The sequence below is a fragment of the Paenibacillus shunpengii genome (assembly GCF_042684905.1).
GTDB lineage: Bacteria > Bacillota > Bacilli > Paenibacillales > Paenibacillaceae > Paenibacillus > Paenibacillus shunpengii.
In genome coordinates this window covers 403,700-865,072 of sequence record NZ_JBHUMJ010000002.1, presented here as the reverse complement: position 1 = coordinate 865,072, position 461,373 = coordinate 403,700, and the positions used below count along the sequence as shown (strand labels likewise).

The window sequence follows — 461,373 nt, the reverse complement described above, 5'->3', positions numbered from 1 at the left end:
CAAACGTGAGTAGGGATCCATTCCCGAAGAAGAGCGAACGAGACAGTACACGATAGCATCTGAACGCTGAAGCAGCTCTGCCAGCAAATGAGAGCCTAAGTATCCGGTTGCTCCAGTTAGTAGAATGTTTTTCTGTGCAGACCTCTTTATGCTGAAGTGATCTGCAGTACCAATGACTGCCGGATGTTCTGCTAAATCCTCAACTGGACGATTTAGGATATCTATATCCCTGTCATCCTTCTCTACCGCCTGATTAAGCTCCTCAATCCGCTCAGCTAATTTTGCAATCGTTGGATACTGGAAGAAGTCATTGATTTTGAGTAGTGGATAACTTGGCTTCAGCTGAACCAGAATCTCAAGAATCTTGAGCGAGTACCCGCCAATCTCAAAGAAATCATCATGAATACTGATTCTCTCTAAGTCCAGTACCTGCTTCCAGGACGCTGCAACAGCTTGCTGGGTATCATTCTCCGGTGCTGTATATACCGAATCATTCTCATCTGCCTTAAGTTCATAGGCTGCGAGTTGTTTACGGTCAATTTTGCCAGTAGGAGATAACGGCATTTCCACTACATGCTGCATATACGTAGGAACCATATATCCCGGAACCTTCTTACTTAGATATTGCACAAGATCCTTCTTAGGTATTGCTGCCCCATCGTTCGTTGTATAAAATGCCGCTAACAATTTGTTGCCATCCTCAGTAATTGGAATGACTGCAATGTCCTTGATATTCTCGTGCTTGGCAAAACTATTTTCAATCTCACCAATTTCAATTCGGAATCCTCTGATCTTAATCTGCGAATCCCGTCTTCCTCTGTATTCAACCTGTCCATTCGGCAATAGCCGCACCAAATCACCAGAGCGATAAAATTTCTTCCCTGAACCCGGACGGATCGGATCTGAAATAAATGCTTCCTTCGTCTTCTCCGGCTGGTTCAAGTAACCTTTGGCTACACCTACAGAGCTGATTAGCAGCTCTCCTGTAACTCCGATGGGACACAGGTCATTGTTCCCGTCCACAATATACAGCTCGTAGTTGGCAAGCGGAGTCCCGATCACAATCGTGGAGACATCCTCCGGCACGGGGTAGTCTACCTTATGTCCGGTTGCAACAACGGTAATTTCGGTAGGACCATAGAGATTTGTCACCGGAATCTGCAGCTTTTTCTGGAACATCCGTACCGTCTCTCCCGTCAGGGCTTCTCCCCCGACAGTGATGCTCTTAATCTTCTCATATTTAACTGCTGCATCCTCCGGCAGATAGGCGGCAAGTCTGTTAAAGAATACGGTTGGCAAAATGGCAATTCGGGTCGCTTTTAGCTGCTCCACAGCTTCTGTAAAAGCATCGATCGAGAAACGTTCTTCATCGGACAGCAGATGCAGTCTGGCACCGCTCCCGATCGAACCGAAGATATCATACACGGAAGCATCGAAACTGAAGGTAGAGTATTGCAGAATCACATCCTCTTCCGTCAAGCCAAGATCCTGCTTGGTCGCCATCGCCAAATTGACAACCCCTTTATGGGCAATCAAGGCTCCCTTCGGCTTGCCGGTCGATCCCGATGTATAAATGACGTAGGCCAGATCATCCTCGTCAATGCGGATCGCTGGCGCCGTCTCGGAATAGGAACCGTCAAGCTGATCCAAACAGACGATTTCCGGTCTATGCTCGAATCCGGCAAGCAGTGAATCCAGCTTCGGAATATAGCTGCTCTCGGTCAGGATCACCTTTGATTTCGTATCTTCGATGATATATGCATTTCTCTCCTCCGGATGGGTCGGATCAAGCGGGATATAAGCTCCTCCAGCTTTCATTACACCCAGCAGGCTTACAATCGTCTCTAAGCTTCGCTCCATAAAGAGAGACACAAATTCACCCTTGCGTATCCCCTTCTCCAAGAGCATATTTGCAATTTTGTTTGACAGCAGGTCGAGCTCCTGATAGGTAAGCTCATCCTCATTCGCGGACAAGGCGGTTCGATCTGGAAACTGCGCAGCTACTGAAGTGAACATGGACACGATGGTGGCCTGCTCCGGGAGACTCATCTTCGTGTCGTTCAGCACATCGTAGGCTCTCCAGTCTTCTTCTGTCAGAATGGGAAGACTAGAAATCGTCGTATCCATATCTCCATCTTCAAGCACACCGCTCAATAACCGCTCAAAGTGCTGCATGTATCGGCGAATGGTAGCTTGCTTGAACAGCTGCGAATCATACGAAACATGAAGGAGCCAGGTATCCGGCCCCTCCTGCACGTACCAATTCAGTCTGCTGGCTTCATGATGAAGCTTCATGCCGTATATGGTTTGATATTGAACCGTGTATCCAGCTATATTCTCCACATCCGCATGGCTCAGCTCTGATGAATCCAGTTGTACAAGCTTATCCAGCACCTGCTCATACACACGTCTGAACGAATCTGTTCTACTTATGGAGATACGCATAGGAAGAAGCTGTTCTCTTCTGTTTTGCACACCAATCAGCATATCATTGTCCTGAGTCATTCGGTGCAGGAATACCGCGTATCCGGCAAGCATCCATGCCTTCATATCATATAGTTCACTGTAACGCTTCAGCATTACGGGCTCGAGGTTCAGTACCTGCTCTGTCTGAGCTGCTGCCTGCTTGGCATAGTTCAATGACCCATCTGTATACAAATGAAATCCAGGCAAAGGCAGCTGCAGCTCGTCAGACCAATACTGCTTGGTTTGTTCTAACAACATGGTGGTATTCAACAGATATCAGCTCCCTTTTATTATTGCACTCTAAGTTTGTCTACTAATGATTCTAATTCGCTTGCAACCTCATTCATTTGTTCCGCTGAATCAAAAATCTTGGCAAAAGCAGCCTGCTGCTCTTGAGCACTACGCTCAATTTGACCGGAGACTACTGAATTCTTCTCAGCCATATCCGCAAGTGATTTGATTGAAGCCGTAATTTGCTCCGTTTCTGCGACCATCTGCTGTGTAGCGGCAGATACTTCTTGAATTTGGCTTGTGACGGAATCCGTCGAAACCAGGATACCTTTGAAGATCGAGCCGGTTTCTTTGACGATTTCAATTCCTTTGGCTACATTTTGCTCTCCATCACCAATGGCCTCTACAGCGAGAGCCGTCTCATCCTGGATGTATCCGATCAATTCTGCGATCTGATCTGCTGATTTCTTAGAGGCTTCGGACAGCTTCTTCACTTCATCCGCTACGACTGCAAATCCTCGTCCCTCTTCACCAGCTCTTGCCGCTTCAATACTAGCATTCAGAGACAACAGGTTCGTCTGTGAAGCAAGCTCTGTAATCACTTGAACGATCTGGCCAATTTCGCCGGAACGCATCTGCAGCTTCTCAATAATATCTACCGAGTTCTTAACCGAACGATTGATGGAGTTCATCTGCTCAATGACCTGATCTACATTCTGATGTCCTACCTCAGACTGCTCCTTCATCTGCAAAGAAATCTCGGACAGCTCGGACGTATTTCCGGCAATTGTGGTCACACCGGATGAGATCTCTTCGAGCGAAACAACGCTCTCTGATATCGACACACTTTGCTTCGCAACACTATTGGTCATTTCTTCAATATTTTTCGTAATATCTACCGTATTTTCGTTGTTAACTTCAACCGCACTGAACAAGAATTTGGATTGCTCCGCGGATTGCTCGGATACCTTCTTGATCGTAGTCACCAAACGACCAATGTTACTTGCTGTGGTGTTGAATTTCTCGTTGACTTGTCCAAGCTCATCATCACTCGTTCTCAGCTGTACGGTAAAGTCACCCTTACTCAATTTGTCTAGTGCTCCCATCAGCTCTTTGATCGGCTTGAAGGTCTGTCTAATGGTGATATATTGCAATGCCAGAACGACAACTAGAGTAATAAGCAGCGCAAGAAGGGTATAAGTCAGCAGCTCCTGCTTGCCCGTTGCAATCAGACTTGCATCCACATCAATTCCCATATATGCAAATACTTCGCCTGCTCCATTCACAAAGGGATACAGTACCGTAATCCATGTACCGTAATCATCGTTATAAGCAGCGGTGTAGGCAATTTCCTTGGTTTCGAGCATCTCCTTCACGCCGTCTGCATGAATTTGAGGCTGTGCGTACATGTCTCCAAGTGCCATATCTTCTGCAGCAAACATCTCAAGAACTGCCGTTGGCAGTGCAATAATCGAGGTTTGCGTACCTTCTTCCAGCTCCGGTCCAAAGATATAGCCTTGTGCTACATTCGGATGTGTCTTGGATAACTCATCAAATACAGCCGTAATTTGCTGTTGAATCGGAGATTTCGGATCCGGATTATTCTTCGCTGCTTCCGCATCTTCCACAGATACCTGGCTTCCCAGCGCCTCCATTAATTTTCCAGAATCGGATTGAAGCTGTTTGGTCAATACATTACCTTGAATAAACTGACTGCAGCCAATAACGACGGCACCTGTGATAATAATATAGAAGCTTGTGAGTATCATATTTCTAGCAACAATGCTCAGGTTTTTGAAGCTCCATTTTTTTAACTTACTCATGTCTGACAGTTCTCTCCCTACTCATCCATATGTAGTTTCTATTTCATCTTAAATTGCATGGTAAACCTTCCAGCCTTGGTCGTTGGTACCTACTTCCTCCTTTCCTTCATGGATTGCTTTTGTAAACAAAAAAATGAACCTATGGACAAAATAATGCCATGGCTCATTCAAGCAACTGGCTGACATTTCCTTCACGGAAGTAGTCCCTCTAGCTTTGCGTCACTGCTTTTCAACAGCTTTGCCACGTATTCAATTTACAAGTAGTGCTTAAGAACTATAAAATCTATATTCACTAAAAGTAAACTGGTGTTCACTTTTACTAATCGGCTTTTTTTGTTAGTTTTTTAATACTATAAGACTATTTTTTGCATAAAATCTCTATTCTTAATTTAAATATGTACCCCCTCATGACCAGTTTCTAATTGCAAGGAATTATTTCACATTTCGACAAAAAAAGCCCCTATCCCTAAATGGATGGAGCCTCGATCCCATTTTATAACCCCTAAAATCAAGAATTTGAAACGATCTATGGGTAGAGATTATTCCTTCTCATACAAATTGATCTTCCAGCCGTTATCCCAGTGAAGCAGCTTCTTATGGATATATCCAGAGTTTACATAGTACTGATTCAGCCTTTCGTTGTCTGCCATGCAGTCCAGCCTAATCTGCTTCTTTCCTTTCCTTCTTATGTAATCCTCTGCCCACAACAACAGCTCTCTGCCTACGCCTTGACCCAAATGTGATCTCTTGACGGCAAACCTATGAATATATCCTGACGATGCCGAATCGTTCAGCTGGCCCCTACCATGTCATTCACAGCAACCAAGCGACAGCGGTCTTATCCGGCTAAAAAAAAGCCCACCGTGTATTATTTCTTCGGGTGGGTAAGGCTTGCTGCAAATAACTCAATGACAGAATAAGATATGATCTGCCTGTCACGGTATGTCGTTTGAACTGTATCTTCTCTTGAGCTTAGAATACCGCCTTGCAGAACCGCGGTGTTGAAGCCTCTTTCGATGGCACCATTATATGTGAACAAGACACAGTGTTCTGCCGCAAAACCAGAAACGATGACAAGCTCTACTCCTTTGTCTTTGAGAATCGATTCCAGCTCCGTTTGCCAAAATGCATTGGAATGGACCTTGTTAACGGTGATATCTCCAGCTTCTATATGTATCTCCGGTATAAAATCATAGGCTGCATCGTCTGGATGGTCTGCACCTTCTATATCCTTGATATGAACGACGACCTGATCATTCTCGCGAAGTCGATCCGCTACGTAATTGATATACTCACAGGCATTGTGCTTATCCTGCGGTTTAACCTGGTCCTTTAGTAATAGCTCCTGCATATCCACGATCAGTAAAGCAATCTTCAAATCGTATCCCCCATTCATTTTTTTAATCCTGTAATTCACTATACTTCATCAGGGCTCATTCCGTCTTGGTAGTAAATTTCTATAACCATCTTGCCTCCTGCAGGCTAAACAATGTCTTGCTTATCTCAACTTGATCTAATGATATGCTGTATCTGCTCCACTACCTGATTCATTGTTACAATGCTTGTATCTATTAGAGTAGTTTGCATATTCTTATAACCTTGGAGTCTATCTATGCTTCGCTTAATCTCTTCCTCGGTTCGCTGATCCTGCTCCATTCTCTTCCTTAAAGCAATTTCCGAGCAAGTCAGCGTGATCGTTTCTACCTGAAACTCCAACCCACTCAGTCTGTCCAACAGTTCATCCCTGATCTCTTCCTTATGAAGAACCCAGCTTAGGATGACGTAGTCAAATGTGGAATTCGTAAGATAATTACGAAGCATATAGGTAATGTTGTCCATGACCATCTGAATGTTTTCCTCACTGAACACCCAAGGATTCATCATCCAGCACCAGTCTCCATCGAGCCAGACGGATCTGTCCAGTGATTTATGGACCTTTTTGCTTACCGTTGTTTTGCCTACACCCATCGTTCCGTTAATAATAATTAATTTTTTCATTGATCATGTGTCCTTCATTTTCGTAAATTAGCCAAGCCGCCAGGAAGCGCACATACTCCATCGATATTTTCATTTACCATTAGAATCTTGTTGTCTTGAGTAAAAACCGGCGGATGTCCGCCTCTCCCAATAGACTAGATCAAGATATCAAGCCCTTGCTACGCAGTCTTGCAATCAATTCCTTATCTTCCCTCGCCTGCTGGATCGTCTGGATAATAAAATCCGATTTCCCTTCGGTATAGGCCACACGGTCATAGGTATGCGCTGCTTGCAGCTTCTTTTTGAGCCGATCATATTCCTGCTTGACCTCTTCATGGGATTTCAGATAATCGCGAAACAGCAACTGGTTAATCCAATGCGGACCCTTGAACTTGTATACATGCAAGTGATGGGTTCCAGCTCTCCATTTTCCCTTTCGAAAAAAGAGCCGCTCTGGAAATTCAGGCTTATGTACATATTCATATCCGATCCCTGCCAAACGTTCAATCACCGCCTCATTCACAAGACTAAGCTCTTCTACCCCGGCCATCATATCAATGGTAGGCTTGGAGTCCATACCAGGAACAGCGGTGCTGCCGATATGTTCAAGGAAGACAGGAAGACCTTCGAAGCTATATCGTATTTTCTTCTGTTCATGCTCGTAGTCCTGCTTCCACTCTGCGTTGTATGAAGAAATAATGACTTGTTCCATAAATGTTTCCTTTCGTGAATACATATGTGTTCAGCTATTTTGTCTGCACAGGTATGATCTCAATACTCAACTCTCTGGCTATAATGTGAAAAATATTCATGCTGTTCATCAGCATTCGAATCTCAAATAAACCTCCTTCAGTTATATCAATTTCAGGGTATAGCAAGACATCCTTCATAATCCCCGGGTAGTTATTAAACAGCTTCACTCCGGTAAAGCATAATTGGTACTGGTGCTCAGGATATCCGACGAGGTCAAGAAGAATATCCACCTGTTGATGCTCCGTCCGTACATCTATAATTCTAGCATCATGCAAGTGAAATTCCTTATCTAATCTTCGAACCTCTGCTGGCAGCTGCTCTTGTATGGAGTTATAGTGTTCCCAGTAGCTGTCGCGAATCGTTTTCCATTTAAGGTCCCACTCCTTCTTCCATGTACCGATCTCTGCCTTCATTTCAGGGCTGTGAATATAGCAATCCATAATGCTCTCGTCATATACGTACTTTAACAAGTGAGCAGGCAAGAATTGCAGCATATGAGGGCGCAGCCATTCAAATCGGTCTCGTGACTCCTGATAGAAGTCCCTGCCTTCTGCAGCGAGCCATTGCATCTCCTCTTGGCGCTGTTCCTCCGATTCGAAGTAACTTCCCATGCAGCCTCTTACCTGCATTTCGTTGTATAAATCCACCGTAAAACATCTCATTTTTTCTACTCTCCGACCTCTCCTATAGCGGATATTGAAGAAGAATCTGCTCACTCTTCAGCCCTTCATGAAAAAGATAATTATGGTCTGCGCCAACGACACATAGTATTTTTCGTTGCGTATTCGCCTTGATCGCATTCTTTGCCCGCTGAATCATAATCTGATTCCTGACGATCCATCTAAAATTCACTGCTGCCGGATTAACTTCATACATCCATTCATATTTTTGCTTCGTTACTTGATCAAATTCTGCGGAGTTAAATGGAATATTGCCATATGACCAAGTATCCATCTGCATCTGGAACCATTCATCATCCTGCTTCTCAAGCTCAAGACGTTTCTCTTCTGGAAAAGGCAAAAAAGGATCAAAATCATTCCATACATCCAGCTCAAACCAGTCAATCGGAACGAACTCTACCCCATGCTCCTCACAATAAGGAAAGATCAGCTCCCAGTACTCACTTGCTGGTTCGCCCCAATAGCCCTGCTCATGCTTGTTATTTAAGTACTTCTGCCAACTGTCAGGATGAACTTCACCGCAGATCAGGTCAGGCTCAAAGCGATGGATCACTTCTCGATATAGATCAAGAGAACAATGATACTGCTCTCTCAGGCTCTCATTATGAATCGTTCCCAGAATTCCAACAACGGGTCTCATAAGCAATACCCCATTCATTTTAGTGTGTTATACATCTGGATATAAGGCGGTAGATAAATATCTCTCACCTGTATCAGGGAGAATGACGACTATCACCTTCCCTTTATTCTCAGGCCTCTTTGCAAGGGTTAATGCAGCAGACACTGCTGCCCCTGAGGAAATACCAACAAGAAGCCCTTCACTTCTAGCCAGCAGCCTTGAAACTTGCATCGCTTCATCATTTCTGACTGTAACAATCTCATCAATGACAGAGCGGTTAAAGTTGTCTGGAATAAATCCGGCACCGATGCCTTGTATGGAGTGCAGTCCCTTTTGGCCGCCTGACAGTACTGGAGAATCGTAAGGCTCGACAGCAACGACTTGAATGTTCTTGTTCTTATTCTTCAGAAATTCACCTACCCCGGAGATGGTACCTCCAGTACCTACACCCGCAACGAAGATATCAATGTTGCCTTCTGTATCTCTCCATATTTCTTCTGCTGTCGTTTGTTTATGTATTGCTGGATTAGCCGGGTTCTTGAATTGCTGAGGTATATAGGAGCCTGGTATTTCTGCCGCCAGTTCCTCTGCCTTCTTGATTGCTCCTGCCATTCCCTCTTGTGCCGGTGTAAGTACTAATTCAGCTCCAAGTGCAGTGAGCAGCTTACGACGCTCTACACTAAAGCTTTCCGGGAGCGTAATTATCAATTGATATCCTAGAGCAGCCGCAGCAAATGCCAATCCTACACCTGTATTGCCGCTGGTCGGTTCAATAAGAATTGAATCCTGCGTAATAACTCCGCGTTCCTCCGCATCTTTAATCATGGCATAGCCAATTCTGTCTTTTACACTTCCTGCTGGATTAAAGTACTCTAGCTTAGCATACATAGTAGATTCAATCTGTTGGACTTTTGAAAAATGACATAATTCTAAGAGAGGTGTATTTCCAATAAGTTCGGTAAGGTTTTTGGCGATACGGCTCAAGTTCATCCCTCCAGCTAGATAATACCAACCAACGAGGTTGGTTATACTAAAAATCTAACATAGATGGAAAATAAATACAAACAATACTTGAATAATGAATTAGAATCGAGCATATCTGTCCCCAGCGGAAGGAAATTTGGTATACTGAAGGACAACTATACACTAGTAGACTTACTGAAAGAGGTTGGACACATGGAAAAAGCGACATTTGCAGGCGGATGCTTCTGGTGCATGGTTACTCCATTTGAGGAGCTGCCCGGCATCCACGGTATCGTATCAGGTTACACAGGGGGTTCTGTAAAGAATCCTACATATGAACAGGTCAAGACCGGAACGACAGGTCACTATGAAGTCGTCGAAATTACTTTTGATCCAGAGCTGTTTCCATACGAGAAGCTGCTGGAGTTGTTCTGGCCTCAAATTGATCCGACCGACGAAGGCGGGCAATTCCAAGATCGCGGCAGTCAGTACAAGACGGCTGTTTTTTATCATAATGAGCATCAGCGAGAGCTTGCTCTGGCTTCCAAAAAAGAGGTTGCAGAAAGCGGGCGTTTTGATAAACCGATTGTCACCGAGATCCTGCCAGCGGCTACATTCTACCCTGCCGAAGAATATCATCAGGACTACCATAAGAAGAATCAGAAGCATTATAAGGAAGACCGGGAGAAATCAGGCCGCGATGAGTTTATTGCGGAAAATTGGAAATAGAAGATTTCTGATTGTATAAAGCTCAAAAAGAGAGCCAGACACTGTACAGCTAGGTTAACGCTTCGCTTCGCTATTAAAGGTCTTGGCTCTCTTTAACATAGTTGCTTATATCACACAAAAACATCCGCTGTCAGGTACTTGTTTTCATTAAGTATGTTTCTGACCCGCTTCAACATGTCCTTTCCTTTTAAAAGATCGCTTCCTCTGCTGAGCAGCACTCCTCTGAGTGTCGCAATCGCTTCAAACAGCTCCAGCTCTTCATCCGTATAAGCGGTTGCAGATAAACAAGCGGCTCGATACACGGCTGCATTCCGTTCTCCTGCAAATATCCGCATAACAATGACAGACCAGGCGATATCATATCTTGCATCTCCCAGCTGCCCATTGGTCCAATCGATGATCTTGTATTGACCTTCCTGCTCCAAAACATTGCCGAGATTAAAATCACCGTGAATCACACTGTGATGATTGAGATTTGCACGCTCAAGCAGCGGAATCAGCAGCCGCTTGATATCCTCATGCTGATCGATAGACGGATAAAAATAAGACATAAAATCGTATTCCGGCAATAAGTCGCCAAACTCCGTATCTACCGGCAGCTTATGTATATCGGTCAACATTTTAGCGAGCTTACGAACAACCGCTGCACCCAATCGGGTAACCGGTGCTCCATCATAAGGAGTGAGCAGAACCTGATTGCCGTTCAGATCATAACCCCAGCCAAGCGGCCTGGACACGGGCATACTATAGCTATGCAGAAGCTCAAGCAGTTTATATTGACGCCGGATATCCGGTCTGGAATCGCGATTCCATATTTTGAGCACAAGGCTGTTTTCCTCTTCATCGGGCAGGATCTGGAAGACTTCGGCTTCAAGACCCGCTTCTAACGCCGTCATCTCGGGAGAGCCGCCTGGCATAAGCAGAACATCTACCAGTTCGTTTTTTTCCTCCCAACGAATATCGAGCAGATAATGACTCATCGCAATACTCCTTTTTATCCGTGTTGTAATCTATCTAATGCATACGCTGCTGCTCCAATCGTTCCTGCTCTTCCACCAAGCTGGGCTTGTTCAATCCTGCAGGCTTCTCTCGACAGCTTCAACGCATGACGATGAACCGTTTCTCTCACCGTCCCCAGCAAACGCTCTCCTGCTGCAGACATACCTCCTCCAACAATAACAATCTCGGGATTAAATAGATTAATGACGTTAGCTAAACCGAACCCGAGAATTTCACCTGTCTCCTGCATTACTTCCCTGGCGGTCTGATCCTCCAGATCGTAAGCATCTGAGATCATCTTGGCTGTGATGTGGGTATAATCCCCCTGTACCCAATCCTGAATCATACTCTGCTGACCAGCAGCCAGCTTCTCAAGCAGCGTATTCACCATCCCGACTGCCGAAGCATATCTGCCAAGACACCCTGAGCTGCCGCATTTGCAAGGACGTCCTTCTCTATACATATTCATGTGTCCAATCTCACCTGCGCTGGAGGTCGTGCCATAGAGAACCTGTCCACCGCAGACAATCCCAGATCCAAGCCCTGTACCCAGTGTAATCAGAAAGATGTTCTGGTAGCCTGCTCCTGCCCCATGACGCCATTCTCCATATAGATTTACACGTACATCATTATCTATATAGACAGGGAAATTGAAATGCTCCTTCATACGATCCACAACCGGGATGTTTTCCCAATCTGGAAAATTCGGCGAAAAAATAGAGAACCCTGCTTGAGGATCCAGCAGCCCTGGAATTCCCATTCCCATAACCTCAATATCCTCCTGCGACAAATTTACGGAAGCGAGCAGTTTTTGCACCGTTTCTGCGATATTGGATAATACATAAGCTGGCCCTTTTGCAGCTTCCGTCGCCACGCTCAGCTCTGTTACTGTCTCAAATTGTTTCGAGTAAATCGCTGCTTTCGTATTAGTCCCGCCGAGATCAACACCGATTAAATATTTGCTCATCTGTCTGCTCCTACACTTACTTTATTATTTTTTAAGCTATAAAAAAGAGATCCCTATCCGGACCTCCTCTTCTGCATATGCTTCATTATTTTGTATAAGCCTTGAATCCAAAGTAACATAACAGAGAAACTATTGATATCCCCATTAGAAGCTCTACGTTCTCATTATAAGTGCTTGCTGGAAGGAGCTCTAATATAAAACTAAGTCCTCCGCTCCAAGTGTCGTTCAGCAAAAAAACACTCAGGATCAAGGAATACCCAAACACAAAAAGAGCTAGCTTAGACCAATACTGTCCATCTTCCGATTTGAAAATAAAAAGTAGAGATAAAATAGAACAAATAAACAATAATGCCAGCAACATGTCATCACCTGCTTCGATTAAGACTACTTGTCGATAAAATCGTTCACCTGACACAGCCATACCATGTGCACGGAGCCTGGTCCCCAATAATCCCGTACGCTAACATAAGGCTTGCCGAATTTTCGCAGCCACTTCTGCTGTGCCAGCTTATATCCGCTGTCCAGGCAAAACTGTTCGACTCCCTGTTCATTCAGTAGAGTCAGCAGCGCCTTGATCAATGCAGAGCCTATCCCCTGCCCCTGATGACTGGGGAGCACATATAAACTGCCGAGCTCACCCACATGATCCAGTGCATGCTCGGTGCACACTTTAATATCCTCTCCACAAGGCGAATACGAGATGGTGCCTACGACCATATCATCCTGCATTGCTGCGAGAAAAAGAGTATCTGCAGCATCCGATTGAAGCGCCCTTTGAAGGAGCTTTTTCTTAAGCTCAATTTCCCCGGAAAGATCCTCTTCCAGATGGGCGATGCCTTCTTTTTCAAACGTATCCGGTATGGTCTTCTCAAAAATATAATTAACCCTTTCGACATCAGCCGAACCCGCCGGTATGACCTGTACTGTGCTCAAGACATTACTCCCTTCCTCCACATTTCAGATCTGCGATTATGAATTGCACTTGGCAGTCTATCTTTTTGGCGTGGCATGTTATACCCTGCTTAATTTCTCAACCGCCTGCTCCTCATGATCCAGGAAAAAGATATGTCGGCCCTTATTGCTCTCATATATAAAGTCCTTCAGACTCTTGCTCTCATAGATTGAAAAATCCCCCACGATCGCGATATTCGTCTGGTAATTTACAAACTTCTGCATGATCTCACCGGCCAGCTTCGTCTTCAGATCAAAAAACGGCTCTGCTATCGCTGATTTATGCAGGACAATTCGGCTCGAACCTGTCTCATACTTCACCGTTGCCATAAGATCCAAGGCGGATTGAACATCTTCAATTAATACATCCATATCACGTACAATAGCAACCTCAACTCCATTGTGCTGAACAGTCGATATTTCCATCTTTATTCCTCCCGACTTCAATAGGACAAGTTGCTATGCGCTTAGAGGACCAGCAGCACGCTTATCCCCACATTCTCATTAAACACGGAATATCCATTTTCCACAACCAATCTCCTCAAGCATTTAAGCTAATCGGTTGATTAATAGACGAACCTGCGCTGTGCCCAGTAGCTGAACACAAAGATGGATACCTCCGTCAGTATCTTCGCAGCAAGCAGCGGAATGATTAATTTCTCATTGTAAAAGTACAACAGTCCATAATTCAGCAGCAGTATGAGCAGGACAAGTGCAAAGTACTTGGGAAAAGATTGATAAACTCTCTTCGTATGGCCTCCCATGAACACATATCTTCGATTCATAGAATAGTTGAATACAGAACTGCACAGCCTTGCAACGACCACTGATAATAATAGACTGCTGCTGAAATAATGAACGATGAACAATAATGCAAAATCAAGAAGTGCAGAGAGCAGCGACGAAGTGCTGAACAGCAGAATCGGATAATAGATCCGCAGCGAATCGGCAACAGGGCGAAAGTGAGAAGATTTATTTTCATCCAAATAAACCGTATCTATATATTCCTCCGTAATGGGATAGCCTGCTGTGTTCGCGGTCAGCAGCATGTTCATTTCATATTCGAATCGTTCACCAGGGAGATCTGAGAGCCAGCTCAGCATGGATAAGGGAAATCCGCGCAGTCCTGTCTGTGTATCGTATACTTTGTTTCCTGTCGTCAGTGTAAAAACAGCTCTCGTGACCGTATTGCCGAACCGGCTTCGGAGAGGTACCTTGCCGCTGAAGCGCCGGCTGCCGAGCACCATGCCGGGTACTGTCTGCTTCTGCACGGCTTCATATATCCGCTGTATATCATGCGGAAGATGCTGACCGTCACTGTCGGCCGTAATGATGGGGCCCGGGAGTCCGGCTCTCTGAATATGCGCAAAGCCTGTTTTTAATGCGCGTCCTTTACCCAGATTGGCCTCATGCGTGAGGACGGTACATCGGAGAGATTTCACCAATGCAAAAATCCTGCTGTATGCCGGCCCGCTGCCATCGTCGATAACGACAATTGGGCCCAGCTCACAGTTTAGAAGCTGAATAATTAAATCAAGCAAGCGGTCATCCGGTTCATAGGCTGGAATTAGAACGGTCATCTCATTCTCCCTCCGCTACATACAGGATATCGCTGACCCCGCGTTCTTCATTTTTACCTTGAGGATTGTTCACGACCCTGCCCATGAATACCATCGTAGAGGAACCGCCGCCGTCCAGATTATAAGCCTCTGTTGCACCGAGGTCATCCATTAGCTGTGCAAGCTCGTCCAGCGTCATTCCGCGGCTGTAGCCTTTATTTCGCCCATCCACCACGACAAAGACATAATGATTCGGTTCAATCATGCCAATCGCTGTCCGCGGGTTCGCAGCCTGAATGGAACGGTTGCCGAAATTGCTGTCAATCTTGACATGACTAAAATCTCCCGTGATTTCACCGTCCTGTATGAGAATTGGTCCAAAGGAAAGCGTATGGACTGCCCCGTCAGCCAGCAGCTCAGAGGAAGAAACTTCGGTCTCGTTATATGTCTGCATAGAGCCATCCGCAAACAATGCCATCGCATCTCTCACCGGGCTGTCTCGATAGAGCGTTCCATTGCGGATAATGACTCCATCGCTGCGGAATCCATAGTAGTCTCCATTGATCGCGAAGATCGCATTTTTGCCTGAAGCAATATCCGAGGTATTCTCGATAATATTCGTTCCAAAGCTGTCATTCGCGAATGCTGTGCGTAAGAGATCCGCATTTTTGAGTACCACATCGGCAACATAGTAAGTAATTTGGTCCTCACCCGAACCCGTTTGTACCTGGTCAATCTGAATCTGAATATCATCACTCGTATAATTCCAGTCATCATACTCCGCCTCAGTAGTGGATGCAGAGGTATTGCTAGACTCGGCTGTACTAGCTGCTTGATTAGACTCCGCTGTCTCATCCGTGACCACAACCTCAACGTGCTCAATAAGATAGCGATCAGCAAGTCCATATAATATAACCCCCACGATGATTAGGATCATTAGGGAGATGAGCATCCCTTTTCTTTTCCGTATTTGACCAAGCTTCAGATCGGCTCTCATAAGAAGTCCCCTTTACATATATTCTAAGGCTGAGTATATAAAGGGTTGCTTAAATGAATCTGAAACAAAGATCCAATGCACTGACGGTTAGAATAAATCTCGCTTCGATCTTCAGATACGGAAGTGCAAAAAAAGATGGCTTTCTCTCCTTAATAGAGAAAAACCATCTTGTATACTTTTCACAATCAGCTAAGCTTTTGCTGCTAAATATAAGGCAACCCTATGCTCCTTATGAATTGTACCACCTGCTCGGTCAACGGACTCCTGGATTCGATGGAACAACTCATCTTTAACCGATTTTGGAAGCTGTCTGTGCTTGGAGTTTGTATTCAGCAAGGATACATAAGCGGAGCTGGTGAGTGTATGTATTTCCCTATACTCTTTTACACGCAGATTGTTAAAGAACCCCGACTTGTCAGTAATCACTCTTCTGTCTTCAATGATCTCCTCAGGAGTAGGCAGCGCAGCGTCATCCAAATGAGGAGCAAGTTCGCGGTAGTGAAGACGAATTTCCTGGTGGAGGTCATCATACATCGGAACATGTACCGTCCAGAAGAAAGCCATTGAGCCGTTATGTTTAAGCAGCTCCCACACTCTCCGGTATCCAAAATCAGGCTCAATGAAATGAAAGGCCGTTCCCGAAATCGCGAGGTCAAAAGGTGAACCCTCTCCATTCCAATCCTCAAACGCGGTATGAAGTACTTTTACTGAGGGATATCCTTTGAATTTCTCTGCAGTAAACTGTGCTAGTTGGTCACCAAGCTCAACACAGGTGATGTCCGTAAAACCTTTATCTACGAAGCCTCCAGTCGCTTGACCTGTTCCGCAGCCAATTTCTAGGATCTTTTGGCCTTGTTTCAGGCTGGAATAATCAGCAATATCATCGAACATTTCTTTGGGATAAGCGGGTCTGAACCTCTCATATTCACTAACGATATAATTAAAGGTTTCTTTATTCTCCATACTGCTCCGCCTCCAGCCTGAATTAACTTCTTAACTATACATAGCTTGATATCGGTCGAGGTCATTGATTGCTCTTAGTCAGCTCTTCTTCGTCATCAAGATGAGTCCTGTTGACCAATTGAGCTTAGACAGATGGAAATCCTCTCTTGATTCCAGATACGATACTAGCTTGGATACCTTATCCTCATGGTCTTCAGGCCAATTCGGCTGCGGGTTCAGATCATCAATGATATACAGCCCTCCAGGCTTGACCATATCAAGCACCTCTTCCACCAGATAAAACTTGCCTGGCCATGTATCAGCGAAGATGACATCATATTGTTCGGATTTATGTTCTTCTATGTATTCGCCGCCATCCTGAGCAAATAGATGTAACCGAGGATCATCCCCCAGCACTTCCCTCGCAATATTCGAGCATTGCTCATCCATCTCAACAGAATACAGCCTGCTCTCCTGATCCATTCCATCAAGAAGCCAAGCTGTAGAGTGACCTACACCTGTTCCTAATTCCAAAATGGTGCTCTGCTTGCGATTTGCGGCTAACATCCGAAGGAAACTGCCTGTTAGATCATCACACGAAGCCGTGAAGCCATATTCTGCAGCACATTTACTCACTCGTTCAGCATGGATCGGGCGCTGAATACCTTGTAATTCGTCCATGGATAAGCCTCCTTGTATGAACTGCGTAGCTAACTTATCGTTATACCTTCATTCTTTTTTTGATCATTCTGATTTGTCCTCTATGATTGATTTCATCTTCAATGACGTGGAACCACATAAAGTAATAATTTGCTTGTTTGTCATACCAGAATTGCTCCTCATGATGAAGCCAATCATCATTTACGGACTTAAAATACTCAAGTGTTCTATTTCTTACTTCTTCCAATTTGTTAAGGTAAAATGTGAGTTCATGCCCTCTGATCTGTTCTTGCCCGGCCGAACCCAACTCAAGTGCTGGACCCCAGATAGACAGTTCATCATCATTGAAAAACCTTTTTTCAAATGTCAAGACCTGATACGCATATTCAACTGCTGCAAAATGTAATAACAAAGCACCTATTGAATTGCTCTCTGTATCCAGCAGGTAATCCAGCTGGTCCTTCGATAAGCCCTTCACTTCTTCTAAGGTTGTATATCTCGCATAATTCATCATGGAAATAAGCTGACTGATCTGAGGAGTATATCCAGGGATGCTGGTGATTAGATAGATTTGATCCATATTCATCATCGTTCGCCCCTCCAAATCTTTTTATCCTATTACTGATCACAGCGTTCAACGCTGCTACCTATTAACAATCCCGAAGGAAATCTTCATGTTGGGTGCGTAGGTTAACCAGGATTGATCATTAAATTGTTTGGAGAATAACCGTTCCGCATTGTACTGCCTTCTTGCCTCTTCCGCTGTCAACCCTCTCTCTATGAGATTGATCTCAACCTGTTCGTAATCACCTGGATCTTGGCCTAATCCATCTGCACTTAATGCTTCGAAGAGCCTATTCTTCATAGTTAAATCCATATGCTGATCTAAAAAGTTCACTCGATCACTGACCCGGCACTGTACGTCCTGTAAACCTAGCTGGCTAAGAAGTACAGGTAATCTCATGCCGATATTTCCGTCTTTGCTCTTACTTCTTCTGTCTGCTTCAAACAATCTCTGGAGTATTCCCAGCTGTATGATATCGGATTGTTCCTGCCCTTCGAAATAAAAGTTTGACATATTTGAAATCCAATGAGGCTCAAAGCATATCACCCTGCCCGAATCTACTACGCTATCGATCATCCTCTGAAGAATAATAGACGGTTCAGCAATATGTAACAAAAAGGCGTGACTCATCGCAATATCATACTTGCCATCTACGGTCAGCTCTTCAAGATCAGCTACGATAAATTCTGTTGTATACGGTAAGCGAGAGAATAATTCTTTTGCTTCATCAATCAAATCCTGCCCTTTATCTATCCCCGTATACGTTGATCCTTCTGGCAATAAAGGCAGCAGCTTTAAACCGAGATATCCATATCCGCAGCCGTAATCCACGACATTTACAGGCTTATGAATGTTCCACACTTTTTGCACCAGAAATTCTAGATAATCATCGTTGTAATACAGCCACCGGGTATTTCTAAGGTATTCGATCTGAGTATCCCAATAATATTCGGACATTGTGCAGCCCCTTTACTCATTGTTAGTATTGATTTTATTTAGCACGCAGCATCTTTTCTGTGGGGTTAAAATTAGACCACATCAAGCATTGGCTTTAAATGAAGTAATCCCATATCCACCGATGTTTCGATATAACCCAAGATTTGAACAAACGTGAATACTTGAAGCTGCTGTTTGTTGACTTCGTCTTTGTCGTATTCCATATCACCTAGTACATAAGGGAGGAAAAGTTCAACGTCCTTGGACTTCACCTCTTCCAAATCCATAACGGCAGGAACATCACTGAGCATTTCCTTCAGTATATTTGTAAATCCATAGTGTTCTAACAATTTCCCGTTCAATGATTGAAAGTCTTTATGATATATAGGGTATAAATCTGGATCCGCTTCCATTCTGTTTTTCAACCATGAGAGGTTAAATCCCCTGAGCCAGATATCATCCGCAATTAGATGTGTGAAATATCCTAATATATACTGTTGCTCCGCCTGTGAGCTATATTTATGTAAGAATCCTTTATAATCTATGAATCTTGTATAATTTTGTACTTCGCCTTTGAAAAAATGGGATGATTCTTTCGGTGATACAGCATCAGGCGCCACGCTTCCAAGTAAGAAGAGCGTCCGGTCTTCCATGGACAAACTCTCTGCAATTCGATTGGCAATTATCAAGTGCATGATCCTTGAACCCATATGCTTCCTCGCCTTCTTCCGTTATTTCTATAGCCCTTTCAATTTCCATCAGCATTCTAAATCATATAATAATTGTAAATTTTATTCAAACAAAATCTACTTGAAAACCACTTTTAATTCAACAAGTGATCCCCATAAAGCTTAAGCTCTCGAGTTCTAATTGTCCCTGTAAGGTTCAATTAGGCCCGAGAGCCTCATCCTTCTAAAAGCCATTCACTATAAAAATCAGGCTCATAAACAATATCAAGCCAATCGTTCCCACTGCCGCAAGGATGTTAATAATCTTGTCAGCTCTGGACTTCGTCCGGGCTAGCTTTAGCAGTAAATGATACAGCCCAATTCCAATAACACCACCAAGCGTATTGTTGATTAGATCCGTTATGTCACTGGCACCAATGGCGAGCATATATTGAAGCAGTTCATATACCAGACTTATAGCTGCAATAGTCACTGCTCTTTTGAGAAAAGACCATTTGGTCAGCATGCTTAGATATATCCCAACAGGAACAAAAGCAATCATGTTATATAACAGCTCTTGTATATCTAATTCATTGTTAACAATGACTGACTCACCAAATGGAATCAGGTTAATGTTTCTGATCTCAGGTAAATCCTGTGCTGAGAATGCCATTTTGAATACGATAATCCAGGTTAACAGCAAAATATTAACTGCAAATAGCAACCAAGTTAGCTTCATGCCTCGTTCTAGTTGTGTTGTTTTCATTTTCTCTCCCTCTCTAGACAATCATCTCACTGATGAATCAACTCTATAACGATTGAAGCTGCGAATAAGTTTGATTCTCTATATTGAAATTATTGTCAGGGGGGGATTGTTCAAATATTGTTATTATCCTTAAATTCAATACAAAAAGGCTGCGTTTCGGGCTTCAAACAATACTCTATTCTTTTTCTAAAATCTTTCCATTGTACTTTCTCTAACGCTTCTTCAATGGGGAAAAATCCACATTCCAGGCTCTCCGGTGAACATGTTAATTCGCCTCCGATGGGCTTCGCTAAAAATAGTGTATTACAAATGGAGTTCCCGACATTCTGGAATATCCCGCAAAATTTAATAATTTCAATATCGATCCCTGATTCTTCCTTCGTCTCTCGTATTGCGGCCTGACTCAAAGATTCTCCTATCTCTACTTGTCCTCCAGGCATTTCCCAGCCTCTTCTTGGTCCTCTGATCAGTAATATTTCGTTATTATCATTGACTACAACGGCAGCTGCCGAAACAATATGCTTTGGTGGGTGCATGACGCTACTCCTTCATTTTTGAGATTACTTATTTATATTTGCAACCATGGTTATGGATGTGCCTACCTTACCTGTCTCTTCGAAGCAAAATCGCTGGTAAAGTTTCATTGCTGCTTCATTGCGTGGATCTACACTTAATGAGATTCTTTCAATGTTCCTCTTACTGGCTTCTTTAAAGAGTTCATTCATCAAAGCGCTTCCAATTCCGATTCCTCTGCATTCTGCTAAGATCGCCATTCCGAGTTCCGGCACGTCATTATCGACATACCCAAAACCTTTATTACTCTCATGAAAGTATCGGGCTGTTATTGATCCAACCGGCTTTTCTTGTTCATCCATTGCTATGAATCCAAAATCTCCCTCTCGTCCCCAGCCTTCTACATACTTCGAAAGGTGTGGGTCATTGATCATTTCTCTGCTGAACGGCTTCTGACCTTCTGGAACAAACAGTGATTCGTACAACATATCCCATAAGAATGCAACATCTTCTGCTTCAATGGGTCTGATTCTATAATTCATCGTTTGTTACCACCTTCACCTATAATAAAGTCTTTAAAATGGTCCGTTCCCTGTCTACTGTTGTTATGAAGAACTCTTGTTTAATATCCTGCAACGCTTCCTTTAGTCTATCTCTTCCAATCGCATCAAATCGTTGCTGAACCTTGCTCACATGCTCTACATCAGACTTAATCTTGCTCTCAATTTCATCATATTGCTCTAACGTATCATATTCCCACATGGCAAAGATCTCACTAGTATCTTCATTTAATGTAGTTTGCCATCTTCCAATCAATCTGGCTCCATACTTCAGCTGGCTTGGTAACAAGACATCATTAAATAAAGAATTAAACTCATCTACAATCGAATTAGCAACAATATACGTCTTCCTCCGATAGATCATTATTTTCCACACCTACTTTCGCAGTCTGTATATAAGTACGTTTGCTGAGTTAAACTTCGAAATCTTGGATCTTACTATTTTTCGTGTAATAGATAAGCCCTTCCACTTCTTTCATTACTCTTTGAGTACCTTGCTGACTTTCCCACCAGTTCGTAGGTCTCGTGCTCTTATCTTGAGCAGGACATAATGAGTACTCAATATGTTCAGGCAAATAGGTCTTCAATGTTAAGTAGCAGCGTCGGATATGATAAAAAGTAGTGACGATCAGAATTCTTTTTATATGATTTAATCCGAAATACTCGTCCAGTACTTCTCTGGATTTCAGGACATTATCTATCGTGTTCTTGGATAGGGTCTCAACGATAATATCTTGTTCAAGTACCCCGAGCTCGATGGCTCTATTCTTCATTGATATGGCTTCGGGCACCTCGAGTGCTCCACCAGACATTAATATCTTTGCGGAGCGTCCAGATTTATATAATTCAACGGCATGTGGGACCCGATATTTATTGGCCGACACACTGCCAAATACAAAAATAACATCGCCGTTCTCGCCATCATCCTCAATTCCATTGAATAGAATGCGGGTTAGTAAATCTTTATTATCCAATGAGATACGATCCACAGACATATCCGATATTTTCATGCTCTATTCCTTTCATTCATTATAAGTCGAGAATGTTTGAATAGGTCCTTCCCAATTTTCTTCTTTTACTTCTTCGTACTTCCCGTTCGTATATTTTCCAATCGTCTTCCTCCAGAAAGTCTGAGCCGGTATGTTCGCTTCAATTTCAGCTACTTTCCAGATTCCACCGAAATTATCAAAAATTTTATGAGCTGCAGTCTGGCCTACTCTTGATTTCCTGTATTTTCTCATCACAAAAAATTCTGCCATCGAGTATGTCGTCTTATTTGATTCGTCTTTACCCAACGATCTTACAAGAGCGAACCCAGCTAATTTACCTTCCACCATGATGAAAAAGGGATATCTGCCATTCTCCGTCCAATAATGATCTAAAAATTTATATTCATATAATCCGTTTGAATTTATATCCTCATCCGGGTCGAACTCACTAAAATCATATTTGTATAGCTCAAGAAGATTGCGTAATATTGATTTTTGTTCATATTCGACTTTTTGAATTGAGATCATGGTTTGTTCTCCTATGTTATACGCGTTTATGTATGCCTGGCACTTCATTGTTTGCCTTTAATTTCATTAATACAAAATCAATTTTTTCTTCTCCTAGTCGACTTTTGAAACATTGAGACTTTACAAATCCAACCCGTTCATAGACTTTAATTGCCCGTTCGTTAAATGCAGCGACGACAAGTTGAATGTTAGATGTTTGATACTCCTCTATAATAAACTTGATAGAAGCATCCAAGAAGTTTGCACCATTACCCATCCCCGTGTGTGAAGGAGCTAATCCCAGCCCAAGGTCTAAACATTTATCATCATTGTAAATTCCTATTTCATAACCTCCCGATACACGGGCTGATTCTCCAATACAAATAAATCCAAACAACTCATTATCACTATTCAAAACGTAATAATATTCACCATTCATTAACTCCGAGATCGTTTCCTCGCTGTCATCCATGTTATAGAAAGAGTAAGATTCTTCATATGTCCATCCAGCAATCGACGCAGCGTATTCTTCTGTCATTAGATAGTAGCGAAAGGATTGCATAACTCTTTATTTCTCCCTTCATTTAGAATAGACTTTCATAAATCTCTTTAGCTCCCTTGTTTATTTCGCTTAATATTTCGCTCGGTGTTGGATTCTGAATGATTCTCAGCAGCTCTTCTCTTACTTCGTTATGGAGATCCGCATTCAGATCATCCGCTTTGAATCTTGGAAGCACCGTACATAATTCTTGTGCAACAGGCCAGTTAATATCCTGCAGCCATTCAAACAAGTCATCCATGATTGAACTAACATCCATTCTGGGATCAAGTTCTCTCAGCTTATCAATGACCTCTAAATCATGTTTATGTTTTGGAACTAGCTGTTCGAGATTATTCATTTAGCTCACCTTGACCCTTAACTTTTAACGCCAATACCATAATTCTTGATTGTCTTATCTAATGTTTTATTACTTATCTCGTCCCAAACAAAACTCATTTCAAAAGTTCCCTCTGCAAAGAATAAAGGAAATCTTCGTTTAAACCAATCTTGCATAGGTAACTTAGGTACATCTTCAATCTCTACCCACCGTAACTCCCCTTCTGGCGGATGATCAAGCAGCTCCCCCTCAAAAGAAGTCGCCAGATAATTAAACACCATATATCTTAAGCCTTTATTCGGCTCACAGAACTCATCGAGACCTTTGTATATGATTTCTTTAACGATGAATCCAGTCTCTTCACGCACTTCTCGAATTGCACCATTAACTATACTCTCTGGAAAATCAACCTTTCCCCCGGGGGCTATATATCCTGGAAATCCAAGCTTATCAGGTCTATTCATTAATAAAACCTTCGATCCATCCTGTATCATGCACATCGTATATATTTTATGAGTTACTTCGGCTGACAAATGGTTCAACCCTCTCTTTATATTCATTCTCTAAAATAGAAAACAAATAGGAATCATGGAATACTCCTTTAGCCCATATATGCTCCCTTAAGTGACCTTCCATTTTCATTCCTATTTTTCGCAATACCTTTTCTGATCCCGTATTCTCTGGTCGACAAGTTGCATAGACTCTATGTATATTGAAGTTCTCAAATGCTAGTTTCAATAACACTTTAGATGCTTCGCTAGCGTAGCCATTGCCCCAATATTCAGAATTAAAACAGTAACCGATCTCTGCATTTTTCTCTCTGATATACATTCCACAGCCACCTATTAATTGGTTTGTTTCCTTTAGAATGACAGCAAATTCATAATCAGTTCGCTCATTTAATTGTTGCATTGCAATTTGATGACTTACATAAGACTTCGTCTCCTCTTCGCTATTGGGTCCCCACAACGTATGCTCGGTTACCAGAGGGCTGGATGCATACTTATGTACATCAATCCAATCATTCATGATGAACTCACGAATATTTAATCTTGCGGTTTCTATGTGCATTTATGAATTCTCCTTAATGTAATTTAGTGTCTTCTTCAATCTCACACTCTTCCTAATATCACAGCCGATGTAGGTTTATCTCGACATTCTGATCATGTTTGTGCATAATTAGCACATAAGCTTGTTTATTACATTTTTATACATATCACTATGTTTCACACTTTATATATCGCAGGAGGGTTTTCCATTGAAAAAAACGTTCGCTTTTTTGCTGGTATCCACTCTATTTATTGGATCCGTTAGTTCTGCCGCTGCCAAACCTGAGGTGATTACTTACAAGAACTGTACTGAGTTAAACAAAGTCTATAAAGGCGGAGTAGCTAAATCTGCTTCAATTAAGAACAAAGGCGGGAAAACTAAATATAAGCCCTTCGTATCCAAAGAGTTATATGAAGCGAATAAGAAAAGCGATCGAGATAAAGATTTTATTGCATGTGAAAAATAATATATCCACGGGACCTTCTCTATTGAAGGTCCGACTATTGTCAAAATATCAACTCGCAATCATGATTTTCCCAGATTGTGCTTAAAGCACACAACCTTTCATATTCCATACTTAGTAGTAATTTCCTGCAATGTACTAGACATAACTAGACACTGTATAACAAAAAAAGCCGCATTCAGCGGCTGATAAGCGTTCGGTGACCAGGTACTGCGGCTCACCAAGTTTGAACAATTGAATACTGTGTTAGACAATGATATGTCTTCAATGATATGTCTTCATTGATTCTCTTAATTCAAGTTCTTATTCAAGAACACTAATCTATCGATCTCTGTAAATCCAATCTTTTTATAAAATGCTTCAGCAGGAATCCCTCGATCTGTTAACAACGTTATGTTATTTACTCCATCTGACTCAAGCTTCTCTATTAAGAATTTCATAAGTGCTGATCCTACACCGGATTTCTGCTTCTGTACACTGACACACATTTCGTTGATAAAAAACTCTTTTCCACTCCACCAATGCTTTGTAGCACCAAAGATAAAACCAATGATTTCTTCCCCATCTACAGCAACAACACCGATAAATCCAGGAGTATTTGTGAAATCTGTCAAGTATCGATATGCAGTATCTGATGACCATTCATCATTCCACGGCTCTTGATTAAAAACACTTATAAAAGTACTTACACATGGCAAGAAATCATTTCTATCGAATAATTTAAGTTCCATAGCTCAATCCATCCTTTCATCGATTTATTATGTTCATTGATGTAGCCTCATTGATGACTCCGTGTTCCCCATAAGGTTCTACATAATTTATATGCTCTGATTCAAAAAGTTTCATTAGTTCATATTCTTGAGGAAAAGGCACCTAACGTTTCTCCTGTTCGTTGACTTAACTCAACAATAACTTCAGATGTCTTTGCAGAAAAAACTATACTCCGTTCTCCATTCTTCCGCTTTCAGTCCATAAATAGTTCTATCTACAAATCTTCCATTAATATATTCGTAATCTCTTAATTGCCCTTCACGTGTAAAACCTAATTTTTCAGGAATCGCACGACTCTTCGTATTATCTGCAGCTACTCCTATTTCAACTTTATTTAGTTTAAGTTCAAGAAATGCATAATTTATTAGTGCTTTGACCGATCTAGTTATTAAACCTCTGCCCTCATATTCTTTCCCTAGCCAATATCCAATTTCAGTCTTTTTGTTCTCCTGGTCTAAGTATAAATAACCAATTGAACCGACTAGTTTGTTCTTGCTCCATATTCCTAACCAATAGCCTTCATCCTTAGCATATCTCATGCGTGTTCTTTCGATAAAGGTCTTTGAATCTTCCGGTCCTAAAGTAATGCTGGGAAATTTCAACCACTCCCCTATATGATCCCTATTCCTATTGATCAGATCATATAATTGTTCTGCATCTTTAGTCTCCAATAATGCTAAAAAAGAAGAATCGTCAATTTCGTATTTAAACATTGTTTTAGCTTCTCCTTAATTCCTTTGTATTAGATGCATTCAAATGATTTCAGCAAAAGACTTCCTACCTCTTGGAATAGGCATATAAATTATATCCATCATACTTTACATAAAATCCTTCACTTATTAATTCTTGTTCTTCAGGTTCTATACCAAATGAAAATGATGCCTCTGGACCCGTTCCTGTCTGACCCACCGAAAACTCCTTCATGTTTATATCATATAATCTCACTTTACCTGTTGGAGTAGTAAAAGTTCCATCATCATTAAAGAATCCATTATATATGAACTCCCCAGCATTGTATTTCATATTGAAAGTAGTCTTAAAACTAAAATATATATCGTTACCTCTATTCCATACATCATCCAATAATAAATTGGTGTTATAGGTCTCTAGTAACTTTATATCTTGTTCTTTTCTTTCCTCTTGATTGAATGTAATCCATTCGGGTTTTATAAATATTTCAATAGGAATTTGTTCTGCTTGCAATGTCAGTGAATATCCATCTTGATTTGTAACATTGTTAGTTATGCTCTCATTTGTATAATTTAAATTGTAATAATTATAAATAAATATAGAGATTATTATTGCAAAACATACGAGAATTACATTTCTTCTTTTATTCATATTTCTTCCCTTCTAATTGAGGTCGTTCGGTGCTTCTTCTAGCTCTCATCCATTATCCATTTCAGGCCCATATCGTAATGATTCTCCAATCCAAGCGCTAAGTATTTAATTTCTTGCCACTGAGATGTTGTCGTCATCCTTTCACCTGACTTCTATTAGACAATGCCTTCATTGAAATTCTTTTGTACTAGTCCACTTAAACCTTCTTTATAATAGGGCATCAGTCTGTTAGATTCTTCAAGACTAATCCATTGGATATCCGTTATTTCTTCAGGTCTTATGATCTTTTTATTTCCTCCAACAATCTCTGCATTAAACGTAATAAATAACGCATGTTCGTTACAATATTCAATTATTCTTTCGCTTAATCACAAATGCCTTATCTGCTCTCTCAAACCCAATCTTCTCGTAAAATCCTACAGCTCTAGGAGCTGAGGTTAAAATATATTGAATCTCTTCTTCTCCTAATCTTTCCCTTAACATTCTGATTAGTTCTTTACCAATTCCTTGTCCCTGATAGTCTTTATCTACAGCAATATCTGATATGTAACAGCAATAAGAATAGTCAGTTATAGCTCTTAAGAATCCAATAAGTTTTCCTTCATCTCTTACCGAAATAACTTCATCAGCATTATCAAGCATTCTCTGAATTCGATCACCATCTCCAACTGGTCTCCTGATCCCGGATTTACTAAACACTTCCTCTACTTCCTTGACACCACAGTATTCATTGATTTTATATTCTAGTCTCACAGTACATACCTCACAAAATATATAATTTTTGCGATTTCAACCAACTATTGCGTCAACTTTAGCTAAATGTTTCTTTGCTTCTAATATGATTTGCTGTCTTACTTCTACTTTATTTGGTTTATGATACTGATCATCATATATTATTCGGTCAATATCTTCACTAATGTTCACCCAAGTTATCAAATCTTCTGGGTAATCCAGTTCAGAAACAAGGTTAAATATATCCATTACAATATTATAAGCATTCCTTGAATCACTTAATATTTCCTGACAAAGGTAATACAAATATGTTCGAGCACACTCCTCATAAATAGGAATACTCATTTCTATTTCAAGTACAAATTTATTAAAATATTCTTCGAAACTAAACAAGCTTTCATTACAATTCATTGATAATATCTTGTATAAAGTGATTGAATCAACGTCAGCTTCAGCTAAAGAATTAGCCCACTTCAGATAGTCAGTAGCTGTTGCCTTATTTTTATACCTTTTATAGTAAAGAAGATTTGTTTCTTTAGCGAATATACTGTCATTCATTAGTTTCTCCTTATCTCAACTTAAAGTATTTTGCTAACGTTGTGGTGTCTACGTAACCGAGATATGTATACGAGTCTGCGAATGGTTTAGACCAACTTATCTTAACAGGGTTGATCGTTGAATCCACTTCACTGCATATCTTTTCCTGTAAACCAATAGCCGAACGACACTTCTCCGATTTATCATTCACCCAGATCTTTGATTAAATACAGCAGCAGATCATCATCAACTGTCACCTGGTGGCCAGGTTTTACTTCCATATTTTTATATACAATTCCTCTACCATCCATTACATATCCGCGCTGGGTATACATCATTTGAGCGTTCCCATAATCCTTATATAGTCCTACTCCTAGACCTATAGATTTGAATTTCTTTGATGCTATTCCTTCAAGCTCATCACACATTACACTTGCGATTCCCTTTCTCCTAAACTCCTGAAAAACATTGAGGTCATTTATCTCCGGTATGTTTTCTCGTTTAAAATAGGGATAGTCCGATTCAAACAATAAGTGGCAGCAACCGGCCAAGGTATCTTCATAGTAAGCTAGTAAAGTAACTCTTTTGCCTTCCAAATTCTCTTCTAAACAATTAGAAAAATAATCATTCGAGGTATACCATGGATATCTCTTTGAGAATTCCGACTCCAATAAGGATACCTCTTCATAATTTAAAAGTATTTTCAATAATATTGTGTCAGTCATCTTTAGTCCTCTTTCTCTCGATTCATAGAAGGGGTGATACCCAATGGATGGATATGTTTTAAATTTGACATCACTTCTGGGATTGCATCAATAAAATATTGTATTAACTCTCTCATCTTATCTTCAAAATCTTCCCGATCTGGTGCTCCGATATTTATAGCTGTATTCTGTTCTTTATATAATTCATTGAATAAGTAAATGTCTTTATTATATTCATTCTTTACAAATTCCTTATGTAGTTCACTCATACCAATGATGAAGTCATATTTAAGAAACGCTTCATAATCAAATTGAGTTCTCTTAAATTCAGATGTATCAATATTCATGTCATTCATTACTTTAAAATGAAGATCTGAATATTTATTTATGTCACTATTTGCTCTTATCCCTGCAGATGCCACTTGCACATCCGAAATATGATTCATCCTAAAATAATCCTTACAGATAAACTCAGCTATGATGCTGCGGGTATAATTATCAGTGCATAAAAATAGAACCTTCAAAACACTTACCTCCTTTCTATTCCATGCTTCGTTAGTTTGTTATACACCGGATCTCTTAAACTGCTTCCATATCCTTACGGATTCAACCTCATGTTTGTATAGTATGAATTAAATCCGATCTCTTCCCAAAACCTTCTGCCCATCGGGTTACTTTCTAACACATCAATAATGAGCGTGGAATTTTGAAATAATTCGGCTCTTAATTTATCTATTCCTTGTTTTCCTAAACCTCTTCTTCGATATTGCCTCCTGATAAAATACTGTCTTATATAAAAGGTTTTGTTCTTCCTATTATTTATGTCCTCTCTTTCTTGGTATAAGGCATATCCTACAGCCTGTTCACCTAGTACAAGTAGAACTGCTTTCCAATCATTATTCAGAAAATCTGTCATTCTGTCGTTCAATTCTTCTAATGTCATGGGGTTATCGCTTTTTTCATCTTCAATAAGTTCTTTGTTCATTTGGGATAAAATGTGTACATCGTTAAGTTGTGCAGAAATGACAGTTAGAGTTTCCATGTTTTGATCCCTCATTTTTATATGATTCTTCGGTCTAATCTAATTCCTTCAAAAAATAATAATGTTTGTGCCCTCTAGGTGCATCATTGATTGTTGCTATTATCTTGTATCCATGTTTCTTATAAAAATCAGGTGCTTGAAAGCTAAATGTATTTAGCTTAATAAAGCTACACTTTTTCTCTCGAGCAATTCGTTCGATTTCACTTAATAGACTTGATCCATGCCCCTTCTTCCTATGATTCTGATCAATCCACAGAATATCAACCTCAAGCCAATTCCAGCAAAACACACTAAGAAGTCCCCCAATGATATTTCCTTCCGTATCCTTCATGTGTAAGTTAATCTCTTCATAATTGTTCTTAATATCATCTGATAATTGATTTGCATTAAACTCGATAAGTTTGTTTCTTACATAATTGCTATCTTCATCTGTGCACCTTAATATGGTTTGATTAGACATCATGATCCTCCAAGATAAACGAAGTGTGTTTGTTATTTGAATTAACATAGACTATCTCTGTTAATTTAGAACGAAACGCCCCAACCTTAGATAACTCTTATCTTAGGCTGGAGCGTTAGTTTGTCTGAGTTTATTCCAATATTATACATCTATTACTCGAAAGGTGATAGCCCCGATGAATGAATCTCTTGTTACCCAAAGGAACTAACTTCGTAAAAATATTTTCACTGGCTTGTTGGACTTGAACTTAGCAATTGTTTCTTCAGCAGCATAATCTGTCCTATATGATACGCATTATGAATACATAAATTTGATACTACTCCCCACCATGGAGCATTATAATATGACGGGATTACAGATATTAGTTTTGCATCCGAGCTTTCCTCAATTACCCTATTCCAATATATAAAAACAGTTTCAAGCCTCTGAAGGGTCTTCTTCCATTCAAGATCATTTATAGAATGTGGATTAACATAAAACGTATCCTCATTGTTTATGGTGCTGTCCAATTCGAATTGTCCGGCGTTATATCGTTCAAGCCATTTTTCATTCCAAAAAATAAGGTGGTTCACGATCGACCAGATCGATTGTTTACTCTCTGTCTCCCACGCTGCTTGTGCTGCATTTAAGTCGATTAGGATCTCATGAAGAGGAATAAACCAGCTCTTATCGTTATAACAAGCGTTTAATTGATCTAACAGAATAGATTTATAACTCACACCTGTAACCTCTTTTCTCGAACGATTTTCCGCTTCTGTTCAAAAACTACTGTCGATTTTTAGGAGTGGGAACGGCTGGATCATTATCCCCTCCCATTCTTCTTCTCGAGGTCTCCATTCTACCGACTGCGGGCATATGTGTTCCGGCCTTGGCCAAACCAAATTTAGGCATATTCCCATAAATACATTCATATTGTCCGGGCTGAATCATGTAAGTCTCGTGATAAATTCCCACCGTTCCATTCGTGCCCACGGATTGATTGAATTTTTTCCATTCTACAAGATGAGTTCCTCCCCGTGCATATTTCTCAAGTTGGTCATACGTTTTCCAGTATTTTGACACTCCCACAGCTAAAGCAATGGGATTCTTGAGTGATGAAACCGAAGTCCGTTTCCGGTATCGGAGTATGACCTCAAGATTAGGCTGTGCCATCAGCCCTCCTAAGACAGTGCGTATAGCATCTTAGGCTGATTGGCTGTTACCGCCAATCACAGGTGCGTGAATAATATTGATTGCACCCACTCTATCTCGATGGGTTTTATAACCACAAGAACAAACATATTTTCTATCCTTTACTTTGTTTTTTGAATCGCAAGCAGGACATTTCTGTGATGTATACGCTGGATCCACATACTCTACTTTAATTCCTACCCTATTTGCCTTATATTCAATGAATTGAGCCAAGCGATAAAATGACCATGTATGCAAATTCTTCTCGTTTTTACGACTTGTTCTTGTCGTCTTCCTTATATTAGTTAGTTGCTCTAATCGAATAATAGACACTTGGTTATCTACCGCAAAATTAACGATTTCCCTACTAATTTTATGGTCTTTATCTTTCATCCACCGTTGTTCTTTATCATGCAGCTTGCGAAGGGTACTCAGTTTTTTCTTTTCTCCTAAGCACTTTCTTGTTTTGCGGAACTTTCGTTTCATAAATTTATTTTCTCTTCCGTTTCCAAAGAACTTTGTCTTACCTTCATTAGTTACAGCAACGGCCGGTACTTTTAATCCTAAGTCAATACCCATCAATTGTTCTTTTGTTGGCTTTTGAGACGGGGTTGGCACTTCAAGAGAGATTTGTGCGAACCATTTCCCTGATTTCTCCACGACGCGCATTAGCCCTAATTTGGCTTCTTGGAGAATTTTTTTGTCTCTTTCTGTTATTAGGGCGGAGAAGATGGTTTTCTTCGCTTTTCCGTTGACCATTATCGGAAAAGCAAGTGAAGAGTGATCTAGGCTATAGTTTTGGTTATTTATACAGTAGGTTGGCTTCTTCAGAACGGGGCGTTTTTTTCTTTTCTTTGTTATTCTAAATACGCTTTTAGCGTCACGAATAACTTGATTCAACACAGCTGAGGGGAGAGCAGCTTCAATATTCTTTGTTGTGACTTTAGGGAACGAACCTTCTATCTCGGCTCGTTCAGTTAAAGTATTAACAGTACGAATATATTCTTTACTCAGTTCCTTTAAACCGGATATGTCTTTCGGAAAAAAGCGAATTTTTACTGTGATGGGTTGCATGCAAATCACCCCCTTGTTTTTTGTTCTTCTACATATCGTTTGATTGTTTCACTCGAAACATTACCTGCTGTACTTACAAAGTATGAACGTGTCCAAAGCGAAGGTAAATGCGACAAGTGCTTATGTTCCTCTCTTAATATTTTTGAAGTTGTTCCTTTGATTCTAGCCATAATGTCAGATGGACTTAGTGTGGGAAGTGCATTCAAAAAAAGATGCGCATGGTCTTTATCTGTTTCGATGGCGATAATTTGTATGTCCAACTGAGCACAAACATCTTTAACAATTGATTTAAATCTTTCTTCTACTTTTGAATTGAGAAATATATTTCTTCGATAACGAGGACAAAAAACAAAGTGATAATTAATTAACGATACGGTAGTGTGGGTTCTTCTATAATCATTCATATATTCATTGTATCAGTTACCGTTAAAAACTGAAACATTATTTTTGTTAATATTGGAACATTTAACGTCTGAAAAGATACCCTACTCCAAACTCGTTCTCATCCCACCCCTAAAGGAGTGGGCTTTCTCGCTCGCTAACTATATGTAATCCCTCGCCAATTCCAAAAAAACTCTATACTCATAAATCCAATCTGAGGATTCTCGTATAGCTCTTTGATCATAGGCCCCATTGCTTTTGCTACAGCAACCCACTTATGAAAGGCCAATAGCCGATTTATTCTCATGCCAATAATGAATACAACAAAAGGACCCTCCATTTCAGCAGTATATCTACCGTGAATTACCTTCGACACGTAGTTCACTCCTTTTTTTAAGTCTATATTGGGGGCTAATTATATTAAATATTTATCCTTTTATATTTCCGTACTTGTGTAAAACGTATGATATTGGAAGGTCAGTCACCTTTTTGGATTTTCCGCCAATACTATATATTATCTGAAGACTCCTACCTTCTGAGTTCTAAAATCATTAAATGCGTCAATATGTTGCTGATTAAATAATTCTGGTACTTTGTCGAGGTTAAAAAATTGGAGTTCAGCGCTCTCTTCGTTACTACTTATCAATTCTCCTTTTGAAATAAATCCCTGATAAAAGAATGTAATCGTCTGAGCTTCATCTCCATTAGGATACTTGTCAAAATACTTAGTGTACACGCCAATTAACTTCTCAACTACGATTGTCAATCCTGTTTCCTCTTGTACTTCACGAATAGCTGCTTCTTCAGCAGATTCACCTAACTCCATTGCTCCTCCTGGAAATCCCCATGCATTGTTATCTCTTCTTCGTTGTAACAACACTTGTCCTTCTGTATTTATAACAATTGCGCCTGAAAAATTAAGAATGATCATTTCATTCCCTACTTTTCTTCTAATCCATTTAATATAATCCATCATCTTCTCCTATCCTACCTACCATTTCTTACAAACCAAGAACTGACGAACACAGCTTAATTCCGAAGTTAGCCGATTTATTGCCACATTGATTGTTTTCAAAAGTCACTTAATAGCTCCTTTATTTTTAAAGCACTCAATAAAACATCTCGATCACGATTTCTACCTTTTTCACTTTTTGTTAACTTAATCATATTAAAGGCTTCTTCAATACCAAACCAAGTTACATCTTGCGTTTCCTTGTCGTATGGAAGGATTATTCCAGTCGGCTTCATGAGAAAGTATTTCGTTATACAAGTATCTGACGCAAATTCTCCTGGTATTTCTCTTACTATTCTACATTCGTAGCCCGTTTCTTCTCTAACTTCTCTTACAGCAGTAACTTCCGGAGTAGTATCACTTGAATCATATGACCCCTTAGCAAAAGTCCATACATAGCCTCCCCAGAAATTACTCGGGCTTCTCATCATTACTTGTTCCTCGTCATTAAATACGATTCCGCCATAGGCAAATTCATCAATGTTTTTCATATGTCACCTTGGATTCATTTTCATCCTATTTATATCCATCTATATATTTTTCCACTCGTTACTTTTATCCTGTTTGCGCTTGCCCACTGTCCTAATTCTTCTACGTTCATCTCTTCATCATTCTTGAATCTAAAGTGTAAATTCATTGAAACTAATTTTCTTCGATATAGCTTGATACCGATACTCTGCACAAAATAGCCCTGAATAATAATCTTCTCGATTTTTTGTATGGGTACTTCAATATGATTTATCTTAATCTTATTTTCTGTGATTTCTAGCTCATTATTGTTCCTTAAGATTCTCTTCAATAACATGACTACTTGTATTGTGTTGCCTAACAATAAGATCACTAACAAGAAAATAGATAAGAAATCATCTATTCGAAGTACAAATAATAGTAAGCAAGTATTTAAGATAGAAATGATCACTTGGAAATACATGGATGTAGGTATCTTGATTTCATATTTTTTGTTCACACGAGACACCACCTTGGTTCATGAAAAAACTTAGTACTCATTCAAAATCAATTGAGAGACTTGCACAGCAATGCCACAATATCCTGCGAATAATTATTTAATGCAATTACGCATACTTCATCCTCTGGAAATCTACAAAGGTAGGAACAAAATCCATGAATCCCACCGGTATGAAATAATACTTTCTTATCTCCAAAATACTGAATCATCCAGCCATATGCATAGTTATAAACTTCTCTCCATATAATCCTCTGTCCCACTTATATTTCCCTTATACCATTCCATGATGTCGCTTCGATTTGAGAAATTGTAGATTTGAAGCGTATTATTTTCACCACCTTGGATAGTCAGTTATACACTGATTCAGAGTACTTTCGAGCGAAATCTGGCCTTGCTGCACTAATTGCAAAAAATAAACTACCTTCACTATTGAAGGCCAAATGAAGAGATCCTGCTCTTTATTACATTTGTTTCTATCATGTCTTTCCTCCATTTAAGAATTTTCTTCCAAGAAATGCCTCTGACAGATCAATCGGTGACACCTGTCATGCTGTCTGAGATCATTGTTTTAATTTTCATAGACTCTAAGCCTGAATGAAATGTTATGGATACCATTATCTTCTTCGATACTTCATTTATGTAACTATCTTAGAGTTCAGAGTTCTAATATCTGATCACTTACAAACGCTTTTGTAAAAACAAGTTCATTTTCATTCGGTTTAAAGCGCATATCGAAAATTTGCACTGTCACCATCCACTTAGCTTAGCTGGATTACCTAATGAATCTACTCGTTCATCGAAGTCCTGATCAAGATTGATCTCATCGCTATATGTCCAATGTCCATTAGAATATTTCAAATATATAAGAGCTTCATATTCATTATTAACGCCCTCTTCATCATCTTCACCTATACTAAAATCAACTTTACCTTGGACGACAGCTTCGTTATCTCCAAGAAAGACAACTCGTTCGTCAGATAAATTATACCTATAGTCCGAATAAGCAAAGCTCTCCTTTTTTAAACTATCCCAAGTTTTAGAACCAAATACTACTTCATTCCATTGTTCAATAAATAAGGGATCCGTATATTGAACCGTGAGTTCTAGGTTTTCCTCGTTTAACGCTTTATAATATATTTTTAGATCTGATAAGACGGTACTCAGCTCTCCATAACGATTTTCCATGATAGATGTAGCCTGTTTGTCGATATCCACTGGAGTTTCCATACTTTTAAAAATTAAAGCTTCATTTGCGATCTTCCATTGTTCACGCTCATAACGAATGTCAAAGAGATAAACATCTGTTAGATTCAATACTTCTGTATTCTTGCTAAACGTTACTTGAAGTTGTGCTTTAGAGGCAGAAATGTACTTAATCCAATCCATTGTCACCTTATAGTCCCGAACTTCGATCTCACTGACTGGTTTATTGGCTTCGTAATCATACTCTAGATTCATATAACCTAATTTTAAATTGTCAGACGAATATAACTGCGGACTAAACGTTTCGTAGTACTTTGTAAGTAGACCTTTTATAGCAGCATCTTCACCTAAACCATAAGACTCCAACCTAACAGTTGACTTAGATTTATCATAACTCACAGAATATTTTGATAAGTTACTAATCAATCGAAGTGGGAGATAGACCTGTTCATTAATAACAGGAATTGCATTGTCTAAGTAGTAAATCAGACCATCGTACTCAATAATGTCCTCATTGGCCCAGAATTGAATTTCAGAGTCTCCCATGATCCCTGAAATTTGTCGAGTTTCGATATTATATGTTACTTTAAATCCCAAGGCAGAAAAAAATGGACGGTAAGGTACGTACATAACGCCTGACATTATTTTTGGATGCACTCCTTCAATCTTCACATTATTAACATATAATTGAATTGATTTCTCAGCAGATGAAGATGCACTTGCTACAAAAAGCTGAAAAGTCACTAGCAAAAAAAAGCTAAGCAGTGAGATTAATAACTTTCTAAACATATAACACTCCCTAATCACTTTTATGTATTCTATGTACTCGTTACTACCTCAAATAGACTTCCAGCGTGTATTGGTCACCCCATATGAATCCATTACCTTCGTACCTTGGAATGAGATGCATATGATAAAGAGTGAGGCCGTTAAATCTTCCTCCCATCTTGACATATTCTTATACCGTCGGGTTTAAACAAGCTCTTTAACGCAATTGAAAGTTTTTTCGAAGCATCCATGATTGTATGCAGTCCCCGACACAATATCGTCGACATCAAGTCTTATTCTTTTGATATCCCTTTTGTATTTTGTAATACAATCCTCCATCCATCTGGATCAGCAATTGTAACTCCGTTCAGATCCCAATAAGGATTCTCTGATTCTACTATTTCGTAGCCCATGGAGCTTAATCTAGCCACAATAGCATCTCTATCCTCTACATTCGGGAAATAGAATACTAATAAATTATCCTTTGAAGGTGAATGCACATGGCTTGCATCTATATGCTGCGTAAATTCCAAATGATAATCTACATTCGGCAAGCCAAGCATCACACCATCATATCCATCATGATTTTTGAATGAGCCTACTATTTCTAATCCGATCCCTTTGTTGTAAAATTCAATAATTTTATTCAATTGATGCGTTGGACGAGCAACGCGAAATTGTGTTACTGGTAATTCTTCTGACCAAGGTGTATTCATAATGTCCTCCTTAACCATAATTAAAATACTTGTCGTAACTCAATCTGACCCTCTCCATGTCCTTGTGGATCAGGCATCCGCATGGCCCACTCAATGGCTTCTTCTCTCGACTTCACATCAATCAGAATGAACCCGGCAATCAATTCTTTCGATTCCGTAAACGGGCCATCCGTAACCACTGGCTTCCCGCCTTCTATCGGAAAAGAAAAGCGAATTCCAGTTGAACTTGGATGAAGCCCTTTTGCCGCAACTCGAACACCTGCTTTAACTAATTCCTCATTGTACTTATCCATGGCATCCCTGAGCTCTGGGCTGGGGAGATTACCGGCTTCCGAATTCTTTGAAGCTTTTACAATCAACATAAATAGCATAGATTTTCCTCCTTATTTTGAGTTAAGAAGACCAATTACAAGCCGGCCCCTATATGAGTACTACGAACTGGAAGAGTCAAAATCGACACAAATAAATGAAAACTTTAATAACAGGTTTATCAAGAAAGGAATATTTCATCTTTGTAAAAGCTTAGCAGCTTATGATCTATCTCATCGATGTATCCAATTTCACTTTCTTCATCCCAAAATACAATTTCCCTTGCCTCCTCATTCTCTTCAAAGGGTCTTGGTTCAGTAATGAACGCACTAAATAATCCTCCATACTCTTTCTTTCCATTATGTAGTGAAAACCTCATTAAGCCTAAAAAGAATAGACGGCTAGGTATTTGATTCGTTTCCTCCATTAACTCTCGCAGAGCACATTCACGTAATGTTTCACCTTCTTCGAGAAGTCCACCAGCAACTTCCCAATTCTTCTTCCACTTATTAAACATCAATAAAAATCCTTCAGCGCTCTTGGCCACGACTAGTGCATGGGTGATCGGATATTCAAATTTCATTGAACTCATTTCTTCTTCAGAAACTTCCATGAGTTCTTCAAATACATCCCCGCGTTTATTTACACATATAGGCATCACTGAATCTCCTTTTATTTATTTGAATTGTTATTCGTAATTTTTTTATTAGGCAGCTAAGCTGACGGATCCGATCTCGGTACGATGAATATTCCTATTTCTTTCTCCATAACGATGTCCATAAGAATGGTACTCCAAAAAGACAGCTATCCTCATCCATAGGATTCATCATTCTTAATTCTATACATTCAAAATAATCAGACATTATAAATCTTATTTTTTCTTCAGTGAATGCAAGACCACCTTTCATGCTCTTCTCTTCATATACTTCCCAATCATTCATTGTGAATTGTGGTCCACCAATTTCTCCAAACCCAGATGCAAAGCAGGTCAAACCAAAATACCCTCCTGACTTTAACCCCTGATGAATCATTTCCAAATATTGAATTCTTCGATGGGGTAAGATACCATGCATACAACCAGAATCATATATCAACTCATATTCATTAACTGGTTTCAGATCAAATACAGATTGGCACTTAAAATTAATGTCGAGCTCTAATTCACTCGCTCTTTCTTTAGCCCAATCAATAGCTACTTGTGAAATATCGTAAGCATCCACATCATAGCCATTCAATTTAAGATAGATGGCATTCCTCCCTGGACCGCAGCCCAGTTCTAACGCCCGTCCTTTATTAATCATTCCTGACTTTATATACAGATCAAGATTCTCATCTGGCTTATTAGGAAAGAATGGAATTGGTTTTTGACGATCTGAATAAAACGGATCCCAAAATTGCTTGGAGGGTCGAAACTGAGTATCTAACATTTCATATAGATCATTTAGGGTTCTAATTGTTTTGTCCATCTTCGAAAAACGCCTCCCTTAATCACGCTTTACTTTAATTGCACATCACGTTCCCTAATCTACAATGTGACCCGGCCTTAGATAACTCTTTCCTTAGGCCGGGTCGTGTGTTGTCTGAATTACTACCTATGCGTCTGATAAAAAAGAAGGCAATACCCCGAAGCATAGGTGCATTAAAAATTATCAATTCTTCATTATTGGTAGTATTTTATGGGTGATGAATCTTCCTGGACGATGTTCGTCAACAGAATAAAACATAGCAATTTCTTTTACCTGATAGCTTATTTCATTAAATTCTTCATCTAACTTGCTCTTCATCTCTGAAAGTTGTTTATATTGATTGTATCCATAGGTTAATGTCGAATGGAAATGAAATGCATCCCCATCAAAGCCAGGTTTCTGAATTTGAAATTTGTTCATTAAGTCACTATTTAATCTATCGTTTATCTCTCTAGTTATAAGAACTGAGCGGGATTGAAAAACTAATCAATCCTTTTATATCATGAGACGAACTACTTCACCATCAATTAATTCGCTACTTACTCTTTTGAATCCCAGAGATTCATATAGATTGCCTGCAACTGTGTTCTCAGGCCTATGTCCTATCATTATTCTTTGGCAATTCAATGTATCTTTCATTAATTCTATCAATTGTTTCATCGATGCTTTTCCATACCCTTTTCCCTGGTACTTTTTATGAATCATTAGCGCTGGAATCCAATAGTTACCTTTATTATCGGGCATCGTACAATACACAATAAAACCTATAATATCTGTACTACAATAGATCGCTAACGGTTCGAACTCAGTGACATACTTAGATTCAGCAATCCAGTAGACGATTGGTGCAGGGAATACACTCTTTTGATCTTTTCTTACTTCCAATTGGGTGCAGTTATACCAATTATCAACCGTTACAGGCTTCAAACTAATTTCCATGCTAGATTCCTCCTAGTCAAGTTGCACAGAGGAATCACTTAATCATTCCCCTGTGTTAAATCGAAACACCTCTTAAATCACTGTTGGTTTTCAGCTTCTTTGTATTATTCATACGACATCACTCCTTTCATGCTTCGTAATTACAAATGCCCAATGCTATTAAATCAATTGATGAGTCTCGAATAGGTCAATTCCTATGATATCTGCCTCTACCGTTGTCCATATTCTAGGAGAACCGAGTTGCATTAATTTTTCATTTAATAGGTTGATAATTGTGGCTGCTTACTAATCATAAACTCATACGCATCAGCTTGATTTGAATAAATTTCTTTGTGAGATGCCATTATCATTCCTCCTTGTTGTGATTTTAATTCCTCAAATCTAATCTGTATTGAATAAGTTGACTGTCCAATCCTAAGTATTCTTCACTACCAATTCTACTAATTTCTTTGAAGCCTATTCTCTCAAGCATTTTTCTCGATCTAACATTTGAATCGTGTGTTTCTGCGTTAAAGACAGTAATTCCTAATTTCTTAGAAGCATGGTCGATCATAGATAGAGCTGAATGAAATCCAAGCCCTTTCCCCCAGAGCGTACTTTCACCAATTGCAATACCTAACTCAGCAGAATTGTCTTTAATACAGGCCAAGTCAGCATATCCAATAAGCCTTTCATTAAATTCTATTCCCATTCGAATAAAATCTTCAGCTTCGTTATTCACACATTTCAGCCACCATATATATAATTCTTGTGGGTTTCTATCTTTTTCCCATCCATTTGCTGAACAGAAAGAGTCATCCTTACTCCAATTCAGAACACTGTTATAATCATCTGCTCTTAAATTTCTTATTTTTACCCCTATTGGATTGTCATCTAGGTTCATTTTCTTTCTCCTAAATTTGAAATGAGCTTCTAGCATAGCTGTAAACTGATCCCGCTACTCTAATTGCCCCTTATTGCAAACTAAGGGTTGAACGACCCACAGCGTAGAAGCGAAGTTAGGTGATGTTTAGATGATATTTGAGACAACCATTAAATCTGAGCTCCATGAAATATTTTTAAAATAAATTCTCTATCTGGAACTTTAAGATCTTCATATGACTTTAAGAAGCTTACATTATTATAAGGTACTTCAATTACTTCCTCTTCAATAGAGTTATTATTTATTCGTACTATTCCGTATCTTGCAATCGGTTTATGATAACAGCCTAATGAGCCAGGATTAAAATAATTTATCTTATCTGATTTGAATTGGTGAACAATATGGTGATGTCCGAAACATACAATATCATAGTCTAGATTGGAATATAGCTCATCTAACTTTTCTGAAGTCGGATTTTTTTCAATAGGAAGATAATCACCCATACTATTCAAATGATAGTGTGCCAAATAGAATTTTATTCCTGAATCTTCATATACTATTCGTTTGGGAAGCTTTTTAAGGAAATCAATATATCTTTCTTCAATTCGGTCAGCCAACCATTTATGATGAACTCGTTCATCCTCATGACCTTTAGGAGGAAGTTCACCCTTATAGGCAGCAATCACTGCTATTTCATGATTCCCTATCACGAATGAAATGTTGTTTCGCTGTAGTAGTAATTCCATAACTGTATTACTATCTGGCCCAATGCCAATCATATCTCCTAAACAAAAGATTTGTTCTATTTCTTTAGAATCAATATCCTCAAGCACTGCTTTTAAGGCAGGGCTGTTACCATGTATGTCTGTTATAATGGCATACGACTTCATTCGGTGTTCCTCTTTCTTTATTAGTTTTCATCAACTTAACCTAAATTGTTTGTAAGTAACGACGAACCCGAGAAGCATACACGAGCATAACTACCTTATTCTTTTGGTCATTCTCGCAAATCTATGACCTGCTTGAAAACCTGTTGATAAGAGAAAATAGAATTAATGATTATCTGCCATGAATTTGAGAGTTTATCAAGTCATGAGATTCTCCCTGGCTTGGATCCTTAATCTGGATCCATTCAAGACTTCCGAATCGATCTTCACAATACTCTTCCGCTTCGATCAATGTCTCAAACCAATAGTCTTGAGTGCAAGGTAAATCTTCTACGGTTTTATAGGTGAAGACGTAGACTTCTTGATCTGCTTCATACATCATAACTTTCTTCACTTCATCTTCGATATCAACAAAAGCATATTTCCTCATAGGTTTTCCTCTTAATTTTATAGGTTAGGGTGTGTCGCATATACGTCGTTCGCTCGTTTGTAAACAGGGATTAATTTAAGAGTCTTTTTGGAGGTGTTGAGATAGAAATGGAGTCATTGAGTGACCTATCTAATATAGAGACGATGGGCTTTCTTTCTACGTATCACCTACGAAGTAATGTACTTCTTTCTTTACAAACTTTTTAAAATAACCCCTAAAAATCTCATATCTTCATTGAAGATCTTGACCTTCTTGCTTACCCCAGCTTGCACCAAGATTCATATAATGACTTTGATTATCTACTCCGTCAGTTTCTTTAAATCCATGTACTTTGTAAAAAGCACTTGCCTTTTCATTATCAGTTTTTAGTACTAGTCTCTTATAGTAAGGTTCCCCAAACTTAACTACTGCGTTTAATAACTCTCTTCCAATGCCTTTATTTCTATACTCGGGTTTTACGTATAGTCTTCTTATTCTTCCTATTTCACTTTTTATACTAGTCTCTTGATTCAAACCACATATTCCAATGCATTCACTCCGGTATACAGCAATAAAAAGTGCCTCTCCTTCTTGTGAAAAAGTATTGATCCCTGTTATATATTCATTAACTAGTCGAGAAAGATGACGGAAGCCTTCATTTTGACTACTTTCAACGAGTTGTCTTATTTCATGAACTTCAAGTCGATCAATTTTCAGTATTTTTATTTCCTTCATGCAATTCACCCACATATATGGTTTTATTTATCTTTGCAGTACGTATAACATGTTCCTGTATTGGGTATCCGACTCAGGCTAAATGTCCGCAGCGTGAATATTACGTTATATTGAAGGACTCTCTTCTATAGAATTATCCTAATAAATTGGTATTCAATGTCCACTCTAATCTTCTAAGCCACTCATTTTTTACATTGGGATTCGCATTCTTTGTTCGATTCAAAATATGAATTACTCTAGAAAGTGCAAATGCTTTTACAGCTTCCTCTGTTATTTGTATGGGTGAGCGTAAACGATATGCATTTAAGAAAATTTCAGATAGCTCTTCACAAATATCGGGGTAATGGAGATGAACAAACCATAGCACCCATGCGATATCTTGAAGAGGATGCCCCCATCCTCCCCACTCCCAATCAATAACAACCATTGAATTCTCGGATAAAATCGTATTATGAGGTCCAAAATCACCATGAATTAAGGTATTTTCTTCCTCAACATGAATATCCAGGAGATCTCTCACCCTGCCCTTTAGATCACTGGAGACAAAATCGACTGAATCAATTCCTCGTTCCATAAGCCCAATGATGGGTAATTCCCATTGACTCTTTTTCTGTTTTATTGAATGTATTTCAGTGGATAAACGAACACCTAACAACTTATAGATCTCTCGAGCCTTATCCATATCACCTTGATCTAGCAAACGCTGGCCGTTGATTCCATGTATGTAATCCATAATGATGTACCCGGATGTATCGTCTTCAAAATAATCATAAATTTTTGGAGACACACCTGAATGGTTTAAAAGAGTCAGTGTATCCCTTTCACTCTTACCATTACTATTATTTTTATTGAAAATTTTCGCAATAACCAGAGGGTTTGATCCTTCGAGAAGAAATGATGAATTGGTATATCCTCCTGTCAATGCAGTCAATTTTATATTCGGAAACTTACGCAACAAGATGTCATTAACCATCAACTGTAAACCTTCTTCCTCTATTTTTTAAGGTCTTTCGATTAACGTTATTGTGTTCACGAATCTTTGGATCGATAGAACTTTCTAATAACACCATCATGTAAAAACTCAATCACATATTCATCTACTCGATATAGCCATACATCCGGAGAGACAGCCAGTATTTCATCCAAATTATTTATTGCTTCTGCAAGATCCACTTGTATTACAGGGTCATTCCCATGACTCCATAGTACAATACACTTTTCTTTCTTGGTTATATGATTAAGCAAATCGTTTATTGTTAGCTCTTCAAAAACGTGAACCTCCATATTCACTCGACCATAGGTAGTAAATTCATATTTTTCTGGTAGATCATTATAAATTCGATTTGATTGCTCTTGGCTATAAATTATGGTTCCTTCACTTAGTGAAGCAATACATTCTTTAAACAACACACTATATTCTTCTTTGCTCTTGCGCTTTTGCTTTTCTAATCGTCTTTCTAATTTTAATTTTCTTTCTTGGTTCATGATAAAACCGCCATTTCTTATATTTCATCAGTCAACCATAACCACTTGACATTCTTTTTTCCAACACCTTTTTTATGTCTAACATTAAACCTCTGTGAGTCGCTTCATTCCATTGGTATTGATCATCCGTCCAATTTGATTCCGGATAGGTCCATACAGGGTTTCTTCGATTGTACTCCGGTTCCCATTCATATCTCGGAAATACATGAGCATGTAAGAATGGAGCCTCATTACCATAAATTGAATAATTGATTCTCATTGGTTTACATACTTCTTTCAAAGCATCTCCTAATAGACTCATATCAAGTAAAAAATCATTACGATCTCCATACTCTAGATCTGTTAGCTCATTCACTTTCGGTGCTCGAATAAGCAAACAATAGCCCGGTAAAAATTGTGTTAATCCGATAACAGCGTAGCCTGATTTCATTTTGGTTATGACAGTAGGATTTTCACCTCTATCTGCAAAACCTATAGGATCTGACAGAAAATTATGCTTCATAAACTCATCTCCAAGATATTGATTTCCCTCTAATCTCTTATATAAATTCCTTACTAAGTATAGTTTCAACTACTCTTTTATTGTCCTTATACTGCAACTTGATAAGTGATATTTCTTGCACCTCGGCTTGTATACTCTCTAATCTTTTTGTACTGTATTGTAATGCTTCTAATAACTTCTGATCGCTTAATCGGTTTGCAATTGTACAGTGAGGTATCCATTTTTCAGGATTGTACGTTGAATTGGAGAATACATTATATTCCTTGAAGTGATGATGATGATTGAAGTGAAGTTCTAGCAATTCCATTGTTGGATTCGGAGATAAAAATAAAGCTCCACTTTTTATGAACGTCCCCAACATGCTAAAGGTTAGACAGAGCCTTGGAGTTGAATCGTAATATTCGCAGAACCTATTCTTGAAACTACACTCCTCCAAATCTGAATAATCAGCTATGGTTAGATGTGGCTTTCTATTCTCTATTTCGTTAGCATAGCTAGATATACCTTCCTCATTCAATTCCCCCCATAGATTATTGATTTTATGATTTGTTTCTGAGTCAAAATGAAGTACTACCCCATACAAAATATAATCACTACCTTCTATTCTATTTAAGTTTTAAATTCTTGTTATATTCATTATTCGTTTAAGATCTCTCACGCCTTCCGAACAGCAGGTGAGTAAAATACGTCACTATGCATATGCTGAATTCTGTCCCAATTCCAAAGGATTGGTCGTGTCTGGAGAACGGTGCTGCGGAAGAGTCGAGTCTCCTTCTAGACAGAGATCGATGTACGTTTTTATGACTCCAATCGGCATCCCGGATTGCTTAAGGCATTTGATGCCATACAGCCAGTTGATCGATTCTTCGTCGAACATCCGTATATTATTTTAATTGCCCTGTATGCTTGGCACGAACGGATTGTTGAAAACTCTAACATTTTCGATTTTTAGCTGATAAAAAGTTTATCATTTAGAATCTGTGCTCCCGTATTTCTCACTTACAGACAGAATATACAGCGTGAGGCATTCATACGGTAGTGGGAGATCTCGCTAACATGTCCGTGGATACGCTAGCGGCCGCCTTCGTCAACGCTGACCTCATCGTATTCAGCGCAGGGACCAATGGAGGCAAGATAGAGGTCACAAAGTCGATCGATGGCGATGGCGTTACGAAAATGATCGGGACAGTTGAATAAACACAAATTTATCTTTTCGCGCTTGTGTCGGTACTCCAAGAGTCTTGGTGGAAACGTAATCTCGGTGAAGAAGTCGAGTATTACGTAGACCGCTGAACTGTAGATTGTCAGATCTCTGCCGAAATCGTCTCACACCCGTTGAAAATCGCAAACCTTTGGAGACAATTGTTCAGGGCTGTTCGCAACTGCGTTGTTTGCTTCACACCGTTCTCGTACCAGATGTTTTTAACAACGAGTGTTCCTGTTTTTCGCTCCACGATGATCTCGGCTCGTCCAATAAAGCTCTCTCCATATAATAGTGGCAGCACATAATAGCCGTATTTTCGTTTGATTGCAGGAATGTATATCTCCCAGGTGTAATCGAAGCCAAACAATTCGTTGATAAGTCTTCTGTCCCATATGAAATTATCTAGAGGGGCAATAAGCTCGCAACGCAGTTTCGGCTCGTTATCTTGCAGAACGTCTTCAATTAGCAGTAAATCCTCTGTAAGGCAGTACAGCATATCCTTCATTTGTTCCACGGCAACAGCAACAATGCGTGCTTCTTGTAATAGCTGGCGAAAAACTTCATTACGCTGAGCCGTTTTCAACCCCCATATATTCATCCATGCATCGGACGCACGATTCCATAAGAGACCAACAGAGCCGATTCTACGCAGCACCCGCCACTTATAATGCTCAAGCTCATCCTCGAGCGGCTCTGATGCATTCAGCAGATTTGGCTGTATGTACTTCTTGGCAATATCGTAATACTTACGAGTTCCTTTTTTATGATGGATAATCAACTCACCCGTCGAATACATCTGTTCCAGCACCGAACGGGTTGTATTGTTTCCGCTGCTCCAGTGGATGGCCGATTGCCAAGAGAAATCTCCTTCCAACTTCAAATCATTTGAACTTAGTGCACCGTAATTTTGGATATGAGCTCTTACTTGCGCTGTCAACGCTTCCATTTCGGGATAGCGTGCGCCATGTAGCCTCGCGGCTTGTCTGAATCGCTCAAAATACGGCCAATCCTCGACAGGAATAATGGACAGATTCTTGTCAGGATAATCGACAAGGCTTCTATCCTCATACAGCAGCTCGGCGAGCATTTCCTTCGTAAATCCCTTAATACGCGACTGCAGCACCAGTTCGGCGTTTTTACCGCAAACATCGATGGGGTCATATTGAATACAGCTGGCCTGCCGAGCAAAGTCCAATACGCCCTGCTTCCCACTAAATTTATATTCGCCTAGAAGCCCATGCTTCAACAACAGAAATTGCCGTGCCTGGCGTTTTGTCAATTGGATCATGTTCGCACCTACCTTCTAGTTTAGTAAAGTATTACTTCACGAGTATCCATATTGAAATCTCCTGCAATTTGCTCCTGGCAATATTTTGTATAACGTGAAATCCCTCATCAATTCCACTTCTAATATCGGGCGGACAAGGGACCTGTAATCACTTGAAGGTCTTTCAATAATGTAATGTATTTCTTTCAATTCATTAAAAATAAATGGCCAGTCATCATTATAGTCTTCAATAATAACTGGTTTTACGATCTTCATAGATACACTCACTTTAATATTATCTTTACGATGATTGTACTAACGTTTTGTATTGACGACGTAATGGCCCATTAAAGTCGCTGCTTATAGTTGTGAGGCTTGTCGAACACTTAATGAAGTGACGTCCCGACGGGCTTATGGAGGCTGAATGTGGTCACTCGCTTCTCAGAGCAACCATAATCGTCAATATACTGTTAGCCGAATGAATTTCTGGAAGCAGCCATTACGTTTAGAGCGTTCTCAAAATAGCTGTATACTTCATCTGCAATTCCCAAAAACTCCTCAACAAGTACATCACTATCCAAGTAACAAGCATACAGATACTCAACTAAAGCGGAGTCAATCTCGCAATAGTTTATTATGGCATTCTTCATCTCAATAATGTCATCTTGCCATACACCTGTATCTACTAAAACCAAAGAGTATAATGCACGAATTAATCTCTTTGAATACCCTTTAATATATCTAGTTTTCATCGTGTGATCACTAGCAGTAGAAAGTGAACGACGTACACGATCTACTTCTTCCTTGGTCTCTGTATTTAAGTCTAAAATGAACTCTGGAGAAATAATGATCGGTGGTACTTTTTCACCAACATCATCACCATATATGCAAACACAGATTATCTTAACCCAAAAACCCCACTCATTTGGTTTACTTAATACATCGTCAATTGAGCAAATGATCGTATCAATCTTAGTAATGAATGGATATTCTTTCAAAAGCCTGTCTTTAATGTTTGACAATCTTTCGTAATCAATATCTGAGGGATTTACACATACAATAGTAAAGTCTGCATCTGACTTAAAAGGTTTAGCAGTTCCTTTTGGAATCGAGCCACACATATAAATGCTATGAATCTTACCTTTAAATTCGGCAAGTATATGATCCATATACTTAACAACAAAATCCTTATATTCACTTTGTATTACAATTCTATTTATTACTTTTTCTAACATCATATAGACACCTCCTAAAGAGATGTTACTCCCTCTTTGTATTTACTTTCTTAAATACCATTAAGATGTAAAAATTGTTATCTATGTATTCTAGCTCAAAGATGCACTTTCCTTAATGCTCATGTTCGGCATGTTCATTTTGACATTGCTCACCTACATGAAAAAGAAATAGACCGCCCTGGCTAGGATAACGGTCTACTTCCGACCCATCTTACGTGGCCGACTGCTCTTTATGCAGTTGTTGTACTTTGGAGTCGTGTTCCAGCACGGATCCATACTTATTCTAACCTCAGTATAACTCTTTTTATAACGCTTTTATAGGTTTGTTCATTATTTTTATTTTATATAAGGTATGTAATATAGTCTGCAATAATTTCTTGACCTAGCAACTTTCCAATCTTAATTCCTGACCGCTTCAAGGACTGGTTGAACATTTTTTAAATGAACGCTCAAATAGAGATGCTTCCTTTGGTTTGAACAGGAAAGAGCCGATTAACAAGACTTCTCGCTTATATATTGTACGCATGAATAATTACCCCGTACCGCGTTAGAGAGCATCGTACACCACTTCTACGAAACGAAAAAAGACAGCCTCATCACGAGCCTGTCAGTGCCGATACCTTCGGACCTTGTTAGATCTTTACTTTTTACTTTTCTTAGAAGCCAACCAGAAGACAAGAATTACTACCGGAATGAAAATAAACCAAGGGATGTTGATCGTGCTCTGAGTGATAAAAGCAAGAACCATTAATCCGATAGCCCCAAGGATAAGCCAAAGACAACCTCTGCCGAACGTTTCCATGACTGCACTCTCCTATGCTCATCGTGTTTAAGATGTTTATGTCGGAGCTCTTGATTTATGTATAAACCTCTATAGTCGCACATATGTTGGCTTCGGAAATAAATTGCATATACTCTCTAAACTAAAAATGGACGATGCTCCCACCATAACATCTTCAGCTACATACTCTTCAGTTCATACTATATCTGTTGATGGATAAATATCATAGCTTCTTGGTAAACAGGATCTCCATCGGATCATTCTCTTGCATTAAACAGCCGGCGTCTTTGTACCCTAGCTTGCGGTAGAAATGTTGAGCGTCTTCATTGGATTGAGTCGAGGTCATAGCTGTAGGATAACCTTGCTGCCTCATAAGCTGCTCCCAATGGAGTACAGTCTCTTTGCCGTAACCTTTGCCACGATAAGGTTCATCAAGCCAGATCAAGTTCATAAAGGGGGTGTTATCCCAAAGATATCCATATCTCATCCGGCCTATGACCTCTGAAGAATCCCTAAGCATAAAAATTTCTTTTTCTCTAATCTTGCTGGCAATAAGCGCCTTAGCGATATGTTGATCTCGATCTGCTATGTATGTATAATCCGCTTCGGTTGCAAATTCAATCTCCATGATATCCCCACTTTCACAAGCAAAATTCAACTCTTATACAACATAATAACTGCATGTCCTTCATTAACTTTCATTATCCAACTCACGTTCAATAGATGCCCTAAATAACTATACTATAGAGATGACGACCCAGCCTTGGATGGTCTTGTTTGAGACGGAGTCATGTATAAACTAAACAGGGGAATCTTACTTCCCCGTCTTTACGATATGGGCAAGCTTATACATTTCCGCGATATCATACCGGTTGATCGACTCAAATCTTCTTACCGCTTCATTAATATCTACGAGCTCCACCAGAGATACCTGCTCTCCATCCTCGGGATTCAGCGGCTTAGCCACAATCTTCACTTCACCATACCCTAGCAGACGAATAAAATTCGGATGCGGGATATGCGGGCGATAGGCAGCTTCGGCCGTAGAGGAACACTGAAAATGACCAAATGGCTGATAGGATACTAGCTCCGCCCCGATCTCTTCCATCAGCTCCCGCCTTAAGCCATCCATATAGTGTTCACCCGGCTCGAGTGTACCGCCGATCAGCTCCCATCTGCCATCCTCCAGCTGCATGACAACATACTGATTGCCAACGACAGGAATGATACTGATGTTGCTGATCAGCGATTCATCGGGTTCCTGTTCTATATTCAGATGAGCCGTTACCACTCCCCAATGGACCGGTCCGCTCAGTGTCTTGAATTGCTGCAACATCTCGTTCAATATAGGCCACCTCTTCTGGTTCGTTATTTTGCAGGTTAGGTTTGAATTCGTTTGCTTCAAATGAGCTTGATCTGCCTTAAGCTTATAACAGAAGCTGAAGATTTGCATCCTCCAGACGGAGCTACAAACTGGTGAAACAACATATTATTTCAGACAATATTAACGATGTTGACGCTATACATATCTGCAGTTTTGATGGAATAAAAGCATCACTTCAACATTCCCCATCATCCCTAAAAAACCTTCCCGATCAGCACCATCACCTGGCTCTCTCCTGTTCTCCGCAGCACATAATAGCCTTCTGTCGAAGCGGTTGCGATACCATCCGGACCTACGTTGCACAGCTCCCCTGGCTTGCACGATCCATCATCTCTGACCCGCAGCTTGCCCAGCATGCCGACGGCAACCCACTCGGGTCTTTGCATCCTAGGAATATAAGCTTGCTTCGGATTCCAGGCAGGGTTCAGCATGGGCTGAAGCTCTAGTCGCTCGGGAGCAAGGACTGCTCCTTGTTTGTCCAATAGTGCAGGCACAGTGACCTCATGATACTTTGTTCTTCCCCACTCGTCAGTCACATATCTTCCCTGCCAGCCCAATTCTCCTGAGTCTGCGAGATAAGCAGGCACGGCACTGCTCACACCCAAGATGTATCGATCTCCCGGACGTGCAGTTCTGACCCGATCCCCTTCCAGAGCAATAAAATAACCAGGCTTGATGGGCTGTCCATCTACCGTTTCGAACATTTCGGCATAATCTGCAGCCGGACTGCTGACGGTACCGTCAATTCTTACATCTCCATTGCTTAATATCTTGGCAGCCAGCCCAGGCGCTTCAGCGCTTGTCCCATTCGCCAAATACCAAGAGTACTCCTGCTCATTGGCTGCTCCGAATCTTCCCATGATGTGGACACCTTCAAGACCATTCGTGGAAGTACTTTGTCCTTCGGCGTGAGCATAGTTACTGTCAGCCATCGTGTTCACACCTTCTGAGTGAGAAGCAAGTCCTCCGGCTGTGGTGATCGCTCCTTCCGCATGAGCCGCTTGACCGTTGGAAACACTCTGATTACCCTCCGCATGAGACTGGTCGCCACTCGCCACCGTACGCTGTCCCTCCGCATGAGTAAAAGCACCGCTGGCGAGATTCAGGTTCCCCTCAGCGTGGGAGGCTCTTCCGCTGGCTGTATTGTTTTCACCCTCAGCATGGGCTGCCTGACCAGATGCGGTGGTCTCCATTCCTTCGGCATGGGAATTAAGTCCGCTCGCAATCGTCAATTCACCTTCCGCGTGCGCGTTAATGCCAGCTGCGATCGTGAGTCCGCCTTCGGCATGGGAGTTTTGCTCAATTGCCGATGTAAGAAATCCCTCCGCATGCGAGTTATCTCCATCTGCAATCGTAGCTTGACCTTCGGCATGAGCATAGAGCGCACGCGCCATGGTACCGCCGCCCTCCGCGTGCGAAGCCGATCCAGATGCAGACGTAAAATATCCTTCAGCATGGGCTGCCTCTGCACCCGCTACAGTCTGCTCCCCTTCCGCATGTGAGTATAGACCGGAAGCGATGGATGCTCCTCCCTCTGCATGTGAGGCATCTGCCAGCGCTTGTGTTAAGTATCCCTCGGCGTGGGCTGCCGTCTGTGTTGCTGTCGTATCCAGTCCTTCCGTATGGGATGAGCTGCCGATTGCCACCGTGTTGGTTCCTTCCGCTGTGGAACAGGTTCCTATCGCTTGTGAATTGCACAACATTGATACATCTCTCCTTCAGAATCTTTGATTCTATTATTCTATGAGAGAATATGAATAATGCCTGGGACATTGCTAGACAAGAGGTTTCTTTTTACGCAAAAGGGGATGATATGATGACTACGCTTCTTTGCACTTTCAGTAAATTTCTTTAGCCATGACCCGAAACTAATCTACCAACCGCAATTCTATCGACTCCTCCTCCCCCTCCCTTACCTCAAAGGATTCAACTTAAGAGCATATCAAAAAGACCTGCGAATAAGTCATAAGGATGAACCTGTTCGCAGGTCTTGCTGATATGCTGCATTGCTTTACTCGCTGTTTAATAAGAAGGTGGTTCTCTTTTTTAAACTTTTTACAGCCTAGATCGCCTTCGCTTCCGCACCAAGCGGCAGTGTAAAATAAACCGGCTTTTGCGATTCATTTTGCTGATATACAACCAGCAGCAGTGTTCTGCCTTCGGCAGCAGCCGGAGTGCCTCCAGCCAGCACCTTCTCCAGATGGAACGGCAAAATCTCCAGTACCGCATGCTTCTGCAGCTCTTTTTCACTCAGTGCCATGCTCTCGTATACCGAAGAAATCTCTTCAGGATGATCGCTTAGGCGCTTGATATACCCTGACCAATCGCTCTTCTCCAGCGTAAGATCCCACCATATTTTGCGCGGCTTGTACTTGTGACCAAGGAAGTAATCCAGCTTCATCAGACCAAGGATAACGTCCATGTTCGCCGTACCCCGATCCTCCAGGAATGCGCGCAGACGGGTGAACAAATCCTCCAGCTGGTGGCCGATCTTCTGCCAGCCCTGTCCTTCCCAGTAATCCCCGAACGCTTGGAAGAAATCAAATGGAGAGGTGAATTCCTGCTCCATCAAGTACTTCAGTGTATGATCCATCCGGTGTGCGTTCCAGTATTTCTCCAGCACATCCTCCAGCCGTTTCAATCGGACGATATCGCTGAATGGAAGGACGTCGCTTCCCAGTATTTCATAAGGTGCATGCTCCATATACGAGTAATTGTATTTGTCCGCATCGATTCGCAGACCCGTTCCCCGCAGCATTTTCAAGAATCCGAGCTGAAGCTCTTCTGGACCGAGTGCAAATACATCGTTAAAGGTCTTACGGAACGTATTGTAATCCTCCAGCGGCAAGCCGGCGATGAGATCCAGATGCTGATCGATTTTACCGCTCTCCTTGATCTTGCTTACGGTACGGCTCAGCTTCGTAAAGTTCTGACGGCGCTTCACAAGCTCATTCGTCGGATCATTCGTGGACTGAACGCCAATTTCAAACCGGAATATACCGGGCGGCGCATGCTCCGCGAGATAATCGAGCACCTCGGGACGCATAATGTCAGCCGTAATTTCAAATTGGAACACGCAGCCTCTGTGGTTCTCGATCAGGAACTGGAACATGTCGAGCGCATAATCACGCTTGATGTTAAACGTCCGATCCACGAATTTGATCAGCTTAGCTCCGTTATCGATCAGGTACAGAATATCCGCCTTGGTGCGCTCGATATCGAAGTAGCGTACACCAACCTCAATGCTTGACAGACAGAACTGGCAGCTAAACGGACAGCCGCGGCTCGTTTCGAAATACACGACTCTTTTACCGAGATCCGGGATATCCTCTGCAAAACGATGCGGCGAAGGCAGCTCATTCAGATTCGCCTTTGGACGGCCCGGCATGACGATAATCTCATTGCCCTTGCGATAGGCAACTCCATACACGAAGTGGTATTTCTGAGTCGTCTCGATCTCCGTCAGCAGCTGATGAAAGGTCTCTTCTCCTTCGCCAACCACGATAAAATCGACGTTTGTCAGTCGCTCCATCCAATATTCCACATCATAAGACACCTCAGGTCCGCCAAGAATGATTTTGACCTCGGGCATGACCTTCTTCAATATATTAATGACCTTGATCGTCTCTTCGATATTCCAGATATAGCAGGAGAATCCGATGACATCTGCCCCGCGCTGATATAGATCGGACACGATGTTCATGACGGGATCCTTGATCGTATACTCAGCAAGCTCAATATCAAAATCCTTCTCGCTGTAAGCCTTCAAGCAGCGAATGGCAAGTGACGTATGGATATATTTCGCGTTCAGTGTCGATAAAATAACCTTCATTCTGCACAACCTTTTCCCTGGGGTAATATATAATTCATTATCGTCTAAAAATCATAATCATCATAAGGCTCGTCCACAGAACTACCGCCCTGATTCAGGAAAAAATCCAGGAACGGCTGTCCGTATTTCTTGAATTTCACTTCCCCGACCCCTTTGATCTTCAGCATGTCACGTTCGCTCTGCGGACATACCACACTCATCTCGCGCAGTGTCGCATCATTGAAAATAATATAAGAAGGCACATGCTCCTTCTCCGCCAGCTCCCTGCGAATCAGCCTTAGCTGTTCGAATACCGTTTCATTAACCGCCGAAGGTGATGTATCCCGGCTCACACGACTGCTTCTGCTGCTGCGCGATGAGGCGGCTGACGCACTTACGCGGGCAACACGCTGCATCACTTCACGCTGTCCCTTGAGCACTTCCACTGCCAGCGGCTGTAGTCTGACTACAGGATACTGTCCTTCAGATAGGGTCAGATATCCTTCGGATACCATCACGTTAATGATCTCCGATATTTCCTTCTCCGAGCGATTGGACATGACTCCATGCGTAGGCAGCTGGTCGAATCCATACTCCAGCACCTTCTTGTTCCGCGACCCCTTCAACACCTGAGATACCATTGTAATGCCAAACCGTTCACGCATCCGGTGTATGCAGGAGAAGATCTTCTGCGCGTCAACCGTCATATCGATGAGTTCTCGGTCATCCGTGCATGAGCTGCATATGCCGCAGCCTGTTCCATCATGAACCTCACCGAAATAGTCCAGCTGTGCACTCCTAAGACATTTGGTCGTATAGCAGTAATCGATCATCTGCTGCAGCTTCCGGTAGTCATTCCGCTTCCGATCCTCATCCTGGAATTCACCCTGCTCAATCAGGAATTTCTGAGTCATGATATCCTGCGCGCTAAACAGGAGAATACACTGACTCGGCTCACCGTCCCGCCCTGCACGTCCTGCTTCCTGAACGTAAGCTTCCATATTTTTTGGCATATTGTAATGAATGACATACCTTACGTTACTCTTGTCAATCCCCATGCCGAAGGCATTCGTAGCAACAACGACTCTTATATCATCGAATAGGAAAGCCTCCTGGCTCGCCGCACGTTCGTCATCCGTCATGCCGGCATGGTAACGCCCTGCTGCAATCCCCGCAGATTTGAGCCGGCTGTACAGATCATCTACATCCTTACGGGTTGCCGCATAGATAATGCCCGCCTCATCCGCATGCTCGCGTGTGTAATCCATAATATATTCCTTCTTGTTCTCACCGCGCAGCACCTGCATCGCCAGATTATCCCGTCCAAGTCCGGTTACGAAGGTTTCAGGCTCGCGAAGCCGAAGCAGCTCCAGAATATCATCCATAACCGCAGGCGTTGCCGTCGCTGTGAAGGCAGCCACGATCGGGCGCTGGGGCAAATAATCTACAAATGGCGCCACCGCCAAATAGCTCGTCCGAAAATCATGTCCCCATTGAGAGACACAGTGTGCTTCATCGACAGCGACACAGGATATGGGCAGTGCGGCCATCTCGTCTCGGAACCAGTCGAGTTCAAGACGCTCCGGGGCGACGTATAACAGCTTCAGCTCTCCGCGCTGTGCCGCCCGGATCCGATCATTCACTTCACGTCCAGTCAGTGTACTGTTGATATATGCAGCAGGCACGCCCATGGCAAGCAGGGCATCCACCTGGTCCTTCATTAGGGAAATAAGAGGTGACACCACCAGGGTCAGTCCCGAATGCAGAAGCGCCGGAATCTGATAGCATATCGACTTGCCGCCGCCTGTCGGCATGATGCCCAGGGTATCTTGTCCTCTCAATAAGCTGTCCACTATTTTCTTCTGGCCTTCCCGAAAGTCGGGATAACCGAAGTAAGTCTGAAGCAGCTCGCGTGCCTCATCCATTGTTCGTTCTTGTATACTCATTGCCGTTACTCCTCACCGTCTTTCTTGATAAGAGAACATCACCTGTTCGTATTCAGCTTACATCTATCCAGAATGAATGAACTATAGCGTTAGATTTACGATCTCAATCTATTTAGTGTACCGAACATCCCTGCTCTACATCAAGATGCCTGGTGGATTTCATTTCAGAATTGCTTCATTTATATGTAGATTGATCCTAAAACGCAAAAAAAGGAGGTCATCTCATTGAAATGACTTCCTTTTGTCGTTCTATACCCACTCAGGCTAGCTTCTGCTCATAGATTGAATTAATCTTCCATCCATTCCGGCTCATCATAGCCTGGGAAATGCTCATCCAGCAGCTTCCTGAACTCGGTGGACTGAAAATGCTCTTTCAAGCTGCGGGCAAAGTTTGTCCCTTGATCCTTGCTGCGCACGACCAGCTGGTCCTGGAATTGACCAGGAACATCCTCTACATCAAGTGCCTCCTGCTCTGTAAGGCCTGCATCGACAGCAATATGCAGGGGGGCAGCAATAAGTGCTTCGTTCTTGATTCGATCGGAGAGCTGATCGATGGGTGCCTTTTCGAACTTCAAATTTTTCGGATTGTCCGTGACATCTGTCTCCACAGACATCTCAGATAATGACGCGCCTTTGCGGATGCCAATCAGATTCTCGTCCTCCAGCATCATCAATGCACGGCCCTGCATTAAGGGTTCCTCCGGAATAATTACCGTCGTACCGTTTGCAATCTGGTCATCGTCCTTGAATGTATTCGAATACAGCGCAAGCGGCTCGGTCGGAACGCTTGTTAACGTCGTCAGCTGCTCCTTCCGATTATCCATGAATGTATTGATATACGCATCGATCGAACCTTCAGCAAGCTTCGTCGCTGCCTCTGATGGGTCTGTAATTTCTGTGACCTGTAAGGTGTAGCCCTGCTTCTCAAACAGATCCTTGATCGTTTTGTCGATAAATTGCTTGCCTGCACCTTCTGTCCCGGCAATCACAATTTGTTGATCCTCATCGATATTTTCCTTGCTTATGTCGTTGCTGTTCTCCTCTACCAAATGATCACCACAAGCGGCGAGCAGCAAGCTAAGTACAGCGAGAAGTGCTAGTAGATGAAACTTCTTTTTCTTCATGTTCATGATGTCTATTCTCCCTTTTCTTCATACTCTTATAAGATTTCATACTTGAGCTCATTCTATGCATCATCATTTTACCACGAACAACCTCCACGACCCCAGGCGATTCCGTGCAAACTTTACCTCTTGTGTGGTATATTAACCAGGATATCAAGAACTAAACGCTTGATGGATTTACCGTATTTTTAACCGAACCAGGAGGCCTTAAGGCATGCGAAAAAAAACGAATTATCAAGGTACAGAGGATGACTACAGCAACCGTCCACCGTCAGCCTCGAACACCAGATCACATAAAGGCAGCAAAGGACAGGCTTCAAGCTTCAAAGGAACAGCCAAATCCGCTTCGAAAAAGCCTGCTTCGACTCCATCGGCGCCTGTCAAGAGCTACATCGTCCAAGAAGACGCTGAGCTGCTCCCCTACCTGCTGGCGAACTTATCCAATAAGAGCCGTAATTCAATCAAGGCACTCTTGTCCCGCGGCCAGATTAGCGTAGATGGGAAGACCATTACGGCATTTAATTATCCTTTGACCAAAGGGATGAGCGTCACGATTGATCAGGAGAAAAAAGAAGAAGCTCCTCCCCTCATTGGCCTGACGATTCTGCATGAGGATGACGACATTATCATCGTAAATAAGGATTCTGGCTTGCTGTCTGTTGCTTCCGACAAAGAACAAGAGCTTACAGCCTATCGTCAGCTGACGGCCCATGTCCGCGTATCCCATCCGGCTAACCGAATCTTTATCGTTCATCGCCTTGATCGGGATACCTCAGGAGTGATGATGTTCGCCAAGAGCGAAGCCATTCAGCAGTCTCTCCAAAATGCTTGGCGTGATACGGTCGAAGAACGAACCTATGTTGCGCTTGTGGAAGGTAAGGTCAAGCAGGAGCAGGGCACGATTACCTCCTATCTAAAAGAGAGCAAGACACTCAAGATGTATTCCACACCCTATGCAAATGATGGGCAGAAGGCCGTTACTCATTACAAAACACTGCAAACCAGCAACGACTATTCATTGCTTGAGATTCAGCTCGAGACCGGGCGCAAGAATCAGATCCGGGTTCATATGGAGGAATTGGGACATCCGGTTGTCGGGGACAAGAAATATGGCGCCAAGGGACGAGGCATCGGCCGACTTGCTCTGCACGCCAGAGTGCTTGGCTTTACTCATCCGGGGACAGGGAAGCAGATGCGGTTCGAAACACCGATTCCCAAAGCTTTTCTCAGACCTTTTCCACCGAAGTGATCTCAGCCGATAGCATTATATCGCCTTCGCATCCACCTTTTTATGTGATGAGTGAAATGGATTCCAACACCATATTTACTTATGCTTCCTCTTTAATTCCCAGCTATTCTGGGTAAAGTATGTACAGGACTGTACATGCTACTAGCGATACTCGGGACAGGAGGCAAGCATTCATGGCACTTACACCAGAACAGCGCATTGAGCTGCACGGGTTCAACAATCTGACCAAATCCCTCAGCTTCAATATGTATGATGTGTGCTACACCAAGACCAAGGAAGAACGCGAAGCTTACATCGAATATATTGATGAACAATATAATGCAGACCGCTTGACACAGATACTGACGAATGTATCCCATATTATTGGAGCGCACGTGCTTAATGTGGCGAAGCAGGACTACATCCCTCAAGGGGCAAGCGTAACACTACTCGTCTCGGAAGGTCCAGTAGGCGATGCTGAAGAAGAATCGTTCGAAGAGTCACCTGGTCCGCTTCCGGATCATGTGGTGATGCATTTGGACAAGAGTCATATTACGGTTCACACCTACCCGGAGTTCCATCCCTATGAAGGAATCAGTACCTTCCGTGCTGACATTGACGTATCCACTTGTGGAGAGATTTCGCCGCTGAAGGCGCTGAATTATCTCATTCATTCGTTTGATACGGATATCATGACGATCGATTATCGTGTGCGCGGATTTACCCGTGATATTGATGGGAATAAGCTGTTTATTGATCATGACATTAGCTCGATCCAGAACTACATTCCAGCCAGTATTCAGCAGCAATTTGATATGATTGACATCAACGTGTATCAGCACCATATTTTTCACACCAAATGCAAACTGAAAGAATTTGATCTCAACAACTATTTGTTCGGTTATACGAAGGACAAGCTGAGTGCAGAGGAACAACAGGAAATTACGGAACAGCTCAAAACAGAGATGGACGAAATTTATTATGGCATCAATATGGATGCCGGTGTCATAGACGAGAATGCAGAAGAGGATTTTATATACCAACGGGCAGTCGATATGGATACATGACATCGAGCAAAAAAAGGACAGCATCGCCGAAAACTAGGAATTTCGGTGCCAGCTGTCCTTTTTATAATTTAATCACGCAAGAACTTCACAGCAAACTTGGCGGCTTCATGCACCTCTTGCACAAAAGCCCTGTTTTCCTTCTCCCACTCCAGCTCATCGTCCAAGGCAATTTCCTCTATGAATTCGTTTAACAGCTCAGCCAGCTCTTTTTTGCCAGGGGCTTTGCCTGCGCCTTTTCCTCTAAGCAGCTTGACTACAGAGCGAACGACGCCAAGACTCTCTTTAATGTAGGCATATTCGTCACGATCCCAAGCCTTCGGGTTGTCCATATCCAGAAATACAATCCATTGATCAAGTAAGTCAGCTGCTTTTTTAGATGTCAATTGTACCATAATATTCTTCATTTCTCTCCTTCAAAGTTTCCTTGTCCTAACGATAACCGTTGATTATGAAAGTAGCAAGTTCCGTTTGACAGCTCGTGCATATATCCGGGCACCGAGTGGAAGTAAAAACCAAGTTGACGTATGACTCCTATTTATTTAAACTAAAGTTGTTAAGAGGTATTAATATTTAATATATTTAAACAAAAAATGCAGCAGGACTTGAGGTGAATGATTCGTGAAATACGAATTACTGTCTAAACTAATGAGCGGCTACATGACGAACTTTGTGGTGAAATATGCCAAGATTTTGGACAACGATCTCACCTCGTCGCAATACTTCATCCTCCAGACACTGGCTTGGGAAGGTCCTCAGACTTCAACCTATTTCGCAGGCCAGCTGGATGTAACGATGCCGGCAATTACGAATTTGACCAACAAGCTGGTTAGCAAAGGGTATATTGAGCGGCGAAGTGCCGAATCCGACAGACGTAAGGTTGTACTGCATATTACGGATCAAGGGATGGCCGTCGAGCAGAAAATGCTGGATAAGTACAAGGAGCTTACGGATGGATTATGGTCCGAGTTCTCAGAAGAAGAGATGGATCTGCTTATCGCTTCGTATCAGAAGATGCTTAAGCATTTGAATCAACCAAAGGACCCATCTCAGTCTGACAATTAAATTAATTTAGGAGGAACATATCATGGGAAGATTAGATAATAAAGTAGCTATTATTACAGGTGCAGCTGGCGGTATGGGTAAGGCGGACGCGCTTCTTTTTGCTAAGGAAGGGGCTAAAGTGGCTATTACGGATCTGCAGGAAGACAAAATCCAGGAGGTTGTAGCCGAAATTACAGCAGCCGGCGGAGAAGCGATCGGATTCAAGCATGATGTAACGTCTGAAGAAGGCTGGATCAACATTGTTAATGAAACCGTTACCAAGTTTGGAAAAATCGATATTCTTGTTAATAACGCTGGTGTGTCCAACGCGACTCCTTTTTTGGATCTTACGGTTGAAGGATTCGAAAAAACCATGTCCATCAATGTAACCAGCATCTTCCTTGGTCAGAAGTATGTCATTCCACATATGATCGAAGCTGGGGGCGGCTCCATCGTGAACATCTCTTCGATCGCTGGTCTGACAGGCGGCAGCGGCGCAGGTCCATATACTGCAAGTAAAGGCGCTGTGCGGATGCTGACCAAGGCGACGGCAGTCGATTATGCGAAGCACAATATTCGTGCCAACTCCGTTCACCCGGGTTATATCGAAACACCGATGACTGTCGATATGTTCAAGGACGAGCGCATGACACAATGGTTCCAGTCCCAAACTCCGCTCCCTCGTCTTGGTAAAGCAGAAGATATCGCTAACGGCGTATTGTTCCTGGCATCGGATGAATCCTCCTATATTACGGGAGTAGAGCTGCCCATCGATGGAGGCTATTTCGCAAAATAATTCTGCATAAAGGGAGTGTTGATATAATGTCTAATGATAAAAAAATCGCAGTCATCACAGGCGCTGGAAGTGGAATCGGCAGAGCAAGCAGTATCCAGCTTGCGGAGGATGGTTATACCGTTGTACTTGTCGATTATAATACGGAATCCGGAGAAGAGACGCTTCGTCTGATCAAGGAACAAGGCGGCGAAGGTATCTTCGTTCAGGCCGATGTTTCCAAGAGTGAGGATGTACAGAACTATGTGAATGAAGCTGTTCAAGCCTATGGACGAATTGACTTCTTCTTCAATAACGCCGGGATTGTACAGAAATTTTCCATGTTTGATGATATCGAGGAAGCCGAATTCGACCGCATTATGTCAGTTAACGTGAAGGGCTGCTTCCTGGGGATGAAATATGTTCTGAAGGTAATGAAGGATCAGGGCAGCGGACATATTCTCAATACCGCGTCTACTGCAGGAATTCGCAGCGAGCATAGTGCAGGTGCCTATTCTGCAAGCAAGCACGCGGTTGTGGGGCTCACCAAATCTGCGGCTTTGGAATATGTCAAAAAAGGAATCCGCGTGAACGCCATTTGCCCAGGTGGAGTCAACACCGCCTTGACGCAAAGTGTTGCTGCATCATTCCAGCAAGGCGGGTATGTCCCTGAAGAGCTGTCCAATATGAGAATGGGACGCCCTGCGGAGTCGAACGAAATATCCGGTGTCGTCTCGTTCATGGCCTCCCCTGCCTCCAGTTATATGACAGGCTCAATTGTAACGGTGGATGGCGGTCTTACTCTTTAATTTTGTGCATACTACTTCGGATAGATGGCTGTATCTGCATTAAGCAGGTGCAGCCTTTCTTCGTGTATGCTAAGAGATTCTGCAGCTAAAATAGACTATAATAGAATGTGTATTGTTATTACGAGAGGAGTGCTGAGTAGACATGGATTATACTTCGAACCCGAACAACTGGTTCCATGGAAATAAGGTTCGGCTTGCCGCAGCAATTCAGCAGGATGCACAAACACTTGCAGGTTATACAGAAGACTATGAATATTTGAGGAATTTGGACACGGATTATGCGGTTCCGCAAACGGTTCAGGAGAATGAACCCAAGAGTGCCCGGATGGATCACGGTGTTGAATTTATGCTGCGTACGATTGATGAAGACCGCCTTATCGGCTTTGTCGCCCTGCACAGCATCGAGTGGAACAATCAGTCCGCGAGACTTGCCATCGGTATTGGCAAGGCAAAGGACCGTAACAAAGGATACGGCAGCGATGCACTTCAGCTCATCTTGCGCTACGCTTTTCACGAACTGAATCTGAACCGGGTCAGTCTGGATGTCATTTCGTATAACGAGATTGCCTATCATGCCTATAAGAAGGCCGGCTTCGTTGAAGAGGGCCGTATGCGCCAAGCCGTTCTGCGCGGAGGTCAGAAGTACGATCGGATCATGATGGGCCTGCTGAGAGAAGAATGGGAAGCTCGCAAGCCATCCTGATCCTCCATGAGGCTCCAGCCATCATATGATTGTAAAAAAAGATAGATACAGCATATTCAGTTATATGCCATATCTATCTTTTTTGGTCGTTTCTACACGTCAATTAAACCAGCACATCCTGCAGCTCCGTATGCTTATCCATCACACTGCTGGCAAAAGAACACATCGGGACAACCTTTAGCTCATTGTCTCGTGCATATTGGACGACTTGCTTCACCAGGTCAACTCCCACGCCTTCACCCCGAAGCTCCTCTGACACAAAGGTATGGGTAATCATAATGACGCCCGGCCCTTCCCCGCCTTCACTGCCTGGCTCAAATTCAATTGTCGCCGCCTTCTCGCCATCATGCTCTACGTAGAACTCATTAGCTCCCTGCAATATTTCGCTCATCATATGCATCTCCTCTCTATGTTCGTCTCTCAGATGATCGTGCATCTAAACATTCCTACATACTCTTACACCGCAACATCCAAGGATGACGCACGATCTGATGATTTGACTCTTGATGTGGTTGTAAATGCATGAGCTTGCCTAACCTATCTAACTTAGCTTGCCAAGATCCTATGAAATTTATAACAAATTTGCGCTCATTCGAACTCGCTTCGCTTAATTCTCCATCCCATTCGGATAAACTATGATCTTGAGACTGCCGCTCTTATTATGAATAGCCCGCTCCATCGCCTCCTGAGTCTCTTCCAAGGCATAACGGTCGGTAATGAGTGTGTCTACTGGAATATTACCTGAAGCAAGGAACTTGATCCCATCCGGATAAGTGTTCGCATAACGGAATACACCGTAGATGTCGATCTCATTATCTGCGATGAATGGAACGTTCAGCGGAATTTCATCCTGAGCTGGAAGGCCGACAATGACAAGTCTGCCCCCGCGGCGCAGTGCAGACAGCGCTGAACTCAGTGCCCGCGGACTCCCTGCAGTCTCCCAAGCCGTATCTACACCGATTCCGCCGGTAAGCTCTTTGATCTTGGCATTGGCATCCACTTGCGTTACGTTAATGGCATGCGTAGCCCCCAGCTCAAGTGCTGCCTGAAGCCGAATATCCTCTAGATCAGTAACGATAATCTGGCTCGCACCGAAGGATTTGGCGGCAGCTACCGCCATCAGGCCGACGGGGCCCATCCCCATAATGGCAACCGTCCCGCCAGGCTTAAGCTGACAGCGATTCGCAGCATGAATTCCTACTGAGAATGGCTCGACAAGTGCCGCTGCTTCATAAGATAGCTGATCTGGAATGGGAAATACGAAATCCTCCCGAATCGCTAAGTATTGAACGAACGCACCGTCAACAGGAGGAGTAGCTAGAAATTCAACATCGGGACACAGGTTATATCTGCCTTCTTTACAATAACGGCATCTACCGCAGGTTACGCCGGGCTCAATTGCTACGCGATCTCCTGTCTTCACACGCTTCACACGATCTCCAGTCTCTACAATAATGCCTGCACACTCGTGCCCCAGTATAATGGGTTTCTCTACCACGAATCGCCCAATTCTGCCATGCTCATAATAATGCACATCTGAACCGCATACCCCAACCGCCATAATTTTGACAAGCACCTCGTCGGGCTTAACCTCTGGTATAGGCAGCTCCTTGATCTCAATGTGACCTGGTTTATCCATAATTGCTGCTTTCATTAACTTTACGTTCTCCATATTAGGCACTCTCCTCGGTCATATAAATTTGAAAGGAATTAAAATGAACACGGTTACATCATTACGAATCCGTACCCCCAATGATCAGGTAATACAGCTAAATGTCATAGCTCTTCTAACCTGACACAATACTCATTTCCAGATTTTCAGTGACAAAAAAGAGATCTTTCTCTTTCATACTACCATACTTGTATGGTAGTATGGTGAAGAAATGAGGTGAAATTTTAAATGGATTTACATATTCGTCCTCAGCCGACTTCTACAAGAGAAGCCGTGTACGATGCTTTGAAGGACCAAATCTTGAATTTTGACCTCATTCCGGGAACAAGCATATCCGAGAAAGAAATTGCATTACATTTTAATGTCAGCCGTACACCTGTACGAGAGAGCTTTCTCAGACTAGCTGGAGAAGGACTGCTTGATGTGTATCCTCAGCGCGGTACGATGGTATCTCTCATTGACCTATCTCTCGTTGAGGAGGCCCGCTTCATGAGAGAGCAGCTGGAATGCGCCGTCATACGCCTTGCGTGTCATCAATTCTCGGAAGTGGACATTGCTGAGCTGGAGCTGCTGCTTGTTAGACAGCGTGCTTCCATGGAATCACAAGATAACAAATCGATGTTCGAGCTTGATGAAGCCTTTCATCGCACCTTATTTACAAGATGCAGCAAGAGTAATACTTGGGCAGCAATGCAGCAAATGAACGTCCATATGAATCGTATCCGCAAGCTGCGTCTTGCAGCAGATCATGATTGGCAGCATATTTATGATCAGCATCAGCAGATGGTCGATTCCATTTCCAGACAGGATGAGGAGCGTGCGGTAAATCTCATGAAGGACCATATGAACCTGGCGATTCATGATGAACGCTTCTTAAGAGAGAAATTTCCAACTTATTTTAAACCTTGACCAATGAAAGGTGGCTGCTAACATGAAAATGGTATTCCGCTGGTTTGGCGAAGGCAACGATACGGTCACTCTGAATCAAATCAGGCAAATCCCAGGTGTCGAAGGCATCGTATGGGCGCTGCATGATGTTCCTGCAGGTGAAGAATGGCCAATGGACAAAATTCTCGAGATCAAGTCTCAGGCTGAACAGGCCGGGCTTCATCTTGATGTTGTTGAAAGCGTGAACATCCATGAGGATATCAAGCTTGGCCTTCCCTCCAGAGATAAGTACATTGAGAATTATAAGAGAACGATCAAGAAGCTCGCTCAGGTCGGCGTTAAAGTCATCTGCTACAATTTTATGCCGATCTTCGACTGGCTGCGGACAGACTTATATAAGGAAGGACCTGACGGATCCACTGCTCTTTTCTATGAGAAAGCCCGAATTCACAATATGGATCCCTTTGATCTCGTTCATCAGATCAATCAGGATTCACAGCTCACAATGCCCGGCTGGGAGCCTGAGCGGCTGAAGCATCTGACCACTCTATTTGAGGCCTACAAGAATGTTACAGAAGAAGACCTGTGGGCCAATCTGGCATATTTCCTGAATGAGATCATTCCCGTTGCGGAGGCCCATGACATAAGAATGGCCATTCACCCGGACGATCCGCCATGGTCCATTTTTGGTCTGCCGCGGATTATTACGAGTCAGGACAACGTCCGTCGTTTCCTCTCTATATATAACAGTCCGAGCAACAGCATTACGCTCTGCAGCGGCTCACTCGGCGCAAACCCAGGGAATGATATCGTCTCCATGATTCACGAATTCAAGGACCGAATTCCATTTGCCCATATCCGTAACGTCAAAGTATTTGATAACGGTGATTTCATTGAGACATCCCACCGTACACAAGATGGAACGGTCGATATTACGGGAATCGTTCAGGCATACCACGACACCGGATTTACCGGATATGCCCGTCCAGATCATGGGCGGCACATATGGGATGAGAAATGCAGACCCGGCTACGGACTCTATGATCGAGCGCTTGGCATTATGTATTTGTGGGGACTATGGGACGCCTACGCCAGAATTAAAGAAGGAAATACGCTGGAAGAGCAGGTGAAGAGCATATGAGCAGCCTAAGATCACAGCCACACCACGCAAGTCTTGCCGGAAAAGTAGCTGTTATTACGGGAGGCTCTGGTGTGCTCTGCCGAGTGATGGCGGAAGAGCTGGCAAGACAAGGAGCCAAAGTCGCGATCTTAAACCGAACGGTGGAGAAGGGAGCCGCAGTCGCTGATAAGATTAATCAAAATGGCGGTACCTCCATTGCGGTAGCCTGCGATGTAACGGACGAACAGAGCGTGATGAATGCTGCGGACACCGTCGCACAAGAGCTTGGCCTCTGTGACATTCTCATCAATGGCGCTGGAGGAAATCGCCCAACAGCTATAACTACGAATGAAATTTTTCAGACAGAGGATCTAACCAGAGAGGATACTGTCTCCTTCTATGATCTGAAAGTCGAAGGCTTTCGTGGCGTCTTTGATCTGAATATCGTAGGCACGCTGATTCCGACGCAAATATTCTCCAAACAAATGCTCGGCAGGGAAGGCACAACTATTATCAATATCTCATCTATGAGTGCATACTCCCCCATGACGAAGGTTCCTGCCTACAGTGCAGCAAAAGCGGCGATTAGCAATTTCACGGAATGGCTGGCTGTTCACCTTGCTGAGGCCGGCATCCGTGTTAATGCGATTGCACCGGGCTTCTATCTCACCGAACAAAATGAGAAGCTGCTGTTAAATGAAGATGGAAGCTTGACTGAACGTTCGAATAAGATTATCTCGCACACTCCAATGCGCAGGTTCGGCAAGCCGGAGGATCTACTGGGCACGCTGCTATGGCTGGCTGATGATCATGCTTCCGGCTTTGTTACAGGTACGGTCATCCCGGTTGATGGAGGCTTTAACGCCTATTCGGGTGTATAATTCACGGAATAGAACTTATAATTTCAATACTGTCACAGGTCTGCGTAGTGTACGCAGGCCTTTTTTTCATTCCATTCGTGCAGAATATCATCTATGGTCTCGAAAATATCTCTCCCCGTCAAATTAGTCCAAGCTCTCAAGCCTCATCCTTCTCTGCATCTCATGCATGCATAGGTATTCACCTATTTCGGTGATGTCACATAGGCTAGAAGAAAAACGGAGGAATATCAAATATGCGTTTCCATGAACATGCAGCTTCACTCTACTGCCCGCAGCGGCTATGGTCAGATCCATATTATCCCTATCCTTCTCCTTGCGGCCCTGTACCTTATATGATGCCTGGACCATTCCCGCATGTTAGAAATCAAGTGACTTCTTACTCTATGCACTCATACTACGGGCCTCGGGCCCCATTCCAGCAGCATTCTTCTCCGATTACAGCTGATTTTACGGGAGACGGTATTCAGGATACGGCCATGCTCGCCTGGAACTACAATGCTGAGGACAGTCCATTTGCGACAGATATTACACTTATTATCCAAAATGGTGCCGGTGGTCCTGCCTTCCAGTATCAGCTTTCCGAAAGCTCGGGTTATAGTCCAACCCTATTTGCCGGAGATTTTAACGGAGACGGTATTTCGGATCTGTTCATTGCCATTCAATCCGGCGGCTCCGGTGCTCTAACTTATAACTTTCTATATTCGTACAACGGCGGTGTACTGAAGGAGCTGTTCAACTCGGACCGATATAACAGTGAATATAACTATCGCGTAGATTATTTAGATAACTACAGGCTTCAAGTGATAAGTGAGAATAACGGGAAAAGATATCTGATCGATATATCAGATCGCGGGGCTGAGTATTTATCTGCAATTTATAACGAGAATGGAACACTGAAGCAGCCGCTCCAAGGCGATGTGCTGCCTGTAAGTGGCGTATACCCTGTAGATTTCGATCAGGACGGCATATATGAGCTTCTCACTTTCCAGGGGATTATGGGGCAGTATAATGCAGATCGATTCGGCTATGTGCAGAATGCGCTGAAATACCAGAACGGCCGCTGGACCCTGATGAATCAGTGGGTTGCCATCTATGGAGCGGATGTTAATCAAGATCGTTAACTGTCCTAGTCATAAAAAAAACAGCTAACCACTAAGAATGAAGTGCACCATCATGGTAGAAGTAGAGTTTGTTTTTTCTACTGTCTACTATAGATGGGAGCATATCAGTCGCGTGGTTAGCTGTTCTGCTATTGAATATCTTTAGTTATCATTTTATTTTAGTGAATGGTAAAGTTAAACCTTGAATCATCTTTATCGTAAAAGCCATCATTCTCTCGAATCATGATTAGTAGCTCGGCCAACCATTCGGCCAATTCAGATCATTGATTAATAGCTTAGGAGCCCCGTTATCATCTGCGTCATAGGCATGTCTCACAATAACATTCGTACTGTAGATGTCTTGTCCGCCTGGTCCCTTCCACTTGACATTACCCGAATCAAGCACAGTACCCCCGCCATTCAGCATATTAACACCATTCTTGTCCACATACGGTCCAGTAATGCTGGTTGAGCGGCCATAGACAATTTTGTAAGTACTGTTGACACCTTGGCAGCAAGTATCAATTGAAGCGAATAAGTAATAGTAGCCATTACGGTAAACAATGCTTGGTCCTTCAATAGCTCCGTTGTTCGACGGTCTGGCTGCGATGGAATGGATGCTGCCTGTCGGCTTCATCGTGTTCTTATCCAGCTTCGTGAGCTTGATGCCGCTCCAATAAGAGCCGAAGGCAAGCCATGGTTCGCCGTTCGCATCAATGACGAGATTCGGATCAATCGCATTATAGTTGTTAGACGTCGTAGTCCGGAGCACCAAGCCGTCATCTCTCCACTGCCCTGCACCTACACTGGAAGCGGATGCAAGACCGATCGCAGACTGGTTGGAGCCAAATGTTGAGATGGAATAGTACAGCCATACTCTGCCGTTGTATTCATGAATATCCGGGGCCCATACGTCGTTATGAGTTTGATTCGGTACATAAGTGCTCCACCAGGAAGGGGGACTCAGGAAGATCTGTGGAACCCGGTACCAGTTGGTGCCATTATCCGATTTCAGCACCTGGATACCCTGCCCTGTGGAGAACGTATACCAGCTGTTCCCTTCCTTGATGATGCTTGGATCATGCACCCCAATATCTCCTGTCAAATTCCAAAAAGCTGCAAAACCAGGTGAACTGAGTCCGAACACGGACACCGAGGTAGCTAGCGCTGCCGTAAGCAGCCACTTCTTTAGCTTTTTCATAGAATATCACCGCCATGATATGGATTAGAGTCGTTCGATTTAATTTAAATAAACTTAAACTATTTTAGACTCATGAAGATTATAAAAGCGTTTACATTTTTCCACAACTAAAATTTTACATTTTGTTCATATTTTTCAGCAGTGCTGCATCCTGTTCTTCCCTTTTGTCATTCTTTGATGTTGTTCGCATGGCAAAAATAGCTTAGAATGCAATTATCATCTATATTACATTATTCCCATGGTCTTCTATTTTAGCTGGACTTCTAACGCTGCCTCCCTACATCATCTACAAAACTCTCATTTTTTCGTGGAAAGGAATTCTATATATGATATACATAAAAGATTTAATGTCCGGCATTCATATATTTAAGGCACTCAGCTCGGATGTCAGAATACAAATTATAGATATGCTGTCCAAGCATCAAAGTTTGAACCTAAATGACATTGCAACTAGGCTAAACCTGACAAACGGTGCAATTACGATGCACATCAAGAAGCTCGAGGAGAGCGGCCTGATCAACATCAACACCGCTGTCGGCAAGCATGGGATCCAGAAGATCTGCTATCTGAATGATGATAAGCTGATGGTCGATATACGAAGTCAGGATATACATAACCGATATGAAGCCGAAATTAAAGTGGGACACTACAGTAATTATAAGGCTTTACCTACCTGCGGCCTTGCTACGAAGGACAGCATCGTTGGCGATTTTGATGAACCGAGGTATTTTGCTGATCCGATGCGGATTGATGCTGAGCTGATCTGGCTGTCGGAAGGCTTCCTTGAATACCGGATTCCCAATTACCTCAAATCCAATGAATCGTTCAAGGAGATCCAATTCTCGATGGAGCTGGGTTCAGAAGCACCTGGATTTAATAACAACTATCCTTCCGATATCTATTTCTATTTGAACGGAATTGAGCTGGGGTGCTGGACAAGTCCGGGTGATTTCGGAGATAAGCGAGGAGCATTTAACCCGGAATGGTGGCCTCCGCATCTGAACCAGTATGGCATGCTGAAGCTGATTCGAATCAATGAGGAAGGCAGCTACGTTGACGGATGCCGAATTTCAGATGTCACCCTGAAGGATATTGCGCTTGACTACAAGAGTGATATTCGATTCCGTATCGCGGTAACCGATCATCCCGTTAACAAAGGCGGCCTTACTGTATACGGCAAGCATTTCGGCAATTACAGCCAGGACATTCTGGCACGCGTATTGTATCATGTAGAAGGCGAGTAAAGATTGAATAATCGCATAAAGCTTCATAACGCCATAGAGGTCTGCAGCATTCGCGATGCTCATCATATCCAAGTCGCGAAGCTGGCAGGCTTTTATTACTTGTATAAAGAGAATCCCCGTAGTCTGCATTATAGTGCATATGGAAATAATGGAAGATATGATAGAATGGAAGTTCTGATTTGTCAGGAAAATGAATGATAAAGGATGCGTAAATAGATGGAACCATCGATAACAACAGATAAGAACAGCATAACGATGGAGATTATCGAGGTATGTCTGCTTGCCGGAAAAATCATGCTTCAGAGCGGTGCCGAAACCTATCGTGTCGAAGACACGATGATGCGGATCGCTTCTGCCTATGGAATGCCTAACTCTCACAGCTATGTCACACCAACAGGTATTATTTTCTCCACGGACGGTTTGCAGCCAGCCAAGCTGATCCGCATCTCGGAGCGGACGACCGATCTGCATAAGGTAGCTGCCGTCAACAATGTTTCTCGTGCAATTGGAAGAGACGAGCTGAATCCTAGCGAAGCTTATCATCAGCTGACGGATATTGAGAAGGAGTCGGTTCTGTACCGAGTTATCGCACGGACCTGCGCCGCTGCGCTAGCCAGTGGCTGCTTCACCATCATGTTTCAAGGCGGATGGACAGACTTTCTGCCCGCCGTATTATGCGGTGGTGTCGGGTACGCCGCAGTGAGCCTTTTTCAAAGGCTGTCACAGGTTCGCTTCTTCGCGGAATTCACCGCTTCATTTATTATCGGCCTTCTGGCTCTCGTCATGGTACTCATAGAGGTCGGCAGCGAGCTGGATAAGATTATTATCGGCTCTGTCATGCCGCTCGTACCTGGGCTGGCCATTACGAATGCAGTAAGGGATCTGATGGCAGGGCATCTCGTGTCCGGGCTTTCCAAGGGGGCCGATGCTTTTCTGACAGCGTTTGCGATCGGTGCTGGAATTGCCGTCGTCTTCACTATTATGTAAATGAAAGCTGAGGTACGAACATCATGTTTATTCATATCGTGGAACAAGCTGTAACCAGCTTCATCGCTTCCCTTGCCTTTGGCATTATTTTTAACGCACCTCGCAAAATGCTCTTCCCCTGCGGAATTGTCGGTATGCTCGGCTGGATCATTTACGATATTATGGAACCTGGATATGAGGCGGTCTCCGCTACCCTAATGGCAACACTGGTCATTGGTGTATTAAGTCAGGTCTTTGCAAGACTCTACAAGCATCCGGTCATTATCTTCAGCGTAGCCGGCATTATCCCGCTCGTTCCAGGAGGGATGGCATACAATGCCATGCGTTATTTTGTACAGAACGATTATACGACTGCCGTAGAGCTTGCTGCCAAAGCGCTCATGATTGCAGGAAGCATCGCTGTCGGCCTCATCTTATCCGAGGTGCTCAATCAGGCCTTCCGCAGGAAACAAGCTTAGCAATATAAAAAAGAACTCGTTTGTCCTTCTAAGGTGTATACATCCGTACACCTCTGGACCCGAGTTCTTTTTATATGTGCAGCTACAGCCGATCAATTTATATTAGACTTAACAAGTAACAAATAGAGTAGGGTGAAATGATTTAGTCCAATTTTTTGCCAAGAATGGCTAGATCACGCCTTACACCGTCCAGAACAGCGATCTCGGGATAGTAGCCCCACTGTTCAAAGCCGTATTTCTTCAATAAACGAAGACTCGGTTCATTGTGACCGAATACGAAGCCAAGTAAGGTTGTAACCCCCAGCTGCGGACTATCCTCAATCACTTTCTCGATGAGCCGGCTTCCTGCTCCTGTTCCTCTGAAGGCTTCGTCAACATAGACGCTCACCTCTGCGGTACCGTCGTAAGCAGGTCTTCCGTAGAAGGAGCTTAAGCTGACCCAGCCTGCGATCTGTTCATCATACTTCATCACCCATAATGGACGCTTGTCCGGTGTATGCTCCTCAAACCAAGGTATACGGCTCTCAACAGTGACCGGTTCAAGGTCAGCTGTGACCATTCTCCCGGCAACGGTTGAATTGTAGATCGCAACAATAGCGGGCAAGTCCTCTAGTTGTGCATAGCTGAATGTAATGTTCGGTTCCTTCACAGCTGTTATCCCCCACTAATATCATTTTTTAATGACTAGATTAACAGAGAAGACCCAGAATGATCAATAGAAAAATTCCAGAAGAGTTCAGCGAAAACGATAAACTTTTTTCGAAGTCATGCGTCTAAATATGATAAGTCCCTTAGGAAGGATGAAAGAAGTGAAGATAAAAAAGAAGTGGCTTATACTGTCGGGTAGTCTTGTTTTGGTACTGGCGCTTGGTATTTGGTACGTTCTAAGTTCTGATATTTTGCTAGGATGGTCATCTCCATCTAAGCAACAGGAATATTACGCAGGTATCGTTGTTGAAATAATTGAGGAAAATTCCACAATTGATGGAGATAAAGTACTTCATTCTATAAAACTTAACACTGGAGATGTGCTGACAGTAACCAAAAATACGACGGTCTTTGCTCAAACAAGTGATGTCAAACGAACAGAATCCGATTTTGGTATAATACAAGAAGGTGTTGAAGTCGAAGCATGGAGTAGACAAGTCAATAATCATATGTTTGAAGCATTTGAAATAACGGCAAAATAAGATCAATATAAAAAACAAGCCTTGTGAAGGCTTGTTTTTTATATTGTCTCAAGTTAGTTTTTATTCAGCTCCAGATCATAAGGCAGCCCTGTCTGCTCTGCACTCCAGTTCCACAGGAACTGGGATGTCGCCTCATCCATGGCATGAGGCTTCAGCTCCTGAATCTTCTCCTCATAAAAATACTCACCTGTAATCCCTTTCACTTCTGGCCGAATCGCTAGATAGATTGCAGTCCTGGCCCCTTCTTCCGGCGAGAGGAAAAAAGGAGTTTTCGCCAAAAAGGCCATGATCTTCGTACCGAAGCCCGTATTGCGATTAACACCGATGCTAGTGCCTACCGCCCCGGGATGGAGTGCATTAACGGTAACGCTTGTTCCTTCCAGCCGGTAAGCCAGTTCTCTAGTGAACAGCACGTTTGCCAGCTTGGACTGGCCGTAACTCTTCACCACGTTAAACCCCTTTGTGAGATGCGGATCTTCCTGATGGATTTTGCCAAATTTATAAGCACCTGATGCCACGTTAACGACTCTTCCTTCAGGTGCATGTAATAGACTTGGAAGCAGCAGTCTTGTCAGTAAATAATGGCCTAGATGATTGACACCAATCGCCATTTCAAACCCGTCCGATGTTTCCTCTCTCTTCAGAGAAACCACACCTGCATTATTAATAAGCACATCCAGCTTCTCATGAACTGATTGGAATTGTTCAACAAATTGGCGAATGCTGCTCAAGGAACCCAGATCAAGTAACATCAGCTCAATCTGCTTTGAGCCTGTTGCGGCTATTGCTTCATTCAGCGCTTTACGTCCTCGCTCTTCGCTTCGGCATGCCAGGATGACATGATACCCTTGCAGTGCTAATTCAATGGTTGTCGCAAGGCCCATACCGGAATTGGCGCCAGTTACGATAGCTGTTTTTGATTTCATTGGATAATCATCCTTTCAGCAGTAAACATGCAGCTGTTGTTCTAGTTACAGGCTTATATAATGAGGTCGATGATCGATGGATAACAATTGATTCATACTTCCTATATCATACCTTATAAATATTTCAAAATAAAATAGAGGGATATGCCATCACTTGGCAGGCCTCAGTGCAATGATTCGATCATCCTCTTCGGCTGGATCTCCTCTGCCATCCCGATTGCTCGTCAGCAGGTAGAGTGTTCCATCTGGACCCTCACTCACACTACGAATCCGGCCCCATTCGCTCTGGAACAGCACTTCTAGTGATGGCTCTTCACTTGCTCCGCCTTCTCCATCCAGCTCAAATTTAAGCAGCGCCTCTCCCCGAAGCCCCCCTGCAATGAGGGAGTTCTGCCAAGGACCTTGCGTTATGAACGTCATTCCCGAGGGGGCCCACGTATCGGTTCCACTGTGAATGAGCGGCGAAGTCATTCCCTCCTCCTGCTCATCTCCTTCAATCAGCGGCCATCCGTAATTCGATCCCTTCACTATGACATTCAGCTCATCATGGTTCGATTGTCCGTGCTCTGAGCTGTACAGCTGCCCTGTATCTGGATGCCAGGCAAGTCCCTGTGCATTACGATGTCCAAGACTATATACAGCTGAATCGTTTATAGGATTATCATCAGGTATTGAACCATCGCGGTGGATACGGAGGATTTTGCCCCCAAGGATTGTTTCATCCTGAGCCATGTCAGGCTCATATCGTTCCCCGGTCGTAATATATAGCATCCCGTCCGGTCCTATCTTCAGACGTCCCCCGTTATGATTCACACCGCCCGGTATGTCAGCGAGCAGCACCTTGTCAATTGAGGCCTCTTGACCCGTCAGCTTAAGTCTGAGCACCCGGTTTAGGATGTCTTGTCCCTCACGGTAAGAGTGATATACATATACATAATGATTCGACTCAAAATCAGGATCCACTGCGAGCCCTAACAGACCGCCTTCCCCTTCATCTGCAAAAGGAGCCTCAAAGGCCAGCACCGGCTCCTCCAGCACCTGTCCGTTCTCAATCATACGCAGCGTGCCGGGTCTTTCCGTAAACAGCATTCGGCCATCCGGTAAAAAATCAAGCTCCCAAGGTACATTAAGTCCGGCAGCCAAGGTCGTTATTTCATAAGGAAGTGTATTCCCTTCTTCCTTTTGCTCTTCGGAAGCAGGCTGTTCCGTCTGATTGTCCGGAGTGCCCGGTACAGGAGTATCTGGGCCAGGCTCTTGAGCGGTCGGATTGGAACAAGCAATGAGTGCCAGTGTCAAGAGACTGATTCCTGTCATCATCAAGTACTTCTTGTTCATATTTTTACTCTCCCTATTCTCCAATATTTTCAAATATTACCCTCTTGGATACTTCACCAATCCACAGCGCAGAAGATAGACTTTTCTAAGACATTATAGGTGCCATTGTTTGTTTTTGGGTTTTTGCTTCATAAGCTTTATAATATATAACGATAATGAAATTAAGGATTTTTTATAATCCTAATTTAAAGGCGGGGAATATCATGACAATTCAACCTATTACTTTACTAGAGCAGGCCATTTCGGAGCAAGGATACGACTGTGTGCTGATTACAGATCCTAAGCATGTCTATTATTTGACCGGATTCGCAAGCAATCCACATGAACGCTTTCTCGGACTGCTGCTGGTAAGAGGAGAAGAACCAACTCTGATCGTACCAAGCCTCGATGAAGACGCGGCGGCTGCAGCTTCCTCTGTGAAGAAGATTGCGACCCATCAAGACACAGACAACCCGTATCTCATCCTGCAGAAATATCTTCCTCAGCATATTGAAACGATGGGCGTTGAAAAAGAAAACCTGTCAATCGCTCGTTACGAGGAGCTCGTTCAATATGCCAATGCCAAGAGCTATGCCGATGCAGGTCCACTGCTGCGCAAGCTGCGTGTTCGCAAGGCGCCGCATGAAGTGGACCGGATGAAGTTCGCTGCCCAAATGATTGAGGAAGTGCTGAAAAGAGGTCTTTCCCATGTGAAGGAAGGCGTAACGGAAATCGAGCTCGTAGCGGAGATGGAATATCAAATGAAGAAGCTCGGTGCTTCTGGTCCTTCTTTTGACACGTTGGTGCTGTCAGGACCTAATACGGCCCTTCCTCATGGCGTTCCAGGCACTCGCAAGCTGCAATACGGCGATCTGCTCATGTTTGATATGGGCGTATATGCGAATGGATATGCTTCTGATATTACCCGTACGTTCGCTTTTGGCCAGCTGTCACCTGAGCTCACGAACATATATAATACGGTTCTTGAAGCCAATCTGAAGGGAATTGAAGCCGTTAAGCCAGGGGCAACCCTCGCTTCTGTAGATCTGGCCGCAAGACAAGTGACCATTGATGCAGGATACGGCGAACGCTTCCTCCATCGCCTCGGTCATGGACTGGGTATCGATGTGCATGAATATCCATCCGTGCATGGAGCGAATCAGGAGCTCTTGACCGAAGGAATGACCTTCACCATTGAACCCGGCATCTATGTACCCAATCTCGGGGGAGTACGCATTGAGGATGAAGTCCTCGTAACAGCAGATGGGGTGAAACTGCTAACCAGCTACCCGAAAGAGCTGCAAATACTGGGCTAAGCTTCGTTCTTCGCTACATAGAAATCAAACTGGCATAGATCTCTGATCTCTTCGTACTATTTGTGCAGGTTGAGACTCTATTGTAACCCAAAAATAAAGAGTGCGAGTCCCTCGGTTTTAGCCAAGGGCCCGCACTCTTTATTTATTTTACGCTTCTGTTGGTGCATCTAATTCCGTGTTCGGACGATTGAAGGTATCCCGATCATTCTCATTCAGGAGCTTGCTCGTAATGAGACCGGAGGTCATTGAACCATTAACGTTCAGCGCTGTACGTCCCATATCAATCAGCGGCTCCACAGAGATCAGAAGTCCGACCAGTGCAACAGGCAGGTTCATGGTGGAGAGTACGATCAGTGAAGCAAACGTCGCTCCGCCACCTACACCAGCTACACCGAAGGAGCTGATCATGACAACCAGGATGAGTGTAATGATGAAATCCCAGCTGAGCGGATCAATGCCCACTGTAGGAGCGATCATCACCGCAACCATCGCTGGATAGATTCCTGCACAGCCGTTCTGGCCAATCGTTGCGCCAAAGGAAGCCGACAGATTCGCGATACCTGCGGATACACCCAGCTTCTTCGTTTGCGTCTCCACGTTTAATGGAATGGTTGCCGCACTCGAACGGGACGTAAACGCGAAGACCAGCGTGGTCATTACTTTTCTAAGGTACGCTACCGGGTTAAAACCAAATGCGGTAACGAGAATAAGATGAACCACGAACATCAGCAGCAAGGCAACATAAGAAGCGATAACAAACTCACCAAGCTTCAAGATCTCCTGTGCATTAGTTGTTGCAGTAACCTTCGTAATCAGCGCCAGGATACCGTATGGTGTCAATCGCAGCACCAGAGTTACGATGCGCATGACGACAGCATAAAGTGCGTTAATCATTTTACGAAAAGTATCCGCCTGCTCTGGCTTCTTGCGATCCAGTCCAAGAACGGCAATACCGACAAAAGCAGAGAAGATAACGACCGCAATGGTAGAGGTACTGCGAGCACCGGTCATATCCTCGAATGGATTGCTGGGAATGAATTCAAGCACTTGCTGAGGAATGGTCATATCCTCTACATCAACAAGCTGCTCTTCGAGCCTTTGGGTTCTCGCTGTTTCTGCTTCACCGCTCTCCACGTTAATACCTTCCAGGTCAAAGGCAAGTGTAACCCCTATACCAATACTTGCTGCAATGGCTGTGGTAATCAGCAATGTACCAATAATCGAGAAGCTCATCTTCCCGATATTCTGATTACCCTTCAAGTTCATAATGGCAGATATGATAGACACCACGATCAGTGGAATGACGATCATCTGCAAGAGGCTTACATAGCCGGAACCGACGATACTGAACCAGTCGACACTCTTCTCTATGGTTCCCGAGCCTGCCCCGTAGATCAGCTGAAGCAGTATTCCGAATACAAGCCCCAAGCCCAGACCCGTAAATACACGCTTCGTAAAAGATATATGCTTCTTCTGCATCCAATACAGAAGGCCAATTAACACTAGCATCACTGCTACGTTAATGATTACCTGCAATGTTTCCATTCGAATTGCTCCCTTCCAAATAGCTAAAATATGCTGTCCCCTTATGTAACGATTTATATATAAATATTCTTAAGGGTCGGTAACTACCTTACAGCATATGTTACTATAGCATAAACCCGACTATTCGGGTAGACTTTTTTTGAATAAATTTTAAAGCGACTTACTTATTCTCATAACTCATCATAAATCAGTGTCTGCCGGGAGCTATGCTTAGGATGGATTATTCAGATTTGGGTTATACCTTCTTCTTCAAAAATCGCACAATTATCTTTAACCAACAAAGGCTGTAATCCTAACTTTTTTATAATTATGTCCACAACAAAAAAGCCGAAGCTGCTCATAATTGACAGCTCCGGATTCTTTTTCTCTTATCTAGGTATTCATTTAAGAGTTCAATATCTGATAAATTTTCTCCATATCCAAGTTCGTTCTTACCACATCCGCTACCCGATCAAATTCCTCAACTTTTCGCTCCTTCGCCGAGAAGGTCGAAATAACAGGAGAGAGTCCCTTCCGGATTCGAACCTGATCCAGCCAGGACCTGCGCAGAGCATCGTTCTCAAATAATCCATGTAAATAGGTTCCCCACACCATACCATCCGATCTAACTAGACCTTCTGAATGAGATGAAGCATACGTACAAGAGTCGAAGGAAGCCTGCAGATCACTTGCAGCAGTGTCCGTTTCGGTTAGTCTGAACAATTCGTCATAGCTATAATTAACTTGATCTTGGTCCAGTCGCTCAGAAACTCCCATATGAATTTCATAAGCCTCAATCGGAGCTTCAGTACTGCTTGGGTCCGTACTTGCCAGTGGCAGTCTCTGTTCGTCCGTCAGTAGTCCAGTCACTCTTATCGTTCGCTTTTCCTTCAAAAATGAAGTCCTGATGGGCAGCAGTCCAAGCCCTGCTTCTTCCTGTACACCACTCTCTACCGCATAAGGATCGGAGAGCGAGTAACCCAGCATTTGATAACCGCCACAAATCCCGACGATCTGGGTATGATGCTCTTCCAATAGCCTGTATAAGGCATGATCCAGTCCTCTCTGCTTCAGGAACTGAAGATCACTGATTGTATCCTTCGTGCCTGGCAGAATGACAATATCCGGTGTGCCCAGCTCTTCGGCAGAATTCACATAACGAAGGGTAATATCCGGCTCCCAGCGCAGCGGATCAAAATCTGTGAAGTTTGAGATGCGCGGGTAACGAATGACGACGATATCCACTTCCTTCTCCTGCTGCTTCTTATACTGCAGCTCGTCGAGCACAACCGAATCCTCGGCTTCAATCCGCAGATCCTGAATATAGGGAAGCACGCCCAGTACCGGAATACCTGTACGAGCCTCGAGCCAGTCCAGCCCAGGCTTCAGGAGAGCAAGGTCTCCGCGGAATTTGTTAATGATAAAGCCTTTGATCCGCTGGACTTCATGGGGTTCAAGCAGCTCAAGTGTACCTACGATGGACGCGAATACCCCTCCCCGATCAATATCGGAAATGAGGATCACCGGTGCATCTGCCCAGCCTGCAAGATTCATATTGACGATGTCACGATCCTTCAGATTGATCTCTGCCGGACTTCCCGCCCCTTCCATCAGGACGATGTCATACTCTGCACGTAATCGATCTAGCGCCTCCAGCACGATTCTCTTCGCTGTGGGAAGGAACTTCATGCGGTAATCCATCGCACTCATCTGCATAGCAGGCACGCCGTGAACGACGATCTGAGAATGCATATCCTTGACTGGCTTAATAAGAATCGGGTTCATGTCTGTTGTGGCCGGAATCTCACACGCCTCTGCCTGTACTCCCTGCGCTCTTCCGATCTCCTTACCGTCCAGCGTTACATAGGAATTAAGCGCCATATTTTGCGATTTATACGGAGCAGGCTGGTATCCATCCTGCAGGAATATACGGCATAGCGCTGTTGTTACGATGCTTTTTCCAACGTCTGAAGCCGTGCCCTGCAGCATGAGAACAGCTCCATTTTTCGGCTTATGCTCATCATTACTTTGTTCAAGTTCCGTGTTCATGTCTGTCATAACGATATGTCTCCCCCTAACCTGCGATATGCATAACGATAGTCAGCATCAGCAGACCGACTGTCTCCAGCCCTTCATTCAGTGCTCCATATGTATCCCCGGTTAATCCCCCAAGACGTGCGCTCATTCGATCAGCGGCCAGCCTTCCGATCACCCACATGACAATCGGAACGGCGATGAAGGCCATCAGCACCGAAGCCTGTGTAACGTATAACACATTCGACGAATGAACAATTAAGCTAAGAATCCCCAATAAAACAATAGATATCACGGTTGCACATCCCAGCGATTGCTTATAATAACGGGCAAGGATGTTGCCAAACATCGCTGCAAGCCCTTCTCCCGCCCGGGCAGAAGGATATCTCGATATCGCATACACCATGAAGAACCTGCTCCATATGAGAGGCAGGATGGCGAGTCCCATCATCATAGGCTGATGAATAATGCTGACAAGCAAGGAGGCTTTAAGCATCAGCAGCAGCACACAGGCGATGACACCCATCGCTCCAACCCGGCTGTCCTTCATAATCTCCAGCATGCGCTCTCTTGAACGGTAGCTGAGAAGCGCATCTGCTGAATCCATCCATCCGTCCAAATGCAGTCCACCGGTAAGCCATACCCAGACGACCAGCGTCACAATGGAAGCCGACAGGTCCGGCAGCAAGAACCCTGACACGATAGCTGCCACCCATAGGATAAGTCCAATACAAACGCCAACGAATGGATAATAAACCGTGCTTTTTTGCATCAGTTCAGGTGTAAAATCAAGATTCATCCTCACTGGAAAACGGGATAAAAATTGAAAAGCGGCTGCCGCCGCCTTTACTTCATCCTTCATACTTTGTACTCCTTGCTCTTCAGTTCAATGGCAATGCCTGCAGTGACCAGAAACACCTCTTCACTCACCGCTGCCATTCGCTGATTCAATATTCCGGCCATATCCCGGTACAACCGTCCCAGCGGATATTCCGGCACTATGCCGTCTCCTACTTCATTGGTGACAAGAATGATAAGACCCGGATAAGTTCGAACACTGCTTACCAGCCTGTCCATTTCCTGCAGTATGGCATCCTGGCCCTCTGCTTCCTTAGACAATAATATGTTAGACAGCCACAAGGTCAGACAGTCCAGTAGTATCGTTGGTGCTGGATAAGTCGCTTGTCCAATGCTCTCCAGTGTATCCGCAACTTCGATCGGCTCTTCAATAGTATGCCACAGGTAGGCTTCGTCAGAGCGCTGAAGACGGTGTGCTGTAATGCGCTGCTCCATCTCTTCATCAAAGGCCTGTGCTGTTGCCAGATAGATCGCTTCCGATGAACGGCTCATACAGAGCTTCTCCGCAAATGTGCTCTTCCCGCTGCGCGCGCCACCAGTTACAAGTATGATCATGGCTTGCTCTCCTCGGGATCCAGATCCGCATGACTACCGGAAATGCCTGCACTTGTGAATGTCGCCATCTCCTTCATGATTCGGGATGCAGCTTCAATAATATGCAGACAGAGTACACCGCCTGTGCCTTCGCCGAGACGCATGTCCAGATGAATCATAGGTGATAGGTTCAGCTCCTCCAGCAGACCTGCATGTCCCCGCTCCTCCGACTTATGTGAGGCAATCATATAATGTATGGACAGAGGGGCGAGTCTTGCAGCTATCAGCGCCGCGGTTGTAGAAATGTAGCCGTCAATAACCACAGGACATTTTAATGCACTCGCAGCAAGGATAACACCGGTTAGCCCGGCAATATCAAGTCCACCCACCTTCGCGAGTACATCCAGCGGATCGTTTGAATCGGGACGGTTCAGCTCAATTGCCTTCTTTATTACTTGCTCTTTGTGCTTCAGACGCGTATCGTCAATTCCTGTTCCCCTGCCTGTAGCAGCTTCCACTTGAATTCCAGTCAGTACGCTGGTTACTGCGGCGCTCGGCGTCGTGTTTCCAATCCCCATTTCACCTGTAACAAAGAGTCGAATCCCTCTGTCATACGCATCCTTTACGACCTCAATTCCTGCAAGAATGGCTGTCACGGCTTCCTCTCTGCTCATAGCAGGACCATGCGCCATATTTGCTGTACCTTTACGAACAGATCGCTGAACCAGCTCAGGATGCTCAATGTCTCCATTGATCCCGATGTTTACGCATATAACGTCTGCAGCGGCCTGACGGGCAAGAACGTTCACCGCGGCTCCGCCGGCAAGAAAATTATGTACCATCTGCTGAGTTACGACGGCCGGAAATGCACTGACTCCTTCTTCCACCACACCATGATCTGCTGCCATGACTATGACCGCTTTACGGTCATAGGAGACATGGGTCTCTCCCGTAATTCCTGCCAGCCGAACAACCAGCTCTTCTATTTTGCCCAGGCTTCCCGGCGGCTTGGTCAGCTGATCCAAATGCGCAGCTGCGGCTTGCTCAGCTGATGAGTCAAGCGGCCGAATTTGCTGTATCCAATCCATCAATATTTGTTCTCTCTCCATCTCCACGCACTTCCTTTATGCTGAATCCTCTTTTTTAATAGATTATAACGAAAAAAGGGCATCCACTTCAAAAGGATTTAACTAGAAACCCTTCTTATTGAAATGCTGCCCTTGTAGCGATGCCGCTCTTATATAGAGCCTAGTCTTTTTTCTTAAGCAAGAATTGAGGAAGCTCATGTTGTGGATGACGAATCATGACGGGATCAACCTGAAACAGACTTCTTAAATGCTCTTCTGTGACACATTCATCCGGGCTCCCTTGCATGAAGCTCTCCCCTGCCCGAAGTCCATAAATACTGTCGCAAAAAAGTGAAGCCAGATTGAGGTCGTGCAATACAGCGACAATGGTAATACCGGTTCTCCTGCGCCAATCTGCGAGCAGTTCCATGAACTGGAGCTGATAATGGATATCGAGATAGGTTGTCGGCTCATCCAGCAGCAAAATTTCCGGCTCCTGAGCCATTACCTTGGCGAGTGCCACCCTCTGTCTCTGACCTCCGCTTAATTCCGTAAGCAGACGATCGGCAAAAGGAGACAGCTCAAGCTGCTCAAGTACGCGATCCACTACTTCTTCTCCATCGGATTGATCCCGTCCCAGCCAGTCCTGATAAGGATACCTGCCCATGGCTACAACATCTCGTACAGAATAATCAATTTCAGGCAGCCCGTCCTGCTGCAATACAGCAATAAGCCGGGATAACGCCCGCCTGCTGTATTCTTTAACCGGCTTGCCTTTGATCAGAATAGAGCCGGAGCTCGGAGCTAGGACACCGGACAGCAAGTGAAGCAGTGTCGATTTGCCGCTGCCATTGGGCCCTACGATACCCCACCATTCTCCTGAATGAACCGTAAAATCGATATTGCGAAGTGCCATATGGTCTCCATAGGCTTTGGCCGCAGACTTCACTTCCAGCACCGGAGCGGAGGTACGAGCTGACGCGGTCAAGTCCTGTGAAGATTTCTGCTGCTCTGCCTGAATCCGTGAGTTCATCTCATTCCTCCCCTTCGCAGTTTCTTGCTTCGGTGCAGCAGGTAAGCGAAGAACGGTGCTCCTACAAATGCAGTGACGACTCCGAGCGGGATCTCTACCGGTGCAAGAATCGTTCTCGCCCCCATATCAGCCCATGCCAGGAAGATGCCTCCCATGATCGCGGATAACGGAATAAGGAGACGATAATCCGGCCCAACTAATAAACGAAGCATATGCGGAATCACAAGCCCGACAAATCCAATGACTCCAGCTACCGATACAGCAGCAGCCGTCAACAAGGTAGCAACAATTAGAACAGAGAGCTTAAGCCACTCTACCTTGACTCCCAAATGTGCTGCCTGCCGCTCACCCAGCGCAAGCAGATTAAGCGCCCTTCCCCGGCTCCATAGAAACACAATCCCAATGATCAAGTACGGAAAAAGGATGGCCGTATATGACCATCCTCGTAAGCTGAGGCTGCCCATGGTCCAGAATAGTATCTGATTCACTGTATCCTTGGACATGGCTGTTAAGAAGGACACAAACGCTCCGAGGAAGGACTGCATAATTACACCGGATAGAATCAGGCTGTGCGTCGGAATCCTGCCGCCTTCACTGGCAAGCGCGAGCACCGCCCACAACGTAATGATCCCTGTGACAAAGGCAACCAGAGGCAGCATCCATTCTCCAAGAACCGCATACTGCAATCCAAAATAGATCATGACTGCTGCTCCAACCGATGCACCGGAGGATACACCGAGTGTATACGGATCTGCCAGCGGATTGCGCAGCACGCCCTGGAAGGCAGCTCCTGCCGTGGCCAGTGCTGCCCCCACCAGCATACCGAGCAGTACTCGGGGAAGCCGAACCTTCATAATAATTTGCTCCGAGGAAGGATTCCAGATCGGATCAATCGGTTCTGAAACCCAAGGCAAATGATTGACCAGGATTCCCACAATATGGCGAACAGGCAGATCTACTGCCCCGATCGCCAGACACAGGAGCAGAGTCAGCACAAGCAGGAGACCGCCGGCAATTCCGTATCCTGCTAGTTTTGTTTTCATTGAAAGAGGTCCGGATAGATCGCTTCCGCTACCACTTTCAGGCCTTCGGTTACACGCGGACCTGGACGGCTGAGCAGATTGGCGTCAATGGAGATAACGGCATCTTCTTTAATAGCCGTAATTTCGTTCCAGCCATCACGAGCTGTGATGATTTGATCCAGTGTTTGATTGTTATCATCGATAACATCGCTTGCGTACAGAATCACGTCAGGATTGGCTTGAATGATCTTCTCTTCACTGATTTCATTCCAGCCCTCTGTATCTCCTGCTACATTGACTCCACCAGCAAGAGTAATCACTTCATCCATAAATTCGCCTTTGCCTACCGTCCAGCCTGGAGAGAATTCAACGTACACTTGCTTCTTCTCTTCATCTGACAGTGCAGCTACTTTATCCGACACTTCCTGAATATCAGCTTTCATTTGATCTACCACTTCTGCAGCTTCGGCTTGGCGATCTGTAATCTGACCGTAGACTTCGATATTCTTCATAACATCATCGATGGTTTTAGGATCTGTTTTGAAGATGACGATGCCAAGATCGCGCAATTTTTGCACTGCTGCTTCATCCATGGAGATTCCTGTAAACACGATATCCGGCTCAGCCGCGATAATCGCTTCAGCATTGGGTTCATACAAGCTTCCCATTTTGGGCTTGGAGGCTGCAGCTTCGGGATAATCGTCAAAATCAGATACACCTACAATTTGCTCCTCAAGTCCAATGGCGAAGAGGGACTCTGTTTCTGCGGGTGATACGGACACGATTTTGGCCGGCGCTTGTTCAAATGTAAAGGATTCTCCAGTCGCATCTGTTAAGGTCAGCGGATATTCGGTCTTACTCGAAGCTTCCTCGCTGTCATTATTCGTCTCTGATCCTTGATCGGCTGCTTGTCCTGCTTCCTGCTGCGCAGCTTGTCCCGTCCCTTCAGACGTTTCCGTTTCGGTGCCGCATGCAGCAAGCATCATTGCCATCATTAATGTAAGCAGTAAGGATAATACGCTTTTTTTCATTTTGTTCATGACTCTCTCCCTTTCAGATCTGGTTAACCCGTAATAAATTGTTTCAAAGCTTAGCCCATAACCTATCCACCTGACTTCCAATCCATAGCAAAAAAACCTTGGTCCTTAAGCCAGGATCAAGGTTTACGTCTCGCACTGCCCCTTAAAAATGGGCATAGAACATCGCAAAACGTATCCTTTCCTCGAAGGATCGCACGCTTCATTCCGACAAGGCAGGTCTCCTGACTCACCAGGTTTGATATAGCTGGACAGCTGCCCTTCCCATTTCTCACATAAGAAACAGTGGATATAACGCTGTCTGCCCCTGGTATACAGTGGCGGGACCGTGCCGGATTTGCACCGGCTTCCCTTTTAACCTGAGCAGCTCTATTAACGTCATTCGCTGCCAGGACCTTGTCGGCTATTATTCGTTTGTTGATGTATAAATCTTTATCGATTCATGATTATACATACTTGTTCAAGTGTATGGAGGCCTTAACTTCTGTTGTTGATTATAGGGGAAAGGCTGTATTTCTACAACCCAAGTTTTCCCTTGAAAATAAGGAACGCCAACTCTGAATTACTTAATTCAGAATTTCTCCACTCAGCTGTCCTGCTTGAAGTCGGAGCCGCAGTACCTGCATTTCTCCTGGACCAGGCATGGCGGAGTTGAAATCTCTGTCTTGTACATAGGCTGATACAAGCTGTCTGATGACGCCGCCATGCGTAATGATAAGCACCTTCGGATAGGCCATCTTCATACTTATTTGGGTGCCGCCGGATGAAAGATCCACCCCATCCTTGTTCTCCAGAATCGGCAGCAGCCTGCTCTCGACAAATTGAGATATTCGCCCCTCGAAGGCAGTAAAAGGCTCTGCACCCGGCGGCGTAATCCGCTCCGGATGATCGATCCAGCTTCGATATGTAGGGTTGTCCTTAAGCATGTCATAGGTAGATCCTTCCCAATCACCAAAGTGATACTCGCGGATCCGGTGATCCCTCACAGCCTTACTGACGAGATGCGGCGCAATGATCTGAAGGGATTGCATTGCACGAACTAGATCACTGATGTACACATACTGAAATGCCAGCTCCTCTTGCTTAATCTTGAGCTGGAGCGCCTTCAATTCAGCTGCGGCATTACGATGAAGAGGCACATCGGTATGCCCCAAATATCTTTTTTCCATATTCCATAACGTTCTTCCGTGTCTGACGAGATATAGGTCAAGCCCAGAATTCATCTCCACCACATCCATTCGATACCGATGATGGATAGAACAGATATAATGGCACAGAGGATCAAGACAAACAAACTGGATGACACAAACATCATTGTAATGCTTGTCTTGATATGTGCAGCCTCAAGCGTATGATATGGCTTGCCCATATAAGCTCGAAACGATTCCACACCGTGATATACGTTAACCCCCCCGAGCCGTATTCCGATAGCACCTGCGACCGCCGATTCAGGGTATCCACCGTTCGGACTGGGGTGCTTGCTTGCGTCCTCCTTCACTGTTCGAATGCTATTCTCAACATGCAGCCCTAGTATACGAGCCGAAGCAAACAGCAGCAGTGCGGAAATACGAGCAGGCAAATAGTTAGCTGCATCATCAAGCCGGGCGGAGGCTTTGCCAAGGTAGAAATATTTCTCGTTCTTGTACCCTACCATCGAATCCAGTGTATTGACTGCACGGTACGCCATCGCTAGAGGAGCACCGCCGATCAGAGCATAGAATAAGGGAGATATAATGGCATCCACAATATTTTCCGCAATCGTCTCTACCGTTCCGCGGACAATTTCCGGTTCATCCAGATGGTGAGTGTCCCGGCCTACAATCATGCCAAGTGACCTCCTGGCTTCCGGGAGCTGTCGGTTTCTTAAATGCTTATATACCTCCATTCCCGCCTCCTTCAGCCCCTTGGCTGCAATCGTGCTTGCGATCAGAACGATCTCGGCGGCAATGGCAAGATAAGGATGAACGAACGAAAGCAGCTTGAGCACCGCCCAAGTGATGAGAAAAGAACCGCCTACGATGACAATCGGAAACAGGAAGCCTGCAAACAGTAATCCCTTATTTGAAGTCACTTTGGAGCGGATAGATTTCTCTAATGCCGATATTGCTTTACCCATGCCAATCACCGGATGGGGAATCCATCTCGGATCACCGATGATCCTGTCAAGAATGTAGGCGCAGAGAAGAATGAGAGCCAGGGTCATCCTGCCGCCCCCTCTCCAGCGAGCAGACTTTCGGTGACCGTCGCATATACGAGCCGTCCGATGCAGGAGCCCAGCTCTGTAGCAGTGCCGGCATAAGCATGCATTTTGTCCGGTGTGCTTCCATCCGGTTTAAATCCGCTGACACCAAGAACAACGGCGTCTGTTGTTGTCCCCGAAGCGATCATTCCGTTCTCAGCATCCCTGACTCCGAGATCCTGCAGAGCGCAAGCCTTTGCTTCGACTGCAGTTTGCAGCGCATTGACCATGGCATAGGAAGTCAGCTCACCGGCAATAAACAGCATCGTATTAATCGTGCCTGGAGAATAGGCTGCGGGAAAAACAGTCCTTGGAGACGCCGCTCTGGCTGCATTGCCGGCTCCCGCTGTCGTGCAGCAGAAGACGACGGCATGGTCGGTACTTTCCTCTATAACAGAAACATGTGCTAGCTTCACTGCTGTCAGCAGACCGGCGGTGCCTGATGCAGGAAGCTTCCATTTTTTTAAACGCGCTTCAATCTCTGCTGCAGGATGATCTGACGTAAAATGCTTATCTACATATATATTGACTGCACGATCAATCCGGCTCATGCCTCCACCGTAAACACTGCTCGACAGCGATTGAACCGTCTGAGGTGATTCCACAAGCAAATACGCATTGTCGTACTTCGTTAGCTTGAGGCCAGGCCAGAGTGTGGAGGAATAAATATCTGGAATAGCCTGGTTAGAAGCGAACTTGTGCAAAAAAGGTGTTGTCATTATCTATTGCTCCCCCAATAATAATCGCAGCACTTCAAGAAACCGGCTATTGTCCTGCCGCCCCTTCACCGCAATCCGAACGGATTTGTCGCCCAGCCCTGTATACATGGCACAGTTTCGAATAAGAATACCCTGCTTTCCCATCGCCTCTTGCAGAGACTCGGCGTTCCAGCCGTCCGGTGTCTCCAGCAGCAAGTAATTGGCCACACCCGGATAGACCTGAAAGCCAAGGGCAGGCAATTCGGACATTAGCCGGTTTCGCTCCTCTTTAATGCAAGCCTGGGTCTGCTCTTCGTATGCGCTATTTTCCATAAGACAAGCCTCACCTGCGAGCAGAGCAAGTCCGTTTACACTCCAGGTTACCTGTTTTCTCGACATCGCCGATATTATATCAGGGTGGCCTATCGCGTACCCAAGACGAAGTCCCGGGATTGCATAAAATTTCGTCATGGAATGAATGACAATGACGTTCGGGTACGGCTCCAAGGAGTCCGTCAGTGTCTCACGCTCATGCTCGGGTATAAAATCGATAAAGGCTTCGTCAATTACAACCTTGACATCCCGGTCTCTAGCATAGACAGCAATCGCTTCCAGCTCGCTTCGGGCATATTGCACTCCGTTCGGATTGTTTGGCTGACCGATAAATAGCAGCTCTACCCTATCGAGAAGCTCCAAGATTGCTGACAGCTCGGCCCGATAATTAAGCTCTTTATGCCCATATATGTATTCTATCCGGCTGCCGTACTGTTCTGCCAGCTGACGATACTCCGAAAATCCCGGTTCAATGGTGCCTACTGCTGCAGGTGTAAATGCCTGAATAATAAGCGCCATACACTCCGCAGCCCCGTTGCCGATCAGAAGCTGGTCTTCGGACAACTTCAGCTTGGCTGCAAGCTTGTGTTTAAGACTGCGGTGCCCCGGATCGGGATAGCGAAGGATGTGATGCATCCCTTCTGTGAGTGCTCGTGTGACCGCAGGAGGCGGGCCAAGCGGATTGATATTGGCACTGTAGTCGAGGAAGTCCGCTGGTAACCGTCCGTATTTCACTGCAGCGGTCTCTACGTCACCGCCATGTCCATAAACCTCTATCACAGGTGTTCCTTCCTTTCTGCTCATGCTTGTTATCTGTAATCGTGCAAAATTTTACGAGTTATTTTTTGCATATCGCATCCAATATAATGCAAATGTTCCGAGACCGTCCGCGTATCTTTTCCAATATAATGGAAACGCTCCGAGTCATCTTTTACGCGTAACGTATCCAATTTAATGCAAAATATCCGCGACCATGTCCGCGTATCTTTTCCAATATAATGGAAACGTTCCGAGTCATCTTTTACGCGTAACGTATCCATTATGAAGCTACAAAAATCACCCGTCAACGGCAATTCCTTTTGTGTCGCACACCCAATTCGTTTACAATAGGGATGGAGTGTTTCAAGACACCAAGGCCTCAGGCTTACAGGCCTGTCCTTGCCTACATATTTGAACTACTTAAATTGGAGGAATAGACCATGCTGTTTATTGACAACCAAGGGATTACAGACCCGCGCATTAATCTCGCCATCGAGGAATATGCCCTCAAGCATTTATCCCTGGATGAGAGCTACCTGTTGTTCTACATTAACGCGCCATCCATCATCATCGGCAAGCACCAGAACACCATTGAAGAAATTAATCAGGAATATGTGCAGGAGCATGGCGTACAGGTCGTCAGAAGACTGTCTGGCGGCGGTGCGGTGTACCACGACCTTGGCAACCTGAACTTCAGCTTCATCACCAAGGATGACGGCAACTCGTTCCACAACTTCCGCAAATTCACCCAGCCGGTGGTTGAGGCACTGCACAGCCTTGGCGTGAATGCAGAGCTTACAGGACGTAACGATCTTCAAGTCGGCGAGCAAAAAATATCCGGCAATGCACAGTTTGCCACTCGCGGCCGCATGTTCAGCCACGGTACCCTGATGTTTGACCTTAACTTGGAGAACGTTGCCGCTTCCCTCAAGGTCAATCCAGAGAAGTTCAAATCCAAGAGCACCAAGTCAGTTCGCAGCCGTGTAGCTAACATCAGCTCCCTGATGGATCGAGAGATGACCATTGTAGAATTCCGCGAGGAATTGCTTCGACATATTTTTGGCATGGAGGCAAATGAAGTTCCTGAGTACAAGCTGACCGAGCAGGACTGGGAGAAGATCCACGAAATTTCCAAGGAACGCTACCAGAACTGGGATTGGAACTATGGCTTGTCTCCCGAGAGCAATGTGAAGCATTCCAAGAAGTTCCCGGTCGGCATTATCGATCTGCGTATGAATATTAAGGAAGGCCGTATCGAGGACATCAAGATCTACGGTGATTTCTTCGGGGTAGGCGATGTGGCTGATATCGAGAATCTGCTCCGCGGCAAGCGTTATGAAGAACAAGAAGTACGTGAAGCACTTAAGGATACAGATATTAAACATTACTTCGGCAATCTGGAATTCGATGATTTCATCGGTCTGGTATTCCTGGAGGAGTAGACCTGCCTAACTGCCCCACTAAATATAGATATAACTGAGGAGAGAGAAGCCATGACTTACAAGCTGATTGCCATCGATATCGATGACACACTCATTAATGACGAGAAGGAAGTTACGAATCCCACACAAAAAGCACTTGAGGCTGCGGTGGCCAAGGATGTCGTGGTTACACTCGCAACAGGACGCGCTTACGCTTCTGCACAAGCAATTGCCCGTCAGACCGGGCTTAATGTACCGATCATTACGTATCAGGGAGCTCTAATCAAGAATCTGATGGACGAAAAAGTACTGTATGAGCGCTATGTTCCAATGGAAGCTGCTCGTAAGCTCTATGAGTACTGCCTGGAGCACAACCTGCACCTGCAGACTTATATTGACGACAAGCTGTATTCCCGTGAAGAGAATGAGAAGCTGGTTGATTACTGCAAACTGAACAAAACGCCGTACTACATTGAAGCTGATTTTATAAAAATGATTGAACAACCAGCACCTAAGCTGCTGATCATTGATGATCCTGATTATCTGGACAAAGTGGCTGTAGATCTGCGCGAGCTGCTCGGTCCTGAAGTGCATATTACCAAGTCCAAGCCGCATTTCCTTGAAATCATGCATCATGAAGGAACCAAGGGACATGCGCTGACTTTCCTCGCGGATCATTTTAACGTTGATCTTAAGGATACCATTGCAGTAGGCGATTCCTGGAATGATCATGAGATGCTTGAAGCGGCGGGCCTTGGTGTAGCGATGGGGAATGCCATTCCTGCGCTGAAAGAAATTGCGGGCTATGTTACGCTGAGCAACAATGAGGATGGCGTGAAGCATGTCATTGAGAAGTTCATTCTAGAGGCTTAGATCCATATAGACAACAAATAACCCGGCTGCTTACAAGCATAGTCCTGTACTATGCAGTAAGGCATCCGGGTATTTTATTTTCCATACCTCACTCTATACATTGGTTTATCTATTAATCACCTTATCCACCAAACCGTAGGCTACAGCTTCTTCTGCTGTCATAAAATGATCACGATCGGTATCCTTCTCAATGCGCTCGATCGGCTGTCCTGTGGACTCGGCAAGAATCCGGTTAAGCAGCTCTCGATGCCTGAGGATTCGATCAGCTTGAATCCGAATGTCAGAGGCCTGACCTCGGCTGCCGCCATGCGGCTGGTGAATCATGATCTCGCTGTTCGGCAAAGCGAAGCGCTTCCCCTTGGTTCCAGCGGTTAGCAGCATTGCGCCAAAGCTTGCCGCCATCCCTGTGCATATAGTCGATACATCAGGTTCAATAAATTTCATTGTGTCGTAGATAGAGAATCCTGCGGTTACGGAGCCCCCAGGGCTGTTAATATAGAGTTGTATGTCCTTCTTCGGATCTTCTGCTGTCAAGAATAGCAGCTGGGCCACGATCAAATTTGCCATTTGATCTTCAATCTCACCCGAGACCATAATAATCCGGTCCTTAAGGAGCCTGGAGTAAATATCGTAGCTGCGCTCCCCCCGGCTTGTTTGCTCCACTACATAAGGAATGGTTGGCATTTACGCTTCTCTCCTTTTTTCTATGCCACCATCTCTATCCGTGAGATTAGCTGCAGGCTGTCACACCATGCAGTTGTAAGCTGAGGAGCTGTGCCGCTGTGCATCTTCAGCCCAAGTACTTGACTCGTCACCATCACCACATCTGCTGCGCCGCCAAGTCCCAGCTGTATGATACGCTCCGTGTCACCTGCACGAAAAGCACCAAGGTAATCTCTTAGAAGCTCTGCATCCTCTTCCGACACGGGGTTCATCAAGACGCCAGGTTCATCCGCTTCTAGCTGTCGCTGTCTCTCTTCTGCGATGACCTCTCTTGCCCGGCGAAGTGCAGCCTTTACCGCTCCTTCCGTAGAATCGAGCAAATCAGCGGTCTCTCTCGCCTTATAGCTGAATAGCTCACAGAGAATGTATATTGTCCGCTGCCAGTCCGTCAGCTGTGTCAAGAGCACCTGAAAAGCCTCTTCTACAGCCAGGCCATCACCAAGCTCTTGATGAGAGCAGACATACTGCTCCTGTATCTCACCCAGCAGCTCTCTCCGCCTTGCTTCCTTACGCAAGCTATCAACCCATACATTATGCGCTGAACGGATCAGATAACCCTCCATCGAATAACCTTCACTTTTACTCAAATCCGCGGCATGCGGCAGTATTCTGACATAAACCTCCTGGCACAAATCCTCAGCATCCTCTTTTGATCCGGTTAGAGACAGGCAGTATTTATACAGGGATAACATCATGCTTCTCGTTAATAACGAAGTTTGTAAATGGTCGTCACCATCTGCACACTTCAGATACATCCTGTAGGGTTCGGATCTGACAAAGGCCATCATTCGGGGCCCCCCTTTGTTTAGTCCTTATAAGTACTTATACTGTGAAGACGTCTGAGACCGCCAGAAAGATACGCAAAAAACATATCTAAAAAAACAAAATACATGAATGCCTGTCGGTATATTAGGCTGCATGCGTAATCGTAGCATATTTGCATTCTAATACTTTATCAGATGTCTCTAATTGTCATTCGTATTTATGTTGTCACACTGCTTCTGTCTGCTTCGTTTTTCCGCTGACTTCTAAGCTGGATCCACTCTGTTAATGTATGCCAATTCGCCATTATTAGGCCGCCAATGATGATCATCGACCCGATTGCCGTCAGTAGGGTTACATGCTCTCCATAAAATATCATTCCGACACCAAGGGCAATCATGGGAGAGATATAGAGCCAAGTCGAGGGAAACAGCGGTCCTGTCTTGGTCACCAGGAAATAAAACAGACTGTGTCCAATCATAGAGCCAAATATCGTCAAATAGAGAACAGAGCCCGCTGCCCCAGACGACAATAGCACATGCGGATCAGGCTGTTCTGTGATAAAGGATATGATCAGCAGCATAAGTCCGCCATACAGCATTTGAGCGGCGTTTACGGCAAGGGACGAATATTCGCTCAGTTTGGACCTCGTTGCTCCGGAATATACAGAGCCTGATGCATAGAACACCTCACCAATCAGCACCGCGCAGGCACCTGCAAGCCACATTCCCCCCGCCTGTATCGTCAGTTCGGGAACCAGGATAAGAATAACGCCGACAAACGCCGTTAAACAGCCGAGCAAAGAAAGCGCTGAGGCTTTCTTCTTGAGAACCCATGTCTGAATTCCGATGATCATGATTGGTCCGGTAGCAGACAATACGGCAGCCACGCCTGAACTGATATATTGTTCTCCATAGTATAGCCCTGCAAAGGTCATAAAGGTTAAACAGCTGCCAATAATCATCACTTTTTTACGCAGCAGCAGCTTGATGCTTGTTTTTCGTCTCCATAGACACCATATGAACAAGAGTGCGCCTGCGAGACAGAATCTCACCCCTGCCGCAAAAAACGGCGGAACCCCTGCATCATTTCCTATTTTGATCGCCAGAAAGGTCGTACCAAAAATTAAACACATGCTCATATAAGCAATTAATAAACGCATTCTACTTCAGCCTCCTCGTCTATTGCCACATTGTAAGCGAAGTGGAATAGAACAGAAGGCACAGAATAGAACAGTTGATGGTCATAATATCGTACAATGGAAGAAAGGCATCAGTGGATGAGGTGGATAAGATGAAAAGTAAACGCTCTGAGTTTCTCACAAAGGAACCATTATCACAGCAAGTATACGACTATGTTCATCTGAGAATTGAGCGGGGGGATTATGCTCCGAATGACCGGCTTCCTTCTGTGCGCTCGCTCGCAGAGCAGTTCGGCGTACATCGACTGACCGTATTTAAGTCATATCAGCAGCTCGTTAAGGACCATTTTATATATGCTAAAGATCGATCAGGTTATTATGTGTGCCCACACCCTGCAGTGAAGCTGACCTCGCAACCGGATAAGACGTTTACGAATGCTATAGATTCGGGAGATGTCATCCATCTGCATCAGAAGAAAAATCAAAAACAGATACATACAGCTCAGCCCCTGCACTCAGCCGCAAGCCAGCTGACCAAAGAGGACTCGCTTCCCTTCCTGTCATTGACCCGGCGAACCCATGTGTTATCAGCACTCCATCAGCAGGACGTGCAGTATCAGTTCTCCAAGGCCCTGATTGACCCCTCTCTGCTTCCCAATACGTATATGTCGGAGTATGTCAAACAGGTGTTTGATATGTATCCCAAGCTGCTCGGCACCTATTCCACGGTTCAAGGGGACTTCCAGCTCCGTGAGGTCATGGCAGAGTACTTTAACGCACGGCACCATATGTCCTTGTCACCAGAGGATATTCTCGTCACGTCCGGAGCCACGCAGGCCATTGATCTGGCAGCACGGATGCTGATTAAGCCAGGCGATGTCGTTCTCGTCGAGAGACCCACTTACAGTACGGCAATTGATATTTTTCGGCAGGCTGGTGCACGCATCGTCACTGTAGAGATGCGGCCAGACGGATATGATATGGAGCAGCTTGAGCATACCATTGTAGAATCACGCCCGCGGCTTATGTATGTGAACCCGACTTATCATAACCCGACGGGATATGTTCTCCCAGAGGAGAAGCGTAAACTGCTCATAGAGCTTGCTGAACAGTACCAGTTCATTATTGCAGAAGATGATACGACGTATGATATGTATTTTGCAGATGAGCCTCCTCCTCCGATCTACAGCTATGATACGGAAGGGGTCGTCATGTACATTCGCAGCTTCAGCAAGTATGTAGCCCCAGGTCTTCGCATTGCCTTCGTGTTATGCAAGCCATGGCTCATGAAGGAAGCGCTGACTCTCAAATCCCTGACAGACGGCGGTTCTCCGCTGCTCGGCCAGAAAATTTTTGAGCACTACTTCACTTCCTCCCGTATGCAGACCCATATGGAGAAGCTGCGCATTGCACTTAGCTTGCGAAAAGAGAAGATGGAGCAAATGCTGACAGCGGCCGACTGGCAGTGGATCAGCCCGGAAGGGGGACTCGACCTGTGGGTTCAGCTTCCTGCTCATATGAATGCAATCGCCCTGCTTGAGAAGAGCCTTGAACAGTCAGTTGCCTTTGTCCCAGGTCCCTTCTGCGATCCACTTCCGCAAGGCTCAGAAGCTTATATCCGGCTCAGCTATTGTTATACGAGCGAGAAACAGATTGAAGAGGGAATGGAGCGACTGCTGATCGCATACGCGAATCTTCTCTAGCAGCAGGGTTACTATACCGAATCGTAAGCGCGGTGGCTGGATCGAGCTTCTTCACGATAAAATATGTGTCATTCCTGTCTCGGCAAGTGTGATGTCCGGCATAAGATCATACTTCTGCCGGAGATCCACATCATGAGACATATGAGTGAAGATGGTTTGCTTCGGTTTTATCTGCCGAAGCAGCTCCTGTGCTTCCAGCATGTCATACACAGAACGAGTATGGAACTCCGCCAGCTCATGATAAAAGCTTGTCCCGAGCACTAACAGATCCAGATGATAGAGCTGCTGCCTTTCCTGTTCATTCAGATTGATGGAATCCGAGCAATAAACCCAGCGGTAACCATCCTTCTCGAGGCGGTATGCGTAGGAATAACCATTCTTTCCATGGTTGACCTTCCAGGTCCGGATCTGATAGCCGGCGAGCTCAACACCTGAATCGCAGGGCTGCATTTTGATATGCCGAGACAGCCAGGGAAACTGTGACTGGATCGTTTCAAGTACCTCCTGCGGGGCGTACATCTCCCCTTTTTCCCCGAGCCACCTGCAGGCATCTGCCCATTCTGGCAGTCCACCGATATGATCAAAGTGAGGATGCGTAACCAGCATCGTTCGCAGCTGACGCTTGCCCAGCAGCTCCATCTGGTGCACGAAATCCGGACCGCCGTCAATCATGAACTCTCCATCTGATCCATGCACCAGCACTGAGGAACGGTATCTGCGGTTGATTCCCGTTGTCCTCGCCTCCATACATACCTCACAGTCACAGTATAGCCTTGGAACTCCCATCGCATCTCCTGTGCCCAGGAACGTTAGTTTATCTGGTATCGTCATATACTGTCATGTCCTTTCTGCCGATGTATAAGCTTTATCTCTTATCACATTCCCCGGAGCCTTAAAGTCAGCTCTTTATGACCGTCTGCCGTATCTTTCTCATCTGCTATATGCCAATTGGACGCAAGCGCTTTTCTAAGCTTCTCTGCCTGCTCTCCAGTAAGGATAAGCCCGTCTACAAGACCCTCCGCTGCATTAAAATCAATTCCTGGCTTCAGATCAAATGTAATCGCAATCCAATTTTTAAGTCCATTGTTGGTATTGAACGTGATGCGATACCCTTCCTGAACGGCCCGCTCAAGCTCCTCCCCGTGCTCCTTCGCATACGAGAGAAAAGTCTCGTAAGTATAATGTTCACGTTCTGCTTGGCTAAAAGCCGCCAGATCCCCGGTGCGTATCGCTGCTAGTACGTCTTCGTCTGTAACGCCGTAATGACGCGCATTCTCCAATAGGATTGCGGAATATTGAGACAATTTAACTTGATCTGTCATGGTTGATGCACCTCTGAATTATGTCGTAAATGATGCCGTACATTTAATTTATTGCATACTGGATTTCTATCCTATTATAAAATGACTGAGGGCTTATTATAAAGCTTCAGCCATGACTTCCAGCATTCTTGAATAAAAAGCAAAGACGAATCGTTGCCAATTGAACAAAATAAAACCCTGTACGCATCATACGTCAGGGTATAAGAACAGCTTGCTATCTGATTGATATCCTAGCAGAGTGATGTCTAGATCGTTATCGGCATTGGATCACGCTTCAAACTATTTTCCACCATCCAGTTGTCCTGATCATTAAACAGATATGCTCGATGCACAAGCACACGAACCTCCTGGCCAACGGAGAGGGTCTCTTTCTCAAGAGAACGATAAGTAATCAGCCGATGCTTGCCTACCGTGACTTCGACAAGCCACTCGCTCCCACGGAAATGAAGTGCTCTTACAACGCCTTTCTCCGTGGCAGATAGAAGTGTGAACTCATTCTCTTTGCCCACTTCGATATATTCAGGACGAATGAGAGCCTTCGCGTCATTCGAAACAGCCTCGATATCAAACCCTTTCAGTTCACGCGCATGCTCGACAATAGTGGACTCTCCGATAAACGAAGCGACGAATGGTGTTTCCGGGCGCTTGTAAATATCCCAAGGTGTTCCCTTCTGCTCCAATGCCCCTTGATTAATGATCATGATCTCATCCGCTACTTCTATAGCCTCATCCTGGTCGTGAGTAACGAAGATCGAAGTGATTCCAACCCGCTCAATCAATTCACGCAGCCATGAACGGAGCTCCTGTCTGATCTTCGCATCAATCGCCGCAAAAGGCTCATCAAGCAGCAGCAGCTGCGGCTCAGGCGCCAGCGCTCTTGCAAAGGCAACACGCTGTCTCTGTCCCCCGGATAATTGATGAGGATAACGCTTCTCAAAGCCGCTTAGGCCTGTAAGCTCTACAAGCTCCATCACCCGATCATGAATCTGTGCCTTCGATTGCTTTTTGACCTTAAGTCCAAACGCAATATTCTCAAACACGGTCATATGTTTAAACAGCGCATAGCTCTGAAAAACAAAGCCGATTCCCCGTTCCTGTGGAGGAAGGTCGTTAACGAGCTGTCCATGGAAACGGATTTCACCTGCGTCCGGATGCTCAAGACCGGCTAATATGCGCAAGATCGAAGTTTTACCTCCACCACTCGGTCCAAGCAAACCGATAAGATGACCTTTTTCAATATCAAAGGAAACATCCTTAACCGCATGGAAATTCCCAAAATGTTTGTTCAACCCACGGACTTCAACGTGCATATTTCCCCATCCCCCAATATATTCCCTAGAAAATCGCTAGGAATTACTTTATTTGATACTTTACCAAATATAAGGGGATTACGTCAATCATTTAAAGTTGATAATTAGGCGAGACAAGCACTTTCACCTTTTACCGTTATGACAATGCAACGTTATGACATTTCACCGCTCTGAAGTGTGTAAGCGTGAATAGGCCTTATTATTTTATTTATTGACTTATTTCACAGATAGTGAGGCGGCTCAACTGTATAATATAGATTGCATAACGGCTGCCTTTGCCACAATGATGATCACCATGACTAAATTCTGTTGCACATAATTTTAACGTGGGAAATGGCTTCTTGTCTTACGTCCTCGAATGGAGAACGATCTTGAATATAATAAGAAATGAATCCGTGAATTGATAAAAACATACTGTGAGGTAATTTCAGCTTTTGTTCCGGCGTATATTCCTGATCATTCATATGATAGCGGATAATGGTTGCGAATAACTCATAACATCGGTTCTGTTCTGCGCGGCAATAGGCCAGCAGCTCTTCATCCCGAATCATAAACATAATTTCGTACTGATAGGGATTCTCCAGTCCAAACCGGATAAATTCCATCATGACATGCTCAGGCTTAGACAATCCTTCACTTGATTCTCTAGCCATGGCTTGCAGCAGCATCTGCCCCAGATGATTGAAATCCTCAATCACAATCGCGTAAAATAGTTCTGCTTTTTCCTTGAAGTGATAATATAAAGAACCATGACTGTACCCTAGATGCTGTCCTATACTACGCATGGATATTGAACGATAGCCCTTTGTCACGAATAGATGCCTCGCCGCTTCCAATATTCGTTCCCTTGACAACTCCTGTTCCACTGCTCTTCTAGCCATATCTTATTCCCCTTCAATAAAATAAAGCTGCTGTCCCTCCGTGATTACAGATTGACCTTGTGTTAAATCGATCACAAAATCTTTAAAATGCTCTGCTTCACTATCGACCGGAAGACATGTCAGCCTGACTTTGTCAGTAAATGTTGTTTCACCCATCCGAGTCTCTCTGCCTCTAAGCTCGTTCTCCACTTTTCCTAGCCACGTGTAATCAATCTCTACAAATACTTCGCGATGCAGCACCTTCGTAATGGCTTCACCGGCTCCAATGGCAGCAACCGCACCGTCTGTATAAGCACGAATAAGGCCGCCTGCACCAAGCATGATTCCGCCAAAATATCGAGTCACAACGATGGCGACATTCTTAAGCCCCTGGTTCTTGATCACCTCCAGTATAGGTTTACCTGCTGTTCCGCTTGGTTCGCCGTCATCGGACTGCTTCTGAATCTCATCACGCTCACCGATCATATAAGCAGAACAGTTATGCGTGGCATTCCAATGCTTTTTCTTGATCTCTTCGATAAATGAAACTGCTTCCTCCTCGGTCTCCACCGGCTTGATATGGCCAATGAACCGCGATTTCTTGATCACAATTTCCTTATCTCCCGGCATTCGAACCGTACGGTAACGCTCAATCATCATTTCTACTACCTTTCTGCTAGCACAACTAGATTTATATTTTTAAGAAAGCAGCTCATCCAAATGCGGGTGAACTGCTTTCTTAGTTAAACACGTAATTTACATATATGTCTGATACGCTTAATTATTCAGACAGTCTTGCTTCAAGCTTCGCTTTTTCTTCTTCATATCCAGGCTTGCCAAGCAGAGCAAACATGTTCTTCTTGTAAGCTTCAACCCCTGGCTGATCAAATGGATTTACGCCAAGCAGGTAACCGCTGATGCCGCAAGCTTTTTCAAAGAAGTATACCAGATATCCGAACGAATATGGAGTCATATCTGGAATATTTACGATAAGATTCGGTACTTGTCCGTCTGTATGCGCAAGAAGTGTTCCTTGGAACGCTTTTTTGTTAACGAAGTCCATCGTTTTGCCTTCCAGGAAGTTCAGTCCATCCAGATCATCCGGATCGGATTCAATTGTAATATGGCTCGGAACCTCTTCGACTTGAATAACCGTTTCGAAGATATTACGGCTTCCTTCCTGGATAAATTGGCCCATGGAGTGAAGATCTGTAGAGAAGTCAACAGAAGCAGGATAGATTCCTTTGAAATCCTTCCCTTCGCTCTCGCCGTACAGCTGTTTCCACCACTCGGATACGAAATGCAGGGACGGCTCGTAGTTGACGAGAATCTCTGTGCCTTTACCTTTACGGTACAGTGCATTACGAACAGCAGCATATTGATAGCTTTGGTTCTCGGCAACGTTCGGATTGCTGTACTCTTTCGAAGCGTCTGCAGCACCTTGCATCATTTCTTCAATATTAATACCCGCTGTAGCAATCGGAAGAAGTCCTACCGCAGTAAGAACCGAGTAACGGCCGCCTACATCGTCTGGAATGATAAAGGACTCATAGCCTTCCTCAGTTGCGAGCTTCTTGAGTGCACCCTTCGCTTGGTCTGTCGTTGCATAGATCCGTTTGCGAGCTTCTTCTTTGCCATATTTCTTCTCAAGCGCTGCGCGGAAGATACGGAAAGCGATTGCCGGTTCCGTTGTCGTACCGGATTTGGAAATGACGTTCACGGAGAAGTCTTTGCCTTCGATAAGCTCAAGCAAATGGTTGACATATGTAGAGCTGATATTGTTACCTGCAAAATAAATCCCAGGAGTTTTGCGCTTCTCTTTTGGCAACTCATTATAGAAGGAATGGGACAGCATTTCGATTGCTGCGCGTGCACCCAGGTAAGAACCGCCGATTCCGATAACGATCAACACCTCAGAGTCGCTTTGAATCTTCGCAGCTGCTTTTTGAATACGAGAGAATTCCTCTTTATCATAATTGGTTGGCAGGTCGATCCAGCCAAGATAATCGGACCCTGCACCTGTCCCGTTATGAAGCTGTTCATGTGCAAGACGAATTGGCTCGGCGAAATAATCCACCTCATGCTGCCCAACAAATTCAAGTGCTTTACTGTAATCAAACGTTACTTTTTTTGCCATGATTATAATTACCTCCCTATAAAGTTGATTCCTAAGTAAACCATGAAATCTAAGCCAAGGAACAACTTATGACTTAGAATACTGTAAATTGTATAAGCTGGCAAGTTAACAGGCATCCAGCATTCTGCAACGAATGAAGCCTATGACAGGGCTGGAGCTGCGCGCCTACATGACAATAGTCACGTTATTTTAAAAAGGGTAAAGCTGCCGAATGGGCAGCTTTACCTATTTACTTAAGCTCTTGTTGTGTCAGCTTGTTGTCAATTACAGCAACGCTTTGATGCGGCTGACTACATTCTCAACAGTGAAGCCATATTCTTTAATTACGCGATCGCCAGGTGCAGATGCACCGAATGTAGAGATTCCGAGGATATCCCCAGCGTCGCCAACATATTTCTCCCAGCCCATTGGATGAGCCATTTCAATTGCAAGACGAGCTTTAACATCCGGAAGAATAACGGATTCTTTGTAAGCTTTGTCTTGTTTCTCGAACAGATCCCAGCTAGGCATACTGATAACACGTACGGAAATGCCTTCTTCGGCAAGTGCTTCTTGTGCTTTCACAGCAAGCTGAACTTCGGAACCTGTAGCAATGATTTGTGCAACAGCTTTACCGTCTTTTGCCTCGGATACAACGTACGCTCCGCGTTTGATTCCTTCACAAGCAGCGTCTGCTGTTCCAGCAAGGATCGGCAGGTTTTGACGAGTCAATACCAGAGCTACCGGATTTTTCTTGTTCTCTACAGCATAAGCCCAAGCTGCAGAAGTTTCGTTTCCGTCAGCAGGACGAATCACAGTCAGGTTAGGGATAATACGCAGGGAAGCAAGCTGCTCGATCGGCTCATGCGTAGGACCATCTTCACCAACAGCGATACTGTCATGTGTCAGAACATAAGTTACAGGCAGATTCATAATTGCAGACAAGCGTACAGCTGGACGCAGGTAGTCTGTAAATACGAAGAACGTACCTCCGAACACTTTAACGCCGCCATGCAGTGCCATACCGTTCATTGCTGCTGCCATACCGAACTCACGTACACCGAAGTAGATGTTGCGGCCGGAGTAGTCTGCAGGTGTGAACTGTGCAATGTTGTTCAGGTGTGTCATTGTAGAGCTCTCCAGGTCAGCAGATCCGCCTGTGAGGTTAAGAACATTTGGAGCCAGTCCGTTCAGTGCATTACCGGAAGCAACGCGAGTGGACACTGCCTTGTCTTCAGCACTGTATTTAGGAAGGTCGCGATCCCATCCTTCTGGAAGCTCGCCAGCTACTGCTGTTTCGAACTGAGCTGCAAGCTCAGGGTATGCTTTTTTGTACTCAGCGAACTTCGCATCCCATGCTTTGTTCGTTTCAATACCGCGCTCTTTAACTTGTGCGAAATGAGCACGAACTTCGTCTGGAACGAAGAAATCTTCTTCGTATACCCATTTGTAGAAATCTTTAGTCAGCTTCGCTTCCTCAGCTCCAAGTGGAGAACCGTGAGTACCGCCATGACCGCCTTTACCTTGTTTGTTCGGGCTGCCGTAACCGATAACCGTCTTCACTTCAATCAGCGTTGGACGGCTGAGATCCGCTTGAGCTTCCTTGATTGCTTTTTCTACCGCAGGCAGATCGTTTCCGTCTTCTACGCGAAGAACTTGCCAGCCGTATCCTTCAAAGCGTTTTTGTACGCTTTCTGAGAAGGAAAGGTTCAGTTCACCATCAAGGGAGATGTCGTTGGAATCGTACAAGACTACAAGCTTGCCGAGCTTCAGGTGAGACGCCAGGGATGCTGCTTCATGAGAAACGCCTTCCATGAGGTCGCCGTCGCCGCAGATCGCATAAGTAAAGTGGTCTACGATATCAAATTTATCTTTGTTATAAGTCGCACCCAGCTGAGCTTCAGCCATTGCCATACCTACTGCCATTGCAATACCTTGTCCAAGTGGACCTGTAGTCGCGTCAACACCCGCAGTGTGACCAAACTCAGGGTGACCTGGAGTCAGGCTTCCCCATTGACGGAATTGCTTGATTTCTTCCATCGGAAGATCATATCCGCTCAGGTGCAGCAGGCTGTATAGAAGCATGGAGCCGTGTCCAGCAGACAGCACAAAACGGTCACGGTTGATCCAAGTCGGATTCTCCGGGTTATGATTCATTGTTTTTGCAAACAATTGATAACCCATAGGGGCAGAACCCATTGGCATACCCGGATGACCGGATTTGGCTTTCTCGATTGCGTCAATCGCTAGAGTACGTACTGTAGTAATAGACAAGTTATCGATTGTCGAATTTTCATCCTTGTGAATGCTTTGTTCTTTGGTTTGTTGATCAGTCATTTTTTGTCCTCCTCATAATCTCAAAAAAGATGTCAGGATAAGCAAACGGACTTACGCTCAGGCGACTTAAAACTTAACTTAAAATGACAAACGAGTTGATTTAAAGCAAGTTAATCCGCTTGAATGTTTCAATTTGACTTATTCGTTTGCTATTGTATCACTTCACGTCCTGTTTTTCCATACCGTTCTTCACATCCAATAAATTTCATCTTCCACACATCGACAAAAGTATCTCCTTTTTGGAGAAAAGCATACCTGATTGAATGGATTACAGCGGATAAAAGAATAGGCAATCAAGAATAGCAAACTTTTAGATAAGCATTAGGCATAAGCTCTTATTAAGAGACTTCACTTCTACATTATCTGACTTTTATTAAATCAAGACAAACTCCGCGTAAAAGAATCCATTTCGTGACCTTTAATCAGCTGAAACAAGACAAAAATCTCTGGGGCGCAAACCGTTTTGGTTCGCAAACACAAACCGTTTCGGGTCACATAGCAAAAAAAATCGCCGCGGCTCACGACACCGGGCGATTCTCTATACCATTTCGATCTATATACTCTTATTTGAAAAAATCAAGGCATTATGAATTCGGTTCAACTTCATTAAAATACAACTGTCTTGTTCTCATGAACGAGAATACGATCCTCTACATGCCATTTTACAGCTCTCGCAAGGACAACTCGCTCAATATTGCGACCGATTCGCTTCAGTTCAGGAACATCATCCCGATGGCTCACACGTTCAACGTCCTGTTCAATGATCGGTCCTCCATCCAGCTCTTCCGTTACGTAATGCGCTGTAGCACCGATCAGCTTAACTCCCCGTTTGTAAGCTTGGGCATAGGGCTTGCCGCCGACAAATGCAGGCAGGAAGGAATGATGAATATTGATGATGCGATTGCGGAAATGCTCGATAAATGTTGGCGAAATGATCTGCATATAACGGGCAAGAATAATGACATCGATGTCGGCGCCGATCACTTCAAGCTGGCGTTGTTCGGCTTCTTTTTTGGTATCCGGTGTGACCGGAATATGATGATAAGGAATACCGAAGGATTCCACATAATCCTTCATATCTAAATGATTGCTTACAACCAGCGCAATGTCAGCATCCAGATCACCGGCTTGCCATTGCCAGAGAAGCTCTACCAGACAATGATCCTCTTTGGACACGAAGATCGCCAGCTTTTTCCTGCGGCTCACGCTGGAGATTTTCCATTCCATTTTGAACTGGGAAGCAATGGCTCCAAAGTCAGACTCTAGCTGCGGAAGACGATCCTTCAGCTCAGACAGATCGAATTCTACGCGCATGAAGAACATGCCGCCATCCGGGTCCATTGAATATTGATCAGATTGAACGATGTTTGCTCCATGCTCGAATAGAAATTTGGAGACTGCTGCCACGATTCCCGGAGCATCCGGACAAGAAATCAGCATTCGAGCACGATCCGGGTGTTCGTGTGCCGGGTGTGCTGGTACGTTTTTAGTATGAATATCCATTGTAGAAAAATTCTCCCCCTTGATATAAGTGACTCCTATGCTTTGACCATAGCTTCCTTGCCTGCGAGCCAGGCAATCAGGCGATGATTGAGTGCCTCTTCAGACAGCTCAGGGAACAGATCCGCACCTGCAGCAAGATCATATAGACGCTCCAGCGGTTCCCGCGGGTCAGCCTTCTTGGCTTTGGCATCATTCTTAAGCACAGTCCATGTGTCTAGAATAAAGCTGCGTGAATGAATGTCCTGTCCGCTGAAGAAATGCTCCAGCTTCTCCACATCTCCCCAAAAAGCTTCGCCAAATCGTTCTGTTACATTGCCGCGAAGCAGTGCAATTTCCGCTTCATACATCGGACGCTGTGTCTTCGCATCTTTACCGATCCACGGCGTTTCAAGAATGAACGGACGGCCAGCAAGCAGCTCATGATGCACGATACGATGAATAGTATCATAGCCAATCCAGCCAGAGCCGATCGGAGCATGCCTGTCCTTCCGCGCACCTGTAGGGTTCTTGCTGTCGTTGATGTGCACTACAGCGATTCGATCTAATCCTACTGTGCGGTCAAACTGCTCAAGCACACCATCCAGATCATTCACGATATCATAGCCTGCATCATGAATATGGCAAGTATCCATACATATGGTCAACCGCTCGTTATGCTCAACTTTGTCAATAATTTGTGCAATCTCTTCGAAGCTGCGGCCCATCTCTGTGCCTTTGCCCGCCATCGTTTCCAGGGCAATGTTGACATCCGTTTCACGCACGCCGTTCAGCACCTCGTTCAAGCCTTCGGCAATACGCTGAATACCATATTCTGCATCCTTGTCTGTAAAAGCACCCGGGTGAAGAACAATGTTCTTTACCCCGATCGCGTGGGTACGACGAATCTCTTCCTGCAGAAAGCTGACCGCAAGCTCATAAGTATTGTCCTTGTATGAGCCCAGGTTAATAATGTATGGTGCATGGACTACAATTTCCTCGAAGCCTCCGCTAAGCATGGCTTGCTTGCCTTCTTCGATAAACATTGTCTCCATTGGTTTACGGCGTGTATTTTGCGGAGCTCCTGTATATATCATGAACGATGAAGAACCGTAGCTAGCCGCTTCTTCCGTTGCTGTCAGCAGACCCTTGCCAGAAAAGGAAACGTGGGAACCTATTTTAAGCATCGTAATTTACTTCCCCCTATAATTTAGGATTTAGGATGATTGTGCACTATTTCAGTTAATAGAATGAACACAAGTTGTGTATCCACAGATTATTGCTTATTGTAACTTGATTGAGGAGGTCAAGCAATATCATCAAGAATGGAAAGTGCTCGAAGAAGCTATCGAAAAAGAGTCCTGTGTGCGCTATAATTTCTATAACAGGACATTTTTTACAATAAATCTTCGGTATTGTCTCATGAAAAGTTCATTTACCTGAATCTATTTCACAATACTTTGACTGCTCTTATGTAGAATTGATATCTGCATTTTTTGATGAGTTATGAAATGGATTCACATATTTATGTCATTTTAAACCTGCTAGCTTTATTTTATATCGTGTTCGTTCTCATTTCTGCGGCCTGTCTCTTATTCTATTAAAAGTTAGAGGTGAAGCATATGGACATTCTCTTGTTAAATAATTTGTTAACACGGTCTGCCCCCAGCAACTGGTTCATGAACTCCATTGCATTTTGGACCTTTGTCCTGTTAGGTTCTATGGTTATTGGCGGATTTTTTATGTTTCGCAAATTTCTGAAGGTGCTTCCAAAGGCAGACGGTAAATCTAAGCTGGACTGGCAGAACCACTGGGTCGAGTCAAGCCGGCACTTGTGGACAGAGGATGCCAAGGCATTCTTGGACGAGCTGGTCCAGCCGGTTCCAGGCCCCTTCCGGGATATCGCGAAGCACTCGATTGCCGCCGAGATTGGAAAGATCGCTTTGGAGAGCGGTGCTTCCGAAGTTACTCGAGATCACTGCATCAAGGGATATATTGTGGCGACACCTTCCAGAGACAATAAATTTCTGGTTCATTTTCTCGACAAGAAGAAGATCGATTATCAGCCATACAAACATTTAATGAATAAATAAAGTGTGAGCAATAATTATGGAGATTACATGAAATTTTCATTCATCTACACGCTTGTTGGTTCATTTTAATGGAATAAGGTAATATTTCTTAAACAACCGTCAGCCTCTGTATAAGGTTGTCTTGGGTTTATTAGCAATGAGTCCAAGGGAACCCTGATGCAGAGGTTTGTCTTTTTTCTATGTCAGGGGGACGAAAGGCCATGAAGTATGCAATCAGTGGAGGAACAGGATTCATAGGAAGCCATCTCGCCAATCTATGGCAAGCACAAGGCCATCAGGTTATGATCATTACCCGTAATGCTGATAAGGCAAGAGATTCTGCGAACCGTGGAATTTCTTATGTCACTTGGGAGCAGATCAAAAAGGACCCCAGCACACTGGAGTCCTTGGACGGAGTCGTTAATTTGGCCGGAGAAAGTCTGAACCAGCGCTGGACCGACAAAGCCAAGCAGAGGATTCTTCAGTCTCGACTGGATTCGGTTCACCAATTGGCTGATGTGTTAGATCGATTGGAATACAAGCCGAAGGTTATCGTGCAATCCTCCGCGATCGGCATATATGGAACCTCAGATACAGAAATATATACGGAAGCCTCCTCAATTGAGCCTGTAGATTTCTTATCTGAGGTGTGCGTTCAATGGGAGAATGCAGCCAAACAGAGATTGAACTATTCCAGATTAGTTATTGTAAGAACCGGTCTTGTGTTAGGCAGTAAAGGCGCCTTTCCACTCATGCAGCTTCCGTATAAGCTAGGCGTAGGCGGACCGATTGGCAGTGGAAGACAGTACATGTCCTGGATTCATATTGCGGATATGGTGCGATTGATTGATTTTGCGGTTCAGCAGGAGCAAGTTTCCGGCCCACTGAATGCTACCACTCCTCATCCGGTCAACAATGATAAGTTCGGCAAAATGATCGGGCAAGTTCTCCATCGGCCCCACTGGTTCCCTGTGCCTTCCTTTGTACTAAAGACGGTCCTGGGTGAAATGTCTGTCCTTATACTTGAAGGACAGAAGGTCCTGCCTGAGAAGGCACAGAATTACCAGTTTACATTCAAATATCCCGAGCTCTCTGAGGCCATTACGCATGAGTTACGAGGTTAACTTAGCTGAATTTTTATGATGCGACATCCTCAGATGAAAAGTATACTTTGCCCTGGCTATTACGAAGCTGTCTCCATCTTGGAGAGTGTATTCTTTGTAGGGGACCATTGCTTCATCCTGAAAAAGAGTCCCGTTCACTGAATTTAAATCTTTGAGGACGTAACCTGAATCCGATCTGCTAATCTCTACATGAGCACGGGAAGCACCTGTGCCTGCTTCGACATAGCTGGCGACGTCATTAGACCTTCCGATAATGAAGCTGCCTCTGCCAACAGGGATTGTGTCTACATTCCCTTCTGGTGAGCAGCGTTCCAGATAAGCTATACTTTCATTCGGCGTACTTGAGCCTGACGCCTCCTGCCCCATATCAGATAGAAGTACCGTGGCTTGTACTTTTGCGGCAGAGAGGATCTGGGTGTTATGCTTCAGCGAATCATAGTAGCTGGTATCAGAACCTTCACTAGCTTCTTCTACAGCTACATTTAAATGATCCATCGCGGTTTGATGCACATTGAATTGGCTATGAATTGTGTCTTTCGAAGTTTCAAATAATGCCGGCTCATTCGCTAATGCATTCACAGGCCCGAGGCCGGCATCCGCTACCAGACTTCCCCCCTTATTCCATCGCCACCACTCGCGAGAGTCCCCCTTCTTCTTAACGGCAAACCAGTCCTTTGATGCTGATCTTGTGGACGAAGGATCTCCTGTATCGACCTCTGAAGATTTTACTGTAAATGGCAGACGAATCCCTTTAGCAAATAAAAAAGCCAGAAGGATGAATACGATGGTAATCAACGTACATAGGATTAATCCCGTAGAAGTGGGCCGATCCATGTAAATAAACCTCCAAACAACCGATGAAGCGAGCAGACAACCAAGCCAGTAGTACATTGGATTCACAGGCTTCTTCACCTCATCCACGTCTGATATTGAGAACGGATCGTTATCCTTCTCTTCATAGGCTGGCGTATCAAATGCTGCAAAAATAGAGCCACCTGCAGCTAGTGAACCATCCAAAGGCAGCCTCATATCCTGCTCAATTGAACTAGCAGACTTATGTGCCTGCATCTTCTTCCGCTGCTCAAATGCATGGTCCTGTAGATCATGTGACTGTTTAGGCAGTGCAAAAGCATGATCAGTATGTTGAAATAGAGCATTAAGATTCTCTGATTGAGAATTTCCTTGATGTGACACTATAGTGTGTGACATTGGACGTATTTCTCGCAGGCTCTGTGCTTGTGGGGCTTGCCCTATAGCGCTCCGTGTATGTGAGCCGTGTGTCGCCTCTAGTCTGCTTGCTTCAGAGCCCTGACCTTGGTAGCCGCTTGCTTGTCGTACTGAAGAAATGCTTGCTCTTGCCGAATAATGATCAGCTGCTTGAAAGCTCTGTAAATTACGCATGTCATGCACTTGAGATGTGCCGCCTAACGAATGCTCTGTCATCGATTCAAGTAGCAGCTCGTTTAATGCAGACAGGCGAAAATGATCAGCGGCACATAATTGCAGCACATTTTGCAGTCCGTTCCCCTTTAATTCTGTAACATAAGGCATTAATCTAACGATCAGCTGGTACAGCTGTTCGGAGACCTTCTCCTGATCAGGCTGTGCTTGAAAGGGCACATAGCAAATCTTGATCTTCCCCTCTTCCAGCTCACCTTCCATAAACATATAATCCTCATGCAGCAGGAATTGACGTTCATCCAGCATGTACAAACGACTGTCGATCAAAGTATGCGTGATCTGTAACAGCAAATGATAAAATGCAGAAAGTGTTACCCTTTCACTTTTCACCAAGTGAGAGAGCATTTTACGTCCTGTAATATCATAGCTGAATGTGATCGTGCCATCGATATCTCTAATCTGCATTCTCAAGTGACCTGGAATCTCGTTATGCATGATCATGTTTACTTGAACCTGGCTCAAGTCGCTGCTTGCCGTGCCTCCCTGCTTCTCTACGATCATTAACACTCTATCATTATGTATAAAATCTCTGGATAGCCCCTTCATGGCACCTCTCCTTCATTTCCGCTGAGCATTTTGATGTGTATACCCTTTATTTAAGAACTAAAGGTATGATGAAATTAATTCTAGTAATGAAAACTTTGTATATAAGCAATGATTGCGGCGGGAAGTACAGCAAGCATAAAGGGAAATCGAAGCGATGCCTCCGCCCTGTTGGTCTTTATAACGCCAGCGTTTTCCGTCTTGCCGTCATAAACGGGCCGCTTATATTTCTGTCCGAACATTAAGAAGTCGAGGCTTCTTCTCATTCTGATTACAAATTCTCTTTTCCACATCAAGATCAGAAAACCAATAGCGCCAGATATAAGGATGGAATACAGCATGACTTGCATTGTGAACAAGACCCCCGTCCATGCTCCTATACCTCCAAAAATCTTAACATCTCCTGCCCCTACCGCACCTAGAACGTACAATATCATCATGAGTCCGAAGCCCGCTCCAAAGCCAATAGCCGCCGTGCTAAAGCCTGCAAGGCCTCCCATGATTAAATGTACGATCAAGCCGCTCAGTATTGAAGATATCGTCAATACATTAGGTATCCGCATTGACCGAATATCCGTTATAAATGCCGCAATAACAAAACCTCCGCAAGCGATGTAAGCGATCTCCATTGCTAATCCTCTCTTATCATGATCTCTTGACAACATCAAACATAACTTCAATTCTTGCACCGTCACTAGTTTCGATCACAAATGGCCATGTCCCAGGGGTTGTTCTCGTTCCTACAAACCATGTCCATTCCACGTATCCATTCTCGTCCGCTGTAGCCCAGCCCACATGCTGCGCTGTACTTTCTCCTGTCTTGTAAAAGACAGATAGGTTGGCTGAGGCGCCCGGTGTTATTTTGGCACGTATCGTCGCTTGACCGGCTACATAAGCGGGATTCGGCTTGGCAATAATCCCTACACTGCCTTTAGTACCGCTATCCCCATTCGTCCCCTTATTCTCTTCGTCTGTAGCTCCAATCCAGACCCTTTCCGTTGCACCGGCCTGAACCCGCAGACTCTTATTCAGAAAAGGAACTTTGATCGGTAATTCGTAGGTAAGCTCTATTCCAAAATAAGGATTAGACTTGTCCTGAAGATTAGGAATATCTACTCCATTCACATGCAGAGAATCGTATTCCAGTATCGTATTCTCAATTACCGGTTGAATTAATGGTTTAATAACTGGATCTAGAACTGCCTCCGATATGGAAGTCTGGAGATGATCCAGCGGCTCTTGTCCGCTGGAAGCGGCCATGGAAGCCCATGATCCGATCGGGTCAGGCAGCGTGGCTGCATATTCAGTCACCCAATCCGTCAATGACAGCTTGGGCATGAGTCCTTCGGTAGTTGAGTCTCCGGGCAGAACCTCTCCTAAGCCTGAATCTACTGAGCCTGCAGATTCAATGGCAATGGCTACAGGATAGATATGTGATGATATTTTTTTGACAGTCTCGGAAGCTGCTGTCTGCAATGCGGTTGAGAACAATGTCATCTGAACAAAGTAGATCAAGAACACAATAAAAAATATAAAAACAGGTAGAACTAAAGAAGCTTCAACAACAATGCTGCCTCGGTCATTTCTGTCTTGATTTCTGTCTTGATTTCTGTCTTGATCCTTTCTGTCTTGATCATCACTGACATGATCCTTTCCAACACGCTGGACAATATCATCCTCGGGTTTCAGCTTAGACCCTCGACTCTTCCATGCATTTATCATAATCGTCAAACCCCTAATTCCTATGGTTATGAAGCAGTTATGAAGCAGCGATTAAGTTAATAAGCATAGTCTGACTGGAGTGAAACGTAAATGTGTCCATCCTCTATTCGGTCGGCGCTGCCACTCACGGTTCCTAGTGCGCTCATTATGCCAGGCAGAAACCACAGCCTCATTCTCATTTCAGCCTGGCTAGCTGCATACGTGTAAGTCTTGTTAAGGTCGATCTTGGTGTTCAGACGAATAATCGCACTCATACGAGACAGCTTTTTATCGTTATTGCTGTGTGCCAATAAAAACAATCGAAGATGATCTCTATATGTAATGGAGATCTGCTTCGCATACTTGGACAGCTCTACTCGACCATCGTCCGCCAGCTTTTGCATATCAGCGAGGGCTTCCGTCAGACCATGCAGAATAGCTTTGGATAATACGAGCAGTGGATTTCCAAGCTTGCTGTTCTCCACCAGTCCCTCCATTGTTCTAATCGCTAGCCGAATCGTAAATACCTCGGTATAAGCAGCGACTATATTCCCGTATGCATTGTGAAATCCATAAATGATGTACTCCAGCTCCTGACTTTCCGGAAGAAAAAACGTTTCTGGGCTCATCGTGCTATTATTCATATTACTGCCAGCAATCAACGATAAATTGACTGATTTGAAGTAATGCATAGCGTACTCATTCTGATAAAGCTCATCACTTATTACATCAAGGAGATTCGACATTCCTCCGAATAATTGATCCATATCTGCCATCGCTTCACCTCCGGCATCATAGGGATCCGTTGCAATTTGCTTCTCTGAAGAATCTGCGCCGCTTGCCTGGTTCTGATTAAAGCTAATGTTTTCGTTATAATATCCTTCCAGCTGCTTGAATTGCTCTGTCGCCTTCTCAATTCCGGCTGTAGCCACCAGAAGCTTGATTCTGTTCTGTGCTTCCTTCAGTTTCTGTTCTGACTGCTTGTCCACCTTCGCTCTTTCCTTGTCTGCGGAATGGTAATCGTCGATCTGCTTAGCTGCCTGATCAATCACATTTCCTCCGCCGGCTGCAGTATACCTCGTGATATATTGCTGGATTTGACGGTTCGCAGTCAGGACATACTGTCTTTTACGATGAGATTCACCATCGCTCAGTTGACTAATTGAGGTGGCGGAGGTAGAAATCGCTTGGTGAGCCGTCTTATAATCTCCTAGCTGGTCGGCATGACTACTTATAAACTCAGTGAATTCCGAATCCTTCCGGACTAACTGGTCCGTCTGCTTACGAAGATCATCACCGAAGCTGCCAACACCGGAGGGTGAAGCTCCTGCTCCCGGCGTCTTGGCCTTGCCAACTTTATCGTAAGCGGCATTAGCGGCTCTCATCTCACCTTCTTTAATGACCTGCTTCATCTGTTCATTTATACTCTTGGCTTCTTCGATTCGATCATTCGCTTGACTTAACGCCTGCTCATGTTTATTGAGAGCTTCCTGATTCTCACGATTAATACTTGTCACAATCCGATTCACATCTGATCGATATTCGCTGAGCTCAAATATATAGATTCGGTCAAGCGGTTCTCTGGCCTCATCTTCCATGTATTTTGAGTAATAATCACGGTATTTTGCTGCGGCATCCGCTGCGCTTCTCATAGTCCCTCCAAGCGGACTGTCACTAAAGTAAGTACTTGGCGGATCCATCACCAATTTGGCCAAGGTTAGAGCCGTTTTTGCGGCTTCCCTCCGTTTATGGATAGCCTCTTCAAGCAAACGTTCACGCTTGTCATACAGCTTCTGGAGCTTCCGCAGGACATCCACCGAATGCGCAGCCTGCTTCATTTCAGCTGATAACGGTTTGAATCTGGACACGGCCTCCACCATGAAGTCTACCGGTGCCTTATATTTCATCTCCTCTTGAATTTGCTGATTGAAGTTCTCGAATTGTCCAAGCTCCCGCTCAAGAGAAAGTCCAGATTGAACCACCTCCATACCGATTAAAGGAAACCCTTCCGCATGCGGTGTAGGCTTCGTACTGTCATTTAATACTTTCGCAAGAACATAGTCCCCCTGCTCCCCCTCATGTGCGAACAGTCCGTATCTTTGCTGAAGCTCAGGAATATAAGAGGACATCACGGACCGAGCCGCAGCATGTGCTAGTCTCTCAGCCTGTACTTTCATCGCAGCAATCCGGGCATAATCAACAAATACAGCAACAAACAAGAACACGACGGCAAGAACCATTGCCAAAAATATAGTCACCGCTCCGGACTCAGATTCACCTCGTCTAAACAACATGTTCACATCCCAGCAAATTTTTGCAAAACCTGTGCGATCTCCGAAGGATCACCTGGTGTACCCATCCCTGAAAATCTCGCTCCGTAATACCGCATAAGCTCGACATTTCGAATGAATTCATCAGGTTCTACAACCGTGGATTTGCCTGAATGTTGTATCCGTGGATCACCTGAGAATAAAAAATCGAGCATAGGCAGCCTCACATTTTGGTTCAGCTTGGTCCACACTTGACGGTCGAGCATCTTATTCGCGTATTCCATCTGACCACTGTACAACACAGGCAGAGCTGCACCCGATTGACTCAGCTTCTTCATTGGCAGCTCTTCACTTTCAGCTCCTCCAGGGAGCTCCATTGTTGTAATTTGACCACCGCTGGCTGAACCGAATAGCGCGCCAATCATATGATCGTCAGAAAAACGCCAATACAGAGGATCGGTTTCCCCTTCCGGGTAGGATCCAGTCTTAGCGTCCTTATGACTGTTATCCCAGCTGTATGAGGCACGTTCTGACGCTGCTGAAGCATACTGCAGAAGTGCTGATTTCTGGTACAGCAGCACACAAAAAAACATGAGCACACATAACGACAACAGAATGACGGGAAATACGAGAGAAGCTTCAATCGTGAAGCTCCCCTCCTCTCCTTTCAGATGGCCGCTGCCTTTAGAAGAATTCATTACTTTTGCTCGTAACACTCTCAAGCAAATTCTCAACCAAAGCCTGAATCTGATCCTTAAAAATAAGAGCTACGATCAAGATCACACCTATAATGAGGATCATCTCAAGTGTCCCTAGCCCATCCTCTTCGTTCCAAAAATCTGTCAGTTTGCGCTTGAATAATGCTAACATTATCGTATCCCCCTATAAATTCATCATCATAAATGACGGAGCTCCAACCATAACAACAATGACCAAAAAGATCACCACCATTGGAAATACAAGCTTGGAAGAAGCTTGTTCACCACGTGTTCTGCTGAGTGATTTACGCTTGTCCCACAGCACTCTGGATAGATCACGGAGTGAGAGGACAAAATCTCCCCCGCCTCGTCTAAAATTGAGAAGTACGGTCGTGGTAAATATGGAAACCTCCTGCACTCCACAACGTTTGCTAAACTGCTCAAATGCCTGTTGAAAAGAGTACCCGTTGTTCCACTCTCCCACCATCTGACCCAGCTCGATATAGAGCGGGTGAGCAGATCCTTTCTTTCGTTCCGTGCAATGCAAAATCGCTCTTTGCACCGTTTCGCCGGCGCTAACGAGCAGGACAATTTTGTTCAGAAATTCTGGAAGCTCCATTAAGATATCCTGCTCCCGCAGCTTAACCTTGTGATGCAGATCCTTCATTTGGGCAAACGGAATTACGCCTGCAAGCAATGCTCCGGCGATGAGACCCAAAGGATCTCCCTCCAGCACTAGAGTGAGGAGAGCCCCAGCGATCAGAGACAGCCAGCTATAAACGAGCATTTCAGCAATGAACAGTAAGGTCTTCTCATTGCTATGCTTCAGTCCATAGACTCTTTGTACCGAGTGCTGTATCCGGTACACCAGCATGGGCAGCTTTCTGGTTAACTGCAGCTTCTCTATCAACTCTAGAAAAGGAGCATGAAGTCTTCGAAACCGCATACCTTGCATTTCAATAGAATCCAATACGCGGTATCTCGAGCCTGCCCGTTTGTTAAAGATAATCCAGCCTAGAGCGAGTACAACGACAGTAAGAACACTGCATACAATAATCATGGTTCAATCTCCCTACACTCTTACATCCATAATTCGCTGAACCCAGATGAAGCAGCCAAATAGAATAAGAAGTGCAATACTCGATATGATATATCCAGCCCCGGTATAGAGTGGTGTCAGGAAATCAGGTGAAGTCAGACTTAAAAAAATCAAAAATAAGAAGGGTGCTGCAAACATGGCCTTGGATTCAAACTTCTTTTGCGAAATAGTTACAGCGATTTCCTGCTTGATATCCAGCTTCTCTCCGATGACGGATGAGGTTCGGCGCACAACTTCAACCAAGTCACCGCCCGTACGTTTGCAAGTAACAAATACATCTGCGAAATTCGTGATATCCTCCATCTGGGCCCGGTCAGCGAAGTCTCTTAACGCATCTTCAATAGGCTCGCCGTATTCCATTCTAGTACATATGATCATCAGCTCTTTAATGAGATCGTGGTCTGCTTGAGGGTCCAGCATTCGTAGATCATGCACCGCCTCGCGAAAGGCATTCTCAACCGACTTGCCTGCGGCAAGAGATGAGGATAAGGAATACAGCGCCTGTTTAAAATGAAGACTAAGCGCCTCTCTTCTCTTGTTGAGCAGATAGACATTATAGTATTTCGGTGTGAGAAGAGCTGCGGATGACAGGAGCAAACCGAGAGCCCAGTGATGGTAAAACAGATAGCCTATCCCGAAAAACAGAACTGCACTTGCCGCGATACAGCCAGCTCTCTGTCGATAGGACAGATTGTGCTCCATATAGCGCGGAAGCTTCTGATGAGCCGAAGCATTCGCCGTCTTCGCTGTCACCCTCGCGGCTCCCATTTGATGATTCAAGCGTTCCTCACCTCATTCTCTGCCTCAAGAGAAGGTTCTTGAATTCCTGCTGCCTTGAGTTTATCTTGATGGACAAGCACTCCAGCCGAACGTGCAAGCTGGCCTATAATATGTCCATCTACTTCATTCTGCTCCTGGAAACGGTACAAACAATTCAGCTGTATTTCCCCATCCTTCAAGCCAACAACCTCACTAATCTCTGTCACTCGTCTAGAGCGGTCCCTGAGACGTGATAGATGAATAACAATATCAATGGCAGATGCGATCTGCTGTCTAACAACTGCAACGGGTAAGTCAGCTCCGCTGAGCACCATCGTTTCCAGTCGTGAGATCATATCCGGAATACTGTTTGCATGGCCCGTGGACAGTGATCCTTCATGCCCGGTGTTCATGGCCTGCAGCATATCCAGCGCCTCACTTCCCCGAACCTCACCGACAATGATTCGGTTAGGACGCATTCGCAGAGAGGAGCGGATTAAATCCCGAATGGAAATTTCTCCTTTTCCCTCCGTATTTGCATTTCGGGTCTCCAGCGATACCAGATTCGGAACAGTAACGATCTGAAGCTCTGCTGAATCTTCAATCGTAATGATTCTTTCATCCGGAGGGATGAACTGAGACAATGCATTAAGAAAGGTTGTCTTCCCTGAGCCCGTGCCTCCACTGATAAACATGTTGTATTTGCTTCGAACAAGCTTGCGGAGCAGCTCCGCCGCTTCATCGCTAATGGCTCTTATTCGAACAAGATCCTCCATTGTCATTGGCTTGTCCGGAAATTTACGGATTGTCATCGTGGGTCCCTTTAACGCAACTGGCGGCAGCACGATATTCACCCTTGAGCCGTCCTTTAGCCTGGCATCCACGATGGGTGAGGATTCATTCACGATTCTGTTGACTCCGGAGACGATCGTCTGGATGATATCCTGCAGCCTCTCTTCCGATTCAAACGTGACAGGTGCCTGGCGCACTTCCCCCCTTTCTTCAATGAATATCTCCGTATGACCGTTAATCATAATTTCTGTAATATGGGGATTATCGATCAGCGGCTGAAGCACATCAAGTCCGCGAAAGGAATCATACAGCCTTCGGATGAGAGCATGTTTCTCACCGGAGGTTAGATGAAGGAGCCCGGAATGGCGGAATACCCTTGCCTCAATATGCTCCATCAGCTCCGAGTCACCTGCCGCAGAAGTAACATCAAGCGTCGAACGAATAGAATTCCTAAGTTCTCTAAACGAAGTATCCATCATGGCGAATATTCCTTCTGCAGCATTCCGGCAGCATCGCATAATCTTCGCATTTCTTTTTGATAAATCGGTGACCCGAGCAGCAATTCCGGCTCTTTCATCTGCTTCCACGATGGAATATATGGCAAATATAAGCCGGTATGCATATATTCATCAGGCATCGTATTTACAACCGTTCCCGTATACCGATTAATGACATAAGTGGACTTCTCCTGAATCTGCCCCGTCCTTATCGGATCAAGCTGCTCTTGATATTTCATCCACGCCGAAGCCTTAGCCAGCGTATGGATATCATCAGACAGAAGCCAGATCAACAGATGGGATCTATCCATTAAGGCCTCTGCTCTCTCATCCCATACCGAGTCATGGTCAGTAATGATATATTGATAATGCTCTGATGCAATCAGCACTTCTAATAGTGCGTGCACATCCGACTTTGTGAGCTGGCGCAGCTCATTCCGATTCCTGGCCGGGTAGAAATAATGGGATTTAATCTGTTCATTCCACATGACATAGGATCTGACATCAATTCTCTGTTCCGAAGCCTTTCCTCCTGAACGCCGTGCTCTGATAAGATACATAAGTCTGGAAAAGGCTTCTCCCAGCTCTTCCTCGCTTCCCGCCTGAAGGCTTGTCTGAAGAAAAGGCTTGGTGCTGTCGAGTGTTTCCAGGTTCAAATAAAATACCGAATACCCCGCACGGCCTAGCTGCTTCGCAAGGTTTAAAGCAACTGTCGTTTTGCCGCAGCCCCCGGAAGCCGACGTGACCCCAATCACCAATGACTCCTCTCCGGATCTGCTGACTAAACGAACGTTGCCTGAGCTTGAAACAGCTTCTTCCAAGGCTCCAAGCAGAGCAGATAAGGGCTGGTACTTCATCACGAGGGGCAGATCTCCGTCAGGTGAATCCTGCTCTGCCAGCAATAGGATCGGGACACGCGCTTGATCTAATCCATCCCGCATTAGCTCTATAAATTCCAATTCACCAACGATTAAATCCGGCATCGATGCACGAGTCTGTTCATTCATATATCTCATCATCGCTTCCGGTTGCGAGAAGGCCGTTACATGAAACTTCCTTGAATATTCACTTCCTTGCACGTAATCGAGCACCGCATCAACGTACTCACGCGTTCTGCTTGCCAGTACAATCTTCCTTATGATCAGATGCATCTCTCCCTTCCAGCACAACGAAAAAAAGCACCGTCCATTTCCCGTATCTCCTACGGTATAATGGACGGTGCTTCCGTCACGTGCTGTTTAATTTAATGCTAGATTAGCATAATATTCCATGCTGAGCAAGCACATTTTATGATTATTTATTACGGAATCAAACATCCGTTCCCTTTTCTCATCTTATATAGTACACTATTGAAATGCCTGCTGCCTACATAACAACACCTTAGAATGGAGTGATCAATGTGTCGAAGAAGTGGGCAATCTTAAGCATTCTATGCCTCTTTGTAATTATGATAGGCTGTACGCAGCAAGATGAGCATGAATTTCCCAGGGTACCCGTTACACTGGATCGAGCCGTAGATGGAGATACATTCAAAGTCATCTACGAAGGCAAGAGCCAATCTGTTCGTATGCTGCTCGTGGATACCCCGGAGACCTCTCATCCGAAGCTCGGTGTTCAGCCTCTCGGCATTGAAGCGAAAGAGTATACCAAACAGGTACTTGAACAAGCTGACAAGATCGAGCTGGAGTTTGACATTGGGCAGAACCGGGACAAATATTCTAGACTGCTTGCTTATGTATACGTCGATGGTGTCATGCTTCAGGAATCATTGCTTGAAAAAGGCTATGCAAGAGTCGCCTATATTTATCCGCCAAATGTGCGATATGTGGATCAGTTCGAAGCCATACAGAAAGAAAGTCAGCGTGCAGCCATCGGTATATGGGAATACGAAAATTACGTCCAGGAGGACGGTTTCCACAAGGACGAATATGAATCTGAGACGGTCGCAGATTCGAATAACGACAGTGGAGCTAATGTCAATTCCGATCAACAGCCGGATCGTTCCTGTACCATCAAGGGCAATATCAACTCCAGTGGAGAAAAAATATATCACACCCAGGAGTCCCCTCAATATACAGCAACCATACCCGAGGAATGGTTCTGTACGGAGGAAGAGGCTGAGCTGGCTGGTTTTCGTGCACCCAAAAAATAATCCTGTGGATACGCCGGCTGGAGCATCCAGCCTCTTTGGCAGCTTTCACAGCTCTAGCAATATACGCATTCTAAAAGCCGCCTTTCCATTATACTGAAAGGCGGCTAAAATCATATTTTATGCCTTATTACTTATAAGAAACGTTCCCGAATCTCCGGTGTCGGCAGCATACAGGCATCTTCCCCATCTCGTCCGAACCAGCGATAGCGATTGCGGGCAATGAAATTATACATAATGTCTCGAATAAACTTTGGTACAACTATGAAGCCATAAGCCAAGTAATATGGAAACTTCAATCTTCGGGCTACCTTCAGCGCAGCTGTGGAGCGCGTGTGATATACTCCTTTTTCAATATATACAAAGGTATCCATGGCATCCACGGATAATCCGCCCTGCTCCAGTAAACGTCTTCCGACTTCAGATTGAAGCGAAGCAAAGTAGAATACACCTTCCGAATCCCGCTGAATAATCCATTTCGTTATACCCTGGCACAAATGACACACACCATCAATGAGGACGATATGCTTGTCGCTATAATTCTGCATCCTTCATCTCTCCCGGATTATAATGAATGCATATCACATATATAGAAAAAAAGCGCTAGGATGCTCTTCCTAGTCGCTCATCATCGAATCTGCTTCTTACTTCGTCGCTTGTTCGATCAATTGATTATCCTGAATTTGCTCATGAATCTCGCCTGCAAACTTCTCCATGCACTTGCAGATAAAGTCTTTGCGGCATACCGGACAAGGTGTCTTCTGAAGACGGCTGATGCTTGTCATTTTCCATTCCGGATCACGGGAATAGAATACACGGCACAGTGTTCCGTCCGCGAGCTTCATTGTAAACTCGTAAAGTCCGGCTTCTTCATTTCGGCTGGCAGTTGTTAAGTCTACAATCTGTGGTCTATAAGACATGTAATCACCTGTGATTTCAAATTTATTCATGCCACGTAGCGCATTAGTACTTAGTCATATTAAAGAATTTTAACCCTGATGTCAAATCCCTATACACGAAAAATGAATAAACGTTCCTATTATCTGAAAATTTTCAGAAATATAATCATTAAAAAAGCCGGGAACTCCAGCGTTTATGCAAGAGCCCGGCATTTTAAACGAGATCAGATCGACCTTAAATTACATTAAGCTCAACCGGAATATTACCACGTGTCGCTTTGGAGTAAGGACAGAACTCATGCGCTTTTTTCGCCAGTTCCTCTGCCTGTGCGCGGTCTATACCCGGAATTTTGACATCCAGACGAACCGCGAGCTGGAATCCGTCATCCTGCGGGTCCTTACCGATCATAACGTTGCTGGTTACTTCAACATCACTGAGCTTCACGCCTTCTTTGCGGGCGATGTTGGAAAGGGCGCTCTCATAGCATGCTCCATATCCAGCTGCGAACAGCTGCTCCGGATTCGTTGCATTGCCGCCTGCACCTCCGAGCTCCTTCGGAGTCGACAAGTCATGACGCAATACACCATCCGATGTTTCGAATTTACCGTCTCTGCCACCGCGTACTGTCGCTGTTGCTGTATACAATGCTTCCATTATAATCGCTCCTTCTCATCTGTAATCTTGGATTATCGTGCACTGCTCTTTGCTCTGTTATTCATAACAGGAAGGCAAGAGCGAACCATAGCAAGCTGCATATCCTCTTGATGCAATATCATATGCTGTATCTGATGCAGCACCTGTTGCAGCATCCGCTTGCCTATGCTTTTTTCTTAACCTTGTTCCGCAGAAATTAAACATACGAGCATGCACGATAACTTCCAATCAGACTCGATTAGCAGATTCTCCCCTCACCAAAGTTACGTATATCCGCTCATTCTCCACCGTATCTCCGGAGAGCAGCTTAAGGAGCTGCTCCGCAGCGAGAGCTCCCCATTTTTGCTTAGAGTAGTTAATAGTAGATAATCGTGGCTGCATATAGCCTGCCAGCTCAATATTATCAAACCCGATCAGATGGATATGCTCACCGATCTTCAGATCCGTTTCCGAAATTCGATTCCATAATCCGATGGCCATCTCATCATTTAGACAGAACACAGCAACCGGCTCTTTGTATTCAGCAATAATTTGTTCAGCGGCCTTCTCTCCCCCGGTTTTCTCGAAGTTGCCGCTGATCTCGATACATTCCACATCATGAGAGCGCTCCGAGACCATACGCACTGCTTTCATCCGCTGCATGGAATCGTAAGAGCCTTCCGGACCGGTCACAACATATATTTTCTTATGTCCGAGTTCGATCAGATGCTCCATCGCCAGGGTAGCGCCTGCTTTGTTATCCAGGAGCACCTGGTTAATGTTCGGATGATCGAGCTCGCGGTCCAGCACAACGATCTTATGACCCAAATCCGCATATTTCAGCAGTTCCTCGCTGGCAAACATCTGATCCAATATAATCGCACCATCGATCATGCGCTCTGGCAGCATTTTGTGAGATTGTTCGCCGCTGCATACAATCAGATCATATCCCTGTAAGTTACTGATTTCCTTCATCCCATGAAGAAGATCACCATATACGTCTCCACGGAAGTCCGTTAGAAATACACCAACGATTTTTGTCTCCCGCTTTTTCAAATTACGTGCTGCCGCATTCGGCACATAATTCAATTCTTTGGCAATGGCCAGAATTTTAGAGCTTGTTTCGTCCGTCACCTTGTTGCTCCCATTAAGGGCATAAGAGACCGTAGAAATAGAAACCCCGGCTTTTTTGGCAATGTCCTTAATACTGACCAATAGTCCTCGCTCCCTCATTTGTAACCAAGCCTTGTTATTTGCTTATAGCTATCTTTGATAAAGATAAGAAATTTACATATAAACATCTATTACATTCAGCTGCTGATTCAGCTCGCTATCCAGCACATGGCGTTCAATGCGAACCCCGCCAACCCGATAGGGATGATCTTCTCGATTCAATTCAGCGTCCCTGCCATTTATAACAATTCGTGCAGATTGATGATCGCCAAGATGATACACAAAAGTTACTCTTTTGCCCGCTATTTCAAAATCAAACTCCATACCATCCAGGTCAGACGGCAGCACGGGGTCAATTATCAGATCCTGCTCGTCCTGGCGTATGCCGAGCGCATTTGAAATGAGCTGGTTCATATAAATTCCCGGACCGCTGGAGTATATTCTCCATCCGCCCTTTACTTTGACTTTTCCAGCTCTAAGCTCATCGAAGCGTTCCTGAGCTTCATATCGGTTGCTGAATTTACCATCAGAGCTGCTAAAATAAACATTGCTTTGCCGCAGCTCCGCATTTGGAACCACTTTGGTGATACCAATCGGATTAATTAAACCAAGACCGCTCCACACCTCATCCTTATAGCCCAGCTTGGCCATGGCCTCAACGTACCTTATATGGGCATGTACATACTGCAGACCGACTTCACGCCCGAAGTTGGACGCCTGCTCAGCCCGTTTGAAATGTGTGCTCACCCCTCCGGCATACACGGCAGGTCTGTTCATCAGTCTTACGCCATCCGGGCAAAATAAACGTGTTTTTATCAATTCGTAATGGGACTTGGCCTGCTCCGGACTGAGCAGTTCAGCAATCATGCTTCTCGTCATCGGAAGCAGACGATACTGAATCCCCGTCTCCTCATCGGAAGGATGGAGCATAGGCTTTATATCCTCTAGATTCTCCATATAGATGAAGCCCGGTATGACATTCGTATTTAGCATGTACTTCTGGAAGTCCCGCTTAATACCTTCGGATAGGTTCAGAAGCTCTTGTGCAAGGGTACTCTGAACAGACTTCATCGCCTGTGACAGCTGTCGAAGCGTTTGATAAGTAAGAGCTACTGTCCAGCTGCTGACCATGTATTGCTTGAGCTGGGCATTAGCCGGCTGCAGCGTATCATCCCAATCTCCATCTCCATAGGACGATAGGTACGTATCATGCAGGAAATGACTCTGGATATAACCGATTTCTTTCTGAACATGCTCCAGAATGGTAGAGGTATCTTCAGTAAAATCAAAGCTGTGCTTTAACGTGTACGGAACCCGTTCATCCAGAATACCGTAATCTTGTGTCGCATTTAGATAATCACTGAGCACTTTGAGTGGCCATACGATAATGTCGCCATGACTTTCTTCCTGCTGGATTTGGTTATATTGGTCAAACATGAACCACTGCGGCCAATTTCCGTCATCCTCATATTGATGGGCATATACCATTTTAAGAATGTCACGAACTTGTTCATACTTCTGTGTTGCCATGAAATATTCCACAGGACCTTGGCATACGTCCCTCGTCCCCCATGCGGCACCTCCGTATTGCTCAAGTCCGTGCGGAACCGAATAGTGAACCAGCATATTATGCGTATACCACCAGGCAAGTGAATTCACTTTGAATAACGCTTCAGACCGCTCTGAATCAGGGAATTTTAGATGAAACCCATTCATGACACTGCGGAAAAATTCACGATACTTCTCTTTCTCTTCCATAAAATCAGGAGTAATCGAGGGTAGTGACTTGCCGTCCAGCAATCCCTGCATCGTTAAGGTCCAGCTATGACTAGCCGAAATTTGCAGAACAGTGAGAGAAGCATCACCCCGTACGATTCCTTCAGCCAGACAAGTCTCGTCATGAACCTGAAGCTCCGCCCCATCCATCCACATGGTATAAGACAGCTCAGGATACACTTCATGACTTACCGCAGAGGAATCCGCCTTAATTATCAGCTTGCCTTCCTTCTCTGAATAGTGCACAGGCACTTCATACTCATTTACGTTCATCGTCATCTGATTGGATACCAAATACCGATAGCTGTTCCCGCTCTCAGAACGAACCTGAAGCTGAACCTCTGGACGGTCCACTGATGTAAAATTCGTGATAACGAGCATATCATCCTTCAATTTATAATACCATCGAACGTAGTTAAATCCGATTTCAAACAGTGAAGCCATCGTTAATAAACGATACTCGCCGTCTAACTCTATATATATCCGTTGTCCCGATGTCTTCGGAATATTCAATGCGCTGCGCGAATTACTCATGAGCTTGTTGAAGTTCGTGTTGCCCACAACAACATGGGAATTGAATATTCCATACATATAAGACGTTGTAGTTAACACTTCTGCTCCAAGCTTCACATTGTTCCCGCTCATCAGAATATGACCGTGAGGGCGCTCGACCAGCATTTCCTTGCTTTTTAGCACCACATGCTCGTAGGTATCTGTGAAGAATGCAAGCAATTGCCCATCCTTATACTCTACCTCATGCCGCCCAGCGGCAGGGAACAGCTGATCTACTTCCTCATCAGTCAAGGAGCGTCCGGCGAGTGTCTTACCAATCTGCGGCTTATAGTAAGTGTCTGGCAGTTTATGAGCTGAAGACTTTTCATTCTGTCTTTTATGAGATTTAAAAGTATTCCATGCATCATCTACCACTTCTTTGTATTCCAGTTCGGTAATGGCTTGTTCGTGATGAGGCCGGAACAGTCCATAAAATACGAATGAAGCTTCGCCCGCAAGCACCGTCTGCTCGGATTGCAGAGCTGTATATGCGAATTCATACTGATATACTTCATTAGCAAGTGTCTTGTTCTGCAGTGCTTCGGGTATATTCGTCTCTTTATAGGTAAGTCCATAGAACTGGAAACCGTCTGTCGAGTAGCCTGCTGCACCCGTCAAGGATCCTTGCTGAAGATATGGGAAAGTTCCGCCTTGCGGCTGATTTTGCCGGGAGCATACGACATACCCCTTCTCGGCATCTTCAAATACGGTATGGTCAATGTATTGAGACAAGTAGGCCTCATTGCTGCGTACAGCTCCCGTATCGGCAATTCCAACGTCCTGGCCGTAGATCACATCCACCTTCTGCTCTTCACCTTGAAGTGTTACTTCCCAGAACCACACACCTTGATCTGTCGGAGCAAAGGTTACTGTATAAGCGATGCTTCGCACAGTTCCTGTCCATTCTAGACAATTCCCTTTTTGATAAACATGGCTATCCGAGTGGATACCCAATAAAGGGTACGCCTCAATACCATTTTCAGAATGAATACGCAGGTAAATATTGTTCAGTGAACCGTCTAAGGGGCTCAGCATCAGCTGATTGATCATCACCTTGCCGCTTACCGCTTGAAATAAATCTCCGCTATCCCAAAAAGTAAAGGACAAATCGCCTGCCTGCACTCTTCTTCTCGCATTTGTCAATGTCGTCATGTGTAAGTGTGTTCCTCCTGTCCACTCTCTCTATATACTGATGTATTTCCACCCTACAGCGCATTCAGCTCATCCAGCACAGGCTGTACAAGCGACATTTTGCTCTCTACCCATGCTCTCCAGTTCGCTTCCAGGTCGCCTTCCTTAAGGATCAGATTCGTATACTCTGTCGCATAGTCGAAGGAGGCTTGATTCTTCGCTTTGGAATCGTACAGCTGCACAGTCCAGTCATACTCCGCGAGTGCGCCGCCTTCTTCACCAAGCTTCGCCTTGTTCTGGTAATGAGTGAGAGCTCTCTCACGGTAATCTTCTTTAATGGCAGGGTTAATCATGCTGAAGTCGTCGCCGAGCAGATACAACCCTTCAAACCGGCTCGGATATTTATCCTCCAGACTTGTTCCATTCTCCAGCAGGCTCTTCAGATTGCCATTCTCGTCATACTCCCAATCCGTTCCTTCAAATCCCATGTTAAGGATCAGCTGTCCTTCCTCACTGGTCGTATAATCGAGCATATCCATAATGCGTTCAAACTTGGCATCATCAATATCCGGAGAGAAGATCAGTGCGGACCAGAAATTGGCCTGCTCCAGATTGCGGTATTTACCGTCATCACCCAGTACGATTGCGGTATGAACAAGCTCATCACTCTCTACGCCCAGGTTCTTTCTCATAGCGGTGTCGACGTCTTGTCTATAAGAAGCTAGACCGCCAAGACTTGTCACAGCAGCGGTTCCGCTTACTCTGAAGTTGTCGCTGCCTTCACTGTTCTTCCACGTATAGAACTCAGGGTTGAGCAAGCCTTCTTTATATGCCTCCTGCATCAGCTTAAGACCTGTAAGCGTCTCTTCATCAGCAGCTCCCCAGTGATACTTCCCATCCTCGCCTTTGTAGAAAGCAGACTCTACTCGTGAATGCGCACTGTTCGGCATGATCATGTTCGTCAGTGCATCATCCGCATTAAAGGACAAGGGCACCAGATTAGAACCTACATTGCCTGGATCCTGCTCTTTCACAAGTCTTGCGTATTCCATAAGCTCACCCGTAGTGTAAGCATCCTTCAGCTCAAACCCTACTGCATCAGCCCAGTCCTTCCGAAGTGCAATAACGCCGATTTGGTTGACCAGCGGATCTGCCGGCTTGTTCTCGTAGTACACGGGTCGTGGCAGCAAATACGTACCGCCAGTCAGCTCCTCCAGCTGCTCACCAAGGCCGGTCAGCTCATAGGCTGCTGCCACGTTGGGCCAGCGCTCTTTCCAATCTTCTGGGAATTCATACAGCAGTCCTTGATCGATATAATTCATCGCATCCCCATGCACGTAGTTCCATGTCGCTACATCTGGCAGGTCACCGGAGTTGATCCATAGACGAAGCTTCTCCCCCCAGGAATCCCACTCAATAAAGTTGTACTCCCAGTCGATGTTGTACTTATCCATCCAAAACTGATGGAATTCATTGTCCAGCTGCCCTTCCTTCAATTGAATTGTACTGGCTACGGAAACCGTCATTTTGTCCACATAGTTTCCATTCTCATCCTTTTCGTTGCCACCGGATGCTCCTCCGCTGGAACAAGCTGTCATGATGAGCAGAACAAGCGACATCATGGTTACCAGTGCAGATTTCAACAATTTCTTCTGATTTGTTTTCATGTTATACCCCCATGTTTGATATAGAAGCTGAATGAAAAATATCAATGTATGATCAGGTCTTGATTGCCCCTGTTAGTACCCCTTTGGCAAAATGCTTCTGAAGCAGCGGGAAGAAGCACATAATCGGAACCATGGTCACAAAGACAGCGGCCATCTTCATTCCCGTAGAGAACGAGTTCTTTCCTACCGCCTCCACACTCGATGCATTCGACGCATTGGTCGAGGATTCCACGATAATGGCCCTCAGCACATTTTGCAGCGGCAGCTGATCCTGTCTCCTCAGGAAGATCATGGCGTCATACCAGCTGTTCCAATACGCTACACCATAGAACAAAGTAATCGTTGCTATGATCGGTGCAGCAAGGGGAAGTACAACCGAGAACAAAATTCTCCATTCACCGGCACCATCGAGCCTGGCTGATTCCATCAGTGATTCCGGCAGGCTATGAAAGTAATTCATCATCAGGATCATATTAAAGGCACTGAAGCTGCCTGCAAGAATGACGGACATTAATGTCCCTGTCAGATGCAGTGATTTCATGACAAGATAGAGAGGTACAATGCCCCCATTAAAAATCATCGTAAAAAGAACAAGGAAGAAGATCAGCTTCTTGCCCGGAAATTTATTGCGGCTAAGGCCATAAGCCATGCTTGTCGTTAAAAACAAACTGAGTGGCAGCCCAATCACAAGCAGCTTGGTTGTATTCCAATATCCGGTCAGGATACTTCCATCAGCAAAGAGTGCTGTATAAGAATCAAATGTGAACTCTTTAGGAAACATGAGCAGCGGATTCTCCGCATACTCCTTCGGCGTTGCGAACGAGATCATAATGACATTCCAAAAAGGAATTAAGATCAGCAGCGCCATCATACTCAGAACGAAAAGGATAAAATAATCGATAAACGTCATTTTATTGCTCAGGAACTTTGGTTTTTTTCTAGCTATCGTGCTCATCAGTTTATTCTCCTCTCCTATCGGAACAACCCGTCTCCACCCAGCTTCTTAGCTACCCGGTCCGCTGCCAGCAAGAGGAACATGTTCACAAGTGAGCGGAACAGGCTGACTGCAGTCGAGAATGAAAAGTCCGTCGAGGACTGGAAGGTGATCCGATAAATATAGACATCAAGGACTTCGGACACATTCTGTGTCGCTGCATTCGCAAGGTTGAAGATCTGATCAAAACCGGAAGACATCAGCCCGCCGACATTCAAGATGAACATGACTGTAATCGTCGGTAGAATATTCGGCAGCGTAATCCGGAACATCTGCTGCAGTCTTGAGGCACCGTCAATCTGAGCTGACTCGTACTGATCCTGATCAATTCCTGATATGGCCGCCAGATAGATGATGGCTCCCCAGCCTGTTGATTTCCAAATATCTGTGAGCAGGAGCATCGGCACGAAGGTATCCTCTGATCCCAGGAAATTAATCGTTGGCAGGCCGACTAATGCAAGCGCACTGTTCACCAGTCCATCGTAAGCGAGGACATTGATGACAATCCCCGAGACGATAATCCAGGACAGGAAGTGCGGAAACGTAAATACGGTCTGGAATAATTTTTTCGTTCTTCGCATCCGAAGCTCATTCAGCATCAGTGCCAGCAATATCGGAAACGGGAACTGGACGACCAGCTTCAAAATGTTGATATATAACGTTCGCCATACCGCATCAATAAAGGCAGGGTCTCTGAACACGTATTCAAAATTCTCGAAGCCGACCCAAGGACTTCCCCATATGCCCAGGTTCGCTTTATATTCCTTGAATGCGAGCGATAACCCGCCCATCGGCAGATAAGCAAACAGGATGAGCCAGATTAACCCTGGTATGAGCAGGGTATAAGTCATACGGTGTTTCCAGATCTCTGAGAACAGTCTTCGGCTTCTGGTTGGATCTGGCTTTACTTTTTTACCAGACCCAGACTCTAGAGCAGCTGGTTTCAATTTGCATCTCCTCACTCTTCATAGATCTAATCTTCTTAAGCTTCTTCAAAAAGAAATTCAAAAGCAGTACTTAAATGCCTTTCCCAGAAAGACCAGTCATGAGCTCCCGGGCTCTCTACATACTTGAATTTATAAGTTGAATGATTCATAGAAGCGGCAAATTCTCGATTCATGTCTATAAAAGGATCATCACTCCCGCAGCAGCAAAGTATGGATGGAAGACGGGTCCCTTCTTCAGCCCTAGCCCGGGCAAGCGCATACAAATCTTCATGCGGCTGTACCTCCAGATTTGTGCCGAATACCCCTTGCATCTCCTTGATCAAGTCAGTGGTCATGTCACTTCTGTGCAGTCTCTGCTGGATATCCGTCACCCCTGAAAATGAAACGACTTTACGGTAACGTTCTGGATAAGTCAGCCCGCATTTAAGTGCTCCGTATCCTCCCATCGACAATCCTGCGACATAAGTCAGTTCGGGATCCTGGTTCATGTGGATGAGATTGGCACAAGTCCTGGGCAGCTCCTCCGTGATGTAATAAAAATAATCGAGTCCATACGCCATATCGGTATAGTAGCTTCGATTGGCCTCCGGCATGATGACTGTGCATCCATATTTCTGCGCATACGTCTCCATTGTGGTCATACGATGCCAAGTGCTCGCATTATCTCCTGCACCGTGGAGCAAATAAAGCGTACAACTCGGTCGTTCCCCATATTCTGTTGGAGAGATGACATGGATGCTTGTCGTCATACGAAGCGTCGGCGAACCTGTCTCTACTGCTATATAGGCCATAAAAATCTCCTTTCTGATCCACTTTTTCGAATCGTTTCACCATACTATTCTACGGTTATTCCTCTGTTTTTCGATGATAAAGTCATTTGGAATCGCTTTCTTCGAATCGTTTCGATTCCTATCATAAGCTCTTCTCTTGAAGATTGTCAATGCAGTTTACATGGTTTTTTACCGATCTCTAAAAAGCACAGCTGAAGATATTGACTTTCAAATGAGCCTGTAATACCATATTTCACGAAATTCAGAGGACTGGAATCAATCTCCTAATCTCCCTTAAGCTGATTTATGAAATTAATTCCCTGTTCTAAACGTTTCGAAGCTATGACTTGTACTGAAACCTGTGTCAGATCCATGCTGGCGAATTAGGAATGGAGGAAACTATGATACGTACATTGAGCGGCTTTGAGAAGAAGATTAGATCACAAGACTTAAATGTCTTTTCGATTCGTGTGCTGCAGGATGGCGGGCTGGTTGGAGAATGGAACCGTGATCAAGACATGCGTCGTCAGCAGCATTCAATCAGCAAATCATTTACATGCATGGCCGCTGGTCTTGCCATCGAGGAAGGAAAGCTCACACTGGATACAAAGCTCGGTGAATTTTTCAACTACAACACCACTTACCGCTCTCAGGATCCGCAGCTTCCTTCTCCGGATGAGCTCACCCTTTATGATTTGTTACGGATGTCTTCGGGACACGACTCTCCACCGCTATGGCTGCCGGAGCGGCAGTCACTGACGGAGAAGGATTGGGCAAAATACTATTTGTCCCTGCCGCTGAACCGCCCTCCCGGCAAACAGTTTACTTACAGCAGCGGCGATACATTCATGATCTCGGCGTTGATTCAGGCAGCCGTCGGTGAGACGGTCCACCGTTATTTGAACTCCCGCTTGTTTGATCCTCTGGGTATACATCATGTGGAATGGGAAACCTCGCCTCTCGGGGTCACTTTGGGATGTGCAGGCCTCGTGATCAGCACCGAAGAATTAAGCAGATTCGGCCAAATGCTGCTGGATGAGGGGGCTTACGAGGGCAAGCAGCTGGTGCCTGCAGAATGGATTCAATTTGCGACTCGCAAGCATATTGATTCTGTCGGCGAAGGAGACTGGTCGCTCGGCTATGGCTGTCAGTTTTGGATGTGTTCTCACGGAGCATATCGAGGGGATGGTGCACACGGCCAGCTGCTCGTGATCATACCGGACCGGAGAGCCGTGATTGCTGTTAACAGTGAGGAAGATCGTATACAGTCTATCCTTGACGCAGTGTGGGAGGATGTCCTGCCTATTTTAGAATAAGCCGCCTGTCACTCTTGAACCAACTCCCTGAACGCAGGAAAACTGCGCCCCAGCTGTTAGCTTGCTGCTAACCATCGGAGCGCAGTCCCTCTGCACAGCAGCTACTATCTGCTGTATAAGCCTCAGTTTATTATTAGGTTTATAGAAGCAGGGCCGTCAGTGCGTTCAGATTATTCACAGTATAGTCCGGTGTATCCTTATCATTCGTGAAAGGCTGGTAGCGGCCGTAACCCTGCATAATTCGAATCGTAATCATTCCAAGCGATTTGGCTGGGATAATATCATTATCAATACGATCCCCGATCATGATGGATTCCGAGGGCTCAGCTCCGGCTGTTTTCAGTGCATATTGATATAAGCGCACATCTGGTTTAGACAAGCCTTGTTCGGCCGAACATGCAATAACATCTACATAAGAACGAAGTCCATATTTCTCCAGCCGCTCTTCCGTACCCGGACTTTGGTTAGCCACGATACCGATCCTATAGCGTTCGCCCAGCTGCTCAAGAACAGACCGAGCTTCAGCGTAAGGCTCTTCGAGCTCCTTTTGAAACTTAAGCCTAGGCTTGATATACTCTCTGTCCTCCTCGGAAGGCACGAGCTCCGAAATCGCGTACTGCATGGGAGAAGCGATGTAATTGGAATAGCTCTGAATAAATTTGCTGCGTACGTCCTCCATTGTAATGTTATACCCGAGTCCATTTGCTTCTCTCACAAATTGGCCGATAATGTGATCAACGGGAACCCATTCATTTACGAGTGTATCTCCTATATCAAAAAAGAGCCATTTCACATGATCAAACTTCCCCATAATGCCATTCTCTACCTTTCCATCTGTAAATATAGAAAAAGAGACCCATGCTTATATCACGAGTCTCACATGCTATGTTTCCTTTAACTCCAGTATATCAATCCTGCATCTAATTACGCAAACTGTATAGTAAGCACCTACACTAGCCATTAGCCGCAGTCTCCTGCTTCTATCGCTGTGTGCGTGCAGATCAATTAATTAACAGCAGCCCGTTCTCCATTTAACAGAAATCCTACTTCGCCCTTGATTGTAAAAATAACGTGGTCTGCGCCCATACCGCGGTATACTCCGCGAGGATGATTCAGCTGTGTAATAATGGTAATCGGCTTACGTGTCCAGGGTCTGCATATTTGCAAAAACCGGCAGGTCAGATTCAAGCTGTTCTCAAAAATAAAAATACGTCCTACCGCCGCATTAGGCAGCAGCCATTTACTTGTAAACGCCGTATCCATACGTATAATGTGCTCTACTCCAAGCCGTTTGACCTGCTTCTCTTCCTGTGCACTGTTCGTCAGTACAGCAAAAGAAAGCTTCTTGTACATTAATAATCGAATAAAATTTCTGGCCGCTTCATTTGGTGCCGTAACTAAAATAACTTCATCACTCATTACAATCATTTCCTCCCTGTAATAGAAAAAGACAACAAAAAAAGAACACCGACGATCAAAGGCATGCCCGGTGCTCTCCCACCTATATATCAGAACATGGCAAAACATGACCTGCGATATAGGCGCTACTCGGCTTGCTGCCTCTCCCTTTGTTACGCTTACGAGGTTAGCTGTCGGATTCGGACAAGAGAGATTGCCCTATTCACGGCAATAGCCATGAAATTCACCCCATGGATCGATGCATCCACATCTGGGTCCCCCGCTTTTTGGATCAACAAAAATTCAGCGCATAAATAAAACCACAGAGGATTAAACCTCTGTGGCTGATCGCTCACAAGATTTATCATTCCTCTCTCAAACGTTGGCACAGACGATACCTAGAGAATATTCACGTTAAGCGAAGTGAAGGAAAGAATCATGCATTTCTTCCACATCTCTAGTTCAGCTCTGTACAGCTTACGAGGTTAGCTGTCGGATTCGGACGGTGAGAGTCGTCCTATCTGTTCCTGATGATTCCATATGACATTCCACATGAATCTTCGGTTCAGAATTCACCCCATGCATCGTGTATCATTCGGCTCTCACACCGAATCAAGCACGCTGCCTTACTCTGGTTCCCCCGCTCTCCGCCATATTAGGCAGAAATTAAGCGATCATAGCAATGAGAAACTATTTAAATAAACGGTTGTTCGTTTGCTCAAGATTTACGATATGAATCATACACCCGTTGAAAATCGATGTAAAGCTCCTTCAGCGGCTCATCTTGACGATTTAGCGTTGTTTTTGGATAGAATAAGAGTAAAACATTCATCAATATGCATGCAGCTTATCTGTTCTCAGTTTATCTCGTTATTTCGTTTAATTCTAATGCCTAAGTTTACCTTCGACAATCGTCCCCCTCCATTCTTAAGCTTTGTTTGACTTTCTCCATATATTGTTTAAAATTAAATTGTTATCAATATATATAATGAGATTGATGGAAAACGGCAATACAAGCATCATTTATATTCCAAATTTATAAAAAGGATGGATGAAGGCATGTCGATTTATCAATACCAAGTGAATACACTTAAAGGCCAGAAGTTAAGCATGGAGGAGTACAAAGGAAAAGTACTCTTGATCGTAAATACAGCGAGCAAGTGCGGACTAACCCCTCAATACAAAGGACTGCAGGAGCTATATGACAAATTCAATGACCAATCCTTTGAAATTCTCGGTTTCCCCAGCAACCAATTTGCCGAACAAGAACCGGGCTCAAATGATGAAATCGCAGAGTTCTGCCAAATGAACTATGGTGTGAGCTTCCCGATGTTTGAGAAGATTAAAGTCAATGGAGATGAGGCACATCCGCTGTTCAAGCACTTAAAGGACAGTGCACCAGGTATACTTGGCTCGAAGGCGATTAAGTGGAATTTCACCAAGTTTCTTATCGATCAGAACGGAAATATTGTAAAAAGATACAGTCCACAAACGACACCGGACAAGATTGAAGCGGATATCGCCAAGCTGTTAAAATGAGAATTTTGCATGTAATCCCCGTCGAAACCCACACTGAGCAAAAAAAAGAGCTTGAAGCAAATTGCTTCAAGCTCTTTCGTATGATGCGGTCGAGAGGACTCGAACCTCCACGGGTATACACCCACTACCCCCTCAAGATAGCGTGTCTGCCATTCCACCACGACCGCGCATCTTGTATAGCATTTTCGTGCCAACAAAATATATTATACACACTTATCAACCATAAGTAAAGTCATTATTTTAAAATTTATTTTTTGATTTTAGATAAGACTGTGAAGTTAAGTAAATGTCAATATATCTTACATTAAAAATAGGTATTTAACTGTTTATAGGATATTATTCCGTTTTATTATTGACAGTATAAGGATGTTTATGTAAAAATACATATCAAACATACCGATATTCAAAGATAAATTGACATATACATAACATATGAATTCACCCAAGATGGTTATCGCGTTTAACACAATAAGGGGGCGAATCTGGTGAACAGAGGAAATAAGCTTCTTGATTATGTAAAACTGCTTGATTCCTCACTTCAAGTCGGAGGATTCTCTCATTCCTTCGGACTTAAGTCATACATCGAGGAAGGTACGATCCAAACGACTACCGACCTGGAGACATTCATGCGATGCGAGCTGCATCCAAGTCTCGTGCAGTTGGAAGGCATGGCAATCAAGGCCATCTACACAGCAGTAGAGCAGAAGGATGAGTGGAGAATCGCCCTCATTGATAAGATGCTTCACGTCAAGCGAACCCCTGCTTACAAACGGGAATCCTCCAGAGCCATGGGAAAGCGTCTCATCAAACTGTCTAAAGCGCTGCATCCATGGATGGACTTTGAGCATTTCGAAGCTCTTATCCATCGATATGATGCTGTCGGCTCACTCCCCGTCGTTCATGCCTGGATCAATACTCAGCTTGAGGTTACCGCCGACGACGCAGCTTCCGGTTATCTTCATGCTGCCAAGGATGTATGCCTGATTCACGCAAGACGACTATTAAAAATCGAAACCCGCGATCTCGACGCCTTGTCCAGCGTACTGGACAGTGACCTCGAAGAAGAATGGAACAGAGCCAGAAGCGCAAGCCTCCAGCCCTTCCAGAGCTCAATTCTGTCAATGCAATCCCTCATACCGGGCTTCCCCTTCCACGAATCCGGTATTGAACATACAAGAGCTTAAGCCTAAGGCCCCTCCAGCTCACCTCTTCAGGGCCTCCCAAGCCCCTCCCTATCTAAAGCACGCCTGGCCCCCTTCCTCTGCCAGCGTGCTTTTTTTCGTCATAATTCCACTTTACGCTGTCGCAAAAGAACGACGTATGTAAGTGATTAATGATTGTTAGATGACGCAAGAACGTATATAATATGATCAACCTTTTTTTTGGAAGAAACTCAATCTCAACACAACACCTCTGATCCATTAAAAATGTCAATATAAGTGTAGGGAGAGACTACTATTGTCCGAAGCCGAACCCTTTTTTATAAAGACCTCGTCCGAAGATTTCAAGTCAACCATTGTCATTATTGACGCTTACGGAACGATATGCTCGTACAACCATCCTCTGCCCGAGAAGATGTCCCGTTATGAATGTATTACCAGTACCAATTGGCTGGGTTCTAATTATTTCAATCTAATGGCGTCATTTCCAGGGGCGTGTCCACACAGCATGAATAACATTATCAATCAACTCAAAGAAGTACTAAACAACAACATGGCAGGTTATGTGTGCGAAGTCAGGATACTGCGGGACAACAGTTACATATGGCTTCGTCTGGAAGCATCTCTATATGAAACCTCCCTCCAATCTGACTTCAAAGGACTTGTCGTTACTCACGTTGATATCACACACCTGAAACACCTTGAACATCATCTCAAGGATGCCTCTTCCCAAATACGAACTCTTCGAGGAATGCTGCCGATCTGTGCTGTATGCAAGCGCATCAGAGATGAAGAAGATGAATGGAATACTGTGGAGAGTTTTGTCGAGAAGCATACACATGCCGAATTCACCCATGATATATGCCCTGAATGCATTCGCAAGCTGTACCCGCAATATGCAAGGATTCTAGATCACCCCTTGAGCTAGTTAACACCAGCGTTCACATAGCTCATGAATCATCAAAAAAAAACTCACCTAGAACGGACTCCTTCCGAATCAGGGCGAGTGTTTTTGTAATACCGTATTTCTTAGTTTAAACCACCTAGACCGTGAGATAATGCTCAAATGCTGCCAGATCCAGATCCTCCGGCTTGCCATGCATCGCAATACTACCCTTATCCATGACATAAATATAGTCTGCCACACTGCGAACAAATTCCTCGCTCTGCTCTACGAGCAGAATGGCCGTATCCTTCTGATTCTTAATCCGAATAATGACATCGCGAATATCATCTACAATCGACGGCTGAATTCCTTCTGTCGGCTCATCCAGCAGCAGAAGCTTAGGCCTCGCGGCCAGCGCTCTTGCAAAGGCGAGCTGCTGCTGCTGCCCTCCACTTAGATCTCCACCTTGCCGCTTGTACATCGTAGGCAGCACCGGGAACATAGCAAGCACATCCTCAGGAAACACTTTGCTTCTCTTAGAGGCTGTTTCAAGACCCAGCATCAGGTTCTCTTTTACGGACAGTTGCGGAAAAATATCCCGGCCCTGCGGAACATATCCGATGCCTGCACGGGCTCTCTTCGCAGAATTCCACTCCGAGATATCCGTACCCTCCCAGCTTATTTCACCTTGGCTCGTCTTGAGAACACCCATAAGCGTACGAAGTAGAGTTGATTTACCGACTCCATTTCTGCCCATTAGACACACGACCTGTCCTGGTTCGATATCCAGATGAACACGACGGAGCACCATACTCTCACCATATCCAGATTCAATATTTTTAAGTGACAGCATCCTGCTTCCTCCTTTTGCCCAAATAGACCTCGGCGACAACAGGATTCTGCTGAACCTCAAGCATGGTCCCTTCCGTCAGCAGCTTGCCCTCATGCATAACCGTGACCTTCTCTGCATATTGTCTGACAAACTCCATATCGTGCTCAACAACGACTACAGAGCGTTTCTTGGCAATACTCCGAAGCAGTTCTCCCGTCTTCAACGTTTCATCATCTGTCATCCCGGCCACCGGCTCATCAAGCAGAAGTACATGAGGCTCCTGCAGCAGCAGCATCCCGATCTCAAGCCACTGCTTCTCTCCATGAGACAGCGCCCCCGCCCTTACCAGGATTCGATCGGTTAGACCGATCTGTGTAAGGACTTCTTCCATCGCATGGCTTATCTCGCCTCCACGAAGACCTCGCAGCGAATGAAAAGCCCCTTTGTTCTGATCATCAGCAAGCTCCAGATTTTCCTTGACCGTTAGACCACCGAACACCGACGGCGCTTGAAATTTCCGTCCGATTCCAAGCCTTGCGATCTGATGCTCTTTTTTACGAGTCAAGTCGGTTCCATCAGGAAGCAGCACCTTACCGGACACAGGCTTCGTTTTACCGCAAATGACATCAAGCATCGTGGTCTTCCCTGCCCCGTTAGGCCCGATCAGAAAGTGAAGCTCATTAGATCTGAGGTTAAGATTCATCCCGTTCACAGCGACGAAGCCTGAAAAAGACACCGTTATGTCCTGAACAGACAGAACCGTTTTTCCTTTAGGATGTAGCTCGTTCGGCTTCAACAACGGACTTGGCATCTCGAGCACCTCCCTTCCGTCTCCACCATCTGGACAGATTATGATATACCCCGACAAGTCCACGAGGCATAAACAAGACAATAGCTACAAATAAACCACCCATAACGAACAGCCAGCCCTCTGGATACGCCTCACTAATCCCTGTCTTCGCTGCATTCAGAATGACGGCACCAATCACAGCACCAATTAATGTCCCTCTGCCTCCAAGCGCTACCCACAGCACCATCTCAATAGAAGGAACGATACCCATCATAGAAGGAGATATAATTCCTACTTGCAGTACATAGAGCATTCCAGCGAGACCAGCAAGCGCCCCTGACAAGGTAAAGGCCAGTGTTTTGTACCAAGCAGGATCATAGCCCAAGAATCGAACACGATTCTCTCCGTCTCGAGCGGCTTCCAGCACCTGACCAAACCGACTGCGAACGATACGTCTGCACAAAATATAAGCAAGAACCAGAACCACCAGTGTTACATAATACAACATAATGGTGGTAGTGGGATGGTGCAGCTGCATACCGAAAATTTGGTTATAGCCGGTTAGACCGTTCGTTCCACCTGTCCACTCCTGTTTACCAACAAACAAGGTAACGACAATCATAACAAGCGCTTGGGTCAGAATTGTAAAGTATACTCCGGCGATCCGATTTTTAAAGGTGAAAAAACCGAGTAGAAACGCCAGCAGTGCCGGAAGTAAAATCCCGAGCAGCATCGCGATCGGAAACGATCGAAAGGGCTCCCAGAACCACGGAAGCTTCTCCACACTGTTCCATACCATAAAATCAGGCAGCGAAGCCCCACTTGCCTGCAGCTTCAAATACATCGCCATCGCGTACGCTCCAAGACCGAAGAATACACCATGGCCCAAGCTAAGTACACCACCATACCCCCATATAAGATCCAGTCCTATAGCCAAGATAGCCACGGCCAGAAATTTCGCCAGCAGACTTAGTCGGAACTCCGTGGAAACAAGCGGCGCAAGACTCATTAGAATGAGGACGATCCCCCAGGCGATACGCTGTCCACGAACTCCAAGTTTGTTAACAATCGGCATCGGTATCCCTCCTCTAGTCTAAACTGCGTGAGCGCAGTGCCACGAGTCCCCGCGGTTTCCATTGCAAGAATGCAACAATACAAGCAAATACAAGCACCTTGCCAATCGATGCACTTGTGTATGTTTCAAACAATGTATTGAACACGCCAATACCCAGCGCACCCGCAACGGTACCTACCAGCTTCCCAACACCGCCAAGCACGACAACCATAAATGCATCCACGATATAATAGGTTCCAAGAGACGGACCAATAGGTCCGAGCAGCGTCAATGCACAGCCCGCGATCCCGGCGATACCAGAACCAATAGCAAAGGTAAGTCCATCTACCTGTCTGGTGGAAATCCCGAGACATCCCGCCATGTTGCGGTTTTGCATTACCGCTCGCATACGCCGTCCCTGAGCCGTCTTATAGATGTAGATATACATTAGAAGCAGCACTACAACCACCAACAGGATGATAAACAGTCTTGTATACGGGAGAACAATAGAATCCGTGACTGCGAATCCTCCATTAAGCCAGGAAGGACTGGTTACCCCGACATTCGGGGCACCAAAAATCGTCCTTGCCAGCTGCTGCAATATCATCCCAACGCCCCAGGTAGCCAGAAGGCTATCCAGAGGACGTCCGTATAAATGACGAATGAGCAGTACTTCAAGCAGCCACCCTACTGCTGCAGCAATCAGAAAAGAAACCGGCAGCGCCACTAGGAAATAAGTATTAAACCAAGAAGCCGGCATGTAGGAGATAAACAGATTTTGCGTGACGAATGTCGCGTAAGCTCCAATCATGATCATCTCCCCATGCGCCATATTAATGACGTTCATGAGCCCGAAGGTAACAGCAAGACCCAGTGCAATCAAGAGCAGAATGGAACTTACACTAAGTCCATTAAAGGCTTGCAGTATAAACATATCCATCCGAGTTCTGCCTCCTTCCCTTAGTATAGAAAATATGCGATTTATTCAGCGCTGAGCGATTTACCCCATTCATAGGTTTCAAGATATGGGTCTGGCTTTACAGGCTCGCCTGAATTCCACAGCTCTTTGAATTGTCCATCTGACTGCACTTCACCGATCCGAACGGTTTTGTAAATATGCTGATTATCACCATCAATCGTCACTTTTCCGCTTGGCGCATCAAACTCGATCCCTTTTGCTGCTTCCTTCACCTTCTCCACATCTGTCGATCCCGCCTTCTCAACCGCGGCCTTCCATAAATAAACCGCCGTATATCCTGCTTCAATCGGATCTGCCGTTACACGGTCTTCACCATATTTTGCTTTGTAGGCTTCTGTGAACTTGGTATTCTCCGGAGTTTCTGTCGTTTGATAATAATTCCATGCCGCAAGATGACCTGTCAGCACATCCGCACCAATGCCTCGAATCTCTTCCTCCGCTACACTGACAGAGAGAGTCGTTATATCCTCAGAGGTGATGCCCGCATCCTTTAATTGTTTAAAAAAGGCAACGTTACTGTCCCCATTCAGCGTGTTGTATACGACATCAGGGTCAGCTGCTTTGATCTTGCTGATAATCGTACTGTAGTCCGTATGTCCTAATGGTGTATACTCTTCTCCTACGACCTCTCCGCCCTCAGCCTGCAGCTGTGCCGTTATAATCTTGTTCGCTGTCTTAGGGAAAACATAGTCTGAGCCTAGCAGAAAGAACTTCTTACCCCGATTCTCCAGCAGCCAGCTGACCGAAGGTACGATCTGCTGATTCGTCGTCGCGCCGGTATAGAAGATGTTAGGCGAAGCTTCCAAGCCCTCATACTGAACAGGATAGAAGAGTAGTCCATTGTTCGATTCAACGACAGGCAGCATAGCTTTACGACTTGCGGAAGTCCATCCTCCAAACACCGCCGCCACTTTATCCTGCTGGAGCAGCTTCCCTGCCTTCTCTGCAAAGATCGCTGGATCAGAGGCACCATCTTCAATGACAGGCTCGATCTGTTTGCCAAGCACGCCGCCGGCTGCATTAATTTCCTCAATCGCCAACATCTCCGCATCCTTAACCGATACCTCACTTATGGACATCGTCCCGCTGAGAGAATGCAGTACGCCAACTTTAATCGTATCCCCGTCTGAAGCAGCTGCCGTTTCTGCTCCTTCCGTACCCGTCGTTTGCTGTGTAGCCGTTTCTCCACCGGATGATACACATCCAGACAGCATCAGAACACCAGCGATCATGACAGGAAACCATTTGCCGAACTTTTTCTTTAACATAGACTCCACTCCCCTTTGTTTTTTCCCTCAGACCGAACATTCGCATAAATTTTTCCAACAATGTTTGGTGATCACATTATAGGTGCATCTATTTTGTTATGTCAATATTCCTTACATAATTTTATTTTTCGCCTAACTCGATCATGCATCTTCACAAAATGATATGATTATCATTGACAAAGCATTCTTATCTGTGTGAGTATATTTAACATAAAATGATCTATTTCAATTCTATCGTTTCTAGCAAAGATAGATATTTCCACAGCCTCATCGGCAGTAGGATGGGTTTAATCACACAACAATAAAATGAACGCTTTTGCTCCACCCATCCGTTGTATTATGATGTTAGATATCAAACTTGAAAAATCTAGAAATAGATTGTAGTGCAGAAAGGTTGGATTCATGTGCACTGGACTGAGGAAGAAAAAGACAAACTGCTTGTTACCGTAGCTGCCAACTTGGCCAGGGAACGCAAGGCGCGCGGACTCAAATTGAATGTACCCGAAGCCATCGCCATCCTGACCTCTGAAGTGCTGGAGCGAGCTCGCGACGGCATGACAGTTGCAGAGCTGATGCGCTATGGAGGAACGGTATTGACGAAGGAGGACTGTATGGAGGGTGTACCGGATATGATTCCGGAGGTACAGGTAGAGGCTACTTTTCCCGACGGGACGAAGCTGGTAACCATTCATGAGCCGATTCGCTGACTCTTACGCAATAGTAACAGAATACACGCATAGAAAGGCAGGGAATTCATCTTGATCCCAGGAGAATACAGGTTAAAGAAGGAAGACATCATCTGTCATCCTGATCGTGACACGATTCAGCTCACCGTGATCAACCGGGGAGACCGGCCGGTGCAGATCGGTTCACACGTCCATTTCTACGAGGTGAATGCCCAGCTTGAATTCGATCGCAAGAGTGCCTACGGACGCAGACTGCATATTCCAGCAGGAACTGCTGTACGTTTTGAGCCCGGTGAGGAGAAGCCTGTAGATCTGACTACATTTGGTGGGAAGCAGAGAATTCAGGGCTTTAACAATCTGACCAACGGATCACTGGATCAGCCTGCTGATGAGGTCAAGCTTAAGACATTTATCGAAAGGTTCGGTGCTCCCGCAGCGAATAACGAGGGTGATCCATCATGAAGAAAATGACACGTGAGCAGTATGCGTCTATGTTCGGACCCACAACCGGTGATGCCATCCGGCTCGCAGATACAGAGCTGTGGGCAGAGATCGAGAAGGATTACGCCGTATATGGTGATGAGAGCAAGTTTGGCGGAGGCAAGGTCATCCGAGATGGCATGGGTCAATCGGCTTCTGCCCTGCGAAGTCAAGGAACACCGGATACAGTCATTACGAACGTTGTCATCATAGACCATTGGGGTATTGTAAAGGCGGATATCGGAATTCGGGATGGGTTCATTTGCGGCATAGGCAAATCCGGGAACCCGGATACGATGGACGGCGTTGATCCTGCTCTCATTATTGGCGCAGCAACCGAAATTATAGCCGGTGAAGGGCATATCATCACTGCCGGAGGAATAGACACACATATCCACTTTATCGCACCACAGCAGATACGTACTGCCATCAATTCAGGTATCACGACGATGATCGGGGGCGGAACCGGGCCCGCTACAGGCACCAAGGCCACCACTTGCACTCCGGGCGAATGGCATATACATACGATGCTGCAGTCCGCGGAAGGCTTTCCGATGAATCTCGGGTTCCTGGGCAAAGGAAACAGCTCAACAACGGAACCACTGATCGAACAGATTAAGGCTGGGGCAATCGGACTGAAGCTGCATGAAGATTGGGGTACAACGCCCGCTGCGATCGACGCTTGTCTTACTGCAGCCGAGCAGCAAGACGTACAGGTAGCCATTCATACGGATACATTGAATGAGACCGGCTTCTTGGAGAGCACACTTGCCGCGATTAACGGCCGCACCATCCACACCTATCATACAGAGGGTGCTGGCGGGGGACATGCCCCTGATATCATTCGTGCTGCAGGAGAGAACTACGTTATCCCCTCCTCCACGAATCCAACCAGACCTTACACACGAAATACGGTTGAAGAGCATCTGGACATGCTCATGGTGTGCCACCATCTGGATCCATCCATACCAGAGGACGTCGCTTTTGCAGATTCACGGATTCGTCCGGAGACCATTGCAGCTGAAGATATTCTTCATGATCTTGGTGTATTCAGTATTATCAGCTCGGATTCACAGGCTATGGGCCGGGTAGGCGAAGTCATTATCCGCACCTGGCAAACCGCCGACAAGATGAAGAAGCAGCGCGGTAAGCTCTCGATCACCGAGAATTCGCCATCGGACAATGACCGGATTAAACGTTATGTCGCCAAATACACGATCAATCCTGCAATCGCTCACGGAATCAGTCATATTGTCGGATCGGTTGAAGTCGGCAAATGGGCAGATCTTGTGCTGTGGAGCCCGGCGTATTTTGGAGTCAAACCAGAGATGGTGCTGAAGGGCGGTATTATAACCCAGGCCCAGATGGGTGACCCGAATGCCTCTATACCGACACCGCAGCCCGTATTTAACCGTCCCATGTTTGGTTCGTTCGGTAAAGCGCTGCAGAAAGGCTCCATTACCTTCGTTTCCCAAGCTGCCAAAGAAGCAGGCATAGGCGAGCTGCTCGGCTTGACTAAACGTATTGAGGCCGTTAAAGGCTGCCGAAGCGTGACCAAGAAGGACATGATTCACAACAATGTTACACCAGTCATAGAAGTCGATCCCGAAACTTATGAAGTCAAAGCTGACGGAGAGCCGCTCACCTGCGAGCCTGCCGAGAGTCTTCCTATGACACAGCGATATTTCATGTTCTGATCCGCTCATTAGACTTTAAGGAAGTGGTTACACATTGCAGACCAACTCTACGATTAAATTACTAAGATACGCACAGCTGCTGGATTCGGCACTTCCCATAGGAGGCTTCTCCCATTCTTCAGGGCTCGAAACCTATACCGCCGAAGGGGTAATCCGGACAAGCGAAGAGCTCGCTTCATTCATTCGCAGCCAGCTGACCGGGAGTCTCACCCGTTTAGATGGACTTGCCATGAAGGGTGTGTACGAGGCAGCAGCGAATAACAACCCTGAGGGAATCGCCTTTTATGACAAGCGTCTGTTTGCCCAGCGCTCCCCTAGAGAACTGCGAGAGAGCTCTCACAAAATGGGAAAACGCCTAGTGAAGCTGGCGCGAAGTATATACACCGACCTAGACCTCGATTTGCTCGATATCTCTGTTCGGGATCATCGCGCTCTATGCTGCCTGCCGACTGTGCATGCCTATATCGCCTTCCAGCTGGAGATTGGTCTAGATGAGGCAGTAACCGGGCATTTATATACCGCAGTTACAGCTTATGTAAACAGCGCGTTACGGTTAATGCCGATAGGTCAGACTGAAGCGCAGCGATTGATTCAGGAGCTTATCCTTGATATCGAAGCAGCCTGGAACACAGTCAAAGACACCGATCCTATGGGGATGAGCAGCTATAGCTTTGCTCAAGAAATTTATGCCATGAGGCACGAAACACTGCCAGCCAGATTGTTTATGTCTTGAAGTAAAACGAACTATATATTTCTTAAAAATCAGGAGGATGATTCATATGTGTGGAACAGGCTCAAATCATCATCATCACGCAAATTGGGAGAGAATTCCGTTCGATCACAGTCGCCCAATGCGTATCGGTATCGGGGGTCCGGTTGGCTCCGGCAAGACTGCCCTTGTAGAGAAGCTGTCCAAGGCTTTGCGTACACGCTACAGCATAGCAGTCATTACCAACGACATCTATACCAAAGAGGATGCTGAAATCCTTCTTCGCCAGAATGCTCTCGATAGCAGCCGCATTATCGGTGTTGAGACCGGAGGCTGCCCGCATACTGCGATACGCGAGGATGCTTCCATGAACTTCGAAGCCGTAGAGGAGCTGCAAGAACGCTTTGATGATCTGCAAATGATCTTTATCGAGAGCGGCGGGGATAATCTGTCCGCTGCCTTCAGTCCGGAGCTGGCTGATGTATTTATCTACATCATTGACGTAGCCCAAGGCGAGAAGCTCCCTCGTAAAGGCGGTCCTGGTATCACACGTTCGGACCTCCTGCTCATCAACAAGACCGACCTCGCCCCATTCGTTGGCGCAGACCTCAGCGTCATGGAGTCAGATACGCAAAAAGTGCGCGAAGGCCGCCCTTATGTGATGTCCAATCTGATGAGCGGCGAAGGCGTATCCGAGATTATCCATTGGCTTGAGCACCAGCTCATGGATGATGAGGCAGCTGCTGCCCATGAGCATGCTCATGAACACGGCCATCACCACTCCCACTAATCTCCGGTCAGAAGAGCGGACAGATCTGTATCCGTCCGGTACGAAACGAAGTGAGCTGTATGCCACCTTTGAACGCAAAGGTGGCCTCACTTATATTACGGACCGGTATCATACTGTGCCGCTGAGAATCAGCCGGACCTTTCGCCTTCCCGGCAGTGACGGAGAGCTATGTGTATACACCTCAGATGTATCACCGGGTGTGATGAATGGTGATGCGTATGATTCAAAATGGCTGCTTAAGGAAGGAGCTCATGTAGTCCTCACTAGTACTTCGGCTACGAGACTGCATCCGACACCGACCCTCCCTTCCTCTGTGAGCCACACCTTTCATTTGGAACAGGGCGCAATACTAGAGTACTTCCCAGAATGCGTTATCCCTTTTGCAGGAAGTCGTTCTGTCTTGACTACAGCATTCCATCTCGGTAAAAACGCCACTCTAGTCTATGCGGATGTATGGTCGGCTGGCCGGGTACATCGCGGAGAGCAATTTGACTTTATTCACTTCCAAGGCCACACCGAGGTATGGAAGGAGCAAGAGCTCCTTGTCTGGGATCGATTCTCCGTTGAGCCGGGTCTTGAGGAAGTAAATAACCTGTCAGGGATGCTCGATTATACGCATATGGCCGCTTTATGGATTGCAGGAGAGAATATCAGCGCGAAGGAGCTTACAGTTATACGAGAAGCCCTTCCACAAACCGGCCGTATTCTAGCAGGCGCAACCCTTCTCGCAGGTGGACAAGGGATCGCTGTACGCATGCTCGGGAGAGCAGCCTTTGAGCTTCAGGAGTTTTGTATTGAATTGTGGAATCAGATCAGACCTGAAGTAATAGGTAAGGTCCCTCTGCAATTCAGAAAATAGAGTCAAATAAAGGCCATGATCTGCTGTACAGCAAATCATGGCCTTTCGTATGTAAAGCGCACTATCAAATCATAGTCAAGACAGTTCATCCGTACCGTTATCTGCTCGCTTCTGCTTCCGGTAACGTGTAAATTCGATATATTCCTTAATGAATTCCTGTTCCTTTATCGTCAAACCAGAAATCGTATCATCCGAAAAAGCATGCTCCGAGTGCCCCTTAGTCTCATAAGTCGCGCTCTGCTCTTTAATAAGAGTATCGCTTCTACCGACCATAATCCAGTCCAGACTGACATCAAAAAAGGCTGCAATTTCAATCAGCTTAGCCGTACTTGGTATAGATTTTCCCCGTTTCCAATCACCCAGATTTCCGGTGCTAATCTTAAGTTCCTCACAGAAGGCTTTTTTTGTCATCCCACGCTCATTAATTAATTTCTCAATTCGTAAATAAATAGAATGCATATAAGCCCGCCTTCCAGTTATGTCATTATCTAGTCCATTTTGCAAATAAACTTCACAATAATTTCATATTATATCATACACAAGTTCTATCCTCAGCCTACCATTTGAACCCGGTATGCCTACTCGTATATACTAATATAAATGTCCAGATTAATAGAGCAAAAGTGCTAACTGCCCTTCCCTTTTAAGCCTTTACGAATATACGAATATTAGGAGATTATCACTCGTCTTTAACAGTCTGGATTTTGGCATAAGGAGTGAATGAATGAAGAAGATTAAGATCGTGACGGACTCTACAGTGGACATTTCCCAATCCGTCATACAGCGTCATGGAATTGAAGTGGTACCTCTATCCTTTTCTATTAATGGTGTGAATTATGTCGATGGTATTGATATTACTCCAGAACAATTCATCCAGAAAATGAAGCAGAGCAACGAGCTGCCCAAAAGCTCACAGCCTGCAGCTGGTGAATTTTTGGAGCGTTACAACCGGCTTCATGAGGAAGGTTATGAAATTATATCCATTCACATGACAGGCAGTATGAGCGGTACGGTACGTTCAGCAGAAATGGCTGCCGAGATGTCCAGCGCCAAAGTAACTGTCATTGATTCTCAATACATTTCGAAGGGCCTCTCGTTTCAGGTGCTGGAAGCAGCAGCATGGGCAGCAGAAGGTAAGAGCACTTCCGAGATTGTCGATCGATTGACCGAAATTCGTAATCAGACTAAGCTATATGTCGCAGTAGATACCCTTGAGAATCTGGTAAAGGGCGGACGTATCGGTAAGAGCAAGGGCCTCATCGGCTCACTGCTTCATATTAAACCGATTGCTATGTTATCTGACGGTAAGTATACACCTGTCATCAACCTGCGCAGTCACGCCCAAATCGTCAGACATTTGGCCAAACAATTTGCAGAAGACGTGAAGGGCAAGACTATTCATAAAGTAGGAATTGCTCATGCAGAAGGGCATAAGTTAGCAGAGCAGTTGAAGGAAGCAATCATGGAATTAACAGGTCACAGTGATATTGATATCAGCTATACTTCTCCTATTATTAGTACGCATACCGGTGTAGGCGCCATTGGCTTTATGTATTATTATGGTTAAGCTATCAAGCTATCAAAACTAAACTATAGATGTGAGACATGATAGATAAGGACTATCTCTTGAGACAGCTACTACTCAAGTATAGTCCTTTTTTTAATGTACAATGCAGAATAAATCATTTTACCAGAATCGTCATACATTACAGCAGTCAGCAGGAGACATAAAAAGAGCCTTACGTTAAGCACGTAAGACTCTTTCACTAGTTATTAGGATGCGGTCGAGAGGACTCGAACCTCCACGGGTATACACCCACTACCCCCTCAAGATAGCGTGTCTGCCATTCCACCACGACCGCATATTAAACTGGTGAGCCATGAAGGACTCGAACCTTCGACACCCTGATTAAAAGTCAGGTGCTCTACCAACTGAGCTAATGGCTCTTGCTGAGTAATCCAATGATGTATGCCACTATGCGAAGTACATAAAGCTTGGATAAAGCTAAGATATTAAAGTGACCCGTAGGGGATTCGAACCCCTGTTACCTCCGTGAAAGGGAGGTGTCTTAACCCCTTGACCAACGGGCCTTATTTTTTTCGATCGCTCATTGGCGACTTTTAGAGTATATCAAATATAATAAGTATTTGACAAGCCCTTTTTTTAAAAAAATATAAACAAGTTTATAACCCTGATTGACTACCATATTTCACCAAAATAACGTAGATTGATGCACAATTACATGCTGTTCAATCTATTTAGGTTGCATAATTGCTTATTTTGACTTATGATGACTTATATTGATGCATCAACGTAAGGGGGTTTCCGCTTGTATCAGGAAGAACGCATGCAGCTTATCATGGACCATCTGGCCAATTCAGGTCGAATCTCTATAGAAGAAATCTGCTCGATCTTTGAAGTGTCCAGGGATACAGCAAGACGAGATCTGATCAAGCTTGAAGATCAGGATCTCATTGTACGCACCAGAGGCGGCGCACTACTCCCCTCCCCCATTCAGGAATTTAAAAATTATAAAGATCGTTTGACTACCGTCTCGAATGAGAAAAAGGCGATCGGTCGTCTGGCGGCTGCTCTCGTTCGCAAGGGAGATCGCATTATTCTGGACTCTTCAACCACCGTTCAGGCCTGCGCCGAATATTTACACCCGCAAGATTGCACGGTGATTACGAACTCCATTAACTCGGCAGACCTGCTGTCAGATAAAGATTCCATTCAAATCAGGCTCTTGGGAGGAATATTGCACAAGGAGCATCGCTACGTCTATGGCGCTTCCGTCATTGATACCTTATCCAACTATCATGTCGAGAAGGCTTTTATTGGTGTAGGTGGAGTGACGACCGATGGGCTTAGCTCGGATGATGAAGAAGGCAAGGTAAAGTTCAAGATGATGGAACAAGCCGATACCGTCATTGTGCTCGCGGATCACTCGAAGTTCGGACGTAACTATTTTTACCGATTTGCAGATTGGAGCATGGTCGACATCATGATTACAGATCGTTCTCCAGATAAAGAAATGCTGGATTTCTTGAAAAAGAATCAAGTTGAAGTGTTAATTCCCGACGACGATCAGGAGGTTACCCTATGATTAAGCTCATTGCTATAGATTTGGACGGAACACTGCTAAACAGTGACAGTAAGATTAGTGAAGAAAATGCAAACGCCATCCGCAAAGCCCAAAGCCTGGGCGTACACGTTACGATTGCTACAGGTCGAGCTCATGCTGACGTTAAGGCGATATGTGCAGAAGCCGGAATTAACACGCCGGTGATCGGGGCAAATGGAGCGACAACGCATGATGAGAATTCAAACCGAGTGGAGTCCATTCCAATGGATAGAAATACAGCTATGTCCGTACTGGAATGGCTTGATCAAAACCAATTTTATTATGAGGTCCTTACCGACCGGGCGATTTATTCGCCAAATGAAGGCCATCAGCTCATGTCTATAGAAATTGACCGTGCCTTAAGCGCGAATCCGGAAGAGAGCCTGGACCGCCTGCTTCGTATGGCAGAGAAGCAATATGAACAAACCGGAATTGTGCGAATCCCTTCCTATCGCAGCATTCCGCAGGATGCGGAAATATACAATATCTTGTCTCTATCCTTTGATAAGCAGAAGCTTGAGCTCGGACGCGCGAGATTCCGGAACAATCCGGAGGTAACCATGGTCATTTCTGCAGATCACAATTTTGAAGTTGAGCATCCGGATGCATCTAAAGGAAATGCACTGAGCAAACTGGCTGCAAGGCTCGGCATATCACTCGAGCATACGATGGCGATTGGAGACAGCAATAATGATGTATCCATGCTTACCCTTGCCGGAACCTCTGTCGCGATGGGCAATGCACATCCAGATATTCAGGCTATTGCCAAAGAGGTTACGCTTACCAATATTGAGAATGGCGTTGCGTACGCTATTGAACGTAAGCTGGCAGGCCTGAATTTGGAGCCCTCTTTAACTTAATTTTTGTGAATGCTGTAAGTAGATTCTGCCTTTTATGTCCTATGAAGCAAAAAAAAGCCCTCGCGGGCTTTTTTTGTTATATCGGACGGAGAGAGGGATACTCTCCTTCGGTCGAGACTGCGATGTAATCCTTCCGAAGCTTATGCTCCTACGAACCCTTATGGGTTCTCATCCCATCTATTATGTTCCATAAAGCAAAAAAAGCCCTCGCGGGCTTTCTTTGCTTTATGGAACGGAGAGAGAGGGATTCGAACCCTCGCACCGCTTACGCAGTCTAACCCCTTAGCAGAGGGTCCCCTTATAGCCACTTGGGTATCTCTCCATGGCTCCCCGAACAGGACTCGAACCTGTGACAACTCGATTAACAGTCGAGTGCTCTACCAACTGAGCTATCAGGGAACGTCAGCTGTAATTAATAATTTATCAAAAGTTTAGACGAGAGTCAAGCCTTCGTCAGCTCTGTTATTTTGAGTCTGCCGCTGCAGCGTCCACAGCGATATTTGCGCACATCTACTTTACGCTTACGCTTGTACACCTGTGAGCAGTTCTGACAGATCAGCTCATATTTATAGGGGAGTGATCTGCGAGCTTTTCCACCAGGCAAGCCCTGGCAGTACCTGCTCCCTCCTACCTGAGCTAACAGCTGCTTGAATTCCGGATCACGATGCTTATAGCCTCTTCCGCGTATATGCAAATGATAATGGCATAGCTCATGTTTAATGATCTTCTCTACCTCATCCGCTCCGTACACCGCTAACTGATGCGGATTAATCTCAATACGATGGCTGCGAAGCATATATCTGCCGCCTGTTGTCGTCAAACGTTTGTTAAAGACAGCCTCATGGCGAAAAGGTACACCGAAGCTATCCATGGATATCCGCTCTATCCAAGCCTGTAATTCTTCGTTTGTCATTAGATTCACACTTCTTCAGCTCACTTCCGTGCATTGTTTCTACTTGATTGTAACTATACCTTGGGATACACTGTCAAGGAACGTTTAAGAACGACGACCAAAAGGGGAGAATCATCGTTATGTCCAAGATGCGCTATATCATTATGCAGCATGCTGCTGGTCAGCTCGAATTTGTTGAAATGCCATCTGATTATGCCTATCAGCTTAGTGCTCTGAATCTGCGTCTCCACAAAGAGATCAGCAAGCTTACAGCAGATGTGGTTCCAACCTTACCAAGGGCCATTGCTGAATGCGATCAGCTGGATTTGCTCGAAGAGCAATACGCCATCACAGGCGGTCTTGATTATATTAACCAGCTGGAACGATCCTTTGCTTCTGTCAAAGAGGAGCACTACCCACTAGTTGCCCTGTTAACAGAGATTCGCGCCCTTCAGGCCCAGCTCGAACAATGGTATGAGGAAGAAGAACTCATCTAATTAACTCCTCCTGAATTAGAAATGACAAAATAACCGTTCTGCAGATCAAACTAAAGAAATGACGAATGTCTTCTTTAGCCGATCTGTCCAGAACGGTTATTTGATGTAGACCTGCACTAATCGGGCGTTTCCCCCATATGCTAACGTACAGATGTTAACGGGTGTTAGGAGGGATTCCCTTGCCACAGTGGCTGAGTAACCAACTTATGCGTGCATTTCACAAAAAGGACAGTCGTCAAATCAAGCTCTTGAACGAATGCTGGTTCTTCTATCGCAATCGTCCAGGCAATACTGGCGGAATAGAGGCCAATGATTCCAGACTATAGTAATCCATCTACAGCCGATAGCGCTTCTCTTTGCTCTCAGCGCATCGGCTGCTTTTTAACTTAAATGTCTATTTAAGCTTTATTCGGGTTCTTCATTGTCAGTGCAACTCGGCCTTTCTTCAGCTCGACACTAAGTACCCACACCGTCACATTATCCCCTACAGAAACGACATCCATCGGGTGCTTCACAAAGCCTTCACTCATCTGCGAGATGTGGACAAGCCCATCACTCTTAATTCCAATATCCACAAAAGCGCCGAAGTCGATAACATTCCGTACGGTTCCCTGCAGCTCCATACCCGCTTCCAGATCCTCAATCTTAAGCACATCGGTACGGAAGATTGGCAGCGGCAGCTCGTCCCGCGGATCGCGGCCCGGACGCTGCAGACTATCGATAATATCACGTAGTGTAGGCACACCCACCTCTAACTTGCCTGCAAGCTCTTCGATCCGCTGCTCATCGAGCATCTGCGCAAGCTCTTGGCTGCCGAGCTTGTCCAGATCCACCTTCAGCTCTTGGAAGAGCCGATCCACAACAGCATAGGATTCCGGATGGATTGCAGTGCGGTCCAGCGGATTCACTCCTTCAGAGATACGCATGAAGCCTGCACATTGCTCGAAGGTCTTCGCTCCTAAACGAGGGACTTTTTGCAGCTCCTTGCGTGTAGTGAATTTGCCGTTCTCCTCACGGTACTTCACAATGTTTTTGGCAATCGTTGCATTAACGCCTGCCACATACGACAGCAAGGAAGGAGAAGCGGTATTCACATCTACCCCTACATGGTTAACCGCGGATTCAACCACGGCCTTCAAGCTGTCCTCCAAATGCTTCTGAGAGACGTCGTGCTGATACTGGCCTACTCCAATGGCTTTGGGATCGATCTTGACGAGCTCTGCAAGCGGATCCTGTACACGGCGGGCAATCGAGGCAGCACTCCGCTCTGCTACATCCAGGTCAGGGAATTCCTCTTGAGCCAGCTTGGAAGCAGAATACACACTGGCACCTGCCTCGTTAACGATCAGATAAGCGAGTGACTTGGCTTCAAGCTCTTGAATGACCTCGGCCACGAACTGTTCTGTCTCGCGCGAAGCCGTTCCGTTACCAATTACAATCAGCTCAATATCATACTTGTGGATCAGCTCGTTAAATTTCTCTTTTGCTGCCTGCTTCTTATTGTTAGGCGGTGTTGGATAAGTCACAGCCACCTCCAGCAATTTACCCGTATCATCCACAACCGCAAGCTTACAGCCTGTACGGTAGGCAGGATCGACTCCCAGCACCCGCTTACCCTTGATCGGCGGCTGCAGTAGCAGACTGCGCAGGTTACCAGAGAAGATCGAGATCGCCTGGTTCTCCCCTTTTTCCGTAAGCTCGGCTCTGACCTCGCGCTCGATGGAAGGAGCAATCAGACGCTTATAGGCATCCTCAATTACGAACCGCATTTGCTCCTCAACGACCGAAGAAGGCTTCAGAATCTGGCGTCCAATATAGTTATGAACCGGTTCTGCATTCACATCGAGCCCGATCTTAAGAATATTTTCCCGCTCTCCCCGATTGATCGCCAGGATGCGGTGTGGCGGCATTTTTTTGGCCAGCTCACGGTAGCTGTAATAGTTCTCATACACGGATTCCACTTCAGCATCCTTCGCCTCGGAAGTGAGCACTCCATGGTCCAGCGTATAACGGCGAACCCATTTGCGAATTTCTGCATCGTCTGCAATATTTTCCGCAAGAATATCCAGGGCTCCTGCTAGTGCAGCTTCTGCACTCTCTACACCCAGCTCCTCATTCACATAGCTTGCTGCCTCTTCAAGCACATTTCCGTTCTTGGGCTGATTCCAGATCCATTCGGACAAGGGCTCAAGGCCTCTCTCCTTGGCAACGCTGGCACGGGTTTTTCTTTTTTGACGATAAGGCCGGTACAGGTCCTCTACCTCTTGAAGCTTCACTGCCTCGGTAATGGCTGCTGTAAGTTCTGGTGTAAGCTTACCCTGCTCATCAATAATCCGGATAACTTCTACCTTGCGATCCTCCAGATTGCGCAGATACAGGGTACGCTCTTCAATAAGACGCAATACGTTCTCATCCAGTTCACCGGTCATTTCCTTACGATATCGTGCGATGAAGGGTATCGTATTTCCTTCGTTCAGGAGGCCGACCGTCGTTCTAACCTGCTTGATTGTAAGCGACAGCTCCTTAGCCACTTGCTTCACAATTCGCTCTTCACGCTCTTGTTTTACTTGTTCTTCGTTAACTTCCATTGTCGTTGATTCCGTCAAAAAAATCCCTCTTTCCTGTAGGAATTACCTGGGGCGATCTTGAGTTGGAGGCGCTAGAGCAAACTACGAAGCTTAATGCTGCGCCTGTGAGTATGGTCTTCCAATCGCTGTTGTTCTTAGAGTTATACGATTTAATAAGACCTGATAAGGTTCAACTCTAAGAACAAAGGCGAACGCATTCGCTTCTCCAGTCCATTCTCACCTGCTCCGCAGCGCTCCGTTAATGCTGATGCATCCTCCAAAAAAATATCGCACCCTCCAATTTTTCTTTTTTTATATACTGCACATATTTTTTAGGTTAGTAGAAGTCGGTTTGTGCTCCGCTTCATTCTCTTTATTTTTCGGTTTAAAATGATTATTTTATCATCCGTTAATGAATGATGATACTTTATTATCACAGAACTTGACCTTAATTTCCACATCTGACCTGCTTTCCACCCCTTTTCAGGACAAAAAAAGACCGTTTCGGCCCACTTCAGTTATGGCCAAAACGGTCTGACTTTATATTAAATTTACACTCTCTTGAACCGATGAAGCTCGCTGTGGAAGTCTCCCTTTTTGCTTCCCACCGAAATTCCTGCATACATCAGTGCATCACCACTGTATACGCCATCTCCATTAACAAGGGCATAATCACGATCCGGGTCCAATCCGGTCAGCTTGAGGCGGGCCAGCGGAGCATTAGGCTCTGCAAGAACACGGAAGTAGAATACAGCAACATCCACGCCGTCTGGTGATACGAACATCCAAGCGGTTTCATTGCCTTCAAACGGACTTAAGAGCCGGTAGAATACACCGAATTGCACAAGCTCACGGATTTCCTTATAGAGTTCAACCTGCGCAGCTACAACGGACTTCTCCTCATCTGTGAACTTGGTCAGATCCAGCTCATAACCAAAATTACCGGACATTGCGACATTACCGCGAGTCTCAAGGGAAGTTGTACGTTCTACCTGGTGGTTAGGTACTGCTGAGATGTGCGAAGCCATCGCACTGACCGGATAAACAAGGCTTGTACCATATTGAATGCGAAGGCGGGATACCGCATCCGTATTATCGCTCGTCCAGGTCTGAGGCATGTAGTACAGCATCCCTGGATCGAAACGTCCACCGCCGCCGGAGCAGCTCTCGAACAGAATGTCAGGGAAAGCAGTGGTGATGCGTTCCATCACATCATATAGACCTAGCATATAACGATGTGCCGTCTCCTTCTGTCTCTCCGCAGGCAGCTGTGCAGAACCAATCTCCGTCATATTCCGGTTCATATCCCACTTCACATAAGTAATCGGTGCACTTGATAAAATATCTGTAATCATACGAACGATTTCATCCTGTACATCCTTGCGTGACATATCGAGCACGAGCTGCTGTCTGCCCTCTGTCCGGCGTCTGTCCGGGACATGCAGACACCAGTCCGGATGTGCCTTATACAATTCGCTGTCCGGTGAGATCATCTCCGGCTCGAACCACAGACCAAATTGCATTCCGGTATCGGTCACACGTTTCACAAGATGATCAAGTCCATCCGGCAGCTTCTTCTTGTCGACAACCCAATCTCCCAGCGAAGAGTTGTCGCTGTCACGATGACCGAACCAGCCGTCATCGAGAACAAATAGTTCGATGCCAAGCTCTTTGCCGGCTGCCGCAATACTCTCGATCTTGTCTGCATTGAAATTGAAATACGTCGCTTCCCAGTTGTTAACCAGAATTGGACGCTGCTGATCTCTGAATTTCCCGCGGGCTAATCTCTCCCGATACAAGGCATGGTAGCTGCGTGACATCCCGCCAAGACCTTGATCGGAATATACCATGACGACTTCTGGTGTTTGGAATGACTCTCCTGGTGTGAGCTGCCACCCAAACTCAAATGGATTAATACCAAGGGACATTCTCGTCGTCTTGAACTGATCCACTTCTGCCGCTGCTACGAAGCTTCCACTGTACACAAGGCTGAAGCCAAACACTTCACCGGACACTTCCGTTGCTCCAGGGGTAAGAAGCGCTGCAAATGGGTTCTGCTGATGTGAGCTGGATCCGCGGCGGCTTTCGACACTTTGCGTGCCCACCGTCAGCGGCTTGCGGATAATTTCCCGCTCCCTGACCCAAGCACCTGATAACTGAAGCCACTCGTAATCCGCATGTGGAAAATCAATACTTGCGCTCAGTGCACGCAAAATTTCACTGGTCGCATCGCCTGTATTGGTAATCCGGGCAGAGCGGGTAATCGCATTATAATGATTATAGGCAGTATAGCTAAGCTCAAGCTTGATTCCAGCAACCGCATCCTCCAGCTGAATAATGAGCGTATCTGCTTCATCCTCTTGCTCTATATAAGTCTGTGGAAGACCTTCTAACTGCGGCTTTCCGCGCACAATGCTGTGGCCTGTATATAAGAACTCGGTTACTGTGGAACCGTTTGCTTGTTTCCATTGAAGTGCCGGATTTCTAAAGTCACTCGTACCATATACCGGATATTCCTGCGGCAGTGTATCAAAGGATATTGTCCGGTCCTCAGGCACGGGATTTGGGCTGAAGGAAGAGCGCTCCTGACGCACCTGAAGCCAGCTTAAGTCACCGTGTCTTAGTTTTTTTCCATAATAGAGATGAGTCAAATGTCCTGTAGGCATGACTTGAAATACATAACTTGCTTCTACGGTTTGCAGATGGAATAATCGCTTTTCCTCGGTATAGAAAATCCCCATATTTCCCTCCATGGTCTCCACTGTTTCCAGCTTATCGGCTATCATTCGTAAGATGAATAACAGCGCTTTCAACAACATGAGACATCTTTTTATTTTTTTCTCTCATCAGTATAGATTTCTCTAGAGCGGAATGCAATGAATTATCTTCGTCTCTTGTTAGCGGTTTCAACTAAAAAAAGTACCAATCCCGTTAATATCCTGAAAAAAAAGAGAGTGCACGGCCTATATAAGACCATGCCCTCTCTTCACTCGAACAGTAATTAGAAATCAATTAATCCCAGACTGATCTGTAGAGCTTCACCCACAAGCTTCATCGTATCATCATCCAGATGCGTAATCTTGTCAGTTAGGCGCTGTTTGTCAATCGTTCTAATCTGTTCGAGCAACACAACAGAATCCCGATCAAAACCGTGCAGTTCTGCATCAATTTCCACGTGGGTCGGCAGCTTCGCCTTCTGAATCTGAGCCGTAATGGCCGCAACGATACAAGTAGGACTAAAGCGGTTGCCAATATCATTCTGGATCACAAGCACCGGTCTGACTCCCCCTTGCTCGGAACCGACAACGGGTGAAAGATCCGCAAAAAAAACGTCGCCGCGTTTAACGATCAATGTTTACACCCCGCTCACTAAGCGGCCCAGAGTGCTGTCTGCATCATCCTCCGCGTGAAAAGCTTCAGAAGCCATGGTCAAATTAATCTTGGCCATTTCCATATAGCCGCGCTGCATCGACTCCCGGATATAACGCTTCTTCCGTTCGTTTAAATACAGCTTCATGGCTTGCCTGATGAATTCACTGCGGTTCGAATTCTCCATTGCTACAATACCATCTACTTCCTGTAAGAGATGATCCGGCAAACTAATCATAATCCGTTTGGTGTTCTGTACATTGGTCAAGTTCTCTTCCACCCCCACACAAAACCTTACGCCACTGTGAACCAGTATAACGTTATTTAAGGAAATTTATACAAGAGGATATATATGCCCCGCGTATATCAACTATGCATTACTCATTATAAACGGTATGATATGATACGTACATCATCCATTTTGCGAATAACTACACTTTTCGCGGACATTAGACGAAAATCCTCTTTTCAAAAGCGAAAAATTTCCGGAAAATTTTAGGATAAGAGAGAGTTTACTCGAGATATGACTTGACCGGACCTCATGTACACACGCGGAATTCGATTCGCCAGCATACAGATCACTTCATAGTTAATGGTACCCAGCTTGGAGGCCAGTTCGTCGGCACTAATGGTACTGCCCATCTGCTGACCGATGATAACAACCTCTTCACCTGCTTTAATATCTTCCTGTTCTTCATTTAACGATTGTAATGACACCATACACTGATCCATGCAGATCGTACCAACGACTGGAACGCGGCGTCCGCGTACTAATACTTCTACCTTACCGCCGAGCATACGTGAGAAACCGTCTGCATATCCGATAGGCAAGGTTCCAATCTTCTCGTCCTTGGACGAGTAGTATCTTGTTCCATAACTTATACCCCAGTGTTCAGGAACCTCTTTTACGTATACAATCTTCGTCGTAAGTGTCAGCACTGGGAGCAAGTGAACCGCATTATGATCAACCTCGGCTGACGGATATAATCCGTACAGGCTGATGCCTATCCGAACCATGTCCAGACTCAGCGTCGGTGTATCAATTGCAGCTGCACTATTCCCCGTATGTATGATTGGGATGCTGTAGCCCTGATTTCGCAGTGCACTCACCACATCCATAAATCGTTGGTACTGTATAAGTGTATAGGCTTTATCCTCTTCGTCCGCCTTGGCAAAATGGGTATATGCCCCTTCAAGCATGACATAAGATAATCGTTTCAAGCGCTGAGCATAATGCTCGGCATCTTCCGCTGTGATGACACCTAATCGTCCCATTCCACTATCAATCTTGAGATGGACCTTCAATAGGTTATCCTGATGATCATCCAATGCGAAAGGTTCGAGAGCTTCAATACTCTGCAGCACCTCTTCACTAAACACTGTAACCGTAATTTGGTGCTTGTAAGCAACCTCAATACCTTCCGGCGGTGTATATCCCATTACCAGAATCGGCGAGCGAATACCTGCCTGTCTGAGTTCAAGCGCTTCATCCAGAAAGGCAACGTTCAGATAGTCCACATCCAGCCGTTCCAGCTCTTTTGCAATTTCCACTGCTCCATGGCCATAGGCGTTAGCCTTCACACATGCACTGAAGAGCACACCTTCTGGCAATACGTTACGAAAACGATCCACATTATGTCTTAAATGATCCAAGTTGATTTCAGCTTGGGTCGGGCGATACTGTCCTTGCACCCGCAGTCACCTTCCCTGATTTACATTTCCACTACAGCAATAAGTCTTATCGTATAAAACAGGGAGACCGCTGTCAAATACAGGTGTTTCTAATTATGGAACCTTTAAAAAAGAGGATACACTCATAACATACCCAATACCTTCACAGATAAAAATCCTGGAGTTATTTTCGCACAATTAAAAGTATTTCCATTACTCATTCTTCCAGCAGACCGATGGAGCGTTCCACAAAGAGGCGAACAGCCGTTATTTTACGGAAGACATCCATAAATAACGGCTTGATTTATTATATTACATATAAAATGATTTGGTTCTTAGTAATAAGCAGACGCTGCCTAATTATTTACCCGTTTGATCCTGCATTGAAGCAGCGATTTTCACCATTTCGGATTCCGGCAGATCATCGCTCGTAATTCTATATTCCATTCCCTCATCAAACCAGGTCAGCGTTCTCGGCAGTTCCGTTGTAATCATCCCAATTGTGAATCCGAGATCGACCGGGCTCGTTACCGCATAGGAGGATGCACGGTCCTGAGGTCTTGCTTCTATAATGGTATAATTATATGTTCCTTCGAATCGAAGCATAACTGCGTAATCATCCTCTGTCTCCATAATGGTCGGCTCGCCTTTGAAATCGACACCTTCCGGCAGATAGGTAGGCTCGATCACGCCGAAGTCTCCAAGCTCAGGAATATCGATAGCACCCGTTGTTTCATCTGTAGCTTCAGGTGACTCAGCTGCATCATTCGCAGGAGCTTGTTCGTTGTTCACCTCAGCACCCGGGGCATTCGCCTCTGGAGTTCCTGATTCGGTTCCTGGGTCTGTCTCCCCTGTATTGTCTTCCGGAGTTGTAACCTCCTCGTTGACTTGCGGAACGGCTTCACCGCTCTCGCTGTCGCTAGGCTCGGTAATCGTACCTTCGGCAGGTGCTTGACTTTGACCTGCATTTGCAGACATATTCTTCTGCATATCAAAGGCTTCTTTCTCGAATTTCGTACCAAACTCAAATTTGTCAAACTTCACATCCACTACGACCTTCGCATTGGCATCCGATACAGATACCTGCTTCGGAGCATAGTCCGCTTTGTTCAGCCAAATTTTTTGGCGTACAAGGGAATGCGTATTGTAGTTGGCAGCGACATCAAAAACATAGCTTTCTTCCTCATCGACAAACTGACGCGTGTTGTCTCCAATAATGCTGCGAACCAGTGTTTCATACAGATACACTTGACCCTGGTTATCCGGCCAGTCGCTTTGGAAGCGGAAGCTCTTGTTCAGACTAGGTGTGAGAACGAATACACCATCATCATTACGCAGGACGATCTGAGTGATGTCCTTCTTGGCATTTGTCAGCGCAATACGGTAATACGAAGGCTTTTGGTGCCATACTTCAACTTTGTACTCCTGAGGCGCATCTCCTGAATAGAGAGTCATTACACCTGATCCCTGATAACTCTCAAGACCACCCACGACTTCGTTCAAATCCTTTACTACTGAATCTGCATCCTTTGGTCCACAAGCCGCAAGCAGACCCGAAAAGCACAGAACCATGGCTAGAACCCATGATATCCGGCGCATGACATCATCCCCTTTAACACTGATTTCAACTGATTGATACATGTTTATGAGGGACTTGTTCGATTTATGCAGACTGGCCTGACAAGCATGACAAACATATTTTTAAAGCGATGAAATCCTTGGTTAGAGGGGAAAGAATCCATCAAAAAAAAGAGCCCCTGAGGGCTCTGCGTATGCTGTGCTGCTGCTACTTAAGATCTTCTTCCTTAGGAACCAGTTCAAAGATTTTTTCCGATTCCATCGTATCAATGAGACGATTCAGCCACTTGTAATAAGCCACAGCTGCCTTCATCTTCTCCATATCCTGAATAAGGACCTCCTTCAGAGGTTCGTCATCCTGATGCGCTCTGAGCATACGCTCAATCTCTTCAATGGCCTTCTTGAAAGAAAGCAGATTACTCTCCGCCGCTTTTCTCCATTTGATCGCAAAATAGTCCGTAAACGTCTGATGCCAGTCGTATTCAACCTCATATTGATCTTTACGGGACCCCTTGCTCCATACCTTATTCACCATCTTCATATCAAGGAGATTACGTACGCCTGTACTCATGCTGGTCTTGCTCATTTCCATCTCTCGTCCCATATCATCCAGCGTCATCGGCTTATCGGCAAAAAAAAGCAGTCCATATAAATGTCCGGAAGAGGAGCTGAGTCCATACAAGTCCATATTTTTACCAACGGTTTGGATTACGCGCTTGCGAATATTCATTAGTTTGTCTTGCTGCTGTTCATTTAATTGGTCCAAGCTCATGCTTGCAACCTCCCATTCTAAATCGTCAGGTATTAAAAAGAGTCAAGATAAGAGGTCTTATTCTCTCACCGACATAAACTGAATCCATTCAGGACAAAATATAGGCACCTAAACATAACATGATCTATTTTAGAAAAAGCATCACTAAAAGTAAAGAAACGACAGCCCTAGATTGACATCAAAAAACAACATTAAACCTTGATGTGACAGCACTTCTAACATCGTACAGTTTTTTCTGTACATACTTTACGTTCTGAATGTTCGTTTGAAATTATACATTTTATTTGTTACACTGGCAAAGGCTTATGTTCAGAAAACAAGCTTCACAGCGTGTATATCCGCTCTGCAAGCTAAAAATAAAGGAGTGTACCTATGACCATTCTGGAAGTCAGAAACGTCAGCAAGCTGTTTGGTCCCGGCGCAAGCGAGGGCGCAAAGCTGCTCAGTCAAGGCTGGGACAAGAAACGGCTGGCCACAGAAAAAGGAATCACTGTTGGTGTGAACCAAGTCAATATGGAAATTAAGCAGGGAGAAATCTTTGTGATTATGGGCTTGTCCGGAAGCGGAAAGTCTACTCTAGTGCGAATGCTAAATCGCTTGATTGAACCCACCTCCGGTGAAATTCTTGTTCATGGCAAGGATCTTCGCAAGATGAACAAAGAACAGCTCCGTGAAGTGAGAAGAAAAACAATCAGCATGGTGTTCCAGAGCTTTGCGCTTCTGCCGCACCGTACCGTGCTGGATAACGTAGAATATGGACTTGAAATTCAAAAAGTGGATAAATCCGTTCGTACCGAAAAAGCCAAAGAAGCTTTGGCGCTTGTCGGCCTCAAAGGCTGGGAAGACAAGCTGCCAAGTGAGCTGAGTGGTGGTATGCAGCAGCGTGTGGGTCTCGCCAGAGCACTGGCCAATGATCCTGAAGTCATGCTCATGGATGAAGCCTTCAGTGCGCTTGACCCTCTGATCCGCCGTGATATGCAGGACGAGCTGCTCGAGCTGCAGGATCGGATGAAGAAAACCATTGTCTTCATTACACATGATCTGGATGAAGCGCTCCGTATCGGGGACCGAATTGCACTGATGAAAGACGGTGCAGTAGAACAGATTGGAACACCGGAAGAAATCATGATTCAGCCAGCGAACTCGTTCGTCGCACGATTTGTGGAGGATGTGGATCTGTCGAAGGTTCTGACTGCTGCTCATGTTATGCGCAGACCAGAGACCATTACTCTGGATCGTGGACCTCGTGTTGCTCTTGAGCTCATGCGTGAAAGAGGGATCTCGAACTTATTCGTTATTGACCGTTCGAAGAAGCTGCTCGGCGTTATTACTGCTGAAGACGCTGCACGTGCTTCTAAGGATGGACAAACCATTCAGGATATTCTAATCACCGATGGTCCTCAAGTACCGCCGGAAACGCTTATGAATGAACTGTTCGAAATTACGAGCTCTGCGAAGGTTCCCCTTGCCGTCGTTAATGAGAATGGAAGACTGGAAGGCGTTATTGTGAGAGGAGCACTCCTCGGAGCGCTTGGTGGAGAAGTATCTGCAACGAAGGAGGAATCTATAAATGCCTAAGTTACCTATTGCGGAATGGATTGATGCCATTGTTGATTGGCTGAATGTATCCATTGCCGGATTCTTCCGTCTCATTTCAACCGTGATTGAGAGCGTCGTTGGATTTTTCTCAGGGCTGTTTATGCTTCCACACCCTATTCTTTTTATCATCATCATAGGAGTCATTGCTTACTTGCTAGGTAAATGGAAGCTCGCCCTGTTTACAGTACTCGGCTTCCTGCTTATTTATAACTTGGGATACTGGCCTCAGTCCATGGATACACTTGGGCTTGTTGTCACCTCGGGTATTATATCTATTGTAATCGGTGTACCCCTTGGGATTTTGTCTGCATACAGCCGTTCTATAGAGCGTATCGTCACACCGATTCTTGACCTGATGCAGACGATGCCTGCCTTTGTATACCTGCTTCCGGCAGTAACCTTCTTCAGTCTAGGCGTTGTACCGGGTGTTATTGCTTCTGTTATCTTCTCTATACCGCCTACCATTCGGATGACCCATCTCGGGATTCGTCAGGTATCAAAAGAGCTGGTTGAGGCTGCAGATGCATTCGGATCTACATCTAGCCAGAAGCTGTTCAAGGTACAGCTCCCGCTTGCCATGCCTACGCTGATGAGCGGTGTGAACCAGACCATTATGCTGTCACTGTCCATGGTCGTTATTGCTTCCATGATCGGTGCGCAAGGGATTGGTGCAGAAGTATACCGTGCAGTAGGACAGCTTCAAATCGGTAAGGGCTTTGAGGCTGGACTTGTTGTCGTCGTTCTTGCTATTGTGCTTGACCGATTTACACAGAACCTCGTCGGCAAGCCGGGACAAAAGAAGAAGAGCCGCCTTACTTCCAAGCAGCGGATCTGGATCGGTTCGGCTGCAGCAGCTATTGTACTGATTGCAGGATTCTCTCAATATTTTGTGGGCGGATCGAATACAGGCGGAACTGCCGCCAGCGGCAGTGTTGGTGAAGAAGTAAATTATGAGATTATCGGAATTGACCCTGGTGCCGGCATTATGGCATCCACTAATAAAGCCATTGAAGATTATGAGCTGACCGATTGGACCCTTGTCGAAGGCTCTGGTTCCGCTATGACTGCCATGCTGGAGAGAGCAATCCAGAATGAACAGCCGATTATTATAACTGGCTGGACACCTCACTGGATGTTTAATAAATATGATCTGAAGTACTTGGAAGATCCGAAGAAGTCTTACGGTGAAGCCGAAGAAATTCATACTGTTGCACGTAAAGGTCTTCAAGAAGACCATCCGACCGCCTATGAGTTTCTGGATCGGTTCCAATGGACTCCTGAGGATATGGGTGAAATCATGATTGCCATTCAAGATGGTGCTTCTGCGGAGGAGGCTGCAGCGGAATGGGCTGAAGCTCATCCAGATAAAGTAGACGAATGGATCAGCGGGCTATCACCGGTCAGCGGTGATTCCATCAAGCTCAGTTATGTAGCTTGGGATTCTGAAATTGCGAGTACCAACCTCGCCGATTACATTCTGTCCGAGAAGCTCGGATATAATGTCACTTCACTTCAGGTGGAAATGGGACCCATGTGGCAGGGTGTAGCCAGCGGAGATGTAGATGCATCCCTTGCCGCTTGGCTGCCGGTAACATCCGCTGCTTATGTGGAGAAATACAAGGATCAAATTGATGATCTGGGTGTCAACCTGGAAGGTGCCAAGACAGGTCTTACCGTACCTGCTTACATGGATATCGATTCCATCGAAGATTTGAAGTAGGCTAACAGCATAAAGCCGCAGTGAACTAGGTCTTCCTAGATCACTGCGGCTTTTTCTATCGATGTCCAGCTGGAGCAAGATTACATATTTATATATAGTCCCTTGTTTGCTGCTTGCGTAGACATTCGCCATCTGCTATTTGCTACTCGTTCTCACCAGAGCCAGAGCCACTTCTGGCACTTCTTGTCTGCTTCACCACCTGGTGTCCGTATACCGAAAATGCGCCTGCAAGAATACCTTGTATGACAGAATCAGGCGAAAGACCGAGTATCCATACACTCAAACCGACGGCTACGACGACAACGACATACACAATCGTCCAATCTGGAAAGGATGGTGTTGACTTCAGAATATATCCTACCACCCAGCATGCCGCCACGACGCCGACAAGTCTCGGGTCAATCAATTCCCATATTGCGCTCCATTCCACTAAGGGCCGCCCCCTATCTCGCTGAAGGATATGAATCAATGAAATAACACTCAAGGATTCCTCTACTCGTTATATATGCAAATGGATAGAAAATAAGTACATGCTGTATCAGGGAACCCTTACGGGACGATTATTAGTGAATATAAACAAGAAGAAAGCCCCCTTCCTTTGATAAAGGAAAGAGGCATCTATAGAAAGGCATCATTATTTATATAGCTAGTATCCGTTAACGATCGTTACTCATATTCCTTGTCAATTACACGGTCGCTTCGCATCGTGTTAATCGGACGTACATCTTGCTCAATTTGTTCACGGTGCGGCTCAAGGAATGGTGGCAAGGACAGCTTCTCTCCCAATGTCTCGTAAGGTTCATCTCCCATGAAGCCAGGACCGTCTGTTGCAAATTCAAATAGAATCTGCGGTGTTACTCTTGCATATAACGATTCGAAGAAATGCCGATCCACATAACCTGAGGTTGTAAATCCAAAGCTCGACATCCGCTCAATCCATTCTTCAAGCACGGCACGGTTCTCTACGCGGAATGCAGCATGATGAACGGTTCCGTACCCTTGGCGTGCGGGCGGAAGTATCGTATTATGTTCAACGACAACCTGTGCTCCGTTGCCTCCTTCACCCACCTCGAATAAATGTAGTGAGCCTTCAGCAGCAATTTCCTTGAATAAGAGTACCCGCTCCATCAATTCTTTAATGTAATCGAACTGGGCATGACGAATATAGATCGGTCCGAGACCCGTAATGGCATACTCAAGAGGAATGGGTCCATTCTGCCAAGGTGTTCCCGATGCCACTCCCTTATTATACTCATCCGAAATCAGCTGGTACTGCTGATCATCAAAATCAACAAAAGACAATGTTTTCTTACCGAATTGTTCTTTCACCCCGGTATGCTTGACACCAAGGCGGTCAAACCGCTTGACCCAATAATCAATCGCTGCATCGCTCGGCACCCGGAATGAAGACTTGTAAATTTCATCATTACCATGCTTGCCTTGCGGAATGCCGGGAAAATCGAAGAATGTCATGTCCGTTCCCGCACTCCCCTTGTCATCTGCGAAGAACAAATGATAGGTCTGGATATCGTCCTGGTTAACCGTCTTCTTGACGAGACGCATGCCGAGAACATAAGTGAAGAACTCATAGTTCTTCTCCGCATTGCTGGTGATTGCCGTTACGTGATGGATTCCTTTTAAATGATTCATCATGTCATCTCCTTAGTTAAATATGTTAAACAGGGATCAAATTCCTCACTCAATAAATGAGATTTTTGAAAATAATCTAAATAAAGTATTTTAAAATTAAGATAATTTCTTATGAAGCAAGGTTTTGTTTCTCTGCTACTATGTTTATTAGTTTATAACTAAACTGATATGTTGTCAAGCCCATTATGGCAAAACCAATCGCACAGCATACAGCAGTTTCTCCTGCTACAGCAAGCCGCTCGGCTGAACCGGATAGAGCTTACCCTGAATAGCAAAGGACACACGCCCTGTCTCCTCGGAAACGACCAGTACAAGACAGTCCGTTCGTTCGGTCAGTCCAATGGCCGCGCGATGACGTGTGCCCAGCATCTCCTCGCCTTCATAAAACTGTGCGGTAGGATAAATATTGCCTGCGGAGAGAATCACATTCTTATCCACAACCACCCCGCCGTCATGCAGTGGATTCCCCGGGTAAAATATAGACTCCATCAGTGAGAAGGAAAGAATCGCATTGATCGGAATGCCAGAATGGACAAACGGTTTGATCTCGTCCTTTCTTCGAATGGCAATGAGCGCTCCATGTCTTCGCTCTGATAAATGCTGCACAGTTGTTGCCAGCGTCGCATAATGATCAGTAAACGGCTCAAGATAAGTTCGTAAGTAGTAAGAGGCAGCAATGGTATGAATAGCCCGGAACTGCTGGTTCATCTGCTCGAATTGATTCAGAATACAGCACTGATTCTCCTCTATGGTGCCAAGCACACGATGGATGCCATCCATCAGCAGATGCAGCTGATTATTTAATTGATTTTTCATCGCTTCTGGCAGTGCCGGTTCGAGTGTATCCATTATTGCTTCATGGCTCCTTCATTAGATATATTTGTCCCTAATAGATTTCCCCGTGTAACTGTGAAGTTATTCAGGTGAGAATATTAGAAATGCCTGCGCATCAGGAGTATGTCCTGTATCGCAGGCATTTGTCGGAACATCATTAAACCGGTAAATTTACATTGCAGCCAGTTCTTCTTCCGTGACCCATTTATGGTTTGTGACAGGCTCACCGTCCGTAGTTGGAGTAAAATCAACCATATATACGGTGGTTTGCTTAGCCGTATCGATCGTGGCCTCTGCCCCTTTCATCCCTTCCATATGATCGGCGAGCAGCACGACCTCGCTGCCTGGTGTAAACGGTTCGCTGCCCGCATCCTGGATTTCTTCATGGATGACCCACTTATGATCCGTTACTTGCTCTCCACCGTTAACAGGTGTATATGAAACCGTATAAACGGTCGTGTCAAACGCTCCGGTTATGGTAGCTTCTGCTCCCTTCATGCCTGACATGTGGTCTGTAGTGATCTGTGCCGTTTCCCCTACTTTATATTTCGGATTTGACGCTTCCTTTAAACCTTCAGGAACGTCACCTGACGAAGAATGATTCATGGCCGAATGATCTTGGTGCGCCGCTGTGTCTGCAGCATCGTTTGAATTGCTGTCGCCAGTATTGCCGCATCCGCTCATGATGAGCATGGCTGTAATTCCGATTAGTGCCAGTTGTTTTTTCATATTTCATTCACCTCGTCTAATGTCTTTGATGCATTTATAATATACCCTATAGGGGTATAATTCAAACATTATATTATCCTTGCTTATTTTGCCTGGGGTCAGATCGTACAACCTGTACTACATATGCCCGCTAAAAATAAAACAGCCTTTCGTTCCAAAGGAACAAAGGCTGTTAAAGAGGTTACGATATGGAACTCACGCTGTCTATTCCTTAATCGTTACGGTCACTGGAGAATACTCGGCGATAACAGTCTGTCCATGAACAGATACGCTGCCTTCCGGAGACAAATCCTTCTCTGTCATAATGCCGAGCGCAATCGTAAATTTGTTCATTTTGACCGGAATGCCCGTTTCGCGGCGAACCTCGTGACCATTGACCAGGAATACAGCTTCATCATTAGCACGGTTATACGTAATGGTATACGTGTTGAACTCTTGAGGCTTAAAGTGAGCGTCATCCTCTTTAAAAATGCTGAAGTAACGGGTCTTGTCCGATTCAGGCACCTTCACGCCCGGGAACGGAAGAATCGCATATACACTGCAGAACTGCTCATTGTTCGCAAAAAAGTCGAGTGCTGCACCAGTGCTGAAATCGAGCAGATTCAAGGATACATAGCCATCATAAAAGTCTCCCGGAACCGTTCCTCTTGTACGCGCACGAATCTGCAGCTCAAATGTGACTTCACCGGATTCCGGCACTTCAACTTCCTCAGCAGAATAATACATATGCTTCGCATTATCGAGGATCTGAACCTGGTCATGCTGGCGGCTCAGTGGTGCCCGTACATATAATATTCCGTTCCGTACGATGACCACCGCATCCGGCTCCCTGTACTCCCAGAACGTTCCGTCCGGAAGGGCGAATCCTCCAATCTTCCACACTTTACCTTCATCTAAAATGGAGTGAAAATCTCCAAAAACGCGCTGCTGCTCCATTGATTGATCCTTCTTTCTATATATCTGAATTGGGTCTCAAATGCCCATACCCTTCTAGTATAAAGGATTATCGAGATTAATTCCTGCCCAATACACGAATGCATTCTAACCCTCTTTATTTTTTCAGATGATAAGGAACCGTTGCAACAACGACATTCTTCCGATACAGCAGATAAGTGCGGATCATGAGACTCGATTGATTGTGCAGCGCATGCTGCCATCCTTTTTTCGGAATAAATTGCGGTATAATAACAGTGACCTCGTAGTTTGTTTCTTTTGCCTTGTGCTGAATGATATCAATAAACTTCGAGAGCGGATTGATAATACTTCGATATGGAGAGTACAGTGTAACCAGCCGAATGTCAGGCTGCCACTCCTTCCACTTTTTCTCAAACGCCGCCTCATCTTCTCTGTCAAACGATACATACACAGCAATAATCTGATGAGCTGACAATGCCTTGGCATAATTAAGCGAATTCTCTACGACATGGGTAATGCCTGCAACTGGCAGAATAATGACATTCCCTTCCACGTGCATAGCGGGCTCACAGGTAGACAGTCTCAGCTGCTCTGCAGTCGCATCATAGTGCTTCCGGATTTGATAAAATATAAACAGCATGACCGGCAAAAAGATCAGAACAGGCCATACCTGAGAAAATTTCGTCATAAAGAATACCAGCACTACGACAAAACTGATGAGAGCACCAATGGTGTTGATCGTCAGCTTGCCTCCCCAGCCCGGCGGCTTCTCCCGGATCCATTTGACCATCATGCCGGTCTGAGACAAGGTGAAGGGAATGAATACACCAACAGCATAGAGCGGGATGAGCCCCTCTGTATTTGCCCCAAATACGATAATTAATACGATAGACAGCAGTCCAAGGATAATGATACCGTTCGAATACCCTAATCGATCTCCCCTGACGGTAAACATCCGGGGAATAAATTTGTCCTTTGCCAAATTGACCGCAAGCAGCGGAAACGCGGAATAGCCGGTGTTGGCCGCCAATATCAAAATTAAAGCCGTCGTTCCCTGAATGAAGTAATAGATCAGATTACGCCCGAAGGTATGCTCCGCAATCTGGGACACCACCGTTACCTCTGCCAAGGGACGAATGCCGTAATAATAAGCAAGAATTATAATTCCCGAGAACAGAATAGCCAGCAGCGTTCCCATTGCCATTAGGGTCTTGGCCGCATTAGAGGGTGCCGGATCTTTGAAATTCGGTATCGCGTTCGAAATTGCTTCAACCCCGGTCAATGCAGAACATCCTGATGAGAACGCCCTTAGCAGCAAGAACAAGCTGATCCCCGCTACAGGGGTTCCGATTGGCGTATGCAGCTCAGGTGAGACTTTTCCGGTTACGATGTTAAACAACCCAACCCCAATCAGAATGAAGAGGGCGATGACAAACAGGTACACCGGATAAGCAAGCACGGAGGCTGATTCTGTAACACCTCTCAAATTCAGCACGGTCAAGATCAGGACGAACAGCACGGCGATCCATACTTTATAAGCATGCAGCGCCGGGACAGCAGAGGTGATCGCATCCGTACCTGCTGACACACTTACCGCGACAGTCAAGATGTAATCAACAAGCAGCGATCCGCCCGCAATAAGACCGGGATACGTGCCCAGATTGCTCTTGGACACGACATAAGCCCCGCCGCCGTGCGGATAAGCAAAAATAATCTGACGATACGACAAAATAAGTGCAGCGAGCAGAATCAAGACCCCTACCGCAATCGGGATGGAATACCAGAAAGCCAGCGTACTGACGGTAACGAGAACTAATAAGATCTGCTCCGGGCCGTAAGCTACAGAAGATAACGCATCAGAGGACAATATGGCGAGAGCCTTCTTCTTATTGAGCTTCTGCTCTCCGGCTTCATGCGATTTCAATGGACGACCGATTAATATCCGTTTCAAGTTATACAATGGTGTTCACCGCCATTTTTATGTAATAGATTGCCCAGCAGTTTGCGAATTCATAAATGATATTCGCTTGATAAGAATAAATCCTCCGTGCAATCGCTGTAAAATTCAATTCTCTCAACTTAATGCCGTATAGATTCATTTATGACCAATGACGGCGATGAAAGCGTTATGAATCAGCTCTATTTAATGAAATCTCACACTCACTACCTTATGCATATAATTACATAAAAAAGAGGCTTCTACGGAAAGTCATACCCTTCCACATAGAAACCTCTCTTATCTTATCTCATCTGACCTACGACTTTCACTCGGAGTCTTGTTGCATTCTCAGGGTGATAAGCCAGCGGCGTTTCCTCCACTTCAACCAATTCAATCGTATCCTCTGCAGCTCCTGCAAGCACCGCCTGCTTCACTGCTTTCTCCCGGGCATCCTGAAGCGAAGACTCGCGCGGCTCTCTTGAATAAATATAGATCTGCTCGTACTGACCGCTGATCTGGGCAATCGATGCTCCAATCGCATTGGCAACACCGCCATTCGGCACCTTGATCATGCTTGCTACACCGCGGATGCTGTCCGGGACAATAATACTGCCGCCGCCGACAAGCACAAGTCTTACATCGTCAGAGGAGGTCTTCATCTTATCAATTGCCTGCTCCAGAATGAGGGAGATTTCGGCTTGAACCGATCTCGCAAAGCCCTCATCAAGGTGAGCGACAAGCGATGGATCGCCAACGTCGGCCAGCCCCAGCCGTACAGCAATATCTGTCGTCGTCAGCGTCTTGCCGCCAAAGACAAGCGCTTCTTCTCCAATCCGGTAACCGACACTGTCGGGTCCCACCGTAATCTTGCCGCTCTCATTGACACGAACAATGCTTCCGCCGCCGAGCCCAACAGAGATGATGTCCGGCATCCGGAAGTTCGTCCGAATATCGCCAACTTCTACCGCTACGGAGGATTCTCTTGGGAATCCGTCCTGCAATACTCCGATATCCGAAGTTGTTCCTCCCACATCCAGCACCATCGTGTCCTTGATCTGCGCCAGATAGGAAGCGCCTCGTATGCTGTTCGTCGGTCCGCAGGCAATCGTAAGGATAGGGAACTGCTTCGCATAGTCTATGGACATGAGAGTTCCGTCATTTTGACACAAGAACACTTGTGCAGAAGTAATCCCCTCCTCCGCCAGAGCATGGACAAATCCTTCTGTGGTCGTCTTAATAACCTTACACAAGGCAGCGTTCAGAATCGCTGCATTCTCACGCTCAATGAGTCCTACGGAGCCGATCAAGGAAGAACAGGATACCGGGAAGGCGTCTCCATAAGCCTTGTGAATGAGGTCCCGCACCTGCAGCTCCTGATCATTCTTAATAGAAGAAAATACGCCAATAACCGCAATCGCTTCAACTTTATCCTGCCATTCCCTTAGAAGTGCTGCAATTTCTGCTTCGTCAACCTCTCCCAGCACCTGTCCGTCATACTCATAACCGCCGTGAGCGAGAGCATACAGGCCGGACAGCTCCTCCATCATATCCTGCGGCCAGGCCGTATAAGGAGGAACGGAGGCAGTCGCTGGATAACCCAAGCGGATGACACCAACCTTGGCCAGTTTCTTGCGCTCTACAATTGCATTGGTACACTGCGTCGTACCCAGCATTGCATGAGTAATTTGGGTCTTGTCGATCCCCGCCTCTGCAAGCAGGCTTCTGAGTGACGCTTCGATCCCTGATCCGATATCGAGGCTTGTCGGAGATTTCACCGCATGAAGAAGCTGATTATGCTCATCCAGCAAAATGGCATCCGTATTCGTTCCACCCACATCAATTCCGATTCTATACATGGTCCTTCACCGCCTTGTTCACTAGTTCCTCAATTGGGACATAATCGTAGTCATAGCCAAAGTATCTTGGTCCTGCTGTTTCGATCCCCTTCTTCGTTCTCCATTTATGATCACATGGAAGTCCAATTACCCGCACACGCTTCCCATATTTCAGGCTTTCTGTGGTTACTGGAGACAGCGTCTCATAGTCCACCAGGCACAGGAGATCCGGTGTCATCGCGATGACCTCATCATCCTTCTCGGCAATAAGATTCTCATTCTGGAAATGGATCTTCATCATTCCATCTTTATGCGCTTCAATCCCCTCCAGATTTATTCGTCCGAGGTTGAAGCCTCCCTTGGTTTCCCGAATGACGTCAACAATCTTACCCTGGAACAGCTCATATCCCGATACTAAAGTCAGCAGCTCGCTGAGCTTGTCCTTGGCATCCTTGTGTTTGGACGCTATAATCTGGCCGATCTTCTCAGAGAGCGTCACGATATGATGAACCCCGCTTTGCTTCATCTGCAAGCCCGTCGTCGGGTAGAGGCTCACGAGTGAGCTTGCCCCCATCTCGACTGTGGCCGTCCGCGCAAGACGCTCGGTCCAGCGATTGTTGATTGTTTCAAAAATACCGATGTTTCCCTTCTCATCCGTAATCGCCATTGGCGTCGCTGAAATTCCGTCCAGGTTGAAGGTCACCATCTGCAGCTCGGGGAAGGCTCTGCCCATTCCGTCACAATCGACCAGAGGCAGACCCAGCTGGGCTGCAACGACAATCGGAATCATCGAGTTAACGCCGCCCGCTTCCATCGGATAAGTACCTGCAATCTTGTCCTTGCCCAGGTACTGGGAGAGCTTCTGAAAGACTTTAACGAATTCCTCTCCATTGGGGAACTTTTCAGACGAGACCGATGGCGCTCCCATCATTGCCGTAGGAATAAAGAAGTCTTCATCCTCTATTTCATCAACCGTAACCAGTTGAACAGGTCCATTCTTCTCAATTGCTGATATGGCCATAAGTTTGCCGATATAAGGGTCACCCCCGCCGCCTGTTCCAAGAAACGCAGCGCCAATCGCAATATGTTCAATCGCAGCTTTATCTAAATATCTCATTTTATTAATCCTCCAGTACGACAGACTTTGAAGCGGTTAGACGATATCCAATGACATAGATAACAAATGAAATCACGATGCCGATCAGCGGCTGATTAGATACCTGCGGCAAGCTCGGGAAGAGTGACAACAGGACCGGAATACAGGCAATTACCGAGCCAATGAGCCAGGAGTATACGCCGAGGAGATTGACTCCCTCGGTCTCCTTCCAGCTGTTCTTATCCCCTCGGTTCATCACCCAGTAGGAAGCAATCATCACCCCGGCTACAGGCGGTACCATCGCGGACAAGACCGACATGACAGGCGTAAAATAATCCAGGATGCCGATAACCGCGAGCAGTGTTCCAATCAATCCGGCCAGTCCAACCGCCCACTTTTCTTTTTCTTTCGAAACATTAAAGACATTAGTTAGTGCAAATCCGCCGGAAATGGCATTGACCATATTGGTCTTCCAGGCAGCCAGAATTAGGACAACTCCGCCGATAAACGGAGTAGCGATGCTGAGAAATACCGCCGTGACATCATTGGTCTGATAAGCCAGCGTCAATACAGCTCCTACACCGATCATGAGCAGACCCGCCGGAATGATGCCGAAGATCGCTGCTTTCCATACATCAGAACGCTTCTTCGAGAACTGTGAATAATCCCCTGCAATTACCGCCCCGAGGGCGAAGGAGCCAATCGTTACAGCCAGTCCATCCATAAAGCCCATATTTTGCTCAGGTCTGTAATCGGCAATCAGCTGCATTGTATCCCCATTCAGTGCTTCAATGAGGCCATATACGCACAGCACGACCAGCAGAGGAACAGCAATATAGCTTAGTACACGCAGCACCTTAATTCCATACATCGCGGATACGACCATCACGAGGCCGCTGATCAAGGAGGCGACAGGAACCGGCATATTCACATCAAATTCCGTCAGCAGATTGGCTAGCGCCGCCCCACACACATTAGCCTGAATACCAAACCAGCCGAGACAGGCAATGGTGAGAAGAATGGAGAGAACGGTCCGTGACCCTTTTTTGCCAAATACCTGGCTTGCCACCTGAACCGTTGATTTACCTAAATCCGTGCTCTGAATGCCCTGCAGAATCATAATGGCGACAATAATTGAATATCCCACCAGAGTAACCAGTAAAGTCTTTGACATGCTCATCCCTGTAATCAGGGTGTTGCCGACGAGAAGTCCCGGAATGCTGATCATGGCACCCGCCCACACGATGCCAAGCGTGAACCAGGACTGATTTGCTTTTTCGTTCTTCATCGCTTCCCCCTCCGTTCTTTGTTTCAAATTGATTTTTCTCATTGTAAAAGAAGAAGGGGTGCGCCGTCTTTTTCAGAAATAAAAAGAAAAATCCGAATTTTTGTCTAATTCGACAAAAACCCGGATTCATTGGATTGAAGTTCAGCTGTTGATTAACCGATAAATCATGCACGCAAGATACACATCATAAAATTCAGAGTTCATCGTAATGTCGTAACCGATGTGCTCACTGATCTTCTTGATTCGATACTTCACCGTATTTTTATGCACATAGAGCAGCTTGGCACAGTCATCAAGATTCCCCTTCGCATCCAGCAGATAAGTCGTCAGTGTCCTGATTGATTCGGAATCCTCCAGTACAGGAGCAATGACGGACAGCCACTCCTCGATTACCTCTTCTCCCTGCACGCTGAGGTCAATCGCCCGCTTCATCGAGCGGATCTCCGCAGCCGTATACAGCTTGCGATGATTGTAGATCAGGTGTACCTTCTTGCCGACCTGATTCACGAGCTGATACATCCGGCGCACATCGGTCGTGTTCTTCATTCTCGGTGCGTAGATGATCTTGGAGATCGAAGAGGAATAACGTGCTGCCTCCATATATTCCGCTGCAATTTCGTATTCATTGTATTTATATGAGCAATTTCCAAGGAGAACGACAATACCATGCTCCATCGTCTGGATCACAGCCGTCTTATAATATTGGGCGAGATATTCCTCAAGCTCCTCGCGGATCTTTTTTTCCTCCGATAAATCCTGAACCGACACAAGCCACATCATTTGAATAGCAGACACATCAATATGCAGCTGATGCGCCAGTCTGCGCATCTTCTCGCTCTCATCATTAATGATCGCTTTGACGAGCGCGTATTCGCTGACCTCGTTATGCTTGTCCCCCCACAGATTGATCGCTACCTGCACGACCTCACCAATTTTGTCTATCGTTTTGGGCGGTAATTTGGCATTTTCCTTGATCACAAAAAGAAACAGTGTCTCGCCGTTCTTCTGATGAACACTTCGATGCTCAATATAGCCGGCAGATTCCACTTCTTCTGCCTTTATTCTGCCATGGGTCAGCTGAGGTGCGTATTCCCGAATCATCCGCGAGACGTCAAGGGTTGAGTTACGGGGCCACATGACCCGGTTGATCATATCCAAACTACTGCTCGTCAGTACCAGGTTGGCCTTCAGCCGGTCGGATAACAGCTTCAGCGTCATTTCCACACTGCGGGAATGCTCTGGCAGCAGTGATACCTTCTCTAGCGACTCATTCACAAAATTATCGTTGATCGTCTGCTGGCTTAGTACAACCGCTTCCATCACTTCATAGATGACTTCGTTATACCGCAATGTATAATCGTTCTCCGGCATACAGATAATCATGAAATTACGGGATTCTGCGAACTTCAACAGTTCAACCGATATCTCCGGAATAACAATGCCGACATAATATAGAATCAATCCGACCTCTCCAAGGTCATGCAGGTACTGAATCGTTTCACACTGCTTCTCGATACTGTCTTTAATAGAGAATAAGGAGCTAATTACAAGCTCCTCTGCATACCATTCCTTCTGAACGGAATTTACGATCTGTGAGGAGAAGTCAGCATTCGACACCTCCAGTACAGACAAGGAGGAAACGGTCCGTTCCACATTACTGTGTCCGGTCAGCACCTTCGCCCCTCGGAAGGAGGGCAATTGCAATATTTCTTTAACGGTTACCCCCATTAGCCTCACCACACTTATGCATTTGCTTGATCTGAATTAATTCAATGGGTATTCGGTTTGAATCTGATTGACCGGCAGATAGATTCTAAGAATGAACCACTGATTCTCCAGCGCTGCATCCATCTTACCGTTCATTTTTTCTATCAGCTTTTTGGAGAGATACAGCCCCAGTCCGCTGGCTTCCGTATTGGTTCGGCTTGTGACCTCGGTATAGAAGCGCATAAACACTTTTTCTACAGCAACCTTGCTGTTCGGCTTGATATCATTCTTGACGGTCATGAGGAGGAACCCATCTTCCAGCTCATAGCCTATGACCGCCGTGCTGTTGGCATAACGGAGTATGTTCTGAACCACATTTTGTATAACCCGTATCAGCATGTAGGCGTCGGCAATAATCTCCACACGGCTAAGCGACTCAGGAAAAGTAAGCTCAATATTCTGCTTCTCCAGCTGCTCATAGTAAGTTAAGAAGATCTCTTCCACCAGGCTGGAAAGGGGGAGTGATGTAAGCTCCATCTCCTTCTGATTGGTCTCCACGCGCGCCAAGTCATAAAAGTGATCGGTCATCTCCAGTAATCGGCTGACAGAGCCTTCCACAATGCCAAGATAATGAATCCGCTTGGACTCATCTTGTGTCTCACTTAGAAGCTGAACATAGCCCTTAATCGAAGTGAGCGGTGTTCGCAAATCATGAGAGAGCCCGGCAATGGACAGCTTAACGTTCTCCTCCATTTGCCGGACATGCCGATTTTTATGCTCGTAAGCATCAATCATTTGATTCCATTCATCGACCAGCTCGATCAGCGCCTTGTCACGAAAATCAAGAAACAGTCTGCTGCCGAAGCCTGCCCGGTCCGGAATGTCTTTCATCGCATGCTTGAGCTTACGAAGCTGCCTCCTGAGAAAGATGATATACAGAAGGAGCGCCATAGCCAGGAAGACAAATACCCATCCCCACATCCCTTGCCAGCGCCCCTTTCCGTTAATCAAATTTGAAGCCGATACCCCATACGGTTTTGATATAGCTTGTGTCATCCGAATGAAGTTTATTTCGCAAATTACTGATATGTGTATTGATCGTTTTCTCACTATCCATAAAAGGTTCATTCCAGACACTCTCATAAATATTTGCACGGCTGAACACTTTATGCGGATGCTCCAGCAATAGCAGAAGGATCGCGTACTCTCGTCCGGTTAGATGAAGCGTCTGGTCGTTCAGCTTCACTTCACGCGTTTCTGTATTTACCGTAATATTGTGATAACGAATCTCTGTATCATGAGGAGCGGCAGCCTTCGTTGTGGAGGCATGTCGCAGCTGGATATCCATGCGCGCGAGCAGCTCCTTCACGTCAAACGGCTTCACGATATAATCATCTGCGCCGCTGGTCAACAGCTCCAGCTTGGATTGCTGATCGTTTCTCGCTGAGATGACAATGACAGGAACGGATGAACTGCTTCGGATCTCTTGCAGAAACTGCTCGCCATTGATCCCTGGAAGCATCAGATCCAGAAGAATGAGATCCACCTCATTTTGCTCAAACAGAAGCTTCCCCTCCGTCCCTGAATAAGCACTCAGCGTGCAAAAGCCCCTCTGCTCCAGAGTCTCCTTAATTAGAGAATGAATAGCCGCATCATCTTCAATGATTAACACATTTCCCATCTCTATTTCTCCTACTTTATGTCTGTTCGTCCAAACAGAAAAATTCCTATAGCTGATGATAACACGATTGTGATGAGACTGACCACGGCCATCTCTGGAAATCTGGCAATATCAGCCGAGCTCGCAAAATCCGAATAGAACAGGAAGGATTCAGAGAACCAGAAGGTAACGTGCTTGAAATGCTCGGTCTGCTGGAAGATGCCTGCACCAAAGCCGGTTCCGATCGTATACAAAAAGCTCCAAACGAGCGAAGTACCGCTGTTCTTGGTCAGAAAGCTAATCATCACATAAATTGAAACGTTTGATATAAGTAACAAATATAAAGTGCCGAAGGTTTGAAGCGCGTAGCTGAAGTAGCTCTGAACGCCGGCAACCTCTCCGAAGCCGAACAGAAGTGAATAGCTGATCATCCCCATCAAAACGAGCAGGATCGAACCCATCAGCGTAAGCAGTGCGGATATGAGCAGCTTAGACAGATAAAAATGCTTACGGCTGCGGCCTAATGACAACACATTGCGAATTGTCCCGTTCTGAAACTCTTCTCCAATATAGAAGCTGATAAATGCGCTCATCACGAGCAGAACGGCAAGTCCATTCTTCTCAATCATGAGAACCCCTGTCGCGCCGTTAACTACCGTATCAATGGCCTGAACCAGCTCCTCTCCATTGCTTATAATATCCATTTTGCTGAGAGCCGCTTGGCAGACCGGCAATAGGAACAGAATGGCAAGAACGATCCATAGCTTGCTGCTGCGATATATTTTGATTCGTTCCGCTGACAATAGATTAAACATCCGCGCCACCTCCTGTTAACTGTAAGAAATAATCCTCCAGCTTCTGCCTGCTGGCGCCAATACGCAGTACATTCACCTCAGCAAAGACTAAGGCCCGGTTGATTGCCGCAACCTCGCTTACCTTGTCATAGATGTGAATCTCTGTTCCGCTAATAACTTCGTAATCTCTGATTCCGAGTGCATCCAGCACTACAATCGCTGCCTCTGCCTCTGTCGTTTCGAGTTCAATATATTGCCGGGTTTCGTTAGCCAGCTCCTCTTGGGAGAACTCCCTGATCAGCTTCCCTTCATGCAAAATACCGTAGTGAGTCGCAATCTGCGATAGCTCATCCAGCAAGTGGCTTGAGAGCAATACGGTTATACCCCGCTCAGTCACCATCCGTTTAATAATCTCACGCATTTCTACAATACCTGAAGGATCCAGACCGTTGGTCGGTTCATCCAGAATTAAAAATTCAGGGTGAGTCATCAGTGCCGTAGCAATAGCCAAACGCTGCCGCATGCCTAGCGAGAAATTTTTGGCCTTCTTCCTGCCTGTGTTGTTCAGATTCATCAGGCGAAGCAGATCCTCGATCTCCCGTTCGCTTACACCGCCGTTTGCTGCCTGCACCCGCAAATTCTCACGAGCTGTCAAATCGGGATACAACGCCGGATGCTCAATCGACTGCCCCATTCTTCTCCTTGCTTGCTGCAGTCCCTTCGTCCCGGTCTCGCCAAACAGCTGGATGCTGCCCTCATCGACGGTAATCAGTCCCATCATCGCACGCATAAAGGTCGATTTGCCTGCGCCGTTCTCTCCGATCAAGCCGTAGATCATGCCTCGTTTAATCTCAAGGGATACTTTATCAAGCGCTTTATGCTTGCCGTACATTTTGGATATATGAGTTGCCTTCAGAATCGTTTCCGACATTTAGAATCACCCTTTTGAAGTTGATGAGCTAAGTATAGAATGCAGATATAAATAAAGGGACCCGATAAGTATAAAGAAAGTATAAAGATTGCGAAGATACAATATATCTTTCCTTGGCATGGTATGGGTGATTCTCTATTCTATTAAATAGCAAAAAACCACTCCTTATACGATCATAAGAAGTGGTTATAGGTTCATTTATATGAAAGTGAAGCGGGGTGTTCTCTTTAAAATCTTTTATAAAACGTAGCCATATCTCTAAACCCATAGAGACTGTTACTTGCGAAAGTTATGGTCTGCCCCTCCGTACGTTGTAGAAATCGTTCATTCCAATGACCCATATTTGAGGTAAACATCTCAGCTAACTCCTTATTTGCAAAATATCCTAGAGAAATGTGAGGTGTGTAGGAAGGTCCACATGTTTCTAATCCAAAGCGTTCCTTATATTTCTCAATGAGGCACTTCCTTTCCTCCTCAATCTTATGTACTGCGGCCCCGGAACGGGAATTTGCAGGTTTCAGGCTTGCTACCAGGACCGAATTTCCCCACTTAATCAGCTTATCGAACTCAAAATCAATCGATTCCTCCATATGGATATGTAATGGCCGGTTATCAATACTACAGAAGTCCTTCTCTCCTCCCTGAATGGAATGAGGTAAATTATCGAGCAGATCCTCCGCATTAAACCGATGTGCTCGTGATACCTCCTGTACATTGCCATCATTAATTCCATCCCATAGAGTCACATGATATGAATGCGAAGGAAGAGGACAAAACAGATATGTATTCTTCACTTCTGATAATTGTGTAAGTGTTTGATTGAGACTTTTGTATAATCCTAATTGTTCAGATTCGATATCACAGCTTAATAACTTCAAATCTTCATTCGCATCTAGCGGTAATAAGCAGTCCGATGGATTATCAAATAGGATGGAATACCCTCTAAAATGGGACCACTCCGGTGTAAATCCAGCGATTTTAGGATTCGTAATAAGAAACATACACAACCTCCATTTTAGTAATCTTTATTTAACGTTACTACTTCATATTCACGTTGCTGTAATACCATAGATTATCTCATGACCGTTTTCAAGGTTTATATGAAATGGTTATTGTTAACACTCCCACAGCTAAAGCAATGGGATTCTTGAGTGATGAAACCGAAGTCCGTTTCCGGTATCGGAGTATGACCTCAAGATGAGGCTGTGCCATCAGCCCTCCTAAGACAGTGCGTATAGCATCTTAGGCTGATTGGCTGTTACCGCCAATCACAGGTGCGTGAATAATATTGATTGCACCCACTCTATCTCGATGGGTTTTATAACCACATGAACAAGCATATTTTCTATCCTTTACTTTGTTTTTTGAATCGCAAATAGGACATTTCTGTGATGTATACGCTGGGTCCACATACTCTACTCTAATTCCTACCATATTTGCCTTATATTCAATGAATTGAGCCAAGCGATAAAATGACCATGTATGCAACGGTACAAAAGCTTTAGATGTCTATAATATGAGTACGGCTGATGGTGGAGATGTTGTTCAATGGACTTATTGGGGTGGCGACGGACAACTATGGTATTTAGAGCCTGCTAATTAGAAGGATTACGTTCCGTTCTTGACATACATCGACCGTAACAAGAAGTGACTCACCACAGGCTGCAGGGTCTAATGGGTCAATTCGTCTGAATTAAACAACACTTGGAGGAGTCTTCATCGCAAAAGAATAAGAGTAGCCATTGCCCTGGCTGCTCTTTTTTTGTATTCATTTTATTAAACTTCTGTGCTGCTGTCTCTTCAATTTAACTTAACTATGAAACTGTTCTAATTGTCGTTATCCATCAGCGAAGAGCCAGATAAACAAGCCTCTTTAACATCAGCACTCATTCGATTTACGTCATACTTTTTTTAATTCAATTTCCAAAGTAAGCGATTCCATGTTTTAAGGGGAAACATCTTTAATTCGTGTATTGAAAAAGACATACCTAAATTATATCGTATATTGGGGATCAGTTGTAAATTTGTGGCAGCTTATCCAAATACGACAGGTAAGCCCTGGGCTGGGCGTACCGGATCGAAAATAAGGAGGATTCATTGATGTCAAAACGATTCAGCAAAATGCTCTCGTTCCTCTGTTGCTTGGTAATGTTGACGCCGCTAACGCCTGTCAGCTTTGCCGCCGATACGGACAACACGGAGAACGCAGAAGCGACTGAAACACCGACCGCCATGTTCGGAACACCTGAGCTCGGATCCAACGACCCGCTGTGGTCCAAGACAATGGAGTATCCAATCAACAAAAGCACTGTGCCTGACGACCCCAGACCGCATGCTACCGGCACAGCCAGGATCCTTTGGGACAATGATTACGTGTATGCTCGTGTAATGGTAGAGGATAGCAATCTATATCAGGGACCCGGCGGAGATCACCAATACGACAGCATAGAGTTCTATGTTGGCACCGGATCCAGTGGTTCAAATCAATGGCGCGTCAGTTCGACAGGCGTGTTTTCAGGGCAGTCTGATCCCGGCAGAGCTGCGTGGACTCAACTCACGGACACTGGATACATTGTGGAAATGAGACTCCCAAAAAGAAACTTGACCCTAGAGCCGGGCAAGTTTACCTTTGAGGTTTATATCAATAACTCGACGGAAAATGGCGGGGATCGCTACGAAGTTGTATCCGCTTTCGGAGATCCGGACACGGGTTATGGGGGCCATGCTGCATTTGCGGACAGCTTGGAGCTCATTGAAGCCGAGGAAGCGGACACTAGATTCTCAATCACCGTCTCGACGGATACAGGCGGCCAAGTCACGCCGAACGCACCCGGCAATGTGCTGAGAGTCATGCCTGGCTCAGACAAAACATTTACGGTTCTTCCTGTTCACGGCAAAATTGTAGATACCGTTACGGTAGATGGCGAACCTGTAACTATATCCGATGATCATACTTTTTCTTTAACAAATATTAGCGCTGATCATATCATTCACGTGACATTTAAAGATGATCCGACTGCTGATCAGATTCCTTTTATCGTATGGAATGACAACTTTGCCAGCGGCGAATATACAACGGCGGTCATCATTGACCTCGGCGAAGGGAAAGAAGCGTTAGGTTCCAAACTTAATCCGGACTTGTTTACCGTGTCAGCTAGAAATACCACCCTGGCCGGCGACTCCGTAGTCTATCAAGGAACGCGCAAAATCTCAAGAGTATACGCCAATGACGAACCAAAGGTTCGCGGCTATCTTGGAAAGGTAAGCCATTCACCGGATTATGAGGACGGACTGGCAAGTGGCCGTTACATCGTAGTTGAGCTGGAGTTTTATACAGAAGTCGGCGGTAGTACTACGCTGTACAACAGTAACTCAACCAAGCAAAATTACAATATTGTGCAAAATGGCGAGATCGAGCTGGCTGAAGGCGCTCCGCTTAACTCCGCTGTCTTTAAACAGGAAACTGTTGTGAATACAATTCTTGACAAGTTTACAACACCTACGGGCGATTCAGTCAATCGTGCACTCTACCTTCACACCGATGAAAACGGTGAAGTGTTGCAGAAGTTACCACTATATGTCTATACCCACGGCATGAGTCGCGGTGGCACAAGTGCTGAGACAGACCAAAAAGCGTCTATGAAATCCGCTAACGGTTCTGTCGCTTTAATGAAGAAAATGGAAGATAACCCTACTAAATATGCCAGCCATATACTGAATATCTCCTATAATGGCATTTCTACTCCATCCACAGCCAATGTGAAGAAGGTGATCGATGACCTGATTTCCAGCGGGGCAGTAGACCCTAACCGTATTTACGCTGCAGGCTTCTCATGGGGCGGTCAATATACGAACAGATTAATTAACGACTACCCTGGCTTCTTTGCAGCGGCAGCACCTATGGCCCCGGTAAGCGGCTCACCGAACGCGAACGACAACGACATTCACAGCGACCTGGCTTATTGGATGTTCTTAAATGTTCACAACGTAGGAACATACCAAACCAACCTTAATAACTTCATAAATACGAATATGCCGAAAATGACCAATGCGAGAGCTTCGAACTTTGAGAGCAATGAGGCTCTTACGTGGCCATACAATCAATATGATCAGCGGGGTCTGAGACCCAATCCGGGCAACACACCTCCCCTTCCTGACTATATAGCACACGAAGTAGAAGCGGCGGTTCTTTACAACGAAATTACTATGGACCATCCGTTTACTCAGGAGGCTTGGAGCATAGCTCCGATAGCCCAGTCCCCTAACTTGCCGCCTTGGAACAATGACTACTCAGATGTCTTTGATTGGATGTTCTCACAGAGCAAACTAGGCGTGCCTAGTGCTCCATCCGCCATGTTCGGAACTCCTGAGCTCGGATCCAACGACCCGCTGTGGTCCAAGACATTGGAATATCCGATCAACAAAAGCACTGTGCCTGACGACCCCAGACCGCATGCTACCGGTACAGCCAGAATCCTTTGGGACAATGACTACGTATATGCTCGCGTAGTTGTAGAGGATCGCAATCTATATCAGGGATCCGGCGGAAATCATCAGTACGACAGCTTAGAGTTTTATGTTGGCTCCGGATCTAGCGGTTCAAACCAATGGCGCGTCAGTGCGACGGGCGTGTTATCAGGTCAGTCTCATACGGACAGAACTGCTTGGACCCAAATCACGGACACGGGATACATCGTGGAAATGAGAATTCCAAAAAGAAACCTGACCTTGGAGCCAGGCAAGTTTACCTTCGAGATCTATATCAATAATTCGACGGAAAATGGCGGGGATCGCTACGAAGTTGTATCCGCTTTCGGAGACCCGGACACGGGTTTTAGTGGCCATGCTGCATTTGCAGACAGCTTGGAACTCATTGAAGCCGAGGAAGCGGACACTCGATTCTCAATCGCCATCTCGGCGGATACAGGCGGCCAAATCACACCGAACGCACCCGGCAATGTGCTGAGAGTCGTTCCTGGCTCAGACAAAACATTTACGATTACTCCGGTTACTGGCAAAATTGTAGATACCGTAACCGTAAATGACGAGACCGTGACTATATCCAATGATAATACGTTCTCTTTAACAAATATTAGCGCGGATCATCAAATTCACGTGACATTTAAAGATGATCCGACCGCTGATCAGATTCCCTTTATTGTATGGAACGATAACTTTGCCAGCGGCGAGTACACAACGGCGGTCATCATTGACCTCGGCGAAGGGAAAGAAGCGTTAGGTTCCGGGCTTCATCCGGACTTGTTTACTGTGTCAGCTAGAAACACGACCCTGGACGGTGACTTCGTGGTCTATGAAGGAACGCGCAATATCTCAAGAGTATACACCAATGACGAACCGAAAGTGCGCGGCTATCTTGGGAAGGTAAGCCATTCACCGGATTATCAGGACGGACTGGCAAGTGGCCGTTACATTGTAGTTGAGCTGGAGTTTTATACAGAAGTCGGCGGTAATACAACGCTGTACGACAGTAACTCAACCAAGCAAAATTACAACATTGTTCAAAAAGGCGAGATTGAACTGACTGAAGGCGCTCCGCTTAGCAACGCCGTCTATAAACAGGGGAATGTTGTGAATACCATCCTCGACAAGTTCACAACACATACGAGTGATTCCGTAAATTACGCGCTCTATCTTCACGAGGATGAAGAAGGTGAAGTGTTGCAAAAAATGCCGCTATATGTCTATACCCACGGCTTTTCGCGCGGCGGCACACAGGCGCATATCGACCAAAAAGCGTCTATGAAATCCGCTAACGGATCCGTTGCTCTAATGAAGCAAATGGAAAAGGATCCTGACAAATATGCCAGCCATATTCTGAATATTTCCTATAGCGGCGGTTCTTCTCCACAAATAGGCGATGTTAAGAAGATTATCGACGACATGGTTGCTAGCGGATTTGTAGATCCTAACCGTATTTATGTGTCTGGCTTTTCATTGGGTGGAATGTATACGAACACCTTAATTAACACATACCCTGGTTTCTTTGCGGCAGCTGCGCCTTTGGGAATTGCGAGTGGCGGGCCGTCAGCAAGCGCTAACGAAGCTCATAAAGACCAGGCCTATTGGATATTTGTAAACACGTATGACACTCGAGTAAATGCATCGCAGCTTGATAACTTCATTAACAATGATCTGTCGAGTTTAACCAACGCAAGGGCTTCTCGTTTTTCGAGCAATGAGGCTCTTACGTGGCCATACAATCAATACGATCAGCCAGGTCTAAGACCTAATCCGAACAACACACCTCCCCTGCTTGACTATATAGCACACGAAGTAGAAGCGGCGGTTCTTTACAACGAAATTACTATGGACCATCCGTTTACTCAGGAGGCTTGGAGCATAGCTCCGATAGCACAGTCCCCTAACTTGCCGGCTTGGAACAATGACTACTCAGACGTCTTTGATTGGATGTTTGCACAGAGCAAACTAGACGTGCCTAGTGCTCCGGACGGCTTTAAAGCGGCGGCGGGCGATAGACGGGTCACATTGAGCTGGACTACTCCGGCTGACGACGGTGGCAGTGCGATATTAGGCTACAAGGTCTGGTATGGCAACGAAACGCCAGTCACACTGGGTGCTGAGAAGACCGGTCATACCTTCAGTGGCCTGACGAACGGGCAAAATTACACCTTCAAGGTCGTCGCGTTCAACGCAAAGGGCGACAGTGCGGAAATAACTGCGACGGCGACACCGATGAAGGAGAATTCTACTGTACCGGATCCTTCTGGTGTACCTGGTCCTTCTGGTGTACCTGGTCCTTCTGGCGGCAACCCTGTCAATACGGGCAACGAGACAGATACTGGATCGTCGAAGCCGACCTACACCGTGAACACCCCGCAGGATAAGCCCGCGGTCACTGACACAGACGGCAATACTACCCTGCCTGGTGGTGGCTTGATTACGACCAAGGGTGGGACGAAGCTTGAGGTGCCTGAAGGCACAACTATAGACTCGAAAGGTAAGGTGACCATTCCGGCAGACAAGCGCGCCGAAGTTACACTACCCGGCGACAACGGTATATCGATGACCATTCATGAGGGTACAGAGCTTGTGTTTGATGACAACACCCCTCTTGGCTTCATTGTGATATCGGGCAATCCTTTCCATGATGTCAACGACAACAACTGGTTCTACAGCTACGTAAACGCCGCCTACACATTCGGTCTTTTCAATGGCACGACGTCCACAACGTTCTCACCGGGCACCTCAATGACACGATCGATGTTCGTACAGGTACTGGCCAATCTTGAGAACGTAAGCAGCTCCGACTACACGAGTTCCCGCTTTAGCGACGTGACGGACGGACAGTGGTACACGGCGGCAGTCAAATGGGCTGCTAAAAACGGAATAGTCCACGGTGTAAGCGCAGATCGGTTTGACCCTAATGCATCGATGACACGCGAACAAATGCTAGTGATACTGTATAACTACATGAACTACAAGGGTTATGAGATTCCTCAAAACCAAGCCCAGTCCTTCACAGATGAAAGCGTTGTCAGTACATGGGCATTGGAGGCCGTTAAGGCGCTGCAAGGCATCGACATTGTAACAGGCAAAGGTAACAACATCTTTGACCCTAAAGGTACCGCTACCCGAGCCGAAGTAGCCATTATCTTTGTAAGGCTGATCGAATACCTGGCGAAATAAAAGCGTAAACCGGAAACAGACCCATGCGACTGGACATTGTCCAGCCGGATGGGTCTCCTTCTATTGTACAAAGAAATTTTCTGCCCTTCTCTTATTACAACAAAAAGACACCTATCCAAACTGACGTCGAAATTCTATCGGCGTCAGTTTGTTTAATTTACGCTGTGGCCGTCTTTTGTTGTAAAATCGCGGTACTTACGCATCCATCGCTTCATCCGTCCCTCATCTTGAATTCCCAAATGATTGTTTGATTTGTTGATAAGTCCATTTTTCTTCTACGTGCAAACGAATAGCCTCTAATTTGAGTTCCTCAGAATATGTCTTAAACTTCTGACCTTTAATCGCCATGCAAAAATGCACCCCCTAGAAATTTCATCGGTTAAACCCAGGGGTTTTTCCTATGTCCATTCTAAGGGGTGCACTTCATAGAGGAATTGGGCTTTCTTTTCATTGCTAAGGTATAGTGGGAACATGATGCTAGTCAATTGATACTAACCTATAATAAGTTTCTCTTTCGGATAGCGATATTTTTCTTGCTTATTGTTTCTTCCCCTGATGAACAGAAAGATCGAAGGAAAACCAATTCTTCCAATAAACATTAGAAACATAAGAATGGCTTTGGCAAAATGACTGAGTTCTGGCGTAATCCCCAAAGAAAAGCCTACTGTACCTAAGGCAGAGCAAACTTCGAAACAAATAGCCGTAAGCTGCTGCTGCGGATCGGAAATCATCATCATAATAATCGAGGCTACACATATGAAAACTGCTAATAGCGTAATGGCTAGCGATTTTATAATATCTTCCTGATATATTTCCCGATTAAAAATTTTAACATAACGCCTTCCTTTCATAAAAGTATAAATAAATAACAAATTTAAAGCTAATGTCGTCGTCCTAATCCCACCACCCATTGAATTGGGAGAACCCCCTATAAACATCAAGATACCTATAACTATAAGGGTAGGTACTGAAAATTGTGTAATATCCATTGTAGAGAATCCAGTGCTTCTTGTTGATACCGTCTGAAATAAAGCATAAAAAAAAGATTTATGCCATGACATATCCTTAAAATAATGCTGAAATTCCAGTAGTAAGATAAGGCCTGTCCCAATAACTATAAGAATGCCATATGTAAGCGTCGTTAACTTTGTGAATAATGAAAACCGGAAAGAATACTCATATTTCAACTTTTTCCTCGATAAATAATCCTTCACCTCAATTAATACAGGGAATCCAATGGATCCAATAATAATTTGTATAATGGTCAGAAGTTGTACAAAATAATCATTTGCGAAGGGAATATAAGATTCACCGGTTATATCTATTCCGGCGTTTGTCGTCGCAGTAACGGATGCAAATAAGCCTTGGAGAAATGCTTCCCCCCATGTAGGGAAATAATTGATAAAATAAACTCCATAAATGAGTGCCCCGAGGAGTTCAATAAATAGGATCAACTTCAAGATTTCTTTAACTAATCGAACGAGTCCCGAATGTGCGAATTGATTATTATCTACCATGATAAGCTGCCGTTGCCGAAATCCAATTTTCTGTCCCAAAAATAGCCAAAGAGCTGTGTTCATCACCATAATACCAAGGCCTGAGAAATGCAATACGATCATTATAATGAAATATCCGAATACACTATAAGTCTCCGATATATTAAACAGAGTCATACCTGTGTCTGTTGCTACACTGACAGCCATGAATACTGTATCAAAAAAAGACACTTCTACGCCGGGTCGATAGGCTGCAGGCAGGCTAAACAATAGACAAGATATAAGGATGGCTAACAAATAATACCCTACAATAATTTGGGCAGGCGAAAGTTTATCCAGCCCTAATCGCACTTTGACCATACCGCACCCCTTCGCTTTCAAACCCTTTTACACTTATATTGATGTTAATATGCAGCTAGCAATTCAGCTTTGTTTATTATGTAAAAAGTTTTGTAATTTATTCATTTACGAAAATGGAGAGGTACTAGTCCACAGCTGATTTTAATGCGAATACAACGGCTTCTTCCTGAGATCACGAAATTTTGTGGTAATATAGAAGGTATTATAACGCAGGATAACCACAAGGGGGAAAGAGCATGGAGAATGATAAATGCAATCCAATACACCCGACTGGTGTTAAGGGAAAAAAACAGGAAGAAATTGATGGATATACAATCAAGTATCATGCCAATGGAAAAACAATGTGGTCAAAAGGGCAGATCGTAGAGAACAAGCCGGAGGGGTACTGGGAGTGGTATCGTATCGATGGCACAATCAAGCGCTCTGGCTATTTCGACAAGGGTGAGCCTGTTGGAGAATGGATCACTTATGACAGCCAAGGCATGAAATATAAAGCAACTAATCGTGATAAATAAAAATAAAGGGCCGTTCGTTATCCATTCGAACGGCCTTTGTTTTGCTTTAGATGCGATTTATAAATTATTCTATCTTAAATTCATCGTCTGAAGCACCGACGACCAGGAACGCATCGATTGAAACGTAGGTTCCAGAGGATTGTGCATTTTTCTCACCCGCGTTTACCACTCTGATCGTATGCTCGCCTAATGCCAGAATGTCCGATTCAAAAATGGTGGATCTGTATTTATATTTGCTGCTGTATAAATCGATTGGCGAGTCCGTAACAAGTTGTCCGTCAATATATATATTTACTTTGCCTCGATTCGGTCCCATTTCAGCCAGCACCTTGATCTTGTTTCTCCTCCTGCTTCCTAACCAGGTGGATAACAGACTAACTTTCAGGGTCGTCTATTACTCGTAGCATGCTGACGCTGCAATAAGACATTCTTCATCTCCTTACTCTATTCCTCCTTCGGCCATTCCTCTTTCGTCAAATCCGCCACAAAAAAAAGAGGCTCCCGACAAGTTCAGTGAACTTATGAGGAGCCTCCGTTAAACAAATGTTAAATTTTGATGTTGCTATGTTGCTCAAACACTTGAGCAACTGGGTGGCTATATTACATCATGCCGCCCATAAGGTGAAAAGCTATAACATCTTGAACGCGAATTTACGTTTTTTACTTGACGGCGTGATAACGCACGACCCTTTTGCTGAAGCTATTGATCAATTAAGGACGGGGTGTCTCTACCCCATTCAGAATCAGCTTAGGATGAATATCCGCGCTCAATGAAGCCGATACAGCGCAGTATTTTTCTTCAGCCATCTGGATGGCTTTCCAGATACGATAATCCGGGATATCTCCGTCGACTTTGAAGATGAGGTCAATGGACGTAAAACCTTTGGGCATCCCTTCACTGCGTGTACCCTGAGCTTCAATCTCAATTCCGGTGATTTTGTCCAGGAAGGCATCCAGAATCATCGTAATATCAATCCCCATGCATCCTCCAAGACCAGCAAGCAACAGTTCCATCGGTGTAGCACCCTTACTGTCACCGCCATAAGCAGCTGTGGCATCCATGCCTACGGCATAGCCAGAGGGTCCTTCGGAAGTAAAAGCGCGTTTGCCTTTCCATACGGTTGTTACATTCATGTTGTTATCCTTCTTTCTTAGAATGGTTTACAATCTGTACATATCCGTGAAGACTTAGAATTCAGTAATTTGCTGCAAAAATCTTCGTGTTCGTTCCTGTTCCGGATATTCAAAAAACGCCTGTGGACTGGCTTCTTCCACGATCGAACCGTCTGCCATAAATACGATCTTATTGGCCACATTCCGGGCAAACCTCAGTTCATGCGTGACCACCAGCATCGTCATACCTTCCTGTGCCAACTCCTTCATGACCGAAAGAACCTCGCCTACAAGTTCGGGGTCCAGAGCTGAAGTCGGCTCATCGAACAGCATCACTTCCGGTTCCATGGCAAGTGCACGAGCAATCGCAACACGCTGCTGTTGTCCACCTGACAAACGGGATGGATAGGCATCCTGCTTGTCCGATAGTCCTACACGATCCAGCAGAATGCGGCCGCGTTCGGCCGCTTCGTCGCGCTTGATTTTCTTCACTGTCACGAGGCCTTCCATCACATTTCCCAGTACCGTTTTGTGCGGATAAAGGTTGAATTGCTGAAACACCATGCCAGTCTGACGGCGGATTTCAAGCACCCGTGAGCGCTGAACTCGCAGCGGATCATTGCTGTCTACGATAATGCCGTTCACTTCGATCTTTCCGCCAGACAGTTTTTCAAGTCCATTCAAACAGCGAAGCAGCGTACTTTTGCCCGAACCACTCGGTCCTAACAGCACTACGATATCTTTTTCATTCACGTGCAGATCAATATTCGTAAGTACTTCATGTTTTCCAAAATGTTTCTTCAGTCCAGTTGTTGTAATCATCGGTTCTCTCCCTCCATCAGTAAGCCCGGGCCAACCGGCGCTCCACTTGTTCCAGAATGGCCGAGAAGCCGATACTCATAATCCAGTACATCACACCAATTGCAAGATAAAACGGCATATTCAAAGCATATTGCGATACCAGAAGCTGTGCTGAGCGCAGAAGCTCCGTTACACCGATCGTTGCTACAAGTGATGTTTCCTTCAGCATACCAATAAAGGTATTCCCCATCGGTGGAATGGCAATCCGGACAGCCTGAGGAAACACGATCCGCTTCATGGTTTGAAAAGGGGTCATCCCTGTAGCATAAGCCGCCTCTGTCTGCCCTTTCGGTACTGCCTGAATGGCACCCCGGAATGTCTCAGACAGGAATGCGCCTGCATTCAAACTCAGTCCTAGACAGGCGGCTGTGAGCGATCCCAGGGTTACACCATAATCGACCAATCCGTAATAGATAACAAATAATTGCACCAACAGCGGGGTTCCCCGCATGATGGATACGTAGAATCGTGCGATCATCCGAAGCCATAGTGGGCCTTTCAGCCGGACAACAGCTACAATTACACCGATCAAAAATGCAAAAAACATTGAAATTATGGTCACATAAAGCGTGTAATATGCCCCCTTCAAAAAGAAGGGGATATTCTCAAATACCAGTTCCATGGATCAAACTTCCCTTCGCCTTGCCGGTCATTATTGCGCGGGCTCTTCACCAAACCATTTTTTGAAAATAGTATTGTACGTACCATCATCTTTCATGCCTTGAAGGGCTTCGTTCAGCGCTGCAACAAGTTCCGGATTATTTTTCCGAACAGCAATACCGGCTTGGTCACTCTTAATCGGTTCACCTACAGCCTTAATCTTGAATCCGTTGGAATCAATAATGGGTTTAAGCGCGTAGAGGTTGTTGATTGTTGCATCAATGCGTCCTGCATCCAGATCCTTAAGCGATGTGATGACATCGTCATACGTCTTAATGGTGAAGTCTCCCACTTTCGGCAGCACTTCGTTACGCAGATAAGTTTCATCATTTGTGCCCAGACCTACGCCAATCGTTTTCCCTTTGAAATCTTCGAGTTTAGTAATATCGTTATTATCGTTTTTCACAATGATTTTGACTTGGTTTGTAATATACCCTTCACTGAAATCGAGCGCCTGTTTCCGTTCATCGGTGATCGTCATCTGGCTGATAATGGCATCAATCTTTTTCGATTGCAGGCTTGGTGTCAGGCCAGAGAATTCCTGGGAGACAAACTCAACTTCAACCCCAAGGCGCTTGGCAACCTCACGTGCGATATCTGCATCAAAACCATCCATCTCCTTGTTGTCATTCAGGAAGTTGTATGGACGGTATGTACCCATCATACCCACTTTCATGGTGCCCGCTGACTTGATCTGTTCCAGTTCATTACTTGCTTGTGCTCCATTACTGCTGCCATTGTCGGTTGTTTTGCTTCCGCATGCACTTACAACCAGTACAACCATAAGCAGAATTGCCGTCAGCATCCAACTTTTGCGCATCTTTTTGCCGTTACTTGGTGTTCCATTATTCATCATGTTAACTTCCTCTCATTCATGTACTTATTAGTTGTATCCATTATTCCCTGCTTATGTCCAATCATGTAAAAAAGCCCTATATACAGCACATCATTACGTCCCCAGCAAACCGTAAAATTCAAAGCTGGATGCTTCCGCAGCGAGCGATTCAGCTGTCTTGGCCGATATGCCTTCATGCAGCTCCACAGAGCCAAACAGCCAGCGGGAGATCATGCCTTCGATCATGCTCACCAGTAGAGCAGCCCGTACAGGCACATCCATTGAAGGTGGCAGCATGCCCAGCTCTATGGCACGTTCCATGTTATGCCGGAAAGCCGACTCCACAGCACCGCGTGTGTCCTCGACCAGACGACGTACCGATTCTTCGGTCACGACACCTTTCAGCAGCAGCTCCATAAAGTAACGGTTATCTGCGGCAAAAGAGAACAAGCGGATGAACAATCGCTCTGACGCCTTGACCATATCCTCAACCGATCCTGCATCCTTTCGATAACCCTGACCGATCGCTTCAAGCAGTTTCTCTCTGCCTGTTAACACAATCTCTTCAGCGATGGCTTCCTTACTCTTAAAATGCCAATAAAACGTCCCTTGAGCTACACCAGCTTCACGAACAATATCCGATATCTTGGTCTGGTGATACCCATGAGTCGCAAATCGCTGCATCGCAATACGTATAATCTGATCCCGGCGTTCTTCTCCAGGTTCCTTATCATTTACTTTGGACATTTCAATACCCTCCCGATTGATCAGTCAGTCAGTTAACTATATCCTATGGGATAACTAGGTTATTGTCAATATGGTTTTAAACAGTTGCGATCGGGCAGACAATCAACAACGAACTGAAGGAGATTGTGAACAAACGCTATTCCAGCGTAATGGAACTGACTTCTGCTTATTTGGCATATAAGGATTTTCAGGAATACAAGCATTGTACATGTGGTGGCAAGGGAAAAAAGAAAAAATGCACGTGCGGTGCTAAGTATGCCTTTACAGTAGACTTAGGCCCAGATCCAGTATGAGGGGAAAGAAGACAAAAACAAAGAAGTGGCTTTCAAACACAAGAGGAAGCTCATGACGTAACCAATGAACTTTTGTATGAGGTAAGACATGGAGCGTATATCGAGGAAAGCAGAAATGTACATACAGGCTTTATATGCTTTAAAGAAAAGTTACACTGGTAACACAGTGGATGGGGTACATCGCACGGGACGTATGATTTTCAAAAAGGCGATTGAAAAAGATCTAATTAGAAAAGACCCTCGAAGAATTAAAGGAGCCTGAAGTTCCAAAGTACATGGAAAAAGAAGAGCTCGCATTATTCCTCGATACATCCGACAAAAAAGGATTGGAGATGGATTATTTAATCTTCCTAGTCCTGGCCTACACAGGAATGCGCGTCGATGAAATAGTGTCACTTCAGTGGTCAGATATTGATTTCAGGAAAAGCAGCATTAGAATTGTCAAAACGTACTACAATCCAAGGAATAATACCATGCAGTTCGAATTAGGCACACCGAAAACAATGGGTTCTGTTCCTACCATTGTTGTAGAGGATATCGTCATACACATACCTCCTTGCTTGCAGAAGCAGGAGTCGTATTGGAAGACATTATGGAAAGATTGGGTCACACGGAAGACGATACTACAAGGAACACTTATCGCCACGTTACTGAAAAAATGAAAAAAGAGACCTCTCAAAAGTTTGCTCAACTAATGAAAGGTCTCTAATTTTTTACTACCTTAAGTGGAAAATGGCCTTCCCCACATTCACAAACCCTTATAAATCAAGGCTTCAAGGCCCTTATTACATCATGCCGCCCATTCCACCCATGCCGCCCATGTCTGGAGCTGCAGGAGCTGCTGGTTCTGGCTTATCAGCGATAACCGCTTCAGTCGTCAAGAACATCGCTGCTACGGAAGCTGCGTTTTGCAGTGCGTAACGAGTTACTTTGGCAGGGTCAACGATACCAGCGTCGATCATGTTTACCCACTCGCCGTTAGCTGCGTTGTAGCCTACGCCAACTTCTTCGCGTTTCAGACGGTCCACGATTACGGAACCTTCTTCACCTGCGTTTGCAGCGATTGTACGGATTGGAGCTTCAAGCGCGCGAAGCACGATGTTCACACCTGTTTGCTCGTCACCTTGCAATTGATCAGCAACCGCGGATACAGCGCCGTATACGTTAACTAGGGCAGTACCACCACCAGATACGATACCTTCTTCAACTGCCGCGCGAGTTGCGTTCAGCGCATCTTCGATACGCAGTTTACGCTCTTTGAGCTCAGTTTCTGTTGCTGCACCGACTTTGATAACAGCTACGCCGCCAGCCAGTTTAGCCAGACGCTCTTGCAATTTCTCTTTATCGAATTCGGAAGTCGTTTCTTCCAATTGGGAACGAATTTGTTTAACACGTGCATCGATGTCTTCTTTGCTTCCTGCACCGTCAACGATGATTGTGTTTTCTTTAGTCACACGTACTTGACGAGCTGTACCCAGTTGATCGATAGAAGCTGTTTTCAGGTCAAGACCCAGTTCTTCTGTGATCACTTGGCCGCCAGTCAGAGCAGCGATATCTTGCAGCATGGCTTTACGACGGTCACCAAATCCAGGAGCTTTAACTGCTACTGCATTGAATGTACCGCGCAGTTTGTTCACGATCAGCATCGCTTGCGCTTCGCCTTCGATGTCTTCTGCGATCAAGAGAAGTGGTTTGGATTGTTGAACGATCTTCTCAAGTACAGGCAAGATTTCTTGCGTGTTTGTGATCTTCTTGTCAGTGATCAAAATGTAAGGATTGTCGAGGACAGCTTCCATTTTGTCAGTGTCTGTAATCATGTACGGAGAAATGTATCCGCGGTCGAACTGCATACCTTCAACCACTTCAAGCTCTGTTTCGAATCCACGGGATTCTTCAACAGTGATAACACCGTCGTTACCCACTTTTTCCATAGCTTCAGCGATCAGTTCGCCTACTTCTTCGTCAGCTGCGGAGATTGCCGCAACTTGAGCGATGGATTGCTTGTTCTCCACCGGCTTGGAGATGCTGCGCAGTTCTTCTACTGCTGCACGAACCGCTTTGTCGATCCCTTTACGGATACCGATTGGGCTAGCGCCCGCAGTTACGTTCTTCAGACCTTCTGTAATCAGAGCTTGAGCAAGTACAGTTGCCGTCGTTGTACCGTCACCAGCTACATCGTTGGTTTTGGTTGCAACTTCTTTAACCAGCTGAGCACCCATGTTCTCAAATGCATCTTCCAGCTCGATTTCTTTTGCAATCGTTACACCGTCATTTGTGATGAGCGGGCTGCCGAATTTTTTCTCAAGAACGACGTTGCGTCCTTTTGGTCCGAGCGTTACTTTTACTGCATTAGCCAAAGCGTCCACACCACGAAGCATGGAACGGCGAGCGTCTTCACTGAATTTAATATCTTTTGCCATTGGTGAAAAACCTCCCTAATAATGTATATACCATATTCTAAGTACAGCCGCGTAAGAGCGGTCATATTAAGTGTAAGTTCAAATACCGAATACTACGAGTAAGCTGCTGAATTCAAACTTATTCACGATCCCTTGTATTAACCAAGAATGGCGTGAATGTCGCTTTCTTTCATAATCAAATATTCTTTACCTTCATATTTGATCTCTGTGCCAGCATATTTGGAGAAGATTACGCGGTCGCCTTCTTTTACTTCAAGAGGAACACGAACTCCATCTTTCAAGCTTCCAGCGCCAACAGCAATAATTTTGCCCTCTTGCGGTTTTTCCTTAGCAGAATCCGGAAGTACGATTCCTAGAGCTGTTGTTTGTTCTTGTTCGATCGGTTCTACCAATACGCGTTCACCTAAAGGTCTGATCATGAAAAATAGCCTCCTTAATTGATATTGTTACATATGTTACGGTTGCTGCACTTACTATTAGCACTCGACAGTCGTCAGTGCTAACAACCAATTTCATGATACTGAAATTAGAGACTGATTTCAAGTCCTTTTAAACAAATTCAGATGAAGTTTTGTCCATCCGCTGGCAAGCCCTCTACCATTCTATCCATCGCTGTCTAAAATATGCCCGGAGAATTAAGCTTTCTCACCCGAATCCAGCTTCACATATCTCGCTTCATACTCTTCCTTCTCTTCGAGCTGCTTGCGGTAGACGACTGCAGATAAGAACACACTGAATTCATAAAGAAGAATCAGAGGAATAATCACAATAACATCCGAGATAAAATCAGGCGGAGTAACGAATACAGCGATGACGACCAGCACGAAGTATGAAATTTTGCGCATTTTCTTGAGCCGAAGTGGATTAATAATTCTTAGTTTTGTCAGGAACATGACGATGACGGGCAGCTCGAACAGCAGCGATATAGGAAGGATCAGATTGAACATAAATGTGAAGAACTGTGCCATACCGTACGTTTCTACCAGGCCCAAGCTGACATTGATCTTATTGGTAAAGCCTACGGCCATGGGAAAGACAACGAAATAGGAGAACGCGATCCCCACAAGAAACAGTAAGAAGACGTAAGGAATGTAGCGGAGCGTGGCTTTCTGTTCATGAGGCTTAAGACCGGGACTAACAAATTTCCACACCTGATAGGCTGTGAAGGGAAGCGTAACGATTAATGAAAAGAGCAGCGCAATCTTCATATACATACTAAGTCCATCCCATAAGGTCAAAGCATGAAGCTCAATATCATAACTTGCGATCGGCCCCTCTTGCGTTAAATACGTGTAGATCGGATCACTGACAAAGAAACCACCCACCAGTCCCAGGACAAAAACGGCCAGCACCGCAACAAGACGTCTTCTAAGCTCCCCCAGGTGATCTACCAGCGACATTCCCTCTTTGAGTTCCGACATCTTGAATACACTCCCTCTCTGCTCTCACATGATAGAAAAAACAAAACCCTTCTAAAAGAGAAGGGGTGCTGCTTCATTCTGTGTACATAAAAAGTGTCATGGGCACGTTATTCCGGCAGACGCTTGTCCTCCACCGTAGTTGCCTTCGTCTCCTCTATCTTCGATGCTGCTGTGCCAGATTCCTTCCTGGAAGAAGAACTGTCATCCGACATAATCTCCTGTGCGCCATTCTTGAATTCCCGGAAGGTTCTGCCCACTGCCCGTCCAAGCTCAGGCAGCTTATTAGGTCCAAACAGCAGCAAAGCAACAACGACGATGAGAATAAAGCCTGTAGGTCCGATATTCGGCATTCCTGCTCCTCCTTCTTGTGTATGGATATGTATCCAATAAAATCCAAGTCTATCTGATTTGAATCATATCATAAATGCAAACACATACATAGACCATATCTCAACAATCTAGAAAAATGAGCTTATTCAGCCATACGTCCTATTTGTACTATAAATCTGGTTGTCTGAATTGTCCTGTGACCATTAGCAGCGCTTCAGGAAGCTGATCCATAATCGCAGCGAGATTCTCATGAACCCCCTTCGGTGTACCCGGCAGATTCACAATCAGCGTTCTCCCGCGAATACCGACGATCCCTCTGAACAGCATGGCTGCCCGATTCTTCTGGAGGACCGTACTCCGCATCGCTTCCGCCATTCCTGGAACTTCACGGTCTATGATTCTACGTGTCGCTTCTGGCGTGACATCCCTTATTGCAAGCTCAGTTCCGCCCGTCGTAAGGACAAGGTCCGCATGAAAATAATCGGTCATTTCAATAAGCGCCGCAATGATCTCATCCGGCTCATCAGGGACGATGCGATACTCGATAATTTCTCCGCCGAGCTCTTCCTCCACTAGTTCACGGATGACCTGTGCACTTGTATCTTCCCGTTCTCCTCGCGCTCCTTTGTCACTTGCCGTCAGGATCGCTGTCTTCCACAACATAAGATCACCCTTCCCCCTATTTGGAATAATAATCTCCGTTTTTACCGCCTGTTTTGGATACGAGCTGTGTAGGCCCGATCACCATATCTTTCTGTAATGCCTTACACATATCATATATGGTCAGTGCGGCAGCAGATGCTGCTGTTAAAGCTTCCATCTCCACACCGGTTTTTCCTTCTGTCTTCACCGTTACTTCAATATACAATTCATTCACGCCATTATCGCTGAAGGAGATATTCACACCTGTGAGCGGAAGCGGATGACACATTGGAATCCAGTCCGAGGTTCTCTTCGCACCCTGAATTCCAGCCACCTGAGCTACGGCGAGCACATCGCCTTTACCAATCCGGCCTTCCTTGATCGCCTGCAGTGTGGTCTCTGCCATCGTGAGCCTGGATTCGGCAACGGCTGTCCTCGCGGTTACCACCTTCCCGGATATATCCACCATGCGTGCACGGCCCTGCTCGTTAAAATGCGTAAATGAACCGTTCCCCGCCTGTCCTTCTCCTGAATTCATATTCATGACTCATCACTTTCCTTCGTTCATTGTATATGTAATACGCCGTGCTCCGTGAACAGCAGGTTCAATCTGAAGTCCTGCGGCTCCATGGGGATCTCTCCTGCCGGAAGCAGCTGTCCAGGCAGTACAAGCCCTGCATATACGGGCTCTGTCACCTGATCTGTCATCTGCTCCGGCACCTGCTTACCAGACAACGTGGACGCAAGAATTCGGGCACGAACCTCTCCAGCGAACCGGTCGTAATAGCCTCCACCGTATCCGATTCGGCCGCCTTGAAGATCATAGGCGAGTCCCGGCACGATAACGAGATCGATGTCTGTCCATCGCTCTCGTTCCCATACCTCCGTGTTGGCAGCAGGTTCTAGAATCCCCCATCTGCCAGGCTGAACATCCTGCATCCCATGAATTCGCCGAAGCTCCATTAGAGAGGAATTCTCGTTTACTCTAGGAACGAGAACAATATCCTGTTGCTCAAAACCATACTTAAGGATCGGGGCAGTATCGGCTTCACTGCGGTATGCAATATAAGAGAAGATAACCAGTCTGTCCTTATTCGTAAGTACTCTCAGCTGCTCTATCTCATGAATCGCGTGTTGGCAGAGCTGCTCAGAGATTTGGAGTCGTACGTCAATGGATAGGGCATCTCGAATTTGATGCATCTTAGAACGAAGCTGCTTCTTGCGGCCTTGCTGTTGGTCCATCTCCATTGGATTACGCACCTTCCAGTCTATTCTTCATCAAATGGAATGAAAAAGTTTAAATCCATTTCATAATCCCCTGAGCAGGTCTGATCAAATGGATATATAGATCAAATCGGTACAGCTTGTCTATATATAGGTTCAAATTCATCATTTCAGTGAGATATACATATGATTCTGCTGAAGTTCATTTCAAGTAATATGAAATAGATTACATGCTTTCTTTTCATTTTTTAGTTTATCATCTATTCGAAGAAAAGACTATAAGCCTCAAGGAGAGAATCAACAGAAGAAAACACGGTGCTTAAATGTTTTAACCTGTTCTATGCGATGCAAAGCTTCCCTTTTTCATGTACACTAGAAATAGTATGTTTACAGCCCTATTCAGCTACAGAACGAAGATTACATTAACGGAGGAACCATCATGCTTTTTCAGGCTAGTGGAATTATTAAAAGATACGGCATTGACAGTATTCTAGAAGGTGTCAGCCTACAAATATTAGAGCGTGAACGCATCGGACTCGTCGGTGTCAACGGCGCAGGCAAATCCACACTGCTGAAGATCCTCGCAGGAGAAATGTCCTACGACGGCGGGCAGATCTTCAAAGCCAAGGAAACCACGCTCGGATATCTCGCTCAGAACAGCGGTCTTGAATCAGACGGAACGATCTGGGAGGAGATGCGCAAGGTATTCGCGGATCTGATTGAAGCAGAAGCTGAGCTTCGGCGCATGGAGCAGCAGATCTCGGATCCGAAGTATATGGAAGACGAGAAGAAATACGCAGAATTAATGGAGCGATACGCCAGACGTTCCGATTGGTTCAAGGACCGGGGCGGTTACGAGATTGAAACGAAGATTCGCAGCGTGCTGCACGGGATGGGATTTGGCGAATTTCCAGCGGACACGAAGATATCTACACTTAGCGGCGGTCAGAAGACCAGGCTTGCTCTGGCTCGTATACTGCTGCTGGCTCCGGATCTGCTCATGCTGGATGAGCCGACGAACCATCTGGATATCGAAACACTGACCTGGCTCGAAGACTATCTTCGCAGTTACTCCGGCGCACTTCTCGTCGTATCACATGACCGGTATTTTCTTGACCGGCTGGTAACGAGCATCGTCGAAATCGAACGTCATCGCTCCAAGAAATATACAGGCAATTACAGCCGCTATATGGAGATCAAAGCTGCAGAATACGAGTCTCAGCTGAAGCAATATGAGAAGCAGCAGGATGAAATCGCGAAGATGGAGGCTTTTGTACAGCGGAATATCGTCCGTGCATCTACGACCAAGAGAGCCCAGAGCCGGCGCAAGGCACTGGAGAAAATGGACCGTCTGGATCGTCCGCAGGGCGAGCTGAAGAAGGCACACTTCTCATTTGACATCGCTTATATGTCCGGCAAAGAGGTGCTCCAGGTTCGAGACCTCTCGGTAAGCTTCGAGGATCCGAGTAAGCCGCTGTTCGAGCATGCCGCATTTGATCTGCGCCGCGGCGAGACAGTTGCCCTCATCGGACCGAACGGAATTGGCAAATCTACATTACTGAAATGTCTCACCGGACAGATGAATCCACGAACCGGGACTATTAACTGGGGCACCAAGATTAAGGTAGGCTACTACGATCAGGAGCAGACCGGCCTTAATCCGCAAAATACCGTGCTTGAAGAGCTGTGGAGCGAGTATCCTCACATGGAGGAGGCGCGTATTCGGACCGTGCTTGGTAATTTCCTGTTCAGCGGAGATGATGTGACGAAGAAGATCAGCTCCTTGAGCGGCGGGGAAAAAGCACGTGTCTCGCTTGCCAAGCTGATGCTGCAAGAATCCAACGTTCTCATTCTCGATGAGCCGACGAACCATCTGGATCTGTTCAGCAAGGAAGTGCTGGAGTCTGCTCTGATCGACTATGAAGGCACCCTGCTGTTCATCTCACATGACCGCTACTTCCTGAACAAGATGGCAGAGCAGATCATTGAATTGAATCCGGACGGCACACAACATTTCCTAGGAAATTATGATGACTATGTTCAGAAGAAACAGGATCTTGAGGAGATTGCCCAGGAACGTCTTGAACAGCAAGCGGCTGCCAATAAGACCGTCGTGGTAGAGATAACACCAGAGAAATCCGGAGCTGCCACCTTCCAGGCGGAGAAGCAGGCGAAGCGTGAGGAAAGAAACCGGCAGCGGAAGCTGGACAGCCTGGAGGTACAGATTGCAACCCTTGAGGAGCAGATTGAAGTGCAGCAGGCCGAAATGGCCAAGCCTGAAGTGTATCAGGATTACATGAAGCTCCAGGAAATTCAACAGCATATTGAGACATTAAAGTCGAATCTCAGCACTGCTTATGAAGAATGGGAAGCTTTAGCCGAATAAAAAAGGTTTCAAATTATGATCACAATTTGCATCATTCCAATAATTAACAACATTATCCACAACAAAAGTGGATAATATATCCATTGAAACAGCCAATGAGGCTGTTTTTTTGGCGTTATGGTAGGTGTTTTATAGAAAAAACCAATATTATCCACTAAATTGTCCACACTATCCACAATTTTATGGTTGTTGGATGAAGTTATTTTCATTCATTTTCGAAAACACGTCCAATTTCGACTTTTGCTATTTATCCCCAAAATCTTCCGGATATGTGGATAATTTTGTGCACATATTGACATTTTACGACTTTTGAGTAATTGCTGTGTTTAATTTCGACATAAGAAAAAATACATGGCGTGATTGCACACGCAAGTGGCTATTATAATTCGCTAGTTTATTGGCTGTATTCTTCCTTACTTATTATCTTAGCTAATGCTCGTCCAATTCCGCCGTAACTCACAATCCTCCATGCTATTTTCCGCCCTTCAACAACAAAAAAATCGTAGTCACATACATTGGACCAAAAATAACAGAAACCAATATCCTGGCGAGTGAAATGATTCCTCGACAAATGCAAAGAAGCTCGTCTGTATTGAGAGACGAGCTTCTATTGTCTTCTATATAAACTTTACCACACTTACGACTTAACGGACCACGCTTCGAGTGACAGTCCGGGCTGAGCCTGCAGATCAAGACCGGCCAGCTCGCCTCGCTGCCATTTCAGATGTGCTGCCGCGCCAATCATGGCGGCATTATCAGTACAATATTCCATCGGTGGAATCAGCAGATGAATCCCTTCCTTGGCGCAGCGTTCTTCCAGCGCCTTACGAAGACCGCGGTTTGCAGCGACGCCTCCGCTTAACAGAAGCTGCTTCGAACCGTAGGCACGCACGGCTCGAATGGCTTTTTCGACCAGCACCTCCACAACGGATTCCTGGAATCCCCGGGCAACCGCTGCCGGGTCCAATGTCTCCTTCTTCATAGAGGCCTGGTTCACCACGTTAAGCACGGCGGATTTGAGTCCGCTGAAGCTGAAGTCATAGGAATCGGCCTCGAGCCATACTCTAGGCAGGGTCACAGCGTGATCCGCCTCATGCGCCATACGATCCACATGGGGACCCCCCGGATACGGACACCCTAGTGCACGCGCTACCTTATCATAGGCTTCGCCTACCGCATCGTCCCGAGTCCGGCCGATGACTTCAAATTTCCCTTCCGCTTCCATATGAACCAGCTCCGTATGTCCTCCGGACACCACCAATGACATAGCTGGATACTGCAGCTCCTCGATCAAGCGATTGGCATAGATATGCCCCGCAATATGATGGGTTGCAATGAGCGGCTTGCCGAGTGCCATCGCCAGTGTCTTCGCGGCAACAATACCAACGAGCAGTGCCCCGACAAGACCTGGTCCCTGAGTGACTGCAATGGCTGATAGATCCTGCGGCTTCACTCCCGAAGCGGCAATCGCCTCTTCGATCATTAGTGTGATGACCTCAACATGCTTGCGGGATGCCACCTCCGGAACGACACCGCCAAATGCCTTGTGCGTCTCCACCTGGCTGGAGATGAGATTTGCTAATACCTCGCGTCCGTCCTTGACGACAGATACCGAAGTCTCATCACAGCTGGTCTCGACTGCAAGTATATAACTGGATTGTAATGTATCGGATGAATGTGTCATGAATCCTTTAAACTTCCTTCCTCTTTACCATCAGAACCATGATCGATGCTGGCAGGCAAGTCCGCCCACATGATCAGCGCATCTTCATTATTATCGGAATAATACCCCTTACGAAGTCCTGATGGCTTGAATCCTTTTTTCTTATATAGGTTCTGGGCTACGGTATTAGATACCCGAACTTCAAGTGTCATTCTCGTCATGCCGAGGTAAGCTGCCGTCTTCATCATCTCATGGAGCAGCTTCTCGCCCAGCCTGCGTCCACGAAAGGCTTCCCTCACCGCAATATTCGTAATATGGGCCTCATCCACGATGGTCCACATTCCGCAATAGCCGATAGCCTGACCGTCCAGTTCCATGATCATATATTTTGCAAAATGATTCTGTGTCAGCTCATTCACGAACGCCGTTTCCGTCCACGGCAGGGTAAAACACTCTTGCTCTATGACGAGTACATCTGGAATGTCCTCCAGCTTCATGAATCTAAATTCTAACCGCCCGGTCTGCTCCTTGCTCTCCATGCCTCCACGTACGACTCCCTTCATCCTTTGCGTAGAAGATTCGCTTCTGCTTCCGCAAGCTGTGTGTAATTCGGTATGAGCGTATGCACATCATCGTGTTGACCTGCCTTAAGCTTCAGCGAACCCAGCTTGCCCACATATCTTCCTTCCATGTCATACGGCATCAACACAAGCTCGCAAGACAAACGTTCTCTCAGCTTCTCGATCGTCTCTTCGTGCTGCGACACGTCCCCTGCAAAAATAATGCCAGCAGGCCGGCCCGCAGCATCGGTCTGTTCATACTGCGCAGCAAGCTTCTGTGTCCATGGCTCGACCAGCCGAATGCCATCCTCTTCAAGCCGGTGCACCGGCTTATCACCATCATACCCTTCAAACCATGCAGTGTAGGCCTGTCCTCTTCTTGCATCCATCAGGGGAACGACCCAGTATTTGGACTGCTCTGACTTGGCCGGATTTCCGGAATCTGTTGCAGCTGATTCGATGCCCTTGTTGCCCTTGAAGGAACCGAGCCCTCCCCAAGCAAGTGCCTCCAGACTGGACACAGCTGCAACAGGCACATCCCATGCCCAAGCCAGCGTCTTCGCCGCTGTAACAGCGATGCGAATACCAGTGTAGGAACCAGGTCCGATCCCAACGGCAATGCCGCCGATTTCAGATCGCTCTATATGTTGTTCTTTCATTAGATCCTCCAGTGCCTGAACCACATGGACGGCATGATTCCGCTCCGCACGTGAATTCGACTCAGAGAGCACCGTCTCGTTCTCCATTAATGCCGCAGCGAGTACCGCTGTTGACGTATCCAACGCCAAAAACCGCTCACGCGGCTTCCGTTCTTCCTTCATCCTCAATCGACTCCACTTCTCTTCAAATCTTCGCACCAATCCGTGTACGGCGAGCCATAACCATTCAAGCGAATGATACGATCTCCCGTCTCTGTTACCGTCATCTGGATATGCAGATGTGCCTCCGGCAGCAGCTCCGAGATAATGCTGGACCATTCAATCAAGCTTACTCCACTGCCATAGAAATATTCATCCAGACCGAGTCCCTCGGCTTCGTCAAGCGTAATCCGGTAGACATCCATATGATATAACGCAAGTCTGCCTTCATATTCCTTAATCAATGTAAAGGTCGGACTATTCACAACGCCCTCTACACCTAAATACTGTGCAAAATATTTGGAAAATGCCGTCTTCCCTGCGCCCAGATCACCATCAAGGGCGATAACCGAGCCAGGCACAGCGAGCTTGGCCAGACGGGCAGCGAGCCGCTCCGTATCCTGTACACTACTGGAGTGGTACACCCACTCCTGATGCTCGTACTTCAATATGCTAACCTTCTTTCGATCTATCGTAAGCAAACCATTCGCTAGTTATCAGGGCAAATCCTTCACCTCATTATATAGTTCCCTATCTGTCCAAGCAAGGTAAGGTAGACACACAAAACCCGGGGTACCATAGACCCCGGGTGCATATTCATTATCGTATGATTAGCTCTCGACCAAACGATCCACTCGTACCGTATGCGTCTCCAGCGGGTTGTTGCCGATCTGCACGGTTGCCATTTGGTTTTCTACATCCACATGCTCAATCCATATAGGCTGTTCACCATCCAGCTTAACCGAGATATTTTCCTTCGCTTCATAAATCGCTTTTGCACGGTTTGCATCCATCATGTTATAAGTCTCCTTCTTCCTTATTAATCTCCAGCTCATGCTCATCAAATAATGCATCTGAAGTGCTGTCTCCGATATAACCATTGTCGTCAGTGACCTGTCCACCGCCCAGGCCTTCGTTCACCATACGATCCACGTCAAATGCCGTCTCTTCTATACTCTCTTCATCTCTTGCTTCCGGCGTGGTGACCTCTTCCCAGTCCACCATATCGGCTGCGAGCATATCCGTGCCGCTGAGTGCATCCCAGAATCGATCCGATCCAGCCGCATCTCCATTCTCCCTGTCTCTTCTGCCCGGCTCGTACATATCACTTGTTCTGGACATGTCTTCTCTCCTTCACCCTTTTTAATCCGTAATATGTCCGGATGGAGCACCAATCATGCATCATTTCTCTGACTAAGCCATTCTTCATGTTCCATGAATAAGATTACAAACGTCTTTTTTTGCCCATAATATGAAGAAAGATCACGCTACAGATTATTTGAAGGAGGGATCGTCATGCATACCGTTTGGAAAGGAGCCATCAGCTTCGGACTGGTTCACGTCCCTGTCAAAATGTTCTCTGCTACGGAGGACAAGGATATTTCGATGCGATACATTCATACCGAATGCGGCAGTCCGCTCAGCTATATTCGTAAATGTCCATCCTGTGAGGTTGAAGTCAAATGGGAGGAGATTACGAAGGGATACGAATACGAGAAGGGAAAATTCGTGCTATTTGAGAAGGATGAGCTCGATCAGCTGTCTGAGCAGGCCAATAAGAACATTTCGATACTGGATTTTGTGAATCTAACGGATATTGATCCGATTTATTTTCAGAAGACCTACTATTTATCTCCTGATCAGTCCGGAGGTAATGCGTACCAGCTACTGATGACGGCTATGCGGGAAACGGGCAAGATCGGAATTGCCAAGATCTCCATCCGTTCAAAGAGCAGCCTTGCCGCCATTCGGGTGCTTGAGGATTGCCTTGCCATTGAAACGATCTTCTACCCTGATGAGATCCGCCCTGTATCCCAGGTGCCTAATCTGCCCGAGAATATTGCCGTGAACGACAAAGAGCTGAACATGGCCAAGCTGCTGATCGATCAGCTTAGTACGCCATTCGACCCGGAGAAATATACCGACGATTATCGTGAAAGACTGCTTGAACTCATTAATCATAAAGTCGCTGGCGAAGAGTACAAGATTGCTCCAGCCAAGCCCGAAGCGAATGTCGTCGATCTTATGGCTGCGCTTCAAGCTAGTATTGAGGCCACGCAGCAGCAGCCGCCGATTGTTACCGATCCAGGATCGGCCAAGCCTGCCAAGAAACGAACGACTCGTAAAAAGGCCGCCTCCGCAGAAGACAACAATCGCGATGAACCCGTTGTCAAGCCAAAGACAACAAAGCGAAAAGCCGCCAAAAAGAAAGAGACCGGAGCTTAAAGCAGTTTCCAGTTCCACAGGCAGATTACTCGGGTGCTGGGATATTCAGTTGCCATTGACGCGTCCAAGGGTACACTATATACTAACTTACATAAAGTAACTTAGTGTAGGTTAGTAATTTTAGTTTCTTTAACTACTCCATCTATGGACATGATCAAGGAGGCAAATACAAATATGACATACTCTATTCATCCCGCAACGACACTCGGTGAAGTGAAGCTTCGCGTCAGCGAGCTTACACGCTCTATTGATTTTTATGAACGGGTCGTAGGACTCAAGGTGCTGTCTCAACAAGGGAATCAGGCTGTACTGACCAGTGACGGTGTGCGCTCACTTGTCATACTGGAAGAGCTAGCGGACGCCAAGCAGATCCGCCCAAGAAGCCACGCTGGACTGTACCATTATGCAATTCTTCTGCCGGACCGTGAGTCTCTGGGCCTTGCGCTTCGCCACCTGATCGACAGCGGAATTGAAATCGGGCAAGGCGATCACAGTGTTAGTGAAGCACTCTATATTAATGACCCGGACGGGCACGGCATTGAGATATACGCTGACCGGCCACGAAGTGTATGGCGCCGCGATGCGAACAATCATTATATTATGGGAACCGATCCTGTCGATGTTCACGGACTGCTCGCGCTGGCGGGCGACAAACCGTTCACAGGACTGCCTACAGACACCGTTATCGGTCATGTGCACTTTCATATATCCAGTCTCCCAGCAGCCCGCGAATTCTACAACAAGCTGCTCGGGTTTGATATCGTGCTGGATGATCCGCGCTTTCAGGCTGTATTCGTGTCGGCTGGCGGGTATCACCATCATATCGGACTTAATATTTGGGCGGGTCAAAATGCTCCGGCTACCCCTCACGATGCGGTAGGAATCGATTATTTCACCATCGTATTTGAGGGTAAAGAAGCGTTCGAAGATACACTGCTGCGTCTTCAGTCCGGCGGATATAACGTAACTACTCAGGATTCAGAAGGCTATGTTACCGATCCATTTGGTATTGGCATTCGTTTGACCTATCAATCATAAATAATTTCAGTATTAAAGGAGAAGCAGGTGCATGGAACTTAAGCCGGTCATTCCTTTCGAACCGATCCGAACGAATCTCTTTCCTGTCGGCCCTCCCTGGATTGCCCAGGTGAAATGGGACGGTGTCCGCATGCTAACGTATTATGACGGGCATGAAGTGAAGCTCATTAATCGCAAACGGAATGACCGAACCCTGCAGTATCCCGAATTCACACAAGCGGATGTCTATTCATCCGCTTCTTCTTTTATCCTCGATGGAGAGCTGATTGCTTTCAGAGAGGGCAAGCCGTCTTTTCATGAAATCATGAGACGAGACAGTCTTCGAAGCGAGCGCAGTATCCGGCAAGGCCTGAAGAGTGTTCCGGTTACCTACATGGTCTTCGATATTCTGTACCTCAATGGAGTATGGGTAACGGATAGGCCGCTGTCGGAGCGGCAGCAGCTGCTCGCTGAGATGATCAAGCCTCATCCGCAGGTTCAGCTGGTACAGAATTTTCCGGATGGCAATGCCTTGTTTGAAGCGGCCAAAGCACAGCAGCTCGAAGGTGTCGTCGTCAAGGATCTGAACAGTACCTACGCGCTAGAAGGCAAAGACAATCGGTGGCAGAAACGCAAGAAGAACGGAGATTTGTATGCCGTTATTGGCGGCGTTACGTTCAGGGACAAGGTCGTTAATTCTCTTCTGCTTGGATTGTATAACGAACAGGGAGAGCTGGAGTATATCGGACATGCCGGAACCGGCAGATTTACCGTCCAGGACTGGCGGAACCTTACCGAACAAGTGCTGAGCATGGGTGTACAGCAGATGCCTTTTGTCAATGTACCGGGTAGAAATCAAGGGGCACTGTGGATACAGCCCAAGCTGGTCGTACGTGTTACCTTTCTCGAATGGACTCCCGGCGGAACGATGCGCCACCCTACAATAGAGAGCCTCGCCCCTCACGTCCCTGCAGCAGAATGCCAAGTATCACAGAAGGAGGAGAGCTGACCTATGCCGCGTTCGATCAAGGGCACGATTCAAATTGAAGGACAGGATATTACGATCACGAATCCAGACAAGCCGCTCTGGCCTGAAGCCGGCGTTACCAAAGCCATGTATTTGCAGAAGCTGGCAGAGCTCTCCCCCTATCTGCTGAAATACTGCAGGAACCGCCTGCTCACGACGATCCGGTATCCGCATGGGATTCATGGAGAATTTTTTTATCAAAAAAATGCGCCTGAGCCCCTCCCTCCCTATGTCAAGACAGCCGTTCACGAAGGGATCAACTACATTGTAATGGAGGACCTGCCAGTCCTTCTATGGCTTGGCAATCTTGCCGCGCTTGAGTTTCATCCTTCGCTTCATTATGCAGGCAGTCAGCTGCCCTGTGAATGGATGATTGATCTCGACCCCAGTCTGCCGGAAGAACCCCGAATAATGGAAGCTGCGCACATCGTCGGGCAGACCCTAAGTTCACTTGGCATTCAATCCGTACCCAAGACGTCGGGCGCTACAGGTGTGCAGATTATTGTGCCCATCCAGAGCGGGATTACGTTCGAGGAGCTTCGGACGCTTGGTCATTTTGTCGGCATGTACGTGTGCCAGAAGCATCCAGACTTATTCACATTGGAACGGCTAAAGAAGGATCGGGGGAACAAAATATATTTTGATTATCTCCAGCATTATGGTGGTAAAACCTTGGCCGCCCCCTACACTCCACGCGCCAGGGAACACGCCTCCGTCTCCACGCCTCTCTTATGGGATGAGGTAGCCGCAGACGTACGTCCGAAGGACTTCCATCTGCTCAATATTGGCGCTCGTCTGGCCGAAAAAGGCGATCTCCTCGCCGCTCTGCCGCCGCAGCCACTGGAGAATGTATTGAAGCACCTGAAGAATAAGAAGTAGATAACAACCTCACAAAAAGTGTATATATCACGTATCCCGTACACCGGACTTCAGCGCATAATAAAATACCCGGTACTCCTAAACATCTTAGGAATACCGGGTTCTTTATACAAATACCAATAGCCGAACGAATCGCTCGCTAATGAATGCCTTTTTTCTTGAAACGTCCGCCTTTTACATCATGAATATTACCAATCGCTACAAAGGCCTGTGGATCCCAGTCCTCTACGATGCTCTTCAGCTTGGCTTCCTCCAGACGCGTAATGACGACGAAGATCACCTTCTTCTCATCCCCGCTGAATCCGCCTTCTCCATCCAGGTATGTAACCCCGCGGCCAAGACGATCTGTAAGAGCTTCTCCGATATCCCGGTACTTCTCACTAATGATCCATACCGACTTGGATTGATCCAAACCTTCAATCGTGACGTCAATCATCTTCATCGCAATATAATATGCAATCATGGAATACATCGCGTTCGGCCATCCAAACACGAAGCCTGCCATAACGAAGATGAACACATTAATGACCAGCACGACCTGTCCGACCGAAAATGGAGATCTTGCACTTAGCAGAATGGCAACAATCTCCGTCCCATCCAGAGAACCTCCTGAACGGATGACGAGTCCTACCCCCACGCCGAGGATCACACCGCCAAATACTGCACCCAGAAGCGGCTCATTCGGCGTTAACGCCTGAACGTGATGCAATAGATGCGTTCCGATCGACATAATAACAATACCGAACAATGTAGATACCGCAAAGGTCTTGCCAATCTGCTTATACCCAATCAGAAGAAACGGCAGGTTGAACAAGGTCAGCAATACACCAAGCGGCAGGCCGGAGAGCTGTGACACCATAATGGATATCCCTGTGATACCACCGTCAATTACGCCATTGGGAATTAGAAAAATCTCAAGAGCTATAGCCATAAGCGATGCACCGACCAAAATCATGATGGCACGCTGCAGCAGCTTCAAGCTAATTGGAGAACTGTTTGCCTTCGTCTGTTTGCCCGGACTCGGCATCATTTCCTTCGTTGTCATATTTGACATAGAATCCCCCCTATTCTTTTAAGCTTTCTATGTCCGCAAGACATGACCTGAGACTTTATTATACCATACTCCGAATCCATAAAACACTAAAAGAGTCAGTAAAGACGAGATAATGGAATAGAAAGCAGGTTTTTATGAAAGAAATCATCCAAAATCCTTAGAGTAGAGGAGATAATAACCTACATAGGATTTCGGTGGATTTGCCTAATTTTGAACGCTGACTAAACGTGCTTAATTCGACCTTCATGCTGTGCGTAAGATCGCCTGTAAAATCCTGCACCAGCCTATCGATCGCACTCTTTGAATACATGACCGACGTCAGCTCAAAATTGCTGTAGAAGCTGCGCATATCCAGGTTGGCCGAGCCCACCGTAGCGAGCAAATCATCGACGATAATGACCTTCGAGTGAATGAAGCCTTTCTTATAACGATAGAACTGAACTCCCGCCGTCAGCAGCTCTTCTACATAAGACAGCGTTGCTTGCAGCACAATCGCGTAGTCCGCCTCATACGGGATTAGAATGCGTACATCCACACCCGCATAGGAGGCTGTCTTCAGTGCAGTCATCAGCGCATCGTCTGGTATGAAATACGGTGTTGTGATGTAGATCCGCTTGCTCGCTTGTGTAATGGCACTGAAGCATACCTCCTGAATCAGATGCCGCGTCTCATCCGGTCCGCTCTCCACAATCTGAACCTGCTCATTGACCTGGCAGTCATGCGGCGGAAATAAGGAAGATATGAGCTCCTCATCTACGGTCTGACCGGATACCATCTCCCAGTCCTTGAGAAAGGTTGTCTGCAGGAAGTACACCGCATCCCCGCTGATCCGCATATGCGTATCACGCCAAAATCCCATTTTCTGCGATTGACCCCGGTATTCATCCCCGATATTCATCCCACCGGTATATCCGATCGTTCCGTCGACGACAACAATCTTGCGATGGTTGCGGTAGTTCAGCTTGCGAAGCTTCATCGCAAGGCCGGGCGGCAGAAAGAAGTGGATCTCGATCCCCGCATTCTTCATTCTCTGAATGAAGGGCTTAGGGAGGGTTTTGCTGCCGAATCCATCACAGATGATGTTGACTTTCACGCCCTGCTTGGATTTTTCAATGAGGAGATCCTGAAACATGGTGCCGATAATGTCATCACGAAAAATATAAAACTGGATGTGAATATGATGCTGCGCCTTCTCTATATCATGCAGCAGGGAAGCAAACAGCGGTTCACCTTCTGTAAAATACTTCGTTTGGTTGCAGCCCGTAATCGCACTGTTCGGAGTATGGGACAGCAAGTTAAACAGCCTGGTGTGTGTTGTAAATGTCTCTCTCTGCATGTCTTCCGCCTTCGTTATTACGTTGGTCTGCGAAGCAAGGTGCTGATGAATGTGCTCCCACACCTCCGTCTTGACATGCTTCCTCATTCGCTTGTAGGGACGGCCGGCCAGGAAATAGAGAGCTATTCCAATAACAGGCAGGGTGATGGAGATTAGAATCCATACTCCTGCCTTGGCCGGTCTCTCATACTCCAGTACAAACAAGAGGACGGTTTGCAGGAAATAAAATAAGATCAGTATAACGATGACCAGCCACATCATATGCCAGCCCCCTTCTTATGTAAGGATTCGGAGTCATCTATACAGTGTGACAATTTTTTGCAAGAAACATGCATGTCAGAAGGAAAAAATATAGGCTGTCCGCACAAAAATAGCTTTGTAATTAAAGCACTTGACATTCACTATACTTTAGGGCGTATTTCCACACGCACTGAATTGAGCTATAATATTCGATAAACTGAATCAAGTTCATACATGATTTATCTGTTGAATTTGATTCGCTTTATAGTTTAAATTCATGAAGAGGAAGAGATGTGAAATGGAAGAAGGTAGTAGGTACGCGTTATACCTGGTCCTAGTGGCCGTATTGATTGGTTTTTCGGCATTTTTTGTCGCAGTAGAGTTTGCGATTGTACGTGTAAGGACGAGTCGATTGGATCAACTGATCGCAGAAGGGAATAAAAGAGCCGCCGCTGTTAGGCAGGTGGTTGCTAATCTGGACGGCTATCTATCCGCCTGTCAGCTGGGGATCACGATTACCTCGCTGGGACTCGGATGGCTGGGGGAACCGACCATAGAGAAGATTCTGCACCCTCTATTTGAAAGAATGCATTTACCGGAGGCCGTAGGATCATTGTTGTCCTTCTTTATCGCCTTTATGGTGATTACTTACTTACATGTCGTTGTCGGCGAGCTGGCTCCGAAGACGGTTGCAATTCGAAAGGCAGAAACGGTCGCAATGTTAACGGCCAAACCGATCATTTGGTTTAACAAAATCATGTACCCATTTATTTTCGTCTTGAACGGCTCTGCCAATGGTCTTGTGAAGCTGTTTGGCGTTAAACCTGCTTCTGAGCACGAAGAGGCTCATTCTGAAGAAGAGCTGCAGATTATTATTAATGAGAGCTTCGAGAGCGGCAAGATTAATCAGAGCGAATTCGGATATGTAAGCCGGATCTTCGCCTTTGATGAAATGCTCGCTAAGGAAATCATGGTTCCCCGAACCGATATGGTATGCTTGTACGTCAACAAATCCGTCGAAGAGAATCTTGCCATCATTCGTGAAGAGCAGTACACCCGGTTCCCGGTCGTGAATGAGAATAAGGATGATATTATCGGCATCATTAATACGAAGCAATTTTTCCTGGAATATTACGGAGGCAGCTCCTCCGACATTGATATCGCCAGCCTCATTCATCCGATTCCTGCAGTTCACGAAACAACTCCGGTGAAAGAACTGCTTCACAAGATGCAGCAGGAAGGCAATCATATTGCCATCCTGGTTGATGAATATGGCGGAACCTCGGGTATGGTTACGATTGAAGACGTGCTGGAGCAGATCGTCGGAGAGATTCGGGATGAATTCGACGCCGATGAGGAAGAAGAAATCCAGTTCGTGGATGAGAACTACATCATATTTAACGGGAAGGTATCCTTGTCCAAGGTGAATGATCTACTCCTCGCCAACCTGGACACAACCGAATGGGATACCATAGGAGGATGGCTGTACAGTCATCAGCCGGAAATGAATGAACAAGAAGAATTCGAATTTGAAGGACTTACCTTCGTTCTGCTGGAGGGAGAGAAGAACCGCTTCCTGAAGGTCGCTGTTATTCCCAGAGAACCTCTGACTACCGCAAAAGGTGAAGAGGAAGCCGCACTCGCAGAGTAATTCGTTATTATATAAAGGATAAGGCCCGCATGTCTGTTCGTGACAGATCTGCGGGCCTTATTGGTTTTTATTTTTAATAGAATACGAATTCCGGCGCTATGAGGCTATGCCTTCTCCCATTTGTCCTTGAAGAAGATATGATACACCTTGGTGATTACAATCTTCAGCGTCATATAGAACGGAATGGCAAGAATAACCCCCATCAAGCCTGCAATATCGCCACCCACTAGCACCACTACAATCGTCGTGATCGGATGGATATCGAGCGATTTGTTGAAGATGTACGGTGCCAGCAGGTTATCCTGAATTTGCTGTGCAGCAAGGATAATAACCAGTGCCCAGATCGCCATCGAAGGGGACTGGATAAAGGCAATGATCACAATCGGCACCGATGACAGGAACGCCCCGATGAAGGGGATAAAGTTCATAATAACCGCGATCACAGTCAGCAGCAGGGCATATGGCAGATCAATAAACAGAAATCCGATGTACATCAGTACGCCAAGCGCTACATTGATGATAACACGCCCGACGATGAATCCACTGAGAGAGCTGTCGATCTCATCCATCAGATCCGTCCCCACGTCACGGAAACGCTTTGGCATGAAGCCCACAATCTTCTCCCCGAATTTCCCGCCTTCCTTCAGCATGAAGTAGAGAATAATCGGAGTGACAAACAAGACCATAATGAAGCTGGAGAAGAAGGAGACTACACCGGACATGTAATCGGTAAGCACGGTAAACCCTTGATCAATAACCTCAGTGATCCGAGACAAAATATTGCTTCCCTCCGGCAGGAACTGAGCCAGTATTCCGCTCTCTTCCAGCTCCTGGACCTGCTCTGTCAGCATTTTAATCAAATTCGGCGCATTCTCGATGAACGCGAGGAACTGCTCCCGCAGCGACGGCCAGATCCCGATAATAAATCCAGCCATAATCAGACCGAATACCAGGTAAATGAGGAAAATGGCGAGCGTCCGATTGACTCTTCGTTTATGCATCAGCTCAACGAGCGGCCTCAGCAGATAATAGAAGAAGCCTGCCAGCATCGCCGGCACTAAGATTACGCTGAGTAAAGAAATCAGCGGATTAAAAATAAATTTGACCTTGTCACCCAAGAAGATAACAAGCAGGATCAGGATTATACCGATACAGAATCGGAAAAACCTGTTGGTTTGAGCCAAGTTCACTTCCTCCATTCATGTCTATTTCTAATGGTAAATATGTAAGTCACATAACGAGTTATGCAACATCCTCTCACACCGCACTCCTAGACATTATAGCAAATGAAGGGGTCCTAATCGAATGACAAGACTCTTCTATTCTAGGCTGCCACGTCTCTCTTGTGAAAGACATACCAGGCAATACCCATAAAGAGAACATAATAAACAACAAGCACCGTAATGGAGAAGCCCAGACTCATTACACTGTCACTCGAACCGAACATATATTGACTAAGGTCCATATTGGTGAACAGAATGTATTTCGCCCAGGAATACCGTTCCGGATCGAAGATTAAACCAAAAATCCCTTGGGTGAACAAGATAAATAGAGACAACCCGATGGCAAGCGCTCCAGATCTGAATACGGTGGATACCATGAATGCGATCGCCAAGGTGATAAACAAGTCCACATATTCATACAGCCAGCTGACGAGCGCATAGCCTGCAGGTGTGTAATCCCCCGGCATCTCTGACACAACAGGCTCTGTAGACATCAGCACCGAGGAAGTAAGCAGCGATAACCCTGTCATCAGCAAGGTCGTCAGCAGACTGAATAGCAGTACCGACACATATTTGGAAGCCAGAATCTTGCTTCGGGTCCATGGCCGAATCAGCAGCAGCTTAATCGTCCCCCAAGAGAATTCACCTGCCACCGAATCTGCCGCAATGACGACCGCAAAGATCGTATTCAGAAAGCTGATGAACGACACCGTCAGCATGGCGCCTTCCCAATAGTGGGTTGAAGCACCACCCCCTGTGCTGGACAGCAGATAAGGAATCAGAATCGACATCACAATAATAATCCCGAGCATCACCCAAGTCCGTACACGGCGATAGATCTTCATATTCTCATTATGTACCAGCATCAAAAAGTTACTCATGGACGCTTACCTCCCGTCATGGCCAGGAACTGATCTTCGAGGGTGCTTGTTCGCGCCCGTATACCATACACCTTGATGCCATGTTGGACTAGTCTTGCATTCAGCTCGGCGGCGTCATCTCTTGTACAAGATATGCTCAGCACCGGACCCTCAGTACGTCCCTGTCCTGCCAGCTCGAATGCCGACTCGGGATCACTCACCTCAAACGTATATTCTAGGACTTCAAGAGCTCCACTCTCCGGTCTCAGCTGCCGAACATCAATCAGCTTCCCATCCTGAATAACCGCGACCGTATCACACATCAGCTCCATCTCGGACAGCAAATGACTCGATACGAAGACGGTCGTCCCTTCGGTAAGGGTGAGCTTGCGCAAATAATCTCTCAGCTCGCGAATACCCTGCGGGTCTAATCCATTCGTCGGCTCGTCCAGCACGAGCAGCTTCGGACGATGCAGAATGGCTTGTGCGACGCCAAGCCGCTGACGCATGCCGAGAGAGTACGTCTTGACCTTGTCATGGATCCGGTCTCGGAGGCCAACGAGCTCAATCGCTTCCTGGATCCTCTCTTTGGTCACGCCCGGTGACATCCGGGCAAAATGAACCAGGTTCTGGTAGCCTGTCAGGAACTTGTACATCTCCGGATTCTCTACAATCGCGCCAACCTCACGGATGGCATCCTCAAACTGCGTCTTCACACTGTGACCGGCGATGAAGATATCCCCGCTACTAATGGACATCAAACCAACCATCATGCGGATTGTGGTCGTCTTCCCCGCGCCATTGGGCCCTAAAAAACCAAAGACCTGGCCTGGATATATATCCAGAGTCAGGTCTTGCACGAGATGGCGGGAAGAAATGACCTTACTTACACCTTGCATACGAACGACAGGTTCTTGGTGCATGTCATAGTTCACTCCCTCTTGATCATGCTCGAATCGTGATTCGAGCAAGGATTCTCACTCATAAGCTTCGTGCCTAGTGTAACATAATCTGTGAGAACCTGTCCCGCGTATTCGAAGGAATGAAGCAATTTTGTTCCTCTTGCGCTGCTTCGGGAGACGGCGAATGCTCCTCTTCTGCAGTGGGAGCGGCTTCCTGCTGCACTTCCACAGCCTCTTCACCGTTCTGGCAGCAGTTACAGTAGCCTAAGGGCATTTCATTTCTGTAGAATCCGGTCCGGAAGACCTGATTAGGTATGATATGGGGAAGGTCTTTCATCCTGGATATGGACTGTTCATATGATAGACTACCTGAGACTTTGGCCTCTTCTATTCCTCTCGACTCCATTGGATATTCCGTGTCTACCGACAATATCCTCCCACAGGCGACACAATAAAATCGACTTGTCACGATCACTTCAGCCGTCCTCCATTCATAAAGACACATAGTTTCATTTCCTGTGAAACCAACTTCAGGGGCAATCGTCCAACCAACCGCATAAATCGATTCTTTTCGATACAAATTGTATCTTGAACATAATAGAGTCCCATATTTTTGTCAAGAATTTTCGAGGGTTACTAGATATTTAACCAGGAAAAGAGCAAGAAAACGCTTATCTAAGAGATATTTTCACTTGTTTTCATGAAAAACATGCCATAAGCATTCACAGAGCAGGACTTCCAATGATACAATTTGTATTGAAGTACATTTTTCTCTAGGGGGAACGTGTGTTGAAGAAAACGATTCGTAAACTAAGGAGAAGCGCAGCAAGAACGATCTCCGTGGTTCCGGTCGCTGTTATCGTTGGGGCTCCGGTCTTGACCTACTTTATTGTACGTATGGTTCTGCAGAAATAGGACAAATTGTAAAAATATTTGTCTTATGACCTATGTACGAGCACACGACAAAAAGCACCTCATTGCTAAGAGAGAATAGGCTCTTGGCAATAAGGTGCTTTTTCCCATTAAATACGAATCTAAGCTAGAACTCTTGTGCCTTATCAAACGACCACAGGACGCGCCATTCTCCGGACTCCTGAGAAGCATATACGGGCTGTACAATCTTAAAGTTACCAAAGGAAGAGTGGTAGATCTGGGTCACGGTGAATTCATAGACTTCGGCCAGCGCTTCTTTTCCTTCTATGAGCTGAACATCAAACAGCCTCTTCGGTTCAGATACTTCATATTTAAAGGTATTCGTACCAAAATGCTGCATGAACACATGGGCCCTGGTCTGGACATAGTCCGGCTTCTTATATCGTTCCTGCAGCAGAGAATGAAACAGCTCCCATGAGCTCCCGAAATCGCCCTCTTGCTCATATGTATAGAATTGTTCAATGGCTTTACTTGCATCTTCTTCTTCATTAGACTTCATAACCCCTTGAATACTGAAGAAGAGCAGAGCTAACAGACCCACGATGAGTAAGGTAGCCACGATCTTAAGCAGACCATTTGCTCGTCGTTTACGCAACATCAAATAAGCCTCCTCCTCTCTTGTCCCTTGTAACTCAAGGTATGAGAGAGGAAGAGGCTTTAGACCTTCCTTTTGTGCTGCACATACTGAACCAATACATATAGAAGAATAGCTATACAACCCCCGGTCAAGTCCAGCAATACATCATCGAAGGAGGGCGTCCTGCCTGCGGAGAATCGCTGCAGAAACTCATCTGCACATGCAATAAGTAAAGTAATGACCAACGGCACCCAATAGACTTTAAGGGTATGGCCCCATCGCTTTTTCAGGATCATATGAGCGGCCAGCGTTAAGATACCATACACGAACATGTGAGCACATTTGCGGAATACGAACTCCGTGAAGCCGTATGGATTATTGCGGAGCGAATTGGTATGACCTCCATAGCTGATTCGGATATCAGGCAGCTCGAAATCAATATCCAGCTTCTGAACCGTTTGGATGAGAAGAGGGCGAATGGTCTGCTGCTGATATGTCCTTGTGGACATGAACAGAATGAACAGAACCCAGAATAGCAGGAAGAGAGCTAGAAGGATGCGTTTTCTATGCTTCCCTTTCTGCTGCTGTCTTCTCTCAGCTCTGCTCAAGAGGGTTCAACCTCATTCATATGCTCGTTCATCGCATCCGTTACCCTCTGTCTCTCTTGCTCATCGACAATATAGTAATAGATTCCGTTAATTCGCTGTCCATGTCCGTTAATCTCCATAGTGTCGATCTTCTTCAGACTACTTGCATATTCCAGCACAAATTTCTTCATTTCATCAAATGTAATATCGGTCTTCACATTTCCCCCGACTTCATCCAGGATGTTCTGAATCTGCATTACGCTGGATACTTGAAGCGCATTCTTCATCAGCTCCTGTACAATCTCCTGCTGTCTTGTATTTCGGCCAAGGTCTCCACGTGGGTCATCATATCGCATACGAGAGTAGAGCAGCGCTTCTTCACCTGATAGTTGGATATCACCTTGTTTAAACGTTGACCCATCAATCTCAAATTCAAATGGGTTATTTACATTTACCCCACCTAACAGGTCAATTATCGTAACAAATCCTTCCATATTTAATTTGACATAGTAATCAATAGGAATTTCTAAGAATTGCTCAACTGTCTGAATAGACATGTTTATCCCACCAAAGGCGTACGCGTGATTAATCTTGTCTACCGAACCTCTGCCAACAATCTCCGTTCTCGTATCCCTTGGAATATTAAACATCTGAATGGATTGCTTCTGCGGATTCACCGTCAGTACAATGATCGTATCTGAGCGGCCCACATCATTGGCTCTCTCATCCACACCTAGCAGCAGAACGGAGAAGGGTTCTACTTCCTTAATCTTCTCTACCTTAGGCTGTACAGCCGGGGCAGATTCCTGTCCCCCACCGATATCCGTAACGGGTACTACCGCTTCACGCGGTTCATAGATTGTATTCGCTGTAGTCTCAAGGGAAGCATACATATACCACACAAAACCAAGACCAACTGTTACTATAGCAGCAACACTAACAAGACTGATTTTTAGCCAACGTTTCATTTGCGCTGCTCCTTTTTCTCTACCGCGTTTAGGATATTTCTTGTGTAGTAAGAGTATCTGCTAAAATTGAATTTGGACGTCCAATAGAATGATAATTAAATAAATTATCTTTCATTTTCGTTGGATCTAATAGATTTCTCCCATCAATTATCACTCGCTGATTCATAATAGCACCTAAATATTCTAGATTAACCTCTGAAAATTCGTTCCATTCCGTGAGTAGGCAGATAGCATCACTTTTTTCTGCTGCCTCAATTGCACTGTTACACCAGATTATAGATGTATTATTTACTTCATTCATAAAGTTTTGGGTTGCAACTGGATCATAAGCTTGAATTTCTGCTCCTTGATTTATTAATTCTTGAATAATTTCTATTGCAGGAGCATCTCTAATATCATCAGTGTTGGGTTTAAAAGCTAGTCCCCAAATGGCGATCTTCTTTTGGAAAAGTGATCCCAGTTCTGCTTGTAATTTTCTTATAACAATATATTTTTGTTCTTTATTGACTTCAACAACAGACTTTAATAATTTAAAGTTATAGTCAACGTTATCAGCAATTTGTATCAAGGCATTTGTATCTTTAGGAAAACATGAACCCCCATAACCTATTCCAGCTTGAAGAAATGAACTTCCTATCCGATGATCGTATCCCATTCCCTCAGCTACCCTAGTTACATCAGCACCTACTCGTTCACAAATGTTTGCAATTTCATTGATAAATGAAATTTTAGTTGCTAAAAATGCATTGGATGCATACTTTATCATTTCCGCTGATCGAAGATCAGTAGTAATAATATTTGAAGTTAAGGGTAAGTGTAATTCTCTCAGTATTTGAAGTGTTTCAGAGTCGTTAGAACCTATAACAATGCGATTAGGGTTCAAAGTGTCATAGATTGCTGAACCTTCTCTAAGAAACTCAGGGATTGAAGCAACGGTAAACGAATGTATACTATTGGAACTAATCAGGCCTGACACAAGTTCGTTTGTTCCAACCGGAACTGTACTTTTCGTCGCAATGATTTTAGATCCATTCATCGCTTGGGCTATATCAATAGCTGCTTGCTTAATAAATCTAAGATCAGCTTCACCATTCGGTTGAGCAGGTGTTCCGACAGCTAATAACACCAGATCTGAATTTTGAACAGCACTATTTATGTCAAAAGTAAAAGACAGCCTTCCGGCTGCCTTATTTTTTATAATGAGTTCATCAAGTCCTGGTTCATAAATGGGAACTTCACCACGCTCTAACATCTCTACTTTTATAGGATTATTATCCACACAGATAACTTCATTACCTATTTCCGAGAAACAAACCCCTGAAACTAATCCTACATATCCAGTTCCAATAACTGCAATTTTCATTTTTATACAGTCCTCCCTAAACTACACAAAGTTTAATTATTTCTGACCATTCAGAATTTATTCTAATGATATCTTCTTCAACTAAATTTGATCCCAACTGAATTTCAATTATTTCTAAATCTGTAAGAGCCTTAACGCTGTGCTTTGTTTTTGGAGGTATTTTGATCAAATCTCCTTTTTTTAAGATTTGATACTGATTATCTAAGACCAACTCTCCTTCTCCAGATACAACTGTCCACATTTCTTCACGGTATACATGATATTGGTAACTTAAATTATTTCCTTTTGTAATACATATTCTTTTTGTCAAAATATGATCATTTTCGCTATTTTGAGAATAGTCAATTACCTGGTAATATCCCCACCTTCGTTCTTCAAACATAGGTCTGGATGTGTCCTGCTTTAGTACCTCTTTTATCCGAGGACTTGCTGACTTGTCACTAACTAAAATTCCGTCTGGACTCACCGCTACTACAATATTAGAAAGTCCAAGTACATTTACTGGTAAATTCAACTCATTAATTAAATGAGAATTGTATGAGTCCTCTGAAATGTGACCTCTTCCAATAATAGAGCTTGACATTTCATCTGTTAATGTATTCCAAGTCCCAAGATCTCTCCAATAACCATCAAATGGCTTGACGACTATATTATTAGTCTTCTCTACAACTTCATAGTCGAAGCTATTTGAAGGTATCGTATCATACTGTCTTAACATATTTTCATATTGTATTGGTAATCCATATTCAATGAGGAGATTAATTAAGTAATCGAGTTTAAATGCAAAAACCCCACAATTCCAAAGCGCACCTTGATCGATCATAGTTTGTGCTTTGGTTTTGTGAGGTTTCTCAACAAACGAGTGGACACTCAAATATTTATTATCTCTTTCATTATAGTTGGGTATAATATAACCATATTTCTCAGAAGGATATGTTGGCTTTACACCTATTAAGGCTATATCAGCTCCAGATTGAAACAATACATCATCCAATTCCTTTATACATTCAAAAAAATTATCATCTACATATGGATCAACAGGTAATATTGCAATTGTCTCATTTAAATTCACTCCACACATGCTATATAAATAAGTAGCAGCCAGTGCTATGGCAGGAAATGTATCCCTTCTCTCAGGTTCGACCACCAGCTTAATATTATCTTCCAATTGATTGTTTAAGATTTCAACTTGGCTCTGACTTGTTGCAATAAACGAATCATCTGATAAATTTGAAATTTTCAGTTGTTGCCATACTCTCTGCACCATGGATATTTTATTTGTATGGAATTTATCATCTAAAATTCTTAGAAATTGTTTTGATCTAGCATCATTAGAAAGTGGCCAAAGCCTTTTACCAGAACCGCCTGATAACAATATCAACTTCAAACTTTCCTCACCTCTTTACTTGTATCTATATAAATAATTCCAGTTTATTCTCCGTAGGTTTTTCTTTTTTATCTGTTTTTATTGACTTATCCAGAATACTTTGTTCTATTAATTGACTAAATTCTTCACAAAAGCGCTCGTTTGAAAACTTTAACGCATGATTTCTACAATTAATAGCTAAGATCTTATTTTGAATTAATTCAAACTTTTCTACAGCAGCTATTAAAGAATCAACTGTTTGTTCATAAAAAAACAAACCTGTAAGCTCATCTTCCGTATGAATATCTCCCTTAACAGTTTCTAGAGCTCCCCCCTTACCATAAGCAATAACTGGAGTACCACAAGCTTGTGCTTCTAAGGGAGTAATCCCAAAATCTTCTTCGGCAGCAAATATAAAAGCTTTTGCATTTTGCATGAACTTTTTCAGATTTTCAGATGATTGATATCCTAATAAGCGCACGTTGGTTGACTGTATAGCCTTTATCTTCTCCATATCAGGACCATCACCAATCACGTATAGAGTTTTATTTGGAAACTTTGAGAATGCTTCAACAATAAGATCAACTTTTTTATATGGGACCAATCTTGAAGCAGTGAGATAGTAATCTTGTTTATCATCTTGGTACTCAAATAAAGAAACATCTACAGGAGGGTATACAGTTATAGCCTCTCTGTTGTAAATCTTCTTGATTCTTTTTTTAATGAAATTTGAATTAGATAGCATGATATCTACTCCAGCGGATGTTCTAAAGTCCCATAAACGAATATAATGTAATATTGTTCTAGTTATATAAGATTTTATCCCTTTATTAAGTCTAGATTCTTTTAAATATTGATGCTGTAAATCCCAGGCATATCTTATTGGAGTATGGATATAAGAAATATGAATTTGATCAGGTCCAGTTATAACACCTTTAGCCACTGCATGTGAAGAAGAGATTACCAGGTCATATTCTGAAAGATCAAATTGCTCAATGGCTAGAGGCATTAAAGGAAGATAATTTCTATATTTTTTTTTTGAAAATGGCATTTTTTGAATAAATGAAGTAGTGATCTTAATACCTTTTAAAAAAGTTCGATCATCTCCTTTCAAAAAATCTACCAGAGTAAAAAGATCAGCTTGAGGATATATTTTCAAAATTTGCTCTACTACTTTTTCTGCCCCAGTATAAGTTGTAAGCCAATCATGCACTATGGCTACTTTCAATTTTTTCACTCTCCAATTGATGTTACTTTATTAGTTTTTTTGAGTTTGCTAGTAATTGCAGGCATTATAGCATTTCTCAAGCTTTTTATAGACAAGAAATATAAAACCCAAAATATAATAAACAGCATCGATGAGATAATTAGAGAAATCAAAATATCTCCTGAGATTAATAATTCAATTGGCACATAAATTAATGCTCCTGCCCCGACTAAAATTATGTTTTTTAAAACCATCCTGAGTATTTCCAATTTATATGAAGCTAAGATCAAATAAATAATACCGTACAGAGATGAACTTAATCCCAGGGTTAGGGGTCCTAAAAACTTATATAGACATACATTAGCTGTAATATTAACTATTACAGACATCGCCATGATTTTAACTACCACTTTGTTTTGCATTTGTGCATTTAATACTTTTTGAAGTATATATGCTGTTATCGTTGCCCACAATCCAATAGAAATACCGATAAATATACTCTTAGTTAATTGGATTGACTCATCGTTAAACGCACCTCTAGCATAAAACAGCGATATAATTTCTTCGCTATTGCATATTAAGAACAGTGATAAAGGAATTGTTATCATCAAGAGAACTGGTATCATTTTATGTAACATGCTTTCCACACGATATTTTGTTGCATTACTCAATTCGGAAAGCCATATAGTTCCAATAGGTACAGCAATTAGAAGTAAGCCGGTCTCAGAAATAAATTTTGCATAATCTAAAGAAGCAACTACTCCAATCCCTAACAATGACGCAACTACTTTTTCAGTAATTATATTACCTTGGAGAATGAACGGAATTAATAATAAAGGTCTTAGTAATTTCCAGAAGTCACTTGCAATATTTTTGACTTCTTCTAGATCAAAGTAGGGTAATACAATTAGTTTCTTTCTGTACAGGTTGAACACTCCATGAAAAAACAAATAAATATAAGCTCCAGAAAATCCCCAAGCCAGATAGCTTAAACTATTGAAATAGTATGCGGATAAAGCTCCGATTATAAGGCCTAGACTTTGAATAGATGCCCTAATAGAACTCATCAAATAAATTTTATTACTAATTTCATAATAGGAAATTACGGAAGTCATTAAATAGAACGGAATTCCAATACTCATTATTTCAACAAATAGAACCGTTATCTGAATAGCCGGTTCCGAGAATCCTGGCGCAAGAAGTGTAACCCATATTCTTGCTCCATAATATAATATTAAGGAAAGTATAATAGCTATAGTAGTTATCAAAATAAACATAAACCAAGCAAAATTATTAGCTCTCTGAATGTTCTCAATCTTATATTTTGAATATAGTGGTACAAATACTGCATTCAAACTCTCAGCTGTAAAAAAATTCACAGGAATTAAGGTAGCACTTTGTGAAATTCTCAGTGCTGCTGCAGGAGCAGAAGTTCCATAAAATGCAGCAATGATCATCTCCCTAATTGCACCTAATATCTTGCCAACAAGGTTACCACTGAATAGAATGCTAAATGCTTTTAGCATCGTAAACCCCTAAATTTCCATTATTCTTTTCTTCACTAATATGAATTTTCTCTAACATGTTATCAATTCTTGATTCCCAATCGTGTAACTTGGCCTCTGAAATTCTGTCGTTAATTAATTTATTAAAGTCGCTCCGATTCTTCTCGTCCAAAGCAAAGGATATCATTCTTGAAAATTCATCACTGTTGTCTGCTATATAGCACAGATCATAGTATTCTTTCAGCGCATGAAGTGGAGTCATAACAACGGGTTTCCCTGCGGCCAAGTATTCAAAGAATTTCATAGGAAACATGTTTTTAGTGTATTCATTAAGATTATTTGGTAATAAACAAACATTAAAATACTGCAAATATCTAGGTAAATCATTATATGCTCTAGGACCGATCAAGTAAATATTATTTAACTGTTCTAACAGCGAAACATTTGTTCTCGGATCACCTTCACCAATTTGACCAATAAAAACGAAATTTTTATCTTTATTCGCTTTTGCAACCTCGTAAATAAGCTGGTAGTCTAATTTGTATCCGCTAATTGCTCCAATAAATCCTATAATTGGTCCATTCATATTTATGAATTCCTCTGGAACTTGATATTCTTGAATTCTTGCTTTTGAAAAATGATCAAAATCAGCTACATTTGCACTATAATATGTTATTGGGTTTATCTCTTTTCTTGATTTATACAAACTTTGTGAAGTTGCAAACACTGTATCAACAGACATAGTTAATTTCTTGTCTTCTTCTTTTATCACTTCTTCAGGCATTCCTGGTTGTACAGATACCTCGTCTACACAATGATAGACAGAAAATACTTCTCCTTTTTTTAGAAGGGGCTTGCTTATAGGATTGTATGTCCATAAGATATATTTTTGAAAATTTAATTTTTTTGTATAATATTTAATGAAGAAAGTCGAAATTAGAAAGTTAATATTACGGACTACCTTATTTTTTTGATATGGAATTACTATAGGTGACCAAACCCATAAGTTTTCTTGTTTTTGCTCCAATCCTCTAAACATACCTTTTAATCTTCTGAAGATTCGGCCCAGATCCTTGCTACTTCCGGTTGGAGCCCTTAGCCCCATTGAATTTAGATAAAGAACTTTGTATCCTCTGTCAGCTAGCCGTCTTGCAATGTGTTGTTTGTTTGTCCAAAATGGATTATCCCAATCAGCAGTCGATATAATGACAAATTCAATTTGCATGGACCTTCTCCTTACTGAAAGAATTAAATGTGTCGATATATTTTTTAACCCATACTTCTTTTGAATAATGACTCAAAATTATTTTATTGCCTTGTTCTTTTAGAACATCTATTTTAGAATTTCCTATTACATCTAGTATTATTTTAGATGATAATTCAACATTCTTAGGTGATATTGTAAAGGTTGGTGCATCTATATTTAATTTGAGTTTCTCGGATACAAAACATACTAAAGACGCAGACAATGCTTCCAGCAAACTTAGCGGTAATCCTTCCTCACGAAGGGTAGTAAACAATAAATAATCACTTGCTGAGTAGTATTGTGCAAGTTGATGTCTATCGACTTTACCTATAAAGTAAATTTGTTCATCTAATTTTTTCTCTTTAACATAGTCAAGCATTTTCCCTTTTTCAGGGCCATCACCAACAATTATGAATCTTACGGTTGAATCTTGTTTAAATACATTTTCAAAAATTTCAATAGATTCTAATATACCTTTTTCTGCATGAATTCGTGAACTTGAGATAAAAACTTTCGCATTCTGAGAAATATTTAATGTATTCCTTATCTCATCTCTCCATACAGGATTAAATTTAAATAATTCTGTGTCGACAGCATTATCAATGTTCAATTTTTTTACATCACGAAAAAATCGTTGGGAAGAAATGTCATTAAACACCTTACTTCCTATGGTTATAATCAAGTCAAATCTTCTTAAAAGAAATATGTCCTGGATAAGTCCATATACATTTTTCAATGATTTCAGCTTTGATTTCCAATCTAGTCTGATTTTAGTTTTTATCTCTCCCAAAGAGGTGCCGTGTGCCTGAAAAATAATTGGTGGATTGTCTTTTTGCTTTGCTATAGCATACCCTGCTGCTGACACACTAAATAAAATATCAATAGGTTCATTCGCTTTGAGTTTTCTGTAGAACTTTTTACTCATTGACCACCAGGAACGGCTATATTTCATTGGTTTAGTATCTTTCAGACTGTAAATTATACAATTATTTGAATTAATTGTAATATTTCTGTCTTGATCCTTTTTGAATGAAGTTGTAACAATTGACACCTTAATCCCTTCTTGTACTAATGCATTCGCCAAATCATTTGTAACTATTTCCATACCACCATAGTTTTCATGAAATATTGTTGATCTAGATATTATGCATACATGCAATAGAGTTCCCCTCAATTCATTTGCTTACATATTTTTGATATAATAACTCTAATTTTTTCGTTTGCTTTTTAATGTCAAATTTTTCCTCCATAAATGTTCTACCGTTTTTCCCCATTTCGGTGCGTAACTTCTCGTCTTCTACTAATTTTTTCAGTCTCGAACTTAATTGTTCTATATTTCTTTCTTCGACTAAATATCCAGTTTCATTATCTTTAACAGCATCAACAATACCGCCACTTCTCGTCGCAACAATAGGTAGTCCTGTAGCTGATGCTTCAAGAATTACCATCCCTAATCCTTCTTGATCTCCGTCAAATGCAGTTATACTTGGCAGAGAAAATATATGGCTTTTTTTCAAGATGCTTATAACTTCTTCATGAGGCTTATTACCTAAAAAATCAATCTTATCACTTGACTCACAGGTCATCGCTACTGAAGTAAGCTTATCCTTTAATGGCCCATCGCCAACAATTTTCAAACTTATATTCTTGTATTCTTTATATAACTTATCAAATGCATATATTAAATATTCAGTTCCTTTCTTTTCTGTTAGTCTCCCAACTGTCGTAATTACAATCTCTTCATTACAGTTAATACTTGACTCTTCTCTATAAGGTATCTTATCTAAATCAATACCAATATAATGCACAAGAATTTTTTCTTTTGGAAAGCCCCTCTCAATCAATTTTGTTTTAATATGATTAGATACAGCTAAGCAGAGTGTCGCTCTTTTCGCTAACTCTTTATAATTAAAAAAGTAAATCAAATATGAGAATGGATATATTTTAAATCTAGGTAAACGAGTAATATCATATCCATGAAATGTTACAATTAATGGAATATCATTTTTTTTACATGCACGGATAGCATATACAGCATCTACACCAAAATGTGCGTGAATAATATCTATATCTTTTTGCTTTATGATTTTTGAGATTTTGAAATATGATGTTAAATTTAAAGTAAAGAATAATTTTTGCATAAATTTAATAAATTTAGGAACTTCCTTGTTTACGAGTGAATTTATACTCCATTTATCAAAAATAAACGAATTTGAGTTGATCACCTCTCTTGTTATTATTTCAATTTCTGAACTAGTATATTGATTTATTTGTTCACTGATAAATGTTTCCGATAGGGGTAAGAAAGTATTTCTAAGCACTCCTAATTTCACTTGGCTTTTTCACCTCTGACTTTTCCTCATATAATAGCAACCCCATTAAGAAAAAAAACAACGTAGAGATACTATAGTTATGAAGAAAAAAATTATCAAACATCCCTTGAATGACTACAAAAATTACACAACCTACTCCACTTAAATGAAAAATATTCTTATCAATTAAGTATTTTCTCAATATTTTGACAAGCGAATTAATCATAAATAGAACAAACAATAATAGACATGGAAGACCTGCCCATGTCCAAACAATCACAAAAATATTGTGTGGAGGAAAAGAAGGATCTAATCCCATCCTTATTGCATAACCTGGAAATTCCGCATCCCATCCACCGAATCCAAGACCTAAAAAAGGATGTTCTATCATCTTTTGAAGCGTGAATTCCCAAATTAAAACCCGAGGGTCATTTTCCACTGCATTTATATTTAATCTACTAGTTAAGTTATTTAAGATGGATGCTGGCATTATTGAAAAAATAATAGTAGCTAAAGTCGAAACAAGGAGGAGTAGTCTAACTAATGATTTGACTGAAAATTTCAACAATATAAAAATAGGCACTACAATGATAAGAGCAAGTAATCCAGCCCTTGATTGAGTTGCCAATATTGCACCACAGAAAAGAACGGTACATATAACATATCTCCACTTCCACTTTGACAACATCTGAGAGAAAGAAATACAAAAAAAGAATCCGAAATATACCGATGCTATGTTAGTATTGATAAAAAAAGTACCTGCTTTATATGGGTCTAGTATGTTATTCGAAATATCTCCATTATTTAACATCCTTAGAGTTGTTGGATCAATGAACAAAGAAGCTATTCCAGAATTCAAAAAATCTAACTCGAGATCTGGAAGTAATAAAAATATTATATTCAAAGTTGCTAACGGTAAACCAAATATAATCAAACTATTAAGAATTTTTGAAACCGATAATTTTTTTCTTATAAAAATGTAGCCTAAACATAATGACAATAAACCAACTAAACTAAAATAAACTAATTTTACCCCTAAAAATCTATTAGGGGAGTAAATAATGGCACTAGTCATTACAATAATCATTAGCGAATACAATTTAAACGAATATTGATTCTTAAAGTACCAAAGTATATTATTATTAATAACTTCTTTAGCGAATAAGATAAATAGTAATACAACCAATGAGGTTATCGAGAATCCAATAGGAACATATATTTGATATATAAATAGCGCAGGAAGAAAAAAGTACCAAGAAGGTTTTTCAATTGATAAACTTATGGAAACCACCATCAAAAATATAAACAAAATAGCAACATACAAAAATGGAATCGAAGTTGAATAAATTGCTAATATTATCGAAATTGATCCTAAAAAACCAGTTAATAGTTTATTAGATAAAGATAGCTGCATATTGCTCCCTTCTTTAATCATAGAAACCCACTCCTACTTGGAATGGGCTCCTAATAACAATGATTGATAATTCTTTATTGTATGAGTTAGCCCTTCTTCTAAAGTTACTACTGGGGCCCACCCTAAGATGCGTTGAGCTTTCGAAATGTCTGGTTTTCTAACTTTTGGATCATCTTTAGGAAGAGGGCAATAAACAATTTTACTTTCTGATTCTGTTTTTTCTTTTATAATTCTTGCTACTTCTAAAACTGAATATTCTGTAGGATTACCAATATTTATAATTTCCCCATTTGCTTCTTCATGCTTCATCATCAGAATCAGTGCTCTAATATTATCATCAACATAACAAAAAGATCTTGTCTGGCTTCCATCACCATACACCGTAATATCATTTCCTTTTATAGCCTGGGTTATAAAATTAGATATAACTCTTCCATCATCATTCCTTAATCCAGCTGAGTAAGTATTAAATATCCTGGCAACCTTCACCTTAACTCCATATCTTTCATAAAACTCATAGCATATCACTTCACCTAATCGTTTTGCTTCATCATAACAAGCTCTTGGTCCCCATGTATTTACATTACCTCTGTAATCTTCTGATTGTGGATGTACTTCTGGGTCTCCGTACGCTTCACTTGTGCTAGTAAATAGAAATTTAGCTTTCTTATTTAGAGCTAGGTTTAACAAATTATACGTCCCTTGTGTATTAACTTGAATCGTCTCAAATGGATTGGACTGATAAAACTTTGGAGATGCTTGTGAAGCTAAGTGATAAATCTCCTTAACATCTTCTTGATATAATGTCTTAATACTGTCATTATCTGACACATCGGTTTGAATAAATCTGAAATTAGGATGGGTAAAGATATCTGATAAGTTTGAAATTAATCCACTTGATAAATTATCAATTCCAACAACAAGCTCACCTTGATCTATCAGACTCCTTACCAAATGTGAACCAAGAAACCCAGCAGCACCAGAAACAATTATTATACTCATTTTATCCACACATCCTATTGGTTAATATATTAAAAAGTATTGCTTTTGAATAAGATTCTTATTGTCTTAATAATCACCACTACATCAGATTTGCATGATATATTTGAAATATAATCAAAATCATATTGTAAATTATGATGTATAGGCTCTGTTCTTACGTCGCTAACCTGCCAATTTCCGGTAATTCCAGGTTTTACAGATAATCTTCGATACTCTAATTCACCATAATGCGCTTCTACAATATTACGTAATTCTGGCCGCGGGCCAATAAAACTCATATCTCCCTTTAGTATATTAATTAACTGTGGCAATTCATCCATACTAGTTTTTCTTAAAAACTTTCCTATTCTTGTTATTCGTGGATCCTTACTATCAGTTGGGGACGTTGCATATTTTGGAGTATCAGTATACATTGTTCGAAATTTGTATATTTGAAATATTTTTTTGTTTTTCCCGTAACGATCTTGTTTGAATATAATTGGCCCTTTTGAATCAACTTTAATTAGTATGGAAATAATAATTAATAGAGGAGATAAACAAATCACACAAACCACCGAAACAAAATAATCTATAAATGACTTAACATATGAACTGTATAGATTACTTTGCACTTTCTCGTTACTACCATATATCAATTTTTCTTTAGCGCTCTCGTTTGAGAAATTAGCTATTTCATTTAGCTTATTCTCATTCATTTGTTTTCTCCTCCTGCTACTAAAAGTCGTTCTGCCATTTGTTCTCTAAGGAGAATATTATTTATTTCTTTAAGTATAGGTTCGCGCAGACTCTTATCCCTAATAGCAAAATCGATTGTGGTCAAAATAAAGCCTAATTTTTCCCCAACATCATAGCGTATTCCATCGAAATTATATGCATATGTGCCGTAATCTGTATTTAATTTTTGAATTGCATCAGTTAGTTGAATTTCTCCACCTGCGCCAATATCTTGTTGCTCTAAATATTTGAATATCTCTGGTGTTAGAATATAACGACCCATGATTGCCAAATTTGAAGGAGCTTTTCCTTTAGCAGGTTTTTCAATAAGATCATTTATAGATGATAGTCTATCGTCTGTAAATAAAGGATCTATGATTCCATAACGATCTGTTTCACTTTCACTCACGTTTTTTACCCCTAAAATAGAATGACCTACCTTTTCATACTGATTTATAAGCTGGCGAGTACATGGAATCTCTGATACTACAATGTCATCTCCTAACAAAACAGCAAAAGGCTCATTACCTATAAAATTTCGCGCACACCAAACAGCATGGCCTAAGCCTTTTGGTTCTTTTTGTCTTATGTAGTGTATCTCAACGTTGGAGGGTTTCCTAACCTCTTCAAGTAAATCAAGTTTTCCCTTTGACATTAATGTCTGCTCTAATTCAAACGAATTGTCAAAATGATCTTCAATTGCTCTCTTCCCTTTGCCCGTTACAATAATAATATCTTCAATTCCAGATGCAATCGCCTCTTCGATGATGTATTGGATGGTCGGTTTATCAACAATCGGCAGCATCTCCTTCGGCATCGCCTTTGTCGCAGGTAAGAATCTAGTACCTAGCCCTGCAGCTGGTATGATGGCTTTTCTCACTTTTTTCATACATCATCACCTTATCCTTCTCTATTTATATTGAATGACTTAAAAGCACGAGTTGTACCGTTTACGTAAAAATATGAATGTAAGCGATACAATTCTTACTTTCAATTTCATAACAGGGCATTAAACCCCACCTCACATCACACCCTCGACGATGAACGTCTAAGGTACACTGACCCACAGTGTGACCGAGTGCCTGCAGTGATAGAGGTACAGCAGGCATTACCTGTTACTGACATAATTCAAATTACTTCATCAGCGTTCGCCGTAATAATAGTAGTAATTGGATTGATTCTTGTTAAGCTGAATGTTGTTAAGCACAACACCTAGGATTCGGGCATTCACATGTTCCAAGTGGCCCTTCGCCTTCTTCACGAGATCTTTCTTCACTTTGCCTGAATTGACGACGAGCACAACACCATCACACAAGGAGCTGATAATCATTGCGTCCGTAACAGCAAGCACTGGCGGTGTATCGAACAATATAATGTCATATATTCCTTTTAGTTCCTCAAGTAAAGCTGTCATCTTCTTCGACCCCAGCATCTCGGAAGGATTCGGAGGAATCGGTCCTGATGGCAGGACGTCCAGATTATGAACAGCGGTCTTCTGCAGCACTTCTTGAACCGGATACTGTGCGGCAATTGCACTGGATAGTCCGGCATGGTTCGAGACTGTGAACACTTGATGCAAGGAGGGTTTTCTTAGATCCGTGTCAATCAGCAGAACCTTCTTGCCTTCCTGTGCATAGGTCACGGCCAGGTTACTAACGGTTGTCGTCTTCCCTTCTCCCGATTGAGCGGAAGCCACCATAAGTACCTTGATCTGATCATCAATTGCTGAGAACTGGATATTCGTCCGCAGTGTTCTATAGGCTTCCGATATCGGTGCCTTCGGATTGACTGCAGTTACTAGATTATGCTGATTACTGGTTGATCGTGGCATAGTTCGCCTCACCTACCTGCCCTTGTGATATAGATGTATGATGTGAAGACTTGACATCGTCCTTCTTGATTCTTGCGATGACGGCGACAACCGGCAATCCCAGCTCTCTCTCCAGCTCCGCTTCTGTCTTGAAGGTATCATCCAAATATTCAAGCAGGAATACGAGACCAACGGACAGCATCAAACCAACAACAAAACTGATTAATATGCTCATCATCAAATTAATATTCACAGGAGGGACATTTGCCTCCAGCGGTGCTTGGTTCAGGATCGTGACATTATCCACCTCCATGATGGAAGGAATCTCACGCTCGAATATTCTGGCGACGGCGTTTACGGTCTTGGCAGCCTTCTCATAGGAAGTCGCTGTCACGGCCAAATTCATAATCTGTGATTCGTTCGCAGCAGATACGGTAATCATGGAAGCTAATTGCTCTGTAGTAAAACCGAGATCTGGGTAAGCCTCAAGTACTTTATCTAAAATGGCTGAGGATTTAATAATCTCCGTATAAGAATTGATCAGCATGACATTCGTTTGAATCAGCGTATAGTCAAGCATCGCCGTTCCTTGTCTGTCATAGGTCTGGTTCACGATGATCTTGGCCTCGGCTGGATATTGCGGGGTCGTCATATAGGTCTTAACTCCTGCACCAATACAAGCAACGATCACAATAATGGCAATAAGCCAAATCCTTTTTCGAATAATATTCATGTACTCCTTGAGTTCCACTTCTATTCCTCCTTCATTCATGTAGCGCGCAATCGTCTTACCATGGAAGTATGCGGCGCCGTGTACTCACTGGTTCTGCAAGCTCTACCAATCTGTTATCCCATACTCTTCGTGCATTGGTCTGGAGCTGCTCTACCATTTCGAGTCCAAACCGTGATTCTAGTCGTTCATAGGCAGCCTGGAGCGCGAAACTGCGACGTTCTGTATCATGTGCGTCTGATGAAATGAAATGAAACCCATTTTGTTTGCAAAAATGAAAACACCATTTCTGAACTTTTCGACCGAAAAGCCCTAAGAACGATTGAGCGGTGATCTGACATAATGCACCTTGACTCATATATTGCCCGAGTAATTCAGGCTCTCGCAGCAAGACAGCGTTACGCTCTGGATGTGCAATGATTGGTATGATATTGCGGACCTTCAGTTCGTGAAGCAGATTGGGAAAGAACGAAGGCACCTCTCGGCTCGGCAGCTCCAGCAGCATATATTTACTTGAAGCCAAGGTAAGAAGCTCCTCATTATTCAACAGATCGATAAGTCTGGGGTGAATTCGAATCTCCTGACCCGAGCGAACTTGTAACGGGATGTTATGTTCCCTGAGTTCCAAGTTAAACAACTGTACGGCTTCTTCCACTTGATGACTCGGATTATCGTGACTCACATTCAAGTGATGCGGGGTAGCAATAATCTTAGTGATTCCTGCTGCAACAGCAGCTTGTGCCATAGCCAGTGAACGCACCATGGATGTTGGTCCATCATCCAGACCAGGCAAGATGTGACAATGAATTTCAATCATAAGCGTGCACCCTCAATACTATGTCCCCCCTCATCAAAATATGTTTCACACATTTATATTGGGGTCAAAGAACTAATGCAGGAACATGATAAATATAGTAAAATGGCGTTAGCACAGGCTAAGCCTGAGTATTAATCCGTGAATACGGATATGGTATGTCTTCAACTATTGTCCAAGCTTCCAGCTGCTTCTGGAAATAGGAATGTACCGGATACTGCAGCTGATAAATCATCTGATTCAACTGACCATATATATATAGTCTGTGTTCTTCATGAATATGTAACTTTGCATAATATAGTGTGAAACTTCCTAACTCCTGCTTCCACTGCAATGTACAGTCGAGATGAATGACATTGTTCTTCTGACCTTCCAGCTCTAACCCAACGAGAAGCTCAGGTACAGGAGGAATGATGAGGTCGCTTAAGAAGTGAATGGACTTCTGATTCAACCCAAGAATAATTATGGGACGGCTCCTGCTGTTAATGACTTGCTCTTCATACTTGTGAATATACATACTTGCGTTAATGCCCTGACTACTGACCTGTTTCATAGATTTCCATCCCTTACATAATTGCGATCCCAGGTATGAATGAATGAATCGGGGTCAAGGCTAGAAATGTGCGATAAAATGATACAATTTGTAACCTTGATGTATCCAATTTACGATACAAATCGTATCGTGTCAATAGATTTTTGGACACATCGTAACTTATATGACAAAGGCAGCTAGATTCGGTAAACGTTCATTTAGTAACCAGGAGGAATAAAAATAGATGGATTACGGACACCGTATTGCAGAATTAAGAGAAAAAAGGGGAATGACTCAAGAGGAGCTCTCCAGTGTGCTGGAGATTACGAGAGCTTCACTGTCTCACTATGAGAAGGGAAGGCGCAAGCCGGACTTTGAGACCCTCACCAAGCTCGCTGATACCTTCAATGTATCTGTCGATTATCTGCTTGGAAGAACGAGTCAACCGGAGATGGTGCTCGATGACGATGTGAGAGGATTTGTCGACGCATTGGAGCTCTCCGATCGGGAGGTACTGAGTAAATTCGAGCTCATGATTGACGGCAAGCCGTTGTCAGAGGAAGAAGCTAGGAGATTTATCGCCTTCGTACGAATGGAACGTAATATGGACTCGTGATGCTCGTTCTGGTATCTGATCATTTAGTCCCATATCAATAATTATCATTGTAGAATTCTGACTGTAGTCCCTCGATGTGAGGGACCTTTTTTATGTTCAATATATCTCTTATGCCAGTTTCACAGAGGTAAGTTATCCACCCAGCAAATACTAACATTGCAAGCTGCGACATGAGCTTCATGCATAAGGAATATATATCACAGCTCTTACTTGGGTTCGTGCTCATCTCTTCCCTATAGCGAACTTATCTATCCTGAGGGGGAACAAGAGATTGCCATTCCTTCGGATCGATGCCACATTGCTTCAAAACATCCACGATATCAAGCGGTTTCCTCGGGTTGTTCTGGTTCATCGGTTGATCATCGCTCCTGCTTGGATAATCCATGTTCATACCGGACAACCTCTCCTATACCTTTTTATATGTATGTTAAATTAACTAGACCTATTATACGAAAAATTTCCTAGTAATGTTGTCGTCTCATGGCGGAATGTCAGGTTTTCGAGGTTCTAATTTTGTCGAATAAAAAAAACAGGACTTGATAGCGTCCTTCTTAAGTGAAGGTCCTGCTATAAAGTCCTGTTCGATTAATAAGTTCAATTACTGACCAGCACGTGCCAGTTCACGCATGTTGGCTTCAAATGCTGCAAGCAATGCTGCATCACCTGTAAGTCCTTCTGCCTGTACCTTCTCAATCTGTTCAAGCATGCGCTTGAAGTCCTTAGGAATGATACGTACGAAGCTGCCAACCTCCTGCTGCCAGTTCGCAAGAATCTGCTCACCACGGCTGCTGCCTGTGTACTGAACGTGACGACTGATCATTCCACGCAGATCTTCTTCCTCTGCCGAGTCCTCGACGCGCTCTAGCAGTACCATCTCAAGGTTAACACGTGACAGAATTGTGCCTTCCGGATCGTATACGTATGCGATCCCTCCAGACATACCTGCTCCGAAGTTGCGGCCTGTTCCGCCCAGGATGACAACACGTCCGCCGGTCATGTATTCACAGCCGTGGTCACCCACGCCTTCTACAACGACACGCGCTCCCGAGTTACGTACTGCAAACCGTTCACCAGCGATTCCGTTGATGTACGCTTCGCCGCTAGTCGCCCCATACAATGCTGTATTACCGATAATGATATTATCTTCAGCAGCAAAGGTTGCGCTTGGTGAAGGCTTCACGATCAATTTACCACCGGAAAGACCTTTACCTACGTAGTCGTTGGAGTCCCCTTCAACAGTGAGGGTCATTCCCTTAGGTACAAAGGCCCCGAAGCTTTGTCCTGCAGAGCCGACAAATTTGAATTGAATCGTATCCTCCGGCAGTCCAGCTGCGCCATATTTGCGCGTTACTTCACTGCCCAGAATGGTTCCGACTGCACGGTTCACGTTCGTAATCGGAAGCACAGCTTCAACCAGCTTGCCGGATTCAATTGCAGGCGCAGCGAGTGGAACCAGCTTCTGCATATCCAACGTCTCTTCGAGACCGTGATTTTGTTTCTGAATACGAGTTCGAGCAGAGTTCGCAGCATCAGCGACATGGAGCAGAGCCGACAGATCAATGCCTTTCTTCTTCCAATGCTCAGCTGCAACTTCAGCATCCAGACAGTCTGTGCGTCCTACCATCTCTTCAATGGTACGGAAGCCAAGCTCTGCCATAATCTCACGTGTGTCTTCCGCTACAAAACGCATGAAGTTCACAACATGAGCAGGATCACCCATGTAATTCTTCCGAAGCTGAGGATTCTGGGTAGCCACGCCTACTGGGCAAGTATCCATCTGACATACACGCATCATAATACAGCCCAGAGCAACAAGCGGTGCAGTGGAGAAGCCATATTCTTCTGCGCCAAGCAGAGCAGCGACCACGAGATCACGGCCGTTCAGCATCTTGCCGTCTGTCTCAATGACGACACGATCACGCAGATTGTTCAGCATGAGCGTCTGATGCGTCTCTGCCAGACCAAGCTCCCACGGCATCCCCGCATGTCTGATCGAGCCTTGAGGTGACGCACCTGTTCCGCCATCATATCCGCTGATGTGAATGACATCGGCACGGCCCTTGGCAACACCGGCTGCGATCGTACCTACACCAGCCTCAGATACAAGCTTAACGTTAATATCTGCTCGTGGATTGGCATTCTTCAAGTCATAGATGAGCTCTGCCAGATCCTCGATCGAATAAATATCGTGATGAGGCGGTGGAGAGATCAGGCCGACACCTGGTGTCGAGCCGCGGACTTCAGCTACCCATGGATATACCTTACGTCCCGGAAGCTGACCGCCTTCACCCGGTTTAGCCCCTTGAGCCATCTTAATCTGGATCTCATCGGCATTGACGAGATAGTTCGATGTTACACCGAAACGTCCGGATGCAACCTGCTTAATCGCGCTGCGGCGAGAGTCTCCGTTCGCGTCAGGTGTGAAGCGAGCTGGATCTTCCCCGCCTTCACCGGTATTGCTCTTGCCGCCGATGCGGTTCATTGCAATCGCCAGATCCTCATGCGCCTCTTTACTGATGGAACCGAAGGACATCGCACCTGTCTTGAATCGACGCATGATAGACTCTGCGGATTCTACTTCGGACAGTGGGATCGCCTCGCCATTTGACTTCAGCTTCAGCAGGGAGCGAATGGTCAGCTTCTTCTCATTCTCGCCTTGAACTAATTTCGCATATTTCTTGTAGAGATTATAATCTCCCGTTCTTACTGCGTGCTGCAGTGTGTGAATCGTCTGCGGTGTGAAGAGGTGATCCTCTCCATCGTTACGCCATTGATACTCACCACCGGAATCCAGCACTTTATCGTTACCGTCTTTGTCCGTAAACGCACGGTTATGATGCACAAGTGCTTCTTCTGTCACTTCCTCGATACCGATACCGCCGATACGAGAAGGTGTCCATGTAAAGTAACGGTCTACAAAGTCACTATTCAAACCGACAGCCTCAAAAATCTGAGCCCCGCGGTAAGATTGAATGGTCGAGATCCCCATCTTCGACAGAATCTTAACGACCCCTTTGGTAGCCGCTTTGATATAATTCTTCACGGCTTTGTCATGAGAGATGCCGCGCAGCATGCCTTGCTGAATCATATCATCCAATGTCTCGAATGCGAGGTAAGGGTTCACTGCACTTACGCCGTAGCCGAGAAGCACCGCATAATGATGCACCTCACGAGGCTCACCGGATTCAAGCAGGATGCTGACCTTGGTCCGTGTCCCTTGACGAATCAGATGGTGATGCAGACCTGATACGGCCAGCAATGCTGGAATGGCTGCATTCTCCGCATCCATACCGCGGTCGGACAGAATGAGTATATTATGCCCTTTCTCGATTACACGGTCCGCTGCTTCGAACAGAACCTCCATTGCGTTCTTCAGACCTTCGGCTCCCTCTTTCGCCGGGAAGAAGATCGGAATCGTCATGGAACGGAAGCCTGGTCTGCGGATATGACGGATCTTCGCAAATTCCTCATTGGACAAGATCGGAGTCGCCAGACGAATCTGTCGTGCACTCTCCGGTTCCGGAATGAGCAGGTTGCGCTCAGATCCAATCGTCGTCAGCGTCGATGTTACGATCTCTTCACGAATCGCATCAATCGGCGGGTTGGTTACTTGGGCAAACATTTGTTTAAAATAGTTATAGAGTCGTTGAGGACGATCTGACAAAATCGCAAGCGGTGCATCATAACCCATGGAACCTGTCGCTTCCATGCCTGTCGATGCCATTGGCTCGATGATCTTGCGCAGCTCCTCGAAGGTGTATCCGAATGCCAGCTGAAGCTGGTTTATGTTATCATGCTTCGGCTCCGGAAGCTCTGGAGCATCAGGAAGCTCGTGAAGATCTACCAAATGCTCGTCAAGCCATTCTTGGTACGGCTCTTCGGAAGCAATCTGTGCCTTCACTTCGCTGTCAGAAATAATGCGTCCTTCCCGGGTATCAACAAGCAGCATGCGTCCAGGACGCAGTCTGTCCTTGTACAAGATATCTTCAGGTGCAATATCCAGAACACCCACTTCTGAGGAGAGAACAATACGGTCATCCTTCGTTACATAGTAACGTGCAGGACGCAGTCCGTTCCGGTCCAGAATGGCACCGATCTGCACACCGTCCGTAAAGGCCATTGCAGCAGGTCCGTCCCATGGCTCCATCAGTGTGCTGTGATATTCATAAAAAGCCTTCTTCTCAGCATCCATTCCTTCGTCATTGCTCCAAGGCTCTGGTACCATCATCATGGCCACATGAGGCAGGGAGCGTCCGCTCAAATACAGAAATTCCAGTGTATTATCGAACATTGCCGTGTCAGAACCGTCTGCGTTAATGACCGGTCTGACTTTGGACAGATCATCTCCGAACACTTCACTCTCAAACAGCGACTGACGTGCATGCATCCAGTTCACGTTACCGCGCATCGTGTTAATCTCACCGTTGTGAATCATGAAACGGTATGGATGCGCTCTTTCCCAGCTCGGGAACGTATTCGTACTGAAACGGGAGTGCAGCAGCGCCATCGCAGACTCAACACGCTCGTCCTTAAGATCAAGATAGAACTGGCCAACTTGTTCTGTGGTCAGCATGCCTTTGTATACAATCTTACGGCAGGACATACTCGGGATATAGAAGGCGTTCGCATCCTTCACCTGATCCGAGTAGCGGATCGCCTGCTCCGCCCGGCGGCGGATTACATACAGCTTCCGTTCAAAATCAAGCTCATTCTGGATGCCTTCAGCACGGCCGATAAATGCTTGACATACATAAGGCTTCGCAGCCAGAGCCGATTTACCCAGCATCTCGTCATACGTCGGAACTTCACGAATTCCAAGGAACTCCTGTCCTTCCTCCTGTACGATCTGTTTCAGAATCGCAAGGTGGGCACTACGAACCTCTTCATCATTTGAAGTAAAGATCATCCCTACTCCGTAATGACCCGCTTCAGGAAGACCAAAGCCAAGGCGTACAGCCTCTTCTGCAAAAAAACGGTGTGGAAGCTGAATCAGAATTCCGGCTCCGTCACCCGAATTCGGCTCACTTCCCTGGCCGCCACGATGCTCCATATTACTCAGCATCGTCAGGGATTGACTAACAATATCATGGGAAGGTACGCCTTTGATGTTAGCTACAAAGCCCATACCGCAAGCGTCTTTTTCGAACTGAGGGTCGTATAGACCCTGTTTAGGAGGTAATCCAGTCTGTCTCATGGAACGCAACCTTTCTATTACGAAAAATTTGGTGAACATCCGTGACAAAAGTGACCAACGAAGGGACAAGCAACACTTGGATGACAGCGCCGTAACAAACTTGTTTAAGATCCGCTCAGGCTCTCGCTGCCAGCTGATTCTGCATAAATAAAACACAGGGTAGAACCGATTTATAAGTATAGTTCTATCATTTTAACATCGACCTTACATCAGCGCAATTCAAAATTTCTATAGGTTTGATAATTTATCTTTTGCATTACAGCTTTAGTGCATCAACGTTTATTTCCGGCATTTTTTTGGATATTTATTCATACCCGAGTCCACTTCAGAACACTCATTAGGCCCCTCATGTTTTTTATTGTTCTTTATTATTTGCTCTCGCCTGTCACATTTGAATGGAGCAATTATCTAAAAATTTGTACAATCCTTCTTTGTAAGCCCTGCCATTTTTCGTCTGCTTCTATCATTCCTAGATTCCTATGTAATGATGGCAATGTCAGTATCACTTCAATAACAAAAAAAACAAAGCTGCATCCTATGTTAATTAGGACACAGCTTCGCTTGTGAATCATGCTTATAGTTAGAGCTAGATCGTCACCGCATCTCCGCTGGTATGCTGCGCATCCTCTGCAGCGGAGCTCTGTTTTCTTCTGCGTCCGCTCCACAAGAAATAGAACAGTGTCAGCAGCAGAGAGATGCCGGCATATATTCCGAGCGTAGCCGCCTTATCCCACATGAGATTGAAGTTGCCGCTCATAATGACAGCTTTGTACCCGATCACGCTATGATACATCGGCAGCAGGGAGCTGATCGGCTTCATCCATTCAGGCAGCAGCTCGAGCGGGAACGTTCCGCCGCTTGTTGCCAGCTGGAATACTAGAAGTACGATGACAAGATAGCGGCCGACCAGATCAAGCCAGGTAACCAGTGCCTGAACAATCATCATGGAAGTAAAGCCAACAATAATCGAAAATACGTAGAACAACGGTACACTCGCGACTTCAAGCTTCAAGCCGTACAGCATGAAGGTTGCCAGAATCACCGACTGCAGCACACTCATTCCCCCAAAGGCAAGGAAGCGGCTTACAAACCGGCTCCACGGCCCCGCATCCGGTACGCTTGTTTCTCGCAAGTTCATAATAATGGTCGTAATCAGTGCCCCGACAAACAAGCCGATGGACATAAAATACGGAGTGAGGCCTGTGCCGTAATTGGCTACACTTCGGGTCTCATCCTCGATCGTTTGGACAGGCTCAGCAAACATGCTGACCACTTCATCCGTCTGTTGCAGCTCAGAGGTATCTGATGCTGCATCCTTCAATTTGGTTGACAGCTCGCTTGAGCCATCCTTAATTTCACTCAGCCCGTTGTGAAGCTTACCGGCGCCATCTGTCAGCTGAGCCGAGCCATCTGCCAGCGTCGTCACGCCTCCTGTCAATTCACCAATGCTGCTAAGCAGCGTGCCGGTTCCGGTATACAGCTCTGATGCTCCCGCACTCAGAGTTTCTCCGCCGCTGGCTGCTTCAGACAGCTTCTCACCAAACAACGCCAGGTTGGAATTCAGCTCTCCTTGACCTTGTGCCAGCGTATCTGCACCCGCATGCAGCTGCTCCTGACCGGCTGCCAAGGCAGACGCTCCTGCGGCAAGCTCCTTGTGCCCCGAGAGAAGCTGCTGCGCGCCCGCCGCAAGCTTCTCATTCCCTTGGTCCAAGGCCTGGGCTCCGCTGAGCAGCTGCTGATCTGCCGCATGAAGCTGTCCCGCTCCTTCGGCCAATGACTGGCTTGCAGTAAGGAGCTTCTGCACTTCTGGACTTGCGGCAAGCTCCGGGTTCGACTCGGCCAATTGCTGAAGTCCTGCCGCAAGTGTCTCTGCCCCGGCTGCGAGCTGGCCGCTTGCTTCCTCTGCAGCAGAGAGTCCGCTGCTCAGCTGCGCACTTCCCTGCTTCGCGCCTTGCAAACCTTCGTTTAGTGCGCTGGCTCCCTGCTCCGCAGAAGCAAGACCTTCGCTCAGCGCTGCTGCGCCATCTCGTGATGAAGCAATACCATCCTTCAGTTCCACAGCGCCGCTCTGTAATCTGCCGGTTCCTGCTTCTAGCTGACCTTCTGCCGTGACAAGCTGGTTCAAACCGGTCGACAGCTCATTAGCTCCCGTGTGAAGCTGTCCTGCTCCGTCATTTAATGTCTTCACCCCGTCTGCCAGAGGATCCATTCCTTGCTGCAGCTCCAAGGTTCCCTCCGTCAGCTTCTTCAGATTATCCTGAAGGGTCACAGCACCGTCATCGAGCTTAACAGCTCCTTCGTTAATATCCTTTGCTCCATCCCCTGCTTCGCCAAATCCATCGGATGCTTCAGAGAACTTATCCAGTAATGTTTCTGTATAGGATTCGGTTACAGCAGAGGATACCTGCTTGCTGATCTCCTTGATCGCCGTATTTCCAATCTGAGCCCCGACAAAGTTATAGCTTCCGTTCGGTTCATAGATCAGTTCGGCCGGACTTGGCTTGTCATCAAGCAGTGTTGTCGCCCGGGCCGAGAAATCCTCAGGAATGGTAATCTTCATGTAAAACTTATTGTTATCTATGCCCTCCTGAGCTTCCTCATTATTGACGAACTGCCAGTCAAACTCGGGGTCCTCCTTCAGCTCCTCTATCAGATCCTCACCGATCGTAAGACTCTCGCCTTCAAATTCAGCTCCCTTATCCTCATTAACCACCGCAATGGGCAGCCGTTCCAGATGGTTGTACGGATCCCAGAAGGCTGTCAAATAGATCCCTGTATACAGAATCGGAATACAAATTACCGCAATGATGGGAATCAGTATTTTGGGATTCTTGACTGCCCTGAGTAAATCTTTAGAAAAAACAGATAATGATTTCATTTCTCCTTACTCCTTCTCCATTATACGATTTGACCAGAATCCCCATTCGGTCATTTCAATCGAAAAAAATAAACATTTCTGCACGAGAGATGTTTGGTCTTTAATAAGCTGAATATGAATAAGCCGGCTTCCACTTCCTGCTGCGTGAATACCGGCCCTGACTGCTAACGCTATCCCATCACTTCCTGCGACAGACCGTTTACAAGAAACAGCTGCAGATATTGCTTAATCTCTTCCTTGCTTAGCGGTTCATTGATCCGATTCCAGTCGGAGGTGAGCGCAATATACAGCTTGAACATAATAAATGCGACAACCTTCGGATCACACGGCTTGATTTCACCTTTATCCATTGCGGTCGTCAGCTGCTTCTCCAGATAGCCCGTTATAACAGCTTCTACCTTCTCATGGCCTGCCTTCGCCTGCGCTGTACCGAATTCTCTGACTTCTTGAGACAGCTTGATGAGCAGCTCATGCTGCTTCCTGAACTCAAGCAGGGCATCAAGAATGCGATACAAATTCGTGACAAAGGTCTGTTCCGAATCAAGCTCCCGTTCTGCAAGCTCCTTCATCTCCAGAATGACGTCATGCAGAATCTCATCGAACAGCTCTTCTTTATTCGTAAAAAAAGTATAGATCGTGCCTTTCCCCACATTTGCGATCTTCGCTACCTGATCCATCGTCGTCGCTTTATATCCAAATAGAGCAAAGGACTGGGCTGCGGCCTGAACTATAAGCTTGCGGCGATCTACCTGTGCCAACATGTCTCCTCCCTCTGTGATCTATTCATTAATGACCAAAAATCATTTTTAGTCATTCGGTCAAAAACAACTTTAACACTTTTATTTCTTTTTAGCAAGAAAAATCACATTAATTGAGACTTCTTACATGCCAAATTCGTTTAATGTATTGCAGGGTTTTATTATTGCAGTTTCGTCATATGATTTAGAGATCTTTATACATACCGAACAGCCAAATCTCATTTTATGAAATAGGTGAATTTATGAAGAAGAAGAGAGTGCTCTTGCTGTCAGAAGGTTTCGGTACCGGACATACACAAGCAGCACATGCCATTGAGAAGGGGCTCAAAATTTTGTATCCACATGTGAATGCACGTGTCATTGAGCTTGGCAAAATTTTAAATCCTACGGTAGCCCCCTTCATTCTGGGTGCCTATCGCAGAACGATCACGATGAGCCCCAAGCTGATTGGGCTGATCTATCGAACCAATTATAACCGAAGCTTGACCGGATTTAGAAGACTCGCGCTTCACCGGCTATTCTATAACCACGCCAAGAAGGTGCTGACTCAGCTGAACCCGGATGTTATTATTTGCACGCATCCTTTTCCGAATGCGGTGATTTCCAGATTGAAGCGTCTTGGACTAGACATCCCATTGTACACCTTAATAACGGACTACGATGCTCATGGTACCTGGATTAGTCCGGAGGTCAATCAGTACCTCGTTTCTTCTCCCAAGGTTGAGAGAATGCTGCTTGAGAGAAACGTAGATTCGCAGCGAATTCGGATTACCGGCATACCGGTTCATCCTGACTTCTGGAACAAGCAGCCGAAGGATGCGGTCCGAGAGGAGCTTGGTCTGAGGAATATTCCTACGGTCATGATCATGGGGGGAGGCTGGGGGCTGCCGCTTCAGGATCAGCTCATGGAAAACATCGCTTCCTGGAAGGGCAAGATTCAGCTCGTCTTCTGCGTCGGCAACAATGAGAAGCTGGCCGAGCGATTAAGAGAATCCACCATGTTCCAGCATCCTGATATTCATATCATAGGCTACACACGCAAGGTTAGCAAATTAATGGATGCTTCAGACCTTCTCGTGACGAAGCCGGGCGGCATGACTTGTACTGAAGGTCTGGCCAAAGGTCTTCCTATGCTGTTTGCTCCCCCGCTGCCCGGCCAGGAGGAAGAGAACTGTGATTATTTTGTTAAATCCGGATATGGTACTGTTCTTCAGAACTCGTATGTACTTCATCAGCAATTCTCAAGATTACACCATCTGTATGCTAACGGCATTGCAGCAAGCGGTGCTGACGCCCGGCTGAATGAGTATGAGCCAGAGGCCTGCACAAGAACCGTGCATGAGCTGCTGATGCAGAGCTCGACCCGCCGTACTCCGGTTATGCAATATGCTTCCCGCTAATACGTCATCCCATTCTATAACCATATCCAAAAAAGAGCTGCATGCCCATTCGTCCACGGTCGGCGAATTAGGCAAATGCAGCTCTTATTATATCTTCAGATCTGTTCATAATCTGTATTACAAGTTACAGTGTTGTGCTCGCTCCCGGCTCCAGTGTTACGGTCTCAATCTCTTCCTGGCTCTTCTGGCTCAGAAGCTGGCGGAATTGATTCGGATCCTGCTCAAGCGCAGGGAAGGTATTGTAGTGAATTGGAATGACTTGCTTCGTGCGAATCCAGGTGGCTGCAATCGCTGCATCCTCTGGTCCCATCGTCAAACCATCGCCGATCGGAAGCGCAGCAATATCAATATGGTTCAGTTCTCCGATGATACGCATGTCGCCAAATAAAGCCGTGTCTCCAGCATGATATAGAGTCTTGCCGCCCATACTCAGCAAAATACCTGCAGGCTGTCCCAAATAAACGGGCTTGCCGTCGATATCAAGGGACGAGCTGTGAAAGGCCAGTGTAAACTTCACTTTGAAGCCGTCAAACTGATGGCTGCCTCCTGTATTCATATGATGCGCCTTCACGCCTTGATTCTTACAATAATCAGCCAGCTCGTATACGGCTACGACCGGGCAGTCATTTGCTCTGGCAATAGCAAGGGTATCACCAAAATGATCGGCATGTGCATGAGTCAACAGCACCGCATCCACTTTGACCTCTTCCGGGGCAATCGTTGCCTTCGGATTCCCGGATAGAAAGGGATCGATTATAACCCGTTTGCCTTCAGCTTCAACTAACAAACAAGAATGACCATAGTACGTAATTTTCATTGATTATTACCTCCTATGCATAGGTTATACCCCGTGTAATAACGGACATATCACATCCATTATATCACTTGTCGAATCCATTTCATAAATCATGAAGAAGGTATTATGAATTGATTCAGCCTATTTATAAAAGGTATGGTGACCAATTGTTTTCACCTTTTCTTGAGAATGGTGTACGGTAAGGTCGTCAGCCAGGGTAATAGATAAGAAGAAGAGCGTATCATCCGGTACTTCCTTGCGTCCGTGCATGGCTTCGTTTACAGCTTGAATAGCGTCCTCGTTAGGCGTCACACGGTCCATACGGCCGTTCGCAACAGGACTGAACTGATATTTCTGGTATATAACATCCTTAATGGTATCGGGATAATTGGCTGACCGCAGCCGGTTTAAGACAACGTTAGCTACAGCTACTTTGCCTTCGTACGGTTCGCCTTCTGCTTCTGCCATCACAATTTTTTGCAGCATAAGCAGTTCCTTATCCGTCACGGGGTAGTCCCAGGTTGATTTGTCTTTATCTGCCTGAGTTAATAATTCCGTACGGGTAAAGAATAAAGTTTCGGGGGGAGTGGTCTTCATTTTTTCAGCGGTTAATTGAGCAAGTGCTTTTTGCTTCTCCAGCTTCTGTTGCTTCTCAAGAGCCGCCAGCTTCTTCGCTTTCTTGGCTTGCTGTTCTTTGAGAGCTTCTGCTTCCAAATGTTCAGCTGCCTTGATCGAAATATAGTCCGTGGCAATACGCGGTGTGCCAACCGCAGTCACCGTTTGATTCATCATTTCATGACTTGCAGATGTTTGTGTCATAGATTTCACAGCAGTGGCTCCGTCCCCTTCAGAGCTTGTCCTGTGAATACGATCTGCCGCATCATCATGAGCGTTCTGAGCCGTCTCCGGCATTTCTTTCGTTGCACTATCCCCATATACTTCAACAGCCTTTACAATAAGGCTGGCCCCCAATATAAACACCAGCAGCACGATCATTAGAGGTGCTACCCAGCGAATCTCTCTATTTGTATTCATAATGACCTCCTGTTATATCGGCACAATTCTACTTAACTGTAACCAAAAATGCAAGGTTTGAATAACAGAGAATACACCAATTACAGTCTCTACAACAGGGAAAAGTGCTCCATGCGGGTGCTTGTCCACATCAAAAATTCCGTTGATCTATCAAGCTTTTTCGCACCCGAACACCTGATCCCAAAAAATACTAAATAAAAAAATATAATTTTTTTGAGCTTTATTTTTTTTGACTCAAATTATATCTTTTTTCTGGTTGTAAAAGCTATAAATGGTTATAGATTACCATATTAAGGAGTCTATGAATTTATGCATTATAATTCGTATTTTCCTATCAATTCATACATCGGCTTTTGACCCATATTTGTCTTATATAACACAAATTCTTCCACCAGCCAAGTGTCATCCCATACACCACTCATAAGCTCATTCAAATTAAAAGAGCCATGATTGAATTTGCGTGCCGTTGTAATATGGGGACGATAGGGACGATCCTCAGGTACAAACCCTAAGGGTATCGTTGATTGTACGATCGACTGCTGTAGTGAAAATAGGCTGTCCAGCTCACCTTCCAGCCCTCTCCATAATACTCTCGGTGCCTGATCGGAACCAAAAATGCCCGGTTCCCCAATCTTAAGCGGAAAAGGCTGCACGTGATTCGCCGCTTCCTGCAAAGCTTCATGCAGCTTGTCCATGACCGCTGGTTCCGTATCACCCAAGAATTGCAAAGTGATATGATAATCCTCTTGATGAGTCCGATTTCGAAAAGGAAGCTGATCCTTGTGATGCTCCATCCATTGATGCAGCTTATTTTTTATTTCATCTGGTATTCGAACAGCGGTAAAGAGTCGTACCTTATGATCTGACATATGCATTTATCCTCACTTTATGTTTTTTAGCAAAATGAATTCAATAAGTTATCGTCATACGCCTTCCACATACAACCATTATTCACCATAATATATTAACAATATCCTAGTACTAGTACCAGGTTCTAATTGAGGTGTATTAGGTATATTTTCCATAGAAACATATGACTTACAGCCTATTTCACACCAAAATAATTGGTTTAAATTATCTGCCTTACCTCTAATTCATCATTTCCTTATCCATCTGATCCTATGTAAAGAAACAAGCAGTTTACCGCACCAAATAGAAGATAAGAACCATGATCCGCTTCTCTATTTCATCGTTAAAATTTTTTTCTTACTATATAATATGTATCCAATGTCATAGTAGGTTCAATGTTACCGTTCATGTCATATAAGCATACAGAACTTACCACCTCACTCACAGCAATACCAATATATAACATTTAAACATAAATTTATATTTATCTAGAAACAGCTTTACTATTTAGCATCACCGAATGAACTTCTTCTATTATATATACCCACCGTTTATCGAACTGCGTTATAATTGCCCGCTTGGTGCAACACTGCTACACTAGAGCTATTATGGTAGCAGGAGGAGATCTCGATATGAGCAGTATTGTAAGCTTACACGCATTTACAGAGTCACAGCAACAACTGGTTCAAGAAATAGCCCCTGATTACAAACTCACAATAGGTAAAGCCAAGGAGCTGGATCCTTCCATCCTGAAGAACGCCGAAATCCTGGTGGGCTGGGCTCGAAACCATGCAGATACGCTGCTTGATCCAGACAGTAAATTAAAATGGGTTCAAACTTGGTCTGCCGGAGTGGATTATCTGCCTCAGGCCGAGCTGAGTGATCGAAATATTCTGCTGACGAATACAAGTGGAATTCATGCCATACCGATCTCTGAGATGGTCTTCGGTATGCTGCTGTCTATGTCCCGCATGCTGAAGCAAGCCATTCTCAATCAAGCAAGTCGGAATTGGGACTCAACCGATACTGCGATGAGCGAGCTTCATGGCAAGACCATTGTCATCACGGGTGTAGGGGAGATTGGGACCGCAACAGCCAGACTGGCAGAAGCCTTCGGTATGAACGTGGTCGGTGTACGCAGATCCGGCAAGCCTGCCCCTCATGTAAGCAAGATGGTGAAGATGGAGCAGCTGGAGGAAGCATTATCTGAAGGCGACTACATCATTAACATCCTCCCTCTTACAGAGGATACGAAGCATTTGTTCAACGAACAGACTTTTAGCGCAATGAAGACGGGTGCTTGCTTCGTCAATGTAGGGCGAGGAGCAACCGTTCAGACATCTGCTCTGGTTAAAGCATTAGAAGAGAAGAAGCTCTCCGCTGCAGCACTCGATGTATTCGAGGAAGAGCCGCTGCCAGCCGATCATCCACTGTGGGGAATGGACAATGTTCTGATCACTCCGCATTTTGCCGGCAGCACACCGCATTATTCTGAACGCGCATTCGAGGTCTTCCTTGAGAATCTAAAGGCCTATGTCAAAAATGAGGATCTGCCACGTAACCTGGTAGATTACAGCCGATCCTATTAACCTGCCTGAGGATGGTCAATCGTCCATCACTTGTGCTTCATTCATTAGCTCAATCTGAACAATAAAATAAGGTCTGATGCTCTCTGCGGTGAACTGCAGACTCGTATCAGACCTTATTTGCCTTTTACTTCAATTTTGAATAGATCACTGCTTATCCTTGATGTTCACACAACCATATATCTCGAGTAAATGACCCCTTCGTAACCTGGATATGATGCTGGATCCTCCATCCTGACCTGTTTAATTGCTCCTCCAATGGTTCTGTGCTTATGATGACCGCTTCATCCGCAAGTCTCCCCAGACTCCGCAGCATTCCTAGCTGCTCCTCCATAGACAATACGGAACACAGATTGTAGGGCAGATCAAGAACAGCACGGTCAGCATGACCCGTCAGTTCATTCATGTCCCCCAAGGTAACAAGACTTGCGTCATAACCATAATGCTCGAGATTGACTCTCGCCCCCCGAATTGCCAGCGGATTCAGATCGTTGCCTCTAATCTTAATTCCCATCGAGAGGGCTTCGATTAATACATTCCCCATACCGCAGCAAGGATCCATCATTGAGACCTTCTCCCCTTCAGGAGCTGCCACATTGACGATTGCTCTTGCGATGCGTGAGCTGAGGCCGGTCGAATAATTATAAGGCTTATTCTTATGCTGCAGCCATATGGGCTCCGCATACCGGACGATGCCGAATACCCATGTGTTCTCCAATTGCATTAATCCATAGGTTATGTCAGGGTCCTTCATTCTAGCCGTTCCTGTAATGCATTCCCCTGCTCTGCGTTCAAGCTTCCGTTGTTCATCATACGGACAGTGGACCCCTTCTTTGATATATACAACTTTAAACGTGCGATCCTGCGGCACCTGAATTGCATGCGAATCGATGTCTGCAAGCAGCCCGTCATACTCCTTATTCTCAGCGATGACCTCAAGACGCAGCTTCATGAAGGGACTTCGTGACGGGTCAATGAGGCGACTGGAACGAAGATAAGCTTGCTCTGGGGGGACACTCGTGCCCAGAAGCCGCTGCAGCTCCAAATGACAAAGAGCCTGTTCACTCTCGTGACAGGCATAAATGTATATTAAATCTGTAGGATGATGTTCTTTATTGTGTGCATGTGTCATTAGCAATCTCAGCAATTCCCTTCTGAATGGTGAATGCAGCAGCCAGGGGCTGCTCATTCACTGTTACTTACGCTCCTATTATACTCGAAGCGCCGATACCGAAGCGAGCAGTTCTTCTGACAGCTTCTTAAGCTGCTGGATATTCTCTGCCACACCTTCAAGGGAACCCGACTGTTCTTCTGCAGAAGCAGACACTTCCTCCACACTGGCTGCGGATTGCTGAGATATCGCAGAGATCAGCTGGCTGAAATCGTTCATTTGTCCACTGAGATCTTCCATTTCAGACAGGCCATTAGAAATCTCTTGAATGACCTCCACCATCTGATGCACTGAGCTCGTAATCTGGTTGAAGGCTTCATTTACGGCTTCCATCTGTGCCGTTCCTCTTCTCGTCTCTTCTACACCGCTTTGCAGCGATTGAACGACCGACTTAGATTCCTGCTGAATCGTTTCCGTCAGCTCATTGATTTGACCTACTGCCTGTGAAACATCATCCGAGAGTGTGCGTACCTCTTCAGCTACGACAGCAAAGCCTTTCCCATGTTCACCCGCTCTCGCGGCCTCAATCGAAGCATTCAAGGACAGAAGGTTCGTCTGTTTGGCAATATCACGAATGACATGCAGCAGCTGGTAAATGTTCTCGTTAGATTGATCCAGCTTATTCACCTGCTCCATGGAGATGGATACCCGACTTGCAATTTGTCTCATCTGTGCAATAGACTGACTCATTGTTTCTTTACCCAGTATGCCTTGTTCAAGTACCTGCTCCGACATCCCTCTAAGCTGTTCTCCTTTGGCTGCATGGTCCTGAATATGCTCATTCAACCGCTCAACGGTTCTTGCAGAAGACTGCGCTGTTTCTGCCTGACTTTCCACCGCTTTGGCTGATTCCTCCATCGATAAGGCAATCTGCTGACTGCCAATCTTCACCTCTTCGGATGTGGCTGCCAGATGAGTGCTCTGCTCACCAATGATCTCTGAAGAGCTCTTAATTCGATTCACAATCTGAACTAGACTCGACTTCATTTGGTTAATTCCTTGTCCAAGTGTAGTCAGCTCATCCTCCATATCACGTTGGATATCCTCCACAGACAGATTACCTGCGGCTATCTCTTTGACATTGTTCTCAATCTGCTTGATCGGCTTAACCAATGTCTTGATCAGCGCAAAAGTACTGATGATCGTCATCACCACAATAAAGGCAATCCCGATAAAGAGTACAATTTCTGACGTTCTCGCACTATCCTCAAGCTCTTGGGCCGACCGATCTGCTTCTTCTTGAATAAAAGCGGATAAAGACATCAGCTCACTTTGCATTTTGTCGAATGAAGCCTTGCCCTTCATGAGCACTTCATAAGCCAGCTCAATATCATTCGCATCACTTTGATTCATCGCTGAAGTGTTGATCTTGAAGTATTCCTCCCAAGCTGCAGAGAAGGCGTTATAATATTGCCTTTCTGTATCTGTTGCAATCAGCGAGTCGTATGCCTGACGAACAGCGGTCAGCTGTCGTATGTAATCCGTACGTTCCTTGGCAATAGCCGCTTTGCTCTCCTGATCGGAGACGGACGCCAAGAAGTAACTGTAGCTTAAGGATTGAATATGTTCAGTCGTGAAGATCAGATCGTCGATCTTGCTAATGGACGGCATCCAGTTTCTCGTAATGCTCGTCGTGTTCTTTTCCATCGTTCCGAGCAGTGTTAAAGTAATGACCCCAATTGCGACGACATAGATAAGCAGCGGTACCATGACAACCGATATTCTTTGCCTGATACTCTTTAATTTAAACACCTGTTCTCCCCCTGTGCAGCTATACAAAGCTCTTTGTATTGTAGTCTGAAGCCATTCCATAAGACACTTAAACGATGAAATGGATTCTCTCCTACTATTATTTCGGTAATCAGCTTACAAATGATAAGATTTGACCACTATGTATATTTCAAATTGTTTCGAACGCCCTTTTTATCAACACTTAGGTAATTGTCCTGAAACAAACGGGGCTGACATCATAGACTAGAATAAATCTGACGATTAAGGATCGGGTCAACTATGAGAAAAAAAGAAAAAAAATCGGAAATCCGAAGCACTACTACTGGGCGTAATCAGATCCCTTCTAATAAGAGACAGAGTAAATCTTTAAGTAAGCCACTAAGTAAATCCCAGAGTAAGTCTCCAGGCAGATTCAAAAATAAAACCCAGGAGAGCGCTCAAGACAAACTTCAGAGTACACTTCACGACAAACTCCAACACAAATCCAAATTCAGAGCCTCAGCCAATGCCACACCGGCAGCCCCAATAGTCATGCGTCCTTCCCGGATGGAAACTGCTCAAGAGGATTTATCACTACAGCCAAACCGAAGTTGGTTATCGCATCAGCGTCAGCCTGTGCCAGACGTCCAGACCCATGATCCCAGAAACGCCAAATCCATGCGGCTCGCACTCCTGATTCCGTTGACAGAACAGTTTACTCCGTCAATGGAAAGCCAGATTGCAGACTCGCTGCGCATGCTGGTCAAAGAAGTCATCATTCTCAAGATCAATGAAAATCTTCAAGATAGTCTGTCGACTTATAAGCCAGATCTCTTACTATGTATCGGCAATCAAGCTGCACAATTCATTACGCCTGAACTCCTATCACAATCAATTCATACAAAAACAGCCATCTGGTTGAATGATCCTTATGAGCCTTGCGAGAATATCGCTTTTGCATACCATGACTGGGACCTTGTCATCACACAGAACATGCTGCATCTTCCTGTATATGAGAAATACGGTTATAAACACATTGTCGTTATGCCATATAGTGCGGATCCGTTAGTTTACAAGCCTCATCAGCCACAGCCCCATTTCCATTCCGATCTCCTCATTGTTGGAGATTATTCAGAGGAACGTCTCCTCTATGTTCATGTCATCCGCCAGCGATGTGAGGGTAAGAAGATCCGAGCGTTAGGTCGAAACTGGGAATCTGTGGATCAGATTGAGATTTGTCAGCCCGATAGCGAAATGATGCTCAGTGCGTACTATAACGGAGCCAACATGATCGTTCATTGGGATGCTGCACCTCGTCCATTGTATGAGATCGCAGCGTGCGGGGTATTTCAAATAGTGGAGAACTCTCCGGATATTCACGAGCTGATGAAGCCTGGCGAGGATGTTGTCATCTTCAGCAACCCCGAACAGCTTGGCTCCAAGCTCCAATACTACAGCGAGAACACGGATCGAAAAAGAATGGTTGCTTCAAGAGCTCTCTATAGCAGCAAATACGACTATTCCTTTCTACAGTCTGCTATGAAGCTAATCTACAGTCTGTTATGAACTAATCCCGCAGTTAAACAATCTATTCTATTAGCTAGCTAACCATACTCAGGATTAGGTGGTGTCCCTGCATGAAGCTGATCGCTTATTATTTACCTCAATTTCATCAAATCCCTGAGAATGATCTGTGGTGGGGAGAAGGCTTTACCGAATGGACGAATACACAAAAAGCACGTCCGCTGTATCCAAATCACCGACAGCCAAAGGAGCCACTAAAGGATTATTACTATAATCTGATGGACCCGTCGGTTCGGGAATGGCAGGCGAGCTTGGCCCGATATTATGGCATCTATGGGTTCTGCTATTACCATTATTGGTTCAAAGGAAAACGGCTGCTCGAAAAACCGCTTGAAGCCTTGCTTCAGTCGGATACTCCTGATTTCCCCTTCTGTCTCTCCTGGGCCAATGAGCCGTGGACACGCAGATGGGATGGCAGTGAGGATGAAATCCTCATGCCCCAGGATTATGGAGATGAAGCCGATTGGGCTGAACACTTCATTGAGCTGCTTAAAGCATTTAATGACAAGAGGTATATTCGTATTGAGAATAAGCCCTTATTCGTAATCTATCGTCCGGGTCTGATTCCAAGGTGTGAGGAAATGCTCGAATACTGGAACAGGCTTGCGGTGCAGCATGGACTTCAAGGCATCTATTTTGTAAGGACGCTGGGCGGGTTTGATATTCCGAATCAAGCCGGATTTGAGGCGAGTGTTGAATTTGAGCCGCATTATACCTTTGCGCATGCACATACGCAGGGCCTGTGGAGCAAGATAAAAAAGAAGGAGAACGAGCACCTGATATTTGACTATGATGGTGCCTGGGAGATGATCTTGTCCCGTTCTCCTCATCGAAGCGGAGAGCAAATTATACCTGGTGCTTATGTGAATTGGGATAATACCCCGCGCAGAGGATACCACGGGCAGAGCTGCATCGGATCCAGTCCGGAGAAATTTGCTTACTATCTGACTAGACAAATAGAGCGGGCAGCTCAGGTATACAACTCTTCATTTCTGTTTGTCAATGCGTGGAATGAATGGGCGGAGGGAACCTATCTAGAGCCGGACAAAGATCACGGCTTCGCCTATTTAGAGGCGGTCAGAACCGCGCTTCTGAATTATGCGCCATGAATCGCAAGTGTAGGGAGACCACTGCTGGTATCCACAATAATCATATAGTTGAGGCCGTCCGTACCCTTAAGCATGAGGCCGGTCTGCGTCGGTAAGGTTGCAGGATAAAACCGCGTTGAGACAGTACTAGCTGCTACCGGAGGAACCATAGGTGTTCCTACGGACATAAGCCGGGATCCAGCCACCACATTTTGGCCTGCGCTCAGATTTAGACCTGCACCCAAATTCCCTTGGATTGTTGCATTATCATCTACAAACATGCCGCCGCCCCATATACTCATACTGTCGGCGATATCCAAGTTTCCAATTGTAGAGTTTCCGACAACCTGAAGCTGACCAAGAATCGTTTGATTTCCCGTTACAAGTACCTGATCAAAAGTCGGCATAATTCTATCACTCCTTCCTTTTTACTATCCATTCTATGTAATTACTTCTCTTTTGCTATATAGCAAAAGTACAATTCAATGGCTATTTCAATAGAGAATGATAGTCTGCCTAATCAGGAGAGCTGCATTGCTTCCGCCAGCAATTGATATGTCACCAGCCTCTGCTCGTAACGGGCGGCACGGGTTGCGATCAGCAGGCTGCTGGATTGTGTACGCTCACTCAGCTTGATGAGTTCTTCCCTTACCTCCTCCGGGTTCCCGACAATGACTGGATATTCAGCAGCAGGGAGACCTGGAGACGACTTCTCCTGATGCTTGACGGAAGCTTGTTCCTTCCAGGAATGGGCTTCTTCCGTCGTTGGAGCACAGATCACACTGACTGCGATAAAGGCCTGAGGTCTAACCATGCTTTTGGAAGGAACAAAATTTGCCGTATATCTCTCAATCATCTCCGCCCCGTCGTGCTCACTCATAAATTGGCCAAATACATAACCTGTGCCTAAACTTGCAGCATAGTCTGCACTCTTCACATTCGTGCCAAGCATCCACAGACTGGGGCCCCTGACCGGGACTGGCTTCGCAGCCACTACTTCCCCTTCATAGGTATACTCCCCTTGAAGGAGCTGCTGAAGCTCCTTGACCCGATCCGGATAATCCACCACCTTCTGCAGAAAATTGCCCGCCAGAGCCATCGATAGATGGGCAGATCCGCCGGGAGCACGGCCAATGCCAAGCTCGATTCGTCCAGGGTACAGGGTAGAGAGCAGGTTATATCTTTCTGCCACTAGAATTGGATGATGATAGGGCAGGAGTACTGCTCCTGAACCAAGCTTAATCTGGCGGGTTCGGGCCCCGATATGGGATAGCAGCACTTCCGGGCTTGCCGATTCAACGCCTGGCAGATTGTGATGCTCAGAGGTCCAATACCTTGCATACCCGAGACGATCCCCTTCCATTGCCAGCTCTACCGATCTGCGGATTGCTTCTTCCGGCGGGCTGTCCATGAGACTTGGCACAAGATCCAGTATGCCGAGCTCTATTCGCTTCGTTTCCATCATGATGTAATCTCCTTATCTGCTTAGTCCAGGTCATATATAGAGCCGACCTTCAGTCCATAGAGCTCGTTATATATCTTCTCGGCAAAAGCATCCGTCATCCCCGCAATGTAATCAATAATCATATGCTCCCAGGTCCATATCGGGCTCAGACGAGCCTGATCCTTCTCATAACGCTGCAGCCAGTCGGTTGGAATAATGGCCTTCGAAGTAACCGGATCATTGAAGGCATGCCAGAGTCTGCGGATGATCCACTCGCTTCTTTTTTGCAGGCGCTGGACTCTCAGATCCTTGATCATCGTCACCCACGCGAAGCTCTTCAGCACACTAACGGTACGAAGCATGTCGAGGTCTTCCTTTCCTTCCTTTATAAAAGTAACCTTCTTCCAGTCGCCCGTATCAATAATTCCCAGAGCCGCTACGAATAAGCTGACCCAATACGCTTTGACCTCCCGCCGAGTACGGGAATAGTCATGATCGCAGCCCGGAAGCTTCTCATTCCAGATCCGCAGGAATTCGTTCAGTACCTCATCTACTTTGGGCTCAATCTTCTCAGGCATCCATCCCATCCAGAACGGGTCATCCAAGGTCATAATCTTGTCTACGATCAGTCTTTTGACATAAGGATCGTGCAGGAAGTGCTCATGCACCTCAATCTTTCCAGCCTTGATTCCATCCTCCAGATCATGCGCGGAATACGCAATGTCATCACATAGATCCATCAGCTGCGCTTCCAAAGTCTTCTGGCCTGCGGGTATGCCCCATTCGCTGCGTATCTCCTTAATGTAGCTCCATTCATGATGGTACATGCCCTTCCTGTTCTCCGTGCCGGGATAAGGATATTTATTGATGCCCAGGAGCACCGCATCCGATAGATTAAGGCCGTCTATATTCTCACGCTTCTCCAGAAACATGATCAGCCTGAAATTATGGGCATTCCCTTCAAAGTGCTCGTATTTCCGGCGCATCGTCTCTTCTACGGTCCGATACTGATGGTTCGAGGATTTCCCTGTTCCGCTGGGATCTACGATCGACAAGGTCTTATCCTCAATCAAGTCGTTCAGAATGCTCCCCAGCACTTCCTCCCCTTTATGACCGAACGGAGGATGTCCAAAATCATGGGCGATCGAGGCGCATTCGACGACCTCGGGATCGATAACAAGTCCCGGATTGTCGGCACGAAGCTCTTCAACATCGGGGTAGCGTCTTAAGAGACTCTTGGCTGCTTCGCGCGCAATCTGGGCCACCTCAAGTGAATGTGTCAGCCGTGTCCGATAATAGTCACCTGTTCCGGCTCCAAACACCTGAGATTTGCCCTGCAGTCTTCTAAAGGTTGGGGAATGGATCAAACGGGAATAGTCGCGTTCATACGTCGCCCTTGATCCTTCCGATTTATTAAGTTCAGCATATTGTCTATGTTCTCTCAGCTTCTCCATATAACTCCTCCAATGATTTGAACGTTCCACTTGTATAAGAATGAATCCTATCTCTTCATTCTATTTATTACCCTAAATCATTTCATAATGCCTTTAGCTGCTGTAATCATTGCCAAGAATTCTACAATTGAACATTATTAAATGTGCAGAATTCTTATTGTGAAATTGTATCCAGTATAACCCCAATGCGTATCATTTCACTAGTTACACTTCTTCCACTATATTATTACAAGAATAAGCCGCATCTCTATATGAGAGGCGACTTATCTCAGCTACCTATATTAGAAGTATCATAGCCACTTTCTTCCCGCTGTACCCTCACCCTCTATCTCCGCATCTTCGGATCGAGAATATCTCGCATCCCGTCACCCAATAGATTAAATCCAAGTACCGTCAGCATGATCGATACGCCAGGAAAAATGAGAGTCCACGGTGCGGTCTGGATAAATTGTCTCGAATCCGACAGCATCTTCCCCCACTCCGGAGAAGGAGGCTGGGCTCCCATTCCCAAAAATCCAAGTGCGGCAGCTTCCAGAATCCCCGTCCCAATCCCGAGCGTGCCTTGCACGATGATGGGAGTGAGACTGTTTGGAAGGACATGACTTAAGAGGATGCTGCCATTTTTCATACCAATCGACTTCGCTGCAGTAATGTACTCCTCCTGCTTCAAAGAGAGCACTCTCGCCCTGACCAGTCTTCCATAGGTCGGAATGTTGACGATGGCGATCGCTACCAGTGCATTGAATAAGGAAGGCCCCAGAATGGCAACGATGGCGATCGCGAGCAGAATACCTGGAAAGGCAAGCAGGATATCAAACAGCCGGGAGATCAGCATATCCAGCCATCTTCCATAGTATCCTGCAATGATGCCGAGCATCGTCCCAACTACAATCGAGCCTACAACTGACGCAAAGCCCACCCATAAGGAAATGCGTGCCCCGTACACCACACGGGTAAATACATCACGACCCAGATCATCCGTACCAAACCAATGCTCAGCAGATGGAGGCTTGAGTCTATCAGCGAGCACCTGCTCTTTATAATCATAGGGAGTAAGCAGAGGGGCCAATACCGCAACGCCGATAAAGAACACTAGGATAATGAGCCCTGCTACTGCCATTTTATGATGAAGAATTCCCCGAATAGCCTCACGCCATGGACCGGATACTTCTTCTGCTGCATCAACTCCGGCTTTACCGCTGCCTAGACTGACTTGTCCCATATCCGTCCCTCCTATTTGTACTGAATTCGAGGATCAATCGCCGCATACAAGAGATCAACGATCAGATTGATTAGAACGTAGATAAAAGCGATGATCAGAATGCCGGATTGTATGACAGGATAATCCCGGAAGCTTATCGCATCATAGATGTATCTCCCGACACCGGGCCAGGCAAAGATCGTCTCTGTCAGCACAGCTCCGCCCAGCAGCATTCCCATTTGCAGGCCAATAACTGTCAGGACAGGAATGAAGGCATTCTTTAATGCATGCTTGTAAACGACAAAAAATTGTCGCATGCCCTTCGCTCTCGCAGTTCGAATATAATCGGAGCTCATAACCTCAAGCATGCTGGAACGTGTCATTCGGGCAATAACCGCCATCGGAATCGTTCCGAGTGCGATACTTGGCAGGATCAGATGCTTCACTGCTGTCCATATTTGATCAGAACGTCCGGCGATGATCGCATCAACGACATTTAGACCGGTAACGGATTCGATGGGATCCCGTACATTCATGCGGCCGCTTGAAGGCAGCCATTTCAATTCGTTAGCGAATAACCACTGTTCCATCAGACCAAGCCAGAAGATTGGCATGGATACCCCTACTAATGCAATGACCATACAGATATAGTCAAACCAAGAATTATGCCGCCAAGCACTTATAATTCCTGCGTTCACTCCAATAACGACGGCGAAGATCATACTTGCCAGAGCAAGCTCCAGCGTCGCCATTAGATAAGGGACAATTTCCTGGGCAATAGGAATTTTGGTGCGGATGGATTCCCCAAGGTCACCTCGTACCAGTTCACTCAAGTACGTAAAATATTGCTCTAACCATGGTTTATCGAGCCCCAATTGATCACGCAGCGCCTGCTTGGATTCTTCTGTCGCTTTCTCACCGAGGATTGTCTCCGCAGGGTCTCCAGGGATCGCGTGAATAATCGAGAATACGATAATCGTCATCCCCAGCAGCACAGGAATAAGAACTAAGAGTCTTTTGACAATATATGTACCGATTTCTCTCACCTGCCTGTAGTCAATTTAAATGTTGTATAAAGAGAGAAGAAGAACAAGCCGCAGTAAACTGCGGCCGTCAGCTATGCTATTTTTGAACTTCTTCGAGCTGTAAAAATCTCATCGTGTCAGGCGATATCTCATTCAAAATAGATCGATTCATACGACTCATTGCCTGTCGGCGCAAGTACGAGTCCCTTAAGATTGGCTGTGGCTGCAAGCAGCGGTGTCGTATGCACGAGAGGAACCCATGGCGCATCCTCCTTGATGATAACCTGAGCCTGCTTGTACAGCTCTTCACGTTTGGTCTGATCTGTCTCCTGCTGAGCTTCGACCAGGATGGTATGCAGCTCGTCACTTGAATAGTAGGTATAGTTATTGCTTGGAATGGCGTCCTTGTCCAGAAGCGTGTAGATGAAGTTATCCGGATCACCGTTATCTCCAGTCCAGCCCAGCATGAAGATATCCTCCTTCTCTCCTGCCTGCAGGTCATCAAGATAAGTCGCCCATTCTGGTGACTCAATATTTACCTTTACGCCAATCTGTTCAAAGTCCGCCTGGATTACTTCCGCCACTTTTCTACCATCCGGCATGTACGGACGCGGAACAGGCATCGCATAGAAGGTGTATTCGCCTGGCAGCCCATCAGGATAACCGGCTTCAGCAAGCAGCTGCTTTGCTTTTTCCAGATCATATTCGTAATCCTGAATCTCGTCATTATAGCCCCACAGGGTCGGCGGCATCGGATTCACGGCCGGTACCGCTTGTCCGGAGAAGAAGGCATCGATAATTCCCTGCTTGTTCACCGCATGGCTCAGCGCTATTCTTACCTTCGGATCGTTAAACGGCTCGTTGTTAAAGTTAAAGCCCAGATAAGCTACGTTAAAGGGCGGGCGTTCAATCTTCTGCAGCTCACTGTTGCTCTCAAGCGTTGTCAGGTGATCTGGACTCAAGTCCTCCATCAGATCGATCTCACCGTTCTGTAAGGCATTGAATCTCGCCGTGTTATCAGGTATGGAGCGCACAATGACTCTTTCAAGCTTAGGAAGGCCCTCCTTCCAATACTCGGCATTCTTCTCCAGGGTGATGGAATCGTTACGTTTCCACTCCTTGAAGACGAAGGGTCCGGTTCCGACCGGCTCACTCTTGAAGTTCTCCTTCTTCTCCTGAATCGCTGCCGGGCTGGCCATCCCGAAGGAAGGCATCGCAATATTTTGGAGGAATGGTGCTTGTGGATTATTTAATGTGAATTCAACGGTCAGATTGTCTACAGCCTTCACTTCCTTGATGATCCGGCTTCCTTCCGGCCCAAACATAGAGTCATAGTAATCAAACGAATCACCTTCGAATTTGAACTCACTATCCGGATCGTTCCAGCGGGTGAAGTTGAAGACAACAGCCTCTGCATTAAACTCTGTACCGTCATGGAATTTAATATTCGGTCTCAGGTTGAACACATATTTGAGTCCATCTGTAGATACTTCCCAGCTCTCGGCAAGCTCACCTTCCACCTCTGTCGTCCCCGGTTTATACCCGAGCAGTGTGTCGAATATCTGCTGCGTAATCTTCAGTGATTCGCCATCCGTGACAATCGATGGATCGAGCGCTACTGAATCGCCGCCTCTTCCCATCACGAGCTCCGTCTGCACTTCAGCAGCCGGTGTTTCTTCGGATGCTTCCGGCTCTGTTGAATTGCCTGGATCTGCGGTGCCCCCTCCCCCTCCGCTGCAGCCTGCAAGCATGATCATGACCGCAAATACAAACCCTAATACTCGCTGATGCTTACGTCTTCTCATCTACGAATTCCCCCTATGTATCTGATTGAATTTATTCAACATATAAGTGGCAGGCCGTAAAATGCCGGCTGTCCGTCTCAAGCAAAGCCGGTCGTTCTTCTCGGCATACGGGTACAGCATAGGAACAACGGGTATGGAACGCACAGCCTTGAGGTGCATTCGAAGGGCTCGGCACTTCCCCGGTGAGCACAATCCGTTCCTTCTTCACGAATGGGTCGGGCTCCGGAACAGATGACAGAAGCGCCTTCGTGTAAGGATGCTGAGGATTGTCAAACAGCTCCTTCTTATCTGCAAGTTCCACGATCCGCCCCAAGTACATCACAGCCACTCTGTCGCAGATATGCTTCACTACACTAAGATCATGAGCTATAAAAATGTAGGTCAGCGCAAACTGCTCCTGCAAATCCTGCAGCAGGTTGACGACCTGTGATTGAATCGAGACATCAAGGGCGGATACAGGTTCATCGAGCAAAATAAGCTTCGGCTGCAGGGCAAGTGCTCTCGCGATGCCGATTCTCTGCCGCTGGCCGCCTGAGAATTGATGAGGATAGCGCTGAATATGAGACGGGTTCAGCCCCACGACATCTATAAGCTCTTGCACACGTTCTTTCCGCTCGGCAGCTTGTCCAATCCCATGCACCTTGAGCGGCTCCTCCAGAATTCGGCCCACCGGATGACGCGGATCAAGCGAAGAATACGGATCCTGAAATACGATCTGCATCTCTCTCCTCTTCTTCCGCATCGCTTCCTCGCCCAGCTCTGTCAGCTCGACTCCGTCAAAACGAACGCTGCCTTCCGTAGGTTCGATGAGACGCAGCAGCGAGCGCCCGGCCGTCGATTTGCCGCAGCCGCTTTCTCCTACAATGCCAAACGTTTCTCCCCGGTTCACATCAAAGGAAAGGCCATCTACAGCTCGCACGACCTCCTGATGCTTGCTGAATCTTCCGAGCACGCCTCTGCGGATAGGATAGTACTTCTTCAAGCTGGTGACATTCAGCAAAGGCTCCTTCATATGGCATCCTCCCGTGGAAGCTCCTCCAGCCAGCAGCGGCTGTAATGACCTGTGCTTCGTTCCGTAAGCTCAGGCAGCTGTTCCGTACAGATTCCCATGACATACGAACATCGAGAAGCGAACCGACACCCCTTCATCTGACTGCTCATGACAGGAACTTGTCCAGGGATGGAATATAAACGGTCGCGGGAATCAGCAAGCCGCGGAACCGAGCGAATCAGGCCTTGCGTGTACGGGTGCTGAGGCCGGCTGAAAATGTCCCTTACAGTCCCTTGCTCAACCACCTTGCCTGCATACATGACCGCAACCCGATCACACATTTCAGCCACGACGCCGAGATCGTGAGTAATCATCAGCACAGCCGTACCGTGCTTCTTGTTCCTCGCTCGAAGCAAATCGAGAATTTGGGCCTGGATCGTCACGTCAAGAGCTGTAGTCGGTTCATCTGCGATCAGCACTTCCGGGTTGCAGGAGATGGCCATTGCAATCATGACCCGCTGTCTCATACCGCCGGATAATTCATGCGGATACTGGCTGATAACCTTGTCAGGCCGGGAGATTCCGACATCGGCCAGCAGACTGACCGCCTTACGCATCGCCTCCTTGCGGCTGATGCGCTCATGAAGACGAAGGGTCTCCATCAACTGCTGCCCAATGGTAAAGAGCGGATTCAAGGATGTCATCGGCTCTTGGAAAATCATGGAGATGGTCTTGCCGCGAATACGGCACATCTCCTTTTCCTTCAGCGGAACAAGATCACGGCCCTTGAGATAGATCGCTCCTTCCACAATTTTTCCAGGAGGGCTTGGCACAAGCCGGAGGACCGATAAGGAGGTGATGCTCTTCCCGCAGCCGGACTCTCCGACGAGACCAACAACTTCACCGGGATAGAGAGCAAGATCAACGCCATCTACAGCAGGCACTTCCCCCTTGCTTGTCATAAAGCACGTCTTCAAATTCTCAATTCGAAGTACAGGTTCACTCATGCTGATCCCCTCTTTTTTTTGAATGTAAGTATGAATACGGCAGTTAATCTATGTGAGCGGCAAATAGCCGAAATCACCTATACAAGTGTGAAATTTAACGGTGAGTGTGACAGCTGCAATAATCGAACTTAGGTCAAATAATAGTCTGGTGAACCCATTTCGCAGCTCATTACAGAGAAGTGGAATTTGATGATGGTCTAGTTGATTAAGATCGGAGTATGTCTATTTGTTTGACATAGTGAGGTTTAAATTTAAGAAATAACATGAAGCAGGGTGTTTTTGTGATAAGTTGTCCATACTTTACAGTAAATATTGGTAAATTTCAATAGGTTATCTGTCATAGTTTTCAATATTATATATAACATGTAATATATTCTAACTTCAAATTAACGTATAAAAGGCGAACGATCCCTGTTATCGGGAAGATTCGCCTCCACATGAACTATTATGTCGTCTGTACTCTGCAACCCCCTGCTCCTTACCCTCTTCCGAACAGGCTTGAGATCGCAATTAACAATCTTGTCTTTAATGTCTTATTTACAACAGACTTCTCTGACCCATTATTATAGAACGAAGGCTGCCGCTCATGTCCTAGATAATGCAGCTTCAGTTCTTCCACACGTACCATGTTTACCATCAATTCATCTCTCATCCGTAACCCTCTCCCTGTTCCTCTATTTGAACTCATTGTACCGGTAATCCAGCTGTTCAGCGTCGGCTTAGGGTCTGAACTGCAAGTATGAAAATGAATCGGTCTCGAGACGGAGTCATCCTAACCCTGCCTGCTTCGTTATTCAGATGCGCGTACATCGCACAGGAACAGATCAGGACCTGGAATAGAAACTTACCGCAAAGGGATAATATGGTATACTTCGAGCTATTTTGTAACAATTTGTGAAAAAAAGACCCTCACGTCAAGTTGGCGGCAGATATTTTACATAAATGATGAAGATTATATTTAATTTCTTTGATAGAATGTGCTTAAGTTAAAATTTGGGAGGGTTGGCCATCTATGTTTAAATGGAAAACAGCAATTTCTTCAGCTGCGGCTGCTGCACTATTATTTAGTTCTTTAGGACTTGCCAGCGCCGCTTCAGAAACAACAGGTTCTGTTTCTACTCCGAACAACAGCGGGACACACATTACACTATTACATACGAATGATTCACACGCCCGCGCAGTTGAGTCTTCACCGAATATGGGCTACGCCAAGGTAGCAGGGATTTTTGACAAATACCGTGCGGAGAACCCGAACACCCTGTTTCTCGATGCAGGGGACGCTGTACACGGGACGACCTTTGCTACACTGGTAAATGGAGAGAGTATTATAAAAGTCATGAACGAGATGGGCTATGATGCCTTCGTTCCCGGCAATCATGAATTCAATTATGGCTGGGAGCATCTCGTTACACTGACTGACAAGCTTAATTTCCCAACGATCAGTGCTAACGTAAGACTCAAAAGCGATGGGACAAGCCTGTACGAGCCTTATATTATTAAAGAAGTAGATGGAGTTAAGATCGGTATCATTGGATTAACAACGCCAGAGACAGCTTATAAGACGAACCCTAAGAACGTAGATGACATCGATTTTACCGATCCTTCGGATGAAGCTCAAAAATATGTAGATGAAATCCGCGATGAAGTAGATGTTGTCGTTATGCTCGCCCATATCGGTCAAGATGATTCAGATATGGACAACACCTTTGACATTCTGGACGAAGTCGACGGCATTGATATCTATATCGACGGACACAGCCATACGGTGCTGGAGGACGGATTCGTTGCTGACAATGGTACACTCGTTGCAAGCGCCGGCGAATATACGAATTATGTCGGTGTGGTTGATCTATGGGTAGATGAAGGCAAAGTCGTCTCCAAGAAAGCAACCTTGATTGATGAGACCGAAGCTGCAGGCATCGCTCCTAACGAGAAAGTAGCTGCTCTTGTGGCTTCTGTTACAGAAGAACAAGCGCCAATTCTGGATGAAGTCGTTGCTACGATCTCCACAGATCTGGAAGGTACACGCGAGAAGGTTCGTGCAGGCGAGACGAATCTGGGTGATCTGATCGCAGATGCACTTCGTGAAGTATCTGGTGCTGATATTGCCCTTACCAATGGCGGTGGAATTCGTGCTTCGATTGAGAAGGGTGAGGTAACCAAAGGAGAGGTTATCACGGTTCTTCCATTTGGTAATCAGATCGTTACTTTGAATGTTAAAGGTGAAGACGTCATTGCTGCCTTAGAGAACGGAGTAAAAAGCTATCCTGAAGCGAGCGGCGGATTCCCGCAAATCTCCGGTTTCAGCTTTAAGATTGATCCAGCCAAGGAGCCAGGAAGCCGCGTGCATTCCGTAATGGTAGGCAACGAGCCTATTGATCCTGAAGCTACTTACACACTGGCAACGAATGATTTCACTGCTATCGGCGGTGACGAATATGAAATGTTTACCAAGTATGCTCAAGCCGGTATGTACGGCTCCCTAGACGAAGCATTGATTACACATCTGCAGAAGCTGGGAAGTGCGGCTGTAACGACAGACGGACGTATCGCAGAAGCCGCAGCTCCTACAGTAACCACTCCTGTAGAAGAGACACCGGCTCCAGAAGCACCAGTGGAAGAAGAACAACCAGATACAACGACCAAACCAACGAAACCAACGAAACCAACAACACCTTCTGTCGAGAAACCAAAGGTATATGTCGTTAAATCTGGTGATACACTCTACTCGATCTCGAAGAAACACGGTACAACCTGGCAAACGATCCAAAAGCTCAACAAGATTAAAAATGCTCACTGGATTTATCCAGGTCAAACATTAAAATTACCTTCTGCTTCTTAAAAACGCACTATCTATAGATCAAAAGTCGTATGAAATGGGCTGGGCTTCTAAATAAATTCTAAAAATATTCAAAAAACTATTAATATCCTTAACAAGAATCCGATATTATAGTTATATAGTAATTATTTAGGAGTGAATCGAGTGTGACATATGTAATAATTTACGTACCGAATAGGTACTAAGTCACACTAACCTATGAATGATCTTTATAGCAAACCCACGAGATAAGTAAGACGAAGAATATCATATGACGACATTAGATTTTGATCTAAGCTTGATGCCATTCAAGAAAAGTCCTGAACTCAAGGTTCAGGACTTTTCTCTGTTTCCAGCCATTTAATGTCAGCTATCAGAAAATGATAGATTGCCTCTATACCAAGGTTAGGATATATGGCAGGGTCAAATCTTGCAGAATCGAATATATTATATTATCCATTTTGACTATCTCAAATAGGGTATAAGATGCAGCTTCGCCAGATCAATAATTTCCGCTAGAGAACAGCTGGACGCAAGACTTCCTTCAGGCTTCGCTTCGGTATACAGCTTGCATTCCACTCGCCCGTCGGCAGCCTCTCTTCCTACAATAATTCTCAGCGGTATCCCGAACAAATCAGCATCCTTGAATTTGACTCCCGGCCGTTCATCGCGATCATCGACCAGGATTTCGAGTCCCAGCTGAGACAAGGCTTTCTCCATCTCGTTAGCAAGCTCCATCTGAACCGAATCCTTGCTTGATACAGGAATAATATGCACATGATACGGGGCAATCGATGCAGGCCAGTGCATCATACCGTCCTCGGCATATTGCTCTGCCACAGCTCCCACTAAACGCGACACTCCAATTCCGTAGCATCCCATGATCGGCACCTGCGGCTGCCCTTGCTGATCGAGGACAGAAGCTCCCATTGCATCGCTATATTTTGTACCCAATTTGAATATATGCCCTACTTCGATCCCTCGCTCGAAGGACAGCGCTGTACCGCATGAGGGACAAGTATCACCGCTGGCTGCATTTCTCACATCATGAACTTCATCCCAAGTGAAATCCAGTCCAGGCACGGACTGAACGTAATGATAGTCCTGCTCTCCAGCGCCAGTAACACTCGTCGTCATCTTCGCGACCGCGTGGTCAGCAATGACTGTCATCGAAAGATCATATGGACCCAGATATCCAACAGGCAGATTTAGCTCTCTGCTCATTTCTTCCGGCATGAGTTCAAGGGTGTGTGCTCCAAGCACCTTCTGCAGTTTAATCTCATTGACCTCATGATCGCCGCGAATAAGCACGGCTATAGGTCTGCCATCAGCCACATATAGCAAGGTCTTGATTACATCTTGAGCTGCCATTTTTAAAAAAAGTGTTAATTCGCTAATGGTCTTCACACCCGGTGTGTGTACCTTCACCTTAGCCGTAGTTCTATGCTGCTCCTGCGCGGCATCCAGAGCTTTGCTGTTATCCTGATTCGGACCGATTCCATACCGCGCCTTCTCCAGATTAGCAGCATAGTCGCAGTGGGTACAGAAAACAATGGTATCTTCACCGATGTCCGCAAGTGCCATATACTCATGGGTCTCACCACTGCCTCCAATCGTTCCGGCATCGGCTTCGACCTGCTTGAATCTCAGACCCAGGCGTGTGAATATGCGGGAGTAAGCTTCACTCATTGCTGTATAGGTCGTATCCAAATCCTCATATGTCGACGAGAACGAGTATGCATCCTTCATTATAAATTCCCGGCCGCGAAGCACACCAAATCGAGGTCTTCGCTCGTCCCGATATTTGGTACTGATCTGATAGAGTGTCACAGGCAGCTGGCGGTAGCTCTGCACATTATCACGTACAAGAGATGTAATGACTTCTTCGTGAGTTGGCCCCAGCGCAAAAGGACGTTCATGCCGATCTTGTAATCTCATCAGCTCTGGTCCATAATCGTCTGATCTCCCGGATTCGTCCCATAGCTCAAGCGGCTGCAAGGAAGGCAGCAAGGTCTCTTGTGCACCAATACGGTCCATTTCTTCACGAATAATTCGCTCAATCTTAAGAAGCACTCTTCTCCCCAGTGGTAAGAAGCTGTACACTCCAGAAGCCGTTTGTCGAATCATGCCTGAACGCAGCAGCAGTTTGTGACTACTGATCTCCGCTTCTGCAGGCGCTTCTCTTAAGGTTGGGGCGAGCAGCTGACTTTGTTTCATACTGGTAATCCTCCTTGTGTGTGCTAAAACGCAAAAAAGACACTCTCGTCAGGGACGAAAGTGTCGTGGTACCACCCTAATTTTAATCTTGCTCGAACAAGCCGGGCATGCCCTTCCTTCAAAGCGAGATCCTCTGTTTCGGCTTAACGTGCCGAGCTTCCGGCAAATGGATACAAACAAATAACCTATCCACATGCAGCTCCAAGGTAGGAGTATAAGAAGCTTGCCTGGAGATCTCTCAGCACTAACGGATCTCTTCTCTGACAGGAAGCTATTACCATATACCATGTCCTTGTTCATTGCTGTTCACATTTTACAGAGCAGAATAATAGATTTACTGATTATTGTCAATCCTTTTCCATATAACGTGCTCACTTCTATCATTCTAAACACCAAGTGGAAAGAAAATACGCTGACAGTCTTGCAGCTACCAGGTAATATAGTATACAGGCCTCATCTCAAGCAGAAAGGAGTTATTAATCATGTTAGATTATATTATTTATGATTTGGAATTTACCGTTAGTCGAAGCACACGCTACACTTCTGAAATTATTGATATCGGTGCAGTCAGGGTAGCTCCCGTGGGCGAAGAAGGCACACTGGCTGTAATGGATACATTCCACACGTATGTAAGACCATCTAATAAATCGGTGCTCTCTGCGGACACCATCCAGTTTACAGGCATTACACAAAAGGATATCGACGCAGCTCCGCTGTTCCCTGAAGCAGTGAAGGAGCTCATTAACTGGCTTCCTGAGTCCTACTATCTATGCTCATGGGGTCCGGATGATAAGAGCAAATTCGTCTCCCATTGCCGTACACACCAAATGAAGGTCAACTGGATCATGAATCATAACGATGTACAGAAACAAATCTCGCGAATCCTTCGCAAAGAAGGCGGTCCACGTCAGCTTGGCCTTAGTCAGGCCCTAATGCTATGCGGCATCGAGTTTGATGGAACCCAGCACCGTGCACTGGATGACGCTCTGAATACAGCCAAAGTATTTATCCATCATTTCAACCAACTCAAGCTGGAGCAGAATAATGCGGCCGAAGAGGAAGGAACCAAATCCAAGCTCGTATATTCCAGCGGAGATGAAGACAAGCACAATCCATTTGGAGATCTGGCAAAATTGCTGGGATCGTCCGATTCGTGATATTCGTAATATTAAGCCTCTATACCACCCTCATTCTCATACAACGCCAGCCAAGTCTTGAGCCTCGCTCGCAACTCATTTCGATACTGCGGGGGCTCGAGAATTTCCGCATCTGATCCAAATTGGACAAGCCAGTCCATGAACTCCTTATGATCATTCAAGGTTACCTCAAGAAGCAGGCTTCCTCCTGGCTCCTCTATTAACACGGGTTGTACCAGCATCTCACTTCTTCTAACCCGATCTGCAGCATGCGCCTTAAATCGAACCTTGTATGTAGTGTGCTCGTGACCTTTATGTACAGACCATGTTTCTTTAAAAAACGATTGCAGCTCCGCTGTTTCGCGTCGGAATGTCTGTGTCATGATTTCTACCTCTCTGATACAGCTCATCCGGAGAGCTTCAACACGATTCGTTTGATGACAATGACCAATTACATAGAAATGATGCTCCTTCGGAAGCAGATAATAGGGATCAATTCTTAGCCGATCGCCAGCTCCTCCATCCATATATCCCTCTGTTCCTTCAGCTGGTGAAGAGTACGCCACTTCCATCGTATTCTGATAGACAGAAGCTTGGATAATGGATACGAGTACCTTCTCATCCTGCTCAGTGTCATAACCAGCTCCCAGCTTCATAACCGCTGCAAATTGCTCAGCCCATTCTACTCGCTCATTGTTCTTCTTAAGGCTTGCAGCCATGACCTTCTCATAAGCACTTTCAAAAGCAGAGGGCAGGATCGGCTTAATCTGATCCATCTCCTCTGCTACTTTTGCAAAGGCTGCATCTTCCTCCTCTGTCCAGTTCAGCGGATAAAGTGCAAATCGGCTAATAAATTGATAACCCCTGCCATGTCCCATATTCACAACCGGAATATGCATCGCACTTAGGGCATCCATATCTCTGTAAATTGTACGCTCCGTCGTCTCACAGCGTTCAGCAAGCTCTCTCGCCAAGATACCAGGCTTCGCTTGTACCAAGGTAATAATGCGCATTAATCGAATAAGTCGCTCTGTCATGCGTATCCTCCTGCAACGATAAACTCAACATATTAAAATGAACTCATGTTCTATAGCTATCTATCCATATAGTCCATTCTATCTAGTAAAATTCTTATCGTCATCCTTTCACATAGTACTTTAGACTTATATCGGTTATTACCCTTTATTTCATTATGTATAACTTCATACGATAATAAACGCTGCAGACAACGGATGATATCGTTCTAGACTGTTCGTCATCAAATCTCATTATTTGGCCTGCTTCTCCATAAAATCTTCCTCATCTTCTTCAAGATAATAGGTACCGGATGATTCTCTGACGGTGTCGCTATGCTCATCATTTAATTTCTCGTATGTCATTTGATAATATTCGCCTAACTGGATCAGGATCTGAGCTTCGCGGTAATATTCTAGATCTCCGGATCTTACAGCCATAATCAGCAGTTCATCCGTATGCCGCTTAATGATTTCGCAGCCTTCCTCTGTTCTTCCTCTTTCAAAAGCACGAAGTGCCTGCTTCATGATCCCCGTCGTCTCGCTCAGCTTTACATGTTTCTGAACTCTCAGATCGGGCTGCTTGTTCATAAGCCCCAAGTGAGCCGATATTTGTAAATAGATCTGCTCCCTTCGCAAGAGAACGCGCTGTTCCTGTTTCGTCTTGAAGGCACTCCAGTAGGCGGAGCACACTGACTTCTTACCGGCAGATTGTGAAGATACTGCCAGCTCAAGCAGTAATGTTTTGGTTTTTCCTTTATAAGCGCTTCCCATTTGCAAGACCCAGCCGGCATCCGTTTCCTTGGCTCTGGCTCCGTGTACTGCTTTAATAACAACTCCGTCTTCGGGCTTAAGCAGCAGCTCTACATCACGATATAAGAGCTTGGGCATGAGCTTGGATTGTCTCTTGGCAGGAGGACCGCTGCGCCACTCCATCAGCAGATATAGTGAGTTTTCTCCAGAGACAGAAATTACTTCACGATTCCAGGTACAAAATACGTCCAATATCGAACTCATCATTTCTCCTCCCCTGTAAGGCTTTTCTTAATACTAACAGTTCAAATCGACAACTGATTGTCACGGAACATATGTTCGGTACAAAATATTGCAAAAAAATGTGACTTTACGCGTTCCAGCTTTGCTCATTCGACTTAAAACGACAAAAAACCACCGATCTCAAAGATCAGTGGTTATCGTGAGTGACTTCATATATGCGTTTAAACTGTTACTACATTATCCTCGGTATTCAATCGCTCGTTATCTATCGGAGCCAATGTATAGCCGTCGAATACATATCCGCTTCCTACCGGTTTTCCGTTTACTGTAATCATAATCGTCTTGTGTACTTCTTTTTCCATTTGATTGTTCATCATTATTATCGTTCTCCTTCTATTATCCTTGCGTTCTCATTTGTTATATATGTTGTTTCGCTTCGTATCCTAGGCAATTATGAAATGGACGGTGATGAGCTCTAAGTTCGTGTCGTTCCTTCTTCTACTTACCCTCTTATCCACAAGATTAAACAAGAACATTACAAACTTTTCATTAGCAAACAATGGTGAAATATGAAACAATTAATAAAATAATCTCGTATAAAAATAACAGATTTCGCTGAACTCACAACGGGTAACAACCACTTGTATGTATTCTCAAAATAAGGTGGTGATGGAATGAAAAATTCAGGAATCAAGCTGTCACTTCTCACTATGGTCCTATACAGTATCACTCTATTCATATCCGACGCCCGAACACATGCAGGATTCTGGGAGAATCTATATAACGGTTACGAGCAGTACTCTAAGCTCCCTGAGGAAGTCAATCAATTGCAGCAAAGCTATGAGCAAACGATGAATGAGCTGAACAGCGCCAAGCAAAACATGGAGGCCTTCCAGGAGAGAAACGAAGACCTGATTCAGCAGAATGAGGAGCTCATGAAGCAGAATGCCAATCTGAATCAGCTTGTTTCACAGATGCAGCAGGCCGAGGCTGACCGTAAGGCCTCGCAGCAGAAGGTCATCAATACGGCGATTGTTGGCGTACTGCTCATTATCGGGTATTTTGTGTTCATCCGAGTGATTCGGTTCCGAATGCGCAGAGCTTCAAGACACTAGATCCCGCCAGGATTACAGTGCACATAGTGACAATCAATCGATTAGAGGAGATTATCTCGATCAATGCAAATCTCACAAAGTATGGATGCACCGGGTATGTCCGGACAAGCAGCAACCTTTTCACTGACGGAGCAGGACAAGATTCATATCCTCCATCCTCAGCAAATCGTTGCCTATCGGGGGCCCTCAAGCGGTCGGAACGATCGTTTGACAAACATCCAGGGCATGTACCGCAAAAGAAAGCTGATCCGCTCTGAAATGAGCGGGCCTTGCCAGTTTGTATGTGCCCTCCCGCCTGGTATTACGATGAAAAGAATCGACCTGGATGAGCACAGCGATCTGCTGTACGATTTTCGGCATTTACTATTTTATAGCGATGGAATTGAAATGCAGACCCGAATTCTCAAGCTGAAGAACATGCTCATTACCCGGGATGCGATCAAGATGAAATTTTCCGGAAAAGGTACGATCGGGATCCTGACCCAAGGACAGGTCTGTGAACAAGAGCTTCATCCAACCGCTCCATTATATGTGGATGCAGGCAGCATCATTGCCTATCCGGAGAATGCGAAGCTAGAGCTTACTGTGTACGGCAATCACCTTGCCAGTCAGCACATGAACTACCACTGGAAGATGACCGGTCACGGAACCGTTCTGTTCCAGGCCGGCCGGGAGAATCAGAAGCTGGAGAACGATATTAATGATGAAGGCTTCTTTAAGCGCTTGATGCGTGAAATGCTGCCCTTTGGCAATGTGTGGATCAAGTAAAATGTGGATAATGAAAAATAGCTTCTAATGTTCGGTTTTTCTGATATAATACTTACTGGAACTTTTGTTATGATTAGCTTATATGACAACTGAAAATTGAAATCCATGGATGAGATCCATGGGAGAGGTTCGCGAACTCCCTCTATAAAAAACTATACAGATTGTCAAAGATGAACTTTAAATTTACTGTCTGGGCCTGTAACCTGACTATGGCTGTAATACAGCTTGGTTAGAGCTACCCTGGATTGTTTTTTTCTTATGCCTGTCATCTTGAAACGTCAATCTATATATGAGCCCTGCCCGTAGAGCAGAGGCCTGTTTTTTGTTGAACGAGTTAGGGAACCTCTCTTTTCTTCCTTTGAAGCGTACTGTATTTACGGCACGCAAATTCTAGAAGATGGAGAGGTTTTTTTATGTTTAAAAATGAAAAAGCAATCGTCGTATTCAGCGGCGGTCAAGATAGCACGACCTGCCTGTTCTGGGCGAAAAAGCATTTTGCGGAAGTGGAGGTCGTTACCTTTGACTACGGACAGCGGCACAAGCTGGAGATTGAAGTAGCTGCCGATATCGCCCGCGATCTTGATGTAGAGCAAACCGTTCTTGATATGAGCCTGTTGAACCAGCTCTCGCCGAACGCACTTACACGCAGCGACATTGAGATCACACAGGAAGAGGGACAGCTGCCGAGTACTTTTGTAGACGGCCGAAATCATCTCTTTCTAAGCTTCGCAGCAGTAATGGCCAAGCAAAAAGGCGCACGGCATATCATTACAGGCGTGTGCGAAACAGATTTCAGCGGATATCCGGATTGCCGTGATGTGTTCGTCAAATCGCTGAACGTCACGCTCAATCTGGCGATGGACTATGAGTTTGTCATTCATACGCCGCTCATGTGGCTGAACAAAGCCGAAACATGGGCGCTCTCGGATGAGCTGGGTGCATTTGATTATGTACGCGAGCGTACATTGACCTGCTACAACGGCATTAAAGGTGACGGCTGTGGAGAGTGTCCTGCCTGCAAGCTGCGCAAAGCAGGGCTTGATGAATATTTAACTGAACGAGGCGGTGTAAAGTGATGAGACCAGAACCCGGCACATTTCGGATTGTAGAACGGCTGCAGCGTATAGGTGAGGACATTCAGCAGGAGCAGCTCCGCTATCACCGGAAGCGGGTCCTTGTCAGCAAGGAGTTTACCTTTGACGCGGCGCATCATCTGCACTGCTATGAGGGTAAATGCAAGAATCTGCACGGCCATACCTACAAAGTCGTCTTCGGTATCAGTGGTATCCCTGGTGAGACGGGGATCACCGTGGACTTTGGAGATGTCAAAGAAATTTGGAAGACTCAAATTGAAGGCTATCTCGATCATCAATATTTGAATGAAACACTGCCAGCGATGAATACAACGGCGGAAAATATGGTGGTCTGGATCTATGAACAAATGGAGACTGCGCTGCAGAGTGAGCCTTATAAGACACAAATCGAAGGTGGACGGACCGAATTTGTGAGACTGTTTGAGACTCCAACCAGCTATGCGGAAGTCAGACGGGAGTGGATGCTTGATGAATAGCACAGATCTATCGACTGCTCCGTCCGAGCGAAAATCTCCCGCTCATCGTCCCATCCCTGTGCTCGAAATCTTTGGCCCTACCGTTCAAGGAGAAGGGATGGTCATTGGGCAGAAAACGATGTTCGTCAGAACGGCTGGCTGTGATTACCGCTGCTCATGGTGTGACTCGGCGTTTACCTGGGATGGCAGTGCCAAGGATCAGATTCGTCTGCTGAGCAGCGAGGACATCTGGAGTGAGCTTACCTCAATTGGCGGTGACCGTTTCTCCCACGTTACGATCTCCGGAGGGAATCCGGCCTTACTGCCTCAGATGGGAGAGCTCGTGAAGCTGCTGCAGGCTAGAGGCATTCGTACGGCCGTCGAGACTCAAGGCTCCAAATGGCAGGACTGGCTGATGGATATCAGTGAAGTCACACTATCTCCGAAGCCGCCAAGCTCAGGAATGACAACGGACTGGCAGAAGCTTGATGAGATCGTTCAGCGTCTGGCTAACCGAGCGAGTGACACAGCTTACAGCCTGAAAGTCGTCATTTTTGATGAGAAGGATCTGGAGTATGCACGTAAGGTGCATAAGCGCTACCCGGAAGTATCCATGTACTTGCAAACAGGCAACCCAGATGTTACCACTGGTGATGTGGAGAACCACGCCTCTTCCCTGCTGCATCGATATGAATGGCTGATCGACCGAACGATGGAGCTGCCTGATATGAATGAGGTGAGGGTGCTTCCACAGCTGCATACGCTAGTGTGGGGCAATAGGCGCGGAGTGTAGCGGAGCAATTTTCAGTATATGCAGTGAGGTTTTTGGATGAGAACGACTTTTGACGTAGTCAACCGGAGTGATTCACCATTGACCGAACGCTTTTACATCGGGCCTGCGAGCCGAATAACAGCGAGCAGCGCCCACCAGCACACAATAATAATGCGGAGCAATTTTTAGTATATGCAGTGAGGTTTTTGGATGAAGAACGACTTTTGACGCAGTCAACCGGAGTGATTCAGCCAAAAACCGAACGCTTTTCCTCGATAAATTGTTCCGCACCCAAGGAGAATGATGACAATGGCCGGACGCCAATCCGATGAACTGCAGGATATTACCCTGCTTGGCAATCAAGGAACGAAATACAATTTTGAATATGACCCTGACATCCTGGAGACCTTCGATAACAAGCATCCTTACAGAGATTACTTCGTGAAATTCAACAGCCCGGAGTTCACGAGCTTGTGCCCGATTACAGGACAGCCTGACTTCGCGACCATCTATATCAGCTACATTCCAGACATCAAAATGGTCGAGAGCAAATCGCTGAAGCTGTATCTGTTCAGCTTCCGTAATCATGGAGATTTCCACGAGGACGTAGTCAACATTATCATGAATGATCTCATCAAGCTGATGGACCCGCGTTACATTGAAGTATGGGGTAAATTTACGCCAAGAGGCGGAATTTCCATTGATCCATACTGCAACTATGGCCGTCCGGGAACCAAATATGAAGAGCTGGCTACGCAGCGCTTGTTCCAGCATGATATGTACCCGGAGAAAATCGATAACCGTTAATCGAGATTCCAAGCTAACCGGTGTATGGAGCCGTTTCACTTTGCAGTGAAGGGGCTCCTTTTGCTATTTACCGTTATTCCGCCATTGCAGGTTAAGTAATTTTTGCCATATGATGAGAGAATCTTCGTTGCTTACGGTTGTTCAGTTAACTATGCAGGGGATGATTGGAATCGATTACACCTTATCTTTTCTTCCCTGTACTTCAAAGGAGACCATCACATGTCACTCAATTCGTTAACAAAAGCCGGCGGTTCAGGCGCCCGGCTGCTGCCGCGTCCGGGCAGTGATCCGCAGACTACCATTTTCCCCATTCTGATTGCCATTGGTCTAGTGCATCTGCTCAATGATTCGGTGCAATCCGTTATTCCCGCGATCTTTCCGGTACTGCAGGATAACATGGGGATCAGCTACAGCCAGATGGGGTGGATCGCATTCGCCCTGAATATCACCGCTTCGATCATGCAGCCGGTCGTAGGTTATTTCTCCGATAAACGGCCAACGCCAGCACTGCTTCCGATCGGTATGGCTTTTACCTGCTCAGGGATGATCTTCCTCGCCTTTGCCAATAGTTATCTGGCCATCCTGCTTGCGGTGATTATGGTTGGATTAGGCTCGGCTGCCTTCCATCCTGAAGGCTCCAAGGTATCCCATATGGCGGCAGGCAATCGCCGCGGTTTGGCTCAATCTATCTTTCAGGTTGGAGGTAATGCGGGACAGTCGCTGGCACCGCTTCTAACCCGCTGGGTGTTCATTCCTTTTGGACTCATGGGCTCACTTGGCTTCGCAGCCCTGGCAATGGTCGGAATTGCCGTTCAAATCTACATCGCGAGATGGTACGGAAGAACCCTTCGAAGCGCAGGATACGCCAAGAAAAAAGCAAACGCAGGTGTCATGAACCCAGCAGTGAAAAACAAAATTATGTATGCCTTTGTCGTACTCGTTCTGCTCGTATTTGTACGGTCCTGGTATATTTCATCGATCGGCAGCTACTATGCCTTCTTCCTGAAGGATGCCTTTGCGCTTTCGACGGAAGATGCACAGATTTTTATTTTCTTGTTCCTGGGAGCAGGTGCAGTGGGTACCTTCCTGGGCGGACCGCTGGCGGACCGTTTTGGTAAACGTAATGTCATTTTGGCGTCTATGGCACTGGCCTCTCCGCTTGCACTGATTCTGCCTTATGCGAATCTGTTCTGGACAGGAGTACTGCTGACCATCATCGGATTCATCATGCTGTCCAGCTTCTCCGTAACCGTCGTCTACGCCCAAATGCTCGTGCCCGGCAAGATCGGTACCGTATCCGGCATGATCACAGGTCTTGCCTTTGGACTCGGGGGCCTTGGCTCATTGGTGCTCGGCAACTGGATCGACGCAGCAGGAATTAACACGGTGATGTTCGTCTGCAGCTTCATGCCGCTGCTGGGGGTACTCACCTTCCTATTGCCAACCGATAAACGTCTCGCCTCCTGGACGGATCATACCGCTTCCTAAGGAAATACGTAGAATTGTACAGGTAACATAGAAAAGCGCTCGGGAATCATCCCGGGCGCTTTATTTCTGTCTGCAGCAACCCTGCTGCAATAGAAGAGGCTTGTTTATTGCTTAGGCCGCTTCTTTACTAGTAGTGATATAAGCAATTGCACGACGATAAATATAATACCTATGATAATGAATGGAGCAGGGATACCTGCCGTCATCATAAAAAACACAATCACCAGTCCAATCAACGTATAAAAGAGACGTTTCCCCGTCCTTCGCCTAGTATTCTTCACCTCTGTACTCCCTTCGCTTAAGAAGTGATATTACTAACGTTAAGCCTTATAACGCTAATTGATCGCAAAGGTTGCACGAAAAAAAATTACTTCGCGCCAATTGTACGATATTGTCCTGGAGCGAGCCCTGTCCATTTTTTAAAAGCATGCTGAAACGCACTGTCCTCCGAAAAATGAAGCAAATAAGCAATGTCCGCAATGGACTGCTCCGGCTCCTTAAGATATCTAAGCGCAAGCTCCTTGCGAATATCATTGAGCAGCCTTGTGTATGTCGTATTCTCCTGCTGAAGCTTAGCCTGGAGCGTTCTCGTGCTCATATGAAAATACGCTGCAGCATCCGATATACTTGGCAGGCTGACCCTGAGCTGCTCCATGATCCACCTTGTGAGCTCATCCGTAAAATGACGGCCGGCCTTCAGCTTAAGGAGTACATCTGAAGTCCGTTCTTCAAACCATCCGGCAAGCCGAACATCGGCATAAAGCACCGGATACTCCAGTACTTTCTGAGGAAAATACAGACTTGTATGCTCCTTATTAAACTCGGGCTGCACACCAAGCACTTTCCTGTACTCATCTCCGCTGTCCGGTTCCGGATGCATGAGCGTTATTCTGCTGAACTCGATAGCTCTGCCGCTAAGCCGAATCATGATATGAACAAGCGAGCTCACCATATCGTCTACACAATGTCTTGATGGCGGATAAGACAGCTCTTCCAGCGATAAAGTGAGTACCGCCTCTGAACCCTGCCTAGAGAGCCGTATATCATAGCCGCTGCAGACCGTTGCATAATATCTTTGATAGGCGTAAATACATTCCCCAATGGTCCCCGAATGCACCATCGTATACCCCAGCACTCCAAGATCCGCCATCTCCATCTGAGAACCCTGGTGAAGTCCAAAATGCTCATCCTCCAGAAGCTCTGCCGCCGCACAAACCAGCTTCACATGCTGCTCTGCCCCAATGCGGGCTTCCGGATCCTGCAGCAATCTGGGGTCCAGACCATTGTCCCGGCAAAAGGTGTCCACATCATAACCGGATAAAGAAACGCTCTTGATCATGGTATATAGCATCGTAATGGATATGCCGTAATCGACGATCTCCCCCACCTCCCTTAAAAAAGCAGAACAGAACATGAATTCTGCGTGATAGATCATAAGTATAAATTCAAACTTCCTATATGATGAGTAACGAAGAACATTTCACACGCATCCATTAGGAGGATTAAATGATATGAGTAAATCTCAACTACCCGTAATTACGATAATACTAGGACATCCTGATCGTGACAGCTACTGCACCGCACTCGCTCAAGCTTATATGAAGGGAGCTAGAGAGCAAGGAGCAACCGTTCACTTGCTTGAGCTCGGCGAGCTGAGCTTCAACCCCAACCTCAAATACGGATACAGACAACGGACTGAGCTGGAGCCGGACCTGCTGTATGCTCAGGAGATGATCAAGCAATCGGATCACATTGTCCTGATCTATCCCCTCTGGTGGGGAAGCATGCCAGCGCTTCTCAAAGGCTTCTTTGATCGGATTCTTCTTCCCCACTATGCTTATCTGCAGCGTCCGAGCAGTCTGCTCTGGGATAAGCTTCTTACCGGCAAGACAGCCCACCTTATTGTCACGATGGATACTCCATCCTTGTATTATCGGCTCATATATGGAAGGGCAGGACATCGTGTGGTCAAACAAGGTATATTCGGTTACTGCGGAATCAAGACACGAAAAATTACCGAAATCGGTCCGGTTAAAACATCGACAGACGTTAAGAAACAGCAGTGGCTGAGTAAAATCCACAAGCTTGGAGCCAAGCTGGCCTGACGTTACAGAAAAGTTATGCATCAAGCGATAGGATTGATTCGTGTCCCATGCCGTTCTCCAAATGCCCATGCGGGGTTACTGTATGACTGAGCGTAAGTCTCTACGCAAGCTCTGTCAATCGTTTGAGCAAGCGGCGCTTTTTATACAGCATTTTCCCGGCTTCAGACACATCGGACAGCGTTCCTTTGTTGCTGATGGACCCGAATATAATCCCTGCGATGGGAATCATCTGAAACAGTTGCTTCCAGCCAAGACTGTCCCGATACGTATTGACCACCTCGCGCCAGCCCTGGATCTGGGATATGACCTCAGCATTCGTATGCTCTTCATCGAAGGTAGCGAGTTCGGTTAGGATCGCTTTCTTTCCGACGATGTCGGCGGAAGAGAACTGAAGACATTTGAGTACAAATACTCGCTCCATGGGATCATTCGGATCATAGCCGTAACAGATGGCGATCTCTTGGAGCGTCTTGAGTGAATTGCCGAGAACCAGCGTCATGTCTGCAGCCATCGTAATAAATCCGCCGACCCCGGTAGCTGCACCGCTTGCCGCTGCAAATTTCACGCGCTCCGAGATAATGTCATCTGCTACCTGGTCCATTACCAAGACAGGCAGGTGTGATACCTGTTCAAGTGAAATGGCAGAGGCCTCTTCATGGTCAGCATCCTTCTGCTTCTGGCCTTTGCCTGTTACACTCGCAGTGACGCTTGAAGCGGCTGTGCTCAGCTGTTTGAACAGCGTCTTCATACTGCCTTTCTTGTCTTCTTCCTTAGTGGAACCTTCCTTAGTGGAACCTTCCTGAGCTTCACCTTGCAGTATGTTATTAATCCGGCGAAGCACCGTTTTTGGGTTAACCAGAAATTTACCGCCATTCTGAATAAAAGCACCCATTTCATTCAGGACATCTCCCAGCTTGTCGCGAACAATCTTCGGCGTCAGCTTATCCAGCATCACAAAGGGCAGCCGGCCAAGCTTTTCCCAAAAAAAGATATCCTTCTGCTCGTTCTCCCATTTCTCTATGTCAGCCAGCTGGCTCTTCAATTCATCGGCATGTTCCATCTTCATTATAATGACGTTCTCCTTCTATTCATTTCTCTTAAATTTCACAACATGTATACGATTTAGAATGGAGAAAAGATGCATTTCTATTCTTCATTTCCTGTTCACATTAGGTGTGATCCAAATCACAATTCGTCCCTTATGTCTCTTCTATACTTGAACTAATTCAACAGAGGGGGCTTTATTTATGTTAAGTACTCAAGATATCAAAATCATTCAATCCACGGTTCCTGTGCTCGAAGTGCACGGCAATGAGATTACACGGCGGTTCTATAAGCTGTTGTTTGAACATCATCCCGAGCTGCTCCATATTTTCAATCATGCCAATCAGAGCCAAGGCAAGCAGCAAGCAGCACTAGCCGCGATGGTATACGCTGCTGCCAAATATATTGATCGACTTGAAACTGTACTGCCTGCTGTTACCCAAGTCGCCCATAAGCACCGCAGCCTCGGGGTAAAGCCGGAGCACTATCCCATCGTTGGCAAGTATTTGCTGATGGCGATCAAGGATGTACTGGGTAAAGCCGCTACAGATGAGATTATTGAAGCGTGGGGGAATGCTTACCAGGTCATTGCCGACGTATTTATCCAAATGGAGGCCAAAATGTATGAGGAGGCTTCAGATCAGCCTGGAGGCTGGGAAGGCTTCCGTGCATTTGAGGTCGTAAAAACCGTGGAAGAAAGTGACATTATCCGTTCCTTCTACTTACAGCCTGCAGATCAATCGCCGCTCGCTCCGTTCGATCCTGGGCAATACATTAGTGTGAAAGTTGAAATTCCAGGTGATTCATATACCCATATTCGTCAGTACAGCTTGTCGGGCGCTCCCGGTCTGCCGCATTACCGAATCAGTGTCAAGAAAGAGACCGCCAGAGGGGATTCACCTGCGGGCAGAGTATCCAGCTATCTCCATGATCAGATTCAAGCAGGCGACACCCTATGGCTGTCAGCACCTGCAGGAGACTTCAAGCTTGAGATCCAGGATGATCGTCCGCTTGTGCTCATCGGAGGAGGCATCGGCATCACTCCCCTCATCAGCATGCTTCAGTCTGAACTGGCCAGCGGCGCAGAACGTGACATTACGTTCATTCATGCAGCTCAGCACATGAAGGTCCAAGCCATGGGACCACAGATCCGGCAACTGGAACAGGAGCATGACCGTCTGTCTGCTTATTTCTGTTACAGTGATCCTCAATCCGAAGATGAGGGCTACGACAGAGCAGGGAGAATCGATTCAGCCTGGCTTGCAGAGGTCGTTCAGACGACAGATGCTCATTTTTACTTCTGCGGACCGACCTTGTTCATGAAGAGTCTTCGGGGCATACTGCTGGACTGGGGTGTACGGGAGCAGGATTTGCATTATGAATTTTTTGGACCCAAAGAGCAGCTATAAATCCGGCTCCTGCACTTCCGATGTACCTGCTCTCAGCAAACGGTTAACTGTCTCTCTTCGAAGACCAATCAGCTGTCCGATCTCGGATTGGGTGAGCATATCGGTCATTTTCTCTGGAGCGAGGTAACCTTCCAGCCATCCCTGAAGCCGGCGAAGTCGTTCTGCGGGACTGGTCTCTGTCATTTGATCCATTCTCTCCTGCATCATTCTAACCTTATTTTGCAGCAGAAGTGCGATATCCCGATACTTCGCGGGCTGCTCCGATAAAGCATGGTACCATGCTGTGGAAGGGATCACTTCAATCTCACATGTAGTTAGAGCTATAGCCGTTCCGAAACAAGGACCCGGACTGATCAGGCTATGATGAGGAATGGTTTCTCCGGGTACGATGAGATTAACGAGATAGGCATTGCCATCCTCCTGAATTCGGACGATTTTTAGCAAGCCTTTATGAAGATGATACAGCGGCCCTGTATCTCCCTGACGAAAAAGAATCTCGCCTTTATGTAAAATCATGTTTTTCCTCCAGCTTTCTATAATACATTTGAGTGATGTTACTGATTCATCTTAACAAAAAAGAAGCCCGGAATACATTCCGAGGCTTCCTTTATATTCAGGAACATTTTTATTAAAAAGGCTCTACGAGCGGCGTATATCCGGATGGGATATTGGTTTCCGCTGTACGCTCCGTAATGACCTGTGGATACATCTTGTCCGGGTCTGGCTGGATAATCTGATATTTAATTATCGCTTTGCCATCCTTCCCAAGCTCTACCTTCTTGATCTCAAGTCCATAGCCCGGATTTGGCAGCTCCAAGCTGAGCTTGACCTTAATCGTCTTCTCATCTACGGTTTGGGAAGTCACTTCAGGTACATAAGCCTGCTGGCCGCTCCCCGGAATATCCGTACCTGGTTTTTCCTCAGAACCCCCGCCGTTTCCATAACGATCTACAACCTCGAGTGCGTTAAATACCATTTCCGCTGCCTCCATTCGGGTCAGCTCTTCATCCGGTCTGAATTCATCCTTATCGTTCAAACTGACGATATTCATGTTCAGCAAGGTTTGAATTGAGCTCTCATATTCCTTGTTGATCTTGTCACCATCGGCAATAAAGTTGTAACGAAGAATCGCAGGATAGGTTCCTGTCGTATTGAGCCCTTCATACAGCAGCTGGGCAAACACTTCTCGCGTCAAGCTGTTACTCGCATCGAATTGTTCAGGAACGGACAGACCGTGTGCTTTGGCAGCATTCACTGCTCCATCATACCAGCGTACGGCTTCAGCATTTGCTTCATCTTTCAGGTCATAAGCATTTACGATCATTTGAATACCCTGCGCCTCAGTCAACCGCTGCTCTGGATGAAACAGCTGGCTCGTCACTCCGCTCACAATCCCTTTGCTTCTCAGTGAATCCAACAGACTTAGCTGCTCCTTCGAGCTGACATCATCAAAGGCATAAGCGGACGCTCCGCCCAGTGCCATCGCAATACTCATTGCAGCTACAGATGCTTTAATCGTTCTACGCTTCATTAGTAACCAGCCTCCATCTTTAGTCAATCTATATTTTCCATCTCGATTTACACTCTAAACGAGCTCCGGCTCCAAAATGTTTCACTTGCCCCAGGTTCTTCGCTCCATATCCTTAATTAACCTTAGATTGAAGTCTCTCCATCCGTCTCTTAAATTATTTCCACTGATATTTACATATTTGATGGTTTGACAACGAAGGTATTATGCATAAGAATTAAATGTATGTTGTTTACCGATGAATCTTCTAGCTTTCGGTTAGGAATGCGAACAAAACGTTTATGTATGTGAAGGGGCATGCATGCTTTTTTTTGATAAAAAAGGCATCTGCCCTTTTCTTGCCGTGTCTAACTAAAAAAATAAGGAGATGACTTGCCTTATGCAAGATCGAAGTATGCTTCGCCATTATGTCGGTTCTCACTGGCCTTCCTACCTCGCTGCCATCCTGCTGATTATCATCTCTAATATTGATCAGGCTTTACTCCCCCGTGTGGTTGGTAATTTTACAGATGAACTCCAGCTTCAAACACTCACCATGGAAAAAATTATTTATTACAGCCTGCAGCTGCTCCTCATTGCCATCTCTTATAATGCGCTGTTTGGCCTGGGTCAATTTATGATAATGCGGCTCGGACGCAGATTTGAGTACGTCACTCGTGAGAAGCTGTTCGGTAAATTTTCTGAGCTGAGTGAGAAATATTTTGCCAAGCAAGGTACGGGAAAACTGCTCAGCTATGTGATGAACGATGTAACCTCGGTACGTGAAGCGATTTCAAATGGAATTAACCAGACAACGAACGCTGTCTTCCTGCTCCTGTCCTGCATTGTCATGATGATGATTGACGGAATCCCCCTAACTCTGATTGCAATCAGCGTCGGTCCACTGCTTGCCATTCCGGTGCTCGTTGTCTATTTCGGACCACGGATCCGCGAGAGATCCAAGCATGTGCAGGAAGCACTTGCATCCATGACCGAGTCTGCTGAAGAGCAGCTAGGCGGGATTCGAGTAACCAAGACCTTTGCCATAGAGGAGACCCAGCAGAACCGATTCGGTGCCTCTGTTGATGCCATCCGGGATAAGCAGCTGCGGCTCGTAAGGCTGTCCTCTTTGTTTCAAGCCCTTCTGCCCCTGCTCGGGGCCGTGTCTCTAGTCATCTCCATTGTCATCGGCGGTTATATGACGATACAGAATACGATCAGCCTGGGAAGCTTCGTCGCGCTAACTCTGTATCTGCGCATGATTATGGGTCCCCTTCAGCAGATTGGGAATGTGATCAATATGATGCAGCGGTCCAGCGCATCGCTCGACCGGGTAAATAACCTGCTGGCTGAAATTCCGGATGTCCAAGAAGTGCCGGATGCTGTTCCTCTAAGCAAGGTGGAGGATATTACGATTCGTAATCTATCCTTCAAATATCCTGGAAGCAAGGAACATGCCCTGCATAACATCAATCTTACCCTTCCCGCTGGCAAAACCATCGGCATTGTGGGCCGCACAGGCAGCGGCAAGAGTACACTCGTCAAGCTGCTGCTGCGAGTCTACGAGCCGCCTGCTAACACCGTTTTTATCAGCGGTCTTGATATCAGGCAATTAACGCTTGAGAGTCTCCGTTCCAAATTGTCCTATGTTCCGCAGGACGGGTTCCTGTTCAGTACGACGATTCGGGATAATATTGCCTTCAGCGACCGCAGTGCATCCCAGACTGAAGTAGAAGCTCCGGCGAAGCAGGCGATGATCTTTGATAATATCATCCAGTTTCCGAAGCGATTCGATACCCCTCTCGGGGAACGCGGAGTCACCTTATCTGGAGGACAACGTCAGCGGACCAGTCTCGCAAGAGGACTGATGAAGAAGGCACCCTTGCTGATTCTTGATGATAGTATGAGTGCTGTCGATGCCGTAACCGAAACCGGAATATTGAACAGCTTGAAGAAGGAACGAAAAAACAAATCCACACTCATCATTTCTCACCGCATCAGCGCGGTCAAGCATGCCGATCTCATCGTCGTTCTGGAGGAAGGACGGATCGTGGAGCAAGGCAGCCATCGGCAGCTCATGTCACTAGGCGGACAATATGCATCCCTTGCCCGCATTCAGGAGGAGGGGTTAAATCATGGCATCTAAACCGAATCGGAGTGCATTTCGTGAAATATTAAGCTATGGCCGGCCGCACCGGATGAAGTTTGTACTCATCTTCTTCTGTTCACTGCTCGGTATAGCCGCTGAGCTGTCACAGCCATATCTGATCAAGATCGCAATCGATGATCATCTTGCAATCGGAAATACAGAGCTTCGTTTTCTCATCTACATTGCTGTTCTTTATTTGGTTCTATCCATAATTAGCTTCATATTTACGTATATCCAGAACAATCTGCTCCAATTCACCGGGCAGAGCATCGTCGCATCGCTGCGCAGGGATCTATTCAAGCACATCACAAGAATGTCCATGTCCTTCTTTGACCGCAGACACAGCGGCAGCCTGGTCACGAACGTATCCAGTGATACCGAGACGATCAGCCAGTTCTTTACTCAGGTGCTGCTCAGTCTGATTCGTGACGGCATGATGCTCATTATGATTCTCTTTTTTATGTTCCAGCTGGATGTTACCCTTGCGGCATACTCCTTGGCTGTGCTTCCGGTCATTGCGATCGTCGCCGTCCTGTTCCGTAATTATTTAAAGGAGACTTATCAACAAGCAAGAACCCGGCTGTCCAGACTTGTCGCCTTTATTGCAGAGAACCTGTCGGGGATGTTCTTGATTCAGGCTTTTCATCAGGAGAAGGAGCAGCTGAAGCAGTTCAACAAGCAGAATGAAAGCTACTATTCGGCCAATATTCGTCAGGTCCGCTCCAACGTTATATTTAACCGGACCTTTGATATACTGGGCAACATCGCTCTTGTATTGATGGTCTGGCTAGGGGGGCAGGCTGTGCTCGGCAAATCTCTTGAAGTCGGTGTGTTATACGCCTTTATCAGCTATATCCGTCAGTTTTTTCAGCCGATTAACCAAATTACGATGCAATGGAATACGTTCCAGTCCACCACCGTTTCCATGGAAAGAATATGGAGCATTCTCAGTACAGAGCCCGAAATTCCAGATCCGAAGGATGTGGATGCCGTAAGTCTGACTGCAGATCAAGTGAAGGGCAAGATCACATTCGACGATGTGTCCTTCGGTTATTCAGCGGACCAGCCTATCATTCATCAATTGAATCTTACGATACGGCCTGGAGAAATGATTGGTGTCGTAGGCACGACCGGTGCGGGCAAGAGTACGGTGATCTCTCTGCTGAACCGTTTCTATGATGTAACAGAGGGCAGCATTCTAATCGATGATATCGATATTCGGCGGCTGCCACAGCAGAGCCTCCACCGGATGGTCGGTCTCATTCAACAGGAGCCCTTCCTCTTCTCAGGCTCAATCATTGACAATGTGCGGATGTTCCGTGAGGAGATCAGCCGTGAAGAAGTTATCGAGGCGTGCAGCTATGTGGGTGCAGATCTGATGATCTCCAGATTGCCGGAGGGCTATGATACGCATCTGTCAGAGCGAGGAAGCGGACTATCTGCGGGAGAGCGGCAGCTTATATCCTTTGCCAGGATTGTTGTCTTCAAGCCCCGCATTCTCATATTGGATGAAGCAACAGCAAATCTCGATTCCCATACCGAGCAGCTGGTTCAGTCTGCACTTGATTCGGTTTCCGCCGGAAGGACGACGATCGTCATTGCGCACCGGCTGTCCACCGTGATGCATGCAGACCGTATTCTGGTCATGAAGGATGGTTCCATTGTCGAGTCTGGCAGCCATCCAGAGCTTATGCGGCTTGGCGGCTATTATAGAGAACTATACGATCATGCCCTGGAATCCGGTACGACTTCTAAGGAACATACGCATAATGATGCAGGATAGACCTGCTGTCCACTAGAGCCGACTGGCAGTTTTTACTGCTAAGTCGGCTATTGGTTCATGATGCAAAAGCTGGACTTTGGATGCAGTTCTCCGTGATGTGTCTCTTACAAAAGTCCTGTTTTATCCGACTTTCGTTGCCAATGCAGCGTTTCTGACCTTACAATTAATGGGTATATATACCAAGTTGATGACTTCACAGCTTCTATATAAGTAAGAACCCACTATACAAACGAGGTGAACAAGGTGACTAGAATTGTTGTCCCTCCTGAACGAATTCAGGAAATATCACAGCAATTTGCTCAAGCTTCTACGCTCACTAGCAGTATGATCTCTAACCTGAACGGACAGATTCTGTCTTTGCAGAGCAGATGGGCAGGCATTACGCAAGAACGTTTCTTTCAAGAATTTCAGGTCGCTCGCGGACAAATGGAGAGCTTCACCACTTCTGTTGCATCCATTGGAACTGAGCTTCGCTCCATTGCTGTTAAATTTGCCGAAACCGATCAGACTGCAGGCAACGGAATACATACGGACGGTAATTCTCAAGGACAAAATCCGAAGGAAACCCTGTCTAACTTATTTGATCAAGGGGAGAATGCTTGGAGTACTGCTAACGGCATTCGCGGGAACTTGGCGCTCGCAGGTACAGGCATGTACAGCCTTCTGGCAAGCACGCTTGTGCTGACCAAAACCGTTGAATTCAAGCGCAGTCCAAAGAATCCTACCCGGGCAGTTATCCATAATGCCAAGTGGGTCAATGGCAAGGGTCCGAATACTTTTCTTAGAAACATGGCACGTCGAATGGATAAACAGTTCCGCAATCCCGGACTTGTCATGAAGGGACTCAAAGGCTTCGATAAGCTGGCAGGGACATTAAAGATGGGTAAGCTTGGGCTCGGCTTCAGTAAAGCGAATAGTTTCTCTCAGTGGACTCGTAACGTTGTAGCTGGTGTACCCAAAGGGCAATACGGAATGAAAATATCTTCCATTCCCAAGATGATCGGGAAGAGACTGTTTCCGATTAACGTCGGACTTAATGTCTTCGATGAAGGAGTTAAAACCGTCTCAAAAATTAAAGCGGGAACCCTTACCGGTACGGATATCGCCGTATCTGCATCCAATGTCGTCATAAAATCTGCTGCAGCCGGCGCTGGTGCAGTGCTGGGTGGAGCAGCTGGAGCCGTATTGGGACCTGCGGGTGCAGCAGTAGGCGCATATATTGGAGGTACAATTGGTTCGGTTGCGGGGGGACATCTTGCCAAGGCTGCGGAAGAAGGAATCAAGTGGGTCAGCGGGCTGTTTAAATGATGTTTCGGCATCTATGAAGAAAATTACTTATTCCCGCAAGACAGCTATACTGTTTACCTTTGCAGGACTTCTTTTTGTACTGGGCGGTATTTATATTGTATGGTCCCTCAATTATAGAGACATAGGCATTCTAACACAATTGTATTATTTATCAGGCGCGATTCTTTGTATCTGGTTTATCGGGCCCCTTTTTTACTGGAATCTTCTTAATTCAATAAAGGCCAGTAACACTCTGTTCTCTTATAATGAAGAGGGTATTCAGCTGAACAACGGGAAGCTTATTCCTTGGAACACGATGATCAAGATTGAACATATCGACGGCAAAATGAATCGGTTTATTCTGCCTGTTCCTTCCCACCTCCTGCTAACAACAAGTCATGGAGAAATTAAAATAACTACTCATAATCTTCTGAGAAACAGAGAAAGCATTGTAATTAAAGAGCTGCGTTCCACCTGGAATCGAAATAAGCACATAAAATGATCTGCAATTCACATCTAATAGAAGATACAATCGATTCCGTTTCCGTAGGACATCTTGCTTAAGCTGTGGTAGAAGGCGTGCAGTGAGTAAGTAAAACGGACTAAGCAAATAACCTTTTGGAGGCAGTATACTATCATGACTTCTGTTACCTTTGAACGCAAAACTGCAATACGTAACACTCTGATCTGCTTCGTGTTCATTATTGTCGGTTTATTTCTTACATGGGAAGTCATTAACGGCAGGCATAGTATGATCTTTAGATTTTATTATGCTTCTGGCGCTTTCCTTGCTTTTTGGTTTATGGGCCCTCATTTTTATTGGAGCGCCGTCAGGACGGTCGGCAGTAATATTTTGTTTTCCTATAATAAAGAAGGTATTGTACTAAACGACAATCAGACCATTCCTTGGCATCAGATCAAGAAGCTTGAGAGTATCGAGGGGAAAATGAATAAATTCCTGCTTCCCGTACCCTCTCACTTTCTTGTTGTACTGAACGACAAGTCCGAAAAAAGGATTTATACTTACAGTCTGCTGAAAGACAAGGACACAGAGGTACTTAAGGTACTACGTTCAGCTTGGAATACAAACCGCCGATGAACTCTAAATCCTCATACAAAAGTCATGTTTTATCCGACTTTCGTTGCCAGTGTAGGGTTTCTGACCTTACAAATAATGGGTATATATACCAAGTTGATGACTTCACCGCTTCTATAATAGTAAGAAACAATATATGCATGAGGTGAACCAAGTTGACAAAAATTGTTGTCCCTCCTGAACGAATCCAGGAAATATCACAGCAATTTGCTCAAGCTTCTACGCTTACTAGCAGTATGATCTCTAACCTGAACGGACAGATTCTATCTTTGCAGAGCAGATGGGCAGGCATTACGCAAGAACGCTTCTTTCAAGAATTCCAGGTTGCTCGCGGACAAATGGAGAGCTTCACCACTTCTGTTGCCTCCATTGGAACCGAGCTTCGCTCCATTGCTGTTAAATTTGCCAAAACAGATCAGACGGCTGGAAACGGAATACATACGGACGGTAATTCTCAAGGACAAAATGCGAAGGAAACCCTATCTAACTTATTTGATCAAGGGGAGAATGCTTGGAGTACTGCTAACGGCATTCGTGGGAACTTGGCGCTCGCAGGAACAGGCATGTACAGCCTTCTGGCAAGCACGCTTGTTTTGACCAAAACCGTTGATTTCAAGTACAGCACAAAGAATCCTACCCGGGCGGTAGTACATAACGCCAAGTGGGTAAAAGGTAAGAGCTCAAATACATTCCTGAACAACCTGGCACGCCGAATGGATAAGCAGTTCCGAAATCCCGGTATGATCATGAAGGGACTTAAAGGTTTCGATAAGCTGGCAGGGACATTGAAAATGGGGAAGCTTGGGCTCGGCTTCAGTAAAGCGAACAGCTTCCCTCAGTGGACTCGCAATGTCGTTGCCGGCGTACAAAAAGGGCAATACGGAATGAAGATATCCGCAATTCCTAAAATGATAGGAAAGAAACTGTTTCCGATTAACGTCGGACTTAATGTCTTCGATGAAGGAGTTAAAACAGCGGCAAAAATTAAAGCGGGAACCCTTACCGGTACAGATATCGCCGTATCTGCATCCAATGTCGTGATTAAATCCGCTGCAGCGGGAGCCGGAGCTGTAATTGGAGGAGCACTTGGAAGTGCTATTGGACCAGCCGGTGCTGCAGTCGGAGCATATGTCGGAGGTGCAGTGGGTGCATATGCTGGTAAATATGTAGCATCCGCTGCAGAACAGGCGATTGGTTGGATAGGCGGCCTATTTAAATAAGTTTAGGAGGAATTTATGCAGTCTATCCGTTATAACCGAAAAACTGTTTTTTATAAAGCCATTTCAATCTTCTTGCTAATAATTATGTGTATTGTACTTGCTTTTGCCCTGACAGGAAACAATTTGGGTCCAGCCGAAACTATCTTCTACTCGTCTGCCATGGTTATAGGGCTTTGGTTTTTTGCTCTTCCATTTATTCATTTAATTAGGTTACTATTCTCTACAAAACCGCTACTCAACTACGATCAAGAGAAAATTCAATTGAATAATGGAAGAACAGTACCATGGTCAAATATTAAAAAAATAGAGTCACATCAAAGTTCGGTGAATAAATGGTTTCAGTCTGTACCTCCCTTCTATCGTTTTGTACTTAATAATCATGAGTTTGTAGATGTGAAAACCTTCCATGCATTCAGCACGGAAGAGTTTAATGAAACACTTAAGCATATTCGTGTAGCCTGGAATAGATATAAATGATCTGGAGATACCTGAGGCATAACACGATGACGCATGTAATTTATGCTCGTAAAACAGCTATACTTTTTACATTTATAGTACTAGTATTTGTTTGTATCGGTTTATTTCTGCACTTGGAGAAATAAACACAAAAAATCATGACCACTCCAAAAGTTTGAACCCATTCAAAACTGTCCTATATTTTATGGAGGCAGATCATGACTAAAGTAACTTATCATCGTAAAAATGCTATTATTCACACCTTGATATGTTTCCTCTTTTTTCTTATCCAGAGCCTTTCTTGCAAAAATCATCTATTAATCAGCCAATATATCTTAAGTAAAAGGAGATCTTATGGACAAATCATTAATTACGTTATCCATCGAAGAGTTTGGTTTTGCACTGGCTTCCTTGGGCGCAGATGATGTCGCAGCCGGCCTGCTGAAACCGATGTACGGTGAACTTAAAGAAAATGAATGGGAGCTAGTGCTGAGAGCAGCATCTCATAGTCTTCTATCCAAAGGCCTCATCGTACGTATGGAAGAAAATGAAATTGAATTCGTCCCTGAGCTTCTGGATATGCTTGTTCATTTTGCGAAAAGCCGGAGCATGCTGAGAGGCTACACCGATTGGGACGGCCAGGAGAAAGTTCTGACAATTCATAAAGGAACCGAATCAGGAGATCCGTACCTCTATCATTTATCTATTGATCAGCGCATCCACCTCTTTACCTGGACGGAGCCAAGTGAATGGGAAGAAGAATTATACCGTCTATATGTGGGACAAGCACGTACTCTGCCGCCTGGCACCTCCTCCCGTTTCCAGCTGCCTGAATCACAGTGGAGCCAATTGACAGAGAACCCTTCTCTTGAAAATGCCGATCGTTTAATCAACGAATGGTCCGTCAATGCCGCGGATAAGGATCTGATTGTATCCTGGTGCACCGATTTTCAAGCATCCGGACGAAGCCTGGATAACCTCAGCATTATGAATTATTCACAGGAAGAGCTGCCGGCTGCAGAGAGTATTTTGCTCCTGCTCCATACAGACAATCATTTCTGGAGCGTATATGATACACCACAGGAATCAGATGCCGAAACGCTCATCACTATTGAACGTACTGGTGAGAACAGCCTCCGGAATCAGCTTCAGGGCATGATCAAGCAATTTGCCAATCAGTAATACCTAATTGTATAGCTCACCTCCTTATCCTGCATGAACAGGTATAAAATTCAGGTTTGCTTGAAAAAATACTTGAGTATGCGAAGATGGGAGGAGGTGTGTTACTGATGAGCAAGTCTAAGAACCAAGCTACAAAAGCCGAGGTCAACTCCACGAAGCTGAACAAGCTGCCGGTACCTGGGGAGAATGACACTGAATTTTCTGCTGAAGAAGCAGCTCATGTGTTTGAGAAGCAGCCTTCATCCCAAAATAACAATCTGGAGCAGGATCCAAATCTGTAGTTCAACAGAGCTGAACCTCTCTATACCAAAATAAAAGCTTCACGGCCACCTTATGCCGTGAAGCTTTTTTTCACATTACCTGCGCAGCGCATTGGAGCTGACTACCCCATAACGGGACAGAAGTTTTCGTCCGATCAGTCCTACGATTCGATCCGTGAGAAATCCCATGAGCCCCAGGCACAAGAGTCCAACAAAGATCCAGTCGGTGCGGAAGAAGAGCCGTGAGTTCCAGATCAGGTAACCCACTCCCTCATTGGAAGCAATCATCTCTGCTCCAATAATCGCCATGAAGGAGGTCCCCATAGCTAACCGAATGCCTGTGAACATATAAGGCACGGTCGCTGGAACAATGACATGAAGAACAATTTGCCACTCTGACGCCCCCATGCTTCTGGCTGAACGAATCTTATCCTCTTCCACAGACAGAACACCCGTGAGCGTATTCAGTGTGACGATAAAAAAGGTTGCGTACAGAATGAGCATAATTTTGGACGTCTCCCCGATGCCAAACCAGACAAGGAACAGTGTAATGAAGGCAATCGGCGGAATAAACCGGATAAAATTCAGAAACGGCTCGGCGAATAGCCGGATCGCATTCACCTTCCCAATGGTAATGCCTACAGGTATAGCCAGGAGACTGCCAAGAGTCCAGCCCAGAAGCACCCGGTACGAGCTGATTCCTATATATTGGAGCAGTGTACCATCCATGAACAGCTCATAACCGCCTTGCAGTGTATAGATTGGTCCCGGTAGAATTTCCGGTTCATATACAAGTGACAGCAGATGCCACAGAATGATAAGTGCGAACCAGAAGGTGATATGCAGTGCTGCTTTTTTATACTTGCTCATAAGAATCTCCGCCTTCCGATATCCGCTTTATTCATCAAAATGGGATTGAATTTGGTTATAGACTTCATGAAACTCAGGTGCAGACAGATCTCTAGGATAGGCAAAAGGGACATCATACACATCCGTAATTTTGGAGGAGGGACCTGCAGACATAATACCAATTCGCTGCCCAAGAAGCAGCGCTTCCTGAATATCATGCGTTACAAAAATCACCGTCTTGTCTGTCTCCTGCCAGATCTTCACGAGCTCTCGCTGCATCGTTCGTCTCGTCATCGCATCCAGCGCACCAAAGGGTTCATCCATCAGTAAAATAGCGGGGTCATTGGATAGAACTCTGGCCAGCTGAACTCTCTGCTTCATGCCGCCTGACAGCTCCCTGGGGAACTTGTGCTCATGGCCCGCAAGACCTACCATGGATATATATTGATCCGAAATTTGCTTGCGTGCTGCAGCCGGTATCCGCTTCATTCGAAGACCAAACTCCACATTCTCCCTCACCGTAAGCCAGGGGAACAGGGAAGAGTCCGCCTGCTGAAATACAACCGCACGATCCTGTCCCGGTCGTTCAACCTCTTTCTCCCCAACCTTGACCTGCCCGGATGTCTTGGACACGAATCCTGCGATCAGACTGAGCAAAGTAGATTTACCGCAGCCGCTTGGACCAAGCAGGATAAAGAATTCTCCTCCTTTGACGGTCAAATTAACGTCCTGAATGATGTAATGGAGCTCCCCTTGAGCCTGTTGAGTAAAACTCTTATTAAGCTGCTCGATATAGATCTCATTGGCGCTTGCTGCTGCTCTCATACGTATCCCCTCCTTATTCCACTTCAACCCGATCCGGAAAAGCGGTGCGAATCAGATCCAGATTTATCTTCTCTTTCAGATCAAAATCCGTTTCAATCGTACCCGAATTGATCATGTATTCCTTCTGTCCGACCAGTCCTTCATAGGCCTTCTCGCTAAACCCAACGTTCCATGGATTATTGGGCAGGTCCTTCAGCGTAGCTTCTCTCGGCTGCTTGACTTGCTCATACAGAATATCAGCCGTTTCATCGGGATTAGCTTGGGCGTATTTAGAAGCTTCGTCCAGCGCTTTTAGAAAAGCAACCATGCCTTCTTTGTTATTTTCCAGCACTTCATTGGATGCAATTAATCCCGTACCCAGCCGCACAGGCGTCTGTGACATATCTGTCAATACATGAGCTTCCTCCAGTGCGCTGAATTTCTCATTCAGCACAGCCCCGTATATCCAGGTTGCGTCAATTTCTCCTTTTTGAAGAGCTACATAAGCTTCGTCAAATGCCCCTTGGCCTATGAGCTCAACCTCGGATAAGGACACTCCATTCTCGGATAGATACACATCCCATAAGTAAGGAATAAAGGTACCTCTGGAGAAGCTCAGCTTCTTCCCCTTCAAATCCTCCGCACTCTTGATCTCATTGCGTACATAGAGCTTCCACTCCTTGGCGCCTTGATCGGTAGCGCTGCCTGAAGAAGCGAAGATGGAGTAGTCTCCCTTGCTCACTGCATTAATAAGCGGATAATCCGCTCCAAAAGCAACATCTACCTGTTTAATGAAGAGCGAGTTAATTCCTTCTGCCGGTGTTGCAAAAGTGATAAGCTCTGCGTCAATCCCGTGTTTATCGAAGATTCCCTTGCTCTTGGCCACACGAAATATCGGATTTGTTGAAATATCTGCAATTCGGAGCTTAAGCTTACTGCCTTGCCCTTCTGCAGAAGTTCCGCAGCCGCTAAGCAGCGAGACCGTAAGAACAAGGGCAGCAAGAAGGCTTACATAACGGATGATCGCTCTCGATTTACTCATTTTGATCCCCGTCCTTTCGCTGCGTGACTTCGTCCTGAGTCGCTACGCAGAAGGCTCCCTCACCATAGGATTCCGTTCCCAGTATTTCAACGGCACTGACCGCTCCTCTTGGAGCTGCACCAGGCAATCGGAAATCCGCGACATCCAGTGGAGCAATTTCCACTTCAACAGGCTGTTCGAGCTGGGGAACCCAGTTATAAGGAACTCGGTAAGCGCGATAGACCATATTGGCATTTATTTTATTTTTGTATGGAGAGATGTACTCCCACACAATCTCATGCTCTCGTGTGACTTCAAAGATTCGGCCATCTGCTCCTTCGGTAATAAGCGTATTTCCATTCGGAAGGCGCTGGGCGGAGCTGATATAGGGGCTGTAGAACCGGTAAGCATCAAGGGGTACAACATATCCTGCCTCTGCCGGTGTATACTGCCATTCAATTTCGAGCGTAAGCGGGTTGATCTCAAGAATGCGGGAGTAGTCACGACGTGCTACCTTTACGCCGTCCGGTGCTTCCGGGTTCGGAGCTCCGAAGCCGGCCCAGCCCCCGTTATCGAACACAAGAATATTTCCTTCTCCAGGCAATCCTTGAGGTATCAGATGAGCATGGTGCTGTCCAATGATCCATCCGATCTGCTTAAGCTCCTCTGTCCCATAGTCAGGTCCCAGCTTCCATACGATGCTGCCTGTCTTCTTATCTGTAATGGCGATAATATTCGTCTCCCGCGCATCCCATATAATATTATCCGGATGGAAACGCTCATCACCTGCATCGTAGTGCTTATTAGGTCCTAAAACAGACGCTGAATTGATATGCATCCAGTCTCCGGCATGGCTTCCAAAGCCGCGGGAGTTCGGATCGCGGTAAAGTGATCTTTTGGCATCCTCATCGAATCCGAGCTCTTCAAAGTGGTCGCTCACTGACCATTCCCATACGATGTTTCCTTCCCAGTCCACTTCAATAATGATGTCATCCAGCAGCTCCTTATCAGATATTTCTGGGCGGTGTACGTTCTTGTGAGCGAGAATGATCGTATTGCCGGAGTCTATCTTCGGCTCCTGACCAGGGACATAATAGCCTACCGGATTCCCTTCGCGCTGGTAATCATGATGCTGGCGAGCCATCCACTCTCCTTCATGACCTGGATCTTCAATCCACTCCTGCCGATCAAACTTCCAGACAATATTGCCATCCCAGTCGACCTGGACCAGATTTGCTTCATCCTGAAATCCGTATTTTGGATCTCTTTCCTTCGTGCTTCCCAGCACATATCCGCCTGGAAAAAGCTTGTTCGGAAATCCTCTTAATCCCTTCCACAGCCGCACTTCTCTGCCGTTCATATCAATAAGCAGTGCTCCCGTATCTGCTGCTTGAAAAATCGTGTACCCGCCCCATGCCTTCTCTGGCAAATATACCGTTGCCCCTGTTGGATAAATCGTTGGATGTCCCATATTCATTTCTCCCCTCATATTTGTGGTTTAACTAGCAAAGGATCATATAATTGCAGCAATTCTTATTATTTTTAGTAGGATATAAATCGGTTGGGTCTGTCTAATTCACTGTCTGATTGACTCTCTGACTCATTCACTGATTTAGCGGTTGTCTGATTCACGGACGCTTCTATCCGTTTAATCACATTGTCTGACAACCCCTCTACCTGTACATTCAGTCGGTTCAGAAAAGTGACAGCAGACTTAAGCTCCTCGTTTGTAAAGCATCCAAAAATCTCATCAATGATAATGGAGCCGCTATCCTTGTTCCGCATGATCATTTCCCTACCCGATGGAGTAATTCCGAGAACTACAGATCTCCGGTCGGTATCACTCCGCTTGCGTATGGCATAACCACTTGCCTCCAGCTTGTCACATAAGGCAGTCACCGCTCCTGAGGTAAAATCAAGCTGCTCTGCAAGTTCTCCAAGCCGCTGATCACCTTCACGCAAGACCGTATTCAGGATAAGAATACCTGGGAGGGATATGCCTTCCACCGATACCTTGTCTCTCTCCTTCACAAATCTTCGTACCACTTTGCGGAACAAATAATCGACTTCTTCCAGCAGAATCCAATCCTTCTCCTGCATATCGCTCCTTTCAGGTGCATACCATGGAATGCAAAAAGGCCCCTAGCACCTCTTCACGCATGCATTCGCATCACGAAGAAAGAGATGGTTAGGAGCCTTTGGTTGGTCCAATCGGCTGACCGTTATGTATTCAGTTAATTAGGCATATGGTATGAATCAAATGTTGATCTTTCGCTTCATACCAAATGCTTCAGTATTAAAATAACGATTGCTTAATTAATGAACATTTACTTAATGACCACTCATTTAATGAGTTGTGGTGTAAATGTCTTGTTGCAAGATTAAACCAATTAATCCAACCTGTCAAGTATGTTTTTATATAAAAAAACCTTAACTCAGAATTGCGGTAGAATTCGTTTGAATTTGAGAAAGAAGCAATCAACATCATAAATGAATATACGAATGGGCCTAGGATCCGTCGAGTGTTTCGTGCGCTCGGTCTTACGGCAGCTTCTTTCTATTTTCAGCTACTGCTTAATATTTTTTAACTGCTTTTGTAAATCAAAATTATCGGGCTTAGGAAGATAAGCCCACTTTTCTCCATTTTGAATCCACTCTTTTAGATAACCCTCGTAGGTGTATTCTTGATCATCATCGTGAAAGCCAAACTCAAATCCACAGCATGGACATACGATAAATGACTTCTCTCCAGTTTCATATATGGGAGGGTCCTCCAGTTTGTTGTATCCACAAACAAGACAAGTGTATGTTTTCATGTTTATACCTTCTCACTAATTTATTTGGAGCCTGTTTCTTTAAGATAATACTTCACTCCAATCTTAACTAGTATATACGTTACTTTAGAAAAAGGATTGTCGCCACATGCCTTGCCTGCATCTAATCCGGGAATCAGCAGACAACTTACGATCCGAACCCACATTTACCTCGCAGCCCTACTTACAAAAAAAGGCCAGAGCTTCGCATACTTGCGACTCTGGCCTCCACCACCGCCCCCATAAAAAGGGGATGCGAAGGTGCCTTTGAGGTTTGCCTCCAGCGATTAGCGAAGAGGTGATTGTGGAGAGAGGAAGCGTCAGCGCTCGTTTTTTGTCTGCTGATTCCTTCCTTGCCTGCATCTAATCCGGGAATCAGCAGACAACTTACGATCCGAACCCACATTCACCTCGCAGCCCTACTTACAAAAAAAGGCCAGAGCTTCGCATACTTGCGACTCTGGCCCCCACCCCCGCCTCCCAACAAAAGGGGATGCGATGATGTTTTGAGGTTTCCCTCCAGCGATTAGCGAAGAGGTGATTGTGGAGAGAGGAAGCGTCAGCGCTCGTTTTTTGTCTGCTGATTCCTTCCTTGCCTGCATCTAATCCGGGAATCAGCAGACAACTTACGATCCGAACCCACATTCACCTCGCAGCCCTACTTACAAAAAAAGGCCAGAGCTTCGCATACTTGCGGCTCTGGCCTCACCCCCGCCCCCCCATAAAAGGGGATGCGAAGGTGCCTTTGAGGTTTGCCTCCAGCGATTAGCGGAGAGGTGATTGTGGAGAGAGGAAGCGTCAGCGCTCGTTTTTTGTCTGCTGATTCCTTCCTTGCCTGCATCTATTCCGGGAATCAGCAGACAACTTACGATCCGAACCCACATTCACCTCGCAGCGCACTTAGCTGGAGTAAATTATGTTCAGTTTTTTCAAAACCTCAACTCTTACTTCGCACTCACCTTCAACCGAATGACATTCCAGCTCGCCTTAGCAAGCTGTGCAGTTACCGTCGTACCATCGACGACTGCATTTCCATTCTTATGAGGAGCTACGCGATCTGGCTGCGCTGCTGTATTCACTGCTTTCAGATCATCGCTTTCGAGTACAATATGCTCAATGATCTGGCATTGGCCGAAACTGCGCAGATCCACTTCCACAGGCAAAGACTCATCGAGATGACGGTTTACAGCAAAGACGGTAACCTCCTCGGACTCTTCATTATGGATCGCAATCGCTTCAAGGTAAGGAACGTCTGTAATTTCCTTCGTATCATATTTAGGAGATTGAATCAACGGCACAAGGGCTTGACCACGACCGTATACAGAAGTGTGCAGATAAGGGTAATAGATCGTTTGTTTCCAAGCAGCACCGCCATTCTCAGTCATAATCGGAGCAATGACGTTGACGAGCTGAGCGAGACATGCCATTCTCACACGGTCGGAATGCTTGAGCAAGCTGATCAGCATACAGCCAACAAGCAGTGCATCCTCATGATTATAGACGTCCTCGAGCTGTGGAGGAGCAATTTGCCATGGATCCATCTTGCTGTCGTTCTCATTGGAGTGGAACCATACATTCCATTCATCGAAGGAGAGGAGCATCTTCTTCTTGCTGCGCTTCTTCGCTTTGATATAATCACACGTTGCGGTAACAGTCTCGATAAACCGATCCATTTCAAGGGATCTTGCCAGGAACAACGCAGAGTCCTGTTCACGATTGCCGTAATATTGGTGCAAAGATAAGTACTCTACATGATCATAGGTATGATCAAGCACAGTCGCTTCCCATTCGGGGAACGTCGGCATGTTGATGCTGGAGCTTCCACAGGCTACGAGTTCAATGGTCGGATCTACCCACTTCATGACCTTGGCCGCCTCAAGCGCGACTCTACCATATTCTTCTGCCGTTTTATGTCCAATCTGCCATGGGCCATCCATCTCATTACCAAGACACCAGGTCTTAACATTGTGCGGATCCTTGTAACCATGCTTAATACGCAGATCACTGTAGTAGGAGCCGGAAGGATGATTGCTGTATTCCACAATATTACGAGCAGCGTCTACTCCACGTGTACCCAGGTTAACGGCCATCATGACCTCGGTATTAGCCTTCTTCGCCCAATCCACGAATTCATTGAAGCCAAACTCATTGGTTTCCACTGTACGCCATGCCAGCTCGAGACGGCGTTTACGATCTTCCTTCGGACCTACACTGTCTTCCCAATTGTAACCGGATACAAAATTCCCCCCTGGATAACGGACAATCGGAACCTGAAGATCCTGGATAAGTCTCATTACATCCTGACGTAAACCTGCTTCATCCGCAGTCTCATGACCTGGTTCGTAAATTCCTCCGTATACCGCACGCCCTAAATGCTCTATAAATGAGCCATAAATTCGTTTATCTACTTCTGCAATTCGAAAATCTTTGTCGACGATCATCTTTGCCTTATCTGCCATGAATTATGCCAACTCCTTAAATTAATTTAATTATTAATCCTTTAAGTAACTCATAATTCCCTCTTTTATTAAAATCCAAATAAAACTTAAATGCAATAACAATTTTGAATTTTATAAAATATAATTGAATTTATTTAATAGTTAATCCTATAATAAGAGTTAAGAATTAATCAACGGATTCAGGAGCGAATAGAACTTATGATAAGAGCAAATGCTGAGGATAAATGGCTTCCTCTGTATGAAGCGTTAGCCAGCGGTGTCCGGCTATCCATCATCCGGCTTCTTGCAGAGCAGCCTATGAATATTAAGGAGCTTGCTGCCTCTCTAGACTTAAGCAGTGCAATTGTAACCAGCCACGTCCGCAAACTGCAGGATGTCGGTATTGTTGAATCCAAGATGATTCGCAAGGACGGCGGAACACATAAGATCAATTCTCTGGCCGTCGATTGGATTGAGATTGTGATGCCGAATAAGGTTCAGCAGCTAGCACGCAAGTATAAGGAAACCTCTATTCCGATTGGGCATTATACCGAGTTTGAGGTGTATCCGACCTGTGGATTGTCAACAACAGAAAAAGTCATTGGACAGTATGATGATCCGCGTTATTTTCTCGATCCCGAACGTGTGAATGCACACATCTTATGGTTTGGCCGAGGATATGTAGAATATAAAATCCCTAATTACCTGCTGCAAAACGAGCATATAACAGAGATTGAAATTTCATTTGAGATCGGTTCTGAGGCTCCTGGCGTTAACCCCAATTGGCCTTCTGACATTTCCTTTACTTTAAACGGCATACCGCTCGGAAAATGGACAAGCCCCGGAGACTCGGGACATGGCAGAGGTGTCTTCACACCGGAATGGTGGCATGATGAAGTGAATCAATATGGACTCTTGAAGGTCATTCGCATCACAAACGAGGCTACTTTTATTGATGGACAACGCATGTCGGAGATGACCATACAAGATATTCCGATAGAACGTAATCAATGGACATTCCGTCTAGCTGTTGAACAGGACGCGAAGCATGTCGGTGGATTAACATTATACGGTGAAGGCTTCGGTAATTATAATCAGAACATCATTCTGAGACTTTACCACTAAAAAAGCCTCTTCCGCCAGGAAGAGGCTTGTCTTAGATATTATATTACAGCGCGCTGCCGCCATACAGGAAGCGGTATTCCCAATGCTTGCCTTTGTAAGTATCGACTTTAACACCGCCGGATTCCGTAGAGTACGTATGAAGCATTTTGCCATTACCCAGGTAAATCGCGACATGCGTAATTCTTGCTGAACTCTTATTGATTCCGGAGTACGAGGATTTGCTCGAACCTTTGTAAGACATGAAGAACATCAGGTCACCGCGTTTCAGAGAAGAAATGCTGGATTTTGCATTCCCTTTGTTCTTAACATATGTTCCTTGTTGACGAGAATCCGCTGGAAGCGTAATACCCGCTCCATCCATGAATGCACGTCTTACAAAAGAAGAACAGTCAAATGTCTTGGTGCTGCTGCGTGGTGCACCGAACTCATAAGGCGTTCCAAGGTATTTCTCACCTGCGTCGATCACTTTCTCCACAGTTTTTGAACTTGTGCTGTTCGCAGAGACGCTGCCGCCGCTAGAAGAACTGCCGCTGCTTACTGTCTTTGTATATTTAGAAGAAGAAGAAATATATCCTGTGTTTCCTTTTGTATCTTTGACTTTAAGCCAGCTGGATCCAGATGTTCCAAGAACAGATACGGTTTCTCCCTTTTTCAGCATGCGAATGACGGATGAAGAAGTGGTTGCTTTCTCTCTCAGGTTAACACCGTAGAGTACTTCCTTAGTTGTTGTAGCTGCATAAGCCTGGCTTGAGAATACAGGCATGCTCACTGAGCCGAACATTAATGCTGATGCTATAGTTGCAGTTAGTATCTTTTTTGTAACCTTCATGTTGTAGAACCTCCTGAAGTTTTAGGTTTTGTTAATTCCTCATGACATCACCTTGCCATCAACTGTCCCCATTGTAGGACAGGCAAGCAACCTAAATCATCTGACTTTAGTCCTAATCACCCCTTTATAAATATAGGCATATAAAACTATATAAATACGTTATACGATTTAATTCTAAACTGCATTGTAATGATATAAACAAATCAAAATATCCTTATATATCAACACATTATTACAAATAAGCAAGAAAAAACAGCCTTAAATTTATTAGGTATATAGACCTATAAATAAAAAGGCTGTTATATGAATTGGATAAACTTACTAGTAGCTACATTGGATATTATATCCGTCAATAAATTTTGTTTTTAATTATTAACCTTTTTGTAACCTTTTAAATCGTTTACAAATTATGCAGATCTCTTATTTTTATTGTAGATATCAAACGCTACAGCTAACAACAGTACTAGACCTTTAATTCCCTGCTGCCAGTCGATACCGAGCCCGATCAGCGACATCCCGTTATTCAGCACACCCATCACCAGACCACCAATAATGGCGCCAAATACGGTTCCGATTCCGCCTGAGGCAGAAGCACCGCCGATAAACGCAGCCGCGATGGCATCAAGCTCAAAGTTTGTACCTGCTCTTGGAATAGCCGCATTCAGTCTTGCCGTAAAGATCAAACCAGAGATCGCAGCAAGGACACCCATGTTAACAAATACCCAGAAGGTAACCTTCTTCGTTTTTACTCCGGACAGGCCTGCAGCCTTCTCATTACCACCAACCGCATAAATGTGACGTCCCATAACGGTCTTATTCATAACAAAGGAATAACCTATAATAAGCACGGCAAGCAGCACCAGGATGTTCGGAATCCCTGCATAGCTGGCAAGCGCTACGAAGAATACGTTAACGACGATAGCGATAAGCACCATTTTCGTTATAAACAGCGGCGTAGAACTGGTCTCGAATTTATACTTCTGCTGATTCTTACGTGCTTTCACTTCATTAATAATGTAGAGTACGGTTACAATAATCCCTGCAAGGATCGCTACCAGATTCGTCCCCGCATTCCCGAAGTCCGGAATGAAGCCTGCACTAATCTTCTGAAATCCTTCCGGGAGAGGAGAGATGGACTGACCTTCCAATACAATCATCGTTAGACCACGGAACAAGAGCATCCCGGCAAGAGTAACGATAAAGGCAGGTATGCGGACATATGCAATCCAGAACCCTTGCCATGCGCCGATTAGGGCTCCGAGCAGAAGCGACAGAATGACCGCTACGACAGGATGCAGATTCATATCCACCATCATTATCGCGGCACATGCACCTACAAGGGCAGCTACGGAGCCTACGGACAAGTCAATATGACCTGTAATGATAACCAGCACCATACCAATGGCAAGGACGAGAATATAGCTGTTTTGCAAGATGAGGTTCGTAATATTGATTGGCTCAAATAACAGTCCTCCACTAAGGGCGCCGAACAAGATCATAATGAGTATCAATGCTATTATCATGCCGTACTGGCGAATATTATTTTTGAGCAGCTGCATTAAGTTATCCATTTGTATGCCCTCCCGATCTGGTCGTCTTCGTCATGTATTTCATCAACAGCTCTTGATTCGCTTCGCTCCGATCCACCTCACCTGTGATCCTTCCTGCATTCATAACGAAGATTCGGTCACAGATGCCGAGTATCTCTGGAAGCTCTGAAGAAATAACGATAATCGCCTTCCCTTCATTTGCCAGCTCCTGAATAATCGAGTAAATTTCAAACTTGGCCCCTACGTCAATTCCTCTTGTAGGCTCATCGAGTATGAGAATATCCGGCTCGGAATAGATCCATTTGCTCAGCACAACCTTCTGCTGATTACCCCCACTGAGGTTCTGGACCTCCTGATGGATGCTGTTCGTTTTGATCTTCAAGCGTTTACGCATTTGCTCTGCAACGATCACTTCTTCATTCTCATTAATAACAGAAGCCTTCTGCAGCTTGTTGATCCCGGTTAACGAAATGTTCCGTTTAATATCCTGGATCAGTACGAGCCCATAGTCCTTGCGATCCTCTGTTACATAGGCAAATCCATTATCTATCGCCTGATTGATTGTGTTATTGTGAATGACCTGTCCTTCCTTGCGCAGCTCGCCTGAGATTTTCTGTCCGTAGGCCTTTCCAAAAATACTCATCGCGAGCTCCGTCCGTCCCGCTCCCATGAGACCAGCAATTCCTACAATCTCTCCGCGCCGTACATTGAGATTGACTCCATCCAGTACTTTGCGATCGGCATGATGCTCGTGGTATACAGTCCAGTCCTTGACCTCAAGCATCACTTCACCAATGTTTGGCTTGCGTTCCGGATAGCGATCCGTTAGATCACGGCCAACCATGCCGCGGATAATTCGGTCCTCGCTCATATCCTTCGATTTCATATCCAGTGTTTCGATCGTCTTGCCATCTCGCAGAATTGTTACGGAGTCCGACACCTCGGATACTTCGTTCAGTTTATGTGAAATGAGAATACAAGCGATCCCCTGCCTCTTGAACTCCAGCATCAGTCTGAGCAGATTTTGACTGTCTGTCTCATTCAGCGCTGCTGTCGGTTCATCCAGAATAAGCAGCTTCACCTTCTTGGACAGTGCCTTCGCAATCTCGACAAGCTGTTGTTTACCGACACCAATATTCGTGACCAGCGTGTTAGGATTCTCATCCAGCCCCACTTCCTTCAGCAGCTCTGAGGTCTTCGAGATTGTCTCCTGCCAATTAATCACCCCTTTGGTTGCCCGTTCGTTACCCAGAAAAATATTCTCGGCAATAGACAAGTACGGGATAAGCGCAAGCTCCTGATGGATGATAACAATCCCTTTCTCCTCACTGTCCTTGATCGTTTTGAACTCGCATACCTGATCCTCGAATAAAATATCTCCCTCGTAGGAACCGTAAGGATATACTCCGCTCAGGACCTTCATGAGTGTTGATTTGCCCGCACCATTCTCTCCGCATAAGGAATGAATCTCGCCTGCCTTCACTTTCAGGTTTACATTCTCCAGTGCTTTAACACCGGGAAATTCCTTTGTAATCCCACGCATTTCAAGTATATATTCAGCCATGATTTCACCTTCCCGCATCAAAAGTTAACAGTCATTCTATTTCAGCCCAACTTCTTCTTTGGTGTAATATCCGGAATCAATCACTACTTCCTCCAGATTCGTCGCATCCACAGATACCGGCTCAAGCAGGTAGGACGGCACGACCATTTTTCCATTATCGTAGCTCTCCGTATCATTCACTTCTGCTTCGGTGCCAGAGAGAACGCTTTCAACCATAGCAACCGTTCGCTCCGCCAACTGGCGAGTATCCTTAAATATGGTTTGTGTCTGCTCTCCTCTAACGATGGATTTAATGGAGGACAGCTCAGCATCCTGACCGGTTATTACAGGCATCGGATTGTTCGAGCTTCCGTACCCTACACCTTTCAGGGAAGAAATGATGCCAAGGCTCAACGAATCGGCTGGAGCGAGAATTGCATCAATCCTCTCATTCGAGTAATGCGCACTGATCAAATTATCCATCCGCTTCTGCGCTTCCGCTCCATCCCATCTGAGCGTAGCGATTTGACTCATTGAATTCTGTTTGCTTCGTATAACCAGCTGACCGGAGTCAATGTACGGCTGTAGTACAGACATGGCACCGTCAAAGAAGAAGTAAGCATTGTTATCGTCCGGTGATCCGCCAAACAGCTCGATATTAAACGGTCCCTTGCCTTCCTTCAGGCCCAGCTTCTCCTCTATATAAGATCCTTGAAGTACACCGACTTGGAAATTATCAAATGTAGCATAATAGGACAAATGCTCTGTATTACGGATCAATCGGTCATAAGCAATGACACGAATGCCTTGGTCATGAGCCTTGCTGATCACATCGGTTAATGTATTCCCGTCAACGGATGCAATCACGATGACATCCACGCCTTTCGTAATCATGTTCTCGATCTGTGCAATCTGATTCTCGACTACATCCTCCGCATATTGCAGATCGGTCTTGAAGCCTTTCTCTTCAAACAGCTTCACCATGTTATTCCCATCGGCTACCCATCTCTCCGCCGATTTCGTTGGCATGGCAATACCGACATAGCCCTGACTTTCGCTGCCGCCTGTCGTCTCCGCAAGATTACATGCACTCAAAGAGATAACGAGCACGAAGAGAAGAAGATAGGTTAATGCTTTCTTCATCGTTTCCACCCTTTCGCTTATACGATTGTGCCTGGATTAAAGCTTTTATAGTTAGCGCTTTCATATCCATTGATCCCTTGTTTCTTCTATATGATATCTCATCCCTTCTTGAAGCGTCTTTGCACATTTGCAACCGTTTTTATAAAAATCAAACCTTTCTTGGTCATGTCCAGACAGGAGTCCTGTGGCAACAAAAAAAAAACGCCTTGCGGCGCTTTTTTAAAAAGAAGAGCTATGTCTTCCATGAATCTATATTGGTCCTCTATACAAAGGCTTCGCCCTTACGATATTTATTCGGGGAAATGCCCATGACCTTCTTGAATGCCGTGCTGAAGTAGTGCTGACTCTCATATCCGATATGATCTGCAATCTCATGCATGGTAAGACTACTGCTATTCAGCAGCTGTATCGCCTTGTGAATCCGAATTCCAGTCAGCAGGGCAATAAACGACTCTCCGAGCTCCTTCTTCAGCATACGGCTTAAGTACACCGGTGAAACTCCCAGCTCGGAAGCTACCAGCTCCAGCGTCAAAGCATGGTTGTGATAATGCTCCTGCAGGTATTGCCGGGCTCTTCGTACGAGCGGAGATAGCGAAGCCTCCTGATAGATGCATTCCTTACACAGATTGTATGCCTGCAGCAGTTCCATCTCCACTCCAACATCCTCAGACGCGGTGTGAATGGTTACACCCAGATTCTCCTTGGCCGCCTCCTCGATCTTCATGAGCAGCTCTGGAGTGAACCTGCTCCAGCTGATCCCCACAATCAGATCAGATCCATTTCTAAACACAAGCGCTTCCGAGGTGCCAATCAGCTCTTCAACAATGTTCTTGACCGCATACAGATACAGCTGGCGATCGCCTTCCTTCAAGATCGTATTCGGCATGCTTGCCTCCGGCCAGCGGATCACGAGACAGCTTGCGGGAGAATCTGTAGGAAGAGAAAGCAGACTGAGCTGCATTCTAAGCTCCTCTTCATTCAGTCTGCCTTGTACCCATTCCTGTCCCAGCTGCTCTCGCAGCACCTCCCTTCTCTTGTGGAGATGCTCCCTGGCAGATGCCTGTTTCTCCTTCTCCAGCTGCTCCTCATCGAGTGAGGCCTTAATTCGCTGCAGCACCCTCATCAGTTCATCCGTTTCAACCGGCTTCAATATATATTCCTCCACACCCAGCCGAATCGCTTGCTGCGCATAGCTGAATTCATCATACCCTGTAATGATAATACATCTGCATTCCTGCTTCTGCTCTCGAAGGGCCTGAATGAATGAGATACCATTCATGATCGGCATATTCATATCGACGAGCACAAGATCAGCTCCCCGTTCTAGTACAAGCTCCAGTGCTTCCGCTCCGTCTTCGGCGAGTCCGATGACCTCCATGCCAAGTGAAGCCCAGTCTACCGAATCGCTGATTCCTTCACGAATGATGGGTTCATCATCAGCGATCAATACTTGATATGGCTTATTCATAGCTCCTCCTCCTGTTCGTGGTCAGCCATGACTTGAGGCTCGGTCAACAAAGGATGCTTAATTGTGACCGTCGTTCCTTCCCCCAGCGTGCTGTCCAGCTGTACCCCATAGTCTGTTCCGAATGCAAGCTGAATTCGGGCCTGCACATTTAACAGGCCATAGCTCTTCTGTGACTCCATCTCTTCATGCTGCTTATCTATGGTCATCAATGGATTGGCAAGCTTCTCCCTCAGCTGCTGAAGCCGCTCCTCATCCATGCCCGCCCCATTATCTGTGATCGTCATCAGAAGATAGTCGGTTTGCTGTTCTACCTGAATTCGAATGATACCTGCACCGCGCCTAGCCTTGATCCCATGATAGATCGCGTTCTCCACAATCGGCTGCATGATCAGCTTGACGACATAGAATTTTCTGGCCTCCTCCTGCAGCTCGATCTGGCAGTTCAGCCGGTCCCGATAACGGGTCTTCTGGATCTGTAAATAGCTGGTGATATGATCTATCTCTTCGGATACCGGAATCATGCTGCTGCCCTTACTGAGCCCGATCCGAAACAATCGGGATAACGATTTCACCATTTCGGATACATCTTCTGCCCCCTGCTTGTGTGCCATCCAGTGGATGGTATCCAGTGTGTTATACAAAAAGTGCGGCTTGATGTGGGCGGTAAGACTGCGCAGCTCAGCTGCCTGCTTCTGTTTTTCTTTTCTCCGATTCATGGCCATCAGCTTCTTGATCTCCTGCAGCATCCGGTTAAAGCTGACACCGAGCATTCCGACCTCATCCCCACGGTTACCGAGATTACGCAGCGTCATGTCACCTTTTTCCGCCTTCTGCATCAAGCTCATCAAGTGATGAATCGGCCTTGAGATGGATTGTGACAGCACATAGGCTGCCGTTAGTCCAAACAAGCAAACAATAAATAAATAGCAAATCACATAAAAGTGAATTTCTCTTACGGCAATTGCTGAATCACCCGTATTGAACACCCCAATGGTACGCCAGCCTGTGTAAGAAGAGGTTTGATATTGAAACTGAAAGTTCTGATCTCCGACTTGTTTCGTAAAGGTTCCATAGGAGGCATCTTCAAACCAGGAGCCCTCCAGCTGAGTAATGATGGACTGATCCGGTGCAAAGATTTTATTCCCATCCTGATCCTGAATCATTAAATATCCATCTTTACCTAGCGTGACATCCCTTGCAATGCCAGCGATCGAGAACAACTTCAAGTCAATCAAAATAACACCTCGCGTCTCACGGGTCTCCGGATCAACCAAAGCTCTGGATACAGATACCACTTCATCCGGTGTATAGTTCACATGGGTAGTGACTCTCCGCTCTCCAGGGTGCCCGATGACCGTAAAGATCCCTTTATGATCCACGGCATCCTGATACCAGCTCTCTTGAGTGAGATCTGTATCGTCTACAGCATACATTTCGTTGCTTATATATTCCCCTTCATTATTAATAATCAGTATGCCTGCAATGTCGGGATGAAGTGTCGTAAATCCCTGCAAAAAAGCCTGAACACTTCCTGAGCTCTTCACCTGCTCTCTTGCTTCGGGATCACCATCAATAAACAGCTGAACATCCTCATCAAATTCGGTGAGATAGGTAATGTTCTGCAAATTCTCAATGGACTTGTCGAGCGACTGATTCACTTTTCCGATCAGCTGCAGTGTATTGTCTTCGACCTGCCTTTCCACAATTCGATCGACTGTCCAATTTACAATTAGTCCAAGACCCAGCGCTGGTACGATACCAATCAGTACAAAAAGAATGGAGAGCTGATAACGCAGCGGCATTTGACTGAATTGAAGCCGGTTCCATAACCGTGGAGATCTGCGTTCATTTCGCATAATACTGCTCCACATTCTGTTTAGTAACAACATTAATTCCGGTATCGACCTGGACTGGAACCGGTGACACCTCGTCTGTCGCAGAAGGAGCTGGAATTGTTAGATCATGATGAAGATGGAACAAATATTGTAAGGACCAGTAGCCCATATTCCAAGTTCCCTGTGCGATGCTCGCCGCAATAGCACCTTCCTTAATCAGATCAAGTGTGGCTTTGTTCGTATCAAAGCTCACAATTTGAACCGGACCCCCCTGCTGCTGAACCGCTTTAGCGACACCGACACCGCTTGCTGCCTCGGTGACAAATACTCCGGCAAGATCCGGATACTTCTCAAGCAGTGCCGCCGTCACTTGCTCTGCATCTACTGCATTTCCTTTTCCGTTGACTGTGTCGACCACTTCCATCATTGGATAGGCCGCCTCCAGCGTATCCTTGAATCCTTGAATCCGCTCTGTATGATTATGCTGTCCAGGTACAGTAACGATGGCTACCTGCCCCTCCCTTCCTGTCAGCTTTGCGATCTGGGCTGCTGCTGTCGATCCTGCGTTATAATTATTCGTTGCCAGGAATGAATAAGCTTTGCTGTTCGGTGCTCCCGAGTCAAACAGCACGACAGGGATGTTTGATTCAATCGCGCGGTCGATAACGCCATCGAGTCCATTCGTATCAATAGCAGAGATGGCAATGCCTGCTGGTTTCTTGGCAATCACCTGGTCCAGCACCATAATCTGCTCCTGCAGGTCGTACTCGGTTGCTCCTCTATATTCAATGGACACATTCAGAGCATCAGCCGCATCCTCAAAGCCCTTCAGGACACTCTTCCAGTATTCCGAGCCGGATTGAAAGGTGACCATCACATAACGCTCCGAAATATCTCCTCTTAGTCCTTCACCCGCGGTTCCTCTATTGTCCACGTCCTCTGTTTTATATTGAAATATATAAACCAAAAAAGCGAATATCAAAAGCGCATAGATCAGCATCATCTTCTTCAATGTAGCTACGCCTCCTCTGTGCGTTACAATACCGGTATTTTAAACCGCTTTCATTAACCATTATAAATCGAGCTGTCAAGACTGTGAGCTTCATGACAACAGACCCCCATCGCTGAAGGTCTGTCACCACACTACATTATGGAAGAGCCTAGTTTAGGAAATGAACCATTTGGTGCAGCGCTTCTCTATCCGATGTATGCTCATTATAAGGACTGTCTTCAACAGCATAGCCAAGAACAACACCAGAGCGGATAATCAGATGATCCGGGATCGACAGCTTCTCTCTAAGTATTTGAGGATAAGCAATCGAATTGAAGGCGGGAACACTCTGCACATGATGATACTCAGCGGCCAGCACAAGATATCCGGCGAAGGTGCCTAGATCCATGGTGGACCAATCCGTCAGCGATCGTTCCTGACAGATAATAACCAAGGCTGTTCCATCGAAGAACGAAATGTTGTTGCGTCGATTCAGCTCTCTTGCCTTCTCATCCTCACGATTGATCCCCATGCACTCAAACATATGTATGCTGTTACGGACACTCCGTTCCTGCATATATTCAGGCCATTCCTTCGGAACTGGAACATCCGTATGGTATGGCTCTGAACGATCAAATGCAGCCAAATAGGCTTCTCTGACCGCTTCCAAGGTGTCGCCTGTAGCGACAAATACTTCCCAAGGCTGGGTATTCGCCCAGGATGGTGCACGCAGTGCATCCGTTAATATATTATCAAGTGTCGCCTGCGGGATCGGCTTGCTCTTGTCAAATTTGCGGTGAGACTTTCGGGTCTGAAACAGGTTCTTACTTTCTTCACGGTGGTTCATTATTGCTTCTCCTCCATTCCTCTACTCTATATATCTGGAATTGACGATTCTTCATGAACGATAATATATACAGACAATAATTACAAGCACACACAGTCCCGAGTTGTAGTATACTTGCTCATGTTGTTTGTCATTTCATCTATTCTTAATGTTGATTCGTTACAATAATGACTCCAGTGCCTGCCTTCTTGGCATCAGAAACAACGATAGGAGGTTATCTAATATTGAAAAAGCCTAGAATCGAGGAGCTGACACCTCTGCGGGGACTCGCATTCCTCGCGATTGTGATGCAGCACAGCCTCGCAGAATATATATACCGGGCAGATATTCTCGCGCCTGATTCCACCATGCTTATGATTGTGTATCATTTGACAAGGTTCGGAACGCCGACCTTCGTGTTCCTGTCTGCCGTACTGCTGTTCTATAACTATGAGAAGAAGCTGCACTATCCGAGCTTTATTCGCAAAAGATTCGGAGATATCTATGTTCCGTTCCTGTTATGGACGGTACTATACTGGCTGAGTGTAAGACTGACGGCTGGCACGAACTGGCTGAGTGTTGACACCTGGACAAGCCTTGTTAGTGAATGGTTTGTTCCTCAAGCCGGTTATCAGCTGTGGTTCGTCATTATGGTGTTCCAGTTCTATCTGCTGTTTCCGCTGTTCCGGAAAGCTGCTCTGTTTCTGAAGAGCAAACTGGCGCCTCTGGATCCGAAACGACAGAACCGTACGGTTGTCACTATTATCGTACTCACTGGCGTCGCCTATGCTTATCTGTTATATCTGTCGTATTATGAGATGGGTGCTTGGGCAGCAGAAGCAGGCGGGATAACGCAAACACTGCTTGGTTACAGATCTTATTCTTTTGTTATGTATTTCTTTTATTTTATACTTGGTGCTCTGGTTGCCTTCATGCTCGAAAAGTTTCGCAAATGGGTACTCAAAATCATGCCCTGGACAGCGTTCTTGTCCATCGCATTATTCACTCTGCTCGCATATGATGTGCTTCGCGGCTCTTCTGATGTGATGAACCTGAACATATCTACCTATTTGAAGCCTCAGACCTTTGCTTTGATTCTGACACAGATGTTCCTGCTGTATGGATTCATGCTCGTCGTCTCGCCGCAGAGCCGTTTCCGTAAGCTGTTTACATGGGTAGGAAGATATTCATACGGCGGTTATCTCGTCCATGCTATGGTCATCTACGGCATCGCATTCTTCACTAGACCGATGGAACTGTCTGGATATCATTTGCCGGTAACGATCATCACATTCCTGCTTACCGTCATCATATCGCTGCTCATCAGCTTTGGCTTGTCCAAGCTGCCTGGATCAAGATATCTGGTAGGTCTTGCGCGCAAACCCAAGAACAAGACTGCGAGAGATAAGGACAAGACGGTCCCGGCAGAAGGTGCTGTGCTCTGACGTAAGAGATTGCACCATTTTCAGTTTATTCTCCCCTGTAATTAAATATCCCCTTCAAGCTTCGTCTGTCGATGTATGACGGTCCTGCTTGGAGGGGATTTTTTATTTAGATTTTAGCTATGATCATGCTTAAGGGCTTCTTTTCCCGGTGCCCTTTCGATCTTGATCTTTCGATGGATAAACTTCTCCAGATCAGGTGTTAACTCTTCCTTCAATTTATCCACCAGCTGCTTCTCGGATACGCCTTTTGATTTGGCAATTTCAGCCAGCGACTTCCCTTGTCGAAGCTCTTGATTGAGCTGATCTGGGGTGAGACCGAGAAACTTGGCAATTTCCTCGCGATTTAAGCGATGTCCTTTGCCATGATGTGCATGCCGCCCGCGAAGCTCACTGAGGGGCGTGTTGATCACTTTGGCAAGCCGGGCATGAATATTCGATTTCATAGAGGTGCCTTGTTCTTTTGTGAGACAGCCTTCTTTGACCGCGGCATCCACCCGCTTATCGATGGCAGGAATAAGCTTCTTCTCGAGCTGCTTATCTGTTATTCCCTTCGACTGGGCAATGCTTGCAATGGTCTTGCCTTGTTCCATTTGGGATGCCAGTTCCTTCAGATCCATATTCAGAATCTTGGCTGTCTCATCCATGAAATAGAGGTGATGTCCTTGCCCGCAATTTGCATCTACCTCAAACTCCGTAAATACCGGATCCGGGGTCTTCGTTTCCTGAGCTCCGGCCTGTCCTGCGAACCCCGTCATGATCGAGATCAGAAGAGCGGCAGAAGCGATGCGCGAAATATATTTGTTCATGTGTCTGTCCACCTTTCTAGCTGCAATAAATTGTCTGCACTTCGTTAGTTTGGACGAACACACCCTTTTTTATCCATTACACATGAACTACACGAGCTGCAAGCTCAAGTACCGGAAGGAAAACGAATAACAGCCTCCGTTCCAATCCCTTTCTCGCTGCTATATTCTATACTTCCATCCATTGCTTCAATGATTCGGAATGTCACCATCATGCCAAGCCCGGTACCCTTCGTTTTATTGGAGAAATAAGGTTCACCGAGTCTCATGAGCTCCTGCTCATCCATGCCTATTCCGGTATCCTGTACATGAATAAAAATTTCCTTCCCTCTCGAATAAGCCTTGACTCTAACCTCGCCGCTGCCCTGAATGGCCTCTATGCTGTTCTTGAGAATATTAATAAATGCTTGTTTAAACTTGGAGGTGTTTCCTCGAACCCACAGGTTCTCGGGCACATCCATCGTGATGACACAGCCCTCCAGATTTGCCATCGGGATCAGCACACCTTCGATGTGATTGAATTCTTCCGCTAGATTAATGAGCCTGATCTGATCAAATTCCGGCTTGGCAAAGGTCAGAAAATCATTAATAATCTCGGATGCCCGATCGAGCTCCTCAATCGCAATACTGACATATCTTCGATTCCTCAAATTCTCCTGCTTGCTCATCAGCTGGAGAAATCCGCGGGTTACCTGAAGGGGATTCCGGACCTCATGTGCAACAGAAGCCGCTAATTCACTTATAATCTTGATCTTTTCCGAGCGCTGCAGCTCATTATTGAATACTTCAAGCTCCTTCGTATACAGCTCTACTTGTTCATGCTTGCCCCATAAGGGATTTGTCTTGATGATCACGAGAGACACCGTAAATGCAGCCATCCCCCACTTCATCATCCAGAAATCATACCAATTCAAGGTGTAATATAGAATCCATTCGACAACGGCTGCGACTGTAAATATTCCAGAACCGAATGATAGCAAATAGGCTTTACGGTTCCCCTTGCGTGCCTCCAGGATGGCAAAATAGGTCAGCAAGATAAGCTCTACAATAAACACAACCCCAAACACAGGCCGGGTCAAGAATTCATAAAACGGATAAATGAAATCTCCCGTTAATGCATTGACCACTCTAACCAGCATGCACAATGCGATGTATACCAGCATAGATTTCCACAGCTTATTGATTAATCCGCCTGGTCCAGGTCCGATCATCTGTTCAAAACAATAGGCTAAGAGCGGCAGCAGCAGAATTAAAGCCGTTTCGAAGCCTGTAACCAGAATCCAGCTGTAATCAGGGTACAGCGTATACAAAGTCGGTGAATACAACAAGATAGCGAGCCCGAAGCAGATAATGACCCCCATCATTGAGGACCACTGTCTTGTATTCACCCGGGTCATAAATAAACAGGTTACCGCTATGAGGACGGCAAGCAGCAGCAGGATACCTCCCATTAGGACAGACGATAAACCATCTCTAAGATACATGCCGCTTAAGTCTTTATAAGAACCTGTCCATGCGTTCTGGCTCAATCCGACAGTTCTATCACTGCTGTGTGTCCAGATGTACACGGTCTTGCCTGAATCCTCTTGATCCAGAGACAACAGAATATGATTGCGATCAAACGGATAATTGTTGAATTCTCCTAATATACGCTCTCCATCTATATAGATATCAATCTGCTGTCCATAAATATATTCAAACAAAAGACCCGACCTCTCATCCAGATCGGCTGGCAGCTTGATTCTAGTCCATGCGGCACGAGCGATAGATGGATCCATGTCCTCAGCAGAATAGCTGTCATCAATCGCTGTCCACTTATAATTTCCCTCCATCAGCTCCTCATAGCTGACGTTCACACTATCATTAAACCAGAGCATGTCCCGCGACAATTTCTGTATATCCTTATCCTGTGCATGCAAGACAGCTTGCGGCAGGATGAAGAGTACCCCTAGTAAACACAAGATGATAGCCGCCGATACTCTGGGCCCGATCTTCATTAGAACACCTCAAGACTCGATAAAATTAATACACATCCTTATTTTTCCACACTTTATTGATATCTACAATACTATTATCGCGCTCATCCCGAAGTCTCTCGCGCTCTGCCTCATACTGATTCTTGATCATTTCTAGTTCCTTCTGCTCTGCTTCCTCCCGATATTCAAACCAGACCAGACTCTCCTCATCCTCGTAGATGGTCCATATATCTGAGAATAGGTAGTCCTTGATCTCAACAATCCTGCCGTTCCATAAGCCGGAAGACCAATAGAGGCCGTCAGGTTTACGAATGACCGTCCGTGAGTAACCAGGTGTAGATGCTTTTTGACCGATCTTAATCGATCCGATCATATTCGAGAATGTACACCATTCCATCACCTGTCTTCCTCCAATCCTAATGACTCTCTATATTTTATAGCTAACATGGATTTTTAGAAACTATATTCATTCTATCCAATTGATTCGGGAGCGAAAGCTCGGTTTAAGAAATAGTCAAGTACATTTGGTTAGACCTCTCAAATTCATGAAGGAGGATAAAAAAATGAATAACACACATCGAAATGTGGAAGTCGAGCACAAGGATGTTCAGAAGAAATCTGATTCCAGTTTAGTCGCATCTACATTTATCAAATACGCAGCTTACATCATCCTATTTTTCGGATTCCTATACTTTCTCGTTAAATTTGTATTCCCTATGTTCTAGATGGACACGCTATCCGTAACTATGAACTGCTATGCATTCCCATGAACTTGAAGAAATAAGACTTTAAGGAGAGATATCAAATGGAGAATAAACCACATACGAACGAAGCCGATTTTGCCTATGAACGTTATAAATCCATGCAGGAGCCGGATCCGCTGAATACCCTGCCTGAAGATGATTTGGATTATGTAAATACGTATACAGAACAGACCGTAAGTCTGGATGAAGACACAACACCACTTGATGCCGAAACGGCTCAAAAGGAACCGATGCAGGATGTGCGCAGTACCTCCTCCATTGAATTTGCACCGGACGAGGATTTTATGGATCGGCAGGATGTGCTGATCCGATCCAGCGAGCCTGATCTAGCAGCCGTACCCGATGCAGATGAGATCGCTGCAAACAGCCCAGTCGATCCGGCAGCTCCAGACCCGGATGCCATGCATGGTACAGATCTGATTAATGGCGCCGGCGGAAGTCCAGAGAAATGAATCTAAAATAGGATATTGTGCAAGCTGCTGCGGTGTCTTCATTGCAGCGGCTTGTTTTTTGTTCAATCACGCTCCTCTCTTCTACAGCTATGACATTTTCGTGTCTATTCCGATGAACGTTTCTAAATGGAGAGAAAAAAGGTATGATGAGAACATATTTAAACTATATCAAGGAGGAAACAGCATGTTGTTCAGATCCAAAGGCTTCAAATTCCTCTTTCTCCTGACTGCACTTGTCGTTATTCTGGCAGGCTGTGGAAAGGATAATGCAGAGAATGACGAGCTTGAATTTGGAGGGATTGGTGTTCCTGACCCTGCGAAGTCTCATCCGGTTGCTACCATTGAGCTGTCTAATGGCAAGCAGATCGTAATGGAACTCTACCCCGAAATTGCTCCGAATACCGTGAACAATTTCATTTCCCTCGCTAACAGCGGCTTTTACGATGGAACGATCTTTCACCGGGTTATCCCGAACTTTATGATACAGGGCGGCGATCCTGAAGGAACAGGGACTGGCGGTCCTGGTTACAGCATCAAGGGCGAGTTTACAAGCAACGGAGTGAAGAATCATCTGCTGCATGTTCGCGGTGTCGTATCCATGGCGCGGTCCAATGACCTGGATTCCGCAGGCTCCCAGTTTTTTATTGTACAAGCGGATTCAGAGCATCTGGATAATCTTTATGCCGCATTCGGTAAAGTGACCGAAGGTCTGGACGTTGTCGATGAAATAGCGAATCTCGAGAGAGACCAGAATGACCGGCCAGTTGACCCGCCAGTAATGACTAAAGTCACTGTAGACACACTGGGTGTCGACTATCCGGAACCAGAGAAAATTGAATAGAAAAAACAGCAAAAGACCGGACTCCTTCGATTGTCCGGTCTTTATTACGTACGCCATTTATGCCAAATCATCGCCATATTAAGCTAATCCATCCCATAATCGAAATCCAGAGCGGAACACTGAGCAGAATGCCCCACATTAACCCTTTTAATAGCTGCGTGTTTAGTTCCAATAGCAACGACCCCTTCACTGTTTAATTAGTCGTAGTATCGGTGTTCAAAATGAGCTATATACTCTAGTTCGCTTATTTCTTCCTCTACTTTATATTACACCAATTTTTAGAAAGCGCTATCATTAATTTATTCCTATTCAACATTCCTGCTACTTATACTTCCAATTCACCCTGTGTACCTGTTATAATTTTGCTACGATGAAACGGAGGGATCATCATGGTCAAAAAAAGAAACACGCCGTCCCGACAGTCGACGAACCGTACTTCGAGCCGTGAAGAATCCGGAGCAGCGACGCTGAAGGACATGCTGAGCGATGAAGTGCTCGGCAAGCTCAAGGCGCAGGCCAAGGAAATTAAGGCAGCCGATCTGCAGCGACAGGAAGAAGCTCGCCGTCTGGCAGAAGAGAAGAAGAAGGCAGAGCAAAAAAAATTAGATAACAACTTTGAATATCTTCTTGACAACAGCAACCTCGATTGGCACAAATATAAATAAAATGACGAAGTCCCCAAGTATTGACCTGTGAAGACAGGTCCTGTACTTGGGGATTTTGCAAAATGTTGCACTCCCCCTCTTCCCTATGATTCAACCTACCTCCGACAGGGGTATTTCTACGTTAGAAAGCTTCACGAATTATAGACTATGGATTAGGGAGGAATCGTTATGCCGAATCTTCGTTTTGAGAATAAGATTGCCATTGTGACCGGGGGAGGTTCCGGCATAGGGCAAGCCGCTGCCCTTCGTTTAGCGGAGGAAGGTGCTCACGTATTCATGCTTGATCGAACCGTCGAAAGAGCAGAAGAAACCAAAAGTAGGATTGAGCAAAACGGCGGAACGGCGGAAGTCATTGAATGCGACATTGCTAAGCCCGAGATGGTGGAGAATGCGATTAACACCGTTGCAGAACGGGCAGGTCGGATTGATGTTGTCTTCGCCAACGCCGGTGTAAACGGAAAAATGGCGCCCATTGAAACGATGGAAATCGAAGATTGGGATCAAACGATGTGTATTAATATGAGAGGTACGTTCGCCACGGTAAAATACGCGATACCTCACATGAAGGAGAATGGCGGAAGCATCATTATTAACAGCTCCATCAATGGTAACCGCGTATTCTCGAATATCGGCTTCTCTGCTTATGCATCGACAAAGGCCGGTCAAGCAGCATTTATGAAAATGGCGGCTCTGGAGCTCGCCAGATATAAAATCCGGGTCAACTCCGTTCATCCAGGGGCGATCGACACAAATATTGATTCCAAGACCGAGCGCTCTGAGGATCTTGATCAGGTTCAAATTCCGGTGGAATTCCCTGAGGGAGATCAGCCGCTGGCCGGCAAGTCGGGCAAGCCTGACCAAGTCGCTTCCCTGGTCTTGTTCCTGGCTTCAGATGAAGCCTCCCACATATCCGGCACCGAAGTCTATATTGATGGAGCAGAATCCCTGCTTCGCGGATAATAAGGCAAGACGTATGAAAGAACCTCCAGACTTACTGCTATATAGCAGCAAGTCTGGAGGTTTTTAATTGCTGTAAGACTTGCAAGCTAATAGCATTTTAAACATGTTAAACCTCTCAACTACGAACCTTCAATCTTTTCTTGATCTGTGTTGCTACGAGTTCAAGCACAATGACAAAGGCCAGGATCAGATAAGTAATAAACCCGACCTCTCTTACATCATAGTAGAAGCTGCTCACCATAAACATGTCGAAGCCAATACCACCAGCCCCAGCGGCTGCACCCATGGCAACAGCAACGGCAAAATTAATCTCGAAACGCATGAAGGTCCAAGAGATCAAGTACGACATGGAGGAAGGAATAACAGCCTGGAATACGATCTTCCACCAGCCGGCTCCACTTGCCTTCAAGGCTTCGATGACCCCTTTATCCAGCTCCTCGAACGACTCCGAGAACGCCTTGACCAAGTAGCTGACGGAGTGGAATGTCATCCCGATTACAGCAGCGACGCCTCCAAGCCCTGCAGCGACCGCAAATATTAATACCCACAGCACGGTCGGAACCGCCCGAATGAAGGATACGATCGCCTTCACCACAACAGATACCGTCTTTGTGCTTAGATTTCTTGCTGCAAGCAGTGCCAGAAACAAGGCAATGACTCCGCCAAAGATCGTTGTCAGGAAGGCGAGTCCCAGCGTTATGCTGACTTGCTTCAATGCTTCCCCGAATGTAAAATGATTCATCTGCGGTTCTAGAAACATCGTTCTAATGGTCTCCCCTGTCGAGAGAACCGCATCCCAGAACTGGAGATCTTTATAATCAAACGTCAAAAATCCGTAAATGGTAAGAATGAGCAGCACAACAAGGGTTGCTGTGATGACAAAGGACGACTTGTTGAAGGGCTTCGCCTTGATTCGCTGCTCAGGCATTGAATCCGTGCCTTTTCTTAACTCATAAGAAGAATGCTCCATGATTACAGAATAACCCTCCTCACATAGTTCGATATCGTCTCAATCAACAGGATCGTTACAACGATAACCAGGACGACGAGTGAGGCAGAGCTGTAATTAAGACTTTTGTAATACAGACTGAACAAGAAGCCGATTCCTGTTCCTGTCAGAATACCGATAAGTGTTGCGTTCCGAATATTCGTCTCGACGGTAAACAGAATCCAGCTGATCATTTGCGGTATGCTGGAGGGGATCACCGATTTGAAAATGATGCATAAAAAGCTGGCCCCCGTTGCACGCAGCGCTTCAACAGAACTGTTGCTGACTTCATCTATCGATTCGATAAAAGCCCTTGTCAAGAACCCGAAGGAGCCGAAGAACAAGGCAAAATATCCGGTAAGCACACTCTGGCCAAAGGATAGAAGCAGAATCATCGACCAGGCGGCAACATCAATATTCCGAAACAAAGTGGCAACAGAGCGGCCGATGAAGCTGAGCACACCGTCACCGCCCGTTGTCTGTGATCCCATGATCGCGAAGAACAGGGCAAAGCCAGCAGCAATTGTCGTTGCCGCTATCGACACAAGCAGTGTCTCAAGCAGTGAGGCAATGATGTCAGGCAGCTTGTCCATCGCTTCAGCGTTTGGATAGAAATTGGATACTGCCCACTCCGCTGCCTTAGGCACTGAGGTGAAGCCCTTGACTACGTCATATTCAGTAATGATGATCGCGCAGATGGTAAGAACGAGAATCAAAGCACAATAGATCAGGGAGTTTCTTCTTTTTCGAGCAAAGAAATTAACCTGCATACTGACTTCCTCCGTCAGCCGACATATACTCCGTAAGCCTCGAGCCATATATAAGTTGAAGCTCTTCTGGTCCGACTCCAGCAGGCAAGCCGTCATATACGATCTCACCCTTGTTGACCCCGATGATCCGGTCCGAATATTTCAAGGCAACATCGACCTGATGAAGATTGACAAGTACCGTAATTCCCATGGAGGAACAAATACTGCGAAGGTGCTCCATAATGGTCTGGGATGCATTCGGATCAAGTGAAGCAATCGGCTCATCACATAGCAGCAGCTTCGGATCCTGGATGAGTGCACGTGCAATGCCTACTCTCTGCTTCTGCCCGCCGCTCAGCTGATCACAGCGCTTGTAGATTTGCTTCTCCAGTCCAAGCATCTGTAATATGGCATAGGCCTGTCTCTTCTCTTGCTCAGAATAAAGGCCAAGTATACCGGCAAACGTTGACTTATAGCCTAGCCTTCCATGCAGCACATTCTCAATGACGCTTAAACGCTCCACAAGATTATAATGCTGAAAAATCATGCCGATTCGGGTTCTAAGCTGCTTTAGCTCACTCTTCTTGAGACGGTTTACATTCTGTCCATCAAATACAATATCTCCGCTGCTTGAATCGATCATTCGATTAATACACCGAAGAAGCGTCGATTTCCCTGCTCCAGAAGGACCGATAATAGATACGAATTCTCCGCTGTTCACTGTAAAATTCACGTTGGTCAGTGCTTTCGTATCTTGGCCATATTGCTTGTGCACCTCATTCAGCTGAAGTAACTTCGTCATAGCCATGCAGCCTCCTAACTCTCAACTTACATTCCTTGATTATTCATTCATTACAGACCCGATAATTCTCGAATTGGATTAAACCACTCATCTTCCACAGGCAGGAATTTCTCATCCCCTGACTTCTTCTTGAACAAACCGGAAGCTTCGGAATCCACAGGCAGGAAGATCTTATCATTGTTTGTCACTTTCTCTGAAGTAAACAGCTCCTCAAGCTTGGCAATATCGTCTTCACTTACGGTATCGGTGTTCACTACAAAAGGAGAATTCAGGACTGGCGTAACCGAAATTAGTGAAAATTGCTCACCTGGAAGTGTATTGAACGGCTCGGCTGCATCGTCTTTTACGGTATATACCGCGCCCGGCTTATTCGCTTCACCTTCTGTAAGCTCCACATAATTGGACACACAGGTATCACAGAAAGCAGCTACATCTGCTTTGCCTGTAAGCAGGTTCACGGCTGAGCCCTGATGGGAGCCGCCAAACAGCACCTCTTTGAAGAATTGATCATCTCCGCCCATCAGCAAATCTTCTTCTGTCAAATCTTTATATTGTTCCTGTCCGCTGAAATACGTAATAATGCCAGAGGACGGAACTTTGAAGCCGGAGGTTGAAGAGTTGGATACAAAGGAAAACTTCTTGCCGGCAATTTCATCAATGGCGAATTGATCGCCGCTCTTATAAGCTTCTTCCTCTCCTTTTTTGACACTTAGCCAGCTGTAGTACACCGCATCCTCCAGCGTACCCGACTCTCCACTTGGAACGACTAAAGGCAGCACCTTTTCATTCTTGGTGTGAGCCTCGATATAGCCTTGAGGACCCATAAAAGCAAGATCCGCATTTCCATTCGTAATCGCCTCAATGGCGATGATATAGTCTGTAGTCGTTTGATGTTCGACTTTCTTGCCGGTTGCTTCCTCTATAATTCTACCGAACTCTTCCCTTGCATCCTTGAGATCCGCTCCGGATTCATTGGGATACCATACAAAAGTCAGCGTGTCCTTGGAATCTGCAGAAGTACCCTCTCCCCCGTTCCCGCAGCCTGCCAAGACCACGACAAGTGTCAGAATTAATACAACAGCTAACGATTTCTTCATCCTATACCCTCCCGAAATAAAATACGATTAACATACATACATATATCGATATTTTCCATCAGATTCAGATGATTAAATAACATTTCAATTCAATGTACCTTGGAAGGAGCCTTCGGTAATTCGGTACTCCCTGGTGCAGAGGCTGTCCATAAATTCCAGGTCGTGAAAAATGCCCAGCATGGTCGTCCCCTCCTGCATCAGCTGCTCAATCAGCATCTTCACTCTGAGCTTCGAGGCTTCATCGAGACTTGCCGTCGGCTCATCCAGCAGCAGAAGCCGGGGACGCTTCACCATTGCTCTAGCAATGTTCAGCCTGAGCTTCTCACCTCCGGAGAAGGTTGCTGGGTAGCTGTTCCAGAGCTCCTCATCCAGCTCGAAGTGAGTCAGCATCTTCACTGCTTCGACTTCCGCATAGTCCGAGTCATGTCCCATCTCAAGCACCGCCTCACGTACCAGCTGCTTCGCAGAGGTTCTGGGCATCACGTTCAGAAATTGAGACACATAGCCGATCTCAGATCGGCGAAGCTGGCTGATCATTCTCTCCGGCACCGCAGCCAGGTTGATCCTGCCAAATTGTGCTGAATCATACCAGATCTCCCCTTCCCCAGGCAGATAGGTTCTGTATATGCATCTCAGAATCGTCGACTTCCCGCTTCCACTCTTTCCCGTTATACCAACGAACTCTCCTTCCTTCACATGAAGATTGATATGATGAAGTGCATCAATCTGCTGATTCATGTGATGCAGTGTAAAGGATTTTGACAGTCCTTCAATGGACAGCAGGTGTTGTGTCATCCCTTCCTCCTCCTATTTCCCTATATTAATCGCTCCTATGAACCTAAATCCGATAATTCGTTTGCTGAATAAGCTTACCGTCGACCATCACGGTCGTAATCACCGGAAATTGATCCGGCTCAAGACGCTCGATAATTAGCAGATCTGCTTTTTTACCAATCTTAATGGAGCCGACTTCCTCATCAATTTGAACAGCTCTTGCAGGATTCAGGCTGACCAGCTTAAACATCTCCACGAGATCTGTGTCCAGCTCACTCGCCAATTGAAAGACCGCATGCAGCATGGAAGCCGGATAATAATCGCTGCACAGAACATCGATGACGCCCTCATTAACAGCCTGCTGAGCAGACAAATTGCCGCTGTGCGATCCGCCCAATATGACATTAGGCGCACCTGCGATGGTGTACATCCCTCTGTTCTTGGCTTCACGTGCAATTTCTAGCGTAATCGGAAATTCACTGATGGTTGCTCCGAAGCTCTGTACCAGCTCCAGCTTGTCCAGCGAGTCGTCGTCATGGGATGCAATGGCAATGCCTCGCGAGGCCGCTAGTTCTGCAATCTCTCTGATGCTCTCTGCCGTCAATTTCTCCTTCGTCTGATGGTTAGCAATCAGCACGCTCAGTCCTTCGTCCGTCACATCATCGTAGCCGCGAATCGTTTTCTTATAGACCTCCAGGTCCCTGTATTGTCCTTGTCCAGGGGTATGATCCATGAATGAGACCAGATGTACTTTATCCTCTTTAATGTAGGTTTTCAGATTATCTACCTGGCTGAGATTATCGATCTCGAAGCGAGCATGGAAGCGATGGCGAATCAAATGCTTCTCATAGTGTGTCTGATTAATCAGCTCGAGCAGCTTGCGCACATTCTCGGGCTCTCGAATGGGTCGGTACTTGTAATCAGCTGATTTGAAGATGGATAATGAATGATACATCGTCGTGATGCCGTGCGAGATCAGCTCCTTCTCTGTTTCCCTCAGACTCAGGCCAAAATGAATAAGCGACGTGGGCCGAGGAGCCGTCATGTGCTCAATATAATCGGAATGAATATCAATCATGCCCGGCGTGACATAACCGCCTTTCGCATCTATAATCTCCGCATCGGATCGGTGTACTTCCTCCCCTGCAGGAACCAATCCTGCAATCCGCCCATGTTCTATCAGAAGGTCATAGCCCTCGAGAAGAGCCTCCTCTGTCACAATAATTCCACCTGTAATCACATACATAGGAACGACTCCCTTCCCCATTTTCATTACGATCCTTCAATTCTTACGATCATCCTTGCATTCCTTACAATAACGAGTGAACGAGCTGCTGTGTGTACGCATGCTGAGGATCTTCCAGAATTTGATCCGTTAAGCCCTGTTCAATAATCTGTCCGTCCAGCATGACCAGGGTGCGGTCGGCCAGCATGCGAATGACTCCCAGATCATGGGATACCAGCAGAATGCTGATATTCAGCTCTCTCTGCAAATGCTTGATCAGATCAAGCACACTCGCCTGCACGGACAAATCAAGCCCTGTCGTCACTTCATCGAGCAGAAGAATCGGCGGATTGTTAGATAATGCCTTCGCAATCTGAACTCTCTGCTGCATTCCGCCAGAGAAGTTCTCTGGTGCTTCCTTCATACGATACACAGGAATATGAACCTTCGTGAGCAGCTCACTCCCGCGTTCCTCCATCGTACGCACATGGCGGCTTCCTGCTGCGATCATCTTCTCTGCAATATTGCCGATGGAAGAGAACCGAAGCCGCAGACCGAGCACCGGATTCTGGTATACCTTGCCCATCAGCTGATTGCGGATGTATCTTTTTTGCTGAGAAGACTCCTCGAACAGATTGAATGAACCGTCCTTGTACACGCTAAGTATGGCTTCCCCGCTGGTGACCTCCTGATCAAAATACAGGCATTTCATCAGTGTGGATTTACCGCTGCCGCTCTCTCCAACGATCCCCAGCACTTCCCCTGGATACAGATCAAAGCTGATGTCCCGGCAGGAATACACGGTCCCGCAAACCGGACAATAGTTACGGTCGAGCTGTCTGTCTGCCGAATTACTGCATCTCGTGCAGCCCGTACCAAATTGCTTATTCAATTCTCGTATTTTCAAAATAGGCTCATCTGCAGCATGCATCGCCCTCTCCCCCCTCTTCATCAGCGTCTTTCCTCTATATAAGCACTCTGCTCATTTTTTCTAGCCAGGCAGTAGCTGGTATCATTACATTGATAATATGTCGTCTCTGTATCTGCATCGTACAGCTCATCCATAAACACATGCTCAGCTCCGCACTGAACACATTGGACGCCAATGAAGCTCTCCGGTGCAAACGGTACATCCTCGAAATCCAGTGACTTCACTGTGGTGTAAGGCGGTACAGCGTAGATCTTCTTCTCCCTGCCGGCACCGAGAAGAATAAGCGCCTTAGAGCTGTCCAGCTTCGGATTATCAAATTTGGGGATCGGGCTTGGCGCCATAACATAGCGATCCTGCACCATAACCGGATGGTCGGCACCGGTTGATATACCTCCATACTTCACAATCTGCTCGAACAACATCAGCCAGGCTCCGCTGTACTCCTTCTCCCCATGAAGCCGTTTCGTCTGCAGCTCGCTGGACTCGTAAGCACGAAGTGGTTCAGGCATAGGGACCTGAAGTATTAATATTTGTCCTTCCTGAAGCGGCACCTCTGGTACCCGGTGGCGGGATTGAATCAGTGTCGCTTCTTCCGTATCGTCAACGGTCTGTATGCCGGTCGTCTTCTGAATCAGCTTCTTGATGCTGACCGCATTAACCGATTCATCCGAGCCTTGGTCAATCACTTTAAGCTTGTCAGCTTGACCGATAAGCGACAGTGTGAGCTGTAATCCTCCAGTCCCCCAACCCCGTCCGATAGGCATTTCTCTTGAAGCAAATGGAACCTGATACCCCGGAATGGCGATCGCCTTCAAGGTCGCCCGGCGAATTTCCCGTTTCGATCCTTCATCCAGAAAAGCGAAATTATAGGCATTATGCATATTGATTCTCCTCTGCGGCGCTGGATTCAGCTGCCTTTCTGATCTTGCGCACATCATTCAGTTTGGATTGGAATGTGACGTAATGCGGCATTTTCAAATGAGAGATAAATCCGGTCGATTCCACCGAATCGATATGATAGAGCACAAACTCTTCATTCTGTGTTGGAATGGTCTTGTCACCAGCCTCCAGGCTCTTGTCCAGAATACTCATTGCAATAGCCTTCGTCTCATTCTGGCCGTAGCATAATCCGTAACCGAAGTCGAACTCCAGCTCCTTCTTCCCATGCTCCTTATCTACCGTGCTTGGAACAAGCATCTCCACCTCTGTAACCTGGATGTCTCCAATGTAATAAGCATCCTCCTCGTCTTCATCACCCTCAAAAGGACTGTTTACATAAACAGGGAGATGCCCTACCCGCAGCTCGCCCACGGTGGGATGCACCATGCCATAACCTCGAATAACTGCATAAGCTAGGGAGGTTACCGCACCCGTCTGTCCACGGGACAAGATCTGCAGCTTCTCACTGCGGCTGGCCGGAAAAGCCAGGCTCGTCCGTGTCACATCATCCGGCTCGGTATGATCTGGCGGACATTCTGGAATCAGACCTTCCCGGCGAAGGTAATCAAGCACTTTGGGAAGCTGACCATCCTCAATGTCTTCAAAGGTATTCACAGCATTTGTCTCTGGATGTGCACCTGCCTCTGTTTCCGTTTGCTTAGAAAATGCAGCAAGCCATTCTCGAATGTCGGTGTCTGTCTCTTCCCGCAATTCGAAATCGAGCAGCCGGTGGGAGTAATCCGTCGTCGCTCCAAGGATCTGCCCGCCTGGAATGTCCTTAAATGATGCCGATATTCTGCGCTCTACCCGCATTTGATCGGATGTGACCACCTGGGAGTAGGCTTTGCGCGGCAGAGTGGAGCGGTAGGCTCTTAGCAGAAATACTGCCTCCTCGGGATTCCCCTCTGCCTGCTTAATGGCAAGTGCCGCGAGGGATTCACTATACATACTGCTCTCAGACATCACTTGATCGATGAGACCCCGCATTCCGGCCTCAATGTGTGAGGTGGACAGCGTCTGTCCTCGCTTCACCCGTTCGTATTGAAGACGCCGAAGCGATTCCTCAATCGCCTTCGTGCCCCCTTTGACCGCAACGTATCCCATTTAATGCACCTCCTTCTCCATTTGAGTCGTTCTTGGTAAAGCCAATACTCGATGAGAACCATCGGCGAATATCATATCGACACCGAGTGGAAATTCTGCATTCCGCTCCGCACGAACCGCCTCCCAGTCGCCTGTGGTTTGCATTTCGCACATCGTACATTGATCGATTCCAGGCCCTCGAAGTAAGCGGCGCTCTCCTCCAACGACGTTAGGCAGCTCTGCGATCAGTGTTGCCGACAGGTGCGGATCGTTCATCTCTCCCATTCTGGCGAGCTTCAGTGCTTCAGACAGGCTGCCGGGGACCGCGGTATGTGTAACGAATATATAATCTGCTTCATGCACCTCTGCTCGTTTGGCATAAGTCAGACGGCTGATGTGCTGTGTCAGCTCGTCCTCGTTGTCCCCAATGACCTTAAAGGTCACTTCTGTATCCAGAAGCATTCTCGCGAGCACCAAGGTGACACCATAGCAGTCTGCTCTATGATCCAGCTTACGGGCAGCATCAGACAGATCCTGTATGGTTCCCGGTCTCGATAATGCATCTACTACTCTTCGATAAGCCTGCTGTATGTCATGAACTTGATTCAGCATATCTGCTCCCCCTTAATCCTGATCCATCGTGTCAAAATCAACCTTTGTAACGAGCAGCTTCCGGCGCTTCTCGGCCCGCTCTTCGACCAGCATTTGCTGCTCCTTCTGCAGAAGAGCTTCCCAATGCGCTGTTTCTTCCAGCTCTGCCGAATAGGCTGCATCGATCACTGCAAGATGATATGCTGCTTCGCTCTCCTCGCCTCTGACAAGACCGATACCGATGGATTCGCCTACCTTGACCTTGCATTCCGTTACAAGCACTTCACCCAGGTAAAAAAGACTTTGCTTCGCTGTCTCCCGTACCTTCACCATTACAAGTCCCGGATTCGGTTCTTCAATGATGCTTGTCCCATATTTGTTCACAATTTCATCCGCCAATGACTTCATTAATGCAGGCGGTCTGCTGATGAGTATCTCTGTCCTCTGCTTCCTTTTCATAATGAGCCTCCAATCTCGTCGAGCCGGCAATGGCTGAATTAGATGACATAAGTAAATGAATCTCCCCTGTACATAATTTTGCTGACTTCCAGCGTTTGTCCCGATTCCTTGTCTACGCAAGCCGATTCCAGCACCAGCAAAGGGATCAAGCTGGAGCATTCCAGCAGTTCCCGCTCAAGCTTGTTCGGATAAGTTAGCCGTAATTGTGTCTGACGGGATTGAAACACGCTATATCCTTTGCTCTGGTAGTATTGAAACATCGAGCCAAGCTCTCTGCCGACACGCCCGATATCAGGAAACCGGGTCTCTGACACGTATGAGCTGTGCAAGGCGAGGGGCTGACCCTCTATCAATCTGAGCCGGTCTATTCGATACACATTTTCATGCTCCGAGGCTTGAAGCATTTCATATATTTTGTGATTGAACTCTACTTTTTCGCACAAAATATTTCTTGATTGATAGTCGAAGCCCATCTCAATCATTTTCTGGCTGAAGCTTTTATCCGAGTTAAGTACCAGTGGAATCTGCTGATGCCTGTCCCTGACAAAGCTGCCTTTGCCCTGTATAGAGTAGATATATTCCAGCTCCTGCAGTCTCTGATAGGCCTTGCGGGCCGTGATACGGGGAACCTTCATCCTGTCCGCAATCTCATTCTCGGATGGCAGCTTATCATGCGGCTCATACCTTCCCGATTGAATGCTTGAAACGAAATAATCCATAATTTCCATCTCATCCGACATTCCGGCATTCCCTCCTGTTATCGTATAATCAGATCAGGCCCTGAGTTGTGAAGATTCCTTTTGCTGGCCTTGATTGCCGCTACTGTATCCATCCCTGGACTTTTGCTGCCGAGGCGCACTTCCTTCTCACCATAAAAGCCATGAAAATCAGATCCGCCAGACATAAATAGTCCGTGCTCTTCAGCGAGCTGTGTGACTCGCTTCTCGTCTTCCGGTCCATGCAGCGGATGCAGTCTCTCTATCCCCTGCAGGCCATAAGACACGAGCTCAGGAACGATATCGTAGCTGTCGTACTGACCCGGATGAGCTAATACCGGAACGCCTCCCGCCTGCAAAATCGTGTTTACCGCGTCCTGCGCACTCGCATATTCCATCGGCATGTAGGCAATGCCTGGAGCTTCTCCATTGCTTCCACGGGAGAACAACGTTTTATACAGCCCGCCATAGATCGAGTCTGTATAGCCTGCATCAATCAGCGCATGCATAATATGCTGCTTATAGACACCGGTTCCGCCTGCTGCATACTCCAGCACCTGTTCCCAAGTAATGCGATATCCGTTAGCTGCGAGAACATTGACTGCCCGTCTGCAGCCCTCATGTCTCCGCTCGATCAGCGGCTGGCACAGCTCGGCGATGCCCTCGTCAGCCGGTTGTACCATATAGCCCAATATGTGAACCCGACGATGTCTTGTATAATCGTAGGCCGATATTTCAATTCCGGGTATGACTTCTATCCCTTTCTCAGTGCCTCGGAGGATCATTTCACTGAGACCTGAAGTTGTGTCATGATTCGTTATTGCTAGACAAGTGACATGCTCTTGCTCAGCCAGCTCAAGTACTTCCTCGAAAGTGCAGGAGCCATCCGAAATCCGGGTGTGACAGTGCAATTCCACCTTCATTTAGCGAACCTCCATTGGTTAAGGATCTCTCTTTACGGACCTAGTCTAACTTGATGCCAAGTGCACATGGTCATAGCAGTGTAAACTTCAGGTTAAGTTTTGTTAGATTTGTTGCTTTTCAAGTGAGAAAAACCCTGCTGATTTGATTGAAATCAGCAGGGTTTTCCTTGAGTTACATTGTTTTCCTGTTTTATTAGAGCGATACATGATCCTTGCTTACCGCCTTGCTTGCGGCTCGTGATGGAAGATAGAAGAAGACGATATACATCATGGTGAATAACACGAATGCGACCCATTCTTCGACAAGAATATAGTAGGGATAGGGTCCGAGCATATCTAATATAGAAGGTGACTCCGGCTTGTGGGACAGGAACATATAATTTGCCCCGAATACTTGATTGAAGCACCACACGATGCCAGCAATGAGATTAAGCAGCAGCATGGAGAGCGGAACCGAGGTTATTGTCAGCCTGACCTGCTCAATCCAGGTCATATATAACGCGGCAGCGATAATAGAACCATGCGCGATGAAGAATTGTATAAATCGAAAATGAGGAAATGTATATACCAAATCAGGCGTTATCAGTGCAGCCAGCGCACCGCAGATTCCAGCATAGAACACAATTATGTACAGAACGCGATTTCGGGTCACCAGCATAACACATGATAGAAGAAGCGTAATACTGCATAGCTCCAGCGGCAGCGTGTAAGCCGGATCCCATAGATCATAGATCTGATACCACGCTTCAAGCATGAGCTGCGATAGAAGCAGCAATGCCAGTAATATGTAGCGCAGTGTTTTTCTAGCCGATTCGGAGTTCCTCAGCTTCTGTCGATACATAAACATCGCGAGCAGAAGAACAATAAGGACAGCCACTGCTCCTGCATGAGCAAGAGACATAAATTCAAACCTCGGTGCATTATAAGGATTGAAGATGGATAGGTCAGCAAAAATGGTATGCACGGATCTCTCCTCTTCCTTTCGAGAATAAAGTTTATTCGATCATAATGGATCTCTATGAGGATGAACAGCCATCATATAGAAGAAACTCATCAAATTTAACATAAAAAAGACAGTTGACAGATCATCAGTTTAACTATAAACTGATGATAATAAGTTTAGTGCTAAACTCAATATTTATTGAAAGAGGGACTCCGAATGAATGAAGCAAACTTCACTCCTCCCCACTTGTCTAAACCGGAAGAACGGCTCGGTCTGCTGCTATGGTTCCGGCTGTCCCGCATCTATAACCATAACATCCGGGAAAATAATCAGCATTTAAAGGCCTGGAATTTATCAACAGCTCAATTCGACGTCCTCGTTCAGGTGGGCACCGAAGAGCGGATGTCACAGCAGGAGCTGGCGAACAAGCTGCTTGTTACCAAGGGTAATATTACTCAGCTATTGAGTAAAATGGAGGATCTAGGACTGATCCAGCGGGAAACAGACTGGAAGACCAAATATGTATCCCTTACCGATCAAGGCAGAGCATTATATGACGAGGTTGTACCAGCACAAGAGCAATTCCAAGCATCCCAATTCAGCAAACTAAGCAAAGACGAGCGCAAGGAGCTGCTTAAGCTGCTCAAGAAGCTGCAAGACTAACTGCCAATCCAGGCGGATTTTTTATAAAACTACGATATAAATTATAGGGAGGTTGACTTATTATGACGGAACTCGCTGCAATCAAAGGAATCCATCACGTATCTGCACTTACAGCCAAAGCACCAGAAAACTTTGAATTTTACACCAAGACCCTGGGCCTTCGTCTCATCAAAAAAACGGTAAATCAAGACGACAACTCAATGTACCATCTCTTCTATGGTGATGAAAAAGGAAATCCCGGTACCGAGCTGACCTTCTTCGAAATGCCAAATGCAGGACAGACCCGGACAGGGACAAATAGTATTTCGGCAACCTCGCTCCGTGTACCCAGCGATGCCTCCCTTACGTATTGGAAGCAGCGCTTTGAGGAGCTCGAGGTCGATCATGATGAGATCGTGGAACGTGCAGGACGCAAGACGCTGGCATTTCGTGATTTTGAACAACAGCGCCTCATTCTTGTCTCCGATGAGCATAATGAAGGGGTCGCCGGCGGAGTACCTTGGGAGAAGAGTATCATTCCTCAGGAGCACGCCATTGTAGGACTCGGACCGGTACAGCTGACAGTGGAACAAGGCGAGCATACTGCAGCTGTGCTGATCGAGGTGCTGGGTTTCCGTCACAAAGGCAGCTATCCTTCTTCTGTTCCTAGTCAGCCGGATATTGAAGTGTACGAGGTTGGTGAAGGCGGCAGCGGCACGGAAATTCATGTTGAAGAAAGAACCGATCTGCCGGTTGAACGCCCCGGACGCGGAAGTGTACACCATGTAGCACTGCGTGTAGAGAATGAAGAGCAATTGAAGGCGTGGATCCCTCGCATCAACAGCTATGGCTTTCCAAATTCCGGATTTGTGGATCGATTCTATTTCAGATCCCTGTACTTCCGTGAAGGGAACCGTATCCTGTTCGAGCTGGCTACGGACGGCCCGGGCTTTGATACGGATGAGGACCTTCTTCATCTGGGAGAATCTCTGGCCCTTCCGCCTTTCCTTGAAGAAAGACGCAGTGTGATTGAGAAAATGCTGAAACCGCTGGATACTAAACAATCTTAAAGCCAATAAACCACGGCACAGTAACCATAGATACATATGGTTACTGTGCCTTTTTATGTATCATACTGTCTCTCCTCTGTAGACATCTTATTTTCATCGAGTAAACACCTGTTCCTGTCCAATTCACTGTTCACTGCATATACTAATTTGGAACAAAGTGGACCCTATCTGCTTTTTCGTGAAAATCTTGGATACTTTGAGGTATACTAGTAGTGCTTGTTCGCAATCCAGCTATGTGCACCCGGCAAGCACATCATAACCGTTTCCTATTGGAGGGAATAAAAGTGTCAGGATTAATTAGAACTGAAAAAGATTTTATCGGCGAAAAAGCCATCCCCGAAAATGCCTACTATGGTATCCAAACGATGCGCGCCGTCGAGAATTTCCCGATCACAGGAGTTCCTATTGAAAAGGAATTGATCACTGCATTAGCTGCCGTCAAAAAAGCCGCCGCTGCGGCCAACATGGATTTAAAAATGCTTCCTCAGCCGATCGGCAGTGCCATCATTACCGCTGCTGAAGAAGTCATGCAAGGCCAGCACCTTGATCATTTCATCGTCGACTCCATTCAAGGCGGTGCCGGCACCTCGATCAATATGAATATGAATGAAGTTCTCGCAAATCGCGGCCTCGAGCTGCTTAATCAGAATAAAGGCGACTACTTCCATTGCAATCCTAACAATCATGTAAATATGTCGCAATCGACCAATGATGCCATTCCAACCGCTCTCCGTATTGCAGCTTATCGCCTAAGTGAGCATCTGCTGGGTACGATGAAGGAGCTCGCAGAGGGTTTTAAACGCAAGGAGAAGGAATTTGATGACGTCGTTAAAGTCGGTCGAACCCATCTTCAGGATGCCGTTCCAATTAAGCTCGGACAAGAATTTGGCGCTTATGCGAGAGTACTCACTCGTGATATCGAACGGCTGGATCATGCAACCAAACGTCTTCTCTCTATCAATCTTGGAGCGACTGCTGTTGGTACAGGACTAAACGCCAAAGTTGAATATATCGAAAAGGTCACCAGTCATCTGGCACAAATCACCGGACTCCCCCTTTATACGGCAGAGGATTTGGTGGATGCTACCCAAAATACAGACAGTTACCTTGAACTCTCGGCAGCACTCAAGGTCTGTGCCGTGAACATGTCCAAGATCTGCAATGATATTCGTATGATGGCTTCAGGACCAAGAGCGGGATTCTCCGAGCTGCTCCTGCCGCCAAGACAACCAGGTTCCTCTATTATGCCAGGCAAGGTGAACCCGGTCATGGCCGAAGTGATGAACCAGATCTCGTTCCAGATCATCGGTAACGATCATACCATTGCGCTGGCCTGTGAAGCAGGTCAATTCGAGCTGAATGTCATGGGACCGGTCATCGCCTTTAATCTGCTTCAATCTCTGAAAATCATGAATAATGGCATGAGTGCCTTCCATGACTTCCTGGTGAAGGATTTAGAGGCAAATCGTAAACGGATCAAAGAAGTGCTCGATCAAAGCTTCAGCATGATTACTGCACTCAATCCACATCTCGGATATGATGTAGCGGCCGGTGTCATTAAGGAAGCTCTGCGTACAGGCTCCACCATTACCGCGATTATTCTGGAACGCGGACTGCTGACCTTGGAGGAGCTGGATGAAATTCTTCATCCTGAACAAATGACGACACCCGGCATTGCCGGAGAACGTTTCCTGCATATGAATTAATTCAAGTCGAACAAGCCGTGTTCTCACTTACGAGAATACGGCTTATTTTCCGTATTGGATTGTTATTTAAGCCCTCTTCTCCCCATACATATGATTAGGAGAGAAGGGAGATATTGCCCATGATAACTACGAACGAGCTGTATCGAAAAACGCTACTTACGATTGCCGGCAATCCACGTATTGAACGGCTTACGATAAAATACGGAAAATCGCTCGCGAGACGATTTATTGCCAGTGAACACTTGGATGGTGCTCTTACGGAAGTGCGGAAACTAAATGAAATTGGAATCATGGCTACGCTGGATCATCTTGGCGAGGGCATTCAGGTGCTGGAACAGGCAACAGGCTACCGGGATGAGTACATTCGTCTCATCGAAGGGATATCGAAGAGCAAGGTTCAATCCAACGTTTCTTTGAAACCAACCCAGATGGGGCTCGCGCTGGATCCGGAAGCATGCTATCAGAATATTCGGGCTGTCGCTCGCGAGGCTAAGTATCATCGTAATTTTGTCAGGATTGATATGGAGGATTCGCCTTACACTGAAGCGACTCTTCAAATCGTTGAGAGACTTCATCGCGAGGGGCTCACCAATGTCGGTACTGTAATCCAGGCCTATCTGTTTCGGACGGAAGCGGATGTACAGCATTGTATTGAGCACCATATTCCACTTCGCCTGGTTAAGGGCGCATACAAAGAACCTGCCGCTATTGCTTATCAAAATGCAAAGGATGTGCGCAGCCAGTTTGAGCGCATCATTCAGCTGCATCTGGATCAGGACGTTTACACGGCAATTGCCTCGCATGATGATCGGATCATCCAATTTACGAAGAGATACGCAGCGGAGCATAGCATTTCCAAGGAACGATTTGAATTTCAGATGCTCTACGGGCTGAGAATGCAGGAACAAGAACGGCTGGCGGCCGAAGGTTATCGGGTAAGATGCTATGTACCCTATGGGACGATGTGGTACCCGTATTATACGAGGCGGCTTGCGGAGAAGCCGGGCAATCTAATGCTGGTGTTGAAGAATATGGGCAGGTGAGAGTAGTTCTGGAAGGGCTTGCCGTAGGGCTCTGTAAGCGAAAAGAAACTTGCCGGCTGGCCTTGGAGGCTCTATAAGCGAATGTTCGTCCGATCGTTCTTGGATTGGAAAGCTGTGAATTATTCTCAGCGGTATTCTTCCCAATCCAAATACGAACGCTGTCGCTTCTACCGAATCATTTCGCTTACTGAGCCTGGGGGCCAGCTGGCTGGTTGTGCCCTTCCCTATTCTTCACTTGGGGGATGGGCTTGTTAGGTGTCCGATGTTCTTATTTCATCGGACTCTTTGGCTTGGAGAGCTCGCTGGGGCTTAATCTGGAAGTGGAAAGATGGCTGTGGCTGGCCTGGGGGGGCTCTATAAGCGAATGTTCGTCCGATCGTTCTTGGATTGGAAAGCTTTGAATTAGTCTAAGCGGTATTCTTTCCAATCCAAATACGAACGCTGTCGCTTCTAACGAATCATTTCGCTTACTGAGCCTGGGGGCCAGCTGGCTGGTTGTGCCCTTCCCCTATTCTTCTCTTGGGGGATGGGCTTGTTAGGTGTCCGATGTTCTTATTTCATCGGACTCTTTGGCTTGGAGAGCTCGCTGGGGCTTAATCTGGAAGTGGAAAGATGGCTGTGGCTGGCCTTGGAGGGCTCTATAAGCGAATGTTCGTCCGATCGTTCTTGGATTGGAAAGCTTTGAATTATTCTCAGCGGTATTCTTTCCAATCCAAATACGAACGCTGTCGCTTCTACCGAATCATTTCGCTTACTGAGCCTGGGGGCAAGCTGGCTGGTTGTGCCCTTCCCTATTCTTCACTTGGGGAAGGGCTTGTTAGGTGTCCGATGTTCTTATTTCATCGGACTCTTTGACTTTTAATTCGTATAATGTCCTTTATATAACCATTGTCCATCAATTAATTCAAAATGCATATATATAGCCACGTGCCCTTCATGGTAAACATTAGCGAGAAATACTTCGACTTCATTTTCATTCGTTTGATTATACCCTCGGTATTCTAAATTGCCTATTTCAATAGAGGATAACATCGAAACATCCTGCTTGTGGTCCTCGTCTTTTAGTGTATAAGTCTCTGCCTGCTCATCGAACTCCATTGTAGGAACAGAAAGGGATTTTAGCGTCACATAGTCTTTGTTATTGATCGCACCAATAATCTTAAAAGACGCATTCAGTGTCCCTCTAATCACATTCATATGTTTCTCAGAAGGAGCCATTTTAGTAGCATCAAGTTCTTCAATAAGTTGTTGATTCTCGGCCTGTAAATCTTGAATTTGTGCTTCATGCGTCACTGGTGATACTTCACTATTACTACAAGCAGATAAGATAAATACAATAAATAACATTAAATATATGTTTTTCATGTTTTACCTCCTTTTAAAAAAACAATAACATACACTAAACAAAAAGGATGAAGAATTTGTAAGTTCTTCATCCTTTTTGTTCTTTTATAAGAACATGATCTAAACTCAATGAACTCATTGTTTTGACGCTAGCATCATTGTCAGCTTGTATCTGAACGCCAGAATAAAATGGTATTGAGTCTTAGTTAATTATGATCTGCAGCTAACATAAATCTCCGATTGAATTTATTAATCACTTTCATAATGTAGGCAAGGAGTAGTATGCTTAACAGGATCATGACATACAAGAACGATTTACGCTCCATGAATCCAATATAGAATAGGATGATCTTCGCTATGCAAGGCATATTACGTAAGCATAAAGCGGCACGCCTTAGCCTAACACTGCTCACTGCCCTACTCGGCGGTTGGATATTTGATCTGCTTCACATTCCACTCTCATGGCTGCTGGGTCCTATGGTATTTGTGCTGATCGGCTCCAGTAAATGGGGAACCCATTTTGAGTGGAACGCCTCCCTGCGAAATACAGGAATGATCATCGTTGCCTATACGATGGGCTTGTCCTTCACTCTCTCCGCGCTTAAGGAAATTATCCGGCATCTGCCCACGATGCTGCTTATGACGGTGCTGTTACTCCTGTTGTGTGCTGGCATGGCCGTTATTTTGTCCCGACTGACGCGAACCGATTTCTTGACGATGCTGATGGGCAGCATCCCCGGCGGCTTAAGCCAGGTCGTCACGCTTGCGGAGGAAACCAAGGGAGTTAATGTCACGATCGTCACCGTTATGCAGGTCATTCGTTTATTTACCATTATCATATCCGTTCCCGCCCTGCTCTTTAGCCCCATCATTGGACAGACTCATGAACGTTCAGCTGGTGCTGGTCTCAATGAAGGCACTGCTGCGATAATCGGCAGCGGTCAAAGTATCATTTTGAACTATGGACTGTACGCTGTGGTCTGTATGGTGTGCGCCTGGGCAGCCAAGCAATTCAAATTTCCAACTGCGCCGCTGCTCGGCCCCATGATTGGAACTGCATTGCTGCAAATGACGGGGCTAATCGGCCCTATCCTGCCTACTTCCGTCATTAATGGGGCTCAGGTGCTTATTGGTGCCTATCTTGGTTTGCTGCTCAAGCCCGGACAGTTTACGCAGAGATTTAAAATCTTATCTCTTTCCATCACTTCAAGTCTCTTGCTCGTCACAGGCGCAGCAATACTTAGCTTCTTATTGTCTGTGTTTAGTTCTGTCAGCCTTCCAACTGCGCTGCTGAGCCTGGCTCCTGGAGGAATGGATCAAATGAGTATTATGGCACATGAGATTGGAGCAGATCTGTCCATTGTTGCTGTCTATCAGTTGTTCCGCCTGCTGTTTATTTTTTTTGCAGTTCCTCCAGTACTCAGAATGGTCATAAACTATGTACATAGAAGAAACCGTCTAGTGACCGAGGAGCAGCTTTAATTGGATGGCACTTCTGAGCTGATTCATTAGGATCTCCTTCATGATCAGAAGGGTCTCCGCTTCCTGTACACGGATGAGGCGAAAGGACAGATGAACGCCTGGAGGGAGCTGGGCAAGAAGTGCGAGATCTACACTTGCGACCTGCGCTATTCGAGGATATCCTCCGGTGGTCTGCCGGTCAGCCAGCAGCACAATAGGTTCTCCAACTGGCGGCAGCTGAATGGTCCCTTCGCTTACCCCCTCCGAGAGAAGTTCAATTTCACCTTGAAGTTCTAAGGGACCGTCCATTCCACGGAGCCGGTATCCCATCCGATCTGAGCTTGGCTCAATTACATATTTCTGTTGTTCAAATCTTATCTGACTATGCGATGACATCCATGTAAAATGATTGCCTTCCACGACCCTGATGACATTTTCTCGGGAATAAATAAGAGACGGATTGATGAACCAAGACGTTGTAACATACCCGCTGCGCTTCTCTCCTTTATCAGCCATCAGCTGCTCAAGCAAACGACTACGTACTTCAGGCTTAAGAATGGGGAGCGAGTCTCCCGACTGCAGCATCCTACCCGAATAACCCCCTAACCCACCTCTTACATAAGTACTCCGACTTCCCATAAGAACAGGAATATCCATCCCTCCTGCAGCGGCAATATAGGCTCTGCACCCTCTCTTGCTAGAGTAATCGGGGCCTCTGAATTTGATCCTGCTTCCTTCATTAATGAAAAGCGGCCTCCACAACGGCAAGACCTCACCGTCCATGACCGGTTTAAGGTCCCCTCCGCAAATGGCAATCAGACCCGAGTGCTCCATTCTGAATTCAGCTCCGGATAAAGTCACCTCCAGCACTGCGTCTGTCTCTTCATTACCGACGAGCATATTCGCGATTCTGGCCGCATCCTTGTCCATGGCACCTGACACAGGAACACCGTATTTTTGAAATCCCCATCTGCCCAAGTCCTGTACTGTCGTCAGCATCCCGGGCTTTATCACACGAATACTCACCCTTCACCGCCTCCTTGAATAAATGGAAAATTACCGTTCATGGATTCACCGTACTCCTTCTCCGTTATGGCCCGAAATTTCACCCGATCTCCGGCTTGAAGCAAGGAAGGCTCCTTCTCCATCGGATTAAACAAGGACAGCGGCGTTCTGCCGATAATCTGCCATCCGCCAGGCGTAGACTGTGAGTACACACCTGTCTGCCCTCCCCCAATTCCGACGCTTCCTGCCGGAACCTGCAAGCGAGGTGTGACTCTTCTTGGTACAGCAATACTCGATTTCATCCCGCCCAGATAAGGAAAGCCTGGCGAGAAGCCGATCATATATACCGTATACTCGGGAGCTGTATGCTCTCGAATCACTTCTTCAGCAGATAGTCCAGAATGACGAGAGACTTCCTCCAAGTCTGGCCCTGCTTCTCCTCCATACCATACGGGAATCGTAATCGATCTTGGCTCTTCACGATAAAGTGGAGTAGGCTTCCCTATCAGAGCCGCAACATAGCTCCTAACCCGCTGTGATGGAGAAACATACTTCCCACTTGGGCCCGGTCCCTCGTCGTATGAAGGTTCATGCTTAAATGCACCGCTTGTGTCACGCATCACGACGATAGGGTCGTAATGAACGGTAATACTTGCAAATGCAGGTACACATTCAAGCATCCCCGGAAAAGCCTGCGCTTCCAGCTGAATCAAGCATGTACGCACTTGCTCGTGAATATCGAGATCAATTCTCTGATCAAATTCAATAAGGATAGCCGAGTCACCCATAGAGACGATGCTTGGCTCTATAGCCTTCACTTGATCTGGGTTCATTTACCGCTCCCCCATTCTTCGGACCTTGATTCCCTGAATCTCAAAAGCCTCCCTTAATTGCAGAGCATGCTCAATAGCCTCCGGTGTGTCGCCATGAATACATAATGTGTCAGCCTTGATCTTAATGGGGGTTCCTTCCCGTGAAATGACTTCCCCGGATTGTATCATCCTTAGTGCCTGCCGCACACAAGCGGAAGAATCGTGAATGACTGCTCCCTTGATATGTCTCGGGGTCAACGTCCCCCCGGCTTCATAGGTACGGTCTGCAAATACCTCGCTAGCTGTTCTGATGCCGACCTCTTCTGCGGTATGAATGGAATGGCTTCCTGCCAGCCCGAACAGAATCAGCCTTGAATCCACACGATACACAGCTTCTGCGATGGCTCTAGCGATCGGTTCGCGCTCAGCGGCCATATTGTACAGTGCTCCATGAGGCTTCACATGAGACAATTCGGCTCCTTCTGCCTTAGCAATCGCAGTCAGCGCACCGATCTGGTACAAGGTCAGCTCGTATACCTCCTGAGGCGTCACTGCCATTTCTCTTCTGCCAAAGCCAATGAGATCCGGCAAACCTGGGTGCGCCCCAATCGCAACGCCATGAGCTAATGCCAATTGAACAGCCTCTCTCATCTTCCCCGGGTCCCCCGCATGATAGCCGCAGGCAATGTTTGCGCTCGTTATGTATTTCATGATCTGGGCATCGGAGGATGAAGGATAAGCTCCATATCCCTCCCCCAGATCGCAATTTAGATCAATTCGATATTCATGTGCTGGTTGGTTACTCATACTCATACACAAATACAGCCTCCTGACACGAGATCAATTTCCATTCCACTACTTTGCTTCATCATATCAAATTAGGGCGTACATGGCTCTACAAGCATCTTTATTTTGATTTTGAGAGGATTAGCAGTACACTAGAAGAGATCCATTTTTACCAGGCAGGAATAAGGAGGAGATTTCGATATGGACTTTCAAACCAAACTCAATAACTATGCCGAGCTGCTCGTTAAGGTCGGTGTCAATGTACAAAAAGGACAAACCGTTGTGCTTAATATTTCGATTGATTTTCCTGAGCTTGCTCGTGCCATTGTCAAGAAATCGTATGAAGCCGGTGCATACAAAGTCAAAGTCAACTGGTCAGATGATGCCGTATCCCGCATTCAATATGACATGGGATCTGAGGAGTCTTTCCTGGATGTTCCAACGCATGCCGCAGCAGAGCGGATCGAGCAGGCCGAGAATGGGGCTGCCTTCATTACGATCAAATCGGATGATCCAGACCTATTAGCAGGTGTGTCATCACAAAAAATCATTAATGCTAACAAAACAGCAAGTAATGCTCTTAGCCGTTTCCGCCAGCTGACGCAATCCTTCAAGGTAAGCTGGACACTCGGAGCGGCTCCTTCTGCAGGATGGGCAACCAAGGTGTTCCCTGATGTGCCGGAGGAAGAGGCTGTGGCGAAGCTGTGGGATGCCATCTTCCAAATGGTTCGTGCAGATCAGCCGGATCCGGTGGCCGCCTGGGAGAAGCATGTTGCTACTCTAAAAGAAAAATCCAGCTATCTGAACGACAAGCAGTACAAGCAGCTTCATTTCGTTGGTCCAGGAACCGATCTTAAGCTCGATCTGCCTGAGAACCATGTATGGCTTGGCGGCAACAAAGAGAATGCAAAAGGCGTATGGTTTGTACCGAACCTGCCAACCGAAGAGGTATATTCCGCTCCTTTCCGTACAGGCGTGAACGGCACGGTATCCAGCACGAAGCCGCTCAGCTACAGCGGAAATATTATTGATAACTTCACATTCACGTTTGAGAACGGACGCGTAACCAAGGTTACAGCTGAGAAAGGTGAAGAAACCTTGAAAGGCCTTGTCGGAATGGACGAAGGCTCCCACTATCTGGGCGAAGTGGCATTAGTTCCGCATCATTCACCCATTTCGGACTCCAACATTTTGTTCTACAAGACACTGTTTGATGAGAATGCCAGCTGTCACTTGGCGATCGGCAGTGCTTACTCTGCCTGTGTTGAAGGCGGTACGGAGCTCTCCCCAGAGGAGCTGCGTGAACGCGGGCTGAACACAAGTGCGGCCCATACCGACTTCATGATCGGCTCCGGTGAGCTCGACATCATTGGAATTACGAAGGATGGCAAGGAAGAGGCAGTATTCAAGCAGGGCAACTGGGCATTCTAATGATGCTGTAGCGCCACTGTTTTGAAGTCTGTAAACGACAGTAGTAAGACCCGATTCACAGCTGGCTTGTGAATCGGGTCTTGCTATTTCAGAGCGAGATTGTTGATCAGAGCAAGATTTCTATTAGGACGAGATTTGAATCCGATCCGGACAGATATCGTTCAGTAACACTTCATTTGAATATGTAGTCAGCTCGGCATCAATCTGCACAATTCAAGTTTTATTTCAGCTTCACAAGTGACTCCGTTACTCGATCGAAGCCCCACTTGACCTCCCCATGCAGAGGAATCCCGCCATACCATACCTCTTCTGTTAAGTCCTGCATATAATGAACGCTCCCTCCCAGCACCTTCTCTCCTTGCTCTGTTATTGTGAGTACAGCCTCCTTAAAACCTGCAGGGATAAACTGATAATCCGGGAAGCGATCACTTCCTGCCAATTGCAGAACAGGAGCGGAACCAGCAGCCATTCGTTTGAGAATCGACCAAAATTCAAGATCGCCCATGCCAAGAAGATGCAGTCGATCTCCGACCTCCCTGAACAGCGAATGCGGTCCTCTCCCGCCGTTCTTTAAGGTATTGAGTACTTCTTGCTCAACACAGCCAAGACCATTTTGAAACGAAGGAAGTCTAGATAAATGAGCAGTAAAGGCTTTTTTGGCAAATGGAAGAATCGAAGTCTCTTCTTCGGTCTTCTCCAGCAACTGCGCTAGCTCACTCGGGTTAGACGAGATATACGCCCGCCACCACGCGCTTCCCAGCTCAAGCTCATCACGGCTCAGCAGGTGCCACGTCCCGGATAATGCTTGGAGCTCAGGTAGAGATAATTGTCCCAGTCCTCGAAACAATTGAATTCCAGGATAAGATCCGATGCTGAGCAGATTCAGCTTAACACGGGCTGTCTCATTCTGTTGAAACCAGTGGAGCAGATACGCCAGTATGGTCTGATCGAACAAATCATGCTCGAACCACAGCACGACCTCATCAAATGCACCAAGTCTCTTCAGCACAAGCTCCTGACTTCGACACTGGGCCATATACTCTCCTGCTGAAATACCAAGCTGACGTTCCAAGGCCTCTGCCCGCACAGAGGAATTCACCTCATCCTCCATATGCTCAAACAAGGGTCCGCACAAGTAGATTTCGCGCCACACGAGAATTTCGCCTTGTATTCCAGACTGTTTCAATTTATTTGCGACAATATCACCGTTCACAATATGCAGCATGTTAGTTCCTCCATCATATAAGCTCTGAAATTGTACGCTCCGCCTCCCTAGCGGCTGTGCTGAAGCATATCGTGGGCCAGCAGAGCCATTTCAATTGACGTTCGTCGGTGCGGCTGCAGCCAGTCCTCTCCCAGAATCTCCTCCAGCTTATCCAGCCTGTTATACAAGGTTTGTCTATGAATATATAGAGATTTGGCGGTTTCCAGCTTGGACCCGAAGGCATTCATATAAGCCTGGAGCGTCGACAGAAGCTGAAGCTCGTGCTTCTCATCATATTGAATCAGTGTTCCTAGATGGTCCTGTACAAAGGATTTCAAGAACTCGTTCGGCGCAGCCTTTAACAATTGATAGACTCCAAGCCTGTCATAAAATAAACACGGGTTCATCTGAGGCACACTTCTACTGACCTCAATGACTTGATAAGCCTCCTCAAAGCTGCGCGAGGATTCAATCATCTTGCTTCTCGCTTTGCCAAAACCGGCATGAATCATTACACCCTCAAGCTGCTGGGTAGCAAAACGGCTGATATCCGCGGTGATCGTCTGGAGTGTAAGCATTAGATTACGCTCCGTATCCTTCGTTATGGACTCTTTGGCACAGAGCACATGAATTTGGTTCATTTTCATCATCACAAGATGAGGCACATTATTTTTCTTCAGCAGTGAACGGAGCAGCACCATAATATCTTGATGCCCCGCTTCCTTCCGCTCCTCCGCCATGTTCTTCGAGCGATGCTCAATTTCCATCACACCGCCTATGAACAGATATTGACCCTTCACCAAGAGGCGCAGCCCCATGCTCGTCTGTGCCTGTTCTTCATTATGAATTCGATTGCTGAGCAGATCCTGCAGAATGCCGTTCTGATTACGGAGCATTTTCTCCTCCAGAAACTGAGTCCGCAGCAGTAGCGTGGCTACGGCTTTTACCGTGTAATCCAGAAGAAGGGATACGGCTTCCGTCGGCTGTTCTCTGGTCACAATGCCCACCCCCGAGAACACCTGTCCAAAAATGACCACAGGCTGGAACAATATCGTTGTGTCCTCATCGAGCGCAGCATGAATGTTTGATTCCCGCCCCCCCAGGCTTCGATGCTCTACTTCACGGGCGTACAGCTCTGTTATTGCGGCTGCATCTTCCGGTTCTACACTGGGATAGAACTGGTTATGTTCAAGCGTAGAGATATATGCAACCTGCTGGGATGAATATTCATGGAGGAGACGGAGAATGCTGGATATATCCGTGCTTTGAAGTGTCAGCTGCTGAATTTTGCGGGAATAATTCTCCAGATCCTTTAGGAGCTGATGCTGACGGTTAATAAGATAAGAGTGAATATCCTGCGTAATTTCTACAAACCGGACAGGCTTGTCAAATACGATAATGGGAAATCCATGCTCATCGGCTAGCTCAAGAATATCCGCAGGGATATGATCAATGCTTGTTCCGAATTCAACACACAGCCCTGCAGCCTCACTCTGGATGAGCTGAAGAAGATACTCCTTCCGCTCCTGCTCAAATTTGAGCCAGAGTCCAGTGGATAAGATGAGATCACCTCTGCTCAAGTAAGGTGAAATCTTCGTTATTTCCAGCACATGAACCCAGCCTACCTGACGGTGAAGACCTTTTTCGCCTGCAGCAATATGGGCTCTTTTGAAGATCGGTCTGTTCATGACCTCTTTTATGGTAAGAGATTGTGATTTTTTCAGAAAATTCACCACCATGTGAAATATACTTACATTAACATTCATAACCACTACCATGACACTCGACTATTATGACATATTGTTATGCAAAATACATGATTTATAGACAAAAAGTAAGATGCATTTTGGTATTATCCAACATAGAATTGTAGTATAGCTGACATTGAATAATATACAAACTCGGTGTTGACATTATCAACCTACTCTAATTACGAGGTGATTCCCATGATCATCGGTGTACCAAAGGAAATCAAAAACAATGAAAACCGGGTAGCTCTTACACCCGCAGGAGCGGCAGAATTTGTTCGCAAGGGACATCAGGTTTACGTGGAGTCCGGTGCCGGAAACGGCAGCAATTTTACCGATGCTGAATATGCTGCAGCTGGCGCTGAGCTGACGGATGCTGCCTCTGTATGGAATAAAGCAGATATGGTGATGAAGGTCAAAGAGCCTCTGTCCAGTGAATACAAATATTTCCGAGATGGCCTCATTCTGTTTACGTATCTTCACCTTGCAGCCGAGCCTGAGCTTACCAAAGCTCTCGTGGACAGCGGAGTGATTGCGATTGCTTACGAGACAATCACGGTGAACGGAGCCCTGCCTTTGCTGACGCCTATGAGTGAAGTCGCTGGCCGAATGGCTGCTCAGATCGGTGCTCAGCTGCTGGAGAAGAACAAAGGCGGTAAAGGGATTCTGCTATCCGGAGTTCCGGGTGTAAGCCGCGGTAAGGTTACGATCATCGGTGGAGGAATTGTGGGTACGAATGCAGCCAAAATCGCAGTAGGTCTTGGTGCAGATGTGACGATCATCGACCTTAGCGTGAATCGTCTCCGCGAGCTGGACGACATCTTCGGCAGCAGCATTCATACCCTGGTATCCACACCTGCAAATATTGCAGAAGCGGTCGCTTCTTCTGATCTGTTGATCTGCGCCGTGCTGATTCCGGGCGCTAAGGCTCCTCGTCTCGTAACCGAAGACATGGTGAAGAATATGAGCCCCGGCTCGGTTATCGTCGATGTTGCCATTGACCAGGGCGGAATTGTAGAGACGATCGATCATATTACAACCCATGACGATCCAACTTATGTGAAGCACGGCGTTGTCCATTATGCAGTAGCCAATATGCCGGGTGCGGTACCGCGCACTTCTACGCTAGCACTTACAAATGCCACCTTGCCATACGCCTTGAAGCTGGCTGATCTTGGCGCCCTTCAAGCCATTAAGCTGGATAAGGCGATCCTAACAGGTCTGAATGTATTCAAAGGACAGGTTACCTATGAGGCAGTAGCGAAAGATCTCGGATACCTATTCGTATCTGCAGAAGAAGCATTAAGAACCGCAGTTACCAACTAACTCGTCTGTAATCCTGATGCTGCAAGAGGTATAGCAAGCGACTACTCATATAAAATAAAGCAGAGCCTGCATACTTAATTTCATGCGTATGCAGGCTCTGCTTTTGCTTTTGTTCAAATGTCAGCTATGAATCGGTGCAAGCTCATCCTGCACTTCTACCTTATGCTTCCGGTCCAGCTGATAAGATAATGCTGTAATAACAAAGGCGACCACCGTGAATGCAAGCGCCAGCCACGGAAGAGCGACAAGTCCACTGCTTTTCACCACCAGTCCCCCGATAAAAGACCCTACTGCGATTCCTGTATTATTCGCAACCGGCATCAGAGAAGTCGCAAAATCTTTTGCCCGCGGCACATATCGGCGAGCAAGATCAATAAGGTACAGCTGTGTAGATGCGTTCAGCACATAAGAGACGAGTGCAATCATAATCAGGCTCAGCAGCCCGACAACAGGCACAGAGGCAAGCAAACCAAACAGAACAAAGAGTGCTGCCTGAGCCATGAAGACAATCCTCAGCTTACCCATGTAATCCCCCGTCGCGACTCGTCCCCCAATATAATTACTGACGATGGTAACCAGTCCATACATGAACAGAATAACACTGAACCACGCCTTTGGAAGACCCATGACCTCCCCCATAATCGGTTCAATATACGTATACACTACAAATACGGCTGCTGTTCCGCAGGCAGGAATCAAAAAAGCAAGAATGATTCGCGGATTCCCGAGCAGGACAAACTGCTCTTTGGCGGACACCTTCACAACGGGAATACCTCTTGGAATATACACCGCGTTTAATAAGAGTGCAGCTACGCCCAAAATGCTGACGAGAATAAATGTAGCGGGCCAATCAAAAAACTGTCCTACGAAGGTGCCGATCGGAACCCCAAATACATTAGCAATGGTAAAACCGCCTAAAATATAAGAGATTGCACGGCCGCGGCGCTCAGGGGCCACATAATCACTTGCTACCGATATGGCCAGAGATAAGGACAAGCCGCACAGAATCGCTGTGACAATTCTTGTTCCCATCAGGAATGCAAATGAACCGGATAATGCGCTAAGTATGTTCAACAGTATGATGAGTGTAATCCCGGTTAATATCAGCATCCGCTTGGGGAACCGACCGAAGATGCTCAGTACAATGGGTGTACCCACAGCATAGGCCATGGCAAATCCAGATACTAAAATTCCCGCTGCCGTAAGCGTAACGCCAAAATCATGGGCAATGTCTGACAGCAGACCGACAATAACATATTCCGTCGTACCTAGGATAAATGCCATCAGTGTAAAAGAAAAAACGAGTCCTTTTTCCTTGGAGTAAGACATGTTTCTCTCCCTCTATCTATATATAATTTCAATGTGCGACGGATTTCTTAGAATCCGCCTTTAACAGCATACGGATATTAGAGGATGTCTACAATTAAACATGTTGCTGGGTTTTATTTCCTTGTTATATATCTTGCTCTTATATTTGACAGAACGTTTAACTTGGCTTTACGATGTGAACCATGATTCAATGGACACAGAAGGAAGGGATCTGGGTGAACAAGAACGCTGCACCGCCTGCTGAACAGCTGCTATATGCCGGGAGCATAAGCAATAATCCAGACTGGCAGTTCCCAAGCCACAAGCATGATGATCTGTTTGAAATTCTCGTTATCAAGGAAGGTGAAGGGGATTTTACCATAGGGGAAACGAGTTATCATGCGGTCAAAGGGGACGTACTGATCTATAACAAAGGCATTCTGCACGCAGAGAAATCCTCCAAGGAGCATCCCGTGTTTATCTGCTACTGCGGCTTCTCTTCAGCTCGTGAATATATTGTTCCGCTCGACGCCCATCCTGTAATTCGTGCTAACAAATACTCGAGTGAGATGATCACGCTCATGGAGCTGCTATTTGAAGAATCCTCCATGCAGGAGGAAGGATATGAACAAATCGCAGGGCATCTGCTGAGCTCCATTCTGGTGCTTGTACACCGTATGCTTAAACTGCAAAATCACGCTCAAAGCCTGACAAAAAATACGCTGGCAACCGAGATCAAGGAATATATCGACGGGAATTATACACAGTCTATGAGTCTCAAACAAATCGCTGACGAGTTTAATATCAGTTCCTACTATCTTGCTCATATCTTCAAGAACACCTATGGCACTTCTCCGATTAATTACATGATTCAGAGACGTATGGGCGAAGCAACCCGGCTGCTCGTTCAGTCCGAGATGAAAGTATGGGAGATTGCCAAGATTACTGGATATGAGAATCCCAACTACTTCTCCATACTATTTACGAGAGTCGTCGGCATGTCACCTAAGCAGTATCGAGAGCATCATAACCAAAACCTTTCCTATGCTGAGGGCATGTTTATCAAACAGGATGATAAAAAAACAGATCATTAGCTTCCGCCAAGATCTGTTCTCATCTATTTGTTATGCTTGTTTGTTATGCAGAAAAACACTAAACTACTGCATGTAATTTAAGAATGGATTCCAAACGCTCTATCGCTTCCAGACAAGCCCGGCTGTTGTGATACGGACATTTCCATGCACCGACCTTCTGCTGACTGAGGTTAGGTTCACCACTACGGAATACCTGCCAGTGCCATTCCCCGCCTGTACGATCAACAATATAATCCCGAATAAAGCTCCAGCTGCGATGAGCGGCATGCAAGTACTGGACCTCCCCACTAATCTGGTAGGCATTAAGATATCCGACCATCGCTTCTGCCTGCGGCCACCAGTCCTTGCTGTCATCCAGTCTGCCGTCTGCATGAAGCTCATTATAGATGGCACCATCTGTATCCGTACCTTCCGTCAGCGTCGCCACAGCCATCTGGATCGCAGCAGCTCGTAGCTTGTCCAGAAGCTCAGGATCCCCGAGCACCTCTGCCGCTTCCCATAGCAGCCAGCTCCCCTCAATATCATGTCCATAGGAGACATCAGCAGACTGCGAATTCCATTCATCATCAAAGAACAGCTTGAAGTGACCTGACTCCGCATCCAGTATTAGATTCAAATGAACTTCGATCAGCTCTTTGAGCTTCAGGCGCAGCCCCTCCGGCTTCCATATCCGGTACAGATTCGTATAAGCCTCAAGCACATGCAGATGCGTGTTCATGGATTTACGTTCGTTCAGATCCTTGCCGCTGAGGCTGAGATCATCTGTCTCGCTCCACTCTCGTGATAAAGCTTCCACATAGCCTGTATGTACCGGATCATAAGCATAGCGTTCGAGCAGACGGTAAATATCTTCTGCCAGCTGCAGCGGTTCACGATTGTCCGTAGCCCGAATATATTCAGCGAGTGCGTATATGACAAACGCCTGACCATATACCTGCTTCTTATCCTCTGATGGTGTCCCGTCCGGATGAATCATCCAGTAGAAGCCGCCATATTCTTTATCCGCAAAACCGGACTTCAGCTGTTCAAGCGCACGCTCGGCCATATGAAGATCATCGTCCTGCCCATATTTTCGGTAAGCGGCAGCAAATGTCCACAGGATGCGTGCATTAAGCACAAGGGATTTATCCGCTCCATGATCAATCTCACCGTCCGCATTCATCGCCCCGATAAATCCGCCATGGGTATCGTCGATCGTCCGTGCTTTCCAGAAGCCCAAAATATTGTTCTTAAGCTCGGATTCTACCTCCTCCAGCCAGACATGCAAGTTCAAGCTCTTCTCCATACACCCTTCCTCCTCGATCTTTCTCACTCGCAGATCATCTGACCAATCCATACTAACAACACCATAACAAAACAATTCATTGATCATATGAACCAAGAAATATTCTATAATAACAAACCTTTTAATATAATAACATAATGCACTTTATTAATCTCTATGTAATTTTATTTAGCGTTAAAAATAATAACACGACAAGAATTAGATCTCATCGTGTTATTTTAAACCGCTCTATAACTGCATATCTCTCTGAAATTGCATTCTCCGCACACTCTTTCCGAAGGCATTGGCGTAAAATATCCAACGTCCTTCGGTCGGTTGTAGTAATCATCGGCAAGACAGGATTTCATCTCCTCAATCTCTCTTCCCACCTTGGCGATGACTTCATTAATTTCAGTCTGAGATGCTTGATAGCTCTCACTATTTCCGGTCAGCAGATACTCCACTCTCAGCTCAATATGCTCATATGGAATATTATAATGCTCGTGAACATAGGCCGCATATAAGTAGAGCTGATCTGTAAAATCGTCTTCCTTCCCTGTTTTCCAATCCACAATCACGATATGGCCTTTCTCATTGCGATACAGCACGTCCATCTTCACATATACTTTCGTATCGTGCAGAATCATGTGGTCCCATTTCTCAACCTCCATTATATGAGCAATGCCAGACTGAATCTCCTTCCATGTTCTGCTCTCGTACAGCTTCCCTGCCACGGTCTCCATCCGTGCTTTAATCGAGGTGATCCGGTTCTGAAGCTTGGCATCTTCGTCATAGTACATTTCAGACAGCATGGTGTGGTACTTGGGGTTCAGATGCCATCCATTCATATCTTTGGATTCCACATAGGCCTTATTCAACAGGTCTCGCATTCGTTGCTGTAAAAAGGGCACCTCCGGCGCTGTTCTGTTACGTTCCCAGCTTCGTATGACCGATTCGCACATTTGATGTGCAAGGTTCCCGAATATCAAATACAGGCTGCTGAGCTGCTTCAGCCGGTAGGTTTGAACCTGGTCCGGATCTGCCGACTCCGGCTTCCAACCGTTATGCGAACCGTAATAATGGTAATAATATTTACGAAGGCATTCATTAAACATACCTGCTCGTGAACCTGAATAGGACCACGGGGGATACATTGTTATCATGATCCATCAGACGCCTTTCTTTGCAATCTATCATCGCTTTATTGTATTGTATTCTATCATAACCCGCAGAATCTAACGAAACATTTCATATTATGGAGCGTACTAAGAACAAAGCAATGAGAAGCCACTCCTGCATATAATGGAAGACAAGGCAGGGTTGTTCACGTTAAAGGGGCAAACAGACATGAGTACTGAATTTGAGCAGGAAGAAGTAAGGAAGGATTGGCTGCAGGCCGACTCCCTACTTGCGCAGGTTGAGATTATAGGTAATGCGGAGAATGATCTGGTCAGCATTGAAGGTAATACAGATGGATTAGAATGCATCGGTGTCGGTACAGATGCCGCCGTATTTATTATGCCGGAATTACCTCAATATGCCTTCAAGATCTATTCACAGCAGGCCTTAGACAAGAAGAATACAGAAAAAGAAGTTTATGCGAAGCTGAAGGGTTCTCCATATTTTGCAGCTTGTTACGGAGACGGAGTGAATTACCTGGTGCTCAGCTTTGAAGATGGCCCGACGCTTCAGGACTGCCTAACCCTCGGAATTCCGGTACCGGAACAGGTTATCCTTGATGTGGAAGAGGCTCGCACGTATGTAAGAAGCGTAGGCCTAAACCCTCGGGACATCCATCTGAAGAACGTGGTGAACCAGAATGGACGCGGCAAAGTGCTCGACGTCTCTGAATATGTGAAGGAGGGCGACGACCAGCGCTGGGATCACTTAGTATGGGCCTACTATAATGTTTATCCCCGATTTAACGAAATCAAGGTTCCACTCTGGGTCATTGATGCTGTGAAAAAGTGGTATCATCGCCGGAATAAATCGGTCTTGAATCTGGAGGAGTTCTCTTCCAAGGTGATCCGATTGTTTGATAAGCTAATGAAATAATAAGCTGTCCACAAAAAAAAGCGGCATGTGCATCTCTAAGCCATCCAGAGAGATGCTGCATGCCGCTATTCTTGTTCAGAACCTGAGAACAGCGCCTTGCCGCTATTCTCGTTCAGAACCTGAGAACAGCGCCTTGCCGCTATTCTCGTTCAGAACATTAGAACAGCGCCTTGCCGCTATTTCTGCTCAGAACTTAGAAACAGCGCCTTGCCGCTATTTCTGCTCATAACCTGAAAATAGCTCCTCAAAAACCAAAGTCCAGCGCCTTACCTGTCTCTGCTACACTTTTCACATTACTTAGAACCATGGGCCAGGTCGATTTCGTTCGTTCATAGGATGGATGCCCTTCGCTCCACTCATCATTTACAAATGTCAGCTTCGTGCAGCCCCCTACAATCTCAAGAGTATAGGTCATTCGGGTCGTGAGCTCCGCATGATTCTCCGCATAGCTTGGCCCCGGATGCTCTGTGCAGCTGAACAACTTGCCAGGTTCACAGGCCAGCACCTCACCATATACATGTACCGTTTCATCTCCTTCATTCCCAGGGCCGACATATCGATACCCCTCGCCTACTTTGAAGGAAGAGTCAAAGATCGAGCCAAAGAAGATCTGCCTAGTTCCTTCCGGTTTGAATAGCGTGTCCCATATTTTTTCGGGTGATGCTCCAATATACAGCTCATAGCGAAGTGCTTCCATTTAAGTCCCTCTCTTTCTTGTGAACAGCGAAGTATTTGACAATATCCCTCTTCACTTTGTCCAAAATTTGTTAAAATAAGACAGGAGCAAGATTTGATCTACTGATAACTTGATATTACAGCTTGGGCATGAAGGCGTATTGTAAAAAAGCGACAGACAGGAGCGGAGCTGAAATGAGCTTTTTGTTCTCACAGAAACCTAGTATGGGTATTATGAACCTGGAGAAAGGCGAGCAGCATTTTCGCTTGGAACGCTTTTTGCCCAGTATAGAGCTTCAGCAATTCATCAAGCATTACTGGATTGTGGAATGGGAGCTGGCTGAAGACAAGACGCATATTCAGGAGGTCATCCCGAATCCTTGTGTCAATCTGGTCATCGAGTCAGGACGCACTTTCTTCTACGGGCCCGCAACCCGTAAATACAGCTATCAGCTGAATTCCAAAGGACGTGTCTTCGGGATCAAATTTAAACCAGGCGGATTCTTCCCTTGGTATCGGCAGTCCATATCCAAGCTGATTGATCATCCACTTCCGGCAGAAGAGATATTCAGCGTACCCCGCGAAGAGCTGGAATCGACGTTTCTCAACACAGCGGCTGAACACATGGAGCTTATATCACGTATGAACGAAGCTCTATTGGCCCTATTGCCCCCGGAAGACAAGCTTACCGATCTCGCAGAGCAAATGACAGAATATATTCGGCTTCATCACGAAATTACGAGAGTAGATCACGTGTGTGAACAGTTTAATATGAATAAACGAACGCTGCAGCGAATGTTTAAACAGTATGTAGGCATCAGTCCGAAGAATGTAATCAAGCTGTACCGGCTTCAAAATGCAGCGGAAGCGCTCGATCATGGACAAGCGGTAAATACACTTGAGCTTAGCCTTGCGCTTGGCTACCACGACCAGTCCCATTTTATTAAAGACTTTAAAACCATCGTCGGCCAAACGCCGGAAGCCTATACACGCAGCGTCGCCCGCCGATGATCAACGGCACCCGTCCAGTTAGACGCAGATTGTGTAATGTTCATCTTCAATATGCAAGACAAGGATTACGGATATGTCTCATCTCATTTATATACAAAAGTAAGGCCCTAGCAAACGAATGCCAGGGCCTTATTTTCAATTCATGATCTTAGGAAGCCGATCCTGTTACACTTGTGCCGTTCTTCGTAATCTTGTAAGTGATCACTTCTCCGCTCCAGAAATGGAAGGTAAGAACCACTTCAGCATCCTTCGTTTCATTGAAGAAGTTAGGCTTCAATACGACTTCACCCTTATCATAGGAAGGAGAGAAGGTATACTCGAATTCCTTGAAGGAAGTCCAGTTCTGCGGTCCAGCTACGGTGCCATCGGTATATTTCGCTTCCATTGTTGCCAGCAGATCACCGTTAAAGGATACCGGAATAGCGAAGGACTCTGTCGTTCCTTCTGCATCCTGCAGCACCGGTGTGCTGTTCGTGATGACTCTGAATTTCCAGTCTGCGCCTTTGTTGAATTCAGCCGTAATGACGCTGTTTACACCATACTCACCGGAAGCGGTCAGCTCTTCAAGCTTGCTTGCTTTGATCGTAAGAACATGATCACTCACCACATAGTCTTTAAACTTCTTCAAATTCTTGCCGTCTACGCTCAGCTTCGTCAGCTTGTTGCCGTTCAGCTCCAGCTGAATGTTAGCGTCCTTCACATCTGCGCCTTTTTCGACAAAGATCAGGTCTGTCTCAGCCGTTGCCGAGCGTCCCTTCCAGCCTTCCTTCATGATATTGAAGAAGTCCAGATCAGACCATTCGTAGGTTGTTCTGTTCATGTGCTGACCGTTATCCCACAGCATATGAGTTACATCTTTTTCATTCAGGTAATGCGTCAGGAACTCGAAGAATTTCAGCTTCTCACCCTGCTCGATTACTGCTGTGCTTTGGTCAAAGCCGAGAAGTCCGTATTCGCCCAGAATGACCGGAATTCCTTTGGCAACAAATGTATTGTGAACATTATCAAAGGTTTGGATAATATCGTTCTTCGTATCCTTCTCAAAATGGGTATAACCCGCAATGTTCACACTAAACGGCCAAAATCCATAATAATGAACGGTTGCGATAATATTCGGATCATTCAGCTCTGTAATTGTTGCATACAGCTCATCCATTCTTTCTTGTGTAGGTGAAGCCTCTAGAGTAGAAAGAACAAGCGGTCTTTCTGTATTCTTGCCGCCGGATTCACGCAGAATGCTGTGGAAGGACAAATTCAGTTCTTTCAGCATATCGAACATCTTCTCTTCATCCGTCGTTCCACCATCCGAGAAGCGCGGCTCGTTAACGCTTTCAAACATCAATTTGTTGGAATGATCTTTGAAGTGGTCTGCCACTTGGGTCCATATTGCATTATAACGAGCAAGCACTTCGTCGTGCTTGGTTTCCATGTGGCTGATCCATAACCAGGAATCATGATGGACGTTAACCATGACATACAGATCTTCATCCAATGCCCAATCTACAACTTGTTCAACCCGGTCCAGATAAGCAGGCTCAATGGTGTAGTTCGGAGCCTCACCGATATGGCTGTCCCAGGTTACTGGGATACGAATACTCTTATATCCTTGGTCTGCAATTTCCTCAATCAGCTCTTTCGTAATTTTCGGATTGCCCCAGGCTGTTTCATCCGCTCCGACCGCATCAAGAGAGTTCCCCAGATTCCATCCGGGCTGCATGTCATCTACATAAGCCTGCAGTTTATTTTTGGCCACCGGCTCTGCTTCCTGCTGCTTGTCCGCAGAGGCAGCGGATGTGAATAAAGAAATGACAAGTGCTGGAACCATTGCAAGTGCAAGTAAGCTCTTCGGACGCTTTTTGTGCAATACCATTTGCATCTCTCCTTATGTAATTTTAGGTCATAATCCAAGCGCAACAGCATATGTGCCAATCGTCTGAAAGCGCTTTCGGTAATAACTTATCATAATTTACCATCCAATAATACCCTGTAAATTCTTTCTATACTCATATAAAAATTAGATATTATAGGCGTTTACCTCATTCGATCTTACTGCATAAAAAAAGAGAGCAGCCTCATTACAGGAGCTCTCCTCGTTAAATTTCTATGTTGATTAATGATCCAGGAACACAAGCTGGATGAAGAACAGAACCGCAAAGATGTAGAATATTGGATGAACATCCTTGCCTTTTCCGCGCAGCAGCTTAAGTACCGGATAGAAGATGAATCCTACCCCGATCCCTGTTGCAATACTATGTGTCAGCGGAGTAAGAATGATAATGAGAAATGCCGGGAAGGCCTCTTCAAGATCGTTCCATTTGATCTTACTAATAATGTTGATCATAAAGTAACCGACGATAATCAGTGCCGGCGAAGTAATGGCCGGAATGCCGGAGATCACACTAATAATAGGTGAGAAGAACAAGGTTAATGCAAGCAGAACGGATACGACTACAGCCGTGAGTCCTGTTCTTCCTCCGGCAGCAACCCCTGTGCTTGACTCAATATAAGCCGATGTCGGGCTTGTTCCAAACAATGCTCCTGAGGTCGTTCCGACTGCATCAGCCAATAGTGCGCCGCGGGACCGCGGGAATTTCCCGTCCTTCATCAGCCCTGCCTGTTCAGCGACACCGAGCATCGTACCCGTTGTATCAAACAGAGTAATCAGCAGGAATGTAAATATCACGGTATATAAACCGTTTGAGAATACACCAGCTATGTCCAATTGGAATGCCGTGGTCGAGAAGCCCTGCGGCAGGGACACGATGGATTCCGGCATTTGGAATAGTCCCATCATCCAGGCAATAATCGCGGTAATCACCATACCGATGAATAGATAACCCTTAACGTTGTAAGCCATCAGCACAACAGTAATGAGCAGACCGATAATCGTCAGATACGCCATCGGCTCAGACAGATTACCGATTGTAATCAGCGTAGATTCGGAAGCTGCGATGATGCCTGCATTTTGCAGTCCAACCGTTGTAATAAACAAACCAATTCCTGCTGTAATTGCATGCTTCAGACTTTCAGGAATGGCATTAAGCAGCATATAGCGGAATGAAGTTAGTGATAGGATAATGAATAGAACCCCTGCAATAAATACTGCACCGAGTGCAATTTGCCACGAAACGCCGCTGCCTGCGACTACACTATATGCAAAAAACGCATTTAACCCCATGGCAGGCGCCATAACAATCGGATAGTTAGCCCATAATCCCATGATCAGTGTGGCCACAATACTTGCAAGCACGGTCGCAATAAACACACCGTTAAAATCCATCCCTGTGCTGCTCAGAATACCCGGATTGACAACAACGATATAGACCATCGTAAAGAATGTCGTAATTCCGGCTATAATTTCGGTTGAGACACTAGTGCCTCTATCTTTTAATTTGAACCATCTTTCCATGGAATAGCCTGCCTCCAGCTTTCATAGTTGTGCATACGGCTTAAAAACAAAAAATCCTAATCTACTCTTATAGGATTGTTAAAATGTCGCTCCTATATTCGTCATTAGGATCTAACAGCTCTATTTTATAAGCTTTAAACCAAAATATTAGGATAGATATCTATGTTTTTAACCTGATGCGCATTTCGTATTTTAAAGAAATCAACATGCGATGTCAATAAAACCATGATTTGTTCACACTTATTCACGAACTATAAAAGGTTTAATAGTACTATTCATTCGTTTTTACAGATCCTCGTATGCTGGAGGGCGGTACGTGCTTATACTTCTTGAACGTTCTGCTGAAATACGAAATATCATTATACCCTGCCGCCAGAGCGACCTCCGAGATCGTCATTTCCGTGTTACGGAGCAGATACTCTGATTTGTTGATTCGAAATTGATTAATATAATCGGTTACTGTCTTGTTCGTGAGCTCACTAAACAATCGGCTGAAATGAAACCGCGACAAATTGGTCATCCGGGCCAGCTGCTCTACCGACAGCTCCTCCAGATAATGCTCCTCTATATATTTGAAGACAGGAGCAAACCGCGTCAGATTTTTGGTACGGCTGTTAAACACCGACAGCGGCATATATTCAGCAACATATTTACGAAACAAGATCGTCAGCATACGGTACATGCTGGATTTAATCGCAAGCTCATATCCCAGCTCTCTATTGCAGAACTCGTGTTTAATCAGCTCAAACGCACCTCGCAGCTCCTCATCATCTGTAATATGATTCTTGAATATCACATTATTCTGTGTCATCGGCGTGATGAATTTGGTCTCCACCGCATCCGGCGATGGACTCTGCAGCAACGAAAAATCAGCAATGAGGGCATTATACAGCAGGTCACCGGACAAGTTGATCCCATAATGCAGATCGTTGCTGTTCAGAATGATTAAGTCTCCAGCCTTAGCATGAGTGACCTGGGAATTGCATTCGATTTCCGCTTCGCCGTGTACAAAATACAAAATCTCCATATGCTCGTGAAAATGTGGAGGGAACAGCGTCTGCCCCTTCTCTCTGTACTCACAATGATGAAGCTTGATTGGAAAGTGTGGATCCGGCATGTCCATAGGTTCCCGCAACGCAGCGTTTCTAAGCATGTCACCCCTCCATTGACCGCACAATTGTTCAAATATTCAGCATCCGTCTGCATGGCTTTCTTATGGGTCCCAAAATACAATAGTTGTGAATCGAGAATAGAATGAGCCATGAAGCTGACAGCGCATACTTCTTAGCATTTCAGCGTTTAGAATGGATGCAGCGAAGATCGGTTCTTTCTATCCAGTATATCCTATTACAGAGTTTGAAGGGAGCACGAAATTACATATGAGTACACTTAAAGTTGGCGTCATTGGTGCAGGCAGCATCTCTCAATATCACTTAACTCCTTATAAAAATAATCCGAATGTAACACTTCTCGCGGTCTGTGATATGAATCTGGACAGAGCACAAAAAACAGCGGAAGAATACGGAGCTCCACATGCCTACAGCGATTATAACGAGCTGCTGGCCAATGAGGAGATCGATGCTGTCAGCATCTGTACCTGGAATGATACCCATGCCGAGATCAGCATCGCCGCTCTCAAGGCTGGCAAGCATGTCCTCGTGGAGAAGCCCCTCTGCCGGACGGTGGAAGAAGCTCTTAAGATCGAGCAGGCGGTTAAAGAATCCGGCAAAATACTTCAAGTCGGATTTGTCCGCAGATACGATCCGAATGCACAGATGCTCAGAGCTTTTGCAGACAACGGAGAATTCGGTGAGATTTATTATGCCAAGGCTTCCTATATCCGCAGACTCGGGAATCCAGGCGGCTGGTTCGCGGATTCAAGACGCTCCGGCGGAGGTCCGCTGATTGATATCGGCGTCCATGTCATTGATCTATGCTGGTATATGATGGGCAGACCCAAAGTAAAATCCGTCAGCGGCAACACTTACCGCAAATTAGGCAACCGTTCCAATATTAAAAATCTATCTTCTTATAAAGCAGCAGACTACAGTGCAGAAAGTAATGATGTCGAGGATTTGGCCAATGCACTAATCCGGTTCGAGAATGGGGCAACGCTGCTCGTTGATGTGAGCTTCACGCTGCATGCCAAGGAAAATGAAGGTGTTGTTAAGCTATACGGTGACAAGGGTGGATTCGAAATCGATCCGGAAGTGGTCATTGTCACTGAGAAACACGATACGATTATTAACATCAAGCCTCAGACCGACAGCAAGGGCTTCCAGTTTGAGAAAGCATTCCAGAGCGAGATCGACCATTTTGTGGAGTGTGTACAGACGGGCAAGCAGCCGATCAGTCCTGTTGAGGACGGCGTAGAGATAATGAAGATCCTTCGCGGCATTTACGAATCTGCCAGCACAGGGAAGGAAGTGTATCTATGAAGCTCGGACTCAGCACCTACAGCCTGTATCAGGCACTGCGCAGCGGTAAAATGACGATCGAGGATGTCATTGACTTCACTGCCGATCATGGCGGAGAACATGTGGAGATCGTCCCGCTCGGCTTCAATCTCACGGAGCAGCCTGAGCTGATCGATACCATCGTATCCAAAGCTGCTGACCGGGGACTCGAAATTTCTAACTATGCGATCGGTGCTAATTTTCTGCTGAATGATGCGGACGCTTATGAACAGGAAATCGCCAGAGTGAAGCGAGAGGTAGATATTGCAAATCAGCTTGGCGTCAAATTAATGCGTCATGATGTGGCCTCATCCCCGGATGTATCCATCGCTAATTTCAATGCTCATTTGGAGCAGCTGGCGAATGCTTGCCGCCGCATTGCAGAATATGCAGCTCCATATGGAATCACGACGAGTGTGGAGAATCATGGGTTCTTCATCCAGCAGAGCGATCGGGTACAGGCACTGATCCATGCTGTAGGGCTGCCTAATTTTAAAACAACACTGGACATCGGAAACTTCCTGTGTGCCGACGAGCAGCCCATCGCTGCTGTGAAGAACAACCTCCCTTATGCCTCCATTGTGCATATCAAGGACTTCTATGTTCGTCCGGCAGGGCAGCATCCAGGCGAGGGCTTCTTCACATCCACAGCGGGCCAATATTTGCGTGGTGCCGTCGCCGGGCAAGGAGATCTTCCAATGCGTGATATTATCAAGCTTATCAAATCCTCCGGTTATGACGGCTATCTGAGCCTCGAATTCGAAGGATTGGAAGACTGCGAATTGGGTTCGAGAGCAGGACTCGCCAACGTAAGAAGAATATGGGACGAAGTCTAGCAGACGAAATCCTCAGCTTTAATTAAGAACGAATGTAGATAAGGAGGTACTATATGTCTTTTTCAAATAAGATCGGGGTCATATCGGACAGTTTCCAGGCAGGACTCAAGGGCGGGCTCGTGAAAGCCAAGGAGGTTGGCGCAGAGGGTGTGCAAATCTATGCGGTATCCGGAGAAATGGCTCCTGAGAACTTAACAAGCTCAGACCGCAAGCAGCTGCGCAGCTATATTGCCGACTTAGGACTCGAAATCTCTGCACTGTGCGGCGATTTAGGCGGACATGGCTTTCAAGATGCGGCTGCAAACCGTGAGAAGATCGAACGCTCGAAGCGCATTCTAGACCTCGCTGTGGAGCTGGGCACCGATGTGGTTACCACACATATTGGCATCGTCCCGGATGATGTTAATGGCTCTATTTACAGCACGATGCAGGAAGCCTGTGAAGAGCTCGGTGTCTATGCGAAGAGCATGAATGCCTATTTTGCGATCGAGACCGGCCCTGAACGCGCTGCCCATCTGAAGAGCTTCCTTGATTCTCTCAGTACAAACGGAGTATCAGTCAACTTCGATCCTGCCAATATGGTCATGGTGACTGGCGATGATCCCGTCGAAGGTGTAAAGCTGCTTAAGGATTACATCGTTCATACGCATGTGAAGGACGGCCGGCAGATCAGACCGATTGATCCTAAGGAGGTATATGGTTATCTCGGCTATGAAGGGATGACGCATGAGAAGATTGCCGAGATGGCCTCCTCGGGAGCGGCCTTTTTGGAAGTTCCTCTTGGTGAAGGTCAGGTCGATTTTGACGCTTACTTTGCCGCTTTACAGGAGATCGGCTACAAAGGCTATCTGACCATTGAGCGTGAGGTGGGCAGTACACCGGAGGAAGATATTAAGAAGGCGGTTCAGTTTATTAAGAAGTTTAGGGGATATTGAGCTGATCGTATGGAGTTGGCGAAAAGCAGGATGTTGGCGGCTGTGCCGCTTCGATAGCGAAAGGTACGTTCGATCGTTCTTGGTTACGAACGCTGGCACTTCTCTCTGTACCCCTTCGCTCTCTTCGCTTATCAGCCTACCTCCGTTAAGAGCATCCCCCACACTTCTTATTAACTGATGTGGGGGGATTATGAAAAAGGTCCGATGCTGCAGAAGCAGATGTCGGACCCTTTTTTATGAAATTCGTGTTGGCTGGCTGCGCCGCTTATTTTTCAGCGAGTATATTTGCAGCCGCTTCAAGCGCCTGAATGACTTTGTCGCACCAAATATCAAATTCCTTATCCTCTTTTTGCAGCTCTGGATGCGCAAGTATATATTGGACCGTTTCCTTAATTCCTTGATCCAGCCGAGTCGTAGCCACATAATCAGGGACCAGCCGCTTCAGCTTGGAATTATCAAACACGACGGAGTTGGCTTTATCGCCAAGCAGACTTCCTCTAAAGTCTTGGGTGCTGCACGCATCCAGAAACTCTGACGCCACATGAACGGCATTCAGCTTCACACCAAGGCTGTCGGCTATAATCTCATAGATTTGATTCCAGGTGACCGTCTCATCCGAGGTAATATGGACAGCTTCACCAATGGCATGGATATTCCCCATCAGACCAATAAAGCCTTTGGCAAAATCACGGTTATGGGTCATCGTCCATAGTGCTGTACCGTCTCCATGAATAATAACCGGCTTATGCTCAAGCATGCGCTTTGCAACCTGCCATGAGCCGCCGCTGCCGTGAACACCAAGCGGAATTGATCTTTCATCATACGTGTGGCTTGGTCGAACGATGGTGATCGGAAATCCATGCTCCCGATACTGCTGTGTTAGATACTCTTCACATGCGATCTTGTTTCTGGAATACTCCCAGTACGGATTGGACAATGGAGTTCCCTCTGTAATACGGTAGTCCGACAACGGTGTCTGATATGCTGAAGCTGAGCTGATAAACATATACTGTTTGGTTTTATCCTTAAACAAGCGGTAGTCCCGCTCCACATGGGCTGGATGAAATGCAATAAAATCCGCCACGACATCAAACTGCAGATCCTGAATCAGGCTGGCAACCTGCTCCTCATCGTTTATATCGGCCTGCAGAACCGCAGCTCCTGCTGCAAAGCTTTCGTTCCGATTCCCTCGATTGAGCAGATACAGCTCACATCCTTGTTCGAGCAGCTGGCGAGTGATCGCAGAACTGATGGTACCCGTGCCTCCAATAAAAAGCGCTTTCATGTTTATCCACCTCCGCTAGAATATAACCGGGCGTTACTCCGTTTTCTTACGCTTTACTGAGATCGTTTTTTTTCTGTCCATCATGTCCGTATTTCGACATCAGTCCTCATATTCCTTTCATCCCATCTAAAAAAGCACCCTGCAATAGACTCCTTCTGCAAGATGCCCTCATTCTGTTCAGCTTCTCTCCCGATGAATATAATCGCCAAGCTGCTTATAGATCTCAATAATCTCCGTCATTGGCATTCGCACCAGCCCGCTGGAGGAAGGGGCTACAAATTCGTGCATACCTGAGAGATAAGGCTCTGGCTGGAAGCCCCAATGCGCCTTTGATTTTTTGGAATACTGGGCATATACACCCTTGCCGACGAAGCAGGCGACTTCCGGTCTGTACTTCTCCAGCTTATTTTTCAGAAGGATTCTGCCTTCCGCATACTCCTCCTTCGTAATATCTTCAATGCCTTTCGTCGGTCTTGCCACAATATTGGTAAACCCGTAACCCAGCTTCAGCAAATCTTGGTCTTCCTCCGCTTGATACAGACGAGGTGTTAGACCCGCCTGATATAGAATCCGGTAAAAATTGTTCCGTGGGTTGGCATAATGATGTCCGGTTTCTCCTGAACGTATGCTTGGGTTAAAGCCGATAAATACGATCTGTAGGCCCGGCTCCAAATGATCTAGAATTGCCTCCATATTTAACAAGCTCCTTAGCTAAAATTTCTACAATCATCTACTAGTAGATCTCTTCTTGTATTTTTTGGTAAAGTATAGTGAAATAAAGTTTCTGGATTCCATAATACACAATACCCGAACGATGATAAAAGAACCCAAGCTGCTACCAACTTCATTCGCAACCAAGTGACTGTGAGGAGGAGAATGTAATCTCCACAGCTTATTATTATCACAATGATCTCTCTCATTTAACCCTATGCTAATACATTCCATATAAAACAATTGAACTGGAGGCTGATTAAAATGAATATCACTCCGTTACTGAATAAGATAACAGCCCTTCTATCCCCTGTTCCCGGCATCGTCGGTGTCGTTCTCGGCGGCTCTCGTGCGAGAGGAACCCACCAAGCGGACTCGGATATAGATATCGGCGTATATTACGATTTGAAGTCAGGATTTAGCATTGATGAGATCAATAAGGCTGTGAAGGATCTAAATGATGAGCCTGTTGACCATCCCATTACACCGATAGGGGGCTGGGGTCCATGGGTCAATGCCGGAGGCTGGTTTGTTATTGATGGCTGTCATGTCGATTTGATCCTGCGGGATATGCAGCGTGTGGAGCAAGTCATTCACGATTGTCTTGGCGGAAAAATCAATGCGAATTATCAGCCAGGACATCCTCATGCCTATATGAACGGGATGTACATGGGGGAACTTGCGATTGCTCAAGTTTTGGTTGATTCTGACCACCATCTTGCCTCACTGAAACAACAAATTACCCCTTATCCTGGGGCTTATAAACAGAGTATGATCGATTTCTTTTCGTTTGAAGCTTCCTTCTCCTTAATGCTTGCTCAGAAATATGTCACCAAAGACGACAGCTATTATGTGATGGGTCATGTGTTCAGAAGCCTGTCCTGCATGAACCAGATCTTGTTCGCCAAGAATGAACAGCACTGCATCAACGAAAAACGGGCGGTTCAGCTGATTGAAGGTTTTGACTTGAAGCCTGCTCACTATAAGCAGCGCATTGATGAGATTATAGAGCTGCTCTCCCCTGATCCACATCAGCTGACGCTTGCGGCGGCGAAGCTTCAAGACTTAATCGAAGAGACCAATAAATTATAATGTAAACGATATTAAAACAAAAAAGTAACAAACTTCCGTCTCCACAGCTTCTCTAAAGTGCTATAATGTAACGAGTGTTTTGAAAACATTCAGAAATGTTACATAACTTGATAGAAAGAAGCTGAAAACTTCATGATTGCAGACATCTTGCTGGAAGTGGTTCTGCCTGTATTTGTACTTATTGCAGTGGGGTCACTGATGCAGCGTGCGTTCAATCTCGATCTCTACACACTTTCGAAGATAAACTTTTATTTTATTACACCTGCTGCCGTGTTCATGAGCATGTATCTATCCGAAATGTCCGGAAAGCTGCTCGGGACCATCGTTTTATTCTACTTTTTCTATGCACTCATTTTATATATTATCGGGTCCATCGTCTCCAAATCCTTTAAATTCAGCAAAGGCATGAAGGCGGCCTTCAACAACAGTATTATGCTGGATAATGCCGGAAACTACGGAATGCCCATCAGTGCACTTGTGTTTAAGGGAGATCCAATGGCTGCATCGGTTCAGGCCTTCATTATGTCGATGCAAAGCCTGCTGACTTTTACGTACGGGGTCCTGTCTATTCAAGGGGCCAAGCTGAAAGGGAATTACCGAAGTGTCATCATCGGCTTCTTAAAAATGCCGGTTCCTTATGCGCTGCTGCTCGGAATATTGTGGAATGTTCTTGATGCGCCGCTGCCGACCTTCCTCTCCATGCCGCTCGATTATGCCAGAGATTCTATGGTAGCTGTTGCTCTCCTGACGCTGGGAGCCCAGATTATGAAATATCCACTCCGGTTTGGCAGACTCAGCGTATACATCAGTATGATTATCCGTCTGCTTGTGGGTCCCGCCATCGGTATCACACTGGTGTTTGCACTTGGACTTGAAGGCATTACGGCTCAGGCCCTGATTATTGCGTCTGGGATGCCGACAGGCGTGAACTCCTCCATTCTGGCGGAAGAGTATCAGAACGAACCGGATTTTGCAGCACAGACCGTGCTTATCTCTACATTGTTTAACATCATCACCCTGATCGGACTTATCGCATTAGCAAAATCATTTGCATAAACAGAAGCAAAGCCTGGTATCGACACTTGATGGTCGATCCAGGCTTTTTGTAATTTAAAAGTAGGTAAGAATTGTGTAATTCCTTTTACTATAATAGGCGTCCCTCTCACTAAATATAGACATCGGTTTAAAGTCACTGTGAAGTTCAAGCTCACACGTATCAATATAGATTGTCTTTCTAACCGCATCCGGAAAGCGACGATCAAAGTCTTCTATAATTTTGTCTAAAGTAAGATCGGGTGTTTCGCAGGAAAGAATAGTATAAGAGCATCCAGTGTCATCCTCGTAGTAGGACCAATTCTTCATAATTCCCTCCATATTCCAGCTATCATTGGAACAATTTACTTACAACTAAACTATCGTAATATTGACTATTTCTAACATAATAACACATTTTAATACTCTAGTAGTCGCCCGTTATCATGCCATTTTCCGTACATCTTGTTCTTTTTCGTGTGAGCTATTAATTTGTCTAACCTGCTGTTATACAAATCAGGCTCGTTCCGGACACTTTGTATTGTGTCGATCCGTACTCTTTGATAAATGGCTGGAAAGGCCAGGAAATTATTGTACACACGCTTATCCTCTTTAAGCCTGCTGTCTATAATCTGGTCGATTACAAAAGAATCAGGATTCATATCAGGAAGCACCTTTCTCCCTGCATCCATCATCAAGCCCAGCTTCTCGAGACGGCGGACACGTTCTTTATTAAGTTCAGTCCAAGAGCTCCTGTTGCTTCTGGGAGACAGTCTCTGGGCCATTTCCGTTTCTGAACTTTTCTTCTTGAGTCCGTCAATCCATCCAAAACACAAACATTCTTCTACCGCGTCCAAATACAGAACTGTATCTGGCGCAGGTGTCATGCTCACTATAATCCAGCAAGATTTTTCACTGTTTCCATTCTCCTGCAGCCACAACCTCAAACCTTCTCTTGATGTAACGGTAAGCAGCTTATCAATCTCCATCAATGAATAATCTCCATGCTCGAATCATGCCCTTGCAGCTTCCTGGTACCAATAAAGCGAATAATCGTTCATCGTAGATGCGTGACCGAGCTGACGCAGCATGGTCGACACATTGCCCCTGTGATAAGTTCCGTGATTAACCACATGCATAAATATTTCCGATAAGCGGGTTTGACGGATTCCAGCGAATGGATTGTTCAGCAGTATCGTCTGCTCTAAATCGGTTTGGGCTGAGAGCCATTCTGAATAGAGCTCCGCTAACTCATCATAAGAGCTCGCATATTCATCCACTGAATGAAGAACACGCTCATTGATCGACATACATGCTTGAAACGCATCTGGCATTTCCATGCCTGTTAACACCAGATACCACATTTTATCCACGGCATATATATGACTGAGCGCATGGGCGATGGTGGGAAAGGAGCTGTTCACTTTTTCAGAGAGCACAGAGGAAGGGAGCTCCTTAATTCTGCGTAGTATGGTTTGGGTAGCCCAAGTGTGGTAGTTAAACATTTCTACAGGATAATTCGTCATTCGTATCGACTCCTTTTAGGTTTTATAATTATTTTGAATCGTTCCTGTAGATATAATAAAAAAAGATGTATGACAACAGTCTGTCACACATCTTCATATAATTGGAGTGCTTTTTGGATCTGTTCTTTGAGGATACCACGCAGAGAAGGAGGCTCAAGGACCTCAGCGCCGCCGCCAAAGCTGAGCAGGATTGTCCACAGCCAGCGGGCTGTTAATGGCTGATAGACAGGGATCCGCATCGTCATGCTTCCATCCGCATGAAACTCTTTGTCTACCTGATGGAACTGATCCATCGCTTCTGCCAAAGCCTCCGGCCCCACTCGAACTACAACTTCCTCCAATTGTTTCTCCCACCGCTTGTTTGATACATCGATCTTCTTCAGCACACCTTGATGCGGCTCAAAGGTTAATTCCGTCTTGTTCAAATTCATCAGCCGCGACAAACGAAACTCCCGATAATCCTGACGAGCTCGGCAGTATCCATAAATGTACCAATTCCGATATTTAAAATGAAGCTGCAGCGGTTCAAGCTCACGGGTCGTACGTTCATTATTTGCATTAATATAATCAAAGCGAACAACATTCCGCCGGCCAATCGCTGTTCGCAAATGACGAAGTGCATCATGCTCAGTACGGCGGGTATCCAAATCCACCGACAGAATTGTGCTCTGGTGGTCTAGTGCAACCGTCTGTAGTCTTTCAATCGTCCCTTGCACTCGCTCGTCCTCGAATATAGTCGAGAGACTTCTAAGCACCGTGATCAAGGAATGGACGTCATAAGAGCCGAGCAGGCTTCTATCCATTTTGTATCCGTCCATCATGCCATATCCGCCATTTGTTCCTTGATAGGATACGACTGGAAAGCCTGCCGCACAGATCGCATCAATATCCCGATAGATGGTTCTTTGGGATACCTCATAGTCCCAGCTTGGAGGCTGACAGGACTTCGTGATTCAACAGCTTATAAATGATCGAGATTAAGCGCTCCAATTTCATAGGGCTACCCGCCTTACGGTTATTATTTGCCGCCAAATCTTTCTAATAGGAACAATTGATATTGTACCCCTTATCTGAGTAGAATTTTTCTCTATTAGAAAACAATCCAAAGGCTTTGAATTTGGGATCTAGGGTCCATTCGCATATATCGATCGAAATAGATCTATTCTTAGAATCAGGGAGTCTATGATTAAAATCCCGTACGATTTCATCCAATACGATATCCGGCCTTTCACAGGTATAGACAGTGTAATGCTGCTCTTCATCATACTTCCAGTATTTCATTTCGTTCTCCCATCTAGATTAGTTAATAGAGTGAGGCAATTGCGTAAGAAGTGCAGCGGCGTACGCAGCTACGCAGCAACCTTGAGCCAGCACACAAGTTCTTACTTCGCAGCTTCACCCTTACCAATGAGTGTCCTGCTGCCACACACGCCGGACTTCTCACAAGCCGCCCCTTCCAATCGAAGATGAGGAAGGGATGGCTCTCTTCGCTGGCTCCCTTGCGGAGTGAGCGAAAAGTTATCGGGAGAAGCGGAGCGCTCGTATCTGGGAGGGAATGGCTTCCTTCTTATCTAATCATATGCCATTCCCGGACAAGAACGATCGGACGAAACTTTCGCGAACGCAGCACCCTTGAGCCACGGCAAGTTCTTTACTTCACAGCTTCACCCTCACCCAAGAGTGTCCGGCTGCTTCACACGCCGGGCCTCTCCCCCCTTCCAATCGAAGATGAGGAAGGGATGGCTCTCCTTCGCTGGCTCCCTTGCGGAGTGAGCGAAAAGTTATCGGGAGAAGCGGAGCGCTCGTATTTGGGAGGGAATGGCTTTCTTCTTATCTAATCATATCCATTCCAGGACGAAACTTTGGCGAACGCAGCACCCTTGAGCCATGCACAAGTTCTTTACTTCACAGCAAGAGTGTCCGGCTGCTTCACACGCCGGACTTCTCCAATCCGCCCCTTCCAATCGAAGATGAGGAAGGGATGGCTCTCCTTCGCTGGCTCCCTTGCGGAGTGAGCGAAAAGTTATCGGGAGAAGCGGAGCGCTCGTATTTGGGAGGGAATGGCTTCCTTCTTATCTAATCATATGCCATTCCCGGACAAGAACGATCGGACGAAACTTTCGCGAACGCAGCACCCTTGAGCCAGCACACTCTTTGCATTCTTTTCACTCTTTTCACTCTTTTCACTCTTTTCACTCTTTTTAAGCTCTTCCAAGCTCTTTCCACTCTTTTCTCGCTCTCCACGCCTCCCCATCACTTACTTATCATCACCAACTGCAATGAAGCCGCCCTCCTCCACAACCTCCTGACCTTCCTCATCCTGCAGCCACTTAATGATCTCCCTCGCCACATGGTCCTGTGGCAAATTGGAACGCGTGACGGCATAGAGTTCAGCTGTAAACGGATATGTACCAGAACGGATGGTGTCCCTACTCGGCATCACGTCATCGATTGCCAAAAACTTGACGTTTTCTTTCTGATACATTTCACTCGCATAATAATGGAACGAGTACCCGATGGCATTCTCTTCATTGTTGTATGCGGCCACTCGGTCAATCAAGCCGCCCATCAGGCTGACCTTCTGTTCCTTCGGCACCTCGGTGAGTACCGCATCGACCATGACTCCTTTTTCCATAAAGGTCTGGCTGCCGGAATTGGCCTCGCGCTGCAGAGCTAGAATCTGCTCATTTTTCCCTCCGACCTCACTCCAGTTCGTAATAAACCCGCCGTATATATCCTGAATCTGCTCTGTTGACAGACCGCTGATCGGATTATTATCGTTCACCAAAAATATAAATGCATCCTTCCCTACGGGATGAAGCTCCAGCTCTACCCCATTTTGGGTTGCCGTGGAGACCTCATCTTCAGAAGGACCTGCAACAAAGATCAGATCTGCCCGTCCCTCGATAAGATTGATGTAGGCCTCATGGGTCGTGTTAAACCGGGTATCGTCCGCTGCTCTCAGCTGATTAACACCAGTTAGTTCAGCCTTCAGCTTCTCAGCAAAAGGAATAGCCGCCGTCGCGCCATCAATCTGTGGATATCGATCCACCGTATAGCTCCCCTTTGGAACCGCCATGGAAATCAGCAGTGCGAGAACGCCCAGTACAGGAAACGCCCCCCATACGAGCATTCGGGTGCGATGCTTCACGGCTACCTTAACTCTCCCTTGCATCACAATACCAAGCATGAAACATATACTCGGGACAAGTGCCGCAACTAACGTAACAGCGACCATTCCCGCACCATATGCGGATAATACTTTCAATACCGGATTTGCCCAGTATAGATTCAGTGAATACCACATCCAGGACGAGCTCCACAGCTCCCTCGCATCTCCGTCTGACAGCTGCATTCCCAGCCCCCAATAATAAAGAGCGAATGCAAGCAGCGGTATAATCGACAGTAGAAGAATTCGCGAATACGCCCCTATCTCTCTGGATACATACGCACCAAAACTCACAAACACGGTAACCATTAAATAGAAGTAAACCGCCGCGATCAGAAACACACCAAGATCAGGTACTTGATGATGTAACAGCAGCTTTCCCGCCGGAACACCTATAATTCCCCCAAAAAAGAAAGACAGCACAACATACATTAAGCAGAATACGATGCTTTTTCTAAACCACAACCCCCATTTGGAGGATTTAACTTCCCCCTTCTTTGGTGCTTCATTTTTATCAGTCATTACTAATGCCCCCTATTTCTCTACGACAAAGTGTCTAACAAACCAGTTCTACCTTACCTAATATAAACGTAACTTTCCATAAAAAGTTGTACCGAAGAATTTATATTATAAGTGATAAATATCATTGCAAACCACAAAATTACAAAATTCAAACAACACGAATTTACATTGCTGAATGATACCGGGAAGTGGTATGATGCTAACGCACACTATTCCAACTAATTTAGTTGGTTATCTATTTATGCTCTTTTGAAGTTTGAATTCTACGACAATGGATACTAAGGATCTATCCTTCTGTCGTTTTTTGTTTATGTAGACTACGGAGGAGGCTTATTCATGAAAAAGAAAAAACGTTCCACGATGGCTATAATTACCCTGGCTTTGTCTCTGGTTGTCAGCGCATGCGGAAGCCACAGCGGCAGCTCTGAAGGCGGTAAAGTAAAGATCAGCTTTATTCATTGGAACAGCGAAGCAGCTGTATGGAACGAGCTTATCAGTGAATTCGAAACGGAGAATCCTAATATTGACGTGACCATGCAAACCTTCCCTTCCGAGCAGTATCAAACGACGGCCCAAGCTAAGCTCATGGATGGATCGGTCGGCGATGTGTTCGCATCCTTCCCGGGAGCCCAGTTCGAATCTATTCTGAGGGCTGGTCTATATACGGATCTGACCGGTGAGGCCTTCGTCGATAACTACAAGCCGGATCTTATTGAATCGGGTGCCAAAGATGGCAAGCAATATGCATTGCCCTACAATCTGATCTACAATGTGCCGGTATATAATGATGGACTCTTTGAACAATATGGTCTGACGCCGCCAACCGACTGGGAAGGCTTCCTCGCCCTCTGCGAGAAGCTGAAGAGCGAGGGAATTATCCCGATTGCATTCCCCGGCGCAGATATCGGTCCCGGTCAATTCATGAACCCGATGATGATGAATAATGCACCGGACGAAGAAATCTTTGCCAAGCTGGAGTCTGGAGAAGCGAAGCTGACAGATGAATGGTGGGTTAAGACGCTTGCTCAGTTTAAGGAGTTAAATGACAAGGGTTACTTCCAGGAAGGTGCGCTGGGTACGAACACGGATGGTGCGATCGCCCTAATGGCTCAGGAAAAAGCAGCCATGATTGCAACAGGCTCCTATTCCATGTCTGCCATTCTCGCGGGTAACCCCGAATTAGATCTGAACCTGCTTGCACCGATCACAGTGCCTGCTGACGAAGCGACATTCGAAGGCATTCATACAACAACGTTCATGCTGGGCATAAACAGTAAATCGAAGCATCCAGAGGAAGCGAAGAAATTCCTTGAATTCTTAAGTACAGCAGAAGCTGCGGGCAAGGTAGCTAACGAAACCGAGCAGGATGTCCCTGTCAAGGATATTGAATATACATCGCCAGCTCTGACAGCCATTAGTGACTGGAGTACAAAGAACACTCGTTTCCAGCCTCGTTACCTCATTACCAATATCGAGATTCAAAAAGCGGTAACCAGCTCGATTCAGGAAGTGATGTCAGGAATTACACCGGAGAAGGCTGCTGAGAATGCCCAAGCCATTGTTGACCAGCAGCTGAACCTGTAATTATGGGTGTACGCAAATCAATTTACTGGTTTTTCGTACCCGGCCTGCTCTTGTACCTCGTGTTCTTTATTTATCCCACCCTGCAGGGACTCTACTACTCCTTCACAGATTGGGATGGCATGTCGGATACGATGAACTTTGTAGGGCTCAGCAACTATGTCAATGTCGCGGAAAATACGATCTTTCACAAAGCCATCAGCAACAATCTAAAGTTTATGTTCAGTGTGGTCATTGTGCAGACGCTTGTATCACTGGTGTTATCGCTACTGCTCGTCCGTAATTCCAAAGCCAACATCGGCCTGCGGGCACTGTATTTCTTCCCGACGATTCTGTCGTCAGCGGCAGTAGGATTTATTGGAACTTACATTTATGATCCAAATCTGGGGCTGCTCAATGAGGTACTGAATCGCATTGGCTTGTCCTTCCTTGCTAACAACTGGCTGGGTGATCCGTCCATCGCGATTTATTCCGTTGCAGGCATCCAGGCCTGGGCCCATATTGGTCAGATGGTTATTCTGTTCGTGGCCGGTCTGCACGGAATTCCGGAAGAAATTAATGAAGCGGCCAGACTAGACGGCGGCAACCGCTGGCAAATATTCCGATTCGTCACCTGGCCTTTGCTCGCACCGGCAGCTACACTGGTCATCGCCTACACAACGATTCAATCATTTAAGGCGTTTGATCTGATATATGTCATGACCCGCGGGGGTCCGGCTTACTCTACCGAGATCTTATCGACGTATATTTATTCTTCGGCTTATCAAAATTACAACTTCGGGCATGCTTCGGCAGCGTCGATTTATTTCCTAGCTATTATTGCACTGGTCACTTTCTTGCAGTTCAAAGCCATTCGCTCAGACCGTGCTGTATAACAAAGCCTAGCATGTGAAAGGAGGAGTGTATCCCTTGTTTGCTCGTACGCTCGGCAAGCTGCTGCTCACGCTATACGCGATTATTATTTTGCTTCCGCTGCTTGTTGTCGTCATGGCAACGATGAAGGACCAGCAGCAATTCTATATGAATCCGATCGGAGTGCCTTCCTCCTTCTCGCTGGATAATTATATTCATTTATTTCAAAGCCAGCCGATGCTGATGTATTTCAGCAACAGTGTCATCGTCTCGTTCTCGACAGTCGCTGTGCTGCTTGTTCTTGCAAGCATGATCTCGTTCGGACTGTACCGTCTTAAGAATAAATTATCACAAACAATATTGCTCCTGTTCGTCATTGGTCTCATGGTGCCTTCACAGGTCAACATGATTCCGATACACTCCTTCCTGCGGGATCTGGGGCTGACGAACAGCCGAATCGGTCTCATCCTCGTCTCCGTATCGGTTCTTATGCCGCTCTCTGTGTTCATGATCAACGGCTTCATGAAATCCTTGCCTAGAGAGGTGTTTGAGTCCGCCAGTATCGATGGAGCTGGAGAGTCACGCATGTATCTCCAGATTGCGATGCCGCTCTCGGTCCCTTATCTAGCAGCGACGGCTACTTTCTTGTTCGTCTCGGTATGGAACGAGTTGCTGTTCCCGCTCCTGCTGATTACGGATCAATCGAAGATGACCCTCCCGCTGGCGCTGCTGCAGTTCCAGGGTGAGTATTCTACGAATTATCCAGGACTCTTGTCAGGCGTAGTCATCATATCTCTGCCTATGCTGGTCATGTTCTTGTTCCTGCAGCGGTTCTTCATCTCAGGGGTGACGGCCGGCTCTCTCAAAGGTTAAATAAAACACACAAAAGGACAAGTCAAGGGTTATCCCCTCAGAGCTTGTCCTTTTGTGTGTTTTTCACGGTATTTGGCTGGTGAGATGCCCTCATAGCTCTTGAACGCTTTGGAGAAGGAGAACAGATCAGGATATCCCACAGATTGGGCAATTTCACCGAGCTTATAGTTTGTACCTGTGAGAAGCAGCTTCGCCTCATTCATCCGCAGCTCCTGCATATATTTCATCGGAGAAATACCATACGTTTTGTGGAATGTTTTAGTAAAATGTGTGCGCTCAACGCCAACATAATCAGCTACACTCTTGATGGTAATGCCTCCAGCGTAATGAATTTCCAAATACTCTTTACCCTGCTGGACCCAAGAAGGCTCTTCCGACGTCTCAGCCAGACTCGATTCATTCACAGCAAGTGCATCAAATACCTTCTGGAGATAGGTCAGCCGCGATAAATCGGTCAGCTCCATTCGGCAGTGATCGAACCACGACTTCATGATCTCAACGGCTTCATCATTCAGTCCTCCCTGCAAATGGGGTCTTGACGGCCCAAGACCTGCTCTTGCAAGCAAGGACAGCGCGTGCTTTCCGTCAAAGGCAAAAAAGATTTTCCGTAACGTCTTGTCCTCTGCGGTGTAATATTCGTGTGTAACTTGAGGAAAGAGACAGAACAAGTCCCCCGGGCGAAGCGAGTAGGTCTTACCGCTCTGAATGAACGTCCCCTCGCCTTCAAGCACCATCAGCAGGTAGTAGTATGGCGTTACCCTTGGTCCAATACGATAGGCTGGTTTGGCAGCATTAGCCCCTAAACGGATGGGCCATGCAGCACTCCCCTTCTCATAAGCAGAGGGATTAAAAAAATGAATCTCCAGAAATTCGTGAACGTCTTCCTTCATATTTGTAAACATCTAACCCCTCCGATACCCACAAAATGATAAATCTTATTCCCTTCTATTGATATGGTTCAATTCGTTCAAGGTTGTTAAACTAATTACTGTACTATTCCTACCGTATTAGTTGTAATTATTTTTATACCAAATATATAGAGTGATTGACAATATTGCAAGCATACCTTGAAAGGAGTGCATGATAATGAGCACAGCAGCACAATCCGTAGAGTTTGGTTGGTTTATTCCCACGAATGGGGATGGAAGATATATTGGTACCCTACTCGAGCGCAAGCCTTCCCAGGAATATTTCGTACAGGTGGCACAAGCCGCAGAGAAAGCAGGGTACGAGTTCACACTCATTCCTGCCGGAGGAGATTGCTGGGATGGATGGATCGTCGGCTCTTGGGTCGCGGCTCATACCACCAAGCTGAAGCCGCTTATTGCCATGCGTCCAGGGCTTATCTCACCTGTGCTTGCAGCCCGTATGGCCTCCACTCTGGATCAAATGTCCGGCGGCCGTGCGCTCATCAATGTTGTTACTGGCCACTATCCTCAGGATCTCAAGGCAACCGGCGACCCGCTTCATGGAAGCCACGACGAACGTTATGAGCGGACGAAGGAATTTTTGGATGTCGTTAAAGGTGTCTGGGGCGAAGATGGCAGCGGAGAAGGATTTGATTATGAAGGCAAGCATTACTCGGTTGAAGGCGGTGTAAGCAAGCCCGCTCCTGTGCAGAATCCGCACCCGCCCCTATACTTTGGAGGAAGCTCCGTTTCAGGCAAGAAGGTTGCAGCGGAGAGCGCGGATGTCTACTTGATGTGGGCCGAGCCGCTGGAATGGATTCAAGGACAAATCGCCGAGATGGAGCAGCATCTTGCGGAACTGAAAGACAACACAGGTGTCGAACGCACGCTTCGATACGGAATTAGAGCTCAGCTTGTCGTGCGTGAGACAGAGGAAGAAGCTTGGGCAGCCGCCTGGAATATTCTGAGCAAGGTCGAACCCGATCAACTGAAGAATCAGGAGAAGCTTCATGCCAAGACAGATGCGACGAACCAGAAACGCCAGATGGATCTGTATGAGCAATCGAAGGAGCAGGACTATATTATCGGACCTAACCTATGGTCAGGCTTATCTGCCGTCCGCGGCGGCGGCGCCGTAGCCTTCGTCGGAACACCAGAGCAGGTGTCAGACAGACTGCTGGAATTTGTGGATGCGGGTGTCAGCTCCTTCATTCTCTCCGGATATCCACATTTGGAAGAAGCCGAAATTTCAGGTCGTCTATTGATGCCTTTAGTTAAGAAAAAGCTGGCTGACCGTTCCATTACAGTCAGTGTATAAATGTGTGTGGAGCCTAATCTCGATAAGGGATTAGGCTCTTTTGCTGCTGCACCGGCAGAATTTAATTAGCACATCGGTTCTCCAGGCACATTAATTCTCCAAGCCCATCGATATTTCCCCTCCTTCCTTCTTATCTATCATTTAAAGTTACATTGTGATCACTCAATTTATTGAGATATGATAGTAAAGAACGACAATACTTTCCAACGACTTCGATTTAGGAGGATTATAGGTATGAGTGATAAACGAGGCATTACAGCAGAAGATCTGTATCGATTCGTCTGGACAAGCGATCCTTCTGTTTCTCCCAATGGAGAACGTGTGGCTTATGTATCCAAGACCGTTAACAAGGATCGTGACGGATATAGCTCTCATATCCGGATGGTAGAGCTGGGCAGTCATGAGGATATCTCATTTACAAGCGGTGAACAGGATCGTCAGCCGATATGGTCCCCCGATGGAGGGAAGCTTGCTTTTATACGTAACCATCAAAACAAGCCACAGGTCTGGGTTATCCCTGCTAATGGCGGTGAGGCGCAGATCGTTACCCATGCTGAGCATGGCGTAAGCGGGTTTGCGTGGTCACCGGACAGCAGCCAGCTGTTGTTCCGTACGCAAGTTGAACCACAGTCAGGCGCTGAGACAGATTCGAATGAATCAAAAGAAGCAAGGAAAGAAACAGCAGATTCCAAGAAGCCGCTGGAAGAAGAAATCATTGATCGAATTCGTTATAAAGCCGACGGGACAGGACGCTGGAACGGACGCAGAACGCATCTATACATACAGCAATTAGGGTCCAAAGCCGCCGCAGCTCCGTTAACAGGTGGAGACTATGACATCGGAGATTTCTGCTGGTCACCGGATGGAGAGAATATTGCCTTCGTTGCAAAAATACCAGAGGATGATTCAGACCCGGATCTCAGTTTGATTACCGACGTCTACGTCATCAACTCTAGTGGAGAGAAGCGGCGGAAGCTCACCTCTTCCGAATGGTCTGTATATGCTGTCAGCTACTCTCCGGATGGCGAGAAGCTTGCCATCTTCGGAAGTGATCGTTCTCATCATAACGCGACCCAAGTGAATCTGTTCATTCGTCCTGTTCAGGATGGTGAATGGCTGTCCGTAACGAAAGCGTATGATATCCAGCTCAGCAACTCCATGGTAACCGACATGCGATCCGGCACTCGTTCTAACGGACCTGTGTTCAGTCAGGATGGTCAATCGGTGTACAGTCTTGTCTCGCGTGAGGGCGGCGTACATCTGGCAAAGATCGCAGCAGATGGTTCTGGCTACGAATGGATCTCGCAGGGCCAGCGAGACATATATCAATTTGAGAAGTTCGCTGACGAGAAATTCATCCTTGCTGCTGCTGATCCAGCTCAGCCGGGAGATCTGTTCCTCCTCGATACCGAATCACAGCTTGAGAGCAGACTTACACAGCACAATGAGGCCTTCCTCCAAGAATTCGAACTCATTCAGCCAGAAGAATTCTACTATAAGGCATCGGACGGGCAACCTATTCAAGGCTGGGTGATGAAGCCCGCAGGAATTCCAAGCGGTACAAAAATCCCGACCGTGCTCGAAATTCATGGCGGTCCGCATGCCATGTATGGATTTACGTTCATGCTGGAATTTCAGCTGCTGGCAGCTAGAGGCTATGCGGTCATCTATACGAATCCACGCGGCGGCCACGGATACAGCCAGGAATTCGTTAATGCCGTGCGTGGAGATTATGGCGGCAGAGATTACGCAGATCTCATGGAAGCTATAGACTATGCATTGACTAAGTACGATTTTGTGGATGAATCTCAGCTCTTCGTAACAGGTGGCAGCTATGGCGGATTTATGACCAACTGGATTGTAGGGCATACGAACCGATTCAAAGCAGCAGTTACACAGCGCTCCATCTCCAACTGGATCTCCTTCTACGGCGTCAGCGACATCGGATTCTTCTTCACAGAGGATCAAATTGGCGGTGACGTATGGAAGAATACCGAGCTATTGTGGAAGCACTCTCCCCTGGCGTATGTCGAACAAGTGGAGACTCCACTTCTGATTCTTCACGGAGAAGAGGATCATCGGTGTCCGATCGAGCAGGCAGAGCAGCTCTTCATTGCACTGAAACGGCTTGGCAAGAAGACACAGTTCATTCGGTTCCCCAAATCCAGCCATGAGCTGTCACGCGGCGGACATCCAGGTCTGCGTGTCAAACGCTTGAATCATATTGTCCGCTGGTTTGACGAGCACAAATAAGCTCGCGATCTAACTTCAAACCTCTAAAGAATACTCGTGAGGCAAGGCTGCACATCGTCACCACTTCTTCATGAATGATGATGAATGACGTGCAGCCTTGCTTCAGCTTCAATATAGAATCGATACGAGGAGTATTAGAGCAGCTTGCCCGCTCCTGTGACTACCTGCTTCACCTTCGACTCCAGTTTATACTGTTCTTCCTTTTGTCTTACAATGTCCTCTGCAATGGTACATAATGCTGTAATCGATGACAGAACCGCTGTACCCTCCTTCCTCTTCACCACCAGATTAAAATTTTTCATTTCCTCTGTAAATCGTTTCTTCGCTGCAGATATATTGCTCTTGGCCGCTCTAATCTGTACCTGGACCGGATTTTTCTGGGCAAGTGCTGTCCTTACCTTCTTAACTTCGGCGTCTCTCACCTTTTTTGCCGCGGTCAACTTGTCCTGTTTACGCTTGATCTCTTCCTTTGCGAGTGTAACCGCAACTTTGGTCGAATCTACCTGTGACTTTACCGCAGCAATCAGATTCTTGTTCTTTAGCTTTCTTACAAGGGTCAACTCCTTGTTCAGGGATGAATAGAGTGTAAACAGTGGTTCATACCGTTTCTTCGTGTTCGCCACGTCCTGTGTTAATTTTTCAATTTGTGCAGCTTCATGCTGTCTGAGTCGTTCGAGCAGTCTGGTTTCTAATTCCTTATTCGCATAATAGATCGCCCGGATCTGCTGATCAAGGGATTGATCCTGCTGATGGAGGGTCTTCAGCCTGCTCTCCTGCTTACGGAGCTCGGATGACATGGTCGTGCCCGATGACGATACGGTTTGATCCAGCATCTTCTTCCCCGTAATGGACAATTCAAACCCTGCCGCAAGAGCTGAAGGTACAGTTAGCGTCATCGCTAGGCCGATGGATGCGAGTAGCAGCCCGCCTTTTTTCCACCATGTACTTAGCACGCTCCCCTTCCTAATCCCTGATGTTTGAATCTCACTAGACTTGTTCACGTTCGTTCATTCTCCCTTCTCACTTCGATTGTTTTCTCTGATCCACTTAAATAAAAACTCATAAACACAAAAAACCCGCAAGAATAGGCATCCTGCCTGTTCTTACGGGTTCTTCCTCATAAGCCGTTCATATTCAAATCGGATCTATTCATATATACTTTATTTTCCATCTAGCGTCAAGCAGCACGCTCTACATACCCACTGGATAATGCTCCATACCTTCAATTAATACTTCACCTGAATTCAGCTTCATCTTTACGAGATATGGGGTATCCAGATCGTCATCAGAATGTACAGTAAAGAAAGTTTTGTTCTTCAGAACATCCCATAGACTTTCCTCCTCGGTCACTTTCGCTTCTCCAGATAGCTGCGCCATATGTTCGTAGTATTTATTCTCCAATTCCAGATCATCGGCGTTTCCAGTGAACCCAGTGTTCGCAATGTTTCTCGTAATCGTCATCTCACGGATATCGGAAGGAGTTATCCTCGCTTGATCGGCAAGACCCTTCTCTTCCATCCAGGCTTCCAGCTCCTCATAGGATTTGCTCCAATCTATGCTCCGATAGTTGCCGTAAGGTAGATTAGGACTCGAGAGGTCAATGTAAGCCCAGCTGTTCCCCATCTCAAGCTGTTCCTCATAGCTCATGTTCATAATTTCTTTAAGTAAGATCTGCTTGAATTCCTGAAGGTCTGCCGGATCCGTAATGACAACTCTTTTATCAGTACCGTAACTTGAAATGGTTGCTCTGAATGTATCTTCATCAGTCAGACCTTTCAGAACATACTGCTTCTTGTACTCTTCATGCTCCATGACCTTTCTCAGACTGTCCTCCAGCTGACCTTCTTGCAGAGCATACTCACGGACCCATTTGTTCCCACTCTCTAGCTCGTAAGCAATGATTAAATTTCTTGAATGGTCTGAAGCCTGTACAGGAGTAATCCCACCTGCCTCATATTGGGCAACAAGATCTTGATGCAGCTGAATGACCGCTTCAATATAGGCAGGATTATGACTGAAGCTCTCGCTGGTCAGCTTCGCGGGGATCTGCATTTGATTTACCATATCCATATCAATAAGGTTATTGAATTGATTAGATACAGCAACACCTTTGACGTCCGTCGCCTTAGGGACACGAGCTTCAAAGCCATCTATATTGGATACAGGCAGATATAGCAGCAGCAGTAGCAATATACCATAACCTATGGAGCTTGCGAGTGTGCGTTTGCTCCATATGAGCCAAGTCTTACGGACGACCATCTCAGCAATAAGATACCCTAGAATACCACCGATCATATACCCGAAGATTGAAACTCCGTTGCCATATCTATTGGCCTCAAACAGATAGGCCCCCAATGCCAAGGAAATAAACAGCATGACCAGCAGACGAAACAGCAGTGTCATAAATGGAAAGATAATAGCTCCTCCTGAGGCGGCCGTATCTCTTTTTCGATATAAAAAATAACTAATTATAATAAATACGACGCCTAGCAGCAAGTAAATAAGAAGCTCCCGCAAGCCGAAGGGTTGACTCGACAGACCCGTCAGCCTGAGGAAAGGTGAAATGGTATCTGCTTCAAATCCAGTGCTATATCCCCTTTCATAATATTCTCTAGAGAAGCCGAACAGATATCGGTCCAGATGTATAATACCCAGCACAAGCAGCCAAGCCGGGGTCAGGAGCAGACCATAGGTTACAATCAGCTGGAGGATCGTTTGTCCAAGACTTACTGCAAGCAGGAGCGTGAGTCCACACAAAAATAAAGTAATTGCGGTAGACATCAACGCCCACTCCCACACAATGGACAGTTCATATATATAGTGATAGCTTGCAAGCGGACGTATTAATGCGGTTATAACAGCTACCACCCACACAGGTATTAGTAATAGAATCAGTGCACTGAACAGATGAGAAGTAAGCAGCTGGTTTCGTGTAATCGGCAAGCTGTGGTATAAATCGGACGGTGCCTTACGATGCAAGTATCGAAAAATAAAGGTTACAGTAAAGATGGGGAAAATCAGCAGCAGATTAAGCGTCAGACCACCTGAAACATCAAACAAAGAATTAATCTCTCTGCTTTGTTGATCGGTCATAGACTGCAGCATCATAACAATCGGCAGCAAAAAGGACAAAGCAAGCAAATACAATATCCCAATCCATCCATGCTGCCTCAAGTCTTGGAGAATTACTCCTCGGTTAAAGAATAATCGGATGGATGTCATAGCCCACGTCCTCCATTTCATAGATAAAGATCTCTTCCAGCGTCAGCGGTAGCATATCAATCAAGTAAGGATTAAATGCCTTGAATGCGTCCTTCACTTCCTGCTCATTGCCTTTCACGATATAAATTTCCACACTTCCCCGCTTCTCTCCATGAAGTATGCGAACATGGCTGGACAGAGTCTCCTCATGACGGTCATCTCGGAAGGCTACCTGAATCTTGTGGGTATCGGCCTTCAGATCATCCAGATCCTTCTCAACCATGAGCACTCCGTTATGCATGATCCCGATATGGTCGCACATATCCTCGATTTCTCTTAGATTATGAGAAGAAATAACGACTGTCAGCTCTCGTTCAGCTGCCTCCTGAAACAATAAATTCTTGATCATCTTACGCATGACCGGGTCAAGCCCATCGATAGGTTCATCCAGCAGCAATACATCCGGCATACAGCTAAGAGCCAGCATAAAAGCAGCCTGGCGCTGCATCCCCTTAGACATTCTGTACAGCTTCCGCGTAAGGTCCAGCTTGAACACCAATTCCAGCTGACGAAATCGTTCTTCATTCCACCCGGGATACATTCGCTTGTAAAAGGCAGCCATTTGGCGAATCGAAGTATGAGGGAAGAAGTAAGGAATATCGGACATAAAAATGATCCGGCTTTTTAATTGTGTGTTCTCATAAACGGGTGCGCCGTCAATGGTCACACTTCCCTTGTCAGGCTTATAGATTCCTGCCATTGTTTTTAACAGCGTCGTCTTTCCTGCTCCGTTCGATCCCAAGAGGCCGAATATCGAGCCCTTCCGAACAGTAAGGGACAGATGATTCACCGCTGCCTCTGTCTCAAATACTTTCGTTACACCCGATACTTCAATCATGTTCTTCCCCCTCTACCCGATCCAAATGACGATCCTGCTGTGCCTTCTGATAGATCTCCCTGATTTCACCTTCCGTCATTCCCAGATAGACCGCTTCAGTAAGCAGCTTATGTATCTCCAGCTTCAATTCCTGTTTTCTCTGATCAAGAGGTCTGTGCTCTACCTTAGCAACAAAACTTCCCTTGCCCTGCAAAGAATAAATATATCCGTCCCGCTCCAGCTCACGGTAAGCCTTCTGAATCGTATTCGGATTCACGGTAAGCTCAGCTGACAAATGTCTTACAGAGGGCAGCTGCTCATCTGGCTTCAGCATTTCCATCATGATCAACTCCTTAATTCGTTCAATTAACTGCTCATATATCGGTTTACGGCTGCGCACGTCCAGTTCAAACATCGGATACCTCCTTCATAAGTGATCAACGCCAATGTTAACATGAAGAGTACATAAGAAAATGCACAGCACTGAATTAACTGTACTATTACTTATAATACAGTTATTCATGATACTGTCAATAAACACTTTGATATGTCACTTTCTTAAAAATGATATAATTAAATCGCATTACACATCTGACTCTACGTCACCAGAAGGAGCTGAGCTGCATCATGTCATCTCGAATCTTGATCGTCACGGCCGTTGAGGCAGAGCGGAAGGCTATAGAGGACGGCCTGAAAGTCCCGGAGCATTATCACGTCATTGCAGGAGGAGCCGGACCTGCGTCCGCCGCGGCAGCAACCGCAGCAGCACTGGCTTCTAATTCGTACAAGCTGGTCATTAATGCAGGAATTGGCGGCGGCTTCCCGGGGCGTGCCGAACTCGGAGACATCGTTATTTCTACAGAAATAATACAAGCCGATCTAGGCTCCGAGACAGCAGAAGGATTCCGCAGTGTGGACGAGCTCGGGTTCGGTACATCACGAGTAACCGCCAATCCCGAAGCGATTCAATCCATTCTATCCGCCCTGCAGACATCAACAGATACACCTGTCCACTGCGGCCCCATCATTACGGTATCGACTACAACCGGAACGGCTCAAACCGCCGAGGAATTGTTAAGACGTATTCCTGAGGCATACGCAGAATCCATGGAAGGGTATGGTGTCGCCGCTGCGGCAAGCTATATGAATGTACCCGTACTCGAAATCAGAGCCATTTCTAACACCGTAGGTCCGCGTAACCGGGATGCGTGGCGTATTCCAGAAGCACTGCAGGCTTTAACAACAGCCAGCCAGAAACTATCGGAGGTCTTGTAATATGAACATTGTTTACTCACCGTGTCCCAATGACACTTTTGTCTTTCACGCCCTAATCCATGGGCAGATCCCGAATACACCGGATTTCACAGTTACATATGCAGATATTGATGTGACGAATACACTGGTTACGAAGCCGAGCGACTACGATATCCTCAAAATCTCTTATGCCGCACTGCCGTGGCTCTCTGATGAATATCGTCTTATTCCATGCGGTGGTGCCCTTGGCAGAGGCAACGGTCCATTGGTATTGACAGCTGATCAGAATATCAAGCCGGAATCTCTCGCTGGAAAAAGAATTGCTGTGCCAAGCGAGCGCTCTACCGCCTATCTACTATTCCGACTGTGGGCTGCCCAGAACGTACCTGGCGGCATTGGCGAAATTGTTGTAATGTCGTTTGATCAGATCATGCCTGCCGTTCGCGATGGCAAGATTGATGCAGGACTCGTCATTCATGAAGCCAGATTCACGTACCCGTCATACGGTCTCACATTAATGGCCGATATGGGTACATGGTGGGAAGCGGATACCGGTCTTCCGATTCCGCTCGGTGCCATCGTTGCCCGCCGCAATCTTGATCCTGCTGAGATCACTTCCTGGATTCAAGCTTCCGTTGATTATGGCTGGAAGTATCCCGAGCAATCCAGACCCTATATTCTTTCTCATGCACAAGAAATGGATCCTGAAGTTGCACAGCGGCATATCAATCTCTATGTCAATGAATTCACCAGAGATCTGGGTGAGGAAGGCTTCGGTGCGATTGAAGCTCTCTTGGGCCGTGCTGCGGCAGAAGGGCTCGTACCAGAAATTGATTTTGAGAAATTGAGAAGCTAAATAATATCAACACCTGATCGGTTGTTCTACACCTGGAGCTCAGCATATAACTTATAGCTGCATCCAAATCGAGCACAGCAAGAAGAAGCCTGTACGGTTATTCCCGTCAGGCTTCTTTCTTATTTGTAATAGATGATCAGGAGCAGCCGCCTTGATTAATCCGTTAACAATACAGGCAATATTAATCGAAACGTCGAACCCTCTCCCAACACACTATGAACCGTAATGGAGCCTTTGTGATCCTGAGCAATCTTCTGACAGAGAGACAGACCAAGTCCAGTTCCATCCTCCTTCGTCGTATAGAAGGGATTGAAGATCTGCTGAAGCTGGTCAGGAGCGATTCCTATTCCGGTGTCTTGAATCTGGATGACGGCTTTATTATCAGCCCGGCTCACTCTAATCTTCACTTCACCTGGAGTCTCCATCGCCTCAAGAGCGTTGCGCACAAGATTAAGCAGCACTTGAACAATCTTGTCTCGATCCATGTAGATGTACATCGAATCGTCCTCGATCTCCAAAGTAAGCTGATGCCCTCGTGATATCGCATCTGACTCAGACAAGGAAATAACCCTTTCAATACATACCGTCAGCGATTCCGACCTCATATTGCTGGCATGAGGCTTAGAGAACTGAAGAAATTCGGCGGTCAGTTCAGTTACTCTCGTAATTTCACTCATAATAACCTCATACCAGGGCTTAATATTGTAGGACTGAATCTTGGACAGCTGCACAAATCCACGAATCGCAGTAAGCGGATTACGAACCTCGTGAGCCATCCCTGCCGCCAGTTCACCGACAACCTTCATCTTCTCCGATCTGAACAAGTCCTCCTCCCGCTGAAGCCACTGCTCCCGCCTCATCTGAAACAGCTTGTCCTCTGCCTTCATAATGAGCTGATTATGATCTTCACTCTCCTCAGGATGGGACACGATACTGTACGACACCTGGTAACCGAGTGAATCCAGTTCCAGCAAAGCACCGATATGATCCGGCATATAATATTCAGTGGGCAGCAGTAAGGCATAGCGGTCTCCTGCATATCTGGAAACACCATACGCATTAGGGAAAGTGGAGATAAGAGCCTTGCCCAGGTTAATGAGCGCCTCATTTCCGCTCTCCAATCCATCATGATTGTAAGATTTGAAATTTTGCAAATCCAGCAGTATTAAATAAAAAGGAACTTTTTTGGATATCAAGGCTTGTATTTGGTTCATATAACCAAGGTAGTTGAGAAGGCCGGTTAGTGGATCGTGGGTAGTAAGATAGTCATTCTTATCGCGAAGGACCTGCTTCTCTGTTTCGGCACGAATGACATAATGAAAGAGAAAAACAATAAATATCAAGGTTAAGAAGTCAAAAATTGTAACAAGAATACTATACGAACTGATTGGAACATAACTTAAACGAATAATCGTATACTGCAGAATCAGCAGTACAGAGACAGGCAAAGTTTTCTTGTAAGATTGTTTCTTATCAAAAATCGTCATGATCATAATGTAGTACAGCAGTACACACCAGTTCAGCTGAGTGGCATATTGAAAAATACCGAGCAGAATCAGCTGAATCCAGAGAAAACGCGGATACTTATGATCTAATGTAACGGATAACAATAGCAGAATGCCCACGACAATCATGGCACACAAACGTTGCGTGCTCTGACCCAAAATAGATGATGCGATAATGATAAGCAAGCAGCTAATCGGAAAGAAAATCAACTTGAGTCGATGGATTAACAATCGTTTTTGCACTCCCCTATGACTGTTTTCAAATATAGCAGTATAGATAAGTGCATTATATACCATGAATGTGAAGATTGTTGTCGAATAGTGGCAAAAAGCGGCTGGAAAATCTGTAATCTTGCCGGAATGTTAAATCACGTTGCTCTGCCGCCTGCTCTTGATCTTAAGCTCGTAGGTATTATATCCCTCCTTCAGCTTGCGATGAATTTCTTGTATTTTCTTTACATCCTCAAAAGAATATCTTCGGCTTCCCCCTTTCGTTCGTGCTGGAAAGACAAGCTGCTTCTCCTCATAGTAACGAATTTGTCTCTCCGACAACCCTGTTAATTCTTTCACCATACCAATACTCATAATTTGATCATTCATCACAAACACCCCTAATGTTAGATTACTTACCATAATACTGGAGTATCTCCTCCTGAAACTATGTTTGATGAACAGATTTAGCAGGGTATTCAGCTGTCGATGATAGTAACTATCGTTATGGCAACAATTTTAAGGATTTTCCGAACAAAATTCAATAGATTGAAGCAAAATCGATAAGAATTTGATCGATTATATTTTCTTAAATAAAAAAGTGTGTTAGATTTCCTCACAAACTTTGAGACAACAAAGCTCATTGTCTGCTAATATCTTCTCCACAAAGGTTCTTAATACGCACAAAGGAGATGAAGTATAGAATGAGTAATGCGGAACAGCCTCAAGACATGACGAGAAGACAATTCCTATCGACAGTTGGCAAAGTCGGGGGTTCTCTTGCCGTCTTCAGTCTAATGGGCAACTTGGGCCTTCTCTCTCCAGAAACGATGAAAGCTCAGGATTATACGCCTCCCGGGAAGAACGATCTGGCGCTGAGCAACCGAAACGGCAAGAAGATTATTATCCTGGGTGCCGGCATAGCGGGATTAACCGCGGCCTATGAGCTTGGCAAAGCCGGGTATCAGTGTACAGTGCTGGAAGCCAAACCTTTTGCGGGCGGCCGGAATTGGAGCATTCGCAAAGGAACCACGAATCAGGAAATCGGAGGAGCGCGTCAATACTCCCAATTCGGCAGCGACCTGTATTTCAATGCAGGTCCAATGCGGATTCCCCAGTTTCATTCCACTCTCGAATATTGCAGAGAGTTTAATATCCCGATTGAGCCCTTCAACAATGTGAACGACAGCGGCTATTATTACAATGAGAATGTGGGGGCACTCTCTGGACAAAAAATTACCAAACGAGCAGCCAAAGCCGATGTGCGCGGTTATGTCTCCGAAATGCTCGCCAAGGCTGTCAATCAGTCTGCACTTGATCTCCCTATAACCCCGGAGGAAAAAGAAAAGCTGGTTGAATATCTCCGGCGGGAAGGTGATTTGAATGCAGACCTATTCTACCGCGGCTCCTCCCGCGGCGGATATAAGGAAGAGCCGGGCAGCCGTATGGATGCAGGCGTTGTCAGAGATCCGTTTGATCTCAAAGCCATCCTTCAATCCGGATTCGGTAATTATTTCAGCAATGAATATGGTTATGACCAGCAAATGATGATGTTCCATCCTGTCGGCGGTATGGATATGATCGTGAAGGGATTTGAGAAGCACCTTGGCAACCGGGTCAAGCTGAATGCTCCTGTTACCGAGATTCGTCAATCCGCTGATGGCGTGCGGGTTCGCTTCACACAGAACAAAAAGGAACAGGAAATTACCGGAGACTATTGTATCTGTACGATCCCCCTTTCCGTTCTTCGAAATATTCCATCTGATTTCTCTTCCTCCATGAAGAGTGCAATACAGAATGCAAGATACGCATCTGCGGGTAAGATCGGCCTGCAATTCAAACGCAGGTTCTGGGAAGAGGATGAGCTGCTCTTCGGCGGTAACAGCCTGACTAATATGGACATCACCCAAATCTACTATCCTCCTACAGACTACTTTGGCAAGAAGGGCATCCTGCTCGGCTATTATGCAACCGGAGCAAATGCGGACAAGCTGGGCAATATGAGCTACATAGAACGGGAGCGTCACGCACTGAATCAAGGTGCCAAGATCCATCCTCAATACAAGACAGAATTCGAGAATTCCTTCTCCATTGACTGGAAAAAAATTAAATATCAAGAAGGTGCCTGGGTATCCTATAACGCCGAGGAGCGTGCAGGAATGTATAAGACCCTCTGCCAGCCGGACAACCGAATCTATCTTGCAGGAGATCATATCAGCCATATCGTCGCTTGGCAGGCTGGTGCAATTGATTCCGCAAGAGCCGTCGTCAAAGATATTCATCAACGTGTCATGAAGGCTTAATTCATACGGGATAGCCCCCAGTTATCATCAATAGTGCATTTTGTTCCAGGTATATGAATGTCCAGAGGAGGCAGAAGTTTATGATGAACAAAAAAATAAAAAGTCTAACGCTCGCAGCTATACTCATGGCAAGCTTAAGTGCAACCGCTTATGCAGCAGATAAAGCCCCTATCGAAGTTCAGGGAACCGTATCGGTGCCTGAGCCCGCTCCAGCACAGGTCTCAGTACCAGGCAGTAGTCCTGTCTTCTACGGTAATCCCAGCTCGAGTATCTCGGGCGGTGTCGTAGTGCCGGAAGGGTCTGCCTATCTGTACACGAGCGGCACGGTGCCTCCCGTACTGAATAAGGAAGGCAAGACCATCTATGAACGATACGGAGATACCAAGACTCAGGCGGCCGGTGTTCTGGCATCCATTGAGAAGCAGCTTAAGGATCAGGGTCTCTCTATGAAGGATGTTGTCTATCTCCGCGCCTACTTGACGGCGGACGCCGCGAAGGAAGGCATATTCGATTATGCAGGCTGGAATGAAGCTTATGGCGAATTTTTTAACAACGAAAAAAATCCAGTCAAGCCCGCTCGCTCCACTGTTGGTGTGGCCAGTCTCGTAAGCTCTGATTGGCTGATCGAAATTGAGGCTGTCGCTGTATTTCCCAAAAAATAATCAATTACTACATGAGGAGGACATCTTATGTTCCAGAATATAGGAATAACCGGAATCATTATGATTCTGGTATTGGTCCTGATCTTATTCGGACCTTCCAGATTGCCTGAGCTTGGACGCGCCGTAGGTCGGACCTTGTTCGAGTTCAAATCTTCGGCTCGTGATCTCGTCGGTGATAGTAAGGATGAGGATGAATCGTCACCGAACAAAAAGTAGTTGCTAAATTTTGGATTCCTATGTTATTATGCTTTTAATAAATTTATAACTATTCCAGTCGGAATATACTACATTCAACCGGACAGCCGGAGATCATTCTTTTCTATTTAGGAAAGAGTCTGATCTTCGGTTTTTTTTGGTTGTCAGGAGGAGGCAAAGTATGTCCAAGAGAGAAATGAAGCTAGGTGCCTTTCTGATGGTTCCAGGTCATCATGTGGCTGCATGGCGCCATCCCGATGCAGATGTGAATGGTGTGCTGAACTTATCGTTCTACAAGGAGCTTGCTCAAACCGCAGAGCGGGGTAAATTCGATATGGTGTTTCTGGCAGACAGTCTTGCCGCAAAAGGAAATAAATCAATAGAAGGCCGGGCGGTGAATGCAACATTTGAGCCGCTGACCTTACTATCTGCTCTCTCTGCAGTTACAGATCGTATTGGACTGGCAGCCACCGTCTCCACCACCTACAACGAGCCTTACCATGTTGCCCGCAAGTTTGCCTCCCTGGATCATCTCAGCAATGGCCGGGCAGGCTGGAATGTGGTGACCTCCGGCAGTGAAATTGAAGCGCTGAACTTTGGGAAAGAGAATCATTTGCTCCATGAGCTAAGATATGATCGTGCCAAAGAATTTTTAGATGTCGTATCCGGATTGTGGGATACCTGGGATGACGATGCGGTTGTTAAGGATAAAGAATCGGGCGTGTTCTCCGCTCCTGATAAGATCCGCGCCCTCGATCACAAGGGAGAATGGTTTCAGGTGCAGGGACCGCTGAATATCTCCCGCCCTCCGCAGGGCAACCCTGTCATCATTCAAGCCGGAGCTTCGGAATCTGGCCGGGATTTTGCCGCACAGTACGCGGAGGCGATCTTTACCGCCTGGCAGACATTTGATGAAGCGAAGCAGTTTTACACAGATGTAAAAGGCCGGCTGCAGCACTATGGCAGAACGGCCGAGGATGTAAAAATCATGCCGGGCGTGTTCCCTATCATCGGAAGAACCGAAGAAGAGGCTGATGAACTCGAAGCCAAACTGAAAGAGCTGATTCATCCTACGGTCGGTGTAGCACTGTTATCAGGTCTGATCAGCTACGACCTCTCCCCTTATCCTGTAGATGGTCCCTTGCCTGAACTACCTGATCTCTCGCAAATCAATGGTCAGAAGAGCCGCTTCCTACTTCTCAAAGACATCGCTGACCGCGAAGGCTACACGATCCGCCAGTTGTACCAGCACATCGCAGGTGCACGCGGACATTGGAGCATCAAGGGAACGCCCGTTCAGATTGCAGATCAGCTGGAAGCTTGGTTCAAAGGGGGGGCCGCTGACGGATTTAACGTCATGGCCCCGTATCTGCCTGGAGGCTTAACCGACTTTGTCGATCTCGTCATACCGGAGCTGCAGCGTAGAGATTTATTTCGGAAAGAGTATACAGGAAGCACACTACGGGAGCATTTAGGTCTGAGAAGACCCGTTTCAAGAAGTACAAAACAGCCTCTTCAGCATTCTTAATAGGATGCGTTAACCTCTTCACGTTCCCCTAGTATCCCTCCCATACAAAAATAACCTTTGCTCGCCAGAGCAAAGGTTATTTACTGTTTCAGAGATTTTGCTAATAACTCCACTTAATCAACCGAATTATGCAATATCCTGGTTCATATCACACGGCTTACAGCAAGCTACTCACTACGCATAAGAAATGCCTTCGTCCGTTCAAGCTGTGGATTCCCGAAGATCTGCTCGGGTGTACCCGCCTCGGCAATCTCACCTTGATCCATGAATATAACACGGTCCGCAACATCTCTCGCAAAATTCATCTCATGCGTAACGATGATCATGGTCATGTTCTCATCGGCCAGCTTGCGGATAACCCGCAGTACTTCTCCCGTAAGCTCAGGATCAAGCGCCGATGTCGGCTCATCGAACAGGAGAATCTCGGGATTCATCATGAGTGCCCGAGCGATGGCAACACGCTGCTTCTGACCACCGGACAGGCTAGCCGGATACACATTCGCTTTATCCGATAAACCGACCTTAGCGAGCAGGTCTGCCACCCGCGGTTTAATGGCCGCTGCATTCTCCTTCTTGACCATTTTGGGAGCAAGCTCCAGATTTCCTTGAACCGTGAGATGCGGAAACAGATTGAAGTGCTGAAATACCATTCCCATTCGGGAAGTAATTCTTTTGATTTCAGGTGCACTCACATATTTGCCTTCGCTCACGAGTGACTCTCCCCCGATGCGTATCGTTCCGCCATTCACCGATTCGAGGTTAACCAGGCTGCGAAGCATTGTACTCTTGCCTGAGCCTGACGGCCCGATCACTGCGATAACTTCGCCTGGCTTTACATCAAAATCCACTTTTTTTAATACCTGCAAATCTCCAAACGATTTTTGCAGATTCACGACTTCTATCATATTGGTCATCACGCGACATTCCTTTTAAAGTTTATTCAAACCGAAACCGCTTCTCCAGCGCTTTAAAGAAGAGAGTAAGTACAAGCGTCATTAACAGGTAAACAACAGCTGCCACGGCAAAAGGCATAATGGTTGCATCCCGATTGACTGCTGTCTGTGCAAAGTGCAATACCTCGGGAACAGCAACGGCATAGAGAAGCGCGGTGTCCTTGACCAGGGTTATAGATTCATTCGCTGTGGAGGGAAGCACCACTCGAATCATCTGGGGCAGAATAACTCTGATCATTGTCTGCCATTTGCTTAAGCCAAGCACCTGTGAAGCTTCATACTGACCTTTATCAATCGACAGCAGCCCGCCTCTGAAGATCTCTGCAAAATAAGCAGCGTAATTCAGTACAAAGGCAATTCCGGCCGCAACGCCGCGATCCAGTACCAGATACTCTCCGACCACCGGAAGCATCGGCAGGCCGTAACAGAAGAACAGCAGCTGAAGCAGCAGCGGCGTGCCGCGCATGACGTAAATATAGCTGTGCGCAATTGCGGACACCGGCTTAAATCGGCTGTTTGCCATTAAAGTAATGCCAAAGCCGAGCGGTATAGATAATATAATGGCTGTAAAAAATAACAGCACGGTCGTTCTTGCCCCTTCCAGCATGGGCAGCGTAATACTCCACAAATATTCTAAACTCATCGTTATCTTCGACTCCTACAATCCGGATTATGGATTCATGATTCCATTCATTGAAGTAAAAGAAACCGGGATAAAACCATCACCCGGTTTCCAGCATATTATCTTTTTATTATTGCCTAGTTTAATACTTTGTCCTCTCCAAACCATTTCTCGGAGATGCTGGCCGCTGTTCCATCTTCACTCAGCTCGTCAAGAGCACTTTGCAGCTCATTCAGAAGCGCTTCGTTTCCTTTTTTCACACCGATTCCGTATTCTTCAGGAGCCAGTGATTCATCCAGCAGCTTGTAAGTCCCTTCTTCTAGAGACATGTAATACTTTGCAACGACCTCGTCTATAATAACAGCATCCAATCTGCCGCTCTTCAGATCACTTAGAGCAAGTACATTATCCGGGAACTCGGATACCGTACCAACCTTCTCGTTAATCGGGTGTGCACTCAGCGCATCCGATGCAGAAGAGAGCTTCTGCAATCCGATATTCTTACCTTCAAGCTCTTCCAATGAAGCCAGTGGTGAATCCGCAAGCACAACAGCGACCTGACTGTTTGACATATAAGGCTTAGTGAACAGCACCTTCTCTTTGCGCTCATCAGTAATGGTATAACCATTCCAGATCAGATCAATGCGTCCGCTGCTTAGCTCCGATTCCTTGGAAGACCAATCAATCGGCTGGAACTCTACTTCCTTGCCCATCTTCTCGGCCGCTGCTGCTGCATAATCAATATCAAATCCGACAATGTTATTACTCTCATCACGGAATCCCATCGGTGCAAACTTGTCATCAATCCCGATGACGAGTGTATTCTCATCTTGTCCGCTTGTTGAGCAGGCGCTCAATACAAGAACGAACATACTTATCATAAGTAACCATGCTGACTTTTTCACGAGTTTCCCTCCACTAGATGTATATTAAATATAGAATAAATTGCATCCATTTCCAAACGCTTTAGTCCGCTACCATATTAGCAGAATGAAAACATCATAACATAGGATGAGAGATTACGCCACTGCATTGATGAAATTTGTTGAAATCTGTTGAAATGGGGCTGAGATTGTGGATAGACAGATCATTGATCCAGGGATTACTTCCACATAAAAAATAACCCCATGTATTGCGGATGGACGCTGTTGTCCATCCCGACCATGGGGTACCTTATATTCACTACCTTATTTCTGCTTCCATTCATCCAACAACAGCTCGGCATGATGAGTCAGGTTCAGCCTTGCCCGCTCGCTAATCTTGTCCTTGCCGCCTCGCTTGTCCAGCTGTGCCATATATTTTTCCAGGAAGGAAGATGCTTGCCTATAAGCTCCTTTATTATAATGATGCACTGCTTGTTTTAGCGTATTGGCCAGCTGCTTCACCACATTTCCTGACAAATCTCCTTCTTCTACATATTGATCATGTAATTGCTCCAGCACAGGCAGCAGCCCGGCGATCGATAGATTCGGAAGTGTCACCTGAGCAAAATCCATATCGGATGCATAATAATAACTTGTATACACCGGCTGATTATAGCCCGTATTCTGCGTAGCTACACCTGCACGATATTGCGGATCATGCAGCAGGGTGTGCAGCTTGTGACTTGTCACTTCCGTATTGGAATAAATACGGATTGCGCTGCTATCTGCCGTACGGACTAACATCTCTTCCCGCCAATCGCCAAACACATCCGCCACAAGGGACGGCGTGCCCTTCGTATGATTATTTGTACGGGTTCCTTCTGCAGTAAGCACTGTTCCTTTTTTCCAATCATCAATGGTCGGCGTATTCTCTAATGAGCCGTTTATGAGCTGGGTCGTCATATCCTTGGACCATTTGATGCTCATGTTGGTACCCGGGACCGTGTCACTAATCTTCTGACCCGCTGCTGTATACAATCCGACAGCCCATGTTTCAAGTCCCGGATGATCCGGATCTACATCTCCAATCATGCCGCGTCCGGTATCACGTCCGGTATAAGCGCCGTAGATAACCTCACCTGTCCTCGCATCTCTAAGCGCATATCCATAGGGAGCATAGGCCCCGCCTTCATGCACCATATACACTTCAAGACCTTCGCGAGCTGGATCAATATTAGCAACATGCAGTGCATCTCCATGTCCCAAGCCTGCTACAGCTCCAGGATTGGCGCTTTGCGGCGGCATCACAGCCGACGAATTCGACAAGACAGAACCATCATGATCAATGGTAGCCGAGCCATATACAATCTCCTGCTTGCCGTCACCATCTACATCCCCTACGCTGAGTGAATGAGCTCCTTGCGTTGTAATCTGCCCGTACTCAGGATCTGTACCTGCTCTACCATGCGGACCATCTCTGAACGGATTCGTCATCGGTGTCCATCCACTATCTACGTACCAATGTTCATTCAGATTGTTCCCGTCCCAGCTGTATGAGACCAGGGTAGTCCGGGTATAATAGCCTCTCGCAAATACCGCATAGGGCTGTTCTCCGTCCAAATAAGCTACACCCGAGAGAAAGCGATCCACCCGGTTACCCGGCTCGATTCGGTTCATCGCGTAATCTCCCCAGCGCAGTCCATCATCATACCGACCCGGCTTGTAACGAATGGTCTGAAGTTCTGCTCCGCTCTCTCCTTCAAATACGCTCAAATACTCGGGACCCGATAATATAAAACCTTCAAATTGACGCAATTTATTCCGATTGGCGTCCTTGGAAGGAGCAAACACATCCATAAAGTGATCAGCTAGATGCCCCGCATCTTCCCGGGATAAAGGATAGTCATATGCTGGATCGATTCCGAAGGCTTCCTCGAGCGTTTGCGGCCAGCTTCCATCCTTAACCTCCTCATATTCATGCCAATTCATAAACATATCAACGATATGTTCATAGTAGCCCTCCGCGCCAAGTCTATAATCATCTTCATTAGAGTAGCCAGCGGTAAGGTCTTCCTTCAGCATCGTAATATACCGCTCAGATATGACATCACCTTGGGCATTATAACGAAGAGTCTTGGTACCCGGAGCAGTCTTGAACATAAGCTCGGCTTTACCATCCCCATCGAAGTCATATACAAGGAACTGAGTATAATGCGCTCCCGAGCGGATATTGACACCCAGATCTATGCGATACAGCAGTCTGCCTTCATAAGTATAAGCGTCAATATAAGTGTTGCCTGTATAGCCGACTTGGGAGACGTCCTTCGCATTACTCGGCTCCCATTTCACAAAATACTCGAGCCTGCCGTCCCCATCCACGTCCCCAACACTCATGTCGTTAGCTGAATAAGTGTAAGCTTCACCCGCTGGTGTAACACCGTCCTTCGGCTTCTGGAGTGGAAGATCATAATAAGAATTCCCCCACGGAATAACGGCCTCACTCTGATCGACTTCTTTGCCTTTCACAACGGCAGATACGTAATAGCTGGAATCTGTCTCTCCCGCTGGATCAAGATAATTCGTACTGTCACTTACTTGGGCAATCCTTTTGCCATCCCTGTATATATTGAAGTCCGTACCCGTGAGTCCCGTTTCATTACTGCCCGTTGCCTCGTTAGCGAGCAGTCTCCAGCTCAGAAATACGCCGTTATTCGCAGGCACTGCAATAAGCCCGCGATCCAGATATTCCATTTGTATACGCCGTTCCATGCTCGGTTTCCCCTTCCTGCTTACATCTTCAGCTGCGGATGCAATTCCTCCTGTAGCGATTAAGACAACGCTCATCCCTGTCACCGCGATCTTTTTGCATAGTCTCATACTGAAATATGCCATCTCAACACCTCTTCATCCAAATAGTGATCAGCCATCCCCAAATTATAGACATGCCCTTCCCGGACCACCATTCAAATAACAGAGTTTATTGTTCAAAAATCAGTGTTTCTCTTATTTTCATATCTCTCAAATGTTGCAAAAAAGACATATAATATTTACCAATATTCGATAATTAATCTATAATATTCTAATAGAAAGGAGGATGTAATGGAGTATCAGCGCACTCTCGCCCAGCCTATTGAAATGAACAGCATTACCCTGCACAGCGGAATCCCGGCATCCATGACCATACATCCTGCTCCAGCTGACAGTGGAATTCTCTTCAGAAGAGCTGATCTATCACCTGTAGAGATCATCAGCGCCGTGCCGCATCATGTATCATCGACGGATCGTTGTACACAGCTCACTAATGGACATCACTATTCCATTTCGATGGTCGAGCATGTTATGTCAGCCCTTCGCGGCATGGGAGTTGATAATGCCATCATTGAAGCAGATGGTGAAGAGATCCCCGTCCTCGACGGCAGCTCTGTAATGATCAGCGACAGAATCGCCGAGACCGGACTCGTAGAGCAGCATGCCCTCAAGAAATACATGCGCTTAACCAAAGCCGTCCGGGTACAGATCGGCCGTTCGTATCTGGAAGCCATTCCTTCCGAAGAGATAAGCTATGAAATCCAGTTTACGAATGATCACGAGCTCCCCTTTTTGACGAATCAGATTGCTTACTTCAACCCAGCCATCCACGATTACCGAAGTGAAATTTCTCCGGCACGCACCTTCGGCTTTGAACAAGAAGTAAACCTTCTAAGAAGCAAAGGCCTAATCCAAGGCGCATCCATGGACAACGCAGTACTCATCGGAAACAGCCGAATTTTGTCGGACTTGCGCTACCCGGATGAATTTGCCCGCCACAAGCTGCTCGATGTGATGGGTGATCTGGCACTTGCGCCTCCAGTTCTAGCCCAAGTTAGAGGCGTGCGAACTTCCCACCGTCTGAATACTCTTTTGGCACGGGAGATCATGAATAATCTACATTAATAAGGAGATAGCAAAGATGGAGTACAAGCTTAAAGCCATTGCACAGGAACTGAATGGAGAGTTAATCGGTGACGGAGAAGTGACCATACATAGCATCGCTTCCTTATCCAGTGCAGAGAGTGGACAAATCACTTATGTAACGGAGAAAAATATAAGCAAATTAACAGACTGCCGTGCCTCAGCCATCGTGGTTCCCGAGAAGCTTACCGATGCGCACCTGCCTGGTATTCGGGTAAAAAACCCCCGGCTGGCCTTTGTTCATGTTATGAACCTATTTCATCAGGCTACCAGAGCAAACGGTCTGATCTCTTCTGCGATGGTCGATTGTTCACTTCAAGCCGGGGAAAGTACACAGATTGATGAAGGTACCGTTGTCAAAGAGAACGTATCGATTGGTGAGGGAACCCTGATCTCCTCGAACTGTTTTATTGGCGAAAATGTTACGATTGGAGATCATTGCTTCATTCATCCTCATGTCACGATTCTGAGAGATACCTGGATCGGGAGCAACGTCATTATTCATTCCGGTGCCGTTATTGGCTCTGATGGATTCGGCTATGAGTGGGATGGTCAGCAGCATGTAAAAATTCCTCATGCCGGCAATGTTGTCATTCATGATGATGTCGAGATCGGTGCCAATACAACGATAGACCGTGGAACAATCGACCCCACTATTATCGAAAGGGGCACGAAGATCGACAATCTGGTCCAGATTGCTCATAACGTACACATCGGCAAACACTGTATTATCGCAGGTACAACTGCAATTGCAGGTTCAGCTTCCATCGGGGATCATGTCGTGCTGGCCGGTGGATCTGCAGTCGTTGGTCACCTCACCATCGGGGCTCACTCCACGATCTTGGGCAAGTCAAACATTACAAAGGACTTACCTGCACATTCGATCATTTCGGGCTACTATGCCCGTCCCCATCATGAACAACTGAGAAAGCAAGCCGCTATTGAACGTCTTCCCCATACATTGAAGAAATTCAGCACTCGAATAGACTCCTTAGAGAAGAGCATAAAGAAACTGACGAAGGAGGAATAAACCATGGCTATCCCTACTACAACGGTTCATCCTACTGCGATCATTCATCCGACCGCTGTTATTGGAGATCAAGTCGAGATCGGCCCTTACTGCATCATCGAGGAACACGTAAGGATAGGAAATGGATGTACCATTGAAAGCCATGTGCGAATCGGTTCAAATACCACACTGGGTGAATACAATCATGTATACCAGGGCGCCATTATCGGCTCCCCTCCCCAGGATCTTAAATATAACGGTGAGGAAACGCAGCTGATCATCGGGGATTATAATACGATTCGAGAGTATGCAACGATTGCCAAAGGAACAGATGCCGGCGGCGGAGTCACACGGGTAGGGAATCATAATTTTATAATGAACTATGTTCATGTTGCACATGATGTAGCCTTGGGGAATCATATCGTCATTTCCAACAGTGTTCAGATTGCAGGTCATGTGGAGATCGAGGACGAGGTCACGCTTGGCGGCTTGGTTGGTGTTCATCAACATTGCAAGATTGGCGCATATTCCATGATTGGCGTCGGGAGCTGTGTCACTCAGGATATCGTCCCCTATTCACTCGCGAGCGGCGATCATGCCAGGATCTACGGCCTCAACCTCATCGGCTTAAGACGCAAAGGCATGTCCGGGGACGACATTCGAATGATCAAGCAAATTCATTCCCTCCTGTTCCGCAAGAATCTGACGCTGGCCCTTGCACAGGATGCCATAGAGCATTTGCCTCAAAGCGTGTTTAAAGAACACACCATTGCGTTCTTGAAGAAATCCAACAGAGGCATCGCAAGAATAGGAACGCGTCCTATGTAAAATGATTATAGAGGTGTAACAGAAAAAACGCCGATGTTGTCGGCGTTTTTTCTGTATAGCCCGTTCTTACTTCTATCCCTGAATGCTGAGGATATAAGCTCCTCCAGCTTGTACAGGGAAGACCAGAACTCCGTTCTCCTTGACCTCTGCCTGTACTTCTTCGCCGGCTTTATTGGTTATCCTAATGACGGCAGCTCTCGTCCGAACCCCACACACTCCATCATGATCGGAATGAATCTCAGCTGCAGACAGCTGTCCGCCTTCCCATGCAAGATCAACCTCATAGCCGCCCCTAGCACGAAGTCCACGGATGGAACCTTTCTCCCAAGCCTGCGGCAGAGCAGGAAGAAGTTCTACATAGCCTTGATGTGATTGAAGCAGCAGCTCAATGATGCCTGAGGTTGCCGCAAAGTTACCGTCGATTTGGAATGGTGGATGTGCGTCGAACAAGTTCGGGTACACCCCGCCGCTCTCGTATCTTTCGGAGCCGTCACGAACGAGCTGAAGCAGATTGGACACAAGTCGGTGCGCCCGATCTCCATCCTGGAATCGTGCCCACAGACCAACCTTCCAGCCAAGGCTCCAGCCTGTCCCACCGTCACCGCGTCTCTCCAGTGATACGCGTGCAGCCTGAAGAAGCTCCGGTGCAAGCCCCTCGGTAATTTGGCGTCCAGGATATACCCCAAATAGATGGGATACATGTCTATGGTGAACATCTTCATCCTCATAATCATGGAGCCACTCCTGCAGCTGACCATATTTGCCGATTCTCAGCGGCGGCAGCTGATCTCTGGCTGCAAGGACCTCTTGCGCAAATTCAGCATCTTCTCCCAAGACTTCGCTCACCTCAGCAATATTGGTGAACAAATCATACATAAGAGCAAGATCCATGGTCGCTGCGGTTGTCACCCCATACAGCTCACCGTCGATTCTGTAGCGATGCTCCGGCGAGGTAGAAGGTGCGGTCACGAGCATCCCGTTCTCATCCGGAATGAGCCAATCCAGGCAGAAGAGCGCGGCGTCCTTCATGATCGGATACGCTGTATTTCTTAGGAAATCCTCATCCTTGGTAAATACATAATGCTCATATAAGTGCTGACAGAGCCATACGCCGCCCATTTGCCACAATGCCCACACCGGATCGCCATGTCCAAAGTTCCCTACAGGAGCGGTATGTCCCCACAGATCGGTATTGTGAGAAGCCGTCCAGCCTCTTGTTCCATAATGAATCTCGGCCGTCTTCTTGCCGTTGACGGACAGACGCTTGATCAGATCCATCAACGGTTCATGACATTCAGACAGATTGGCTGTCTCGGCCGGCCAGTAATTCATTTCCGCATTGATATTCAGTGTATAATTGCTGCTCCACGGCGCTCTTGTTTCGTGGTTCCAAATGCCTTGAAGGTTCGCAGGCTGAGTTCCTGGTCTGGAGCTGGATATCATCAAGTAACGGCCATATTGGAAGAGAAGATTCACCAGGTAAGGATCCCTGCCCCCATATTCTACGATCCGTTCATCTGTCGGAAGATCAGCTGGTGCAAGCCCTGGTCCGAGATCCAGCTCCACCCGTTGATACAGTCTTTGGTAATCTTCTACATGGCGTGCGCGGAGCTCTGTATAATTGTACTTCAGTGCGTTATCCAGATGCTCCTTCGCACAGGCCGATTCATCCTTGCCGTCTTTACCCGGTGAACGATCATAACCATTAAAGCTGGTTGCCATACTCAAGTATATAGTAGCGCTGTCTGCATCCACTATACGAATACCTGATGCATCCACCTTGGATGTCCCGCCTTCATGGATTACTGCAATTCTTCCTTCAAAACGCATGGCATCCGTTTCTCCAGATTTACCATATCCGATCGGATTATCCGCAGGATAATAGCTGGGGTGCACTACTTCTGGTGCATATCCAGATAGAACGGCGTGATCTCCATCGGAAGACTGCTCATGTCGAAGTAAACTGCTAAAGCTTGCCTTAAACCCTAATCTTCCTGGGATGCTGGACTCCATCCGCATGGCAATAATTTGATCTGGATAGGAGGCGAATACTTCGCGGGTATACACCGTCTCCCCGATTTGGAACTGAGTCGTAGCCACGCCTTCATTCAGCTCCAATGTGCGTTTGTAATTCCAGCCGATATCTCCGTGATCAAAGCTGATGTTCAGATCACCGAAGGGGAGATACGACTGAGTATAAGCACCCATCATTTTCTTGCTTAGCTTGTCCGCTTCTGCATACTTGCCTTCCTTGAGCAACCGGCGTACCTCAGGCAATACTTCAAGAGACTCCGGATTATTCGTTTCCTTCGGTGGACCAGACCATAACGTGTCTTCATTCAACTGCAGTCTCTCCAGCTCCATCCGCCCAAATACCATGGCGCCCATTCTACCATTTCCGATGGGAAGAGCTTCCGTCCATTCCTTGGCCGGACGATTGTACGTTAAGAACATGTGCTTTCCTCCAAGCTTGTATTTTTTTATACCGAAATAGGTGTGCAGGGGTGCCATCATCCTACTTCCTTATAATTGACCTAAAACGTTTTAGGAATCTTGCTATCCTGCTTCACTAATGCTTGATTCTACTCTTCAATTCGTAGATGAAAGCGGATTCCACTCTCCTCTGTTATCGTCCTAAAAAAGTGACAAAAAAGCAAGCCCTAAATGTTGAACAATCCTGTTGAAAGAGTCGAAAGGAAGCCATTGACGCTTGGAACAAAATTAAACGTCTGCCCGGCAGCAACAAGTATGAGCGTGAATCATCATTATAGAACTCTTTGATCGTATAAGTGGTCTATGTAATGTAAAAAGAGGGTCCCCTGCCTTACTGCTGTGGGAGATCCTCTTTTTTAAATGAAATTTCGTGTTATGACACTTCAATATACTTTATGAATCACATCTTCAAAATCCGGTTCCTGCATCTCCACGTCTTCAATCTCACCCCATTCACCCAGCTCCTTCAATATCTCCATGGTGGTGATCTTGTTTCGATTGGCTTCAACGGTAATCGTATTCTCCGTGATCTGTGACAACTTCATCATAGGATGGTTATGCACGTCTGCAGATGGAGGGATAGAGCACGCTCCCCGATACGATACTTTAATAATCGTAGGAAGTCCGATATTATCGCGCAAAGCTTGAACCGTTCCATCATAAGTAAGCTGTCCATGGTTAATCACCATCACCCGGCTGCACAGCTGCTCAATGTCGTCCATATCATGGGTTGTTAGCAGGATCGTTTTGCCGAGCTCCTCATTAAGCAGCTTCAGGAAGGATCGAATATTTCGCTTGGCATTGACATCAAGACCGATCGTCGGCTCATCCAGAAACAGAATGTCCGGTTCATGCAGCATGGCTGCTCCGAGGTCTGCCCTCATCCGCTGTCCAAGCGACAGCTTGCGCACCGGTGTATCCCAGAATTCCTTCAGATCCAGAAGCTCGGAGAATTGATCGATACGCCTCTTCTTATCGGTATCCTCCACCCGGTACATCTTGGCAAGAATATCATAGCTGTCCCGGACGGGCAGATCCCACCACAGCTGACTGCGCTGTCCGAATACGACACCCAGTCTTCTGACGACCTGTCTGCGCTGTTCATGCGGGTTCATCCCGCTCACCGTTACCTTACCTGCGCTCGGATGAAGAATGCCGGTCAGCATCTTGATGGTTGTCGATTTCCCGGCACCGTTCGGACCAATATAACCGACAAATTCACCCGGTTGAATTGTGAAGCTGATGTTGGTCACTGCTTTTTTTACATGATATTGCCTGGAGAAAAAGGTACGCAGGCCAGAGAACCTGCCTTCCTGTACAATTGGTATTTTAAATTCTTTGTGCAGCTGCTGAACTTCAATCATTGTGAGTGATTCCTCCTTTAGCTTCCTGTGCTCTGATATTTCGTTATGCCAAAACTCCAGAACCTGAGGCTTACCATCAAGCACACTAATGCCGCACCCAGAACGAGTCCAAGCACCCAAGGTCCGACCTCACCGCGTAAAATGTAAAGTGCCGGTACATAATTGACCAGTCCCACAGGAAGGACTACCAGGAGCAGCGAAGCAAGCCAGTTGGGGTACAGTGATATGGGATACCTTGCCGCCGTTCCGGCTGCGTCCTCAGTAAACGTCTGCAGCTCGCTGATCCGTGTCGTCCAAAATCCGAGCGTAGCCGTAGCAAGACCGATGGAGAACAAGATGACCGATCCGGTAAGAATGACAAACAGTGACTGCGGGATGGCAACCCAGCTGATCTGTCCCGAGTTCATCATGCCGTATATTGACCAGCCGAATACAAAACCTCCCTGCAGCCATTCACCAAGCATAATCCGGAAGCGCTGAGGCAATAACGTGAACAACACGGGCAGCGGCCTGGTGAGCAGCTGATCCATGTCCCCGCTGACCAGATATCTCTCCAGATGGTGCACTTCATTGGCAAGTGAGCGGTACACCGTTTTGGATAAGGTCATCATGGCAAACAAATACCCGACTTCATAGATGGACCAGCCTTGAATGGCTCCGAATCGGTTCAGAACGATGGCAATCATGAGAAATTCCGCAATTTGAATGAGCGCGGCAAGCAAGGAGCCTAGAAAGAAATTAAATTTGTACTGCATGGAGCTTTTGACGCTGGTACGGATGAGAAGAGAATAGAGTTCAAAGTATGCTGTCAGCTTGTTCTGCTTCATCCGCCCTGCACCTCCACTTTTCGTCTCAGAAAATAGGTCGCGAGGAATCCAAGCAAGGTGAGCAGCACACCCCATACCACGGTACCGGCAAGCAGATGAGCATCCGGGTATCCAAGATAAATTCGGGTGGGTACATACAGAAGATAAGGATAAGGTGAGAGCCAGGCGACGGTTTGCAGCCATTCCGGCAGCCATTCAATGGGAATTAAGAAGCCGGCAAGCAAATTGACGAGTGCATGATGAGTCCACTGCAGCCAAGCCGACTCCGTCGTCCACATGGCTGTAGCACCAATGATGTAATTGATGCATATTCCCATGTAGGCAGCTCCAAGCAGACTCATTGCTGTCCATATGTAAGTCATACCATCTGTAGGAAGCTGCAGGTTGAATGCAATGAGATAAACGAGGTAGATCGGAATGGATTTGAATATAAACTGGTACAGCACCTGTCCCCATTCCCGGCTCATCAGATGCATGAACAAGTGGACAGGCCGCATTAAATCCATGGCAATATGCCCTGTCCGTACGGTTTCAGGGATACCGAGTCCACTCGTTAAGAATGTCGTAACCCACAAAGACGCTTGCGTGAACGCAATGTAACTGACCATCCCGTAGGTTCCGTATTCACCGAGCGCATTGTCACGACCGATGCCGATCCAGATACAGGCATACAAGTAGCCGAACATAACGCTGGCAATGTTGTGCACCATATGTGCACCGCGATATTGCAGGTTTCTTGCATAGGCCTTTCGAGCCAGGGTGAAATAGAGCAATTTGATACACCTCCGATAAGCTTGATGAGACGCTGATCCATACGTCCACTTCAGACAAGGTGAAATGCGAGAGAAGGACACTATCATACCAAAACGATCCATTTTAGGCAATTACTTTTTAATCGACAAAAAGACCCTCGGGAAGAATCCGAATCAATAACGATCTTCCCTGCAACGGGAAGGATTACCGCTTCGTCGTTCTTCGCGATGGTCTTTTTGTTCAATTTATAAATCTTTACGCTGGAAGCGCAGAATGCCCCAGACGAATACGATGGCCGTGTAGATAAGAGCATACACAACAAATGTGCCAGAAGGCGGATCACCAACAAAAAACTCGGCTACCATGCCGCTGATATCGACAAGCCCGCCTAGCTCATCCATTCCAATTAAACCGTGCAGCATTTTTCGTTGAAGCGCATCGACAGGCATCAGCATCGACATCAGGCCGGAGATATTGGACAGCTTGACAGCTACCTCCGCATCCATGATATCAATAATCCCTATGCTTCGAATCTTCTCAAGCATACCGCCAAGCCAGCCCGCGCCAAACAGCATCGTCATAAACACGCCATTTCCAAGCGAAGAGAACCTTGTTGAGCCAAGCATGGTCAACGAGATCAGCAGTACAATGACCAGCGCATACAATGAGAAAGCCTGAATATGAACCATTGGATCCTGCGGAATTGCTGCATGAATATCTGTAATAATCATAATGGCTGTGTAGAGCACGAGTGTATAACACAATAGCAAGGATACATAACCAAGCCATCTGCCGATATAAAATTTCCATCTTGGGATAGGTCTTGGCAGAAGAGCTTGCATAACACCCTGCTCGGCCTCACCTGCTATGGAGGAGAAGGAACTGAAGATAGACAGTAGTGCCACAACAAATCCAGCGAAGAAAAAACCGATCATCATCATCAATACACCGCTGGCATAGTCTGTGATTAAGTTACTTCCTGACATAAAGCCACTGGACCGATTGCTGTCAGCAATCGCTGCTCCAATAAACCAATAAGCAACCAGAAACAGAATGGAAAGAATGCCTGCAAGGATCATGACACGCTTGCGCAGCATTTCTTTCCAGGTCATATTCATAATCAGTATCATTCGTGTTCCCCCCGATGGCTAAGTCCCGATACGGCGGTAAGGAACCAATCCTCCAGCTTGCCGGTTACTCTGTTCACTTCATAGAGTGTCATCCCCTGCTCCATAATGAGGGAGTTGATCCAGCCTGCCTGCTCCTCGTTATCGAGCTCAGCGACAAGCCAGGTGGAGTGCTGTTCTTGAGAAGCGGGCAACGAACCTGCCGTCTTACTGTCCACCTGTATCTCAATCCCGGTCTCTTCCTGCAGCCAGGTCAGGATCACTGGCGTATAGCCACCCACTTTAAACCGATAAGTGATCCGCTGTTGCAGGACAGAGCCCACATCGCCGGTACGTAAAATCTCCCCGTTGTTTAACAGCGCAATCTGATCACACACGGCTTCGACATCTTCAAGCATGTGGGAATTCAGAAATATCGTCTTTCCCTGAGCCTTCAGTCGTTGCAATATGGAGCGAACCTCCTTGCGTCCGACCGGATCAAGTGCGGAGGAAGGCTCGTCCAGGAAGATCAGCTTCGGATCGCTTACGAGCGCTGCTGCGAGTCCGAGGCGCTGCTGCATTCCTTTGGAATAATCCTTTACCTTGCCTTTGCCCCGGCTGCCAAGTCCAACCTCATCCAGCAGCTCAGGAATGCGCCGCTTTGCATCGGAAGAGCTAACGCCGCACAGCTTGGCATGAAGCTTCATGACCTCTTCGCCGGTCAGCCACTCCTGATATCGGAACAGCTCAGGCAAATAGCCAATTTGTCCTTTTGCTTCAATGGAGTGAATCGGATGTCCAAAGATCGATGCACTGCCGCCCGTTGGATAGGTAAGCCCTACCAGCATCTTAACGAAAGTACTCTTGCCTGCTCCATTCGGTCCGAGGAAGCCAAAGGCTTCCCCTTCCTGGACCGTAATGGATACGTCACGGCAGCCGCGTCCGTTGCTAAATTGTTTGGTTAAACCTTCGGTGTGAATGGCGGCCGTCATTCCGTAATCATCTCCTCCACCTGTGCGAGCAGTTTGTCTTTGGAATCAAACAACGAGTCGCCGGACAAATTGAACAATACGCCGTCTTGCGTCCATGTAGCTGTATAAACAGGCTTCCCAGTTGAAGATACATAATCTTGTTCAATAATAACGACCGGCACTTCCTTCACTTCTACCTTCTCGGTATCTCCATCCGTAAACACTGGCATTGGAAGCTTGCCAGACAAGATACTGTCTGATTTAATCGCTGTCTTCAGATTATCTGGCAGCATCGGGAAGTCCAGCACTGCCTTGACTGCTTCCTCTACTGAGACAGAAGGATCAACCTCTACTGATGGAAGCTTCTGTTGAGATAACGAAGCGTACAGCTCCTCTCCATCTGTATCTGCATGGTAATATTGATGCAGCGTCGCTGGGATATGGAACGTAATTGGCTTCCCATCGAGAGATTCAGGCATTAATTCCTTGGCACCAAGCCGCGCCATTGTCGTGTTAACTTCATTAATGTTCAGTTTCATCGTAATCGTCTGTGAGGTAAATGCATAATAACTTTCTACATTGAAAATATCATTCTCATATGCTGTGAGCCCGGTTAGCTCTTCAATCTCTTGTAAGCTTAATTTTTCATTGTTGAGTTCAGGTCCATATGCATTCGTAAACGAACCATGCTTGTTGATAAAGTCCGATGAATTGCTTCCTCCAGATACTGAGTTGAAGAAGTCCATAACATCTCCTTCATTAACTACCGTCACCTCATCCATACGGAATTGGTTTAGTATCGCGGCAAGCGCCTTATCTCCGAGCGGAGTCGCGATCATGACTCCTGCCACAGCCGCCGCCGTTGCTATGCTGAGCCACTTCTTAACCGGCTTTTTCATATGATGCTTTTTCTTTACAACAGCGGTCTGCTTCTCCTGATTCTGATGATCCGTCATATCGTATCTCTCTCCCCTGATTTCATTTTTTAATACACCTTTTAATACATCTTCCTTTAATGGATGTGCTGCCTTAGGCCCGTTTCCACGCTCCATGGACCATGCTGACCACTTGGGGCTCATTTCTTCTTCTTCAAGCCTTGACGCCAGCTTGTTCCAAGCATCTTCAAGCTGCTTGTTCTCGTCTTTTCCGTTCGGCTTTGATGTCATGTGCACGTTCAACTCCTTACTATGCTAATTGGTATGATCCTCAGGACTGTGGCGCGGACTTTCCCTGAACCTTTCTCCTCAGCTTGCTTGTAGCTCTGCTTAACATCGATCCGACAAGGGGAGGCCTTACATTCAGTTCTTCCGCTATCTCTGCATAACTGTAGCCTGAATACTTCAGCATCAGCAGTTGTCTGTCGCGCTCCGGCAGATCATCCATCCATTCACGTACTTCTTCCTGATCCATACGCTTCAGTACAATCTATTCTCCAGAGGACAGGAGCTGCTCTCTGCTGTCATAGTACTGCTCCTGCTTCTCCTTGAGCTTCCGTTCTCGTATTTTTTTACTCATATAATCATATCCGATGCGAGTCAGTACACGGTGAAGCCATGCACCTATCGCACCCGGATCATCTGGCGGATTCCGATACAGCCGAATAAATACCTCTTGCGCAAGATCTTCCGCGGCGGCTTCATCCTGGATCAGAGCCATCAGTTTTCGTCGTACAATAGGGTAATGCTCTTCAAACACTGTACGGAAAACGTCGATTTCCTGTCCTTCCATATGTTTAACGTCTCCTTTCAGCTGCAGCTATACATAAGACGGACGACGGTTTATTTTTATAGCACGTTTTATAAAAATGTTTAATTGAGTCCTTTTTCAGATTCTATATTAATTATACCGAAGCCGGATATAGCTCATCATTCCAAATCTTGTGTATCCCTATTGAACAATTCGACAAAATGAAGTACCATCATGGGTGAGCTTCGTTTTTTTAACTGTTCCTTCATAATGAGGTCTCACTTATACATTACAATTAAGAACGTCACATGTAACTGGCGTACACGGTGAACCGTGAGGGAGCATGTGATTAGATATAGCCGTACGCCTGGGCAGAGGTAAGGAAACTTAGGTTTCCTTGCCTCTTTTTTACTTTGAAAGGGCGATGTGATTATGAGCGACAACACACTGATTCTGAATGGTCAAACGGTAGCAGATTACATGAGAGAAGAAACGGGAGCAAAGGTGAAAGAACTGAAGGAGCGGGGAATCCAGCCGTGTCTGGCTACCATCCTGGTTGGAGATGACCCTTCTTCGGCAACTTACGTACGTATGAAAGGGAATGCTTGTGCACGAATCGGGGTGGAGTCGATCAAGGTGGTGCTTCCTGCCGAGACAACGACAGAGGAACTGATTCAAGAAATCAATAAGCTGAATCAAGACCCTTCCGTTCACGGCATTCTGCTGCAGCATCCGGTCCCGCATCATATTGATGAAAGAGCATGCTTTGACACGATCAGCATTGAAAAAGATGTAGACGGAGTAACGACGCTTGGCTATGCACTGAACGCGTTTGGCGAATCGGATTATCCATCCTGCACACCGCAGGCCATTATCCGCATTCTTGACTTCTATAACATTCCAATGGAGGGCAAGCACGCCGTAGTCATCGGCCGCAGTCCGATCCTTGGCAAACCGGTATCGGCGATGCTGCTGAATCGCAATGCAACGGTGACAACCTGCCACTCCAGAACGGTAAATATTGAAGCGATTGTGAAACAAGCAGACATTGTTGTGGCTGCCGTGGGTAAACCGAACTTCGTACAAGGAGATTGGATCAAGCCGGGAGCCGTTATCGTTGATGCAGGCTACAACAAAGGGAACATCGGTGATGTCGACTATGATGCCTGCTTGCCGCACTCCTCTGCCATCACACCTGTACCTGGCGGTGTCGGCCCCGTTACCATCGCGACCTTAATCGAGCATACGGTAAAATCGGCGTACAAGTCATTACTGAAGCAAGAGCAGTAATTTCATGATGCAGCATTTTTAAGCGATTAGCTTGCAAAGATTATAAAAGGGCCCTTCCTGATGGAAGGGCCTGATGGCTATCATAGCATATTTTTCCAAATTATATTATACATAAATCCTTATCATATCAAATGAGGGGAGCACCATTCTGAATCAGATAAGCTCCTCTGTAAATCTAATAAATGGTACGATCAAGCTCATCTGAAATTCCTGATTTACGATAGAAATAAGTATTGATAATGTCTCTCCATTCCTTCGAATGAGCAAGCTGTCCCTCCAACCGTTCCATTACACCCTGATAGCGCTCGGAATCAATCTGTCCCTCAAGCTTGCTCCAGCGCCGAATCAACGTCTCGACACCTTCCACACCTTCAAAGTGAGTATCATAGATATGCTGAATGACCGTCTTGCCGGACTTCAGGACATGCGTATACGGTACATGATGGAAGAAGAGCAGCAATTCATCCGGACAGGTCTCCAGTGATTCGTACTTATGAGCATTTTCCGGGAAATATTGCGCTGTATAACCGGTACCATTCTTGACCGTCCGATTGACGCCGATGCCATGACAGTCTGCAAAATGATACGTTCCCCACCTGGAATATTCATAGCCGTCCACATTAGGTCCATAGTGATGGTCCGGATTAACCATCCAGCCTACGCCAAGCGGTGAAGTGTAGCTCTCATAGATGGGCCACGAATCCTGAAGCATCGTACTTACAGCCTCAAGCACCTCAGGGTTTGATCCAAAGGTTTGCTTGATCCATTCGGAGGTAATCTGCTCCTCGGCTAAATCCGGATTCCATGTCAGACGGCCATAGCCGTACAAATTCGCCTGCGCAAGCGTGTGACCCGTCCAGTTATGATCATCGCCCACATTAATGACCGCCGTAATTCCACTGTATTTATACGAATACAATTCACCTGAAGCTACCTTCTTGATCTCAGATCCGGCTCCCTTGGCGTAAGTATCAAAATCAAGGATTTCCTTCCACTGTGGAATCAGGTAGCATAGATGTCTTTGCTGGCCGGTATATTCCTGAGTAATCTGGAACTCCAGAACCTGGTTCGTATGCGGCATTGCTCCGAAAAGCGGGGACACCCCTTCCCGAACCTGAAAGTCCATTGGTCCGTTCTTGATCTGGAGTATCACATTATCCTTGAACTGTCCGTCAAGCGGCTTGAAATGATCGTATGCGGCGCGGGCCCGATCCGTCTTGCGGTCTCTCCAGTCCTGAAGACAGTTGTAGACAAAGCATCTCCAGATCACAATGCCTCCGAAGGGCTCCAGAGCATCAGCGAGCATATTGGAACCGTCAGCATGTGTCCGGTTATAGGTAAACGGCCCAGGGCGACCCTCAGAATCCGCCTTGACGACAAAGCCCCCAAAATCAGGTATGTAGCTGTATATTTCCTGTGCCTTATCCTTCCACCAAGCCGCGACCTTCTCATCGAGCGGGTCAGCCGTAGCTATCCCTGCAAGCTGAATCGGGCTGGCATAATTGACACTAAGAAACGTCTTAATCCCATACGCTCTAAAAATCCCCGCCACCTTCGCCACATCCGGCAAAAACTCCGGTGTGATCAGCCGCGTTTCCACCTCATGCACGTTCACGTTGTTAATCGCAATACCATTGATTCCAATCGAGGCCATCAAGCGGGCATAATCACGAATTCGTGCATCATCTTGAACAAACTGATGATCCTTGAAGAAGATGGATCTGCCCGCATAACCCCGCTCGATGGAACCGTCCATATTGTCCCAATGGTTCATCATTCTCAGCTGGTTCTTGGGATTCTCTATAATGTGAAGATCTCTTAATTCCTCTCCCATTTGAAGCAGACGAAGCAAATGAAATGCTCCATACAGCAGCCCCTTATCGGTCTTTCCCACAACATAAAGAGAATGAATTGCCGTACTGTTATCAGAAAAAGACTTAAGGACATATCCTTCCTCATTCAGCTCTTGTGCCCATGAAGCTGCATCAAGCTCTGGCGGCAATTCCTCTTGGACGACAGCTAGACGAATACAGTCTGTTGTTAGCGTATCGCTGGAGTCCAGCAATTCAGGCAGTACACCGAACATTTCCGAGATCCCATATTGCAGCTCCCGAAGGGCTGACTCTGTAATGTGGGAACGTTCCATACATCCAATTTTGGAAATTTCAAAAGAACCCTGCCAGGATGCCATACTCTCGTATCTAAGCCAGCCGCGGTCTGCAGCAGAATGTGGAAGCTGTGTGATCTGTGCCATGACGTAAAAACTCCTCTCCCTTGCTTTAAATTATACCTAGCCTAAAAAGTCCCTCACACAAAATAATGCGGGTATTTCTCACGCAATATATCTTGATCTACAACGACAAGCCGCAGATGATTCTCCATCATCTTTCCGGCCAGCTCCGTCTCCTTGTTCACAATCAATTGATAAATCTGCTTGTGCTGCGAAATGATGTTCTCCCAGTTGGAATCCGTCAACAGCCGGAGCAGTCTTAGACGATTGAAATGAATGTTAAGCTGCTGCAGCATTTTCCAGGTCCGCTGCTTACCAGTGCCATGAAAAAGAATCTGGTGAAATTCCTCATCGAGCTCAAACAGCTTTTGGTAGTTCTTCTTATCTGCACATACGTCCTGCATCGCAATGTTCGTCTCCAGCTTGAACTTGAATTCCTCTGGAAAGTGCTCACAGCACAGCTCTACGATTTCCTTCTCCAGCTTCTCCCTAATGAATCTGCCCTCCTCTACATGAGCAAGATGAATACGGGAGACAAGGGTTCCGCTCTGCGGAATTATATCGAGCAGCTCCTCTTCAGCCAGCTTCATAAACGCTTCGCGGACTGGAGTTCTGCTTACATTCAGTTCATCCGCAATTTCTTTCTCTGAGATCTTCGTCCCTGGCGGAAGCTCCAGGCGTAGAATACGATCCTTCAATAAATCATAGGAGTAGGCTCTGGTTGAGCCTTTGATCTTCTGCTCAGTCGACATACCGTTACCTCTTTCTTCGAAGCTATTTGGTTCCGCTTGCTGTTATACTACCTGAAAGATGGGGGCAACTGGAATAAAGTGAACCGGCACATTCGGGAATTGCTGACGAATCCTGTCTGCGGCTCGCCTCATCCCCGGCTCTTCGCTGGCCGCATGGCCTGTGAGGATCAGTGACTTGCTGCCTCCAAGGGCTGACGCATCCCGTATGTATTCAGGGGTCTCCCATTCCGGTCCCTCACCTGCAATAATGAGCTGCAGCTGTTCATTCTCATACATAGGAATCAGGTGCGGACCTCCACCCCTGTATCCCACAGTGATACCTATACGGTCACATATCATATCCATATTTCCAATAACTCTAACATGAGAGAGCTGAAGCTTCGCCTTGAGATGCTCCGTAATTTGCCTTACCGTTTGACCTGATGGCAGATGAATAATGGATGCTGAAGACAAGTGCCGAATTGCATATCTGTCATATCCAATCGCTTCAATCAGCCCAAGTGTAATTTCATCAGGAGTATATCGGTGTGGATAATCATGAAATCGATAAACCGTTAGATGCCTCGCCTCAATAAGCGCCTGCTTCGCTTGGTATACCGGATCTGACTTCAGCATTTCATGTGCTCCCTCATGATGACTGTAGAACAATCCCTCATGGGTAATAAACAGGTTGGCTTCAAGCTCTGCCGCTCTATTTAGTGCTTCATAAGTTGCGGAGAATGATACTGCAATGCCCTGGACGAGCTCATGCGAACGGCCGCATATGATCTTGTCTACTGTCGACTCAAGCACACCGGCCGGCTCCTCCAAGCTGCGGATCACATCCTGTACGGTGACATCCAATATTCTCACTCTCCAGTGTCTTGATTTTTGAAGGTTCAGTCGTCATCAATAAAAGAGGAGGCAGCCTTTTCGTAGGCGAAACGGCTGCCTCCTGCGATAACCTTAACTTTTACTCGCCTGAACGTTTACTCACCAGCTTGTGCCTTATACTCCTTGTACGTTTCATTCGCAATTTCTAGATATTGAGACACACCTTGGCTCTCCAGTTCCGATACAAATGTATCGAATTCGGACAGATCACGCTCGCCAAGAATGAATTTGAACGTATTCTGATCGGTATAATCCTTCAGCGGTGTGCTGAGGAGAGTGACTCTTTCGCGTTCTTCAACAGAATAAGGGATTGGTGGTTCAGCAGGAATCACTTCCTTGACTTCCTTCATATCATTTTGGAATTTAAGCTCTTCTTCACTAAACATGGAATGAAGCAGCTCTGTCGCACCACCATAAGCAAATACACCGCCGGAGAAACCATGATCGATACGCAAATCTTGTGTACCCTCTGGGTTCAAGCCATTATAGTTAATATCGTCTACAAGCTTCCGTACTCCATTTTCCTTAGTGAACGTCTCGCCCTCTATGCCCCACTTCGCAAATTCCTGACCTTCATCACTGTAATACAACCAGTCAATGAATTGCATAATGGCTTTAAAGTTCTCGCTCTCCAATGCTTTGGAAGAGATCATCACACCATTCTCCAGTCTGGAACCGGACATTAACTGCCCTGCTGGGCCGCCAGGCACTGTAATCTTGGAAATGGAATAGTTGTCTTTGCCTAGCGTCTTATCCATATCGCTGCGATGCATGACCACCGTTTGAGAGTTGCCGTTGATGACAAAGGATTTGCCGGAAACGAATTTTTGAACCGCCTGATCATCATCCTGAGTGAAGCTCTCTTTGTCCAAAAGCCCTTCCTCTACCAGCTTGTTAAAGTACTCCAGCATTTCTTTATACTCTGGTGTCGTTGCTGTATATACGAATTGATCCTGATCTTCCTTGAAAGTGAGTCCATTGCCAAAACCCCAGCCGGCTTTGGTTCCAAAGCCCATTGCAGCAATGCTCAACGTACTATTGAATTTGAAGCGATCAGAGAATGGAATGGAGTCCGGATACTCCTCCTTCAACTGTTTAAGTGCGGTATACAGCTCATCCCAAGTCGTTGGAATCGCAATGTTGTGCTTCTCGAAAATGTCCGTTCTCACGATGAGAGTGTAGTCTGGCCATACAGCTTCATGAAGACCAGGAAGTACATAGTATTTGCCATCTTCCTGCTTGAGTCCCTCAAGCTCGTCTTCAAGCCCCCATTTCTCCACTTTATCCTTGTAGTTCGGCATCAGATCTACGTAATCGCTTACAGGAAGTGCTGCCCCCGAAGCAACAAAGGGAGCTTCTTCTCCTGGGTAAGTCTTCGGAATAATGAGCGGAGCATCTCCAGAACTAATGAGCAGTGAACGTTTCTGGCTGTAATCACTCATCGGCACAATCGTAGGCTGCAATGTAACGCCTGTGATCTCCGTGATTTTCTTGAAGAGCGTCCAGTCTTGCTTGATCGGGTAAGCCGGATTGTCGTTATACATAATAGACAGATTAAAAGGTTCCGTCGCCTTGAACGTATCGCCTATATCGTAGGACTCCATCGCGCCCTTGTTCTGAATTTCCGCTTCCTGAGTGCCAAGGCCATTGCTGCATGCTGCCAGAGACAAGCTCAGTAATCCTGTGAGCAATACTTTACCCCATTTTTTCTTCATCTCAACATCCCCCTACGATTTGTAATCTCGCAATTTGTGGTTCTCTAAGCCATTGTGATCGAGAGATAGGAATCCTTACCCTTTGACAGATCCGAGCATGACACCAGAAACAAAGTACTTTTGAACGAAAGGATAAATCGTTAGTATAGGTAAAATGGTAAGAACCATGGTCACCGATTTGATGTTTGCTGATATCTGAGTCAAATTATCCGCGGAAGTCGCACCAACTGCTGCACCGCCTGTTGCCGCAGCGATCATGTTCCGCAGATAGATGGTGACAGGGAACAGCTCCTTCTTATCCAGATAGATGAAGGCTGGGAACCAGGAGTTCCAGTGTGCTACCGCATAGAAGAGAATCATGGTAGCCAGCACGGCTTTACTTAACGGAAGCACAATGCGAAGCAATATCCCGTATGTGTTCAGTCCGTCAATCGCAGCGGCTTCCTCCAGCTCCTCCGGCATATTCTCAAAGAAGGATTTCATAATAAGCATGTTGTAGATGCTGATCGCACCGGGAAGAACAATTGCCCACATGGAGTTTGCCATTCCAAGGGTGTTGATCAGGACATAGTTCGGGATTAAACCCCCGTTAAAGAACATGGTGAACACAGCGAACACCGTCAGGAATTTGCGTCCCATCAGCCGTTTTCTGGATAAGGCGTACGCAAAGATTGTAGTCAAGAACATCGATATCAGAGTTCCGACGACAGCGTATATGATGGTGTTCTTATAGTTAGTCCAGAACATGGAATCGCTTGCAACTTTCTTGTAGGTCTCAATATTGAAGCCTCTCGGAATCAGATTGACCTGACCGGAATTGATATAGGCTTCACTGCTGAAAGATTGAGCAACAACGTTGAGAAAAGGATATAGAGTAATGAACACGATGAATATAAGAGCTGATGCGTTAAATACCTTAAAGACCTTATACGATACAGATTCCTTCATGTGGCTGCCTCCTTACCATAAGCTTCTTTCCGTTACCTTGCGTGAGATCGCATTGACGGATAATACAAGGATAAGTCCGATGATAGATTCAAATAATCCGATCGCTGTCGCGTAGCTGAAGTTACTGGATCCAAGACCTACGCGATACAGATAAGTCGAGATCACGTCGGATGTCTCATAAATCAGCGGATTGTACAGGAGTAGAATCTTCTCAAAGCCGACAGCCAGGAAGCTGCCCATATTCAGAATCAGTACGGTAACAATCGTAGGCAATATCCCCGGAATCGTTACATGCAGCGTCTGTTTCCATCTGTTTGCGCCGTCAATTCTAGCTGCTTCATAGAGGGAATCATCGATCGTTGTCAGTGCAGCAAGATACAAAATTGCTCCCCAGCCCATTCCCTGCCATATTTCAGATGTGACATAAATGGTGCGGAACCAGTCAGCCTGCTGCATAAAGTTGATCGGGTCTCCACCGAAAAATTGGATCAGTGAATTGATCGAGCCATTCAAAGCCGTCAGCTGCAAGATCATCCCTGCGACAATGACAATGGATAAAAAGTGAGGCAGGTACGAAGCCGTCTGAACAAACTTCTTGAACTTCTTGTTCTTGACCTCATTTAGCAGCAGTGCGAATACAATCGGCATCGGGAAGGTTAACAGCATCGTAAGTCCGCCCAGAATGAGCGTATTACTGAATACTCTCCAGAAGGTTGGATCCTCGATAAACATGCGGAAGTAATGAAGTCCGACCCACTGCTCTCCAAAGATACTGCCCCCGGGCACAAATCTTCTAAAAGCGATAACATTACCAATCATTGGCCCATACTTGAATATGAGCAGGTACAGAATCGGCAGAATCAATAGAGAGTAGAGCTGCCAGTCTTTACGCAGAAGATAAAGGATCGTTCTCCGTTTGCTCTTACTCACCACCTTCATCTCCGGCATGGGTGGATTTACAGTCTTCGGTTCCATAGCTTATTTCACTCCTATCCGTATAAACAAGTTGATAAAACCGCTTACAATTCTAAAATGAGCTATTTTTACCCATTTCGTTCTAATCCGCATTTAAACCCCCTTCTGTTGTTGAAGCGCTTACAAATTTGCATTAAAATGAAAAAACGTGAATGGGTGCAACAAGTGGAATTGCGATCTGTGCTGAAATTGAAGCTGGATATGCAGCTTAGATATGAAGCTGTGAAAGTGAAGCTATTGCATACTAGTCATACTAGTATGGTAGTTGGTTGCTCTTATTGTAATGAAGGAGTTTGATGAATTCAATACATTTTTCTTAAAATTTGTTATATATGCTTTAAAACGCATAAAATGGGTAAATCTGAGCTAATTAAAGGCATGATTATGAAATGACAAAAAATAACGGCCTCGCGATCGGATCTGCGGAAGCCGTTATTCATGAACCCTTATAATGATGTGAATCTGCTGTATTAACAGATACAGGTTTTGCGTTTCTTGAACAGCCTGCCCTTCTCTTCCACTCTGCGGATATACTCCTCTGCCAGCGGTATTTTGCAAGCCGTATTCCCTACATCTACATGGACTTTGCCGATCTCTTGTGCTACATTCATTGCCTGCTCATGGAGTGGCTGGACATAGCTCCCCACGCTGATGACAAAGCCATTCATTACAGACCTCACCCAATTCTGTTCCTCATGTATCGTCGATCTTACACGTTCCAGCAAACCAGCCAGTTCTGCCAGATCAAGCTCATCGTCCGGTGTGATGGATACATAATTCGAATAGGTACTCCAGCCGGCCGTTGCAACCATCTCTTCGTCCGATTGAATCCACTTCATTGCCAGTTCTCTGGCGAATGGACTCTCTGCGGTCAACCACGCCACCGGATACTCGGCAATCATGTACCAGTAAGCCTGCTGTACCCAAGCTTCCAGCAGCTCCTTGGAGACCAGCTTTGGATTCACGGTAAGACCTGCCAAATACATGGCATCACTATTACCTGTGCTAAATAGCGACTGCGCAACCTCCTGATCCTTCTTCACTTCCTTTACGAGCCTCTTCTTCATGTCACCGACTCTGACGCCGAAGAATGGCTCTCGAGCCCCGTGCCGCAGGAATGTCTTCTTGGTCTGCTCTGTCCCCAGCTCCTCCAGGGTGCTCATCACTTGATCTAGTGTTAATGCTCCCACACCGCTTCACCTTCTTTCCTGTCATTTTTTATCCAATCGATCTATGTCATGGCCTCTTTCTTGATCTGACTGTGAAACAAATCACTGTAAAATCCTTCTGCATCAAGAAGCTCATCATGCGAGCCCTGCTCAATCAAGCGTCCATCCTTCAGCACCAATATCTTGTCCGCCTGCCGAATTGTATTTAAGCGATGGGCAATGACAAAGCTGGTTCGCCCTTTCATGAGCCTTGCAAGACCTTCCTGAATTTTGATCTCCGTCACCGTATCAATACTGCTCGTCGCTTCATCGAGTACAATAATTGCCGGATTCGCAAGCATGGCACGGGCGATGGCAAGCAGCTGCTTCTGTCCTTGGCTGATGCCGCTGCCGTCTGCGCTCAGCACTTGATCGTAGCCCTTTTTAAGCCGAGTAATAAAGGAATGCGCATTCGCCAGCTTGGCAGCTTCCTCCACCTCTTCATCGGTCGCACTCAGCCGGCCATAACGAATATTTTCCCTTATCGTTCCTTCAAACAAGAAGGATTCCTGGAGCACAAAGGACATATGAGAACGAAGGCTCTCACGCGATATCTTGGTTACATCCTGTCCATCAACAGAGATCTGCCCTTGATCAGGATTGTAGAATCTCGAGATCAGCTGGATCAGTGTGGTTTTGCCAGCACCGGTTGGCCCCACAAGCGCAACCATCTCTCCCGGCTTGGCAGAGAAGGATATGTCCTGTAGTGTTGCCCCTTTTTCCTCATAACCAAAGGACACTTGCTCAAATCTGACCGCCCCTTCGACATGATTCAGCTTCTCTGCACCGATCTCATCCTTCATCTCCTCATCCTCATCCATGACCTCAAATACACGCTCGGCCCCTGCAATGGCAGACAGAACGGTATTCCACTGATTCGCGAGATCATTAAGCGGTCGGGTAAACTGGCGTGCATACTCTGCAAAGATAATGATTACACCGATGGTTATCATATCGTTAATGACCATGATGCCGCCGATTCCGGCAATGATCGCAAAGCTCAGATTGTTCAGGCTGTTCATCAGCTTCGGAATAAACCCTGATATCGTCTGCGCCCAGAAGCCTGAGAGTCTGATCTTATCATTTTTCTCCTGGAAGGAGTTAATCACTCGTTCTTCTTGAGAGAAAGCTTTGATAATTCTCTGGCCCGATAACGTCTCCTCTATGTAACCGTTCAGATCACCCAGATTCTTCTGACGTTCCTTGAATAAAGGTCCCGTACGACGGGTAATCCAGCGCATGCCGAGCACCATCAGCGGAATCACGATAAATGTAAGCAAAGTAAGCAGCGGGCTGAGTGTCAGCATCACGGTCACTACTCCCACCAGCGTAAGGATACTTGAAGTCACCTGAATAATGGACCCATTCAGCGTAGCGCTGACATTCTCAATATCGTTCGTGAGCCGGCTCATAATCTCCCCTTGCTGCCGTTTGCCGAAGAACGGAATTGGCAGCCGGTGCAAATGGGTGAATAGATCAAACCGCATACGATAGACCGTTTCCTGTGCGACCTCAATCATCCATATGCTTTGTAGAAAGGCAAAGATCGGATGCAGCAGATACACTGCCCCTAGCGCACAGAGGAAGTAAATCCAATCTTGACCCGACTCTCCGACAAGATAAGTATCGATAGCAACACCAATCAGATAGGGGCCCAGCAGGGCAAGAGCTGAAGTAAGAACGACCATAAATAGAACCAGAGTAAGCTTAAGCCGTCTCTTCGCAAGATAGGACCATATTCGTTTTAGCGTCCAGGACCAATCCTTGGCCTTGGCGGTCTTCTTAGCCGCTCCCTTTCCGAGCCCTGCTTTGTTCCTGAGCACCTCGGAAGGCGGCTGTCGAAAAGGTTCAACCAGTTGTTTAAGCATGCTTAGCCTCCTGTCCAAATTGGGATTCGTATATCCGTCTATACAATTCCGAATCCTGCAGAAGCTCCTGATGTGTCCCTTGTGCGATCAATCTTCCTTCATCCAGCAGCAGAATCAGATCCGACGACAAGGTTGATGAAATCTTCTGCGTAATTAGAAATGTCGTGCATGACAGCTCCGACAGCTCGTTAAGTAGTGCTGCCTCTGTCTTGACATCGAGTGCACTCGTACTGTCATCCAGTATTAAAATTTGTGGATTCCGGACAAGAGCTCTTGCAATGGACAAGCGCTGCTTCTGCCCACCCGACAAGTTGACTCCACGCTGGCCAAGCATCGTATCATAGCCGTTCGTGAGCGACTCAATCGTGTGATGGATCTGGGCTTTGCGCGCAGCCTCCTTCACTTCTTCATCACTGGCCTGCGGATTTCCCCAAGCAATATTTTCCTTGACACTACCTGTAAAGAGTACGGCTTCCTGGGGAACATAACCGATAAAGCCGCGCAGATCGTCCACCGGATATTGCTGTACATTCTTCCCGTCAATGCGGATTATTCCTTCATCCGGATCATATAAACGAAGGAGCAGCTGTACAAGAGAAGTCTTGCCTGAGCCGGTTGCTCCCATAATCGCAATACGCTCTCCAGCCTTCGCTTCGAAGGACACGTTCTCCAGCACATGAAGGTCGCTTCCCGGATAACTGAAGCTTACCTGCTCGTATTGCACACTCTGTTTAACGGCAGAGTTCTTGCCTTCTGTTGTTATTTTAGCAGCACTGCTTCCTTCCGCTGCCTGAACAGAATCGAACCCAGCCTGATCCGTATCAAGCACTTCACTAACCCGGTGTCGCGATGCACTTGCCCGTGATAATGTTGCGACGATCCATGAGAGCATGGATAAGGAGCCCATCGTTCTTACCGCATAATTGACGACCGCTACAACCTCTCCCATTGTCGCATCACCCGTGATGTTAATATCATTTCTCCCGAACCATAGAATGGTCAGAATGCTTGCATTCATAACAAGCATAATGAATGGCATCGTCGTTTCTGCGAAACGCTGGGCCGCCATCGTTGAATTCATCAAATGGCGAATCGAGCGTCCGAATCGTTCAATCTCATGGCCCATGCGGACGAACACCCGGATTAAACGAATGCCGATCAAATTTTCCTGTGCGACGCCATTGACTTCATCCAATCTCTTCTGAACGGTACGGAACATGAGGGATACTTTCTTCATAATGTAAAAAATGAACAGCAGCAGCACAGGCACCGTAACCGCCAGAAATAATCCCAGCTTCACGTTGACAACCAGTGCCATGATAACGTTTCCGATCACGACAAGCGGAACACGGGTCGCAAACCGCAGCCCCATAAACACCGTGTCCTGAAGCTGGGTGATATCCCCTGTCAGCCGGATAATCAGCGAAGAGGTAGCGAACCGGTTGAATACAGCGTAAGAGAACGACTGAACCTTCTTGTACAGCGATTCCCTAAGATCGGCTCCAAAGCCTTGGCTTGCATGGGCAGCATAAAACGAGCTTGAGATCCCAGCAGCAAATGCAATGAAGGCACTGATCAGCAGCACACCTCCCCACGTCCACACCACAGAGAGATTCTCCTGCTGAATACCGTCATCGATAATCTTCTGGATCAGATAGGGCTGAATCAGCTCAACCATAAGCTCAAGCAGCAGCATGAATAGTGCTGCAATTGCCGCTACCTTGTACTTCCGCAAATAACTGAATATTAGAGCCATGTACATTCCTCCGATGATTCACTGATTACTCCCAAAAATACACTCATATGTATATTATAACGTAGATTGATTGTTCTCTACCTCTCTATCAGTAAAAAAATAACCGCACCCCTACGTAGGGTGCGGTTATTCCTGTGCACGAATTCATCCATTCGGTTGATTTACGGTTTTTTTACAACAGGAATCCAGATCTCACTCCGATAATTCGGCAAGGAGGTATCCTTGCTCTCATTCCACAGCATCTCGGGTCCTGGCGCTGCTTCATAATTAGAAGAAGGGAACCAGTCTGCATAGATTCGGCCCCAAACCTCCTGCAGTTTATCCGGAAAATTACCCACCGCTTCAAACACGGCCCACGTTTGAGCAGGTACTTCAAGGACATGATAGTGCGAAGGCGGTGCCAGTGTCGTTGCTGCTCCAATATAATGATCCAGCTCTCCCTGCTCCTCCATTCTCCCCTCGGAGAATTGCGTTGAGGCACTGATCAAGCCTGCTGGCTCAATGTTGGATAATGCCTTAAGCTCTGTTATACGCTGTTCGTTAAGCTGGCTCCACATGGAAGCAATCTCTGGATTCACTCCGTGAAAGACGATAGGAACCCGCTTATACAGCCCGACAATGCGAAAAGCCTCTTTCTCTACAATTCGATAATTCATTTCTTCTCCTCCTCTAATTGACAAGTAGAAGCTCAGCTTGGGATAGGCTTTGAGATTTTTTCCGGTATGGAGGACTTCCGACGGCAGTATGCCATGCATGCTGTGAAAAGCACGAGTGAATGAATCTGGCGAGTTATATCCGTATTTGAGCGCTACATCAATAATTCTGAGCCCCGGCTTTGCCTCCATTAATTCCTGCCCTGCCAGCGTCAGTCTTCTGCGCCGAATATATTCAGAGATCGGAAGTCCGGCGAGAAAGGAAAACATCCGCTTAAAATGATATTCAGAGCAGCCCGCTGCCCTTGCTGCCTGTTTATAATCCAGCTCATCCAATAAATGTTCTTCCATATATTCCATTGCACAGTTCATGCCTGCAAGAAAATCCATACCCACACTGGCTTCCTCCTTCGCATTTAGATTAACAGGAACATAGAGAGACTCTCTCGACTTATGCTGCACGCATTGTGCAGGGTCTGCTTCAACCTTATCTTAGCAAAAAAGCTGTCCAAGCGAATCATCGTTTGGACAGCTCCTATTGAACCCTGAGGGATCGCCTATTGCTGGAAAATCAGCACTAGGGTACTAAGTATGCTATAGATTCAGCAGCAGCCATTACTTCTGCGCTCTTTGCTTCTCCAGTTCTCTCAGCTCGATCCGGCGGATCTTACCTGAGCTTGTCTTGGGAAGATCTGAGATAAACTCAATCCGGCGCGGATATTTGTATGGAGCGGTAATGCTCTTCACATGCTGCTGCAGCTCCTTAACAAGCGCATCTGAGCCTTCCACACCATCCTTCAATACGACAAAGGCTTTGACAATATTCCCGCGGGTTTCATCTGGACTCGCTACCGCCGCGCACTCCTTCACGGCTGTGTGCTTCATCAAGGCTTCCTCTACCTCGAATGGACCAATCGTATAGCCTGAGCTGATAATAATGTCATCACCGCGGCCTTCAAACCAGAAATAACCGTCCTCATCAAGGCTAGCCCGGTCGCCGGTGATGAAGTACTCTCCGAGAGTATTGGCCGGCTTGCGTTCCGGATCCAGATAGTAGCTGCGGAACAAGGCAGGCATTTCAATATGAACCGCGATATTTCCAACCGTTCCTGGTGCCACCGGCTGACCTTCATCGTCCACCACTTGCACGAGCCCCGGCGAGATCGATTGTCCCATCGCTCCCTTGCGGAATGGCATTCCCTTCAGATTCCCGATGAGCAGCGTGCTCTCTGTCTGTCCGTAACCGTCGCGAATCGTAATGTTGAAGTATCGTTCAAAGGTGCTGATGACTTCCAGATTCAGCGGTTCACCCGCCGATACCGCACTGCGCAGAGCAGACAAGTCATATTGCTCCAAACCATCGGATTTGGCCATCAATCGGTACTCCGTTGGTGTACAACAGAGCACATTAATCCGGTATTCCTGCAGCAGTCTGAGATAATGGGAAGAATCAAAGGAGCCGCTGAATACAAAACCGGTCGCTCCATGACCGAGTACAGATAGGAATGGACTCCAGATCCACTTCTGCCATCCCGGTGCCGCGGTTGCCCACACCGTGTCTTCTGGCTGAATATCCAGCCAAGGGGACGTGATGCGCAGATGGGCATAACCCCAGCCGTGTGTATGCACAACCCCTTTGGGGTTGCCCGTCGTACCGGAGGTATAAGTCAGAATTGCAATGTCATCCCGGTGTGTTTCCACGGCTGGACGCATTTCAGGCTGATTCTCCATCAGCTGGCTCAGCATGGACCAGCCCTCTTGCTGCTCTCCTCCCTCAGCCGAGACAGCAATGCGGAAATCAAGCCCAGGCAGCGGCTCTTCGATCCGATTCACTTCATCTGTTACCGTAGACCATGCAATAACAGCCCGAGCCTTGGAATGCTCCAGACGGTAAGACAGGTCCTTCGCTCGCAGCATTTCCGACGAAGGGATGATAACGAGACCCAGCTTGAGACAAGCAATATAAATCGCATAGGCGATGACTCTTCGAGGTACCATGACCAGAACGCGATCACCCTTCGTCAGACCCAGTTTCTCAAGTCCTCCGGCAATCTGATTCGCCTTCTTGATCAGCGCGCCATATGTAATCTCTTCATATTGTCCATGCTCATCTAAGCATTTGAGTGCAATCTTATCCTCACGATGCTGTTCCATTTCCGAAGTCATATTATATAGTTCAGGGGCAACCCAATGTTCATAATTCACGTTCATCTTCTCCTTCGTGACCATGTGTTTGGATTATTATAACATGTCCTAGTACCAGGTGCTAATCCTTTTACCCCTTGCCGAGGATTGAGATGGAAATTATTGTATGATACCTTCTATTGGTTCACTCTGGACTACCGTATTTTGCAGTTGTCCCTCTTCCTTAATCTGGATCCTAGGACCAAGGATGAGGAAGAGGCGGCAAATCGTTAATTTCTGGTCTTAGGACCAGGCTTTCGTCAAAATAAAAACACCCTGCTCCCAACCCCGGAGTACCGAGCTTGAGCACAAGGTGAGTGAACTTAGATCATATGTATGTACACAGGAGCATCCCCTGCTAGGATAGCATTCCCTTATATACACCGGGTACTGAGCCTTCAATAACAGTGGCTCCCGTAGTTTTGGCATAGAAATCGACGGGTCCTGCTCCTCCGATCACCGCATAGCCATATCCATCCTGCTTCATGTAGTCAAGAGCATAGAGCAGCAGCATTTTGCCGATTCCGCGCCCACGTTCATGCTCATCAACTCCAGTCGGTCCAAAGAAACCCTTAACCGTTGCATCGTAACACGCAAATCCAAGCAGCTTGCCGTTCTCGACAGCAATAAGACATGTGATCGGTGATCTGGCAAATGCAACCTCGCATTCACTTACCCAGCCTTTTCCAAAATGGGCTCCGACCCATTCACTTACAACATGCTTCTCCGGTGCAATTGCCCGGCGGATGGTGACTCCTGTTCGCCCCTCATAGCTAGCTCTCCCTTCCACCTCAGGCAAATCATAGAGCTTAACGAGCATATCCGGCATAGTATCCTCCCTAATCGTCTGTTCCTATAGAACAGAATTATGTGCTACCTAGAGTATAGAGGATATCCGCCTCCAAATGCTTGAGCTAATTCGCTCAATATTTTCAAAATCTTGCTGTTTTGAATCCATTTCATCACTTATTAAAAAGGTCCATATGCATAATGTGTGGTCGTTTCACAAACCATGATATAGCAAACACCTAAGAAGGAAGGAAAGATAATGAAGAACAAAGACAGCTACAAATTTGCTGAGCTGAATGATCAATCGGAGGCTGTTGAACTGATTCAACGCACTGAGCAGCTGCTTACAGAACAGCACGGGGCGCCGATTACCCTTATTGCTTATGAGTCAGCGAAGGATAAGGATACAGCTGAAGACTAACTTTCTTAGATGAATTCTCTAGAAAGCAATTGTCAGCATAATCATCATCCAGCGAACAAACACGGAAGGATCAAATTCAGACAGATTAATGCTGAATCCAAAATCACCTGTAAATTTAGGAAGCTCGGGAGCAGGAGGATCAACCTCATACGTTTCTTTTAATCTCTGCTGAATTTCCTTCGACATTTCACTTTCTTCAAGACCTAACGGGCCATTGGTCGATTGATCAGCTGATCTGGAAGCTGCCTGAATCTGATCCGCTCCATATGCATCTGCATTAGCCCCCCATGCGAGGGAAGCGGATAATAGAAGTGTCATAAATACTGAGGTGCATTTTCTTATTAGCATCAAATGAGTTCATCCATTCTGTCTGCATACTTATGTAGTCGAATCTATTCTAGCAGAAACCCGTGTGTAACTAAAACAAAGAACCAGATCACTATAAGATGAAGAACAGCAAGGTGAACATATGCTTGATATACTGTGCCCACGCAGTCAAATTCAGATCCACCATTGAGAGGCTTGCTCCTAGATCCCCTATAAAGGATAATATCGAATCGTTAGTCGGAACTGGCTCTTCCAGTCCATAGATCTCTCTCAGTCGCTCTTGTTCTTCTTCAGACACGGCAGCAGCCTCTTTTCATTTTGGAATTATATCCAAATTATACCATATTAAATGACAAAAAAGGCTCTCATAACCCTATGAGTGCCCCCGTGCCTTCTTCATAATTATTGACCTACCTTCTGTCCCCGCGCTTTTCCTACGATTCCTTTCATCCGGCTGCCGCATTTACAAGAGATGCTGTGCTTCAATATTTTTAATTCTCCGCCGCAGACAGGGCAAATTGAACGAACAGAACTCATATCCAAATGTAAATCCTCCTCCATTAAAGATGTTATGCCATTATTTTAATCATTCGATGCTCGGTCTTGCCTATGTCAAAAAGAACAGCTTGCTCCTATCGCTGAATAGAATAGAATGTTGTATGCTATTGATTGTTACATAGAAATGCTTTATAGGAATGTGATATAAAAATTTTACATAAAAAGGAGCATTGAAATCATGAACACACCGTTTCAACCGCCTTACTATGCCGTCATTTTCTCCTCCAAGCGTACAGAAGGGGATAACGGGTACGGCATTATGGCTGACAAGATGGTAGAGCTTGCTTCACGTCAACCCGGCTTTCTTGGTGTTGAATCGGCCCGTGATGAAGAGCTGGGAATCACCGTATCCTATTGGAAGGATCTCGAATCCATTCGTACCTGGAAAGAGCATTCGGCGCATCAGATCGCACAGGAACGCGGCAAAAAGGAATGGTATCGCTCCTTCTCGCTCCGTGTGGCCTTAGTGGAAAGGGATCGTTTTTTTGAAATGTAGCACGCTGATTCCATACATAGAATAACATCTTCTGATTCAAAAACTCCTCATCTTCGTAATATCTTAATATACTCTTCCCTAAACTCTCATACTAAGCTTCTGAATGAAAGTTTTATGTGAATCAAAGAATACTATTTAAAGATGGCCCTTGTGACTAGAGGACAAAACAGGCCATCTTTTCTTTGATATTAAGATAATCTTTCCTTAAAATTTGAGTTAGCAGCTTAGCTAGCTCTGCATTTATATTTCCAGTCAGTTAATGATACCGTTTACAAAATAGGGTAATCGTCTGCATCAGCTGCAGTAAACAGAAAAGGAGCGTGAAGATATGAAGAAGCCCAGCAAGCGAACCGTGCTCATCGTAAGGTTTCTTCTAGCTTCACCCGGCCGTTATACCACTGTCCGTGAACTGTCGGATGCACTTGATGTCAGTGAACGAACGATTAAACGCGAGCTGCCCCTTACTGAAGAGTGGCTGGATAAGCAAGGAGTAACCCTGACACGTAAACCGGGCTACGGGCTTATGATCGAGGGAGACGGCAATACTCTTGCTGCACTTGAGACGGAGATGGATTCGATATCGGTAAGTCCTTCCTTCTCAAGAGAGGAACGCCGCTATTTTATTATATCGGAGCTGCTCCTTGCTTCTGAGCCTATTAAGCTGTATGCCTTTGCTTCCAGGTTCAAAGTAACGGAAGGCACACTGAGCAATGATCTGGATCGGATTGAGGAATGGCTCAGCAGCTTCCGTATAGAGCTCATACGTAAACCGGGATACGGCGTATACGTTCAGGGCAATGAAAAAGACGTCCGTACTGCCTTAATCCACCTGCTGCATGAGCATTTGGACGAATATGAATTAATTCATCTCATCAGGGATCGGGATAAAGAAAGTGAAGACAATCTGAGTAAAGTGCAGTCTCATATTCGCAATCGTCTCCTAAACCTGGTTGAGGAGAGCACGATTGTGCAGCTTGAGAGATATTTGACCGAGCTGGAGCAGCATATGCAATTGAAGCTGACCGACAGCGCCTTTATCGGCCTAGCCGTCCATCTGGCACTTGCGATTGAACGAATGAGATCAGGTCAACGGATTACCATTCCGTCTCAGGTGCTTCATGAATTGAAGCGTCATCCTTCATTCAAGGCTGCTCAAATGCTGGTGAATCGGCTTGAGGATGCTTTTTCCCTCTCGATTCCCGAGGATGAGACCGGCTATATTACGATGCATTTAAAGGGTGCGGAGATTAAGCTCGATGCCGAAAAGGAAGCGGATTATGAAAATGTCAGCTTTGAGCTGGTACGGCTGGCACGAGATATCCTGAAAAAGGCCGAGGCTCTCACAGGTCTTGAGCTGAAGAGCAACAGCCGCCTCTTCTTTGGCTTCATTAATCATCTCGGTCCCGCTGTTGAACGGCTAAAGCTGGGTCTGGATATACGTAACCCCTTGCTTAGACAGATTAAAGAGCAATACGCAAGTGTATACGATATTGCACGTAATTGCTCCAAGGTACTTGAAGAATATGTCGGGCTGCCCATACCAGATGCCGAAATTGGCTATATTGCGCTCCATCTTGGAGCCATGCTGGAATATGCAGAAGCCAAATACATGAAAAATTCTGTTCAGGTATTGGTTGTCTGTGCAAGCGGGATTGGGACTTCCAGTCTGCTCCAAACCCGAATCCGCAAGGAATTTCCGACGCTTCACATTGCTGCTGTGGTATCTGCTGCTGAAACGGAAAGCTATGAAGATCAGGTTGACCTCATCATCTCAACAGTTGATCTCGTCAGCCGGCTGCCCGTCGTGCGCGTGTCCCCCTTGCTTGGTGAAAGAGACATCGAGAAAGTCAGAGCCATGCTTGAGGATACATCTCCACATACGGACCGGGTACCGCTGAGTAAGGAATCCTCGGGTTCACTTGCTGAATCACTGCAGAAGCAAAAAAGGCTGATTGAAGGCATTCAGGACCTTCTGAATAACCTTGTGATCCAGGATGGAGCTCACTTTGGTTCGATTGATGAGCTAATTGAGAGAATCGCCGGGAATTATGCCAAGGATGAAGCCGGAACGTCCCAGTTAATTCAAGAGCTGCAAGAGAGAGAGAAGCTCGGCGAGACGATTCTGTCCCAGGAAGGCATCTTCCTTCTTCATTGCCGCTCTACTGTCATTTCGAAGCTGGCGCTGAGCGTTCTCCGATTCACGGAGCCGATCACGTACGGTGCGGATAAGGAGGCTCGGTTGTCTGCAGCCATCGTACTGCTCGCTCCGCGCGGCAGTGACCGAACCTACCTTGAGGCAGCCAGTGAAGTCAGCAAGTCACTGATTGACCGTCCCGGCTTTGCCGCCCGCCTGACAGACGGCACCTCGGCAGCATTAAGTTTGGATATCCAGGGCATTATGAAAGACTTGTATTTACGAAAAATAGAACAATATACAATGGAGGTTGAACAATTATGAGTACGCTCGAACAAAGCGCTCCGGCTCCGAAGAAGACCGGAGGAGTCAAGCAGGCCACACAGAAGTTTGGCCGGTTTCTCAGCGCTATGGTGATGCCGAATATCGGTGCTTTTATTGCCTGGGGCTTCCTGACGGCTCTCTTCATTGAAGCCGGATATCTGCCTAACGAAGATCTGGCTTCTCTCGTAGATCCCATGATTAAATACCTGCTTCCTCTGCTAATTGCCTACAGCGGCGGTAAAGCAATCCATGATCATCGCGGCGGTGTGCTTGGTGCCATTGCAGCAATGGGGGTTATTGTCGGTGCAGACATCCCGATGTTCATCGGTGCCATGATTATGGGCCCTCTCGCTGGTTATGTTATTAAGCAATTTGACAAGTATATTGGCAGCAAGACGCCATCCGGATTCGAAATGCTCGTCAATAACTTCTCCGCAGGAATTATCGGTATGCTGCTGGCCATTGCCGGATTCTACGGCGTCGGTCCAGTCGTATCCGCATTTACTGATCTGCTGGCATCCGGAGTGGATGCTATTCTGGGCTGGGGATTGCTCCCGCTCGCATCGATCTTTATCGAGCCGGCCAAAATCCTGTTCTTGAACAACGCGATTAACCATGGCATACTCAGCCCGATTGGAATTCAGCAGGCGGGTGAGTTCGGCAAATCGATCATGTTCCTGCTCGAAGCGAATCCAGGCCCTGGTCTTGGTCTTCTACTGGCCTACTCGATCTTTGGCAAGGGCTCCATCAAAGGCTCTGCACCAGGTGCAGCCATCATTCATTTCTTTGGCGGTATCCATGAAGTGTACTTTCCGTATGTCCTGATGAAGCCAATTATGTTTGTATCTGTCATCGTATCCGGTATGGCAGGGGTATTTACCTTCAGCCTGCTTGATGCAGGTCTGATTGCTGCAGCTTCACCCGGCAGTATCATTGCTCTTATGCTCATGTCTCCAAAAGGCGGCTACATTCCGGTTATCGCCGGTGTGCTTGTAGCTGCTGTCGTATCCTTTCTGCTCTCTTCCCTCTTCCTTCGCAGATCTGCTGCGACAGATGAGGATCTCGACAAGGCAAAGGAAGCGGTATCCGATCTGAAGAACAGCAGCAAAGGCATCAGCACGAATGACACAACGGATACAGCTGATTTGAATAATAAAGCACAAATCAACAAAATCATTTTTGCATGTGATGCAGGTATGGGTTCAAGCGCAATGGGCGCTACTTCGTTCCGTAAGAAGGTGAAGAATGCAGGTCTTCCCATTGAGGTTACCAACACGGCTATCGAAAATATTCCGCAAGACGCAGACCTTGTCGTCACGCAGCAAAATTTAACACCGAGAGCGAAGGCTAAGGCTCCAAATGCAGTACACGTATCGATTGATAATTTTGTAAACAATCCGATTTACGATAAGCTGATTGAAGAATTGAAAGCAAAGGCAGAACGGTCTGAAACTTCCCCTGTTCCGGAATACGCACAGGAGGATTTAACAGAAAGTCTGGATAAGACTTTCCCTGAGAATGCCGTGAACACAGAGAATAACGGCGAAAACAATGGCAGCGGAGTGCTTCGCAAAGAGAATATCGTTCTTCAGCTTCCATCTGTGAGCAAAGAGGATGCAATCCGTCGTGCGGGTGAATCCCTTGTATCCGCCGGATATGTGCAGCCGCATTACGTGGATGCCATGATTGAACGGGAAGGTGTAGCAACGACCTATATTGGCAATGGTGTAGCTATCCCTCATGGTGTAGGTGAGGCGAAGAAAGAAATCAAGACGAGCGGAATCGTCATCCATCAGTATCCAGAAGGTGTCGAATTCGAAGGCGGCACGGCATATCTCGTCATCGGTATTGCTGGAGCAGGCCGTGAGCATCTGCAGATTCTCACCAAAATTGCGGAGGCTATCGAGGATGAATCTACCGTGACAAGACTGGCCAAAGTTACAGATCCAGACGAACTGTATAACACTTTCGGGGTATAAGGGCATAAGACTTACAGAAACGCAATCTTCATATAAAGGCGGGAATAACAATGAAAAAAGCAATACAATTTGGGGCAGGTAATATCGGGCGCGGCTTTATCGGCGCCCTTCTCTCCCAGGCAGATTATCATGTCGTTTTTGCCGATATTAACGAAGAAATGATCAATGAACTGAACAACAAGAAGAGCTATCAGATCCACATCCTAGATCTGGAGCAAAGACAAGAGACGATTACCAATGTATCCGGCGTGTTGTCCAATGGACCAGACATTGTAAATACGATAGAAGAAGCCGACATCATTACGACTGCGGTAGGTCCTAATGTGCTGAAGATGATTGCCTCAACCTTGGCTGCTGGTATTGAAGCGCGCCGTGCTTCTGGACAAGGCACACTCAATATTATTGCCTGTGAAAATATGGTGGGTGCAACCAGTCATCTGAAGGAACAGGTGTATACGCATCTATCGGCTGAAGCAAGAGCTTATGCGGATGAGCATGTCGGCTTTGCCAACTGCTCCGTAGACCGGATCGTCCCTCCTTATGAGGGAGAGAACATACTGGATGTCGGCGTGGAATCCTTCTATGAATGGATCGTTGAAGAGCCTTCCCTCAAGGGGGAAACACCTCACATTCCAGGAATGAAGCTGACAGACAATCTGCTGGCTTATGTGCAGCGCAAGCTGTTCACCTTGAACACGGGGCATGCCATCACCGCTTATCTCGGTTTCCTGGCAGGTACAGACACGATTGAGGAGAGCATTAATCACGAAGCAATCCGTCCGGTCGTTCGCCAGGCGATGGAAGAAAGCGGCGAAGCTCTGATCAAGAAGCATGGGTTTGATAAGGATGAGCATTACAAATACATCGACAAAATCGAGAACCGCTTCAAAAACCCATATATTCGGGATGAAGTCATCCGCGTAGGACGCGAACCTCTTCGCAAGTTAGGTAGAAATGACCGTCTCGTAGGTCCAGCCAACATGGCGATTGAATATGGGCTTCCGCACGAGGGGTTGCTGACCGGCATTGCTGCGGCCTTTCATTATGACAATCCGCAGGACCCGCAATCGCTTGAACTGCAAAGTCTGATCAAGTCCAAAGGAATTGAAGCTGCCATCACAGAAGTGACGGGAATTGCTTCTGGCAGTGAGGATCATCAGGCCATCCATAAGAAATATTTAGAACAAACCAACTAAGTTGTTATTAGGAACGCCCTTCTGAACTGCGGTTCAGGAGGGTTATTTTTATGATTACGCAGCTGGATCTCCACTGATTTTTGCATATCTCGCTTCTTTTGAACTATGGTAAACTGTTGAAAGAGCGGTATTACAATTATTGGAAGGGGTTTATTTCATTCATGCCTAAGATTCTCAGCTGTTATCCAGAAGGTAAATTGAAAGCGCTAACGATGAGTTATGATGACGGTGTCCTCTCGGATCGGCGATTAGCCGCTATTTTTAATGAGAATGGGATCAGAGGTACCTTTCATATTAATTCGGGAATGTTTGGTGATTCTAGATATCGTACCCGTCTGACAGAGAACGAATCATTGGAAGTCTATCAAGGTCATGAAGTCTCCGTACATACCGTGACTCATCCATCTATTGCGCGCTGTCCCAGAGAGCAGGTGCTCTATGAGATCATGGAGGACCGCAAAAACCTCGAGGCGCTGTTTGGTTATCCTGTCCGAGGCATGTCCTATCCTAACGGCTCCTATAGTCAGGAAATTATCGAGATGCTCCCCGTGTTCGGCATTGAATATGCACGTGTCGTACAGACATCGGGAGGCTATCAGCTGCCGGAGAATTTTCTCGAATGGAAGGCGACCTGTCACCATAACCAGAACCTGATGCAGCATGCAGAGACGTTCGTTTCACTACCGCGGAAGAACATCCACCTGATGTACGTCTGGGGCCACAGCTATGAGTTCGATGATCAGGATAACTGGTATGTTATTGAAGAATTCAGCAAGTTTATTGGTGAACGTGAGGACATCTGGTATGCCACGAATATCGAAATTGTGGATTATGTGAAAGCATATAAGAGCTTAAGATTCTCGGCCGATCAGCATCTGGTGTATAATCCTTCTGCTTCTAGCGTATGGGTGCTGCTGGACGAACAGCCTGTTGAGATCAAGGGCGGCAGTATCACAACTCTATTCTAGTATTTGAGCCAATGACCTCTTCTCCATGCGCATCAAAGCTATACCTCGTTCTGAACCTCCTCCCCTCAAATAAAGGAATAATGACATGCCGATGACAATATCGGCCCCTCCCTCTTCCCTTCCTTCCATGACTTACCAAGCACAAGCGATGCCGTAATCCAGACGATGCGACCACAAGCTTCTATGTACGGCAGTTTATATTAAGTTTATTTACTTGTGCTAGAGTGAGAGCGATCAATATAGGAGGGGGAATTACAGTTGAGAAGAATACTAAGTCCCATCACCGACTGGGTCTCGACCAAACGAGGGATGTGGATTACCATTGTGGTCTGGCTGGCAGCCATGATTGGCTTAAGCGCAGGCCCTATGCTGAGTGAATACAAGGTGACCAACTTCCAGTCGCTCCCGGATGAAGCCCAATCCATCATAGCGGAGCAAAAATTAGCGGAAACGTTTCCTAATGAACAAGGAGCCCCAGGTATCCTCGTTTTTCATAACGAATCAGGGGGAATCGACGTTGATGAAGTTAGGCAGATTCTGAGTGGAATCATCTCGGCTAATATTGAAGGTGTCGATTCCATTGTCGATATCAGCGCATTGCCGGATCAGGCGCTGTCAGGCTTCACCTCGGAAGACGGATCCACCATGATTGTTCCCATGAGCCTGGAGGCTGGACTTGGCAACAGCCAATACTCAGAGATTAATGATGAAGCCTATGAAATCGGCAGTGAAATTGCAAAAGATCTTGACACCAAGTTTTATATCACCGGCCCCGCCGGAATTGCCGGCGATACCGTCAAGCTGTTTGAGCAGGCTGACCTCGTCCTGCTGCTTGCCACAATTTTTATCATTCTTATTTTACTGATTGTCATTTACCGTTCTCCGCTTCTGGCCATCATTCCGCTGCTTGCTACGGTCATTGTATATCAAGTAGCGAATCAATCGATCGCTCTGATGGGTGCAGCCGGGCTGGAAATTAACAACTCGACGACCTCGATCGTGAGCATCCTGCTGTTTGCGGCCGTAATCGACTACTCGCTATTCGTATTCTCGCGCTATCGTGAGGAATTGAACAAATATGAAAGTAAATATACGGCGATGCAGCACGCCATGCGGGCCACGGGTGAACCCGTGTTTTTTGCAGGTGGTACTGTACTCGCAGCTATGCTCATTCTATTTTTCACGGATTTCCGCGATTATCAAAACTTTGCGCCTGTATTTGGGCTGGCCATGTTTATCATTATGCTGGCTTCCGTGACCCTGGTACCTGCCTTGTTTACGCTGTTCGGGCGTAAAGCTTTCTGGCCTAGAGCTCCTAAAATCGGGCAGGAGCAAGAAATTAAGCACGGCATTTGGGGTCCGATCGCCAAGTTTGTCGTCAACAAGCCGCTGTTAATTGGCGGAATCGTCGCTGTCTTTATGGTGATTACGGCGCTGAATGTGTTTAACCTGAGATATGAATTTGACACGGTCAAGAAATTTCCCGAGGATTTGCCTTCACGCGTAGGCTATGAAATCGTCGAATCGAAATTCAACAAGGGCGAGCTTGCCCCTTCCACAGTTCTGTTGGAATCCGAGGCTGCTCTGTCTGAGGATCAGATCAATCAATTTCTAGGGAAGTTGGAGAACTACGAAGAGATTAGCTCGGTTCGTACTTCTGGCATCACGGAGGATACAACGGCAGCCAAGTTCAGTGTTGCTCTGACGATGAACCCCTACTCTACAGAGGCCATAGACTTTGTTGAAGAACTTCGCAGCCAATCCGAAGCAATCCTTAACGAATTATCCTTGCAGGGGGACGTTTACTTCGGCGGTGTCACAGCCAAACTAGTCGATGAACGGACTACAAACAATAGTGATATCGTTAGGGTCGTCATTCTGGAAACCATTCTGATTCTGGTACTTCTCATCGTATTAACTCGTTCATTAAAAATGTCGATTTACATGATAGCGACCATACTAATTTCTTATGTGTCTGCTCTGGGGCTTGGTCTATTCCTGGTGGATGTGCTGTTTGGATATGATGCAATCAGTACCCGGGTTCCCGTTTATGCGTTTATTTTCCTGGTGGCGCTCGGCATTGACTATAACATTATTTTGATTTCACGCTTTCTCGAAGAGAGAAAAACACGGAAAGTTAAAGATGCTCTTGAAGTAGCCATTCGCAATACCGGAGGTGTTATTTCCTCGGCAGGTGTCATATTGGCTGCAACGTTTGCCGCCCTGACGACGATGCCGATTGCCGATCTCTTTGTGTTCGGGTTTATAGTTGCGATTGGAATAATAATTGATACGTTTCTGGTAAGAGGTATGCTGCTGCCATCCTTAATCTTGTTCTTTGAAAAAGATAAGGATATGCAGCAACGCTCATCCTAAGCGCAGAAGGTATGGAGGGGATTCTCGTGAAAATTTTAGTCGTGGATGATGATTATGATATTCTGCAGCTCGTGACGATTCATCTAACCCGTGAAGGCTACGAGGTTATACAAGCCCAGAACGGACAGATTGCCCTTAAGCTGCTAGAGGAGACGGAGGTTAACCTGGCTATTGTGGATGTCATGATGCCCGGGATGGACGGCTTCTCCTTAACTAAAATTTTAACAAAAGAGCTGGAAATCCCCGTCATTCTTCTAACTGCAAAAGGACAGCTGGCCGATAAGGAGCAAGGGTTCAAATCGGGCACTGAGGATTATCTGGTGAAGCCGTTCGAGCCGAAGGAATTGCTGTTTCGGGTAGCTGTAGTTTTGCGGCGCTATGGCAGGGCCATGGAAAGTATCCTGAAGGTCGGGAATGTCAAAATCAACCGAAACGATTTTGAAGTCGTCATTAATGAAGAAACGATTCTGTTCCCGCTAAAAGAGTTTGAGCTGCTGACGATGCTCGCGACCCGAGTTAACAAGGTTACACCCCGAACTCTTCTGCTCGATCAGGCGTGGGGCGAGGATTATGAGGGCAATGAGCAGACATTAAATACACATATGAACCGGATCCGCGAGCGGCTGAAGCGATATGGTGCTGCAATTGAAATTCAGACGATCCGCGGGGTCGGTTATAAGCTAGAGGCGACCGAATGAGAACCTTATACCGAGAGTTTATTTCAGCGATCCTGCTTATTCTAGGAATCAGTGTATTCATCGGGTTTGTACTGGCTAACATTGTTTACCTTGTATTCACCAAGGGCGAAATGACCGAGCAAAATTTAGAGGTTGCCGAGCAAATTGTTTACGTTCTTGAAGAAATGCATGTGGAGTCCCCTTCCATCCAACCCTATCTGCAGTCTGTTGGACAACTAGGCTACCAGATTTATCTTGTTGACCGAGCTGGAAATGCCATTACCTTTGGCCAGCCCTTTGAAAAGAGCAGCCTGCCCGATCAGACGCTGGAGCGGGTACTGCAGGGGGAGAACTATATGGGCAAGGAAGGCTTTTGGAATCAGCTCTGGATGATGGGCCATTTCTCGAATGATATCAGGAACACGGTTGGCCTCCCCTTACAGATTGATGACCAGTCTTACGCATTGTTTATAAAGCCGAACAGCAAGATCTTGTTCTCTGATATTCATATGATGCTGGCCGGATTCATTGTTGCCATTGCTTTTGTAAGCGTAGTGGGTGTGATTATCATGACCAAGCGGCTTATTCACCCCATATCCGAATTATCGGAGGCGACCAAAGCGATTGCCAATGAAGATTTTACGTATACGCTGAAAATCAACCGGCAGGATGAGATTGGCCAGCTGGCCGATAACTTCCTGCGAATGCAGCAGCAGCTCATGCATAATGATGTTGCAAGAAAATCCTTCATCAATAATGTGTCTCACGACTTTCAGTCGCCTTTGATGAATATTCAGGGATATGCGGAGCTGCTCCTCAATCCGAAAATAGATGAAAAGGAGCGGCTTCAATATGCAGGCATCGTCAATGATGAGGCCAGAAGATTATCCAATCTGACGAAGCAGCTTCTGCTGATTACGTCCCTGGATCAATCCGGCTACCCCATAAAGAAGAGCTGTATCCGGCTGGACTTGCAGATTAAGGAATCCATTAAGAAGCATCAATGGAGCCTGCAGGACAGGAACCTGACCATTTCATACAAGCTGGACGAAGTCATGTTCTTCTCGGACCCGGAGCTGCTTGCGACCGTATGGGACAATCTGCTTACGAATGCGATCAAATATAATCAGCCAAATGGACATATCTTTATTTCATGCAGTAGAGATCAAGATCAGATTATACTCACTTTTCAGGACAGCGGTGTGGGCCTGTCGGAAGAGTCAGCGGGTCAGGTGTTCGAGCGTTTCTTCCGCGTGGATACGACTCGCAAAAGAGACGGGACGGGCCTTGGTCTGTCTATTGTAAAGGAGATTATTACACTATTAAACGGAAGTATCACGCTTGAGAGCAAGCTGTCGAAGGGCACCACCTTTACCGTGATTTTTAGAGACGAAAGGAATTGATCAATACATGGAGAAAATCTGGAGCATTCGATTAATACGCTTTGCAGCGCTGTTCGGCATACTTGGGACCTTTATCGGGTCCTAAATGTCCGGAAGTATGGATTATTCCATGCGACCCATTCATGCGCACATCTTGCTGGTGGGATGGCTGTCCGTATTTGCCTTTGGAATCTTTTATAAAGTATACAAAGTAAGATCTAAAATGCTGGTTGCAGTCCAAGGCTGGCTGGCTATGCTTGGCGCCTTCGGCTTGACCTTTGGAATGTGGATGTACAGTATGAATCCGTTCCAATGGGACGAGACCTTGGTAATGATTCTCTTCATCGTAGGTGGTTCGCTGCTGCTCTTGGCGTTTTTGTTGTTTGCCATCATTACTTTTCTAATAGAAAAAGAATAGCATAATAATGCTTGTCCCGACGCTCTTATTGAGATCGCTGTTTCTCTTTTGTAATAGGGCAAGAACATACTTAGCCTGTTTTTATGAGAAAAATCTTATCCCCTGCAATTTTGCAGGGGATTTGTGTTTTCTGCAGAATGAATAATATATTCAATTCCCCTATGCATACGAATCTCATTCCACTGCACTGCCTGCATACGAATCTAGTACACTCCACTGCTTACTCAACAAATTACAGAATCTCCTAATACACATGTATATATTATAGGCCTTAAGTCATACTGTTTCATATGAGCGAAAATGATTTAATATAAAGTAAGCGATTTCAAAAATAAGTCTTCATTTTTCTCTCCCTTCTACCGACATAGTTATTATGAACTAAAAGCATGCGCGAATGGAGGAATCCATATGATTCAAGAACTACGAAAGGCCGAACGAAAAAGATACAATGTACACTTATCTCTAACGGACGGATCTACTTATTCCGGTATCGTAAGTTTGAATATGGGTCAAATGAAGCTTAGGCTAAAGTATCGTGGAGGCATTGTTACCGTTCCCTTCCATGAGATCAAGCACTGCTCGACACTCATCCCCATGTCTGTATAATCGTTACACATGATCTAAGCTCTTATAATGAAGAAACAGCTCATTCCTAATGAGCTGTTTCTGTCAGTTGACTATACTACCGACCATTTAATATTCCATATTCCATACCTCATGAAATGGTCCAACTTGAAGCTGCAGTTATTCTGTCTAACTTCCGATAAAAAATAGTGCGACCGCCCCCACGGCGAGCAGTAGGAACGACACAACTGCGGTCCATCTTCTATACTCTATGTATCGAATTACATACACCAGCGCCATCACAACAAAGAACCAGCCCATTGAGAATCCCGGATTCATGAAACCAATAACCAGCATGATAAATGCAAGCACAGTCAGCCCTGCCTCCAGCTTTGCCAGCATCGGATTACGCTCCTTCTTGTCCTTCGAATTAAAAATTTGAATCACCTCCTCAGCCATTTCATAATGTCATTTTATTGAACCGTCGTATCTATTAAATACACTCGACCCTCAAATCCGCCACGTAGTTTTTGCTTTTCCACCCTTTTGTTCTCCAATTCTTCAGGCGTAGAGCCGTGTACCTTTGACAATGCCCTAATAACTTCAAGCACATCTGCCAGTTCACCAAGAGCTTCTTCATCATGATCTGTGGCATAGTATTCCTCTATTTCTTCCATCAACTTCGCCCTCAGCTCAGATCTATATTGCTCCTGATCAAGCACCGTAATTCTGCAAGAATCCCCCTTCGAAGCGATAATCGTTGGAATTTGATCCCGAACGAGCTTATTGTAAGTTTTTTTCTCGCCAGTAAAGGAAGCTTCTGATTGTCCTCCAGTCCCTACGATCACGATTTCATTGCCTTCCTCTTCGCTAGATACCGATGCAGATTGAAACCCATGGAATTCCTTAAATCGTGTTCCATTTTTGTATAAATCAATTTTATAGGCCATGCTCTAGTCTCCCCTTATGCTGAAGAATGGTGATCACCCATGATTAAATCCAATTATACCATTTCTACATAAGGCTTTTTACCTGCTTCAAGTCGTCTTCACCTTTAACAAAAAAACAACCGTTCCAAACAAGCAGTATAGCATGAAAAAACCTGCTATATGCCCGAAGAACGGTTGTTTGTAAGCATCATGCTTTTGACACGAATGCCTAACGTCTCAGTACTTTACTCATCGCCTCAAGGAGGGTATGGGAAGCATCACATTTATACTCCCAGAACATGATGCCCGCAAGCCCCTGTTCAATGACATACTCGCATTTTGCTGTAATAGATTCCGGATCATCGTAAGAGATGAACGTGCTGCCGTTAAACAAATACGGCGCCTTCGCCTCCTCATCCCAGTACCTCGTGTATCCATCATTATTGATATAATCTGCTGACAACTCCGTATAATCCGGTCCAAATCCTCCGGTTGTCGCTGCCATCTGGTGCAGACCGTTATTCCTCGCCGGCACGCCTGCCCACTTGCGGGAATAGAACGCGGCTCCAATGACGATCTTATCCATCGGAACACCTGCCTTGTGGAACATGTTCACCGAAGCATCTGTGCTGATTCGGTACAAGTCCCCTGTCGCCGTATAGAGACTCGTGTGATGCCCGGTCAACACTTGGAAGCCTCCGCGCATGTCATAAGTCATTAGCTGCACGTAATCAACATAGGGCACGATGTGCTCCATCTCCGTACCGTCAATATAATATTGATCCGCACCGGCAGCAATGCTTAGCATGTAATGCCTGTTCTCCTGTTCACCCACCTGATCCAGCTCTTCCCTGATCGTACTCAGCAGCCGTGTGAAGTTCTGCTTGTCCATGGGAGAGGCAGCAATGCCTGCCTGACCATAACATGGGTATTCCCAGTCCAAATCTATGCCGTCCAGCGAATAGGTCTTCACGGCGCGGGCTGCTGATGCTGCAAGCCTCAGCCTGCCGTCCTCGGTTGCTGCTGCTTCAGAGAAGCCGCCGCTGCTCCACCCGCCTACAGACAGAATGATCTTCAGATCGGGATACTTCTCCTTCATGACCGGGATCTGCTCCATATTGTGCAGATGGCTGGTTTGAATTACGCCGTTCTGAATGATGCCAAAAGCAATATTGATGTGTGTCATCCGGCCTAGATCCGTTACTGTGACTTCATCCAGACTATGATGACTGACATATCCAATGATCCATTTACTGCTCATTTCCGCTTATCCTCCCGTCTGCTTCACTTCGCGAAGCTGCCGGTTCAGCTGTGAATGGACCTGAATGGCTTCCCTTACAGCTCCGATGCGGTAGCCGGACGAAGCATAACGAATCTGACTGGCTTCATCCAGCACGACTAGATGAGGGTACCCGGATTCTATGGCAGAAGGACTCCGGAACAACTCGGGCAATGAAGTTGAATCACCTTCTGCTAGATGAACCTGACTTGGAAGCTTCTCCAGTTGGTCATTTCTCAAGTTCGTTGGGTTCCCCGTAGAGCCTGCAATTAATACGACTGGAATATTTCGTTCCGCCAGCTCCACCTTAAGATCGATAAGCTCTTTAATTAAGTGCATCGTCGGTTCTCTCTCAGGCTCGATCCAGGCAGCAAGGATGCCTCGAGCAGTATCAGGTCGCAGATTATTAGACATACTGGCTGCTGTGCCATCCTGCAAGCCCAGTGGAACATTGCTGTCTACCGTCCCCAGAACAGGGATCTCTTCCTCGCTGCTGCGGAAGGTGATATTAACTTGGGTTTCTTTACCTTCCTCCACTTCAAAGTAAGAACATCTCGCCCTCACGGTACCATCTTTGAGACGAACTCCGGTAACCATACGGTAGAAGCCTGCTTCGACTTCCAATGGTTCCGCAAACCAGTCCTTCTCGCCAAACGGAAAATGCAGAGTCACATATTTCCCATGGACAAGCCGAGCGATAGAAACATTCTCATAATAAGCAGCAGCTCCCGTCGTACCTTCTGGTGTCTCTCCAAGGTCTAGACGCAAGGTTCCGATTCGCTTGTTCACCTCATCGTTAATGCCAAGATCCGCATAGATCCAGCTCCCCTTCTGCCAATACTGCGGTTTTCGCTCGTTCGGATGCAGACGAGAGGGAATTCCGAAGCTGCGGCACATGGCAACAAACAGGATAGCGAGGGAATCCTCATCACCAGCCATCAAACGGTAAGTCCCAGCGACTGTACCTTTTCCTTTCAGATTCGGCAGATCTTCGGAGCTCATGTACTGTTCTTTCAGCTGTTCGGCCAGAAGCTCAGGTTGTTCAATAAAGGAGTCCTGCTCTTCCCGGCTATAGGCAGTCTGGAACTGCTCTCTGTATAGACCAAGCATCTCATAAGATACACGCGGACAGAGCACATAAGGAATGAACAAGCTGTCAGGCAGCATATTTCGAAGCGAGAGAGTCCTTCTCAGATGCTCGTGAAGCACAGGACGGAACGTATCAATTAAATCCTTGCTATTGAGCGATTCCAGCAAAATAAGGGGCCACTCTCCGTTCTCGGGAGAGCTTTCATTGAGAAATTCCGCAATTTCGTGACTGTTGCCGCGAGCCTTCTGCATGACTTCCCACACTCTTGACTCTGGTAAACCCAGCTGTTCAGCAAGAATTCTGCTCTCGGCCGGGGAGACAAAGCTGCCTTCAAATGCTGCACGAATAGCAGCACCTTCCTTCATTCGTTCCTGATGCATGGATTCCGCCTGCTCCGTCAGCTCCGGGAGCACCTCGCCTTCCAGCTCAGGAGGAGGAACCAGATCCAGATCCATAACGCCGCTCTCTTGTACCGGTGGAGTGGAAAGACTCAGTACCAGCTCTACCTTGTCCGTTTCGGCAACACTCACCTTGCGCTCCAGCCAGTGATCCTGATATACAGCACGAACCAGCAGATCACCATAGCCTGTCTTGAAGAAGACTTCCCCTCTCTCATCTGTTGTAAGCGCTGCAATCGGATAAAATTCCGCCATGTTATATAATTCAAACCGTACCTCCGCACCCTGCACGGCCGTTCCATCCTGATCCTTGACTGTAACCGCGAGCTCCTTCGCAGGAGCATAGTTCTTAAGAAGATTCAGCTCCGTAAACCACGGCTTGGCTATCGTAATATCTTCTGATCCATGGTAGCTGCCCAGCACCCTTGTGTTCATCAGCATTGAGCGTCGTGCCGGCGGTGTAAACCATCCTTGATTAAGGCGTGCTTCCGGTTCGCATGCACCAATATAATACCAAGTACCATCCGCCCAAGCTTCTACCCAGGCATGATTATCATCACAATGGGCCCACCTCGGCGTATATACCTGACGAGCAGGGATGCCGATGCTGCGCAGGGCAGTAACGGCAAGCGTAGATTCTTCACCACACCTCCCCCGCGCACTTCGAATCATGGTCAGGGGAGAAGCAGTTCTCAGATCGCTGCCGATATAAGTTGCCTTCTCGTAGCACCAGTAATTGGTTTCTAGAATAGCGTCTTTCATGGATAATGAACGGGTTCGATCCGCAAGCTCTGCATAAAATAGGGCCCGGCAATCCTCGATATTTTCGGTATTCACCCGCGCCGGCAACACAAAATGCAGAAATATTTCATCAGGGACCTGCATCCCCCACGGAACCTCTTGCCGGATTCGTAATACAGACCGTACATGACTCAGAAACACCGAGCCTGGAACATCTGCAAGATCCTGCAGCGGGCTGTATGCATACACATACTTCAGCGCCCATTCCTCTTCTATAGACATCGGCTCCTGAAAAACAGCAAATATCTCATCCGCTCTGGTTCTGACAAGCTGCTGCTTCATACGAAGCTGTTTCTCCATATCCTGCATTCTCTCAGGTGTAAGTGAAAATACCGAGGTATGTGTATTCATATCCGATGACTCTCCTTCCACAGTTTACCGTCCTCACGAATAATCCACGTGCCGCTTCCGTCTGCTGCCGCAGCCGTAATTTGGAACAAATGCTTCGCTGCATAAACCTCTGGATTGATCCCCAGCTCCGAGGACCAGCCAAGCCGTGTTAAATCCTCCGTATAGCTCCCCGTCTGTTCTGCAAAATTACGCTCCAGGTAGTACAGCTTTCTCAGCTCCCACTTTATCCGTTCATCCTGAGAGATACAGAACACATCTGGACCCCCATCATCTGCAAATACGACATATCCCCACAGCTCAGGATAATGCATATTGATCAGTCCCATAGGGGACCAGACCCAGTTATCCTCCGGGTAAGGCTTGCCCGTATCCGGATGAATCACTTTGCGGTAAGCTCCATCAACAACCTCTGTCTTCCACTCCACCCTGGAGAAATTTACTCTCCAGAACTCACCTGGCAGCGGAGCGCGGTGTTCCTTCGCACATTCCTTCAGACTGGTCCAAGGTATAGCCACTTCAACAGACCATTTGCGGTTTACTGCCTCCGGATTATTGAGCTGGCCGTCAATATGCACCGCAGTTTTCAGCCCTTTCATGTCCCAGCTGTCCAGTGGAGGGCCACCGTCTCGATAAGGCTTGATAAGGAGCAAATCCCACACCGTGTTCAGCGCATTGATCTCAAACTCATAGTACCCGTGACTGTCTCCATCCGGATCAATAAAAATCTCGAAGTCATTGTCATAGAAGATCACCGAGTCACGTTCTGTCAGCGTAGCCCAGATGCTGTCCTCCCAGAGCTCAGCCCCTACATAAAAATAGTCATCGTCCCATAGCATCTTCACTCGTGTATCTTGCCTTGGCTGGGGACGGATATCGCCTTCAATATCGACAAACTTATCCGTCCACGCTGCTCTGTCCCAGAATGGCTTGTCGAGTCTTCCGTCAAGTGTCGCCTCCCCCTTCGCACGCTGGCAAATATAATGCTTCGGTTCATACGCTCCGATCTGAGGGACAGGTACCCCGCTTAGTCTCATGATGTCCCCTCCTCTTCCAGAATTCCATCCTGCCAGGCCTGATAAATAAATTGGGAGAACAGACTATTCGACCAGGCGAACCAGGATCTCGTATAATTGTGCGGATCATCGGCATGAAAGCCTTCGTGCATATATCCTGTATCCGCATCTGTTGCTTCCAGCATTTGTATAAGTTCCAGCTTCTCTTCAGCAGACCCCGCAGTGATTCCCTGCATAGACAGTGCCATATGCCAAATAAATCGGTCTGGCGTATGCGGGCTTCCTATCCCCCGTGCATGACTCCCTTCATAATAGAACGGGTTCTCCTTGGAGAGAGCGAATCGGCGTGTATTCTGATAAATCGGATCATCTGAAGTGCAGTATCCAAGATAAGGGATAGATAAGAGCCCCGGTGTTCCTGCATCATCCATCAGACAGTAGTTCCCGAAACCGTCTGTCTCATAGGCATAGATTGGGCCAAACTCCGGGTGTCGATAAATACCATACAACATAATGCCACGGTTAATTTCTGCCTCCAGCTGCTTTAGCTCCGACACAAACTTTGAATCACGGTAGATCCGGTCTGCGAACTCCTGCATATAGCGCAGCACCACAACCGCAAACATATTTCCGGGAATGTTATAGTGAAAATCACAGGCATCATCACTGGAGCGGAAGCCGGACCAGACCATCCCCGTATAGTTGACCGGCATACCGAGTCCCTCATTTGCGAGCGTATCTTCCGGTATTCCATTATGACGCATGAATCGATAGGGAGACCGCGCCTCATGATGCTGCTCCGTACGGAAGAGATCATATATAATCCGCATTGCCGACTTAAACTCAGCATTATAGACCGCCGTATCTCCTGTCTCTTGCCAATAACGATAGGCAAGACGCATCGGGAAGCAGAGGGAATCAATCTCGAATTTGCGTTCCCACACCCATGGGGACATGTCGGTGACGTCCGCTGTGTTCCAATGCCAGTCGCTGGCTGATTCATTAAATGCATTCGCATAGGGGTCCAGATGAATGTACTCGACATGCTTCTTAATGAGACCGCTTATTATTCTTCGAAGATCGGCATCCTCCTTCGCGAAGGGTACATAATGAATGACCTGTTCGACTGAATCCCGAAGCCATGATGCCGGTATGTCTCCTGTTATAACAAATGTCGTCCCGTCATCCAACAGCTTGACTGTCGTCTCCAATGTATTCGGGAAACAATTTCGAAACAGCCTGGAGAGCTTGGGCCTGTGGGAGAGCGCCTGCTCCGCCTCACCCAGCACCTGCTGGATAACTTCAGGCAGCGGAATTTTTGGAATGTGTATGCTTGGTAGTTGAAAAGAATCCATGAAAGAATAAAGCTCCTTTCTCGACCGTATCGTGAGGTATCTTAACCATGCAGCCCTAGTACCGCTCACCCATTTAGTTATGAGTGACCACCGCACCAGAACCGCCGTACATTTCAACTTCTTCATCGAACTCCAGCTTGACGACGGTAGTCAGCTCATGCGTATCCTCATGTGTCAGATGAATCCAGGTTGTACCCGGAATTTGAAACCACGGAACTCCGCCATGAATTTCGTACGTCAGCTCCTTGCCCGAATGGAGCACCGATGCCTTCTTGATTTGGTTACACAGCCCTTTGAGACAAATACTGTCCTTCGGATCTCCATGCACAAATAAATAAAGCGTCTTACGATCTGCGGAGAGCGTACTCCCTTCACCGTAGTATCGGCTCATAATTCCTTCCCTTGTCCCGTATACAGCTTCCTCATGAGCTCTGATCCATTTCCCAAGTCCGAGCAAAACAGCCTCCTGTCTGTCGTCAATGGTACCGTCTTCTCTTGGTCCAATACCCAGCAGCATATTGCCGCCCATCGAGATACAGTCACAGAACATACGGACAATCTGATGCAGTGATTTGTAATGCTGATCCGTCGGTACATAACCCCAGGAGGTATTGATCGTCGTACAGAATTCCCACGGTCCTTCCGGACGCGTAATCGGCAGCCCTTGCTCCGGAGTCTTATAATCTCCGTGTCCCGCAAGGCGTGAATTGATAATGACATCTGGCTGAAGGGATTGCAGGTAATGCTTGAATGCAGGCAGATTCCACTGCTCCGCACTCCGTTCCCAATCCCCATCAAACCACAGCAGGTCTACCTGGCCATATCCGGTAAGCAGCTCTTCCAGCTGATGATTGTTGAACTTGAGAAATCGGCTCCACTTCGCCTCGTCCTGAATTCCATTTACCGGATAAGAATACTTATTCACAGAAGCCGTGTCCTCTGGAACCTTGCCTCCTTCGTATACGCTTGGATAATCTGGATGAGACCAGTCGATCAGCGAATAGTAGAGCCCCAGTCTCAGTCCCTTAGCCGCGATTGCATCCGCATATTCCCTTACAATGTCAAGGCGCGCAGGCGTTCTCTTCACTGTATTAAGGTCACTATACTGCGTGTCCCACAGGGCTACACCATCATGATGCTTGGTAGTGAGCACCGCATACTTCGCTCCCGATTGCTCGATGAGATCAGCCCAAGCCTCGGCATCAAACTGGGAGGCTGTAAAGCCGTCCAGCTGCTTCATATAGTCGTCGTAAGTCATTCGTCCGTTATAAAAGGACCACGATTCCGCAACGCCGTCTACTGCATAAATTCCATAGTGAATAAAGATTCCCAGCTTCGCATCCTCAAACCACTTCTGCATATGGATTCCGCACCTCTCGATTTATGAGATTCTGAATACATGAGCGATCGGGGCGGCACCGGTCAGCTCGCCTTCCGGCAATTCAACTTCAATCCCTTCCCCTGTCTTCGTGAACGGGAGACCCTCAGCTCCAGCCACCAGATCAACCCGGGCAATATCCTGATTATTTAATGGCAGCACCACCGTGGGTTTAACCTCCTGTTTCTCATCCCCATAGAGATAAAAAGCATAGGTCTGCTCATTTTTTTGCGTAAAATGAATATTACCGATCGAATAGGGTTCACAGACCCTTGTTCCATATATGGATTCTCCATAAGCCTTCAGCCATGCCCCCATTCCCTCAATCCGGGCTATGGCTGTTCTGGACAATCGGCCGTCTGGCTGAGGTCCGACATTCAGCGCCAGATTTCCTCCCTTTGCAACAATCTCAATCAGCATATGAATCAGCTGCCGAACGGTTTTGTAGTCATCGTCGTATCTGAAAGAGAATGAGGTACCCATCGTAATACAGCTCTCCCACGGCACATGGAGTGCTCGTTCCGGCATCGTCTGCTCTGGTGTGATCAGGTTCTCGTATGGTCCTCCCACCGTGCGATCCGCAGACAGGAGCCAAGGCTGTAATTGACGGGCCTTCTCCACCACTTCGCCAATGCGGATATTTTGAACCCTGTAGTCGTTAACCCAACCGGCATCCAGCCATAGAACATCGATACGTCCATAGTCTGTCATCAGCTCCATAATCTGCTCATGTGTAAACTGTACAAATTCCTCCCATAGCCAAGGGTACTCCTTAGGGTTATAGCTCGGACCCCGTGATGTCTTGTTTCCTCGCTCCATCCCTTCAGCCCAATAATAGGGAGAGTGCCAGTCTGCCTTGGAGAAATAAGCCGAGATGCCAAGCCCCCGCGCACGGAAAGCGTCAAATAGATGCTTTGTAATATCCGCATACTTATGCCTTGAGAAGGGACAATCTCTCCCAGTAATCCGATATTCGGTAGTGCGGGTATTCCACATACAGAACCCATCATGATGCTTCGTTGTAAAGTTCAAATATTTAAATCCATTATCTGCGGCAAGCTCCGCCCATTTCTCTGGTTCAAAACGAATCGGGTTGAAGGTTTTGTTCAGTTCGAAATACTCCCGCTTCATCTCATCACCGTCAATATCCCACTCAATATCGGCACGGGACCAATCCGCATCTTCATCACTAAGAGCCCAGGACTCCACGATGCCAATCTGAGAGTAAGGACCCCAGTGCATCATCAGTCCGAGCTTCTGATCCTTGAACCATTCCAAACGTTCCAGCAATAACGGATCATCGGGCTTGATCCACTTATCCTCGCTGCTGTAATTATGAACTCCCTGCTCTACGGCAGGTGAAGCTTCTGTCTGCGTCTGATCTTGACTCATCATGTACTCCTCCTATTTAGCGAGATTTGTATGTCCAAATCTTTTTTTTATTGCTATCATGTATAAGAAATGACCATTTCATAGGAAAAGGAGGCGGCATTTCACCTTGAGAATGGACTATTTCAAATCCAAGCTGTTTCTGAAGTACATCCTGTCCTATCTGTTCATTCTGCTAATCCCTCTCGTAATCATGACCGTGTTTATTTATGAAAATGCTGTAGAAACCCTCCGTACTGAAATTGAAAGCTCGCGTCTAGCCCAACTCTCTCAAACGAAAGTAACCATTGATGGCCGAATGAAAGAGCTCAGTGACATTGCTTCACGGATCTCTTATGATGATCGGCTCTCGTCTTATCGTGTGAACAACACACGGACCAGCCCGGAAGCGATTCGCGCTCTGGATCAGTACAAGGCGACCAGTTCCATGATTGATGAAATTCATTTATACTTCCACAACGACAAACGTATATACTCCAGCAAAGGTCTGACTGACTTTGAAGTATTTGCAGACAATTTCAGCTTTGCAAGCTGGGACAAGCCGTCCTTGTATCGTGATCTGAATGAAGTGAAGCATCCGACGGTAAGACCTGCTGATCTGGTAACCAGGACCGGAGGTGTGCAGGACCGCAAGCTGGCCTTCCTCATTCCAATCACACCCAACAGCCTTAATCCTCATGCCACCGTCATGTACTTCATTAAGGAGGCAGAGATAACCAATCTGATCGACTCGATTCTTGGCAACTATCAAGGTCTCACCTTCGTATTGGACGCAGAAGGCCAAGTACTGGCTGCGAATCGTCAAGGTGATACCCTGAGTGAGGAAGCTTCCCAAACCCTGTTTAAAGAAACGGCTCCAGGCATCCATGAACAAACACTGGATGGAAAAGAGCATTCCATTGTATCGGTTCAATCCGAATCCAATGGATGGACTTATATGACGGTCATGCCGAGCTCCCAGTTCTTCAGCAGTGTGATCGATGTCCGAAGCGTCATGATTATGATCAGTGCGCTCGTACTGCTTATCGGAGCTGTCATCGCGCTCGTTCTGGCACGAATGCAGTATCGTCCGATCTCGTCGCTGGTCGAATTCGCATCCTCACGCTATCCTGAGACTCAGAATAATGGAAAGCACAGTTACCGAAACGAGCTGGAGCGAATTCGCTCTGCTCTGCAGGATTACAGCTCCCGCATGGATATACAGGAGCCTTTTGCCCGCAATCACTATCTGTCCACACTGATAAAGGTTGGAAATACCGAGCATCTGTCTCCAGAACTCACACAGCTGTTTGATCTTAATCTGAACAAACACAGTCTGTTTGTGATGGTTGTCAGCTGGAATGAAGCTAAGCCGTCAAATATGGATCATCGCAGCCGTATTATTCATCGCCTGGCTCGCTTTGAACTGCCTGAGCTGGAGGCAACGGGTTATGGAGTAGAACTGACACAGCTGGATCAATTCGCTATCATTATTAATTTTGATACCGTCGAAGCACTGGATGAACTGGCGCAAGTGAAGCAGATTACTGAGCAAATACGGAGCATGCTGATAAATACATTTGCCATTACACCCATGATTGGTACAGGCAGCTGTTATCAACATCTTCACGAGCTGAATCAATCTTATATCGAAGCCTGCTCTGCCTTTGATCTGCTCGTTCCAGGGGAATTCGGGTCTGTAGCGCTGTTTGCAGACTTATCGAAGACACCAAGCCATTCCTTCTGGATACCGAATCATGTTCAGCTCAAGCTCACACAGAGTCTCAAGCAGGGCAACTATGAGATTGCCTCCCAGATGATCCGCTCGTCCGTGGACAGTCTTACGACTTCCAAGCTGCCGGCCCTTCTCGTTCGATGCATCAGCTTTGATCTATTGAACACGATCTTAAAGACCGCTACCGAGCTGGGAGAGCATCATATGCTGCAAAGAATCGCTCCAGGCATGGTATTCAGCAGTTCTCTTAAAGAGCTGGAATCCGTTCTGCTCTCTCTTGCTTCCCAGGTCTGCACCGAGGTGGAGCAGGATTCCAAACAGGAAGAACAATCCTTAATTGACCGGATTATTGAATATATTGATACTCACTTTACAGATCACAACTTGAGCCTGGATACGATTTCCTGTGAATTTGAAATCTCACCGTCCCATGTCAGCCGTTCGTTCAAGGACAAGACAGGCA

General features: G+C 45.9%; 445 protein-coding genes, 6 tRNA genes, 6 pseudogenes and 6 riboswitches (2 of these 463 only partly in view). Of the genes and pseudogenes, 131 read left to right on the top strand and 326 right to left on the bottom strand.

What is annotated here, in order from left to right:
• The 9 genes from ACFSVM_RS04005 to cysK form a co-directional block, all read right to left on the bottom strand.
• On the bottom strand, positions 1–2,736 hold the 5' portion of the coding sequence (locus ACFSVM_RS04005; RefSeq protein WP_379260583.1) for a non-ribosomal peptide synthetase family protein. It extends 999 nt beyond the left edge of the window; the window shows 2,736 of its 3,735 coding nt (coding positions 1–2,736); it begins with the start codon at positions 2,734–2,736; its stop codon lies beyond the left edge, outside the window.
• A 20-nt stretch (positions 2,737–2,756) separates the two neighbouring features.
• Entirely contained in the window at positions 2,757–4,520 is a 1,764-nt protein-coding gene (locus ACFSVM_RS04000; protein ID WP_379260581.1) for a methyl-accepting chemotaxis protein, read from the bottom strand.
• A gap of 167 nt (positions 4,521–4,687) precedes the next feature.
• Positions 4,688–4,773, bottom strand: a riboswitch (cyclic di-GMP riboswitch).
• A 286-nt stretch (positions 4,774–5,059) separates the two neighbouring features.
• Positions 5,060–5,314 (bottom strand): GNAT family N-acetyltransferase, encoded by a 255-nt coding sequence (locus ACFSVM_RS03995; RefSeq protein ID WP_379262869.1) that lies wholly within the window; start codon positions 5,312–5,314, stop codon positions 5,060–5,062.
• Positions 5,315–5,388: 74 nt separating this feature from the next.
• Entirely contained in the window at positions 5,389–5,898 is a 510-nt protein-coding gene (locus ACFSVM_RS03990; RefSeq protein ID WP_379260579.1) for a cysteine hydrolase family protein, read from the bottom strand.
• A gap of 125 nt (positions 5,899–6,023) precedes the next feature.
• Complete coding sequence (locus tag ACFSVM_RS03985; RefSeq protein ID WP_379260577.1) at positions 6,024–6,518, bottom strand: AAA family ATPase; 495 nt, start codon at positions 6,516–6,518, stop codon at positions 6,024–6,026.
• 139 nt (positions 6,519–6,657) lie between these two features.
• On the bottom strand, positions 6,658–7,209 hold the full coding sequence (locus ACFSVM_RS03980) for a GrpB family protein (protein WP_379260575.1): 552 nt from the start codon (positions 7,207–7,209) through the stop codon (positions 6,658–6,660).
• Between the two features lie 34 nt (positions 7,210–7,243).
• Positions 7,244–7,912, bottom strand: coding sequence for a DUF4085 family protein (locus tag ACFSVM_RS03975; protein WP_379260573.1), 669 nt, complete (start codon positions 7,910–7,912; stop codon positions 7,244–7,246).
• Positions 7,913–7,934: 22 nt separating this feature from the next.
• A complete protein-coding gene (locus ACFSVM_RS03970; protein ID WP_379260571.1) occupies positions 7,935–8,570 on the bottom strand; it encodes a hypothetical protein in 636 nt (211 codons plus the stop codon).
• Positions 8,571–8,597: 27 nt separating this feature from the next.
• Positions 8,598–9,533: a cysteine synthase A gene (gene cysK / locus ACFSVM_RS03965; protein WP_379260569.1), complete on the bottom strand. Its 936-nt coding sequence runs from the start codon at positions 9,531–9,533 to the stop codon at positions 8,598–8,600.
• A gap of 192 nt (positions 9,534–9,725) precedes the next feature.
• On the opposite strand from cysK, the gene msrA reads away from it, so the two are divergent.
• Complete coding sequence (gene msrA / locus ACFSVM_RS03960) at positions 9,726–10,241, top strand: peptide-methionine (S)-S-oxide reductase MsrA (RefSeq protein WP_076311845.1); 516 nt, start codon at positions 9,726–9,728, stop codon at positions 10,239–10,241.
• Between the two features lie 110 nt (positions 10,242–10,351).
• Here msrA and ACFSVM_RS03955 read toward each other — a convergent pair whose 3' ends face one another.
• The 21 genes from ACFSVM_RS03955 to ACFSVM_RS03855 all read right to left on the bottom strand — a co-directional run bounded on the left by ACFSVM_RS03955 (position 10,352) and on the right by ACFSVM_RS03855 (position 24,769).
• Entirely contained in the window at positions 10,352–11,221 is an 870-nt protein-coding gene (locus tag ACFSVM_RS03955; RefSeq protein WP_379260567.1) for a phosphotransferase family protein, read from the bottom strand.
• Between the two features lie 14 nt (positions 11,222–11,235).
• Positions 11,236–12,207, bottom strand: coding sequence for an ROK family protein (locus tag ACFSVM_RS03950; protein WP_379260565.1), 972 nt, complete (start codon positions 12,205–12,207; stop codon positions 11,236–11,238).
• Positions 12,208–12,591: 384 nt separating this feature from the next.
• Positions 12,592–13,140 (bottom strand): GNAT family N-acetyltransferase, encoded by a 549-nt coding sequence (locus ACFSVM_RS03945; protein ID WP_076311850.1) that lies wholly within the window; start codon positions 13,138–13,140, stop codon positions 12,592–12,594.
• Between the two features lie 78 nt (positions 13,141–13,218).
• Positions 13,219–13,584, bottom strand: coding sequence for a DUF4180 domain-containing protein (locus tag ACFSVM_RS03940; RefSeq protein ID WP_379260562.1), 366 nt, complete (start codon positions 13,582–13,584; stop codon positions 13,219–13,221).
• Positions 13,585–13,724: 140 nt separating this feature from the next.
• Positions 13,725–14,738 (bottom strand): GtrA family protein, encoded by a 1,014-nt coding sequence (locus ACFSVM_RS03935; protein ID WP_379260560.1) that lies wholly within the window; start codon positions 14,736–14,738, stop codon positions 13,725–13,727.
• Between the two features lies 1 nt (position 14,739).
• Positions 14,740–15,714, bottom strand: a complete 975-nt coding sequence (locus ACFSVM_RS03930) for a phosphodiester glycosidase family protein (protein ID WP_379260558.1) — start codon at positions 15,712–15,714, stop codon at positions 14,740–14,742.
• A gap of 189 nt (positions 15,715–15,903) precedes the next feature.
• The gene (locus ACFSVM_RS03925) at positions 15,904–16,677 is read right to left on the bottom strand and encodes a class I SAM-dependent methyltransferase (RefSeq protein WP_076311854.1); all 774 of its coding nucleotides are present in this window, start codon (positions 16,675–16,677) and stop codon (positions 15,904–15,906) included.
• Between the two features lie 78 nt (positions 16,678–16,755).
• Positions 16,756–17,337: an O-methyltransferase gene (locus ACFSVM_RS03920; protein WP_379260555.1), complete on the bottom strand. Its 582-nt coding sequence runs from the start codon at positions 17,335–17,337 to the stop codon at positions 16,756–16,758.
• 40 nt (positions 17,338–17,377) lie between these two features.
• Entirely contained in the window at positions 17,378–17,905 is a 528-nt protein-coding gene (locus ACFSVM_RS03915) for a DinB family protein (protein WP_379260553.1), read from the bottom strand.
• Between the two features lie 54 nt (positions 17,906–17,959).
• The gene (locus ACFSVM_RS03910) at positions 17,960–18,838 is read right to left on the bottom strand and encodes a class I SAM-dependent methyltransferase (protein ID WP_379260551.1); all 879 of its coding nucleotides are present in this window, start codon (positions 18,836–18,838) and stop codon (positions 17,960–17,962) included.
• Positions 18,839–18,909: 71 nt separating this feature from the next.
• Positions 18,910–19,527 (bottom strand): zinc dependent phospholipase C family protein, encoded by a 618-nt coding sequence (locus ACFSVM_RS03905; protein WP_379260549.1) that lies wholly within the window; start codon positions 19,525–19,527, stop codon positions 18,910–18,912.
• A 202-nt stretch (positions 19,528–19,729) separates the two neighbouring features.
• Positions 19,730–20,251: a VanZ family protein gene (locus ACFSVM_RS03900; RefSeq protein ID WP_379260547.1), complete on the bottom strand. Its 522-nt coding sequence runs from the start codon at positions 20,249–20,251 to the stop codon at positions 19,730–19,732.
• Positions 20,252–20,361: 110 nt separating this feature from the next.
• Positions 20,362–20,787 (bottom strand): NUDIX hydrolase, encoded by a 426-nt coding sequence (locus ACFSVM_RS03895; protein ID WP_379260545.1) that lies wholly within the window; start codon positions 20,785–20,787, stop codon positions 20,362–20,364.
• 24 nt (positions 20,788–20,811) lie between these two features.
• Positions 20,812–21,306 (bottom strand): GNAT family N-acetyltransferase, encoded by a 495-nt coding sequence (locus tag ACFSVM_RS03890; RefSeq protein ID WP_379260543.1) that lies wholly within the window; start codon positions 21,304–21,306, stop codon positions 20,812–20,814.
• Between the two features lie 19 nt (positions 21,307–21,325).
• Positions 21,326–21,688 carry an NIPSNAP family protein gene (locus tag ACFSVM_RS03885; protein WP_379260541.1) on the bottom strand — a complete coding sequence of 121 codons (363 nt, stop codon included), beginning with the start codon at positions 21,686–21,688 and terminating at the stop codon, positions 21,326–21,328.
• A gap of 49 nt (positions 21,689–21,737) precedes the next feature.
• On the bottom strand, positions 21,738–22,334 hold the full coding sequence (locus tag ACFSVM_RS03880) for a YdcF family protein (RefSeq protein WP_379260539.1): 597 nt from the start codon (positions 22,332–22,334) through the stop codon (positions 21,738–21,740).
• Between the two features lie 12 nt (positions 22,335–22,346).
• Positions 22,347–22,841 (bottom strand): GNAT family N-acetyltransferase, encoded by a 495-nt coding sequence (locus ACFSVM_RS03875; RefSeq protein ID WP_081872482.1) that lies wholly within the window; start codon positions 22,839–22,841, stop codon positions 22,347–22,349.
• 16 nt (positions 22,842–22,857) lie between these two features.
• Positions 22,858–23,382, bottom strand: coding sequence for a GNAT family N-acetyltransferase (locus ACFSVM_RS03870; RefSeq protein ID WP_379260537.1), 525 nt, complete (start codon positions 23,380–23,382; stop codon positions 22,858–22,860).
• A gap of 22 nt (positions 23,383–23,404) precedes the next feature.
• Positions 23,405–23,719, bottom strand: a complete 315-nt coding sequence (locus tag ACFSVM_RS03865; protein ID WP_379260535.1) for a DUF5071 domain-containing protein — start codon at positions 23,717–23,719, stop codon at positions 23,405–23,407.
• A gap of 17 nt (positions 23,720–23,736) precedes the next feature.
• On the bottom strand, positions 23,737–24,258 hold the full coding sequence (locus tag ACFSVM_RS03860; RefSeq protein WP_379260533.1) for an 8-oxo-dGTP diphosphatase: 522 nt from the start codon (positions 24,256–24,258) through the stop codon (positions 23,737–23,739).
• Positions 24,209–24,769, bottom strand: coding sequence for a GNAT family N-acetyltransferase (locus tag ACFSVM_RS03855; RefSeq protein ID WP_379260531.1), 561 nt, complete (start codon positions 24,767–24,769; stop codon positions 24,209–24,211). Before ACFSVM_RS03855 ends, ACFSVM_RS03860 begins: the two co-directional genes overlap by 50 nt.
• 187 nt (positions 24,770–24,956) lie before the next feature.
• Between ACFSVM_RS03855 and ACFSVM_RS03850 the strand changes: the two genes are divergently transcribed.
• Positions 24,957–25,214: an excalibur calcium-binding domain-containing protein gene (locus ACFSVM_RS03850; RefSeq protein WP_047912038.1), complete on the top strand. Its 258-nt coding sequence runs from the start codon at positions 24,957–24,959 to the stop codon at positions 25,212–25,214.
• 287 nt (positions 25,215–25,501) lie between these two features.
• Here the strand turns inward: ACFSVM_RS03850 and ACFSVM_RS03845 are convergent, their stop codons facing one another.
• The 32 genes and pseudogenes from ACFSVM_RS03845 to ACFSVM_RS03690 all read right to left on the bottom strand — a co-directional run.
• On the bottom strand, positions 25,502–25,942 hold the full coding sequence (locus tag ACFSVM_RS03845) for a GNAT family N-acetyltransferase (protein ID WP_379260529.1): 441 nt from the start codon (positions 25,940–25,942) through the stop codon (positions 25,502–25,504).
• A gap of 183 nt (positions 25,943–26,125) precedes the next feature.
• The gene (locus ACFSVM_RS03840; RefSeq protein WP_379260527.1) at positions 26,126–26,695 is read right to left on the bottom strand and encodes a GNAT family N-acetyltransferase; all 570 of its coding nucleotides are present in this window, start codon (positions 26,693–26,695) and stop codon (positions 26,126–26,128) included.
• 64 nt (positions 26,696–26,759) lie between these two features.
• The gene (locus ACFSVM_RS03835; RefSeq protein ID WP_379260525.1) at positions 26,760–27,323 is read right to left on the bottom strand and encodes a hypothetical protein; all 564 of its coding nucleotides are present in this window, start codon (positions 27,321–27,323) and stop codon (positions 26,760–26,762) included.
• 348 nt (positions 27,324–27,671) lie between these two features.
• The gene (locus tag ACFSVM_RS03830) at positions 27,672–28,076 is read right to left on the bottom strand and encodes a GNAT family N-acetyltransferase (protein ID WP_379260523.1); all 405 of its coding nucleotides are present in this window, start codon (positions 28,074–28,076) and stop codon (positions 27,672–27,674) included.
• A 36-nt stretch (positions 28,077–28,112) separates the two neighbouring features.
• Positions 28,113–28,613, bottom strand: coding sequence for a hypothetical protein (locus ACFSVM_RS03825; RefSeq protein ID WP_379260521.1), 501 nt, complete (start codon positions 28,611–28,613; stop codon positions 28,113–28,115).
• A 182-nt stretch (positions 28,614–28,795) separates the two neighbouring features.
• Positions 28,796–29,317, bottom strand: coding sequence for a GNAT family N-acetyltransferase (locus ACFSVM_RS03820; protein ID WP_379260519.1), 522 nt, complete (start codon positions 29,315–29,317; stop codon positions 28,796–28,798).
• Between the two features lie 2 nt (positions 29,318–29,319).
• On the bottom strand, positions 29,320–29,820 hold the full coding sequence (locus tag ACFSVM_RS03815; RefSeq protein ID WP_379260517.1) for an arsenate-mycothiol transferase ArsC: 501 nt from the start codon (positions 29,818–29,820) through the stop codon (positions 29,320–29,322).
• A 74-nt stretch (positions 29,821–29,894) separates the two neighbouring features.
• Positions 29,895–30,338, bottom strand: coding sequence for a GNAT family N-acetyltransferase (locus ACFSVM_RS03810; protein WP_379260515.1), 444 nt, complete (start codon positions 30,336–30,338; stop codon positions 29,895–29,897).
• Between the two features lie 34 nt (positions 30,339–30,372).
• Positions 30,373–30,798, bottom strand: a complete 426-nt coding sequence (locus ACFSVM_RS03805) for a GNAT family N-acetyltransferase (protein WP_379262867.1) — start codon at positions 30,796–30,798, stop codon at positions 30,373–30,375.
• Positions 30,799–31,022: 224 nt separating this feature from the next.
• On the bottom strand, positions 31,023–31,517 hold the full coding sequence (locus ACFSVM_RS03800) for a DinB family protein (protein ID WP_379260513.1): 495 nt from the start codon (positions 31,515–31,517) through the stop codon (positions 31,023–31,025).
• A 46-nt stretch (positions 31,518–31,563) separates the two neighbouring features.
• Positions 31,564–31,950 (bottom strand): monooxygenase family protein, encoded by a 387-nt coding sequence (locus tag ACFSVM_RS03795; RefSeq protein ID WP_379260511.1) that lies wholly within the window; start codon positions 31,948–31,950, stop codon positions 31,564–31,566.
• Positions 31,951–31,980: 30 nt separating this feature from the next.
• Positions 31,981–33,042, bottom strand: coding sequence for an RNA-guided endonuclease InsQ/TnpB family protein (locus tag ACFSVM_RS03790; RefSeq protein ID WP_379260510.1), 1,062 nt, complete (start codon positions 33,040–33,042; stop codon positions 31,981–31,983).
• Between the two features lie 5 nt (positions 33,043–33,047).
• On the bottom strand, positions 33,048–33,446 hold the full coding sequence (tnpA, locus tag ACFSVM_RS03785; protein WP_090723647.1) for an IS200/IS605 family transposase: 399 nt from the start codon (positions 33,444–33,446) through the stop codon (positions 33,048–33,050).
• A gap of 134 nt (positions 33,447–33,580) precedes the next feature.
• Positions 33,581–33,799: a monooxygenase family protein gene (locus ACFSVM_RS03780; RefSeq protein ID WP_379260507.1), complete on the bottom strand. Its 219-nt coding sequence runs from the start codon at positions 33,797–33,799 to the stop codon at positions 33,581–33,583.
• A gap of 138 nt (positions 33,800–33,937) precedes the next feature.
• Positions 33,938–34,399, bottom strand: coding sequence for an NUDIX hydrolase (locus ACFSVM_RS03775; protein WP_205053658.1), 462 nt, complete (start codon positions 34,397–34,399; stop codon positions 33,938–33,940).
• 95 nt (positions 34,400–34,494) lie between these two features.
• Positions 34,495–34,926 (bottom strand): NUDIX domain-containing protein, encoded by a 432-nt coding sequence (locus tag ACFSVM_RS03770; protein ID WP_379260505.1) that lies wholly within the window; start codon positions 34,924–34,926, stop codon positions 34,495–34,497.
• A gap of 29 nt (positions 34,927–34,955) precedes the next feature.
• Positions 34,956–35,402 (bottom strand): hypothetical protein, encoded by a 447-nt coding sequence (locus tag ACFSVM_RS03765; protein ID WP_379260503.1) that lies wholly within the window; start codon positions 35,400–35,402, stop codon positions 34,956–34,958.
• Between the two features lie 747 nt (positions 35,403–36,149).
• Positions 36,150–37,394 carry a copper amine oxidase N-terminal domain-containing protein gene (locus ACFSVM_RS03760; RefSeq protein WP_379260501.1) on the bottom strand — a complete coding sequence of 415 codons (1,245 nt, stop codon included), beginning with the start codon at positions 37,392–37,394 and terminating at the stop codon, positions 36,150–36,152.
• Between the two features lie 272 nt (positions 37,395–37,666).
• Entirely contained in the window at positions 37,667–38,089 is a 423-nt protein-coding gene (locus tag ACFSVM_RS03755) for a VOC family protein (RefSeq protein WP_205053663.1), read from the bottom strand.
• Between the two features lie 20 nt (positions 38,090–38,109).
• Positions 38,110–38,460 carry a YciI family protein gene (locus ACFSVM_RS03750; RefSeq protein ID WP_205053664.1) on the bottom strand — a complete coding sequence of 117 codons (351 nt, stop codon included), beginning with the start codon at positions 38,458–38,460 and terminating at the stop codon, positions 38,110–38,112.
• A 119-nt stretch (positions 38,461–38,579) separates the two neighbouring features.
• On the bottom strand, positions 38,580–39,056 hold the full coding sequence (locus ACFSVM_RS03745) for an NUDIX domain-containing protein (protein ID WP_379260498.1): 477 nt from the start codon (positions 39,054–39,056) through the stop codon (positions 38,580–38,582).
• Positions 39,057–39,150: 94 nt separating this feature from the next.
• Positions 39,151–39,864, bottom strand: coding sequence for a class I SAM-dependent methyltransferase (locus ACFSVM_RS03740; protein WP_379260496.1), 714 nt, complete (start codon positions 39,862–39,864; stop codon positions 39,151–39,153).
• Positions 39,865–40,359: 495 nt separating this feature from the next.
• On the bottom strand, positions 40,360–40,803 hold the full coding sequence (locus ACFSVM_RS03735) for a GNAT family N-acetyltransferase (RefSeq protein WP_379260494.1): 444 nt from the start codon (positions 40,801–40,803) through the stop codon (positions 40,360–40,362).
• Positions 40,804–41,170: 367 nt separating this feature from the next.
• Positions 41,171–41,686 (bottom strand): GNAT family N-acetyltransferase, encoded by a 516-nt coding sequence (locus ACFSVM_RS03730; RefSeq protein WP_379260492.1) that lies wholly within the window; start codon positions 41,684–41,686, stop codon positions 41,171–41,173.
• Positions 41,687–41,835: 149 nt separating this feature from the next.
• Positions 41,836–42,555, bottom strand: coding sequence for a metallophosphoesterase family protein (locus ACFSVM_RS03725; protein WP_379260490.1), 720 nt, complete (start codon positions 42,553–42,555; stop codon positions 41,836–41,838).
• A gap of 169 nt (positions 42,556–42,724) precedes the next feature.
• Positions 42,725–42,982: a hypothetical protein gene (locus ACFSVM_RS03720; protein WP_379260488.1), complete on the bottom strand. Its 258-nt coding sequence runs from the start codon at positions 42,980–42,982 to the stop codon at positions 42,725–42,727.
• A 231-nt stretch (positions 42,983–43,213) separates the two neighbouring features.
• A complete protein-coding gene (locus ACFSVM_RS03715) occupies positions 43,214–43,696 on the bottom strand; it encodes a GNAT family N-acetyltransferase (protein WP_205053675.1) in 483 nt (160 codons plus the stop codon).
• Between the two features lie 133 nt (positions 43,697–43,829).
• Positions 43,830–44,669, bottom strand: a complete 840-nt coding sequence (locus ACFSVM_RS03710; RefSeq protein WP_379260486.1) for a phosphotransferase family protein — start codon at positions 44,667–44,669, stop codon at positions 43,830–43,832.
• A 56-nt stretch (positions 44,670–44,725) separates the two neighbouring features.
• Complete coding sequence (locus ACFSVM_RS03705; protein ID WP_379260484.1) at positions 44,726–45,181, bottom strand: CDI toxin immunity protein; 456 nt, start codon at positions 45,179–45,181, stop codon at positions 44,726–44,728.
• Positions 45,182–45,212: 31 nt separating this feature from the next.
• Complete coding sequence (locus tag ACFSVM_RS03700; RefSeq protein WP_379260482.1) at positions 45,213–45,683, bottom strand: HIT family protein; 471 nt, start codon at positions 45,681–45,683, stop codon at positions 45,213–45,215.
• Positions 45,684–45,720: 37 nt separating this feature from the next.
• Positions 45,721–46,200 carry a 2'-5' RNA ligase family protein gene (locus ACFSVM_RS03695; RefSeq protein ID WP_379260480.1) on the bottom strand — a complete coding sequence of 160 codons (480 nt, stop codon included), beginning with the start codon at positions 46,198–46,200 and terminating at the stop codon, positions 45,721–45,723.
• A gap of 137 nt (positions 46,201–46,337) precedes the next feature.
• Positions 46,338–46,596: pseudogene (locus tag ACFSVM_RS03690) on the bottom strand (MerR family transcriptional regulator); the annotation flags it as partial.
• A gap of 143 nt (positions 46,597–46,739) precedes the next feature.
• On the opposite strand from ACFSVM_RS03690, the gene ACFSVM_RS03685 reads away from it, so the two are divergent.
• Complete coding sequence (locus tag ACFSVM_RS03685) at positions 46,740–46,880, top strand: hypothetical protein (protein ID WP_379260478.1); 141 nt, start codon at positions 46,740–46,742, stop codon at positions 46,878–46,880.
• Between the two features lie 107 nt (positions 46,881–46,987).
• Here ACFSVM_RS03685 and ACFSVM_RS03680 read toward each other — a convergent pair whose 3' ends face one another.
• The 3 genes from ACFSVM_RS03680 to ACFSVM_RS03670 form a co-directional block, all read right to left on the bottom strand.
• Positions 46,988–48,175, bottom strand: coding sequence for a winged helix-turn-helix domain-containing protein (locus ACFSVM_RS03680; protein WP_090723665.1), 1,188 nt, complete (start codon positions 48,173–48,175; stop codon positions 46,988–46,990).
• Positions 48,176–48,211: 36 nt separating this feature from the next.
• A complete protein-coding gene (locus tag ACFSVM_RS03675) occupies positions 48,212–48,430 on the bottom strand; it encodes a hypothetical protein (RefSeq protein ID WP_379260475.1) in 219 nt (72 codons plus the stop codon).
• 194 nt (positions 48,431–48,624) lie between these two features.
• On the bottom strand, positions 48,625–49,392 hold the full coding sequence (locus ACFSVM_RS03670; RefSeq protein ID WP_379260473.1) for a nucleotidyltransferase domain-containing protein: 768 nt from the start codon (positions 49,390–49,392) through the stop codon (positions 48,625–48,627).
• 103 nt (positions 49,393–49,495) lie between these two features.
• Between ACFSVM_RS03670 and ACFSVM_RS03665 the strand changes: the two are divergent.
• Positions 49,496–49,561: pseudogene (locus ACFSVM_RS03665) on the top strand (putative holin-like toxin); the annotation flags it as partial.
• 468 nt (positions 49,562–50,029) lie between these two features.
• On the opposite strand, the gene ACFSVM_RS03660 reads toward ACFSVM_RS03665, so the two are convergent.
• The 7 genes from ACFSVM_RS03660 to ACFSVM_RS03630 form a co-directional block, all read right to left on the bottom strand.
• Positions 50,030–50,191 carry a hypothetical protein gene (locus ACFSVM_RS03660; protein ID WP_205053686.1) on the bottom strand — a complete coding sequence of 54 codons (162 nt, stop codon included), beginning with the start codon at positions 50,189–50,191 and terminating at the stop codon, positions 50,030–50,032.
• A gap of 202 nt (positions 50,192–50,393) precedes the next feature.
• The gene (locus tag ACFSVM_RS03655; protein ID WP_379260470.1) at positions 50,394–50,798 is read right to left on the bottom strand and encodes a GNAT family N-acetyltransferase; all 405 of its coding nucleotides are present in this window, start codon (positions 50,796–50,798) and stop codon (positions 50,394–50,396) included.
• A gap of 186 nt (positions 50,799–50,984) precedes the next feature.
• On the bottom strand, positions 50,985–51,506 hold the full coding sequence (locus tag ACFSVM_RS03650) for an NUDIX hydrolase (protein ID WP_379262865.1): 522 nt from the start codon (positions 51,504–51,506) through the stop codon (positions 50,985–50,987).
• A gap of 242 nt (positions 51,507–51,748) precedes the next feature.
• Positions 51,749–53,257 carry a peptidase G2 autoproteolytic cleavage domain-containing protein gene (locus ACFSVM_RS03645; protein ID WP_379260468.1) on the bottom strand — a complete coding sequence of 503 codons (1,509 nt, stop codon included), beginning with the start codon at positions 53,255–53,257 and terminating at the stop codon, positions 51,749–51,751.
• Between the two features lie 359 nt (positions 53,258–53,616).
• Positions 53,617–55,386, bottom strand: a complete 1,770-nt coding sequence (locus tag ACFSVM_RS03640) for a B12-binding domain-containing radical SAM protein (protein ID WP_379260466.1) — start codon at positions 55,384–55,386, stop codon at positions 53,617–53,619.
• 44 nt (positions 55,387–55,430) lie between these two features.
• Positions 55,431–57,311: a DNA helicase RecQ gene (recQ, locus tag ACFSVM_RS03635; protein WP_379260464.1), complete on the bottom strand. Its 1,881-nt coding sequence runs from the start codon at positions 57,309–57,311 to the stop codon at positions 55,431–55,433.
• A 287-nt stretch (positions 57,312–57,598) separates the two neighbouring features.
• Positions 57,599–58,441, bottom strand: a complete 843-nt coding sequence (locus ACFSVM_RS03630; RefSeq protein WP_379260462.1) for a MetQ/NlpA family ABC transporter substrate-binding protein — start codon at positions 58,439–58,441, stop codon at positions 57,599–57,601.
• A 208-nt stretch (positions 58,442–58,649) separates the two neighbouring features.
• Here ACFSVM_RS03630 and ACFSVM_RS03625 point away from each other — a divergent pair, with 208 nt between their 5' ends.
• A complete protein-coding gene (locus tag ACFSVM_RS03625) occupies positions 58,650–59,684 on the top strand; it encodes an RluA family pseudouridine synthase (protein ID WP_379260460.1) in 1,035 nt (344 codons plus the stop codon).
• 173 nt (positions 59,685–59,857) lie between these two features.
• Complete coding sequence (gene speD / locus ACFSVM_RS03620) at positions 59,858–60,730, top strand: adenosylmethionine decarboxylase (protein ID WP_379260458.1); 873 nt, start codon at positions 59,858–59,860, stop codon at positions 60,728–60,730.
• 68 nt (positions 60,731–60,798) lie between these two features.
• Here speD and ACFSVM_RS03615 read toward each other — a convergent pair whose 3' ends face one another.
• Positions 60,799–61,134: a hypothetical protein gene (locus ACFSVM_RS03615; RefSeq protein ID WP_379260456.1), complete on the bottom strand. Its 336-nt coding sequence runs from the start codon at positions 61,132–61,134 to the stop codon at positions 60,799–60,801.
• A gap of 214 nt (positions 61,135–61,348) precedes the next feature.
• On the opposite strand from ACFSVM_RS03615, the gene ACFSVM_RS03610 reads away from it, so the two are divergent.
• The 4 genes from ACFSVM_RS03610 (at position 61,349) to ACFSVM_RS03595 (ending at position 64,055) form a co-directional block, all read left to right on the top strand.
• Positions 61,349–61,792, top strand: a complete 444-nt coding sequence (locus ACFSVM_RS03610) for a MarR family winged helix-turn-helix transcriptional regulator (protein WP_379260454.1) — start codon at positions 61,349–61,351, stop codon at positions 61,790–61,792.
• 22 nt (positions 61,793–61,814) lie between these two features.
• On the top strand, positions 61,815–62,567 hold the full coding sequence (locus ACFSVM_RS03605; RefSeq protein ID WP_047912066.1) for an SDR family NAD(P)-dependent oxidoreductase: 753 nt from the start codon (positions 61,815–61,817) through the stop codon (positions 62,565–62,567).
• A gap of 26 nt (positions 62,568–62,593) precedes the next feature.
• The gene (locus ACFSVM_RS03600) at positions 62,594–63,352 is read left to right on the top strand and encodes an SDR family NAD(P)-dependent oxidoreductase (protein WP_379260451.1); all 759 of its coding nucleotides are present in this window, start codon (positions 62,594–62,596) and stop codon (positions 63,350–63,352) included.
• Between the two features lie 142 nt (positions 63,353–63,494).
• Positions 63,495–64,055 carry a GNAT family N-acetyltransferase gene (locus ACFSVM_RS03595; RefSeq protein WP_076311903.1) on the top strand — a complete coding sequence of 187 codons (561 nt, stop codon included), beginning with the start codon at positions 63,495–63,497 and terminating at the stop codon, positions 64,053–64,055.
• Positions 64,056–64,158: 103 nt separating this feature from the next.
• Here the strand turns inward: ACFSVM_RS03595 and ACFSVM_RS03590 are convergent, their stop codons facing one another.
• Complete coding sequence (locus ACFSVM_RS03590; RefSeq protein WP_256209602.1) at positions 64,159–64,449, bottom strand: GNAT family N-acetyltransferase; 291 nt, start codon at positions 64,447–64,449, stop codon at positions 64,159–64,161.
• 213 nt (positions 64,450–64,662) lie between these two features.
• Entirely contained in the window at positions 64,663–65,727 is a 1,065-nt protein-coding gene (locus tag ACFSVM_RS03585; protein WP_379260448.1) for an NAD(P)-dependent alcohol dehydrogenase, read from the bottom strand.
• A 228-nt stretch (positions 65,728–65,955) separates the two neighbouring features.
• Between ACFSVM_RS03585 and ACFSVM_RS03580 the strand changes: the two genes are divergently transcribed.
• From ACFSVM_RS03580 to ACFSVM_RS03565, 4 genes are all read left to right on the top strand, one after another.
• A complete protein-coding gene (locus tag ACFSVM_RS03580; protein ID WP_076311906.1) occupies positions 65,956–66,636 on the top strand; it encodes a GntR family transcriptional regulator in 681 nt (226 codons plus the stop codon).
• Positions 66,637–66,658: 22 nt separating this feature from the next.
• A complete protein-coding gene (gene uxuA / locus ACFSVM_RS03575) occupies positions 66,659–67,756 on the top strand; it encodes a mannonate dehydratase (protein WP_379260445.1) in 1,098 nt (365 codons plus the stop codon).
• Positions 67,753–68,616: an SDR family oxidoreductase gene (locus tag ACFSVM_RS03570; RefSeq protein WP_090723695.1), complete on the top strand. Its 864-nt coding sequence runs from the start codon at positions 67,753–67,755 to the stop codon at positions 68,614–68,616. The genes uxuA and ACFSVM_RS03570 overlap by 4 nt, the downstream gene beginning before the upstream one ends.
• 233 nt (positions 68,617–68,849) lie before the next feature.
• Positions 68,850–69,737 carry an FG-GAP-like repeat-containing protein gene (locus tag ACFSVM_RS03565; protein WP_379260442.1) on the top strand — a complete coding sequence of 296 codons (888 nt, stop codon included), beginning with the start codon at positions 68,850–68,852 and terminating at the stop codon, positions 69,735–69,737.
• Between the two features lie 226 nt (positions 69,738–69,963).
• Here the strand turns inward: ACFSVM_RS03565 and ACFSVM_RS03560 are convergent, their stop codons facing one another.
• On the bottom strand, positions 69,964–70,917 hold the full coding sequence (locus ACFSVM_RS03560; protein WP_090723697.1) for a glycoside hydrolase family 43 protein: 954 nt from the start codon (positions 70,915–70,917) through the stop codon (positions 69,964–69,966).
• A 326-nt stretch (positions 70,918–71,243) separates the two neighbouring features.
• Between ACFSVM_RS03560 and ACFSVM_RS03555 the strand changes: the two genes are divergently transcribed.
• The 4 genes from ACFSVM_RS03555 to ACFSVM_RS03540 are packed head-to-tail and all read left to right on the top strand — an operon-like array spanning position 71,244 to position 73,606.
• Positions 71,244–72,161 (top strand): ArsR/SmtB family transcription factor, encoded by a 918-nt coding sequence (locus tag ACFSVM_RS03555; protein WP_047912075.1) that lies wholly within the window; start codon positions 71,244–71,246, stop codon positions 72,159–72,161.
• 3 nt (positions 72,162–72,164) lie between these two features.
• Entirely contained in the window at positions 72,165–72,359 is a 195-nt protein-coding gene (locus ACFSVM_RS03550; RefSeq protein WP_379260440.1) for a hypothetical protein, read from the top strand.
• Positions 72,360–72,377: 18 nt separating this feature from the next.
• Positions 72,378–73,148 (top strand): threonine/serine exporter family protein, encoded by a 771-nt coding sequence (locus ACFSVM_RS03545; protein WP_076311912.1) that lies wholly within the window; start codon positions 72,378–72,380, stop codon positions 73,146–73,148.
• A 23-nt stretch (positions 73,149–73,171) separates the two neighbouring features.
• Positions 73,172–73,606, top strand: coding sequence for a threonine/serine exporter family protein (locus tag ACFSVM_RS03540; protein WP_177178656.1), 435 nt, complete (start codon positions 73,172–73,174; stop codon positions 73,604–73,606).
• A gap of 142 nt (positions 73,607–73,748) precedes the next feature.
• Here the strand turns inward: ACFSVM_RS03540 and ACFSVM_RS03535 are convergent, their stop codons facing one another.
• Positions 73,749–74,255 (bottom strand): GNAT family N-acetyltransferase, encoded by a 507-nt coding sequence (locus ACFSVM_RS03535; protein ID WP_379260437.1) that lies wholly within the window; start codon positions 74,253–74,255, stop codon positions 73,749–73,751.
• Positions 74,256–74,406: 151 nt separating this feature from the next.
• Here ACFSVM_RS03535 and ACFSVM_RS03530 point away from each other — a divergent pair, with 151 nt between their 5' ends.
• Positions 74,407–74,796: a hypothetical protein gene (locus ACFSVM_RS03530; RefSeq protein ID WP_379260435.1), complete on the top strand. Its 390-nt coding sequence runs from the start codon at positions 74,407–74,409 to the stop codon at positions 74,794–74,796.
• A 53-nt stretch (positions 74,797–74,849) separates the two neighbouring features.
• Here the strand turns inward: ACFSVM_RS03530 and ACFSVM_RS03525 are convergent, their stop codons facing one another.
• Both ACFSVM_RS03525 and ACFSVM_RS03520 read right to left on the bottom strand, forming a co-directional pair.
• Positions 74,850–75,722: an SDR family oxidoreductase gene (locus tag ACFSVM_RS03525; protein WP_379260433.1), complete on the bottom strand. Its 873-nt coding sequence runs from the start codon at positions 75,720–75,722 to the stop codon at positions 74,850–74,852.
• 150 nt (positions 75,723–75,872) lie between these two features.
• On the bottom strand, positions 75,873–77,057 hold the full coding sequence (locus ACFSVM_RS03520; protein WP_256702731.1) for a PQQ-dependent sugar dehydrogenase: 1,185 nt from the start codon (positions 77,055–77,057) through the stop codon (positions 75,873–75,875).
• 203 nt (positions 77,058–77,260) lie between these two features.
• On the opposite strand from ACFSVM_RS03520, the gene ACFSVM_RS03515 reads away from it, so the two are divergent.
• Positions 77,261–78,352, top strand: coding sequence for a M24 family metallopeptidase (locus tag ACFSVM_RS03515; protein ID WP_379260431.1), 1,092 nt, complete (start codon positions 77,261–77,263; stop codon positions 78,350–78,352).
• Between the two features lie 147 nt (positions 78,353–78,499).
• Here the strand turns inward: ACFSVM_RS03515 and ACFSVM_RS03510 are convergent, their stop codons facing one another.
• The 12 genes from ACFSVM_RS03510 to cobD all read right to left on the bottom strand — a co-directional run bounded on the left by ACFSVM_RS03510 (position 78,500) and on the right by cobD (position 91,511).
• Positions 78,500–79,897, bottom strand: a complete 1,398-nt coding sequence (locus tag ACFSVM_RS03510; protein WP_379260429.1) for an L-cystine transporter — start codon at positions 79,895–79,897, stop codon at positions 78,500–78,502.
• Between the two features lie 384 nt (positions 79,898–80,281).
• Positions 80,282–81,925 carry a cobyric acid synthase gene (locus ACFSVM_RS03505; RefSeq protein ID WP_379262863.1) on the bottom strand — a complete coding sequence of 548 codons (1,644 nt, stop codon included), beginning with the start codon at positions 81,923–81,925 and terminating at the stop codon, positions 80,282–80,284.
• Positions 81,926–81,950: 25 nt separating this feature from the next.
• Positions 81,951–82,772: an adenosylcobinamide-GDP ribazoletransferase gene (gene cobS / locus ACFSVM_RS03500; RefSeq protein ID WP_379260427.1), complete on the bottom strand. Its 822-nt coding sequence runs from the start codon at positions 82,770–82,772 to the stop codon at positions 81,951–81,953.
• Positions 82,769–83,323, bottom strand: a complete 555-nt coding sequence (cobU, locus tag ACFSVM_RS03495; RefSeq protein WP_379260425.1) for a bifunctional adenosylcobinamide kinase/adenosylcobinamide-phosphate guanylyltransferase — start codon at positions 83,321–83,323, stop codon at positions 82,769–82,771. The genes cobS and cobU overlap by 4 nt, the downstream gene beginning before the upstream one ends.
• Positions 83,320–84,411: a nicotinate-nucleotide--dimethylbenzimidazole phosphoribosyltransferase gene (gene cobT, locus ACFSVM_RS03490; protein WP_379260423.1), complete on the bottom strand. Its 1,092-nt coding sequence runs from the start codon at positions 84,409–84,411 to the stop codon at positions 83,320–83,322. The genes cobU and cobT overlap by 4 nt, the downstream gene beginning before the upstream one ends.
• Before the next feature lie 139 nt (positions 84,412–84,550).
• Positions 84,551–85,402, bottom strand: a complete 852-nt coding sequence (locus tag ACFSVM_RS03485; RefSeq protein WP_083655754.1) for an ABC transporter ATP-binding protein — start codon at positions 85,400–85,402, stop codon at positions 84,551–84,553.
• Positions 85,399–86,445: a FecCD family ABC transporter permease gene (locus ACFSVM_RS03480; protein ID WP_090723717.1), complete on the bottom strand. Its 1,047-nt coding sequence runs from the start codon at positions 86,443–86,445 to the stop codon at positions 85,399–85,401. The genes ACFSVM_RS03485 and ACFSVM_RS03480 overlap by 4 nt, the downstream gene beginning before the upstream one ends.
• Positions 86,442–87,464, bottom strand: a complete 1,023-nt coding sequence (locus tag ACFSVM_RS03475) for an ABC transporter substrate-binding protein (protein WP_090723719.1) — start codon at positions 87,462–87,464, stop codon at positions 86,442–86,444. The genes ACFSVM_RS03480 and ACFSVM_RS03475 overlap by 4 nt, the downstream gene beginning before the upstream one ends.
• A 194-nt stretch (positions 87,465–87,658) precedes the next feature.
• Positions 87,659–87,875: riboswitch (cobalamin riboswitch) on the bottom strand.
• A gap of 152 nt (positions 87,876–88,027) precedes the next feature.
• Positions 88,028–88,684 carry a histidine phosphatase family protein gene (locus tag ACFSVM_RS03470; RefSeq protein ID WP_076311922.1) on the bottom strand — a complete coding sequence of 219 codons (657 nt, stop codon included), beginning with the start codon at positions 88,682–88,684 and terminating at the stop codon, positions 88,028–88,030.
• Positions 88,681–89,664, bottom strand: coding sequence for an adenosylcobinamide-phosphate synthase CbiB (gene cbiB, locus ACFSVM_RS03465; protein WP_379260419.1), 984 nt, complete (start codon positions 89,662–89,664; stop codon positions 88,681–88,683). Before cbiB ends, ACFSVM_RS03470 begins: the two co-directional genes overlap by 4 nt.
• Positions 89,661–90,419 (bottom strand): adenosylcobinamide amidohydrolase, encoded by a 759-nt coding sequence (locus tag ACFSVM_RS03460; protein WP_379260417.1) that lies wholly within the window; start codon positions 90,417–90,419, stop codon positions 89,661–89,663. Before ACFSVM_RS03460 ends, cbiB begins: the two co-directional genes overlap by 4 nt.
• A 3-nt stretch (positions 90,420–90,422) precedes the next feature.
• Positions 90,423–91,511, bottom strand: coding sequence for a threonine-phosphate decarboxylase CobD (cobD, locus tag ACFSVM_RS03455; protein ID WP_379260415.1), 1,089 nt, complete (start codon positions 91,509–91,511; stop codon positions 90,423–90,425).
• 419 nt (positions 91,512–91,930) lie between these two features.
• Here cobD and ACFSVM_RS03450 point away from each other — a divergent pair, with 419 nt between their 5' ends.
• Positions 91,931–92,932, top strand: coding sequence for a lipoate--protein ligase (locus tag ACFSVM_RS03450; protein WP_076311926.1), 1,002 nt, complete (start codon positions 91,931–91,933; stop codon positions 92,930–92,932).
• A gap of 51 nt (positions 92,933–92,983) precedes the next feature.
• Positions 92,984–93,784 carry a Cof-type HAD-IIB family hydrolase gene (locus ACFSVM_RS03445; RefSeq protein ID WP_076311927.1) on the top strand — a complete coding sequence of 267 codons (801 nt, stop codon included), beginning with the start codon at positions 92,984–92,986 and terminating at the stop codon, positions 93,782–93,784.
• Between the two features lie 105 nt (positions 93,785–93,889).
• Here ACFSVM_RS03445 and clpP read toward each other — a convergent pair whose 3' ends face one another.
• The 3 genes from clpP to ACFSVM_RS03430 all read right to left on the bottom strand — a co-directional run bounded on the left by clpP (position 93,890) and on the right by ACFSVM_RS03430 (position 96,431).
• Entirely contained in the window at positions 93,890–94,468 is a 579-nt protein-coding gene (gene clpP, locus ACFSVM_RS03440; protein WP_076311928.1) for an ATP-dependent Clp endopeptidase proteolytic subunit ClpP, read from the bottom strand.
• Between the two features lie 20 nt (positions 94,469–94,488).
• Complete coding sequence (locus tag ACFSVM_RS03435) at positions 94,489–95,295, bottom strand: RNA polymerase sigma factor (protein ID WP_090723725.1); 807 nt, start codon at positions 95,293–95,295, stop codon at positions 94,489–94,491.
• Between the two features lie 194 nt (positions 95,296–95,489).
• The gene (locus ACFSVM_RS03430; RefSeq protein ID WP_379260411.1) at positions 95,490–96,431 is read right to left on the bottom strand and encodes a DMT family transporter; all 942 of its coding nucleotides are present in this window, start codon (positions 96,429–96,431) and stop codon (positions 95,490–95,492) included.
• A gap of 131 nt (positions 96,432–96,562) precedes the next feature.
• On the opposite strand from ACFSVM_RS03430, the gene ACFSVM_RS03425 reads away from it, so the two are divergent.
• Positions 96,563–98,113, top strand: a complete 1,551-nt coding sequence (locus ACFSVM_RS03425) for an aminotransferase-like domain-containing protein (protein ID WP_379260409.1) — start codon at positions 96,563–96,565, stop codon at positions 98,111–98,113.
• 51 nt (positions 98,114–98,164) lie between these two features.
• Here the strand turns inward: ACFSVM_RS03425 and ACFSVM_RS03420 are convergent, their stop codons facing one another.
• The 9 genes from ACFSVM_RS03420 to ACFSVM_RS03380 all read right to left on the bottom strand — a co-directional run bounded on the left by ACFSVM_RS03420 (position 98,165) and on the right by ACFSVM_RS03380 (position 108,724).
• Entirely contained in the window at positions 98,165–98,944 is a 780-nt protein-coding gene (locus tag ACFSVM_RS03420; RefSeq protein WP_076311932.1) for an MBL fold metallo-hydrolase, read from the bottom strand.
• A 44-nt stretch (positions 98,945–98,988) separates the two neighbouring features.
• Positions 98,989–99,435 (bottom strand): hypothetical protein, encoded by a 447-nt coding sequence (locus tag ACFSVM_RS03415; RefSeq protein ID WP_076311933.1) that lies wholly within the window; start codon positions 99,433–99,435, stop codon positions 98,989–98,991.
• Between the two features lie 245 nt (positions 99,436–99,680).
• Positions 99,681–100,745 carry a sulfate/molybdate ABC transporter ATP-binding protein gene (locus ACFSVM_RS03410; RefSeq protein ID WP_090723731.1) on the bottom strand — a complete coding sequence of 355 codons (1,065 nt, stop codon included), beginning with the start codon at positions 100,743–100,745 and terminating at the stop codon, positions 99,681–99,683.
• Between the two features lie 299 nt (positions 100,746–101,044).
• Complete coding sequence (locus tag ACFSVM_RS03405; protein WP_047912100.1) at positions 101,045–101,626, bottom strand: TetR/AcrR family transcriptional regulator; 582 nt, start codon at positions 101,624–101,626, stop codon at positions 101,045–101,047.
• Positions 101,627–101,629: 3 nt separating this feature from the next.
• Complete coding sequence (locus ACFSVM_RS03400) at positions 101,630–102,262, bottom strand: YigZ family protein (RefSeq protein ID WP_379262861.1); 633 nt, start codon at positions 102,260–102,262, stop codon at positions 101,630–101,632.
• A 124-nt stretch (positions 102,263–102,386) separates the two neighbouring features.
• The gene (locus ACFSVM_RS03395) at positions 102,387–103,742 is read right to left on the bottom strand and encodes a glucose-6-phosphate isomerase (protein WP_379260405.1); all 1,356 of its coding nucleotides are present in this window, start codon (positions 103,740–103,742) and stop codon (positions 102,387–102,389) included.
• Positions 103,743–104,006: 264 nt separating this feature from the next.
• Positions 104,007–106,058, bottom strand: a complete 2,052-nt coding sequence (tkt, locus tag ACFSVM_RS03390; protein ID WP_379260403.1) for a transketolase — start codon at positions 106,056–106,058, stop codon at positions 104,007–104,009.
• Between the two features lie 606 nt (positions 106,059–106,664).
• A complete protein-coding gene (gene purU / locus ACFSVM_RS03385; protein WP_076311938.1) occupies positions 106,665–107,561 on the bottom strand; it encodes a formyltetrahydrofolate deformylase in 897 nt (298 codons plus the stop codon).
• Between the two features lie 35 nt (positions 107,562–107,596).
• On the bottom strand, positions 107,597–108,724 hold the full coding sequence (locus tag ACFSVM_RS03380; protein WP_076311939.1) for a deoxyribonuclease IV: 1,128 nt from the start codon (positions 108,722–108,724) through the stop codon (positions 107,597–107,599).
• A gap of 435 nt (positions 108,725–109,159) precedes the next feature.
• Here ACFSVM_RS03380 and ACFSVM_RS03375 point away from each other — a divergent pair, with 435 nt between their 5' ends.
• Together ACFSVM_RS03375 and ACFSVM_RS03370 are read left to right on the top strand one after the other, a co-directional pair.
• Positions 109,160–109,630 (top strand): DUF2621 domain-containing protein, encoded by a 471-nt coding sequence (locus ACFSVM_RS03375; RefSeq protein ID WP_090723734.1) that lies wholly within the window; start codon positions 109,160–109,162, stop codon positions 109,628–109,630.
• Between the two features lie 200 nt (positions 109,631–109,830).
• Complete coding sequence (locus tag ACFSVM_RS03370) at positions 109,831–110,733, top strand: TIGR01777 family oxidoreductase (protein ID WP_379260400.1); 903 nt, start codon at positions 109,831–109,833, stop codon at positions 110,731–110,733.
• On the opposite strand, the gene ACFSVM_RS03365 is transcribed toward ACFSVM_RS03370, so the two are convergent.
• From ACFSVM_RS03365 to ACFSVM_RS03320, 10 genes are all read right to left on the bottom strand, one after another.
• Positions 110,722–112,740 carry a DUF6382 domain-containing protein gene (locus ACFSVM_RS03365; RefSeq protein ID WP_379260399.1) on the bottom strand — a complete coding sequence of 673 codons (2,019 nt, stop codon included), beginning with the start codon at positions 112,738–112,740 and terminating at the stop codon, positions 110,722–110,724. The genes ACFSVM_RS03370 and ACFSVM_RS03365 overlap by 12 nt on opposite strands.
• 80 nt (positions 112,741–112,820) lie before the next feature.
• On the bottom strand, positions 112,821–113,366 hold the full coding sequence (locus ACFSVM_RS03360) for an A24 family peptidase (protein WP_379260397.1): 546 nt from the start codon (positions 113,364–113,366) through the stop codon (positions 112,821–112,823).
• A gap of 16 nt (positions 113,367–113,382) precedes the next feature.
• Positions 113,383–114,459: a TadE/TadG family type IV pilus assembly protein gene (locus ACFSVM_RS03355; RefSeq protein WP_379260395.1), complete on the bottom strand. Its 1,077-nt coding sequence runs from the start codon at positions 114,457–114,459 to the stop codon at positions 113,383–113,385.
• A gap of 56 nt (positions 114,460–114,515) precedes the next feature.
• Positions 114,516–116,732 carry a hypothetical protein gene (locus ACFSVM_RS03350; RefSeq protein WP_379260393.1) on the bottom strand — a complete coding sequence of 739 codons (2,217 nt, stop codon included), beginning with the start codon at positions 116,730–116,732 and terminating at the stop codon, positions 114,516–114,518.
• A 2-nt stretch (positions 116,733–116,734) separates the two neighbouring features.
• Positions 116,735–117,406, bottom strand: coding sequence for a TadE family protein (locus ACFSVM_RS03345; protein WP_379260391.1), 672 nt, complete (start codon positions 117,404–117,406; stop codon positions 116,735–116,737).
• On the bottom strand, positions 117,393–117,578 hold the full coding sequence (locus tag ACFSVM_RS03340; protein WP_076311946.1) for a Flp1 family type IVb pilin: 186 nt from the start codon (positions 117,576–117,578) through the stop codon (positions 117,393–117,395). Before ACFSVM_RS03340 ends, ACFSVM_RS03345 begins: the two co-directional genes overlap by 14 nt.
• A gap of 12 nt (positions 117,579–117,590) precedes the next feature.
• Positions 117,591–118,466, bottom strand: a complete 876-nt coding sequence (locus tag ACFSVM_RS03335) for a type II secretion system F family protein (protein WP_076311947.1) — start codon at positions 118,464–118,466, stop codon at positions 117,591–117,593.
• Between the two features lie 12 nt (positions 118,467–118,478).
• The gene (locus ACFSVM_RS03330) at positions 118,479–119,273 is read right to left on the bottom strand and encodes a type II secretion system F family protein (RefSeq protein WP_076312588.1); all 795 of its coding nucleotides are present in this window, start codon (positions 119,271–119,273) and stop codon (positions 118,479–118,481) included.
• An 8-nt stretch (positions 119,274–119,281) separates the two neighbouring features.
• Entirely contained in the window at positions 119,282–120,535 is a 1,254-nt protein-coding gene (locus ACFSVM_RS03325) for a CpaF family protein (protein WP_076311948.1), read from the bottom strand.
• Positions 120,532–121,704, bottom strand: a complete 1,173-nt coding sequence (locus ACFSVM_RS03320; protein WP_076312589.1) for a nucleotide-binding protein — start codon at positions 121,702–121,704, stop codon at positions 120,532–120,534. The genes ACFSVM_RS03325 and ACFSVM_RS03320 overlap by 4 nt, the downstream gene beginning before the upstream one ends.
• A 296-nt stretch (positions 121,705–122,000) precedes the next feature.
• Here ACFSVM_RS03320 and ACFSVM_RS03315 point away from each other — a divergent pair, with 296 nt between their 5' ends.
• Positions 122,001–122,705, top strand: coding sequence for a thermonuclease family protein (locus ACFSVM_RS03315; protein WP_379262859.1), 705 nt, complete (start codon positions 122,001–122,003; stop codon positions 122,703–122,705).
• A gap of 131 nt (positions 122,706–122,836) precedes the next feature.
• Here ACFSVM_RS03315 and ACFSVM_RS03310 read toward each other — a convergent pair whose 3' ends face one another.
• The 9 genes from ACFSVM_RS03310 to ACFSVM_RS03270 all read right to left on the bottom strand — a co-directional run bounded on the left by ACFSVM_RS03310 (position 122,837) and on the right by ACFSVM_RS03270 (position 133,266).
• Positions 122,837–123,250, bottom strand: coding sequence for a thiol-disulfide oxidoreductase DCC family protein (locus ACFSVM_RS03310; protein ID WP_379260387.1), 414 nt, complete (start codon positions 123,248–123,250; stop codon positions 122,837–122,839).
• Between the two features lie 96 nt (positions 123,251–123,346).
• On the bottom strand, positions 123,347–123,622 hold the full coding sequence (locus ACFSVM_RS03305; protein ID WP_047912116.1) for a hypothetical protein: 276 nt from the start codon (positions 123,620–123,622) through the stop codon (positions 123,347–123,349).
• Between the two features lie 214 nt (positions 123,623–123,836).
• On the bottom strand, positions 123,837–124,256 hold the full coding sequence (locus tag ACFSVM_RS03300; RefSeq protein WP_076311951.1) for an organic hydroperoxide resistance protein: 420 nt from the start codon (positions 124,254–124,256) through the stop codon (positions 123,837–123,839).
• A gap of 228 nt (positions 124,257–124,484) precedes the next feature.
• On the bottom strand, positions 124,485–125,450 hold the full coding sequence (locus tag ACFSVM_RS03295; RefSeq protein WP_379260384.1) for a LacI family DNA-binding transcriptional regulator: 966 nt from the start codon (positions 125,448–125,450) through the stop codon (positions 124,485–124,487).
• A gap of 72 nt (positions 125,451–125,522) precedes the next feature.
• Positions 125,523–128,888, bottom strand: coding sequence for an amylo-alpha-1,6-glucosidase (locus tag ACFSVM_RS03290; protein WP_379260382.1), 3,366 nt, complete (start codon positions 128,886–128,888; stop codon positions 125,523–125,525).
• A gap of 53 nt (positions 128,889–128,941) precedes the next feature.
• Entirely contained in the window at positions 128,942–130,534 is a 1,593-nt protein-coding gene (locus tag ACFSVM_RS03285; protein ID WP_379260380.1) for an extracellular solute-binding protein, read from the bottom strand.
• A gap of 52 nt (positions 130,535–130,586) precedes the next feature.
• Complete coding sequence (locus tag ACFSVM_RS03280; protein ID WP_274359703.1) at positions 130,587–131,489, bottom strand: carbohydrate ABC transporter permease; 903 nt, start codon at positions 131,487–131,489, stop codon at positions 130,587–130,589.
• A 17-nt stretch (positions 131,490–131,506) separates the two neighbouring features.
• A complete protein-coding gene (locus tag ACFSVM_RS03275; protein WP_076311956.1) occupies positions 131,507–132,475 on the bottom strand; it encodes an ABC transporter permease in 969 nt (322 codons plus the stop codon).
• Positions 132,476–132,510: 35 nt separating this feature from the next.
• Positions 132,511–133,266: an alpha/beta hydrolase gene (locus tag ACFSVM_RS03270; RefSeq protein ID WP_076311957.1), complete on the bottom strand. Its 756-nt coding sequence runs from the start codon at positions 133,264–133,266 to the stop codon at positions 132,511–132,513.
• A gap of 380 nt (positions 133,267–133,646) precedes the next feature.
• Here ACFSVM_RS03270 and ACFSVM_RS03265 point away from each other — a divergent pair, with 380 nt between their 5' ends.
• Positions 133,647–134,561, top strand: coding sequence for a serine hydrolase domain-containing protein (locus ACFSVM_RS03265; protein ID WP_379260376.1), 915 nt, complete (start codon positions 133,647–133,649; stop codon positions 134,559–134,561).
• 139 nt (positions 134,562–134,700) lie between these two features.
• Here the strand turns inward: ACFSVM_RS03265 and ACFSVM_RS03260 are convergent, their stop codons facing one another.
• Together ACFSVM_RS03260 and ACFSVM_RS03255 are read right to left on the bottom strand one after the other, a co-directional pair.
• A complete protein-coding gene (locus ACFSVM_RS03260) occupies positions 134,701–135,354 on the bottom strand; it encodes an HAD family hydrolase (protein WP_379260374.1) in 654 nt (217 codons plus the stop codon).
• Positions 135,355–135,566: 212 nt separating this feature from the next.
• On the bottom strand, positions 135,567–135,980 hold the full coding sequence (locus ACFSVM_RS03255; RefSeq protein WP_047912125.1) for a hypothetical protein: 414 nt from the start codon (positions 135,978–135,980) through the stop codon (positions 135,567–135,569).
• A 140-nt stretch (positions 135,981–136,120) separates the two neighbouring features.
• Positions 136,121–136,278, bottom strand: a riboswitch (cyclic di-AMP (ydaO/yuaA leader).
• A gap of 140 nt (positions 136,279–136,418) precedes the next feature.
• Positions 136,419–136,642, bottom strand: a riboswitch (cyclic di-AMP (ydaO/yuaA leader).
• Positions 136,643–137,018: 376 nt separating this feature from the next.
• Here ACFSVM_RS03255 and ACFSVM_RS03250 point away from each other — a divergent pair.
• The gene (locus ACFSVM_RS03250) at positions 137,019–137,498 is read left to right on the top strand and encodes a glutathione peroxidase (protein ID WP_047912298.1); all 480 of its coding nucleotides are present in this window, start codon (positions 137,019–137,021) and stop codon (positions 137,496–137,498) included.
• A gap of 84 nt (positions 137,499–137,582) precedes the next feature.
• Here the strand turns inward: ACFSVM_RS03250 and ACFSVM_RS03245 are convergent.
• Positions 137,583–137,665, bottom strand: a tRNA-Leu gene (locus ACFSVM_RS03245).
• 318 nt (positions 137,666–137,983) lie between these two features.
• Between ACFSVM_RS03245 and ACFSVM_RS03240 the strand changes: the two genes are divergently transcribed.
• Both ACFSVM_RS03240 and ACFSVM_RS03235 read left to right on the top strand, forming a co-directional pair.
• Complete coding sequence (locus tag ACFSVM_RS03240) at positions 137,984–138,682, top strand: urease accessory protein UreF (protein ID WP_076311960.1); 699 nt, start codon at positions 137,984–137,986, stop codon at positions 138,680–138,682.
• A 274-nt stretch (positions 138,683–138,956) separates the two neighbouring features.
• A complete protein-coding gene (locus ACFSVM_RS03235) occupies positions 138,957–139,586 on the top strand; it encodes a hypothetical protein (protein WP_076311961.1) in 630 nt (209 codons plus the stop codon).
• Positions 139,587–139,701: 115 nt separating this feature from the next.
• On the opposite strand, the gene urtE is transcribed toward ACFSVM_RS03235, so the two are convergent.
• Genes urtE through urtA form a run of 5 tightly spaced genes read right to left on the bottom strand, consistent with a single transcriptional unit; the run spans position 139,702 to position 144,467 of the window.
• Positions 139,702–140,397, bottom strand: a complete 696-nt coding sequence (urtE, locus tag ACFSVM_RS03230) for an urea ABC transporter ATP-binding subunit UrtE (protein ID WP_379260371.1) — start codon at positions 140,395–140,397, stop codon at positions 139,702–139,704.
• On the bottom strand, positions 140,384–141,187 hold the full coding sequence (gene urtD, locus ACFSVM_RS03225; RefSeq protein WP_076311963.1) for an urea ABC transporter ATP-binding protein UrtD: 804 nt from the start codon (positions 141,185–141,187) through the stop codon (positions 140,384–140,386). Before urtD ends, urtE begins: the two co-directional genes overlap by 14 nt.
• The gene (urtC, locus tag ACFSVM_RS03220; protein ID WP_076311964.1) at positions 141,147–142,241 is read right to left on the bottom strand and encodes an urea ABC transporter permease subunit UrtC; all 1,095 of its coding nucleotides are present in this window, start codon (positions 142,239–142,241) and stop codon (positions 141,147–141,149) included. Before urtC ends, urtD begins: the two co-directional genes overlap by 41 nt.
• Positions 142,242–142,254: 13 nt before the next feature.
• Entirely contained in the window at positions 142,255–143,160 is a 906-nt protein-coding gene (gene urtB, locus ACFSVM_RS03215) for an urea ABC transporter permease subunit UrtB (protein WP_076311965.1), read from the bottom strand.
• A 41-nt stretch (positions 143,161–143,201) separates the two neighbouring features.
• Positions 143,202–144,467, bottom strand: a complete 1,266-nt coding sequence (urtA, locus tag ACFSVM_RS03210) for an urea ABC transporter substrate-binding protein (RefSeq protein WP_379260367.1) — start codon at positions 144,465–144,467, stop codon at positions 143,202–143,204.
• Positions 144,468–144,871: 404 nt separating this feature from the next.
• Here urtA and ACFSVM_RS03205 point away from each other — a divergent pair, with 404 nt between their 5' ends.
• The 6 genes from ACFSVM_RS03205 to ACFSVM_RS03180 are packed head-to-tail and all read left to right on the top strand — an operon-like array spanning position 144,872 to position 149,688.
• Positions 144,872–145,174, top strand: coding sequence for an urease subunit gamma (locus tag ACFSVM_RS03205; RefSeq protein WP_047912301.1), 303 nt, complete (start codon positions 144,872–144,874; stop codon positions 145,172–145,174).
• A gap of 51 nt (positions 145,175–145,225) precedes the next feature.
• Positions 145,226–145,615: an urease subunit beta gene (locus tag ACFSVM_RS03200; protein ID WP_379260365.1), complete on the top strand. Its 390-nt coding sequence runs from the start codon at positions 145,226–145,228 to the stop codon at positions 145,613–145,615.
• Positions 145,612–147,330, top strand: coding sequence for an urease subunit alpha (gene ureC / locus ACFSVM_RS03195; RefSeq protein WP_047912133.1), 1,719 nt, complete (start codon positions 145,612–145,614; stop codon positions 147,328–147,330). Before ACFSVM_RS03200 ends, ureC begins: the two co-directional genes overlap by 4 nt.
• A gap of 34 nt (positions 147,331–147,364) precedes the next feature.
• Positions 147,365–148,063, top strand: a complete 699-nt coding sequence (locus ACFSVM_RS03190) for an urease accessory protein UreF (RefSeq protein ID WP_379260362.1) — start codon at positions 147,365–147,367, stop codon at positions 148,061–148,063.
• A 46-nt stretch (positions 148,064–148,109) separates the two neighbouring features.
• A complete protein-coding gene (gene ureG / locus ACFSVM_RS03185; RefSeq protein ID WP_076311970.1) occupies positions 148,110–148,829 on the top strand; it encodes an urease accessory protein UreG in 720 nt (239 codons plus the stop codon).
• Entirely contained in the window at positions 148,789–149,688 is a 900-nt protein-coding gene (locus ACFSVM_RS03180; RefSeq protein ID WP_379260360.1) for an urease accessory protein UreD, read from the top strand. The genes ureG and ACFSVM_RS03180 overlap by 41 nt, the downstream gene beginning before the upstream one ends.
• Before the next feature lie 75 nt (positions 149,689–149,763).
• On the opposite strand, the gene ACFSVM_RS03175 is transcribed toward ACFSVM_RS03180, so the two are convergent.
• The gene (locus tag ACFSVM_RS03175) at positions 149,764–150,147 is read right to left on the bottom strand and encodes a helix-turn-helix domain-containing protein (RefSeq protein ID WP_379260358.1); all 384 of its coding nucleotides are present in this window, start codon (positions 150,145–150,147) and stop codon (positions 149,764–149,766) included.
• Between the two features lie 265 nt (positions 150,148–150,412).
• Here ACFSVM_RS03175 and ACFSVM_RS03170 point away from each other — a divergent pair, with 265 nt between their 5' ends.
• Entirely contained in the window at positions 150,413–151,255 is an 843-nt protein-coding gene (locus ACFSVM_RS03170) for a DegV family protein (RefSeq protein WP_076311973.1), read from the top strand.
• Between the two features lie 212 nt (positions 151,256–151,467).
• On the opposite strand, the gene ACFSVM_RS03165 is transcribed toward ACFSVM_RS03170, so the two are convergent.
• The 3 genes from ACFSVM_RS03165 to ACFSVM_RS03155 form a co-directional block, all read right to left on the bottom strand.
• Positions 151,468–151,550, bottom strand: a tRNA-Leu gene (locus ACFSVM_RS03165).
• A gap of 9 nt (positions 151,551–151,559) precedes the next feature.
• A tRNA-Lys gene (locus ACFSVM_RS03160) sits at positions 151,560–151,635 on the bottom strand.
• A 72-nt stretch (positions 151,636–151,707) separates the two neighbouring features.
• A tRNA-Glu gene (locus tag ACFSVM_RS03155) sits at positions 151,708–151,779 on the bottom strand.
• A gap of 239 nt (positions 151,780–152,018) precedes the next feature.
• On the opposite strand from ACFSVM_RS03155, the gene ACFSVM_RS03150 reads away from it, so the two are divergent.
• Together ACFSVM_RS03150 and ACFSVM_RS03145 are read left to right on the top strand one after the other, a co-directional pair.
• Positions 152,019–152,795 (top strand): DeoR/GlpR family DNA-binding transcription regulator, encoded by a 777-nt coding sequence (locus ACFSVM_RS03150; protein WP_076311974.1) that lies wholly within the window; start codon positions 152,019–152,021, stop codon positions 152,793–152,795.
• A complete protein-coding gene (locus ACFSVM_RS03145) occupies positions 152,795–153,673 on the top strand; it encodes a Cof-type HAD-IIB family hydrolase (protein ID WP_076312591.1) in 879 nt (292 codons plus the stop codon). The genes ACFSVM_RS03150 and ACFSVM_RS03145 overlap by 1 nt, the downstream gene beginning before the upstream one ends.
• A 233-nt stretch (positions 153,674–153,906) precedes the next feature.
• On the opposite strand, the gene ACFSVM_RS03140 is transcribed toward ACFSVM_RS03145, so the two are convergent.
• The 3 genes from ACFSVM_RS03140 to ACFSVM_RS03130 all read right to left on the bottom strand — a co-directional run bounded on the left by ACFSVM_RS03140 (position 153,907) and on the right by ACFSVM_RS03130 (position 154,586).
• Positions 153,907–153,995, bottom strand: a tRNA-Ser gene (locus ACFSVM_RS03140).
• A gap of 1 nt (position 153,996) precedes the next feature.
• Positions 153,997–154,072, bottom strand: a tRNA-Asn gene (locus tag ACFSVM_RS03135).
• A gap of 43 nt (positions 154,073–154,115) precedes the next feature.
• Entirely contained in the window at positions 154,116–154,586 is a 471-nt protein-coding gene (locus ACFSVM_RS03130) for a SprT family protein (protein WP_379260356.1), read from the bottom strand.
• A gap of 119 nt (positions 154,587–154,705) precedes the next feature.
• Between ACFSVM_RS03130 and ACFSVM_RS03125 the strand changes: the two genes are divergently transcribed.
• Positions 154,706–155,062 (top strand): hydrolase/acyltransferase, encoded by a 357-nt coding sequence (locus ACFSVM_RS03125; protein WP_076311976.1) that lies wholly within the window; start codon positions 154,706–154,708, stop codon positions 155,060–155,062.
• A gap of 179 nt (positions 155,063–155,241) precedes the next feature.
• Positions 155,242–155,388, top strand: coding sequence for a cortex morphogenetic protein CmpA (gene cmpA / locus ACFSVM_RS03120; RefSeq protein ID WP_090726023.1), 147 nt, complete (start codon positions 155,242–155,244; stop codon positions 155,386–155,388).
• Positions 155,389–155,460: 72 nt separating this feature from the next.
• Here the strand turns inward: cmpA and ACFSVM_RS03115 are convergent, their stop codons facing one another.
• From ACFSVM_RS03115 to ACFSVM_RS03085, 7 genes are all read right to left on the bottom strand, one after another.
• Entirely contained in the window at positions 155,461–157,650 is a 2,190-nt protein-coding gene (locus tag ACFSVM_RS03115; protein WP_076312592.1) for a Tex family protein, read from the bottom strand.
• A gap of 530 nt (positions 157,651–158,180) precedes the next feature.
• Positions 158,181–160,370, bottom strand: a complete 2,190-nt coding sequence (locus ACFSVM_RS03110) for an alpha-galactosidase (protein ID WP_379260353.1) — start codon at positions 160,368–160,370, stop codon at positions 158,181–158,183.
• A 260-nt stretch (positions 160,371–160,630) separates the two neighbouring features.
• A complete protein-coding gene (locus ACFSVM_RS03105; protein ID WP_047912142.1) occupies positions 160,631–160,981 on the bottom strand; it encodes a type II toxin-antitoxin system PemK/MazF family toxin in 351 nt (116 codons plus the stop codon).
• 3 nt (positions 160,982–160,984) lie between these two features.
• On the bottom strand, positions 160,985–161,266 hold the full coding sequence (locus tag ACFSVM_RS03100; protein ID WP_047912143.1) for a CopG family ribbon-helix-helix protein: 282 nt from the start codon (positions 161,264–161,266) through the stop codon (positions 160,985–160,987).
• Positions 161,267–161,493: 227 nt separating this feature from the next.
• The gene (gene alr, locus ACFSVM_RS03095; protein ID WP_076311977.1) at positions 161,494–162,690 is read right to left on the bottom strand and encodes an alanine racemase; all 1,197 of its coding nucleotides are present in this window, start codon (positions 162,688–162,690) and stop codon (positions 161,494–161,496) included.
• A gap of 339 nt (positions 162,691–163,029) precedes the next feature.
• Positions 163,030–164,268, bottom strand: a complete 1,239-nt coding sequence (locus tag ACFSVM_RS03090) for a DUF4367 domain-containing protein (protein WP_379260350.1) — start codon at positions 164,266–164,268, stop codon at positions 163,030–163,032.
• A 187-nt stretch (positions 164,269–164,455) separates the two neighbouring features.
• Positions 164,456–165,019 carry a GbsR/MarR family transcriptional regulator gene (locus tag ACFSVM_RS03085; protein ID WP_076311979.1) on the bottom strand — a complete coding sequence of 188 codons (564 nt, stop codon included), beginning with the start codon at positions 165,017–165,019 and terminating at the stop codon, positions 164,456–164,458.
• 372 nt (positions 165,020–165,391) lie between these two features.
• On the opposite strand from ACFSVM_RS03085, the gene ACFSVM_RS03080 reads away from it, so the two are divergent.
• Complete coding sequence (locus ACFSVM_RS03080) at positions 165,392–166,597, top strand: quaternary amine ABC transporter ATP-binding protein (RefSeq protein ID WP_076311980.1); 1,206 nt, start codon at positions 165,392–165,394, stop codon at positions 166,595–166,597.
• Positions 166,590–168,338 (top strand): glycine betaine ABC transporter substrate-binding protein, encoded by a 1,749-nt coding sequence (locus ACFSVM_RS03075; RefSeq protein WP_076311981.1) that lies wholly within the window; start codon positions 166,590–166,592, stop codon positions 168,336–168,338. Before ACFSVM_RS03080 ends, ACFSVM_RS03075 begins: the two co-directional genes overlap by 8 nt.
• 142 nt (positions 168,339–168,480) lie before the next feature.
• Here ACFSVM_RS03075 and ACFSVM_RS03070 read toward each other — a convergent pair whose 3' ends face one another.
• The 16 genes and pseudogenes from ACFSVM_RS03070 to ACFSVM_RS02995 form a co-directional block, all read right to left on the bottom strand.
• Positions 168,481–168,768: a phage holin family protein gene (locus tag ACFSVM_RS03070; protein ID WP_076311982.1), complete on the bottom strand. Its 288-nt coding sequence runs from the start codon at positions 168,766–168,768 to the stop codon at positions 168,481–168,483.
• A gap of 236 nt (positions 168,769–169,004) precedes the next feature.
• Positions 169,005–169,988: a ring-cleaving dioxygenase gene (locus ACFSVM_RS03065; RefSeq protein WP_076311983.1), complete on the bottom strand. Its 984-nt coding sequence runs from the start codon at positions 169,986–169,988 to the stop codon at positions 169,005–169,007.
• Positions 169,989–170,213: 225 nt separating this feature from the next.
• Positions 170,214–170,837 carry a sporulation-specific diadenylate cyclase CdaS gene (gene cdaS, locus ACFSVM_RS03060; protein ID WP_090726029.1) on the bottom strand — a complete coding sequence of 208 codons (624 nt, stop codon included), beginning with the start codon at positions 170,835–170,837 and terminating at the stop codon, positions 170,214–170,216.
• 156 nt (positions 170,838–170,993) lie between these two features.
• Entirely contained in the window at positions 170,994–171,551 is a 558-nt protein-coding gene (locus ACFSVM_RS03055) for a YdhK family protein (RefSeq protein WP_379260346.1), read from the bottom strand.
• 204 nt (positions 171,552–171,755) lie between these two features.
• The gene (locus tag ACFSVM_RS03050) at positions 171,756–172,487 is read right to left on the bottom strand and encodes a DUF6081 family protein (RefSeq protein ID WP_076311986.1); all 732 of its coding nucleotides are present in this window, start codon (positions 172,485–172,487) and stop codon (positions 171,756–171,758) included.
• Positions 172,488–172,602: 115 nt separating this feature from the next.
• Positions 172,603–174,426, bottom strand: coding sequence for an APC family permease (locus ACFSVM_RS03045; RefSeq protein ID WP_090726036.1), 1,824 nt, complete (start codon positions 174,424–174,426; stop codon positions 172,603–172,605).
• A 281-nt stretch (positions 174,427–174,707) separates the two neighbouring features.
• Positions 174,708–176,261 (bottom strand): hydantoinase/oxoprolinase N-terminal domain-containing protein, encoded by a 1,554-nt coding sequence (locus ACFSVM_RS03040; protein ID WP_076311988.1) that lies wholly within the window; start codon positions 176,259–176,261, stop codon positions 174,708–174,710.
• Entirely contained in the window at positions 176,254–177,357 is a 1,104-nt protein-coding gene (locus tag ACFSVM_RS03035; protein ID WP_076311989.1) for a DUF917 domain-containing protein, read from the bottom strand. Before ACFSVM_RS03035 ends, ACFSVM_RS03040 begins: the two co-directional genes overlap by 8 nt.
• A 4-nt stretch (positions 177,358–177,361) precedes the next feature.
• On the bottom strand, positions 177,362–178,624 hold the full coding sequence (locus ACFSVM_RS03030; protein WP_076311990.1) for a cytosine permease: 1,263 nt from the start codon (positions 178,622–178,624) through the stop codon (positions 177,362–177,364).
• A 141-nt stretch (positions 178,625–178,765) separates the two neighbouring features.
• The gene (locus ACFSVM_RS03025; RefSeq protein WP_256209819.1) at positions 178,766–180,352 is read right to left on the bottom strand and encodes a PucR family transcriptional regulator; all 1,587 of its coding nucleotides are present in this window, start codon (positions 180,350–180,352) and stop codon (positions 178,766–178,768) included.
• 36 nt (positions 180,353–180,388) lie between these two features.
• Complete coding sequence (locus ACFSVM_RS03020) at positions 180,389–181,342, bottom strand: sensor histidine kinase (RefSeq protein ID WP_379260342.1); 954 nt, start codon at positions 181,340–181,342, stop codon at positions 180,389–180,391.
• Positions 181,335–182,012 (bottom strand): response regulator transcription factor, encoded by a 678-nt coding sequence (locus tag ACFSVM_RS03015; RefSeq protein WP_090726046.1) that lies wholly within the window; start codon positions 182,010–182,012, stop codon positions 181,335–181,337. Before ACFSVM_RS03015 ends, ACFSVM_RS03020 begins: the two co-directional genes overlap by 8 nt.
• An 11-nt stretch (positions 182,013–182,023) precedes the next feature.
• The gene (locus ACFSVM_RS03010; protein WP_379260340.1) at positions 182,024–182,806 is read right to left on the bottom strand and encodes an ABC transporter permease; all 783 of its coding nucleotides are present in this window, start codon (positions 182,804–182,806) and stop codon (positions 182,024–182,026) included.
• A complete protein-coding gene (locus tag ACFSVM_RS03005; protein ID WP_379260338.1) occupies positions 182,799–183,716 on the bottom strand; it encodes an ATP-binding cassette domain-containing protein in 918 nt (305 codons plus the stop codon). Before ACFSVM_RS03005 ends, ACFSVM_RS03010 begins: the two co-directional genes overlap by 8 nt.
• A gap of 227 nt (positions 183,717–183,943) precedes the next feature.
• The gene (locus tag ACFSVM_RS03000) at positions 183,944–184,717 is read right to left on the bottom strand and encodes a hypothetical protein (RefSeq protein WP_379260336.1); all 774 of its coding nucleotides are present in this window, start codon (positions 184,715–184,717) and stop codon (positions 183,944–183,946) included.
• Positions 184,718–184,958: 241 nt separating this feature from the next.
• Positions 184,959–185,204 (bottom strand): annotated as a pseudogene (locus ACFSVM_RS02995) (zinc ribbon domain-containing protein); the annotation flags it as partial.
• 28 nt (positions 185,205–185,232) lie between these two features.
• On the opposite strand from ACFSVM_RS02995, the gene ACFSVM_RS02990 reads away from it, so the two are divergent.
• Both ACFSVM_RS02990 and ACFSVM_RS02985 read left to right on the top strand, forming a co-directional pair.
• On the top strand, positions 185,233–185,319 hold the full coding sequence (locus tag ACFSVM_RS02990) for a hypothetical protein (RefSeq protein ID WP_379262856.1): 87 nt from the start codon (positions 185,233–185,235) through the stop codon (positions 185,317–185,319).
• A 497-nt stretch (positions 185,320–185,816) separates the two neighbouring features.
• Positions 185,817–191,384 carry a sugar-binding protein gene (locus tag ACFSVM_RS02985; protein WP_090726060.1) on the top strand — a complete coding sequence of 1,856 codons (5,568 nt, stop codon included), beginning with the start codon at positions 185,817–185,819 and terminating at the stop codon, positions 191,382–191,384.
• Between the two features lie 222 nt (positions 191,385–191,606).
• On the opposite strand, the gene ACFSVM_RS02980 is transcribed toward ACFSVM_RS02985, so the two are convergent.
• Positions 191,607–191,732: a hypothetical protein gene (locus ACFSVM_RS02980; protein ID WP_256209849.1), complete on the bottom strand. Its 126-nt coding sequence runs from the start codon at positions 191,730–191,732 to the stop codon at positions 191,607–191,609.
• A 143-nt stretch (positions 191,733–191,875) separates the two neighbouring features.
• Positions 191,876–193,240: a TrkH family potassium uptake protein gene (locus ACFSVM_RS02975; RefSeq protein ID WP_379260333.1), complete on the bottom strand. Its 1,365-nt coding sequence runs from the start codon at positions 193,238–193,240 to the stop codon at positions 191,876–191,878.
• Positions 193,241–193,476: 236 nt separating this feature from the next.
• On the opposite strand from ACFSVM_RS02975, the gene ACFSVM_RS02970 reads away from it, so the two are divergent.
• The gene (locus ACFSVM_RS02970; RefSeq protein WP_047912164.1) at positions 193,477–193,755 is read left to right on the top strand and encodes a toxin-antitoxin system YwqK family antitoxin; all 279 of its coding nucleotides are present in this window, start codon (positions 193,477–193,479) and stop codon (positions 193,753–193,755) included.
• Positions 193,756–193,819: 64 nt separating this feature from the next.
• Here ACFSVM_RS02970 and ACFSVM_RS02965 read toward each other — a convergent pair whose 3' ends face one another.
• The 6 genes from ACFSVM_RS02965 to ACFSVM_RS02940 form a co-directional block, all read right to left on the bottom strand.
• Positions 193,820–194,071 carry a hypothetical protein gene (locus ACFSVM_RS02965; RefSeq protein ID WP_143042134.1) on the bottom strand — a complete coding sequence of 84 codons (252 nt, stop codon included), beginning with the start codon at positions 194,069–194,071 and terminating at the stop codon, positions 193,820–193,822.
• 395 nt (positions 194,072–194,466) lie between these two features.
• A complete protein-coding gene (locus tag ACFSVM_RS02960) occupies positions 194,467–194,889 on the bottom strand; it encodes an OsmC family protein (RefSeq protein ID WP_076311998.1) in 423 nt (140 codons plus the stop codon).
• Positions 194,890–194,943: 54 nt separating this feature from the next.
• On the bottom strand, positions 194,944–195,690 hold the full coding sequence (locus tag ACFSVM_RS02955) for an amino acid ABC transporter ATP-binding protein (protein ID WP_090726068.1): 747 nt from the start codon (positions 195,688–195,690) through the stop codon (positions 194,944–194,946).
• Between the two features lie 16 nt (positions 195,691–195,706).
• Positions 195,707–196,351: an amino acid ABC transporter permease gene (locus ACFSVM_RS02950; protein ID WP_076312000.1), complete on the bottom strand. Its 645-nt coding sequence runs from the start codon at positions 196,349–196,351 to the stop codon at positions 195,707–195,709.
• 30 nt (positions 196,352–196,381) lie between these two features.
• Positions 196,382–197,209, bottom strand: a complete 828-nt coding sequence (locus tag ACFSVM_RS02945) for a substrate-binding periplasmic protein (protein ID WP_371264592.1) — start codon at positions 197,207–197,209, stop codon at positions 196,382–196,384.
• A gap of 129 nt (positions 197,210–197,338) precedes the next feature.
• Positions 197,339–197,971, bottom strand: a complete 633-nt coding sequence (locus tag ACFSVM_RS02940; protein ID WP_076312001.1) for a TetR/AcrR family transcriptional regulator — start codon at positions 197,969–197,971, stop codon at positions 197,339–197,341.
• A gap of 329 nt (positions 197,972–198,300) precedes the next feature.
• On the opposite strand from ACFSVM_RS02940, the pseudogene ACFSVM_RS02935 reads away from it, so the two are divergent.
• The 3 genes and pseudogenes from ACFSVM_RS02935 to ACFSVM_RS02925 form a co-directional block, all read left to right on the top strand.
• Positions 198,301–198,426: pseudogene (locus ACFSVM_RS02935) on the top strand (hypothetical protein); the annotation flags it as partial.
• 113 nt (positions 198,427–198,539) lie between these two features.
• Positions 198,540–198,668 (top strand): annotated as a pseudogene (locus ACFSVM_RS02930) (site-specific integrase); the annotation flags it as partial.
• A gap of 152 nt (positions 198,669–198,820) precedes the next feature.
• Complete coding sequence (locus tag ACFSVM_RS02925) at positions 198,821–198,973, top strand: hypothetical protein (RefSeq protein WP_379260329.1); 153 nt, start codon at positions 198,821–198,823, stop codon at positions 198,971–198,973.
• A gap of 76 nt (positions 198,974–199,049) precedes the next feature.
• On the opposite strand, the gene groL is transcribed toward ACFSVM_RS02925, so the two are convergent.
• From groL to ACFSVM_RS02890, 7 genes are all read right to left on the bottom strand, one after another.
• Positions 199,050–200,684, bottom strand: coding sequence for a chaperonin GroEL (groL, locus tag ACFSVM_RS02920; protein WP_076312004.1), 1,635 nt, complete (start codon positions 200,682–200,684; stop codon positions 199,050–199,052).
• 137 nt (positions 200,685–200,821) lie between these two features.
• Positions 200,822–201,103: a co-chaperone GroES gene (gene groES / locus ACFSVM_RS02915; RefSeq protein ID WP_047912166.1), complete on the bottom strand. Its 282-nt coding sequence runs from the start codon at positions 201,101–201,103 to the stop codon at positions 200,822–200,824.
• A 216-nt stretch (positions 201,104–201,319) separates the two neighbouring features.
• Positions 201,320–202,105 (bottom strand): twin-arginine translocase subunit TatC, encoded by a 786-nt coding sequence (tatC, locus tag ACFSVM_RS02910; protein WP_076312005.1) that lies wholly within the window; start codon positions 202,103–202,105, stop codon positions 201,320–201,322.
• Between the two features lie 107 nt (positions 202,106–202,212).
• Positions 202,213–202,455 (bottom strand): twin-arginine translocase TatA/TatE family subunit, encoded by a 243-nt coding sequence (locus ACFSVM_RS02905; RefSeq protein ID WP_076312006.1) that lies wholly within the window; start codon positions 202,453–202,455, stop codon positions 202,213–202,215.
• 148 nt (positions 202,456–202,603) lie between these two features.
• Positions 202,604–203,098: a MogA/MoaB family molybdenum cofactor biosynthesis protein gene (locus tag ACFSVM_RS02900; protein ID WP_047912169.1), complete on the bottom strand. Its 495-nt coding sequence runs from the start codon at positions 203,096–203,098 to the stop codon at positions 202,604–202,606.
• A gap of 16 nt (positions 203,099–203,114) precedes the next feature.
• A complete protein-coding gene (moaC, locus tag ACFSVM_RS02895; protein ID WP_379260325.1) occupies positions 203,115–203,621 on the bottom strand; it encodes a cyclic pyranopterin monophosphate synthase MoaC in 507 nt (168 codons plus the stop codon).
• Positions 203,622–203,641: 20 nt separating this feature from the next.
• Positions 203,642–204,325 (bottom strand): 5-formyltetrahydrofolate cyclo-ligase, encoded by a 684-nt coding sequence (locus ACFSVM_RS02890; protein WP_083655762.1) that lies wholly within the window; start codon positions 204,323–204,325, stop codon positions 203,642–203,644.
• A gap of 415 nt (positions 204,326–204,740) precedes the next feature.
• On the opposite strand from ACFSVM_RS02890, the gene ACFSVM_RS02885 reads away from it, so the two are divergent.
• Entirely contained in the window at positions 204,741–206,687 is a 1,947-nt protein-coding gene (locus ACFSVM_RS02885) for an ABC-F family ATP-binding cassette domain-containing protein (RefSeq protein ID WP_379260322.1), read from the top strand.
• A gap of 637 nt (positions 206,688–207,324) precedes the next feature.
• Here ACFSVM_RS02885 and tsaD read toward each other — a convergent pair.
• The 6 genes from tsaD to ACFSVM_RS02855 form a co-directional block, all read right to left on the bottom strand.
• Positions 207,325–208,371, bottom strand: coding sequence for a tRNA (adenosine(37)-N6)-threonylcarbamoyltransferase complex transferase subunit TsaD (gene tsaD / locus ACFSVM_RS02880; protein ID WP_076312009.1), 1,047 nt, complete (start codon positions 208,369–208,371; stop codon positions 207,325–207,327).
• Positions 208,368–208,889, bottom strand: a complete 522-nt coding sequence (gene rimI, locus ACFSVM_RS02875; RefSeq protein ID WP_379260320.1) for a ribosomal protein S18-alanine N-acetyltransferase — start codon at positions 208,887–208,889, stop codon at positions 208,368–208,370. The genes tsaD and rimI overlap by 4 nt, the downstream gene beginning before the upstream one ends.
• A 20-nt stretch (positions 208,890–208,909) precedes the next feature.
• The gene (tsaB, locus tag ACFSVM_RS02870) at positions 208,910–209,731 is read right to left on the bottom strand and encodes a tRNA (adenosine(37)-N6)-threonylcarbamoyltransferase complex dimerization subunit type 1 TsaB (RefSeq protein ID WP_379260318.1); all 822 of its coding nucleotides are present in this window, start codon (positions 209,729–209,731) and stop codon (positions 208,910–208,912) included.
• Between the two features lie 2 nt (positions 209,732–209,733).
• Positions 209,734–210,216 carry a tRNA (adenosine(37)-N6)-threonylcarbamoyltransferase complex ATPase subunit type 1 TsaE gene (gene tsaE, locus ACFSVM_RS02865; protein ID WP_090726077.1) on the bottom strand — a complete coding sequence of 161 codons (483 nt, stop codon included), beginning with the start codon at positions 210,214–210,216 and terminating at the stop codon, positions 209,734–209,736.
• Positions 210,217–210,378: 162 nt separating this feature from the next.
• Positions 210,379–210,564: an H-type small acid-soluble spore protein gene (locus tag ACFSVM_RS02860; protein ID WP_370510356.1), complete on the bottom strand. Its 186-nt coding sequence runs from the start codon at positions 210,562–210,564 to the stop codon at positions 210,379–210,381.
• A gap of 1 nt (position 210,565) precedes the next feature.
• The gene (locus tag ACFSVM_RS02855) at positions 210,566–210,889 is read right to left on the bottom strand and encodes a hypothetical protein (RefSeq protein ID WP_379260316.1); all 324 of its coding nucleotides are present in this window, start codon (positions 210,887–210,889) and stop codon (positions 210,566–210,568) included.
• A gap of 174 nt (positions 210,890–211,063) precedes the next feature.
• Between ACFSVM_RS02855 and ku the strand changes: the two genes are divergently transcribed.
• The 4 genes from ku to ligD all read left to right on the top strand — a co-directional run bounded on the left by ku (position 211,064) and on the right by ligD (position 214,916).
• Positions 211,064–211,993, top strand: coding sequence for a non-homologous end joining protein Ku (gene ku / locus ACFSVM_RS02850; RefSeq protein WP_379260314.1), 930 nt, complete (start codon positions 211,064–211,066; stop codon positions 211,991–211,993).
• A gap of 174 nt (positions 211,994–212,167) precedes the next feature.
• Positions 212,168–213,031: a VOC family protein gene (locus ACFSVM_RS02845; RefSeq protein WP_379260312.1), complete on the top strand. Its 864-nt coding sequence runs from the start codon at positions 212,168–212,170 to the stop codon at positions 213,029–213,031.
• 31 nt (positions 213,032–213,062) lie between these two features.
• Entirely contained in the window at positions 213,063–214,019 is a 957-nt protein-coding gene (locus ACFSVM_RS02840; RefSeq protein WP_379260310.1) for an ATP-dependent DNA ligase, read from the top strand.
• A gap of 3 nt (positions 214,020–214,022) precedes the next feature.
• A complete protein-coding gene (gene ligD, locus ACFSVM_RS02835; RefSeq protein ID WP_379260308.1) occupies positions 214,023–214,916 on the top strand; it encodes a non-homologous end-joining DNA ligase in 894 nt (297 codons plus the stop codon).
• 139 nt (positions 214,917–215,055) lie between these two features.
• Here ligD and ACFSVM_RS02830 read toward each other — a convergent pair whose 3' ends face one another.
• On the bottom strand, positions 215,056–215,943 hold the full coding sequence (locus ACFSVM_RS02830; protein ID WP_076312598.1) for a YitT family protein: 888 nt from the start codon (positions 215,941–215,943) through the stop codon (positions 215,056–215,058).
• A 184-nt stretch (positions 215,944–216,127) separates the two neighbouring features.
• Positions 216,128–217,567 (bottom strand): cardiolipin synthase, encoded by a 1,440-nt coding sequence (cls, locus tag ACFSVM_RS02825; RefSeq protein WP_379260306.1) that lies wholly within the window; start codon positions 217,565–217,567, stop codon positions 216,128–216,130.
• 277 nt (positions 217,568–217,844) lie between these two features.
• Here cls and ACFSVM_RS02820 point away from each other — a divergent pair, with 277 nt between their 5' ends.
• Complete coding sequence (locus tag ACFSVM_RS02820; protein WP_379260304.1) at positions 217,845–219,197, top strand: hemolysin family protein; 1,353 nt, start codon at positions 217,845–217,847, stop codon at positions 219,195–219,197.
• A gap of 104 nt (positions 219,198–219,301) precedes the next feature.
• On the opposite strand, the gene ACFSVM_RS02815 is transcribed toward ACFSVM_RS02820, so the two are convergent.
• From ACFSVM_RS02815 to ACFSVM_RS02800, 4 genes are all read right to left on the bottom strand, one after another.
• On the bottom strand, positions 219,302–220,381 hold the full coding sequence (locus tag ACFSVM_RS02815; protein ID WP_076312019.1) for an AI-2E family transporter: 1,080 nt from the start codon (positions 220,379–220,381) through the stop codon (positions 219,302–219,304).
• A gap of 140 nt (positions 220,382–220,521) precedes the next feature.
• On the bottom strand, positions 220,522–221,301 hold the full coding sequence (locus tag ACFSVM_RS02810; protein WP_379260301.1) for an ABC transporter permease: 780 nt from the start codon (positions 221,299–221,301) through the stop codon (positions 220,522–220,524).
• Positions 221,298–222,203: an ABC transporter ATP-binding protein gene (locus ACFSVM_RS02805; RefSeq protein ID WP_090726092.1), complete on the bottom strand. Its 906-nt coding sequence runs from the start codon at positions 222,201–222,203 to the stop codon at positions 221,298–221,300. The genes ACFSVM_RS02810 and ACFSVM_RS02805 overlap by 4 nt, the downstream gene beginning before the upstream one ends.
• A 73-nt stretch (positions 222,204–222,276) precedes the next feature.
• On the bottom strand, positions 222,277–222,657 hold the full coding sequence (locus ACFSVM_RS02800; RefSeq protein ID WP_379260298.1) for a hypothetical protein: 381 nt from the start codon (positions 222,655–222,657) through the stop codon (positions 222,277–222,279).
• Between the two features lie 314 nt (positions 222,658–222,971).
• Here ACFSVM_RS02800 and ACFSVM_RS02795 point away from each other — a divergent pair, with 314 nt between their 5' ends.
• The gene (locus ACFSVM_RS02795) at positions 222,972–223,097 is read left to right on the top strand and encodes a hypothetical protein (RefSeq protein ID WP_379260296.1); all 126 of its coding nucleotides are present in this window, start codon (positions 222,972–222,974) and stop codon (positions 223,095–223,097) included.
• Between the two features lie 124 nt (positions 223,098–223,221).
• On the opposite strand, the gene ACFSVM_RS02790 is transcribed toward ACFSVM_RS02795, so the two are convergent.
• The 18 genes from ACFSVM_RS02790 to ACFSVM_RS02705 form a co-directional block, all read right to left on the bottom strand.
• Positions 223,222–223,713, bottom strand: a complete 492-nt coding sequence (locus tag ACFSVM_RS02790) for a hypothetical protein (RefSeq protein WP_379260294.1) — start codon at positions 223,711–223,713, stop codon at positions 223,222–223,224.
• Between the two features lie 59 nt (positions 223,714–223,772).
• Entirely contained in the window at positions 223,773–224,300 is a 528-nt protein-coding gene (locus ACFSVM_RS02785; RefSeq protein ID WP_076312023.1) for a VanZ family protein, read from the bottom strand.
• Positions 224,297–225,247 (bottom strand): LCP family glycopolymer transferase, encoded by a 951-nt coding sequence (locus ACFSVM_RS02780; RefSeq protein ID WP_379260292.1) that lies wholly within the window; start codon positions 225,245–225,247, stop codon positions 224,297–224,299. Before ACFSVM_RS02780 ends, ACFSVM_RS02785 begins: the two co-directional genes overlap by 4 nt.
• 28 nt (positions 225,248–225,275) lie before the next feature.
• Positions 225,276–226,610: a UDP-glucose dehydrogenase family protein gene (locus ACFSVM_RS02775; RefSeq protein WP_379260290.1), complete on the bottom strand. Its 1,335-nt coding sequence runs from the start codon at positions 226,608–226,610 to the stop codon at positions 225,276–225,278.
• Positions 226,611–226,626: 16 nt separating this feature from the next.
• Entirely contained in the window at positions 226,627–227,997 is a 1,371-nt protein-coding gene (locus ACFSVM_RS02770; protein ID WP_379260288.1) for a sugar phosphate nucleotidyltransferase, read from the bottom strand.
• Between the two features lie 25 nt (positions 227,998–228,022).
• Entirely contained in the window at positions 228,023–229,204 is a 1,182-nt protein-coding gene (locus tag ACFSVM_RS02765; protein ID WP_379260286.1) for a glycosyltransferase family 4 protein, read from the bottom strand.
• A 5-nt stretch (positions 229,205–229,209) separates the two neighbouring features.
• Positions 229,210–230,709: a murein biosynthesis integral membrane protein MurJ gene (murJ, locus tag ACFSVM_RS02760; RefSeq protein ID WP_379260284.1), complete on the bottom strand. Its 1,500-nt coding sequence runs from the start codon at positions 230,707–230,709 to the stop codon at positions 229,210–229,212.
• Positions 230,693–231,913, bottom strand: coding sequence for a glycosyltransferase (locus tag ACFSVM_RS02755; RefSeq protein ID WP_379260282.1), 1,221 nt, complete (start codon positions 231,911–231,913; stop codon positions 230,693–230,695). The genes murJ and ACFSVM_RS02755 overlap by 17 nt, the downstream gene beginning before the upstream one ends.
• Positions 231,903–233,039, bottom strand: coding sequence for a glycosyltransferase family 4 protein (locus ACFSVM_RS02750; protein ID WP_379260280.1), 1,137 nt, complete (start codon positions 233,037–233,039; stop codon positions 231,903–231,905). The genes ACFSVM_RS02755 and ACFSVM_RS02750 overlap by 11 nt, the downstream gene beginning before the upstream one ends.
• Before the next feature lie 70 nt (positions 233,040–233,109).
• Positions 233,110–234,267: a glycosyltransferase gene (locus ACFSVM_RS02745; RefSeq protein ID WP_379260278.1), complete on the bottom strand. Its 1,158-nt coding sequence runs from the start codon at positions 234,265–234,267 to the stop codon at positions 233,110–233,112.
• Entirely contained in the window at positions 234,248–235,681 is a 1,434-nt protein-coding gene (locus ACFSVM_RS02740; protein WP_379260276.1) for an O-antigen ligase family protein, read from the bottom strand. Before ACFSVM_RS02740 ends, ACFSVM_RS02745 begins: the two co-directional genes overlap by 20 nt.
• A 12-nt stretch (positions 235,682–235,693) precedes the next feature.
• Positions 235,694–236,662 (bottom strand): GDP-mannose 4,6-dehydratase, encoded by a 969-nt coding sequence (locus ACFSVM_RS02735; protein ID WP_379260274.1) that lies wholly within the window; start codon positions 236,660–236,662, stop codon positions 235,694–235,696.
• A 29-nt stretch (positions 236,663–236,691) separates the two neighbouring features.
• Positions 236,692–237,357 carry a sugar transferase gene (locus ACFSVM_RS02730; RefSeq protein WP_379260272.1) on the bottom strand — a complete coding sequence of 222 codons (666 nt, stop codon included), beginning with the start codon at positions 237,355–237,357 and terminating at the stop codon, positions 236,692–236,694.
• Entirely contained in the window at positions 237,354–238,265 is a 912-nt protein-coding gene (gene galU, locus ACFSVM_RS02725; RefSeq protein ID WP_379260270.1) for a UTP--glucose-1-phosphate uridylyltransferase GalU, read from the bottom strand. Before galU ends, ACFSVM_RS02730 begins: the two co-directional genes overlap by 4 nt.
• Before the next feature lie 252 nt (positions 238,266–238,517).
• Positions 238,518–239,207 (bottom strand): CpsD/CapB family tyrosine-protein kinase, encoded by a 690-nt coding sequence (locus ACFSVM_RS02720; RefSeq protein ID WP_076312033.1) that lies wholly within the window; start codon positions 239,205–239,207, stop codon positions 238,518–238,520.
• Positions 239,188–239,937, bottom strand: coding sequence for a YveK family protein (locus tag ACFSVM_RS02715; protein WP_083655768.1), 750 nt, complete (start codon positions 239,935–239,937; stop codon positions 239,188–239,190). The genes ACFSVM_RS02720 and ACFSVM_RS02715 overlap by 20 nt, the downstream gene beginning before the upstream one ends.
• A gap of 37 nt (positions 239,938–239,974) precedes the next feature.
• Positions 239,975–240,733, bottom strand: a complete 759-nt coding sequence (locus ACFSVM_RS02710; protein ID WP_379260267.1) for a tyrosine-protein phosphatase — start codon at positions 240,731–240,733, stop codon at positions 239,975–239,977.
• 118 nt (positions 240,734–240,851) lie between these two features.
• Complete coding sequence (locus tag ACFSVM_RS02705; RefSeq protein WP_076312035.1) at positions 240,852–241,283, bottom strand: hypothetical protein; 432 nt, start codon at positions 241,281–241,283, stop codon at positions 240,852–240,854.
• A 223-nt stretch (positions 241,284–241,506) separates the two neighbouring features.
• On the opposite strand from ACFSVM_RS02705, the gene ACFSVM_RS02700 reads away from it, so the two are divergent.
• A complete protein-coding gene (locus ACFSVM_RS02700) occupies positions 241,507–241,878 on the top strand; it encodes a helix-turn-helix domain-containing protein (protein WP_076312036.1) in 372 nt (123 codons plus the stop codon).
• A gap of 244 nt (positions 241,879–242,122) precedes the next feature.
• Here the strand turns inward: ACFSVM_RS02700 and ACFSVM_RS02695 are convergent, their stop codons facing one another.
• The 4 genes from ACFSVM_RS02695 to ACFSVM_RS02680 all read right to left on the bottom strand — a co-directional run bounded on the left by ACFSVM_RS02695 (position 242,123) and on the right by ACFSVM_RS02680 (position 250,711).
• Complete coding sequence (locus ACFSVM_RS02695; protein ID WP_177178789.1) at positions 242,123–242,269, bottom strand: hypothetical protein; 147 nt, start codon at positions 242,267–242,269, stop codon at positions 242,123–242,125.
• Positions 242,270–242,476: 207 nt separating this feature from the next.
• Positions 242,477–247,072, bottom strand: a complete 4,596-nt coding sequence (gltB, locus tag ACFSVM_RS02690) for a glutamate synthase large subunit (RefSeq protein WP_076312037.1) — start codon at positions 247,070–247,072, stop codon at positions 242,477–242,479.
• A 586-nt stretch (positions 247,073–247,658) separates the two neighbouring features.
• Positions 247,659–249,950 carry a YhgE/Pip family protein gene (locus ACFSVM_RS02685; protein WP_379260264.1) on the bottom strand — a complete coding sequence of 764 codons (2,292 nt, stop codon included), beginning with the start codon at positions 249,948–249,950 and terminating at the stop codon, positions 247,659–247,661.
• Positions 249,951–250,120: 170 nt separating this feature from the next.
• On the bottom strand, positions 250,121–250,711 hold the full coding sequence (locus ACFSVM_RS02680; protein WP_076312039.1) for a TetR/AcrR family transcriptional regulator: 591 nt from the start codon (positions 250,709–250,711) through the stop codon (positions 250,121–250,123).
• A 239-nt stretch (positions 250,712–250,950) separates the two neighbouring features.
• Here ACFSVM_RS02680 and ACFSVM_RS02675 point away from each other — a divergent pair, with 239 nt between their 5' ends.
• Entirely contained in the window at positions 250,951–252,108 is a 1,158-nt protein-coding gene (locus ACFSVM_RS02675) for an MGDG synthase family glycosyltransferase (RefSeq protein ID WP_076312040.1), read from the top strand.
• A 124-nt stretch (positions 252,109–252,232) separates the two neighbouring features.
• On the opposite strand, the gene ACFSVM_RS02670 is transcribed toward ACFSVM_RS02675, so the two are convergent.
• The 3 genes from ACFSVM_RS02670 to thpR form a co-directional block, all read right to left on the bottom strand.
• The gene (locus ACFSVM_RS02670) at positions 252,233–252,925 is read right to left on the bottom strand and encodes a metal-dependent hydrolase (protein ID WP_076312041.1); all 693 of its coding nucleotides are present in this window, start codon (positions 252,923–252,925) and stop codon (positions 252,233–252,235) included.
• A gap of 120 nt (positions 252,926–253,045) precedes the next feature.
• Entirely contained in the window at positions 253,046–253,939 is an 894-nt protein-coding gene (locus tag ACFSVM_RS02665) for a cell wall hydrolase (protein WP_076312042.1), read from the bottom strand.
• A 314-nt stretch (positions 253,940–254,253) separates the two neighbouring features.
• A complete protein-coding gene (gene thpR, locus ACFSVM_RS02660; RefSeq protein WP_379260260.1) occupies positions 254,254–254,808 on the bottom strand; it encodes an RNA 2',3'-cyclic phosphodiesterase in 555 nt (184 codons plus the stop codon).
• Between the two features lie 612 nt (positions 254,809–255,420).
• Between thpR and ACFSVM_RS02655 the strand changes: the two genes are divergently transcribed.
• The gene (locus ACFSVM_RS02655; RefSeq protein ID WP_076312044.1) at positions 255,421–256,377 is read left to right on the top strand and encodes a D-2-hydroxyacid dehydrogenase; all 957 of its coding nucleotides are present in this window, start codon (positions 255,421–255,423) and stop codon (positions 256,375–256,377) included.
• A gap of 151 nt (positions 256,378–256,528) precedes the next feature.
• Here the strand turns inward: ACFSVM_RS02655 and ACFSVM_RS02650 are convergent, their stop codons facing one another.
• Both ACFSVM_RS02650 and ACFSVM_RS02645 read right to left on the bottom strand, forming a co-directional pair.
• Positions 256,529–257,563 (bottom strand): TRM11 family SAM-dependent methyltransferase, encoded by a 1,035-nt coding sequence (locus tag ACFSVM_RS02650; RefSeq protein WP_256702740.1) that lies wholly within the window; start codon positions 257,561–257,563, stop codon positions 256,529–256,531.
• A 21-nt stretch (positions 257,564–257,584) separates the two neighbouring features.
• Positions 257,585–259,297 carry a methyl-accepting chemotaxis protein gene (locus ACFSVM_RS02645; RefSeq protein WP_379260257.1) on the bottom strand — a complete coding sequence of 571 codons (1,713 nt, stop codon included), beginning with the start codon at positions 259,295–259,297 and terminating at the stop codon, positions 257,585–257,587.
• Between the two features lie 258 nt (positions 259,298–259,555).
• On the opposite strand from ACFSVM_RS02645, the gene ACFSVM_RS02640 reads away from it, so the two are divergent.
• Positions 259,556–260,821, top strand: a complete 1,266-nt coding sequence (locus ACFSVM_RS02640) for a glycosyltransferase family protein (RefSeq protein ID WP_379260255.1) — start codon at positions 259,556–259,558, stop codon at positions 260,819–260,821.
• A gap of 71 nt (positions 260,822–260,892) precedes the next feature.
• Positions 260,893–261,948 (top strand): glycosyltransferase WbsX family protein, encoded by a 1,056-nt coding sequence (locus ACFSVM_RS02635; protein ID WP_379260253.1) that lies wholly within the window; start codon positions 260,893–260,895, stop codon positions 261,946–261,948.
• On the opposite strand, the gene ACFSVM_RS02630 is transcribed toward ACFSVM_RS02635, so the two are convergent.
• The 9 genes from ACFSVM_RS02630 to ACFSVM_RS02590 form a co-directional block, all read right to left on the bottom strand.
• Positions 261,936–262,334, bottom strand: coding sequence for a hypothetical protein (locus ACFSVM_RS02630; protein ID WP_379260251.1), 399 nt, complete (start codon positions 262,332–262,334; stop codon positions 261,936–261,938). The two genes, ACFSVM_RS02635 and ACFSVM_RS02630, sit on opposite strands and share 13 nt — an antisense overlap.
• Positions 262,335–262,447: 113 nt before the next feature.
• Positions 262,448–263,392 carry an MsnO8 family LLM class oxidoreductase gene (locus tag ACFSVM_RS02625; RefSeq protein WP_379260249.1) on the bottom strand — a complete coding sequence of 315 codons (945 nt, stop codon included), beginning with the start codon at positions 263,390–263,392 and terminating at the stop codon, positions 262,448–262,450.
• A gap of 20 nt (positions 263,393–263,412) precedes the next feature.
• Entirely contained in the window at positions 263,413–264,825 is a 1,413-nt protein-coding gene (locus tag ACFSVM_RS02620; RefSeq protein ID WP_047912221.1) for a deoxyguanosinetriphosphate triphosphohydrolase family protein, read from the bottom strand.
• Between the two features lie 325 nt (positions 264,826–265,150).
• On the bottom strand, positions 265,151–266,047 hold the full coding sequence (nikC, locus tag ACFSVM_RS02615; protein WP_379260247.1) for a nickel transporter permease: 897 nt from the start codon (positions 266,045–266,047) through the stop codon (positions 265,151–265,153).
• Positions 266,048–266,058: 11 nt separating this feature from the next.
• On the bottom strand, positions 266,059–267,063 hold the full coding sequence (locus tag ACFSVM_RS02610; RefSeq protein WP_090726386.1) for an ABC transporter permease: 1,005 nt from the start codon (positions 267,061–267,063) through the stop codon (positions 266,059–266,061).
• 137 nt (positions 267,064–267,200) lie between these two features.
• Positions 267,201–268,856: an ABC transporter substrate-binding protein gene (locus ACFSVM_RS02605; protein WP_076312051.1), complete on the bottom strand. Its 1,656-nt coding sequence runs from the start codon at positions 268,854–268,856 to the stop codon at positions 267,201–267,203.
• 31 nt (positions 268,857–268,887) lie between these two features.
• Positions 268,888–269,868, bottom strand: coding sequence for an ABC transporter ATP-binding protein (locus tag ACFSVM_RS02600; protein WP_379260244.1), 981 nt, complete (start codon positions 269,866–269,868; stop codon positions 268,888–268,890).
• The gene (locus tag ACFSVM_RS02595; RefSeq protein ID WP_379260242.1) at positions 269,865–270,854 is read right to left on the bottom strand and encodes an ABC transporter ATP-binding protein; all 990 of its coding nucleotides are present in this window, start codon (positions 270,852–270,854) and stop codon (positions 269,865–269,867) included. Before ACFSVM_RS02595 ends, ACFSVM_RS02600 begins: the two co-directional genes overlap by 4 nt.
• 478 nt (positions 270,855–271,332) lie before the next feature.
• The gene (locus ACFSVM_RS02590; protein WP_179085524.1) at positions 271,333–271,506 is read right to left on the bottom strand and encodes a hypothetical protein; all 174 of its coding nucleotides are present in this window, start codon (positions 271,504–271,506) and stop codon (positions 271,333–271,335) included.
• A gap of 360 nt (positions 271,507–271,866) precedes the next feature.
• On the opposite strand from ACFSVM_RS02590, the gene ACFSVM_RS02585 reads away from it, so the two are divergent.
• On the top strand, positions 271,867–273,696 hold the full coding sequence (locus ACFSVM_RS02585) for a 5'-nucleotidase C-terminal domain-containing protein (RefSeq protein WP_076312054.1): 1,830 nt from the start codon (positions 271,867–271,869) through the stop codon (positions 273,694–273,696).
• 441 nt (positions 273,697–274,137) lie between these two features.
• Here ACFSVM_RS02585 and ACFSVM_RS02580 read toward each other — a convergent pair whose 3' ends face one another.
• A complete protein-coding gene (locus ACFSVM_RS02580; protein WP_076312055.1) occupies positions 274,138–275,889 on the bottom strand; it encodes a proline--tRNA ligase in 1,752 nt (583 codons plus the stop codon).
• Between the two features lie 482 nt (positions 275,890–276,371).
• On the opposite strand from ACFSVM_RS02580, the gene ACFSVM_RS02575 reads away from it, so the two are divergent.
• The gene (locus ACFSVM_RS02575) at positions 276,372–277,046 is read left to right on the top strand and encodes a 3'-5' exonuclease (protein WP_076312057.1); all 675 of its coding nucleotides are present in this window, start codon (positions 276,372–276,374) and stop codon (positions 277,044–277,046) included.
• Positions 277,047–277,057: 11 nt separating this feature from the next.
• Here the strand turns inward: ACFSVM_RS02575 and ACFSVM_RS02570 are convergent, their stop codons facing one another.
• The 3 genes from ACFSVM_RS02570 to ACFSVM_RS02560 all read right to left on the bottom strand — a co-directional run bounded on the left by ACFSVM_RS02570 (position 277,058) and on the right by ACFSVM_RS02560 (position 279,411).
• A complete protein-coding gene (locus ACFSVM_RS02570; protein ID WP_076312058.1) occupies positions 277,058–278,062 on the bottom strand; it encodes a helix-turn-helix transcriptional regulator in 1,005 nt (334 codons plus the stop codon).
• Positions 278,063–278,293: 231 nt separating this feature from the next.
• A complete protein-coding gene (locus ACFSVM_RS02565) occupies positions 278,294–279,058 on the bottom strand; it encodes a hypothetical protein (protein WP_143042136.1) in 765 nt (254 codons plus the stop codon).
• A gap of 197 nt (positions 279,059–279,255) precedes the next feature.
• Positions 279,256–279,411 carry a hypothetical protein gene (locus ACFSVM_RS02560; RefSeq protein ID WP_177178792.1) on the bottom strand — a complete coding sequence of 52 codons (156 nt, stop codon included), beginning with the start codon at positions 279,409–279,411 and terminating at the stop codon, positions 279,256–279,258.
• Between the two features lie 297 nt (positions 279,412–279,708).
• Here ACFSVM_RS02560 and ACFSVM_RS02555 point away from each other — a divergent pair, with 297 nt between their 5' ends.
• The 7 genes from ACFSVM_RS02555 to ACFSVM_RS02525 all read left to right on the top strand — a co-directional run bounded on the left by ACFSVM_RS02555 (position 279,709) and on the right by ACFSVM_RS02525 (position 285,533).
• Positions 279,709–280,149 (top strand): hypothetical protein, encoded by a 441-nt coding sequence (locus tag ACFSVM_RS02555; RefSeq protein WP_379260237.1) that lies wholly within the window; start codon positions 279,709–279,711, stop codon positions 280,147–280,149.
• A gap of 63 nt (positions 280,150–280,212) precedes the next feature.
• On the top strand, positions 280,213–280,917 hold the full coding sequence (locus ACFSVM_RS02550) for an AIM24 family protein (protein WP_047912227.1): 705 nt from the start codon (positions 280,213–280,215) through the stop codon (positions 280,915–280,917).
• A gap of 118 nt (positions 280,918–281,035) precedes the next feature.
• A riboswitch (PreQ1 riboswitch) is annotated at positions 281,036–281,079 on the top strand.
• A gap of 251 nt (positions 281,080–281,330) precedes the next feature.
• The gene (queC, locus tag ACFSVM_RS02545) at positions 281,331–281,993 is read left to right on the top strand and encodes a 7-cyano-7-deazaguanine synthase QueC (protein ID WP_379260234.1); all 663 of its coding nucleotides are present in this window, start codon (positions 281,331–281,333) and stop codon (positions 281,991–281,993) included.
• Positions 281,993–282,487 carry a 6-carboxytetrahydropterin synthase QueD gene (gene queD, locus ACFSVM_RS02540; protein WP_379260232.1) on the top strand — a complete coding sequence of 165 codons (495 nt, stop codon included), beginning with the start codon at positions 281,993–281,995 and terminating at the stop codon, positions 282,485–282,487. Before queC ends, queD begins: the two co-directional genes overlap by 1 nt.
• Complete coding sequence (queE, locus tag ACFSVM_RS02535) at positions 282,480–283,259, top strand: 7-carboxy-7-deazaguanine synthase QueE (protein ID WP_379260230.1); 780 nt, start codon at positions 282,480–282,482, stop codon at positions 283,257–283,259. Before queD ends, queE begins: the two co-directional genes overlap by 8 nt.
• 288 nt (positions 283,260–283,547) lie before the next feature.
• Positions 283,548–284,045, top strand: a complete 498-nt coding sequence (gene queF / locus ACFSVM_RS02530) for a preQ(1) synthase (RefSeq protein WP_090726156.1) — start codon at positions 283,548–283,550, stop codon at positions 284,043–284,045.
• 219 nt (positions 284,046–284,264) lie between these two features.
• Positions 284,265–285,533, top strand: coding sequence for an MFS transporter (locus ACFSVM_RS02525; RefSeq protein ID WP_379260227.1), 1,269 nt, complete (start codon positions 284,265–284,267; stop codon positions 285,531–285,533).
• Between the two features lie 104 nt (positions 285,534–285,637).
• On the opposite strand, the gene ACFSVM_RS02520 is transcribed toward ACFSVM_RS02525, so the two are convergent.
• A complete protein-coding gene (locus tag ACFSVM_RS02520) occupies positions 285,638–285,814 on the bottom strand; it encodes a hypothetical protein (RefSeq protein ID WP_379260225.1) in 177 nt (58 codons plus the stop codon).
• A gap of 86 nt (positions 285,815–285,900) precedes the next feature.
• Positions 285,901–286,968 carry an AraC family transcriptional regulator gene (locus ACFSVM_RS02515; protein ID WP_379260223.1) on the bottom strand — a complete coding sequence of 356 codons (1,068 nt, stop codon included), beginning with the start codon at positions 286,966–286,968 and terminating at the stop codon, positions 285,901–285,903.
• A 76-nt stretch (positions 286,969–287,044) separates the two neighbouring features.
• Here ACFSVM_RS02515 and ACFSVM_RS02510 point away from each other — a divergent pair, with 76 nt between their 5' ends.
• Positions 287,045–287,638: an NAD(P)H-dependent oxidoreductase gene (locus ACFSVM_RS02510; protein WP_274338217.1), complete on the top strand. Its 594-nt coding sequence runs from the start codon at positions 287,045–287,047 to the stop codon at positions 287,636–287,638.
• A gap of 100 nt (positions 287,639–287,738) precedes the next feature.
• On the opposite strand, the gene ACFSVM_RS02505 is transcribed toward ACFSVM_RS02510, so the two are convergent.
• Positions 287,739–288,698, bottom strand: a complete 960-nt coding sequence (locus ACFSVM_RS02505) for an EcsC family protein (protein WP_379262853.1) — start codon at positions 288,696–288,698, stop codon at positions 287,739–287,741.
• 187 nt (positions 288,699–288,885) lie between these two features.
• Here ACFSVM_RS02505 and hmpA point away from each other — a divergent pair, with 187 nt between their 5' ends.
• On the top strand, positions 288,886–290,091 hold the full coding sequence (gene hmpA / locus ACFSVM_RS02500) for an NO-inducible flavohemoprotein (RefSeq protein WP_274338215.1): 1,206 nt from the start codon (positions 288,886–288,888) through the stop codon (positions 290,089–290,091).
• On the opposite strand, the gene ACFSVM_RS02495 is transcribed toward hmpA, so the two are convergent.
• Positions 290,086–290,607, bottom strand: a complete 522-nt coding sequence (locus ACFSVM_RS02495) for a Crp/Fnr family transcriptional regulator (RefSeq protein ID WP_274338214.1) — start codon at positions 290,605–290,607, stop codon at positions 290,086–290,088. The genes hmpA and ACFSVM_RS02495 overlap by 6 nt on opposite strands.
• Before the next feature lie 112 nt (positions 290,608–290,719).
• Positions 290,720–291,622 carry an S-layer homology domain-containing protein gene (locus ACFSVM_RS02490; protein ID WP_379260220.1) on the bottom strand — a complete coding sequence of 301 codons (903 nt, stop codon included), beginning with the start codon at positions 291,620–291,622 and terminating at the stop codon, positions 290,720–290,722.
• A gap of 376 nt (positions 291,623–291,998) precedes the next feature.
• Here ACFSVM_RS02490 and ACFSVM_RS02485 point away from each other — a divergent pair, with 376 nt between their 5' ends.
• The 9 genes from ACFSVM_RS02485 (at position 291,999) to ACFSVM_RS02445 (ending at position 301,052) form a co-directional block, all read left to right on the top strand.
• On the top strand, positions 291,999–293,744 hold the full coding sequence (locus ACFSVM_RS02485; RefSeq protein WP_076312068.1) for an ABC transporter ATP-binding protein: 1,746 nt from the start codon (positions 291,999–292,001) through the stop codon (positions 293,742–293,744).
• Positions 293,734–295,530 (top strand): ABC transporter ATP-binding protein, encoded by a 1,797-nt coding sequence (locus ACFSVM_RS02480; protein WP_090726171.1) that lies wholly within the window; start codon positions 293,734–293,736, stop codon positions 295,528–295,530. Before ACFSVM_RS02485 ends, ACFSVM_RS02480 begins: the two co-directional genes overlap by 11 nt.
• Before the next feature lie 243 nt (positions 295,531–295,773).
• Positions 295,774–296,838: a WXG100 family type VII secretion target gene (locus tag ACFSVM_RS02475; RefSeq protein WP_379260217.1), complete on the top strand. Its 1,065-nt coding sequence runs from the start codon at positions 295,774–295,776 to the stop codon at positions 296,836–296,838.
• Positions 296,839–296,851: 13 nt separating this feature from the next.
• Positions 296,852–297,319, top strand: coding sequence for a hypothetical protein (locus tag ACFSVM_RS02470; protein ID WP_379260215.1), 468 nt, complete (start codon positions 296,852–296,854; stop codon positions 297,317–297,319).
• A gap of 135 nt (positions 297,320–297,454) precedes the next feature.
• Positions 297,455–297,916: a hypothetical protein gene (locus ACFSVM_RS02465; RefSeq protein ID WP_379260213.1), complete on the top strand. Its 462-nt coding sequence runs from the start codon at positions 297,455–297,457 to the stop codon at positions 297,914–297,916.
• A 152-nt stretch (positions 297,917–298,068) separates the two neighbouring features.
• Positions 298,069–299,133, top strand: coding sequence for a WXG100 family type VII secretion target (locus ACFSVM_RS02460; protein ID WP_379260211.1), 1,065 nt, complete (start codon positions 298,069–298,071; stop codon positions 299,131–299,133).
• 15 nt (positions 299,134–299,148) lie between these two features.
• The gene (locus tag ACFSVM_RS02455) at positions 299,149–299,610 is read left to right on the top strand and encodes a hypothetical protein (protein ID WP_379260210.1); all 462 of its coding nucleotides are present in this window, start codon (positions 299,149–299,151) and stop codon (positions 299,608–299,610) included.
• Positions 299,611–299,943: 333 nt separating this feature from the next.
• Positions 299,944–300,771 carry a hypothetical protein gene (locus ACFSVM_RS02450; protein WP_379260208.1) on the top strand — a complete coding sequence of 276 codons (828 nt, stop codon included), beginning with the start codon at positions 299,944–299,946 and terminating at the stop codon, positions 300,769–300,771.
• Positions 300,772–300,878: 107 nt separating this feature from the next.
• The gene (locus ACFSVM_RS02445) at positions 300,879–301,052 is read left to right on the top strand and encodes a hypothetical protein (RefSeq protein ID WP_170862328.1); all 174 of its coding nucleotides are present in this window, start codon (positions 300,879–300,881) and stop codon (positions 301,050–301,052) included.
• Between the two features lie 75 nt (positions 301,053–301,127).
• Here ACFSVM_RS02445 and ACFSVM_RS02440 read toward each other — a convergent pair whose 3' ends face one another.
• The 7 genes from ACFSVM_RS02440 to arfA all read right to left on the bottom strand — a co-directional run bounded on the left by ACFSVM_RS02440 (position 301,128) and on the right by arfA (position 308,977).
• The gene (locus ACFSVM_RS02440; RefSeq protein WP_379260205.1) at positions 301,128–301,901 is read right to left on the bottom strand and encodes an ABC transporter permease; all 774 of its coding nucleotides are present in this window, start codon (positions 301,899–301,901) and stop codon (positions 301,128–301,130) included.
• A gap of 27 nt (positions 301,902–301,928) precedes the next feature.
• A complete protein-coding gene (locus ACFSVM_RS02435; RefSeq protein ID WP_047912244.1) occupies positions 301,929–302,705 on the bottom strand; it encodes an ABC transporter ATP-binding protein in 777 nt (258 codons plus the stop codon).
• Positions 302,706–302,718: 13 nt separating this feature from the next.
• On the bottom strand, positions 302,719–303,726 hold the full coding sequence (locus tag ACFSVM_RS02430) for an ABC transporter substrate-binding protein (RefSeq protein ID WP_379260203.1): 1,008 nt from the start codon (positions 303,724–303,726) through the stop codon (positions 302,719–302,721).
• Positions 303,719–305,176, bottom strand: a complete 1,458-nt coding sequence (locus tag ACFSVM_RS02425; protein WP_379260201.1) for an aryl-sulfate sulfotransferase — start codon at positions 305,174–305,176, stop codon at positions 303,719–303,721. Before ACFSVM_RS02425 ends, ACFSVM_RS02430 begins: the two co-directional genes overlap by 8 nt.
• A gap of 71 nt (positions 305,177–305,247) precedes the next feature.
• Positions 305,248–305,805, bottom strand: a complete 558-nt coding sequence (locus ACFSVM_RS02420; RefSeq protein WP_379260199.1) for a MarR family winged helix-turn-helix transcriptional regulator — start codon at positions 305,803–305,805, stop codon at positions 305,248–305,250.
• A gap of 467 nt (positions 305,806–306,272) precedes the next feature.
• Entirely contained in the window at positions 306,273–306,521 is a 249-nt protein-coding gene (locus tag ACFSVM_RS02415; protein WP_379260197.1) for a hypothetical protein, read from the bottom strand.
• 941 nt (positions 306,522–307,462) lie between these two features.
• Positions 307,463–308,977 (bottom strand): arabinosylfuranosidase ArfA, encoded by a 1,515-nt coding sequence (gene arfA, locus ACFSVM_RS02410; protein ID WP_379260195.1) that lies wholly within the window; start codon positions 308,975–308,977, stop codon positions 307,463–307,465.
• A 198-nt stretch (positions 308,978–309,175) separates the two neighbouring features.
• On the opposite strand from arfA, the gene ACFSVM_RS02405 reads away from it, so the two are divergent.
• A complete protein-coding gene (locus tag ACFSVM_RS02405) occupies positions 309,176–310,081 on the top strand; it encodes an ArsR/SmtB family transcription factor (protein WP_083655773.1) in 906 nt (301 codons plus the stop codon).
• 43 nt (positions 310,082–310,124) lie between these two features.
• On the opposite strand, the gene ACFSVM_RS02400 is transcribed toward ACFSVM_RS02405, so the two are convergent.
• The 8 genes from ACFSVM_RS02400 to ACFSVM_RS02365 form a co-directional block, all read right to left on the bottom strand.
• The gene (locus tag ACFSVM_RS02400) at positions 310,125–310,910 is read right to left on the bottom strand and encodes a C40 family peptidase (protein ID WP_076312081.1); all 786 of its coding nucleotides are present in this window, start codon (positions 310,908–310,910) and stop codon (positions 310,125–310,127) included.
• A gap of 407 nt (positions 310,911–311,317) precedes the next feature.
• Entirely contained in the window at positions 311,318–312,481 is a 1,164-nt protein-coding gene (mmsB, locus tag ACFSVM_RS02395) for a multiple monosaccharide ABC transporter permease (RefSeq protein ID WP_076312082.1), read from the bottom strand.
• Positions 312,474–314,024 carry a multiple monosaccharide ABC transporter ATP-binding protein gene (gene mmsA / locus ACFSVM_RS02390; protein WP_076312083.1) on the bottom strand — a complete coding sequence of 517 codons (1,551 nt, stop codon included), beginning with the start codon at positions 314,022–314,024 and terminating at the stop codon, positions 312,474–312,476. The genes mmsB and mmsA overlap by 8 nt, the downstream gene beginning before the upstream one ends.
• 36 nt (positions 314,025–314,060) lie before the next feature.
• A complete protein-coding gene (chvE, locus tag ACFSVM_RS02385; protein WP_090726197.1) occupies positions 314,061–315,146 on the bottom strand; it encodes a multiple monosaccharide ABC transporter substrate-binding protein in 1,086 nt (361 codons plus the stop codon).
• 262 nt (positions 315,147–315,408) lie between these two features.
• Complete coding sequence (locus ACFSVM_RS02380; RefSeq protein WP_379260191.1) at positions 315,409–316,614, bottom strand: response regulator transcription factor; 1,206 nt, start codon at positions 316,612–316,614, stop codon at positions 315,409–315,411.
• Complete coding sequence (locus ACFSVM_RS02375) at positions 316,611–318,470, bottom strand: cache domain-containing sensor histidine kinase (protein WP_379260189.1); 1,860 nt, start codon at positions 318,468–318,470, stop codon at positions 316,611–316,613. The genes ACFSVM_RS02380 and ACFSVM_RS02375 overlap by 4 nt, the downstream gene beginning before the upstream one ends.
• A complete protein-coding gene (locus ACFSVM_RS02370; RefSeq protein WP_076312607.1) occupies positions 318,460–319,461 on the bottom strand; it encodes a substrate-binding domain-containing protein in 1,002 nt (333 codons plus the stop codon). The genes ACFSVM_RS02375 and ACFSVM_RS02370 overlap by 11 nt, the downstream gene beginning before the upstream one ends.
• 148 nt (positions 319,462–319,609) lie before the next feature.
• Complete coding sequence (locus tag ACFSVM_RS02365) at positions 319,610–320,287, bottom strand: nitroreductase (protein WP_379260187.1); 678 nt, start codon at positions 320,285–320,287, stop codon at positions 319,610–319,612.
• Between the two features lie 224 nt (positions 320,288–320,511).
• On the opposite strand from ACFSVM_RS02365, the gene ACFSVM_RS02360 reads away from it, so the two are divergent.
• Positions 320,512–321,711 carry an acyltransferase gene (locus ACFSVM_RS02360; RefSeq protein ID WP_379260185.1) on the top strand — a complete coding sequence of 400 codons (1,200 nt, stop codon included), beginning with the start codon at positions 320,512–320,514 and terminating at the stop codon, positions 321,709–321,711.
• Positions 321,712–321,824: 113 nt separating this feature from the next.
• Here the strand turns inward: ACFSVM_RS02360 and ACFSVM_RS02355 are convergent, their stop codons facing one another.
• From ACFSVM_RS02355 to ACFSVM_RS02345, 3 genes are all read right to left on the bottom strand, one after another.
• A complete protein-coding gene (locus tag ACFSVM_RS02355; protein WP_090726208.1) occupies positions 321,825–322,517 on the bottom strand; it encodes a hypothetical protein in 693 nt (230 codons plus the stop codon).
• A 104-nt stretch (positions 322,518–322,621) separates the two neighbouring features.
• Entirely contained in the window at positions 322,622–324,511 is a 1,890-nt protein-coding gene (locus ACFSVM_RS02350) for an ATP-binding protein (RefSeq protein ID WP_379260183.1), read from the bottom strand.
• Between the two features lie 25 nt (positions 324,512–324,536).
• The gene (locus ACFSVM_RS02345) at positions 324,537–324,887 is read right to left on the bottom strand and encodes a hypothetical protein (RefSeq protein WP_379260182.1); all 351 of its coding nucleotides are present in this window, start codon (positions 324,885–324,887) and stop codon (positions 324,537–324,539) included.
• Between the two features lie 166 nt (positions 324,888–325,053).
• Here ACFSVM_RS02345 and ACFSVM_RS02340 point away from each other — a divergent pair, with 166 nt between their 5' ends.
• The 5 genes from ACFSVM_RS02340 (at position 325,054) to ACFSVM_RS02320 (ending at position 328,172) form a co-directional block, all read left to right on the top strand.
• Positions 325,054–325,215, top strand: a complete 162-nt coding sequence (locus ACFSVM_RS02340) for a hypothetical protein (RefSeq protein WP_177178795.1) — start codon at positions 325,054–325,056, stop codon at positions 325,213–325,215.
• 80 nt (positions 325,216–325,295) lie between these two features.
• A complete protein-coding gene (locus tag ACFSVM_RS02335; RefSeq protein ID WP_076312092.1) occupies positions 325,296–325,706 on the top strand; it encodes a hypothetical protein in 411 nt (136 codons plus the stop codon).
• 184 nt (positions 325,707–325,890) lie between these two features.
• On the top strand, positions 325,891–326,547 hold the full coding sequence (locus ACFSVM_RS02330; protein ID WP_076312093.1) for a peptidylprolyl isomerase: 657 nt from the start codon (positions 325,891–325,893) through the stop codon (positions 326,545–326,547).
• 389 nt (positions 326,548–326,936) lie between these two features.
• The gene (locus ACFSVM_RS02325) at positions 326,937–327,212 is read left to right on the top strand and encodes a YqkE family protein (RefSeq protein ID WP_076312094.1); all 276 of its coding nucleotides are present in this window, start codon (positions 326,937–326,939) and stop codon (positions 327,210–327,212) included.
• 168 nt (positions 327,213–327,380) lie between these two features.
• Positions 327,381–328,172 carry an SDR family oxidoreductase gene (locus tag ACFSVM_RS02320; protein WP_090726212.1) on the top strand — a complete coding sequence of 264 codons (792 nt, stop codon included), beginning with the start codon at positions 327,381–327,383 and terminating at the stop codon, positions 328,170–328,172.
• A gap of 115 nt (positions 328,173–328,287) precedes the next feature.
• On the opposite strand, the gene ACFSVM_RS02315 is transcribed toward ACFSVM_RS02320, so the two are convergent.
• The 14 genes from ACFSVM_RS02315 to ACFSVM_RS02250 all read right to left on the bottom strand — a co-directional run bounded on the left by ACFSVM_RS02315 (position 328,288) and on the right by ACFSVM_RS02250 (position 340,413).
• Complete coding sequence (locus tag ACFSVM_RS02315) at positions 328,288–329,142, bottom strand: PhnE/PtxC family ABC transporter permease (protein ID WP_379260179.1); 855 nt, start codon at positions 329,140–329,142, stop codon at positions 328,288–328,290.
• A gap of 2 nt (positions 329,143–329,144) precedes the next feature.
• Positions 329,145–329,930 (bottom strand): PhnE/PtxC family ABC transporter permease, encoded by a 786-nt coding sequence (locus tag ACFSVM_RS02310; protein WP_076312097.1) that lies wholly within the window; start codon positions 329,928–329,930, stop codon positions 329,145–329,147.
• Positions 329,920–330,711, bottom strand: coding sequence for a phosphonate ABC transporter ATP-binding protein (gene phnC, locus ACFSVM_RS02305; RefSeq protein ID WP_076312098.1), 792 nt, complete (start codon positions 330,709–330,711; stop codon positions 329,920–329,922). The genes ACFSVM_RS02310 and phnC overlap by 11 nt, the downstream gene beginning before the upstream one ends.
• Before the next feature lie 50 nt (positions 330,712–330,761).
• Positions 330,762–331,808 (bottom strand): phosphate/phosphite/phosphonate ABC transporter substrate-binding protein, encoded by a 1,047-nt coding sequence (gene phnD / locus ACFSVM_RS02300; protein ID WP_379260176.1) that lies wholly within the window; start codon positions 331,806–331,808, stop codon positions 330,762–330,764.
• Positions 331,809–331,892: 84 nt separating this feature from the next.
• Positions 331,893–332,603 carry a phosphonate C-P lyase system protein PhnL gene (locus tag ACFSVM_RS02295; RefSeq protein WP_379260174.1) on the bottom strand — a complete coding sequence of 237 codons (711 nt, stop codon included), beginning with the start codon at positions 332,601–332,603 and terminating at the stop codon, positions 331,893–331,895.
• A 43-nt stretch (positions 332,604–332,646) separates the two neighbouring features.
• The gene (gene phnM / locus ACFSVM_RS02290) at positions 332,647–333,828 is read right to left on the bottom strand and encodes a phosphonate metabolism protein PhnM (RefSeq protein ID WP_379262851.1); all 1,182 of its coding nucleotides are present in this window, start codon (positions 333,826–333,828) and stop codon (positions 332,647–332,649) included.
• 64 nt (positions 333,829–333,892) lie between these two features.
• On the bottom strand, positions 333,893–334,738 hold the full coding sequence (locus tag ACFSVM_RS02285) for an ATP-binding cassette domain-containing protein (RefSeq protein WP_076312102.1): 846 nt from the start codon (positions 334,736–334,738) through the stop codon (positions 333,893–333,895).
• Between the two features lie 20 nt (positions 334,739–334,758).
• Positions 334,759–335,619, bottom strand: a complete 861-nt coding sequence (locus ACFSVM_RS02280) for an alpha-D-ribose 1-methylphosphonate 5-phosphate C-P-lyase PhnJ (protein ID WP_076312103.1) — start codon at positions 335,617–335,619, stop codon at positions 334,759–334,761.
• Positions 335,612–336,781, bottom strand: coding sequence for a carbon-phosphorus lyase complex subunit PhnI (locus tag ACFSVM_RS02275; RefSeq protein WP_379260171.1), 1,170 nt, complete (start codon positions 336,779–336,781; stop codon positions 335,612–335,614). The genes ACFSVM_RS02280 and ACFSVM_RS02275 overlap by 8 nt, the downstream gene beginning before the upstream one ends.
• The gene (gene phnH / locus ACFSVM_RS02270) at positions 336,782–337,372 is read right to left on the bottom strand and encodes a phosphonate C-P lyase system protein PhnH (protein WP_379260169.1); all 591 of its coding nucleotides are present in this window, start codon (positions 337,370–337,372) and stop codon (positions 336,782–336,784) included.
• A gap of 12 nt (positions 337,373–337,384) precedes the next feature.
• Positions 337,385–337,810 carry a phosphonate C-P lyase system protein PhnG gene (gene phnG / locus ACFSVM_RS02265; RefSeq protein WP_076312106.1) on the bottom strand — a complete coding sequence of 142 codons (426 nt, stop codon included), beginning with the start codon at positions 337,808–337,810 and terminating at the stop codon, positions 337,385–337,387.
• Between the two features lie 38 nt (positions 337,811–337,848).
• The gene (locus tag ACFSVM_RS02260; RefSeq protein ID WP_379260166.1) at positions 337,849–338,550 is read right to left on the bottom strand and encodes a GntR family transcriptional regulator; all 702 of its coding nucleotides are present in this window, start codon (positions 338,548–338,550) and stop codon (positions 337,849–337,851) included.
• Positions 338,551–338,567: 17 nt separating this feature from the next.
• Complete coding sequence (locus ACFSVM_RS02255) at positions 338,568–339,449, bottom strand: PHP domain-containing protein (RefSeq protein ID WP_076312108.1); 882 nt, start codon at positions 339,447–339,449, stop codon at positions 338,568–338,570.
• Between the two features lie 193 nt (positions 339,450–339,642).
• Positions 339,643–340,413, bottom strand: coding sequence for a YwaF family protein (locus tag ACFSVM_RS02250; protein WP_379260164.1), 771 nt, complete (start codon positions 340,411–340,413; stop codon positions 339,643–339,645).
• A gap of 195 nt (positions 340,414–340,608) precedes the next feature.
• Here ACFSVM_RS02250 and ACFSVM_RS02245 point away from each other — a divergent pair, with 195 nt between their 5' ends.
• The 4 genes from ACFSVM_RS02245 (at position 340,609) to ACFSVM_RS02230 (ending at position 344,853) form a co-directional block, all read left to right on the top strand.
• Complete coding sequence (locus ACFSVM_RS02245) at positions 340,609–341,055, top strand: MarR family winged helix-turn-helix transcriptional regulator (RefSeq protein WP_076312109.1); 447 nt, start codon at positions 340,609–340,611, stop codon at positions 341,053–341,055.
• Positions 341,056–341,117: 62 nt separating this feature from the next.
• Positions 341,118–342,104 (top strand): ring-cleaving dioxygenase, encoded by a 987-nt coding sequence (locus ACFSVM_RS02240; RefSeq protein ID WP_076312110.1) that lies wholly within the window; start codon positions 341,118–341,120, stop codon positions 342,102–342,104.
• A 278-nt stretch (positions 342,105–342,382) separates the two neighbouring features.
• Positions 342,383–343,810, top strand: a complete 1,428-nt coding sequence (locus ACFSVM_RS02235) for an aspartate ammonia-lyase (protein ID WP_379262849.1) — start codon at positions 342,383–342,385, stop codon at positions 343,808–343,810.
• 119 nt (positions 343,811–343,929) lie between these two features.
• On the top strand, positions 343,930–344,853 hold the full coding sequence (locus ACFSVM_RS02230; RefSeq protein ID WP_379260162.1) for a proline dehydrogenase family protein: 924 nt from the start codon (positions 343,930–343,932) through the stop codon (positions 344,851–344,853).
• Between the two features lie 858 nt (positions 344,854–345,711).
• Here the strand turns inward: ACFSVM_RS02230 and ACFSVM_RS02225 are convergent.
• Positions 345,712–346,218 carry a hypothetical protein gene (locus ACFSVM_RS02225; protein WP_076312112.1) on the bottom strand — a complete coding sequence of 169 codons (507 nt, stop codon included), beginning with the start codon at positions 346,216–346,218 and terminating at the stop codon, positions 345,712–345,714.
• A 336-nt stretch (positions 346,219–346,554) separates the two neighbouring features.
• Here ACFSVM_RS02225 and ACFSVM_RS02220 point away from each other — a divergent pair, with 336 nt between their 5' ends.
• On the top strand, positions 346,555–347,679 hold the full coding sequence (locus ACFSVM_RS02220) for an AbrB family transcriptional regulator (RefSeq protein ID WP_076312113.1): 1,125 nt from the start codon (positions 346,555–346,557) through the stop codon (positions 347,677–347,679).
• Here the strand turns inward: ACFSVM_RS02220 and ACFSVM_RS02215 are convergent.
• From ACFSVM_RS02215 to ACFSVM_RS02205, 3 genes are read right to left on the bottom strand one after another with little or no spacing between them, the layout of a single operon-like run.
• Positions 347,656–348,684, bottom strand: coding sequence for a 5-oxoprolinase subunit C family protein (locus ACFSVM_RS02215; protein ID WP_379260159.1), 1,029 nt, complete (start codon positions 348,682–348,684; stop codon positions 347,656–347,658). The genes ACFSVM_RS02220 and ACFSVM_RS02215 overlap by 24 nt on opposite strands.
• Complete coding sequence (pxpB, locus tag ACFSVM_RS02210; protein ID WP_379260157.1) at positions 348,681–349,496, bottom strand: 5-oxoprolinase subunit PxpB; 816 nt, start codon at positions 349,494–349,496, stop codon at positions 348,681–348,683. Before pxpB ends, ACFSVM_RS02215 begins: the two co-directional genes overlap by 4 nt.
• Positions 349,497–350,288, bottom strand: a complete 792-nt coding sequence (locus ACFSVM_RS02205) for a LamB/YcsF family protein (RefSeq protein ID WP_305728145.1) — start codon at positions 350,286–350,288, stop codon at positions 349,497–349,499.
• A gap of 174 nt (positions 350,289–350,462) precedes the next feature.
• On the opposite strand from ACFSVM_RS02205, the gene ACFSVM_RS02200 reads away from it, so the two are divergent.
• Complete coding sequence (locus tag ACFSVM_RS02200; RefSeq protein ID WP_076312116.1) at positions 350,463–351,692, top strand: aminopeptidase; 1,230 nt, start codon at positions 350,463–350,465, stop codon at positions 351,690–351,692.
• A gap of 220 nt (positions 351,693–351,912) precedes the next feature.
• Here the strand turns inward: ACFSVM_RS02200 and ACFSVM_RS02195 are convergent, their stop codons facing one another.
• On the bottom strand, positions 351,913–352,917 hold the full coding sequence (locus tag ACFSVM_RS02195) for a DUF1835 domain-containing protein (protein WP_379260154.1): 1,005 nt from the start codon (positions 352,915–352,917) through the stop codon (positions 351,913–351,915).
• A 47-nt stretch (positions 352,918–352,964) separates the two neighbouring features.
• A complete protein-coding gene (locus tag ACFSVM_RS02190; protein WP_379260152.1) occupies positions 352,965–354,584 on the bottom strand; it encodes a PucR family transcriptional regulator in 1,620 nt (539 codons plus the stop codon).
• 258 nt (positions 354,585–354,842) lie between these two features.
• Between ACFSVM_RS02190 and ald the strand changes: the two genes are divergently transcribed.
• A complete protein-coding gene (gene ald, locus ACFSVM_RS02185; RefSeq protein ID WP_076312118.1) occupies positions 354,843–355,970 on the top strand; it encodes an alanine dehydrogenase in 1,128 nt (375 codons plus the stop codon).
• Between the two features lie 120 nt (positions 355,971–356,090).
• Here the strand turns inward: ald and ACFSVM_RS02180 are convergent, their stop codons facing one another.
• Positions 356,091–357,299, bottom strand: coding sequence for an MFS transporter (locus tag ACFSVM_RS02180; protein ID WP_076312119.1), 1,209 nt, complete (start codon positions 357,297–357,299; stop codon positions 356,091–356,093).
• A 182-nt stretch (positions 357,300–357,481) separates the two neighbouring features.
• On the opposite strand from ACFSVM_RS02180, the gene ACFSVM_RS02175 reads away from it, so the two are divergent.
• Positions 357,482–358,372 (top strand): helix-turn-helix domain-containing protein, encoded by an 891-nt coding sequence (locus ACFSVM_RS02175; protein WP_076312120.1) that lies wholly within the window; start codon positions 357,482–357,484, stop codon positions 358,370–358,372.
• Positions 358,373–358,430: 58 nt separating this feature from the next.
• On the opposite strand, the gene ACFSVM_RS02170 is transcribed toward ACFSVM_RS02175, so the two are convergent.
• Positions 358,431–359,657 (bottom strand): AGE family epimerase/isomerase, encoded by a 1,227-nt coding sequence (locus ACFSVM_RS02170; RefSeq protein WP_076312121.1) that lies wholly within the window; start codon positions 359,655–359,657, stop codon positions 358,431–358,433.
• 218 nt (positions 359,658–359,875) lie between these two features.
• Positions 359,876–360,799 carry a PD-(D/E)XK nuclease family protein gene (locus ACFSVM_RS02165; RefSeq protein ID WP_256702747.1) on the bottom strand — a complete coding sequence of 308 codons (924 nt, stop codon included), beginning with the start codon at positions 360,797–360,799 and terminating at the stop codon, positions 359,876–359,878.
• Positions 360,800–360,983: 184 nt separating this feature from the next.
• Here ACFSVM_RS02165 and ACFSVM_RS02160 point away from each other — a divergent pair, with 184 nt between their 5' ends.
• Positions 360,984–361,691, top strand: coding sequence for a serine/threonine protein kinase (locus ACFSVM_RS02160; RefSeq protein WP_076312122.1), 708 nt, complete (start codon positions 360,984–360,986; stop codon positions 361,689–361,691).
• A 244-nt stretch (positions 361,692–361,935) separates the two neighbouring features.
• Here ACFSVM_RS02160 and ACFSVM_RS02155 read toward each other — a convergent pair whose 3' ends face one another.
• Entirely contained in the window at positions 361,936–362,388 is a 453-nt protein-coding gene (locus tag ACFSVM_RS02155) for an SRPBCC domain-containing protein (protein WP_047912278.1), read from the bottom strand.
• A 173-nt stretch (positions 362,389–362,561) separates the two neighbouring features.
• Here ACFSVM_RS02155 and ACFSVM_RS02150 point away from each other — a divergent pair, with 173 nt between their 5' ends.
• A complete protein-coding gene (locus ACFSVM_RS02150) occupies positions 362,562–363,377 on the top strand; it encodes a helix-turn-helix domain-containing protein (protein ID WP_076312123.1) in 816 nt (271 codons plus the stop codon).
• 148 nt (positions 363,378–363,525) lie between these two features.
• Here ACFSVM_RS02150 and ACFSVM_RS02145 read toward each other — a convergent pair whose 3' ends face one another.
• From ACFSVM_RS02145 to ACFSVM_RS02135, 3 genes are all read right to left on the bottom strand, one after another.
• Complete coding sequence (locus tag ACFSVM_RS02145) at positions 363,526–365,247, bottom strand: cellulase family glycosylhydrolase (RefSeq protein WP_076312124.1); 1,722 nt, start codon at positions 365,245–365,247, stop codon at positions 363,526–363,528.
• A 240-nt stretch (positions 365,248–365,487) separates the two neighbouring features.
• Positions 365,488–366,786, bottom strand: coding sequence for an NCS2 family permease (locus ACFSVM_RS02140; RefSeq protein ID WP_076312125.1), 1,299 nt, complete (start codon positions 366,784–366,786; stop codon positions 365,488–365,490).
• Between the two features lie 271 nt (positions 366,787–367,057).
• Positions 367,058–367,939, bottom strand: coding sequence for an AraC family transcriptional regulator (locus tag ACFSVM_RS02135; protein WP_076312126.1), 882 nt, complete (start codon positions 367,937–367,939; stop codon positions 367,058–367,060).
• Positions 367,940–368,165: 226 nt separating this feature from the next.
• Here ACFSVM_RS02135 and ACFSVM_RS02130 point away from each other — a divergent pair, with 226 nt between their 5' ends.
• The 3 genes from ACFSVM_RS02130 to ACFSVM_RS02120 are packed head-to-tail and all read left to right on the top strand — an operon-like array spanning position 368,166 to position 371,013.
• A complete protein-coding gene (locus tag ACFSVM_RS02130; RefSeq protein WP_076312615.1) occupies positions 368,166–369,224 on the top strand; it encodes a Gfo/Idh/MocA family protein in 1,059 nt (352 codons plus the stop codon).
• On the top strand, positions 369,221–370,078 hold the full coding sequence (locus ACFSVM_RS02125) for a sugar phosphate isomerase/epimerase family protein (protein ID WP_076312127.1): 858 nt from the start codon (positions 369,221–369,223) through the stop codon (positions 370,076–370,078). Before ACFSVM_RS02130 ends, ACFSVM_RS02125 begins: the two co-directional genes overlap by 4 nt.
• Positions 370,079–370,131: 53 nt before the next feature.
• Positions 370,132–371,013, top strand: coding sequence for a sugar phosphate isomerase/epimerase family protein (locus ACFSVM_RS02120; protein ID WP_076312128.1), 882 nt, complete (start codon positions 370,132–370,134; stop codon positions 371,011–371,013).
• 265 nt (positions 371,014–371,278) lie between these two features.
• Here ACFSVM_RS02120 and ACFSVM_RS02115 read toward each other — a convergent pair whose 3' ends face one another.
• Together ACFSVM_RS02115 and ACFSVM_RS02110 are read right to left on the bottom strand one after the other, a co-directional pair.
• A complete protein-coding gene (locus tag ACFSVM_RS02115; RefSeq protein ID WP_076312129.1) occupies positions 371,279–372,298 on the bottom strand; it encodes an SDR family oxidoreductase in 1,020 nt (339 codons plus the stop codon).
• A 177-nt stretch (positions 372,299–372,475) separates the two neighbouring features.
• Positions 372,476–372,991: a mismatch-specific DNA-glycosylase gene (locus ACFSVM_RS02110; RefSeq protein WP_076312130.1), complete on the bottom strand. Its 516-nt coding sequence runs from the start codon at positions 372,989–372,991 to the stop codon at positions 372,476–372,478.
• Positions 372,992–373,273: 282 nt separating this feature from the next.
• Between ACFSVM_RS02110 and ACFSVM_RS02105 the strand changes: the two genes are divergently transcribed.
• Entirely contained in the window at positions 373,274–374,101 is an 828-nt protein-coding gene (locus ACFSVM_RS02105; RefSeq protein ID WP_379260143.1) for a nucleotidyltransferase domain-containing protein, read from the top strand.
• Positions 374,102–374,233: 132 nt separating this feature from the next.
• Positions 374,234–375,157 carry an AEC family transporter gene (locus ACFSVM_RS02100; RefSeq protein WP_076312131.1) on the top strand — a complete coding sequence of 308 codons (924 nt, stop codon included), beginning with the start codon at positions 374,234–374,236 and terminating at the stop codon, positions 375,155–375,157.
• A 395-nt stretch (positions 375,158–375,552) separates the two neighbouring features.
• On the opposite strand, the gene ACFSVM_RS02095 is transcribed toward ACFSVM_RS02100, so the two are convergent.
• The 3 genes and pseudogenes from ACFSVM_RS02095 to ACFSVM_RS02085 all read right to left on the bottom strand — a co-directional run bounded on the left by ACFSVM_RS02095 (position 375,553) and on the right by ACFSVM_RS02085 (position 377,655).
• Complete coding sequence (locus ACFSVM_RS02095) at positions 375,553–376,122, bottom strand: YdeI/OmpD-associated family protein (protein ID WP_379260141.1); 570 nt, start codon at positions 376,120–376,122, stop codon at positions 375,553–375,555.
• A 24-nt stretch (positions 376,123–376,146) separates the two neighbouring features.
• On the bottom strand, positions 376,147–376,659 hold the full coding sequence (locus ACFSVM_RS02090; protein WP_379260139.1) for a DinB family protein: 513 nt from the start codon (positions 376,657–376,659) through the stop codon (positions 376,147–376,149).
• 83 nt (positions 376,660–376,742) lie between these two features.
• A pseudogene (locus tag ACFSVM_RS02085) lies at positions 376,743–377,655 on the bottom strand (helix-turn-helix transcriptional regulator).
• Between the two features lie 335 nt (positions 377,656–377,990).
• On the opposite strand from ACFSVM_RS02085, the gene ACFSVM_RS02080 reads away from it, so the two are divergent.
• Positions 377,991–378,497, top strand: coding sequence for a hypothetical protein (locus ACFSVM_RS02080; RefSeq protein ID WP_379260137.1), 507 nt, complete (start codon positions 377,991–377,993; stop codon positions 378,495–378,497).
• 419 nt (positions 378,498–378,916) lie between these two features.
• On the opposite strand, the gene ACFSVM_RS02075 is transcribed toward ACFSVM_RS02080, so the two are convergent.
• A complete protein-coding gene (locus ACFSVM_RS02075) occupies positions 378,917–380,350 on the bottom strand; it encodes a PstS family phosphate ABC transporter substrate-binding protein (RefSeq protein ID WP_379260135.1) in 1,434 nt (477 codons plus the stop codon).
• Positions 380,351–380,686: 336 nt separating this feature from the next.
• On the opposite strand from ACFSVM_RS02075, the gene ACFSVM_RS02070 reads away from it, so the two are divergent.
• Genes ACFSVM_RS02070 through ACFSVM_RS02060 form a run of 3 tightly spaced genes read left to right on the top strand, consistent with a single transcriptional unit; the run spans position 380,687 to position 383,656 of the window.
• A complete protein-coding gene (locus ACFSVM_RS02070; RefSeq protein WP_379260133.1) occupies positions 380,687–381,934 on the top strand; it encodes an ABC transporter substrate-binding protein in 1,248 nt (415 codons plus the stop codon).
• Between the two features lie 2 nt (positions 381,935–381,936).
• Entirely contained in the window at positions 381,937–382,806 is an 870-nt protein-coding gene (locus tag ACFSVM_RS02065; RefSeq protein WP_379260131.1) for a carbohydrate ABC transporter permease, read from the top strand.
• Between the two features lie 34 nt (positions 382,807–382,840).
• On the top strand, positions 382,841–383,656 hold the full coding sequence (locus tag ACFSVM_RS02060) for a carbohydrate ABC transporter permease (protein ID WP_379260129.1): 816 nt from the start codon (positions 382,841–382,843) through the stop codon (positions 383,654–383,656).
• Positions 383,657–383,685: 29 nt separating this feature from the next.
• Here ACFSVM_RS02060 and ACFSVM_RS02055 read toward each other — a convergent pair whose 3' ends face one another.
• The gene (locus tag ACFSVM_RS02055) at positions 383,686–384,558 is read right to left on the bottom strand and encodes an AraC family transcriptional regulator (RefSeq protein ID WP_076312141.1); all 873 of its coding nucleotides are present in this window, start codon (positions 384,556–384,558) and stop codon (positions 383,686–383,688) included.
• A gap of 184 nt (positions 384,559–384,742) precedes the next feature.
• On the opposite strand from ACFSVM_RS02055, the gene ACFSVM_RS02050 reads away from it, so the two are divergent.
• Both ACFSVM_RS02050 and ACFSVM_RS02045 read left to right on the top strand, forming a co-directional pair.
• Positions 384,743–385,882 carry an LLM class flavin-dependent oxidoreductase gene (locus ACFSVM_RS02050; protein WP_379260126.1) on the top strand — a complete coding sequence of 380 codons (1,140 nt, stop codon included), beginning with the start codon at positions 384,743–384,745 and terminating at the stop codon, positions 385,880–385,882.
• A 234-nt stretch (positions 385,883–386,116) separates the two neighbouring features.
• Positions 386,117–388,135 (top strand): S9 family peptidase, encoded by a 2,019-nt coding sequence (locus ACFSVM_RS02045; RefSeq protein ID WP_379260124.1) that lies wholly within the window; start codon positions 386,117–386,119, stop codon positions 388,133–388,135.
• A 134-nt stretch (positions 388,136–388,269) separates the two neighbouring features.
• Here the strand turns inward: ACFSVM_RS02045 and ACFSVM_RS02040 are convergent, their stop codons facing one another.
• The 4 genes from ACFSVM_RS02040 to ACFSVM_RS02025 all read right to left on the bottom strand — a co-directional run bounded on the left by ACFSVM_RS02040 (position 388,270) and on the right by ACFSVM_RS02025 (position 392,628).
• Positions 388,270–389,136 (bottom strand): hypothetical protein, encoded by an 867-nt coding sequence (locus tag ACFSVM_RS02040; protein WP_379260122.1) that lies wholly within the window; start codon positions 389,134–389,136, stop codon positions 388,270–388,272.
• A 190-nt stretch (positions 389,137–389,326) separates the two neighbouring features.
• On the bottom strand, positions 389,327–391,357 hold the full coding sequence (locus ACFSVM_RS02035) for a hypothetical protein (protein ID WP_379260120.1): 2,031 nt from the start codon (positions 391,355–391,357) through the stop codon (positions 389,327–389,329).
• Positions 391,332–392,234: an ABC transporter ATP-binding protein gene (locus tag ACFSVM_RS02030; RefSeq protein WP_379260118.1), complete on the bottom strand. Its 903-nt coding sequence runs from the start codon at positions 392,232–392,234 to the stop codon at positions 391,332–391,334. Before ACFSVM_RS02030 ends, ACFSVM_RS02035 begins: the two co-directional genes overlap by 26 nt.
• On the bottom strand, positions 392,227–392,628 hold the full coding sequence (locus ACFSVM_RS02025) for a GntR family transcriptional regulator (protein ID WP_047913454.1): 402 nt from the start codon (positions 392,626–392,628) through the stop codon (positions 392,227–392,229). Before ACFSVM_RS02025 ends, ACFSVM_RS02030 begins: the two co-directional genes overlap by 8 nt.
• Before the next feature lie 212 nt (positions 392,629–392,840).
• On the opposite strand from ACFSVM_RS02025, the gene ACFSVM_RS02020 reads away from it, so the two are divergent.
• Both ACFSVM_RS02020 and ACFSVM_RS02015 read left to right on the top strand, forming a co-directional pair.
• Positions 392,841–393,488 carry a futalosine hydrolase gene (locus tag ACFSVM_RS02020; protein ID WP_379260116.1) on the top strand — a complete coding sequence of 216 codons (648 nt, stop codon included), beginning with the start codon at positions 392,841–392,843 and terminating at the stop codon, positions 393,486–393,488.
• A gap of 1 nt (position 393,489) precedes the next feature.
• Positions 393,490–394,323: a 1,4-dihydroxy-6-naphthoate synthase gene (locus tag ACFSVM_RS02015; RefSeq protein WP_379260114.1), complete on the top strand. Its 834-nt coding sequence runs from the start codon at positions 393,490–393,492 to the stop codon at positions 394,321–394,323.
• 155 nt (positions 394,324–394,478) lie between these two features.
• Here ACFSVM_RS02015 and ACFSVM_RS02010 read toward each other — a convergent pair whose 3' ends face one another.
• On the bottom strand, positions 394,479–396,059 hold the full coding sequence (locus tag ACFSVM_RS02010) for a sensor histidine kinase (protein WP_379260112.1): 1,581 nt from the start codon (positions 396,057–396,059) through the stop codon (positions 394,479–394,481).
• A 132-nt stretch (positions 396,060–396,191) separates the two neighbouring features.
• Entirely contained in the window at positions 396,192–396,428 is a 237-nt protein-coding gene (locus ACFSVM_RS02005) for a MerR family transcriptional regulator (RefSeq protein ID WP_379260110.1), read from the bottom strand.
• A 314-nt stretch (positions 396,429–396,742) separates the two neighbouring features.
• Between ACFSVM_RS02005 and ACFSVM_RS02000 the strand changes: the two genes are divergently transcribed.
• The 4 genes from ACFSVM_RS02000 (at position 396,743) to ACFSVM_RS01985 (ending at position 400,726) form a co-directional block, all read left to right on the top strand.
• Positions 396,743–398,341, top strand: a complete 1,599-nt coding sequence (locus tag ACFSVM_RS02000; protein ID WP_379260107.1) for a flavin monoamine oxidase family protein — start codon at positions 396,743–396,745, stop codon at positions 398,339–398,341.
• A gap of 80 nt (positions 398,342–398,421) precedes the next feature.
• Positions 398,422–399,003: a RidA family protein gene (locus ACFSVM_RS01995; RefSeq protein WP_305954036.1), complete on the top strand. Its 582-nt coding sequence runs from the start codon at positions 398,422–398,424 to the stop codon at positions 399,001–399,003.
• A gap of 27 nt (positions 399,004–399,030) precedes the next feature.
• Positions 399,031–399,219, top strand: a complete 189-nt coding sequence (locus tag ACFSVM_RS01990) for a twin-arginine translocase TatA/TatE family subunit (RefSeq protein ID WP_047913450.1) — start codon at positions 399,031–399,033, stop codon at positions 399,217–399,219.
• 160 nt (positions 399,220–399,379) lie between these two features.
• On the top strand, positions 399,380–400,726 hold the full coding sequence (locus ACFSVM_RS01985; protein WP_256209837.1) for an LLM class flavin-dependent oxidoreductase: 1,347 nt from the start codon (positions 399,380–399,382) through the stop codon (positions 400,724–400,726).
• 167 nt (positions 400,727–400,893) lie between these two features.
• Here ACFSVM_RS01985 and ACFSVM_RS01980 read toward each other — a convergent pair whose 3' ends face one another.
• The 4 genes from ACFSVM_RS01980 to ACFSVM_RS01965 all read right to left on the bottom strand — a co-directional run bounded on the left by ACFSVM_RS01980 (position 400,894) and on the right by ACFSVM_RS01965 (position 406,056).
• Positions 400,894–401,643 carry an amino acid ABC transporter ATP-binding protein gene (locus ACFSVM_RS01980; protein ID WP_081872695.1) on the bottom strand — a complete coding sequence of 250 codons (750 nt, stop codon included), beginning with the start codon at positions 401,641–401,643 and terminating at the stop codon, positions 400,894–400,896.
• Positions 401,644–401,662: 19 nt separating this feature from the next.
• Positions 401,663–402,322, bottom strand: coding sequence for an amino acid ABC transporter permease (locus ACFSVM_RS01975; protein ID WP_047913447.1), 660 nt, complete (start codon positions 402,320–402,322; stop codon positions 401,663–401,665).
• Positions 402,323–402,438: 116 nt separating this feature from the next.
• Positions 402,439–403,182, bottom strand: a complete 744-nt coding sequence (locus tag ACFSVM_RS01970; RefSeq protein WP_090726409.1) for an amino acid ABC transporter substrate-binding protein — start codon at positions 403,180–403,182, stop codon at positions 402,439–402,441.
• Between the two features lie 306 nt (positions 403,183–403,488).
• Positions 403,489–406,056 carry a rhamnogalacturonan lyase gene (locus tag ACFSVM_RS01965; protein WP_379260103.1) on the bottom strand — a complete coding sequence of 856 codons (2,568 nt, stop codon included), beginning with the start codon at positions 406,054–406,056 and terminating at the stop codon, positions 403,489–403,491.
• Between the two features lie 207 nt (positions 406,057–406,263).
• On the opposite strand from ACFSVM_RS01965, the gene lpxC reads away from it, so the two are divergent.
• Genes lpxC through lpxA form a run of 3 tightly spaced genes read left to right on the top strand, consistent with a single transcriptional unit; the run spans position 406,264 to position 408,952 of the window.
• Positions 406,264–407,097, top strand: coding sequence for a UDP-3-O-acyl-N-acetylglucosamine deacetylase (lpxC, locus tag ACFSVM_RS01960; protein WP_076312155.1), 834 nt, complete (start codon positions 406,264–406,266; stop codon positions 407,095–407,097).
• Positions 407,098–407,113: 16 nt separating this feature from the next.
• Complete coding sequence (gene lpxD, locus ACFSVM_RS01955; RefSeq protein WP_379260101.1) at positions 407,114–408,145, top strand: UDP-3-O-(3-hydroxymyristoyl)glucosamine N-acyltransferase; 1,032 nt, start codon at positions 407,114–407,116, stop codon at positions 408,143–408,145.
• 3 nt (positions 408,146–408,148) lie between these two features.
• Positions 408,149–408,952 carry an acyl-ACP--UDP-N-acetylglucosamine O-acyltransferase gene (gene lpxA, locus ACFSVM_RS01950; protein ID WP_379260100.1) on the top strand — a complete coding sequence of 268 codons (804 nt, stop codon included), beginning with the start codon at positions 408,149–408,151 and terminating at the stop codon, positions 408,950–408,952.
• 72 nt (positions 408,953–409,024) lie between these two features.
• On the opposite strand, the gene ACFSVM_RS01945 is transcribed toward lpxA, so the two are convergent.
• The 9 genes from ACFSVM_RS01945 to ACFSVM_RS01905 form a co-directional block, all read right to left on the bottom strand.
• Entirely contained in the window at positions 409,025–411,406 is a 2,382-nt protein-coding gene (locus tag ACFSVM_RS01945; RefSeq protein WP_379260098.1) for a glycoside hydrolase family 95 protein, read from the bottom strand.
• A 422-nt stretch (positions 411,407–411,828) separates the two neighbouring features.
• Positions 411,829–412,809 (bottom strand): ABC transporter ATP-binding protein, encoded by a 981-nt coding sequence (locus ACFSVM_RS01940; RefSeq protein WP_090726267.1) that lies wholly within the window; start codon positions 412,807–412,809, stop codon positions 411,829–411,831.
• 17 nt (positions 412,810–412,826) lie between these two features.
• On the bottom strand, positions 412,827–413,636 hold the full coding sequence (locus ACFSVM_RS01935) for an ABC transporter permease (RefSeq protein ID WP_177178797.1): 810 nt from the start codon (positions 413,634–413,636) through the stop codon (positions 412,827–412,829).
• Positions 413,633–414,409 carry an ABC transporter permease gene (locus tag ACFSVM_RS01930; RefSeq protein WP_379260097.1) on the bottom strand — a complete coding sequence of 259 codons (777 nt, stop codon included), beginning with the start codon at positions 414,407–414,409 and terminating at the stop codon, positions 413,633–413,635. Before ACFSVM_RS01930 ends, ACFSVM_RS01935 begins: the two co-directional genes overlap by 4 nt.
• A gap of 225 nt (positions 414,410–414,634) precedes the next feature.
• On the bottom strand, positions 414,635–415,519 hold the full coding sequence (locus ACFSVM_RS01925; protein ID WP_076312161.1) for an ABC transporter permease subunit: 885 nt from the start codon (positions 415,517–415,519) through the stop codon (positions 414,635–414,637).
• Positions 415,516–416,487, bottom strand: coding sequence for an ABC transporter ATP-binding protein (locus ACFSVM_RS01920; RefSeq protein ID WP_379260096.1), 972 nt, complete (start codon positions 416,485–416,487; stop codon positions 415,516–415,518). Before ACFSVM_RS01920 ends, ACFSVM_RS01925 begins: the two co-directional genes overlap by 4 nt.
• Positions 416,484–417,632 (bottom strand): hypothetical protein, encoded by a 1,149-nt coding sequence (locus ACFSVM_RS01915; protein ID WP_090726269.1) that lies wholly within the window; start codon positions 417,630–417,632, stop codon positions 416,484–416,486. The genes ACFSVM_RS01920 and ACFSVM_RS01915 overlap by 4 nt, the downstream gene beginning before the upstream one ends.
• 40 nt (positions 417,633–417,672) lie before the next feature.
• Positions 417,673–417,876, bottom strand: coding sequence for a sigma-70 family RNA polymerase sigma factor (locus ACFSVM_RS01910; protein ID WP_379260095.1), 204 nt, complete (start codon positions 417,874–417,876; stop codon positions 417,673–417,675).
• Between the two features lie 15 nt (positions 417,877–417,891).
• Positions 417,892–418,194 (bottom strand): sigma factor, encoded by a 303-nt coding sequence (locus tag ACFSVM_RS01905; RefSeq protein WP_379260094.1) that lies wholly within the window; start codon positions 418,192–418,194, stop codon positions 417,892–417,894.
• A gap of 258 nt (positions 418,195–418,452) precedes the next feature.
• Positions 418,453–418,532, top strand: a riboswitch (ZMP/ZTP riboswitch).
• Between the two features lie 52 nt (positions 418,533–418,584).
• Here ACFSVM_RS01905 and ACFSVM_RS01900 point away from each other — a divergent pair.
• Positions 418,585–419,442: a bifunctional 5,10-methylenetetrahydrofolate dehydrogenase/5,10-methenyltetrahydrofolate cyclohydrolase gene (locus ACFSVM_RS01900; RefSeq protein ID WP_379260092.1), complete on the top strand. Its 858-nt coding sequence runs from the start codon at positions 418,585–418,587 to the stop codon at positions 419,440–419,442.
• A 175-nt stretch (positions 419,443–419,617) separates the two neighbouring features.
• Here the strand turns inward: ACFSVM_RS01900 and ACFSVM_RS01895 are convergent, their stop codons facing one another.
• The 12 genes from ACFSVM_RS01895 to ACFSVM_RS01840 all read right to left on the bottom strand — a co-directional run bounded on the left by ACFSVM_RS01895 (position 419,618) and on the right by ACFSVM_RS01840 (position 435,433).
• Positions 419,618–421,696 (bottom strand): alpha-glucuronidase family glycosyl hydrolase, encoded by a 2,079-nt coding sequence (locus ACFSVM_RS01895; RefSeq protein WP_379260090.1) that lies wholly within the window; start codon positions 421,694–421,696, stop codon positions 419,618–419,620.
• Between the two features lie 53 nt (positions 421,697–421,749).
• Positions 421,750–422,424 carry a GntR family transcriptional regulator gene (locus tag ACFSVM_RS01890; RefSeq protein WP_090726280.1) on the bottom strand — a complete coding sequence of 225 codons (675 nt, stop codon included), beginning with the start codon at positions 422,422–422,424 and terminating at the stop codon, positions 421,750–421,752.
• Positions 422,425–422,466: 42 nt separating this feature from the next.
• Positions 422,467–423,276 (bottom strand): Nif3-like dinuclear metal center hexameric protein, encoded by an 810-nt coding sequence (locus ACFSVM_RS01885; protein ID WP_379260087.1) that lies wholly within the window; start codon positions 423,274–423,276, stop codon positions 422,467–422,469.
• Between the two features lie 116 nt (positions 423,277–423,392).
• On the bottom strand, positions 423,393–425,012 hold the full coding sequence (locus tag ACFSVM_RS01880; RefSeq protein WP_076312168.1) for an ABC transporter substrate-binding protein: 1,620 nt from the start codon (positions 425,010–425,012) through the stop codon (positions 423,393–423,395).
• A gap of 75 nt (positions 425,013–425,087) precedes the next feature.
• Positions 425,088–425,960 carry a carbohydrate ABC transporter permease gene (locus ACFSVM_RS01875; protein WP_047913429.1) on the bottom strand — a complete coding sequence of 291 codons (873 nt, stop codon included), beginning with the start codon at positions 425,958–425,960 and terminating at the stop codon, positions 425,088–425,090.
• Between the two features lie 12 nt (positions 425,961–425,972).
• Positions 425,973–426,935, bottom strand: coding sequence for an ABC transporter permease (locus ACFSVM_RS01870; protein WP_076312169.1), 963 nt, complete (start codon positions 426,933–426,935; stop codon positions 425,973–425,975).
• A 470-nt stretch (positions 426,936–427,405) separates the two neighbouring features.
• The gene (locus ACFSVM_RS01865; protein ID WP_076312620.1) at positions 427,406–428,098 is read right to left on the bottom strand and encodes a DNA alkylation repair protein; all 693 of its coding nucleotides are present in this window, start codon (positions 428,096–428,098) and stop codon (positions 427,406–427,408) included.
• A gap of 68 nt (positions 428,099–428,166) precedes the next feature.
• Positions 428,167–430,011 (bottom strand): ABC transporter ATP-binding protein, encoded by a 1,845-nt coding sequence (locus tag ACFSVM_RS01860; protein ID WP_379260083.1) that lies wholly within the window; start codon positions 430,009–430,011, stop codon positions 428,167–428,169.
• Positions 430,004–431,767, bottom strand: coding sequence for an ABC transporter ATP-binding protein (locus ACFSVM_RS01855; protein WP_379260081.1), 1,764 nt, complete (start codon positions 431,765–431,767; stop codon positions 430,004–430,006). The genes ACFSVM_RS01860 and ACFSVM_RS01855 overlap by 8 nt, the downstream gene beginning before the upstream one ends.
• Before the next feature lie 161 nt (positions 431,768–431,928).
• On the bottom strand, positions 431,929–432,810 hold the full coding sequence (locus ACFSVM_RS01850; RefSeq protein ID WP_047913491.1) for an AraC family transcriptional regulator: 882 nt from the start codon (positions 432,808–432,810) through the stop codon (positions 431,929–431,931).
• Positions 432,811–433,035: 225 nt separating this feature from the next.
• Entirely contained in the window at positions 433,036–434,586 is a 1,551-nt protein-coding gene (locus ACFSVM_RS01845) for an acyl-CoA synthetase (RefSeq protein WP_379262845.1), read from the bottom strand.
• A gap of 376 nt (positions 434,587–434,962) precedes the next feature.
• Positions 434,963–435,433 carry a GNAT family N-acetyltransferase gene (locus ACFSVM_RS01840; protein ID WP_076312175.1) on the bottom strand — a complete coding sequence of 157 codons (471 nt, stop codon included), beginning with the start codon at positions 435,431–435,433 and terminating at the stop codon, positions 434,963–434,965.
• Positions 435,434–435,652: 219 nt separating this feature from the next.
• Between ACFSVM_RS01840 and ACFSVM_RS01835 the strand changes: the two genes are divergently transcribed.
• On the top strand, positions 435,653–435,814 hold the full coding sequence (locus tag ACFSVM_RS01835; protein ID WP_177178798.1) for a hypothetical protein: 162 nt from the start codon (positions 435,653–435,655) through the stop codon (positions 435,812–435,814).
• An 18-nt stretch (positions 435,815–435,832) separates the two neighbouring features.
• Here the strand turns inward: ACFSVM_RS01835 and ACFSVM_RS01830 are convergent, their stop codons facing one another.
• The 3 genes from ACFSVM_RS01830 to ACFSVM_RS01820 form a co-directional block, all read right to left on the bottom strand.
• A complete protein-coding gene (locus ACFSVM_RS01830) occupies positions 435,833–436,162 on the bottom strand; it encodes a hypothetical protein (protein ID WP_379260078.1) in 330 nt (109 codons plus the stop codon).
• Positions 436,163–436,253: 91 nt separating this feature from the next.
• Entirely contained in the window at positions 436,254–436,439 is a 186-nt protein-coding gene (locus ACFSVM_RS01825) for a hypothetical protein (RefSeq protein WP_379260076.1), read from the bottom strand.
• 104 nt (positions 436,440–436,543) lie between these two features.
• Positions 436,544–436,684, bottom strand: a complete 141-nt coding sequence (locus ACFSVM_RS01820) for a hypothetical protein (RefSeq protein ID WP_179085491.1) — start codon at positions 436,682–436,684, stop codon at positions 436,544–436,546.
• 193 nt (positions 436,685–436,877) lie between these two features.
• Between ACFSVM_RS01820 and ACFSVM_RS01815 the strand changes: the two genes are divergently transcribed.
• From ACFSVM_RS01815 to ACFSVM_RS01770, 10 genes are all read left to right on the top strand, one after another.
• A complete protein-coding gene (locus ACFSVM_RS01815) occupies positions 436,878–437,195 on the top strand; it encodes an antibiotic biosynthesis monooxygenase family protein (RefSeq protein ID WP_076312178.1) in 318 nt (105 codons plus the stop codon).
• 328 nt (positions 437,196–437,523) lie between these two features.
• Positions 437,524–439,653 (top strand): BglG family transcription antiterminator, encoded by a 2,130-nt coding sequence (locus tag ACFSVM_RS01810; RefSeq protein WP_379260073.1) that lies wholly within the window; start codon positions 437,524–437,526, stop codon positions 439,651–439,653.
• Positions 439,650–441,632, top strand: a complete 1,983-nt coding sequence (locus ACFSVM_RS01805; RefSeq protein ID WP_379260071.1) for a PTS mannitol transporter subunit IICBA — start codon at positions 439,650–439,652, stop codon at positions 441,630–441,632. The genes ACFSVM_RS01810 and ACFSVM_RS01805 overlap by 4 nt, the downstream gene beginning before the upstream one ends.
• Positions 441,633–441,682: 50 nt before the next feature.
• On the top strand, positions 441,683–442,828 hold the full coding sequence (locus ACFSVM_RS01800) for a mannitol-1-phosphate 5-dehydrogenase (RefSeq protein ID WP_076312181.1): 1,146 nt from the start codon (positions 441,683–441,685) through the stop codon (positions 442,826–442,828).
• 161 nt (positions 442,829–442,989) lie between these two features.
• Entirely contained in the window at positions 442,990–443,796 is an 807-nt protein-coding gene (locus ACFSVM_RS01795; protein ID WP_379260069.1) for a polysaccharide deacetylase family protein, read from the top strand.
• 309 nt (positions 443,797–444,105) lie between these two features.
• Entirely contained in the window at positions 444,106–446,172 is a 2,067-nt protein-coding gene (locus ACFSVM_RS01790) for an MMPL family transporter (RefSeq protein WP_379262843.1), read from the top strand.
• Between the two features lie 26 nt (positions 446,173–446,198).
• The gene (locus ACFSVM_RS01785) at positions 446,199–446,870 is read left to right on the top strand and encodes a response regulator transcription factor (RefSeq protein ID WP_076312184.1); all 672 of its coding nucleotides are present in this window, start codon (positions 446,199–446,201) and stop codon (positions 446,868–446,870) included.
• On the top strand, positions 446,867–448,252 hold the full coding sequence (locus tag ACFSVM_RS01780) for a sensor histidine kinase (RefSeq protein WP_090726299.1): 1,386 nt from the start codon (positions 446,867–446,869) through the stop codon (positions 448,250–448,252). The genes ACFSVM_RS01785 and ACFSVM_RS01780 overlap by 4 nt, the downstream gene beginning before the upstream one ends.
• Positions 448,253–448,337: 85 nt before the next feature.
• Positions 448,338–448,649, top strand: a complete 312-nt coding sequence (locus ACFSVM_RS01775; protein WP_379260065.1) for a hypothetical protein — start codon at positions 448,338–448,340, stop codon at positions 448,647–448,649.
• A gap of 408 nt (positions 448,650–449,057) precedes the next feature.
• Positions 449,058–449,255, top strand: a complete 198-nt coding sequence (locus tag ACFSVM_RS01770; RefSeq protein ID WP_047913413.1) for a hypothetical protein — start codon at positions 449,058–449,060, stop codon at positions 449,253–449,255.
• 147 nt (positions 449,256–449,402) lie between these two features.
• Here the strand turns inward: ACFSVM_RS01770 and ACFSVM_RS01765 are convergent, their stop codons facing one another.
• The 8 genes from ACFSVM_RS01765 to ACFSVM_RS01730 all read right to left on the bottom strand — a co-directional run bounded on the left by ACFSVM_RS01765 (position 449,403) and on the right by ACFSVM_RS01730 (position 459,199).
• The gene (locus tag ACFSVM_RS01765) at positions 449,403–449,615 is read right to left on the bottom strand and encodes a hypothetical protein (RefSeq protein WP_379260063.1); all 213 of its coding nucleotides are present in this window, start codon (positions 449,613–449,615) and stop codon (positions 449,403–449,405) included.
• A 71-nt stretch (positions 449,616–449,686) separates the two neighbouring features.
• Positions 449,687–450,058 (bottom strand): nucleoside triphosphate pyrophosphohydrolase, encoded by a 372-nt coding sequence (locus tag ACFSVM_RS01760; protein WP_076312622.1) that lies wholly within the window; start codon positions 450,056–450,058, stop codon positions 449,687–449,689.
• Positions 450,059–450,371: 313 nt separating this feature from the next.
• Complete coding sequence (locus ACFSVM_RS01755; RefSeq protein WP_076312188.1) at positions 450,372–451,403, bottom strand: glycoside hydrolase family 18 protein; 1,032 nt, start codon at positions 451,401–451,403, stop codon at positions 450,372–450,374.
• A 6-nt stretch (positions 451,404–451,409) separates the two neighbouring features.
• Positions 451,410–454,061: a transglutaminase domain-containing protein gene (locus ACFSVM_RS01750; protein WP_379260061.1), complete on the bottom strand. Its 2,652-nt coding sequence runs from the start codon at positions 454,059–454,061 to the stop codon at positions 451,410–451,412.
• On the bottom strand, positions 454,058–455,095 hold the full coding sequence (locus ACFSVM_RS01745) for a carbohydrate-binding family 9-like protein (RefSeq protein ID WP_076312190.1): 1,038 nt from the start codon (positions 455,093–455,095) through the stop codon (positions 454,058–454,060). The genes ACFSVM_RS01750 and ACFSVM_RS01745 overlap by 4 nt, the downstream gene beginning before the upstream one ends.
• The gene (locus ACFSVM_RS01740; RefSeq protein ID WP_076312191.1) at positions 455,092–456,429 is read right to left on the bottom strand and encodes a glycoside hydrolase family 125 protein; all 1,338 of its coding nucleotides are present in this window, start codon (positions 456,427–456,429) and stop codon (positions 455,092–455,094) included. Before ACFSVM_RS01740 ends, ACFSVM_RS01745 begins: the two co-directional genes overlap by 4 nt.
• A gap of 73 nt (positions 456,430–456,502) precedes the next feature.
• Positions 456,503–457,789: an alpha-L-fucosidase gene (locus ACFSVM_RS01735; RefSeq protein WP_090726305.1), complete on the bottom strand. Its 1,287-nt coding sequence runs from the start codon at positions 457,787–457,789 to the stop codon at positions 456,503–456,505.
• Positions 457,790–457,810: 21 nt separating this feature from the next.
• A complete protein-coding gene (locus ACFSVM_RS01730) occupies positions 457,811–459,199 on the bottom strand; it encodes an alpha-L-fucosidase (RefSeq protein ID WP_379262841.1) in 1,389 nt (462 codons plus the stop codon).
• 112 nt (positions 459,200–459,311) lie between these two features.
• Between ACFSVM_RS01730 and ACFSVM_RS01725 the strand changes: the two genes are divergently transcribed.
• On the top strand, positions 459,312–461,373 hold the 5' portion of the coding sequence (locus tag ACFSVM_RS01725) for a helix-turn-helix domain-containing protein (protein WP_379262839.1). Its footprint extends 221 nt past the window's final position; the window shows 2,062 of its 2,283 coding nt (coding positions 1–2,062); it begins with the start codon at positions 459,312–459,314; its stop codon lies off the right edge, out of view.

Excerpts from the sequence above, each read along its gene's own strand:
- ACFSVM_RS03890 (WP_379260543.1), bottom strand. The coding sequence starts at position 21,306 with ATGAATTATAGAATCAGACCCATTGAAGCAGAAGATGTTGCATTCTTA.
- ACFSVM_RS01765 (WP_379260063.1), bottom strand. The coding sequence starts at position 449,615 with ATGCTGGCAAAGCTGGAGGCAGGGCTGACTGTGCTTGCATTTATCATG.
- ACFSVM_RS02145 (WP_076312124.1), bottom strand. The coding sequence starts at position 365,247 with ATGGTATTGCACAAAAAGCGTCCGAAGAGCTTACTTGCACTTGCAATG.
- ACFSVM_RS03750 (WP_205053664.1), bottom strand. The coding sequence starts at position 38,460 with ATGCTATTTATGTTGATTGTAAAAGCTTCAAAGAATTCGGAAGCCGGT.
- ACFSVM_RS02515 (WP_379260223.1), bottom strand. The coding sequence starts at position 286,968 with ATGATCTATCACGCAGAATTCATGTTCTGTTCTGCTTTTTTAAGGGAG.
- ACFSVM_RS02675 (WP_076312040.1), top strand. The coding sequence starts at position 250,951 with ATGAAGAAGAAGAGAGTGCTCTTGCTGTCAGAAGGTTTCGGTACCGGA.
- ACFSVM_RS01940 (WP_090726267.1), bottom strand. The coding sequence starts at position 412,809 with ATGATTGAAGTTCAGCAGCTGCACAAAGAATTTAAAATACCAATTGTA.
- ACFSVM_RS01865 (WP_076312620.1), bottom strand. The coding sequence starts at position 428,098 with ATGAGCACCCTGGAGGAGCTGGGGACAGAGCAGACCAAGAAGACATTC.
- ACFSVM_RS02575 (WP_076312057.1), top strand. The coding sequence starts at position 276,372 with ATGTTAGATTATATTATTTATGATTTGGAATTTACCGTTAGTCGAAGC.
- ACFSVM_RS02160 (WP_076312122.1), top strand. The coding sequence starts at position 360,984 with ATGAGTACTGAATTTGAGCAGGAAGAAGTAAGGAAGGATTGGCTGCAG.
- ACFSVM_RS02710 (WP_379260267.1), bottom strand. The coding sequence starts at position 240,733 with ATGATTGAAATTCATTGTCACATCTTGCCTGGTCTGGATGATGGACCA.
- ACFSVM_RS03365 (WP_379260399.1), bottom strand. The coding sequence starts at position 112,740 with ATGAAGGGGCTATCCAGAGATTTTATACATAATGATAGAGTGTTAATG.
- ACFSVM_RS02070 (WP_379260133.1), top strand. The coding sequence starts at position 380,687 with ATGAAAAAGAAAAAACGTTCCACGATGGCTATAATTACCCTGGCTTTG.
- ACFSVM_RS03545 (WP_076311912.1), top strand. The coding sequence starts at position 72,378 with ATGGAACCATCGATAACAACAGATAAGAACAGCATAACGATGGAGATT.
- ACFSVM_RS03685 (WP_379260478.1), top strand. The coding sequence starts at position 46,740 with ATGTCCGTGGATACGCTAGCGGCCGCCTTCGTCAACGCTGACCTCATC.
- ACFSVM_RS03725 (WP_379260490.1), bottom strand. The coding sequence starts at position 42,555 with ATGAAGTCGTATGCCATTATAACAGACATACATGGTAACAGCCCTGCC.
- ACFSVM_RS03475 (WP_090723719.1), bottom strand. The coding sequence starts at position 87,464 with ATGAACAAAATGAAAAAAAGCGTATTATCCTTACTGCTTACATTAATG.
- ACFSVM_RS02625 (WP_379260249.1), bottom strand. The coding sequence starts at position 263,392 with ATGATGGAAACGAAGCGAATAGAGCTCGGCATACTGGATCTTGTGCCA.
- ACFSVM_RS03035 (WP_076311989.1), bottom strand. The coding sequence starts at position 177,357 with ATGAGATATTTAGATAAAGCTGCGATTGAACATATTGCGATTGGCGCT.
- ACFSVM_RS02205 (WP_305728145.1), bottom strand. The coding sequence starts at position 350,288 with ATGAGTATGAGTAACCAACCAGCACATGAATATCGAATTGATCTAAAT.
- urtC (WP_076311964.1), bottom strand. The coding sequence starts at position 142,241 with ATGCCGATTGTTAACAAACTTGGAGTTCGTGGACAGCGTATCGCCTGG.
- ACFSVM_RS03940 (WP_379260562.1), bottom strand. The coding sequence starts at position 13,584 with ATGGAAATATCGACTGTTCAGCACAATGGAGTTGAGGTTGCTATTGTA.
- ACFSVM_RS03320 (WP_076312589.1), bottom strand. The coding sequence starts at position 121,704 with ATGCATCTGATCATAAGGAAGATTGTACTGGCAAGCAGAACGCGTGAG.
- ACFSVM_RS01985 (WP_256209837.1), top strand. The coding sequence starts at position 399,380 with ATGTCCAAGAGAGAAATGAAGCTAGGTGCCTTTCTGATGGTTCCAGGT.
- ACFSVM_RS02955 (WP_090726068.1), bottom strand. The coding sequence starts at position 195,690 with ATGATTACAACAACTGGACTGAAGAAACATTTTGGAAAACATGAAGTA.
- ACFSVM_RS02755 (WP_379260282.1), bottom strand. The coding sequence starts at position 231,913 with ATGCAAATTGAATTTGTCATTATATCGACTGCTGATTGGGATAATCCA.
- ACFSVM_RS02980 (WP_256209849.1), bottom strand. The coding sequence starts at position 191,732 with ATGGCGATTAAAGGTCAGAAGTTTAAGACATATTCTGAGGAACTCAAA.
- lpxC (WP_076312155.1), top strand. The coding sequence starts at position 406,264 with ATGGAGTATCAGCGCACTCTCGCCCAGCCTATTGAAATGAACAGCATT.
- ACFSVM_RS02310 (WP_076312097.1), bottom strand. The coding sequence starts at position 329,930 with ATGCAGGTTAATTTCTTTGCTCGAAAAAGAAGAAACTCCCTGATCTAT.
- ACFSVM_RS02225 (WP_076312112.1), bottom strand. The coding sequence starts at position 346,218 with ATGAAAAACATATATTTAATGTTATTTATTGTATTTATCTTATCTGCT.
- ACFSVM_RS03305 (WP_047912116.1), bottom strand. The coding sequence starts at position 123,622 with ATGTCTTATAGACCACAGATTGTAGACTTAACAACTGCCAGCCGAAAT.
- ACFSVM_RS03590 (WP_256209602.1), bottom strand. The coding sequence starts at position 64,449 with ATGATGAGCGAAATATTGCAGGGAGCTAATGAGTTCTACGTAGAGCAT.
- ACFSVM_RS02095 (WP_379260141.1), bottom strand. The coding sequence starts at position 376,122 with ATGGAGATTGATAAGCTGCTTACCGTTACATCAAGAGAAGGTTTGAGG.
- ACFSVM_RS03170 (WP_076311973.1), top strand. The coding sequence starts at position 150,413 with ATGAAGAAGATTAAGATCGTGACGGACTCTACAGTGGACATTTCCCAA.
- ACFSVM_RS01925 (WP_076312161.1), bottom strand. The coding sequence starts at position 415,519 with ATGATACTGATTATGAATATGACCTGGAAAGAAATGCTGCGCAAGCGT.
- ACFSVM_RS02430 (WP_379260203.1), bottom strand. The coding sequence starts at position 303,726 with ATGAGTAAATCGAGAGCGATCATCCGTTATGTAAGCCTTCTTGCTGCC.
- ACFSVM_RS01740 (WP_076312191.1), bottom strand. The coding sequence starts at position 456,429 with ATGGATTCTTTTCAACTACCAAGCATACACATTCCAAAAATTCCGCTG.
- ACFSVM_RS03810 (WP_379260515.1), bottom strand. The coding sequence starts at position 30,338 with ATGGAAACTCTAACTGTCATTTCTGCACAACTTAACGATGTACACATT.
- moaC (WP_379260325.1), bottom strand. The coding sequence starts at position 203,621 with ATGAATATGAATTCAGGAGAAGGACAGGCGGGGAACGGTTCATTTACG.
- ACFSVM_RS03085 (WP_076311979.1), bottom strand. The coding sequence starts at position 165,019 with ATGAGCTTGGACCAATTAAATGAACAGCAGCAAGACAAACTAATGAAT.
- ACFSVM_RS03710 (WP_379260486.1), bottom strand. The coding sequence starts at position 44,669 with ATGGTTAATGACATCTTGTTGCGTAAGTTTCCGAATATAAAATTGACT.
- ACFSVM_RS03975 (WP_379260573.1), bottom strand. The coding sequence starts at position 7,912 with ATGAGATGTTTTACGGTGGATTTATACAACGAAATGCAGGTAAGAGGC.
- phnM (WP_379262851.1), bottom strand. The coding sequence starts at position 333,828 with ATGTATGTGATTACAGGTGGAATTATTGTGACAGAGGAGGCTCTTCTC.
- ACFSVM_RS03760 (WP_379260501.1), bottom strand. The coding sequence starts at position 37,394 with ATGTTTAGAAAGTTATTAATCTCACTGCTTAGCTTTTTTTTGCTAGTG.
- ACFSVM_RS01805 (WP_379260071.1), top strand. The coding sequence starts at position 439,650 with ATGAGTACGCTCGAACAAAGCGCTCCGGCTCCGAAGAAGACCGGAGGA.
- ACFSVM_RS03630 (WP_379260462.1), bottom strand. The coding sequence starts at position 58,441 with ATGAACATGAAGAAAAAGAAGTTTCATCTACTAGCACTTCTCGCTGTA.
- ACFSVM_RS02580 (WP_076312055.1), bottom strand. The coding sequence starts at position 275,889 with ATGAAACAAAGTCAGCTGCTCGCCCCAACCTTAAGAGAAGCGCCTGCA.
- ACFSVM_RS03005 (WP_379260338.1), bottom strand. The coding sequence starts at position 183,716 with ATGTCGGAAACGATTCTGAAGGCAACTCATATATCCAAAATGTACGGC.
- ACFSVM_RS02775 (WP_379260290.1), bottom strand. The coding sequence starts at position 226,610 with ATGAAAATTGCAGTTATTGGAACTGGATATGTAGGATTAGTTTCAGGG.
- ACFSVM_RS02380 (WP_379260191.1), bottom strand. The coding sequence starts at position 316,614 with ATGAATAAGCCATATCAAGTATTGATCGCTGATGATGAACCCATCATT.
- ACFSVM_RS02240 (WP_076312110.1), top strand. The coding sequence starts at position 341,118 with ATGACGGAACTCGCTGCAATCAAAGGAATCCATCACGTATCTGCACTT.
- lpxD (WP_379260101.1), top strand. The coding sequence starts at position 407,114 with ATGGAGTACAAGCTTAAAGCCATTGCACAGGAACTGAATGGAGAGTTA.
- ACFSVM_RS03420 (WP_076311932.1), bottom strand. The coding sequence starts at position 98,944 with ATGACGATACCAGATAAACTAACGTTCCTGGGCACAGGAGATGCGATG.
- ACFSVM_RS03015 (WP_090726046.1), bottom strand. The coding sequence starts at position 182,012 with ATGGGAAATGTGTTAATCATTGAAGATGATGCGGCTATTCATTCTCTA.
- ACFSVM_RS03840 (WP_379260527.1), bottom strand. The coding sequence starts at position 26,695 with ATGTTTAAATACGAAATTGACGATTCTTCTTTTTTAGCATTATTGGAG.
- ACFSVM_RS03825 (WP_379260521.1), bottom strand. The coding sequence starts at position 28,613 with ATGAATGACAGTATATTCGCTAAAGAAACAAATCTTCTTTACTATAAA.
- ACFSVM_RS03300 (WP_076311951.1), bottom strand. The coding sequence starts at position 124,256 with ATGGAAGCATTGTATACAGCAACAGCGACAGTACGCGGTGGCAGAGAC.
- ACFSVM_RS02245 (WP_076312109.1), top strand. The coding sequence starts at position 340,609 with ATGAATGAAGCAAACTTCACTCCTCCCCACTTGTCTAAACCGGAAGAA.
- ACFSVM_RS03520 (WP_256702731.1), bottom strand. The coding sequence starts at position 77,057 with ATGAACAAGAAGTACTTGATGATGACAGGAATCAGTCTCTTGACACTG.
- ACFSVM_RS03335 (WP_076311947.1), bottom strand. The coding sequence starts at position 118,466 with ATGATTATTGTATGCAGTGTTCTTACTGTCGTTGTACTCGCTCTAGGC.
- ACFSVM_RS02440 (WP_379260205.1), bottom strand. The coding sequence starts at position 301,901 with ATGAGCAAGTATAAAAAAGCAGCACTGCATATCACCTTCTGGTTCGCA.
- ACFSVM_RS02415 (WP_379260197.1), bottom strand. The coding sequence starts at position 306,521 with ATGAAAACATACACTTGTCTTGTTTGTGGATACAACAAACTGGAGGAC.
- ACFSVM_RS01770 (WP_047913413.1), top strand. The coding sequence starts at position 449,058 with ATGATTCAAGAACTACGAAAGGCCGAACGAAAAAGATACAATGTACAC.
- ACFSVM_RS03450 (WP_076311926.1), top strand. The coding sequence starts at position 91,931 with ATGCTGTTTATTGACAACCAAGGGATTACAGACCCGCGCATTAATCTC.
- ACFSVM_RS02045 (WP_379260124.1), top strand. The coding sequence starts at position 386,117 with ATGAGTGATAAACGAGGCATTACAGCAGAAGATCTGTATCGATTCGTC.
- groL (WP_076312004.1), bottom strand. The coding sequence starts at position 200,684 with ATGGCAAAAGATATTAAATTCAGTGAAGACGCTCGCCGTTCCATGCTT.
- ACFSVM_RS01995 (WP_305954036.1), top strand. The coding sequence starts at position 398,422 with ATGATGAACAAAAAAATAAAAAGTCTAACGCTCGCAGCTATACTCATG.
- ACFSVM_RS03515 (WP_379260431.1), top strand. The coding sequence starts at position 77,261 with ATGACAATTCAACCTATTACTTTACTAGAGCAGGCCATTTCGGAGCAA.
- cls (WP_379260306.1), bottom strand. The coding sequence starts at position 217,567 with ATGATGTGGCTGGTCATCGTTATACTGATCTTATTTTATTTCCTGCAA.
- ACFSVM_RS03655 (WP_379260470.1), bottom strand. The coding sequence starts at position 50,798 with ATGGAGATTGAATTTGCAACCGAAGCGGATTATACATACATAGCAGAT.
- ACFSVM_RS02650 (WP_256702740.1), bottom strand. The coding sequence starts at position 257,563 with ATGAGCAGCCCCTGGCTGCTGCATTCACCATTCAGAAGGGAATTGCTG.
- tnpA (WP_090723647.1), bottom strand. The coding sequence starts at position 33,446 with ATGAATGATTATAGAAGAACCCACACTACCGTATCGTTAATTAATTAT.
- ACFSVM_RS03355 (WP_379260395.1), bottom strand. The coding sequence starts at position 114,459 with ATGATAAATGCATGGAAGAGTCGAGGGTCTAAGCTGAAACCCGAGGAT.
- ACFSVM_RS03255 (WP_047912125.1), bottom strand. The coding sequence starts at position 135,980 with ATGAGTGATGAAGTTATTTTAGTTACGGCACCAAATGAAGCGGCCAGA.
- ACFSVM_RS01890 (WP_090726280.1), bottom strand. The coding sequence starts at position 422,424 with ATGTCGACTGAGCAGAAGATCAAAGGCTCAACCAGAGCCTACTCCTAT.
- ACFSVM_RS02670 (WP_076312041.1), bottom strand. The coding sequence starts at position 252,925 with ATGAAAATTACGTACTATGGTCATTCTTGTTTGTTAGTTGAAGCTGAA.
- ACFSVM_RS01840 (WP_076312175.1), bottom strand. The coding sequence starts at position 435,433 with ATGCCGGATATGCTCGTTAAGCTCTATGATTTGCCTGAGGTGGAAGGG.
- mmsA (WP_076312083.1), bottom strand. The coding sequence starts at position 314,024 with ATGGCTGAATATATACTTGAAATGCGTGGGATTACAAAGGAATTTCCC.
- ACFSVM_RS03875 (WP_081872482.1), bottom strand. The coding sequence starts at position 22,841 with ATGATCTCAATTCAAAAAGTCGAATATGAACAAAAATCAATATTACGC.
- ACFSVM_RS03770 (WP_379260505.1), bottom strand. The coding sequence starts at position 34,926 with ATGAAAAACATTGATGAATTTGCCTATGGCGGAATCGTATTTAATGAC.
- ACFSVM_RS02230 (WP_379260162.1), top strand. The coding sequence starts at position 343,930 with ATGATAACTACGAACGAGCTGTATCGAAAAACGCTACTTACGATTGCC.
- ACFSVM_RS03860 (WP_379260533.1), bottom strand. The coding sequence starts at position 24,258 with ATGAATATAAAGAGAGGGTTGAACCATTTGTCAGCCGAAGTAACTCAT.
- ureC (WP_047912133.1), top strand. The coding sequence starts at position 145,612 with ATGAAGAAAATGACACGTGAGCAGTATGCGTCTATGTTCGGACCCACA.
- ACFSVM_RS02630 (WP_379260251.1), bottom strand. The coding sequence starts at position 262,334 with ATGCCGACTTTTGATCAGGTACTTGTAACGGGAAATCAAACGATTCTT.
- queE (WP_379260230.1), top strand. The coding sequence starts at position 282,480 with ATGAATAGCACAGATCTATCGACTGCTCCGTCCGAGCGAAAATCTCCC.
- ACFSVM_RS03125 (WP_076311976.1), top strand. The coding sequence starts at position 154,706 with ATGTCCAAGATGCGCTATATCATTATGCAGCATGCTGCTGGTCAGCTC.
- tsaD (WP_076312009.1), bottom strand. The coding sequence starts at position 208,371 with ATGACACATTCATCCGATACATTACAATCCAGTTATATACTTGCAGTC.
- ACFSVM_RS02960 (WP_076311998.1), bottom strand. The coding sequence starts at position 194,889 with ATGAATGTAACAACCGTATGGAAAGGCAAACGCGCTTTTACTTCCGAA.
- ACFSVM_RS02345 (WP_379260182.1), bottom strand. The coding sequence starts at position 324,887 with ATGGAATGGTGTACATTCTCGAATATGATCGGATCGATTAAGATCGGT.
- ACFSVM_RS02445 (WP_170862328.1), top strand. The coding sequence starts at position 300,879 with ATGAGCAAGTCTAAGAACCAAGCTACAAAAGCCGAGGTCAACTCCACG.
- ACFSVM_RS02485 (WP_076312068.1), top strand. The coding sequence starts at position 291,999 with ATGCAAGATCGAAGTATGCTTCGCCATTATGTCGGTTCTCACTGGCCT.
- ACFSVM_RS03445 (WP_076311927.1), top strand. The coding sequence starts at position 92,984 with ATGACTTACAAGCTGATTGCCATCGATATCGATGACACACTCATTAAT.
- ACFSVM_RS02940 (WP_076312001.1), bottom strand. The coding sequence starts at position 197,971 with ATGTCCAAAGTAAATGATAAGGAACCTGGAGAAGAACGCCGGGATCAG.
- ACFSVM_RS02700 (WP_076312036.1), top strand. The coding sequence starts at position 241,507 with ATGGATTACGGACACCGTATTGCAGAATTAAGAGAAAAAAGGGGAATG.
- ACFSVM_RS03280 (WP_274359703.1), bottom strand. The coding sequence starts at position 131,489 with ATGAGCACGATAGCTAGAAAAAAACCAAAGTTCCTGAGCAATAAAATG.
- urtB (WP_076311965.1), bottom strand. The coding sequence starts at position 143,160 with ATGGATATGTTTATACTGCAAGCCTTTAATGGACTTAGTGTAAGTTCC.
- ACFSVM_RS02055 (WP_076312141.1), bottom strand. The coding sequence starts at position 384,558 with ATGTTTACAAATATGAAGGAAGACGTTCACGAATTTCTGGAGATTCAT.
- ACFSVM_RS03570 (WP_090723695.1), top strand. The coding sequence starts at position 67,753 with ATGAGCAGCCTAAGATCACAGCCACACCACGCAAGTCTTGCCGGAAAA.
- ACFSVM_RS02695 (WP_177178789.1), bottom strand. The coding sequence starts at position 242,269 with ATGAACATGGATTATCCAAGCAGGAGCGATGATCAACCGATGAACCAG.
- mmsB (WP_076312082.1), bottom strand. The coding sequence starts at position 312,481 with ATGGATAACTTAATGCAGCTGCTCAAAAATAATATTCGCCAGTACGGC.
- groES (WP_047912166.1), bottom strand. The coding sequence starts at position 201,103 with ATGATCAGACCTTTAGGTGAACGCGTATTGGTAGAACCGATCGAACAA.
- ACFSVM_RS02150 (WP_076312123.1), top strand. The coding sequence starts at position 362,562 with ATGAGCTTTTTGTTCTCACAGAAACCTAGTATGGGTATTATGAACCTG.
- ACFSVM_RS03050 (WP_076311986.1), bottom strand. The coding sequence starts at position 172,487 with ATGGAGCAGCAGCGCGTTTTTGGAGATTTTCACTCCATTTTAGATGAA.
- ACFSVM_RS01735 (WP_090726305.1), bottom strand. The coding sequence starts at position 457,789 with ATGCAGAAGTGGTTTGAGGATGCGAAGCTGGGAATCTTTATTCACTAT.
- ACFSVM_RS02565 (WP_143042136.1), bottom strand. The coding sequence starts at position 279,058 with ATGATGAGTTCGATATTGGACGTATTTTGTACCTGGAATCGTGAAGTA.
- ACFSVM_RS03480 (WP_090723717.1), bottom strand. The coding sequence starts at position 86,445 with ATGAAAACAAAACTAGCAGGATACGGAATTGCCGGCGGTCTCCTGCTT.
- ACFSVM_RS03265 (WP_379260376.1), top strand. The coding sequence starts at position 133,647 with ATGATACGTACATTGAGCGGCTTTGAGAAGAAGATTAGATCACAAGAC.
- ACFSVM_RS01855 (WP_379260081.1), bottom strand. The coding sequence starts at position 431,767 with ATGGCTCTAATATTCAGTTATTTGCGGAAGTACAAGGTAGCGGCAATT.
- ACFSVM_RS01775 (WP_379260065.1), top strand. The coding sequence starts at position 448,338 with ATGTCCGGAAGTATGGATTATTCCATGCGACCCATTCATGCGCACATC.
- ACFSVM_RS02480 (WP_090726171.1), top strand. The coding sequence starts at position 293,734 with ATGGCATCTAAACCGAATCGGAGTGCATTTCGTGAAATATTAAGCTAT.
- ACFSVM_RS02465 (WP_379260213.1), top strand. The coding sequence starts at position 297,455 with ATGACTTCTGTTACCTTTGAACGCAAAACTGCAATACGTAACACTCTG.
- gltB (WP_076312037.1), bottom strand. The coding sequence starts at position 247,072 with ATGAGACAGACTGGATTACCTCCTAAACAGGGTCTATACGACCCTCAG.
- ACFSVM_RS03540 (WP_177178656.1), top strand. The coding sequence starts at position 73,172 with ATGTTTATTCATATCGTGGAACAAGCTGTAACCAGCTTCATCGCTTCC.
- ACFSVM_RS02840 (WP_379260310.1), top strand. The coding sequence starts at position 213,063 with ATGGAACTTAAGCCGGTCATTCCTTTCGAACCGATCCGAACGAATCTC.
- ACFSVM_RS01830 (WP_379260078.1), bottom strand. The coding sequence starts at position 436,162 with ATGCTAATAAGAAAATGCACCTCAGTATTTATGACACTTCTATTATCC.
- ACFSVM_RS02110 (WP_076312130.1), bottom strand. The coding sequence starts at position 372,991 with ATGGAGGCAATTCTAGATCATTTGGAGCCGGGCCTACAGATCGTATTT.
- ACFSVM_RS02220 (WP_076312113.1), top strand. The coding sequence starts at position 346,555 with ATGCAAGGCATATTACGTAAGCATAAAGCGGCACGCCTTAGCCTAACA.
- ACFSVM_RS03560 (WP_090723697.1), bottom strand. The coding sequence starts at position 70,917 with ATGAAAAAGCTAAAGAAGTGGCTGCTTACGGCAGCGCTAGCTACCTCG.
- ACFSVM_RS02355 (WP_090726208.1), bottom strand. The coding sequence starts at position 322,517 with ATGAACAAATATATTTCGCGCATCGCTTCTGCCGCTCTTCTGATCTCG.
- ACFSVM_RS03030 (WP_076311990.1), bottom strand. The coding sequence starts at position 178,624 with ATGAAGAACGAAAAAGCAAATCAGTCCTGGTTCACGCTTGGCATCGTG.
- ACFSVM_RS03595 (WP_076311903.1), top strand. The coding sequence starts at position 63,495 with ATGGATTATACTTCGAACCCGAACAACTGGTTCCATGGAAATAAGGTT.
- ACFSVM_RS02170 (WP_076312121.1), bottom strand. The coding sequence starts at position 359,657 with ATGGAGAAGAGCTTGAACTTGCATGTCTGGCTGGAGGAGGTAGAATCC.
- ACFSVM_RS01795 (WP_379260069.1), top strand. The coding sequence starts at position 442,990 with ATGCCTAAGATTCTCAGCTGTTATCCAGAAGGTAAATTGAAAGCGCTA.
- ACFSVM_RS01935 (WP_177178797.1), bottom strand. The coding sequence starts at position 413,636 with ATGAAGCAGAACAAGCTGACAGCATACTTTGAACTCTATTCTCTTCTC.
- ACFSVM_RS02295 (WP_379260174.1), bottom strand. The coding sequence starts at position 332,603 with ATGACACAACACCTGCTGTCCATTGAAGGACTGTCAAAATCCTTTACA.
- ACFSVM_RS03895 (WP_379260545.1), bottom strand. The coding sequence starts at position 20,787 with ATGCACCCACCAAAGCATATTGTTTCGGCAGCTGCCGTTGTAGTCAAT.
- queF (WP_090726156.1), top strand. The coding sequence starts at position 283,548 with ATGGCCGGACGCCAATCCGATGAACTGCAGGATATTACCCTGCTTGGC.
- nikC (WP_379260247.1), bottom strand. The coding sequence starts at position 266,047 with ATGGGACAAGTCAGTCTAGGCAGCGGTAAAGCCGGAGTTGATGCAGCA.
- ACFSVM_RS03180 (WP_379260360.1), top strand. The coding sequence starts at position 148,789 with ATGAGCATGCTCATGAACACGGCCATCACCACTCCCACTAATCTCCGG.
- ACFSVM_RS03410 (WP_090723731.1), bottom strand. The coding sequence starts at position 100,745 with ATGCACGTTGAAGTCCGTGGGTTGAACAAACATTTTGGGAATTTCCAT.
- ACFSVM_RS02340 (WP_177178795.1), top strand. The coding sequence starts at position 325,054 with ATGAATAACACACATCGAAATGTGGAAGTCGAGCACAAGGATGTTCAG.
- ACFSVM_RS02490 (WP_379260220.1), bottom strand. The coding sequence starts at position 291,622 with ATGAAGCGTAGAACGATTAAAGCATCTGTAGCTGCAATGAGTATTGCG.
- urtE (WP_379260371.1), bottom strand. The coding sequence starts at position 140,397 with ATGCTGTCACTTAAAAATATTGAATCTGGATATGGTGAGAGTATGGTG.
- cobS (WP_379260427.1), bottom strand. The coding sequence starts at position 82,772 with ATGAAGGATGAAGTAAAGGCGGCGGCAGCCGCTTTTCAATTTTTATCC.
- ACFSVM_RS03055 (WP_379260346.1), bottom strand. The coding sequence starts at position 171,551 with ATGAAAAAACAACTGGCACTAATCGGAATTACAGCCATGCTCATCATG.
- ACFSVM_RS02470 (WP_379260215.1), top strand. The coding sequence starts at position 296,852 with ATGAAGAAAATTACTTATTCCCGCAAGACAGCTATACTGTTTACCTTT.
- ACFSVM_RS02030 (WP_379260118.1), bottom strand. The coding sequence starts at position 392,234 with ATGATTGAAGTATCGGGTGTAACGAAAGTATTTGAGACAGAGGCAGCG.
- ACFSVM_RS02730 (WP_379260272.1), bottom strand. The coding sequence starts at position 237,357 with ATGAATGAGAATAAGCTAAATGAAATAGCTAATTTCTCAAACGAGAGC.
- ACFSVM_RS03065 (WP_076311983.1), bottom strand. The coding sequence starts at position 169,988 with ATGAATCATTTAAAAGGAATCCATCACGTAACGGCAATCACCAGCAAT.
- ACFSVM_RS01975 (WP_047913447.1), bottom strand. The coding sequence starts at position 402,322 with ATGAGTTTAGAATATTTGTGGAGTATTACGCTGCCCATGCTGGAAGGG.
- ACFSVM_RS03910 (WP_379260551.1), bottom strand. The coding sequence starts at position 18,838 with ATGTCCGAATATTATTGGGATACTCAGATCGAATACCTTAGAAATACC.
- ACFSVM_RS02155 (WP_047912278.1), bottom strand. The coding sequence starts at position 362,388 with ATGGAAGCACTTCGCTATGAGCTGTATATTGGAGCATCACCCGAAAAA.
- ACFSVM_RS03415 (WP_076311933.1), bottom strand. The coding sequence starts at position 99,435 with ATGACAGATCAAGTTAAATTGTCTCAATATTCCGCAATCCTATTGGAG.
- phnD (WP_379260176.1), bottom strand. The coding sequence starts at position 331,808 with ATGAAGAAATCGTTAGCTGTTGTATTAATTCTGACACTTGTCGTGGTC.
- ACFSVM_RS02375 (WP_379260189.1), bottom strand. The coding sequence starts at position 318,470 with ATGCGAAATGAACGCAGATCTCCACGGTTATGGAACCGGCTTCAATTC.
- ACFSVM_RS02605 (WP_076312051.1), bottom strand. The coding sequence starts at position 268,856 with ATGAGAAGACGTAAGCATCAGCGAGTATTAGGGTTTGTATTTGCGGTC.
- ACFSVM_RS02945 (WP_371264592.1), bottom strand. The coding sequence starts at position 197,209 with ATGCGCAAAAGTTGGATGCTGACGGCAATTCTGCTTATGGTTGTACTG.
- ACFSVM_RS03375 (WP_090723734.1), top strand. The coding sequence starts at position 109,160 with ATGGACATTCTCTTGTTAAATAATTTGTTAACACGGTCTGCCCCCAGC.
- ACFSVM_RS03835 (WP_379260525.1), bottom strand. The coding sequence starts at position 27,323 with ATGAATAAAAGAAGAAATGTAATTCTCGTATGTTTTGCAATAATAATC.
- cdaS (WP_090726029.1), bottom strand. The coding sequence starts at position 170,837 with ATGGATACACTCGAACCGGCACTGCCAGAAGCGATGAAAAATCAATTA.
- ACFSVM_RS03555 (WP_047912075.1), top strand. The coding sequence starts at position 71,244 with ATGATATACATAAAAGATTTAATGTCCGGCATTCATATATTTAAGGCA.
- ACFSVM_RS02025 (WP_047913454.1), bottom strand. The coding sequence starts at position 392,628 with ATGTTTGAACTGGACGTGCGCAGCCGTAAACCGATATATGAGCAGTTA.
- ACFSVM_RS03715 (WP_205053675.1), bottom strand. The coding sequence starts at position 43,696 with ATGAAGGAAATAAAAATACTGAAAATTGATCGACTTGAAGTTCATGAA.
- ACFSVM_RS02495 (WP_274338214.1), bottom strand. The coding sequence starts at position 290,607 with ATGATTTTACATAAAGGCGAGATTCTTTTTCGTCAGGGAGATACAGGG.
- ACFSVM_RS03985 (WP_379260577.1), bottom strand. The coding sequence starts at position 6,518 with ATGAAAAAATTAATTATTATTAACGGAACGATGGGTGTAGGCAAAACA.
- arfA (WP_379260195.1), bottom strand. The coding sequence starts at position 308,977 with ATGGCAGATAAGGCAAAGATGATCGTCGACAAAGATTTTCGAATTGCA.
- ACFSVM_RS01790 (WP_379262843.1), top strand. The coding sequence starts at position 444,106 with ATGTGGATTACCATTGTGGTCTGGCTGGCAGCCATGATTGGCTTAAGC.
- queC (WP_379260234.1), top strand. The coding sequence starts at position 281,331 with ATGTTTAAAAATGAAAAAGCAATCGTCGTATTCAGCGGCGGTCAAGAT.
- queD (WP_379260232.1), top strand. The coding sequence starts at position 281,993 with ATGAGACCAGAACCCGGCACATTTCGGATTGTAGAACGGCTGCAGCGT.
- ACFSVM_RS03820 (WP_379260519.1), bottom strand. The coding sequence starts at position 29,317 with ATGACTGACACAATATTATTGAAAATACTTTTAAATTATGAAGAGGTA.
- ACFSVM_RS03525 (WP_379260433.1), bottom strand. The coding sequence starts at position 75,722 with ATGAAATCAAAAACAGCTATCGTAACTGGCGCCAATTCCGGTATGGGC.
- ACFSVM_RS02455 (WP_379260210.1), top strand. The coding sequence starts at position 299,149 with ATGCAGTCTATCCGTTATAACCGAAAAACTGTTTTTTATAAAGCCATT.
- ACFSVM_RS03370 (WP_379260400.1), top strand. The coding sequence starts at position 109,831 with ATGAAGTATGCAATCAGTGGAGGAACAGGATTCATAGGAAGCCATCTC.
- ACFSVM_RS03460 (WP_379260417.1), bottom strand. The coding sequence starts at position 90,419 with ATGACAACACCTTTTTTGCACAAGTTCGCTTCTAACCAGGCTATTCCA.
- ACFSVM_RS02420 (WP_379260199.1), bottom strand. The coding sequence starts at position 305,805 with ATGCAGGAGAAGGATTGGATTCTGCTGGAAGAAGTCGATTATTTGTTC.
- ACFSVM_RS02620 (WP_047912221.1), bottom strand. The coding sequence starts at position 264,825 with ATGGAGAAGCTGAGAGAACATAGACAATATGCTGAACTTAATAAATCG.
- ACFSVM_RS03605 (WP_047912066.1), top strand. The coding sequence starts at position 61,815 with ATGGGAAGATTAGATAATAAAGTAGCTATTATTACAGGTGCAGCTGGC.
- ACFSVM_RS02510 (WP_274338217.1), top strand. The coding sequence starts at position 287,045 with ATGAGTAAATCTCAACTACCCGTAATTACGATAATACTAGGACATCCT.
- ACFSVM_RS03700 (WP_379260482.1), bottom strand. The coding sequence starts at position 45,683 with ATGAAGCATAATTTTCTGTCAGATCCTATAGGTTTTGCAGATAGAGGT.
- ligD (WP_379260308.1), top strand. The coding sequence starts at position 214,023 with ATGCCGCGTTCGATCAAGGGCACGATTCAAATTGAAGGACAGGATATT.
- ACFSVM_RS02860 (WP_370510356.1), bottom strand. The coding sequence starts at position 210,564 with ATGATGGATGCAAACCGTGCAAAAGCGATTTATGAAGCGAAGGAAAAT.
- ACFSVM_RS03885 (WP_379260541.1), bottom strand. The coding sequence starts at position 21,688 with ATGATCTATCGGAGGAAGACGTATATTGTTGCTAATTCGATTGTAGAT.
- ACFSVM_RS03950 (WP_379260565.1), bottom strand. The coding sequence starts at position 12,207 with ATGAGCAAATATTTAATCGGTGTTGATCTCGGCGGGACTAATACGAAA.
- ACFSVM_RS02595 (WP_379260242.1), bottom strand. The coding sequence starts at position 270,854 with ATGAGTGAACCTGTACTTCGAATTGAGAATTTGAAGACGTGCTTTATG.
- ACFSVM_RS03915 (WP_379260553.1), bottom strand. The coding sequence starts at position 17,905 with ATGATGAATATGGATCAAATCTATCTAATCACCAGCATCCCTGGATAT.
- ACFSVM_RS02705 (WP_076312035.1), bottom strand. The coding sequence starts at position 241,283 with ATGAAACAGGTCAGTAGTCAGGGCATTAACGCAAGTATGTATATTCAC.
- ACFSVM_RS03380 (WP_076311939.1), bottom strand. The coding sequence starts at position 108,724 with ATGCTTAAAATAGGTTCCCACGTTTCCTTTTCTGGCAAGGGTCTGCTG.
- ACFSVM_RS03115 (WP_076312592.1), bottom strand. The coding sequence starts at position 157,650 with ATGGAAGTTAACGAAGAACAAGTAAAACAAGAGCGTGAAGAGCGAATT.
- ACFSVM_RS01920 (WP_379260096.1), bottom strand. The coding sequence starts at position 416,487 with ATGACGGCCGCCATTCACACCGAAGGTTTAACCAAACAATTTAGCAAC.
- cbiB (WP_379260419.1), bottom strand. The coding sequence starts at position 89,664 with ATGACCCTGGCTCTCATTCTTCTCTGCGCCTACATTCTTGACAGGATC.
- ACFSVM_RS02570 (WP_076312058.1), bottom strand. The coding sequence starts at position 278,062 with ATGACAGAGCGACTTATTCGATTAATGCGCATTATTACCTTGGTACAA.
- ACFSVM_RS02335 (WP_076312092.1), top strand. The coding sequence starts at position 325,296 with ATGGAGAATAAACCACATACGAACGAAGCCGATTTTGCCTATGAACGT.
- clpP (WP_076311928.1), bottom strand. The coding sequence starts at position 94,468 with ATGCCAACCATTCCTTATGTAGTGGAGCAAACAAGCCGGGGGGAGCGC.
- ACFSVM_RS03395 (WP_379260405.1), bottom strand. The coding sequence starts at position 103,742 with ATGGCAAAAAAAGTAACGTTTGATTACAGTAAAGCACTTGAATTTGTT.
- ACFSVM_RS03250 (WP_047912298.1), top strand. The coding sequence starts at position 137,019 with ATGTCGATTTATCAATACCAAGTGAATACACTTAAAGGCCAGAAGTTA.
- ACFSVM_RS03505 (WP_379262863.1), bottom strand. The coding sequence starts at position 81,925 with ATGAACACGGAACTTGAACAAAGTAATGATGAGCATAAGCCGAAAAAT.
- ACFSVM_RS01895 (WP_379260090.1), bottom strand. The coding sequence starts at position 421,696 with ATGGCACAGATCACACAGCTTCCACATTCTGCTGCAGACCGCGGCTGG.
- ACFSVM_RS03645 (WP_379260468.1), bottom strand. The coding sequence starts at position 53,257 with ATGTTGTGCAATTCACAAGCGATAGGAACCTGTTCCACAGCGGAAGGA.
- ACFSVM_RS02180 (WP_076312119.1), bottom strand. The coding sequence starts at position 357,299 with ATGTCTTACTCCAAGGAAAAAGGACTCGTTTTTTCTTTTACACTGATG.
- ACFSVM_RS02525 (WP_379260227.1), top strand. The coding sequence starts at position 284,265 with ATGTCACTCAATTCGTTAACAAAAGCCGGCGGTTCAGGCGCCCGGCTG.
- ACFSVM_RS01750 (WP_379260061.1), bottom strand. The coding sequence starts at position 454,061 with ATGAATACACATACCTCGGTATTTTCACTTACACCTGAGAGAATGCAG.
- ACFSVM_RS03330 (WP_076312588.1), bottom strand. The coding sequence starts at position 119,273 with ATGGGAGCCGCGAGGGTGACAGCGAAGACGGCGAATGCTTCGGCTCAT.
- ACFSVM_RS01755 (WP_076312188.1), bottom strand. The coding sequence starts at position 451,403 with ATGAGCAGTAAATGGATCATTGGATATGTCAGTCATCATAGTCTGGAT.
- ACFSVM_RS03345 (WP_379260391.1), bottom strand. The coding sequence starts at position 117,406 with ATGAATTCTTCTAAAGGCAGCGGCCATCTGAAAGGAGAGGAGGGGAGC.
- ACFSVM_RS03640 (WP_379260466.1), bottom strand. The coding sequence starts at position 55,386 with ATGAAGGTTATTTTATCGACACTGAACGCGAAATATATCCATACGTCA.
- ACFSVM_RS03880 (WP_379260539.1), bottom strand. The coding sequence starts at position 22,334 with ATGAAAATATCGGATATGTCTGTGGATCGTATCTCATTGGATAATAAA.
- ACFSVM_RS01730 (WP_379262841.1), bottom strand. The coding sequence starts at position 459,199 with ATGAGTCAAGATCAGACGCAGACAGAAGCTTCACCTGCCGTAGAGCAG.
- purU (WP_076311938.1), bottom strand. The coding sequence starts at position 107,561 with ATGGATATTCATACTAAAAACGTACCAGCACACCCGGCACACGAACAC.
- ACFSVM_RS01910 (WP_379260095.1), bottom strand. The coding sequence starts at position 417,876 with ATGGATCAGGAAGAAGTACGTGAATGGATGGATGATCTGCCGGAGCGC.
- ACFSVM_RS03350 (WP_379260393.1), bottom strand. The coding sequence starts at position 116,732 with ATGTTGTTTAGACGAGGTGAATCTGAGTCCGGAGCGGTGACTATATTT.
- ACFSVM_RS02280 (WP_076312103.1), bottom strand. The coding sequence starts at position 335,619 with ATGCATAATGCCTATAATTTCGCTTTTCTGGATGAAGGATCGAAACGG.
- ACFSVM_RS02195 (WP_379260154.1), bottom strand. The coding sequence starts at position 352,917 with ATGCTGCATATTGTGAACGGTGATATTGTCGCAAATAAATTGAAACAG.
- ACFSVM_RS03705 (WP_379260484.1), bottom strand. The coding sequence starts at position 45,181 with ATGAACCAAGAAAGAAAATTAAAATTAGAAAGACGATTAGAAAAGCAA.
- ACFSVM_RS02285 (WP_076312102.1), bottom strand. The coding sequence starts at position 334,738 with ATGCATGCTGCAGATGAGCCTATTTTGAAAATACGAGAATTGAATAAG.
- ACFSVM_RS02780 (WP_379260292.1), bottom strand. The coding sequence starts at position 225,247 with ATGAAACGTTGGCTAAAAATCAGTCTTGTTAGTGTTGCTGCTATAGTA.
- ACFSVM_RS01880 (WP_076312168.1), bottom strand. The coding sequence starts at position 425,012 with ATGAAGAAAAAATGGGGTAAAGTATTGCTCACAGGATTACTGAGCTTG.
- ACFSVM_RS01870 (WP_076312169.1), bottom strand. The coding sequence starts at position 426,935 with ATGGAACCGAAGACTGTAAATCCACCCATGCCGGAGATGAAGGTGGTG.
- ACFSVM_RS03485 (WP_083655754.1), bottom strand. The coding sequence starts at position 85,402 with ATGAACTCACGGATTCAGGCAGAGCAGCAGAAATCTTCACAGGACTTG.
- ACFSVM_RS02020 (WP_379260116.1), top strand. The coding sequence starts at position 392,841 with ATGTCATCTCGAATCTTGATCGTCACGGCCGTTGAGGCAGAGCGGAAG.
- ACFSVM_RS02400 (WP_076312081.1), bottom strand. The coding sequence starts at position 310,910 with ATGAAGGTTACAAAAAAGATACTAACTGCAACTATAGCATCAGCATTA.
- rimI (WP_379260320.1), bottom strand. The coding sequence starts at position 208,889 with ATGGAGAGCAAGGAGCAGACCGGGCGGTTAGAATTTAGATTCATGAAG.
- ACFSVM_RS02655 (WP_076312044.1), top strand. The coding sequence starts at position 255,421 with ATGAGCAGTATTGTAAGCTTACACGCATTTACAGAGTCACAGCAACAA.
- ACFSVM_RS03670 (WP_379260473.1), bottom strand. The coding sequence starts at position 49,392 with ATGATGTTAGAAAAAGTAATAAATAGAATTGTAATACAAAGTGAATAT.
- ACFSVM_RS03980 (WP_379260575.1), bottom strand. The coding sequence starts at position 7,209 with ATGGAACAAGTCATTATTTCTTCATACAACGCAGAGTGGAAGCAGGAC.
- ACFSVM_RS03735 (WP_379260494.1), bottom strand. The coding sequence starts at position 40,803 with ATGGAAATTAGTTTGAAGCCTGTAACGGTTGATAATTGGTATAACTGC.
- ACFSVM_RS03285 (WP_379260380.1), bottom strand. The coding sequence starts at position 130,534 with ATGAAAACAAATCAGAAGAAATTGTTGAAATCTGCACTGGTAACCATG.
- ACFSVM_RS03650 (WP_379262865.1), bottom strand. The coding sequence starts at position 51,506 with ATGTTGCAGCAATTCAAGACACTGAGCGGACCGGTCCATTGGGGAGTG.
- ACFSVM_RS02135 (WP_076312126.1), bottom strand. The coding sequence starts at position 367,939 with ATGCTTAGAAACGCTGCGTTGCGGGAACCTATGGACATGCCGGATCCA.
- ACFSVM_RS03425 (WP_379260409.1), top strand. The coding sequence starts at position 96,563 with ATGAAAAGTAAACGCTCTGAGTTTCTCACAAAGGAACCATTATCACAG.
- ACFSVM_RS03775 (WP_205053658.1), bottom strand. The coding sequence starts at position 34,399 with ATGATGGATTATATTAAATGGATTAGAAGAAAAGTAGGGAATGAAATG.
- ACFSVM_RS03805 (WP_379262867.1), bottom strand. The coding sequence starts at position 30,798 with ATGTCTAATCAAACCATATTAAGGTGCACAGATGAAGATAGCAATTAT.
- phnC (WP_076312098.1), bottom strand. The coding sequence starts at position 330,711 with ATGACGAAGTTACTTCAGCTGAATGAGGTGCACAAGCAATATGGCCAA.
- ACFSVM_RS03675 (WP_379260475.1), bottom strand. The coding sequence starts at position 48,430 with ATGAAGATCGTAAAACCAGTTATTATTGAAGACTATAATGATGACTGG.
- ACFSVM_RS03720 (WP_379260488.1), bottom strand. The coding sequence starts at position 42,982 with ATGAGGAAATATGCTTTTGTTGATATCGAAGATGAAGTGAAGAAAGTT.
- ACFSVM_RS02590 (WP_179085524.1), bottom strand. The coding sequence starts at position 271,506 with ATGAGAGATGAATTGATGGTAAACATGGTACGTGTGGAAGAACTGAAG.
- ACFSVM_RS03470 (WP_076311922.1), bottom strand. The coding sequence starts at position 88,684 with ATGAATTCTGGGCTTGACCTATATCTCGTCAGACACGGAAGAACGTTA.
- ACFSVM_RS02950 (WP_076312000.1), bottom strand. The coding sequence starts at position 196,351 with ATGGAACTGGTATTTGAGAATATCCCCTTCTTTTTGAAGGGGGCATAT.
- ACFSVM_RS02405 (WP_083655773.1), top strand. The coding sequence starts at position 309,176 with ATGATAAGAGCAAATGCTGAGGATAAATGGCTTCCTCTGTATGAAGCG.
- ACFSVM_RS02255 (WP_076312108.1), bottom strand. The coding sequence starts at position 339,449 with ATGAAGGTGGAATTGCACTGTCACACCCGGATTTCGGATGGCTCCTGC.
- cobU (WP_379260425.1), bottom strand. The coding sequence starts at position 83,323 with ATGATCATACTTGTAACTGGTGGCGCGCGCAGCGGGAAGAGCACATTT.
- ACFSVM_RS01850 (WP_047913491.1), bottom strand. The coding sequence starts at position 432,810 with ATGGATTTTCTTGCAGGCATGAACTGTGCAATGGAATATATGGAAGAA.
- ACFSVM_RS02175 (WP_076312120.1), top strand. The coding sequence starts at position 357,482 with ATGATTCAATGGACACAGAAGGAAGGGATCTGGGTGAACAAGAACGCT.
- ACFSVM_RS03855 (WP_379260531.1), bottom strand. The coding sequence starts at position 24,769 with ATGCACATAGAAACCGCAAGATTAAATATTCGTGAGTTCATCATGAAT.
- ACFSVM_RS02640 (WP_379260255.1), top strand. The coding sequence starts at position 259,556 with ATGAGAAAAAAAGAAAAAAAATCGGAAATCCGAAGCACTACTACTGGG.
- ACFSVM_RS02200 (WP_076312116.1), top strand. The coding sequence starts at position 350,463 with ATGGACTTTCAAACCAAACTCAATAACTATGCCGAGCTGCTCGTTAAG.
- ACFSVM_RS02735 (WP_379260274.1), bottom strand. The coding sequence starts at position 236,662 with ATGAGTATAATAATTGTTTCTGGTGCTGCTGGGTTTCTTGGTTCACAT.
- ACFSVM_RS02720 (WP_076312033.1), bottom strand. The coding sequence starts at position 239,207 with ATGCCACGATCAACCAGTAATCAGCATAATCTAGTAACTGCAGTCAAT.
- ACFSVM_RS02315 (WP_379260179.1), bottom strand. The coding sequence starts at position 329,142 with ATGGAGCATTCTTCTTATGAGTTAAGAAAAGGCACGGATTCAATGCCT.
- ACFSVM_RS03580 (WP_076311906.1), top strand. The coding sequence starts at position 65,956 with ATGGATTTACATATTCGTCCTCAGCCGACTTCTACAAGAGAAGCCGTG.
- ACFSVM_RS01900 (WP_379260092.1), top strand. The coding sequence starts at position 418,585 with ATGAGCGACAACACACTGATTCTGAATGGTCAAACGGTAGCAGATTAC.
- ACFSVM_RS02005 (WP_379260110.1), bottom strand. The coding sequence starts at position 396,428 with ATGAATGATCAAATTATGAGTATTGGTATGGTGAAAGAATTAACAGGG.
- tsaB (WP_379260318.1), bottom strand. The coding sequence starts at position 209,731 with ATGAAGGAAGAACGGAAGCCGCGTGAGCGGTTTTTGGCGTTGGATACG.
- recQ (WP_379260464.1), bottom strand. The coding sequence starts at position 57,311 with ATGAGTATACAAGAACGAACAATGGATGAGGCACGCGAGCTGCTTCAG.
- ACFSVM_RS03510 (WP_379260429.1), bottom strand. The coding sequence starts at position 79,897 with ATGGAAACATTGCAGGTAATCATTAACGTAGCAGTGATGCTAGTGTTA.
- ACFSVM_RS03900 (WP_379260547.1), bottom strand. The coding sequence starts at position 20,251 with ATGAAAACAACACAACTAGAACGAGGCATGAAGCTAACTTGGTTGCTA.
- ACFSVM_RS02680 (WP_076312039.1), bottom strand. The coding sequence starts at position 250,711 with ATGTTGGCACAGGTAGATCGCCGCAAGCTTATAGTTCAGGCCGCAGCC.
- ACFSVM_RS02320 (WP_090726212.1), top strand. The coding sequence starts at position 327,381 with ATGCCGAATCTTCGTTTTGAGAATAAGATTGCCATTGTGACCGGGGGA.
- ACFSVM_RS03755 (WP_205053663.1), bottom strand. The coding sequence starts at position 38,089 with ATGAATACACCTTGGTCAGAAGAATTACCAGTAACACAATTTCGCGTT.
- ACFSVM_RS03290 (WP_379260382.1), bottom strand. The coding sequence starts at position 128,888 with ATGACGACATTGACAAATGCGAGAAGAAGAGTGCAGGCAGGCGATTTG.
- ACFSVM_RS01845 (WP_379262845.1), bottom strand. The coding sequence starts at position 434,586 with ATGACTTCGGAAATGGAACAGCATCGTGAGGATAAGATTGCACTCAAA.
- ACFSVM_RS02015 (WP_379260114.1), top strand. The coding sequence starts at position 393,490 with ATGAACATTGTTTACTCACCGTGTCCCAATGACACTTTTGTCTTTCAC.
- phnG (WP_076312106.1), bottom strand. The coding sequence starts at position 337,810 with ATGAAAAGGAAGCAGAGGACAGAGATACTCATCAGCAGACCGCCTGCA.
- ACFSVM_RS02970 (WP_047912164.1), top strand. The coding sequence starts at position 193,477 with ATGGAGAATGATAAATGCAATCCAATACACCCGACTGGTGTTAAGGGA.
- ACFSVM_RS03925 (WP_076311854.1), bottom strand. The coding sequence starts at position 16,677 with ATGGAGAATAAAGAAACCTTTAATTATATCGTTAGTGAATATGAGAGG.
- ACFSVM_RS02260 (WP_379260166.1), bottom strand. The coding sequence starts at position 338,550 with ATGTCGGATGAGATGGAAATTATGGATTATTTCGTTTCAAGCATTCAA.
- ACFSVM_RS01745 (WP_076312190.1), bottom strand. The coding sequence starts at position 455,095 with ATGAGACTAAGCGGGGTACCTGTCCCTCAGATCGGAGCGTATGAACCG.
- ACFSVM_RS01835 (WP_177178798.1), top strand. The coding sequence starts at position 435,653 with ATGAAGAACAAAGACAGCTACAAATTTGCTGAGCTGAATGATCAATCG.
- ACFSVM_RS03745 (WP_379260498.1), bottom strand. The coding sequence starts at position 39,056 with ATGCCTATATGTGTAAATAAACGCGGGGATGTATTTGAAGAACTCATG.
- ACFSVM_RS02750 (WP_379260280.1), bottom strand. The coding sequence starts at position 233,039 with ATGGAAATAGTTACAAATGATTTGGCGAATGCATTAGTACAAGAAGGG.
- ACFSVM_RS02120 (WP_076312128.1), top strand. The coding sequence starts at position 370,132 with ATGTCTTTTTCAAATAAGATCGGGGTCATATCGGACAGTTTCCAGGCA.
- ACFSVM_RS03040 (WP_076311988.1), bottom strand. The coding sequence starts at position 176,261 with ATGTATAGAATCGGAATTGATGTGGGTGGAACGAATACGGATGCCATT.
- ACFSVM_RS02450 (WP_379260208.1), top strand. The coding sequence starts at position 299,944 with ATGGACAAATCATTAATTACGTTATCCATCGAAGAGTTTGGTTTTGCA.
- ACFSVM_RS02050 (WP_379260126.1), top strand. The coding sequence starts at position 384,743 with ATGAGCACAGCAGCACAATCCGTAGAGTTTGGTTGGTTTATTCCCACG.
- ACFSVM_RS03845 (WP_379260529.1), bottom strand. The coding sequence starts at position 25,942 with ATGGAACTTAAATTATTCGATAGAAATGATTTCTTGCCATGTGTAAGT.
- ACFSVM_RS01905 (WP_379260094.1), bottom strand. The coding sequence starts at position 418,194 with ATGGAAGGACAGGAAATCGACGTTTTCCGTACAGTGTTTGAAGAGCAT.
- ACFSVM_RS02740 (WP_379260276.1), bottom strand. The coding sequence starts at position 235,681 with ATGATTAAAGAAGGGAGCAATATGCAGCTATCTTTATCTAATAAACTA.
- urtD (WP_076311963.1), bottom strand. The coding sequence starts at position 141,187 with ATGCCAAGTCCGTTGTTGAAGCCGAACGAGCTACATCCTAAAGGAAAA.
- ACFSVM_RS03405 (WP_047912100.1), bottom strand. The coding sequence starts at position 101,626 with ATGGCTAGAAGAGCAGTGGAACAGGAGTTGTCAAGGGAACGAATATTG.
- ACFSVM_RS03075 (WP_076311981.1), top strand. The coding sequence starts at position 166,590 with ATGCCTAAGTTACCTATTGCGGAATGGATTGATGCCATTGTTGATTGG.
- ACFSVM_RS03660 (WP_205053686.1), bottom strand. The coding sequence starts at position 50,191 with ATGGAAACGTTCGGCAGAGGTTGTCTTTGGCTTATCCTTGGGGCTATC.
- ku (WP_379260314.1), top strand. The coding sequence starts at position 211,064 with ATGCATACCGTTTGGAAAGGAGCCATCAGCTTCGGACTGGTTCACGTC.
- ACFSVM_RS02635 (WP_379260253.1), top strand. The coding sequence starts at position 260,893 with ATGAAGCTGATCGCTTATTATTTACCTCAATTTCATCAAATCCCTGAG.
- ACFSVM_RS03585 (WP_379260448.1), bottom strand. The coding sequence starts at position 65,727 with ATGGAGAACGTAAAGTTAATGAAAGCAGCAATTATGGATAAACCAGGT.
- murJ (WP_379260284.1), bottom strand. The coding sequence starts at position 230,709 with ATGCTAAAAGCATTTAGCATTCTATTCAGTGGTAACCTTGTTGGCAAG.
- thpR (WP_379260260.1), bottom strand. The coding sequence starts at position 254,808 with ATGTCAGATCATAAGGTACGACTCTTTACCGCTGTTCGAATACCAGAT.
- ACFSVM_RS03080 (WP_076311980.1), top strand. The coding sequence starts at position 165,392 with ATGACCATTCTGGAAGTCAGAAACGTCAGCAAGCTGTTTGGTCCCGGC.
- ACFSVM_RS02555 (WP_379260237.1), top strand. The coding sequence starts at position 279,709 with ATGAAAAATTCAGGAATCAAGCTGTCACTTCTCACTATGGTCCTATAC.
- ACFSVM_RS01875 (WP_047913429.1), bottom strand. The coding sequence starts at position 425,960 with ATGAAGGAATCTGTATCGTATAAGGTCTTTAAGGTATTTAACGCATCA.
- ACFSVM_RS03325 (WP_076311948.1), bottom strand. The coding sequence starts at position 120,535 with ATGATGGATACTTCGTTTAGAGAACTTAGGAATTCTATTCGTTCGACG.
- ACFSVM_RS03680 (WP_090723665.1), bottom strand. The coding sequence starts at position 48,175 with ATGATCCAATTGACAAAACGCCAGGCACGGCAATTTCTGTTGTTGAAG.
- ACFSVM_RS03930 (WP_379260558.1), bottom strand. The coding sequence starts at position 15,714 with ATGAGAGCCGATCTGAAGCTTGGTCAAATACGGAAAAGAAAAGGGATG.
- ACFSVM_RS02990 (WP_379262856.1), top strand. The coding sequence starts at position 185,233 with ATGAGTACGGCTGATGGTGGAGATGTTGTTCAATGGACTTATTGGGGT.
- tkt (WP_379260403.1), bottom strand. The coding sequence starts at position 106,058 with ATGACTGATCAACAAACCAAAGAACAAAGCATTCACAAGGATGAAAAT.
- ACFSVM_RS02830 (WP_076312598.1), bottom strand. The coding sequence starts at position 215,943 with ATGCCGAGTCCGGGCAAACAGACGAAGGCAAACAGTTCTCCAATTAGC.
- hmpA (WP_274338215.1), top strand. The coding sequence starts at position 288,886 with ATGTTAAGTACTCAAGATATCAAAATCATTCAATCCACGGTTCCTGTG.
- ACFSVM_RS03175 (WP_379260358.1), bottom strand. The coding sequence starts at position 150,147 with ATGCATTCTATTTATTTACGAATTGAGAAATTAATTAATGAGCGTGGG.
- ACFSVM_RS03970 (WP_379260571.1), bottom strand. The coding sequence starts at position 8,570 with ATGAGACCCGTTGTTGGAATTCTGGGAACGATTCATAATGAGAGCCTG.
- ACFSVM_RS02105 (WP_379260143.1), top strand. The coding sequence starts at position 373,274 with ATGAATATCACTCCGTTACTGAATAAGATAACAGCCCTTCTATCCCCT.
- ACFSVM_RS02350 (WP_379260183.1), bottom strand. The coding sequence starts at position 324,511 with ATGAAGATCGGGCCCAGAGTATCGGCGGCTATCATCTTGTGTTTACTA.
- ACFSVM_RS03600 (WP_379260451.1), top strand. The coding sequence starts at position 62,594 with ATGTCTAATGATAAAAAAATCGCAGTCATCACAGGCGCTGGAAGTGGA.
- ACFSVM_RS01990 (WP_047913450.1), top strand. The coding sequence starts at position 399,031 with ATGTTCCAGAATATAGGAATAACCGGAATCATTATGATTCTGGTATTG.
- uxuA (WP_379260445.1), top strand. The coding sequence starts at position 66,659 with ATGAAAATGGTATTCCGCTGGTTTGGCGAAGGCAACGATACGGTCACT.
- ACFSVM_RS02685 (WP_379260264.1), bottom strand. The coding sequence starts at position 249,950 with ATGAAATCATTATCTGTTTTTTCTAAAGATTTACTCAGGGCAGTCAAG.
- ACFSVM_RS03340 (WP_076311946.1), bottom strand. The coding sequence starts at position 117,578 with ATGTTAGCATTATTCAAGCGCAAACTGACAGATTTTTGGAACGAAGAG.
- ACFSVM_RS03615 (WP_379260456.1), bottom strand. The coding sequence starts at position 61,134 with ATGAAGAATATTATGGTACAATTGACATCTAAAAAAGCAGCTGACTTA.
- ACFSVM_RS01800 (WP_076312181.1), top strand. The coding sequence starts at position 441,683 with ATGAAAAAAGCAATACAATTTGGGGCAGGTAATATCGGGCGCGGCTTT.
- ACFSVM_RS03270 (WP_076311957.1), bottom strand. The coding sequence starts at position 133,266 with ATGGCCTATATAGCAGTAGAGACAGGTTCGCCGACGCTTCGTATGACG.
- ACFSVM_RS02000 (WP_379260107.1), top strand. The coding sequence starts at position 396,743 with ATGAGTAATGCGGAACAGCCTCAAGACATGACGAGAAGACAATTCCTA.
- ACFSVM_RS01915 (WP_090726269.1), bottom strand. The coding sequence starts at position 417,632 with ATGACATCAAAGCCGAACGGAAAAGACGAGAACAAGCAGCTTGAAGAT.
- ACFSVM_RS02600 (WP_379260244.1), bottom strand. The coding sequence starts at position 269,868 with ATGAAGGAGCCTTTGCTGAATGTCACCAGCTTGAAGAAGTACTATCCT.
- speD (WP_379260458.1), top strand. The coding sequence starts at position 59,858 with ATGGCACTTACACCAGAACAGCGCATTGAGCTGCACGGGTTCAACAAT.
- ACFSVM_RS03400 (WP_379262861.1), bottom strand. The coding sequence starts at position 102,262 with ATGATTGAGCGTTACCGTACGGTTCGAATGCCGGGAGATAAGGAAATT.
- ACFSVM_RS02325 (WP_076312094.1), top strand. The coding sequence starts at position 326,937 with ATGGTCAAAAAAAGAAACACGCCGTCCCGACAGTCGACGAACCGTACT.
- ACFSVM_RS03870 (WP_379260537.1), bottom strand. The coding sequence starts at position 23,382 with ATGCAATCCTTTCGCTACTATCTAATGACAGAAGAATACGCTGCGTCG.
- tatC (WP_076312005.1), bottom strand. The coding sequence starts at position 202,105 with ATGTCGGAACTCAAAGAGGGAATGTCGCTGGTAGATCACCTGGGGGAG.
- ACFSVM_RS03360 (WP_379260397.1), bottom strand. The coding sequence starts at position 113,366 with ATGGAGATCGCTTACATCGCTTGCGGAGGTTTTGTTATTGCGGCATTT.
- ACFSVM_RS01810 (WP_379260073.1), top strand. The coding sequence starts at position 437,524 with ATGAAGAAGCCCAGCAAGCGAACCGTGCTCATCGTAAGGTTTCTTCTA.
- ACFSVM_RS03315 (WP_379262859.1), top strand. The coding sequence starts at position 122,001 with ATGATAGGCTGTACGCAGCAAGATGAGCATGAATTTCCCAGGGTACCC.
- ACFSVM_RS03740 (WP_379260496.1), bottom strand. The coding sequence starts at position 39,864 with ATGGACAAAACAATTAGAACCCTAAATGATCTATATGAAATGTTAGAT.
- ald (WP_076312118.1), top strand. The coding sequence starts at position 354,843 with ATGATCATCGGTGTACCAAAGGAAATCAAAAACAATGAAAACCGGGTA.
- ACFSVM_RS01815 (WP_076312178.1), top strand. The coding sequence starts at position 436,878 with ATGAACACACCGTTTCAACCGCCTTACTATGCCGTCATTTTCTCCTCC.
- urtA (WP_379260367.1), bottom strand. The coding sequence starts at position 144,467 with ATGTTAAAGAAAAAGTTCGGCAAATGGTTTCCTGTCATGATCGCTGGT.
- ACFSVM_RS02505 (WP_379262853.1), bottom strand. The coding sequence starts at position 288,698 with ATGGAACATGCCGATGAATTGAAGAGCCAGCTGGCTGACATAGAGAAA.
- ACFSVM_RS02065 (WP_379260131.1), top strand. The coding sequence starts at position 381,937 with ATGGGTGTACGCAAATCAATTTACTGGTTTTTCGTACCCGGCCTGCTC.
- ACFSVM_RS03790 (WP_379260510.1), bottom strand. The coding sequence starts at position 33,042 with ATGCAACCCATCACAGTAAAAATTCGCTTTTTTCCGAAAGACATATCC.
- ACFSVM_RS01945 (WP_379260098.1), bottom strand. The coding sequence starts at position 411,406 with ATGTTCTTAACGTACAATCGTCCGGCCAAGGAATGGACGGAAGCTCTT.
- ACFSVM_RS02665 (WP_076312042.1), bottom strand. The coding sequence starts at position 253,939 with ATGAATACAAATAGAGAGATTCGCTGGGTAGCACCTCTAATGATCGTG.
- ACFSVM_RS02810 (WP_379260301.1), bottom strand. The coding sequence starts at position 221,301 with ATGAGTAACTTTTTGATGCTGGTACATAATGAGAATATGAAGATCTAT.
- ACFSVM_RS02435 (WP_047912244.1), bottom strand. The coding sequence starts at position 302,705 with ATGAGAGCAGCAGCAAGCGCCAATGAGATCTATATCGAGCAGCTTAAT.
- ACFSVM_RS01970 (WP_090726409.1), bottom strand. The coding sequence starts at position 403,182 with ATGATAAGTATGTTCGTTCTTGTATTGAGCGCCTGCTCAACAAGCGGA.
- ACFSVM_RS03905 (WP_379260549.1), bottom strand. The coding sequence starts at position 19,527 with ATGGGTTCAAGGATCATGCACTTGATAATTGCCAATCGAATTGCAGAG.
- ACFSVM_RS03625 (WP_379260460.1), top strand. The coding sequence starts at position 58,650 with ATGCGAAAAAAAACGAATTATCAAGGTACAGAGGATGACTACAGCAAC.
- phnH (WP_379260169.1), bottom strand. The coding sequence starts at position 337,372 with ATGCTGAATCAAGTTCATGACATACAGCAGGCTTATCGAAGAGTAGTA.
- ACFSVM_RS02820 (WP_379260304.1), top strand. The coding sequence starts at position 217,845 with ATGGAAGAAGGTAGTAGGTACGCGTTATACCTGGTCCTAGTGGCCGTA.
- ACFSVM_RS02035 (WP_379260120.1), bottom strand. The coding sequence starts at position 391,357 with ATGACATCCATCCGATTATTCTTTAACCGAGGAGTAATTCTCCAAGAC.
- ACFSVM_RS03025 (WP_256209819.1), bottom strand. The coding sequence starts at position 180,352 with ATGGGGGTAACCGTTAAAGAAATATTGCAATTGCCCTCCTTCCGAGGG.
- ACFSVM_RS03920 (WP_379260555.1), bottom strand. The coding sequence starts at position 17,337 with ATGGACGAATTACAAGGTATTCAGCGCCCGATCCATGCTGAACGAGTG.
- ACFSVM_RS04000 (WP_379260581.1), bottom strand. The coding sequence starts at position 4,520 with ATGAGTAAGTTAAAAAAATGGAGCTTCAAAAACCTGAGCATTGTTGCT.
- ACFSVM_RS02365 (WP_379260187.1), bottom strand. The coding sequence starts at position 320,287 with ATGAACCACCGTGAAGAAAGTAAGAACCTGTTTCAGACCCGAAAGTCT.
- ACFSVM_RS02090 (WP_379260139.1), bottom strand. The coding sequence starts at position 376,659 with ATGACGAATTATCCTGTAGAAATGTTTAACTACCACACTTGGGCTACC.
- ACFSVM_RS02275 (WP_379260171.1), bottom strand. The coding sequence starts at position 336,781 with ATGGGATACGTTGCGGTCAAAGGGGGCACGAAGGCGATTGAGGAATCG.
- ACFSVM_RS03090 (WP_379260350.1), bottom strand. The coding sequence starts at position 164,268 with ATGCGCCGGATATCATGGGTTCTAGCCATGGTTCTGTGCTTTTCGGGT.
- ACFSVM_RS02905 (WP_076312006.1), bottom strand. The coding sequence starts at position 202,455 with ATGCCGAATATCGGACCTACAGGCTTTATTCTCATCGTCGTTGTTGCT.
- ACFSVM_RS03565 (WP_379260442.1), top strand. The coding sequence starts at position 68,850 with ATGCGTTTCCATGAACATGCAGCTTCACTCTACTGCCCGCAGCGGCTA.
- ACFSVM_RS02100 (WP_076312131.1), top strand. The coding sequence starts at position 374,234 with ATGATTGCAGACATCTTGCTGGAAGTGGTTCTGCCTGTATTTGTACTT.
- ACFSVM_RS03430 (WP_379260411.1), bottom strand. The coding sequence starts at position 96,431 with ATGCGTTTATTAATTGCTTATATGAGCATGTGTTTAATTTTTGGTACG.
- ACFSVM_RS02190 (WP_379260152.1), bottom strand. The coding sequence starts at position 354,584 with ATGAACAGACCGATCTTCAAAAGAGCCCATATTGCTGCAGGCGAAAAA.
- ACFSVM_RS02550 (WP_047912227.1), top strand. The coding sequence starts at position 280,213 with ATGCAAATCTCACAAAGTATGGATGCACCGGGTATGTCCGGACAAGCA.
- ACFSVM_RS03110 (WP_379260353.1), bottom strand. The coding sequence starts at position 160,370 with ATGGGGATTTTCTATACCGAGGAAAAGCGATTATTCCATCTGCAAACC.
- msrA (WP_076311845.1), top strand. The coding sequence starts at position 9,726 with ATGGAAAAAGCGACATTTGCAGGCGGATGCTTCTGGTGCATGGTTACT.
- ACFSVM_RS03935 (WP_379260560.1), bottom strand. The coding sequence starts at position 14,738 with ATGACCGTTCTAATTCCAGCCTATGAACCGGATGACCGCTTGCTTGAT.
- ACFSVM_RS02890 (WP_083655762.1), bottom strand. The coding sequence starts at position 204,325 with ATGGAGATGGACCAACAGCAAGGCCGCAAGAAGCAGCTTCGTTCTAAG.
- chvE (WP_090726197.1), bottom strand. The coding sequence starts at position 315,146 with ATGAAGAAAGCATTAACCTATCTTCTTCTCTTCGTGCTCGTTATCTCT.
- ACFSVM_RS03310 (WP_379260387.1), bottom strand. The coding sequence starts at position 123,250 with ATGCAGAATTATAGCGACAAGCATATCGTCCTCATTGATGGTGTGTGT.
- ACFSVM_RS03000 (WP_379260336.1), bottom strand. The coding sequence starts at position 184,717 with ATGTTTCTTATTACGAATCCTAAAATCGCTGGATTTACACCGGAGTGG.
- cobT (WP_379260423.1), bottom strand. The coding sequence starts at position 84,411 with ATGGAGAGAGAACAAATATTGATGGATTGGATACAGCAAATTCGGCCG.
- ACFSVM_RS02885 (WP_379260322.1), top strand. The coding sequence starts at position 204,741 with ATGCTTTTTCAGGCTAGTGGAATTATTAAAAGATACGGCATTGACAGT.
- ACFSVM_RS02845 (WP_379260312.1), top strand. The coding sequence starts at position 212,168 with ATGACATACTCTATTCATCCCGCAACGACACTCGGTGAAGTGAAGCTT.
- ACFSVM_RS03130 (WP_379260356.1), bottom strand. The coding sequence starts at position 154,586 with ATGACAAACGAAGAATTACAGGCTTGGATAGAGCGGATATCCATGGAT.
- ACFSVM_RS02140 (WP_076312125.1), bottom strand. The coding sequence starts at position 366,786 with ATGGAAAGATGGTTCAAATTAAAAGATAGAGGCACTAGTGTCTCAACC.
- ACFSVM_RS03010 (WP_379260340.1), bottom strand. The coding sequence starts at position 182,806 with ATGTTTAATCTATTGTCAGCGGAACGAATCAAAATATATCGCAGCAGC.
- ACFSVM_RS03865 (WP_379260535.1), bottom strand. The coding sequence starts at position 23,719 with ATGAATAATCTCGAACAGCTAGTTCCAAAACATAAACATGATTTAGAG.
- pxpB (WP_379260157.1), bottom strand. The coding sequence starts at position 349,496 with ATGAACCCAGATCAAGTGAAGGCTATAGAGCCAAGCATCGTCTCTATG.
- ureG (WP_076311970.1), top strand. The coding sequence starts at position 148,110 with ATGTGTGGAACAGGCTCAAATCATCATCATCACGCAAATTGGGAGAGA.
- ACFSVM_RS02130 (WP_076312615.1), top strand. The coding sequence starts at position 368,166 with ATGAGTACACTTAAAGTTGGCGTCATTGGTGCAGGCAGCATCTCTCAA.
- ACFSVM_RS02330 (WP_076312093.1), top strand. The coding sequence starts at position 325,891 with ATGTTGTTCAGATCCAAAGGCTTCAAATTCCTCTTTCTCCTGACTGCA.
- ACFSVM_RS02855 (WP_379260316.1), bottom strand. The coding sequence starts at position 210,889 with ATGTCCAGAACAAGTGATATGTACGAGCCGGGCAGAAGAGACAGGGAG.
- ACFSVM_RS01780 (WP_090726299.1), top strand. The coding sequence starts at position 446,867 with ATGAGAACCTTATACCGAGAGTTTATTTCAGCGATCCTGCTTATTCTA.
- ACFSVM_RS01965 (WP_379260103.1), bottom strand. The coding sequence starts at position 406,056 with ATGGCATATTTCAGTATGAGACTATGCAAAAAGATCGCGGTGACAGGG.
- ACFSVM_RS02975 (WP_379260333.1), bottom strand. The coding sequence starts at position 193,240 with ATGGTCAAAGTGCGATTAGGGCTGGATAAACTTTCGCCTGCCCAAATT.
- ACFSVM_RS02560 (WP_177178792.1), bottom strand. The coding sequence starts at position 279,411 with ATGATGAACAATCAAATGGAAAAAGAAGTACACAAGACGATTATGATT.
- ACFSVM_RS02965 (WP_143042134.1), bottom strand. The coding sequence starts at position 194,071 with ATGGGACCGAATCGAGGCAAAGTAAATATATATATTGACGGACAACTT.
- ACFSVM_RS02165 (WP_256702747.1), bottom strand. The coding sequence starts at position 360,799 with ATGATAACAATGTATCCCCCGTGGTCCTATTCAGGTTCACGAGCAGGT.
- ACFSVM_RS02115 (WP_076312129.1), bottom strand. The coding sequence starts at position 372,298 with ATGAAAGCGCTTTTTATTGGAGGCACGGGTACCATCAGTTCTGCGATC.
- ACFSVM_RS02985 (WP_090726060.1), top strand. The coding sequence starts at position 185,817 with ATGTCAAAACGATTCAGCAAAATGCTCTCGTTCCTCTGTTGCTTGGTA.
- ACFSVM_RS01860 (WP_379260083.1), bottom strand. The coding sequence starts at position 430,011 with ATGCTTAAACAACTGGTTGAACCTTTTCGACAGCCGCCTTCCGAGGTG.
- ACFSVM_RS02585 (WP_076312054.1), top strand. The coding sequence starts at position 271,867 with ATGTTTAAATGGAAAACAGCAATTTCTTCAGCTGCGGCTGCTGCACTA.
- ACFSVM_RS03530 (WP_379260435.1), top strand. The coding sequence starts at position 74,407 with ATGAAAGAAGTGAAGATAAAAAAGAAGTGGCTTATACTGTCGGGTAGT.
- ACFSVM_RS02900 (WP_047912169.1), bottom strand. The coding sequence starts at position 203,098 with ATGTTGTGGAAGACAGCGATCCTGACGGCAAGTGACAAAGGAGCGCGA.
- ACFSVM_RS03795 (WP_379260511.1), bottom strand. The coding sequence starts at position 31,950 with ATGGCACAGCCTAATCTTGAGGTCATACTCCGATACCGGAAACGGACT.
- ACFSVM_RS02125 (WP_076312127.1), top strand. The coding sequence starts at position 369,221 with ATGAAGCTCGGACTCAGCACCTACAGCCTGTATCAGGCACTGCGCAGC.
- lpxA (WP_379260100.1), top strand. The coding sequence starts at position 408,149 with ATGGCTATCCCTACTACAACGGTTCATCCTACTGCGATCATTCATCCG.
- ACFSVM_RS02805 (WP_090726092.1), bottom strand. The coding sequence starts at position 222,203 with ATGCACCAAGAACCTGTCGTTCGTATGCAAGGTGTAAGTAAGGTCATT.
- ACFSVM_RS03955 (WP_379260567.1), bottom strand. The coding sequence starts at position 11,221 with ATGAGTCATTATCTGCTCGATATTCGTTGGGAGGAAAAAAACGAACTG.
- ACFSVM_RS03435 (WP_090723725.1), bottom strand. The coding sequence starts at position 95,295 with ATGATGGCCTTTGTCAGATCCGAACCCTACAGGATGTATCTGAAGTGT.
- ACFSVM_RS02790 (WP_379260294.1), bottom strand. The coding sequence starts at position 223,713 with ATGTTGCGTAAACGACGAGCAAATGGTCTGCTTAAGATCGTGGCTACC.
- galU (WP_379260270.1), bottom strand. The coding sequence starts at position 238,265 with ATGAAAAAAGTGAGAAAAGCCATCATACCAGCTGCAGGGCTAGGTACT.
- ACFSVM_RS03730 (WP_379260492.1), bottom strand. The coding sequence starts at position 41,686 with ATGAACCTAGATGACAATCCAATAGGGGTAAAAATAAGAAATTTAAGA.
- ACFSVM_RS02425 (WP_379260201.1), bottom strand. The coding sequence starts at position 305,176 with ATGGGACATCCAACGATTTATCCAACAGGGGCAACGGTATATTTGCCA.
- ACFSVM_RS02075 (WP_379260135.1), bottom strand. The coding sequence starts at position 380,350 with ATGACTGATAAAAATGAAGCACCAAAGAAGGGGGAAGTTAAATCCTCC.